Genomic DNA, 461,373 nt, shown 5'->3' with positions numbered 1-461,373 from the left:
GGCGCGGCTCGTCGCCGCGAGTGGGGGTGGTGGGTGGCCTCCGACGTGCGGCGACACGGTGCTCCGGGTCGGCGGTGCTCCGCGTGGCCGCATCGGTGGCGCGGGCATCCGCGGATGCGCGGCGCGGACGTGAGCGAGCCGAACCCGGCGCTGCACCTGACACCGCCCGCTGACTTGGAACGCACCGCTCACTCGGCGATGGCGGTGCAGGTGAGCTTTACGTTCGGCACCGGAAGGGGGATCGGATGCGGGTGCGGTGGCTTGTGGTCGTCGTGTTACTCGGTGCGGGGTGTGCCGGTTATTGGCTGTCACCCTGGGGCCGGCACGCGGAATCGGCCACACGACAGGAGCGACCGTTCGTCTCCCTGGAAGCCGTCGTGGCCGGATACGATGGGTGGGAGGTCGTGGCCCCGCCCCGATTGCCGGGACCATACCGCAAATCCCTTGCCGGCGGTTCATGTCTCGGGCCAGGTGGGTCGATGATCTGTCGGGCACAGGACGACGACGGCACAGTGATCGAAGAAGTACGGCTGCAGGGCGCCCCGGCCTACGCTCAACTGGTCGTGAGCTTGGACACCGCGAGCGGAGGACGCACTCTCGTCGTCATGCGCCGACCGCGCTGAGGACAGAGCCGAACCCGGCGCTGCACCTGACACCGCCGGCTGACTTGGGACGCACCGCTCATCCGATGGTGGCGGTGCAGGTGAGCTCTTTGTTCGGCAACCAGAGGGCACACGGAGTGGAGTCGGCACCACGAGCCGTGGCGGAGGTTCTGGCATCGGTGTCCGACGTTCTGTTCCCGGCCGAATCGGGCGAGCGTGCCGTCGCCCTCGACAGTCATGGGGCAGACGGTGACACCCCGCTGCACGTCTTGGCCTGGCGGCGGGACGCGGCCGGTGCGGCCGTCCTAATCGCGGCCGGGGCGGACGTGGACGCGACTGGGGACATGGGTGACACCCCGTTGCACGTCGCACTCCGGCTTCTGGACCGGCCGATGGTGGCGGTGCTGGTGCGGGCCGGGGCGCGAGCGAACATCCGGTCCGAGTTCGGGTATACCGCCGCCGAGTGGGCCGTCCGCGAGGGCGTTGCCGACTGGATGCCCGGGTGAGCGAGCCGAACCCGGCGCTGCACCTGACCGCGGTATAGTGCGTTGTTTCTGGACCGTGTCGCGGTGCCCCGCGGCAGGTGAGCTGTTCGTTCGGCAACCCCGAGGGCATGAGGGCGCGTGCGGCGGCGCTGAGCGTGTGGTCCGCGGTGGTGAGTCTCGCGTGTCGGGCTTCGCGTGGTGCCGGTCGGTGCTGGCGCGGCTCGTCGCCGCGAGGTGCGGTTGGGCGTGGCCGGCGGTGTGTGGGGACACGGCGGTTCGGGTCGGTGGCGCTCCGCGTGGTGCCCGTGGGTAGGGGCGCGGCTCGTCGCCGCGTGTAGCGGTGGGCGTGGCCCTCGATGGGCCGGGACACGGCGCATCGAGTCGGTAGCACTCCGCCCGGTCGCACCGGTGCCGCGGGCATCCGCAGATGCGCGGCGCTCGGCGTGTCGCCCGGAACCGCGGACGGCAGCGAGCCGAACCCGGCGCTGCACCTGACACCGCCCGCTGTATTGTGACGCACCGCTCATCGTGTGATGGCGGTGCAGGTGAGCTGTTCGTTCGGCAACCCCGAGGCGCTCGATCGCGGGTGCGGCAGCGCTGACGGTGTGGTCCGCGTGGGTGAACCCCGCGGGTCGGGCTCCGCGTGGTGCCCGAGTGCGACGGGCGCGGCTCATCGCCGCGAGGTGCGGTTGGTCGTGGCCTCCGGTGTGCGGCGGCACGGTGATGCGGGTGGGTGGTGCTCCGCGTGGTGCGCGTGGGTGGTCGGCGCGGCTCATCGCCGCGAGGTGCGGTGGTGGGTGGCCCTCGGTGTGCCGCGACACGGTGGGGGGTGTCGGTGGTGGCTCCGCGGATGCGACGGTGGGCGGGCTTCCGCGGATGCGCGGCGCGGGGCGTGTCGCCCGGAACCGCGGAGGCGTGCGAGCCGAACCCGGCGCTGCACCTGACACCGCCCGCTGACTTGTGACGCACCGCTCATCCGGTGATGGCGGTGCAGGTGAGCTTTATGTTCGGCAACCCTCGCGTGCATGAGCGCGCGTGCGGCGGCGGTGGCGTGTGGTCCGCGTGGGTGAACCTCGCGCGTCGGGCTCCGCGTGGTGCCGGTCGGTGCTGGCGCGGCTCGTCGCCGCGAGGTGCGGGTGGTCGTGGCCGTGGGCGCGTGGGAACACGGCGTTTCGGGTCGGTGGTGCTCCGCGTGGTGCCGGTGGTCGCGGGCGCGGCTCGGCGCCGCGAGGTGCGGTTGGGCGTGGCCTCCGGTGAGCCGCGACACGATGCACGGGCTCGGTAGTGCTCCGCCCGGCCGCATCGGGTGCGCGGGCTTCGCGGATGCGCCAAGCTCGGCGTGTCGCCCGGAACCGCGGAGGCGTGCGAGCCGAACCCGGCGCTGCACCTGACACCGCCCGCGGATTCGGGACGCACCGCTCATCCGGTGGTGGCGGTGCAGGTGAGCTTCATGTTCGGCAACCATCGCGTGCATGAATGCGCGTGCGGCGGCGGTAGGCGTGTGGTCCGCATAACGGTAGACGGTTGTGTCGCACGAGGTGGCGGGTGTCGCCGCGGCCCTGGTTGAGATGCAGCGGCGGGCCGCACGGCACCGCGCGCGTCGCGGTCTCGGGCACGGCGGATGCGCGGCGCCGGCGCGGGTTCCGCACAGCCGCGTGCGCAAGGGCGCAGAAGCGAACCGCGGACGGCAGCGCGCCGAACCCGGCGCTGCACCTGACACCGCCCGCTGATTCGGGACGCATCGCGGCTCGGGACGTCGCGGTGCAGGTGAGCTTTATGTTCGGCGGCGGAGGGCGGCGCTCGGATGGGGCAGCGATTCCTCTCATTTCGGACGGCCGAGCGAGACAACGTCTCCGAGTGGTCGCCAGCGGCGGACGCCCTTTCCCAGCGGTTGGCTGCGGTACTTGAAGCGCGCGGTTACGAGATCGACTTTGAAGCGTGCCAGTATGTTGGTATGCAGGACTGGGAGTTCCTCGCTCGAGGTCAAGACCAGGAGTTCGTGGTAGTCCTCGTGTTATGCGGCTTCCGCCCGAACCGGTGGTTCATTGTCCTCAACGACGCCCATTGCAAGCAGTTGGACTCGCCGGCCGTTGCGGCGGTGGTTCATCCCATCCTAGAAGAGGCGGTCGGGGAGTGGCCGGGCGCATCCGACTTACGGTGGCACGCAGACGCGAGCACCTTGCGCGAAGTGTAGGTATTTTGCCGAACCCGGCGCTGCACCTAACACCGCCATCTGTTCTGGGACGCATCGCTCATCCGGTGATGGCGGTGCAGGTGAGCTGTTCGTTCGGCAACCCGAGGGCGCGCGGTGGTAGAGGCGGCGTGGAGAAGAATCGAAGCGTGGCTCCAACAACATGCGCCGGAAGAACTAGCGGGTATTCGACCAGCAGCATCGAACCGTCACATCAACCACTTGGAGGACGCGACCGGCCTTCGACTTCCGCCGGAGATGGAGCAGTCGTACAAAGTCCACGATGGGAGCTGGGGCTTGTGGATGTTCCCACATGGTGGCGGTGCGCTAGCGACGATTCAGGCCATCGAAGGCGAGTGGTTACGATGGCAAGAAGTGGCGGCTGAGGGTTGGTTCGCAGAAATGGGTTCCGAACCAGAAGGGCCAATCAAGCCAGTCCACTGGAACTCACAGTGGCTCCCGGTCACCGATGCGGGGTCGGGCAATCACTTCTGTGTCGATTTGGACCCCGCACCGGGTGGGAAGGTTGGGCAGATCATTTGGTTCGATCACGAGGTTGGACCCGTGCGGGTGGTTGCCAGTGGGTTTGCCGCGTGGTTGGAGCAGTACGCAACAGCCCTAGAATCTGGCCGGTATGCGTATCACCCGACCGAGGGCGTCATCGACACACAAGAGGCCGAACCCGGCGCTGCACCTGACACCGCCCGCTGATTCGGGACTCACCGCATCCTGCATCATGGCGGTGCAGGTGAGCTTTATGTTCGGCGAGAGAGGCACAGGGGGCGCGATGGCTGGTAAGCTCATGAAACGAGACGCCATCATCGACCTCGTCAAGAGCGAGCACCGGACGAACGCGCGCCGACGTCGTGAGGGGCTGACCCGCCATCCGGTCGTCGGGATCGTGTGCGGTTGCACGCTCCCGGACTGCGGCGGCTGGCACGCGATCGTCACCGAACGGACGATCCCGACGGAGGCGGAGGCCGACGCCACTTTGGCTACCAAGCAGGCCGCTCGTAAGGCGTCCAAGCGGGCTCGTAAGGCCACTGTGGTCCGCAAGTGGCGCAAGCCGGCCGAACCCGACACTGCACCGGACCCAACCGCGTGATTGGTGTCGCGTCGCAGCACCGCCGCCGTGGCGCGGCGGCTGTGGTCCCGGCGCAAGGCCGCCGAACCCGGCGCTGCACCTGACACCGCCATGTAGTTTGGATGGCATCGCTCCCTTGGAGGGCGCGGTGCAGGTGAGCTCAATGTTCGGCCACCCCAAGCCGCATGAGCGCGCGTGCGGTGGCGGTGTGCGTGTGGTCCGCGTGGGTGACGCCCGCGGGTCGGGCTCCGCGTGGTGCCGATCGGGGCGGGCGCGGCTCGCCGCCGCGAGGTGCGGTTGGGGTGGCCCTTGGTGTGTGAGGACACGGTGGTGCGGGTCGGTGGTGCTCCGCGTGGTGCCCGTGGGTGGCCGGCGCGGCTCATCGCCGCGAGGTGCGGTGGTGGGTGGCCGGCGGTGGGCCGCGACACGGCGCATCGGGTCGGCGGTGGCTCCGCTCGGCCGCACCGGTGGCACGGGCGCCGCGGATCCGCGTAGCTCGGCGCATGGCCCGGAACCGCGGAGGTCAGCGAGCCGAACCCGGCGCTGCACCTGACACCGCCCGCTGTTCCGGGACGCATCGCTCATCCGATGATGGCGGTGCAGGTGAGCTGTTCGTTCGGCAACCCCGAGGGCGCAGGAGCGCCCGTGCGGCGGAAGGCGTGTGGTCCGCGTGGGTTGAACCCCGCGGGTCGGGCTCTGCGTGGTGCCGATCGGGTCTGGCGCGGCTCGCCGCCGCGAGGTGTGGTTGGGCGTGGCCGGGTGTGGGTGGGGACACGGTGGTTCGGGTCGGTGGCGCTCCGCGTGGTGCCCGTGGGTGGCAGGCGCGGCTCATCGCCGCGGGTGGCGGTGGTGGGTGGCCGGCGGTGGGCCGCGACACGGTGGGTCGGGTCGGTGCCGCTCCGCTCGGCCGCACCGGGGCGCGGGCTCCGCGGATGCGCGGCGCCCGGCGTGTCGCCCGAAACCGCGGAGGTCAGCGAGCCGAACCCGGCGCTGCACCTGACACCGCCATCGAATCTGCGTTCTGTTGCTCACTGTATGATGGCGGTGCAGGTGAGCTTTATGTTCGGCCACCATCGCGTGCAGGAGCGCGCGTGCGGCGGTGGTGGGCGTGTGGTCCGCGATGGTGAGTCTCGTGCATCGGGCTCCGCGTGGTGCCGATCGGGTCTGGCGCGGCTCGCCGCCGCGAGGTGCGGTGGGCGTGGCCGGTGGCGGGTGGGGACACGGCGGTTCGGGTCGGTGGTGCTCCGCGTGGTACCCGTGGGTGTCTGGCGCGGCTCATCGCCGCGAGGTGCGGTGGTGGGTGGCCTCCGGTGGGCCGCGACACGGTGGTGCGGGTCGGTGGTGGCTCCGCTCGCACGCACCGGTGGGTGGGCTCGCGCGGATGCGTGGCGCGGACGTGAGCGAGCCGAACCCGGCGCTGCACCTGACACCGCCCGCGGATTCGGGACGCACCGCTCCCTTGGAGGGGCGGTGCAGGTGAGCTGTTCGTTCGGCAACCCCAAGCCGCTCGATCGCGGGTGCGGTGGCGCTGACGGTGTGGTTCGCGTGAGTGAACCCCGCGTGTCGTGCTCCGCGTGGTGCCGGTGGTAACTGGCGCGGCTCATCGCCGCGAGGTGCGGTGGTCGTGGCCGGGTGCGGGTGGGCACACGGCGGGTCGGGTCGGTGATGCTCCGCGTGGTGCCCGTGGGTGCTGGCGCGGCTCGCCGCCGCGAGGTGCGGGTGGGCGTGGCCGGGTGCGGGTGGGGACACGGTGATTGCGGGTCGGTGGTGCTCCGCCGATACGGGTCGGTGGTGGGCGCGGCTCATCGCCGCGAGGTGCGGTGGTGTGTGGCCCTCGGTGGGCCGGGACACGGTGGTGGGTGTCGGTGGTGGCTCCGCGGATCCGCGGTACGAGCGCGGGCTCCGCGGAACCGCAACGGCCCGCGCAGAAGCCGAACCCGGCGCTGCACCTGACACCGCCCGCTGAACTGCGACGCACCGCATCCTGCATCATGGCGGTGCAGGTGAGCTGTTTGTTCGGCCACCCGAGTTGCTCGATCGCGCGTGCGGCGGTGGGCGTGTGGTCCGCGAAGGTGAATCCCGAGGGTCGGGCTCCGCGTGGTGCCCGTGGGTGTGTGGCGCGGCTCGTCGCCGCGAGGTGCGGTGGGCGCGGCCGGTGGCGGGTGCGGACACGGCGTGTCGGTTCGGTGGCGCTCCGCGTGGTGCCGATCGGGTCTGGCGCGGCTCGCCGCCGCGAGGTGTGGTTGGGCGTGGCCGGGCGCGGGTGGGGACACGGCGGTTCGTGTCGGTGGTGCTCCGCGTGGCGCCCGTAGGTGGCGGGCGCGGCTCATCGCCGCGGGTGGCGGTGGTGGGTGGCCTCCGATGTGTCGCGACACGGCGCATCGGGTTGGGGGTGCTCCGCCCGGCCGCACCGGTGGCACGGGCTCCGCGGAGCCGCGGTGCGGCGCGTGTCGCCCGGAACCGCGGAGGTCAGTGAGCCGAACCCGGCGCTGCACCTGACACCGCCATCGGCCATAGTTGTGTCGCTCACTGTATCCTGGCGGTGCAGGTGAGCTTGTTGTTCGGCGGCGGAAGGCCCCTCGGCTCGCGGAGGCGTGGATGCTGTTCGGACCGCTGACGCTGGTGTTGGACTCTTCCCGCGAGAACCAGTTTTGGGGAGCCGTCCTACTGGTGCTGTGCGCGACGGCATTTGCTTCCGCCATCGTCCGGCCGCGACCGTGGTCGCTCGTACTGGCCGCGCTGGCCGCCGTTCTGTGGCTGATTGCCGGGTGGCTCGGAGTTGGCATCAACTGCTAAGCCGTAGACGCCGAACCCGGCGCTGCACCTGACACCGCCAGCTGATTGGGGACGCATCGCTCATCGGGTGATGGCGGTGCAGGTGAGCTTCATTGTTCGGCAACCAGAGGGCACGACGGGTGGGGAATCGCCGGGCGCGAGAGCTAATGCTGCGGCAGGCCGACGAGGCCGACTGGGCGCGGGTTCGCACCCAGCCGCGACCAGCGTACAGCGACCCGCACGCACGCGGCATCGGTATGCGGCGGCTGCAGCTCATTGTCTCCCCGTCGTTCGAGATGCCGTCAGTGTGGGACGTGCGGCAGGTGTGGGGTGCCCAGCGCGGCCAGGAGTGGCAACTGATCCGGCCGCGGGTCGTCTCGTCGGAGCCGGCGCTGTTGGTGACCGGGCACGACGTGGTGCCGCTGCCGTCGACCGCAGTCGCCGCGTACTTCGAGCGTGTCACCGCCCTCACCCTCCCGCTTTGCCCGGACTTGAGCGGGTACGGCGGGGCCGACGGCACGTTGTACGAGTTAGCGGTGAACGGGGACTTGTACTCCGGATGGCGGTTCCAATGGTGGTCCGACTGGCCGGAGCAATGGCGTCCGCTGGTGAACTTGGCCGAGGAGATGCACGCGGCGTTCACGGTTGCAGTTGGCCAAGACGCCGAACCCGGCGCTGCACCTGACACCGCCGGCTGATTCGGAACGCACTGCTCATCGAGACGGGCGGTGCAGGTGAGCTTTATGTTCGGCAACCCAGAGGGCGCAAGAATGCGATCCCGCGTCGCGGTCCTGGCGGTTGCCACCACCCTCTCGGTCGTGGCCGTCGTGGCGGTTCGTCAGCGCTCCGCCGCCCCACCTGAAGCCATCGCGGCAACAGAGCGCGTGGCCGCTGCGGTTGTCGCGTCCGATCGCACCGCGCTGGCCGTCGAGCCGCTGCTCCGCGGGGACGCGGGAACAGTCGATTGGCTCCTCCGACATCAGCCGGCTCTGGTCGGTGGGTACCGTGTGTCGGTCGTCCGGAATGGGGCCAGTGGTTATCACCTGCTTTCCGAGGAACTGGTGTACCACCTGGGCGTAATTGACACGCCAACGGGTACGATGCTGCTGGGCTTCCGCTCAACCGCGGACGGCGCGCTGGTGTTCGTGACGGCTTCGTTTTCGGACTTCCCAGCAGCTCGATAGAAGCCGAACCCGGCGCTGCACCTGACACCGCCATCGGGTTTGGGACGCACCGCTCATCCGGTGATGGCGGTGCAGGTGAGCTGTTCGTTCGGCAACCCGAGGGCGCGCGGATGGCGGAAGCCCAACCAGACGACTGGTGGCCGGACGAGGAGTACGTCCCGTATCTCGAGGCCGAGCAGCGGCTGTACGCTTGGGTGCTGGCCCGGGTCGGCGGCGTCGAGTCGGGCGAGGCGATGCGGCGGGCGGTCGCCCGGTTCCACTACGAGCCGATGGCCGAGCGGGGCCTGATGACCCACGCCGGGGCGTGGCGAATCGCCATGTGCGATCTATTCGGGGACCACTGCCACAGCCCGGCCGAGTTCGGTCTGGCCGCCGAGTACGCGGCCGAGGAGCGGCGGTGGTTCCACGACGAGTAAAGGCACGCCGAACCCGGCGCTGCACCTGACACCGCCATCTGATCTGGGTTGTATTGCTCATTCGATCCTGGCGGTGCAGGTGAGCTATTTGTTCGGCGGCGGAGGCCAGCGGAGGGGCGATGCTCGACATCGGAGTCGGTGACGCGCTTCACAAGCCATCCGACCCGGCCGAGCCGTCGCTCGGGTTCGAGGGCGATGACGGGTACTACTGGTTCCTGCACCCGCTGTTCGAACGGCTGGCGGGCGAGACCGGGCAGTACATCGACCTGTACGGGTACGCCCTATTCGCCGGGCCGGACCTGCTCGCCCTGTCCCGGATGCTGTCGGAGGCCCGCCGCCTGGTGCAGGGGCAGCCGGAGTCGTGGAGCGTGCAGACCGCCGTCGCCCCGGTGCTGCATCGGCGGGTCACGCGGACCGAGTTCCTTCGGCTGCTCTCGGCTTGGGAGCGGGCGGCATCTCGGGCGCAGGAGTTGAGCCGGGCAGTGATCTGCTTCGGGGACTGACAAGGCACGCCGAACCCGGCGCTGCACCTGACCCGGCCGCGCGGTCTGGATGGCGTTGCTCCCTGTGACGTGGCCGGGCAGGTGAGCTTTATGTTCGGCCACCCCAAGCCGCATGAGGGCGCGTGCGGCGCTGACGGTGTGGTCCGCGTCGGGTCAGACGGTCGTGTGGTGCTCCGCGTGGTGCCCGCCGGTGGCCCGCGCGGCTCGTCGCCGCGAGTGGCGGTTGGGCGTGGCCGGGTGCGGGCGGGGACACGGTGATTGCGGGTCGGTGGTGCTCCGCGTGGTGCCGGTGGGTGGCGGGCGCGGCTCATCGCCGCGAGGTGCGGTGGTGGGTGGCCTGCGATGGGTCGGGGCACGGCGCGCGGGTTCGGTGGTGCTCCGCCCGGTCGCACCGGTGGCACGGGCTCCGCGGATGCGCGGCACGGGGCGTGAGCGAGCCGAACCCGGCGCTGCACCTGACACCGCCCGCTGATCCGGGGCGCACCGCTCATCGTGTGATGGCGGTGCAGGTGAGCTTTATGTTCGGCAAGAGAGGGCTTAGGCGGTGGCAGACCTGTGGCGGGACTGGCCCCACCGATGGTTCGGCTTCTTCTGCTGGGAGTCCACGCAGGACGATGTGTTCCCGTCCCTCGGTCGTCTCCTCGATGCGTCCTGGCAGGTGGCGGACCGAGCGGAACTGCTGGAGTACCTGCGGCAGACGCCGGTGTGCTGGTCCACGCAGCCGAGCTACTGCCCATGTTCGCTGTGCGGCGAGTCGCTGACCGACAATGCGACCTGGCGGTGGGATGGGGAGTGGCTCTGGCCGCACACGCTGGCGCACTACGTCGAGCGGCACGGGCTGCGGTTGCCCGACGCGCTCGTCGCCCGGATCCGCGGCCGGGGGCATGTGCCGCCGCAGCTCCGAGCTTGCGACTTGGACGCAGCGTGGCGGGTCAACGCCACTATCGACGAGGTCGCGGCCGGGCGGGAGCCGCCTGCCGAGTAAAGGCCCGCCGAACCCGGCGCTGCACCGGACCGCTGTAAACTACGCACTCGGTAGACCGTGTCGCGGCGTGCGCGGCCGGTGAGCTATTTGTTCGGCTACAGAATTGGAGGCGTTTTGGTGGCACCAGAAGCAGCGGTTACCCGGCTCGCAGAGATCATCGCCGCGCGAACCGAGTTCACCGAGGATGACATCTACGCTGCGATGGCCGCCACCGGGATCCCAGACCCGGTTGCCGACCGCGCGTACAAATTCACCCAGACTGCTTGGGGGCGAGGATTCCTCGACGGCATGGGGGTTCAATTCGGTACCGAGTATCTGTGTTTCAATGCGGGCGGAGAGGTGATCGAGTCTGGCAAACTGATCGAGCAACCGTACTACGTGGCAGCGGTCCGATTGCTCCCGCAATACGCCCGAACAGCAGGGTTTCAGTCGTTCGTTCTCATGTCGGCTGATGTGAATACGGTCAACAGCGCGCTGCATGCCGGGTCCAAGCCCGAGAACTTGGTCATGGGGCCGGCGGCTTTCTTCATGGAGGCACCGACCCCGGCTGGTATGGCCAAAGTGCAGCGGCTCCTGTCCGAGCGGGCGTCGTCGGGCAACCGCAACGGTTCGGGTGCCCTCCAGCCAGCCGCCGACAAGAAGCCGTGGTGGCGGTTCTGGTAGTTCGCAAGGCACGCCGAACCGGGCGCTGCACCTGACACCGCCGGCTGATTGGGACGCACCGCTCATCCGATGATGGCGGTGCAGGTGAGCTAATTGTTCGGCCACCGGAGCGCACCGATGGGTAGGTCGGCGAATCCGCTCTTGCCCTTGTGGTGCGACCTCGACCGCCTGCTGTTGCGGGAGTTCATGTGCCTGCCGTGGGAGTCGCAGAACCCGGCGGTCCACGCTGTCTGGGAGCGACTGACCCGCCCTGACAACTTGGTCGCGCTGGAGAACTGGGGGCTGGGCGTGGAGTCCTTCAACGAGTTCGCCAGGGAGTCCACGCTCCGGGCGCTCGCCGAATGCAGGGCGCGGGTTGCCGAGCAAGCCGAACCCGGCGCTGCACCTGACACCGCCGTCTGATTCGGGACGCATCGCTCATCCGGTGATGGCGGTGCAGGTGAGCTGTTTGTTCGGCAACCGGAGGGCTCGCGGTGGCGACGCAAGACGACCCACTGGCGCGGCTCATCGGCGCCCGGTTCCGCCAGCACGAGCGGGGCTTGATATCCGCCGAGGAACTCGGCACCTTGGTCGTCCTCGAACTGGCCCGCGTCCGCGCGTTCCACCTGGTCGAGGAGGCTGTCGGCCGGCTCCCGGCCGCAGCGGCGGTCGCCGCTCGGCGGTACGCGGAGGAGATCGCCGTCCCAAGCTGGTCCGTGCTTCCCTGGGGGGTGGGGCCTGCCCCGACACCGAAGCAGCACGCCGAGGGTCTGGCCGCGCTCAGGCGGGTCGCCGGGCAGGTGCTCACGGTCCTGATCGGCACCACCCCGGAGGCCGAACCCGGCGCTGCACCTGACACCGCCGCCTGATTCGGGACGAGTCGCTCACTGTATCATGGCGGTGCAGGTGAGCTTATTGTTCGGCAACCCGAGGGCGCGCGGATGGCGGAAGCCCAACCAGACGACTGGTGGCCGGACGAGGAGTACGTCCCGTATCTCGAGGCCGAGCAGCGGCTGTACGCTTGGGTGCTGGCCCGGGTCGGCGGCGTCGAGTCGGGCGAGGCGATGCGGCGGGCGGTCGCCCGGTTCCACTACGAGCCGATGGCCGAGCGGGGCCTGATGACCCACGCCGGGGCGTGGCGAATCGCCATGTGCGATCTATTCGGGGACCACTGCCACAGCCCGGCCGAGTTCGGTCTGGCCGCCGAGTACGCGGCCGAGGAGCGGCGGTGGTTCCACGACGAGTAAAGGCACGCCGAACCCGGCGCTGCACCTGACACCGCCATCTGATCTGGGTTGTATTGCTCATTCGATCCTGGCGGTGCAGGTGAGCTATTTGTTCGGCAGCGGAGGTTGCGCGTGTCCCAGAAAGCCGCGCTCACGATCCTGCATGTGGTGATGGGTGCGCTCATCACGCTCGGCGGGATGCAGGTAGCCGGGTCGATCGCGTCCGAGCAGCCGTTGGGTGCGCTGATGGTGCTGGCCGTGTCGGCCGTCATGCCACCACTGATCGCAACCCGCGTGGCATGGGCGAGTGGCTTCGCGGCCGGGCGTGTCGTCAGGAACACTCGAGGCGCCGAACCCGGCGCTGCACCTGACACCGCCATCTGATCTGCGTTGTGTTGCTCACTCGATCCTGGCAGTGCAGGTGAGCTTTATGTTCGGCACTGCAGCAAAGGAGAACGCGGATGGCTTTTGAGTGGGAATATCCGCTGTTCTTTGTGGCACGCGAAGCCACCACCGATGTGAGCCTATCGGTTCCGAATGTAACCTTCCACGACATTGTGACGCTCAGCGATCCGAACAAGCCATCAGGCGTAGCTGTTTTCACAGACCGCGCGGCCGCAGAGCAGTTCCGAGACGAGTACGCGGCCGTCAGCGAGGTCTTCGAGCTACCAACCGCGGGCGCGTTTGCGGTCATGCTCCAGCAGGTCCGCAAGATCGCCCAGACTGTTGCGTTTGACCCGTACCGCCTGGGCTATCAGACTCAGGTTGCCCCAATTGAGGATGTCCTACGCGGACTTTAATTGGAGCCCCGGAAACGGCGTAGTGCCGTAACAGCAACTCAGCAGCCGCGCCCGTGATGGTCACACTGGCGGTTCCTAATACGGTGCCCATCATTTTCTCCAAGAGCCGAACCCGGCGCTGCACCTGACACCGCCATCTGGTCCGTAGCCCGAAGGTAACTGAGGCATGGCGGTGCAGGTGAGCTTGTTGTTCGGCAACCCCGAGGGCATGAGGGCGCGTGCGGCGGCGCTGAGCGTGTGGTCCGCGGTGGTGAGTCTCGCGTGTCGGGCTTCGCGTGGTGCCGGTCGGTGCTGGCGCGGCTCGTCGCCGCGAGGTGCGGTTGGGCGTGGCCGGCGGTGTGTGGGGACACGGCGGTTCGGGTCGGTGGCGCTCCGCGTGGTGCCCGTGGGTAGGGGCGCGGCTCGTCGCCGCGTGTAGCGGTGGGCGTGGCCCTCGATGGGCCGGGACACGGCGCATCGAGTCGGTAGCACTCCGCCCGGTCGCACCGGTGCCGCGGGCATCCGCAGATGCGCGGCGCTCGGCGTGTCGCCCGGAACCGCGGACGGCAGCGAGCCGAACCCGGCGCTGCACCTGACACCGCCCGCTGTATTGTGACGCACCGCTCATCGTGTGATGGCGGTGCAGGTGAGCTGTTCGTTCGGCAACCCCAAGGCGCTCGATCGCGCGTGCGGCGGCGCTGAACGTATGGTCCGCAAAGGTGAACAGTGCGTGTCGGGCTCCGCGTGGTGCCCGCGAGTGGCCGGCGCGGCTCATCGCCGCGAGGTGCGGTTGGGCGTGGCGGGCAGTGAGTGGGGACACGGTGGCGCGAGTCGGTGGGGCTCCGCGTGGTGCCGATCAGGGCTGGCGCGGCTCGTCGCCGCGGGTGGCGGTTGGTGCCGGCCTCCGGTGGGCCGCGGCACGGTACGTCGGATCGGTGGTGCTCCGCACGCTCGCATTGGTGGCACGCGCACAGCGGATGCGCGGCGCTCAGCGTGAGGCCCGGAACCGCCGAGGTAAGCGAGCCGAACCCGGCGCTGCACCTGACACCGCCATCTGATTCGGGACGCACCGCTCACTGTATCATGGCGGTGCAGGTGAGCTTTATGTTCGGCCACCCGAGGGCGCTCGATCGCGCGGGCGGCGGTGGTGGGCGTGTGGCCCGCGTGGGTGAACCTCGCGCGTCGGGCTCCGCGTGGTGCCCGTGGGTGTGTGGCGCGGCTCGTCGCCGCGAGTGGCGGTTGGGCGTGGCCGGCGGCGCGTGGGGACACGGTGGTGCGGGTCGGTGGTGCTCCGCGTGTGGCCCGCTGGTGGTTGGCGCGGCTCGTCGCCGCCAGGTGCGGTTGGTGCCGGCCTCCGGTGGGCCGGGACACGGCGGGTGGGTCGGTGGTGCTCCGCTCGGCCGCGACGGTGGGCGGGCTTCCGCGGATGCGCGGCGCGGGGCGTGTCGCCCGGAACCGCGGAGGCGTGCGAGCCGAACCCGGCGCTGCACCTGACACCGCCCGCTGACTTGTGACGCACCGCTCATCCGGTGATGGCGGTGCAGGTGAGCTTTATGTTCGGCAACCCAAGGGCGCGCGGAATGGGGACGGTGGTGCCGGCTGAATACTTGATCGCCGTGGTGGACCTCGCCGCCTACCGCACGTTCGTTGCCCCGGATTGGACCCTTGACGCGATTCGGGAGCACTTCGCCGCCGAGATAGCCCGTGGTACGATGCTCGCCTGGGGCACCGGGGCGTCCGGAAACTGGCGAGTCGAGGTAATCCGCGACCGCGCCGGCGGCGGGTTCCGGGAGTGCGCCGGCCGGGTCCGGGCCACGACGGGGCAACTGCACCTGACCAGCTACGACGAGTTGACGGTGGCTGCTCAGTTCCGCGACGTGCGGCTTCCCCGGGCGGGAACTGAGGCATGGGCGGTGGCAGTCGAGCCGGGGTGGTACGACTGCCGGGTGGTGCAGCTGTACGACCCCGGGCTGGCCGAGAGCGAGGTCGTGTTTCACCAGGAGACGCCACACTTCCGGCTCGAGCTGGTCGCGACCGGGGGCAAGGGCCGGCGGTCACGAGTCGCTGGGGTGCCGTGGTTCCCGACCGCGTAGGCTCAGAGGCCGAACCCGGCGCTGCACCTGACACCGCCATCGGATCTGGGACGCATTGCGGCCTGCATTGTGGCGGTGCAGGTGAGCTGTTCGTTCGGCCCCAGAAAGCTCTTTCAACCGGCGTCGCGGCAGCCGTACAAGCCGCATAGCGATGGGTGTCCGAGTGGAGGTCTGCGAGGGCGAGTCGCTCACGTCGGCCCTGCGGAGGTTCCGCAAGTACGTCCGGTCGGCGAACGTGATGTACGAGTACCGCTGGCACGACGAGTTCACCAAGCGGTGCGAGGAGCGGCGGCGGCGCAAGGGCAACGCCAAGCGGCGGGCCCAAGGGTTGCGGTCGTGGCGGGAGTACCAGCGTGAGTGCGAGTCTGAGGCCAACTGGCCCGACCCGCCGCGTCCATCCTTGTAGGCCGGCTGGCCCCGCCCCGCAAATGCACGGCGCGGGGGTCGCAGAAGCCGAACCCGGCGCTGCACCTGACACCGCCCGCGGAGTTGTGACGCATCGCTCATCGGGTGATGGCGGTGCAGGTGAGCTTTATGTTCGGCCACCCGAGGGCGCTCGATCGCGCGTGCGGCGGTGGTGGGCGTGTGGTCCGCATGGGTGAACCCCGCGTGCCGTGCTCCGCGTGGTGCCGATCGGGACGGGCGCGGCTCGCCGCCGCGAGGTGCGGGTGGGCGTGGCTGGTGGTGCCGTGGGACACGGTGGTGCGGGTCGGTGGTGCTCCGCGTGTGGCCCGTGGGTGTCTGGCGCGGCTCACCGCCGCGAGGTGCGGTGGTGGGTGGCCCCCGGTGTGCCGCGGCACGGTGGTGCAGGTCGGTGGTGGCTCCGCGGAACCGCGACGCGGGCGCGGGCTCCGCGGAACCGCACATCCCAGCGCAGAAGCCGAACCCGGCGCTGCACCTGACACCGCCATCTGTTCTGGGACGCACCGCTCATCCGGTGATGGCGGTGCAGGTGAGCTTTATGTTCGGCAACCCAGAGGGCGCAAGAATGCGATCCCGCGTCGCGGTCCTGGCGGTTGCCACCACCCTCTCGGTCGTGGCCGTCGTGGCGGTTCGTCAGCGCTCCGCCGCCCCACCTGAAGCCATCGCGGCAACAGAGCGCGTGGCCGCTGCGGTTGTCGCGTCCGATCGCACCGCGCTGGCCGTCGAGCCGCTGCTCCGCGGGGACGCGGGAACAGTCGATTGGCTCCTCCGACATCAGCCGGCTCTGGTCGGTGGGTACCGTGTGTCGGTCGTCCGGAATGGGGCCAGTGGTTATCACCTGCTTTCCGAGGAACTGGTGTACCACCTGGGCGTAATTGACACGCCAACGGGTACGATGCTGCTGGGCTTCCGCTCAACCGCGGACGGCGCGCTGGTGTTCGTGACGGCTTCGTTTTCGGACTTCCCAGCAGCTCGATAGAAGCCGAACCCGGCGCTGCACCTGACACCGCCATCGGGTTTGGGACGCACCGCTCATCCGGTGATGGCGGTGCAGGTGAGCTGTTCGTTCGGCACACAGAGGCGTGACAGGATGGACGAGCCTCCTACACGGGTGTCCCCGGAAGTCGAGCGTCTGGGCCGATGCGACGAGTGCGGAGCGGTCAAGACGCTAATGGACATGGCTCACCGGGCGGCGCAGCGCGGTCACCAGTACTCGCGTCCTGACAGCTTCGTGATCGTCTGCGAGCCGTGCGGGTACGTCGAGCGGATCAGCGACTCGGCCCTGTACTACGCCACCGTCGTCGCGATCCGGGTGCTCCGCGCGGCCGAGATCGTACCCGCCGAACCCGGCGCTGCACCTGACACCGCCCGCTGACTTGGGACGCACCGCTCATCCGGTGAGGGCGGTGCAGGTGAGCTCTTTGTTCGGCACACAGAGGCGCTCGATCGCGGGTGCGGCGGCGCTGACGGTGTGGTCCGCGTGGGTGACGCCCGCGCGCCGGGCTCCGCGGGGTGCCGGTCGTGTCTGTCGCGGCTCGTCGCCGCGAGCTTGCGGTGAGCGTGGCCGGGTGCGGATAGGGACACGGCGGGTCGGCTCGGTGGTGCTCCGCGTGGTGCCCGTGGGTGGCCGGCGCGGCTCGTCGCCGCGAGGTGCCGTGGTGGGCGGCCTCCGATGAGCCGCGACACGGCGGTGCGTGTCGGTGGTGCTCCGCTCGGCCGCATCGGGGCCGCGGGCTCCGCGGATGCGCGGCGCTCCGCGTGTGGCCCGGAACCGCGGACGTGAGCGAGCCGAACCCGGCGCTGCACCTGACACCGCCCGCTGATTCGGGACGCACCGCTCATCCGATGATGGCGGTGCAGGTGAGCTGTTCGTTCGGCACCCGGAGGGCTCTCGGATGGGCGAAGCCGAGGTTGCCCGGATCGAGTCGGCGCTCGGCCATCCGCTGCCCGGCGAGTACCGCGACTTCCTCCGCCGCCACGCTGACGAAGTTCGCCGGATCAAGGCGACCCTCCCGCAACGCGCTGTGCTGTGGACCGACGCGGATGCCATCATCCGAGAGAATTTGGCGGCGCGGCAGCGGGCGGCCTGGATGACCGTTGGTGAGGACGAGGAGCCGTGGCCAGCGAGCTACCTCGTCGTCGGCACCAACGGGGCTGGGGACTACTGGTTCGTGGACCGCGGTGGTGCCATGTGGGGTGTCGGGTTCTACCAACACGAGGCCCACGAGGTCGAGGAGCGGTACGGCAGCTTCGAGGTGTATCTGGCGGAGCTGCGGCAGGAGGCCCGCGACGCCCAATAAGGCACGCCGAACCCGGCGCTGCACCTGACACCGCCGGCTGATTCGGAACGCATCGCTGATCCGATGATGGCGGTGCAGGTGAGCTTTATGTTCGGCACCCGAGTTGCTCGATCGCGCGTGCGGCGGTGCCGTGCGTGTGGTCCGCGTGGGTGAACGGCGCGTGTCGGGCTCCGCGTGGTGCCCGTGGGCGTGTGGCGCGGCTCATCGCCGCGAGGTGCGGTTGGGCGTGGCCGGCGGTGTCATGGGACACGGCGTTTCGTGTCGGTGGTGCTCCGCGTGGTGCCCGTGGGCGGCCGGCGCGGCTCGTCGCCGCGAGGTGCGATTGGGCGTGGCCTCCGGTGGGCCGGGACACGGTGCATCGGGTCGGTGGCGCTCCGCTCGCCCGCATCGGTGGCACGGGCTTCCGCGGATGCGCGGCGCGGACGTGCGACCCCGAACCGCGGACGGCAGCGAGCCGAACCCGGCGCTGCACCTGACACCGCCCGCTAGTTTGTGACGCATCGCTCATCCGATGGTGGCGGTGCAGGTGAGCTTGTTGTTCGGCACCCAGAGGTCGCTTGATCGCGCGTGCGGCGGCGGTGAGCGTGTGGTCCGCGTGGGTGAACCCCGCGTGTCGGGCTTCGCGTGGTGCCAATCGGGGCGGGCGCGGCTCGTCGCCGCGAGGTGCGGTTGGGCGTGGCCGGATGCGGGTGGGGACACGACGGGTCGGCTCGGTGGTGCTCCGCGTGTGGCCCGTGGGTGGCGGGCGCGGCTCACCGCCGCGAGTTGCGGTGGTGGGTGGTCTCCGGCGTGCCGCGACACGGCGCGCGGGGTCGGTGGTGCTCCGCCCGCCCGCATCGGTGGCACGGGCTCCGCGGAGGCGCGGCGCTCGGCGTGTCGCCCCGAACCGCGGTGGTAAGCGAGCCGAACCCGGCGCTGCACCTGACACCGCCCGCTAGTCTGGGACGCATCGCTGACGGTATGATGGCGGTGCAGGTGAGCTGTTCGTTCGGCAACCATCGCGGGCACGATCGCGCGTGCGGCGGTGGGCGTGTGGTCCGCGTTGGTGAACCCCGGGTGTAGTGCTCCGCGTGGTGCCCGTGGGTGGCGGGCGCGGCTCGCCGCCGCGAGGTGCGGTTGGGCGCGGCCGGGAGCGCGTGGGGACACGGCGGTGCGGGTCGGTGGTGGCTCCGCGTGGTGCCCGTGGGTGTCGGGCGCGGCTCATCGCCGCGGGTGGCGGTGGTGGGTGGCCTCCGGCGTGCCGCGGCACGGCGCGTCGGATCGGTGCCGCTCCGCTCGGCCGCACCGGTAGGCGGGCTTCCGCGGATGCGCGGCGCGGATGTGAGCAAGCCGAACCCGGCGCTGCACCTGACACCGCCATGTAGTCTGGATGGCACCGCTCCCTGGGAGGGGGCGGTGCAGGTGAGCTGTTCGTTCGGCAACCCCGAGGGCATGAGGGCGCGTGCGGCGGCGCTGAGCGTGTGGTCCGCGGTGGTGAGTCTCGCGTGTCGGGCTTCGCGTGGTGCCGGTCGGTGCTGGCGCGGCTCGTCGCCGCGAGGTGCGGTTGGGCGTGGCCGGCGGTGTGTGGGGACACGGCGGTTCGGGTCGGTGGCGCTCCGCGTGGTGCCCGTGGGTAGGGGCGCGGCTCGTCGCCGCGTGTAGCGGTGGGCGTGGCCCTCGATGGGCCGGGACACGGCGCATCGAGTCGGTAGCACTCCGCCCGGTCGCACCGGTGCCGCGGGCATCCGCAGATGCGCGGCGCTCGGCGTGTCGCCCGGAACCGCGGACGGCAGCGAGCCGAACCCGGCGCTGCACCTGACACCGCCCGCTGTATTGTGACGCACCGCTCATCGTGTGATGGCGGTGCAGGTGAGCTGTTCGTTCGGCAACCCCAAGGCGCTCGATCGCGCGTGCGGCGGCGCTGAACGTATGGTCCGCAAAGGTGAATCCCGAGGGTCGGGCTCCGCGTGGTGCCCGTGGGTGTGTGGCGCGGCTCGTCGCCGCGAGGTGCGGTGGGCGCGGCCGGTGGCGGGTGCGGACACGGCGTGTCGGTTCGGTGGCGCTCCGCGTGGTGCCGATCGGGTCTGGCGCGGCTCGCCGCCGCGAGGTGTGGTTGGGCGTGGCCGGGCGCGGGTGGGGACACGGCGGTTCGTGTCGGTGGTGCTCCGCGTGGCGCCCGTAGGTGGCGGGCGCGGCTCATCGCCGCGGGTGGCGGTGGTGGGTGGCCTCCGATGTGTCGCGACACGGCGCATCGGGTTGGGGGTGCTCCGCCCGGCCGCACCGGTGGCACGGGCTCCGCGGAGCCGCGGTGCGGCGCGTGTCGCCCGGAACCGCGGAGGTCAGTGAGCCGAACCCGGCGCTGCACCTGACACCGCCATCGGCCATAGTTGTGTCGCTCACTGTATCCTGGCGGTGCAGGTGAGCTTGTTGTTCGGCACGCAGAGGGCACCGGTGTGGCGGAGGCGGTGGTGCGGTTCGAGGTGCTGGTCAACGGTCGGCGGGTGTGCCTCGCCGGGCAGGCCGGCGACGGCTGCCTGAACGCCCAAGTGCAGTACTGCCGGCTCGCCCCATTGCGCCTGCTGCGTCCGGTCACTGACTACGATGGTGACAACGGGGGCGAGTCGCTGGTGCTGGCCGTGTTCGCCCATGACGACGCGGCTGGGGAGATGCGGTGGACCCACGCACCGCTCGCCCCCGGAGACGAGGTGACGGTGCGGGTACTCGGGCCGGGGCCGTCCGAGCCGGCGGCCGAGGTCACGCCCCCGCCTGGACCGGATGACCTGCCTTTCTAGCCGCAGGCGCCGAACCCGGCGCTGCACCTGACACCGCCCGCTGATTCGGGACGCACCGCTCATCCGGTGATGGCGGTGCAGGTGAGCTGTTCGTTCGGCAACCAGAGGGCACGACGGGTGGGGAATCGCCGGGCGCGAGAGCTAATGCTGCGGCAGGCCGACGAGGCCGACTGGGCGCGGGTTCGCACCCAGCCGCGACCAGCGTACAGCGACCCGCACGCACGCGGCATCGGTATGCGGCGGCTGCAGCTCATTGTCTCCCCGTCGTTCGAGATGCCGTCAGTGTAGGACGTGCGGCAGGTGTGGGGTGCCCAGCGCGGCCAGGAGTGGCAACTGATCCGGCCGCGGGTCGTCTCGTCGGAGCCGGCGCTGTTGGTGACCGGGCACGACGTGGTGCCGCTGCCGTCGACCGCAGTCGCCGCGTACTTCGAGCGTGTCACCGCCCTCACCCTCCCGCTTTGCCCGGACTTGAGCGGGTACGGCGGGGCCGACGGCACGTTGTACGAGTTAGCGGTGAACGGGGACTTGTACTCCGGATGGCGGTTCCAATGGTGGTCCGACTGGCCGGAGCAATGGCGTCCGCTGGTGAACTTGGCCGAGGAGATGCACGCGGCGTTCACGGTTGCAGTTGGCCAAGACGCCGAACCCGGCGCTGCACCTGACACCGCCGGCTGATTCGGAACGCACTGCTCATCGAGACGGGCGGTGCAGGTGAGCTCATTGTTCGGCAACAGAGGCAGTGCGAGATGCGGCGGTGGAAGTGTGTCGTCGGCTTGCTCGCCCTGGCCGCGTTGCTGTTGGCCCGCGGGTGCGTGGCCGGGTTCGTCGCGCTCGACCGGTATCTCGACCCGTTCGACGACCGCCCATTCAGCCCGGCGGCGTGGGCGGCCGCCGACGAGCGGGGGCGGGGGCCGATGGCCCGTGACGCCATCCGCCACCTGCCCGCTGGGACGCCCAAAGAGCGTGTGCGGGAACTGCTGGGCGAGGGCGAGCCACCGTCGCGTGACCCGCGGGGGCCGGTGGACGGGTACGGCGTTCGACTGGACCACCCGGAGACGTGGGTGTACTGGCTGGGATGCTGGAGCGGCCTCGGCCCATACGGCTTCGACGACGCCTTCCTGTACGTTCACTTCGGCCCGGATGGTCGGGTCGTGGCGGCCGAGGTCAACGGCGGGTAGCTGGGGGCTGCGCAGATGCCGAACCCGGCGCTGCACCTGACACCGCCCGCTGATTTGTGACGCGTTGCTGACGGTATGATGGCGGTGCAGGTGAGCTTTATGTTCGGCGGCGGAGAGGCGTCCGATGGGTGCGAGCTTCTGCGCCGTGTTCGAGGCCGACGTGCCCCCGCACGGCACCCTCGGCGGCGACCACCCGGCGCTGCTCCGCCGGCAGCGGCGGCTCGACCGGCTGGCGGCCGCCGCCGGCCTGACCCCGCTCGGGGCGTTCGAGAGCTACGACCCGGCGGACGCCGCCGGCTACCTAGGCGAGGGGGACGAGCCGCCGGCCGACCTGCCGCCGGTCCGGTGGTTCCCGGCGGCCGCCGGGCTGGCCGCGGTCCGGGCGCTGGCGGCCCACCTGGCCGCCCACCCGGACGCCGTGTCCGGTCCGCCCGAGGTGGCGTCGGAGCTGGAGGGGTTGGCCGGCGAGCTGGCCGACGCGGAGCGGGCCGGCGTCCGGTTCCGGTTCGCGGTGGTGCCGTGAGCCGCAGACGCCGAACCAGGCGCTGCAGCAGACCGGGGCCGCCACATTGGTTTCTGGGAGTTCATAGCTCACCGCGGCGGCCCCGGCTGCTGAGCTTGTGCGTTCGGCACCAGAGGGACGCATCGGATGAGCCTCGTCGTTCGCCTGTGTGTGTGCAACGACGCTGACAGCGGGGCCGACCGGTTAGTGGAGGTCGTCCCAAGCGACTTCAGCGTCGCCCTTCGACCCGGCGAGGAGTGCGTCGTTACCGCTGTCGGGTTGGACGCGGTGCCGTCGCTGACGGTTGTCGAGTCGGCCTACGGCACGCATGTCATCTGCGAAGGCGGGGCCGCGGTCACCGTCGAGGGGCCTCGTCGATACCAGATGCGCGGTCTGGCAGAGGCGCCGCAAGAAGCCGAACCCGGCGCTGCACCTGACACCGCCATGTGATTCGGACCCCGCCGCTCATCCGATGATGGCGGTGCAGGTGAGCTATTTGTTCGGCCACAGAAGGGCGCACCGTGGCGAAGGCTCAACGGCTGTCGGAAGCCATCTGGGCCGATGACCTCGCGACAGTCGCAGCGATTATTGCGGCGGGTGCCGATGTCAACGCGGCCGACGAACCGCACTGGCCTCTGCTGTTCCAAGCCATCGAGCACCAACGAACGGAGATCGCACGCCGGCTGATCGCAGCCGGGGCCGATATCAACTGTGACGTGGGCGCGGGTTGGACCCCACTGGTTCACGCCATCGACATCGAGAGCGACGCTGCGTGGCAAGCAAACCACGAGGCCGGGCACGAGTCCACCGAGCTGACCGCCCTGCTGCTGGCAGCCGGCGCGATCCCGACCGAGCGGGCGTTCGAGTCCGCGCGGGCGTACAACAACCGCAAGGCGCTGTCACTGCTGGAGGGCGCAAGGCAGGCCGAACCCGGCGCTGCACCTGACACCGCCGGCTGATTCGGGACGCATCGCTCATCCGATGATGGCGGTGCAGGTGAGCTGTTTGTTCGGCACCGGAGGTTCGCGGATGGGCGTGCGTGGTGTCCACCTCGCGTTGACGGCTGAGGAGTCGTCCCGGCTGATGGACACGCCATACATGACCGACGACGCGATCATCGCCTTCGTGGAGGAGATCGAGGCCCGGTGGGATCGGGAGTGGCTTCAGGAAACGGATAAGGCGTGGGACGCCATCCACCGCTGCCTCACCGGCGGCAAACTGGAGTACGGCGACAGCCCGCTACACATGTGCGTCTTCGCCCACGACAATCTCCTCGTGGACGAGGACCGATTCACCGTCTGCCACGCCGACGCCAACGAGGTCAAGCAGGTTGCGGCTGCCATCGCAGGCATCGACAAAGCGGAGCTGCGGCGGCGGTACGATGCCATCGAGCCAGACCAGTACGACGGCGCCCTCGGCGACGAGGACTTCGAGTACACTTGGGGCTGGTTCGTGCCACTGCGGGAGTTCTTCAACAAAGCGGCCGCGCACGACCGGGCTGTAATCTTCACCGTGTAAGTAGCGAGCCGAACCCGGCGCTGCACCTGACACCGCCGGCTGATTCGGCACGCTCCGCTCATCCGGTGATGGCGGTGCAGGTGAGCTGTTTGTTCGGCAACCAGAGGGGCGCGCGGCGAATGTCGAAACACCTCCTGACCCGAGACTGTGGTTTGCTCGTCGGGCGAACGGTCGGCGAAGTGCTGGTGGCACTGGGCCTGGAGCCCAACGAGTGTCAAGTGTTTGACGAACCGCCCGCGGTCGGGCGTGGGTTGCGGTGGAACGGGTTGGGCGGTCCGAGCGTTCAAGTCTGGGTCACCAGACAGGCGGGCATCTTTCGGTCATCCCGGAACTGGGCCACGACGGAGTTCCTCTCCTTTCGCGCCGTGGGTATCATCGTGGTTCAGAACCAAGCACCGTGCCCGGGAGCCGCCTCCGGTCAACCGCCCAACGTTGTACCGCCTCAGTTCCGTGAGTGGTGGGCGGGAGGCAGTCGGTTCAGTCCAGACTCCCAGCGCGAAGCCGCCGAACCCGGCGCTGCACCTGACACCGCCCGCTGACTTGGACGCACCGCTCATCCGGTGATGGCGGTGCAGGTGAGCTGTTCGTTCGGCTAAGGAGGGCTTCGGGGTGGGGATGGCGGAAGACATCGTGGCGTTCCTGCGGCTGTTCGCGCCGCACGCTCCCGATCCCGAGTCCGCCGCACGGGTGGTGGCGCTCGCGGCCGACCCCAAGCAGTGGCCGGCCGCCCACCGCCTATTCGACGAGGTGCGACGCCGCTGGCTCGGCACCTCGGACCGGTTGCGGCAGGGGCAGTACGCCTTCGAGGAGATCTGCCTCAAGACCCTGTACAACGAGACGGCGGCCGTGGACCCGTTCGACTCCGATTCCGCGTACTACGTCGTGCCGTTCGCCCTCAGCCGGGCGCGGCAACTCGGGGTTCCGGTCCAGCGGGTACTCGACATCGTTGCCCCAGGGAAGTAGCCCAGGCGCCGAACCCGGCGCTGCACCTGACACCGCCATCTGACGTGGGACGCACCGCTCCCTTGGAGGTGGCGGTGCAGGTGAGCTCATTGTTCGGCACCAGAGGGACGCATCGGATGAGCCTCGTCGTTCGCCTGTGTGTGTGCAACGACGCTGACAGCGGGGCCGACCGGTTAGTGGAGGTCGTCCCAAGCGACTTCAGCGTCGCCCTTCGACCCGGCGAGGAGTGCGTCGTTACCGCTGTCGGGTTGGACGCGGTGCCGTCGCTGACGGTTGTCGAGTCGGCCTACGGCACGCATGTCATCTGCGAAGGCGGGGCCGCGGTCACCGTCGAGGGGCCTCGTCGATACCAGATGCGCGGTCTGGCAGAGGCGCCGCAAGAAGCCGAACCCGGCGCTGCACCTGACACCGCCATGTGATTCGGACCCCGCCGCTCATCCGATGATGGCGGTGCAGGTGAGCTATTTGTTCGGCCACCCTCGCGTTCTGGAGCGCGCGTGCGGCGGCGCTGAGCGTGTGGTCCGCATGGGTGAACCTCGCGTGTGGTGCTCCGCGTGGTGCCGGTCGTGTCTGGCGCGGCTCATCGCCGCGAGGTGCGGTTGGGCGTGGGCGGAGGCGCGTGGGGACACGGCGCGTCGAATCGGTGGTGCTCCGCCGATACCGGTCGGTGGGCGGCGCGGCTCATCGCCGCGCGGTGCCGTGGTGGGTGGCCCCCGGTGTGCCGCGGCATGGTGGTGCGGGTCGGTGGTGGCTCCGCGGATGCGCGGTGCAAGCGCGGGCTCCGCGGAACCGCACATGCCAGCGCAGAAGCCGAACCCGGCGCTGCACCTGACACCGCCATCGGCCGCAGTTGTGATGCTCACTTCATCCTGGCGGTGCAGGTGAGCTGTTCGTTCGGCACGCAGAGGGCACCGGTGTGGCGGAGGCGGTGGTGCGGTTCGAGGTGCTGGTCAACGGTCGGCGGGTGTGCCTCGCCGGGCAGGCCGGCGACGGCTGCCTGAACGCCCAAGTGCAGTACTGCCGGCTCGCCCCATTGCGCCTGCTGCGTCCGGTCACTGACTACGATGGTGACAACGGGGGCGAGTCGCTGGTGCTGGCCGTGTTCGCCCATGACGACGCGGCTGGGGAGATGCGGTGGACCCACGCACCGCTCGCCCCCGGAGACGAGGTGACGGTGCGGGTACTCGGGCCGGGGCCGTCCGAGCCGGCGGCCGAGGTCACGCCCCCGCCTGGACCGGATGACCTGCCTTTCTAGCCGCAGGCGCCGAACCCGGCGCTGCACCTGACACCGCCCGCTGATTCGGGACGCACCGCTCATCCGGTGATGGCGGTGCAGGTGAGCTGTTCGTTCGGCGAGCGGAGTGACGTGTGTGGAGCGGAGCGACTACTTCGACAAAGATGGCGTGGTCTCCGTTTGGATCGGCTTGACCCGACCACGGCGCGACAGCGAGGATGACATTCTCCGCGACTTATGTGGGGTGCAAGCCTACGATCGGGACTTCCAAGACGTTGTTGCGGTTGGAGAGTTCGAGGAGGCGCCGGCCGTGGAGGTACTACGGCAACTATCCTACTCGCGATCATTTCTCGCCGCGGCAATTCGCGCCGCCGAAGCGAGGGGAATCCGCACCGCATTCTGGGCCGTTGCACAGTACAACTACGCATACGATCCATCGCGGGTGTACGTCCCCATTGCTGCCGACCCCATGTTCATCGGCAGCTTTCCTTGGACGGATAGCGAAGACGCCGAACCCGGCGCTGCACCTGACACCGCCCGCTGATCTGGAACGATCGCTTGTCCGATGATGGCGGTGCAGGTGAGCTTTATGTTCGGCCACAGAGGGCTTGCATGTGAACGAGCGACTGCGGCAACTCCTTGTCGCGGCGTGGCACGCCTGCCCTGAGGAGGAACGCCACCCGCCGGCCGCCGAGGGCGACCTGCGGGCGTTCGAGGTCGAGTTCGGGACGATCCCGCCAGCGTTCCGCGAGTACCTGACGGTGTGCGGCGGGCGCGTGGGCGGTGACGGCGAGTGGATCGACGGGCTGCCCGAGTTGGCCGATTCGCACCGCCAGTTCCGAGCGGACAACGAGTTCTGGCACATGCGAGGAGTGTTCATCATCGGTTGGGATGGCGGCGGCAACCCGTTCGGCATCGAGCTCTCGTCCGGGCGAGTGCTGGTCGAGGATCACGACTTTGGCGGCATCCACGAGATGGCCCCTTCGTTCCCCGCGTTCCTGGCCGCCGGGTTATCCCCAAACGCCGAACCCGGCGCTGCACCTGACACCGCCGGCTGATTCGGGACGCACCGCTCATCCGGTGAGGGCGGTGCAGGTGAGCTTTATGTTCGGCCGCCGCCGTGAGGTGGTTGCACGCGCCGCGGATCGGCGGGCGGTCGTAAGGTTGTCGCCACCTCCACCTCGGTGAAGGCGACCGGCGAGGGCCCGCCGATCCGAGCGGCCTGAGGTCGCATGGTGATCTCCCGCCGTGCGATGTCCCCGGTGGGCTGAGCTCATCCGGCGGCGGCCGAACCCGGAGCTGAGCTGCAACGCTCACTCATCCTCTGGCGGAAGGAGGCGGCCGTCGGCCGAACCCCCCGCTGGAGCTGACAAGCCGCTGCGGGAGCAAGGGGAGACCGTCCTGAGAGGGGCGGCTTGCAGCTCAGCTCCTGGTTCGGCACCCGACGCTGCTGGATCGCGCGTGCGGTGGTGGTGGGCGCGTGGTCCGCGTAAGTGAACCCCGGGTGTCGGGCTTCGCATGGTGCCCGTGGGTGCGGGCGCGGCTCACCGCCGCGAGGTGCGGGTGGGCGTGGCTGGCAGTGCCTTGGGACACGGTGGTGCGAGTCGGTGGTGCTCCGCGTGGTGCCGGTCGGGGTTGGCGCGGCTCACCGCCGCGAGGTGCGGTGTTGGGTGGCCCCCGGTGTGCCGCGGCACGGTGGTGCGGATCGGTGGTGGCTCCGCGGATGTGCGACGCGGGCGCGGGCTCCGCGGAACCGCAAATGCCAGCGCAGAAGCCGAACCGGGCGCTGCACCGGACCGCTGTAAAGTGCGTACTTCGGTGACCGTGTCGCGGCGTGCGCGGCCGGTGAGCTTATTGTTCGGCAAGAGAGGGCTTAGGCGGTGGCAGACCTGTGGCGGGACTGGCCCCACCGATGGTTCGGCTTCTTCTGCTGGGAGTCCACGCAGGACGATGTGTTCCCGTCCCTCGGTCGTCTCCTCGATGCGTCCTGGCAGGTGGCGGACCGAGCGGAACTGCTGGAGTACCTGCGGCAGACGCCGGTGTGCTGGTCCACGCAGCCGAGCTACTGCCCATGTTCGCTGTGCGGCGAGTCGCTGACCGACAATGCGACCTGGCGGTGGGATGGGGAGTGGCTCTGGCCGCACACGCTGGCGCACTACGTCGAGCGGCACGGGCTGCGGTTGCCCGACGCGCTCGTCGCCCGGATCCGCGGCCGGGGGCATGTGCCGCCGCAGCTCCGAGCTTGCGACTTGGACGCAGCGTGGCGGGTCAACGCCACTATCGACGAGGTCGCGGCCGGGCGGGAGCCGCCTGCCGAGTAAAGGCCCGCCGAACCCGGCGCTGCACCGGACCGCTGTAAACTACGCACTCGGTAGACCGTGTCGCGGCGTGCGCGGCCGGTGAGCTATTTGTTCGGCACCAGAGGGCCGCGGATGAGCAACGGTCGTCTGAAGATGTTGGCGCACTTGCCGGCGTCGAGTGACTTCTCTCTGGCTGCGGCTGTCGCGTACTTCGATGGCCGACAGTGCGGTCGGCGGTCGGTCCAGGCCGAGTTAGCACCCGAAGCCCGTAGCCCAACCGGTTTCCGGGTGCGGTTCACCTCCTGGGCCGTGGTGGCGTGGTTGGAGGAGGGAGCGGAGGTGTTGGCCGACAGCGCAGAACTGGCCGCCGGCCCTGACCTACCGGCCCCGCCGGAGGTGGTCGCCGGGTGCTCCCGCCGGCTATCTGTGTGGTCCGACCCGGGTCTGACCGCCGACCGCCGGGCCAAGTTCTGGTGGCTCGCGGCCCAACTCCGCGAGCGGTTCGCGGCCCTGCACTACGACCACTTCGCAGTGCGGTGGCTCACAGACGCCGAACCCGGCGCTGCACCTGACACCGCCGTCTGACTTGGGACGCACCGCTTATCCGGTGATGGCGGTGCAGGTGAGCTATTTGTTCGGCCACCCCGCGGAGAGCGCCTCAGGTGGGCGCTAGTAGCCGATGTTCGCCGATGAACTGAAAGCCCGAGGTTGGACGGAGGGCGGCCAACAAGCCGACTACTCCAAGGGCAGTTGGAGCATCTGCTTCGACACGTCATCGTGGGTGGAGGTGGCGACCGCGGCCAATCCCCGTACATTCGACGTGCACGTCCCGGGCGAGTACGAGTCCCGTTGGACGGTGAACCTGATCGAGCACCTGTGCCGGATGGAGGACGAGTTGGTGCGGCTCCGGAAGGCCTTGTCCGAGATTCGCGACACGTCCGATGTCGGGGGCTCGGCCCACACCACAGCGGCAAAGGCCTTGGGTTGCTGTTACCACAGATGGCTTGTGAACATGCGCGTTTCGGAGGGTCGGGGCGGGCGCATGTATTGCCCCATTTGCGGGCAGACCGCGGCCGAACCCGGCGCTGCACCTGACCCGGCCACGTGATTTGTTTCGTGTCGCTCACCGCGCCTTCGTGTAGGCTGGTTGCGATCCCGGCCGGGCAGGTGAGCTGTATGTTCGGCTACAGAGGCGCAGACTTCAGATGTGCCGTTCGCCACGAAGTCGCGGTAAGGGCGCCCGACGTTGGCCCGGCCGCCCCGGCGGAGCCCGCAAGAAGAGGCCGGTGGGCGCGTGGCAGCGCCGCGCGCAACACATGGTCGGGTCGGTCGCTGAGTTGCCCCAGCCGGTTGGGGCTGTCGAGTACGCAGGCGTGTTCCGCGAGACCGCAGAGCACAACATCTACCTGTTCGACCAAGAGATGGCCCGTATTGGGGTGCGATACTTCGCTGAGTTCCGCGGGCGGAGATATCGCACTACGCGGTTCACTATCTTCGTACCCACGGAGCAGGTCGGCGCGGTTGCGGCCATCGCGGCTCGCCTCTTCCGGGTGTAGGTGGCGAGGCCGAACCCGGCGCTGCACCTGACACCGCCCGCTGACTTGTGACGCACCGCTCATCCGGTGATGGCGGTGCAGGTGAGCTGTTCGTTCGGTCTGGTCGCGCCGGTTCTCTGCAACCGCGGGTTCCGGTGCGGCACAGTGTGGGGACCCGTCGCCCCCCTCCCAAGCGCGACGGCGCCGCCCCGGAACCCGGCCCGGGGTGGTGGTCCCGCGAACTCGGGGCTCGGCGCGACCAGGCCGAACCTCGTAGCTCAGGCGCGGGGTGCGTCACATCCTCGCAAAGCCTGCGAAGTGTGATGCGCCGCCGAACCAGACGCTGCAGGCGACGCGCGGTCGCGGCTCGGGAGCGCAGCTTTATCCAGCCGCGCGCGCCTGAGCTCCGAAGTTCGGCCACCAGAGGGCGTAGCGGATGGGCCGTGACGAAGCCGTTGCGATGGCACTGAGGTTGGCCTCGGACGACCCGCCGAGTCCGTACCAGAAGGTCGAGCGGGTCGGCGACGTGCTGTCGCGGGACGGCGGGCAGACCTGGGTGGTGCATCTGGTGCCCGAACCGCTCGACCTGGGCGACGGCACCATCGCGTTCGACACGCCGGGCACTTGGCCCGTGTGCGTGAGCACCACCACAGGCCGCGCCAACTGGATCGAGACGCTGTAGTGCCGAACCTGGCGCTGCACCTGACACCGCCCGCTCGTTTGTGACGCACCGCTCATCGGGTGATGGCGGTGCAGGTGAGCTTTATGTTCGGCAACCATCGCGTGCATGAGGGCGCGCGTGCGGCGGTGTGCGTGTGGTCCGCGGTGGTGAACCGCGCGCGTCGGGCTTCGCGTGGTGCCGGTTGGGGCTGGCGCGGCTCGTCGCCGCGAGCTTGCGGTGGTTGTGGCCGGGTGCGGATGGGGACACGGTGGTGCGGGTCGGTGGTGCTCCGCTGAGACCGATCGGTCGCGGGCGCGGCTCATCGCCGCGTGTGGCGGTGGTGGGTGGCCCCCGATGTGTCGGGACACGGCGCCGTGGTTCGGTGGTGCTCCGCCCGGTCGCACCGGTGGGCGGGCATCCGCGGATGCGCGGCGCGGATGTGAGCGAGCCGAACCCGGCGCTGCACCTGACACCGCCCGCTGACTTGTGACGCACCGCTCATCCGGTGATGGCGGTGCAGGTGAGCTGTTCGTTCGGCACCCGGAGGGCTCTCGGATGGGCGAAGCCGAGGTTGCCCGGATCGAGTCGGCGCTCGGCCATCCGCTGCCCGGCGAGTACCGCGACTTCCTCCGCCGCCACGCTGACGAAGTTCGCCGGATCAAGGCGACCCTCCCGCAACGCGCTGTGCTGTGGACCGACGCGGATGCCATCATCCGAGAGAATTTGGCGGCGCGGCAGCGGGCGGCCTGGATGACCGTTGGTGAGGACGAGGAGCCGTGGCCAGCGAGCTACCTCGTCGTCGGCACCAACGGGGCTGGGGACTACTGGTTCGTGGACCGCGGTGGTGCCATGTGGGGTGTCGGGTTCTACCAACACGAGGCCCACGAGGTCGAGGAGCGGTACGGCAGCTTCGAGGTGTATCTGGCGGAGCTGCGGCAGGAGGCCCGCGACGCCCAATAAGGCACGCCGAACCCGGCGCTGCACCTGACACCGCCGGCTGATTCGGAACGCATCGCTGATCCGATGATGGCGGTGCAGGTGAGCTTTATGTTCGGCAACCAGAGGGGAATGCGCGGATGGAATCGCCCAAGGTCCGATGCGCTAACTGTGGGTTCCTCTCCGGGAAAGTGGATCACGACCCCGAGTTGAAGCTCGTTGACTTGGAGTGGCGCCGCACCGGCAAGTCAACCTCTTTTCCTGGTGCTCGACATTCGCCGTTCTGTTTCCACGGCCACGCCGGACCCGAAGAGGATTACAAACGCCAGTTCGAGGATACGCGGGACAAGCAGAAATCGTATGTAGCCGCCATCAACTCAGAGCGAGCATGTTCCGATTACTGTGCATTTGAATCTGGGCACAGTCCAAAGGAGCATGCCGAAATGATTACCGCAAGAGAGGTCGCGCGAGAAGTGCAAGAGAAGAACGCGACCGAAGCCGACAAAAACCGCGCTCACCAAGCCGCCGAAGCCGAGAAGGCGCGACAGTGGCAGAATGAACGCGACCGCAAGCAGGACGAGAAGGATGAGAAGAACCGCCAGTGGCAAGAAGCCCAAGAGAAGGATCGCCGCGCGTGGCAAGAGTCGCAAGAATCGAAGCGAACGGCTCAGGATTACAGCTACAAGAAGCGTCTCGCGGTCATCACGGCAGTTACCACAGTCCTTCTCGCGGGCATCGCCTCGGTCGTGGCGTTCTTCGGCGGTCGCTACTTCGCAGAGATTGACAAGCACAAACAAACACCGAATACCCAAGCCGCTCCGCAGTCATCAAGCATGCCCTGATCCCAATCCGCCGAACCCGGCGCTGCACCTGACACCGCCATCGTCAGCAGGTGCGAGCCTAAAGGGGGCATGGCGGTGCAGGTGAGCTGTCCGTTCGGCACTGAAGTCAACGGAAGGTAATGCAAATGGGTGAAGAGTCGGCCAAATCGCCGAATGTTTTCGTTCTCATCGGGCTGCCGTGGTTCATGGTCCACGGTGATCCGCCAAGACTTTTCACCGTAGACCTCGTGGCCGACGGATCACGTGCCGGGCGTATGCTGCCACTCTTCAGTGACAGCGATCTCGCGGAACGTTTCGCCCAAGACCACATCGGCACCGTGCCAGGTCTTGCGGGATTCAGACCGTACACCCGGCACGAAGCCACTTACTACCTGCGAAGGGCCAGAGAAAATGGAACCCAGCACGTTTGCATCGACCCAGCGCCACACGGGCAGCTCCCTCGCCCGATCCCCAGAGACATCGATCACGTCATCGCAGCCTTTGAGTCCGCCCAACAATGACACCGAGCGGTACTGTTGGGACTTCGTGGTTCAAGAGCACCAACCGGTGTTTCTGGACTACATCCCCCAAGAGGCCGAACCCGGCGCTGCACCTGACCTGCCCCGCTAACGTGGCGCCCGGCGCGTCCTCCGACGGGGCAGGCAGGTGAGCTGTTCGTTCGGCGGGAGGGCCTACAGTGGACCCCATTGTCTAGACCAAAAAGTTGCTATCCTTCGCTACTGTTTCGTCGGGGCCTTCGTGGCTCCGACGCCATACACCTGAGCCGGGGTGCGGTAGTCCAGGGACTGGTGTAACCGCTCGGTGTTGTAGAACCCGAAGTACGCCCGGAGCCCACTCTCCAGGGCCGGCACCGACTCGTAACCCTTGAGGTACACGTCCTCGTACTTGACGCTCCGCCACAGGCGCTCCACGAACACGTTGTCCAGGCACCGGCCCCGCCCGTCCATGCTCACCGCGACCCCGGCCCGCTCCAATCGCCCGACCCACGCGGCGGCCGTGAACTGGACTCCCTGGTCCGTGTTGAACACCTCCGGCTTGCCCCGGCCCAAGGCCTCCTCCAGCATGTCCTGGCAGAATGACCCGTCCAACGTGTTGGACAGTCGCCAGGCCACCACGTACCGGCTGAACCAGTCCATCGTTGCGGCCAGGTACATGAACCCGGTGGGCATCGGGATGTACGTGATGTCCGTGCTCCACACCTGATGGACCCGGTCGATGGCCACGCCCCGCAACAGGTACGGGTACACCTTGTGCCCGGACCCGACCGACAGCTTGGGCTTGGGGTACAGGGCCTCCAACCCCATGATCCGCAACAGCCGCTGCACCCGCTTGCGGTTCACCTCGTGGCCCTGGGTGCCCAGCCACGCGGCCAGGCGCCGGCTCCCGTAGAACGGGCACGTCGTGTACTGCTCGTCGATCAACCGCATCAGCGTCAGGTTCTCCGCGCTCTCCGGGGTCGGCTCGTAGTACACCGTCGAGCGGTTCAATCCGATCAGCTCGCACTGGCGCCGGACGCTCAGCTCCGGGTGCTCGGCCTCGATCCGGGCACGCTTGGCCTCAGCCGAGGGCGGCCGATTTTTTTTTCACCCAGTCGAGTTCCACCTTGAGGCGGCCGATCTGCTCGTACAACTCGGTCGTCTTGTCTTCCGGGGGGCCGGTGCCCTTCGCCCCCGAGGCGAACACGGCCTCGGCCCCGGTGAGCAACTGCTTCTTCCACCCATGAATCAGGGTCGGGTGGACGCCGTGCTGACTCGCCAGTTCGTTGATGGTCTTGTCGCCCTTGAGGGCCGCCAGCGCGACCTGGGCCTTGAACGCCGCCGAGTGACTCTTCCGCTTGCCCGCCATGGGTTCCCCTTTCCTGGGCCTCCGGTATAGCTTAACCGGCGGTCCAGTTTTCGGGGTCCACTATAACCGGGGCGCACGATGGGGTGGGGACCACTACGGCGGATCGTGGTTGACGGCCGGCCGTTCCGCTGGCGGTTCAACGACGTGTTGGTCGTCATCCCGGGCGACCGCAGCGGCCCCCAGTTCTACGTCGATTGGGGCTGGCGGGACTGGCTAGAGCCGGACGGGCCGGGGGCCGAGCCTCACGTGGTCACGCCCCGGTTCGTGGCCGAAGCGGTGCGGTTCGCGGCGTCGCTGGGCTGGCCATCAACCGCGGGCTGGGCGCCGTTGCGGCTCGGGTTCCAGGGCGGTCGCTTCACCGCAGCCGCTACAGATGCCGAACCCGGCGCTGCACCTGACACCGCCATCTGATTCGGGACGCAATGCTCATCCGGTGATGGCGGTGCAGGTGAGCTATTTGTTCGGCCCCAGAAAGCTCTTTCAACCGGCGTCGCGGCAGCCGTACAAGCCGCATAGCGATGGGTGTCCGAGTGGAGGTCTGCGAGGGCGAGTCGCTCACGTCGGCCCTGCGGAGGTTCCGCAAGTACGTCCGGTCGGCGAACGTGATGTACGAGTACCGCTGGCACGACGAGTTCACCAAGCGGTGCGAGGAGCGGCGGCGGCGCAAGGGCAACGCCAAGCGGCGGGCCCAAGGGTTGCGGTCGTGGCGGGAGTACCAGCGTGAGTGCGAGTCTGAGGCCAACTGGCCCGACCCGCCGCGTCCATCCTTGTAGGCCGGCTGGCCCCGCCCCGCAAATGCACGGCGCGGGGGTCGCAGAAGCCGAACCCGGCGCTGCACCTGACACCGCCCGCGGAGTTGTGACGCATCGCTCATCGGGTGATGGCGGTGCAGGTGAGCTTTATGTTCGGCAGCAGGAGACGCATGGCGTGGCGATCCGGGAGCGGGGCGAGTTCTGGTACGGCGACACCGCCGCGGACATCCGTGAGGTGCTGACCCGCACCTGCGGCAAGGCCGACCCGCTCACAGTCTTTGCCGACGCGGTGTGCGACTGCAGTGGCCGGGTGTTCTCGCTGCAGATCGACGAGGAGTATGGCGAGGCGCGTGGTTCTGCAAGGCGTGCGGCGCCCACTACCTGTCCCACGACCGTAACATCGACGGCTACTATGAGGGTGACCCTGGGGCCGACACCGAGTGCTGCGGGTGCCCTTGTACCGAGCGCGGGCCAACGCACTACGAGATCACGGTCGGGGCTTCACTGTACGAAGGCAGCGAGGACGTGCGCTGGGTGTATATCGGGTGCCGGTGCGTGGCCTGCGGGCTCACCGCCTGCTACGCGGATTGGAACCGTGTGGACCTCCCATACCCCAAATTGTTCGCGCACATGCGCAACAGGCAGCCGGATGGGCAGTAAACGCAGCGCCGAACCCGGCGCTGCACCTGACACCGCCCGCTGACTTGGAACGCACCGCTCATCGTATGATGGCGGTGCAGGTGAGCTTTATGTTCGGCAACCATCGCGTGCAGGAGCGCGCGTGCGGCGGTGTGCGTGTGGTCCGCGGTGGTGAACCGCGCGCGTCGGGCTTCGCGTGGTGCCGGTCGGGTCTGGCGCGACTCATCGCCGCGAGCTTGCGGTTGGGCGTGGCCTCCGATGTGTCGGGACACGGCGGTGCGGGTCGGTGGTGCTCCGCGTGTGGCCCGTGGGTGGTCGGCGCGGCTCATCGCCGCGAGGTGCGGTGGTGGGCGGCCTCCGGTGTGCCGGGACACGGCGCGTCGGGTCGGTGGTGCTCCGCCCAGCCGCGTCGGTGCCGCGGGCTCTGCGGATGCGCGGCGCTCGGCGTGCGACCCCGAACCGCCGAGGGCATCGAGCCGAACCCGGCGCTGCACCTGACACCGCCCGCTGACTTGTGACGCACCGCTCATCGTGTGATGGCGGTGCAGGTGAGCTTTATGTTCGGCCACCTTCGCGTTCTGGATCGCGCGTGCGGTGGTGGGCGTGTGGTCCGCGAAGGTGACGCCCACGCGTCGGTGGTGGCTCCGCGTGGTGCCGGTCGGGGCGGGCGCGGCTCGTCGCCGCGAGGTGTGGTTGGGCGTGGCCGGGGTGCGGGTGGGGACACGGCGGTTCGGGTCGGTGGTGCTCCGCGTGGCGCGCGTCAGGGCGGGCGCGGCTCGTCGCCGCGAGGTGCGGTGATGGGTGGCCACCGGTGGGCCGCGACACGGCGATTCGAGTCGGTGGGGCTCCGCTCGGCCGCACCGGTGCCGCGGGTTCCGCGGATGCGCCAAGCTCGGCGTGTCGCCCGGAACCGCGGAGGCGAGCGAGCCGAACCCGGCGCTGCACCTGACACCGCCATCAGCCGCCGTTGTGTCGCTCACTCCATCCTGGCGGTGCAGGTGAGCTTTCTGTTCGGCGGCCGGAGGTGCGATGCAAACACCGTCCTTCACCATCGGTGGCACCGCTGTTCCCTTCAAGGCCGCGTGGGTTAAACTGAAGACGCGCCCCTTTCAACCGACGGGGTATGAGGTCGTTGTGCCCCGATCATTGTGGGCTGATGTCTTCGATTGGGGTGAAGACCAGGCTGAATCACCGAACTTGCCGGAGTTCCTTAGGTCAGAATTGGAGAATCTCGGCTCAATGAGCGTTCGGTTCTGGTTGGGCGCATTGTCGAAGTGCTCCCCGTCTCCCGAGGTGCGCCACTGGGAGTGGGTGATCGCAACGGTCGATCAGATCAGCGAACACGAGGACCACATGCGAATCGTCGGACAGGCCGAGCGTTTCGAGCCAGGGCGGTTCCCCCCGTTGGTCTTGAGGCCACTCGAATGAGGCGGTGTGTCCTGGCTTAGCAAGTTACCCGGCCGGCCCAAAATGCTGAACCCGGCGCTGCACCTGACACCGCCATCTGATCTGCGTTGTGTTGCTCACTCGATCCTGGCAGTGCAGGTGAGCTTATTGTTCGGCACCAGAGGTACACAGATGGAGTACTTCTCGGGATTGCCGTGGCCGCCCGACCTGTGCAACCCCGAGAAGGTGTCACACGGGCTTGCCACCATGCTGCGGGCGATGGGCGAGTTGCCGCTCCCCCGTGGCGATGGGGTGCGGGCATACCGGCTCTACGCCGAGCCGACCTGGGGCCGCCGGTGCAGCATCCGGTTGGAAGTCGCCGCGAGCGGGTGGCGGGTGACCCGCAGGCGAGGGTTCTTGCCTCAGGACGCGGCCATAGACCAGCCGCAGGAGTTCGAGGAGCGTGGATTGACCGCCGTAGAGTCTGCCGAGGTCGAGCGGGCGCTGGCCATCTATCGCTGTGGTCACAGCCCGTGCTGGTTTCGGACTACGGGGTAGATGGTGTGTGCTACCTGGTAGAAGGCTCGGACGGGGGCCGGTATTATGCCATCTTCCGACGGTCACCCAATGAGCCTGAGATCCAGGAATGGTGTCACCTCGTAATCGGGTTGGGGCGGGAGTAGCATCGGCCGAACCCGGCGCTGCACCTGACACCGCCCGCTGATCTGGAACGCATCGCTCATCCGATGATGGCGGTGCAGGTGAGCTTTATGTTCGGCCACCCCAAGCCGCATGAGGGCGCGTGCGGCGCTGACGGTGTGGTCCGCGTCGGGTCAGACGGTCGTGTGGTCCCCGCCGATGGCCCGCGCGGCTCGTCGCCGCGAGTGGCGGTTGGGCGTGGCCGGTTGCGGGCGGGGACACGGTGATTGCGGGTCGGTGGTGCTCCGCGTGGCGCCCGTCGGTGGTCGGCGCGGCTCGCCGCCGCGGGTGTCGGTGGTGGGTGGTCTCCGATGTGCCGGGACACGGCGCGTGGGGTCGGTGGTGCTCCGCAGAGCCGCACCGGTGGCCCGGGCTCCGCGGATGCGCGGTGCGAAGCGTATCGCCCGGAACCGCGGAGGTGAGCGAGCCGAACCCGGCGCTGCACCTGACACCGCCATCGGCCATAGTTGTGTCGCTCACTGTATCATGGCGGTGCAGGTGAACTGTGTATGACTATGAAGCCGCGTACCGGTCAAATGTACGAGCGATTGTTTTCCCGCTCGTTTTCTGTGGTGTTGTCGTGCCCGCACCGGCCCCCGCCCTCGCTGGGCCGCGTGCGGGCACGACAACACCCACGGCCCGGTCCGGCACCGGGTCCCACGTCACCGCCGATCACACCCACGCGTGAACCGCACTCGACTATCCGGGGTCACGGACCTTCGCCCGGCCCCACCCATCCGATCCGCCGCGCCGCCCATTCGTTCGGCCGAGGTTGGTGACCCACCCCGCAACAAACTCCGAGCTAACGCGGACAGGCCCACGTGTGTTCGATCGACTGTCTCATCGCGACTGCAATTAATCCGGCGATTGTTGCCGCCCCGGCGCGGTCATCCGGTCGCGGGTGCGGTCGTGGCTTCGGGTCGGGGTGTGTCGTCGCGCCACCGCTGGTTGGTGCGGAGCATGGCCCAGCACCGCACCAACAGCTTCCGCGCCACCGCCACGATGGCCGGCTTCTTGCGCGCGGTCCCGCCACCGGTGAGCCGCTTGTACTGGGCCTGGGCCCACGGGTTGTACCGCAACATGCACCACGAGCACTCGACCAGCAGCTTCCGCAGCACCGCCGGGCCGCGCCGCGTGATGCGCCCCTTGCGGTCCGTCACACCGCTCTGGTACTGGGTCGGCACCAGGCCCGCGTACGCGCCCACCTGCTTGCCCGACGCGAACCGGTTGGCATCCCCCAGGTGCGCGGCCACCGCCTCGGCGGTGCGTGGACCCACGCCCGGGATCGACAGCAACAGTTGGGTGCCCGGGTCGGCCGCGCTCAGCTGGTCCAGGGCCCGCTCGGTCTCGGCGATCCGGTGCTCCAGGTCCCGGTACTGGGCCACCGCGATCCCGAGCATCCCGCGCCACAACTCGTCCGGGCCACAGTCGCTCAGCTCCCGGGCCTCGGCGTCGAGTACGTCCAGCCCGTCCGCGGTCCACGCCTTGGCACCGGCGGGCATGGCCACCGCGTGGGCCGCGAACAGCGCGCGGATCCGGTTCTGACAGGCCACCCGCTGCCCGACCAACTCCTGTCGGAACGCGATCAGCAGCCGCCGCTGGCGGGTGCGCGGGTCGGGCATGGTGACCGTGGGCAACTGGCCGATGGCCTCGAGCTCGGCCAGCCGCTGGGCGGCGTCGTGGTCCGTCTTGCGCTTCAGCCGGGTGAACTTCCACGGTGATGTTGGGGATGGACGTGCTGCGGTGCAAGACCCCGGCGCTGGTGCGCAAGGAGGTGTGGGCTCCGTGCGGCAAGAAATCAAGAACAGCGTCTTTTGGGGAGCCGTTACGCCGAATCGAGGGGAAATCCTTTCGTTTGAGTAGGTGGAACCGAGTCCTGTCGCTTTCGATCTGGACCTTGTGCGACTTCGTGTATTTGTGCGATTGAATTAGAATTGTGCCGACCGTCGCGGCTCAAGAGTTGGGGCGTTACCAGTCACCAAGCACTTCACCCCCGGCCGGGGGGCACCGTCTCCAAACACCGTTTCGTTCACGCTCGAAGGGGCCGTCCGGTAACTCCCGTTCGCACGGAGGGCCGATAGCCCGCAGACAAACGGAGCCTGGGAACTCGAAAGTCGCACGGATCAAACCGCGGACGCACCCTGAAACGTCCGGCCCCGAATCGACACGACGGACCGGTTCGGTGCGACGGCCGGCGGCACGCACCGGTTCCGGACCCGACTGACGGTCGAGTCGGGCACCCCGAGCCGTAACCCGAGTATCTTGATGGTCGGGTGCTGGCGCGGCCGGATGATCGTCAGCGGCGGTTGGTCCGCGGTGGGCCGGTCGAAGTGATCCCCCCGCCCCCGCCCCGCTGCCGGTCCGGGCGGTCCAACTTCCGGCGTCTTGCCGTCCCCGCGACGGCGCGACGCTCGCGTCCGTGGCCCGTCGTTGACATTGCACACGCACCGCGCGTGTTCGTTCTTGCACCCGTTGCAGTGACTGAATAGCATCACTATCCCGGACGACCCGGCAGCACTCCTGCGCCCATGTCGTCGCGCAACACGGTTCGGGCACCTTCGACGCGGAGATTACGGATGCGATACGGTTCGATGTGCCTGCTCGCGGTCGCCGCCACGTGCGTCGTTCTTCTTTTCGGCCGGGCCGGCGGGGAACCGCCCGTCAGGGGCACGGAGATCGAGCACTCCTTCGGCGACATTGTCCTCTACATCGTCACAAAACCGAAGGACTCGAAAAGCGATTCGGGGTACGCGCTGTACGAGAAGCCGACGATCGCCCACCTCGGGGGCCGCGCGTTCATCGTCGGCACCGTACCCGACTACGGCGACGACGAGGCCGCGAAGGCGGCGGCCGGCAAGCGCGTCTGGACGCCGGTGTCCGACGTGGTGCAGATGACCGAGTTCAAGACGTTGGCGGAGGCGAAGAGGTACTTTGCCGCCCCCACGAAGCCCGTGGAGAAGGCGGGGCAGCGCCGCGATTGAACTCGACCGCGCGCGGTATAGTAACGGTGCCAGCCGCGCCGCTTCACCGCACGAAAGAGCCGATGCACGCCGTCCCGACCAACCTGATTACCGGCTTCCTCGGGGTCGGGAAGACCACCGCCGTGATCGACCTCCTTCAGCGCAAGGAGAAGGGCTCGCGGTGGGCCGTGCTGGTGAACGAGTACGGCGCCGTCTCCATCGACGACGCCCTGATCGAGGGCAGCGCCCCCGAGGGCGTCACGGTGCGCGAGGTGGGCGGCGGGTGCGTGTGCTGTGCCAGCGCGCCGTTCCTGCCGGTGGCGATCCACTTCCTGCTGCTCGAGGCCCGGCCCGAACGGCTCATCATCGAGACCACGGGGCTCGGGCACCCGGCCCGCCTCCTCGACTCGCTCCGCATGAGCTACCACGGGCGGCTCGACGTGCGGGCCACGATCGGCATCGTCGATCCGCACGACTTCGCGAAGCCGGAGATGCGCGACAACCCGGTCTTCGTGGACCAGATCCAGATGGCGGACGTGCTGGTGATGAACAAGCTCGACGCCGCCGCGCCCGAACTCGTCTCGGACTTCCAGAGCTGGGCGAACGGGCTGTTCCCGCCCAAGCTCCTCATCGCGGGCACGACGCAGGGGCGCCTCGATCCGGCGTGGCTCGACCTCAGCGCGAACGACGAACGGCTGCCGCTGTTCCCGCAACCTCGCTTCCCGGCCCCCGCCCCTGGGAAAGGAGGGGGAGAGAAAGGCAACCTACCCCCCGGCCCCCTCCCTGAAGGGAGGGGGAGTTCGTCTGGTCCGCTGAGCGCACCAGACTCGCAAGCCACTGGAGAAGCGGCTTCTCTCCCCCTCCCTTCAGGGAGGGGGCCGGGGGGCAGGTTGCCTTTCTCTCCCCCCGAAGGGAACGAGGAGAAACATTCCGGCGTCAAACGTTACCTTTCGGCCGGCGGGCCGGCGTGCGGGTGGGTGTTCGACCCGCAAATCGTGTTCGACGAGGCCAAGCTGCTCGCCCTTCTGGCGAATACCCGTGAGGTCACGCGCCTGAAGGGCGTGTTTCACCTGCCGGACGAGTGGGCGGCCGTGAACCGGGCGGGGAGCGCGCTCAGCGTGAATCCCACGGCGTACCGGCGCGACAGTCGGGTCGAGGTGTTCGCCACCGGGCTGGACTGGGCCGTGTTCGAGCGCGAACTGCTGGCTTGCCTCCTCATTCCAGGTGAAGGGGGATCGACGTGAGCATCGCGGACGAGTTGAAAAAGCTCGAAGGGCTGCGCTGGAACGGCACCCTGACGGACACGGAGTTCGCGCACGCAAAGGCCGCAATCCTGGCACAACTGGGACCCGCGCCGGAACCGCGGCCCGATCCGGTGGCCGAGGCCCAGGCGCGGCACCGCGCGGCGACTCGCTACCGGGACGCGATCGAGCGCATCGACCGAGAGTGGGAGCAGGAGCGGGAGCGGCACTTGGTGACCGCGAAGGACGGGCGGCAGTACGCCCCAACCACAGGTGAGGGGTTCAGTGCCGCGATCGCCGTCGGCGTGTTCGGCGGGTTCTGGACCGCAATGGCGTTTGGAATTACGAGCCAATTTCCGTCCAACGGACCGTTCGTTCTGGCCAAGGTGCTCTTCCCGCTGATCGGGATCGGGGTTGCCGCTTACGGCATCAAAAAGAGCGTCCGAGAAATCGTTAAGGCTCAGGCGTTTGGTCGGGCTTACGCCGCGTACCAGCGCCGCCGGGCCGCGTTGAACCCCGACAGCTTCCGCTAACGCCCCTCGTTTCTGAGGACCCGGTGCGCGCGGCCGTGAAGACGGCCGCGCGTCAGTTCCCGTTTCCCCCGCCCGTCGCGTCTGGTACAACAAACCTCTCCTACCCGAAATCGCTCCTCAACGCCGCTTTTCGGAGACGCTCTATGCCTGTCGGCCGCACTCTCCTCGCCGTCGGCCTCGTGCTGGGGTCGGCGGCGGTGCTGCTCGCGCTCAAACGCCCGGCCGGCACGCCCGCGCCCGCGGCGGCCGGCGCGACCACCACGACCGCCGCGGCCCCCGGGCCGTTCAAGCTCGAAAAGGGCGACCACGTTTGCATCATCGGCAACACCCTCGCCGACCGGATGCAGCACGACGGCTGGGTCGAGACGTTCCTGTACGCCCGCAACCCGGACCTCGACCTCACGGTCCGCAACCTGGGCTACTCCGGCGACGAGCCGGGGCTGCGGCTGCGGAGCGAGGACTTCGGCACCCCGGACCAGTGGCTCGCCGCCAAGGCCCCGGTGCCGAAGCCGAACCTGGTCGCGGACAAGAGCGTCGTGAACCCGAACCGGTTCGAGAAGGCCGGCACCAACGCCGACGTGATCTTCGCCTTCTTCGGCTACAACGAGTCGTGGGCCGGCGAGGCCGGCCTGCCGAAGTTCAAGAGCGACCTCGAAGCGTTCGTCAAGCACACGCTGGCCCAGAAATACAACGGCAAGTCGGCCCCGCGGCTGGTGCTGTTCTCGCCGATCGCGTTCGAGGACCACAAGTCGCCGAACCTGCCGACAGGCGAAGCGGTCGTCGCGATCAACAAGAACCTGGAGCTGTACACCGGCGCCATTTCCGAAGTGGCGAAAGCGAACGGAGTTCATTTCGTCGATCTGTTCGCGCCAATGAAAGCGCTGTACGAGGGCACCGTTGCGGCGCCAGCTTGGCACACCCCCCGGTTCACCATCAACGGCATTCACCTGGCCGAAAGCGGGCACCAGCTTCTCGCCAAAGTGATCGATGGGGGCCTCTTCCCGGGTGCAGGGAAGCTGGACGAGAAGCTGTTTGAGAAGCTCCGCCCGGCGGTACAGGACAAGGCGTTCCACTGGTACCAGCGGTACCGCGTCACCGACGGCTACTCCACTTACGGCGGCCGGGCGTGGCTCAAGTTCGTCGGCGGGCAGAGCAACTACGAGGTGGTGCAGAAGGAGCTGGAACGGCTCGACGTGATGACCGCCAACCGCGACAAGGTGATCTGGGCCGCGGCGAAGGGGCAGGAGGCGAAGCCCGACGACAGCAACCTGCCCAAAGAGGTGCCGGTCACGACCAACAAGCCCGGCGCCGGCCCGAACGGCACGCACCTCTTCCTCTCGGGTGAAGAGGCCATTCAGAAGATGACGATCGGCAAGGGGCTGAAGGTCCAACTGTTCGCCAGCGAGGAGAAGTGGCCGGAGCTGGCGAAGCCGGTGCAGATGGCGTGGGACGCGAAGGGCCGGCTGTGGGTGGCGGTGTGGCCCAGCTACCCGCACTGGAAGCCGGGCGAGCCGTACAACGACAAGCTCCTGATTTTCGAGGACACCGACGGCGACGGCAAGGCCGACAAGATGACCGAGTTCGCCGGCGGGCTCCAGAACCCGACCGGGTTCGAGTTCTACAACGGCGGGGTGCTCGTCGCCCAGGCGCCGGAGCTGGTGTTCCTCAAGGACACCAACGGTGACGACAAGGCCGACGTGCGCGAGCGCGTCCTCCACGGCCTCGACACCGCGGACACGCACCACACCTCCAACAGCTTCGCCCTCGACCCGGGCGGCGCGGTCTACTTCCAGGAAGGGACGTTCCACCACTCGCAGGTCGAAGACCCCTACGGGCCGGTGAAGCGGGTCGCCAACGGGGCCGTGTTCCGGTACGAGCCGCGCACCCAGAAGTTCGACGTGTACGTGACCTACGGGTTCGCCAACCCGCACGGGCACGTGTTCGACAAGTGGGGCCAGGACATCGTCGTGGACGGCACCGGCGCGAACCCGTACCACGCCGCGCTGTTCAGCGGCCACCTGCCGTACCCGCAGAAGCACGGCCGCACCCCGCAGGTGTACCAGCAGCGCACCCGGCCGTGCGGCGGCATCGAGATCCTCTCCAGCCAGCACTTCCCGGCGGACTGGGAGGGGAACCTGATCGTCACCAACTGCATCGGGTTCCAGGGCATCCTGCGGTACCGCCTCTCGGACCTGGGCGGGAGCATCACGGGCCAGGAGCAGGAGCCGATCCTCAGCAGCAGCGACCCGAACTTCCGCCCGGTGGACGCGAAGACCGGGCCGGACGGCGCGCTGTACTTCATCGACTGGCAGAACCCGATCATCGGGCACATGCAGCACAACCTGCGGGACCCCAGCCGCGACCGCACCAAGGGCCGCATCTACAAGGTCACCTACGACGGCCGCCAGCCCTCGCAGGCGCCGAAGATCAGCGGCGAGAAGACCGAAGAACTCGTGAAGCTCCTGGCGCACCCGGAGGACCGCGTCCGCGCCCGCGCCAAGATCGAACTCGGCGCGCGGGACTCGAAAGAGGTTCTCCAACTCGCCATGCTCGATCTGATGATGAGGCAAGGGGCGACGAATTTTAATCGCAACGCCGAAGCCGACGAGCACTTCCAGCTCGAAGTGCTGTGGCTGCACCAGTACCACAACGTCGTCGACACCGCCCTGCTGAAGCAGGTGCTCCAGTCGAAGGACTTCCGCGCCCGCGCCGCGGCGGTGCGGGTGCTGTGCTACTGGCGCGACCGCGTGCCGGACTCGCTCGAACTGCTCAAGAAGCTCGCAGGGGACGCGCACCCGCGCGTGCGCCTGGAAGCGGTCCGGGCGGCGAGCTTCTACACGGTGCCGGAGGCCGCCGAGGTGGTCTTCGTCGCGCAGGACCGGCCGGCGGACCAGTTCGTCGAGCACGTCGCGAAGGAGACGATGCGGGCGCTCGACCCGATCGTGAAGAAGGCGATCGCCGATAAGCGGCCGATCAAGTTCACCACTCCCGCCGGCGCCCGGTACTTCCTGAAGTCCGTGGCGACCGACGACCTGCTCAAGATGGACCGCACCCCGGCCGTGTACCTGGAACTGCTGTTCCGCCCGGGCGTGCGCGACGAGTTCCGCCGCGAGGCGCTGGCGGCCCTGGCGAAGCAGGACCAGAAGCCGGAACTGGCGGTGCTCGTCAACGTCATCACCCAGCACGACGAGTCCGCCGCCACGGAGGAGAGCGTGGCGTTCGATCTGGCCCGGCTGTTGACCTCGCGGCCCCAGGCTGAACTGGCCGCGGCCCGCGCCGAACTGGCCGGCCTCGCCCAGAAGGGCCGCACCGCGACCACCCGGCAGATGGGGCACGTGGCGCTCATCGCCGCCGACGGCGCCGTCGAGCAGGCGTGGGCCGCGGCGACCAAGTCGGTGGGCGCGCTGACGGACTTCATCAACGCTGCCCCGATGGTGCGCGACCCCGGCGCGCGGGCCGCCCTGTACCCGAAGGTCAAGGAACTGCTCACCGCGCTGCCGCCGGAACTCGCGAAGACGGTCGCGGCCGGCAAGAGCGTGAGCGGCCGGTACGTGCGCATCGAGCTGCCCGGCAAGCAGCGCACGCTCACGCTGGCCGAGGTGCAGGTGTTCTCCGAAGGCGCGAATGCCGCCCTCAAGGGCAAGGCGACCCAGAGCAGCACCGGGGCCGGCGGGGCCGCGGGCCGGGCGATCGATGGTAAGACGAGCGGGGCGTACAACGACGGCACCTCGACCCACACCCAGGAGGGCACCGACGACCCGTGGTGGGAGGTGGACCTCGGGCGCGAGGTGCCGGTGGAGACGGTCGTGGTGTGGAACCGCACCGACGGCAACCTCGGGAGCCGGCTGAACAACTTCGTGGTGCGGGTGCTCGACGCCGACAAGCGGACCGTGTTCCAGGCGGTCAAGAACCCGGCCCCGAAGGATAAGGCCGAGTTCAAGGTGGGCAGCGGCTCGCCGGACCGGGTCATCCGCCGGGCCGCGATGTTCGCGCTGGCGACCGTCCGCGGCCAAGAAGCGGACGCGTTCAAGGCGATCGCGAAGTTCCTCGGCGACGAGGGCGACCGCGCCGCGGCGGTGCAGGCGCTGTTGCGCATCCAGTCGCGCGACTGGCCGAAGGACGAGGCGCAGGCCACGCTCGACGTGGTGCTGAAGTACATCCGCTCGCTGCCGGTGGCGGAGCGCACCGCGCCCACCGCCCTCGACTTCATGCAGCTCGGCGAGAGCCTCGCGGCACTGCTCGACCCCGCCGCGGCCAAGGCGGCGCGCAAGGAGTTGGCCGACATCGGGGTCCGCGTGATCCGCGTGGGCACGCTGTTCGACCAGATGAGCTACGACAAGGAGCGGTTCGTGGTGGCGGCCGGCAAGCCGGTGGAGTTCGTGTTCGAGAACACGGACATCATGCCGCACAACTTCGTGATCGTGGCGCCCGGCAATCTCGAAAAGGTGGGCGCGGCGGCCGAGGCGTTCGCGACCACGCCGGCCGCCGCGGCGAAGCAGTACGTGCCCGACATGCCGAGCGGGGTGGTGCTGCTGAAGAGCAAGCTGCTCCAGACCCGGCAGAGCGAGCAACTGAAGTTCGCCGCGCCGAAGGAGCCGGGCATCTACCCATACGTTTGCACGTACCCGGGCCACTGGCGGCGGATGCACGGCGCGCTCTACGTGGTCGCGGACCTGGAGGCGTACCAGGAGAACCCGGAGGCGTACCTCGCGAAGAACCCGCTGCCCGTGAAGGACGACCTGCTGAAGTTCAACCGCCCGCGCACCGAGTGGAAGCTCGAAGAGCTGGCCGACGCGGTGCAGGAGATGGAGATGAAGGGCGGCCGCAACTTCGCCAACGGGCGGCAGATGTTCACCGTGGCGACATGCGTGGCGTGCCACAAGTTCGGCGGCCAGGGGAACGAGTTCGGCCCGGACCTGGCCAAGCTCGACCCCAAGGTGTTCAAGACCGCGGCGGACGTGCTCGACCACATCCTGGAGCCGTCCAAGCGGATCGACGACAAGTACGCCGCGCACCGGTTCGTCCTGAACGACGAGAAGGCCCTCGTGGGGATGATCGTCGAGGAGAAGGACGGCGTGGTGAAGGTCATCGAGAACCCGCTGGCGAGCGCCAAGCCGCGGGAGATCAAGCGTGCCGACATCGCCGAGCAGAAGAAGGCCCCGACGTCGATGATGTCGAAGGGGCTGCTGGACAAGCTGTCGCGCGACGAGGTGCTGGACCTGGTCGCGTATGTGTGGAGCCGCGGTGACCCGAAGAGCAAGTTCTTCGGCGCCGGGCACGACCACTAGTCGCACCCACGCCGGTTTCCGCGGACGGCCGCTCGTCGAGTGACTCGACGAGCGGCCGTCCGCGTTTTCGCTTGTACCTCATAAACGCACGGTATAAGCTGCGGGCATAAGTCTAATTGCACGGCTGGGGTGTTGGTAACGTTTGGGAACGAGCCGCGACCGCAAGGGAGCGCAATACGTTCCCCGCTCCCTTGCGGTCGTGGCTCGTCAGAAAGTGCAGCGCGAACACGTTCGCCTGCTGGGATCTCGCCCACACGCTTCGGTACGACTTCCCGCACCGACCGCCGACCGAACACGTGGCCGCGGTTCGGTACCGGGATAAACTCGAAGCACACGCACGGGACAACGGTTGCCGTCACTCACGCTTCGGGCGCATCAGCGCAGTGCGGTGCAACTGCGGCTGCGTAATCGGTCGGCCCCCAACAACGGGTATTCGCCTACAGGCAACCAGGAGACGTACCGTGAGCGCGAGTGATGAGGTCGTCGCGAAGTTGCGGAACGCATACCAGCAGTGGCACGACTCGCGCGGCCGCAGTGTCGAAACGTGGGTCGCGCTCCTGGCCGACGACATCCAGATGCGCTCCGTGGCGGACGGCGCCCCGGGCATGAAGTTCTCGGCCGCGCGGGCCGGGAAGGACGCGGCCCGCGGGTACTTCTCCGCCCTCAGCGCGGAATGGGAGATGGTCCACTACACCGTACACGACATCATCGCCTTCGGGGACCGGGTGGCGGTGTTCGGGGTGTGTGCGTTCCGCAACCTCAAGACGGGCAAAACCGCGGAAACGCACGTCGCGAACCGGTGGCGGTTCCGCGACGGCCTCGCGGTCGATTACTTCGAGCTGTACGACACCGCGAAGGCGTTCGCCGCCGCAACGCCCGATCCGGCGTGATGGCGACACGCAACCCGGGCCGGAAACACGTGCGCCGCGTGCGGCGAAGCGCCCGATCCGGCACCCGCGCCGGTTACCCCGGCAACGAATCAAACGAACCTGACATCAGTCCCCGACCGCCTTGGGGCCTTTACCCTTGCCGCCCGCTGCGGTCCCTTTCAGGTCGAAGTTGACTGCGGCGTTGCTCCCGCCCTTGAGGTCGGCGGTCAGGGTCGTCTTGGTGTTGAACTGCTCCGGGATCACCTGCTTCGTTTCACTCGTCTTGGCGCCGGTGTCGGCGGTGTCCGTCAACGTCCGACCGGTCTTCTTGTTCCAGTAGACCTCGACCTTGTAGTTGCCCGGTTGCGCGCCGCGGTCGGACGGTACGGCGTACTTCCCGTTCTTGATCTCGGCACCCATCTTGGTGCCCTTTCCGTCGACCGGCACGAAGTTGATGCCGCCCTCATCGACCGGTTCGCCGTTGAACGTCACTGTCCCCTCGACGGACGCACCGCCGCCGCCGCACCCAGCGAGCGCGGCGAGGAACAGGAATAAACCGGCGGCCCGGATCGTGTACCCGAATTTGCGCATGGTCGTCCTCGGTGTGCCGGCGCCGCGCCGGGCGCCGGGGATGATGGGAGAGGGCCGCGGCCCCCCGCGGCTCCGAGTGCGTGCCCGCAGGGGCGTCAGAAGTTGCCGCTGATCGGGTACCCGTCGGACGGGTGGATCAGGTTCTGGAACGTGTAGTTGCCGGTGGCGGCCGGGTACGCGCACTGGTCCGCCGACTGGTCCGCGTCGATGCTCTGGCGGATGAACCGCACGGACCCGTCGCCCAGCAGGAAGTTGACCCCGCCGGAGTGCTGGCTGGTGAACCCGAGCCGGGCGCAGTCGGAGCCGGGGCTGGTCACGTTCGAGTGCTTGACGTTCAGCCCGCGCCCCGGGCGCCCCTCGAAGCTCGCCGACGACACGCTGGACCGGGCGGGCCAGACCGCCCCGCTGGTGATGACCGAGTCCCGCTCGCCCACCAGGATGGTGTTGCTGGACCCGTCGCTGATGGTCTGGATCGTCAGGTTGGTGGGGTTGTTGTTGGCGTCCGGCCCGGTCACCTCGCGGTTCACCACGTAGTTAGAACGGGCGTAGGACTGGTACCCCGGGTGGGTGTCGTCACTGGCCGGATCGGAGGAGCAGCGGAAGACCGCCAGCTTGCTCTGGGTGAGCGAGTTGACCGGCGCCGTGCCAGGGGTGACCAGGTCCGGGGCCAGCGACTTGTACATGTTGTCCTGCTCGAGCATCGGCAGGATCAGCACGCCCCAGGCCCAACCCGGGTTGGGCTTGGTGGCGGCGGTCGTGACCCACCCGGTGGGCAGCTTGTTGGCCGTGTCGTTGTAGTTGTGGAACGCCAGCCCCATTTGTTTGAGGTTGTTCTGGCACTTCATGCGGGACGCGGCCTCGCGCACCTTCTGCACGGCCGGTAACAGCAGCCCGATCAGGATGGCGATGATGGCGATGACGACCAGCAGCTCGATTAGCGTGAACCCACGCCGCGAGCGCGAAACGGGAGAGCACATACGAGACCTTCAAAACAAGACGTGGTAGTGTGTGCCGGGTGGTCCGGCTGTTTGGTGTGAAGCACACCAGATCGAATCTAGAACAATAAACCGAAAGAATGGCTTTTCCGAGACAGGCCCGCCCGTGTGCTCGGCGCGATTCGTGCCCGTGCAAAACCGCGCAGAACGCAACGCCTGCTCCGGTCGGTCACACCCACACCACCGTTCGCGCCACGCCGAAGTCGTGGCCCGCAATCATTCGACAAATGGCGTCCGCAATCTTCGCCCCGCCCACCACCGACGGCTCGATGGGCGACACCGGCGCGTAGTCGTCGGCGTGGTCGCAGACCACCCGCAAATCGACGAGCGGCAGCCCAGACCCGACGGCGGCCCGCGCGATGGTGTCGTTGAACCCCGCCAGCGCGGCCCGCTCCGCGGCACCGATCACGGGGATCGCGTCGTAAATGGTGCAAACGGCGGTCGGCTTCTTGAGCGCGAGGACGCTCTGCAACATCCGCTGATATGCGGTGCGGAACTCGGCCAGCGCCTCCGCGAGGGTGGCGAGCGCGTCGCCCACGGTCACGGCCGGCTCGCGCAAGAGCCCCGCGGCCAGGAGCGCGTCGTTCCCGCCGATGCTCAGCACGAGGTGGCTGGCGTCGGCGGGCACGCGCGGCAGTTGCAACGCGATGCCCTCAACGGTAGCCCCGTCCACGGCGACCAGCGTGCCCTTCCAACCTGCGGGCAACCCGCGGCGCACCTGCTCGATCACCGGCGGCCGGTCCGGAACGTAGAGAGCGTTGTCGAAGATCGAATCGCCCAGCAGAACGACGTGGCTCATCAGCGGCAGCCCAATTGGGAATAAGAGGAGCCGCGCACGCGGCGCAGCTCCTTGCAACGACAGGGGGGCCGGCCCGCGGGTTCAGTCCGTGGTGTAGCGCCCGTCCGCCGCGTGCGGCAGGAAGCCGAGCTGAATGGACTTGTAGGTGGTCTTCGCCGTGTCCCAGGTGGTTTGGGAGAACGGCGCTACCGACGGCTCCGGCGTCATCGGGCCGCGCAGCTCCACGTGCCCGTCCACGAACGACACCATCGACTGGCCGTTCCACCAGAACGGCGAGAACGCCGCGCCGTAGCTGCTCGTCGCCTGGTTCGTGATGAGCGGCGAGCCGAACATACACGACCCCTGTTCCGTCAGGCTCCCGCTCGAGTTGAGCAGCAGCACCTCCGCGAACATGTACGTCTGCGAGGTGGCGGGGATGGTGGAAATGGTCCGCCCCTTCACCGGCACTTTGACGGTGTACGACTGCGGGCTGGCCGGGTTCGAGATCAGGTTCCGGTTGTAGGCGTACCCCCCCGTTGAGCCGAGGAACACGGGGGCGATGCTCGACCGCAGCGCGTCGAACTTCGGGGACACGTTGATGGTGTTGTTGCCCTCGTAGTACGGGCTGAGAATCCCCTGGGTCGGGTCCACCGAGACGACCGCGTAACTGGGCGGGGCCGAGGTCGCGTACCCGAACAGGTACTTGGCCTGAAGGTAGTCGGCGGTCTGAAGCTCGTAGGCGTGGGGGAGGGTGCCGTGAGCGGACTCGAAGTTCATCGCGGCGAGGGTGAGCTGCCGCATGTTGTTCTGGCCCTTGGTTCGCGCCGCCGCTTCGCGGACCTTCTGGACGGCCGGTAGCAGTAACCCAATGAGAATGGCGATGATCGCGATCACCACCAGCAACTCGATCAGCGTGAACGCGCGGCGGCGCGTCTGAAGGCGTGAGGTGAATTGTGAAAAGGACTGCGGAAGCGAACGGCGCACGGGTCGGCTCCTTCTCGCCGGGTCGGGCGAGAGCGGTTCGGGCGGACCGGGAGCGCAAAAACGGGCCAGCCGGCTGCGCGCGCAGCACGAAGAAGCAGTCGCCCGTCCGCCGGCCCGGTCCGGGGCCTCGAACAGTGGAATCGCTGACGGGCAGGTCTTCTGGCTAACGGCTCTTAGCGAGCCTCACGCGGCCTTCCCGCGGTCGCCCGCAGTGGCTCAAGTTGCGCGAAGCTCTGGCCGAACACAGCAGCGGCCCTGCGCCGGAATCGCACCGGCTTCCCTCTTCGTCCGCGCCGCCCGATGGGGCGGCACGGAACCCGTCCAGCGTTCTCCAAGATATCGCACCCCGCTCCACCGTCAACGCGCCGGGGGCTAATGCCCCGGTGTCCGGCACGGCGCCACGCACCCGATCCGGCAGGGGCGGAACCCGGTGTCCCGCGGCTGCTCGTCCGTCGGAGCCGGGATGGACGATGCCAGACACAGAAGGGTTCACGGCTAGCTTCACCAGACCATTCACGATATCGGCACAAACGGTTGCGAGGTAGTTGCTTGCGAAGATATTGATAGTTTAATATCAGTGATCGCTCGCGCAATATTTGACTTGACACTCAATCAGAAATTCTCAATCCCCCCAGGGATTACGCACCTTGAGAATTATGGACACGTGAGCACTACTGTGAATGGTCTGGGCTAGCTTCACTCTTTACCGAACTCGATGTCGCTGGCTCCGATGTCCCAGACGACCTCCTTATTGCGCAGGACCGTCGCGGCCGGGTTCTCCCAGGACGGTGCCCCGTTAATCGTCGGGGTGCGGGTCTCGACGTGCCCGTCGGCGAAACACACGTTCGCAATCCCGTCGTGCCGGAAGTGTACGTTGGGGTACTTTTGCGACGGGGACGACAGGTACCAGTTCTCGGTCAGCTTGTCGAACGGGGTGTTGCTGGGTGCGTTGGCCGAGTCCGCGAACGCGATCGTTGCGGACGTGCCACGCCGGTTGCTCACCGACACGATCGTCTCGCCCGCCACGTCCCAACTGCTGAAGTTGTCGTTGTACGCGTAACTGGCGACCGGAACGTCGAATCGGAGTGCGAATCGTTCAGGAGAGAAATTCGGGCACTGCACGATCGCCCGGTTCCCTTCGAGGTAGGGGGACAAAATGCCCTTACTCGGGTCCATCACCCGCGGGGTGGAGGTGTTGTTGGTGATCAACCCGAACCAGTACCAATCGGTGAACGTGACGTTCGGAGACGACTTCATCGACGAAACGGTGAACCGGCCGCCGTTGGTGTCGGCGTGGTTGTGCAGCGCAAGTCCGATTTGTTTCAGGCTGTTGGCGCACTTGATCCGCGCTGCCGCCGCGCGGACCTTCTGGACGGCGGGCAGCAGTAACCCGATGAGAATGGCGATGATCGCGATCACGACCAGCAGCTCGATCAGCGTGAACGCGCGGCGGCGCGTCTGAAGGCGTGAGGCGAATTGTGAAAAGGACTGCGGACGCGAACGGCGCACGGGTCGGCTCCTTCTCGCCGGGTCGGGCGAGAGCGGTTCGGGCGGACCGGGAGCGCAAAAACGGGCCAGCCGGCTGCGCGCGCAGCACGAAGAAGCAGTCGCCCGTCCGCCGGCCCGGTCCGGGGCCTCGAACAGTGGAATCGCTGACGGGCAGGTCTTCTGGCTAACGGCTCTTAGCGAGCCTCGCGCGGCCTTCCCGCGGTCGCCCGCAGTGGCTCAAGTTGCGCGAAGCTCTGGCCGAACACAGCAGCGGCCCTGCGCCGGAATCGCACCGGCTTCCCTCTTCGTCCGCGCCGCCCGATGGGGGCGGCACGGAACCCGTCCAGCGTTCTCCAAGATATCGCCCCCCGTTCCACCGTCAACGCGCGGGGCCGAATGCGCCCGGCGCCCGGCGGCCGTGGGGTCACTTCCGGAGTTGAAAAATCGCCTCCACTTCGACGCTCGTGCCGAGCGGCAACTGGCCCATCCCCAGGGCGGTACGGGCGTGGCGCCCGGCGTCCGGCCCGAACACGGCTTTCAGCAGGTCGGTGGCCCCGTTGATGACCAGGTGGCAGTCGGTGAAGTCGGGGTCGGTGTTCACGTACCCAGTCACGCGCACCACCCGCTCGATGCGGTCCAGCGAGCCGAGCTTGAGCACGACGGCGCGGAGGATGTTGGCCGCGCACAGCGCCGCGGCGCGGGTCGCCTCCTCCACCGACACCTGCGACGGCACCTTGCCCTTGCTGGTCAACACGCCGGCGTCGTAGGGCACCTGGCCCGACGCGTAGACCGTGTCGCCGAGGACCGAGAGCAGGTCGATGACGGGTCCCTCCTTCGGACCGCGGTCGAGTGGGAAACCGGCGGCTTCGAGCTTCTGTTCGCGTTCGCCCATGAGGGACCTCAGGATCGGGTGTGATCGTGCCGGGCTGTTGTACGTCGCCAGTTTCCGATTTCTTCTCGCGCGGCACTGAAGTAAGATCGTGGCAGGTACTCGTGCCCCCCGAGGGATCGGAAATGCGGTCGCTGCCCCGTTTTTCCGCCGCGGCTCTTCTGCTGATCGTCGCCGCGTCCGCCCCCGCCGCCGAACCCGGCGCGGAGTGGGCGTACAAGCCGTTCAAGCGGCCCGCGGTGCCGGACGTCCCCGCACAGAAGACGGCGGCACGGAACGACATCGATCGGTTCCTGCTCGCGAAACTTGCCGAACACAAGCTGACGTTCGCGCCAGAAGCGGACCGCCGCGTGCTGATCCGCCGCGCGTACTTCGACCTCATCGGCCTGCCGCCGGCCCCGGAGGAGGTCGAAGCGTTCGCGCGCGACAACTCTCCCGGCGCTTACGAAAAGTTGGTCGACCGGCTGATGGCATCGCCGCAGTACGGCGAGCGCCAGGCGCTGTTCTGGCTCGACGTGGTCCGGTTCGCGGAGACCGACGGGTTCAACGCCGACGCGCCGCGCCCGAACGCGTGGCGGTACCGCGACTACGTCATCAAGAGCTTCAACGCCGACAAGCCCTTCGACCGCTTCGTGAAGGAGCAACTCGCCGGGGACGAGCTGTACCCCGACGACCCGGACGCCCTCGTCGCCACGGGGTTCCTGCGGCACTACCCGGATGAGTACAACGCGGTCAACCTGGAGCAGCGCCGCTACGAGGTGCTGACCGACATCACCGACACGACCTCGGGCACGTTCCTCGCGCTCACGTCCGGGTGCGCCCGCTGCCACGACCACAAGTACGACCCCATCACGCAGAAGGACTACTTCCGGCTCCAGGCGTTCTTCGCCGGCATGTGGCCGACCGAGGCGGTCCTGCTGACACCCGGCGCGCGGGCCGAGTACCAGAAGAAGCTCGCCGCGTGGGAGGCGAAAACGGCCGAGATCCGGGCCGCGATCGAGGCGATCGAGGGGCCGTACCACCAGAAGGCGAGCGCGAAGCAGCGGACCCGGTTCCCCGACGAGTACGCGAGCCTGCTCGACATCCCGTTCGAGAGCCGCACCCCCATTCAGAAGCAGCTCGGGCAACTGATCGACAAGCAGGTCAACGTCCGCGGGGACGTATCCAAGAGCCTCAAGCCCGCGGAGAAAGAGCGGGTGGCCGCGCTGAAAGCGCAGCTCTCACAGTGGGCGAACGAGAAGCCCCCGGAACCGCCGCGGGCTATGGCGATGACGGACCTCCCGACGCCGCCCCCCACGAACCTCTACAAGCGCGGGAACTGGCAAAAGCCCGGCGCGAAACTGGACCCGGGGTTCATCGCCACCATCGACGACCGCGACGCAGCCCCCCAGCCGACGAACGGCTCCGTCGGGCGCCGGGCCGCGCTCGCCGGCTGGGTCGCGTCGCGCGAGAACCCGCTCACCGCGCGGGTAATCGTGAACCGCCTGTGGCAGCAGCGGTTCGGGTACGGGATCGTGCGCACGTCGAGCGACTTCGGCGTGACCGGCGACCGCCCGACGCACCCCGAGCTGCTGAACTGGCTCGCGGACGAGCTGGTTGCGAAGAACTGGTCACTGAAGCACGTTCACAAACTGATGGTGCTGTCGGCGGCGTTCCGCCAGGGGGCCAGGGGAGAAGAAGCGGGCGCCACGGCCGACCCCGACAACAAGCTCCTGTGGCAGTACCCGCGGCGCCGGCTCGACGGGGAGGCGCTGCGGGACGCGATGCTGGCGGTGTCGGGCCAGTTGAACCTGAAGGCCGGCGGCCCCGGGGTGTTCCCGGAACTGCCCGCCGAGTTGCAGAAGTCCTCCGCCGGGCGGTGGACGCCGACCGCAGACGTGTCGGAGCGCAACCGCCGGAGCGTGTACGTCTTCGTGAAGCGGAACCTGCGCTACCCGCTGTTCACGCTGTTCGACGCGCCGGACCGCAACGAAACCTGTGCGCGCCGGTTCGTGACGACGACCGCCCCGCAATCGCTGGCGATGCTGAACGACGCGCTGGTGATCGGGTTCGGGAAGCAACTGGCCGCCCGCGTGACGAAAGAGGCGGGCGCGGACCGCGAGAAGTTCGTGGGCCGGGCGTTTCTGATCGCGGTGAACCGCCCCCCGACGAGCGAAGAGCAAGCGGCGATGGCGGGCTACCTCGCCCGCCACAAGGGGAGCGACGAAGAAGCCCGCGCGGACCTGTGCCACGCGCTGCTGAACCTGAACGAGTTCGTTTACGTGGATTGAGTCCGGCCGCGCCGAACGCGGCCTGTGCTCCACGGAACGGGTTCTCGACCCGACTGTCAGTCCGGGTTGGCGACATTGCCGCTCGCGGTGGTGCACAGCTCTTGTAATGTGATGAGCGGCAGGCTGTCCCGGAAGAACCGCACCGACCCGTCGCACATCGACACGTTCGCCCCGCCCGTGTGCCCGCTGGCGAACGCGAACACCCGCTTGTAGTACTCCGGGTTACTCGCCCCGGTCGGCGGGGTGGCGAGCGTCGGCGGGATGCGGTAGTTCACCCCCACCAGGGCCGACCGCTGGATGAAGAACGGCCCTCCGCTCCACGCCGCGTACCCCTCCATCGTGTCACTGCCCGTTCCCATCAACTGCCCCCACCGCGGGTCCCGGTGATACCCGTCCCCGAACATGACCGTGTTGCTCGTCCCGTCGGTGATGGCCAGCAGCTTGACCGCCGAGTCGTTGTAGAACACCCCGTCCTTGGCGTTATTGGCCGGGAGCTGCGCCCCGTTGTTCGCGCCGTAGCTGCACAGCCCCTCGTACTTCCCGTCCGGCGTGAACAGCCCGAACACCCCGCGGTTGTACACCGGCGCCGGGAACGGGTCCGACGGGCACAGCAGGCCCGGCACGACCGTGGCCAGGATCGAGTTCGCGCCCCCGGCCCCGCGGGCCTGGAGCGTCCCGGCCGCCACCCACCGCTGGTACAGCTGGTCCTGCTCCAGGTACGGGAACAGGTGGACCGGCCACGTCCCGACCGCGCTGTTGTTAATCGGCGGCAGCTTCTCGTAAGTGGCGTGGTAGTTGTGAGCGGCCAGGGCGAGTTGCTTGAGGTTGTTCGAGCACTTCATGCGTGCGGCGGCCTCGCGGACCTTTTGAACCGCGGGCAGCAGCAGGCCGATCAGGATCGCGATGATCGCAATCACGACCAGCAGTTCGATGAGCGTGAAAGCGGAACGACGGGGCACGACGGTGGCTCCGGTTGGTGTTGAGAGAAGGTCACTTGACTTCGATGTCGAACGTCCGCCCGCCCGCGGGCACCTCCGTGTCGCGGAGCGGGGTCTTGGCCGCGTCCCCGTAGGCGAGCGGCACACGCGACGTCTTTCGGGCCGGCTTCGCGTTTTTCGCGCCCGGGACCGGTTCGCCCGACTCCGCGTCCACGCCGCCGGGCGGAACCAGGTACATGTCGGCGTCCCGGAGCAGAACCCGGTGAACGCCGACCGGCACGCCGACGCCGCCCGCCTGGTCGTGCGGGATGCGGTACCGGCCGTCCGCGTCCGTGTAAGCCGCGATGTCACGCCCGTGCGTCCCCGCCTCGGGGACGAACACCACCTCAATGTTGGCGAGCGGGCGCCCGCCGAGGGTCACGGCCCCCTCGACTGGAGCGAGTTGGGGCGGGGACGGACCGCATCCGGCGAACAGCACCGTAATCGCAAAAATCGGGATCAGACGCATAGAGACTAGTCCAGCAAACTTAGTAAAACGTATTGCTACTAGGTTTTGTACGAACCGGCTTCTACCCGGAAAAGGTTCCCCCTGATGAAGTGGTCAATCACGGCCGCATGTTTCGTGGTGCTCCTGGTCGCGCCACAATCACAAGCCGGTGGGGTCCCACGGTCCCAGTGCTTCCCGGTCGAGGAACTCCCCCCGCCCCTGCGGTCGCGGGCCGAACGAGTGCTGCTCGACGCCCTGGACCGGGAAGCGCTGTTCACCCTGGTCGGCGGGGTGAAGCCGGTCAGCGAGGGGTTCCTTGCGTTGAAATGGAAGATCGGCGAGGACGCCGCGGAACGGCTGGACGAGGCCCGGCGGGTGGTGAAGGCGCTGCGCTGCGGCGACGCGCTGTACGCCGATGTGCAGGTCTTCGAGGCCGCGTTCGACAAAACCAAGTCGGCCCACGCGTACGTGGCCAACGCCGCGGCGCTGCGGGCGAAGGTGGCAGAGGACAAGTCGTTCTGGCTGCGACTCGGGCTCACCCCGTCATCACACCCGGCGGCTCTGATGACGGCGGTCGAGCGGGCCGAGGCGTCGGACCGGTTCCGCGGCTACGGGTACGCGTTCGGGTACCCCCGGCACGCGGTCGATTTCTACGTGTCAGCCGCAAAATCGGAGAAGGAGACGGGGGTGTTCGTGAAGCGGGACTTCGTGAACCTGCCGACCCACGCCGCCGAGCGGGGCCATTTCGTCTGGGCCGTTCCAAAGGGGCACGGTGAGACGGACGAGGACCGCGCGGTGCGGGACGCGGCCGCGCGCGTGCTGGCCGTGTACCGCCAGCGGCGGGCGCACTACATCGGCGAGGGGAAGCCGGGGGTGATAGCCCTGATGCGGGATTGGTTCGATGACGGAACCGGGCTGTGTGACCCGGCGAACGCGTCGCTCGCTCCGTTCGTCCCGCCTGTCCCGCTTCCGGTTGTGGCTTGGGCGGGGCCGCCCCAACCGACCTGCGTGTCGCGACCGACTTCGGCGTCCGCCTGCGGCACTGCGCCTATCCTGTCCCGGCGGCACCGCTGGGGACGGTGACGGAGCGGGACAACAAACACGCCGCGATGGCGCGCCTACCTCGCCAGCCACAAGGGGAGCGACGAAGAAGCCCGCGCGGACCTGTGTCACGCACTGCTGAACGTCAACGAGTTCGTTTACGTGGATTGAGCGCTGTTTCCCGTGTAGTACCCGGGAACGTGAATGCTTGCGGCCTGGAAGTAGTAGCCCTGGTGGTCATCCGGGTTGTCGTCGTTCACGTAGCCCCGCCAGAGTGCGAAGTTAAGCGCCGGGAACAGGTATTGGTGCCTTCCCGGCGGGTAATCGTCCGGGTTTAACTCTTCGAGCCGCACGATTTCGGCAACCACCTCCGTTGCCGGGACCTCGAACACGTCGACGCCGCGGTACGCTGCGCACACCCGCTTGCTCACTTGGATGAACGCCACCACCGGCGGCGCGCCCCGCCAATCGGTTTGCATGCCCGGCTCACGGAGCCACTCGGCCTCCTCCTGCGACATCCCGAGGCGCACCCTTCCGATGCGGACATGCGGTACGATTTCCATGCTCCCCCCCCGGCCCAACTCACACCTTCGCCAGCTCTTCCGCGAGGAGATCGTACAGCGCGTCCAGCGATTGCGAAATGACGTGCGTGTCGCCGGTCACGGCCATGAAGTTCTGGTCGCCGTTCCACCGCGGGACGACGTGCCAGTGCAGGTGTCCAGGCACGCCCGCCCCGGCGGGGCGCCCCAGGTTCAGCCCCACGTTAAACCCGTCGGCGTTCATCCGCTTCTCGATGACGCCCATGAACCAGCGCATCACAAGCTGTAAGTCGAGCAGCTCTTCGGGGGTGAGTTCGTCGAAGCGGCCCTTGTGCGCCAGCGGGCAGACGAGGAGGTGGCCGTTGTTGTACGGGAACCGGTTCAGCACCACGACGGACCGTTCCGTGCGGTGAACGACCAGGTTCGCCCGATCGTCGGCACCGGTCCCGGCCGCGGCGCGGCAGAGGAAGCACGCGGGGCCGCCGTCGGGCTTCTCTTTGGGGCCGGTGATGTACGACAGCCGCCACGGCGCCCACAAGTGATCCATGCGCTCCCCCGCGAGAACCCGCGCGCCCCCTGTCCCGTGTGAGTCGGGGGCACTAACCTCATCCTACGGAGCTGTTCGGACGGTGCGTTTCTTGCGTGTTACGCTGGACTGTCGTTGTACGCGGTCCTAACATAGCCGTTCTTGATTAGGAACCAGACTACGACCGCGAGATAGCGTCATGGCAGTACCCAAGAGGCGGACCTCCCGCTCCCGTAAAGGCACGCGGCGCAGTCACCACGCCGTTGTGCCCGTCCAAATTCAATACTGCGCCCGGTGCAACGAGCCGGTGATGCCGCACCGCGTGTGCTCGAACTGCGGGTTCTATCAGGGCCGCGACGCCCTGCCCGTGGAAGAAGACGACAAGCAAGGGAAGTAAACCATGCGGATCGCCCTCGACGCGATGGGCGGCGATCACGGCCCGGCTCCGAACGTGGGGGGCGCCGCTCTGGCGCTCGCCTCGAACCCCGACCTCACCGTCGTTCTGGTGGGCGACCAAGGGCAGCTCGACCCGCTGCTCGCGGCGTCTCCATTGCCGGCGGGTAGGGTCGAGGTCGTTCACGCCGCGCAAGTGGTCGAGATGAAGGAGAAGCCCGCGGAGGCGCTGCGCCGCAAGCCGGACGCCAGCGTGTTCCGCGCCTGGAAGCTCCTCGCCGAAGGCAACGTGGACGGGCTGGTGTCGGCCGGCAACACCGGGGCGGTCGTCGCCGGCGGGGTGCTGTCGCGCCGCTTCCTGCCCGGGGTCCACAAGCCCGGGATCGCCACCGTGATGCCGACGGCCAAGGGCCGCTGCGTCATCATGGACGTCGGCGCCAACGTGTTCCCGAAGCCGCGCCACCTGCTCCAGTACGGGGCGATGGGGAGCGTCTTCGCGAAGCACGTGCTGAACATCGAGAAGCCCTCCCTCGGTCTGATGAACGTGGGCGAGGAAGAGGGCAAGGGCCACGAGCTCGTCCAAAAGACTTACGAGCTGTTCCGCAACAGCCCGCTGAGCGAGCGGTTCGTCGGGAACATTGAGGGCCGCGACATCCACCGCGGCGCGGTCGACGTGGTGGTGACCGACGGGTTCACCGGCAACGTCGTGCTGAAGCTCAGCGAGGGCGTGCTGGAGTTCGTCGTCGGGCTCATCAGCCACGAGGTCATCGGCACGCTGTCCGCCGAACGCGATCAGGCGGCGCTGGCGCTGAAGACGCTGCTGGCGAAGTACCACTACAGCGCGGTCGGCGGCGCCCCGCTGCTGGGGGTCGAGGGCGTCTGCATCATCTGCCACGGCTCGTCCAAGGACAAGGCCATCGCGAGCGCCCTGGGCGTCGCGGCGCTCAACGTCCGGGTGAAGCTGAACGAGAAGATCGTCGCCGAACTCGCCGCGCTGCCCAAGGGCGACGAGTGAGTCCTGATGGCGGAGCGCGTTTCGGCCGTTCCGCCTATTTTTGTTTCTGGTGGTGCGGCCGCCCCGATATGAGCAGTCACTGATTCCAACGGGCGCGGCCGGAGAGCGAGTTTCCCCATGCCACGCACGGCCTTTCTGTTTCCCGGTCAAGGCGCGCAGACGGTCGGCATGGCCGGGGCGCTGTGCCAGTCGCTCCCGGCGGCGCGCGACCTGTTCCGCCGCGCGTCCGAGATCCTCGGGTACGACCTGCTCGACGTGTGCGTCGGCGGCCCGGCCGAGAAGCTCAACGCGACCGACGTGAGCCAGCCCGCGATCTTCGTGGCGAGCCTGGCGGCCCTGGAGCAGCTCCGCGCGACCGAGCCCGACGCGTTCGGCGGCGTGCACGCGACCGCGGGGCTGAGCCTCGGCGAGTACACCGCACTCGCCTTCGCGGGCGCCCTCTCGTTCGAGGACGGCGTGCGGCTCGTGCAGGCTCGCGGCCGCGCGATGCAGGACGCCGCCGTCGCCACCCCGTCCGGCATGATTTCCGTGCTGGGGATGGAGGTGCCGGAGGTCGAGGCGCTCGTGAGCGAGGCCCGCGGCGCCGACACGCTCGAGGTCGCGAACCTGCTCTGCCCGGGCAACACGGTGATTTCCGGCGCGCTGGCCGCGCTCGACCGGTTCGAACAGTTGTGCGTCCAGAAGGGCGGCATCCGCACCGTCCGGCTGGCCGTCGCGGGCGCGTTCCACACGCACCTCATGAGGCCCGCGGACGAGAAACTCGCCGCGGCGCTCGCGGGGGCCAACCTGGGGGCGCCCCAGGTGCCGGTGTGGTCGAACGTCGACGCCCGGCCGCACGCCGACCCCGCCGAGATCCGCGGGCTGCTGGTCAAGCAGGTGCTGTCGCCGGTGCGCTGGGAAGAGACCATGCGCGGGCTGCTGGCCGAAGGCGTGGAGCGGTTCTACGAGATCGGGCCGGGGCGGGTCCTCGCCGGTCTCCTCAAGCGGTTGCACCGAAAAGCCGATATCCGAAACGTTGCGGCGTAACCGCGGAGTGAACAGGAAAAAAGCAACGAAGGCGGGACACGGCGCGAGGCGCTTCTTGCACTGTTTTCCCTTTCTCCTTTTGCCTTTTCACTTGCTCGTGAGCGCGGGCGGCCTTTTCTTTTGTGGGCCGCCTCAGTAGAGTTTCGATCGCCAGTCGCAGTGCTGGCGCCCGGGAAACGCTGACCCGTGGCGCGTGGGCCGCGCCGGCGCAATACAACAAGCGAGATGCTGCTGCGGGCCGGTCGGAGTTGGCCGGGCTGTGGGTGTCGCGGTGGCTCCACCACCGCCCGGAGGAACGAACCGTGTCCGTTGAGCAACGAGTCATCGACATCGTGAGCGAGCACTTCGCCTACGACAAAGAAAAGATCACCCGCAACACCACGTTCATCGAAGAGATCGGCGCCGACTCGCTCGACATCGTCGAGTTCGTCATGGAGCTGGAAGAAGAGTTCGACATCCAGATCCCGGACGACCAGGCCGAGAAGATCAAGACCGTCGGCGAAGCCGTGGACTACATCGACACCGCAATCAAGAACAAGCCACAGTGACTTCTTCCTTTCCCGCGACCCGCCGTCGGGTGGTGGTTACCGGGCTGGGCACGGTGAACCCCCTCGCGCTGAACGTGCCGGACTACTGGCGGGGCCTTCTCGCCGGGCAGAGCGGCATCGCGCCGATCACCCTCTTCGACACCGCCGCGTTCAAGCTGGTGAGCGGCACGGACGTGCCGTTCAAGGTCACGTTCGCCGGCGAGGTGAAGGGCTTCACCCCCGAACCCGTCATCGACACCCGCTCGGCGCGCCGGCTCGACCGGTTCACCCAGTTCGCGGTGGTCGCCGCGCACGAGGCGGTGAAGGAGAGCGGGCTCGACTTCGCCAAAGAGAACCCGTTCCGCTGCGGGTGCATCCTCGGCAGCGGGATCGGCGGCATGGCCGAGTGGGAGGACGGGCACCGCACGCTCATGGAGCGCGGCCCCGACCGGCTCGGGCCGTTCCTCATCGCGAAGATGATCGCGAACTCGGCCAGCGGCAACATTTCCATCCGGTTCGGGCTGCGCGGCCCGAACACGACCGTTTCGACCGCGTGTTCGTCCGCGGCGCACGCCATCGCCGACTCGGTGGCCGCGATCCGCAGCGGGCTCGCCGACGTGATGGTCTCCGGCGGCAGCGAGGCGGCGGTGACGCCGCTCGGGCTGGGCGGGTTCATCGCGTGCCGCGCGCTGTCCCAGCGGAACGACGACCCGAAGGCCGCGAGCCGGCCCTGGGACAAGGACCGCGACGGCTTCGTGCTGAGCGAAGGCGCCGGCATCCTCGTCCTCGAAGAGTACGAGCGGGCGAAGGCCCGTAACGCCACGATCTACGCCGAGGTGTGCGGCTCGGGCAACACCGCGGACGCGTTCCACATCACCGCCCCGCACGAAGACGGCATCGGCGCCGCGGAGGCGATGCGGGAGGCGGTGAAGGACGCCGGCTGGAACCTGGCCGACGTTGATTACATCAACGCGCACGGCACCAGCACCGGCCTGGGGGACGTGGCCGAAACGAAGGCCGTGAAGCTCGTGTTCGGCGAGCACGCCAAGAAGCTCATGGTGTCGAGCACCAAGAGCATGATCGGCCACCTGCTCGGCGCCAGCGGCGGCGTGGAAGCGGTCGCCTGCGCGCTGAGCATCAAGCACGGCGTGCTGCACCCGACGATCAACCTGAAGAACCAGGATGTCGAGGCGGGGTGCGACCTGGACTACATCCCCAACACGGCCCGCGAGGCCCGTGTGCGCAAGGTACTGTCGAACAGCTTCGGGTTCGGCGGCCACAACTGCTCGCTCGCGTTCGGCGCGATTTAGTGGGTGGGCCGCGAAGACAGATTGGCCACAAAAAAGCACAAAGGGCACAAAAGGAAACCAAGGCAGAAGAAGTGTTTGAACTCACTCTTCTGCCTTGGTTTCCTTTTGTGCCCTTTGTGCTTTTTTGTGGCCAATCTGCTTTTACTTACTGCTTTCGGAGAACCTTCAATGCCGCTTCCCGATCTGCTTAGCGGCCGCTGGGCCGACGTGTCCCTCACGCAGCCCGAGTTCGCCCGGTACTCGCGGCACGTGATTATGCCCGAGGTCGGGCTGGACGGGCAGCGGAAGCTCAAGGCCGCGAAGGTGCTCGTCATCGGCACCGGCGGGCTCGGCTCGCCGCTGGCGCTGTACCTCGCCGCGGCCGGGGTCGGCACGCTCGGGCTGGTCGATTTCGACGTGGTGGACACCTCGAACCTCCAGCGGCAAATCATCCACGGCACCGCGGATGTGGGGCGCTCGAAGTGCCAGTCCGCCGCCGACCGGCTGCGCGACGTGAACCCGGAGGTACAACTCGACCTCTGGGAGACGCAGTTCACCTCGAAGAACGCGCTCGACATCGTGAAGCACTACGACATCGTGGTGGACGGGACCGACAACTTCCCGACCCGCTACCTGGTGAACGACGCCTGCGTGCTGCTCAACAAGCCGAACGTGTACGGGAGCATCTTCCGGTTCGACGGGCAGGCGACGGTGTTCGACCCGCGCGTCGGCCCGTGCTACCGGTGCCTGTACCCCGAGCCGCCGCCCCCGGGCGAGGTGCCGAGTTGCGCCGAGGGCGGCGTGCTGGGGATTCTGCCGGGCGTGATCGGCTGCATCCAGGCGACGGAAACCATCAAGCTGATCCTGGGGATCGGCGAACCGCTCATCGGGCGTCTGTTGCACTACGACGCCCTCAACATGACGTTCAAGACGTACAAGATCCGGCGCGACCCCAAGTGGGCCGTCGGCGCCCCGCACCCCACGATCAAGGGGCTGATCGATTACGAAGAGTTCTGCGGCGTGCGGGGCGGCGCCACCGCCGCACAGCCCGCGCTCGGCGGCAGCGACATCACGCCGGAGCAGCTCAAGAAGCGGATCGACGCGGGCGAGAACCTGTTCGTCCTCGACGTGCGGAACCCGAACGAGTTCCAGATCTGCCGCATCCCCGGAACGGTGCTCGTCCCGCTCCCGGAACTGCCGTCGCGGCTGGCCGAGGTGCCGCAGGACCGCGAGGTGATCGTCCACTGCAAGAGCGGGATGCGGAGCCAGAAGGCGATCGACTTCCTGAAGGCGCAAGGCTACACGAAACTCGTGAACCTGACCGGCGGCATCCTGGGCTGGGCCGACAAGGTCGATCCGGGGATGCCGCGGTACTGATTGCTGTGGGCGGCGTGGGTGCAGTGTCCAGCACGCGGCCGGAGATGTTTGTAACGTGTCGGAACGAGCCGCGACGGCCAGGGAGCGGGTAACGTATTCCGCTCCCTGACCGTCGCGGCTCGTCAAAGTGTCGCGCAACCCTGAGGGCCTGCGGAGCGCGCCACCCGCCTGCTGACGCAGGCGGTTCGACAAGCGCCGGCTAACCGCCCGGGGCCGGCGTCATTTCTTCGGCGGGGCGGGAACCATGTTCACTTCGACGGTCTTGCCCGCGACCACTTCCACGATCCGGCGTTCGTCGCCGAGGCGAACTTCGTAGCGCCCAGGCCCGAGGTTCTTCACCAGGGCTTTGCCCGCCACGATGTCGGCGTTCGCGCGGGCCGTCATCACGGCGAAGCCCTTGAACAGTTCCGGGAGCAGCGGCTCGGCGCTCGCGTCGTCGGCCGGCGCCAGCATCACCGTGCCCTTCGCGTCCGCGGCGGCGGTCACTTCCAGGCCGCCGGTTTTGGTGACGTCGAGCGTCAGGCGCTCGGTCAGCATCCCGTTGGCGGGCACGTTGAGCCACTTCCACACCACCGGGCCGCCCGCGGTCGCCGCGGCGATCAGGTACCGCCCCGGCTCGATCCGGGTGTGCTCGAACTTCACCGGCGCGCCCTTGAACTCGACCTGCGACTCCGGGAAGAACACCGAACTGTTGTTCGGCAGGAACGCGGCGCACGCGCACCGCACCGGCGTACCCGGCGCGGCCCCCATCACCGCGACCTCGCCGACAATGAACGGGGCGTCGTCGGCGCCCGGGGGCTCCTCCGCGAGCCGGAAATACTCCGCGTCGAACGTGCCGGCCAGTACCGTCTGGTCCTTGTCCGGCAGCGACACGTACACCTTGCCGGTCACCTTGCCGTTCTTGCGTGCCCCGAGGTCGAGCGTTAGCGCGTAGCCGTTCGGCTGCGAGAGGATGGGCTGCCCCTTCACCTCCACCCACACCTCCGGCCCGGCGTCCTTCGGGTCCACTTTCCAGCTCCGCCCCGTGATCGGCGGCGGCGTGGGCTGGCCCGGGACCCGCGGCGCGAGCCGGAGCGTTACCGACCGCTCGAGCGGTTGCATCGTGTCCGCGGGGGTGCGGAAGATGACCTCCTCGGCGGTGACGAGTACCCCGGGCGTCACGTCGGCTCCCGCGACGCGCCCGCGCACCGGCGCGTTGGGGATCGCGTGCTTCGCGGGGTCGAGTTCCCACGCCACCTGAGCCGCCCCCGGCTTCGGGGAGTCCGTCTTCGGAACCTCGGCTTTCGGCGCTTCAACCTGCGCCGCCGGGGCCGGCTCCTGTCCTTTCTTCGGCTCGGGCTCTTGGGGCGCGGCGGCCGGTTGCGTGGGCGCCGGGCTCGACCCGCACCCGATCGCGACGACCAGACCGAAGCCCAGCGCCACACCGAAGATCATCCGTGACATGGTTACTCCTCTTGCGGACCTCGGATCGCAGAACGGAGCCTGAGCAACAGCGCACCTCGGGGCCGCGTGCCGCATCGGTTCAGTGCCGCCCCGACTCGGAGCGAGTGCCCGCATCTTCTCTGCTTCCACCATCGCCGCCCGGCGCACCGGGTGCCCGGGTTTGGCGGTGAGTAGACCCAGAACCGCGTCGGCGTGCAACACGAACAAGACTACCTTTAATGAAAATGAGAACCCGCCCCCGCTCACGGGACGGCCCGGGGAAGCACCTTTGGAGCCGACACACGACAAGGGCATCCCCGTACCGCACCGGAACCGGTTAAAGAGTCTGCACTTGGGCGCGAATGCGCGTGTGCCAAGTGTTCGGCGCGGCCGCCGCGCCGAACACTTAAGGGCTCCGGGGCAAAAGTCCGATCGTCGAAAGTCGTAAGGTCGCAAATCCAGTGATAATGATGGCTTGTGACTTTATTACTTGCTGACCTGACGACTTTTGACTCGAAGTCCAAAACCTGTCGGCTCATGTGGCGTAAGAGGTGAACGGCGGTATCGCCCGTTCCGGTCGTCAATCCGACTGTGACCCGTGGATGAGATGTGGCCCGGAGGCTCGCGGATGGATTTCCCGATCACCGACCTGATGGACCCGAGCGGGTGCTACCAGTTCCTCGTCGAGACGTTCCACCCCGATGGGCTCGGCTGCCCCCTGTGTCGACAGACGGATGCGGTATCCGTTCACGACCGGCACCGCGCCCCGGTGCTCGATTATCGGTGCCGGCACTGCGGGGCGGTATTCAACGCGTACACCGGCACCCCGGTTTCAGAAGACGCGCCGCTCGCCGACTCAGTTGGTGCTCCTCCTGCGGGGCATTTGTCAGGGCACCCCGACCGCCCAATTGGCTCGCGAACTCGGTGCGACCGTAAACAACTGCTGGCCGTGCGACACAAACTCCAAGGCTTGGCCGCGGGCGCACCGGGCCGGTCCCCGGCCGCGCCACCGAGGCCGACGAGATGTTCCAGAACGCGGGGAAAAAGGGATTCCGCATCCCGATCCGGATGACCCGCCGCGGCGCCGGGCGAACAAGCGACGGGGCCGCGGGACCTTCGGCAACGACTGGCCGCCGGTGGTCGGAGTCGTCAGCCGGGACACGCGAACAATCGCTCTGGAGGTGGCCAATCACTGTATTATAAGAAGCTTGAGAGATTATTAATACAATAGACGGAAGTCGTGGCGATGATGTGTACCGACGAGTGGAGCGGGTACAACCGGCTACCCGAGAAGAATCGGAGGCATGCGACGGTGAACCACTCCCCGGGCCAGCGGGAGTGGCCCCGGGGCGACGGCGGGGACGGGATCCGAGAGGTGCACGACAACACCCTCGAGGGGCTGTGGGCCGCCTTACGAACATTCCTGCGGCCGTTCCGCGGCGTGAGCAAGCACTACCTGAGTCAGTACGTGGCGGTGTTCCAGTGGGCGTACAACTTGAAGGAGACGATCCCCGATACCCTCCGAATACTGATGGGAATCACCTCTAACGCCACATGAACCAATCACCTCTGACGCCACATGAGCCAAAAAAAGGAGCCCAGAGGTAGGGAGGAATGGGGAGTAAAGCTGGAGATACCTCCCTTACCTCCCTACCTCCCGAATGTGGTACTGTCACCAATCACAAGCGTTGAGGACGAGCGGAATGAACCTCTTCAAGAAGACCTGGACCCGCAAGGGCAAGCAATCGCAGTCGAAGAAGTGGTACATCTCGATCGATAAAAAGCATGTGCCGTTGTCGCCAAATAAGAAGATCGCTGAGGAAATGGCCGCGCAGTTGCTCGACAAGAAGGCCGCTGGCACGCTCGGCGTCGTCGTGATGAGCAAGGACGACGACCGGCGCAAGAGCCTCTCGGCTCTCGTGGGCGAGTGGGCCGAAGCGCTCCGCGTGAAGGGCACTTCCGCTGAACAGATCGAGTTGCTCAAAGCGCGAGTCACGCGCGTGACGGCCGGGTGCAGTTTCGACCGCGCACGCGACCTGAAAGGCGAAGCCGCTTACACGTTCATCGGCGGGTTGAAGGTCCGAGAGGACTCCGAGCAGTTCGCCAGTTACCAGACCCGCAACTTCTACCTCTCCGCGCTGAAGCAGTTCGCGCGGTTCCTCATCCGCCGGAAGATCCTGACCGAGAACCCGTTCCAAGACCTGGAACCGTGGGACGTGCGGAAGGACCGCAAGCACGACCGGCGCGAGCTTACTGCCGAAGAGTTACAATCGCTGATCGCGACCACAGAAGAGGAGGGCATTACCCGCTCCAAGCTCTCCGCGACCGATCGAGCGATGTTGTACCGCGTTGCCGTGTTCACCGGGCTGCGATCGGCCGAACTCGGTTCGCTGAAGCCCTCGTCGTTCGACCTCGCGCACGCAGAAGTGACTGTTCCGGGCGAGTTCACCAAGAACGGCGATCCCGCGGTTCAACCCCTCCCCCCTGTGGTCGTTCCACTTTTGGTTGAGTGGCTGAAGGGCAAGCCCGCGGGCAATCTCTGCTGGCCGGGCACCTGGGCGAAGCACAAAGGCGCGGGCAAGTTCCTGAAGGCCGATTTGCACGCCGCGGGCGTGCCCTACGTCAAAGACGGACTTTTCGCGGACTTCCACAGCTTGCGGCACAGCTACATCTCGCGCCTGATCCGGGGCGGCACGAACCTGAAGGTCGCGCAGGCGCTCGCGCGGCACAGCACCATCACACTGACCGCCGACCGCTACGGGCACCTCGCACACGGAGAGAAGCGTGCCGCCGTCGCGGTGTTCGACGCGATTGGATGCAAGCAGGATGCAAGCAGCGAAACTGACGACACCGAACGCTTGAAAAACAAGGCGATCGCGGAACCGGCTTGCGGTCTTGAAAACCGGCAACACCGAAAGGTGTTCCAGGGTTCGAATCCCTGCCCTTCCGCTCAAAGACCCAGCAATTCTCAGCAGAGCCAGTAGTTAGATTGCCATACGTTACTGTTACGGTGCCAACAACGACGGGTCGTCCGCCGATCCCGGCGTGCACCCGTGATCATGTCGGCCTGAAGCGCCCTCGTCTCGGCATCGCGTTCGCAGAGCGCGGCGGCGGTCACTTCGGCTTTCGCGGCAGACGTGTGGTCGTGAACGGCGAGCGCGTACCCGCGGCGGGCGCGTGCATCGGCGACGACGGACCCGACGCGTTTCGTACTGCCACCCGTGACGAGGGAGCCCCGGTTCGGCGGCACCATTCAACTCCGCAAATGAAAGCGATCACACCGCGTTGGCGAACTGCGGCTCGAGAATCGTCTTGAGGGCCTGCCGGGCGCGGTGCAGCCGGGTCTTCACCGCGCCGCAGTTCGTGCCGAGCTGCACGGCCGTTTCCTCGGTACTCAGCCCTTCGAGGTCGCGGAGCCGGATCACGGTGCGGTACGCCTCCGGGAGCTGCTCCACGCCCTCCCGCACGCGCGCGCACGTTTCCGCCTGGGACAGCACGGTGTCGCACGCACTCGCGCCGGTCGTTGGGGAATCGTCCTCCAGCGGCACCAGGCGCGACCGCTTGCGGGCGCGGAGCTTGAGCAGAGACGCATTCACGGTGATGCGGTGCAGCCAGGTGCCGAGCTTCGACGCGCCCTCGAACGCGGGCATCGCCCGGAACGCCGACACGAGCGCATCCTGAACGGCTTCGGACGCCTCGTCGGTGTCGCCGAAGAACCGCCGCGCGACGGACGTCATCGCGCCGCCGTGGGTGCGGACCAGGTGCTCGTAAGCGGTGCCGTCGCCGGCTCGCAAACGGGCGACCAAATCGACTTCGTCGGAGAGAAACATCGCGGGCTCCTGTCGGGTGAGTGACGGGAGCCAAAGCGAGGGGCGTGCCGCGGCGTCGGGAATCGCACACGGCACGACCGAAGTGCTGGATTTACAAGGCGATCGCGACGCGGAATTGTTTGGAGCGGCGGGGGGCAACGTCGGGCGGAGGCGCCCGCCGCCCACGACATTTCGTGGGCGCCACGACGGGCCGTGGGCGGACCGCTACGACGGCCGCAGGATGCCGAGCTTCTTCATCCGGCTGCGGAGCGTGTTTGGGTGCAGGCCGAGCACCGTCGCGGCCCCGTTCGGCCCCTCGATCACCCAGCCGGTTTGCGCGAGGACGCTGCGAATGTGGTCCGCCTCGACCGCGACGAGGCTCTGGCCGCCGGCCCCGGCGGGCGCGGCGCCCCCCCGCGTGACCGGCAGCACGTCCGGGTCGATGACCAGCTCCGGGCCGTCGGACAGGATCGCCGCGCGCTCGATGACGTTCTCCAGTTCGCGGATGTTGCCCGGCCAGTCGTAGCCGACCAGCGCGTCCAGCGTGTCCCCGCTCACCCGCTCGATCCGCTTGCCGAGCCGCCCCGCGAACTTGGTTACGAAGAACCGCACCAGGAGCGGGATGTCGCCGGGGCGCTCGCGCAGCGCCGGCAGGCGCACCGGGAAGACGTTGAGCCGGTACAAGAGGTCGGCGCGGAACGCCCCCTCCTTGACCAGTTGGGCGAGGTCGCGGTTGGTCGCCGCGATCACCCGCACGTCCACCTTCACCGGTGCCGTTCCGCCGACGCGCTCGAACTCGCGCTCCTGGAGTACGCGGAGCAGCTTCGCCTGGGCCTCCAGCGACAACTCACCGACCTCGTCGAGGAACAGCGTGCCGCCGTCGGCCAGCTCGAACCGTCCCGGCTTGCGCGCGACGGCCCCGGTGAACGCCCCCTTCTCGTGCCCGAACAACTCGCTCTCGACGAGGTGCGTCGGCAGCGCGGCGCAGTTCAGCTTGATGAGCGGCTTCGCCTTCCGGGGGCTGGCGGAGTGGACCGCCCGCGCGACCAGTTCCTTGCCGGTGCCGGTTTCGCCGGTGATGAGGACCGTCGAATCGGTGCCGGCCACCTTCGACACGCGCTGCAACACCGACACGAGCGCCGGACTTTGGCCGACGATCTCGTCGAAGTTGTGTGCCGCCTTGAGCTCTTCCTGGAGGTAGACGTTCTGTTGCTGGAGCCGCGCCTGCTCCCGCTCCATCAGCACGCGCTCGGTGACGTCGATGAACACGGTGCGGGTGAACTGGCCCCCGCGGTCGGGCCGCGACCACCACTGAATCCAGATCGGGCGCCCGTCGTCCTTGCGGCGGAGCTCGAGCACCACGCCGCCCGTATCGGTGCCGCGGCCGATGGAGGCGAAGGCTTCTTTTACCAGCCGCTGGGCGTCGGGCGTGTCGGGCACCAGCGACATGCCGACGGTGCCGACCGCTTCTTCCGGCTTCAGGCCCAGGACGCGCAGGGCGGTCCGGTTGGCGCGGATGAAGCGCGACTCCATGTCCTCGTGAACGTAGGCGACCGGGGCCTCCTCGAACAAATCCCGGAAGCGCTCTTCGCTGTCGCGGAGCATCCGGTCCATGCGCAGCCGGTCGAGTTCCGCGGCGGCACGGGCGGCGAAGATCTGGAACGTGTAGAGCAGCCGCGGCTCGGGGGGCATCGGGCGGGCGTCGAACACCGCGAGGTGGCCGAGTACCGCCCCGCTCGCGTCGCGGAGGGGCACCCCGAGGTAGCTCTCGACGCCCGCGTCCTTCGGAAATTTCTCCGACACGCCGGTCGGGTGGTGGCAGAAGCTCCCCGCGAGCACGTCCTCGCACGGCGTGCCGGCCAGTTCCCATTCGTCGGGCGGGAGGAACGCCCCGTCCTGCCAAAACGCGAGCGACCGGATGCGGGTCCGCTGCTCGGCGAACTCGGCCACGAAGGCGTTCGGGACGCCGGTCGCCGCGCTCAGGTTCCGCACGAGCGAGCGAAAAAACTCTTCGCCGGTGTGCCGGGCGGTGCCCTCGACAATGGCGCGGAGCGCGGCCACTTCCTCGCGGTCCGCGGGTTGGTTGAGTTCGGGCATCGCGACTCGGTGTAACCGGAACGGGTGTGCCGGCATCGTACCAGCATCCGCGGCGCGCCGCGAGAGCCCTCACCCGGAGTTGACGATGACGACCGACCGCCCGCGAACCGTGGCCCCTGCCCGGGCCGGTACGTGGTTTCAGTACGCCGCGCCCCTGTCGTGGTCGGCGCAAGTCCTGGCCGCCGTGATTCTGGCGCAGACGCTGTACTTCAAGTTCACCTACGCCCCGGAGACGCGGCACATCTTCGGCCCGCTCGGGGGCCGCCCGGCGGCGACCCTGGTCGGCCTGATGGAACTGGTTTGCGTCGTACTGATCCTGATCCCGCGAACGGCCGCGGTCGGCGCGGTGCTGGCGCTGGGGCTGATGGGCGGTGCGCTCGTGACTCACCTGACCATGATCGGGATCGCGGTAAAGAACCCCGACACGGGCGAGAGCGACGGCGGGTTGTTGTTCGGGCTCGCGCTAGTCGTGTCGCTGTGCGCGCTGGTGGTACTGGCGTTCCGGTGGCGCGACCTGCCGTTCGTGGGGCGGGCCGCGGTGTAACCAACGGCGCCGCCCGGCATCACACCCGTACCAACTGATCCACCCGTTCGGAGCCGACCCGATGTCCCTGTCCGTTTGCACCGCCGAACCGTCATGCGGGCGCGAACCGGTGGCCGTCCGCCCCTTGGCCGGGCTGCTGCGCCAGCTGTCCGACCTGATCGAAACGCTCACCGACGACGAGTACGCGCGAACGCCGGTCGGGGTCGTGGAGAGCAGCATCGGCGGTCACGTCCGACACAACCTCGACCACATCGCGGCGCTCCTCCGCGGGCTCCCGACCGGCCGACTCAGCTACGACCACCGCGACCGCGGCACCGACGTGGAGCGGAACCGCCGCGCCGCGCTCGAAGCGGTTCGGTGTCTCGGAGACGAACTGCTCGCGTTCACGTGGGACGAATTGCCGCACGTGGTAATCCTCGAATCGTTGGTCAGCCCGGACCTGCCGCCGGTCCTCACGCTCACCAGCCCGGAGCGCGAGCTGGCGTTCGTCGTCAGTCACACCGTTCACCACAACGCGCTGATCCGGGTGATGGTGAAGTTGCTCGGGGCCGACGCGCCCGCCGACTTCGGCTACGCCCCCTCCACCCTCGCGCACAGGACGGGCCGCACGTGTGTACGCTGACCGTCGTTCCCCTCCCGTCGGGCGCGGTGCAGGTCGCGTTCAACCGCGACGAGTCGCGGACGCGCCCCGCCGGGCTGCCCCCGCGCGTGTGCCAGTTCGGCACCCGCGCCGCGGCGCTGCCGACCGACCCGGTTTCCGGCGGAACGTGGCTGGCCGTCAACGACGCCGGTCTCGCGCTTGCGGTGCTGAACGTCAACCCGCCCGAGCGTGTTCGGCTCCCTCTCCGGCCCGCGCGCTCCCGCGGCGCGGTCGTCCCCGCGCTGCTCGAATCCGAGTCGCCTTCCGCCGCGCTGGCCGCGTGCGCGCGGCTGGACTACCGCGCCTTCGCGCCCTTTCGCCTTGTACTGGTCGGTCAAGGCGTTGTCGCGGACGTGCGGTGGGACGGTCGCGAACCGATGGTGATGTCGCGGCTGGTGGGCCACTCGCCGCAGATGTTCACGTCGTCCGGGCTGGGCGATCATCTGGTCGAGGGCGTGCGGCGGGAGCGGTTCGCGGAGATGTTCGCGGGCGGGCCGGAAACGTGGGAAGAGGCGCAGTACGCGTTCCACCGCCACCGCTGGCCGGGGCGCGAGCACCTGAGCGTGAACATGAGCCGCGCCGACGCCCGCACTGTGAGCTACGCGGTCCTCGGCGTTCGCGAGGCGGACGCGCGCTTCACGTACCGCGCCGGCGCGCCCGACCAACCGGCCGCCGTCACCACGACCCGCCTTCCCCTTGCCGCCGGTGCCGCGTGACCTCTGCGACGCTCCTCGATGCCGCGATGCTCTCCGGCCCGGCCCTGTTCGCGGCGCTGGTCGTCGCGACGTTCGTTTCGGAAGACCTGACGTGCCTGGGGGCCGGCCTCCTGGTCGCGGCCGGGCGGGTCGAGTGGTTCCCGGCGGTGGCCGCGTGCTTTGCGGGCATCGCGCTCGGCGACACGGGCGTGTGGCTGATCGGCTGTGCCGCGGGTGGGCGCGGGTGGGTGAAGCGTCGGCTGCCGGAATCGCGGCTCGCGGCGTTCTCCCACTGGCTCGGCCGGCACGGCGGGAGGACCGCGTTCGCATCACGCTTCCTGCCGGGCACCCGTGTGCCGCTCCTGCTCGCGGCCGGGATCGCGCGACGGGGCGGCGTGCGGTTCCTGCTGTGGGCGTTCGTCGCCGCACTGGTGTGGGTGCCACTGGTGGTGCTGTCGGTCGCGTTCTTCGGCGCCGCGGTGCCCCGCTGGGCGGTTCTCTCGGTGGCGGTCGGTGCTTTCGTCGCACCGCGCACCGGGCCGCGATTCTTCACCCGCACCGGTCGCCTGAAGGTCGCGGCGGCGGTGGCGAAGCTGTGGCGTTGGGAGTTCTGGCCGGCGTGGGCGTTCTACCTGCCCCTCGTGCCGTGGTACGCGCTGCTGAGCCTGCGGTATCGCAGCTTCACCGTGTGGACGGCCGCGAACCCCGGTATCCCGGCCGGCGGGGTGGTGGGCGAATCGAAATCGGACATCCTCGCGAAGTTGCCCAACGAGTGGATCATCCCCACGCTACTGGTTCCGGCCGGTGAACACGGCGCCCGTCTGCGGTTGCTCCGCGAATCGCTTTCGGAGCGTGGATGGGGCTTCCCGCTGGTTCTGAAGCCGGACGCAGGGCAGCGCGGGGCGGGGGTGAAAAGGGTTCACGACCCCGCCGACGTGGAGAAGTACCTGCTCGCGAACCCCGGCCCGGTGATCGCGCAGCCGTTCCACGCCGGACCGTTCGAGGCGGGCGTCTTCTACGCGCGCGTCCCGGGTGAAGCGCGCGGGCGCATCTTCTCGGTCACGGACAAGGTGTTTCCCGCCGTCACCGGCGACGGCCGAAGCACACTCGAAGAACTGATCTGGGTGCACCCGCGGTACCGGATGCAGGCGGCGGTCTTCGTGTCCCGCCACCCCGCCGACGCCGGCCGCGTGCTCGGCGCGGGCGAACCGTTCGCGCTGGGGCTGGCTGGGAATCACTGTCAGGGTACACTGTTCCGCGACGGCGCACACCTGGTCACGCCGGAACTGGAGGCCGCGTTCGACGCGCTCGCGAAGCACTTCGACGGGTTCTTCGTCGGCCGGTTCGACGTGCGGTACGCCGACCCGGCGGAGTTCCGCGCCGGCCGCGGGTTCGCGGTCGTGGAGCTGAACGGCGCGACCTCCGAATCGACCAACCTGTACGACCCGGCGTGGCCCCTGTGGCGGGCGTACCGGACGCTGTTCGCGCAGTGGGCGCTGGTGTTCCGGGTGGGCGCCGCGAACCGCGCCCGCGGGCACACGCCGGTTCGCGTGCGGGAGCTTTTCGGCTTGTTGCGCGCCCACTACCGCGACCGCCGACTCGACCCGCTCGCGGACTAACCCGTGGCGCACCAGGAACGCGCCCGTAGCGGAGCCGGAAGGCATCATGGGTGCGGTCACAGGCGCTGATTGGAGCCGGCCCCGGCGCGTGGCCTGTGTGGGGCGGGTTCGGCACCTGCCGGGATCGCCAAGGGCGGGGTAACCGGACCGGTTCGCTCGGCATCCAACTTGGGCGCGGTGTCGCGCCGCGGCTCACCAGGAGATGAGATCATGACGACGCGTTTCACGGCAGCCATCGCGGCCCTGGCAATTCTTGCCGGCTGCGCGTCCGCGGCCGATGCCCCGAAGGTGGGCGACGAGGCCAAGGACTTCGAGCTGGCGGCGCTGGGCGGAGAGATGGTCAAGCTCTCGAAGCTGACCGCGTCCGGGCCTGTGGTCCTGGTGGTGCTGCGCGGCTACCCCGGCTACCAGTGCCCGCTCTGTACCAAGCAGGTCGGCGAACTGATCGGCAAGGCGGACGAGTTCAAGAAAGCCGGCGCTCAGGTCGTGCTCGTGTACCCCGGACCCGCCGACAAACTGAAGGAACACGCTGGCGAGTTCGTAAAGGGGAAGGACTACCCGGCGCACTTCACCCTCGTACTCGATCCGGATTACACGTTCACGAACGCTTACGGCCTCCGCTGGAACGCGAAGAACGAGACCGCGTACCCTTCAACGTTCGTCGTCGGCACCAAGCGGAAGGTGACCTTCGCAACCGTCAGCAAGACACACGGCGGGCGAGCAAAGACGGAAGAGGTGCTCAAGGCGATTCCGGCGAAGTGAGTTGAGTCGCCCGCCCGCGGAGTACAGTAGAAGAGAGGGCCATCAAGCAAAAATCAGGCACGGAATCGGACAAAGGGCGGAGCCGATACCGCGACACAGGAGGATAATAATAATTGATACAATTTAAATTTACATATTTGTTTTAAAATTATATTTTTACCTCTTCTCGGACTTCGGGACCTCGCCCTTCGCCGGCCCCCACTCGGTCGGCGTGTAGGCGATTGTGAGGTGCGGGGTTTCAATCCGCTTGCCCTTCTCGTGCCGGCTCGTCATCGCTGCGTCGAGGACGCCGGTCGTGAGCAGCGTGCGCTCCACGGGGTACGGCGCGTGGCCCGTGCCGACGAGCGAGTCGATCGCCTTCGTGAGTTCCGCGAAGTGCGCGAACGGGTCGGGCTGCTGGAGGTAGAACTGGCACACGTCCGGCTTGTCCGCCCCCTTCCGCTGGCCGGCGAAGATGAACGGCGAGCCCTCGTTCTCGTGGACCCAGCCGTTCGGCAGCACCACGAACGCCCGGAACCCGTCGCGGTACTCGATTTCGAACGAGCCGGCGTCGGCGGCCTTTGCAGTGAGGGCGCGCATGTCGCCCGGGGCGTGCGCGGTCGCCCGTTTCAGCCCCGCTTCGAGGAGCGGCTTCGTCCAGGTGTGGGCGTCGAGCGCCTCCCACATCGCCTTCCCGGTGTGGCACGTCACCGCCGTCACGCCGGTTTCGCCCCCTTTCCGGCGCTCGGCCATGCACTGGAGCCCTTCGAGCGCGTGGAACCCGTAGCCCTCGAACGGCCCATACCCGATCTGCACCGCCCCGACCAACTCGCACCCCTTCGGGAGCACCACGTTCGGCTTGCGCCAGGTCACCGGGATCGACGAGCCCGCCAGGAACGGCACGAACAGCTTGCGCGCGCGGTCGTACATCCACTTCGCGTCGTCCCAGGTGGCCGCCAGGTGCTTGTCGTTGAACACCGGGACCGACGACTTCGTTTTCTCGAACACCTCGCAAATCGACTCGACGAACCGCCGCCGCGGGTAGAGGAGTTGCCCCTTCTCGTTCGTGGGGTAATGGCCGTGCTCGCCGATCGACAGCACGCCCTCGACCGCCAACCGCTTCCCGCCGAGGGTGAGTGCGTCCGCGACCGTATCGCAGATCTTGAACCCATACTTTTTGGCGAGGTCGCGGCTCATGTCGTTCTTCGGCACCTGGTCGGTGACGAGCGAGACGAGTTGCATGTTCGGCCTGGAGCCGTCCGGGTAGCCGCTGAGGAGGTTGCGGAGGATCACGTCCGCGTGCGACCACTTGCGGTACTCGTTGACGACCGCCGCGACTTTCTTGGGAGGCATGGCGAGACCAGAGTTAAGGCAGGAGTGGCTGCAAAAAAGCACAAGAGGCACAAAAAGAAGACCAGAGCGAGAGAGCAAATTCAACTCTTCTGCTCTGGTTTTCTTTTGTGCCCTTTGTGCTTTTTTGTGGCTAACCCTTCCTTCTTCAGCTCACGCTCAACGAGCGGCCGTTGTCCTTCGGGCCGAGGTTCAGCAGGAACGGCGCCGCGCGCTTCGCCCACGCGTCCGGTTTGGGGTAGCTGGCGGCGCCGCTCGCCCACGCGTGCCGCAGCATGTCGGTGTCGATGACCCCGGGGTTCAGCGGCACCGCGGCCATCCCCTTCGGCAGTTCCTGTGCGAGCGCGAGCGTCAGCCCCTCGATCGCGTACTTCGTGGCACAGTACGGCGCCACCTCCGGCGACGTGCTCCGCCCCCACCCGCTCGAGAGGTTCACGACCACGCCCGACTGGCGCCCGGCCATCGCGGGCACGAACGCGCGGACCACGTTGAACACCCCTTCGATGTTCACGGCGAGCAGCGCGCGGAACTCGTCGGGCGGCACCTCCCACAGCGGGGCCGGGGTGTTCATCAGCGCCGCGTTGTTGACGAGCAGGTCCGGCGGGCCGTACCGCTCCAGCACGGCCGCGCTCCAGTCGAGCACCGCGTTCGCGTCGGTCACGTCCACCTGCGTGAACGAATGCGGGCCGGGGTAGTCGGTGCGGAGCGCGCGGACGTGGCCGTCGCTGCGCCCGCACCCGACAACCGTGTGCCCGCCGGCGACGAACGCGGCCACCAGCGCCCGCCCCAGCCCCCGCGTCGCCCCGGTGATGACAATCGTTTTGGACACGCACCTCTCCCCAATGAACAATGGCGGCTCTCACGGCTTGCCGAACACCTGCACCCAGTACGGCTCGCCCCGTTTGTTCTTCGCCACCGCGACCCCGATCTCGGTGTACTCGGCGCGCAAAATGTTGTCGCGGTGTGTGGGCGAGTCCATCCACTTGGCGACAACTCCGTTCGCGTCGTTGGCGTTCCACGCGATGTTCTCGCCCACGAACTGCGGCTTGTAGCCCGCCGCCTCAACGCGGTCCGTTGGATTTTTCTCGTCCAGAACGTGTTCGAGCTTGTCCTGAGCCGCCATGTCGGCGGCGTGCTTCCGGGCCGCGTTCATCAGTTTCGCGTTCGGCTTCAGCGGGCTCCGGTCCGCCTTGTGGCGTTCGGCGTTGGTCTTTTCGACAAGGGCGGACTCCTCGGCAGTGAGTTTCAGCGCTCCGTCGTCTTTCTTCTCACCGGCGCCAATCATATGAGCTGTCGCAGAGGCGAGCAGAAGAGCAGTAAGCCGGCTCATGGTTTGCTCCGATTTTGAGCAGTCACCGGCATTGCGGTCGCCCCGTCGCGGTGGCACAATGCCCGAAGCTCTTGGCTGTTTCACCCGGCTCCCGCGAATTGTGCGAATTGACACTGCGGGTGGCTGTGAGCTATAGTGACGGCAACTAATCAGTGATCGCGTCTTTACGCGCGGGCCGGATGCCCGTTCTCGTGCGCGGCGCAGGATGCCGGCTTCCCACAACGGGGAGCGTTTTACGTGCCGCCGATGCCCTTTCTTTGAGGCGGCCGACAGAACTCGCGGGCGCCGCCCGCACGGGGTGCGAACCGAAATGGGAACGCCGACCGAACCGCCCGGCCGTCCGTCCTCGGCGAACCACGCCGCGCCGGTCCCGCCGTCGGCCGGGGGGCCGGGCGCCGAGGTGCCTCCGCTCAGCGGCGGGTCCACGTCCGCGCACCAGCCGAACAACTCGCTGTCCGACCTGATCCTGAACGGCAGCTCGGTCCGCGCGCGGTCCGCCGGGTCCGACATCGCGAAGTTCCTCACGCAGCCGCAGGTCGGGGCCGCCAACACCGACGACGCCCCCACCATCATCACCAAGAACGGGGACAAGACGCCGCTCACGCCCCCGCCCCCCCCGCTGCCGCTCGCCGGCAGCGAGCCGCCGTCCGTCGCCGGCCGGCGGCTCGGGCACTTCGAACTGATCGAGGCCATCGGCGCGGGCGGCATGGCCGCGGTGCTGAAGGCCCGCGACCTCGAACTCGGGCGCGTCGTCGCGCTGAAGATCCTGCCCCCGGAGGCCGCCCGCGACCTCGAGAGTGTGACCCGGTTCAAGCAGGAGGCGCGTTCGGCCGCCAAGCTCGACCACGAGAACATCGCCCGGGTGTACTTCTGCGGCGAGGACCAGGGGCTGCACTTCATCGCGTTCGAGTTCGTCGAAGGCGAGAACCTGCGGGTGCTCATCGACCGCCGCGGGCGGCTCCCGAAGGCCGAGTGCGTCCGGTACATGATCCAGGTCGCCGCCGGGCTGAACCACGCCGCCGAGCGCGGCGTGGTCCACCGCGACATCAAGCCGTCGAACATCCTCATCACCCCGGACGGCCGCGCGAAGATCGTGGACATGGGGCTGGCCCGGTACCTCGGGTCCGAGCTGAGCAACGGGGGCGTCACGCAGTCCGGGGTGACGCTCGGCACGTTCGACTACATCTCGCCGGAGCAGGCCCTGGACCCGCGCCGGGCCGACGTGCGGTCCGACATCTACTCGCTGGGCTGCACCTTCTACCACGCGCTCACCGGGCGCCCGCCCGTACCCGAGGGCACCGCGGCGCGGAAGCTCCGGGCGCACCAGGAGGACGACTTCCTCGACCCGCGCGAGCTGAACCCCGGGATCCCCGACGAACTCGCCGCCGTGCTGGCCCGCATGGTCATGAAGGACCCGAGCGCGCGGTACCAGACCCCGACCGAGCTGATCGCCCATTTGAAAGGGCTGGCCGAACAACTGAACATCGCGGACGCGGTCGCCAACGACCCCGCGGCCCAGGCGGTCCCGGCGGACAAGCAGATGCTGCCCGGGGTGCCGACGATCCGCCCGTGGTGGGTGCTGGCGGTGGTGGCGGTGGCGGCGGCCGTCGTGGCGTTCGTGGTGTCCACCGCCGACCCCGGGCGCGCCCCGGGCATCCAGCCCCCCCCGGAGAGCGCCGCAAAGGCGCCGGAACCGGTCGCCGGAACCAAGGGCGGGCCGGTGCTCGCGCCAGCCGCAGAGGCCGGCGGCGTGGTGCGCACGGTCGAGGAGCTGGAGAAGCGGCTCGCAGCACCCGCCACAGACAAGGTCGTTGTCGTTCTCGCGCCGGTCAGCTTCGATCTGTCGAAACTGGCACAGCCGGTTGCGTTCCAGGGGACGAGCCTCGAACTGGTCGGCACGCCCGACGGACAGGGGCGGGGGCCCCGGTTAATGCTCCCGCCCGGCGCGCTCTCGATCAAAGCACAAACGGTCACGGTGCGGGGGGTCTGGGTCGTCTGCACCGCCCCGTCACGCGAGTGGCCCGCCGACAGCGAGCGCGCGGCGTGGGCCGGGCTGCGGCTCGAAGACGCCGAGCGCGTCGAGCTGACCGAGTGCGTGTTCCGGTCCGCACCCGGCGCCCCCGACGAACTGTTCCCGGGGCAGGCGGGCGGCGCGAGTACCGTGAGCGTGACCCGGAGCCCCGACGGCCGCGCGCCGCGCGTGTCCCTCGCGCGGTGCCTGTTCGGCCCCGGCGCGGTCGCCCTGACGCTCCCGGCCGGTTCGACCGCCGCCGCCGCCGACTGCGGGTTCGCGCCGCACACCGCCGTGGTGCAGTTCGACGCCCCGGGCGAAGCGGGCGGCCGGTCGGAGGCTCAGTTCGACCGGTGCTCGTTCATGCTCAACCCCGGCGGGGCCGCGACGGAGGCGACCGGGGACCTGACGGTCCGGGCCGAGGACTGCGTGTTCGCCCCGGTGTACGGCCCGTCCCTCTTCCCGACGAGCGTGTTCGAGGACCAACCGGTTCGCGGTGCCGTGATCCGGGTGCGCGGGGTGACGTTCCGGGGCGTGCAACTGGTGCTGCCCGCCGGACGGGCCAGCGCGTTCTACGCCGTGAACCCGGTCCGCGGGGCGGACCGAACGCTCTCGTTCGACGAGTGCCGCGGGGTCACGGGGCTGTCGGTCGAGGACAAAGGGAAAGTCGAACTGCGCGAGCGCCCGTGGGACAAAGCGAACCCGGACCCCGCTGCGCTCACGACCGGCCCGAGCCCGTGGTCGGCGTTCAAGCTCGGCTTCGGCGCCGAGCCGGCGCTGTTCACCAGCGACAAGCGGCGCCCCGAGCCGCGCGGGGCGGCGTTCAACGACGCCGAGCGGCACGACCTGCTCGCGTGGCGACACCGGGCGTACCCGGACCTCAAGATCTGGCCCCCGGCGCGGCCGCTGTCCGCCGCCGAGGTGACCGAAAAGGTGTGGCACCCGGACGCGAAGCCCGAGGACCTCCGGCCCGGCGAGTTCACCGACCTGCGGGCGCTGCTGCGGGCGGCCCGCCCGGACGACGTCATCCTCATCCAGCACACCGGCGACCTACGGGTCGACAACGAGGAACTCAAAACCGCGACCAAGTCGAACGGGGGGGAGCTGCGGGTCACCTTCCGACCCAAGAAGGGGTTCGCGCCGGTGCTCGTGATCCAGGGCGACATGGACCGCGACCAGAGCCTCTTCAAGCTGAAGTCCGGCGAGGTGACGTTCGAGGACCTGACCTTCCGGCTCACACCGAAGGAGGGCCAGACGGTGGCCGCGGTCGCGGTGATCGGCGGAAAGGGCTGCACCTTCCGCCGGTGCGCGTTCACGCTGGCCGAAGAGGACGACTCGAAGGCGACCGCGGTACACCTGCCGGACCCCGAAAAGGTGATGAAGATGGGGCCGACGGCGCGGGCGGTGCCGAAGGTGGTGTTCGAGCGCTGCGTGATCCGCGGCCGGGGCCGGGCCGTGTGGATCGAGGTGAGCCGGCCGCTCACCCTGGAGTTGACCGACACGCTGACCGCGCTGGACGGCCCGGTGGTGCTCGCCCAGGCGGGCGGCGAGGGCGGGACCGGGACCGGCACCAGCAGCGCGCGGCTGACCCGCGTCACGGCTCTGACAGGCGGCCCGGTGGTCGAGTTGCGCGGCGGGAAGTCGACCGATCTGATGCGGAGTTCGAGTCTCACGAAGCTCGAGGTGGAGACCGACAACTGCCTGTTCGTGGACGTACCAGGGGCGGGCCGGCCGCTCGTCGAGATCGAAGGCGTCGAGCCGACCGACTGGAAATCGGTGCTGTCGTGGCGGGTGCCCGCGAAGCCGAACCGCTACGCCAACTTCGACCCGGCGGCGGTCGTGGCGCAGATCCGCGCCGGGGCCGACGGCAGCGTGAAGGAGTGGGGCTGGAATGACTGGGCCAACAACGTTGGTGAGCCCCTGTCGGCCCGCGGCGTGCGGTTGGGCAAGGTGAAGTTCGCTGCGGCCCCGGCCGGGCTGAAGGAGCTGTCCACGGTCCGCCCCGCGGACCTGGCGGTGGAGTCCGTGGTGTTCCCCGACCCCGCCGACAAGGTGACGGGCGGGGCCGACCCGAAAGTGCTGCCCGCCCTACCCGAAGAGCCGAAGCCGGAGTGAGAAGGTTGCCCCGCCTGTTGGCGCAGGCAGGGACGATTCCACGCAGCGAAAATTACAACAATCAATAGCTCACAAGGCAGTCAACGGCGCGGCCAAATGCCGCGTGACGGTTCCTGACGCCGCGGCGGGTTCGGCGGGCCGTGCCTATTAACGGCGATCAAGTTGCCGGACCAACCAGCTCACGCACGTGGCCTGAGCGTCAGTTGCTGTGAAGAAGATGGTCCGGTTTCGCTCCAACGGGACCAGGAACACCTCCGGTTCGTCGCGCAGAAATGCGAGAACCGCCGACACCGCACGCGCGACCCTTGCCGTCGTGATCGGGTCCGCGCTCTGTAAGCACACGATGTAGTTGTACTGAGGCGTGTCGAGCCCCGCGAGGAGAGCCCTCACTCTCTCGACATGCCCGGCGTTCGCCCACACGAAGACGGTGTTCGACGCCTTATCGGCGACGACTTTCACCCCGAACCGCGCGCGCAGCCGTGCGGCAACTCTCTCGGCGTCGGCACGAATGAGGGGGACGACGACAGGCTTCGCCACGTCCGCTTGGAGTGGCCACGTCTTTGGGCCGGGGTCAATACCGCCGACCAGCGACAGGAGAGCGACGGCTGCTATCATCAGGCACCTCCTTGTAACCCCGATTACCTTTCTGTGACCGAACGAACAAGCTCACCTGATCGGCGAGCAAAAGCTGCGCTGCAACCGCAAGCCAGTTCGCAGCGGGAAACAGATCACGGGGCCGGCGCCGCGCCGGGTTCGGCATCGGCGGCGTACTCCAGGTACGGTTGCCCGGTCTGATCGAGCCGGGGCGTGTACCGCCCGGCCGCCAGCTCCGCCACGAATCCGGCGAGCAGTGCGCCGAAGCTTAGGGCGAGGACCTCGGTCGGACCGCCGTCGTGATACCAGGCGATAAGCTGCCCCCTCTTGCCGCCCTTGGGAGGGTCCAGATCGACGCAAACGTGGTCACCGGTCCGGGCGTCGAGGATCGGCAGCCACTTGCGTGTGAACCACTTCTTCTTGATCGGCCCCTGTGGGTTGGCCCACTCGTCGTTGCTGCCGTCGCCCCACAGGTCGAACTCCTGGTCCCAGGCGGTCAGGATGTCGTCCAGGGACATGAACTCGCCGCGGTCGTGCAGCCACAGGTTGGCGCTCCCGTCGTGGATCGCCAGGAACTCCTTCACCTCCTGTGGGAGCGCGTAACCGAGAACCTCCTCGGCTCGGGCGAACGCCGCCGCGGACGCGCCGGGCGGCAACATCGGAACGGCCGCCGGCACGTTCGCGGCCAGCCACTGTTCGATCTGCGACCAGCACTCGGCAACGTTCACCTTTGCCACCCGGCCCTCCGCCACTGGACTGGGGCTATTGGAACCGATACGCTTCCGGCGCCCGCAGGACGGGTCCGCCCCCTCGGGCGCCGGAGGTGAAGGACCGGGGCGCCGGAGAGGCGTTAAGAGCGGCGGTCCGGTTCGTTTGTCGTCGCGCAGGGCGTGCGCCCTGTGCGGCAGAAGTGGACGCGAGTTTGTGCCCCATCGGGGCGGTGATTCGTGGTGCCAACAGCGGGAGCGGTGAGTCGTCGCCCCACCGACCCGGCTCACTTCTTCTTGGTGGCGGGCGCCGGCTTCTTGGCGGCGGGCGCCGGCTTCTTGGCGGCGGGCGCCGGCTTCTTGGCGGCCGACTTCTTGGCCGTCTTCTTGCCGAAGATCGCGTCGTACCCTTCCGCGAACTTGCTGTCTTCGGACATACCCATGCGAACGATGCTCATGACGTTCCCCGGTGAGAGTGTGTGTGCGATTGCGGACCGTTTGAACTAATGTAGCGCGCGCCGGCGCAAAACGGAAAGAGTTCTGCACTTCTGCGAGGCCCGCGGGCCGTCATTTTCCGCACGCGAAGCGGAACAGGATCTCGGCGGCCGGTTCCAACTGGCTCAAATCGATCCACTCGTCCTTCGTGTGGGCCTGAGCGATGTCGCCCGGGCCGAAGATGACCGCCGGGACGCCCGCGGCGGCGATGGTCGCGGCGTCGGTGCCGAACGGGACGCCGCGCACCTCGTGCCCGCCGGTCACGGCGTCGATGGTTGCGCCGAACCGCTTCACGAGGTCGCCGGACAGCACCGGGCCGAGCGGCAGGCACCCCGCCGAGTTGCGCACGAGGGCGAACGGGAAGTCCACACCCGGGAACGCCTTCAGGAAGGCTTCGAGTGCCGCACCGGCGCCCTCCGGGGTCTCGCCCGGCAGCAGCCGGCGGTCCACGTCGGCGCGGCAGAAGTCGGGCACGGTGTTGGGCGACACCCCGCCGCCGACCCGCCCGACGGCGATTGTCCGCGGCCCCAGCAGCGGGTCCGGCGGAAGGCCCTGGAGCTGCTGGGCGTACTCCTCGACGCCGCGGAGCAGCCGGGCCATGCGGTACACCGCGTTCACCCCCAGGTCGGGGCGCGAGCTGTGGACCGCCGTGCCGGCCGTTTCGAGCGTCCACCGCACGACGCCCTTGTGCGCGTTGACGATGTCGAGCCGCGTGGGCTCGGCCACGATCGCGTAATCGGGCCGCGGCCCGGCGTCCACCAGGGCCTGCACCCCGAGGCCGCTGTGCTCCTCGTCCACGGTGAACGCGAGCGTGACCCGCGCGGAGCCGGCGGGCCGCTCGCGCACCAGCCGCGCGAAGGCCGTCAGCATGACCGCCGCCCCGGCCTTCACGTCGCACGCCCCGCGGCCGTACATGCGCCCGCCCTCGACCCGCGCGCCGAACGGCTCGACGGTCATCCCGTCCACCGGGACGGTGTCCTGGTGGGCCTCGAACATGACGTGGAACGGGGCCGGGGCCGGCGGCTCGTACGTCGCGACGATGTTGTCGCGGCCCGGGGCGACGGGCTGGCGCCGGAACGGGCACCCGAGGTTGCGGAACTCGTGCTCGATCAGCGCCGTCACGCGCGCCTCGTGGGTCACGGCGGGGTCGATGTCGGTGCGGCCCATCGGGTTGACGGACGGCCGGCGGACCAGTTCCGCGAGTAGGTCTTGGAGTGGCAACATGGGGGCTATTGAAGCACAAACGCGGCCCGCGTGCCACTGCCCGCCGGCGCGGGCCGGCGCCCGGCCCCTCCCTTCTGCCGGCGCCCGCCGCTATAACTTCACAACCCCGCACACCCGCCGGAGCTAAACGCGATGAAGGTTCACGAGTACCAGGCCAAGGAACTGCTCGCCGCCGCGGGCGCGAACGTCCCCAAGCACATCGTCTGCAAGACGCCCGACGAGGTGGCCGCGGCGTTCGACAAACTCGCCAACGGCGGCGGGGTCATGGTGAAGGCGCAGATCCACGCCGGCGGGCGCGGGGCCGGCCAGCTCGTCGGGTACGCGGACAAGCTGGGCGGGGTGAAGTTCTGCGCCAGCAAGGAGAAGGCCCGGGCCGTCGCCGAGACGATGCTCAAGCACCCGCTCAAGACGCTCCAGACGGGGCCGGACGGCCAGCCGATCCGCACCCTCATCGTGCAGGCCGACGCCGAGCCGGCGCAGGAGTTCTACGTCGCCGTGGTGTTCGACCGGGCCATCGGGCAGCCGATCCTGATGGCGTCCGCGGCCGGCGGGATGGACATCGAGAAGGTGGCGCACGACACCCCGGAGCTGATCTTCAAGGTGCCGTTCGCGCCGGAGACCGGGCTGGAGCCGGCGCAGGCCAAGGAGACGGCCGCCAAGCTCGGGCTCGCCGGGGAGCAGGCGGCCAAGGCCGAGCAGATCATGCTCGCGCTGTCCAAGGTGTACCTGGCGAAGGACGCGACCCTCGCGGAGGTGAACCCGCTCGCGGTCACCAAGGCCGGCGACGTGGTGGTGCTCGACGCCAAGTTCGACTTCGACGACAACGCCCTGTTCCGGCACCCCGACGTCGCCGCCCTGCGCGACGAGAGCGAGGAGAACCCGGCCGAGATCCGCGCCGGCAAAGCGAACCTGAACTTCATCCAGCTCGACGGGACCGTCGCGTGCCTGGTGAACGGGGCCGGGCTGGCGATGGCCACGATGGACATCATCAACTACCACGGGAAGGCGCACGGCGTCGGCCCGGCGAACTTCCTCGACGTGGGCGGCGGCGTGACCGCGGCCGGCGCCGTCGAGGCGTTCCGCATCATCCTCTCCGATCCGAAGGTGAAGGGCATTCTGGTGAACGTGTTCGGCGGCATCGCGAGCTGCGCGACCATCGCCGACGCGCTGGTGAAGGCCGGGAAGGAAGTGGGCTTCAAGGTGCCGGTGGTGGTCCGGCTCGAGGGCAACGAGGTCGAGAAGGCCCGCGGCATCCTGACCGCCGCCGCCGCCGAGTTGCCCACCCTGAAGGCCGCCCCGGACCTGACGAGCGCCGCGAAGCTGGTCGTCGAGCTGAGCAAGTGACCGCCCCGTACCTGCGAAGGAAGAGGACCAACGAGATGACAGCTTCCGTGACGCGCCGCGGCGCCGGGCTCGCCCTCCTGGCGGTCGCGCTCGGCCTCGCCGCGCTCCCGGGGTGCGGCGGATCGACCCCGAACGCGCCGGCCGAGAAGAAAGACGAAAAGAAGGACGACGGCAAGCCCGCCCCGAAGGCCGACGACAAGAAGGGCACCGCGCCGACCGCGCCCGCGGCCGAGCCGAAGACCACTCTCGGCCCGGTCGAGCCGGACGCCGAAAAGGCCGCGGCCGCGTTCCTGAACGACCTCGGCCAGGGCAGCGCCAAGGCGGACGTCCTGTCGCCGGCGCTACTGGACGCCGCGGGCAAGCCGTGGGAGTTCGACGACGAGAAGGCCAACAAGCTCAGCCCGAAGGCCGCGGAGCAGTGGCTCCGCGCGGCCGGCGCCGGCCGCGCGTTCTCGCCCTCGCTGGACCGCAAGCAGGCCGGGGACGTGGTGTACTTCCGCGGCGCGCTCCAGCCCGCCGGCGTGTACTCGCTGCGGCTCGTGAAGCTCGGCGGCGCGTGGAAGGTGGACTGGCTGTCGCTGTCGTCGGCGGAACTGAAGCCGGGCGCGGCGGCGGCGACCGCGGACGAGGCGCTCCAGGAGTTCGCGGTGTCGGCGTTCGCGGAGGTGCTGGCCGACGCGACCGCGATGCAGCGGCCGCTCCGCGCCCCCCTGCTGGCCCGCGGGCTTGTGCCGGCGCTGCGGCCGGTGTGGGCCCCGCCGTTCGACGGCGACAAGGCCCAGGGGTACGACTACAGCCCGAGCAAGTTGGTGCTCAAGGCGATCGAGTTCGGCGGCGGCACCAGCGCGTTCAGCGTGACGAAGACCGGCGACGCGACCTTCGCCGTGGCGTTCACCAAACCCGCCGGCACGAAGACCGTGACGGTGAAGCTCGTGAAGGGCACTGCCCCGGGCGAGTGGCTGGTGAGCGAGGTCAGCGAGAAGGGCTGACCGCGAGCCGCCGGCGCGCCCCGCGGTCGCCGCGCGCCGCGGCCGCTCGTATGAATCGAATAACCGACACCCGCAACATCCGCCCCGAGAGCCCGAAATGAGCATCCTCGTCGACAAGTCCACCCGCGTGATCTGCCAGGGCATCACCGGCAAGCACGGGGCGTTCCACACGGACCAGTGCCTGCTGTACGGGACGCAGTTCGTGGGCGGGACCAAGCCCGGCGCCGGCGGCACCACCTGGAAGGGCGACAAGTCCGGCAAGGAGCTGCCGGTGTTCAACACCGTGGCCGACGCGGTGAAGGCCACCGGCGCCACCGCCAGCATGATCTTCGTCCCCCCGGCCGGGGCGGCGGCGGCCATCATCGAGGCCGCGGACGCCGGCATCCAGCTCATCGTCGCCATCACCGAGGGCATCCCGGTGCTCGACATGGCGAAGGCGAAGCGGTACCTGAAGACCAAGCCGGGGGTGCGGCTGGTCGGCCCGAACTGCCCGGGCGTCATCACCCCGGGCCAGTGCAAGATCGGGATCATGCCGGGGCACATTCACAAGCCGTGCGGCCCCGGCGAGAAGGGCATCGGGGTCATCAGCCGGTCCGGGACGCTGACCTACGAGGCGGTGTTCCAGCTCACTGCGCTGGGGCTCCCGCAGAGCACCTGCGTGGGCATCGGCGGCGACCCGGTGATCGGCACGAACCAGATCGAGCTGCTGGAGATGTTCGAGAAGGACGAGGGCACGTCGGCGATCCTGATGATCGGCGAGATCGGCGGCACCGCGGAGGAGGCGGCGGCGGCCTACGCGGCCAAGAACGTGACCAAGCCGCTGGCGGCGTTCATCGCCGGGCAGACCGCCCCGCCGGGCCGCCGGATGGGCCACGCGGGCGCGATCGTGAGCGGCGGCAGCGGCAAGGCCGAGGACAAGATCGCGGCGCTGGAGGCGGCCGGGTTCGTGGTCGCCCCGACGCCGGCCGATCTCGGCGCGGCCGTGCAACAGGCCATCGCCAAGAAGAAGTAACGGCTGCCGGGACCGTATCGGGTCCGGTAACGCGGCCCGGCGCCTTTGATTGGCGCCGGGCCGCGTCGCATTTGTACGCTTGTGTTACGAACCGGCGTGGCGATAATGGGGCGGTCTCTCCGGAGGTCGGCTCCATGCTCCTGATCGGCCGGCGCCCCACGCGCACCTGCTCCAGCTTCGACCGCCGCGCGTTCCTTCAGGTCGGGGCGTCGTCCGTCCTGGGACTGTCGCTCGCCGACCTGCTCCGCGCCCGCGCGGCCGGGGCGGAGGCCGGCGGGCGGGCGAAAGCGGTCATCCTGCTGTGGCTCTGGGGCGGCCCGAGCCAGCTCGACACGTTCGACCCCAAGCCGCACGCGCAGCTCGAGTACCGCGGGCCGTTCGGCACCACCCCGACGCGCGTTCCGGGCGTCCGGTTCTGCGAGCTGTTCCCGCAACTCGCCCGGCAGACCGACAAGCTGTCGGTGATCCGCACCCTCACGACCCCGTCGAACGACCACGGCATCGCGGGCACCGTCGGCCTGACCGGCAGCGCCGCCGGCGGGACCGGGCTGGACGGCAAGCCGCTCGCCGGGGCGCCCCGCCCCGCGCTCGGCTCCGTCGTGGCGAAGGCGCTGGCCGGCGCGGGGCACCGGTCGGCCGTTCACCCGTTCTTCGTGGTCGGCGGGAAGCTGCATCAGGGGAAGAAGGCGATCATCGGCGAGGGCGGCGGCCCCCTCGGGGCGGCGTGGGACCCGTTCCGGCTCGAGTACGACCCGGTGAGCGGCACCAAGGTGCCCGCGTTACAGCTCCCGAAGGAGCTGACGCCGGAGCGCATGGGCGACCGGCAACGGCTCCTCGCCGCCCTCGGCGCCGCCGACCGACGGGCGACCGAACTCGGCGCCGCGGGCGCGCTCGACGCCTACCGCGGGCGGGCGCTCGAGATGCTGACCTCCGCCCGCGCGGCCGAGGGCTTCGACCTGTCGAAGGAGACGGACGCGACCCGCGACGCCTACGGCCGCACCCGGTTCGGGCAGTCGTGCCTGCTCGCCCGGCGCCTGGTCGAGGCCGGGGTGCCGTTCGTCCAGGTGAACTGGTCCGACCACGTCGAGGCCGAAGAGGACAGCGGCGACGGCGGCTGGGACCACCACTACCGCAACTTCCAGATCATGCAGGACCGGCACGCCCCGTGGCTCGATCAGGCCATGAGCGCCCTTCTGACCGAGTTGCACGACCGCCGGATGCTGGAGAGCACGCTGGTGCTGGCGGTGGGCGAGTTCGGGCGCGACCCGCGGATCAACGATAAGGCCGGGCGCGACCACTGGCCCGGGTGCTACTCGGCGCTCGTCGCGGGCGGCGGGGTGCGGGGCGGGCGGTTCGTGGGCACCTCCGACGCCCGCGCCGCGAAGCCGGCCGACACCCCCCTCTCGCCGGTGGACCTGAACGCCACCGTGCTGAACCAGATCGGCCTCACGAGCGAGCAGCTCACCGGGCTGGGGCTCGCGCCCGTCGGGCGCGTGATCGAGGAACTGCTTTGACGCGCGCCCGTCGGGCGCCCGACCCGAGCCGGTGCGACCGCGAACCGCCCGGGCCGTCGATGCGTCCGTTAGCGAACTGTCCCACCCCCGCGCAGGCCCGAACTCATGGCAAAATCGAAGACGTCAGCGAAGAAGAAGAGGAAGGCTAGCGCTCCGCCCCTGCTCGCAAGGCTCCGCAAGCACTTCGGAACCGACCCGTCCAAACTGCCCGTCGTCGAACAGACGTTTCCGAACTACGACCGCGCCAACCTGCACCTCACGCTCGACGAGTTGCTCCGTGAGTCCGCGCCGGCGGCGGCGCTCGTCGGGGTGCTCGCGGAGCGGTACGCCGGTCTGTCGCTCGCGAAACTGACCCACAAGGAGACGGCCAAGAACTTTCAAGCCGGGCCGGTCCAGTACGTGGACGTGCAACTGGCCGACGAGCAGAAGCTGGCGTGCGTCAAGCAAGGGCTGTACACGTTCCACTCCGAGGGCCGGCCGCTGGCGCTCCTCGTGGCCGACGAGGACACGTACCGGTCGGACAAGGGGCTGGATGTCGCGGTACTGGCCCCGGACCGCGAGGCCGCCGAGCGGTTCACCCGCAGGCTCGCCGCCGGGGTGCGGCACGGCGCCGCGTTCCGCGGCAAGGTGCTGTCGGTCGAGCAAGATTGCTCCGGGGCCGCAACCGTGCGGTTCCACCGGCTGCCGAACGTGAACCGCGAGTCGGTGATCCTGCCCGAAGAGCTGCTGGCCCGCATCGAGCGCCAAACGATGGGCCTGAGCCGGCACGCGGCCCGGCTCAAGGCCGCCGGCCGGCACCTGAAGCGCGGGATCCTGCTGCACGGCAAGCCCGGGACCGGCAAGACGCTGTCCGCCATGTACCTTGCCGCCCAGATGCCCGGGCGCACGGTGCTGGTCATCACCGGCGGGGCGGTCGGCTCGATCGAGACCGCTTGCGCGCTCGCCCGGCTGCTCGAGCCGGCCACCCTCATCCTCGAGGACGTGGACCTGATCGGCGCCGAGCGCGGGCAGCAGTCCGTCGGGGCGAACTCGGTCCTGTTCGAACTGCTGAACCAGATGGACGGGCTGGGCGAGGACGCCGACGTGCTGTTCGTGCTGACCACCAACCGGCCCGACTACCTGGAACCGGCACTGGCCGCGCGCCCCGGCCGCGTGGACCTCGCCATTGAGGTGCCGCTGCCGGACGAGGCGTGCCGCGCGCGCCTGTTCGACCTCTACAGCAAGGGGCTGGTGCTCCAGTTCGCCGATCCGGGCGTGTGGGTGCGGCGCACCAAAGGGGTGAGCGCGGCGTTCATCCGCGAACTGCTCCGCAAGGCCGCGGTGCTGTCCGCAGAATCGGCCAGCGCCGGGCCGGCGCTGACCGTCACCGACCGGCACATTGAGGGCGCGTTGGCCGAGCTTTTGGTGGCCGGCGGGCCGATGACGCGGTCGCTGCTCGGGTTCGCCGGGACCGCGGAGTGACGCCACTTGCCGCCGGTATGAGGGGAGAAGTTATGCGCCGGTGTGTGCCCCTGTTCCTCGCGACCCTTGTGTGCGCGCCCGGGACCGTGTCCCGGGCGCGAGGCGACGAGAACGCCCCGGTGCGTCTGACCAAGGACGGGAGCTTCAAGCAGAACGTGCAGTGGTCCCCGGACGGGAAAACCCTGCTGCTCACGCGCATCCACGAAGGGAAAATGGCCCTCTGGATCATGCCCGCCGCGGGCGGCGAAATGAAGCGCCTGCTCCCCGGGCACACCGAGCCGCACTTCGACGGCCACTACTCGCCCGACGGCACGCGCATCGTTTACGTGTACGACAAGCTCGAAGGCACCGACGGCAAGCTCCGGATCGACGTGTGCGCCGCGGACGGGAGCGACAACCAGACCCTCATCCCGCACAAGGCGTTCGAGGAGTCGCCGCGGTTCTCGCCCGACGGAAAAACGGTGCTGTGGGTCTCGACGCGGAACAAGAACCCCGACCTGTACGCCGTCACAGCCGGGGGCAAGGGCGAGAGGCGGCTCACCAACGACCCCGCTTACGACCTGCACCCCGCGTGGTCCCCGGACGGGAAACGGGTCGCGTTCGCCAGCGGGCGCAGCGGGCGACAGAAGATCCACGTCATGAGCGCGGACGGCACCGGCGTGCAGAAGCTGACGGACGGCGAGTTCCTCGACTCGTGGCCGGTGTGGCACCCGGACGGCGAGCGAATCGCGTTCGCTTCCAACCGCTCCGGCAACTACGACATTTGGCTGATGACGGCCGATGGCAAAGCGTTGCGGAACCTGACCGGTCACAAGGCGCAGGACACGTCGCCCGCGTGGGCGCCCGACGGGAAGAAGCTGGCGTTCGTGTCCACCCGCGGCGGCGGGAGCGACATCTACGTTCTGGACGTGAAGTAGCGCCGCTCTCGCTCTAAAACGCACTCCGGACCGGCGCCGGCTCACACGTCGGTGTCCGCGATCGCGGATACAACAGGTGCGTAACCCGATCTCCCGGAACGCCCCATGCGCACCAACCCCGTCAAGCGGCTCTTGAAGGCCGGCCAGCCGAGCGTCGGCACCTGGCTCTCCCTGGGCAACATCACCGCGGCCCGGTTCCTCGCCCGGGCCGGGTTCGACTGGCTCACCGTGGATGTCGAGCACTCGCTGGTGAACGTCGAGACCACCACGCACATGATCGCGTCCATCGCGGACGCGGGGTGCGTGCCGCTGGTCCGCGTCCCGTCGAACCGGCACGACCACATCAAGCGGGTGCTCGACAACGGCGGGTTCGGGGTCGTCGTGCCGATGGTGTGTACCCGCCAGGAAGCGCAGGACGCGGTCAGCGCGTGCCTGTACCCGCCGTTCGGGACGCGGAGCGTGGGCGGGAGCGTTCACGCGCTCAACTTCGGCGCCTCCCCCGTGGAGTACTACGCGAAGGCGAACGACGAGATCCTGGTCGTGCTCCAGTGCGAGCACATCCAGGCCGTGCGCAACTTCGACGAGGTGTACTCCGTGCCCGGGGTGGACGCGGTGTTCGTCGGGCCGAACGACCTCGCGGCGAGCATGCGCGACCCCACCGGCCGGCCGCCGGCGGCGGACGTGTTCCAGCAGGCGCTGGCCGACATCCTCGCGGGCGCGAAACGGATCGGCGTGCCGGCCGGGATCCACACGTTCAGCATCGAGGAGGCGAAGGCGCGCATCGCGGACGGGTGGCAGTTCGTCGCGGTCAACAGCGAGCTCAAGTTCATGGCCGACGGCGCGAAACAGGTCGTGGACGGGTTGGGGCTGGGCAAGGGCGGGGATCTGGCGAAGTACTGAGCCGCGTTAGACCGGGGTTGACCACCGCCCGCGGCGCGGGTATGCCCCCGGAAACCTTTGTCTGGCGGTGGGCTCGGTACCGATGCGGCGGGCGTGTTTCGTGATCGTACTCGGGTGCGCGGCTGCGAGCGGGTGTTTCCTCGCCCGCGGCGACCGCGCTCCGGCGACCTCGGTCGCTCGCTCGCTCGCACCGGTCCAGCAGGCCGAGGGCACGTGCCTGGAGTACGTCATCCTCGAGCGGCCCCTCGGGGACCGGTTCCTCGACCGCGACCTGTGGGCCACGGCCCGCCCGGTCGGGGCACCGGAAACGCAGGTGCTCCTGAGCGAGAACGGGTTGCGGGTCGGCGTGCTCGCGGGCACGCTCCCGTCCAAGTTCCAAACGCTGCTCGAGTCGGACTCGGAGTCGCCACTCGGGCGCCGCCTGACGTTCGCCAACCGGAAGGAAGAGGTGCTGCCCACCAGCGGCCCGCACGAACAAAGCGAGTTCGGGCTCCTGGCGGACCTGGCGGGCCGGCGCACAACGGTGGTGCTGAAACAGACCCGGTGCGGGGTGCTGGTGCGCCCGGAACCGCTCCCGGACCAGCGAGTGCGTGTGTCCTGCGAGCCCCAGATCCAGCACGGTGTGAAGCAGGAATGGCTCCGCCCGTCGGCCGACGGCACGGAACTCGTTAAGCACGAAGGGGTGCCCCTTGCGCCGTACCCGGCACTCGCGTTCGACGTACCCCTGGGCCGCAACGAGTACCTTTTGATCGGGTGCCGATCGGACCAACCCGACACGATCGGGGCCGCGCTGTTCGGGGTTCAGGCGAACGGGCACCCGCGTCAGCGCGTGCTCGTCGTCCGGGCGCACCAGGTGAGCCCGGGGAGTGCGTCGGAGCTGCCGCCGATCAGCACCACCGGGCGCCGCCCCTCCATCGCGGCCGAAGCCGGGCGCCCGCGCTAACAACAGAGCAATTCGAAGCCGTGCGTCGAAGAGGCGGAAACGGTCACCGTCCTTTCGACGCCTTCTATTTGGCAGCCCGGCGCCGCACCCACGCCCCGAAGCTTTGCTGGCGCCCGCTGAGCAGCAGGTACACGAGCGCGAGCATCACCGGCGGCGCGGCCCAGAGCAACAACTCGACGGGCGGGAACTTCGGCGCCGATCCGGCTTCGGACAGCACTTGCCCGGTGGACTTCCGCACGAGAAGTTCGCCCAGGAGCATCCCGCTCCCAACCAGCACCACGAACGCAACCAGGTCCGCAATAAAGGGAAGCCGTGTCGCGGCGCTCTTCGTCGCGGGTGGGGCCTCCGGCTCGACCTTGACGGGCCGTTTCCGGCGCCGCTCCGCCGGAGCGGGGAGCGGCTCGCCCACGGGCGTTGCTGGACCTGGGCGCTTCGGATCGCTCGGCACGGCAGCTTCGGGCCGGCTGATGTCACTCGGGCTCGCAGGCGTTGGGTCCCCGCTGAAGCCGGCGTCCGGTGACACGTCCGGCTGAGCAACCAGGACGCCACCCTTTCCGCCGTCGGACGAAGGCGTCCCGAGCGGCTTCACAACCGGCTCGGGCCTCGGCGGAGATGCAACCACTTCCGCGACCGGCGGCACGGGTTTCGCTTTTGCCGGCACGGGTGCGGGCGGTGGCGGCTCCGGCACGGCTTCCGGTGGCGTGATGCGTTCACCGCACTGTTTGCACAGCAGCGGGAGATTCGCCATCGCCGGGTGCAGTTCGTAGTAGCGGTTGCAGTGCGGACAGTTGAAGCGAATCACGCGGGGCCTCAAGTGCGAACGTCCCACCGAGCGCGATGATAGCGAAACTGCGCGGAGATGACATCCCGTACCGGGATTGCGGGGCGCCGGCATCGGCGCGGCTGCCGCTACAACCAGAACGCTGCGGCGTGGCCACTTCTCACGCGATTTCTTGCGCCACTCCGGGACGAATGCGGGTGCCGTCCCTGTTGTTGAAACGGATTGTGCCGTTGCCCTGAACGCCCCTTTTCGTCCCGTGGCGCGGCCCGCACGCCGGCGCGACCCGGCGGGGCCTCACAATCGGCCTAATCGGACCAGTCGCAGCCCGTGTCAGACTTGAGCACTTATTTACAAAACTGCGCAACAGTCCGGCCGCCAGGTCCTTGAGGCCGTTGTTACCCGCTGCTAGGCTAGAACCCGTGTTTGTGCTGCGTTCCGAATAACTCCTCCGATCGACTCACGGGGCACCACATGCGCAGGGCAGCCGTCACCGCGGTTCTGGGGCTGCTGCTCGGGGCGGCACTCGCGGCCAAAGGGAAAGAGGGGCTCTTCTTAACGGCCGCCGTGCCCGCGATGCCCCTTGTCGCCGACGGCCCCGGCGACGCCGACACCGAAAAGCTGCTCAAGGAGCTGGGCTCGGACGACTGGCGCACCCGCGAGCGGGCCGGGCGCGAGCTGGCCGCGCGAGGGGAGCGGGCGCTCCCGTACATGCGGCGCGCGCTCAACAACACGGACGACCCCGAGGTGCTGCGCCGGCTGTCGGTCCTGGTCCGCAAGATGGACCACGAGCGGCTCGTCGCGCCGAAGCGGGTCACCCTGAGCGCGAAGGGCCGGACCGCCAAGCAGATCTTCGACGACATCGCCCGGCAGACCGGCTACCGGATCGAGTTCGGCGCGGCGTCCGATGCGAAGCACTCGTTCGAGTTCAGCAACGCCCCGTTCTGGCAGGCGGTGGACGCGGTCGCCGGCGCCGCCGGGGCCACCGTGCAGACCGATTACGACGACAGCACGGTGCGGGTCTTCAACCAGGACGGCGCGAACCCGTACGTCACGTACGCCGGCCCGTTCCGGTTCATGGCGACCAACATCAACTCCAGCCGCAACGTGCAACTGTCCGGGGTCGGCCGGCGCGGCGGCGGGGAGCGCGTTCACGAGTACCTGAACCTGAACTTCCAGGTGAACTCGGAGCCCAAGAACCCGATGCTCGGCATCTCGCAGGTCGAGCTGTCGTCCGCGGTCGACAACCTGGGCGGGTCGCTGGTGCCGCCGCGCGAGCGCAACGGTTTCGAGTACCGGTCGGGCTACTACAGCCGCGGGAACCGCTCGCACACCCAGGGGATGAGCGTGAACCTGGCCCGCGCCGACCGCGGGGCGACCAGCATCAAATCGCTCAAGGGGACGGCCCGGATCGAACTCCTCTCGGGCACGTCCCCGGAACTGGTGATCGCGGACCCGCTGAAGGTGAAAAAGAAGTCGTTCGCCGGCCGGACCGTCGATCTGGAGCTGACGGCGTGCGACGAGGACGCGAACAACAAGGGCACGTTTACGGTGAGCGTGACCGCGAAGAACCGCGTGCCCGTGGACCCGCGCCGCGGCGACGACTACATGTGGGCCAACGCCATCCCCCAGCGCATCGAACTGATGGACGAGAAGGGGACGCGGTACTTCAGCTACGGATTACAGTCGAGCAACCACACCCCCGGCGGGTTCCAGGCGGTGATGATGTTCGGGTCGGAGGACCGGCGCACCGGCCAGCCCGGACCGAGAATCGGCCCGCCGACCAAGCTGGTGCTCACCGAGTGGCACACGGTGACCCACGAAGTGGCGTTCGAGTTCAAGGACATCCCGCTGCCGTGAGACGGAAAGGGCGGTTTCGGTCCGCACACCACGGGCGACGGACCGAAGCCGGCTCTTTACTCGCGCTCGTCGCTGAAGACGCGGTCGAAGTCGCCGACGCCGACCCGCAGCGCGAGCTGGCGGAAGTCCGCCGCGAAGTGGCCCGTCGTGTGGTGCAGGTGCTCGGCCTCGGAGATCAGCGGGAGCACCGCCCGGCGGCGCACCCCGTTCGCACGCAGGATGCGCCGGAACGGCTTCAGGTTCCGGGCGTACACGTGCAGCAGTTTGTGCTCGTCGAACTGCACTTCCATCGCCCGGCGGGCCGCCATCACGGCGACGCCCGTGCAGCCGTCGTGCGTGAGCAGCTCTTCGAAGTCGCAAAAGTGGCTCGCGAGCACCGAGCGGTCGATGTGCTCGCGGCGCAAGTCGAGGTGGACATCGGTGGCCGTCCCGTGGCTGCTTTCGAGCACCACGTGAACCACCTCGCCCAGCGGCTCGAGCAGCGCGAGGAACGTTTCGAACAGCCGCTCCGCGGACACCGCCGCCGAGATCATCGGCAACCGCAGTTGCGCGGTCCGGTCGCGGTACACATCAATGCGGTAGCCCTCGCGGGGGCGCACCGGCAACCCGATCCCGGGCCGGATCGCGTCCGTGAGTAGAAACGAGCCGTACGAATTCACCGACAGGTGAGTGGCCATCCGGTCAGGAGTCACGGGGACACCTCGCTGCGACAACGGTTCTGGAAGAACCCAAGAATCTGAATCAGTGGTGTCGCGTCGTGGCGGTCGGCGTCTTGGGGGAGAGCTTCGAGTACTTCAGCTTACTACCCAATTCGCGCCGCTGGCGTCCGTGCCGCCCGAATTATAGACCACCGACGAGTCCGGCGCGCGAGAAATGGCGCCAACTCCGGGTGTTCCGATTGGGCCGCCGGTGTATGATCGAGGCACTGGAGCGGCCGGCCGCCCGCCGCCGCGCCGCGAAACCGAAAAACGAGCTAACGCCGCTCCCCCGGCATCCGATTTATTCAGGGACGACCGACCGGCGCACCCGGAGCCTGAGGGACCACCGCCATGAAACCGCTGAGCTTCGCTCCGCTGTTCGCGCTCCTGCTCGGGTGCTGCGCCGCCGCGGCCGCGCAGCCCAACATCGTCATCCGGCCCCAGAAATCCGGCGAAGAGAAGTTCGACGAAGCCCGGTTCCTGGTCATCCGCCCCAACGGGAAGCCGCCCTCCCTTTCGGCGCCGACGCTCGCCACCCCGGCGCTCCCCGCCAAGACGTCCGCGCCCGCGGGGGCGCTGCAGGTGCCGCCGCCGGGCGCGCCGAAGCTCGACGCCGATGTGGCGTTCGAGTACTGGTTCGCGGCCGGCGTGGACGGCCAGCGGATCGGGTACGTGCAGTGGGGCGCCAAGGCGACCAAAAAGAGCGGGCGGGACCTGCTCGTTGGGGTGAAGTACCAGAAGTTCACCGTGTCGCGGTTCGGCGAGCGGGTGGGCCAGTGGGCCGAGGAGTCGTCCGTCGAGAGCCCCGCGGGGACCGTGTTCCTCACCGGCATGCGCCAGGGCATCGGTCACAACCAGGCGCTCGTGCTGAACGGGACCGTCGAGGGCAAGACGCTGAAGGTGACCGGCGAAGGGGCCGCGAAGGGGGCCTCCGACACCCCGTGGCCCGAGGGCGTGGTCGGGTGCGTGCGGGAGCCGGCGCTCTTCAAAGAGAAGCCGCTCAAGCCGGGCGAGTCGTTCGACTACCCGTCGTACATCGGCGTCATCAACCGCGTCGTGAAGATGACGGTGACCCTGGAGGCCGAGGAGACGGCCGCACTGTGGGCGAAGGAGCCGGCCCGGAAGCTCCTCCGCTACGTCTCGAAGATGGAGCCGGTGGGCACGTTCAAGCTGCCCCCCGCGACGACCTGGGTGGATGCCGAAACGTTCGAGCCGCTGAAAATGGAGTTCGACTTCCCGGGGTTCGGCGGGAAAGTCACGTTCCTGCGCACCACGCGCGAGGCGGCAACGGCCGACGTGATGCGGCCCGTCGAACTGTTCAACGCGCAATCCGTCCGACTGGATCGCGAGATTCCGGGAATACATGGCCGGAAGAGTGTCGTCTACAAAGTGTCGGCCCCGAAGGACGACGACGCGGGCACCCTGTTCCCGGCGGACGCGCGCCAGGCCGTTAAGAACCTCGACGCGCGGGCGAAGACGTTTGAGCTGAGCGTGTCGGCGTCTCACGGGCCGGCGCGGGGTGCCCCGGCGCAGCCCGCACCGGGCACCGAGTTTACCGCGAGCAACTATTTCATCAACTGGGACAACGGCGGGGTGAAGGCGCACGCGGCCGCCGCCACCAGAGGGCTCCCGGCGGCCGCAACCGACTGGGACAAGGCGGCGGCGGTCGAGCGCTGGGTGAACCGGAACATGAAGGCGTTCGAGTTCTCGCAGGCGATGGCGACCGCCGACAACGTGGCGAAAACGCTCAGCGGGGACTGCACCGAGTACGCGATGCTGTCGGCGGCGATGTGCCGCGCGGTCGGCGTGCCGGCGCGGACGGTGCTGGGGCTGGTTTACGCGCCCGCGAAAGACGGCAAACCGTACCTGGCGTACCACATGTGGTTCGAGGTGTTCGCGGAGGGCCAGTGGCTACCGCTCGACGCGACGCTCGGGCTGGGCGGGGTCGGTCCCGGGCACCTGAAGATCGCGGACCACAGTTGGCACGACGAAAAGACGTTCGCACCGCTGCTCCCGGTACTCCGTGTGCTGTCCGCGAAGCCGGCCATGAACGTGGTGACGGTCGAGCCTTGAGACGGGCGGTCGGCGCGCCGGTGAACGTCCCTCGTGCCGTGATGGATTCCGAAGAATCCGACGCCAAGACGCCAAATACCGCGCCCGGGAATTTTTGGTACGCGATAGCTTCGCCGGGACCGGCCGTCTATACTCTTGGCAAGCCGTCGAACCGTCCCGCTGACTTGGCGTTTCGGTACCTTTGGGGGCGCAACCTGCCCCCGGCGCGCCGTTCTTTTAACGGCGCGAGCGAGTTCTTGATACTGTGGGCCGTGCGAATGGGTGGGACGCCAGTCAGGGTGCCGGCATGACGGACCGGGAACCACACGCCCCGCCGCCTCCGCCCGCCCGCCCGCGCACGGACCTCTCTCACGAAGGCAACGGCTCGTTGATGACCGCGACCCTCGTTCCCCGACCGACCGCCTCTGGACCCGGCGCGCCCCCCGCGCGGGAAGGCCATCCTGTGACCGACCCCGGCGAACGCGGCCGCCCGTGGCTCACCCGCCTGCTCGCGGGCGAGCTGCCGCTCTCGTGCTTCCGCTCGGCGCCGCTCCCGTCCGGGGGCCGGGCGCCGAGCGAGTACCACTGCGCCGCCCGCGCCGCCGCGTGCCCCGACCTGCTCGTCGTCCACGCCGACCCGGCTGCCGGCGAGCGGTTCATCTTCGATCTCGCCACGCTCGCGGCCGATCGCGTACTGGTCCTGTCGCCCAACCCCGGCGTGGCGGACCGTATCGTCGAGGGCCTGTTGGGGGCGTCGGTCGGGGTGCTCCGGGCGCTCGGCGACAACGAGAACCCGTCCCGCCTGCCGCCCGTCGTGGCGGCGGTCACGTCCGCGGCATTGGGCATCAACCGGGCCGCACAGTTGCAGCGGGACGCCGCCGGGGCAGTGGCCGCCGCGGAAGCCCGGATGGCGGCGTTCGCGCCGGTGGCAAAGGCGATCGCGCGGCTGGTCGAGGTGAACGAGTCGCTCGCCCGGCTCGAAACGCGTCTGACCGAGCTGACGGCCCGGCGCGACCGCGTGGAGGCCGATTTGCGGGCCGAAACCGACACCCCGTTCGCGCGGGCGCTGGCGCAGTTCGACGCGGACCACGCCGCGGCGGTCGAGCGGCGCGGCGCCGAACTCCGGACCGCGGTTGCCGCACGAGACGAAAAGCAGTCGGCTCTGGAGCAGGCCCGGCACCTGCACGCCGAGGCCCTGCGCAAGCCCGGGTTCCTGTCGCGCTGGTTCAGCGGCAAGGCCAAGCCCGGGGCGGTCGAGCCCGCGGACCTCGAAAAGCAGCTCCAGGTGCTCGAAGCCGAAGCCGCCGCGCTCGCCGCGCAGGTGCGCGAGCTGGAAGGGGCCGTGACCGCCTCCGCGACCGCCTCCGGAGCGGCGCGCGACGCCCTGGTGACGAACGAACTGGCCTCCCGGCGCGCGGCGGCCGCGACCGCCGTGACCGAGGCCGAGGCCGAACTCGCGCGGGCGCGGGCCGAATCGGCCGCGCTCAACAAGGTGATCGTTTCGACGGTCCCTGGTGACGACCACGGCGCGGCCCAGGCGGCGCTGGCCGCGGCGCGTGAAAAGGCGGCGGAGGCGGCGCGCGCCGTTCCGGTGGCCCCGCCGCGGGTGGTCGTCGGGACGCCCGGGAGCTTGAAGGTTGATCCGGTGTTCGCGGCGCCCGCCAACGAGGGGCCGTTCGGGCTGCTGGTACTGGACCGGGCTGAAGAGCTGACCGAGAACGAGTTCCCCTGGCTGGCGCGGCTCGCCGGGCGGTACGTCCTCGTGGGGCACGCGGTTCCGGCGGACGACCGGCGCGGGCGCGGCGGCGCGCCCCCGTTCGCGGCGCGGCTGGCCCGCGTACTCGATCGCGAAACGTGGGCGGCCGAAGGGAACCGGCTGGTGTGCCGGCTGGTGGCGCCCGACCCGGAGCAGCGGCGGCGGCTGGTGCGTGAGCCGCTCGCGGACCGGCCCGAAATCGAATTGCGGTTCCTCGAAACCGGCGCCGACCCGCAGCTCGCGGAGATCACGTTCCCGTGGAACACCCCGGTCGCCGACGCGAAGCGGTTCCTGGCGGAGACGCTGGGTGAGGTGCGCCTCCGCCCGTGCGGCGAGTTCCACTGGGAGACCGCCGCCGACGCGGTTGTCGCGGTGTGGCCCGCCGCGGACGGTCCGGACGGTGCGTGGGTCGAGCTGGAGCCCGGGGTGCGCGAGAAGGTGACGGGCGCCGGTCCGTTCGCGTTCACCGCCGCGGTTCGGTTCGACGTTGCCGCGGGCTGGGATGCAGAGCGGGCGGCCGCGTGGCTCGACGCGCGACTGCCGGGCGCTTCATCGAGCCGGTTTGCGGCCCTGCCCCGCTCCGCCGCGCCGCGACAGAATTGAGCCACGCGTCACGCGTTCTGGCCGGTTGAGTGGAAGCAGGGCAGCGTGGCGAGCGTTCTCAACTGCGCAGCGCACCCAGCGCCCCGCTCGTATCGGTCAACCGCCCGTAACTGCTCCCGCATTTCTCTACGGGACGCGGCGAAGGACGAGGAGTACGACCGCGCCGAACGCGAGCCCGCCGGTCAACAGGTACGCCGCTCCGGCCAGGTCCGGGGCCGACCGAATTGCGGCGGACAGTCCTACCATACCGGTCATAAACAGCCCGATGAAGCTGAGCCATCCCAAGACGTTGGGAAGGAACCCCTGCCGATCGGAAGTCGGGCCGCCCGCCATCAGTGCATCCTCCGTCATCGAGCCCGCGACACGCCGGCGGGATCGATCCTGTCCCTTTTAGTTATTGAGAAGTCTATCGGCTTTCGCTCGCGAGCGTACGATTCCCTTCCCACATTCCGCCACGTCACCTTCATCCTGCACTTTCCACGAATCGGGTCCGCTGCCAAGTCCAAGCACAGTTCGGCGAGGGTTGCGGATTGTGGCGCGGTCGTGGTGCTCGCCCACAACGGCCGGAACCTCTGGCCCTGCCTGACGGTACCCGGTGCGGATACGATAGCACAGATAGAAATATATATATAAACGAGCACTCGTTCACGGGTAATGCGGCTGCCTATCAATGATTGATAAGCCGCTGCCCGGTTGTATTCACGATGGCGCGGAGAACAGAGTTGGTGGCGTCGTACCAGTGCGGTGGGCGGTGACGGCGGTCAGGAATGCCAACACGTTGCGGTTCTGCCGGCAACACGAGGCGATCACCGTGAGAACCCGCTCCACGAATCGACTCCCCTGTTCGCTGTCGGTCCCGGAGCTCGTCTCGCGCCAGCACACGGCGTGGCGCACTTCGCGCCCGGCCGCGTTGTTGGTCGGTTCCACGCCGGCCATCCGCGCGAACGTCCACAGCGATGCCTCGACCGCCAACAACTCCGCGCACGTGGCGGCCCCAAATGGTTAGGGCGCCTGCGAAAGTCTCATTTCAATTGATGCGTTTAGGCAAATTGATTACGTATTTGTATTTTAACCAGTCGTCGCGGGCTGCTGTTGACATCGGATTGTACCGGCGAGTAAGTTGCTTCCCTCCCGGATACACTTCGCTCTCCAAGCGACCCTTCCGCCATGTTCTGCACACGGGTCTTTCTTTAGCCAGAAAGGGCCACATGCGTTTTCCGCGAACAGCGTTCACACTGCTGGAGTTGCTCGTCGTCATCGGAATCTTGGCGGTGCTGATCGGCCTGCTCCTCCCGGCCGTGCAGAAGGTGCGTTCGGCAGCGGCACGGATGCAAGAAGCGAACAACATGCGCCAGCTCGGGATCGCGATCCATTCGTTCGCGGCAGCCCACGACGGCAAACTGCCGGACATCGACGGCGCCGGTCCGGTAAAAGGCGATTCCGTGCTGTACACGCTGCTCCCGTATCTTGAGCTCCAGTTGCCCACGGGCAGCCAGCCGTCAGACTCTGCCAGCAGCCGGTGGTACCAGCCGAAGTTCTTCCGCGCGCCGGCCGACCCCTCGTTCGGCTTGGCTGTGGCCCCCGATCGCGCGGCCTCTGATGACCTCGGGGACACGAGCTACGCGGCCAACGCGCAAGCACTGCGGCGCGGTGCCGAACTCCAGAACGGGTTCCCGGACGGCCTATCGGGAACGCTCCTGTTCAGCCACCACTACGCGCGCTGTGGGCTCTCGGGCTTCACCTGGAGCATCCTCGGAACCCAATGCGCGGAGCAAGGCAACCCGAACCCGATCCCCTGTGACCAACCGCTCCGCCACCGTGCGACGTTTGCGGACGCGCCGATGTACACCGACGTGGCCCCGGTGGCCGTCGCGCCGGGACAATCTACCGCGTCGATTCGGGGCCTGACGTTTCAGGTGCGCCCGCCCTTCGACTCGTGCGACTTTCGAGTTCCCCAGGCCCTGTTTGCCAGCGGGTTATCGGCGCTCAATGCGGACGGGAGTTACCGGACGATCCCTTCGAGCGTGAGCGAAGCGGTGTTTTGGGGCGCAGTGACCCCGGCCGGGGGTGAAGTGCTTGGCGACTGGTGACATCTCGCCCCTTTAGCCGGCGCAAGCTGCCAGGAGGCGGGCGCGGCAACGGATGTGCGGTGCCTATTTCTCGTGGCCCATGCGTTCCTGCCCGGCGGCGCGTGAGAGCCGCCGGGCAGGAACGCATGGGCCACGAGAAATAGCACGGCCAACCGAACCGGTTAGCCGTGCCGTTGCACCGGCGGGCGTGCCCGCCGGATCGTTCCGTTCGGTCCGTTACTCCATCTGCCGCGCGGGCAGCGGGTACTCCAGGATCTCCTGCAACAGTTCCAGCTTGCTCGGCCGGGCCAGCAGCGGCACCAGGTTCGGCAGCGCGTAGTAGTCCCCGTTGAACTGGTACGCGTCCGTCATGATCCCGGCCCGCTTGCACTCGTCCTCCAGTTGCGAGGTCGCCCCCGTGACCTTGACGAAGTAAACGGTCGGGTCCGCCTTCAGCTCCTCGCGGTACTTCAGCAGCGCCGGGACGAACTTCGGCTCGGCGTTCTCGCCCTCGTCGGTCACCACCACGATCTGCTCGACGTACTGCTTCTTCCGCCGCAGTTGGTCGATGCCGACCCCGACCGAGGTGTTACCGCCGGCCGTGATGCCCGTCAGCGCGACTTCCCACGCTTTCAGGTCCGAGGAGTGACCCCCCCGCGGGTTCCCCCCGTGCCCCCCTTTCAGATCCGAGGAGTGAACCCCCCGCGGGTTCCCCCCGTGCCCCCCTCCTGCCTCCGGTCCGGCCGCTTCGACCGGGTAGGCGATCGAGTCGAACGCGTACACGAACAGCCCCTTGTCCGCGACCGCTGCCAGCAGCGCGCCGAGCCGCTTGCCGATCTCGATGGCCTGGCTCATCGAGCCCGACTTGTCGATCAAGAGCGCCGTCGGCCGCGCGATCCGGCCCCGCGCCTTCACCTGCGTGTCGGCGACGGCCTCGAGTTTCTGCCGCACCTCCGCGCTCACGGGCACGCTCTCCAGCGCCTTCTCGGCCTTGAACGCGCTCACCCGGGTCGCCGTCTTCGCGGCGTCGAGCTTGGCCTCGATCAGCGCCTTCACGCCCGCGTCGTCAAATGCGCCGCGCTTGCGGAGCATGTCGAGGTTGTTGATCGCCTCCTGCGGCGACATGCGGTCCACCAGCGCCCCCAGCACCACCGGGGCGTTCCCCTTCACCAGCCCGATCGCGACGCGGAACGGCACCGCGTGCGCGGCGACGAGCCGCGCCTGCTCCTCCGGCGACCCGGCCTTCGCCAGCTCCTTCAGCCCGGCGAGCTTCGACCCCGGCGGCGGGGTTTCGTCGAACAGCACCGCCTGGGCGCGCGGCCCCGGCTTGACGTGCAGCAGCGCGTACAGCCGCTTCAGCGTCTTGCGCGCGGTGATCGCGGTGGCGTCGAACCAGTCCGGGTTCGCCTCCCGCTCGCGCAGGTAGCGGGTCACCTCGGTCTTCAGCGACCGCGGCACGTTGCGGAACAGCCCGAACTCGTCCGTGAGCGTGACCGTCCCACCTTCAGCCCGCTTCGGCTTGCCGGGCTTCTTGCCCCGCGACGCTTTCAGGTCCCCTTTCGGGGGGGAACCCCCTACGGGTTCCCCCCGCGCCCCCCTCCTGCTCTTCGGCTTGAACGCGCCGGCCGGCACGTCGTCCGGCTTCTTGTCCACCGCGATCGACACGTCTTCCTTGCGCCCGTGGATGAAGTCGACGACGCGGCCGACCTGGTACGGCGGCAGCTCGCGCAGCATCGCGAGCCCCACGTCCCGGTGGCCCGGGAAGGTGCTCAGCGCGAGCGTGACGATGAACATCTCCTTGTGGTCGCGCACGTCGCCGTGGTCGCTGTACCACGCGGCGAGGCGGACGTAGAACCGCGGGTCCTGTTTCACCAGCTCGGCGTGCAGCGGGTGGACCAGCCCGAGCTTGCGGTGCGGGCAGGTGAGCAGGCTGTTCAGCATCGACAGCCGCAAATCGATTTCGCCCTTCGTCATTTCCATTGCCGTCGCCCTCCTCAAGCAGGGCCGTCCAAAGAAAACGGCCGCTGGCGCGGCCGTGAAAGTCCACCCGTACAAGTTCCGTCGGCGAGTCCCTTCCGGGACACTTACTCCCCTTGCGGGGCGTTGCCTTCAACCACTCGGCCACTCCCCCGAGGTGGAGGAGGTGGGATTCGAACCCACGGATCGGTCGCCCGATCGACGGTTTTCGAGACCGTAAAGTGTGTACGCCGGCGGACGTCGGGTACGGGTTGGTTCGGTGTTCGAGAAAGCGGTCCGTACAAGTCCGGGAAGCGGTTGAAACTCTTCAGTGCGTATACCGTTTCGCCACGGCGCCCGTGCGGGCGCCGGCGGGAGTCGAACCCGCATACGCTTTCGCGTGCTGAAACTTATTGGTTTGTACGCTTCCCCTGTGGGGTACGGACTGGCCCCGGTTGTCTGAAAATAGGCCCGTACAAGTTCGTGAAGCGGTGAAACTGTCCGTTGCTCTACCGATTGAGCTACCCGCCCAGAGGGCGGGACAGGATTCGAACCTGTGACCAACAGATTAAAAGGGTTTGTACGCTTCCGCCGTAGGGTACGGGCTGTCTCCGAATCAGTGCGATGAACGCCGGGCGAGCGGGCCGCACGAGTCGTGCAGGCGATTGACACTTTGAGTGCTCTACCACTGAGCTACCCCCCGGTAGTCGAGGGGGCTGGATTCGAACCAGCGGCCACTCCCTTATGAGGGGAAGGTGTTTGTAAGCCGGCCGCGTTGGGTGCGGCCCGCTCGCTCGGCGTTCGTTGATAAGGAGAGTGGGGGGCGGGAGAGGTTCGCGGGAAATTTGTGATGTGCCACCGGGCGCGCGGTTGGTCTGCATGCACGGCGTTACACCCGCCCGCGTCAGCAGCCGTGTGGAACGCGCAGCCGGCTAAGAAACGGTGGCGGAATGGACGGGCGGTCGCGGCTTCGTGTTTACGAACACAAATTTTGACAGGATCGACAGGATAAACAGGATGAAGACCGATTGGCTTTCATCCTGTTTATCCTGTCGATCCTGTCAAAATTGTCTTGGCTCAGCCACCGCGTATTGGTGCGACCTGCTCTCGCCCCGGCGGCCGCAATGGTCCTCCGAGCGAGGTTCGTTCCGCCACCACCTCGACTGGGAACGACCGGATTCGGTACGGCACCGGCACGCGGCGGTCACCGCACCCCGATGCGGATCAGCACCTTCCCGCCCTTCCCGGGCTGCGCGGCGTGGTCGACCGCCTTGTTCACCTCTTCCAGCGGGTACGTCCCGGAAAAATGCGTTTGCAGCACCCCTTCGGCCATCAGCGCGCGCACCCGGCGGAACAGCCCCAGCATCGTGAGGATGCGCTGCTGTTTCGCCCACGTCCCCAGCCAGAAGCCCTCGATGTGAACGTCGTTCCCGATCAGGTGCCGGGGGTGCGCCGAGACGGGTTGGTCGGTGAGCGAGCCGTACAGCAGGCACCGCCCGCCGTGCGACAGCGCCGCGATGATTTGCGAACCGGTTTCGCCGCCGACGGGGTCGAGCGCGTACCGCACGCCGTCCGGCACCAGCTTCCGCACCTGCTCCGGAACCGGGCCGTCGGACTCCACGACGACGTGGTCCGCCCCGAGCTTCTTCAACTCGTCCACCTGCTCGCGGCGGCGCACCACGTTGATCGTGCGGAACGCGAACTTGTGCCCGAGCCGGACCACCATCTTCCCGAGTTCGCCGCCGGCCGCGGACTGGAGCAGCCACGCGCCCTTCGGGACCTTCAGCACGTCCTGCGTCATCGCGAGCGCGGTCGCGGGGTTCACGAAGAACGACGCCGCCTGCTCGTCGCTCATCCCGTCCGGGACCGGGATCACCTGCCGCGCCTTCGTGACGGTGTACTCGGCCCAGGTGCCGCGGCCGTCGTTGATGACCGCGACCCGCTTCCCCTTGCGGAGCCACCCGAGCACCCCGCCGCCGGTCGCCTCGACCACGCCGACGCCCTCGAAGCCGGGCGTGGCGGGCAGGTTCGGCTTCAGCCCGTACTTGCCCCCGATGTACATCAGGTCCGACGGGTTGACGGGGCTGGCGAGCATCCGCACCAGCACCTCGCCCCACTTCGGCTGCGGGGCCGGTACGTCGTCCTCGAGGCGCAACACTTCGGCCGGCGGGCCGACCCGATCGAACACGACGCGCTTCACTGGTGCTCCCCCTGCTCGCGGTGGTCACCAGACTCTCTATTGGCGCGCGGCGCGAAGTCCAACCGCCACTATACTGGGGGCATGCTGTTCTCCGAGTTCGTCGTCGTGGTGTGGCCGGACCACGCGGGCTGGTTCCTGCTCGCGGAGGCGGCGCTCACCGCCGGCACGCTGCTCGCGGTGCTGCACTACAAGCGCGAGCCGATGTCCGCCATCGCGTGGTCGCTGCTCGTGCTGCTCGTGCCGTTCCTGGGCGCGTTCCTGTTCCTCGTGTTCGGCTACCAGACGGTCCGCCGGCGGCTCCGCCGGCGCCAGGCCCGCAGCAAGGCGTACCGGGCGTTCGCCCGCACGAAGGGCGACTCCGCGGGCGTGCCGGCGGCGGTGGAGGTGCTCGCGAAGCTCGGGAACCAAGGTGACGGGTTCCCGGTCAGCGGCGGGAACGCGGTGACGCTGTACCGCGACGGCAACCCGGCGTTCGACGCCATGCTCGACGCGATCGGCCGCGCCCAGCACCACGTCCACGTGCAGTCCTTTATCGTCCGCTCCGACGAGACCGGCCGGCGGTTCGTCGAGGCGCTGTGCGCGTGCGCGCGGCGCGGCGTGGAGGTGCGGTTCCTGGTCGACTCGGTCGGCTCGTACGCGCTGCCGTACCGGGTGCTGCGCCGGGTCCGCGCCGCCGGCGGGAAGGCTGCGACGTTCCTCCCGCTCTCGAACCCGCTGCGGTGGAACCTGCGCAACCACCGCAAGGTCCTGGTGGTGGACGGGCGGGTGGGGTTCTGCGGCGGGCTCAACATCGCCGACGAGTACCTGAGCAAGAGCCCGAAGTTCGGGCACTGGCGCGACACCCACTTCCGGCTCGAAGGGCCGGCGGTCGAGGGGCTCCAGCACACGTTCCTCGACGACTGGTACTTCGCCACCCACGAGGCGGTGAAGGGCGGCGCGTACACGCCGGCGCACCCCGCGACGCCCGGGGGCGTGCTGGCCCAGGTGGTCGCGTCCGGCCCGGACAACGACTACAAGGCGATCCGCGACACCTACGTGGCGGCGGTGCTGCGGGCGCGCGAGCGGGTGTGGATCGCCAGCCCGTACTTCGTGCCGGACGCGGGGCTCCGCGACGCGCTCGTGCTGGCCGCGCGGTCCGGGGTGGACGTGCGGTACCTGGGCCTGTCGAAGCCGGACAAGTGGCTCCCGTTCCTGGCCGCCCGGTTCTACTGGGAGGACATGCTGGCGGCGGGGGTGAAGGTGTACCAGTACCGGCGCGGGATGATGCACAGCAAGTTCGTGCTCATGGACCGCGAGTGGGCGTCCGTCGGCTCCGCGAACACCGACAACCGCAGCCTGCTGCTGAACTTCGAGTGCAACTGTCAGTTCTTCGACGCCGGCGTGGTGCGGGAGCTTGAAGCGGCGTTCCTGGCCGACCTGGACGGGTCGTCGCAGCTCGGCGCCGAGAAGTACGCCCGGCGGCCGCGGGTCATGCGGCTGGCGGAGAACGCCGCCCGGCTGTTCAGCCCGGTCTTGTGAAGGCGGATTGGCCACGAAAGGGCACAGGAAGGCAAAAGAGAGTTAGCCACAAAAAGCACAGGAAGCAGAAGAGAGTTAGCCACAAAAAAGCACACAGGGCACAAAAGGAAACCAGGGACCGAAGTAGAAGAGTGAGTTTAAAACACTGCTTCTGTCTTCGTCTTCGGTTTGCTTTTGTGCCCTTTGTGCTTTTTTGTGGCTAATCCTCTTCTGTCTTCGTCTTCGGTTTGCTTTTGTGCCCTTTGTGCTTTTTTGTGGCTAAATCTTCTGCCCTTCGCCCTCAGCTACAGACGCGGTTGCGGCCGGTGCGCTTGGCCTCGTACAGCTTCTGGTCCGCGTCCTGGCGCAGGTGGTGCGGGGTGGTGACCTCGTCGCCCACCGTGCTGGCCAGCCCGATGCTGATCGTCATCTTGATCGGCGTCGCCTCGAACCGGAACTCGTGCGCGGCCACCGCCTCCCGCAGCCGCTCGGCCACGTGCAGCGCGTCGTCCTTGGTGGTCTCGACGAGCACCACCACGAACTCCTCGCCGCCGGCCCGGGCGAACAGGTCCTCCTGGCGCACCGACTCGCGCACCACCCCGGCCAGCTCGCGCAGCAGGAAGTCGCCGCACAGGTGCCCCATGCTGTCGTTGATCGTCTTGAACTTGTCGATGTCCAGCGCCAGCACCGACAGCGGCCGCCGGTGCCGCTGCGACCGCACCACCTCGCGCTCCAGGAACTCGTCCAGGTACCGCTTGTTGTGGATCTGGGTGAGCCCGTCGAGGATCGTCAGCCGGTAGATCTCTTCGTGGTACTCCGCCTCGATGTTGCCGCCCGCGAGGTACCGGTACAGGCAGTTCCCGACCCGCAGGTAGTCGCCGTCCCGCAGGAGCCGCGACGGCTCGATCACCCGGTCGTTGACGAACGTGCCGTTGGTGCTGCGCTGGTCGGAGACGCAGTACCCCTCCCCGGCCGGCTCGATGACCGCGTGCCGGCGGGACACCGAGTGGTCCGTCAGGCGGATGTCCGCGTCCTCCGCCCGGCCGAGCACCAGCGGGCGGTCGGTGAGCGGGTAGCGGCACCCCATCGTCGGGCCGGTGGGGTAAATGTGAACGAGGCATGCCTGCTTCGCCGTGGACAGCTTCTTCGGCGCGCTGATCCACGTCTCGGAAGCTTTTTCGGCCATCGCGCGACCTGGCAACATTGCGTTCGGCGTTGAGAGAGTGCGGGACGTTCGACCGCTACGAAACCGTAGTTCACGGAAATTACAGGGGCCACCCGAAGCAAGCGGTCGCCTGAAATCGCGCGAATAATCACGCCACGCAATAACCGCCTTCACGCTTCGGCACGAACTATTACGGCCGGGGCGAAACCGGCGGCACGATCCCGTTAATTTTCGCACGGGGTTTGGTCAGGTCGACCAGGATCGGCTCGCGGGTGACGACCTCCTTGACGTTCCCGGCGGCGTCGCGGGCGGTCGCCTTCAGGTACACGCGGGCCGGCACGCCCGCGGGCACCCGCCAACTGTACTGCCCGGTGTTCGCGAGCCGCTTGGGGACCGGCGCGTCCAGCGTGGTGTCGCGGAGGACCGGCTGGTCGGCGGCGGCGGCGCCCGCCACCGGCTTCCACGGGCCGGCGGCCGCGTCGCTCCACTCCAGCGTGATCGGGTCGTCACCGAAGTTCTTGTCGCTGGCCCGCCACTGGATGACGAGCGTGTCGGGGGCGTTCGGGTCCGACTGCGGCGGGAACAGGTCGAGCTGCGGCGGGGTCACGTCCAGCACCACCCGCATGTCGGGCGCGTCGCCGGCCACGGGCTCGCGCTCGCTCAGCCCCGCGCCGCTGACGGGCACCAGCCGGAACCCGTAGTGGCCCTCCAGTTGCGGGTTCTCTGCGGCGTCGAGCGACACCCGGACGGACCCGCCCTTGGCTTCCTTGTTGTTGTGCTGGCTCCACTTCCGCCAGTTGCGCCCGTCGTCGCGGGTGACCCACAGGTCCACCCGGCTGAGGCCCGACGGCCCGCGGGACTCGAGGTCGAACCCGAGGTCGAACCGCGGGTAGCTGATCACCTGGGCGCGGGTCACCTCGACGGTCGGGCTCGCGCCGGACCATGCCGCGGCCTGCTGGGTCGTCGCGCCCGGGGCCGGGGCCGGGGGCACGGCCCGCGGATCGACCACGGCGAGCGGCTTCGGCCCTTCTGGCGCCGGCGGGGTGCTCACGAGCGGCGCGCTCGGCGGGGTTTGAACCGGGAACGTCGCCGCACCCGGCTGCGGCTGGGTCGGGAGCGCCCCGACGCCCGCCGGGACCGGGTTCACCGGGGGCGGGTTGGTCGGCAGCACGCCGGCCGGCGGGGCCGTGGCGAGCGGCACGAGCGGCGTGTGCGGTTGCGGCTGAAGGGGCGCCGGGTTCGTCGGCGCGACCGGCCCCGGCCCGGGCGGCGTGGGGTTGAGCGGGAGCGGGCTGGGGTTGGTCGGGAGCGCCTCCATCGCCGGCGGCGCGAGTGCGGTCCCGCCCGCGCCGGCCAGCGCGGCGGCGGGCGGGGTCGGGGCCGGCGGCGACAGGGCCGTCGTCGTGCTCGCGTTCGCGTTGCCGGCCGGGAAGTCGCGGGTGACCTCGGCGCGGTTCCCGGCCACGTCCGCGGTGCTGATCTTCACCGTGACGCCCTCGCTGATGCCGCTCGGGAACCGCACCCCGGTCCGCGCGCCCGCCGGCAGGGTGACGTCCTGCCAGGCGTTTTCAGGGCCGTTGGTGGCGCGGAACTGAACGCGGGTGCTTTCGTCGTTGGGGAACTTGTCGTCCACCGCCCACTGGACGACGATCTCGTCGCCGGTGCGTTTCGCGTCCGTCACGCGGATCACCGGTCTCGTGGTGTCCACGACCATCTTCAGGTCGGGCGGGTCCACGGTCAGGTTGGCCGGGTCCGCGTTCCCCTTCAGGTCCACGATCTGCATCTTGAACCAGTACAGCCCGTCCTCCTTGGCGACGTAGACGAACGCGTCCTTGTCGGGGGTGACGGACCCCTCCTGGTGCCAGGTGTTCTCGCCGTTGCGGGCCACGTACAGGAACACGTGCCGGATCGACCGGCGGTCCTTTTCGTACTTGATGGGCAGCTTGATGTTGCGCGAAGCCATCGCGTGGTAGTCCTGCCCGATCGGCTGGCCCATCGTGAGCCCGAGGAGGGCGGCGGCGGCGAAAGTCATGACCCGATTCCCCGGCGCTGAGGAAAACGCCCGCGCGGAACGCGGGCCGTATCGGGTGTATCGGCTGTGCGGGTCGAAGAATTTAGTATTTCGCGCGACGCGGCCGGAATTATTCAAGTCTCCGGAACCGGCCGCCCTGGCGCGATCCTCCGGGGTGCTCAAGCGGGGTCGGCTGCTTAGAACAGGGAAGGGAGCGAGGACGCGCAGCGCGCCCGTCCCCGGGCGGTTGTTTCGCCGCCCGGGGACGGGGCGGCTTGTGGAGTGAAGTGACGATGACTTCAGACGAACTGCGCCAACTGCTCGAGGGCGTGCGGACCGGCGCGCTGGGCGTCGGCGAGGCGGCGGAACGGTTGGGGCAGGCTTCCGTGGCCGAGCTGAGCTTCGCGACGCTGGACCTGGACCGCCAGCGGCGGTGCGGGTTCCCGGAGGTGGTGTTCGCCGAGGGCAAGACGCCGGAGTGGGTGGAGGGGGCCGTGCGGCGCCTCGCCGCGGCCGGGCAGGACTGCTTCGCCACCCGCGTCAACGAGGCCCAGTCGGCGCACCTGACCGGCCACTTCCCGCAGGCCGAACAGGACCGGCTCGCGCGGACCTTCTGGCTCCCGGTCGCGGGCGCGCGGCCCGAGCCCGCGGGGAAGGTGTGCGTCGTGACCGCGGGCACCAGTGACCTGCCCGTCGCTCAGGAGGCGCTGGTGACCGCCCGGGTGATGGGCGCCGCGGTGGAACTGATTGTCGATGTGGGGGTCGCCGGGCTGCACCGCGTTCTGCGGCAGCGCGAGCGGCTCGCGGCGGCGGACGTGGTCATCGTGGTGGCCGGGATGGACGGGGCGCTGCCGAGCGTTGTTGGCGGGCTGGTGGACTGCCCGGTGATCGCGTGCCCGACGAGCGTGGGCTACGGGGCCGCGTTCGGCGGGGTCGCGGCGCTCCTCACCATGCTCAACAGTTGTTCGGCGGGGGTCTGCGCGGTCAACATCGACGCCGGGTTCAAAGCGGGATACGTCGCGGCCCGGTTCGTGCGACGGCTGCAAGCGCGAGCGGCCCGGGGCTGACGCCCGGGCGCTCGCGCGGTGTGCTCACCGTCGCGCGTCGGCTCAGCCGAGCGGACCGGGCGTGACGGCCGGCGGCGCGGGCGGGACCGGCGCAGCCAGCGGCGTGTACGCCCCGCCGCTCGCCCGCTCGGTGCTGCTGCCCGGCGGCGGCGGCGGGAGGGGTTCGAGGCTGTTGAGTTGCGGCGCGGGCGGCGTTGACAGCGAGACCCGACCAGCGGACGGCGCGGCGCCGGCAGCCGTACCGGTGCCGGCCCCGGGCCAGTTGCCCGGCGGGGCGGCCCCAAGAGGCGAGCCGGACGAAGCGGGCGAGAGACCGCTCGGAGGCGGTTGCACGCTCGGCATGACGCCCGTCTGGCCCGGAGCGCCGATGGTTGTGTTCGGGGTCCCGTAGCTCGAAGGCCCGCCGAAGTTCGGCTGCGGCACGCCGGGCGTGTTGAGCGTGTTCTGACCGGTGGTGCCGACCCGCTGCTGCTGAGCGACCCCGCCGGTTTGCTGAATCCCGGTGGTGCTGTACGGGTTCGCCCCCGGCATGCGGGCGGCACCGGTCGATATGGTCGGGGTGCCGGGCAGCCCCGGGGTCGGGGCCGGCTGCTTGGCACCGATCTTGTTCTTCTCTTTGTCCTTACCCGTATTCATGCACCCGACGAGCCCGGTGCAGACGAGCATCCCGAGGCCGGTCGCGGCGAGCCGCACCCACCTGCGCGTTCCCTGCGCCATGATTCCCTTCCCCCACGAAGTCGACCGGCGCGGCCCGCACTCGCGACATCCGTGTCGCGCGGTTGCGGGCTCGTTCGCTTCGGCCCGGCCAATAGCGGCCGGGCGGGGGGGAATCAAGGCGGACAGTGGGACGGTCGGGTGCGGAGCGGGCGGGGCCGTGCTTCACCGGGCGCAACGTCCGATTCGGGCCGGCCACGCGGTCTGGCGCCGGCGGTTCGACGAGGGCGTCCGTGCGCTCCGGTCGAACCGCCGGCGCCAGACCGCGCGCGGATCCAGCCCGCGGCGCGGTTCGACCGGAGCGCGTCCGTGCGCTCCGGTCGAACCGCCGACATCGGCCGGCCCGTTCGGTCCGTGACCCAATGTGAAACGCGGAACGGCACCGAAGTAAGAAGCGGAGAAGGGTAGGCTCATTCACGGTTCGGGTGGCGGGCGTCTGTTTCTTGTGGCACCGACATTCCTGTCTGTGCGGCGCGAGAAGGCCGCACAGACAGGAATGTCGGTGCCACAAAACCAAAACAGACACCGGTAACCGGGTCGCGCGTGAGCGGGTTCCTCGCTCCTTGCCCCTCACCCCCAACTACCGCAGGCCGGGAACCGGGTTGGCCGGGGCGACCGGGGCCGCGGCCCCGGGGACGGCGCCGCGCCGCGCCTCGCCGGCCGGGTCTTCCATGCTCGCCAGCTCGCGCGGCAGCGGGTGCGCCGAGTCCGGGGCGAAGTACTGCGGGTAGTGCTCCAGGTACCGCCCGCTGGGCAGCGTCATCCCGCCCATCACCGTCTGGCAGCCGCTCGAACAGGTCAGGGTCAACCCGAGCAAGGCCGCGACGCTCGCCAGCCAGCGCCGATTGGTTCGCATCTGTATCCTCGCTCCCGTTACGTGTCGAACGACGGTCCGCGACTCCCGCGCGGGCGCCGCCCGTGAACGCTGCTTCTATCGGTTGCTCCGGGTGTGAGCCTTCAGACAAATTTCGGGGTCGTGCGGGCGCGGCCCGGGCGCGTGTTGACCCGGCTCGCGTTCCGCCCTAGCATGGCACCCTGACCCCCAATCGCTCCACGCCGGACCGACGGATGCCAGGCACACGGCACAGCGCCCGTACACTCCCGCTGGAACTCCGCTGGGACGACCGGCGCCCGCTCCCCGCTCGGTGGGTCGTTCCCGACGGCGTGCGGCCGCCCGCCCCGGGCCGCGCCGGGGCCGCGTTCGACTTCAGCGCCCGGATGACCGCGCTGTGCGCGGACGTCGCCGCCCGGTGCGAGGAGCTGCGCCACGTCCACATGCCGCGGGTGCTGGTGTCGTTCACCCCGAGCCGCAACCGCAGCCGGTACGGGCTCCAGGCCCGCGTCACCCCGCTGCGGTTCCGCGACGGCGCGCTGACCCGCTCGCACGGCCCCACGGACTACCAGGTGCAGCGGTTCTTCGTGGACGGGCGCGAGATGCTGTACGTGCTCACCTTCTGCCTGCCCCGGTTCCTGGACCAGACGTTCCGCGAGAAGCTGATCACGGTGTTCCACGAGCTGTACCACATGGCCCCGAGCTTCAACGGCGACCTGCGCCGGCACCCGGGCCGGTACGCCGTCCACTCGCACTCGAAGGACCGGTACGACGAGCGGATGGGGGAGCTGGTGGACGACTACCTCGCCGACCACCCGGCCCCGGCCGCGTTCGCGTTCCTGCGGGCCGGCGCGCGCGAGCTGTGGGAGGCGCACGGGGGCATCGTCGGGGCGGTGGTGCCGCGGCCGAAGCTGCTGCCGGTCGGCGCGGTCCCGCGCCAGGCCGCGGCGCGGAACCGGAAGGGGCCGAAGTAGGGCCGGAGCCGCCGGCTGGCCCGTCGGCGATTCCAGCAGTTTCAAGTTCCAAGTTCCACGTGCAGCGCAATGCACACGAACGGCCCGGGGCTTTAGCCGAGCCGGTTCCCAACTGACAGATCACCTGCACCGCCATCACCGGATGAGCGGCGCCCCGAATCAGCCGGCAGTGTCAGGTGCCGCGCCGGGTTCGGCTGGCCTTTGCCCACCGCGGAGAACCTCGCGGTCGGCGGGCTCGCCCTCCGGCACGAAGCACCGGAGCTGCCCGTCGCGGCTATCGACGTACAGCCGGCCGCACGCCCGGCACTGCCACATGAGCCGGGCCGACCGGCCGATGATGCGGCGGGCGAGGTGGTACGCCTCCTCCTTGCCCAGCCGACCGTCGGCCACCGGGTCGATCACCTCGTCGTCGATGGCATCGTTAGTGGAGAACCACGCTTGGTCCGGGATCAGGTGCCCCTTGTGCGGCAGTTCGTCGGTCTGGTCGATGATCGACGCCCCGCAGTGGCAACCGATCTTCACAACGCGCCCCTCCGGTGGCCGAACCTGGAACTTGAAACTTGAAACGACTGGATTTGGTATCAGACCCACACGCCCTTACCGAAGCGCGCCTTCAGCGCCCGGATCGCCTTCTCGCTCAGCGCGTTGCGGCGCACGTCCAGCCGCGTGAGCGGCGCGGCCGCGGGTAGCTTGGCGAGCGCCGCGGCCCCGCCCTCGCCGATCCGGTTGTCCGACAGGTTCAGTTCCGCGAGTTGCGCGAGGAGGGGAGCGGCGACCAGGGCTCGAACCACCCCCGGCCGCAGGTTGTTGCCGGCCAGGCTCAGCTTCGTGAGCGCCGGGAGGCGGGCCGTTCCCAGCGCGGCCACGGCCGCCGCGTCCAGTTCGGTCACGTTGAGGGCCAGCTCCGCCAGCCGGGTGAAGTGCCCCGCGCCCGCGAGCACCCGCACGCCGGCCTCCCCGAGCGGGTTGCCCGAGAGGTCGAGCGCCGCGAGGCGCCGCAGCGGCTCGGACGCGACCAGCGCCCGGGCCATGTCCGCGTCGATCCGGTCGAACGCGACGCCGAGCCGCGACAGCCCGCTCGCGTGCTTCGACTTGAACAGGGCGCGCAGCTCCACGTCGATGGGGCACTGGCCGCAGGTGCACATCTGTTGCAGGTCGACCGCCGCGAGCCGGGCGAGGAACGGGCACGCGGCGAGACCGTCCACCTCGCCCTTCGCGTACGGGAAGCGGACCGTCCGGAGCAGCGGGGCGTGCCGGAAAATGAGCTCGGCGTGGTTGACGAAGCGGGTGGGCGAGATCGAGCAGCCGTCGATGAAGCCGCGGCGGAACGTCCAGTTCTCGCCCAGCGAGGCGCCGCGGAGCGGGGCGGTCCAGCGCCGCGCGTGCGCCCGCAGCAGCGCCTTGGTTTCCTTCTCGGCGGCCTTGCGCTCCTTGCCCTCGGGCAGGGTTTCGAGCCGGCACTGCGCGCGGATCAGGGCGGCGCGGGCGGGGTCGTCGCCCGCGCCGCGCTCGTCGAGCCAGTCGGCGAACACGAGCCGGGGCGTGTCGTCGTCCGGGTGCCGGAGGATCGCGCCGAGGAACGCCTGCTCGTCGGTGACCGTCATGCGGATGGCCCTCAGCCGAGGGGCGGCCACTGCTGGGCCATGCCCTCGCGTTCGATGTCGCGCACCTGATCTTCGGTGACCTCGAACTTGCCGGCCACCGTGGTGCGGGACGCCGCCACCCCGGCGCCGCCGTCCTGCGCGTCGACCAGCGCCTTGAAGATCGCCCGGCGCTGATCAACCGTGAGCGGACCGGGTTGCTCGTCACTCATCGCGGACCTCGTCGTTCCGGGAACCAGTATAACAACTTCCTCCATCCTAATAACCCGCTTCCGCCCGGGCGCAAAATTCCCGCGACGAACGCGAACTCGTTTCCCCCGCGGCCCGATTCTATGTCACTGCGCGAACTGCTGGTGCCGGTTTCGGACGACGACCCGCCGCCCGCGGTGCGCAAGTTCCTGCGCGACGCCGAGCGCCGGATCGACCGGTTCCAGCTCGCGTGCCGGGTGCCGGCGTTCGTGCCGTGCGACTACGAGACCGCGTACAAGGTGCTCCGCGCCCTCGCCGAGAGCGACGAGCTGCGCGGGCAGCGGTTCTGCGAGTGGGGGTGCGGGTTCGGGGTGGTGGCGGGGCTGGCGGAGATGGTCGGGTTCGACGCCTGCGGCATCGAGATCGAGAGCGCGCTGGTGGACGAGGGGCTCCAGCTCGCCGAGGACTACGACCTGTCGGTGGAGCTGATCCACGGGAGCTTCGTGCCGCCGGGCGCGGAGGACCGCGTCCACCGCGCCGGGGCGTACAGTTGGCTCGCGACCGAGGGCGACCAGGCGTACGAGGAGCTGGAACTCGAGATCGACGACATGGACGTGATCTTCGCGTACCCGTGGCCCGACGAGGAGGCGGTGGTGTTCGACCTGTTCGACCACTACGCGGGCGCAGGGGCGGTGCTGGCCACGTACCACGGCAGCGCCGAGTTCCGGCTCAAGCGCAAGGTGCGCGACGGCGGCAAGCGGAAGCGCCGCGGGCGCTGAGTTGCGGTGCGGGGGGGCCGCCCTGTGCGCTCGTACAGGGGCCCGCCGCGGGTGTCGCTTTCTGACGAGCCGCGACCGCCGGGCACGTGTACGAGAACGGGCTGCTTCTTGCGGCCCGTGCGGGGCGCACGCTTCTGAAGGCAATTTTTGACAGGATCGACAGGATCGACAGGATGAAGACCGACCGATTTTAAATCCTGTTCATCCGGTCGATCCTGTCAAAACGGTCTTCATCCCCATCTCGCGTTCGTGCCCCGCTCCCGGGCGGTCGCGGCCGTCAAGAACTGCGACACGACCACCGGGCACGTGTGACCGGCTCCCGCGCTCAGTAGATCACGCTGGCCTGGATGAACAGCCCTTCCAGCGACAGGCTCGACGGGCGGTTGATGACCTTCCCCTGCCCCACGTCGTCGGTGAACCGCGGGCGGGAGAAGATGTCCTGCCAGTGCGTCACCTCGTACCCGGCCCGGAGCGCGATGGTGCGGTACTGCCAGCCCAGGCCGAGCGCGACCGTGCCGAACGGCACCTCGCGCTGGGTGTCGTTGCGGACGTTCACGTAGGTCGTCGCGCCGCTGTCGTTGGTTTCGAGCACCTGGTTGGTGCTCCGGCCGCTGAGGAACCCGAACTGGCCCCGGGCGTACAGGTGGAACCCGTACTCCGCGGCCAGCGTGCCCTCGGCTCCGAGCGTCGGGCCGAACCCCTCGAACCGCGACCGGGTCTTCACCGCCGCCCGCCGCGCGTCGGACCCGTCGTAGAACGCGTTGAACGTCTGCCGGATGTCCGCGAACCGGAACCCGGCCAGCGCCCGCACCGCCAGGTTGTCCGAGATCACGAACCGGCGGCCGGCGGCCATGTCGAACAACTGGTAGTCGAGGTCCGCGGTGGCCGTGGCGCTCAGCGCGCGGTCGGTCAGGCCGGGGCGGGTCAGCGTCGGGAACAGCACCGCCGAACTCGGCACCGTGTTGGCCGCCGGGTTCGCCGCCGCGGCCGGCGCGAAGACGGTGCTGTCGCCGCCGGCGGTGTGGTACGTGTACTGGAACGTCGCCTCCCACTTGCCGCCGTCGAACACGTACCCGAGCCCGGCCCGAATGCCGCTGCCGAGCTGGTACTTGAGCGAGTCGATCGGGCCGGTGGTGGCCAGCCCGGTGGCGGCGGTGTTCCGGACGGCGAAGTCGAGGTCCGAGGTGCGCGGCCGCATCAGCAGGTACTCGGCGGACACGTACCAGCCGCCGTGGCTCGGCACCACCGCGTTCAGCGCGCCGGAGACCTCGTGGTGCCCGTGGTCCGCGGGCGGGTGGATGTCCCCGAACCCGCCGTGCGGGGTCAGGTCCTTGACCGGCAGGTGGTCGTCGGACAGCGCGGCGAGCGACCGCACCGGCGCCGCCGGCGCGGTTCCGGGCGGGACGGTGCTGACGGGCGGGAGCGACGCCGGCGCGGAAACCGGGGCCGACGGCGCGCCGCCCGGCGCCCGCTCGCCGGCGCCGGGGAACGCACCCGGTTGGGCCGCGGCGCCACCGGCGCCGACCAAAAGTGCCCCGACCCCCAACAGCGAGCGGACGTATCGCATGGCCGAACTCCCCCAGAAAACAGCCCGCGCAACCACAGTTTGGCGGGCCGCATACCGGCGGGGGCGGGGCGAATCAAGAGACGATTGAGGGCGCGCCGGGCTGCGCAAGGGTTCAGCTAGGTAGCCTGGGTGACCACAAGATCCACCCGGCAAAGCGACGTAATGATTGGAAATTAGGGAGTTACGAATTTGCTGTCATTGGACACTTATCCGAGTCTGAATCTCTGCGTTGCCCTGCAGGGGTTGGAAACGGGTCTTGCTTCGTTAACCCAGCTCCAAACGCTTAATGGCATGCCCATTTTCCCACCAGTGGGAAAGCCCCGTTGACCCACGTGTGTCATTTATGGTAAGGTGCTGTCGTGTGGGAGCGGCCCTGCATAGGGGTCGATGGGGGAGCGACACAACAATGCCGCGCCCCATCTTCGCAAGGCGCGAATCGCCTTCTTTAGCGTCACCCATTAGTTGAGTGACGTAATCACGAGGAATGGTTCTATGTCTATCGTCACTCGAAAGGTTGACGATCGGGTCCGTGTTGTGTTGCCAGCAAACTTTAAGGAGAAGCTGGTCACGGTGGAGCAGATCGGACTCGAAGAAGTGCGCGTTCGGATCGTGAAGGCCGTGCGTCGCCGGCCTTCCCTAGCAAAGCTGTTGGCTCTCATGACCGATGAGAACCAGCATGAACCTGTCGATTTCGGTCCACCTGTTGGTAACGAGGTTTTATGAGCGTTTCGGTTCCGGCCCGTGGTGACGTGATCCGCTTGGACTTCAACCCCCAAGCGGGACATGAGCAAGCGGGACACCGCCCGGCCTTGGTAGTCTCTCCTGCGGAATACAACAAGCGAGGGATGGCTATTGTGTGCCCCATCACGAACACGGTGAGGGGGCAGCCGTTTGAGGTGGCAGCTCCCCCGGGCACTGGCGTGACTGGCGTGATTCTGAGTGATCAGATGAAGAGCGTGGACTGGAAGAACCGAGGCGGCCAGCCGTTTGCCAAATTTGACGAGGAGACGGTTAATCAGGTGGTAGAGAAAGTGCTCGCTTTGATTGACCCCGAGGGCGTGTTCTGCCCTATTGAGACGGATGATGAGTAGCTTGGATTTTGAGTAGAAGTAAGGCCCCGGAGGTCCCGGGGGCTTACTCATTTGCCCTGCATCGCTTTTCGAGGTCCGGCGGCGTCGCCATGACTAGTTTCCGAGGAGCCAGATCGCGTAATCGAGGCTCGTTGCCCCGGGGGTGTAAACGGGCAGCACGTCGGCGGTAGTGGGCGTGATCGTCCAGCCTGTAACGGGGCGGTCCATCAACAGGTGCGAGTATGTCTCGATCCAGAAGTTGGTGGTCGCAGCCTGAAACCATAGTTGGCTGGCGGTGGTCTGCGGGCCGTGTCACTCCGAGCCGGCCGGGGCGGGCGGCGCGAACGAGCCGTCCCACTTGTCCGGCACCCGGCGCTTGTTCGCGTCCATCACGCGGATCAGGCACTTGCCCGCCGGGTCGTCCGGGAACTGGTCCGCCAGCAGGCCCGCGGCCGCGTCCCACTTCCCGTCGGTGAACAGCTCGACCGCGTCGGCCCACTGCTCCTGCAGCCAGTCCGGGACGCTCGGCAGCACCGCCGAGTACAGCTCGAACGCCTGAAGCGGCTCCGGGAACCCCTTCGCCCGCACCTTGCCCAGCGGGCGGGTCCGCATCTCGCGGCCGGTCGGGTCCGCCTCGCGCACCTGCTGCGCGATCTCCTCCGACACGATGATCGGCACCCCGAACGCCTTCGTCATGCCCTCGAGCCGGAACGTGAGGTTCACCACCGGGCCGTACAGGTCCACCACAGCCAGGTCGTGCGCCCCCAGGCGCCCGGCCACCGCGGTGCCGTGGGTGATGGCCACCCCGCACCGCCCGGTGCGGGTGTAGTCGTTCAGCCGCCCGGCGATCGCCAGCGCCGCCCGGGCCGCCAGCTCCACCTGCCGGTGCTGGAGCTTCGGCCACCCCCAGAACCCGAGCACCGCGTCCCCGCGGAACCCGCCCACCACCCCGTCGCGGTCGGTGATGGCCGAGGCCATCGTGTTCAGCGCGTTGCCGATCTCGCGCTGCGACTGGATGAGCTGCGACGCGTTCTGCGAGGCGAACAGGGAGTAGTTCCGCAGGTCGCAGAACAGCGTGGTGATGGTCTTCTCCTCGGGGACCAGCATCCGCTCCAGCTCGGCCGGGTCGTCGAGGTACTTCCACAGGCTCTGCGGCCACGCCCGGCGGATCACCTTGTTCTGCTCGGTGAGCCGGCTCACGCGGAGGGTCGTCTCGATCACCCCGACGAGCAGCTCGCCGATCTTCTGGTACTGCGTGAGGTCGCTGACGATCTTGTCCTGGGCGGCCTTGTCGAGCATGTTCCACTGGCCGCCGGTCTGGCCGGCGACGTACAGCGCGTACCGGGAGCCGTCCTGGAACGGGGTGCAGACGGCCCACGGGGTGACCCCGTGGACGTGCGTGTCGGCCATCGTGAGTTCGGCGCCGCCGCTGCCGGTGGAGTCCGGGGACCAGCAGTGCAGGCAGCTCCGCCGGCGCTCGAGGATGGCCCGGTGGGCGAGCCGCTTCGACGGGTTGAACCCGCTCTGCGCGTGCGACGTGTTGGGCCGCACGCTGAACTCCGGCACGCTGAGCCGCTTCTCGTTCGGCGGGCAGTCCGGGGGGATGCGGACGATGGCGGCGGCGTCGGCCCGCGGCATCGCGTCCATCACCACCCGCAGCATCTGCCGGAACAGGGCCTGCTCGTTGCCGACGGCGCGGATGGTGTTGGGCAGGTTCTCCATCGCGCGGAGGGCCGCGGCCGGGTTGGCGAACGGGATCTCCTCGAGCTGGGCGCGGGTCTTCTCCTCCTGCCGCGGCGCGATGGTGGCGTCCACCGGGCTCTCCGGCGCCGACTCGTCGTCGCTGTGCAGGGTGAACCGGGTCTGGCCGATCCAGAACGACTCGCCGCGGCCGACCACGCACCGGCCCTGCGGGGCCTCGATGAGCCGCTTGGACTTCTCGTCGAAGATGAGGGTCTGGTTGGCCGGGGGGTTGGGGTAGCCCGGGTTGGTGGGGCGGGTCTGGACGGTGAGCTTCTCCTTGGCCGGCTCCCAGGTGAGGATCGCCTGGAACCGGGAGATCTGGTCGTCCTCCGGGATGGCGATGTCCATCTTGCCTTCGTCGCGGCCGAGGTTGAGCGGCTTGTTGGGGGGCAGCGGGAACCGCCGCCCGTACTGCCGCGCCATGACCGCCGACTTCCTGGGGTCGGCCTGGACGTCGGTGATCGCTTCGATCTCAGCCATCGTCTGCGAACTCCTCCCTGCGCCGGCGGGGCGCGCCCGCGCCACACCGTACCCTTTATCGTACTTCCTGAAACGGACCGGTGGGGGGCAGGGGCATAGAAGTTTTCGGGCCGGGCGCGGGGCACCCGGCCGCCGGCGGCCTCCCGGATTTTACCAAGGCGGGGCGCAAATTTCATTCACCTTGCCGAACCCTGCGGGATCGAACCGGGAGGGCGCCCGCTCGATCCGCGCGCGCGTCAGCCGTGGCGCCGAATCGCGAGGAACCCGAATTACGGCTGCGGGCCATCAGCCGTATATGTGCCCTTACAAGGGTTGGTGGCTCACTCCGAGGCGGCCGCGACCCGCGAAACGACCATGCGTGCCGGCGCGACAGGAGTAACGGACGCCGGTTCATGGGTGACTGTGCAGGTCTTGCTGCCGTTTATCAAATAAAAGGCAGGGCGATCGGGGCGACTGTGCCGCTCGCAACAGGGCGGCCCTTTGTAACGGAGGTTACAGCCGGGCGGGTCGTCGACTGGTTTCCTTGCTGGCCCTCTGCTACCGACTCGCTTCCAACCGACTCCCCGTTCGCTGGGACACTACTGGCACGAATTTCACGCTTCCAACGCACGATACGGTTCGCAAAGCGACAGCTTATAGCGCTCGGTCCGACGGTGCAAGCCAATGCAAAATAGCAACTTGCGTGCAATTGACCCCGGCGTGTGCTCTCGCGACTCTGGGCCATACGCGGCGCCGAGCCGCTCAAAAAAGCGGTAGCGCGAACTTCCGAGCAGCCCGACACGAGAAATGAGGCGCGGTGCCATCAGGTTATTGAGACGCCCGCGGACCGCGTGGCGCCTAGCGACTTGCACCGGTGCGGTCGCTGTGGGAAGATGTTGACTCCCACCCGCCGCGCTTCCCAACCCGGCACGCCATGCGATCAACCCCGCTCGTTCTACCTGTCCTTCTGCTGGCCCTCGGGGCGCCGGCCCGCGCCGCCGACCCGACGCCCGAGGACGTGAAGTTCTTCGAAGCACGGATCCGGCCGCTCCTGGTCGAAAAGTGCTTCAAGTGCCACGGGCCGGAGAAGCAAAAGGGCGACCTGCGGCTCGACTCGGCCGCCGCGCTCGCGAAGGGCGGCGGGTCCGGTGCGCCCCTGTTCGCGAAGGACAAGCCCGACGAGGGGCTGCTGCTCCGCGCGGTGCGCCACGCGAACGGCGTCGAACAGATGCCGCCCGGTAAGAAGCTCACCGACGCCGAAATTGCCGACCTCGCGAAGTGGGCCGCCCGCGGCGCCTTCTTCCCAGCGGCGGCCGGCACCGCGACGGCGGACCCGACGAAGCACTGGGCCTTTCAGCCCGTCGCCGCGCCCGCGCCGCCGGCGGTCACAAACGCGGCGTGGCCCCGCTCCGACCTCGACCGGTTCGTGCTGGCGAAGCTCGAAGCCGCCGGTCTGAAACCCGCTCCGCCGGCCGACAAGCGCACGCTCATCCGCCGCGCGACGTTCGATCTGACCGGCCTCCCGCCCACGCCCGAAGAGATCGACGCGTTCCTGAAAGACAGCGCCCCGGGCGCCTTCGAGGCGGTCATCGACCGGCTGCTGGCGTCACCGCACTACGGCGAGCGGTGGGGCCGGCACTGGCTCGACGTGGCCCGGTACGCGGACAGCAACGGCCTCGACGAGAACATCGCGCACGGCAACGCCTGGCGGTACCGCGACTACGTCATCGCGAGCTTCAACGCCGACAAGCCCTACGACCGGTTCCTGCGGGAGCAGGTCGCGGGGGATCTGCTCCCGGCCGACACGCCCGCCGCGCGGAACGAGCAGTTGATCGCGACCGGGTTCCTGGCGCTCGGGCCGAAGGTGCTCGCCGAGCCCGACGAAAAGAAGATGGAACTCGACATCGTGGACGAGCAACTCGACACGCTCGGGCGCACGGTAATGGGGCTGACGATCGGGTGCGCCCGGTGCCACGACCACAAGTTCGACCCCATCACGCTCGCCGATTACTACGCGCTGGCGGGCGTGTTCGCCGGTACGAAGACGATGGAGCACTTCCGAAAGGTCGCGCGGTGGCACGAGAACCCACTCACCGCTCCCGAGGAGGCCAAGCGAAAGGCCGAACACGACGCGAAAATAGCGAAGCGGAAGGGCGAGCTGAAGGCGCTCGGCGGGAAGCCCGACGAGGCGTCCAAGCAGGCCGCGAAGAAGCTCCAGGACGAGATCGCCGCGCTGGAGAAGGCCGCGCCCGAACTCCCCTCCGCGATGGGGACGACCGAGGGCACGCCCGTTGACGTGCCGCTTCTGCGCCGGGGCAACCACCTCACCCCCGGGCCGGTCGTCGCGCGGCGGTTCCCGGTCGTGCTCGCCGGGGAGAAGCAGCCCCCGCTGCCGAAGACCCAGAGCGGCCGGCTCGAACTGGCCAACTGGCTCACCGACCCGAAGCACCCGCTCACCCCGCGCGTGATGGTGAACCGGGTGTGGCGCTGGCACTTCGGTAAGGGGCTGGTGCGGTCCGCCGACAACTTCGGGCTCATCGGCGAGAAGCCGACGCACCCCGAACTGCTCGACCGGCTCGCGGCCGACTTCGTCCGCAACGGCTGGAGCGTCAAGGCGCTGCACAAGCGGCTCATGCTGTCCGCGACGTACCAGATGAGCGCGGCCCACGACCCGAAAGCGGTCACGGCCGACCCGGACAACCGCCTCCTGTGGCGCGCGAACGTGAAGCGCCTCGAGGCCGAGGCGGTCCGCGACGCGCTGCTCGCGGTGGGCGGGCAGCTCGACCGCTCCGCGGGCGGGCCGGTGCTCGCGCACGTCAAGAACCGCGACTTCCTGTTCGACCACACGTCGAAGGACCAGACGACCTACACGAGCGCCCGGCGGTCCGTGTACCTGCCGGTCGTCCGGAACAACCTGTACGACGTGTTCCAACTGTTCGATGCCCCGGACGCGGCGGTGCCGAACGGCGACCGCGCCACCACCACCGTGCCCACGCAGGCGCTGTTCTTCATGAACAGCGACCTCGCGACCCGTGCCGCCGACGCGCTCGCCGGCCGGGTGCTCGCCGGCCCCGACCGCGGTGCCACCGAACGCGTCGGGCTGCTGTTCGCGCTGGCCTACGGTCGGCCGCCGTCCGAGAAGGAGGTCCAGCGCGTGACCGCCGGCGTGGCGGCCCTGGAGCGCGAGTTCGCGAGCGAGGCCGACCCCGCGAAGCGCGCCCGGAAGGCGTGGGCCGCGGTGTGTCAGGCGGTGCTCGCGGCCAACGAGTTCATTCACATTCCGTAACCGAGGGGCGACATGAGCACTCATTTCCGGCCCTCGCGGCGCCAGGTTCTGCGCGACACGGCGCTCGGGTTCGGCTCGCTCGCGCTGGCGGACCTGCTGCACGCGGCCGACGCCGGGGGCGCGCCGAAGCCGCACTTCGAGCCGAAGGCGAAGCGGGTCATCTTCCTGTTCATGAAGGGCGGGCCGTCGCACCTCGACACGTTCGAGCCCAAGCCGCTGCTCGACCGCGACGACGGCAAGCCGTACCCGGGGCCGCGGCCCCGGGTGGTGTTCGCCAAGACCGGGAACCTGCTCAAGTCGCCGTGGAAGTTCAAGCGGTACGGCCAGTGCGGCAGCCCGGTGAGCGACCTGTTCCCGCACGTCGCGGGGTGCGTGGACGACATCTGCTTCGTCCACTCGCTGCACGGCACCAACCCGGCGCACGGCGGCGCGGCGCTGAAGCTGCACACCGGCAGCGACAACTTCGTGCGGCCCAGCATGGGCGCGTGGATCGCATACGGGCTGGGCACCGCGAACGCGAACCTGCCGGCGTTCGTCACCGTGTGCCCGACGCTCGCGCACGGCGGGGTGAACAACTGGGGCTCGGCGTTCCTGCCGGCGTCGTGCCAGGGCGTGCCGCTGGGCAACGCCGGCACGCCGTTCGAGAAGGCGAAGGTGAAGTACATCGAGAACCCCGCACTCACGCGCGACGCGCAGCGGACGCAGCTCGACCTGCTCGCGGACCTGAACCGCGAGCACCTGGCCCAGGCCGGTCCGGACGGCGCGCTGGAAGGGCGGCTGGAGTCGTTCGAGCTGGCCTTCCGGATGCAGCGCGCGATGCCCGAGGCCGAAGACACCTCGAAAGAGACCGACAAGACGCGGGCGCTGTACGGTCTGGACGACCCGGTCACCGCGCCGTTCGGGCGCCAGTGCCTTTTGGCGCGCCGGCTGGCGGAGCGCGGGGTGCGGTTCGTGCAGGTGACGCACAGCGACGACAAGGTGCAGTGGGACCAGCACGGGAACCTGCGCCGGGACCACGCGAAGAACGCCCGCGAGGTGGACAAGCCCATCGCGGGGCTGCTCAAGGACCTGAAGGCCCGCGGGCTGCTGAAGGACACGCTGGTGCTGTGGGGCGGCGAGTTCGGCCGCACGCCCACGGTGGAGGGGGGCGGGAACGACGGCCGCGACCACAACCCGGAGGGGTTCACGGTGTGGATGGCCGGCGGCGGGGTGAAGCCCGGGTTCCGGTACGGCGCCACCGACGATTACGGCTGGCACGCGGCGGAGAACAAGGTCCACGTCCACGACCTGCACGCCACGGTCCTGGCGCTGCTCGGGCTGGACCACGAGCGCCTGACGTACCGGCACGCGGGCCGCGACTTCCGGCTCACCGACGTTCACGGCACCGTGGTGAAAGACCTGTTCGCGTGAGCCGCGATTGCCGGGACAACGAGGCCCGGCACATGCGCCGGCCGCCCGTTGCGCGTGTGCGGGTTCGTGCTCAGGTGGCGATCGCGGTGATACGGCCGCTTTCTTGACGAGCCGCGACCGCCAGGGAGCGGGAGACGTGGCACCGCTCCCTGGCGGTCGCGGCTCGTCAACAAAAGCGACACCGCAGGTGGGTTCGCCCTCAGGCGACGAACCCGCAACCGGTTTTGGTATCAGTTGTTACACGTATCGCCCGGCGCGAATCGCCGCTCGCTGTTGTGGCGCGCGGGGGAAAATTTGCCGCGCGGATGTCTGGAACGGGGGGCGGCGGAATTCACAGTTACGTGGTCGCGGACCGAAGATAGTATGGTGCAGGTTTCCGCGCCGCCCGCCGGTGCCCCGCCTTCGCTCTACCTGCCGCTCGACCCGCCCCGAAACACGCCCTCGCGTTCCCACTCACTCGCAGAGACGAGGCCCACGCGCATGTCGACGAATCTCACCGCCGCACCGACCCGGGCGCCGGGCCGCCGCGAGTTCCTCCGCGTCGGCGTGGTCGGCTCGCTGGGGCTCACGCTCGGCGACTTCTTCGCCCTGAAGGCCCGCGCCGATCAAAAGAACTACGCCAGCAAGGAGGGCGCGGCCAAGAGCGTCATCCAGATCGTGCTGCCGGGCGGCATGGCCCACCAGGAGAGCTGGGACCCGAAGCCGGACGCGCCGCTGGAGTACCGCGGGCCGTTCAACGTCGCCAAGACGAAGCTCCCGGGCGTGGTGCTGAGCGAGAACTTCCGCTCGGTCGCGCAGGTGGCGGACAAGATGACGATCGTCCGCTCCATCGCCGGCAAGGAGGCGGACCACGGCCGCGCCTCGTACACGATGTTCACCGGCTACCGCAAGAGCCCGGCGCTCGAGCACCCGGCGATGGGCGCGGTGGTGTCGCACGAGTTCGGGCCGCGCCGGGACCTGCCGCCCTACGTCGCGGTGCCGTCCGCGTCGGAGTACGGGGGCACCGGCTACCTGGGCTCGCAGTTCGGGCCGTTCGGCATCGGCAGCGACCCGGCCCGCAGCGGGTACAAGGTGCGCGACCTGACGCTGCCCCCGGGCGTGGACGACCGCCGGTTCGGCACCCGCCAGCAGATCCGCGGCGTGGTGGACGACCACTTCCGCGCTCAGGCCAAGAGCGCCGAAGCGCTCGGCGCGATGGACGAGTTCTACGCCCGCGCGTACGCCCTCATCAGCTCCTCGGCGGCGCGCGAGGCGTTCGACATCGAGAAGGAGTCCGCCGCCACCCGCGCGAAGTACGGCACCTCGGACGCCGGCCCGCGGTTCCTGCTGGCCCGGCGCCTCGTGGAGGCGGGCGTGCGGTTCGTGACGGTGAGCTACGGCGGCTGGGACATGCACGCCGGCATCGAGAGCGCGATGAAGCGCCAGGCGCCGGGCCTCGACGCCGCCCTCGCCGGCCTGATCCGCGACCTGGACGACCGCGGGCTCTTGGCCTCGACCGTCGTGCTGGTGACCAGCGAGTTCGGGCGCACCCCGAAGATCAACGCGTCGGCCGGCCGCGACCACTTCCCGCGGGTGTTCTCGCTGGCGGTCGCGGGCGGCGGGTTCAAGAAGGGGCTGGTCTACGGCTCGTCCAACTCCACCGCCAGCGAGCCCGAAGAGGACCCGGTCCGCGTCGAGGACGTGTTGACCACCGTGTACCACCAGCTCGGCATCAACGCCGACAAGGAGCTGATGGCCCCCGGCGCCCGCCCCATCGAGATCATCGACGACGGTAACGTGGTGAAGGACCTGATCGGCTAGCGCCGAACCGCGATGTTCGCGATGCGCGAACTCACGAGCCCACTCATTCACCGTCCGGCCGGTTGTGTCTGTTTTTGTCTTACGCCTTTGTGGCACAGACAGGAATGTCTGTGCGGGACGAGAAGGCCGCACAGACAGGAATGTCTGTGCCACAAGAAACAGACACAACCGGCCGGATCATGAATCAGGGGCGTAAGCCCCCACTCGCCCCCGCGCTTCACCTCGGCACCGTCCGGAGCCGCTCGCAATGCGATTCTTCCGTTCCACCAGCACGTGCGCCGCGCTCCTGTTGGCCGCGGCGGGCGCCGCCGCCGACACGCCGAAGCTCGCGCGGCTGTCGCCGCCCGGCGGGCCGCGCGGCACGACCGTCGAGGTCGAGTTCACCGGCCGCGCGCTCGGCCAGACCCGCGAGGTGCTCTTCTACGAACCCGGCATCACCGTCGAGGGGATCGAGCCGGTCGAAAGCACGACCGGGCCGACCAGGAAGGCCGTTCCCGTTGACCCCGGGACGCGAATCCGCGTGAAGCTGAAGCTCGCCGCCGACTGCCCGCTCGGGCCGCACGGGCTCCGGCTCCGCACCGCCACCGGGCTGACCGAGTACCAGCGGTTCTTCGTCGGGCCGTTCCCCACGGTCGAAGAGAACGAGGTCATCGGCAAGACGCGCAACGACAAGCCCGAGACCGCGACGCCGGTGCCCGCGAACGTGACCGTTCTCGGCAAGCTCAACGACCCGACCGACGTGGACCTGTACCGCGTCGAGGTGAAGCGCGGCCAGCGCGTCTCGGCCGAGGTGGAGGCGGCCCGGCTCGGCGTCGAGCGGGGCATCCCGGACCTGCACCTCGCGATCTACGCGCCCGACGGGGCCAAGCTCGCGGCGGCCGACGACTCGGCGCTGTTCGTTCAAGACCCGGTCCTGTCGGTAATCGCGCCGCGGGACGGGGCGTACCTCGTGGAGGTGCGCCACAGCATGTACAACGCGGCCAACGACGTGTACCGGCTGCACGTCGGCACGTTCGCCCGCCCGACCGGCGTGTACCCCGCGGGCGGCCCGGCGGGCGAAGAACTCAAGGTGCGCGTGCTCGGCGACCCGAAGGGCGCGTGGGACCAGACGGCCCGGCTGCCGAAGGCGCCGGGCGACGTGCCGTTCGTCGCGGTGAGCGACGGCGTTTCGGCCCCCTCGCCGAACCGGTTACGGGCGTCGCCGTTCCCGAACGTGCTGGAAGTCGAACCGAACGACACGCCCGCGACTGCGCCCACGACTGCAGCGCCGCTCCCGGTGGCGTTCAACGGCATCATCGAGAAGCCCGGCGACGTGGACTGCTTCCGGTTCAAGGCCAAAAAGGGCGAACAGTTCCGGTTCCACGCCCTGGCCCAGGCGCTCGGCTCGCCGCTCGATCCGGTGATCTGGATCAAGCCGGTCGGCGCGAAGCCGGGCGCGGCGGGTCAGCGGGCCGCGGACTCGCGCCCGAACCAGCTCGGGTTCGCCCCCGCCGGCGGGCTCATCCGCGAGACCCACGACCCGGTGCTGGAGTTCACCGTACCGGCCGACGGCGAGTACGTGCTGGGCGTCGAGGACGAGCGCGGCGAGGGCGGCGCGGACTACGTGTACCGCGTCGAGGTGCAGCCGGAGACGAGCGCGGTTCACACCTACATCGCGCCGGAGCCGGAGAACCAGTTCGCGCCCCAACTGCGTCAGGCGGTCGCGGTCCCGGCCGGGAACCGCACCACCGTGCAGGTGGGCGTGTTCGCGACCGGCCGGCCGGTCGCGGGCGAACTGGAACTGGTCGGCGTGAACCTGCCGAAGGGCGTCACGCTGCACGCCCCCAGGCTCACGCCGGGGATGACGAAGGTGCCGGTGGTGTTCGAGGCCGCCGCTGACGCGAAGCCCGAAGCGCTCCTGGTGGACCTGATCGCGCGCCCGGTCGGCGGTGCGTCGCCCCTCGCGAGCGGCTACCGGCAGACGGTCCCGATGAACGCATACGGCAACAACGATTATTACCTGCACGTGCCGATCGACCGGCTCGCGCTGGCGGTCACCGAGCCGGCGCCGTTCACGGTGAAGGTGGAGGAGCCGAAGTCGGCCCTCGTGCAGAACGGCGAGGTGTCGCTCAAGTTCCGCGTGGAGCGGGCGAAGGGGTTCGACGGCCCCGTCACGGTGCAACTGGAGTGGAAGCCGCTCGGGATCAACACGGCCACCCCGGTCACGGTGCCCGCGGGCAAGACGGAAGGCGTGTACCTGCTCGGGGCCGCCCGCAACGCCGCCGCCGGGACGCACCAGCTCACACTCACCGCGATGTCGGGCAGCGGCCGGCGCGGGTACAACGACGGCGAGGGCCGCACCTACGTGGCGTCGCAGCCGTTCAAGCTGCCGGTGGCCGAGCCGCACGTCGAGGCGCGGTTCCCGCGCACGTCGATCGAGCGCGGCAAGACCGCGGCGCTGGTGGTCAAGCTGAACCACCTCCAGCCGTTCGAGGGCAAGGCGGCGGTCACGCTCGGCCGGCTCCCGCGCGGCATCGAACTGGCCGACGGCCCGCGCGAGATCACCTCCGCCGACAAGGAGGTCAAGTTCACGCTGCGGGCCACGCCGGAAGCGCTGGTCGGCAACTACCAGGGCGTCGTGCTCGACGTGACCGTCACCGACAAGGGCCAGTCGGTGCGGCAACTGAGCGGCGGCGGCGTCCTGCGGGTCGACGCCGAGCGCGGCGCCGCGGCGAAGGACAAGTGATTCGCCGCCCCGCACAACACCGCACAGGGCTTCCGCCCTGTGCTACGCCCGCCGGCCCCTCCGGGGCGGAAAACAAGTTAAAAGGCAAAAGTGTCAAGGTAAAAAGGTTGCGCTGCTTTTACCTTTTGCCTTTGGTCTTTTGCCTTGGTCTTGCACCCCGGAGGGGTCGCCGGACGTAGCACAGGGCGGAAGCCCTGTGCGACATCCGCCGTGCGACCAACGGGAATTTTACCCCGCCGACTTAACGGCCCGATTCACGCGAGTGGAACCACCCGAGGCGATCCCCGCTATGCGCACGCTTTTGTTCGCCGCCGTCGCACTCCTTTTGCCCGCGGGGGCGGCGCACGCGGCCCCGGCGCTCAAGGTCTTCCCAGCGGCCGTCGAGCTGAAGGGTCAGGACGACCGACACGCCGTCGTGGTGCAACACGTCGATGACGCAGGCGTCACGAAAGACGTCACGGCTACGGCGAAACTGTCACTGAAGGATGCGGCGGTCGCGGCGCTCGCGCAGAGTACGCTCGCCCCGAAGAAGGACGGCCGCACGACGCTCGTGGCCGAGGCCGGCGGGCTGCGGGCCGAAATCCCGGTGACCGTGTCCGGCGCGGACCAGTCGCGCCCGGTGAGCTTCCGGCTCGACGTGATGCCGGTGTTCATGAAGCACGGGTGCAACAACGGGAGCTGCCACGGCGCGGCCCGCGGCAAGGACGGGTTCATGCTGTCGCTGTTCGGGTACGACCCGGCCGGCGATTACCACCGGATCACCCGCGCCATCGTCGGGCGCCGCATCGACCTCGCGGCGCCCGAAAAGAGCCTCTTGCTCGAAAAGTCCGTCGGCGCCGTCGCCCACACCGGCGGCAAGCTCTTCGACACCAACCACGACGACTACAAGACGCTCCTGCGGTGGCTGAAGGCCGGCGCCCCGGACGACGGCGCGAACGTGCCCGAGCCGGTGGGCGTGGAACTGCTGCCCGCGAAGGTGGTGTTCGCCGCCAAGGGGCAGGCGCAAAAGTCGGTGGTGCTCGCCAGGTACTCGGACGGCTCGACGCGCGACGTGACCCGGCTCGCGCTGTACATGGCCAACAACGAGGCGGTCGCGGCGATCGGCAAGGACGGCGCCGTGACCGGCGGCGGGCGGGGCGGCGCGTTCGTGTTCGCCCGGTTCGGGAAGTTCACCGTCGGCGCGGAGGTGATCGTCCTGCCGACCGACGACAAGTTCCGCTGGCCCGACCCGCCCGAGCACAATTACATCGACGCGCTCGTCTTCGACAAGCTCAAGAAGCTGCACCTGGCGCCGTCCGAGCTGTGTTCGGACGAGGCGTTCCTGCGCCGCGTGTACCTGGACCTGATCGGGCTCCCGCCGGGCCGCGCCGAGTACGACGCGTTCCTCGCGGACAACGACCCGAAGAAGCGCGCGAAGCTGATCGATACGCTCCTGGAGCGGCCCGAGTTCGTGGACATGTGGGCGATGAAGTGGGGCGAGCTGCTCCGCGTCCGCGCGAACAACCAGACCCCGCAGTACGGCCGCGACTCGAAGGCGATGTTCTCCTACGCCGCGTGGATCAAGGAGCAGATGGCGCAGAACCGGCCGCTGAACGAGTTCGCCGCGGACCTGCTCGTCGGGTCCGGCAGCAACTTCAAGTCGCCGCCCGCGAACCTGTACACCGCCGGCGAGCGGCTCACGCCCGAGAAGACGGCCGAGGACATCGCCCAGGTGTTCCTGGGCACCCGCATCCAGTGCGCGCAGTGCCACAACCACCCGTTCGACCGCTGGACGATGGACGACTACTACGGGTTCGCCGCGTTCTTCGCCGGCATGAACCTGAAGCGCGGCACCGAGGGCCGCGAGGTGGTGGTCACGAACAACCCCAGCGCGAACACCACCGCGCACCCGGTTGACGGCCGCCGGATGAAGCCGAAGTTCCTCGGCGGGGCCGCGCCGGACGTGGACGGCCAGGACCCGCGCAAGGCGCTGGCCGCGTGGCTCACCGCCGCGGACAACGCCGCGTTCCGCGAGACGATGGCGAACACCATCTGGGCGCACTTCTTCGGCCGCGGGATCGTCGACCCGGTGGACGACGTGCGCATCAGCAACCCGCCCAGCAACAAGGAGCTGCTCGAGGCGCTGGGCCGGAAGCTGGCGGACGACAAGTTCGACAAGAAGAAGCTGGTGCGCGACATCTGCAACTCGCGCACGTACCAGCTCGCGGCCGCGACCAACCCGACCAACGAGCTGGACGAGATCTACTTCTCGCACGCCTACGTGCGCCGGCTGCGGGCCGAGGTGCTGCTCGACACGGTCACCCGCATCACCGGCACCGAGGACCGGTTCGCGCAGTCCCCGCCGGGCACGCGGGCGGTGCAGATCCACACCGGCGAGGTGACCAACTACTTCCTCACCACGTTCGGCCGCGCTCCGCGTGAGACGCCGTGCTCGTGCGAGGTGAACCGCGAGGCGAACCTGTCGCAGGCGCTGCACCTGATGAACGGCGACACGGTTACCGCAAAGGTGGCGCAGAGCAAGTTCCTGCCGGCGCTCCTCGCCGAGAAGAAGGCCCCGGAAGCGGTGATTGAGGAACTGTACATCCGGACGCTGTGCCGCAAGCCGACCGCAACCGAGACGAAGAAGCTGGTCGAGATCGTTCAGCGTGAGACCGCGCCGGCCCGGCTCACCGAACTGGCCGACGCGCAACTGCGGACCGATGCCACCTACCGGCGCACGGAGGAGCGGCTGAAGGCGCTCCAGGCCGACCTGGCCAAACAACCGAAGGGCTCGAAGGAAGCGGCCGCGCTCGGCAAGCAGGTCGCCGCGCTCGAACAGACCCAGAACGCCGCCCGCGCGCGGCTCGAGGGCGCCGCCGCGCAGACCGTCTACGGCGACATCCTGTGGGGGCTGTTCAACTCCACGGAGTTCACGTTCAACCACTAACGGCGCGAGATCGCTCGACCTGATACACGATCCGGTTACGAGTGTCTGCTTCGGTTCTGTTTTGTGGCACAGACATTCCTGTCTGTGCGGCGCGAGCAGGCCGCACAGACAGGAATGTCTGTGCCACAAGAAACAAGCACCACCTGGACCGTGAATGAGTACGAGACCAAAGGTGTTTGTGTTGCACTTTTGACGAGCCGCGACCGCGAGGGAGCGGTGCCACGTATCCCGCTCCCTCGCGGTCGCGGCTCGCCAAAAGTGCAGTGCGACCACGGCCATCTGCTCGAGGCGCCGCCCTCCACCAATCAGCCAACCACCGAACACCCACAGCGGTTTACGACCTATGCTCCCGCGCCTCCTCTACCCGCTCACACTGTCGCTGGTGGCCTTCGGGCTGGCCCACGCGCAGCCGGCGAAGACCGACCCGAAGGCCGACCCGGCCAAGAAGGCCGACGCGGTGACGTACAAGGACCACGTCCTGCCGGTCCTGCGCAAGCACTGCCTCAACTGCCACAACGCCGATAAGGCGTCGTCCGACCTGGACGTCTCGACGTACCAGGCGCTGATGGCGGGCGGGGCCAGCGGCGAGGCGGTGAAGCCCGGCAACCCGGGGCAGAGCGCGCTCTACCGGGTCACCGCGCACGAGGTCGAGCCGAAGATGCCGCCGAAGGGGCCGAAGATCCCCGACGCCGACCTCGCGGTGCTCAAGAAGTGGATCGAGGGCGGCGCCCCCGAAACCGCCGTCGGGGCCGCGAAGGGCGCGGGCCGGAAGGTCGAGATCGACCCGGTCGCGCTCACGAAAGGCAAGCCCGCCGGGCCGCCGCCGATGCCCGTTTCACTGCCCGCAGTGAAGCTGGCCCGGACCGACCGGGCGCACCCGGTCACCGCGCTGGCGACCAGCCCGTGGGCGCCGCTGGCGGCCGTCGCGGGGCACGAGCGGGTCCTGCTGTACAACACCGACACGCTGAAGCTGATCGGTACGCTACCGTTCCCCGAGCGGGTGCCGCACGTGCTGCGGTTCAGCCGGAACGGGAAGTGGCTGCTGGCCGGCGGCGGGCGCGGCGCCGCGCAGGGGCGGGTGGTGATCTGGGACGTGGCCACCGGCAAGCGGGTCACCGAGATCGGCGACGAGGCCGACGTTGTGCTCGCGGCGGATGTCAGCCCGGATCACAAGTTCGTCGCCCTCGGCGGCCCCGGGAAACTGGTCAAGGTGTACGACGTCGCGACCGGCACGCTGAAGCACAAAATCAAGAAGCACACCGACTGGGTGACCGCGATCGAGTTCAGCCCGGACGGCGAACTGCTCGCGAGCGGCGACCGGAACGGCGGCGCGTTCGTGTGGGAGGCCGCGACCGGGGGCATCGTGTTCACGCTCGGCGACCACAAGGACGCCGTCACCGGGCTGAGCTGGCGCGCGGACTCGCAGATGCTCGCGTCGGCCAGCGAGGACGGCAAGGTGATCCTGTGGTTCGCCGAGGACGGGTTCCCGACCCGGACGATCACCGCGCAGGCGGACGCGAAGGCGCCCGCGCGGAACAAGACGCCCGGGGTGCTGGCGGTGGGCTACGCCCGCACCGGGCAGTTCGTCACCTGCGGGCGCGACAACACCGCCCGCGTGTGGAAGGCCGACGGCACCCAGGTCGCGCGGCTGGAGGGGTTCACCGACGTGCCGTCGAAGGCGGTCTTCTCGCACGACGGCGAGCGCGTGCTGGTCGGCGACTTCACCGGCAAAGTGCGGGTGTGGGACCTGAAGGACAAGAAGCCCGCCGGCGAGCTGACGACCAACCCGGACTGACGCCGAACCAGCGCGAGAGCGACCGCCCCCCAGCCCCCTCCCGTCCACCGGCCCGGTCAGCGGAGCTTCCGTGGGTCGGCGGGACGGGAGGGGTGGCGCCGGGTGCGTGTGATCCCGGAGCGGCTCGGGCGCGCGGAGCAGACCCACCCCCCAGCCCCCTCCCTGAAGGGAGGGGGAGAAAGCACTTTGGAACCGCGTGGCAAACCGGGCGTGCGGTGCGTTTCGTCTTCCTCCCCCTCCCTTCAGGGAGGGGGCCGGGGGTGGGTCCGCTCCGCGCACCAATTCGCGTACTCGTACCTTCTTTCTCCCCCTCCCTTCAGGGAGGGGGCCGGGGGGTAGGTTGCCTTTGTCCCTTCAGGGTTGGGGGCCGAGGGGCAGGGCGCCCCCGCGAGCCCGTCACCGCCATCAACGGTTACGGCTTCGGGCCGGCGGGCAGGTTGTCGTTCAGGTACTTCGTGAGCAGCCCGTACAGGTGCCGGCTCGTGTTCTTGCCCTCGTTGATCGAGTGGCTCCGGTTCGGGTACGCCATCATCGCGAACGGCTTGTTCAGCTCGATCAGCTTGTCCGCGAGCTTCTCCGTGCCCTGGTAGTGAACGTTGTCGTCGCCGGTGCCGTGAACGATCAGCAGGTTCCCCTTCAGCCCGGCCGCGTGCGTGATCGGCGAGCCCTGCTTGTAGTCCTCGGCGTTGTCCTGCGGAAGCCCCATGTACCGCTCCTGGTAGATCGTGTCGTACAGCCGCATGTCGGGGACCGGCGCGACGGACATGCCCGTCCGGTACAGGTCGGGGTGGCGGAACATCTGGTTCAGCGTCATCGACCCGCCGCCGCTCCAGCCCCACACGCCCACCCGCGCCCCGTCCAGGTACGGGCGCTGCTTGAGCAGGTCGCGCACGGCCGCGGCCTGATCCGCCGAGGCGGTCACGCCGATCTTCCGGTACACCGATTTGCGCCAGTCGCGGCCGCGCGGGCACGGCGTCCCGCGGTTGTCCACGCACGCCACCGCGTACCCCTGCTGGGTCAGCATGAGGTGCCACAGGTGCTGCCGGCCGCCCCACCGGTCCGTCACCAACTGGCCCGCCGGCTCGCCGTACACGTGGAACAGGACGGGATACTTCTTGGCCGGGTCGAAGTTCGCGGGCTTCATGAGCCAGCCGTCCAGCTTCACCCCGCCGCCGACATCCGCCCGGAAGAACTCCGGCGGCGTTTGCTTCAGCTTCGCCACGGTTTCGCGCAGCTTGTCGTTGGCCGCGAACACGCGAACAACCTTGTGGTCCGGAAGGGAAATCAGTTCCACCCGCGGCGGCTTCCCGAAGGTGGAGTAGGTGTGGACCGCCAGCGCGCCGCCGGGCGCGAGGTCGTAATCGTGCCAGCCCGGCTGGTCCGCGGGCGTGCCCCGTACCGGCGCGCCGGTGCCGTCGAGCGCGCATTTGTAGAGGTAGTGCTGGGTCGGGTTCTCCGGCGACGCGAGGAAGTAGACGCTTCCCGCCTTCTCATCGATGTGCAGCACGCGGATCACATCGAACTCGCCGCTCGTAACCTTGCGCACGGACTTACCGTCGCGCGACGCGAGGTACAGGTGCCGCCACCCGTCCCGCTCGCTCACCCAGGTGAACGCCGCCCCCTTTTCCACCCACTCGCCCGCGTCGTCGTGGACATCGACCCACGCGCCGTCGCGCTCGGTCAGGAGCGCCCGCACCTGCCCCGTCCGGGCGTCGGCGAGCAGCACGTCCACCGCGTTCTGGAGCCGGTTCACCCGCTGGACGACGAGTTCGGTCGCGTTGCCGGCCCACTCCATGCGCGGGATGTAGAAGTCGGTCCGGGTGTCGCCGGGCACGTCGAGCCACTTCGTCGGGCCGCCGGCCGCGGGCGCCACGCCGACCCGGCACGCGGAGTTGCGCTCGCCGGTCTTGGGGTACGCGAACGTCTTGAGCACCGGGTACACGGCGGTCGTGTTGTCGATCATCGTGAACGCCTTCACGCCCCGGGTGTCGAGCTGCCAGTACGCGACCGACTTCCCGTCCGGGCTCCAGCGCCACCCGTCGCGGCAGTAGAACTCCTCCTCATACACCCAGTCGAACGTGCCGTTGATGACCTGCTCCGTGCCATCCGCCGTGAGCGGCGTGGCCGCGCCGCCCGCCGCCGGCTCCGCGTAGATGTTGTTGTCGCGCACGTACCCGACGCGCGTCCCGTCGGGCGACATCTTCGCGAACATGAGCGTGGACGGCTTCGCGTCGCCGCCGAGCTTCGCGAGCTTCCCGGTCGAGCGCCGGAACGTCCAGTAGTCGCCGCGGGTGTTCTGCCGCCACACCTTCACCGAGTTGGTGAAGATCAGCACGAGGTCGAGGTCCTTTGAGAGGTCGTAGCCGTGGACCGCGAGCGGCTCCTTCGCACCCGGCGGGATCAGCTTCTCGGCCGCGACCAGCACTTCCGCTTTTCCCGCCGCGTCAACGCGGGCGATGTCGCTCGCGCCCTTGTGGGCCTTGGAGGGCTGAAGGATGGTGTACGCGCCGCCGTCGAGCCACTTCATGCTCGGCACCGGATCGCCGCGGAAGTCGTCCGAGGCGAACAGCCGATCGAGCGTCAGCGCCGCCGGATCGATCGGCTGTGGCTGGGCGGCAGCCGGAGCTGCCAGAAGGAAAAGAAGTAACAGGCTGCGAGGAAACATCGCTCACTCCGCGGTGAAAACGATTTCAGCCTGCATGCGGGCCTTGCTTCGGGCAAGCACGATCAGGAAGAATAGGGCGACCTTACCGGATCTGCGGCCCGCACAACCGGACCCAGCCGTCGGAGCCGGGAAACACACACGAGGGAAAGTCATGATCCGGCTCCTGCTCGCCGTTCTCGTCGGGGCGGCGCTTGCTCCTCACGGCCTCGCGCAGGATGTCAAGGCGCTCGCCGGTAAGCGGGTGGTGTTCCTGGGCGACAGCATCACGCAGGCCGGCGGGTACGTCTCGTTCGCGACGTACTACCTTGAAAAGCTGCACCCGACGAAGGATTTCGACGTCATCGGGTTGGGGCTGGCGAGCGAGACGCTTTCGGGGCTGAGCGAGGACGGCCACGCCGGCGGGAAGTTCCCGCGGCCGTGCCTGTTCGAGCGGCTCGGACGGGTGCTGGAGAAGTCGAAGCCCGAAATCGTGTTCGCGTGCTACGGGATGAACGACGGCATCTACCTGCCGCTCGACAAGGGGCGCGCCGCCGCGTTCCACAAGGGCGTCGCGAAGCTGATCGAGCAGTGCCAGAAAGCCGGCGCGAAGCACGTCTACCTCATCACGCCGCCGATCTACGACTTCGTGCCCAAGAAGGGGGAGTTCAACTACGACTCCGTACTGACCGAATACGCGAAGTGGGAGACCGAACTCAAGACGCCCGGGGTGACGGTGATCGACCTGCACACCGCGATGCGAACGGCCCGCGACGCGCGCCCCGGGCCGTTCTCGAAGGACAACGTTCACCCGGGCGACGACGGGCACCTGCTGATGGCCAAGACCTTGCTCGGGGCGTTCGGCGTGAAGGCACCGGACGAATCCGTTGCGACGATCAAGGCGGACCCGCTGTTCAAACTGGTGGCGCAAAAGCGCGAGCGGCGCTCGGCGGCGTGGATGAAGCACACCGGGTACACCCGCGAGGCGACCGTGAAGCCGCAACCGCTCGGCACCGCCGAGGCCGACGCGGCGAAGCTTCAGGAGCAAATCGACGCGCTGCGGCGGAAGTAGCTCCGGCCCGACCCGATCAGGAGCGACGGAACTCGCTGGCGCCCCTTCGTACCCGCGTGGCTGACGGTCCGTCCACGTGCCATCAGTAAGGTAGGGACCGTGCGACCGGTACGGCGCTTCAGCTTATCGAATGGCGCGGGGGCAACGTGACTCAACCCGACAGCGCGGCAGGCGTCACCAGGGGCACCGCGCGGGCGGTCGTTGGCGCGCGATCACAGAGCAACACCGCCGCGGGCGGTAGCGATGTCGGTCCGGGGACTGGTACAGGACTGACACCACGTTACCCCGAAAGAGCGAGCCGGCCCGGACTCCGCTCCCGTTCGCTACCCCCGAACTGCCCCCGAACTACCCGGGGCTGTGGACCTTCCGACGGGGTTTGTGGGGCGGGGTGTAACGGGGGTTACAGTGCCTCGAACGGGGGAGCCGACTGGACATTCGCGGGCGGGGAGGTCGCTGTTCGCTACCCAACTGCTACCCGTTCGCTACCACGGAAACGCCCGCAGAACCCGCAAATACGGCCCCCGCAGCCGGGCAGAAGCGATCCCGCCGGCGGCCGATTGGTGGACGCAAGTCAATTGTCAGAAATGGCTTACACGGTCGTTACGGGCGCAGTCGCGTCCCACTGGCCGGGTCCGGCGGGCTCGGGCGTGAGTGTCGCACCTGGTGCCGAGCTACCAACGGGAAACGAGACGAGGTCACCTGTGATGAACGACGATCCGAACTGGCTCCCGCGGCGCGAACTGGGGCGCACCGGGTTCGCGGCTTCCGTACTCGGAATCGGCGACCTGGCCGACCGCGCCGTGCCGCTCGAAACCTGCGTCGCGACCGCCCGCCGCGCCCTCGACGCCGGGCTGAACCTGATCGACACGGCCCCGAACTACGAGGACGGCTATTCTGAAGAGATCGTCGGTCGGGTCGTGCGTGCGGTCCGTCGCGACGCGGTGTTCGTGATCGACAAAATCGACCACCCCGAACAGCCCGTCGGGCCGCAAATCGACGGCTCGCTCGCGCGCCTCGGGTTGGATCACACCGACGCGTTCGTGTTCCACAACCTCTCGGAGCGGGACGCGTTCGACCGCCAGTGCGCTCCCGGCGGCGGGTTCGACCAACTCGCCGACGCTGTCAGAAGGGGTAAGTGTCGGTTCCGCGGCATCTCGTCGCACAACCCGGACGTGCTGCTCGCGGCCCTCCACGCCGGTGTGTGCGATGTGGTGATGTTCCCGCTCGGGCCGTTCGTGGATTCGCGGTACGTTACGGACGTGCTCCCGCTCGCGCAGTCGCTCGGGGTGGGAACGGTGTGTTTCAAGACCTTCGGCGCGGGCAAACTGGTCGGTGACACGAGCGGCTACAACCAGCCGCTCAAATCCCGGCCGCGCGGCAAGGTGTCGAGCGGCGGCACGGACGACGCGAGCGCAACGTTGCCCCGGCTCGCCGTCGCCGAGTGCCTGCACTACACGCTCACACTGAACCCCGACGTCGCTTTGTTGGGGCTGAGCTACCCGAACGAGCAGGACGCGGCGTTCGCCGCGGCGCGGTCGTTCCGGCCGCTTGAGGCGAAGGAAATGGAGGACATCCGGCGCCGCGCAATCGACGCGCGGCGCGACAAAGGGCCGTGCTGGTGGAACCCGGACCCGGAAGCCTGACCGCATGCGCTCGCCCACCCTGAAGCACGGCCACGCCAGGATCGCCGTTACCGGGTGCGCGGGCTCCACGGCCGTGAGTCGCGTGTCGAGTTGGAACTTGAAGGTCAACTTCTCGTGGTCCAGCCCGAGCCGGTGCTGGGCGGCTGCGTCCAGGTCGAACAGGCTCACCGGGTTCTCGGTCTTGCGTGATACGGAGCGGTTCGTTCGTAATCCGCCTACCACCTGGCGTTGGAAGTGTCGGGTGCGTGCCCGGGACCGTGGATCGCCGTTCCGGTCGAAACATGGGCGGGTCTGGGAGCGTGGTCGGTCGGGCCGATGGCCGAATGGCACAAGGAGCCGGCCCGGGGTGCGAACCTGGGGCGGTATCGGAAGGCCACCCGCGGGCCGAAAAAACCGAAGCCGCCCCGCACCCGATTCCCCGGGGCCAAACACGTCGCGACATCGCGGCTGCTCGGCACTGAACAGACGTGATGTGTTGAGAGGGATGCCACTCGCGCGGTACGGGCGGCGGGGCGCGCAACTCTGTCGCCCCAAAAACGCCAAACTTGCGCATTCCGCGCGAACCCGCCATTCCCCATTTGCCGATACACCTGGGCCGTACTGTCATTCGAGGTGCGAAATGGATTTCGCGTTCTCCCGCCGCGGACTGCTTCACGGGGCCGCCGCGGTCGGCGGCGCCCTCGCCACGAGCGCGACCCAGGCGGGACCGGTCGCGGACGCCCGCGCCGCCCGGCACCCGGGCTGGGTGTTCGGCCGCATGACCGGCGCCGAGGCGCTCTGCGAAGCACTGCGCGCCGAGGGCGTGGGCTGCGTGTACGGCATCCCCGGCGCGCAAGAGAACGAGCTGTGGGACACCTTCAAGGAGAAGGGCATACCCTACCTCCTCGTCACGCACGAGTTCTCCGCGGCGTGCATGGCCGACGGCTACGCCCGCAGCACCGGGCGCCCCGGGGTGCTGTGCGTGGTGCCCGGACCCGGCGTCACGAACTCGCTCACGGGGCTGGGCGAGGCGCTGCTCGACTCGTCGCCGCTCGTGGCGATCGTGGGGGACGTCGCGAACGGCGAAAAGGCCAAGCCGTTTCAGGTCCACTCGCTGAATCAGGTCGAGCTGCTGAAGCCGGTGTGCAAGTGCGTGTACCAGGTGCAAACGGCCGCGCAGATCGCCGCCGCGGTGCGCCAGGCGTTCGTGACCGCCACGCAGGGCGAACCCGGCCCGGTCGCCGTCGTGGTGCCGTACAACCTGTTCATCGAGGCGCACGACTACCGCACCCCGCCGCCCGCGGTGCCGGCCCCGCCGTTCGACGAGGCGGCGTTCGCCCGCGCGCTGCCGCTCCTCGCCGACAAGAGGCACCGGGTCGGCATCTACGCCGGCGTCGGGTGCATGAGCTACGGGGCCGAACTCGCCGCGGTTGCGGAGCTGCTCCAGGCCCCGATCGCCACCAGCGTTTCGGGCCGCGGGGCGGTCGGCGACGGGCACCCGCTCGCGGTCGGCTGGGGCTTCGGCCCGCACGCCTCGGAGGTCGCGGAAAAGGTGTTCGCGGGCGACAAGATGCACCCGCTCAAGTCCGGCGTCGACACGGTCCTGGCGATCGGCGTGAAGTTCAGCGAGGTGTCCACGGGCTACTACGGCAACCCGCAGCCGAAGCACGTCGTCCACGTCGACGCGAACCACTGCAACCTCGGGCGCGTGCTCAAAACCGACGTGTGTGTCCACGCGGACGCGGGCGCGTTCCTCGGTCGGCTCCTCGCCTGCGGCGACCAGCTCCGCCGCCCGGAAGACCGGTGGCTGCTCAACCGCATCCGCGAACTGAAGGCCGCCGCCGCCCGGTCGCTGTGCAGCATCCCGGCGGCGAAGTGCGGGGTGGACCCCCTGGCGACGGTCGCGGCGCTCCGCAAGGTGCTGCCCGAAGACGCGCTCCTCTTCACCGACGTGAGCGTGACCGAGCACCTCGCGGCCGAGCACTTCCGGGTGTGCCACCCGCGGACGTACTTCAACCCGGTGGACAACCAGGCGATGGGCTGGAGCGTCCCGGCCGCGCTCGGCGCCCAGCGGGTCCACCACGGGAAGGCCGTCGCGACGATCACCGGCGACGGGTGCCTGCTGATGAGCGCGCTCGAGATCACGACTGCCGCGCGCGAGCACCTGCCGGTGAAGTTCGTGATCCTCGACGACCAGTCGTACCACTACATGCAGATGCTCCAGAAGCCGGCGTACTTGCGGACCACGGCCACGATCCTCACGCGGCTCGATTACCGGGCGCTCGCCCAGGCGTTCGGGGTGGGGTACGTCGAAATCGCCTCGCACGCCGAGCTGGAGGCGAAGCTCCGCGGGGCGGTGTGCCACGACGGCCCGGTGCTGGTGCGGGTGGTGACGGACTACGGCAAGCGCGAGGTCCGGTGGGTGGAGGCGGTCCGCGCCCGGTACACGAAAGAACTGACCGCGGCGCAGAAGGCGCGGTTCCTGGCCCGAATCGGCTCCCGCGCGATACAGCTCGAAAAGAAGAGCGATTAAAGTCAGGGTGGCCACGAGGAAAAAGGCAGAATGAGGAGTGGCCGCAAAAAAGCACAAAGGGCACAAAAGAAAACCGAAGACGAAGACAGAAGAGTGAGTTCAAAACACGTCTTTTGTCTTCGTCTTCGGTTTTCTTTTGTGCCCTTTGTGCTTTTTTGTGGCCGAACTGCCTTTGCTTCCTCGGTTTTCTTTTGTGGCCGAACTGCCTTGATTCTGTGTCGCTCACCCGAACAGCAGGAGCACGTTCCACGGCGGGGTCTGCTCGAACTCGCACCCGAGTTCGAAGTAGTCCTGCGCCCCGTTCTTGCGGCAGCTCCGCACGACGAGCGTCACGAACCCGATGGTGTCCGGGGCGTCCACGGCCCGCACCTGGACGAGACTGCCCGGGGGCAGCGCCGACTGCGTGGCGAGCTTCAGCCCCCCGGTCGAGCGGTCGATGACGTACCCGTCGCCGGCCCCGTTGCGGAACGTCGCCGCCGCGAGCAGCACCCGGACCGGTTGCCCCTCGCGCCGCGTCGCGGCGCGCCGGTCCGCGTAGGACTGCTCCGGCGGGTCCCAGTTCAGCGACTTCTCACCGGTGACCGCATTGAGCGCACCGGTGGCTTGCAGCTTCGACGGGTCCAACCCCTGTCGCCGCCGGGATGTGTTGAGCACCAAGAACAGCAGCACAAGAGCGGCGACGCACCCGCCGACCGTGATCGGCAGGTGGCCGGCGGTCCAAATCTTGACCGTTTCCATTATGTTAGCAAAGAGCATGTGTGGCCGCTCCCGTCCGATCCGCACTACGCAGTCAATTTGAATGTAGCACGGAGTGGGTGCGTTGCAAAAAATGCACACCGCCGACACAATTGCCATATTTACCAGAAGCGGCGACGGCTCCCGTTCGTCAGGGTTTTCGGAAGGGATTTGATGTTCGCGGAAATAGCTGCTCGCGTTCTGACATAAAGTGCGCGCGGAGTGAGCGGTGAGCGAAAAGAAGAGACCGCAGTTGTGACAAGGCCGCAATACAAAAAAGCTGCGTTTTCCGCGGTCGAATGAAAATCACGGGGCGATTTCCCTTCGCGGCACCCGGCTTGCACTAATGTAAAACGCGACCTCTCGACTGAACCACCCGGTCCACCAAGCTACTCACGATCGCGTCAGCATGAGGCTGAACGTTTTTCGTCGGTGTAGTAAGCGAACCGAACGGTTGTGAGCCCGTAGCGGGCGATGCGAGGGCGCGAGTAACCCGTGATTCTGGTGGCAAATGCTGCCGTACACGCCTTCCAGGACAGGTGACGCCGTGCAACCGCTGTTCGACGCCGTTTCAGCGCCCGCCCGTACCGACCAAGAGGTCGTCGAACTGGCCCTGCTGTTGCCGCTGTGGCAGGCAATGGAACTGGAAGCGGCCGCGAGTAAGCGCGGCATGACCACCGGGCAAATGCTCCGGCGCGTCATCGGCGAGTTACTGGCAACTCAACCGAATCCGTCCGTATCCTGAACGCCCGGCTCGTTTTCCAGCGGATCGCAGTGCCGTCACGCCGGGCTCGTCTCGAACGCTTCTCCTCTCCTTTCGATTCGCAACAACCTCTTCATTACGTTCGCGGTGACCCGTCACCCGCACGAAAGTTGGCCAGCACGCGCTCGATGAACGGGCGGCTCACCGACTGGAACCGGTCGAACGCGGTTCGGCTGACGGTGTACACTTCGACGCGTGTCAGCGTGCGGACGCTCGCGTTGCGCGGCTGGTCGAGCAGGAACGCCACCTCCCCGAAGTAGCGCCCCGCGCCCAACTCGGTCAGCTTCTGAACCGCACCGTCCACGTCGCGAAGCACCTCGACCGTTCCGCGCCGGATCAGGTAGAACTTGCTCTCTTCGTTGACCGCTTCCCCCTGCCGGACGATGAACTGTCCCGGTTCGTATACTTCGACTCGTCCGGGACTTCGGGCGAGGTGATCGGGGCGCACGTCCTCGCCCGGGTGAACGCCGATGAGTACGGAATCGGCAAGCTTCTCCTGCTCCTCGGGCAGCACGGCGGCGAACGCCGGGCTTTGCCGCAGCCCCTCGCGCACGAACAGCCGCTCCGCGACCACCACGTTCGACTCGATCCGCCCCCGCTCCATGTGAACGATCCGGTCGGCGAGGTTCATGATGCGCGCGTCGTGCGTCACGATGAGGCTCGTCGTCCCGTGCTCGGCGACGACCCGCTTCAGGAGCGGCACCTGCCATTCCGCGAGGCGCCCGTTCTCGCCCGCCTCCTCCGCCGACCGCACGAGTTTCATGAGGTCGGCTTCCGGCCGGGCGCGCGCCAGCTCCTGCACCAGCGTGACCACCGCGAGACCACTGTTCGCGTCGAGTGCGGCGGTCGGTTCGTCCGCTAGTACCAGTTTGGGACGGTTGATGAGCGCGCGGGCGATGGCCACGCGCTGCCGCTGCCCGCCCGAAAGTTGTGCAGGTTTGTAGTCGAACCGCGACTTCTGATCTTTGCCCGCCAGGTCCTTCTCGCCGAGCAGCAGGTACGTGAGTACGTCACGGGCGTCCGCACCGGGGTCGGTGGCGCGTTCTTTGAGCTGCTGGGCCATCCGGATGTTCTGAACCGCCGTGAGCGAGTCGAACAGGTTGTGGCGCTGGAAGATGAACCCGATGAGCCGCCGCACCTGAACCAGTTCGGGCTCCGGAACGCCCTGGAGCGTGCGGTACCCGCCGCGGTCGGCGTCCCAGACCTCGATTTCGCCCTCCTGGAGGGTGCGCAGCCCGCCGATGAGGGTCAGAATGGTGGTTTTGCCGGACCCGCTCGGTCCGCTCATGATGACGAGTTCGCCCGGCATCACTTCGAGGTTGTTGTCGAAGAGCACCTGCGTGCGGGTGTCACCGGAACCGAAGTAGTGGTTCACCCCGCGGATGCGGAGCACCGGTTGACCGGGAGGTGGGAGGCGGTTCCCGCTCTCCCTCTCTGGAGAGAAGGAACCGGGGCGTGGGGGGCCGTTCTCGCGCGGCTCAGAAGACATCGGCGGGGTCCACCTTCTTGACCTTGCTCACCGCGAGCAGCCCGGACGCGGCGCACATCACGACGGTCAGCGCCAGCACCAGAGCGAACCGCGCCGGCCTCAGTATCATCGGCAAACCGGTCAGGTCGGTGAGCAGAAGATAAGTACCGAAGGTGACCACGATCCCGGGGGCGAACCCGGCCACCGCGAGGACGAGCGCCTCCTGCAGCACGACCCAGCTCAGGTAGCGGTTCGTGTAACCGATGGCCTTGAGCGTCGCGTACTCGGGCAGGTGGTCGGCCACGTCGCTCGCGAGGATCTGGTAGCAGATCACCATCCCGACCACGAACCCCAGCAGCACGCCGGCGCCGAACGCGAACCCGATCGGCGTGTTGCTCCACCAGAACCCCTTCTCGCGCGACACCATCTCGGCGCGCGTGAGGACCAGCACGTCACCGCCCGGAGCGAACTTCGCCTGGAGCGCGGCCTTGACCGCGCGGGGGTCGGCCCCGGGCCGCAACTTCACCACCCCGATGTCGGCCTCCGCCAGCGGGCTCATCGGGTAGTACGGCTCGCGCACCCACTGCGAGAAGGTGCGGTCGCCGACGACCACGCTGCCGTCGGTGCCGAAATCGAACCCCATTTCGAACCCGGCCACCAGCCGAACGTCGCGGCCCGCCAGTTCGGTCAGCGTTCCGGGGGCCAGCTTTCCGAACACCGACTCGCCCGGGTGCCGCGTCCGGTCCGGGTGCGCCCGGCTCGCGCGGTCATAAAGGGCGGTCCCGGGCGTGTTGAGTTCGCGCCAGTCGTCCGCCGACACCCCGGGGAGGTTTAACAGGTCGGCGTTCGGGTCGACGCCGATGACCCGCACCCGTCGGGTGCTGGTGCGGGCGGCCGGATCGTCGGCGGTGTGACGGAGCGCGGCCGTCGAATACTCCACGAACACCGGGTGCGCGCTCGCCACCCCGGCGACGCCTTCCGCCTCGGCGATGCGCCGCCGCGACACCCCCTCGCGGTACAGCAGCGACGCCTTGTTCGGGTTGATGAGGACGATGTCCCCCTTGAGCCGCTCGATCAGCACGGTGTTGCTGTCCAGCATGGCGTTCATGATCCCGTACTGCACGCCCATCAGCACCACGGCGAACCCGATGCCCGAGGCGAACAGCCCGAACCGCACCCGGTCGTGCGTCAGGTTCTTCCAGGCCAGCGGTACGGGTGGAGGACGCATAAATCAGAGAACCGGAGAAAGACAGAAGGCCGTGTTCACCGCAGAGGAGGTTCCCTCCGCGAAGCGGGAGGGGTTCACGAGAGGGCGCAGAGAGAAAGGCAAAGAAAAGTTGTGAGCGAGAACAGCTCCGCGGTCTCCCGGCGGCGGTGAATGCTCTTCTCGTGCATTCTCTCACTGCCTGCTGTTTTCTCTGCCTTTCTCTCTGCGCCCTCTCGTGAACCCCTCCCGCTTCGCGGAGGGAACCTCCTCTGCGGTGAACACGGCTTTCACGGCCTTCTCGGCCTTTAAAACAGATCCGCCGGGTCCGCCGTGTGGACCTTCCGCACGGCCAGCAGCCCGGACGCGAGGCACATGACGCACGTCAGCACGAGCACGCCGGCGGCGATCTCGACCGTCATTTGGGTCGGGATGCCGCCGAAGTTCCTCGCCACATAATACAGCCCGAGCGCAGCGGCGAAACCCGGGACGTACCCGAACACCGCGAGCAGCACCGCCTGCCCCAGCACCACGCCGGTCAGGTACGGCGGGCGGTAGCCCAGGGCCTTCACCGTCGCGTACTCGGGCAGCATGTTCCGGATGTCGGCGGCCATCATCTGGTACACGAAGATCACCCCGACCACGACCGCCAGCACCACCGCCACCAGCAGGAACTGCCCGATCGAGGTGAGCCGGAGCCAGTAGCCGCGCTCGTCCGCGTTGATCTCGGCCCGCGTGTACACCTTCACGTCCGGCGGCAGCACCGCCCGGAGCCGCTGCCGGGCCGCACCCGGGTCGGCCCCCGGTTCGAGCTGCACCAGACCGAAGCTCACGGAGTCCCGGGAGCGCATCACGAAGTCGGAATACGTTTCTTCGCTCGTGAGCAGCATCCCGTTCCAACTGAACCCGGTGCCGAGGTTGAAGGCCCCGACGACGCTCGCGCGCCGGCCGTTGACGCGCACCAGGTCGCCGCCGCTGCCGTCCGGCGGGAGGCGCCGGAGCTGCGCCGCGTCGCCGAACTCTGGCTTGGAGCGCTCGTCGAGCAGGAACGTGTCGAGGCGCGCGAGCCGGCGGCCGGCGTCGCGGGCCTCGGCCGCGGACCCGAACGCGCCGCCGTCCCCCACCGCAAAGGCCCGGTCGAGCCGGTCCGGCGGGGCGGCGACGATGTTCACGCTCAGCGCCCCGCCGGGCTCGGTCGTACCGAACGGCGTCTCGTGGCGCGGCGCCCGCCAGCCCGCAACCCCGAACGACACGGGAATGACATCGGCGACGCCCGCGACGCGCGCCTGGGCCAGCCGCGCGCGCGGGAACTCCGGCGCGCGGCTCAGGTCGAGGTACTCGCGGGAGGTGATGAGTAAGTCGAACTGGAGCTTGTCGTAGAGGATGGTCGCGGTGCGCCCGACCCCGCCGAGCATCCCGAGTTCCATGAACACCAGCACCACCGCGAACGCCACGCCGGTGACGGCGATCAGCGTCCGGGTGCGCTTGTGCACCAGGTTGGCCCACGCGAGCCGCAAAGGGGTCATGTGCGTTCCCGGGCGCCTCTGGACCGCGGGCCTGCGGCCCGCCTGATTCACGGTCCCGCAAGTTGTGTCTGTTTCTTGTGGCACAGACATTCCTGTCTGTGCGGCGCGAGAAGGCCGCACAGACAGGAATGTCTGTGCCACAAAGGCAACAGCTAAAACAGACACCAGTAACCGGGGCGTGAATGAGCTTCCGGGCGCAGGTTGTAACGGCGTGACTGCAAAGCACCCCGATCCGCGTCGGTCAAGCGGGCCAGAGGCCCGCGCTCCAGAAACGCACCGAAGCCACGCCGCATCGGTCGCGCGAGAGGCCCGCGCGCGGGAGCGGTTAGCGCCCCGGAGGGGCGAACGCGACCGTCACCTGAAGCCCCACGAACCGCCCGGCGTCCGCGCTGCTCGCGGCGTCGAGGTGAACGACCACCTCCACCACGCGCCGGTCGGCGTCCTCGCGCGGCCCCATCGCGAACACCTGGTTGCGCGCGATCATGCGCGTGACGTCGGCCTCCGATCGCACCGCACCCGCCAGCGGCTTCGGGAGCGCCGGGTTGGTCACCTCGGCGGACACCGGCCCGCCGCGGACCCAGCCCGCGAGCCGCGCCACGTCGCTCTCGTACACCTCGGCCACCGCGGTCATTTTGGTCAGGTCGGCGAGCTGCAAAATCGGTTCGGTGCCGGTCGGCATCCCTTCGCGCCCGCTCACCTTCAGCACGACCCCGGACACGGGCGCCTTGAGAATCGTGAGTTCGGCGAGCTGCTCCGCGAGCTGCACCTTCTCCGCCGACGACTTGATCGGGGTGCGGGCGAGCGCCTCGTCCAGCTCCGCCTTCGCGGCCGCGATGCGGGCCTGTGCGGCCTTCTCGGTTTCCTCGTAAGTGGTCTGCGTCTTGTCGCGCGTCGCGCGCGTCGCGGACAACTCGGCATCGGCCTGGGCCTTGAGCAGTTCGACGCGCTCCAGGTCTTCCGGGGCGGTTTTCAAGCTCCGGAGCCGATCGACCTGCTTCGCGGCGGTCTGCGATTGAAGCTCCACGGCCTTCAACTTCGCGTCCAGCGCGGCCAGATCGCTGACCTTGTTCGCCTTCGCCTGGTTCAGCTCGGCCCCGGCGGCGGCGATCTTCTTCTCACCCGCCCGCTTCGCGGCGGCGTGCGCCGCGGTCGCCTCGTCGAGTTGCGTTCTCGCGACTTGCACTTCCTGTAACCGGTCCCGGCGGCTCGCGAGTTCGGCGATCGGCGCGTTGACGTTTAGCGGCTGACCGACCGCGACCGGGTACAACTTCGCGATCCGGTCGCCCGGCGGACCGTAAACGGGAACCACGCCGCCTTCGGGCTGGAGCCGTCCGAGCGCGGTCACGCGGTCCGAGTTCGCGGGACCGCCCGGTGCGTCGGACGACGAAGCCGGTTGGCGCGCGCGGCCGGAAAGGAAGTACCCGCCGGCGGCCCCGGCCGCGAGCGCCGTCAACCCGATCAGGAGCATTGAGACCGTGCGCCCGGCCCGGCGTGAGGACCGCATGTTACGCCCCGACCGGCTTGACGACTTCGGCCGCCACCAGCGCCCACCACACGAGCTTGCAGGTGATGTGAATCGCCTGGTCCGCGTGGAGCGAGTACCACTTCGCGCACTTGCCGTAGTCGGTGACCCAGTGGATCGCGGTTTCGGCGACGGCCACCGCGGCGACCACGTTCCAGTCGAACCCCATCCACCGGAACACGACCCCGACCCCGACCCCGTGCAGCATCGCGTGCGAGGTGAGCCAGTAGTACCACGGCACGTACACCGCGACCTGGTGCGTGCTCTGGCGACACTTGCACGAAGCCATGGTGTCGTTCTGCAACGAGTAGTCCATGAGCGCGTGCGACGCGATCAGGAAGAACAGCAGCGCGAACAACATAGACGTTGGCCCCGGCGGGTGCCCAATTGTAGCACGTTACCCAGGTTCTCAGGCCGCGGGCGCGACCGAAACCGGCTTACGGATTATGCGGCTCACCAGTACAGCCGCTACCAGCAGCCCGGCCGACAGGTAGAACGCCCCGTCCCAGCGGTCGGTGGCGTCCTTGATCGCGCTGGCGAGCTGCGGCACGAAGAACGCGATGCCCCACCCCGTGAACACCAACCCGTAATTCAGGCCCAGGTTCTTCGCGCCGTAGTAATCGGCCGTGACCGCCGGGAGCACCGCGAGGGTGCCGCCGTACTGCCACGCCATCACCCCGATCACCACGAACAGGAACGCGACGTTCTTCTCCGCAATCACCCACGGGGTCGCGAGCAGACACACCGCGGACACGGCCCCGTTGAGCGCGTACGCGTTCAGCCGCCCGACCCGGTCCGAGTATTGTCCGGTCCCGACGCGCCCGAGGGCGTTCACCACGCCGATGAAGGTGACGAGCACCCACCCGTTGCGTGCGAAGAAGCTCCCCCCTTCGGCCGCGTCGTTGAGGAACGACTTCGCGTTGGCGATCACCAGCAGCCCCGACTGCGCGGAGCCCACGAACAGGAAGACCAGCAGGTAAAACTGCCACGTCGCGAGCATTTGCTTCGCGCCGAAATCGGCCCCCCGGGGCGCCGCCGGCGCCGCGGCCGCTTGCGCCGGCCCGGGCGCCACGTACCCCGCGGGCGGCGGCGCGAGCAACTGCCCGGCGACGACCACCACCACCGCGAACAGCACGCCCAGCCCCACGAAGCTGCCCGTGAGGCCGTGGGCCGTGATGAGATAGTCCGCGAGCGGCGAAATGTACACCGCGGCGGCGCCGTACCCCGCGACCACCAGCCCGACGATCAGCCCGCGCCGGCTGCTGTGGAACCACTTCACCGCGGCGGGCGTGGCGGCGGCGTACCCCAGCCCCATCCCGATGCCGCCGAGCACCCCGAACCCGAGCACCAGCCCCTCGAAGCTCTTCAGCACGCCCGCGACGACGCACCCGAGCGCGAGGAACAGCCCGCCGAGGGTGGCGCCGAGCTTCGCGCCGTAGCGGTCCTGGAGGCGCCCGCCGGGGATCATGAACAGCGCGAACGTCACCCCGCACACCGCGTAGGCCAGGTTCCCTTCGGAGTTGGAGAGGTACGTCCACCCGGCGTTGGTGCCGGTCATGGGCTGCCCGTACAGCGCCTTGTCTTTCGGCACGAGCGCGGCCTTCCACACGCTCCAACCGTAGAGGATGCCGAGGCACAGGTTGACGGCCGTACCGGCGGCCGTCACCGCCCACGCCCGCGCCGGAACCGACATGCGAAACGCCCCCGGGAGAAAGAAGTCGAGTCGCCAAGAAGACCGGAGCGGGGTGAAGAAAGCAAGCGAAAGATTACGAACCGAGCGGGCGCGCGGCGATTCCGCACCGCGCCGGCCGCACTCAGCGCAGCACGAGCCACGCGACCAGTGCCAGCACGCTCACCGACCCGGCCGCGGCCCCGGCGACCGCGAGCAACTTGGCCCGCTTCTTGGCGATCGCCTTTTGCGGCACGAACACTTCCGGCGCCCCGAACTCGCGCACGTCCTCCTTCGGGGGCGGTGCGGCTTCGTCGGGGTGCTTCTGGAAGTGCGCGTGCATCTGCCCGAACGTGAGCAGCAGCACGACGGGCCGCGCCAGCGTGCGCGACTCGAACCCCGTCAGGCGCGACACCGAGTCGCGGAAGAAGAACTCGGACCGCTCCAGGAACCGCGCCTTCTCGGGGCCGGTCGCGTGCTTCGCGGCGAACTTGAACACCTCGCTCTTGCGCACGTCCTGCGCCGCCCACGTCTCGTTCGGGTACTCCAGAATCTCGGGCCGCGACAGCGTCGGCACCTCGTGGTCCGCCATCCACCGGGCGTAGTGGAGCAGGCTCGCGCGGGCGTAGGCGTACATGCGGTCGAGTTCGCCGCGGCCCGCCTTGTAATCCAGGTACTTGCCGAGCGAGTACAGGAAGATCGTGTAGAACCAGCGGTTCTCCACGTCCAACAGGTTGCGGCGTGCGATGTTGTCGTTGGGGTGAATGCACCGCCGGACCAGTTGTTCGGCCTTCGCCAGGAACGCGGCGTCACCGCTCAACCGGTGCCCGTCGATGAGGGCCGCGAGCGAGTTGCCGGACCCGCGCCCCGGGCCGTGGTAGCCGTCGTCGCGGCTCTGGCTCGCGAGCCCCGTGTCCGCCCGCGACAGGAACCGGAACACGGTCTTGCGGCCGTCGTCCATGTCGATCACCCACCGCGCGAGCCCCAGCGCCGCCTCCCGCGACTGCGCGCGACCGGTGAGGAAGTAGTGCAGCATCAGGCCGGTGGTGTAGTTGTGCTCGTCGGCCGGGCCGCCGCCCCGTGCGTACAGCCCCTTCGACCGCCGCGCCTGCGGGCTGTTCGGGTCGAGCCCCGGCATGTGCGACATCTGGAGCAGCGCCCGCGGGTACGAGCGGTGCGTGCCGGTGTCGGCGTCGGCGTAGTGGTAGGTGTGCCAGAACAGCCCGCCGCTGTACGCGGACTTGTCCTGCGTGGTGTGGTAGATGTCGATGTCGATGACGTGCTGCGCCAGCTCCTCCATGTGGCGCAGCCAGTCGAGGCGCCCGCTGCGTAAGAACTGGTACGCGAACCCGGCGACCGGGTCGTACTGGTTGTTGTAATGCGACACGACGGGCCGCGCATCGGTGCCGTAAACGGCCTCGTGGTCGCCGTAGATGTCGCCGAAGTGCCGCCAGCCGTACTCGTCGATCTTCTCGCGCTTCGCGTCGAAGTTGTCCGGCCCCTCAATGGCCGAGTCCACGAGCTTCAGGTAATCGGCGTTCGGGTCGGCGGCCTTCGGCGTGAGGTACGGAACCGCGCCGCTCGCGCAGTACCACTCGGGAGAGGCGAACGCCCGCGCGGGCTGGCGGAACCATTCGAGCGCTTCCGGCGTGGCGTCCGGCCCGAACGCGACCGCGAACGTCCACGTCTTCTGCTCGCCGCCCTGAAGCTCGTGAACATCCCCGAACTGTTGCGGCAGCAACCGGAGCGTAAGCGCTTCGTTCGTGGCCTCGATTGCCATCGGGAAGTTCTGCCAGAACTGCGGGACCGCAATCCCGACCGCGCTCGCACCTTCACCGAGCGTGACGAGGGGGGTGGCGCGGAGCCCGGTGCGCTCCTGCTCGCCCGACTTCAGCCGGTAACCGCGAAACGACACGGGGACTTCGTGCTTGCGGTTGATGTGGTTGGTGCTGCGCCAGTTCTCGCCGCCGCTCGAATCCTGGTACAACTCGAACGGGGCGGCGAATTGCTCCACCGGTGCGCCGAATTCGGGCGATCCGCGGACGAGGGCTTTTTCACCTGTGAGTAATTCGAGCCGAAGTGACACGTCCTTGAGGTGAATCGAGCCGGGGTCACCCAGATCCCACAGCCCGCCGGGGTGTTGGGCGCGCCGCGGGTTGCGCAGCGTGATTTCGATTCGCACCACGGACGAGCCGGCGGAGAAGTGCAGCCGGGCGTCAAACTCCGCAACCGGCATCCCCTTCTGCGCGGGCACGGCGGCGCCGCGCAGGAGCACCGCCCCGCGCAGCGGTCCGGCCGTCTCGGCTTTGGCCGAGCGGATGAACGGTACGCACGACGCCCCGTTGCCGCAGGCGACGAACGGGACCGCCCCGGGCACGAGCGCAGGCGCCGCGCCGAACCGCGGAGCGAACGTGAACACGCCCTCAGCGTGCAAGTCAAGAGAAAGCGTGCCGGTCCGCACCTCTATCCCGCCGTCCCGCTCCTCGACCGCCACAGCCGGCCCTTCGACCGCGAGCGGTTCGCCGACGGTGGCGCGGTACGGCGCCTTTCCGGCTTCCGCGATCCAGTCGAGCAGCACCCACCGCACCGAACCGTCGGGCCAGAAGTCGGTTGCGCGCGACTGGAGCCGGACGGCCGCCCCGGCGGCGTCGCGGAGTTGCAGCTTCGCGGCGTCCGGAAGGGCGCCCTTCGGGAACGGGATACCGGTGGTCACCGGCCCGCGGCCCGCCGGCGGACAGACGACGTTCAAATCGACGGCGATCGGTTCCAAGGTGTTGCGCCCTTTCGAGATCCGGGGTGGGCTTTCCAGTGTGCTATGAAAGATGGTACAACACGCGCCCGTAATCCGGGTGGTAGCGGTTGGCGGTACTAGGATAGTTGCGAGGCCGGCGGCGAGTCAGGACGGAGCGAATGAAGCAACTGGTGTTCATGGCGGTGACAATGTTCCTGGGGACGGCCGGCACGGTCGTGCTGTCCCCGGTGTACGGCATCGCCGTTTACTACATGTACGCCGTGCTCCGGCCGCAGGCGATCTGGGACTGGGTGGAGTACTCCGGGCTCCGCCTCTCGGAGGAGAACTGGTCGTTCCCGGTCGCGGTGGTCACGCTCGCCGTCACCGTGCTGTGGCGGCTCAAGCTGTGGACCCCGTTCGCCGCGTCCACCCCGCCCTGGTACGGCAACCCGAAGCTGACCCGCAGCCACGTGCTGTTCCTCGCGTTCACCGCGTGGATCAGCCTCACCTACGTCACCGCGCGGCACCCGGACGTGTCCTGGCCGTACTTCCTCGAGTACGTCAAGATCTTCGCGATGTTCCTGTGCGCCACGCTGGTGCTCCGCACGGTCCGCGAGCTGTGGACCCTGTACTTCGTCGTGCTGGCGTGCGCGGTGTACATCGCCTACGAGATCAACTTCTTCTACTTCTCCGCGGGGTGGCTGATGCTGGCCACCCGCGGGTACGGCGGGCTGGACAACAACGGGGCCGCGCTCATCTTCGCGATGGCGGTGCCGCTGTGCTTCTTCGCGTGGGAGGCCAGCGCCCGGTGGTGGCGGTGGGCGTACCTGGCGGTGATCCCGATCCTGCTGCACGCGGTGCTGCTGTCGTTCTCGCGCGGGGCCATGCTGTCGCTGTGCGTGACCGCCGTGCCGATGTTCATGCGGGCGCGGAACAAGCGGTTCGTCGGGGTGATTTACGCCATCGGGGCCTGCCTCGTGGTGGCGATGGCCGGCAAGGAGATCCAGGAGCGGTTCTTCTCGATCAGCAACCACGGGATGGACGAGAGCGCCAACTCCCGCAAGGTGACGTGGGGCATCGCGATCCAGATGGCGAACGAGAACCCGCTGTTCGGGATGGGGATCCGCAACTCGAACCTGTACACGTTCCAGTACGGGGCCGACATGGAGGGCCGCACGATCCACAGCCAGTACCTCCAGACCGCCGCGGACAGCGGCTGGGTGGCGCTCGCGCTGTACGTCGGGCTGCTGGCGTCGGCGTTCGTCGGGCTCTGGCAGACGCGGCGGGCACTGCGGCCGTACACCGACCCCGAGACGCTCAAGATCAAGTCGCTGGCCGCCGGGCTGGAGTGCGCGCTGGTCCTGTTCTGCTTCGGGGCGCTGTTCCTGTCGCTCGAACACTTCGAGATGCCGTACATCTGCGTGCTGATGGCGGTGCAGTTGCACGCCATCACCCGGGCGGTGGCGGCGAAGCTGAACCCCGCCCCGTCCGGGCTGCCGCCGCTCACGATGCCGTACCCGTACCCGGCCGTCTCGCGGCCCGTGGCGGTGCCGTCGTGAGCCCCGTTCGGGTCGCGTTCGTCGTCCACGTGATGCAGGTGGCCGGCGCGGAGGTGCTCGTCCGCGAGACGATCCGCCGGCTCGGGGGCCGCATCCGGCCGACCGTCTTCTGCCTCGACGCGGTCGGCCGCATCGGCGAGGAACTGTTGGCCGAGGGCGTCGACCTCGTGTGCTTCCACCGCAAGCCGGGGCGCGACTGGCGCGTGAGTCAGCGCATCGCCGCGGCGATCCGAGAGCGGGGCGTCGAGGTGGTTCACGCCCACCAGTACACGCCGTTCTTCTACTCCGCGCTGGCGAAGCCGCTGTGCGGGTTCCGGCCGAAGCTGATCCTCACCGAGCACGGCCGCCACTACCCGGACCGCGTGTCGCCGCTCCGCCGCGCCGTGAACCGGCTCGCGCTCGACCACCTCGCCGACGCCGTGACGGCGTGCTGCGCGTTCAGCGCGCGCGGGCTGTGCCGCACCGACGGGTTCGCCGGCGCCCGGATCGCGGTCATCGAGAACGGCATCGAGGTGGACCGGTACGGCCCGCCCGCGGACAAGGACGTGGCGAAGGAAGAGGTCGGGCTGGAGCCCGAGCGCCGGTACCTGATCCACGTCGCCCGGCACCACCCGGTGAAGGACCAGAAGACGCTGATCCGCGGGTTCGCGGCGGCCGTCCCGGACCTGCCGGGGGTCGATCTCCTGATGGTCGGGGACGGGCCGCTCCGGAACGAGCTGGAGGCCCTGGCGGTGGAGCTGCGCGTCCCGGACCGCGTGCGGTTCCTGGGCATCCGCACCGACATCCCCGACCTGATGCGGGCCGCCGACGCGTTCGCGCTGACCTCCCTGAGCGAGGCGGCGTCGCTGACCCTGCTCGAAGCGATGGCGAGCGCGCTGCCGGCCGTCGTGACCGCCGTCGGGGGCAACCCGGAGATCGTGCGGCACGAGCAAGAGGGGTTGTTGTTCCCGCGCGGCGACGCCGCCGGCTGTGCGGACGCGATCCGCCGCCTGTTCCGCGCGCCCGACTTCGCGGCCCGGCTGGGTGCCAACGGCCGCGCCCGGGCGGTGGAGCGCTACCAACTGGCCCGGACCGTTGACGAGTACTACAAGCTGTACGCCCGGCTCGCAACAAGTTGAAAGGCAAAAGTGTCAAGGCAAAAGTGAGGGCGCTTTCGGCTTTCCCTTTTGCCTTTGCACTTTTGCCTTTCAACTTGTTGCGAGGCGGGCGTAGCGCAGGGCGGGAGCCCTGTGCCACCTTCACCGTTCGCGCTCAGCCTCCAGAACACAACCGCACCATGAGTTCGCCGGTCATCCACGTTCCGCCTTCGGCCGCCCCGTCCCCGCTCAAGCGCGCCGCGAAAGGGGCGGCCCGGCTCGCGGCACTCGTGGGCGTGTCGCCGGTGCTGGCGTCGTTCTGGCTCAGCGCCGCGGTCCGCGGGCGCGGGCCGGCGCTCGAGTCCCGCTCGCAGCTCCTCTCGCTCTGGCCGGGGCTGACCGGGCAGTACCTCCGGCGGGCGTTCCTCGAACGGGTGCTCGCCCGCTGCCACCCGTCGGTGTGCGTCGAGTTCGGCACCTTCTTCTCGCAGCCGGGCGCGATGCTCGATGAGAACGTGTACGTCGGCCCGCGGTGTACCCTGGGGCTGGTTCACCTGGAACGCGACGTGCTGCTCGCCGCCAACGTGCAGATCCCCTCGGGGGGAATGACGCACTACTTCGACGACCCCACCAAGCCGATCCGCGAGCAGGGCGGCGAGCGCAAGCTCGTGACCGTCGGGGCAGGGGCGTGGGTGGGGAGCGGGGCGATCGTTCTCGCCGATGTGGGGAAGGGGACGGTGGTCGCGGCCGGCTCGGTCGTGACGAAACCGCTGCCCGACAACGTGATCGCGGCGGGCGTGCCGGCCAAGGTGATCCGCAAGCGGTTCGAGGCCCCGGCGGAGGGCGAGGCGTGACCGCGAAGCCCCGCGTACTGGCGGCCACCAGTGAGCCGCCGTGGCCGCTCAACTCCGGCGGCCACATCCGCAGCTTTCACCTGATGAAGGCGCTCGCCGCCGCCACCGACTTCCGGCTGGTGTGCCCGGTCGGTCCGGACCAGGCCGCCAGCGTCGAGGCGCTTCAGAAGGCCGGGATCGCCGTGCGCCCGGCGGCCGTGCCGGCGCGATCGAAGTGGTCCGAAGCGAAGCGCCTGCTCGGCGCCGCTCTGAAAGCCGAACCATACGTGATGTACCGGCGGCACGCATGGGCCGAAGCCGCCCGCGTGTGGGAGCACGAACTCAAGACGGCGCCGCCGGACGTGCTGTACCTCGACCACCTCGACGGGCTCCTGTACCGCGCCGCGGCGCCGGCCGTGCCCGCCGTCATCGACCTGCACAACGTCTACTCGCTGCTCGTGCGCCGCACCGCCGAGGAACAAACCAGCCCTCTGAAGGGCGCGTTCCTTCAGGGCGAGGCGAAGCGGATCGACCGCGCCGAGCGCCGTGCGGCCCGGGAGTGCGACGCGCTCTTCGCGGTGTCCGACACCGAGGCCGGGCACTTTCGCGCGCTCGGGGCGAAAGCCGTTCACACCGTTCCGAACGGCGTCGATTGCTCCGCGCTGGCGGACCTCCCGACCGGGCGCGGCGGCCCGCCGGTGGTGATGTTCCTGGGGACGATGTCCTGGGGGCCGAACGCGGCGGCGGCGCGGTTCCTCGCGCGCGACGTGCTGCCCGCGCTGCGCGCCCGCGTCCCGGACGCGGTTCTCGCCGTCGTCGGCCGCGACCCGCCCGCGGATCTGCTCGCGCTCAACGGCTCGCCGGGGATCGAAGTGACCGGCGGCGTGCCGGACGTGAAGCCGTACCTGTTGCGTGCGTCGGCACTGGCGGTGCCGCTCGACGCCGGCGGCGGTACGCGGCTGAAGATCCTCGAAGCGTTCGCCGCCGGGCTGCCGGTCGTCAGCACGGCCGTCGGCGCGGAAGGGATCGCCGCCGAACCCGGGACGCACTTCGTGCTCGCCGAACGGCCGGCGTTCGCCGACGCGACCGCGAAACTACTTGCCGACGCGGTGGAAGGTGCCAGGATGGCGGACCGGGCGCGGGAGCTGGCCCGTGCGACCTACGACTGGCCGCAGATCGGCCGCAAGGCGGCGGAAGTGGTTGCGGGACTGGTAAAGCGGTAACGGAAGATAAGGACTTCCGTCAGAAGTCCGCTCGTCGAAAGTCGTAACGTCACAAATTCAGTAGGGCGAAGCCTCGTGACTTTATGACTTGCTGACCTGACGGCTTCTGACCCGTAGTCCTCATTCACGGTCCGGCTAGTTATGTCTATTTCTTGTGGCACAGACATTCCTGTCTGTGCAGCGCTTATCGCGCCGCACAGACAGGAATGTCTGTGCCACAAAGACAAAAACCAAAACGGACACCAACAGCCGGTTCGTGTATCAGCCCCGCTCCGGGTTCGTACCGCGGGTTACCTTCTCCCGAGCACCAAGTCCACGGCCCAGCACCCGCGGACGTGTGGGGCGCCACTTCGGCAGTGAGCCAGGATGCTGGGGTCGTCACAGCCCGATGCTTCCAGCGCGTCGGCCAGAACCGGGAGGCGTTCAAACGCCTGCCCCCGGTAGATCGCATCGGCCAAGCTGACGGCAGCGCCGGTGAGCCAACCCATGTCAAATCTTACGGGACGGAACGGGTTGCCGAAGATGTCACGGACGAGGACGGTCTGTTGCTTTGCCTCGAATTGGCGGCCAACTTCTACCGCGGTCTCCCAGTCTCGCAACCGCTGGCGGCCCTCCGACGCGGTTAACTCCTGGATCAGGGTTAAGCGCGGCCGGTCGTCCGGTTGCGAGTGGTAGGCGATTGCTTGGGCGGCCTCGATCCACACACGGGTCAGGTCCGGGCCGCAGATGTCCGGGCGGTCGAAAACAGGGTTGCCTCCCGGCCCCGCTTCCGTCCGGGCCGCGGACAAGGCGAAGTGGAGTATGTCATCGTGATGCTCCTGTAGATAGCCTTCGAAAACCGGTCGCCGCTCGCCTGCGACAAACCGGTCACTGTCCTGGAGGGCGTTGAAGACGGCCAGGGCCATGTGCCAGCGGGCCATATTCGCTCGCGTCCGCCAGCCTTCGCCGTCACCGGAGAACGCCTCGAACAGGAGGTCGCTCTGAAAGCGGGAGAGGTCCTCCCCGATGTCTGGCCCGTCGGCGAGTCGATAGGCGAGGTCGATCCCACGTTTGACGAGAGCCCCCTGGCTGGCACCTTCCGCTCGTCGGCAACAGGCGGCCCCGAACAGCCGGAGCTTGCGGACACTAACCTGAGGGCCGAGTCGGTCCAACATCGCGGCCGGCTCGGCACAGGTCAACCACTCTGTCTCGTCCATAGCAAAACTCGGAAGGGCGCCGGCTTCACACCACCGGGCGGCGGGTGTGCCACGCGGTCGCGGCCTCGTACATCCGCGCGACCCGCAGGAGCTTCTCCTCCTCGAACGGGGCGCCGAGCAGTTGCAGCCCGATCGGGAGCCCGGCCTGCGTGAACCCGCACGGCATGCTCAGCCCCGGGATGCCCGCCAGGTTGCACGACACCGTGTACACGTCCGACAGGTACAGCGCCAGCGGGTCGTCCGACTTCTCGCCCGCCTTGAACGCCGCGGTCGGGGTGGTCGGCCCCATCACCACGTCGCAGGTCTTGAACGCCTCGTCGAAGTCCTTCTTCACGAGCCGGCGCACCTTCAGCGCCTTCAGGTAGTAGGCGTCCTTGTACCCGCTCGACAGCACGTAGGTGCCGAGGATGATGCGGCGCTGCACCTCCGGCCCGAACCCCTCGCCGCGCGACTTGGAGTAGGTGGCGATCAGGTCGCCCTTGGTCGCGGTGCGGTGCCCGTAGTGCATCCCGTCGAACCGCGCGAGGTTGCTCGACGCCTCCGCCGGGGCGACGATGTAGTACGCCGCCAGCGCGTACGGGCTGTGCGGCAGCGACACGTCCACGAGCGTCGCGCCGAGCTTTTCGTACTCCTTCAGCGCGCCGCGGACGGCCGCCTCCACCTCCGGGTCGAGCCCCTGGCCGAAGAACTCCTTCGGCACCCCGATCCGGAGCCCCTTCACGGGGTCGTTGACGGTCCGGGTGTAGTGCGGCACCGGCTCCGCGACGCTCGTGCTGTCGCGCGCGTCGTGGCCGGCGATGGCCTCCATCATCAGCGCGCAGTCGGTCACGTCGTGCGTGAACGGCCCGACCTGGTCGAGCGAGCTGGCGAACGCGATCAGCCCGTACCGCGACACGCGCCCGTAGGTGGGCTTCAGCCCGACGATGCCGCACAGCGCCGCCGGCTGGCGGATCGAGCCGCCGGTGTCGGTCCCGAGCGAGAGCGGGGCCTGGCACCCGGCGACCACGGCGGCGCTGCCGCCCGACGAGCCGCCGGGGATGCGCTCCACGTCCCACGGGTTGCGGGTGGCCTGGAACGCGCTGTTCTCGGTGGACGAGCCCATCGCGAACTCGTCCATGTTCGTCTTGCCGAACACGACCGCGTCCGCCCCCTTGAGCCGCTCGACCGCGTCGGCGTCGTAGGGCGGGACGAAGTTCGCCAGCATCTTGCTGGAGCAGGTGGTGCGGACGCCCTTGGTGCAGAGCACGTCCTTCACGGCCACGGGCACGCCGGCGAGGCGGCCCAGCGGCTCGCCCTTGGCCCGCTTCGCGTCGACGGCCTTCGCGGCGGCGCGCACGGCGTCGGCGTCCGGCGGCAGGGTGAAGGACTTGAGCTTCGGCTCGCGCGCCGCGGCGGACGCGAGGAACGCGTCGGCGATCTCGAGCGCGCTGGCCTTCCCCGCGCTCTGGAGGGCGAGCAGCTCGGTCGCGGTCTTCTCGATGAGGGACATGGCTGTTCCGGGAGGTCGAAACCGAGGGCGTAACGTTTGATGTCGTAACGTCGAACGCGACAAAGTCGAAGACCGTAACGCCGAGTGCCTTCGACTTTACGACTTTCGACTTTGTGACTTCCGACCCGAATCAGTGGCTGACGGGCTCGTCGGTGTCGAACACCGCGGGCACGCCGAAGTATCCGGAGTCCTTGTCCAGTATCTTGCTGGGGGCGTTCTGGAGCGCCGCCGCCGCGGGCAGCGACGGCACCGGCGTGTCCGGCCGGAACACGTTCTGCACCGGCAGCGGGTGCGCGAGCGGCTCGACGCCGTCGGTGTTCAGTTGGTTGAGCTGGTCGATGTAGTCGAGGATGGCGGAGAGCTGCTGCTGCATCCGCGCGAGGTCCGCGTCGGACATCTCGAGCCGCGCCAGCTTCGCGACCTTCGCAACTTGTTCAAGAGAAAGGGACATCGGTTGGCGTCCGGGGTGAGCGTGCCGTGTCATCTTAGTTAGGGGAGCGGGGGACGTAAGCCCCCCGAGAACCGACAGCGCGTTTCGGCGCCGCGCTCGCGGCACTTCGCGGGGCGTTCGGAAGAGGGAAGGGGGGGAGAGAAGACACCTCGCACCGGCGCGGCCCGCGATTTGCGTTGCCACATCTCACCCTATCCGCCGTCGCGGCGGGGATTCCACACGGGCACTCGTTATGGCCACCACACCCGACAACAAGCTCCGGGAACTGCTCGAAGAGTTCGGCCTCGCAATGCTGGTCACCCGTGCCGCGGACGGCCAGTTGCACGGCCGCCCGATGGCCCTCGCCGAGGTCGAACCGGACGGGACGCTCTGGTTCGCCACCGACCGGCACTCCGGAAAAATGGACGAACTCGCGCGGGACGGGCACGTCGTCGTGACGATGCAGTCGCGCACCAAGTTCGTCTCGCTGAGCGGAACCGCGGCCCCGGTCGAGGACCGCGCGAAGGTCGCGCAGCTCTGGAAGGTGGAGTGGAAGGTGTGGTTCCCGGGCGGCAAGGACGACCCCAACATCGTGCTGCTCCGCGTGGACGGCAAGACCGGTGAGTACTGGGACAACAGCGGCACCAGCGGGGTGAAGTACCTGATCGAAGCCGGCCGGGCGCTCATCACCGGCTCGCGCCCCGAGGTGGGCAGCGATCCGAAGGTCCACGGCAAGGTCTCGCTGTAGCAGGGAATGCGCCTTGCGTTCCCGGCGCGGCCGAACGGGGAACCGGTAGGTCGGGTGTTTCCGCACCCGGGTTCTCCGACCCCGGCACGGCCGGACGTTCCCGCCACCACAATCACCGCGAGCGGTTGGCTTCTCGGGCGGCACGACGCCCGAGAAGCCAACCGCTCGCGCAGCTCCGTAGCTACCACAGGGACACGCACCCGTCCGGCGTCCAAGGTGACGGGTGGCGCAAGTCGGTGCGTGCCCCGGTGCCGCCCGCGAACAAGAAGTGACCCGCTCGCACCGGGCGATTTCGAAACGCACCCTTACTCGGCTACAACCTCGCCGCCGGCCGGAGTAACCATCGCCCAGTAAGCCGTCGGCGAAACGCTCGGGGAGATCGTTCGGACGCTCCCGTCCGCCATCGTGGCGAGCATCCCGCTGTGGTGCGGCGTCTGAGCCAGCGCGGGATCGCAATACCCCGGGCGCGGCGCCGCCTGGAATGTCCACAGGGGCTCACTTCCGACTGTCTCCGGGGGCGACCCGCGGGTGATCGGATAAACGTCCCCGAGGTTATGGCCCCCTCCAACGGGGCCGCCGTCCGCGATGGACGCGCGGTGCGTGAACGCGTGGGCGTCCGTTTCCGTGTACATGATCAACGTGGACCCACAGACGCCGTACCGTTCGCCGATCATCACGGTTGAGGAGGTCCCATCGGGGATCGAGGACTTGAGCGACGGCATCCCGTCGAACACCCAGGCGTTAACCGGGTAGCTCGTCACCGTAACCGTGCGGTAGCCCTCGTCCGCCAGGGTCGGGTCCGCCGGGCTCTGGTAGATTCTGCACGCGTAAGCGAACGGTAGCGCCGACCGGTTGGCGTACAAGTTGTTCTGCTCGACGTAGGGGAGCAGAAAGTCGAAGATCGAATCAGACAACGGGTTAACGCTCCCGGCCGTCGGGCGCAAGGAGGGCAGCCGGGAGTCGTGATCGGACGCGGCGTTGTGCAGGCCCAGAGCGATTTGCCGCAGGTTGTTAACGCTCTTGTGGCGGGTTGCGGCGGCCCGGACTTTTTGGACGGCGGGAAGGAGGAGCCCAATCAGTACGGCGAGGATGGCGATCACCACCAGCGCCTCGATCAGCGTAAATCCGAATCGTTTCACGGCCTTCTCCTGGCCCGGCTGAATCGGCCGCAGGCGGCTACCCGTTGTCGGCAGCCGGCACCAGCGCCGCGTTCACGTTATGGCATCATGGAAATGTCTGTGCAACAAGAAACAGACGCGACCGAACCTGCCGTGAACGAGTGACTTCGCACCCAGCCTGGGTAGTGCCCCCAGTACCTCATGGGCCGGATAACGCAACCGAGGCATCTGACACGGCTGCGCACCCGCTCGCTCCGCGAGCGGGCCACGCTTCAAACCAACAGCCACCCAACGGGGCACGGCCCCGCCGGGGTCACTTCACCTCGACCACCCACACGTTGCGGAACACGACCGGGTCGCCGTGGTTCTGGAACTGGAACGGCCCCGGCTCGGCCGTTTCCTTCTGGCCGCCCGGGCACTCCTTCGGGAACTCGATGTCGTCGTGGATCTTCACCCCGTTGTGGTACACGGTGGCGCGGCCGTTCTTGGTCTTCTTCCCGTCGCCGAACACGGCCGGGGTGAACTCGATGTCGTAGGTCTGCCATACCAGCGGCGGCAGGCACATGTTCACCAGCGGCTTGTGCTGCGTGTAGATGCCGCCGCACTCGTTGTTCTCGCCCGCGAGCCCGAAGCTGTCGAGCACCTGGCACTCGTACCGGTTCTGGAAGTACACCCCGCTGTTCCCGCGGCCCTGGCCGGTGCTGTTCGGCATCCACGGCAGCCGGAACTCGACGTGCGCCTTGAACGCGCCGAACTTCTGCTTGCTCGTTACGCCCACGTCGAGGAACTTGCCGTCCGAGAGCGTGACCAGCTTCCCGCCGTTCCAGTTCTTCTCGTCGCCCTCGCCGCCGAACAGCACGACGGCCCCGGCCGGCGCCTTCTCGCCCAGCGTCTTCGACTTGCGCTCCACCTTCTTGAGCACGCCACTGCTCCCGCTTCCGTCAACGGCGAACGTGCCCTCGCCGATGACGGCCGTCACCGTCTTGTCGCCGGTTTTCAGGGTCGCGACCGTCTTACCGTTCTTCGTTTCGGCGGTGCCGGCGAGAACGGACTTGCCGTCCCAACCCGCCCCGGGCAACCCGCCCACAAACATCTTGACAGCGAACGCCCCGTCGCCTTTCGCGATCACCTGGACGCCAACGCCGCCGCCGTTGGGGATCGTCCCCTCATACTCGCCCTGGACGGCGAAGTCGGGGTCTTTCACCGCCTCTTTCGGCTCGTTGATGGCGATGCGGGTCTTCTTCTTGGGCGGGTCCTTCTTGTCCTGAGCCGTCGAGTCCGGAGAGCCGGCCGTAACGACGAGGCCCGTGGCGAGCAGGCCGGCGAGGAGCGAGCGTAGCATGAACTGCACCTGAGAGGGATCGGGGCGGGGGCCGCACGGGCGGCACGCCAATTCTCGCGACCGCGGCCGGCGCGTCAATGGGTGTCGCGCCCAACTTCCGTCACGCGGCCGGTCGGGATAAAGTGGTGCTCATGGAACCGACGCACGACGAAGTGACCGCCTACCACGAGGCCGGGCACGCGGTGATCGCGCTGGCGCTGGGCCGGACCATCCACAAGGTGACCGTGCTCCCCAACCGCGAGCGGCTGGGCGAGGTGCGCTTCACGAAGGGCGCGGCCAGGCCCACCGACGACTGGGTGGAGCGCGAGATCCTCATCGCGCTCGGCGGCCTGGCCGCGGAGGCCCGCCGCACGGGCACCTACGAGATGGACGCGGCCGCGCAGGATCTGCGGTTCGTGCGGCGGCTCGCCCTGGAGCGGAAGTCGGACCGGCAGGTGGAGCGGTACGAGCAGCGGATGCTCGACAAGGTCGAGTACATGCTCGCGGACGACGGGAACTGGAAGGCGGTGGAGCTGATCGTGGCGGAACTGCTGAAGCACGGCGAGATCAGCGGCCGCGCCGCCCGGCACTTGTTCGAGTTGGCCACGAAGGAAGAATGAAGAGCTACGGCCGCAAAAGGAAGCAGAAGGCCGAAGAGTGTTAGCCACAAAAACGCACAAAGGGCACAAAAGGAAACCACAGACGAAGGCAAAGAAGAGTGTTGGCCACAAAAACGCACAAAGGGCACAAAAGGAAACCGAAGAGCAAAACCAGAGCAGTGTTTTAAACACACTCTGTTGTTTTCTTCTTCGGTTTTCTTTTGTGCCCTTTGTGCGTTTTTGTGGCCAAGCTGCCTTTTCTTCTTCGGTTTTCTTTTGTGCCCTTTGTGCGTTTTTGTGGCCAAGCTGCCTTTTCTTCTTCGGTTTTCTTTTGTGCCCTTTGTGCGTTTTTGTGGCTAACATTCTTCCTGTTTTATCCGCCGGCGCGTTTCACCTTGTACCCGAGCTTTTCCAGCTCCTGTTGCAGCTTGTCGCGGTGGTCGCCCTGGATCTCGATGCGCCCGTCCTTCGCGGTGCCGCCGGTGCCGCACGCGTTCTTCAGCTTCGTCGCCAGCTCCTTCAGCGCGTCCTCGGTCAGCGGCAGTTCGGACACCACCGTCACGCCCTTGCCCTTCCGGCCGGCCGTCTCGCGGCTCAGCTTCACCGTGTGAACCTTCTTCGGCGGCGGCGGGGGGGCGGGCTTCGGCTTCGGCTCCTGGTCGGTTCCGCCCAGGAGCCGCGCGATCAGGCCCGCCGCCGCGGCGTCCGGCGCGAGCGCGCCGTTCCACTTCTCGACGCGGCCCGTCCAGCCGTCGGGAGCGGCGCCGTCGAGCGGCACGACCACCTCGACGCCGGCGAGGGCGGGGGGCGGGGTCGCGGCCCCGCGCCACGGCATCCCGAGGCGGGCGGCCGCCGCGTCGAAGGCCGCGACCGCGGCCCCGGCCCGCGCGCCGTCGGCGCACACGAACAGCGCGGTTCGGAAAGACACTTTCGCCATACGGTCGCTTCTCGATGAGCGGGGCGGCAAACCTGTTACCGGCGGTCCGGGGCGTTCACCAGGGTCAGCGGCTCCGGCGGCGACGGCATCGTGAGCCGCAGGTAGACCTCGATCAGGACGGCGGCGCCGCCGATCACCACGCTGCCCCACTGCGAGAGCGTCAGCCCGCTGCCGACGTTCGGCTCGATCCGCAGCGACTCGTTGATGAACCGGTGGACCGCGTAGCCCAGCATCAGCAGCACCATCAGTTGCCCGTCGTGCCGCCGGTACGGGTAGTACGCGAGCAGCAGGAGGATGAGCAGCACCATGCTCACCGTCTCGTAGAGCTGCGTCGGGTACAGCCCGATCGTCGCCGGCGCGAACGTCGGCAGCGTTTGCCGCTCGGCCCCCCGGTCCACGGTGAGGGTGAGTTCCGACTTCCCGCGGGGCCACTCGGCCACGAGGAGTTCGAGGTTGTCGCGAACGAACGGGGTCACGTCCGCGGGCTCGGGCACGAGGCGGCGGGCGCTCACGTAGGTGTCGTACTCCGAGAACCGCACCCGCGACTTGCCGTCCGGGGTGGTGGCGAGCTGGCCGCCCTTGTCGCGCAGCGCCTCCGCGTACGCCCGCACCTTGTCGTCGTCGCCGCTCAGGTCGAGCACGATGTAGTTCGGCTCGTCGTTCACGCCGGTGACGCGGTCGCCGGGCTTCACCCCGGCCTTGTCGGCCGCCGAGCCCGCCTCCACCCGCGCCACGACCGCCCGCGGGTCGTCGTTCAGCCCGAGGGCGCGCGGCGCGAGCGTGAACCCGGTGGTGGTTTGGAGCAGCTGCTCGCGGACGAGCAGCTGGCGGGCGTGGGCCGGCAAGAGCGGGAAGTGGGCGGCGCCGAGCGGCACCGGGCGGCACTCCTCGCACGCCACCTGGCCCCAGCAGCACCCGTTCAGGTAGCACCCGATGCGCCCCACCGCCAGCCCCAGCGCCAGCAGCGGCGCGACCGCGTCCGCGAGCCGCCACCCGGACACGTGCAGCTTGCGGAGCACGAACTGGTAGAAGAGCGCGTACCCGATGACCCCGCCCAGCGCGGAGCCGTAGAAGATGATCCCGCCCTCCCAGATCTTGAAGAACGCCTTCACGAGCCCCAGCGGGCTGTGGTCCGGGAAGTGGTGCGAGTACTGGATCATGTACAGCGTGCGCGCCCCCAGGATGCCGGCCACGAACAGCCAGATCACCATGTCCTGGAACCGCTCGGGCGGCATGTCGGCGGTGCGCTTGGCCCGCCGCGATCCCCAAACGGTGACCGCGACGAAGCACACGAACAGCATCGCCCCGAACCCGTACATCGGGATGCCGGCGATCTCGAACAGCACCTGCTTCATTAGCGTTCCCTGAAGGCGCACTTCTCCCGCGCCCGGGTGGGCGCGGGCACCACCGAACCCGCCCCCGCTCGGCCGGGGCGCCGCGCCGGCTACGGCACCGGCAACCGGTCCAGCACCTGCTTCACGAGCGCTTCGGGCCGCAGGTCCTCGGCCTCCGCCTCGAACGAGATCACCAGCCGGTGCCGCAGCACGTCCGGCGTGACCATCTTCACGTCCTCGGGGGTGACGTACCCGCGGCCCACCAGGAACGCGTGCGCCTTCGCCGCCCGGAGCAGCGAGATGGCGGCCCGCGTGCTGGCCCCGAGCTGGATGAGCCCGGCCATGTCGAGGCCGTAATCCGCCGGCTTGCGGGTCGCGCGGATCACGTCGAGCAGGTACCCCTTCACCTTCGGGTCGACGTATACCGAGTCCGCCGCCTGCCGCAACTCCTCCAGGTCCGCCGCGGCGAGGGCCGGGGCGACGTCGGCGCTGGCGCCCAGCCCGCCCATCCGGTCCAGAACCGCCAGCTCGTCGGCCCGGCTCGGGTAGTCGATGACCACCTTCAGCATGAACCGGTCCACCTGGGCCTCGGGCAGCGGGTACGTGCCCTCCTGCTCGATGGGGTTCTGGGTCGCGAGCACGAAGAACGGCCGCGGCACCCGCAGCGTGCTCTCGCCGATGGTGACCTGCCGCTCGGCCATCGCCTCGAGCAGCGCGCTCTGCACCTTCGCGGGGGCGCGGTTGATCTCGTCGGCCAGCACGACGTTCGCGAACACCGGCCCCTGCTTGACGGTGAACTCGCCCGTGCGCGGGTTGTAGATCTGGGTGCCGATCACGTCCGCCGGGAGCAGGTCGGGGGTGAACTGGATGCGGCTGAACTTCAGGTCCAGCGCGCTCGCCACGGTCCGCACCGCGAGCGTCTTGGCGAGCCCCGGGACGCCCTCGAGCAGCACGTGGCCGTCGGTGAGCAGCCCGATGAGCAGCGCGTCCACCAGCTTGCGCTGGCCGATGAGCACGCTCTCCACCGTTCGGTAGAACGGGTCGAGCTTCGGGCGCAGCTTCTCGATGGTCGCCGGGTCGGTCATAATTTCCTCAAGAACCCACCCGGCTCCTCCCTTCCGGGGAGGGAGTTCGGGCGCCGTACCGGTGTGTCCGGTCCGCGCCGCGGCTCCGAAGGGACTTTCCCCCCTCCCTTTGAGTGAGAGGGGCGAGGGCCGGTCGCTTCGCGTCCTCCCTCCATAATACGAACGCCCGCGACACGGGAAGCGGTCGGTACGGGTTGAACCGGCGCCGGAAATTGGGCGAGCAGGCGAAGCCGGAAAAACTGCTGGCGTTGGCGTGCCTCTCCCGGTTACACCTGATTTCACCCCTATTGACACACTGCCCGAGGTGTTTATTCCGATGCGCGTCCCATTTGCGTCCTCACGCGGCCTGGCTGCGGCTGTGTTGGTCGGGCTGTTGCTCGCCGCCGCCGGGCAACTGTCCGCCCAGCCGACCGCCAAAAAGGTGCTGACCTACGCCGAATACGACATCTGGCGGAGCGCGAGCGGCGTTTCGCTGTCTCCCGACGGGAAGTACCTCGCGTACCTCGTCGGCTCAGACGGCGCGGACGGCGAAGCGGTCGTGCGCGAAGTCGCGACCGGAGCGGAGCACCGGTTCCCGCGCGGCGGCGCGAGCGGGGTCGCGGCCCTCGGGACCGCCCCGCGGTTCACCCCCAACGGCAAACAGGTGCTGCTGCCGCTCACCCCGACGAAGGCGCAAGTCGATAAGGCGAAAGCCGATAAGCTGAAGCTCGACGAGTACCCGAAGGCGGGGCTCGCGATCGTGACCCTCGCCACCGGTAAGGAACAGGAGCGCATCTCCGGCGTCGGCGCGTTTCAGGTCGGCGGCACCGACTTCGGGTTCCTGATTTACCGCAAGCCGACGGCGGCCGAGGGCGCGAAGGATAAGGACGACGCCAAGCAGCCCGCCGCGGCGCCGCCGCCCGCCAAGGGCAAGGGGCGGGGGGCGTTCCCGCCGAAGGGCGAAGGCCCGCCCGCGGGTCCGACCAAAACGTTCGGCTCCGACCTCTTCATCCGCGACCTGTCCAGCGGGGCCACCCGCACCATCGCGGACGTGACCGAGTACAGCCTCTCGAACGACGACCTCACCCTGGTGTACACCGTTTCCTCGAAGGCCGAGGAGAAGAACGGCGTGTACACGCTGAACCCGAAGTTCGGCACCGGCGGCACGCCGCTCAAGTCCGGCCCGGGGCGGTACACGAACCTGACCTGGGACGAGAAGCAGACGAAGCTGGCGTTCCTGTACGACGACAGCCAGGTGGCGCCCCCGAACCTGGCCCCGCCGCCGCGCCCGAAGGGCGGCCCGGCCGGGGCGCCCGCCGCCGCCAGCCCGCCCCCGCCGCCGCACTACCGCGTGTTCGTGTGGGACCGCCACGCCAAGACCGAACCGCAGCCGCTCACCCGCGTCCCGCTCGGGACCGTCGGCGGGCTCGGGGCCGTCACGACCGTCGGCGTGACCAGCAACCCGGTGGCGCCGGTCGCGCTGAACGAGGTCCTCAACTCCGATAACACCGGCATCCGCAAGGGCTGGACGCTGTCCGGCGGGCCGCTCACCTTCTCGACCGACGGGACGAAGCTGTACCTCTCGGCCGCCCCGCCGCGCCCGCCGCAGCCGGCCGCGCCCGCGGGTCCGGACGACATCCAGCTCGACATCTGGCACTGGAAGGACGCGAACATCCAGCCGATGCAGAAGCTCCGGGCGGGGGCCGACCGCGCGCGCACCTTCGGCGCGGTCGTGCTGCTCGACTCGAAGCAGTTCCGCCACCTGTCGGACGAGAACGTCACCGTGCCCATGCCCGCGGTGGGCGACTGGGCCGTCGGCAGCGACGACCGCAAGTACCGGCACATGACCGGGTACGCCTCGCCGGTCCCGAGCGATTACACGCTGGTCAACGTCCGCAGCGGTGAGACCCGGCCCCTCGCGCTCGCGAGCACCGCGAACTTCTCGCTCGCCCCGGACGGCAAGCACCTGATCTCGTTCGACGGTAAGGACTGGAGCACCGTGTCCGTACCCGACGGGAAGAAGGTGAACCTCACCGCGAAGCTGAAGGTGAAGTTCTTCAATGAGGAGCACGACACGCCGGGCACGCCGTCCCCTTACGGCGGCGCGCAGTGGACCCCGGACGGCAAGTTCGTGCTGCTGACCGACCTGTACGACACCTGGAAGTTCGCGGCCGACGGCTCCAGCGCGGAAAACCTGACCCAAGTCGGTCGGACACTCGGGGTGCGGTTCACGTTCCTGAGCCCGCGCAGCCCCGACGACCGCACCCCCATCGAGCGGACCGTCGACCTGAGCAAGCCGCACCTGCTCTTCGCCGAGAACCTCACGACCCGCGACACGGGGTTCTACCGGCTCGAGCCCGGGGCCGCGCCGCAGATGCTGCTGATGGGTGCCCGCAACTACGGATTCCCCGCGAAGGCCAAAAACGCCGACGTGTACCTGCTCACGGTGCAGACGTTCTCGCAGTACCCGGACTACTACGTCACCGCGCCGGACTTCAACGAGCTGAAGCGGGTCACCGACATCAACCCGCACGTGAAGGAGTACAACTGGGGCCGCGCCGAACAGATCAAGTACACGAGCACCGACGGCGCGCCGCTCCAGGGCATCCTGGTGAAGCCGGAGAACTTCGACCCGTCCAAGAAGTACCCGATGGTGGTGTACATCTACGAGCGCCTTTCGGAGAACCTGCACACGTTCCGGGCGCCCAACGTGGTGCGCGGGCAGGTCATCAACCCGACGTTCTACGCCAGCAACGGCTACCTCGTGCTCATGCCCGACATCGCGTACAAGATCGGCGCGCCGGGGCAGAGCGCGATCAAGTGCGTGCTGCCCGCGATCCAGGCGGTCGCGGACAAGGGGTACGTGAACGAGAAGGCGATCGGCATCAACGGCCAGTCGTGGGGCGGGTACCAGATCGCGTACATGGTGACCCAGACGAACCGCTTCAAGGCGGCGGTGGCGGGCGCGCCGGTCGCCAACATGGTGAGCGCGTACGACGGCATCCGGTGGGGCACCGGGCTGCCGCGGCAGTTCCAGTACGAGAAGACCCAGAGCCGCATCGGCGCGACCCTGTGGGAGGCGCCGATGAAGTACATCGAGAACTCGCCGGTGTTCATGGCGGACCGCGTCGAGACGCCGCTGCTGATGATCCACAACGACCAGGACGACGCGGTGCCGTGGTACCAGGGGATCGAGTACTACCTGGCGCTGCGGCGACTCGGGAAAGAGGTGTACCTGCTGAACTACAACGGGGAGCCGCACAACCTGGCGAAGAAGCCGGCGGCCCGCGACTTCGCGATGCGGATGTTCCAGTTCTTCGAGCACCACCTGAAGGCGCAGGCGGCCCCGCAGTGGATGGAAAAGGGGGTGCCGTTCCTCGACCGCGAGAAGGAAAAGGAGCAGTGGAAGAAGGTGTACGGGAAGTAGCCCCGGCGCGAGAACGAGCCCGAGAATTAGAGACGAACCGAAGCGAGGCGGGGCCGACGGCGGCTCCGCCTCGCTTCGGTTCATCTTCGCGGCTGTTGCGCTACTTCTTCGGCGCCGCGCCCTTGAGCTGCTCGATCGTGGCCTTCGCCCCGGTCACTTCGGCGTTGACCGCGTCGAGCGCCGCCTTCGCGGGGGCGACCGCGGCGTTCGCGGCGTCCATCGCGGCCTTCGCGGGCGGCACCGCGTCCGCGGCCGGTTTCACCGTCGGCGCCAGGGCCGCCACCTTTTGCTGGTGCGCGGCGATCTGGGCCGTCGCGTCGGCGTGGGCCTTCGACTGCGCCGCGAACTTCTCCTGAGCGGTCTTCAGCGCCGCGGCGGCGTCGGTGTGGGCCTTCTTCGCGGCGGCCAGTTCGGCGTTGAGGGCCGCGACCGCGTCGGCCTTCTTCTTCGACTGCGCCGCGAGGTCCGGGTTGCCGGGCGCTTTCGCGGCGGCGTCGGCGAGCGCCTTCGCGGCGGCGGTCTCGGCCGTCACCGTCGCTTCCAGGGCCGCCACCTTGTTCGCCGCCGGGGCCACGGCCGGCGCGGCCTTATCGACCTCCGCTTTCGCGGCGTCCGCGAGGGGCTTCGCCGCGTTCGCCGCCGCGGTGAAATCGGTCACGGCCTTCTGGGCCGCCGCGAGGTCCGCATTGATCTTGTTGGCGTTCGCGACCGCGGCGGTGTGCGCGTCCGTCGCCTGCTTCGCCTTGAGCGCCGCGGCGTCGAACGCCGCCTGCACCACCTGGAGCTTGGTCGCGGCGGCGGTGAGGGTCGCCTCGGCCTTCTTCAGCCGCTCGGCGGCCGGGAGCGGGTTCGCGTCCAGCACGGCGACCGCCTTGGCGTCGGCGGCGCTCCACGCCTTCACCACCCCGCCCCAGTCGCCGGCGATGACCCGCGCGTTGTCGTGCGTCACCGCCACCTTGAGCCCCAGGTCCGGGAACGCCTCGAACGACTTCAGCGCGGTGCCGTTCTGGTCCCACAGCTTCGTGACCTTGTCGCGGCCGGTGCTGGCGAGCTTGCCGTCGTGGGTGAACCGCACGCTCGCGGTCCCGCCCCCGTGCGCCCCCCAGCTCTTGATGTTCCCGCCGTTCTCCATCTCCCAGAGCTTGATCGTGGTGTCCTCGCTGCCGGTCGCGAGCACGTTGGAGTCGTCCCGCCACGCGATGTCGGTGACCGCCGCCGTGTGGCCGCGGAGCGCGAAGTACTCGCGCCCGGTGAACGCCTCCCACACGAACGCCCCGCCGTTGCGGTCGCCGGTCGCCAGCAGCACCCCGTCCGGGCTGTACTCGACCGCCGTCACCCAGTCGGTGTGCTTCTTGATCTCGCGGACCACCTTGCCGTCGGCGGTGGAGTAAACGCGCACCAGCTTCGACGGGCTGCCGACCGCGATCTGCGTCTGGTCGGCCGAGATGTCGGCCGAGAGGATCGCGTCGGACTCGATGCCGACCTCGATCACCTTCTCGCCGGTCTCCACCTTATACAGTACGGCCTTGCCGGACTGCCCGCCCTTGCCGCCGGCCACGAGGAGGAGCTGCGCGTTGCGCGAGAACTTGATGCTGTTGATCTGCCCGTGCTCGAACGGGATGAACCCGACCAGCGCGCCGGTGTCGGTGTTGTAGAGGATCACCTGCTTCTGCCCGCCGATGGCGACGACCGGCGCCCACGGGCTGGCGGCCAGCGCCAGGATCGAGCCCGGGCGGCGCGCGGTCAGCACCGGTTCGAGCTTCAGCTTGCCGAGCGCGGGCATCGGCGGCGGCCCTTCGGGGCGGCCCTTGACGAGCGACTTCAGGCCGATCTCGGTGCTGGCCTTCGGCGCGGCCGCGACCTTGCTGCCGGAGTTCTCGCGCGCCCCCTGCTCGACCCACAGCTTGAGGGTGGCGAGCTGGGCGTCGGGCATCTTGTTCCCGTTCGGCGGCATCTTCGGCTCCTCGATGTGCGCCGAGAGCGTGTAGATGCGCGACTTCCCGGGATCGCCGGCCTTCACCGCGGCGCCCGAGGAGCCGCCCTTCTGGAGCGCGGCGTAGGTGGCGAGGTTGAGGTCGCCCTTCTGCTTGTCGTTGCTGTGGCAGTTGACGCAGTGCTGCTTGACGATGGGCAGCACGTCGTCGTCGAAGGTCGGGTTCTTCGCGTCCGCGAGGACCCGCGACCCGCCGCCGAGCAGCGCCACCAGCCCACACAGCAGAGTCAGATGCCGCATATCAGGAAGCCTCACGGTGTCTTTGTCTTCAGCCGAGCCCAGGGGGTTGTCACCCCGGCAATGATCCCGGGGTTGTCACCCCGGGCAATGATCCCGGGGTTTTCACCCCGGGCAATGATCCCGCGCCCCGTTGGGGCGGAAGACCAACCTGCCTTCGCCCCAACGGGGCGGCTGTTCATAGCCCGGGGTGATAACCCCGGGGTCTTTCGCCCCAACGGGGCGCGGGATCATTGCCCGGGGTGAAAACCCCGGGATCATTGCCGGGGTGAAAACCCCGGGGTTTTGGGGCCTTCTCAGTGGTTGAACATGAACTCGCGCGAGTTCATCACCGCCCAGAACACGTCCTCCAGCGCCTGCTTCTTGTCCTTCGCCGCGTCCACGACGGCGAGCAGGTTCTTCAACTCGTCCGGCTTGGGGCCGCGGCTCAGGCAGCGGATGTAAATCTGCTCGACGACCTGCGCGTGCGACTTCTTCTCCTGCAGCAGCCGGCCCACGAGGTTCCCCTGTGCGATCTTGGGCTCCACCGTGCCGCCGTTCAGGAGGTGCAGGCTCTGCGACAGCGTCGGTTCGAGCCGCACCTCGCACGCGCACACCGTTTCGCGGGTCGGGCGGCCGAAGGTGGTCAGGAAGTACGTGCTCACCCCGCCGTCGGCGATCTGCACCGCGCGGGCGCCCAGCGGCAGCCCCTGGAACTTGTTCTTCGTGTCGGTCACCTGCGTGATCACGTCGAGCATCGTCTCCGCGCGGATGCGGCGGATCGGGCCGCGGGCGAAGTTCCGGGTGTCGCTCTCGTTCGTCTTGGTGGGCTGCGTCGCCCGCTGGTAGGTGTGCGACGTGCAGATGTCGCGCACCAGCTTCTTGAAGTCGTACTTGTACTCGGTGAACTTCTTCCCGAGCGCGTCCAGCAGCTCCTGGTTGCTCGCCGGGTTCGAGATGCGCACGTCGTCCACCTCGTTCACGATCCCCTGGCCGAAGAAGTGGTTCCACACGATGTTCGACAGGTTCTTCGCGAAGTAGGGGTTCTCCGGGGAGGCGAGCCAGTTCGCCAGCACCACCCGGCGGTCCTTGCCGGCCACGTCCGCCGGGGCGGTGCCGCCGAGGAACTTCGCCGGCATCGGCCGCTTGTGGACCGGGTGGTTCACCTCGCCGCCGCCGGAGTTGAAGATCACCAGCTCGCGGGCGTCGTCGGTGCCCTTGCGGCCGATCTGCGTGAAGAACGACGCGAACCCGTAGTAGTCGTCCATCGTCCAGCGGTCGAACGGGTGGTTGTGGCACTGCGCGCAGCCGATGCGCATGCCCATGAACACCTGGGCCACGTTCTCCGTCACCTTCAGCACGTCGCGCTCGAGCTGGTAGTAGTTCGTCGCCGCGTTCTTGAACGTGCCGCCGTTGGCCCCCAGCAGCTCCTTCACCCACACGTCGGTGGGCACGTTGCGGGAGATCTTCTCCTGCAGCCAGCCGTAGTAGAGGAGCATCGCCTTGTAGCTGACCTCGTTCGACGACCGGATCTGGAGCAGCTCGGCCCACTTCAGCACCCACAGCTCCGAGAACTCCTTGCGGTCGAGCAGCTCGTCCACGAGCAGCTCGCGCTTGTTCGGCACCGTCGAGACCATGAACCGGGCGTACTCTTCGGGGGTGGGCAGCCCGCCGACGATGTCGAGGTACACCCGGCGCACGAACGTCTGGTCGTCGCACACGCCCGAGGGCTCGATGCGGAGCTTCTTCAGCTTGTTGTGGACCAGCGTGTCGATGTAGTTCGCCTCGGGCGGGTTGGTCCAGGCGAACTTCAGGTCCTTGGGCAGGGTGATGAACGGCACCCCGATGGTGAACGTGTGGAACCGGGCCATCAGGAACGCCTCGCCGCGGTCGCCCGCGGTGGCGGTGCCGTCGCCGTCCGGCGGGATCTTCGCGGCGCTGTCGTTGCTGCTCAGGAACAGCGCCAGCGCGGTCACGTCGCGGTCCGTGCCGTCGCTGTACTTCGCGCGGACGACGAGCCGCTGCTTCTCGTCCCGGCCGTCGAGCACCGCGGACGGCGGGTACACCTCCAGGCCCACCGGCAGCGCCACGGTCGGGGCGTCCGTCGGGGCGTCGGCCTCGAGCCACCGCGTGATCGTCTGGTAGTACTCGTCCCCCTCCTTGATCTTCCCGCCGCCGGTGTGGGCGACCTTCCCGGTGGCCTTCTCTAACAGCGTGCTCTCGGCCGGCACCGCCAGGTTGACCCGCCGGCCGTTGACCTCGCGGGTGAGCCGGAAGTGGTCGCCGTCCGGGTCGAACCCGAACAGCGACAGCCGGAACCCGTCCTTGCCGCGGGCGGCGCCGTGGCACCCGCCGGAGTTGCACCCGGCGCGCATGAACACCGGCATCACGTCCTGCTTGAACGAGACCGGCCGGTCCTCCTTCGCCCGCGTCACCTTCACCGGCACCTTCACCGTCTGGCCGCCGAACGCGACGACCATGTCCGTAGCGCCGTCGGCGACGGGCAGCACGAACACGCCCTCGCGCTTCACCAGCGCCGGGTTCGCGAAGGTGACCTGCGCCTGGGCGGTCACGTCGCGCGTGATGCCGTCGGGTTGCGTGAGCTGCACGACGAACGACTGCCGGTCCCGCGCCGTTTCGAGGTTGACGTCCGGCGGGTAGACGGCGATCGTCTGCGCGCGGGCGGCGCCGCCGAGGGCGAGGGCGAGCGTCGCGAGCAGATAGGCGTAGCGCATGCTGGTGAGCCTCGTGCGGTGGCGGCGTCAGTTGGAGTCGCCGGTTTCGGGCGTGCGGTCGGTCCAGGCGTCGGGTTCGCGACTGCTGTGGTACACGCTCGCAACCCAAACGTGGGCGTCGTACTCGTAGTAAAAGATCGCGTACGGGAACCGCTTCCCGACGACGCATTTGCGGTAGCCGTTGCGGTCCGGCGGGGCGGCTTTCGGGTGCCGCTCGATGCGGGCGATTGCGGCTTCGACCTCGTCCGCGAATTCGTCCCCCAGGCCGGCCCGCGCGTCGTTATAAAACGCCACCGCCCGGACGATCTCGGCCTGGGCCAGTGAGTGCAGGCGGGCCGGTTTCACTACTTCCCCCGGCGCTCGCGCAGCTCACGGAAGAAGTCGGCGGCCGGCACGCCCGGGTCCGCGCCGCTCTCGTGTTCGGCCCGGCGGCGGTCGAGTTCGGTTCCGAACTCGGCACCGGCTGTGACGAACGGGGCCGGTGGGCCGGTGAGCGAAGCGGCGAGCGCGTCCATCACTTCGAGCCGCTCGGCAAGCGGCAGTTCGAGCAAAGCCGCTGTCAGTTTTTCGGCCGTTTCGCTCATGGCTCTCTCCGTGCGGGCGGACGCGGCCATCATATCACGGCTTCTTCGGCTCTTCCTTCTTGGGGGCCGGTGCACCGCCCGCCGCGGCCTTCTCGCGCTCCTCGGCCTCCTTGCGGAGCTGTTCGAGCCGCGTGAGCCGCTTCTCGGGCGCCTTGGCGGGCGGGGCCGGCGTCGGCGTCTTGGGGGCCTCCTGCTTCGGCGGGGGCGTGGCGGCCACCTTGGGCGGCAGCGGGACATCGATGCGGAGCTGCGTGCCGCCGGTGTTGCCCGCGATCTGTTCGCCCGCGCGCTCGACGATCACCTGCGCGAACACGTTGTGCTGCCCCACCGGGCTGGTCTTGTCCGCGGTGATCGGGAACGCGAACTCTTTCGTGTCCTTGGTGATCTCCACCGTCTGCGAGGTGGTCTTCGCGGGCAGGCCGATCAGGTTCACCTTCGCCTTGCCCTCGAACGGCGCGCCGACGGCGACCTTGCAGAACAGTTGCGTCTGCCCGCCCTGTTCGACCGCCGGGCGCTCCATCGTGAGCGTGACGATGGGGGCCACGACCTCGAGCGTGAACAGCCGGCTCGCGGTCCACACCGGGCCTTTCCCGGCGTCCGCGACCGCGTGGACGGCCGTCTTCCACTTCCGGGCGCCGGCGTCGGGGGCGGCGTTCATCGGCAGCACGCACTCGGTCTGCCCCTCGGGGATCACCGCCGAGCCCTGGATGCCCATGCCCGGCGGGGTCCACAGCGGGAACACCGTGATCGCCCCCTTGAAGCCCTCGGCCCGCTTGGCGACCACGCGGAGGTTGGCGCCCCCGTTCTGCACCAGCGGCACCTTCGGCTCGATCACCTCGATCGAGTACGGGGCGGCCTCGGCGACCGCGATCGCGGTGCGGTCCAGCTCGTGGCGGGCGTAGATCGTCTGGTTCGGCGGCCCCAGCGTGAGCGCCGCATCAAGGGCGGTGCGGCTCGGGGCCTTCACGTTCGGGTCGGGGTGGGTCGCGCTGATCGCGACCAGGGTGCCCGCGGTCGGCGCGTCCGGCTTGGCCTCGAACACCACCGGGACGACGTTGAGCCCCGGCTCCATCGGCTCGGCGCTGACCGTCACCCCGGCCGGGAGCTTGTCGAACCCGATGGTGAGCGGCCCGCCCACGTCGGCGCGGTTGGCGATGACGAGCGACGCGTACCGCCCGCCCTTCGGGACGGTGAACGTCTGCCGGTCCTGGTTCGTGAGGTTGTTCCCGTCCACCTTCGGGATCGTGGTGGTGACCGACGCCGCGACCGGCGCCACCTCGACGCGATAGAAGTAGTCCGGGCCGCCCTTGCGCAGGTGGTCGTGGACCCAGAGGGTGTAGTCGCCGTCGGCCGGGGCGGTGAACCGGATGTAGCTGTCCGGGCCGCCGTTGTCGTCGTTGCCCGCCAGCGCGCCGCCCTGGGCGTTGCCCACGTAGAGCACCGGGTCGAGCGGGGAGCCGAGCGCGCGGGCCATGCACCGCAGGTCGAACACCTGCCCCTTCTTGGCCGCGAACTTGAAGTAATCGGTCTCGCCGGGCTGCGCGATCACGCCGTTGAACGCGCCCGGCGCGGGGCCGGGGCTGGCGGTCGCGGGGCCGCCGTTGTTCGGCGTCTCGAAGGCGTTCGGGAGGTCGGTGACGCGGAACTTGAAGCCGGCGGGGTGGACGCCGTCCGGCGTCTGGCAGTGCAGCCGCCAGGCGTTCGCGTCGCTCGCCGGGAGCTTCACCTTCTGCTTGATCGGCCCCGCCGGGTCGCCCAGGAAGGTGACCTCCAGCTCCTCGTTCGGCTTGCCGCCCGCGGGCACGACGGCCGTGGGGCGCGGGAAGTTGCCGATGTGGAGCCGGTACTGGCACGCGTCGTTGCCGCCGTAGGCGCTCTCGCGGACCTGGACGATGTACTTGCCGTCGGCCGGGAGCACCACCGAGCACCCGCCGTCCTGCCCGCCCAGCGCGGAGTCGTCGCCGGTGGCCAGCTCGAACCGCTTCGCGTCGAGGATGGCGACGTAGGGGTCGAAGAACGTGGTCCCGAGCCGCATCGCCTCCACCTCGACGGACAGCCGCTGGCCCTTCTTGCCCTCGACAACGAAGTAGTCCTGGTCCTCGGCCTGCACCACCCCGTGAACGGTCACGTTCAGCGGGACCGGCTGGGGCTTCTCGAACTCGCTGTTCGGCTCCACCTCGTCGATCACGGGCAGGGCGCCGACCCAGAACGTGCGGGCGTCGGAGACCCCGGTCGCGGTGCGGACCCGGAACACGTGCTCGCCGAGCCGGCAGTCCGGGGCGATCGTCACCGCGACCTTCAGGGTCGCGTCGTTGACGACTTCGAGCTTCTTGACGCTGATCCCCGGGTAGTACGCGAGCACCTCCTGCGCGTCGGCGAGGCGCCCGCCCTGGAAGGTGAGCGTGGCCTCGGTGCCGCGCTGCGCCCCGCGCGGCTGGATCGCCCCCAGCGCGGGAGAGGCCGCAAGAGAATGGCCGCAAAAAAGCACAAAAAGCACAAAAGAAGACAGCAAGCAGCGGAACAGGGTGCGGTTCATTTTCTGATTCTCTCTATTTTGTGCTTTTTGTGCTTTTTTGCGGCCATTCTCTTGCGGCCATTTCTCTTCCCGCGTTACGCCAGCAGGTCCTTGCGGGTGTGCCCCTCGCGAACGATGTCGATGGGCCGGTCGCCCGGCGACATCAGCCGCTTGTCGGCGTCGATGCCGAGGCAGGTGTACACCGTGTGCGCCATGTCCTCGACCGTCAGCGCGTCCTCCTCGGGCTCGGTCGCGGTGGCGTCGGACTTGCCGTAGATGAGCCCCTTCTTGATGCCGCCGCCGGCGAGCACCACGGAGAACACCTTGGGCCAGTGGTCGCGGCCCGCGGTGCCGTTGATCTTCGGGGTGCGGCCGAACTCGCTCGACACCATGACCAGGGTGCTGTCCAGCAGCCCGCGGGTCTTGAGGTCGGTGATCAGCGCCGCGAACGCCTGGTCGAACTGCGGGAGCTGGTTCTTGGTGCCCTGCACGATGCCGTTGTGCAGGTCCCACCCGCCGTAGGTGAGGGTCACGAACCGCACGCCGCCCTCAACGAGCCGGCGGGCCATGAGCATCCGCTGGCCGGCGGCGTTGCGGCCGTAGGCGTCGCGGAGCTTGGCGTCTTCCTTGTTGATGTCGAACGCGTCGCGGGCCTTCTCGCTGCTGATGAGCCCGTAGGCCCGCTGGTAGAAGGTGTCCATCGCGTCGAGGTTGTCGGACTTCTCCTTGCCGGCGAAGTGCGCGTTGACCGCGTCGAGCATGTTGCGGCGGCCGGCGAACCGGTCCGGGGTGACGCTCCCGGGCAGCGCCAGGTCCTGCACCTTGAAGCCGCCGTTGGCCGGGTCGCTGCCCAGGCTGAACGGGGCGAACGACGAGGACAGGTAGCCGCTGCCCGCCTCCTGGGCCGGCATGCTCGGCACCGCGACGTAGGGCGGCAGGTTGTTGCGGACGCCCAGCTCGTGGCTCACCACGCTCCCCATGCTGGGGAACTTGAGGGCCGGGCTGGGGCGGTAGCCGGTGAACATGTTGTGCGTGCCCCGCTCGTGGGCCGCCTCGCCGTGGGTCATCGCCCGGCACACGGCGATCTGGTCCGCGACCGCCGCCGTCTTGGCGAGGCACTCGTTGAACACCTCGCCCTCGATCTTGGTCCTCACCGTGCCCATCTCGCCGCGGTACTCGACCGGGGCGAACGGCTTCGGGTCCCAGCTCTCCTGGTGGGCCATGCCGCCCGGCAGGAAGATGTGGATGCACGCCTCGGCCTTGGGCTTCTTCTTGTTGGCGGCCGGCTCGGCGGCCTGGAGCCGCAGGTACTGGTCCAGCGTGAGGCCGAGGGCGCCGATGGCCCCCACGTGCAAGAAGTTCCGGCGGTTAAACAGGAGGGGGGACCGGGGGGAACCCGCGGGGGGTTCCACCCGCATGGAATGCGACCCGATGCAACGCGACAGCAGATTCATCGGCGGTAACTCCCGTCGGGACTGGGTGGGTTATTTTGTGGGCTGAATTCGTGCGGTTTAGACAATACGGCTGGCGCAGGGCGGGGCCTGGGGGCGGGCAGCGATTGATTGAAGGCGGGCAATGCGGCGAGAACGCTGTGGCAGCGGAAAACATTCTCGCAGGCAGTAGAGGATAGTCGGTTGTCCCGCCGGAGTCAATTCAATCCGTTCCGTCCGGTCAAAATTACCCAGCCGGAACGGTCGGGCGGTGCGGGCGGGCCGCATCCGAAACATCGCCCCGCACCAAACTCCAGACCTGATCGGCCCCGATTACGCCGGGATCGTGCGGGGTGTTCTCCCGTTACGGCGCGTCCCATCACCGACCCTCTTCCGGCGGCCGCCGCGTCCACCGAGCCGCGGCGTGTGCGGTGTCATCAGGTGAGTAGGAGGACGGTGCGCGCGCACCGCGACCGAACTCCCGCGGGCGATCCGGGCGCGTCTCGCTCATGTGGGCTGTAACGGGGGTTACAAAGCACCCGAAATACGCGACGGGGCCACGACTGGACATTCGCGGGGCCTCGGACTGCCGATTCGCTACCCACCCGCTGGGCATCGCCACCAGCGAATCGTGCCCGCAAAACCCGGAGAACGCTCCCGGTGAACGCGGATCGGGTTCCCGGCTTCGACGGGCGGATGGCTGCAACGTGTTAATGGGATAGCTAGTTATGGCGATGGTGCGTCGGGGTGTGGGGTTCCGCGATGGGACGCGAACCGGGGCCGACGGCCCCACGCGGGCCGGGAAAACTGCCGGAAGCGCGTTTTGAGGGGAATGCGATCGGAATGTGCGGGGTGTGCCGAACGGGTCCGGCCCCCGCGATCGAACCGAGAACCACGAGACGCGGCATGATTTCAACAGGAGCGAATGGGAATCGAGCCCGCCTCAGCACTTGGCGGGGGGACGGGCCGGCACCGAACGGGCAAATCCGCGCGTTCCCGCAACTCCCGCAGTTGCACACGCAACCGCGCACAAAACCCGGTCCGGCGGGCGCTACCGGCGTGGCACCCGGGGCGCGGTGCGGTACACTTCCGATGTGTACCTATGTTCACTGGAGTTCGCGATGCCTGCTGTCCTCACCCGGCCGCAACAGCCGAGCCACTTTGCCCCGCTCCCGAAGGGCCGCGAGCTGCGGCTCGACCCCGCGGACCACCTCGTCTGGGCGCGGGCCATCGCCCGGGGGGTGCGTGCCGACTGCGGGTTCCACGCCGGCAGCGAAGAGGAGAAGGAGATCGAGGGGTGCGCGCTGGTCACCCTGACCCAGCTCGTCGCCCGGTTCGACGAGAGCCGGCTGCCGCCCGGCGGGGACCTGGGCGGCGCGTTCCGCGGGTTCGCCAGCCGGTGGCTGCGGTCCGAGTGCCGGCGCGAGGCCGAGCGGCTGCGCAACGGCGGGCTGTACCGCACCAGCAGTTGCGCGACCGTGCGGGTGGAGCCGCTGCCGGTCTCGGCCGACGGGTTCGACGAGGTGACCGACCCGGCGTCGCTCGAAGAGTACGACGACGCGCCGCCCCCGCGGGTGAAGCGGCGCTGGAGCACCCGCACCGGCGAGGAGATCGGCGACCCGAAGCCGCCGGCGCTCAGCTACGCGCCCGGCCGGCCGCTCGCGCCGCTCAGCCGCGGGCTGCTCAAACTGCTCACGGAACTGGACGCGCGGGGCGGCGCCGACTGAGCGCGCCTCCTGGGGCCGGTTCGCCGACCGGCGGTCGGCGAGCGCGAACGCCGCGTGACCGGACGTTAGAAGTCGCTGAACCCGTCACTGCCCATGGAATCCAGCTCGTGACCACCGCCGTGCCCGTTGCTGCTGCCGTTGCCGTTGCCGTTGCCGTTGCTGCTGTGCCGCTTGAGCGCCTTGGCCACCGCCGGCCGGGGCTTCGGCGCCGACCGCTTCGCCGGCCGCGCCGCCGGGGCCGCGCTCCCGTGCCCCAACTTGAACCGGCCGACCAGGTCGCGGAGCTGGCCGGCCTGGTCGGTGAGGGCCTGTGCGGTGGCGCTCATTTCTTCGGTCTGGGAGGCGTTCCGCTGGGTGACGGTGTCCATCTGGGAGACGGCCTTGTTGACCTGCTCGATGCCGCTGGACTGCTCGCGGCTGGCGGCGGCCATCTCGGTGACGATGTCGGTGACCCGCTTGACGCTGGTGACGATCTCGGCCAGGGTGTCGCCGGACTTGTTGACCAGCTCGGTGCCGGCGTCCACCTTCTTGACGCTGTCCTGGATCAGCCCCTTGATCTCCTTGGCGGCGGTGGCCGAGCGCTGGGCCAGGTTCCGCACCTCCGACGCCACCACGGCGAACCCGCGCCCCTGCTCCCCGGCTCGGGCCGCTTCCACCGCCGCGTTGAGGGCGAGCAGGTTGGTCTGGAACGCGATCTCATCAATGGTGGTGATGATCTCGGCGATCTTCTTGCTGGACGCGTTGATCTCGCCCATGGCGCCGACGGCGCCGCTCACCACGGTGCCGCCCCGCTCGGCCACCTCCTTGGACCCGCTGGCGAGCTGACGCGCCTGCTGGGCGTTGTCGGCGCTCTGCTTCACCGTGGCGGTGATCTCCTGGAGCGCGCTGGCTGTTTCCTCCAGGCTGCTGGCCTGCTCCTGGGCCCCGGACGAGATCTCCTCGCTGGCGCTGGACAGTTGGCCGCTCGCGTCGGCCAGTTGCTCGGACACGTCCCGCACCCCTTCCAAAGCGGTGCGCACGTTCAGCACCGCCGCGTTGAGCGAGTGCGCCATCCGGCCCACGTTGTCGTTGCCCAGGTCCGGGATGTCCACCGTGAAGTCGCCCGCCGCCAGCGCGTCCACGCAGAGCTGGATGGCGTCCATCTTGCGCTGCAGCTCGGCGACCGCGGCGGCCGCCTTCTCGGCCCGATCGGCGACCGCGGCGGCCTCCTTCTCGGCCCGCTCGGTGACGGCCCGCGCCTCCTGGGCGATCCGCTCCTTCTCCCGCTCGGCCTGGACCCGCTCGGCCTCCCGGGTGACGATCAGCCCGTCGATGGCCACGTTCAGCGCGTTCCCCAGTTGGGCCATCTCGTCGGCCGACTGGATCGCCATCTTGCGGCTCAGGTCCCCCTTCGACACGCCCTCGAGTATGGACACGGTTTCGGTGAGCGGGCGGACCACCGACGCGGTCAGCAAGAGCCCCAGCCCGGCCGCGGCCAGCACCGCCCCGATGCTCACCGCCCACATGGTCCGCCGCCCCTGCTCGAACACCTTGGTGGCTTTGGCCTCCTCGTCCTTGCTGATCGCGAGCTGGGTGTCGAGGACGCCCGTCAGGGCCGCGGTCAGTTCGAGCATCGGCGCGGTCTCGCGGGCCATCGCGTCCTCGGCCTTCTCGAACTCGCGCCGGTCGATGTGGCCCCAGATCTCCTCGCTGTGCCGCTTCCACTCCGCGAACTTGGCCTCGAACGCCTTCCACATGGCGGCCTCCTTGTCCGTCATCGGCAGCGCGGCGTAAGCTTTGATGCCCTCGTCGATGCTCCTCTTGGCCTCTTCGTGCGCCCCGCGGATCGGCCCGGTGATCCGCTCGTCGCCGCGGCGGCCGAAGATGACCGCGCTGCGCTCGAGCCGCTGAACGGTCAGCGCCCCGCTCCGCACCTTGCCCAGCGCAAGGGCGGACGGCACCAGGTTGGAGTTGGCGTTGGTCTGGCACTCGCGGAGCGCGCCGAGCGCGTCCATCGACTGGTACGCGAGGATCGCGCACGCCCCGGCCACGAGCAGGAACCCGCACACCAGGCGCGGCCCGAGGCGCACCTTCCACAGAACCGGGAGCATCGAGTCGACCATGGGTCACGTCTCTCTAACTGTGCAAGCACGAGTGAGGGCCGGCGCGTCCATTCGCGCGCCGGACGGAAGGGGTTGGCTGTCATCAAAACGCGTGCGCGGGCTCCGGGGCGGCCGCCCCGACGAGCCGGTCGATGTTGATGAGGGACACGAGCCGCGGCCCGTCCCGGGCGATCCCGGTGAGCAGGGCGGTCTCGGCCCGGGTGCCCAGGTCGGGCGTGGGGACCACGTCTTTGGCCCCCACGTTGAGCACGTCCGACACCGCGTCCACGATGAGCCCGACGGCCTTGTCGGCCACGGTCACCACGACGATCACGGTGAACGGGGTGTACTCGGTGGGGGGCAGGCCGAACCGGACGCGCAGGTCCAGGATCGGGATCACCGCCCCGCGCAGGTTCAGCACCCCGCGCACCTCGGGCGGGGTGTTCGGGAGCGCCGTCACCTTCGAGTACCCGCGAATTTCTTGGACCCGGAGCAGGTCCACCCCGAACTCCTCGTCCCGCAGCCGGAACGTCAGGAACTGGCCGCTGCCGGTGGAGAGGGCCGGCGGGCCGTTGGGCTCGTTCGTATCCATTCTCACACTACGGTTCTGTGTGCCTGCGCCCGAAACGAAGAGGACGTGTGCGCAGGAACGGTGCTGGTAATTTCAAGCATCGACGCGGCGGTGCCGAAATTTGCCCAGTTCTGAACAGGATTCGAACAGAACCGCCGGCGCGGACCGGGCCGCGTCCGGGTTGAAGGGGCACCGGTGCTTGGGAGCGCCGGGCGCAACCGAAGCCTGCCGAACAATTAAGGAGTAACCGGACGTGGTGTCAGAAGTCGCTGAACCCGTCGCCGCCCATGGCGTCCAGTTCGTGCCCGCCGCCGCCGCCGCTGCCGCTCCGCTTGAGCGCCTTGGCCACCGCCGGCCGGGGCTTCGGCGCGGCCCGCTTCGCCGGCCGGGCCGCCGGGGCGTGCCCGTCACTGCCCAGCTTGAACCGGCCGACCAGGTCGCGGAGCTGTCCGGCCTGGTCGGTCAGGGTCTGTGCGGTGGCGCTCATTTCTTCGGTCTGGGAGGCGTTCCGCTGGGTGACGGTGTCCATCTGGGAGACGGCCTTGTTGACCTGCTCGATGCCGGTGGACTGCTCGCGGCTGGCGGCGGCCATCTCGGTGACGATGTCGGTGACCCGCTTGACGCTGGTGACGATCTCGGCGAGGGTGTCTCCGGACTTGTTGACCAGCTCGGTGCCGGCCTCGACCTTCTTGACGGAGTCCTGGATCAGCCCCTTGATCTCCTTGGCGGCGGTGGCGGACCGCTGGGCCAGGTTGCGGACCTCGGTGGCGACGACGGCGAACCCGCGGCCCTGCTCGCCGGCGCGTGCGGCCTCGACGGCGGCGTTGAGGGCCAGCAGGTTGGTCTGGAACGCGATCTCATCAATGGTGGTGATGATGTCGGCGATCTTCTTGCTGGATGCGTTGATCTCGCTCATCGCGCCGACCGCGGAACTCACCACGCTCCCGCCCTTTTCGGCGACCTCCTTGGACCCGCTGGCGAGCTGCCGCGCCTGCTGGGCGCTGTCGGCGCTCTGCCGCACCGTGGACGTGATCTCCTGCAGGGTGGACGCCGTCTCCTCCAGGCTGCTGGCCTGCTCCTGGGCTCCGGACGAGATCTCGTCGCTGGCGCTGGACAGCTGGCCGGACGCGTCGGCCAGTTGCTCGGACACCTCACGCACCCCTTCCAAAGCGGTCCGCACGTTCAGTACCGCTTCGTTCAGGGAGCGGGCCATCTGGCCCATGTCGTCGGTCCCCAGGTCCGGCACCGAGGCGGTGAAGTCGCCCGCCGCCAGCGCCCGGATGGTCCCCTGGATGGCCTGTACCTTGTGCCGCAACTCGGCCGCGGCGGCCCGCTCGTGCTCCAGCCGCGCGGCAGCCGCGGCTTGTTCCCGCTCCAACCGCTCCCGCTCGGCGGCGGCCTCACGCTGGAGGCGCTGCGTCTCGGCCTCGGCGCGGCCCCGGTCCGCCTCCTTGGCGGCTCGCAGGGCGTCGATGGTCGTGTTGAGCGCGGCGGCCAGGCGCCCGACCTCGTCCCGGTTGCCGGCGGCGGCCTGCCGCGACAGGTCCCCCCGGCTCGCGGCCTCGAGCACCGTGACGCAGTCGGAGAGCGGGCGGGCGATCGATCGCGCCGCCAGCAGCCCGATCGCGATGCTCAAAGCGGTAGCGACCAGGGTACAGGCCCGGAGCGCCGACTGGACCTTGTCCACGACCGCGTTGCCGTCCTCGTTGATGTCCTTGGCGACCTCGGCGACGGTTTTCACCAGCTCGTCCAGGGCCGCCGCGGCGGCGTCGAACTTCCGGTCTCCCTCGGCGACCGCCTCGGCGACCGCGCCGGCCCGGCGCGTGCGGTCCTTGTCGCCGGCCGCCCAGTAGTCGCGAACCGCCCCCTCCATGCGGTCCGCGGCGGCGAAGTAGGCGTCCGTCGCGGCCCGCACCTTGTCCAGGTCCGCGCGCTCGTCCCGGCCGCTCCGCGAGGTGCGCAGCACGGTCCCGGCGTACGCGCTCAGCCCGTCGGTGATCTGCTGGCGGTGCGGGCGCTGGTCCTCAATGAGCCGCTCGGCCGTGTGCCGGTCTTTCGCGGCCGTGGCCCGCGCCAGCCCGTTCCGGTAGCGGGCCAGGTTGACGGACGATTTGGCCAGGTCGGTCCCGGCCACGGTGTAGTCGGCGTACAAAATCCCCATGCGCTCGCGCGACTGGGAGAGGCCGTCGGACCCGAAGGCGCCGCTCGCCACCGCGGCCGCGCACACCGCGGCGAAGCCGAGGAGGAGTTTGGTCGCGACCGAGCGGTCCAGGAACCATTTCATGCGCCACCCTCCTCTGCAAGTCCGGCCGCCGTCTCGGGCGCGCGACCAGATGGGAAAACCGCGGGCGCGACCTGCGCCCGCGGGGGCAGATTTTCCTGATATATATATCGTGAATTGATTGTAAGGATTTTCCTGACGTTTCCCCTGTCGTGGCCGTGCGGCTGTTGCCCGCACTCGAAACGAGCCGGCCCGGTGGCTCTCTGTACCGCCACCGGGGCCTGTGAAAGGCAAGAGGGTTCCCTCTGAGCGGCGCGGCGACGGTTCGTCGGGCGTCGTGCGACCGGGTGTCAGAAGTCGCTGAACCCGTCGCCGCCCATGGCGTCGAGCTCGTGCCCGCCGCCGCTGCCGGTGGTGCTCCGCTTGAGCGCCTTGGCCACCGCCGGCCGGGGCTTCGGCCCGGCCGCCCGCTTCGCCGGCCGGGCCGCCGGGGCCGCGCTCCCGTGCCCCAACTTGAATCGGCCGACCAGGTCGCGGAGCTGGCCGGCCTGGTCGGTGAGGGCCTGTGCGGTGGCGCTCATTTCTTCGGTCTGGGAGGCGTTCCGCTGGGTGACGGTGTCCATCTGGGAGACGGCCTTGTTGACCTGCTCGATGCCGCTGGACTGCTCGCGGCTGGCGGCGGCCATCTCGGTCACGATGTCGGTGACCCGCTTCACGCTGGTCACGATCTCGGCGAGGGTGTCGCCGGACTTGTTCACCAGCTCGGTGCCCGCCTCCACCTTCTTCACGCTGTCGTTGATCAGCCCCTTGATCTCCTTGGCGGCGGTGGCGGACCGCTGGGCCAGGTTGCGGACCTCGGTGGCGACGACGGCAAACCCGCGGCCCTGCTCGCCGGCGCGTGCGGCCTCGACGGCGGCGTTGAGGGCCAGCAGGTTGGTTTGGAACGCGATCTCATCGATCGTCGTGATGATGTCCGCGATCTTCTTGCTGGACGCGTTGATCTCGCTCATGGCCTCGACGGCGCCGCTCACCACGGCGCCGCCCCGCTCGGCCACCTCCTTGGACCCGCTGGCCAACTGCCGGGCCTGCTGGGCGTTGTCCGCGCTCTGCTTGACCGTGGCGGTGATCTCTTGCAGCGAGCTGGCCGTCTCCTCCAGGCTGCTGGCCTGCTCCTGGGCCCCGGACGAGATCTCGTCGCTGGCGCTGGACAACTGGCCGCTCGCGTCGGCCAACTGCTCGGACACCTCGCGCACACCTTCCATGGCCGTCCGCACGCTGAGTACCGCCTCGTTCAGGGAGCGGGCCATCTGGCCCATGTCGTCGGTCCCCAGGTCCGGCACGGTGGCGGTGAAGTCGCCCGCCGCCAGCGCCCGGATGGTGTCCTGAATGGTGCTCGCCTTGCGCCGCACCTCGGCCGCCATCGCGGCCTCGCGCTCCTGCCGCTCGCGCTCCACCGCGGCCTCCCGCTCCATCCGCTCCCGCTCGGCCGCGGCCTCCCGATCGGCACGCTCCTTGTCCCGCGCGGCCGCCGCCCGCTCGGCCTCCTTGGCTGCGGCCAGGCCGGCGATGGCCACGTTCAGCGCGGTCCCCAGTTGTGCCATCTCGTCCTCCGACTTCACCTCCACCTTGCGGCTCAGATCCCCCTTCGTCACGCCCTCGAGCACGGAGATGGTCGCGGTCAGCGGGCGCATGACCGACGCGGTCAGCAGCAACCCCAGCCCGACCGCGGCGAGCACCGCCCCGATGCTCACCGCCCACAGGGTCCGCCGGCCGTGGTCGAACACCTCGTTGGCCTTGGCGTTTTCCTCCTTGCTGATCGCCTGCTGCCCGTCCAGCAGGGCCATCAGTGCGGCGTTCATCTCGCGCATGACCGGGGTTTCGCGGGACAGGGCCTCCTCGGCCTTATCGAACTCGCGGCGGTCGATCTGCGCCAGGATCTCGTCGCTGAGCCGCTTCCACTCAACGTACTTGGTCTCGAACGCCTTCCACTGGACCGCTTCCTTGTCCGACATCGGCATGGACGTGTACGCCTTGGCTTCGTCGTCGGCCACCCGCCGCCCCTGCTCGCATGACGCCTTGGCCGTTCTCAGGTTCGCCTCGTCGCCACGCTTGCCGAAGATGATCCCGGTGCGCTCGGAGCGCTGGACCGTCACGATGCTGGTGCTCATTTTGCCCAGGGTTAGGGCCGAGGGGACCAGGTTGGTGTTGGCGTTCACCTGGCACTCGCGGAGCCCACCGAGCGCGTCCATCGACTGGTACGCGAGGAACGCGCACGCCCCGGCGATGATGAGGAAGCCGCCCACCAGGCGCGGCCCCAGGCGCATCTTCGACAGAGCCGCAAGCATTGAGTCGATCATGGGTCGTGTCTCCGATCAGTTAGGGTGTGCGCGACGAGACGCCCGGCAGGCGCAACTGACGCCCTGCCGAGCGGTTGATCCTTAACCGGACGTGGTGTCAGAAGTCGCTGAACCCGTCGCCGCCCATGGCGTCGAGCTCGTGCCCGCCGCCGCTGCCGGTGGCGCTCCGCTTGAGCGCCTTGGCTACCGCCGGCCGGGGCTTCGGCGCCGACCGCTTCGCCGGCCGGGCCGCCGGGGCGTGCCCGTCACTGCCCAGCTTGAACCGGCCGACCAGGTCGCGGAGCTGGCCGGCCTGGTCGGTCAGGGTCTGTGCGGTGGCGCTCATTTCTTCGGTCTGGGAGGCGTTCCGCTGGGTGACGGTGTCCATCTGGGAGACGGCCTTGTTGACCTGCTCGATGCCGGTGGACTGCTCGCGGCTGGCGGCGGCCATCTCGGTGACGATGTCGGTGACCCGCTTGACGCTGGTGACGATCTCGGCCAGGGTGTCTCCGGACTTGTTGACCAGTTCGGTGCCGGCCTCGACCTTCTTGACGGAGTCCTGGATCAGCCCCTTGATCTCCTTGGCGGCGGTGGCGGACCGCTGGGCCAGGTTGCGGACCTCGGTGGCGACGACGGCGAACCCGCGGCCCTGCTCGCCGGCGCGTGCGGCCTCGACGGCGGCGTTGAGGGCCAGCAGGTTGGTCTGGAACGCGATCTCATCAATGGTGGTGATGATGTCGGCGATCTTCTTGCTGGATGCGTTGATCTCGCTCATGGCGTCGACGGCGCCGCTCACCACGGCGCCGCCCCGCTCGGCCACCTCCTTGGACCCGCTGGCCAACTGCCGGGCCTGCTGAGCGTTGTCCGCGCTCTGCTTGACCGTGGCGGTGATCTCCTGCAGCGAGCTGGCCGTCTCCTCCAGGCTGCTGGCCTGCTCCTGGGCCCCGGACGAGATCTCCTCACTGGCGCTGGACAGTTGGCCGCTCGCGTCGGCCAGTTGCTCGGACACCTCGCGCACCCCTTCCATGGCGGTCCGCACGCTGAGCACCGCCTCGTTCAGGGAGCGCCCCATCTGGCCCATGTCGTCGGTCCCCAGGTCCGGCACGGTGGCGGTGAAGTCGCCCGCCGCCAGCGCCCGGATGGTGTCCTGAATGGTGCTCGCCTTGCGCCGCAACTCGGCGGCCGCGGCGGCCTCGCGCTCCTGCCGCTCGCGCTCCACCGCGGCCTCGCGCTCCTGCCGCTCGCGCTCGGCCGCGGCCTCCCGATCGGCACGCTCGCGGTCCCGCACCGCCGCCGTACGCTCCGCCTCCTTGGCCGCCCGGATCGATTCCGTGGCCGTGTTCAGTGCCCGGGCCAGCCGGCCCAGTTCGTCGTGCGTGTGTACCTCCGCGCGCTGCGACAAGTCCCCTTTCGCGGTGCATTCCAGCACTTCGACGCACCGCTTGAGCGGTCGCGTGATCACCTGGCTGAGAAGGGTCGCGATGCCGACGGCCGCCGCGGCCGCGGCGAGGGAGCCCCAGATCAGCACGTCCAGGAGGTCCGAGCGCGCGTGGCGCGCCTCGGCGACCCGCTTGTCCATCAGGTCGCGCTCGATCTGGATCGCCGTCGCAAACACCTGACGGATCGTGTCGAACCGCTTTTTGCCCAGGCCGCTCGTCTCCAGCCGCAGCACCTCGGTGTTGTCCCCGCCCTCGCCGCTCTTGCGCTTCAGCCGGATGCCGACTTCGGTCACCTCACGCTGCCACCCGGCCGCCTGCTGCTCGATCTCCCGCCACCGGTCGCACTGGGCCGGGTTGTCGGCCGTCAGCCGCAGCAGCTCCCGCAGCCGCTGCGTGTAGTCGGTCTTGCCGGCGTTGTACGGCTCAAGGAACTCGTCGCGGCCGGTGACGAGGAACCCGCGGTACCCGGTTTCCATGTTCACCAAGGCGCTCTGGGCGTCGGCCGCGTTGCTGATGACCTCGTTGGTGTGCCGCACCATCTCCCCGGCCCGCTGGTCCGCCAAAACCCCGCGGTACGCGAACGCCGACACCGCGCCGGTGGTCACGATCACCGCACCGAACCCCACTGCCAATTTCCAAGCGACCGACAAGTTCGCGAGCCAATTCATATTGCCCCCGGTTTGCCTGGTTCCCAGGCGTTACAAATTCGCTATTGTTCGCAAGCGTCCTATTTCTGCCGCGCGAATCACTGACCTTTGCCGCTATTCAGACCGATCACTGTCACTGTCCTGATTTCTCCCGACACACGCGCAGCGCGAGCGAGATTTACATGTGTCCACGACGGATCGGATCGGGCTCGTTTCACATGCTCCTAACTCTGGCCGCCACATTTCCCCTCTCTTGCCTGTCGCCGGCGCTGTTCGCTCAGTCCAACGACATGAGCGCCCCCGACATGAGCGCCCCACAAGCCGTTGAAGCGCTCGAAGCCGTCGGCGAACCGTCGTCCCCGCTCCGCCTTCGCGACGTGGCGCGGTGGTCGATCGTCGGTATGCCCGGGGACACGCGGGAGTGGGCGCCGCTCACGCACCACACGTTCTTGACCGAGGGGTGGCGCGAGCCGTGGATCCCGCACCCGGTGGGAACCGGTGGTGCCCCGCGCGACGGCTGGTTGAACACCCTCGACGGCTTCTTCCCGCGCTCGGCCAACGTTCTGTACGGGCGAACGTACGGGCGCAACGAGGACGGCAGCCAGTTCGGCACGTTCCAGTTCGTCACCCCCCTCAGCCGGCGCCTGTTCATCGGGATCGACGGGCTGGGCCTCGTCGATTCGCCGGCCGTGCGGCGCACCGGGTCCGGGCTGGCCGACCTGGTCGTCACCCCCCGGGTGATGATCCACGAGACGAAGAACCTGTCGCTCTCCGCCGGGGCGTCGATCCGCGTCCCGATCGGCGACGACCGGAACGGCGAGAACCAGACCCGAATCGCCCCGCTGTTCGCGTTCTGGACGGCGGTCGGCGGCGGGTGGTCGGTCCGCGGCGGTGCGGGCATCGACATCGAACTCGGCCGGAGCGCCGCGCCCGACGAGGTGCTGTTCACCAACCTGGCCGTCGGGCAGACGATCACGCCAAAGGAGGCGGTTCCGTTCGGCTCGTTCACGTACTTCCTCTCTGCGATCACGCGGACCCGGTTGGACGACTCGGGCCGGACGCTCGTGACGCTGACGCCGGGCATCCGGTCCCACATCGGCCGCGGGTTCTTCTTCCTGTTCGGCTACGAACTCCCGGTGACGCCCTCCCGGCCGTTCGACCGGCGGGCCGTCTTTCAGTTCGTCCAAACGTTTTGACGCGGCGCCCGGCGGCGGCCCCCTTCCGCGCCCCGCCGGGCGGCACGGTCAGGCCGGCAGCGCGGGCTCGGCGGTGGTGACCCCCACCAGCCGGTCGATGTTGATGAGGGACACGAGCCGGTGCCCGTCCCGGGCGATCCCGGTGAGCAGCGCGGCGTCCGCGTGGGCGCCCAGGTCCGGGGGCGGCACCGTCTCGTCCGCCCCCACGTTGAGCACGTCACTGACCGCGTCCACCAGCAGCCCGACGGTCTTGTCGCCCACGGTCACCACGATGATCACGGTGAACGGGGTGTACTCGGTCAGGGCCAGCCCGAACCGGGCCCGCAGGTCCACGATCGGGATCACCGCCCCGCGCATGTTCAGCACCCCGCGCACCTCGGGCGGGGTGTTCGGGAGCGCCGTCACCTTCGAGTACCCCTTGATCTCCTGCACCCGCAGCAGGTCCACCCCGTACTCCTCGTCCCGCAGCCGGAACGTCAGGAACTGGCCGCTGCCGGACGGGAGAGACGGCGGGCCGTCAGTCTCGTTGGTGTGCATTCTTCACTGTGGAGGTAAAAGTCCGCGCCCGCGATGAAAAAGAACGGGCGCACTGTCAACGCCGCTAACACCAAGCATCGGCGCTAACAAATGAAAGTTGCCCGCTCCGGCACGAGATAAAATGGGCTCGCATGTGGTAGTTGATATGGTCTATTAGATATGCATGGAGTGGCCGCTTTCGGGACGATCACAGGCCGGATCGTGAATCCGTTCGCCCGGGTCGCGCTGACGCATCCGTATTTTCGTGTGCGACTCTGGCAAATTTGCTCACGATCGTTAATCCGGTCGCACTCCGGCCCTCGAGCCCGAAGCGGCTGAGGGGCTGAGGCGGGGCAACGGGTTCGCGCCGCGCCGCGTTCCAATTCCAACAGCGCAAACGGGTTGAATCGGTCGGCCGGGTCGGGGTGCATGGCGCCGGAGATGTTTCGACTGGATTGTGAGTGTGAACCGCACGGCGCAGCCGCGGTGTGCCCGCGTGGCACCGCGGGCCACGACGCCCCACGCGCCGGCGTGTGAACGGTCGCAGCGAATGGATCGCCCCGGCCGCGCCCCCCGCGCCGGCCCTGACCCTCCGGGCCGCGGGCGCCCGACCGACCGGCCGGGACCACGGCCCCATTTGCGAGCCGTGGCGTGCGGGACTCCAGAAGGGCCGCGCGCCCCAGCCGCCGCGGTAGTGCACCGCCGCCCGAAGTACCAGCGCGGCGGCACCGGACGAGGTAGTCCGGAGGTTTCACCCACCCTTCATAAGGGCCGGACTGGACGCGCGTTTGTTCTGCGATACGATACAATATTGCTCTCGGCGCGACGCGCCGGTCACGCCCCCCGGGCACCGGAAACGGCGACAATCGCTGAACCCGTTCCCGGTCGACCGCGTCTAACCTCGGAGCGGGGCTACGCGGCGACCGGCCGCGCGGTTCGCTTGAACCCCTCACTCCGAGCGGTTCGCACCCTTTTGGAAGGAGCCGGACAAACACCCCGGCCGCACGACGATGCTCGACAAAGTACGCAACATCGGGATCATGGCTCACGTGGACGCTGGTAAAACCACCACTACGGAGCGGATCCTGTACTACAGCGGCACCAAGCACAAGGTCGGCGACGTCGACGACGGGGACACCACCACCGACTTCGACCCGCTCGAGCGCCAGAAGGGGATCACGATCAACTCGGCGGCCGTGTCCATCGACTGGGCCGACCGCAAGAACGAGCCGATCGCCATCAACATCATCGACACCCCCGGCCACGTGGACTTCACGGCCGAGGTGGAGCGGTCGCTGCGCGTGCTCGACGGCGCCGTCGGCGTGTTCTGCGCCAAGGGCGGCGTCGAGGTGCAGTCGGAGACGGTGTGGCGCCAGGCGACCAAGTACAAGGTCCCGCGGCTCGCGTACGTCAACAAGTTGGACCGCATGGGCGCCAACTTCTGGGGCTGCGTCGAGCAGATGAAGACCAAGCTCCGCGCCAACCCGGTGGTGGTCACCATCCCGGCCGGCCAGGACAGCGCGCTGGAGGGCATCATCGACCTGATCGAGATGAAGCTCATCACCCGCGACCTGAACGACAAGACGCACCGGAAGTTCTTCACCACCGACGTGCCCGAGAAGTACCTCGAGGAGGCCAAGAAGCGCCGGGTGCAGATGCTCGACGGCGTGTCCGCCGCGTCCGACGAGATCACCGAGCTGATCCTCGAAGAGAAGGAAGTCCCGATCCCGATGATCCGGGCCGCGCTCCGCAAGGGGACGCTGGAGAACATCTTCACGCCGGTCCACTGCGGCAGCTCGAAGATGTTCCACGGCGTGCAGCACCTGCTGGACCTCGTGGTGGACTGCCTGCCGTCGCCGCTCGACCGGCCGCCGGTGGACGGGCTGCACCCGAAGACCAAGGAGGCGCTCAAGCGGAAGCCGGACGCCGCCGAGCCGATGAGCGCGCTGGCGTTCAAGACGGTCGCCGAGGTGAACGGCGACCTCGTGTACATCCGCGTGTACTCGGGCGAGATGAAGCCCGGCGAGACGTACACGAACACCACCAACGGCCGCAAGGAGCGCATCGCGCGGTTCTACCGCATGATGGGCGACAAGCGGGTCGCGCTGGAGAAGGCCAACCCGGGCGACATCGTCGCCGCGATGGGCCTGTCCGAGACGTACACGGGTAACACCCTGTGCGACCCGGACCAGCCGATCGCCCTGGAAGCCATCCAGTTCCCGAAGCCGGTGGTGTCGCAGGCGCTCTCGTTCAGCAAGACGCTGGACAGCGGCAAGGTGGGCGAGGCGCTGAACCGCCTCGTGCGGGACGACCCCACTTTGAAGACGCACACGGACGAGGAGACCAAGGACACCATCATCAGCGGGATGGGCGAGCTGCACCTGGAAATCTCCATCGAGAAGCTGAAGCGCGCGGTGGGCGTGCCCCAGGAGGACACCAAGCTCATCACGCTGGGCAAGCCGCGGGTGGCGTACCGCCAGTGCCTCGCCCGGCAGGTGGACTTCGAGTACAAGTTCCAGAAGCAAACGGGCGGTCGCGGTAAGTTCGCCGTGATCTCGGTGAAGTACAGCCCGCTCACCCCCGAGCAGATCGAGGAGAAGGTCAAGGAGATCGAGGAGCTGGGCGACCCGAAGGTCAAGCCGGACCCGAACAGCGTGTACTTCAAGAACAGCATCACGCAAGGGGCCATCGACAAGCAGTACATCCCGAGCGTGGAGGAGGGGCTCCGGGAAGGCGCGAAGAAGGGGTACAAGTACCCGTTCCCGTTCGTGGACCTGGAGTTCGACCTGCACTTCGGGAAGATGCACGACGTGGACTCCTCGCAGGACGCGTTCTACCTGTGCGCCCTGGAAGCCTTCCGCGAGGCCCAGGAGCGGGGCGGCATCGAGCTGCGCGAGCCGATCATGAAGGTCGTGGTGGTGTCCCCGAAGGACTACCAGGGCCAGATCTCCGGCAACATCAGCTCGAAGCGCGGCGTGATCGAGGAGACGAGTGAGGACGGCGGCGTCGCCCAGGTGGTGGCGAAGGTGCCGCTGGCGAACCTGTTCGGGTACACCAACGACCTCCGCTCGGCGACCAAGGGCCAGGCGAGCTTCTCGATGGAGTTCAGCCACTACGCCGCGGTGCCGGTCGAACTGGCCGACATCCCGAAGCCCGACGCCAAGAAGTAACCCGTTGAGCACACCGTGCCCGACACGAGCCGCCGCCCGCACGGGCGGCGGCTTTTTTCGTCCCCGTTCCGTCATGCCGCACCCCCCGTCCCGGTTGGTCTGCTTCACCTCCCGCACGCGAACCCTCGACTCCGGCCCGCGTTCATTCCTCTGCGGGCGGGTCGCTCGCTGGCAGTTTGTGTTTCGCACATTCATGGTGAAGCTGGCCTCGTTCATCAGGTCCATCAGAGCCGCTGCGCACACTGTGTGACTTCCAGTCGTAAGCCCGGCACACCCCGCACATCCCGATCGCATTCCCCTCAAACGCCGCTTCCGGAAGTTTTCCCGGCCCGTGTGGGGCTGTCGGCCCTGGTTCTCGTCCGACAGCGGAAACCCACACCCCAACACGTTTCGGCCGCAACCAGCACTCCGATAACACGTTGCGACACATCCGCCCGTCGAACCCGTGAGCCGTTCCGCGTTCACCGGGGGCGTTCTCCGGGTTTTGCGGGCACGATTCGCTGGTAGCGGCTCCCCAGCGAGCGGGTAGCGAATCGGCAGTCCGAGGCCCCGCGGATGTCCAGTCGTGGCCCCATCGCCAGCTTCTGGTGCCCTGTAACCCCCGTTACAGCCGACATGAGCGAGACGCGCCCGGATCGCCGGAGGGAGTTCGGTCGCGGTGCCCGCGCGGACCGTCCCCCTACTCACCTGATGGCACCGCACGCGATCCGGTTGATGTCACGTCCGGTTGAAGAGTGTCGGTGAGGCGGACGTTTCGGAAGGCCGTTTTTGACAGGATCGACAGGATAGACAGGATGAAGACAGAGCGATTTCAAATCCTGTTCATCCTGTTCATCCTGTCAAAACTGTTTGGCCTTTCCATCGCGCGTTCGTGCCCCGCGTCCGGGCGTTCACGGCTCGTCAACAAAGCGGCACGACCACCGGGCACGTGTACCAGGGAGGGCGCGACGCGGGTGGCAGATCCGGAGGGCTCAGGGAGAGCGACCGCGATCGGGAGCTGAAGGTGCGTGACCGACGGGCTTGCCAGGTAGCAGAGCCGCGCCGCGCGAAGTCGTGAAGCGCATTGCGTCCGATCGACAAGACGGTTACCTTTACGGGACGATATTACGTCATGAACAGTGGTCCGGCTTTTCGGGAGTCAAGTGCCGATGGTTTCGCCGCGTCGCCCCGGTTTTACGCTCATCGAACTGTTGGTGGTGATCGCTATCATCGCCGTCCTGATTGGGCTGCTGCTACCGGCCGTCCAAAAAGTCCGCGGGGCCGCCGCGGCAATGAAGTGCCGGAACAACCTCAAGCAGATCGGTCTGGCGTTCATTAACTGCTGTGACACGAACGACGGGAAGATCCCGATCAACCACTGGTACCCGACTGTTCCCGGGGATCACGGCAGCGTCTTCTTTCACCTGCTCCCGTACGTGGAGGGGCAGAACGTCCACGACGAGCACTTGTGCAGGCCGATTTACTACAACATCGTGTCGCGGTGCGCGTGGGCGCAACCCGGGACCGTCGGTTACCCGTCGATCCCGGGGCGGTCCGGGATGGCGAACAAACCGTTCCCGGCGTACACCTGCCCGGTCGACTCGACCGTCCCGAGCGGGGGCGTTGAGGGGCTGCACACGTTCGGCAGCTACGCCACGAATTTCCTGGTCGCCAGCGCCCCGGGCAACGAGCCCTGGCTGTACAACCCCAAGTCGATCTCGTACCGCCGGTACCCGGCGGGGATTCCCGACGGCACCTCGAACACGCTCATCACGTCGGAAAAGCTCGCACGGGCGATACCGGGGGAGCTGTACCAGCGCCCGTACCTGGCCTCGCTGGCGGGAAATATGATCTTCGCCAACATGGTCGACGTGAGCCACTTCGGCTACGACGCGGGGGCGGTGAACGAGCAGCAGACGCCGGTCGACTACTCGACCGCCAAGTTCGTTGTGCGGCCGACCCAGTCGTACTGCGAAACGAACATCCGCCCCGTCAACGGCTCCGGCTGGCCGAAACAGCTTTCGGTGTGCATGACGAACGCCAGCGCAGAGCACCCGGGCGGCATCCACGGGGGGCTGGCGGACGGGAGCGTCCGGTTCGTCTCGGAAGGGGTGTCCGCTGCGGCGTGGTGGTTCGCAATGACCCCGGACCGCGGCGACTTCGCGGACGCGACTTGGTGACTCCGCGGCGGCGGCCCGAATGTGCCGCCCCCCGAACGGCCCGCAAAAGGCCGTTACCGCTGTGCCCGCGGGACGCGCCCGGATCGCCCGCGGGGGGGGGGGGGGGGGCGGTCGCAGTGTCCGCGCGGACCGTCCCCCTACTCACCTGATGGCACCGCACGCAGCCCGGTGCGACTGACGCCGCTTCCAACGCAAGAGGGCCGGTGATGGGCGCGCTACCCGCCGGCGGACACGGGCGGACGGGCGGGGCTACCCGGTCGCGGTGATGCTGCTCGGGGACGGGAGGAGCCACGGCGAGAAGCACACCGGGCCGCGAACCTCACCGGGTTCCCCCCGGCTCGTGACGATCCCGCTCAACCGGTAGCGACTCGCAGGGGTGAGCGAGGTTGCCGTGTGTGAGGTGAGCAACTGCGGCCCGATCGTGGACGAGAAGAGCAACTTGTTCCAGGTGCTCGCAACGGCGGTGGTGGTGAACGGCGTGGGTCGGTCCCCGCGGGGGTAAGAGAAACTTATTCTTTCATTCGCTTTTACTTATCCGTGACGGATGACTTCCTGTAGTGCCGGTAGTATTCCTCAGGATAAAATCGAACGATAAAGAAAATAAAGAGCAACAATCCAAAGCCGAGGAGCACGCTCCATCCGTTCAGCCCACCGAATTTCACCTTTAGCTCAGGAAAGCCACGCTCGTGATTGAAAGCGAACGTGAACTCGTCCGGGCGCAGAGCGGTCCCGGCAATCATGGCGGATATTACTCCGATCCCCAGGAATGCCATTGTGGAAGCGAACCGGGGTGGCGAAGGCAAAACGAGATAAAAGTAAACGATTGATGCCGCGGCAGCTAGATTGATTGCCAAGAAACCGGTCAGCCAGCGTTTTGCAGGTATGCTCTCGAAAAATGCCAATTGCTCGGGTGGCAGAAGGCTCACAGCGGCTGCAACGGCCACGCACACTGTGAGAACGACCAGCAATAGCCTGAACGAAGAGTTGGGCGACATCATAACGCCGTGGACGGGCTTAGGCTGATCTTCTCTTACTAACGCCGCGAAGAAAAGATGTCGTCATCACTCCGACTACCGCCAGAAGTAAAAAACCCACCGCGAGCGCGTTCTCTCCGACTACGAATTGCCCAATACCGATTGCTAGACTTGCGACCGTCATTGCGACGGATGTTCGTAAGCTGCCAATTAAGCCCGGCGTGTGAGCAATTGGCTTCGGTGTAAACTCAACCACAGCAGGCTCGCTGCTCGGGAACATGCCGTCCAAGCTCACCGGTCCCGTTCGCCAGCGACGGTACGACGCTTGCGAAGCCCGTTCGGCGGCATCATTCTGAGCGCCCGGAAGGCTCATCAAGTGCGGCCGGTGGGTAGAGGAAAGAGTGGCCATTAGCTTATGAGCTTCCGCGTTTCCTCGGTAATACAGGCCTCGAAAACCTTATTCTTCCACTTCTGAAGCTTACCGAAAATTGGCCAAATGTCATTCTCGCCCACGATGCCTTCTGTGCAAAACAGATCGAGGTCGAAGATGACAGAGACCTGCCCTTGGGCCGGAGGCTCGACCGCTGTCTGCGTGATCGCAACGGTTGTTCCATTTTCTTCAAGCGGAATAATTGCCTGAAAAAAGTAGGCGCCCAAGTCTTGCGGCAACTCGGGTGCAATCGTCGGCAACGTCTTAAAATACGTTTCGAGCTTAACGTTCGCGTGCGGGAAGTCGAAGCGGTTGATGTACCGCAACGACACGCGGTTGTACCGACTCGGCTTCGTTACGCGCCGGTACTCTTCCCACAGGCGCCGAGCCTCAGCGAAGAACTCATCCCAGCCATTATAGGGACGCAGGCGGTTGAACGCGAAACCGTCGAGTTTGGCCTGGAAAACCTGCTTCTTGTCCGCGGACACGAACTGGTACCCAAGCGGGTGCGTTGACGTGCTGGTCAGCGACTTCTGATTGGCGAACTCGAAATGGCCGTGGTGAAGCCGGGTTTCTTTACGCCCAGGGTATTCCGCCTTCACTCGCTTTTGGCAATTCTGGAGCTTGTCAAGCGGAAAGTCTGGCGCCAAGCTCACCTGGATGTCGAGTACAGCCTCAATGAGCGGCGCCCTCGAATATTGCCCGCTCGCGTTCATGGCTCTGTGTCCTCGCACTGCAACTGCCGACCTCCACCCCTTAATAATCGCACCGTCTGAGCGGAATAGCCACCAGATACCGACGCGCCTGCGGTCAGACAACGCGAATTGGGCACGGTGCGGACGTCCGCACTTGGAATCCGTTGGCACCACTCCAAGGTAACCGGGCGTAAGCGCGAACCCGGGGAGCGGGAGTGTATTTCGGCAGATAGCCGCTCTCGACAGTCACGCCCAGCATATCGGCTGATGGCACGAGGTACATTGCGAGTTGTGCCCCGCTGTAACTCCCCTCCCTACCACTTCCACACAGACAGCCCGCCCCGCACACTAAAGCCTCACCGGGCCGCGTATTCCGCTGGCGCAACGGCACTTGGTCTCGATCCACGGGCTGGAGTACCAGGAGCGGGAGTGGTGCGAAGGGTTCCTCAGCTCGTTGCGCCGCGGAACGGTCGCGGGTATCGTGGACCGGATACCGCCCGCGTGGGGCGTGCCCGACGCGGGCCGCGCCGCACTGGTCGAGCAGATCGTTCGCCGGGCGGCGTTCGTGGCAACTAGAATTCACAACGGCTGGCCTCTCGACGGGCGCACGGATTCCCCTGTCGCGGCGACTCCCAACCCGTGACCACGGCACCCATGAACCGCATTCGCACGCTCTACAGCATCATCCAGTACGTCCCCGACAGCGGCCGGGCCGAGGGCGCGAACGCCGGCGTCGTGCTGTTCGTCCCGTCGGCCCCGCCCGCCGCGCGCGTCCTCGTGCGCACGTCGCCCACACTCGAACGGGTGCGCCAGTTCTTCAAGCCGTCCAAAACGCAACTCCGCCGGGTGGAACTCAACGTCGAGGCGCTGAAGCACCGGCTCGAACTCGCCCGCTCCGAGTTGGAAACCGAAGGGCAGTTTGAGCACTTCGTAGCCACCCGCGCCGACACGGTGCGACTGACCCCGCCGAAGCTCGCCGTCGTCACCGACCCGCGGGCCGAGTTCGACGAGCTGTACGCCGAACTGGTCGGCGACCCCGATATCAAAGAGCGCGTCGCGCCCCAACACGTTTCCCTCCCGTCGCGCGTGGCCGAGGTGTTCGGCCGGCTGGAAGCCGAGCGGAAGGTGTGGCGCCCGAAGCCGCTGAAGGTGCCGGGCGTGCGGCGCCCGTTCGAGGTGTCGTTGGCGTACCAGAACGGCGTCACCAATTACGTCCGGGCGGAATCGCTCGCGGACCGAAACAGGGCCGAGGACCGGCTCCCGAAACTCGGGTTTAACGGCCAGTTGATCCACCAAAAGCCGATCGACGACCACCCGGGGCGGCTGGTGGTGATGTCCGCCGACAGCGGCGCGGAACCGGACATCGAGAAGCGGTTCCGCGAGACACTCGAGGCGTTCCACGTCCGGTTCGTGCCCTACGCCGAGGCCGAGCAGTTCGCCGAAGAGGTCGCGAAGACCGCACACTAACCCGACACCACTCGTTTCACGTTGCACGCTCCACGTCGCACGTGAAGCTCAAAGCACACGAATGCCCGTAGCCTTTGCCGAGCCGGTTCCCAACTTGGAACCGGGAACCTGGAACGACTGAACACGTGCGGCACCGGCGCGTAATATGGCGGCCGTTCGCGGGTATCTCTGGTACGGCGTGCGGCCCGGCGCCCGGCTCGCGAGGCACCCGATGAAACCGCTGCCCCAGGTCCCGTTCTCCGTTCTCGACCTGTCCCCGGTGCGCGCGGGCGGCACCGCCGGCGAGTCGCTCCGCAACACCATCGACCTCGCGCGGCACGCGGACCGGCTCGGCTACCGCCGGTACTGGCTGGCCGAGCACCACGGGCTGCCCGGGGTCGCCAGCGCCGCCACCGCCGTCGTCATCGGGCAGGTCGCCGCCGCCACGGCGCGCATCCGGGTCGGGTCCGGCGGGGTGATGCTGCCGAACCACCCGCCGCTCGTCATCGCGGAGCAGTTCGGCACGCTCGCGGCGCTGTTCCCCGGCCGCGTCGATCTGGGCATCGGCCGCGCCCCCGGCGGGGACCACCGCACCGCCCGGGCGCTGCGCCGCCACTTCGGCCCCGCGGACAACTTCACACAGGACCTGGAGGAGCTGCGCGGGTACTTCCGCCCCGGCGGCCCCGGGAACGGGGTCCACGCGGTCCCCGGCGAGGGGCTGGACGTGCCGGTGTGGCTGCTCGGGTCGAGCGACTTCTCCGCGCGCTTGGCGGCCCGGCTCGGGCTGCCGTTCGCGTTCGCGTCGCACTTCGCGCCGGACTACCTGCACGAAGCGCTGGCGCTGTACCGCCGCGAGTTCGAGCCGTCGGCCGCGCTCGCCGAGCCATATGCGATGGTGGGGGTGAACGTGGTGGTGGCGGCCACGGACGCCGAGGCGCGGAAGCTGTTCACGTCGGTCCAGCAGGCGTTTCTGAACCTGATCCGGGGCGCGCCCGGGTTGCTCCCGCCGCCGGTCGAATCGATGGACGGCCGGTGGAACCCGATCGAACGCGCCCACGTGGACCGGATGACGGTGTGCTCGGCGGTCGGCGCGCCGGCCGCCGTGCGCCGCGCGCTGGACGTGATTACCGAATCGACCGGGGCGGACGAACTCATCCTGACCGCCCAGGTGTACGACCACGCCGCCCGGGTGCGGTCGTTCGAACTGGCCGCGGCGCTCCGCGCGGACGCACATCGAACGACCGCCGCGCCGCCGGCCGCCGCGCCGGTCGCGTCGAGCGTGTAGCCCTCATTTCGGCACCCGCGTGCGCCTCGCGCCGCGCCAAGAAATCGCATCCGGTCGTTTCGAATCGGCGACTCACCGAGGCTACACCCGCCTGCTGACGCAGGCGGTTCGACCGTGGCTTGTCGAACCGCCTGCGTCAGCAGGCGGGTGGCGCACCACCAACAAACTGGAACCGCCTGCGCTCCGCGGGCACGAAGATGTGCGCGCCGGCCGGGCCGGGCGGATCACGGGACGTTGACCAGGCGCTTCGTTTCGTGCCCGACGCCGCAGTAGCGGACGCCGCCGAGCGTGATCACCCAGTACTCCTTCGGCGTGGTGGACGAGGGGATCGCTTCGAGGTCGGTGTCGCCGACCCGGCACAACCGCACCTGCGTCCACATGCTGAGCCCGACGCGGTCCGGGTCGGGGTGCTGAACGAGCATCTCTTTCGGACCGGTGCCGTCGAGCTTCGGGTCGTTCGTGCGGGCGCCCCAGCCGATCACCGCGCCGGCCGCGAACACAACGAGCAGGGGAATAACCTTCATGATTTGCGCTCCGTTCGCTCACGTCCGATCTTTATCCGTCCGCCCGTCTCGCCGCAAATTAAAAAGCCCTGACACGAAATTGTGATTCGGCAGCTTCCCGTTGGTCACATGCGTGCGCCACCCGCCTGCTGACGCAGGCGGTTCGACAAGCCACGGTCGAACCGCCTGCGTCAGCAGGCGGGTGTAGCCTCGGCGTACTCGGGTTGCCCAGCCGGTCGCCAAGATTGCGCGAACCTGGAACTACTGGCATCTGTTTGGCGAGACGCCCCGTTCCAAAAATGCTCTCGCTCGCGGACGGAACGGGACCTCCGGTATAGCCGGAGACGAGCCCCGACCGGTAGGTTCGCGCTCACCCCGGGTGGCAGCGGGTTGCGATGGTAGCCCGGAGCCGCTTTTCGTGCCATCACGGTTGGCGCGACCGCACGGGGCGCGGCTCGTCGAGGATAGCGACACCCACCCGGTACGTGCGTGGCTGGGCTCGGCACCATGCCGGTGCGAGACGCTTCCCCGTGTGAAACGAGGGTCCGAGAGGCGAGCGGACACGCCGGCGCGAATTCTGTGGCGGGCGGTGCGTGAGGAGGCAAGACATGATGAACATATGAACAGGATTTAAAATCGGTCTGTCTTCATCCTGTTTATCCTGTCGATCCTGTCAAAAACTGTTAGGACTTACGTAGTTGACTTTTGGGTAAGTAGGTATGTAGGTGCGGCGAGGTAGGTTCGCACCGCTTCGCGCACGATGGCCGTCTTGGCCGCGAACCAACTGACGCCGGACTTGAGCCGGTGCCACTCGAGCCGCAGGAACGCGCGGATCGCGAGCCCGATGTGGACCGCTTGGGCCCGGCTCATGCGCACCTGGCACCGGTCCACGTGGCAATGCTGCTTGAGGCCCCGGTGATACTCCTCGATGCCCCACGCGTGCCCGGCCAGAACCGCACGAGTGGCCTCGTCCATGTCGAGGTCGTTGGTGATCCAATGCTCCGTGCCCCCATCACCGGTGGCGATCCGGAACGCCTTCACCAATCCGAACCCCTCCAGGTGCACCACCGTACCGGCGGCCCCGATCGGGCACCCCTCGATGGCCCGATTGCCCGTGCGATCCGGGTTCACCCGCCGGTTGCTCCGCACCCGGGTCAGGAAGTGCCACCCCAGGGCCCGCACCGCCTTCCGGTTGTCCTTGCCCGAGTACCAGGTGTCGAACAGTACCACCCGGGGCGACAGGTCCCGTCCCTTGGCGACCGCCAGCATGGCTCGGAAGTGGTCGTTCTTGGTCTCGGCTCGGGCCGGGTCGGCGAGCCGGTAATCACACGGTACCAGGGCGGCCCCGTCGGTCCACAGCAGGGTCACCAGCCCGATCCCGCTCACCACCCGGCGGTGCCGCCCGGACCAGCACCGGCGCACCAGCCCCATGTGCCGGGCGAACGGCTTGTCCAGCACCGAGTCGTCGAGCACCACGGCACCGCCCGGGCGGACCGACGACCGGGCTTCGTCCCACAACGCCGCTGGGTCCGGTTCCAGCCGGTGCAGCAGTCGGGTGAACGCATCATGCGCGGGCGCCGTCGGATGGTCCGGTTGGGCTCGCGCGGCTTCCGCGGCCGACGCCACCTTGGGGGTGGCGATCAGGAATTGGATGTAGTCCTCGGCGCTCGCACGTGGTGCGTTCATGGCCCGATCATAGACCAACAACACACCATGCGCAAATCCTGCGCCAGCGCAACTGCGTAAGTCCTAACTGTTTTAGAAGCGTGCGCCCCGCACGGGCCGCGACGATCCACCCGTTCTCATACACGTGCCCGGTGGTCGTGTCGCTTTGCTTGACGAGCCGCGACCGCCAGGGAGCGGGATACGTGGCACCGCTCCCTGGCGGTCGCGGCTCGTCAATAAAACAACATCCATCGCCCGGGGGTGGGGCACGAACGTGGGATGGAAAGGCCAAGAATTATTTGACAGGATCAACAGGATGAACAGGATTTAAAGCCGATCTGTCTTCATCCTGTCGATCCTGTCAAAAGCGGTTTTCAGAAGTGCGGGGCCGCGTGTCCCGCTTTCGTGTTGAGCGGGGCCGCGTCACGTGACGTAGCTGTCCGCCGCGGCGCGCGTGTAGGTGCCTTCCAGATCGAGCGTGATTGCCCGCTCGGTGGTCAGGGCGAGCGGAATGGGTGGGAGCGGGGCGCCGATCGCCAGCGCGTGGTGCCACACCGCCAGCATCCGCCCGCCGGTCGCGGCCGGACCTCCCACCCGGTAGCTCACCGCCGACGGCGCTTCCGGCCCCGGCAACTCCGACCCCAAACCGGCTGCGATCAGTTGCGGGAACGAGAACCCGAGCGGGCGGCGGTGAACGTCGACGAGCAGCGTGTGAACGCCCGCCCGCAAGTAGCTCAAGTACCGGGCCGCGTACTGGTCGCGGGAACCGGGGCGGTCCTTGTTCCGCGGCGACACCAGTTCCACGACCGCCACCAGCCGGCCGTCGTGTTCGACCTGAACTGAGGTGTCCTCTTCGAGCGTCGCCACCGCCACTTCCATGTCCGGCTCCGGCGCGGGAGCTTCGGGCGCAGATGGTGCGGTCCCGTTCGGCTGAATGACCGCCACGCCGGGCTTGATCGCCGCGGCCCCGATGGCCACCAGGGGGCTGGAGCCGATGATCGCCCGATACCCCGGCGGCAAGGCGGCCCGGAGCGCGCGGGCGAGTTCGGTCATCCAGAAGATGTGCAACCCCTCCCACCCGGGGCGATCGGTCCAGTCGTGCAGCGGCATAAGGTTCCCGGTTAGAAGGCGCCTGTCATTGTACCGCCCGCGGGCTACGAGACCGAGCGACCAGCGGGCTCGTTCGCCCCGCGTGCGGGCCGAGACGGCTTCGTCGCTCGCTCATTCACGGTCCGGCTGGTTGTGTCTGTTTCTTGTGGCACAGACATTCCTGTCTGTGCGGCGCGATAAGGCCGCACAGACAGGAATGTCTGTGCCACAAAGACAAAAACCAAAACGGGCAGCAACAGCCGGTTCGTGTCTCAGGTGCCAGAGGTGCTTCCGGTTCGGGGCTGGGCACGTGGTGATCGCGCGCGGAAATGGAATGGCCAGCGCGCGCCGCCGGCGGTGACGGCTCCGGGCACGATTCACGCCTTTTGCCGGTGCTTTTGTGGCCCGGTGCCCTTCGGCACAGCGTTCGCAACGACCGGCGCAAACGGCCCGAGTCGGCCCCGCCTCCCGACGACAACGGCTTACCGCGCCCCACTGCGGAACTCGTGAGAACTAAAGGGTTATGACCGCTCGACACACGCACCGCGGGTTCACACTGATCGAACTGCTGGTGGTGATCGCCATCATCGCCATCCTGATCGGGTTGCTACTGCCCGCCGTTCAAAAGGTGCGCGAGGCCGCCGCGCGCATGAGCTGCCAGAACAACCTCAAGCAGATCGGTCTGGCGATGCACAACTACGAGTCCGCGAACGGCGGGCTCCCGCCGCGGCGGAACACCACCACGGGCCAGCGCCGCGGGTGGGGGCCGGCGATCCTCCCCTACGTCGAACAGGCCGCGCTCGGCGGGAACTACCGGCTCGATAAAGAGTTCTTCGCGCCCGAGAACGCGGCCAACATCATCGTGCCGCTGAAGATCTTCACCTGCCCGTCGGTCCCGAACAGCCCGCGCACGGTGACGGTCACGTTCTCCGGCGTGTCCGCGACCGGCGCCGCCGGGGACTACTTCGGCCCGAACAGCTTCCAGTCCACGCTGTACGGCAACCCGAATCTGAGCGGCAACAACACCTGCACCGCGATGAGCGACAACGCGAACCGCAAGTTCACCGACATCACCGACGGCACCTCGAACACGCTCCTGGTGACGGAGCAGGCCGGGCGGCCGGACTTCTACATCCTCGGGGTGAAACAGGCCAGCAACACCGCGCAGTCCGCCTACAACCAGTGGGGGCCGTGGGCCGCCTACCAGGTGACCCGGCTCCAGCAGTTCGGGTCCGACGGGATCACCGCGGACGGAGACGGCGGCTCGTGTACCATTAACTGCAACAACAGCCAGGGCGTGTACGCCTTCCACAGCGGCGGCGCGCCGGCCGTGTTCTGCGACGGCAGCGTGCGGTTCATGCGCGTGGGCATGAACCCCAACACGCTGTTCGCCGTCGTCACGTGCAACGGCGGCGAGATCCTGTCGGAAGACATCTGATACCGAATCCAGTAGTTTCAGGTTCCAGGTTCCAAGTTCCAAGTGGAGTCACAAGCGACACGAATCGCCGGCGCTTGTGACGAGCGGGGTTCCGACTTGGAACTTGGAACCTGGAACCTGAAACTACTGGATTTCCTCGCAGGGAACGAGTCATGCGATACGGGCTGAGTCGCACCGAGTTCGCGGTCTCCGCGGTGCTGTGCTTGGCCGCGGCCGGGCTGGTGCTGCCGCGCGTGCAGGCGGCCCGCGCCGACGCGGCCCGGGCGCAGTGTACCGAGAACCTCCGCAAGCTCGGGCAGGCGTGCCTGGAGTTCGAAAAGGCGCAAGGGGGCCTGCCCCCGCGCCGCGGCGGGTTCAACAACGGCGAGCCGTACAGCGGGTGGGGCGCCGCCATCCTCCCGCACCTCGGCGAAGAGGCGACCGCGAAGAAGTACAACCCCAAGCTCGACTTCTTCGACCCGGCCAACAAGGCGGCCGTCGAGACCCGGGTGAAGCCGTTCCTGTGCCCGGCCGCGCCGGCCGAGCGGGCGGTGCGGATCGAGTCGCAGGCGTCCACCAAGGCCGCCAACCCGGACAAGGACACGGTGTTCACCGTGGCGGCCGCCGTCAGCGACTACATCGCCTCCAACGGCGTGCTGCTGCCCCGCGGCGGGTACGCGCTGAACTTCAACGACGCCGGCCAGATGAACGGCAACCAGCGCCAGCCGATGGGCGACAACGACGTGACCCCGCTCGCGAAGATCACCGACGGCACCTCCACCACGCTGCTGCTGATCGAGCAGGCGGGCCGCCCGGCCGTGTGGCGTAACGGCAAGAAGCGGGACAGCGACGGGCAGTTCGGGATGAGCCCGAACGCCCGCGGCGCGTGGGCCGGGTGGGGCTCGATCGCGTTCGGCCCGGCCGACGCCGCGACCGGCGAGAGCCCGGGCCGGGGCGACGCCACCGACTGCGCCGTCAACTGCAACAACTGGTTCGGGGTCTACGGGTTCCACGCCGGCGGCGCGAACGTCCTGATGTGCGACGGGGCGGTGAAGTTCGTCGGCCCGAAGCTGGACCCGCTCACGTTCGCGTACCTGACGCTCCGCGACGACGGCCACGCGGTCAGCCCCAACGACTTCTAACGCCGCCGGCGCCACCCGCCTGCTCACGCAGGCGGTTCGACGGTGGCTTGTCGAACCGCCTGCGTGAGCAGGCGGGTGGCGCGTAGCGAGCGGTCCGTGGCTTGTCGAACCGCCTGCGTGAGCAGGCGGGTGCAGCACCCCACGGGGCCGATATTCACCCACCCGAGCACACGGAACCCATGCGCTACTCCTGCTGTTTGCTCGCCCTCGTCGCCGTGCCGGCCGCGCTGACCGCCGCCCCCCGCGACCCCGCGGCGCTCGCCGCCGTCATCGACGCCCGGCTCGCGGCCGAGTGGAAGAAGGCCGGGGTCGCGCCCGCGCCGGCGGTCGACGACGCGACCTTCCTGCGCCGCGCCTCGCTGGACCTCCTGGGGCGCGTCCCCGCCGCCGCGGAGGTGCGCGAATTCCTCGCCGACGCCGCGCCGGACAAGCGGGCGAAGCTGGTCGCGCGGCTGACCGCCGCGGGCGGGCACACCCGGCACATGGCGACGTTCTGGCGCCGCACCTGGGTGCCGCAGGCCGACACCCCCGAGTTCGCCCGCCTCGCGGACGACTTCGAGGCGTGGGTCGGCGCCCGGCTGCAAGAGGGCGCGCCCTACGACCGCGTGGTGCGCGAGCTGCTGACCCTGCCCGCCGCCCGCACCGCCCGCGGCCCGGTGAGTCCGGTCGGGTTCTTCGCCGCCAGCGAGAGCAAGCCCGAGAACCTGGCCGCCAGCGCCACCCGCGCGTTTCTGGGGGTGAACTTGGACTGCGCGCAGTGCCACGACCACCCGTTCGCCCGCTGGACCCGCGACCAGTTCTGGCAGACGGCGGCGTTCTTCGCCCCGCCGATGCAGGATAAGGCCGGGAAGCCCGCGCCGCCCGAACTCACCATCCCGAACACGAAGCGCGCGCTGAGCCCCGAACTGCTCGACGGCACCGCCGTGACGTGGCCGGACGCGCCCGCCCCCGACACGGGCCGCGCGCTGCTCGCGGGCTGGCTCACCGCGAAGGACAACCCGTACTTCGCGCGGAACGCGGTGAACCGGCTGTGGGCGCACCTGTACGGGACCGCGCTGGTGGAGCCGCTCGACGACCTCTCGGGCGACGGGGGGAACACCGGCTACCACGCCGACCTGTTGAAGGAACTCGCGACCGCGTTCGCGGACGGCGGGTTCGACCTGAAGTACCTGACCCGCGCGCTGGTGCTCACGAAGGCGTACCAGTTGTCCGCGGTGGTCGCCGAGGACCAACCCTCCGACCCGCGGCTGTTCGCCCGGATGCCGGTCCGCGGGCTCACCGGCGAACAACTGTACGACAGCCTGCGCACCGCCGCCGGGCTGCCCACCGAGCGCGCCGACACCGACCGCGGGCTGGGTTTGGAGGCCCGCAAGCGGTTCGCGGCGCGGTTCCACGTCGAGCGGCCGGTGACCGCCGAGCGGTCGGTCACGCAGGCGCTGGCGATGATGAACGGGCGGCTCACCAGCGACCTCGCCGACCCCGCGAAGAACCCGACGCTCGGCGGGGTGGTGGGCGCGCCGTTCCTGGACACGAAGGGCAAGGTGGAAACGCTGTTCCTCGCGGCCCTGGGGCGCGAGCCGACGGCGAAGGAGCTGCGGACCATGACCGACCACATCGAGGGCGCGTTCGAGGCCGACCGCGACCGCGCGCTGGGGGACGTGTTCTGGGCGCTCGTGAACAGCACCGAGTTCAACACCAACCACTGACGCCGAGGGGCGAGTGCCTGTTTTTTGTGGCACAGACATTCCTGTCTGTGCGGCGCGTGAAGGCCGCACAGACAGGAATGTCTGTGCCACAAAGCCAAGATCGGGCAGCACAGCCCGATGCACCGCGCGGATCACACCCCGCGACGCGCGCTCACCCCGAGCCCATGTCCGCCGCTGCTTGCCATCAAGGCCGATCTTTTCCGGCCGGGCCGGTGGTGCCGCCGTTGTGCTGGATGCGGCACCCCGGGAGCGCCTTCGCCAACTCCTTGACGCCCGCCTCCGTGACCGCGCTCTGAATCACCGACAGGTCCGCGAGCCGCTTGAACCCCCGGATGATCGGCACCGCCTTATCGCACACCGCCGTGCCCGACAGGTTCAGCAGCGTCAGCTCCGTGCAGCCCTTGAGGTGCGCCAGCCCCTCGGTCGTGATGCCGGTCCCGACGAGGTACGCGCCGGTGAGGTGTCGGCACCCGGCGAGCGCCGCCAGGTCCGCGTCCTTCACCGGGGCCGTTAGCAGCACGTCGGTCAGCTCGAACGGCCCCCGCGGCAGCGCGCCCGCCGTCCGGACCTCCTGCCCGTCCCCGTTCACGTGAACGCTCCCGCCCGCGGACAGCACCCACAGCGCGGCGGCGCGGTCCGGGTCCGCGGACGCGTCGGCCGTCTTCCCGGGCGGGGCCGGGCTCTCGGGGGCGGCCTTCGGCGCGGCCGGCGCTTTCGGCTGCTCGTCGGCTCTGGGCTCGTCGTTCTGCGCGACCGTGCCCGCGGGACGCGGCGGGCCGTCGAACGCGCCCGCGCGCCACGCCACCAGCGGGGCCAGCGCGAGCAGGCACGCGGCGGCGCCGACGGCCCGCCGCGTCCCGCGCGCCGGCGGCCGCGCCGGGGCGACGGGGACGGTGGCCGAGTCGCTCGGCTCGGCCGCGGGCGGCAGCAATTGCGGGAGCGAGGTGCTCGCCGCCCCGGGCGACAGGCGGGCGCGGATGTCGCGCGCGGCCCGGGCCACCTCGTCGGCCGACCGCGGGCGCGCGTCCGGGTCCTTGCTCAGCAGCCGGTCGATCAGGGCCGCGAGGTCCGGCGGCAGGTCCGGGTTGACGGCCCGCGCCGGGGCCGGGGTGTCGGCCGCCAGCGCCACCAGGAGCGACAGCGGGGTGTCGCCGTGGAACGGGGGCCGGCCGGTCGCCATTCGGTACAGCACGACGCCCAGGCTGAACAGGTCCGCGCGGGGATCGACCCGCTCGCCGCGGGCCTGCTCGGGCGCCATGTACGCGGGCGTGCCGAGGACCACCCCGCTGCCGGTGATCTGCGCGTCCGTGGCGTCGGCGAGCCGGGCCAGCCCGAAGTCGAGGATCTTGCACCGCCGCGCCTGCTCGGCCGGCTCCGCCGCCCCCGGGTCGCCTTCGAGCCAGATGTTGGCCGGCTTGATGTCGCGGTGGACGAGCCCCTTCTCGTGCGCCGCCGCGAGCCCGCTCGCGACGTGGTCGGCCACCTTGAGAACGAGGTCGAGCGGCACGGCCGGGGCGCGCCGGAGCCGCGCGTCCAGCGACTCGCCGCGGAGGTACGGCATCGCGATGAACGAGGTGCCGTCGGCCGCCTCCCCGATCGCGTAGACGGGCACGATGTTGTCGTGCTCGACGGCCGCCGCGGCCCGGGCCTCGCGCAGGAACCGCTCGCGGTCGGCGGCGCTGGCGGGCAGGTCGCGGCGGAGCGTCTTGAGGGCCACCGGGCGCCCCAGCCGCGGGTCGGTGGCGAGGTACACCACCCCCATCCCGCCCTCGCCCAGCTTCCGGACGATCGCGTAACCGCCGACGCTCTGTTGCGTTTCGTCCACGGTCGTGGCCCCTAATCGTAGCGAAGCCAGTCGTTCCAGGTTCCGGTAACCGGCTCGGCTAAAGCCCGGGCCATTCGTGTGCCTTGAGCCGCACGTGGAACGTGGAACCTGGAACGACCGGCTTCGGTATCACGGGTGCGGAACAGCGGGGCGGTGTCATTGTGACGCGACCGGCCGGGGCGGTCAACACAGCGCGGGCGGTCGGGCGGGGCGGCTCTTGCGCGCTTACCGTTCGCGAATGTTAGCGCGGAAGCCCCGGGGGCCGAAGTTTTGCGGGCCGTGCGGCGCGTGCTCGTGGCGGCGGCCCGAACGGGGAGGTAAGATGCAGCGCGGCCCGGCGGCGGGTTCGTAGCGGTCGTGCGGTTCGTCGGCCCGGGGCCGGCGGGCGGCGCGACGAACTTCGCGGCCCGGGTTTGGTTCGCGGCCCGGGCGGACCGAGACTGAACAGGCACGATCGTATTACACCCCAACCGGCGCATCAACTATGCTAGCCAGTGCCATCACCTCCAGCGCCAGCGGCATCCGGGCGGCGTCGACGTACCTCGACGTGACGAGCAACAACATTGCGAACTCGGACACCCCGGGTTACAAGACGGGCCAGATCACGTTCCAGGACCAGTTGTACCGCGCCGCCGACCCGGTCGGCGCGCCCACGACCGGCGTGACCCCGCCCAGCGGCACGCAGATCGGCTCCGGGGTGGTGGTGGACGCCATCACCGGGAAGTTCACCCAAGGGGCCGCGCTGGAATCGACCGGGCGGTTCGACCTGGCGATCCAGGGCGAAGGGTTCTTCCAGGTGATCCTGCCGGACGGGAGCACCGGGTACACGCGGGCCGGCAACTTCGTGACCGACAACACCGGGCAACTGGTGACCCCGCAGGGCTACCGGCTGGTGAGCGACCTGATCGTCCCGGCGAACACCTCGTCGATCACGGTCGCGCCGGACGGGACGGTCACCGCGGCGCTCGACAACGGCACCGCGCAGGTGATCGGGCAGGTCACGCTGACGCGGTTCGTGAACCCGGGCGGGCTGTCGCGGTCCGGCGACAACGTGTACACCGCGACCCCGGCCGCGGGCGACGCCATCAACGGGGCGCCGAACACGAACGGGATCGGCAGCGTGGAGAGCGGCCGGCTGGAGCAGTCGAACGTCGAGCTGGCGAACGAGCTGGTCAACCTGATCGTCGCCCAGCAGGCGTTCCGGTTCAACACGCAGGCCCTTCAGCTCGAGAGCCAAGTGCTCCAGGTGACCACGGACCTGATCCGGTAGCCGCCGGGTGACGAGCCCGGTTGCGCAGGCGCTTCCGAGCCGAGCGGGCGTCGGGACTCGTCTCATGTTGTTGCGGAGGCCGCTTTTGACAGGATGAACAGGATTCACCGGATGAAGACAGATCAGTTTGAAATCCTGTTTATCCTGTCGATCCTGTCAAACTCTTCTTGGGTCTCCGTCACGTTGGTGTGATACCGAATCCAGTTGAAGAATAACTGCCTTCTGTCGCCGGCCTCTGATACACGATTCCGTTACCGGTGTCGGCTTTGGTTTTGTTTCTTGTGGCACAGGCATTTCTGTCTGTGCCACAAAGAAAGCAGCCAAAACGAGCGCCGTTGGCCGACCGGATTCGGCGTCACACCTCCGCGAGCAGCGCGTCGCGGGCCAGTTCGCCGAGCGCGTCCTCCAGCGCGCCCGCGACGCTCGCGCGGATCGCGTCGGCGTCCGCGAGCGCCTGCCCGCCGCGCTGCACCGTCAGCTCGCCGGCCCTCGCCAGCGCGGCCAGCGCCTCGACCAGCGCGGCGCGGTCGCGGGTGCCGTCGAGCAGCGGCAGCAGCCGCGAACTCAGGTCGTCCAGCCTCACCGTTTCGTGCCGCCGGTTCGACACCGACGTGCGCCCGCCCTTCGCCGCCGCCCGGGCGTGAACCAGCGCGACCGGCCGCTCGGGCGGCACCCGCGCGAACCGCACCGGGGCGGCCGACAGCTCGACCAGGTCCGACGACACGTGCGCGTTCAGCACCCCAGCCGCGAGCGCCTGCCGGTCCTCCTCCGACGCCGGCCGCCCCAGCCGCGCCGCGCTCCGGTCGAGCAACTCGGGGAAGTGTACGGTCCCGGGCCACGCCCCGATGAGTTCCATCATGGCGGCCTTGAAGACCGGGTTGCTCGCGGACAGCACCATCCCGCTGGGGCCGCGGAACTGCATCGGCGCCTTCGTGCCCGGGTCCGTCGCCCTCCCGACCGCCTTCGCCCCGCACGACACGTGCAGGTTGAACACGCGCTCCGGGACCATCTCCCAGTTGGGCACGTTGTCGGCGCGCACGAGCAGCGTCTCGCGGAACGTGCGGTTGCGGACGAAGTCCAGGTACTGTTCGGTCTGGATCTGCCCTGGCGCGAGCTGGGCCAGCGTCTTCTGCACGTCGGGGCCGAAGTTGCCCGGCAGCATCGTGTTGACGAGGGCCTCGCCGAGGTACCGCAGCCCGTGCGGCTCGGCCCGGGCGACGAACTGGTGGAAGTACAGCGGCTGGTTGTGCTCTTCGAGCTGCTCGTGGTAGAGGTAGTGGTCGGACTGGTGCTTCAGGAGGTCGAGTTCGGACCGCAGCAGCACCCCGTAGGCGCCGGCCTCCTTCTGCGTCGTCTGGGCGAGGAAGTCGAGCAGCGCGCGGGCCTGGCCGACGCGCTCGTCGGGCCGGTCGAACTGGAGCGCGTGGTACCGCATCATGTCGCGGATCATCCCGCGCATGTGCCAGCCGGGGTACGTGTTGTACGACACGAACGCGACCCCGTTCGGCGCCAGGTGCCGCGCGCACGCCGCGAAAATCGCCTCCTGCACCGCCGGCGGCACCCACGAGAACACCCCGTGGCACAGGACGTAATCGAACTCGCCGTAGGAGCCGTCCAGGTCCGTGATGCTGGCGTGTTCGAGGCGCACGTTCGTGAGCCCGCACTCCCGCACCACGGCGGTGCCGTCCGCGATCTGCCGGCCGGAAAGGTCGATCCCCACGAAGGCGCTGTGGGGGAACGCTTCCGCCATCGGGATGATGTTGCCGCCCGCGGCGCAGCCGAGTTCGAGCACGCGGCACCGGGCCACGTCCGGCGGTGCGAGCCCGAAGAGGGTGGCGACGGTCGCGAGCCGCGCCGGGTGCGTGTGCGGGTACGCGAAGCTGTCGTAGGGGACGTCGTCGTAGCTGTTGCCGGGGGTGTCGCTCATGGTGCCGTTACTGTAGCGGGTCGCGCGCCCCGCGGCGGCTTCCCACTCGCCACGCGGCGCCGGAACCGGTATCATCGCGGCATCCCGCCTGATTCACGATCCGGTTGCCGGTGCCTGTTCCTGGTTTCTGTTTCTTGTGGCACAGACATTCCTGTCTGTGCGGCGCACCAGAACCGCACAGACAGGAATGTCTGTGCCACAAGAAGCGGGCACAGCGGACCGGGCACGAGATCCCTCCCGAGGCCCTTCGTATGCAATCTCGACGTCTCACCTGGACGCTCGCGCTCGCCGGGTTCGCGGCCGGCGCGGCCGCGATGCTCTCGACCGACGGCCGCGTCGCGCGGGCGCAGCCGAAAGCGCCCGTCGTCACCCCCGCGCCGCAAGCCCCCACGCTCACGACGCCCGCGAACCTGGGCGCGCGGCCCGGCGACGAGGTGGAACTCGTCCTCACCGGCACCAACCTCGCCGACCCCGCGGGCGTGCTCCTGAGCTGCCCGGGCCGGGTGAGCGTCCCGACCGACAACAAGAACGGCACCGACCCCGCGAAGCTGCGCGTGAAGGTGAAGGTGGACCCGCAGTGCCCGCCCGGGCTGTACACGGTGCGGGCGGCGACCAAGCACGGCGCCTCGAACGCCCGCCCGTTCGTGGTGGACCCGCTCCCGCCGGTCGCCGCGACCGGCGCGGGCCGCTCGAAGGACGCCGCGCAGGCGGTGCCGGTGCCGTGCGTGGCGAGCGGCTCCGTCGCGGCCGAAACGTCGGACTTCTACAAGGTGAAGGTGGCCGCGGGGCAGAAGCTCGCGTTCGAGGTGCTGGCCCGGCGCATCGGGTCGCCGCTCGACCCGATCGTCGTGCTCCACGACGCCAAGACGCGGCGCGAGCTGATCGACCTGTACGCTGACGACACGCCCGGGCTCCAGGGCGACTGCCGGCTCGCGCACACGTTCAAGGAGGCGGGGGAGGTGCTCGTGGAGGTGCGCGACACCACGCACCGCGGCGGGGGCGACTACTTCTACCGGCTCCGGATCGGCGACTTCCCCGGCGCCACCACCGCGTTCCCCCTTGCGGCCGAGCGGGGCAAGGAAGCGAAGGTCGGGTTCGCCGGCCCCGAAACGGTCCCCGCGACGGCCCTCGCGGTGCCGAAGGACGCGGGCGGCGCGGTCTACGCGGTGCCGTCTGCCGGCAAGGACGCGGGCTGGCCGGTCCCGGTGCTGGTCACCGACCACCCGCAGATCACCGAGCAGGAGCCGAACGACGACCGCGCGAAAGCGAACAAGCTCCCGGTGCCCGGCGGCGCGTCCGGGCGGTTCGACAAGCCGAACGACGTGGACCACTTCGCCGTGACCGGGAAGAAGGGGCAGAAGCTCGCGGTGTCGGTGTCCACGTTCGAGGTGAACTCGCCGGCCGAGGTGCTGGTGCGGGTGCTCGACGCCAAGGGCGCCGAGGTGGCCCGGAGCAACCCGGCGGCGCCGGTCAACCGGTTCGAGTTCACGCCCGCCGCCGACGGCGAGTACGTGCTCGCCTGCGAGCACCAGAACTTCCTCCACGGCCCGAACGAGGTCTACCTGCTCACGGTCGCCCCCGCCGGCCCGGACTTCGCCGTCGCGCTCGCGCTCGACCGCGCCGAAGCGCCCGCCGGGGGCGCCACCGCGGTGATGGCCACCGTGACCCGCCTCAACGGGTACGCCGGTCCGGTGGACCTGAGCATCGACGGCGGCGCGGTTGCGGGCGGTAAGGCGACGCTCCCCGCGGGGCAGACGGTCGCGTTCGTGCCGCTCGAAGTGAAGGCGGGGACCAAGCCCGGCGCGTACCCGTTCCGGGTGAAGGGCACGATCGCCGCCGACGGCGCGACCGTGACGCGCTACGGCACGCTGACCGACGCGGTGAAGGCGAACCTGGGCGGCATCCCGAACCCGCCGGCCGAGCTGCTCGACCGGTGCGCCGTCGGGGTGACCGACGCGCCGCCGTTCGCGCTCAAGGCGACGTTCGACCCGGCCGCGGTGGAGAAGGGCAAGGCCGGCAAGATCGTTCTGGACGTGACCCGCGGGGCCGGCGCCGACGGCGACATCGCGCTCGCGCCGCTGCTCGTCCCGCCGACGGTGGTGCCCGCCGTGAAGCCGGTCGCGAAGGGGCAGGCCAAGGGCGAGATCGGTTTGACCGTGCAGCCCGGCGCCGCCGCGGGGCCGACGCCGCTGGTGTTCCGCGCGACGACCAAGGTGGGCGGAAAGGACTTCGCGGTCACGCTGCTGGTCACGCTGGACGTGACCGAGCCCAAGAAGGAGGAGCCCAAGAAGCCCGAGCCCAAGAAGGAAGAGGCGAAGAAGCCCGAACCCAAGAAGACGGAACCCAAGAAGGAAGAGCCCAAGAAAGATAAGAAGTGATGCGAACGGTGTGGGCCGGTTCCGACCTCCCGTGTGGCCCGCTCGCTCCGCGAGCGGTGCTTCGCGCCTCGGTGAGCTTCTCATACCGTCACTCACGACCACGCGACCGCTCGCGGAGCGAGCGGACCACCCTCAAGACCCAGACACCTCGGCAACCGTCGCCGGTCATACCGGATTCGGTTGGACGGTGGCGGTATTCTGTAACCGGCCTCTGTGAGGCCGGTGCGACCCCACCCGTGTACCGGCCTCACAGAGGCCGGCTACAGATTTGAGTGTGGCCCGCTCGCTCCGCGAGCGGTGCTTCGCGCCTCGGTGAGCTTCTCATACCGTCACCCGCAGTAACGCGACCGCTCGCGGAGCGAGCGGACCACACTCAAGGCCAGACCTTTCTGCACACGTTGCTGGTCACCCCTTGCCGAGCACCGAATCGACCACCCAGCAGCCGCGGACGTGAACGCCCTTCGGGTCGCGGCAGTGGTCGAGCACGTCGGCGCTGTCGCAGCCCGCATCCTGAAGCGCGTCGGCGAGGATCGGCATCGCGCTGAAGTCGTGTGTTTTGTACATCTGACGTGCGATTGCAACTGCGGTGCTGGTGCGCCACTCCGGAGCGAAAGTAACGGGGCGGAACGGGTTACCGTAAACGTCAAGGACCAACTTGGCTCGCCGTCGCTGCAGAGCCGGTTCGCGGTAAATTCCCACGCAGAGCACCCCGCGCAGCGCGCCCTGAACATTGGGGTTGGTCACAGTGGCCGCTCGCATGGCAACTATTTGTCTTTTCGTACCTCGATTAAAACCCATGTAATCCCGTCTGGCCGCGTCCCCCGCGAGGTTCAATGCACCCTTTGGGAGTGAGCCATCGGCGTAAGCTTCAGCCGCCTGAATCGCCTCACGGGCTCCTTCGGACGCAATCTCCCAGTCGGCGCGAACACACGCGCACGCGAGAAGCCGCAATCGGCGTTTTTCCCCGCCGCCTTGGAGAATGAACTTCTCAAGACTGACAAGGTCGGGTTGCCCGAGCCATTCCGCTTCCGTCATCGCAACCGCCCCCCGCCATGTGAACAGTGACCGCGACCCGGGACACCACGACCGCGGAGGTGGTGGGCGGTCAGCGTGACGGGGTGGCCGGGTCCGGTGCGGCGCCGGCTCCTGCGTATCATGTGATGACGACCCAACCGCCGCACGCCTCGGCCGCGGACACGGCCTGTCTTACGAGTGCGGCTCGCGCGCGCAGGTCGGCCAGCGTGTCCGGCGGTAAACCGGCCGCAATCCAGTACGCTTCTAACCGGTCCACCTCCGCGGCCACCGCCCGGAACTGGTCCCCGGACCACCGAACCCCGTGGTAGAATCCGTATTCGTACACGGACGCGATCAACGGCAGCCCGAGTGCCGTTGCCGGTTCGGACCAGAACACGCGGACCGCCGACTCGCTGCCGAGCGGACGATCGAACAAATCCTCGGCTCCGTCGCGGACGTGCCAGGAGCCGGTTGGTCCCTCAACGATGTCTTCGAACCGATACACTCCCAGGTCACGCGCCATCTCGCACCCACCTCGTCCTTCTGAACAAACACCCTCACTCCTTCCCCAGCACCAAATCGACCACCCAGCACCCGCGGGCGTGAACGCCCTCGGGGTCGCGGCAGTGGTCGAGCATGGCGTCGTTATCGCAGCCCGCATCTTGGAGCGCGTCGGCGAGGATCGGCATGGCGCTGAAGTCGCGGGACTCGTACATGCCTTGTGCCAGCGCCACGGCGGTGCTGGTGCGCCACTCCGGAGCGAAAGCGACCGGGCGGAACGGGTTCCCGAAGATGCAGCGGATCACGAGCGTGCTTTCCGGCGGCAGCACCCGATGCCCCGGATCGAACCAAGAGAAGTATCTCCGGTTACGGTCCAGACAGTATTGAGCGTTGCGCGTGGCGATCGCCCGGTCGAACTCCCCTTGCGCTACCTCATGCTCTTTACGCACCTGGAGTTCCTCACGCATGTCCTCCCACTCCTCTTCGGTCGCTAACCCGTCGGCGACCCGTTCCGCGAGTTTCACCCCGCGCTGCCGGAGTTCATCCGAGGTGTACCCGGGCTCCCAACGGACAATGGCACACGCACACAACCGCATCTTTCGGTCGCTTGCCTTGCCCTGCAAAGCGAGCAAGAACAGGTTCGGGTCCGCGCACGCCAGCCACTCCGCTTCCGTCATGCCGTGAGTCCTCGTGGTTAGCTCGTCGGTGCGGGGTGCGGGGCGCGCGGGTCAAGGGGCCGGGGCGGGTGGCGGCGGCTCCTTCAGCCGGGCGACCGCTTGCGCCGCGGCCCGGGCGATCTCCGGCGGGGCGCCTTCCTGGCACCGCTCCAGGGCCGCGATCGCCCGCTCGCGCCGGGCGGGCACGCGGGCCACGTCGGCCTGGACGGTCGCGATCGCGGCCAGTTGGGCGGCCTTGGTCGGGGTGGTCAGCAGGGCGAGCGCTTGCTCGAACTCCTCGTCGGTGAGGGGCCGGTTCCGGGCCGTGTCCAGCAGCGCCTTCGACGCCTTCATGTCGGGCCGGTTGATGAAGTACGGGTCCGCCCGGAGCCACACCCACAGCGCCACACCGGCGGCGACGAGCAGGAACACGACGGCGACGGACCACAGCCGCGAGCGCCGCCGGACGGGCGGCTCCTCATCCGAATCGAACGACATACGCTTACTCCTGGAAAATCGCCTTCGTGATCGATTCACGATTGGCGTGATGATGAATGTTCATGCAAAAGGTATCCGCCAGTCATCACCTCCACAAGCGGCCGTCACTCTTTACCGAGTACGAGGTCTACCACCCAGCAGCCACGGGCGTGGGCGCCCTCGGGGTCGCGGCAGTGGTCGAGCACGTCGGCGTTGTCGCACCCGGCATCCTGGAGCGCATCCGCGAGGATCGGCATGGCGCTGAAGTCGCGGGACTCGTACATCTGCGCGGCCAGCGCCAGGACAGTGTCGGTGCGGTACGCCGCGTCGAGCGGGGAGGGGGGCGCGCGGCGGAAGATGCAGCGCACCAACGCGGCCTGCGCCTTCCATTCTGCTGGGGTATCGGCGGCGCCCGACGCGGCCCAACGGCTCGCCCATATCGCAGTGCGATTGCCGTCCCGCACGTCCAGCGCATCACTCACAGCGAGATGCGTGTCGAGGTTCGCGCCTTGGTTCCGCAGTTCCATCGACCGGAACGATACCAGAACGGGACGTAGCTCGTCTTGAGCCGCACCGGCGTCCGCGAAGCGCTCGGCGGCCTCGATCGCCCGCCGTCCCGCCTCGGTCAGTTGTGACGCGATCCGCCAGCAGCAGGCGCAGGCGAACAGTCGCATCCGGCGCGGGCTCGGCGTGCCCAGCACTTGAAGCATCGCCTCCGGGTTGTCACACGCCAGCCATTCCGCTTCCGTCATCGGGCACCTCCGCCGTTAGCATGACCGATTCGCCCGGCGGTGCAAGCTCGGGGCGTTTCGGGAGTCGGGCACCGGGCCGGCGGGCGGTGCCGTCCCGTTCGTGGTGGTCCCGTGGCCGGTTCGGGGTGGCGTCGGGGGCGCGGGGGCGGCTACAACGGAACCGTCGGAACGCTGCCGGGCGGGCCGCACGCGCCCGCTCTATCAGGAGGAACACCCGTGACAAGGTTCGTTACACTCGCCGCGGTCGCGGCGCTCGCCGCGGCCGGAATGGGCCGGGCCGGGGACTACCCGCGGCCGGACCTGCTGGTCGAACCGGCCGCCCTCGCCGGCCCCGGAGCGCCCAAAGGGCTCGTCGTCCTCGACGCCCGGCCGCGGGCCAAGTACGACGCCGGGCACGTGCCGGGCGCCCGGTGGGTGGACCACGCCGAGTGGGCCAAGGGCTTCGGCGACGGCCGGGACGCGGCGGGGTGGTCGAAGCGGGTCGCGGGCCTGGGCCTGACCGCCGACAGCCGCGTGGTCGTGTACGACGACAGCCGGGCCAAGGACGCGGCCCGCGTCTGGTGGGTCCTCCGCTACTGGGGCGTGAAGGACGTGCGCCTCCTCAACGGCGGCTGGCTCGGGTGGGAGAAGGGGAAGCACCCCACAGAGAAGGCGGAACCCGTGGTCAAGCCCAGCGCGTTCAAGGCCGTCGCCGCCCCGGAGCGGATGGCCACGAAGGACGAACTGCTCAAGTCCCTCCCGGGCGGCACGCTCCAGATCGTGGACGCCCGCTCGGAGGGGGAGTTCTGCGGCCTCGACGCGCTGAAGAACAAGCGGGCCGGCGCGGTCCCCGGGGCGAAGCAACTGGAGTGGTCCGACCTGATCGACGCGGACTCGCACCGCTTCAAACCGGCGGACGAGTTGAAGACGCTGTTCGACGCCGCCGGCATCAAGCTGAGCCGCCCGACCGCCACCCACTGCCAGTCCGGGGGCCGGGCGTCGGTCATGGCCTACGGGCTGGAGCTGATGGGCGCGACGGACGTGCGGAACTACTACCAGAGCTGGTCCGAGTGGGGCAACGCCGACGACACGCCCGTGGTGAAGCCGGCCCCGAAGAAGAAGTGACGCGCCCCCGGGCCGGGACCGCGCGCGCCGGTGCGGCCCGCCCGCGTCCGCCGTCAACTGGACGTGGTGTGACTGGTGGTGTGGTTGGCCGACGCGGCGGCTTGCCACGCGGTCGCCTCGGCCGCCTGCTGGGTCAGCACCTGCGAACTCTGCCCGCGCACCGACACGAGCGCCGTCGGCGCCCCGCCGCCGTACCCCTTCATGTGGTTGTTCCAGATGACCCGGCCGGTGAGCGGGTCCAGGCAGAAGATGTACCCGTTCGTGGACACGATCAGCCGGTCCCCGTCCAGCAGCAGGGTGACGTACCCGGACTTGAGTTCGTTGTTGGACCAGACGATTTCGCCGGTCTCGCGGTCCAGCGCCACCGCGTACCCGTTCAGGCCGACGAACACGAGCCGCTCGATGCCCTTCATGGTGGTCTCGCTCCTCGCAGTAGGTAAACGGTCCGTAACCGGTCGCGGCGTCCATTCTCGCCTGCCCCGGCACTCCAACGGAATGCGCGACCGCACGGTTATTCGCAATCCGGACGACGATATCTCGTGTGCACACACCCGTTTCGTCACCGGTGCGGGGCGGTTGCGGCGGTCGGGTAACAGGCGTCATGACGCGGCTCACCCTCTGATAATGTCCGAGAGTATTCACGCCGCAATGATCTAACTTCGCTTCCGGGTCGCGGCCCCGTCCGGACATTGACCGCCGCCGACGGCAAAAGCCGCACAACTGAACCCACTCCAACGCCCGCGAACGGGTAGCGAATCGGGAGCGAATCGGCAGCGAATCGGCAGCGACGGTGCCAGCGGGTGTCTCGTCGTGCCCCCATCGGCTGTACTCGTACCGCGAGTGTGGTAGCCGACCCGGTTGAAGCGCGTGTGCGTTGTGGCCTTTTCTGGAGCGCGGGCCTCTGGCCCGCTGTTGTTACGCGGTTCGGCTCGGCTGCGCGTGTACCCGAGGCTCACTTTTGGGGCGTACCAGCGGGCCAGAGGCCCGCGCTCCGGCAAAGGCACGATTCCACCGGATTCGGTGTAACCCCCGTTACAGCCGCGCGGCGCACCCGGCCCCTATCTATCTGATGGCACCGCACACCGTAGCCGGGCCGAGGTGGCGTTGCGCCGGGGCGCGGCTCAGGAGCGGACGGAACGACGGCTCCGGTCGGCGCGGGGTTTGCGCGGAGTTCGCGACGTGAGTGCGAGCCGACCCATCCCGCGTTCACCGGATGGGTCCAATCGCGGCACGCGGGAACACTCTTTAGCTTCGGGCCGCCGGGCGCGCGGCGGCCGGGCGCGGGGCGCCGGTCTTCAGGTCCACGTCGAAGTGCGACACCCGCCGGTTTCCACCGTCCGGGTCACGCCAGTTGTACCAGCCCTCCCAGGGGCCGTTGACCTTCGCGCGGGCGCGGGTGTGGACCCGTGCCCACTCGTACCCGCCCGGGCCGTCGCCGGTGTACAACTCGATCACCTGGTACAAACCCGGGATCGATTCCGGGCGGGCCGTCGCTTCAGCCCCGAAGGCCCCGGCCCCGAGCACCACCAGCCCGGGCCAGCGGAACGGGTTCGCCGCCGGGTTCGCCTCGTGAACGTCCCCGTGCAATATGATCCGCACTCCGGCGTTCGTCAGGTGCTCCACCGGCGACTCGTCCTTCATTCCGTCCGGATGCATCAGCGCGTGGTGCCACACCGCCACCCGTAGTGGGGGGCGCAGGCCGGGGAGATTCTTCTCGTGTCCGTCCGCGGCGCCGATGCCCTTCAGCAGCGCCCCGGGGTGCAGCCCGCTCCGCTTGCGGTCCGTCTGGTCCACGGCCCACGCGGAGTTGAACGCGAGGAACTGCACGTTGGTGCGGCCCGTCGGGAACCCTTGCCCCTGGTCGTCCGGCTTGAGCGGGTACGGCTGCTGGAACAGGGGGTGGTACAGGTGGTCGGAGAACGGCTTGAACCGCTTCGGCCAGGTCTTCGAGTTGCGCGTTAGAAACCCGTCCCCCTTCGGGGTGTACTCTCCCTCCTTCAACCCGTCCTTTTTGCTACGCCACTCGTAGAACGCGTCGTCGTCCACCACATCGTGGTTGCCGGGCACCAGCACCACGCGCTCGATCGAGATCCCGAGCCGCTCGCGCAGCGCCGACACGAACTCGCGCGCCGGGTGGAACGCCACGCCGGCACCCTTGTCCACGAAGTCCCCACTGACAACGAGGTGGTGAACCACGTCGCACTTCAGGTCGGCGTGGCTGAGGTCGTGGAGCAGCGGGTCCAGGTGCTGCCGCCAGTCGGTACCTTTGGTGAAGTGCAGGTCGCTCAGGTGCAGAATGCGGACGCGTTTAACGTCACCACCTGCCGCCCCTGGGGTGGCCTTCGCGACGCGAGCAGCAGTATTCCCCGCGGCAACGATGTCTTGGGCCGTTACTTGTGCCTCGCGCCCGACGGCCGAGCCGGTGATGGTGCCGGAGTTATCAAACCGGTCGCCGATGTGGATGTGAATTGACCGGGCGTCAAGCGGGGCACCGTCTACCGCCGCGATAACCGCCTTGGCTATTAACGCGTCAAGCGCGAGTTGTTCTTTGATTTCTTGACGTAGTGCGAGCACCTTCACGTCGGTCTGCGGGTCGCGCTCGCGCACCTCGGCGATTCCACCGGCAAGCAAGCTTACTTGAATTGGGGTCCGGCGCTCACATCGGCCACACACCACGTCCTCCTTGCCGTCGGCGATCCGTTCGCGCACGGTCTCCTCGTTGATCTCTTTGCCGCACCCCGGGCACTTGATGGCCTGACATTCGGCGACCTCCACGCCGTACTCTCGGAGGTGAGCTTCGACATAGGCGACGAACTTATCCCGGTGGGGCTGCGCGGTCTTGGGACCGAAGAACAGTTCGAGGTGAGCGAGTCCACCCGGACGGGCGAGTCGGCGGAGTCCACATAGCCCGTGATCCGGGTCGTCGAACTCAGCGCGCCCAGGCAAAAGCCGACCCGTACCGAACGTGTGCAGCACCATGAGGCCGCTGACCAGTGACGCAAACACGTTGTCGATGGCGCCGGTGAAATCGTACCACAGCGGTACGGCGTGCGCGAGCGGTTCTGCATCGGCTTCTGTTTGCGCCTCCGGAAACAGGGTTGGGAATACCAGTACGCCCTGGTGGCGGAAGCACACCCCGTGGCGGATCATCAATTCGGTCACGCACTCCAGAACGATCCGTTCCTGCTCCCACGCGAGCCGGTCTTTTCCCGTCCAGGGAAGGGTATTTTGTCGCACGCCGAGGTCGCTCTCCGGGAGTGCCGGGACGCCACGCGGGTTGTCGCGGGCGAGGAAGATGAGCGAGCCGGCGTACTTCTCGACCACATCCACCCGCAGGATCAGCGCCTCGCCTCCGTCGCGGGTTTGCGTTTTAGCGAGAAGTCCCTGCCCGGCGAGTTGGTCGGTGACTGCACGGGCCGCGTCTTCCGCGAAGATGTGGGGGAACTTCTTGCGCAGCGCGTCATTGAACGCACGCAGGGTGACGACGACCTCGCCCGCGGCTCGCCGAGCATCTATTTCTTCGCGGATGCGCTGGAACAACTCCGGCCGAGTGGTCTGACCGAGCGACCAGTCGATGGCTCCGGCGAGCGCCGCACGCAACTCCTCGACCCCGTAACCAGTCATGCCGCTGGTCGGGTAGAAGTCGTTGAACCCGCAATCGGAGCGAAGCTTATCGATCGCGGCCCGATCGATGAGCTTCGCCTTTGCATCGTCATCGACCTGCGCCCCGACCAGGAATTTGACGACTGTGCGGTGGCCGATCTGTTTGCCGAGCCGCAGGTTCCACGCCTTGGCCTTATCCCGCTCGGCATTGCTACGGGTCGGGTCGAAAAGGATCAGCGCGAGGGCGCTGTCGTGCAGGAACATCTGGTGAACGAGTTGGTATTCCGGTTGTCCGCCAAAGTCCCACAGGAATACCTCCCGGTCCTCGCCGATGGGCGCGGCGGCGCTGGTGTGGAACTCTCCCGCTGGCTTCTTCCAGATGCGCATCCCGTGCGTGGTCCCGCGCTCGTCTTCCGTAGGGTGGCGCTTCTCGAACAGTTGTGACGCGAGCCACGACTTGCCGACGTTGCTGTCGCCGAGGACGACCACCTTCGCCGACTTATACGCAGTGGGCGGTGCGGCTGGGGTTCGGCTCAAGATGAGGTCGATGTCCAGATCCCAGATCCGAACCGACTTGTCGTCGTCAGTTAAGGTCGCCAGGACAGGGCGCGACGGATGAAATGCCAGGCTCGGGGGCTTAGACGTGGCTGCGGGCTCTGGTAGAGCAACGGCCTGTACCCAAGCGTCGCTACGCCAAAGCCGAAACGTTCCGTCAGAGGATTTCGAGGCCAAGAGCCGTCCGTCCGGAGACCACGATACGGCACGGACCCCTCTCGTATGACCTTCTAGGATGCACACTTGCTTACCGGTTCTTGCGTCCCACACCCGTATTGTCTTGTCACCTGCCGCCGAGGCAAGTAGCTGCCCGCTCGGGGACCATGACGCCGCGCAGACATCCTCGGTATGGCCTCTCAGGATGCACACTTGCTTACCGGTTTTCGCATCCCACACCCGTACCGTCGCGTCACTTGCTGCTGAGACAAGGAGCTGCCCGTCTGGGGACCATGAGGTTGCGTTAGCAGACGTGGCATGACCTTCTAGGATGCGCACTTGCTGGCTGGTTTCGGCATTCCACACCCTTATCGTGCTGTCATAACCAGCCGATGCCAAAAGCAGCCCATCCGGCGACCACGACAGGGAGCTCACGTTGGCGCTGTGCCCCTCTAGGGTGCGTACGTGTTCACCAGTTACAAAATTCCATATTTTTATTTGTCGGTTCATACCGGATGACGCCAGCAATCGCCCGTTCGGCGACCATGATACCGCGCGTGCGCCGTAAGTGTGCCCTTTCAGCGTTCGTAAATGCTCTCCTTTTTCTGCATCCCATATAAATACCGTTGTGTCATCTGACGGTGTTGCAATTAATTGTCCACTAGGCGACCACGCGAGCCGAGCAATCCAGCCCGTGTGCCCGCGGAGCGTATGCCTAAGCGTGAACCCGGGTGGGATGGCGTCCGGGTTCTCGCTCTCCGGTAGCTTTGGTAGGGAATTCGGTTTCGGTTTTGGCTTGGCAGCGGCTTTCGGCTTCTTCTTCTTGGCCATCGGGCGAACCCTCAGAGGAATGATTCGCCCATGCTGGCCGAACGGCGGTGCGAACGCAAGCGCCCGGTGCGCGATCTCGCGCTGTGAGAATTAACACCGGTGAGCCTTGGGCGCGGGGGCGCCGGCGGGTACGATCGTAACGACGTGTCGGCTGGTCCGCGGGGCGAAGAACCTCTCCCCCTAACCCCCTCTCCTAAGAAGAGAGGGGGAGCAAAGCAACCGCGCTTCCGATGCGGAATCGGTGCGCAGTGGCTTGAAGCCCCTCCCTTCTCCGCCGGTCCGCGGGAAGCTCTGCTGACAGGACCGGCGAGCATGGAGGAGGGGTTGGGGAGGGGTTCTTCACCGCACTCACCTTCAGGAGCCGTTCCGATGTCCGACGAGCCCAAGAACACCGGCGGCGACACGTTCACCGTTTCGGGGACCGTGGTCGGGTCCGCGATCGGCCGCGGCGCGAGCGTCACCGCGGAACAGATCATCGCGCACGTGACTCAGGCGGCGCAGACGTCGCCGGGCGACCTCACGGCCGCGGTCACGAAGGCCCTGGCGGAACTCAAGCAGGCGACGCTCGCCGAACCGGACCGCGCCGATGCCGCCGGCACGGTCGGAAAGATTCAGGACGAGGTGAAGAAGACCGACCCCGACCCCGCGCGCCCGGGGCGCGTGACCCGCTGGCTCGACAGCCTCGCGGCCGTGTGCAAGCCTGCCGCCGACGCGCTCCGCGCCGCCGGTGCGGTCGTAGCCGCGGTCACCGGGTAATGGGCGCGCCAGACGCTTTGAGGGGAGTCATCTTCCGCAAGTTGCTGCCCCGGTGGTCGTGCTGGCGTCCCTGATCGCCGCCGGCGAGTGGCTGCGCGCCAACAGCTCGTCCCGTCCGCTTTCCGCCGAGGAACTGGAGACGCGCGCGTACCGTATTCGTGTGCGTCGCCAGGCGGCCGGGACGGCCGCGCTCCACAGAGGCAGCCCGTTGCCTGCCGCACACCTGGAGCCACCGGATTCGGTGTAACCCCCGTTACAGCCGCGCGGCGTACTTGGCACGGCCCCCATCTATCTGATGGCACCGCACACCGTGGACGGGCCGAGGTGGCGTTGCACCGGGGCGCGGCTCAAGGGCGGACGGAACGACGGCTCCGGTCGCGCGGGCTTGCGCGGAGTTCGCGACGTGAGTGCGTTGAACAACTACTTGCCGCCGGGCGCGTTCACCGGATCGCCCCAACCGCCTTGCAGCAGCTCACGAACCTTCTGGGTGCTGAGCGCACCGGCCCGAAGGTACTGCTCGACGACGGTCCACTTGAGGTCGGCGCCCGATATCATCGGCGAGGGGGGCCGGTCCGGCTCGGCTTGCTCCAGCCCGTTCGTGCCGTGCCTGTCCTTGAAGAACCTGAACGAAGGCGTTGTTACGGTCACCGGGATGGCGCCACGGCGTTCGCTCTCGATCTCGTTGCCGCTGGCCCCGAGCTGGAAGAGTGTGTTTCGCGTGCAGTAGAACGTGACCGATTCCCCGGATTGCAGGTTGTCCCAGAGCGGTTTGAGATGGGAAAGGATGTCGTTCTGAATGAGCACGGGGTCGTCGTAGGCCGGCAGTGTCGTTGTCTGGGCGCCCACGACCAGGTCATAGCTCCCGGCGGACGGCTTCCCGAGGCATCCCCCGCACCCGGTCGTCAACAAGCAAAACACCGCCGGCCCAAGTAGTAGCTTCTTCACGTGAGCGATGTCCTCGTGCGGCGGTCGGGTTGTCGGCGCCCGCTCTGATACATGTGCTCGGTGGTGGTGTCGCTTTTCTTGACGAGCCGCGACCGCCAGGGAGCGGGGTACGTGGCACCGCTCCCTGGCGGTCGCGGCTCGTCAAGAAAGGCGACACCCATTGCGGGTTCACGTATGAGTAACGAGACACCCCGTTGGGCCGACGCCGGTCAAGTATGCCGGGCGGCGAGGCGCGCAGCAAGAGGGGAGGCGCCAAGGCTCGTCGAACCGCCGGCGTCGGCCGGCGGGTGGTTGGTGCCAGAGTTGCTTTTGTCTTCGTCTGTGTGGTCTTCTCGCGTCGCACAGACAGGAATGTCTGTGCCACAAGAAACAGACACGACTTGGCGACTTGCGACTTGCGACTTGCGACTTGCCGACTTGCGACTCTTAGCCTCAGCCCACGTACACCCCGCCATGGACGCTGGTGGGGCCGACGAACATGCTCAGCGGCGGGTCGCCGCCGGCGGCCCCGAACGCGCACAGGTGCGGCCCCGCGCCCGGGCCGGCGCCGGTCAGGATCATCGCCCGCCCGTCGATCTCTTCCACCCCCACCCGCACCCCGCCCACGAACCCCGCCAGGTACGCCAGGAAGCTCCGCTCCAGCGCGCCGCCCCGGCCGCCGTACACGTTCACGACCGGCGGGTCGCCGACCCCGGACCCGGTCACCACCTCGGCGTACCCGTCCCCGTCGAGGTCGCCGGCCGCGACGTACAGCCCCCCGGTCGGGCGGCCCGCCACCAGCGTGCTGATCAGGACGCCCCCGTCGCGCCCGCCGAACGCCCGCACGTGCGGCGCCGACCCCGCGCCGCTCATGGTCACGATGTCGTCGAGCCCGTCCCCGTCGATGTCCGCCGCGGACACCCGCACCCCGCCGCGGAACCCGGCGTCGTAGGCCAGGAAGCTCCGCAGCAGCGACCCGTCGCGCCCGCTGAACACCTTCACGTGCGGGACCGCGCCCGCGTCCGCCGCCACGATGATGTCGTCGTGCCCGTCCCCGTCGATGTCCCCCGACGACACCTGCACCCCGCCGCGGAACCCCTCGAACGCCAGGAAGCTGAACCGCTCGGCGCCGGTCCGCCCGTCGATCACCTTCACGTGCCCGCCCATCGGCCCCGGGCCGGCGCCGGTGATCATGTCGACGAGCCCGTCCCCGTCCATGTCCCCGGACGACACCCGCACGTCCCCGGCGTACCCCTCATACGGCCGGACCGGGTCGCCCAGCACGCCCGTGAGCGGGTTCACCGGCTGGACGATGCCGGCCGTCGCGCCGCTGGTGCCGACCCCGATCACGATCCGCGGCGGGTCGTCGTTGGCGATGGTGCCGGTGGCGGCGCCGCGGCCGACGGTCGCGTTCGTCACCCCCGTGAGCACCACTGTGAACCGCTCGTCCGGTTCCGGCACCGGGTCGCCGACCACGCCGACCGAAACCGTCAGTTCCGTGACGCCCGGCGCGAAGACCAGGGTGCCGGTGACCGGTACGAAGTCGGTGCCCGCCCCGGCGGTGCCGGCGGCCGTGGTGTACGTGACCGTGACCGGCACGAGGCTCGCCGCCGACAGGCGCACCGTGAACACGAACGCGGCGAGCCCGTCCGCGCCTTCGCTCGCGGTCACGTCCCCGATCGACACCGCCGGGGCCGCCGCGGCCGCCGCGGCCGTGAGGGTCACGTCGTTCCCGTCGCCGCCGGCGTAGCTGACGGCGAACGGCACCCCGCCGATCGTGACCGTCGCCCCTTCGGGCAACCCGCTGAACGTCCCGGTGACCGGCGAACCGCTGGCGTTGTTGATGACGACGAAGCTCGTCCCGCCGGCCGGGGTGAACCCGAGCACGGCGGAAAGTGTCGCGCCCGTCAGATCGACCGGCCCGCTGCCCACCTGATCGTACCCGGTGCCGGGGGCGGTGCCGTTCAGCTCGACCGCGGCCGTGCCGCCGCCCGGGAACGTGACCCCGCCGGAGAGCGTGAGCACGCCCGCGCCCGCCACGCCGGCCGCCACCGTGCCGGCCGCGGTCACCGGCCCGGACACGGTTCCGGTCCCGCCGAGCAACCCGCCCGCGCTCACGGTGACGGCCGAACTCGCGAGGGTGCCGGTCACGTACACCGCCCCGGCCCCGACGGTGAACGCCCCGCTGTGCGTGTTCGCGGCGGACAGCGTGAGCGTTCCGGTTCCGGACTTGGTCAGCGCGAACGCGCCGCCGACGACACCGGACAGCAGCACGTCGGCGGTGGTGCGAAGCGTTGCGGCGCCGGCCAGGGTGACGGCGTTGTCGACCGTGCCCGCCGCGGTGACCTCAAAGGTTGCACCGGCGCCCAGTGTCACCGTTCCGGCCCCGAGGTTAGAATCCCCCGCGATGCTCAGGGTGCCGGCGGTGACGGTGGTGGCGCCGTAGCTGTTGGTGCCCGAGAGGGTGAGCGTTCCGGCGCCCGTTTTGGCTAACGTTCCGGCGCCGGTGACGGCGTTACTGAGGGTGCCGGCCCCGGTCACTTCGAGGGTGGTGCCGCCGGCCAGTGATACGGCTCCGGTGCCCAGGTTCGCGCCGTCGGTGATGCTCAGGGTGTCGCCGGTGACGGCGGTCCCACCGGTGTAGGTGTTGGTGCCCGAGAGGGTGAGCGTTCCGGCCCCGGACTTAACCAGCGCGCCGGCGCCGGTGACGGCGTTACTGAGGGTGCCAGCCCCGGTCACTTCGAGGGTGGTGCCGCCGGCCAGTGATACGGCCCCGGTGCCCAGGTTCGCGCCGTCGGTGATGCTCAGGGTGCCGCCGGTGACGGTGGTGGCGCCGTAGCTGTTCGCGCCCGAGAGGGTGAGCGTCCCGGCGCCGGTCTTCGTGAGCGCGCCGGCGCCGGTGACGGTGTTCGCAAGGGTACCGGCCCCGGTCACTTCGAGGGTGGTGCCGCCGGCCAGTGTTACCGGTCCGGTGCCCAGGTTCGCGCCGTCGGTGACGCTCAGGGTGCCGCCGGTGACGGTGGTCCCACCGGTGTAGCTGTTGGTGCCCGAGAGGGTGAGCGTCCCGGCGCCCGTTTTGGCTAACGTTCCGGCGCCGGTGATCGCGCTCGCGAGGGTGTCGCTGTCGCCGGCGCCCGCGACGTAGGTGAGCGCGCCGCCCAGTTGCACCGCCGCGCCGGTGACCGTGACGCCGGCCGCGTTGCCGGCGTCGAGCGTCAGGCCCGCGTCGAGCGCGAGGGCCGAGCCGAGCGTGACCGTCTGCGGCGCGGCGAAGGCGGCGGACACGAACCGGACCGTTTGCGCGCCCGGCTGGGCCGCCGCGACGGCCGCGGCCTCGCGCAGCGTGACCGTGTTGCGGTCGGCGTCCGCGGCGTCGCCGGCGTCGTTCACGTAGATCTCGTCGGACGTGATCGTGACCGTCGCCACCGCCGAGACGATGCCGTCGCTCAGGTCGTACACCAGAGGGGCATCACCGGCGGGCGTGTCGTTCCGGTAGGTGACGCGGCGCAGCACGTCCCGCACCAGGGCGGTGGTGGCCGCGGTGCCGGAACTGGTGAAGGCGACCGTGAGCACGCCCGCGGCGGCGGTGAACGTGGCGAACGCCTGCCCGCCCGCTTCGAGCGCGTTGCCGTTCACGGCGAACAGCGCGCCGGCCGGGTCGAACCCGAACACGTCGGTGAGCACGGCGGTGCCCGACCGCCGGACGGTGAGCGCGGCGCCGGCCCAGTCCCCGAGGCCCCCGTTGAGCGCCTCCAGGTCCGCGTCGGCGGCCGTCAGGGCGGTCCCGGCGTCCGGGCGCACGGTGCTCCCGACCCCGGCCCACGGGACCGTGTCGCCGTCCAGGTCGGTCAGGGCCGGCGTGGCGTTTTGGCTGACGGCCAGGGTGCTGGTCAGCGTGGTGGAGACGGGCGTGGTGCCGGTCTCGCCCGCCCCGGTCACGGTCACCGGCATCACCACCTGCGTGGCGCCCGCGTTCACGACCACCTGGAACGTGACGGTGGTGGTCTCCGCGATCCCGAGCCGCCCCCCGCCGCCCGCGCCGGCCCCGACGCCGAGGTTCACGGACACGGTCCGGGCGACCGGGTCGTAGGTGCCGGGGTCGTCGCCCGCGGCGTCGGTCTGGGGGCCGGCGTTCGCCCCGGAGAGGATCTGGAGCGACCCGGGCACGTAGGTGACATCGGCCGGCAGCGCCGCCGCCAGCGCGGACCCCAACGAGGCGTCGTCCCCCTGGTTCTGCACGGAGACGGTGTAGCTCACCACGTCGCCGGGCAGCAGCGCCCCGCCGTTGAGGTCGGTGGCGGTGAGGGTGGACGGGCCGAACTCCGGGGCGAAGCTGTTGATCGCCAGGATCAGCGGGCCGACGAGGTACGAGTCGTTGGTCGTGGTGGCCTCGGCGGTGGCCTGCGTCTGCCCGCTCGCCAGCGCCCCGGCCAGGTCGAACGTGTCGATGTCGACGCCGCTCATGCTGCGCGGCCCGCCGGTCAGCCGGGGCAGGTCGCCCGGGTCGCTCGACACGGCCCCGTCGTTCGTCCGGGTGCTGTTGAAGACGTTGTTCGCGGGGTTGTTGGCGTTGGACAGCGCGACGCCGTTCACCGACAGCCCGTCCCCGCTCAGCGAGTCGTCGCCGTCGAACGCGATGACCCCCAGGCGGCCCCCCGGGCTGGACACCGTGAACCCGTTGAGCGCGACCGTGGTGGACCCGCCGTTGAGCACCTGGTTGAGCTGGTCGGAAATGAAAAAGGTGCGGAACGGGTCGCTGCTGCGGGCGTAGACGACGACCAGCGACCAGCCGGCGAACAGCGACGAGTTGTTCACGTTGGTGAGGGACAGCGCGCTCACATCGCTGACCCGGTACGCGCCGCTGCCGTACTGCTGCACCAGGGCCGTCACGTCGGCCACGCCCATGTAGGCCAGGCCGTTGAGCGCCGCGGTGTACGTGGCGGAGGCGGTGACGCCCTGGGTGAACACGCCGGGCCGCTCGAGGGCGGCGGTGGCGTCCGCCGTGCCGGTGCCGGCCCAGTACAGGAACGCGTGCGTGACCGTGGCGCCGGCGGGCACGGTGAGGACGGCGGTGGTGCGGGCCTGCGCGACGGTGATCGACGTGTTCGCGGCGGCGGCGCCGGCGGTGGGGTCGTCGGCGCGCCAGTACACGTCGGGGGCGGTGTCGTTCGTGTTGGTGCCGGTCGCCCCGACCGTGCCGACGACCGGCGCGACCACGCCCGGGCCGGCGTCCTGGGCCAGCGTGTTGCCGATCATGAGGAAGTCGCCGCGCTGCGCGACCAGTGCGGGGACGGTCCGGTCCTCGAGTCGCTCGACCGTGGGGCGGAACGGCATCGGCGTGACCCTCCGGGGCGATCCGAGCCCGGTCCGGGCGCCGCGCCCGCCGGGAAATTTGCGGTTACGGGCTCACAGGCGGGGCCGGGCGCGCTTCCCGTTCTTCGCACGCTATTTCATTTTCGAACGGGCGAGCGGGCGGACGGTGCGGAAATCGTCGCAGCACCCGCGCCCGCGCCGCCAACTTCGCACCGGTGCAGGAGAATTGCGCCCGGCGCAAAGTCGCGCCGGCGGGAGGGGAGGGGGGGCGCCATGCTCCGCGGGTGCGTTACCGTGTGCGGTCGCCCGGCCGGAGCGCGGGCGAGACGCCCAATGGCACTTAATATCTAACTCGCCTGCTTATTTGGTCGTTTCCGTTCGGGGTATCCCCGCCTTTTGGGTATGAGTTCGCATGGGTACTGACGTCCGGGCTCGCGGGCGGGCACCAGCCGCTGCCCGGCGGCCTTAACGAGCCGCTCGAACCAGGTCTCCCAGTGCCCGTCCGCGGGTTCCGGTCGGAGCATCGGGACCATCGCCCGTACCAAGCTCCACACCCCGGCGAAACTGACTCGTCGCGGTTCCACCCCACGCGCGGCCGCCGCCACCCGGCGCACCTGGGTGGCCAGGTTGTACGCCAGCAGCGCCGCTCCCAACTCCTTCTCCACCATCGGCACCGTGCGCCCGCGGGTCTGGTCCAGCGCGAGCGTGCGCCTCACATCCCGGATGTCCGTCTCTACGTCCAACCGGCGCCGGTAGAGCCCCCCCCACTCGGCCCCGGTGCCGTCCACCGTGGCGAACAACCACAGCGGCTGGTCGCCCCCGATCGGCACCTCGTGCAACCAGCCGGTGAGCACCGCGTCGGCACGCAGGTCCGGATTCCCCTTGCGATCCGCCACGCTCGGGTGCCACGTGAGCGCCCACCGCCCGTCCCCGGCGGGTTGAGCCTTCTTCACCAGCGCCTGGAATCGGCTCTGGGTGAGCCGCAGCACCGCGTCGTGTCCACCCGCCACCGCCCCGTGGGCCAACCCGAACACCCCGAAGTTGCGGTCCCCAAGGATCACCGAACCGGGTGGCAGATCGGGCATCAACCGAAGCCCCAGTTGCACCGCGCCCACCGCCCCCGGCCCGTACATGGCTCCGTGCTGCGGGGGCGCGGCCAACCCGCTGGCCAACTCGTGGGCCACCACCAGATGCATCACCGGCCAATGGGACCGGCCGTGCTGGTTAGACGCCGGGGTGAACGCGCCCCGCAGCGCGTCGGTCGGGGCCAACCGCAGGGTGGTGCCGTCCATCATGAACACCCGGCGCCCGCGCCACGACGGGGGGTATGCGGCCACCAGGGTGTCGAACACCCGGCGCCCGGCGGTGGCGACCACCGCATTGGGGAGCCGAGTGCGAGCGTGGCGGTACCCCCCGGTGGCCCCCGACGGCTGTTCGGCGGCGCTCGGGAACTGGGTGAGGAAGTGGCTCACCGCATCACCCAGCGAGCCGTTCCCGTGGAGCCGCTGGTACACCAGCAGCCACAGCACCACCCACGGGGTGTACACCGCTCGGGCCGGTGGCGGGGCCAGCGCATCGATCACGTCCCGAGCCAGCAACTGTTGGAACACGCCCCATTCCGACGCCGACCGGGCCGGTTGTGTGGTACTCATCGGATCTCAGCGCCGTTCGGGAACCAACCACGGTACGGCCACACCCACCGAGCCGCACCCGCCAACCGATCGTATCAAACCGCCGGCCTCGTGCCGAAAAACCGTGCCCGCGATACAATGTCAATTGTTACAGTGTTGTATTAAGTGCCATTGGGCGGGGCGCCCGCGCTCAGCAGAAACAGCAACGGCTGATCCCGCCGCACCCGTTGTGCCGATGATAGCGGTTGGGCAACCGTCCTTTGAGGGCCCGGCGCGCGCGGCTAAACTGTGCGCATGAACACACTCACGCCCGACGCCGCGGAGCGACCGGCCATGACGGCCCACGACACCCTGTTCGACATCGAAGACGAGCGGGACAAGCCGAACGAGCCCCGCGCGGTACGCGCCACCCGCACGCCCGGCGGGCTGTTCGCGGACGTCGTGTTCGACCGCCCGCTCGACCACGCCTACACCTACGCCGTGCCCGCCGAGTTGGTGGCCAAGATCGGCGTCGGGAAGCGGGTCGAGGTGCCTTTCGGCAAGGGCGGGAAGGCCACCGCCGGGTTCTGCGTCCGCGTCACCGACGACGAGCCCACCTCCGGCTACGAGATCAAAACCGTCACCCGCGTGCTCGACGACGACGCGATCGTTGACGAGCACCTCATGAAGCTCACCCGCTGGATGGCGGACTACTACCTGTGCGGGTGGGGCCAGGTGCTGCACGCGGTCGTCCCCGCCGGGGTGCGCGACAACGCCGGCACGCGGATGGCGTCGTTCGTGGAGCCGGTCCCGCGCGAGAGCCTGCCCAACCCGCTGCCCACCGTCACGCCGCAGCAGAAGGCGGCGCTCGACAAGCTCAAGAAGGAGAACCGCCCGCTCGAGATCCTCCAGCTCGCGCGGCTGGCGAAGTGTACCGCCGGGGTGGTGTCGGGGCTCATCAAGAAGGGGCTGGTGCGCAAGTTCAGCGAGCGCATCGAGACCGAGGCGAGCGGGGCGCACGAGTCCGCCGAAAGCGAGAACGCGCAGGGGACTGATGAGGCGCGCAAGGAGATCGAGCTCAACGCGGACCAGCTCCGCGTCTGGAAGCCGATCGGCGAGGCGCTCGCCGCCGGCGGCTACCACCCGTTCCTGCTGCACGGCGTGACCGGGAGCGGCAAAACGGAGGTGTACCTGCGGGCCATCGAGGAGGTGGTGAAGCAGGGTAAAGAGGTCGTCGTTCTGGTGCCCGAGATCTCGCTCACGCCGCAAACCATTTCGCGGTTCCAGGGGCGGTGCGGGAACCTCGCGGTGATGCACAGCCACCTGACCGACGCCGAGCGCGGCGGGTACTGGCGCCGCATCGCCACCGGGCACATCCACGTGGTGGTCGGCGCCCGCAGCGCCGTGTTCGCCCCCACGCGCAAGCTCGGGCTCATCATCATCGACGAGGAGCACGAGAACAGCTTCAAGCAGGAATCGACCCCGCGGTACCACGCCCGCGACGTGGCGGTGATGCGGGCGCGTCTGGAGGGCATCCCCATCCTTATGGGCTCGGCGACGCCGAGCCTCGAGAGCTGGGCCAACGCGGAGAAGGGCAACTACACGGTTTTGAGCATGCCGAACCGCGTAGCGAGCCGACCGATGCCCGCGGTGAAGGTCGTGGACCTGCGGCACGAGCCGAAGGCGCCCGGCAAGCCCGGGGCCATCGGCCCGACGCTCGAGGCCGCGATGCGCCAGACCCTCAAGGACAAGGGGCAGATCATCCTGCTGCTGAACCGCCGCGGGTTCAGCACGCACGTCCACTGCGAGGCGTGCGGGTACGTGGCGCAGTGCGCCAACTGCGACCTCGCGATGACGTTCCACCGCACGAAGAACTCGCTGATGTGCCACTACTGCGGGTTCGAGACGGCGCCGTTCCAGAAGTGCCCGACGTGCGCGCAGCCCTCGATGCGCTACCAGGGGCTCGGGACGGAGAAGCTGCAAGTCGAGATCGAGGAGAAGTTCCCGGGGAGCGTGTGCCAGCGGATGGACTCCGACACGATGTCCAAGCCCGGGAGCCACCAGCGGGTGCTGGACGCGTTCCGCGACGGGCTGATCCAGATCCTCGTCGGCACGCAGATGATCGCGAAGGGGCTCGACTTCCCGAACGTGACGCTCGTGGGCGTGGTGAACGCGGACGTGGGGCTGCACCTGCCCGACTTCCGCAGCGCCGAGCGGACGTTCCAGTTGCTCGCCCAGGTGGCGGGCCGGGCGGGGCGCGGGACGCGCGGCGGGCAGGTGCTGGTGCAGACGTTCACGCCCGAGCACCCGTGCATCACGCTGGCGTCGCACCACAACTACAACGAGTTCGCGAAGATGGAACTCGTCCACCGGAAGCTGCACAAGTACCCGCCCTACGAGCGGATGGCGCGGATGATCGTGCGGAGCGAGAAGGAAGAGGCCGCGGCGGCGTTCGCGGACGTGCTCGCGACGGCGTTCAAGGAGGCGATCCGGCGGGCAATGAGCACCGGCCGCCCGTCGCCCGAGGCCCCGGTACGCTTGCTGGGGCCGGCGGAGTGCCCGGTGTTCCGGCTGAACAACTTCTACCGGTTCCACTTCCAGTTGCAGTCGGACAGCAGCGCGGTGCTGCACGAGGTGCTGCGGAACGTGCTGGCGCTGGCGAAGCCGCCGCACGGGGTCGAGTTCCAGGTGGACATCGACCCGTACAGCATGCTGTAACCCGGCGAGGTCACCGCCGGGTTGTGGGAACGTGTTACCGCCAGTCGAGTTGGGCGGTGGTGGGCATCCCCTTTCCGCCTGGAAAGTCGGAGCTGAAGACGGTCTTCGCTCCTGTCCCGTCCGCACCGACCACACCGACGTGCCAGCCGGACGATGCCAGCGCATCGGACTGGTAGTCGTGTGAGAAGCAAAGGAATGCGAGGCGGGAGCCGTCCGGCGCCCAGTTCAGGGCGTAGGGAAGTCGATTGCTGCTCCTCCCCGCGACCCGTTTGCTCCGCTCTTCGTGAAGGACCGCAACCCGTTCTTTTTTAGCGAGATCAAACGCCGTAATTTTCAGGCCCAGAAGTGGCTCTTTCTTCTCGCCCACCGGTTCCGTGGTGTTCACGAGGCACGCCACGCGCGTGCCGTCCGGCGACAGGGCCGCGGTGTTGAGCCATTCTCCGTTTTGCGTCCAATCCCCTGTGAACGAGTAAGTGGCCAGAACCTCGCTGATCCGGCCGTTCGCCGACACCTTGCACAGCGCCTGCGATGTCACCGACCAACCTTTCAGGTACCCCAAGCGCTCCTCGCCGATGGTGAGGAACCATCCGTCCGCGGACCAGTCCACGACCTTATGGTTCTTCGGCAGGTTCAGCGCGGTCGTTGTCCCCGCGGCCAGATCGATCAGCACGTGCTCGTACACGGGCGTCGAGAACAGAGGGTGCTTGAGCCGGCAACCGACGGCCCGTTTGCCGTCCGCCGACCAGGCAACGATGGGCGGCACCTCGCCCGATGCAAACAGCGCCGCGTCACCTTTTGCCGCCTTCACCGGAGCAACGACCGGCGGCGTGCCCGAGGTGAGTAGGTACAGCCCCTTACGGGTTTCGAGCGGGAGCCGCCCATCCGGGGCGGCCCGGCCGCACAGACCGAACTCCTCGGACCGCACGGCGCGGATCCCCTCGCTCGATGAAAGGCCGAGCGAGAGCGACTGCGTCGGCATGTCCGCTCCGGCCTTCACCGCGTCCGCCGCGGTGACCCGCGCCACCTCGGTGCCGTCCGGCTTCAGGAACCGGACGTGCCCGCCGAACCGCAGCACCAGCCGCGACTCGTCCGCCGGCCGCGGGGCCGGTGCGGGCACGGCGGCCGGCTTGAACGGCTCCGCGCCCAGGCCGAGTGTGACGCCCACCAGCACCACACACGCGGCCAGCTTCCACTTCAGCGTAGACCCTTGTGCCATGATCGCCTCCGTCAGTTCCGTGACGCTCGCGGACGGGCAATCGGAGATCGGTGGGAGTGCCGCCGCGTCGGGCGCCAGCGCGCCCAGCGCCGCCGCACCCGACGCGGCCCCGACGCCCCGGCGCCGGAGCCGCTCGGCGAGCAACCGGCGGGCGCTCGAGAGCCGGCTGTACACGGTCCCCACCGGCAGCCCGAGCCGCCGCGCGACCACCGCCTGGGGCTCGCCCCGCAGGTCGCACGCGACCACCAGGGCGCGGTACCGCTCGGGCAACTCGGCCACCGCCTCGGCCACCGCGGCCCGGGTGTCGAAGTCCGGCTCCGGCTCGCACCCGCCGGCCTCGGGCGGGGCCGCCGTCAGCGACTCGCGGGCGTACCGCCGGGCGGACCGCCGCCGGGCCGCCCGGGCGGTGTTCACCGCCACCCCGAACAGCCACCCGCCCACCGCGCCCGGCGGGTCCAGCTCGCCGGCCTTGCGGGCCAGCACCAGGAACGCGGCCTGGAACGCGTCCTCGGCGTCGTGCCGGTGCCGGGTGACCCGCCGGCACACCGCCGACACCATCGGCCCGTGCCGGCGCACCAGCTCCGCGAACGCGTCTGGGTCGCCGGTGGCGCCGAACCGGGTGACCAGCTCCCCGTCGGCCGAATCGGCGCGAGCCGCCCGGCGCACCCGGGTGACGGCCGCGGTCAGTACGCTCTGCGACATTCCCTTGCCTCCGAGGGCCGGCGTCGTGCCGGCCCACCGTATATTGGCGCCCACCCATCCGTCCCTTCGATGAGTGGGGAAAAAATGTCCGCGTACCGCCGCGGAGCCCCAAGGGGGCAAATTACCCGGTCGGACCGTCCATTCGCCAGCCGAGATGCGGAACGCGGTTTGAAGGCGCGGCGTTGTGAACGCGATCGGAACGCGATACCATCGACTCGGTCGAACGAGAGGCGAATCGATCGCATTTCGGAGGCTAAAATGCGCACTTCGGCCAAGCGGGTGTTGTTCGCGGTCTTGTGCGTGACGTTCGCCACGAGCGGGGTGCGAGCGGGTGACGAGAAGAAACCCGATGCGACGCCGAAAGCCGACGACGCGGCGTGGCTCCCGCCGCTCACCGCGTTTCGCGCCGACCGGCACGACTCGCGCCGGGACATCCGCGTTCCGCCCAGTATGTTTCCCGATCTCGTGTTCACTCCAGCCGAGTGGGACGGGAAAGAAGACGTGGAGGTGTTCTGGAAAAGGCGCGCGGCGGCCTTCAACGAGTTGTGCCCGCGGCTCCTCGGGAAAGCGGTCCTGAAAATTGAGCCGACCGATGACGCACTTCGGAAGCTCTTAAAGGCCCATACGCACCAACTCATTCTCGAGTACCAGGAGCATTTGAAGCCGATCGAGGGACGGCCTCTGTCTGACGCCGGGCGCCCAGGCGTTAACCTTCTGGAAATACAAAGCACGCTGGCGGAGCTGTTGAGAGAGCAGCCAAAAGAGCTCGTTCCCTGGCTCGAAGAGTTGATCGTCGCGGCGAAGCAGTTCGAGCGGTTCACGCGGTTACGAGTTGAGGTGGGGTCTCTTAGGCCACCAGAGGTGATGTCCATGACGCGCGTGCGACTTCAACTCGAGTTGGTCCTGTGGAGGGCGAAGAACCCCCAAGCCGAGCCGAGCAAGACACAGCCGACAACAGCACGCGAGAAGGCAGTGCCTGCTGAAGGCGACTGGATCGCGGGCACGAAGGTGCCCCCGACCCTGTTCCCGGACATTGTTCCCCCGGTGGTTGCGGGAGTCCTTGGGAATAGCGGCTGGTCGTCGTTCGCCTTTGCCAGACGGATGGCGCGCTACACCGACCGGTGCCCGCGGCTGTTCGGAGTGGTAGCCCTGAAGATCGAGCCGACCGATGACACCGCACGCAAGCTCCTCAAGGCCCGGTTGCACCAGGGCACGCTCCAGTTCCAACTCCCCCAATGGAACCAGCATTCCGGACCCGATCCGAACTCCTTCGTCCTCGATGCGAACTGCTTGCTGGACATCCAGGCGGCGGCGACGGAGTTGTGGGCGGAGCAGCCAAAGGAACTCGTCCCCTGGCTTGAAGAGTTGCTCGTCGCAGCGAAGGACCAGGAGCAATATACGCAACGGCGCGTCGAGGCCGGTGCATACAAACCGCAGTTGCTGAACTACGCGACACAAACCCGGCTGAAGATCGAAATGGGGCTGTGGAAGGCCAAGAACGCGAAGTAGGACGGCTCCAGATTCGAGCCGCGAACGAGGCACCATTCCGGCTTCGCGTCCGTCGGCAATCCGTCGTTGAGCGATGTTCTGGGATTTGAGTGTACCCGCTCGGGGAGCGGGCCAGACGGGCGGCCGGGAGACGCGTGACCGAAACCGCCGATACGCGACTGAGCGCCGGCACGGACGCTCACCGAACAACGGCGGGCGTCCGCTTTCGGCCCGTTAATACTCCGCGTTGCCGGGGGTGCGTGGGAACGGGATCACGTCGCGGATGTTCGCCATCCCGCTCAGGAACAGGATCGTGCGCTCGAGCCCCAGCCCGAACCCCGAGTGGGGAACCGTGCCGTAGCGGCGCAGGTCCAGATACCACTCGTATCCCTCCGGCGGCAGCCCCTGCTCCCGCATCCGCGATTCGAGCACGTCCAGGCGCTCCTCGCGCTGGCTGCCGCCGATGATCTCCCCCACCCCGGGCACCAGCACGTCCATCGCGCGCACGGTCTTCCCGTCGTCGTTCACCTTCATGTAGAACGGCTTCAGCGTGCGCGGGTAGTCGTACAGGATCACCGGGCACTTGAAGTGCTGCTCGGCCAAGTAGCGCTCGTGCTCGCTCTGGAGGTCCACGCCCCACGCCACCGGGTACTCCCACGTCTTGCCGCTCTTCAGCAGGATGTCCACGCCCTCCGTGTACGACACCCGCTTGAACCCGTTGTTGAGCACGTTCTCCAGCTTCTCGAACAGCCCCTTGTTGTTCTCCAACTTCTCCGCGAAGAACTTGAGGTCTTCAAGGCAGTACGTCATGGCGTCGGAGATGATCCGCTTCAGGAACGCCTCCGCGAGGTCCATGTTGTCGGTGAGGTCGTAGAAGGCCATCTCGGGCTCGATCATCCAGAACTCGGCGAGGTGCCGCGGGGTGTTCGAGTTCTCCGCCCGGAAGGTGGGGCCGAAGGTGTAGATCTTCCCCAGCGCGCACGCGAACGCCTCGCCCTGAAGTTGCCCGCTCACCGTCAGGTACGCCGGCTTGCCGAAGAAGTCCTGCTTGTAGTCCACCTTCCCTTCGGCCTTCGGCGGCGCCTCGGGGTCGATGGTGCTGACGCGGAACATCGCGCCGGCGCCCTCGCAGTCGCTGGCGGTGATGACCGGCGTGTGGACGTAGTAGAACCCGCGCTCGTGGAAGAACTGGTGGATCGAGATCGACACCTGGTGCCGCACGCGGGCGACGGCCCCGAGCGTGTTGGTGCGGGGCCGCAGGTGCGCGATGCCCCGCAGAAACTCGAAACTGTGCCCCTTCTTCTGGAGCGGGTAGGTGTTGACATCGGCGTCGCCGATCAGCTCCACGCTCGCCGCGAGCACCTCCGTGGCCTGCCCCTTGGCGGGCGACGCCTTCACCTCGCCGTCGATGCGCACGCTGGCCCCGGTGTGGAGGTGCTTCACCACAGACTCGTAGTTGGCGAGTTCGCCGGGGGCCACCACCTGCACGTTGCCCTGGCACGAGCCGTCGTTCAGTTCGATGAAGCTGAACCCGCCCTTCGAGTCGCGCCGGGTGCGCACCCAGCCCTGAAGCCGGACGTGCCGGCCGACCGCTTCGGCCCGGCGGGCGTCGGAAACGCTGATCTTGTCCACAGATTTGCTCCCTGCTTCGGAACTGCTGTCGGTAGTGTAGCCGTCGGGCACCCCGGCGTTCAGCGCCGGGCGGTTGCGGCGGTCCACCGGCGCCGGCGGTGGCGGCAGAAACGGGCCAGGAGCAATCGCTTCCAGTTCCCGGCAAGGGGAAGTGCCGGTGCCGCGGGGTGAGGGCGGTGCTTTACGGTCGCACCTTCCTTGTAGAGCTGCCGCGGGTCGTAAAACGGTGGTGGTGCCCCGCTTTGCCGCCGGACCGACTGATGAGCACGCTCCCCGACGACTCACCGCCGGACCAGACCACCCGGATTTCCAATCCGCCCCCCTGGGCGCACGGGGGCGGCGCGGCCGTCCCGCCCCGCGTCGGTGACTTCGAGATCGTCTCGAAGTTGGGGCAGGGGGCGTTCGGGCAGGTGTTCCTGGCGCACCAGGTGTCGCTCGGGCGGCACGTCGCGCTCAAGGTGACCGACCGCGAGATGGCCGGGCGCAGCGAGGGGCAGTTGCTCGCCGGCCTCGAGCACGACCACATCGTGAAGGTGTTCTCGGCGTTCGCGGACCCCGACACCGGGTTGGCCGGGTTGTGCCTCCAGTACGTGCCCGGGGCGGACCTCGGGGTGCTGATCCGCCACCTGTACGAGGGCGGCCGCCAGCCGCAGTCCGGGGCCGAGTTGCTGGCCGCGCTCGACCGGCTGCGGCGCGGCGACCCGGGGTTCGACCCGGCCGCGCTGCGGGACCGCGAGGCGCTCGGGGCGGACGAGTTCCCGCAGGCCGTGTGCCGGCTTGGGGCGCGGCTGGCCGAGGCGCTCGCGTTCGCGCACGCCCGCGGCGTGCTGCACTGCGACATCAAGCCGGGGAACATCCTGATCACGCCCTACGGGCGGCCGATGCTGGCGGACTTCAACGTGGCGTTCGACCGCACCCGGCACCGGGACGGGGTGCGGTACGGGGGCACGTTGGCGTACATGGCGCCCGAGTACTACGCCGCGATGGCCGGGCTGCCCGGCGGCGCGGCCGACGAGCGGTGCGACGTGTACTCGCTCGGGGTGGTGCTGTACGAACTGGCCACCGGCCGCCGACCGCCCCGGCTGGCGCCGCCGCCGGAGTCCCCGGAGCCGGGCGGCCCGGACGCGCTCGACCGGGTGCCCCGCGAACTGGCCGCGGTGATCCGCCGCACGCTCCGCCCGGACCCGGCAGACCGGTATTCGTCTGCGGCCGAGCTGGCGGCGGCGCTGGGCGCGGCGGGGCGGCTCATGGCCGCCCGGCGGGAGCTGCCGGCGCCCACGCCGCTGGACCGGCGGGTGGGCGCGCGGCCGGCCCTGGCGCTGGCGCTGGCGGGCATCCTCCCGCACGCCGCCGCGTCGGTGGTGCAGATCGGGTACAACCTCGTCGAGGTGAACCTGAGCGCGGCGCAGGGCATGGTGTTCGAGCGGCTGCTGTGGGCGTACAACCTGGTCGTGTACCCGACGTGCGGGGGCATCGGGCTGTGGCTGTTCTGGCGCATCACCCGCAAGCTCCCGGTGGTCGGGGCGCTGAGCGGCCCCCAACTGGACGCGCTGCGCGGCGAGGTGCGGCGGATCGGCGCTCGGTCGGCGGTGCTGGGTGCGGTGGGCTGGCTGCCGGGCGCGCTGGTGTTCCCGGTCGCCATCGACGTGCTGGCCGGGCCGCTCGGGTGGCAGACCTACGCGCACTACTTCGTGTCGTTCGCGCTGGCCGGGCTGATCGGGTGCGTGTTCAGTTACCTGTGCATCACCTACGTGGTGTTCCGCGCGCTGTACCCGCACCTGGGGAACCCGGACGCGTTCGCCCCGGCGGCGGCGCGGGCGGAGGTGCAACCGCTGACGGCCCCGCTCGGCGCGCTCATGACGCTCGCGTGCGCGGTCCCGCTGGTGGGGGCGGTGTTGCTGCTGACGCTGGCCGACGGGGTCCTCACGCTCGGGTTCCGGGTGCTCACGGTGGGGCTCATCGGGGCCGGGGTCGCGGGGGTCGGGATCGCCGAGCGGATCGTCCGCCGGACCCGCCGGCTCGCGGCCGTCTGGCTGACCGGTCCGGCGTGAGGTTGCGGCGCAAGGCGGTTCGTGCGGAGCTTCCCCCGTCGCTTCGTTGGTACGTGTCGCCGAGTAACCTATGCGCCCGGGGCCGCGTCAGGTTCGGTGCCTGGGCTCGCACTCAGTTGTCTGATCGTCGTGTGCCGCTCGGCCACCCTGGCGAACCGCTCCACGAACGTGACCCCGTCAGGCTTCACGGACAGCCGTTCGAGGAAATCGCAGGAGGCTTGGTATCCCACGTCCCGGCCGAGCGCCTTTCCCAGCACCATCAGTGACGCGCCGCTGAACGCAACGCCCACGAACTCCAACCGCATCACGAACGACGAGTAGGTGGTGTGGTGCCGGTCAAGGCTGCCCGGTGAGCGGGTGATTTGTTCGATCACCTCCACCATCGTCCCCTGCCACTCGTTCAGGCGCTCGACGAGCGACGCCAGTTGTGTAAGCAACTCGCGGTTCAATCGCATCTCCACAGGCCGAACATGCCACTCGCCGGCCGCCCGTCACCACCGGCACAGGGAATGATCTACGCGCCGTGGTTTGGTGCAGAGTTGGAGTCAGCGCGACATGCGATCGGGGTGATACGCGCCTCGACCCATCCGCCCGCCACCTCGCGCCGGGAGTCTCCTAACCACGGCACCAGCAACTCTTCGTCCAGGCTCCCGCGGCGCCCGTGACGGTCCGTCCAGCAAAGCGACACATGAACTGCGACCGCGTCTGTCGCCCGGCCCTCAATGAACACGGTTTTGCTGAACCCATAGCCCCGTCCGTCCGCCGTCTGCCCGTCCACGTGAGCGCAGTACACGACCACCGCACCCGTCGTGGTGATGGTGCCTGTCTCTGTTCCGTCCGGGGTGACGGTACGGGATGTGATCACGGCGGCCAGGGGCGGGACGCGTGCCAGAGGATACTCGTCGCCAATTCCCTCCACCACACCGGGAATGAACAGGCGAACGGCCAGTATCGCTTCCGCGCTCGCGAGATCGACCTCACGGATAGTAGTTAACTCGTCGATCATCTGTGCGACCTTGGCGGTTGGGGGCCAGCGCTGCGGCAAATGCGGTTGGCGTCGTTACAACCCGAGGGCGCGAAGCCACTCGCGCCCGAACACGATAACCCCGCCGATGTGCATGACGGCAAAGCCCGTTCCGTACCACAGTGCTGCGTGCAGTGCGACCAATCCTGCCCCCCACCCGCGGCGGCTCCAAATAACGTACCCCGGCACCACCACCGGCGCCAGCAAGAAGAACCACGGCCGGGACAGAAGCGGAATCGGGTGCCGGCGCCGGCGGGCGTCCACAACCGCCCACCACCCCAAGCAAACGGCGGTTGCGACCGGGATCAACCCGTCCAGCACGGACGGCTCCCAGAACCAGATGCTTCGGACACCCATTGCGACCGCAAGAGCGTAGAACGCGAGCACGAACAGGCGGGTGTGAAGAGGCCAGGGGGCCGCGCGTGAACGCGGCTCATCGAGAGGAGCAACTCCAGGCAAAACGGGCGCGTAACTATCCGCTTCTGGTGATTCCGTGAGCGACTCACGGCACTCCGGGCAGAACGCATCGACAACATATGGGAGCTTGACTTTGCAGTGCGGACAGATATCGCTCACCGTTCGTCTTCCTTCGCCAAGCAGGTCCGGCTCTCATCACACACACCGATGTTTCGCCCCGAACAGCAACCGCGCGTTCTTCGTTTGGTCGGCCGGTTCTTTGTGAGCCGAGTGCCCCCCAAAGGGCGGCCGCGCGGTACGCGATTTCGCCGTTGCTACTTGAAGGCGAGTATCGTCGCGATGGTTCCCCAAACGAGGACGCCCAAGCCGCTCATGATCAGGCCCAACAGCGCGCGGATGTTGCTCGTCACGCCCCCGTACGTGTTCGTCTTCTTCCACCGGCGGACGGCGACGATGCCGCAGATGAACGCCGGGACGGCGAACACCAGTCCGATGATCGGGAGGCACAACCCGATCAGCCCCATGTACAGGGAGATGATGGCGTACGGGCTGCCGCCCGGGATGAGCAGTTCGGTTGGCTCGAAGTCGTCCGGTGGCGGCCGCCGGGAACGGCGACCGCCGTCCCCGTCCTCGTCACGGCGACGCCGCCGCGGGCGGTCGTCGGGTTCCGATTCGTCATCCATTCTCGTACCCCGTTCAGTGGTTCTGTCGATCGCGAAGGAGCCTTCGGCGGAGTTCAAAGCCTGTGCGACGCCGGCGGCTCGGAGGTGTGACAAGACGCTCAACGAGCGTATCGCTTCAGTTCGGCACTCACCCGACCCTGATCCGTAGCTAGAAAAGGAAGTTGCTGGCCGGGGCGGAGGCGGTGTTCGCGTCCGGGTGAATGGCCGTCAGCCCGTCCCGCACCTCTTTCGACGGATTACGAGAGGGCTCCAAGATATGCCCCCGCGGGCGCGTTCGCAATCACCGAAGGCGAAGAACCCGAAGTGGGTGGTGTACATCCTGCGGTGCGCCGACGGCACGCTGTACACCGGCATCACCACCGACCTGAACCGCCGCCTCGCGCAGCACAACGCGGGCACGGCGTCAAAGTACACGCGGTCACGCCGGCCCGTGACCGTGGCCTACCGGCAAGCGGTGAAGACACACGGTGACGCCCTGCGCCGCGAACTCGCGATCAAGAAACTGACCCGGACGCTGAAGGACACCCTCGTCGCGAACTACGAGCGGCGAAGGGCACGCCGCTCGTCTGCTTGAGCGCCAGCGGCGCGGGCTTGAAGCCCGCTGTGCGGTCGGCTCAGGCTTTCTTCGCGCCGGGAGTACCGGCCTCGACCACGAACGAGGCGCGAGTGGTCACCCGGCCGCCCGACTTGGTCACGTCCTCGACCGCGACGTAGTCGCTGGTCCAGGCGGTCGGCGTCACCGTGCAGCGGACGTACCCGCGGTCGCGGTTGTGGAACTTCACGCAGGGGTTCGCGGCCTGCAACTTGTCCAGCCCCGCGACCTCCTTCGGCCCGTTCCCGCCGCTGGAGATGCTCGTTCCCACGAACTCGGTGGCGACCACCGGGGCGTCGTGCCTGCGGTCGTCCACGCGCAGGTCGTTCACCCAGTTCGAGTGGATGTCCCCGGTCAGCACCACCGGGTTGGGCACCTTGCGGTCGGCGATGAACTTCATCAGCGCCATCCGCTCGTGCGCGGCTCCGGGCCACTGGTCCATCGAGTACCCGGCCGTCTTCGCGGTGGTGATCTCCACCAGCGCCATCATCACCTGCTGGGCCAGCACGTTCCACGTGGCGCCGGACGCCAGCAGCCCGGCGTCCAGCCACCCGCGCTGCGCCTTGCCCAGCAGCGTGTTCTTCGGGTCCAGCGCGGCCTCGTTGAGCGGCTTGAGCCCGTCCTCGTTGGGCTGCGGGGTGCGGTACTGCCGCGTGTCCAGGACGAAGAACTCGGCCAGCCGGCCGAAGCTCGCCTTGCGGTAGAGCTGCATGTCCGGCCCCTTCGGCAGCGCCCGGGGCCGCAGCGGCATGAACTCGTAGTACGCCTGGTACGCCGCGGCCCGCTGGACCAGGAAGTCGGCCGGGTCCGCCTTTGCCTTGCCCTTCGGCTGGCGCTCCTGGATGTCGTTGGCGTAGTTGTTGTCGAACTCGTGATCGTCCCAGGTCACGAACCACGGGCACCGCGCGTGCATCCCGCTGAGCAGCCGGTCCGACCGGTACAGCGCGTGCCGCTCGCGGTAGTCGCCCAGCGTCTTGATCTTCCCGTCTTTCGGACCCGTGTGCTTGCGCACCACCTTGGCGGTTTCGCGGTTCGGGTACTCGTAGATGTAGTCGCCCAGGTGGAAGACCAGGTCGAGGTCGTCCTTCGCCATCTGCTCGTAGGCCGTGTACAGCCCCTGCTCGTAGTGCTGGCACGAGGCGAACGCGAACTTGAGTTTGTCGGGCGCGGCGTCGGAGGCGGGAAGCGTGCGGGTGCGGCCCACCGGGCTCCGCGCGTCCCCGGCCGTGAACCGGAACCAGTACCAGCGGTCCGGTTTGAGCCCTTTCGCCTCCACGTGAACCGAGTGGCCGAGCTGCGGGGCAGCGACGACCGCGCCACTCGCCACCACCTTCTTCATCGCTTCGTCTTCGGCCACTTCCCAGGTCACGCTCACGGCGTCGGGTTTCATCCCGCCGTCCGGTGCGAGCGGTTCAGGAGCGAGCTTCGTCCACAGCACCACGCTGTCGGCGTTCGGGTCGCCGGACGCCACCCCCAGCGCGAACGGGTCGGCGGAAAACGTCACCTTCTTGTCCGCGGCGTGCGTGCGAGTCGCGAGCGACGGAAGGGCCGCCAGCGCAGCACCGTATGCCAGGAACAGGCGCCGGGACAAGCCGCCTTCGGAGCGGAGCGCGGTGGGGATGCGGGACAGGTCGAGCATGAGAGGCCCTTCGGGTTCGGGCGAGCGGCGCGCCGGGCGCGCCGCTGGTTACCGTAAGCCCACCCCGACCAGAGTCACGCGAAAAGCGTGTGAAGACCGCGCGCACGACACGGCCCGCGAGCCGTGTCGTGCGCGGCTCGATCAGTCGGAGATGTTGGCGAGGTAGTCCTCGTACTTCTTGCGGGCGGCGAACTCGGCGGCGGTGTGCTGCTTCTCCTTGGCGGTCAGCGCGTCGATCTCCTTCTCCTGGTCGGACAGCTTCTTTAGATACGTGGCGTACACCTCGGCCTCCCGCGGGGTCTCGCGCAGGTTCTTGCGAATCCGGTCCTGGTCCGCGGTGAGCCGCCGCAGCTCCTCCTGCACCTGCCGCAGCTCCCGCACCGCCCCGTCCCACCCGTCCTTGATCTGCAGCGCCTCGGCCAGCTTCTTCTTGAGCGCCGGCGTGGCCTCGTTGAGGCTCAGGAAGTACCGGATCTGGTCCTCGGCCCCGTTGCTCAGCGCGATGGTGGTGGCAACGTCGCGCTGCTCCTTGACGGTGAACGTGGTCGTCTGCCCGGCGGCCACGGCGGCCTGAAACCGGAGCACCTCGGGGGTGTCGTCGACCGGCTTGGGGGTGTCCACCAGCTTCACCTGCTGGGCGGTGCGGTTCGGGTGCTCGATCAGCACGGTGCGGTCGGTGGCGCTGCGGTTGGCGATCCGGTACGTCTTCTCCTCGGTCACCTGGGTGACCGTGTGGACGATCCCCTTGACCGCCTTGACGCGGGTGATCTGCTGCCGGCCGGCCCCGGCCGTGGGGTCCACCTCGGTGCCCAGGTCGATGGCGTAGCTCACCAGCCGCTCCTCGTTCGGCTGCACGTCCAGCACCCGGGTGTCGCCCGCGTACACGCTCCCCTCGAATACCGTCACCGGCCCCTGGTTCAGGTGCGCCCCCGACGTGTTCTTGAACCGCAGCCCCAGGAGCGGGTGCTTGGCCTGCACCGCCGGGTTGTAGATGCTCACCCGCGCGCCCTCCACCTCCTTGCCCACGATCGGCAGCAGCGCGCTCTTCTGCCGCGGGAGCGTTACCGGGTGGTCGATCGTGTACTGGAAGAAGTCCCCCAGCGCGCCCGACGTGGCCGCGTTCCCCACCGTGCCCCGGCCCATTTGCTGGACCAGTTCCGCGGCGGAGTTCTTCGCGAACCGGTTTTGTTCGTCATTCGCACTCACGGAGCGCCGGAACGCGTCGGCCTCGGGGGCGTCGAATTTCGGTGCCGGCATCCCACCCTTGGCGCTTGGCGCGGCCGGGCGGTTGGCTGCGCCGCCCGCAAATCCCCCGCGCCCGCCGCCCGCGCCGGCTGGCTGCCCCGGTCCGGCCGGTCCTCCCTCGCTCCACCCACGCGGGTTCCGGGCGAGCCACTCGGATTCCTTGAGGCTTCCGGAGTACGTAACGGGGCGGAGCGAGGCGAACAGTTCGGGCTCGACGGTGGGGCGGTTGACGTACAGCGGGTTGTACAGGTCCATCTTGAAGCTGATGGGGCGCCCCGACACGAGCGCCATCTTGACCCCGGCCCAGTCCTCGTCGGTCGGGTTCTCCACCATGGCCCAGCCCTGCAGGTACGGCTTCTCCTTGTTGCCCGCGTCCAGCAACAGCCGGTAGCTGGTCTTCCAGATCGGGGCCTCGGTCACGTACCCCACCTGCACCCGCCGCCGCCCGTCCCCCGCGAAGTGCAGGCTCACCGACTTCTTCTGGCTGTCGTGCGACAGCGCCAGCACGTCCAGCGCCCGGCGGAACTCGGACTCGATCACCGGGTTGCTGAACCGCAGCGTCTGCACGTCCCCCAGCCTCACCGCCCGCATGCCCTCCGCGCACCACAGGTTCAGCACCTCGGCGTCGAGCACCTGGGTGCCCGCCGGCACCCGCTGCTTCTCGATCCCCACGATGGTGCCGGACAGCTTGCCCGGCTGGTTCGCCGCGGTGGCGCTCACCGCCACCTCCACCCGCTCCCCGCGCAACTGCCCCAGGATGCCCGCGAACGTCGGGCTCCCGGTCAGGTTGATGGCGAACGAGCTGAGGGTGCGGGCGATCGGCTCCCGGCTGTCGTAGCTCACCGCGCTCACCCGCCCGGTGGGGCTGAAGTCCTCCAGCACCATGCTCTTGAGCAGGTCGTTCACGTCCCCCTCCGGGAACGTCAGGTCCACCCGCGCGTCCCCCTCCACCTCGCCGGACCGCGAGAAGTACCCGACCCCGCTGTTGAACAGCACCACCCGGCTGATCGGCAGCGACACCGCCGGCTTCAGGTCCTGCTTGGCCTCCCCGGCGGCGCTGAGCCACTGGTCCACGCACACGCCCAGGCCCACCGCGCCCGCCACCGGCGCCGCCCACAGCAGCCATTTCGCCTTCGACATCGCACAGGCCCTCGTTAACGGCCCCGTGTGGGGCGGGAGTGGTCGCACCGCAGCGTTCGCCCGCCGGTGCCGTATTCCGACGCCACGACGCCGCGCAAAGTTTGCCGCAGCAACAGAATCTGTTACATTCCGTGACACGAACGGCCGGACCGAGGGGCGTATGGCGGAACACGGGATCTTGTTCGCGGTCGGGCTGGTGCTGCTCGCGGTCGGGAGCGGGGCGCTGGTGGCCGGGGCGGCGCGCCTGGACCGCGCGACCGGGCGCGGAGCGTTTGCGGTCGGGTTGGTCGCGATCGGGCTCGGGCCGTGCGTTTCGGGGTTCGCTCTCGCACTGGCCCTCGTGATCCGGCCGGCCGCGGCACTGGAGGCCCGCCGGCTGGACGCTGCCGCTCTCGCAACCGTAATTGGTGGGAACATCGCCAGTTCGCTGCTCGTGCTCGGCGTGGCGGCGCTCGTGCGTCCCGTAACGGTATCGGCGCGGCTGTTCGGTACTGCGATTCCGCTTCTGTTCACGATGGCCCTGTTGTTCTGGTTCCTCGCGGCTGACAAAGCGATCTCGCGCCCGGATGCCGCTATCCTCCTGATGGCAGCCGTCGTCGCGCTGGTGCTGCTCGCCCGCGCCGCACGGAGAGAGCTGCCGGATGTGCGGGCCGCGCTCGCCGGGTGGGTGCCGGAACGAATGCCGGTGTGGGTTGCAGGGCTGCTTTCGCTGACGGGACTGGCTGCGGTCGCGAGCGGGGCGTGGCTCGCTTCCGGGGCGTTCCTCCACGCGGCGGTCGGATTGAGGCTCAGTACGCCGGTCACCGGAATGACGCTCGCGGCGTTCGGCACCGCCTTACCGGCGCTGGTGGCGGCGGTGCTTGCCGTTCGACGCGGGCGCCCGGATGTTGCGCTGGGGTTAGCGGTCGGTCCGCCTCTGTTCAATGTGTCGCTGGTGGTCGGTGCGGTTGCGCTGGTGCGCCCGCTCGTGCTGACCGAACACGCCATCCTCTACGAAGTGCCCGCGATGGTGCTGAGCGCCGCCCTCGTGTCGCCCGCGCTGCTCAACGGGCGCGTGCCGCGGTGGGAGGGGGTGTTACTGTTTGCGGCTCATATCGGGTTCGTGACCTGGCAGGTGCTTCGGTTGCGTTAGCACTTGCGCGGGTTGGATCGGGTTCGGAGGGTGCGATTCGCGCGGTAGCAACCGCCCAGCGAATGACCCGCTTGTGGCCAGTCGGTTGGTAGCGAACGGCCAGTCCGTGTCCCAGTCGCCATAACCGCGAATCGGGTGTGAGTCGGCGTGGGGGCCGAAATGAGAACCGGCCCCATTCGGGGCCGGTGGCGGTCACTTCGCGAGAGTGAAGTCGATCTTGTTCGGACCGGACGTCACTTCGGCGGTCAGTTCCGACTTGATGTGGTACTTCTCCGGCAGCCCCTCTTCGGTCATGTCGAGCATGTCGCCGGACTCGCTCTTGAACTTCTTCCCGGTCGGCTTCGCCCACCGGATCTCGACCTTGTACTTTCCGGGCTTGAGCCCGGGCTCCCCGGGAATCTTGTAGGTGCCGTCCACGATCGCCGCCCCCCCGCTCCCGCCGCCCTTGGTGTCGGCCGCGATGAAGGAGATGGCGCCGGCTTTCACCGGGGTGCCGTCGTAAGTGACGGCGCCTTCGACCGCCGACCCACCGCCGCCCCCGCACCCGGCGAGGGCGGCACAAATCAGGGCCAAACCGGCCCCAGCTAATGCACGCACGTGTGCCTCCGCAGGTGGGGTTAGAAGTCGCCGATCGGGAAACCGTCGTCCGCGAACATGAGCTTCTGGTACAGGAAGTTGGTCTTGCCCGGCAGGCACCCGGTGGCGCCGGTGGACGCCGGGTCCAGTGCCGGCTGCCCCTTTGCGGTGGGCGAGGTCTCAATCGAGTCGCGCACGAAGCGGACCGAGCCGTCGCAGAACCCGAAGTTGGCCCCGCCGGTGTGCCCGCTGGAGATGCCCAGGCGGAGGCACGGGTCGCGGCCCGACACTTCGCCCGGCCAGTTGTTGGTGGTCTCGTTGCCGCAGCACGTGGTCGGCTTCGTGTTGTACCCGCCGGCCCACGGGGTGTTCGGCTTCCAGACGGCGATGGCGACGTTCACCCCGCCGGTGTGCGTGGTCCGGCCCGCCCAGATGGAGCCCATCAGCAGCTTGCTGTCCCGCTCGCCGATCATGAACGTGTTGCTCGACCCGTCCTGGATGCCCTGGATCTTGGTCTTGTCGCGCCCGCTGCCGGCGCCGTCCATCACCCCGGCCATCGCCACGTAGTTGCTCTTCCCGTACCCGGCCCCGCCGATCGGGTAGAACGTGTTCGGGTTGTTGTCGTTCGGGTCCGACGGGCACAGGTACACGCTCAGCTTCGTCTGCATCAGCGGCTGAGCGGACGGGGTCGGCATGTCCGTGGTCGTCGCCGGGGTGGGCGAGCCGAGCGTCGAGTACAGGGCGCCCTGCTCGACGTAGGGCAGGATGAAGGAGCCCCAGCCCCACTTGTTGCCGGAGGCGGCGGTGGCGGGCGGGAGCGTGGAGTACGTGTCGTGGTAGGTGTGGCAGGCCAGACCGATCTGCTTGAAGTTGTTCTGGCACTTCATGCGTGCGGCGGCCTCACGCACCTTTTGCACCGCGGGCAGCAGCAGCCCGATCAGGATCGCGATGATCGCGATCACCACCAGCAATTCAATGAGTGTGAACCCCCGGCGCCGCCGGAGGTGGGACGAAACGGACATGAAAACCTCGGGAGAGACCAATGAGGTAAACTAATCAACGGACCACAATCTATGATAGCTCACACGTCTCGTCACAACCAGGGCGCTTTCATGCCGATCCGCTAGCGTAATAGCGGTTTTGCGCACACGCGAGCCACGTTGTTTCTCATTAATTGGTCACAGTTCCCATGTGGCCTTAATACCCGTTCTCTGCTCGCGTAGCAGGCAAGCAGCCGCATGGGGAGCGGTTGGTCGAGAACTCATGCGGCGCCTGAACGCCGCAAGCGGTGCCCACTCGAAATCCGATAGGATCGTGCCTTTGCCGGAGCGCGGGCCTCTGGCCCGCTGGTACGCGTCTGGAGTGAGCGCCGAGTCCCCGCGGAATCGAATCGAGGCGCGAACGTCAAGCGGGCCAGAGGCCCGCGCTCCGGCAGAGGCCAAACCCAATAAGATCGTGCCTTTGCCGGAGCGCGGGCCTCTGGCCCGCTGGTACGCGTCTGGAGTGAGCGCCGAGTCCCCGCGGAATCGAATCGAGGCGCGAACGTCAAGCGGGCCAGAGGCCCGCGCTCCGGCAGAGGCCAAAGCACCGACACACCAACCGTGTGTGGTCAATCCTCAACTTGAGCGGTGTCGGCGTCGAGGAACTTCACGCCCCACAGCCACAGCACCGCGCCGACCGCGATCATCACCGACGTGAGTACGAACGCGGTCTGAAGGCCATAGCGATCGCCGACCGTACCGATCAGCGGCGGAGAGATAACGTCTCCCAGCGCGTGGATGACCAGCACGTTGATTGCGAACGCGGTGCCCCGCACATCAGATCGTACTACGTTCGCCAGGATCACGTTCCCCGGGCCGGTGTAGAGGAACAGGCAAAAGATGGTCAGGAAGGTGAACACCCAGGCGAGTGGTAAAGGAGCGAAGAGCATGGCGAGGAAGAACGGAAGAGCCAGCGCCGCACCGCCGCCACACACCAGAAAGTAAGCCCCTCGTGTGCCCCGGGTGCGGAGCCGCTCTCCGAGCCAAGCCCCGGCGGCCGTCGCGGTCAAACCGCCGATCACCAGAATGCCTCCGAAAATGATAGGCAACCCGGCCGGGTTCGGTGAGGTCGGGGTGACGGTTGCCAGGAACACCTTCTCCGCGCGCCGCTTCTCTCCTTCGCCGAGGGCTGCGGCCACCGCTTTGCGCATCTCCGGGTAAGCCCGCTCGGTGCCATCGGCCAGGGGGCGCAGCTTGTTCACGTCGGCCGCGGGTAAATCGCCTTCCAACTTCGCCAGCGCCGCCGGGGTGACTTCAAACCGCGCTTCGCGCTGAAAGAAGTACGCCGGCACCCACACCCCGACCCCGCCGGTGACGAACGTGATCGCGGTCATCCCCGCGCAGCACAGGACGAACGAGCGGACCCGCTTGAGCCCGCCGAGAACCGCCCAGTACGATGGCCGATCGGTCGGCGGCTGCACCGGCGGTCGCGGCAGCTCCCGTTTGGTAAAGCACCACGCGCCGAGCAGTAGCCCCGAGAGCGTGAACCAGAACGCCGGCCGCCAGTCGCCAGTGAGTAAAGCGATCACGCCCCCGATTCCGAACCCCAGCGCGCTGCCGACCGGGACCGCGAGGTTGAAGATCGCCAGCACTTTACCGCGCTGGTTGGCCGGGTACGCGTCCGACAACATTGCCGACGCGACCGGGGCATACGCCGCCTCGCCGATGCCCACCAGGCACCGCGTCGCCAGCAGCATAGCGTATCCGGTCGCCAGCCCGCTCGCACCGCTCGCGAGGCTCCAGAAAACGACACCGATGCCCAGGATTACCCACCGCCGCGCCCCCCGTCCGTCCAGCCAACCGAACAGCGGCGAGAACACCATGTACGTGATCAGAAACGCACTGGTCAGCAGCCCGAGCTTGAAGTTCGGGTCCGGGTCGTTCGGGTCGATGATGGTGCCGTCGAGCAGGAGCAGCGGGAGCACCGCGGACAGCACCTGCCGGTCGATGTAGTTGAACAGGTTGATGATCAGCAGCAGCGCGAGGGCCGATCGCGCGCCCGGCACCGGTTCCTTGGGGCCAGCAGAATCCGTTCCGGCGTGCATCGGGGCTCCACGAAATGGGGCGGATGGGCGGGAGTTCAGGATAGGAGGCACAGCGGCGGGCGAACACCGCTCGTTCCGAACGCCCCGCGCGGCATCGTATTGCGGAGACACGTTCTCGCGCCCTCATACGGGGCGCGGCTCGCATCGGACCACGGGACCGCCGCGGCGGCGCTCATTACGCAAACCGAGCGCGGACCGGCGGGCCGCACTCGGTGCATCTATTCGGGCAGAACCCGCGCGGAAAAGCCACACGGGGCTAAAGTGGGTGGAAGTCTGACGGAACTTACCGTTGCGGCGCGCGGTAGCCGGTGTTCACCACCGGTCCGGGTGCGCTCTGTGCGGTGGTGGGCTTCACCGTGCCGAACTCGGTCGGTGCGATCATCCACTGCGTGCCGCGCGAGGGCATCAGCACCGCGCCGGCGCCCGCGGGCGGCTTCATCGGCGCCGGCAGCGGGGTCGGTTGCGGCACCGGTTGCCCGCTCGGGTAGCCGCCGCCGGTCGTCCCGCACGGCGCGCACCCGGCGCCCGAGGAGCAACCGAGCAGCCCCTGAATCGGCGTGACGTATGGGGTCGGGCGCATTTTCGGCAGTTCGGTGGGCGTGTACTGGAAGCACAGCCACGACTTGATCCGCTCCAGGCAGGAGCGGCGCGGCTCCGCGGTGCCGCACCCGGCCGGGCCGCACGGAACCCCGGCCACCGCGCCCAAGTACGCCCGGTCGCTCGTGCCCGCCAGCTCGCGCCCCGGCGCCCAACTGCTGCGAGAGAGCATCCCGCCACCGCCGCCCCACGCGCCCGCCGGGGCGACCAGGCTCCCGTTGTGCAGCGACGGGGGCGGGACCACCGGCGCGGTCGGTGCCAGGGCGCGCTCTTGAGCGCCCACCGGCACGACCGCACACAAGCCCGCCACCGCCGCGAGGTATAAGCGTTTCATGTTTCCGCCTCCGTGCGGGTGAAGTGATCCGACGCACCCTCACTTTCGGCACGATCGGCGCGCGGAGTCGAGACACATGGGGACGGGTGACACACGGGGCCGGCGATCGGCCGGCACAACCGGCACAAATTGCCATGGCGCCGCACCGGGGCTAACACGGGCGTTGGCGGAGCAGGACCGCAACGATCCGAACGATGGTTTAGCGAACGGTTAACGCGAGCTAGAGCAGAAGTAGGGCGATGCGATTGAACACTTCCACCGGCCGTCTCCTGAAGGCACCCGCTACCAGTCGTCGAACCCGGGGAGCGACGGCTGCACCGTGCGGCGCTTCGGGGCGGGGCGGTTCACGCGCGCGCTCGCCCGGTTGGCCGCGTTCGGCCGCCGGGCGAGCGTGATTGGGACGATCGCGTAGTCCTGGCGCGCGGTGACGACCTCGGTCGCCGGGTTCAGCGCCACCAGCGCCTCCCGCCCCGCCACCGCCGCCAGCTCGGGCGTGTTGCAGTCCTTGCTCAAGTGCAACTGCACCAGGTGCCCCGGGAACCCCTCGCCGGAGCGCCCCGCGATGGTCGCGGTCAGCTCCGCCGCCTGCTTGTTCGAGAGGTGCCCCAGGTCGCTCAGCACGCGGTCCACGAGGAACTTCGGCCGCGGGCTGGCGCGCTCCATCAGCTCGTCGTGGTTGTACTCCAGCGCCAGCACGTCCACCCCGGTGAACGCGGCCACCAGTTCCGGCGAGCCGCACCCCAGGTCCGAGGCGTACCCGACCGCCCAGGCGGGCTCCGGCCGTTCGCCGTCGTACCCGTCGATGCGGAACGCGTAGGTCGGGGCCGAGTCGTGCGACACGCGGACCGGCAGGCAGCGGAGCCCCGGCGCGAGTTCGAGCGGGCGGCCGTCGCCGTACTCGCGCGCGAGTCCCGCGGCGCGGAACGAGGCGAACGAACTGGCCCGCTCCATGTACGCGTAGTGCTGCGGGTGCGCGTACATCGGGATGCGGCGGGCGCGCAGCTCGGCGAGGGTCGCGTCCTTCCAGTGGTCGGTGTGGGTGTGCGTGAGGACGACCGCGGACACCCGCTCCCACGAGGTGCCGACCGACCGGAACCGCGCGGTGAGGTGCCGCGGCTGCAGCCCGCAGTCGATGAGCAGGCCGAAGCCGTCGAACTCGAGCAGGCTGGCGTTCCCGCCGCTGCCGCTCGCGAGCACCGTGAACCGTGCCGTCATCGGATCGTGCCCCCTACGGTCAGCTTCGACCGTCGCGCGGTGCCGGGCGCAAGTTGAAGCGGAGATGAAGGTAAGTTGTACCCGCGCGCGGGTCCGTTTGAAAGGACGGTAGCGGTTGGGCGCGTCGCGCGGGCGCGGCCGTGACGGGAAGGAACAGTGCTGACGGGTGCCGCGCATCGGTAGCGGCATTGTTGGCGCCGGAACGGGCGCGCGTGAAACTTGGGCGCGTGACCGCACCGGCCCCCTCATTCACGCTCCGGTTGATGTGTCCGTTTTTGGCTGATGTTTCTTGTGGCACAGACATTCCTGTCTGTGCGGCGTGAGCAGGCCGCACAGACAGGAATGTCTGTGCCACAAGAAACAGACACAACCAGTCGGATCGTGAATGAGGGGGCGGGGCGGTCACGCGCGGCGGGCGGTCACTTCCCCTGGTGGATCTGGTCGAACTTGGGCGCCACGCTGACGAACGCGGCCACCACGGCCGGGTCGAACTCGCCCTCGGACTGGGTGGCGATCAGCTTGACCGTTTGCGCGTGGTTCAGCGGGGGGCGGTGCGGGCGCCGGTTCCGCAGCGCCTCGTACACGGCCGCCAGCGACACCACCCGGGCCGCCAGCGGGATCTCCTCGCCCTGCAGCCCGTCCGGGTACCCGGCCCCGTCCCAGCGCTCGTGGTGGCTCCGCGCCACCTCCGCCGCCACGTCCAGGCCCTGCACCTCGCCGCCGTACACCTGCGCCACGCCCACCAGCACCTCGGCCCCGATCGAGCAGTGCGTCTGGACGACGGACCGCTCGGAGGCGTCCAGACGCCCGGGCTTCAGCAGCGTGTGCCGCGGCACCCCGAGCAGCCCGATGTCGTACATCGGCGCGACCGCCGCCAGCAGCTCGGCGAACTGGTCGTTCTTGAGCTGCCGGTACGCCCCGGTGTCGGGCAGCGCCCGGCACAGGGTGCGGACGTACCGGGACATCCGCTGCCACTGGTTGTCGGCGGCCAGTTGCGTCTCCGCCAGCAGCCGCGACACCGTCAGCGACAGCGTCTCCGCCGCCACCGGGCGGGTGCAGTGCGTGACCGGCGGGGCGACGAGCACCTCCGAGTCACCCGACCGCGAGGACCGGCGCATGAGCAGCGCCCGCACCCGCGACAGGAACTCGACCGGCGCGAACGGCTTGCTGATGAAGTCGTCCGCCGACGCCACCGACAGCCCGCCCAGCGCCTCGGCCGGCAGCTCGCCGGAGGTGATGAGCACCTTCATGCGGTCGGACTCCAGCCCCGCCGCGCGGACCTTCTCCACCAGCTCGGGGCCGCTCAGGCCGGGCAGCCCGACGTCCACCACCGCCAGGTCCGGCGGGTCCCGCATGATCTCCGTCAGCGCGGTCTCGCCGTCCTCGGCCTCGCGCACGTCGTACTGGTCCTGGAGCAGGGCGCACATCAGCACCCGCACGCTCGGGTCGTCCTCGACCAGGAGCACCCGCCCGCGGTGCGTTTCCGGGTCGCGGTGCGACGCCACCGAGCCGGCGGTGGACGCGTTCGGGAGCCACAGCGTGAACCCGGTCAGCGCCGCCGACACCGTCCGGGCCGACGGGAACCGCATCTCGGGGTCCGGCTCCATGAGCCGCGCCACCAGGTCGGACACCTCCGCGGGCACCTCCGGCCGCACCCGGCGCACCGGCAGCGGGACCGTGGTGAACCGGCGGTGCAGGTCCTGGATCGGGTTGCCGGACTCCGGGTACGGGTCGCGGCCGGTGAGCGCCCAGTACAGCGTGGCCCCGAGGGAGAACAGGTCCGCGCGGTGGTCCACCGAGTGCGGGTCGCGGGCCTGCTCGGGCGCCATGTACCCGATCGTGCCGAGCACCACGCCCGGCTCGGTCATCTGCTGCGTCGGGAGCCGCGCGAGCCCGAAGTCGAGCACCTTCGCCTGCCCGTCAGACGTGACCAGCACGTTGGACGGCTTGATGTCGCGGTGCACCAGCCCGTGCCGGTGCGCCTCGGCCAGCGCGTCGGACACCTGCCGGAAGATGTCGCACGCCCGCAGCGGCGGGAGCGGCCCGCCGTCGCGGACCAGGTTGAACAGGTCCTGCCCCGGGATCAGCTCCATCACGAAGTAGTCGCGGGTCTGGCCGCCGGCGCCGGTCCGGGTGTGGCGGCCCGCGTCGAAGCACGTCACGATGTGCGGGTGCTGGAGCCGGGCCACCGCCCGGGCCTCGCCGTAGAACCGGGTCACCAGCCGCGAGCTCATGTCCGTGGAGCGGGCCATCACCTTGAGGGCCACCTGGCGCCGCAGCAGCACGTGCTCGGCCCGGTACACGGTGCCCATCCCGCCCTGCCCGAGCACGTCCAGGAGCCGGTAGTTCCCCAGGATCAGGTCCTCGGCCCCGCCCTTGCGGATCGTGTCCACCTGGTAGCGGGTGAGCAGCTGCAGCGCGAGCAGCTTGCTCAGCAGCATGTCGGAGGAGGTGATCCGGCTGAGCACGTCGCGGTGCTCGGGCGGCACGTCCTCCCACGCCTCCGGGAGCAGCACGTGGGCCGACAGCAGCCGGGCGAGCAGCGCCTGGGCCGGCGGCATCGTGCTTTCCATCGTCCCGTGGCCGAGCCCGATGGCGGGCAGTTCCAGGTCCGTGGGGAACTCGTCCACCTGGGGCGACATCGGGGCCTCCCGAACGCGGTGGCGCTCGTCGTTACGGTTCCGGGGTGGGTTCATGGCCATTGGATCGGTCGGCCCGTGGGTCGGTCGTGCGGCGGGACGACACGCTCGGCGGTCGGTCCGCGACAACCTTGGGGCACGATTCCGGCGGTGACAACTGCACGCCCCGGAAGTGCGGAAGGGAGTGTCGGATATCGCGGACGGTTTCGCGCGGCGGGCGCGAAATTGTGGTTCCCGGCGAACGCGCAATTCGCGCGACACGTCGCGGTTCGCGTGCCGCACGAACGGCGTTAGCGCGACACCGATAGGAACGATCCGGGGGGAAACGGATATAATTGTTCTGCAACACGTTCCAGTCAGCTCCGGCCGCCCCGTTCGCGCCGCCGGGCGCTCACCCCGCGCCGAGCGCGTCGAAGTTCTGCACCGAGATGATGTCCCACCCGGGCGGCAGGAACCGCGGCCCCAGCACCGCCCGGAAGTGGTCCCGCCACGCCCACACGTACGCGCGCCAGTCCGCCCCGGGCCGCACGTCGGGCTCGGGCGCCTCCTCGTACATGCGGTGGCACGTTCCGCACACGAACAGCACGTTGGACAGGCACGACCGCCACGGCTGCGGCACGTTCCGCTTGTGCCGCTTCGGGACGACGTGGTGCCGGGTCAGGTCGGCCGTGGCCCCGCAGCACACGCACCGGTCGTTCTTCACCTCCATGAAGAACTCGGTGAACCCGCCCAGGTACAGCGCGCGCAACCGCTCCTCGGTCCGCGGGTCGGTGAACTGCAGCACGCCGGGACCGGCCGCGCGGGCGTACCCCTTGCGGAGGTAGAACGCGGCCCGCTTGGCGCTGCACCGCAGGATCGGCTCGCCCTTGGTGTCGAGCACCCGGAAGGTGTCGTACCGGGTGGCGCCGTCGAGGGCGGAGTAGTCGCCGCGCTCCTCGGTCGGCGCCCAGCCGGCGGTCACGAAGTTCTTGGCCTTGCACCGCCCGGCGCCGGCGCGCATCGAGCGGGCCGGGCCGTGCAGGAACTGGAACTCGACCCACTCGCCCGCGACCGCCGTCACGCGAACGACTTCGGCCTTCCCGCTGCGGCGCCGCGCGTACACCTGTCCGACGTGCGGGTTCATTGCGCTTGCCTTGCCGGAGCGCGGGCCTCTGGCCCGCTGGAGCGTTCTTCGTGTGTGAGCTTCGTGAATTTCTCGAAGCGGTCCGACGCGCCAAAAGAAGCTGGCCAGAGGCCCGCGCTCCAGGGAGCCGGTCACTTCGTGACGCTCGCACCGGGCCGCACGGGGTGGTTGAACCGGCCGCCGGCGCGGGCGCACTTCCCCGCGGTCCGCTTCGTTTGCGGAAGCACGTCGCGCAGCAGGTGCGCGGGCCACGGGGCGGTCGAACTCGAAATGGTGCCGCGGGAACCGGGGGCCGGGATCGGGGGCGCTGGTTGTCGAACGTGACCGGCGCGCCCCCCGCCCGCTGACGCAGGCGGGGCGCGCCGGATCACCGGCGTGGAACGACTGGACCTGGAACTTACTTCCCGGCCTTGGCGGCGGCGTACTTGGCCTCGACCGCCTTCCAGTTGACCACGTTCCACCACGCGTCGATGTAGGCGGGGCGCAGGTTCTGGTACTTCAGGTAGTACGCGTGCTCCCACACGTCCACGCCCAGCACCGGCACGAGGCCGTCCATCAGCGGGCTGTCCTGGTTGGGCTTCTTGATCGCTTCGAGCTTGCCGCTGGTCGGGTTGTACACGACCCAGCTCCACCCGCTGCCGAACTGGCCGGTGCCGTTCGCCTTCACCGTTTCCTTCAGCTTGGCGAAGTCCCCGAACGCGTCCTTGATGGCGTCCGCGATCGCCCCGGTGGGCTCGCCGCCGGCGTTCGGCCCCATGACATCCCAGAACAGCGCGTGGTTGTGGTGCCCGCCGCCGTTGTTGATGACCGCCTGCTTGATCGACGCGGGAACGCTGGCGATCTCGCGGAGCAGCGTGGTGATGTCCTTGTTCGCCAGTTCCGGGGCCGACTCGAGCGCCTTATTCAGGTTGTCCACGTACGCCTTATGGTGCTTCTGGCTGTGGATCTCCATCGTCTTGGCGTCGATGTGCGGCTCGAGCGCGTCGAACGCGTAAGGCAGCGCGGGCAGAGTGTGCGCCATGGTCAGCTCCTCGTGAAAGGGGAGAACGGTCAACCGCGCAGGACCGTGTGCCCGCGCGCAACCTACTGGCAGTTTATGAACGGCTCCGGGTGTTGAATGGAACTGCCGAGCGGAACCCAGAAGCCGAGCTATTGGTCGGTCCGATGGCGCCGGGGCGGGAGCGCGGGCCTCCGGCCCTTCGGTTCGGCGCCCGAAGTGAGTGCGCCGAACCGCCGTGAAGGCCCACGGCGCGTGCGCGTCAGCGGCCGGACGCCCGCGCCCCCGCGGTAGCTCCGGCGGTCCCGGTCACGCCCACTCGGCCCGCACGCGGAACGTCTCGCCCGCGGAGTATTCGAGCGGCACCGCGTCGCCGTTCAGCGTGAGGGGCTGGAGCACGTTGCCGGCGGCGTCCACGAGCGCCGCGGCGCTCGGGTCGCGGGCGAACCGCAGGTCGGCGGCGCCGCCGAACCCCGCCGTTTCGACGAACGTCCCCGCCACCGCCCGGCCGCCGCCTTCGCCCGCGGGGCACGGCCGCAGGCTCAGCAGCAGCAGGCTCGGGATGTCCACGTGCCCCAGCCACCCGGACGTGCCCACCGCGGGCGGCCCCTTCTCGGTGGGCACCACCGGCGTGGGCGACACCCAGCCCTGCGCGGTCTGCATCGGCCACTCGCGGTCGGTGGCGAGCAGCAGGTCGAACGTCCGCGCCCGCTCGCCCTCGGGCACCAGGATCACGTCGGCCATGCGCGACCCGTGCCGCTGGACGAACGGCAGCCCGCCGGTGAAGAGGAACGAGCGCTCGGCCCCGAGCCGGACTTCGAGGTAGTCGGGCGAAACCGGGCGCGTGTACCCGGTCTGCGTGTTCGCCCCGTTCACGCCGCGGAACAGCACCGCGCGGTCGTCGCGCCACCCGAACCGCGCCCCGTAGAACGCGTGCCACGGGTACCCCGACGGCTGGTGCCTCACGTCGAGTTCGATGCGCAGTTCGAGCACCGGGCGGCCGAGCCACGCCCGCACCCGCTGCGTGAAGCCCGCCAGCACCTCGTCGCGCTCGCTGACCAGATCGCCGACGGTCACGATCTCGCCCAGCGCCGCGCCGCTGTTGGTGACGCGGATGTCGCGGGCCACCATCTTGCTGCCCGGGTTGAACACCAGTTGCTGGCCGAAGCGCGTGGCCCGGGTGCGCAGGTCGCGGAACGAACGAATCCCGCCCGTGGTGGCGTCGAGGTCGCACTCGATGAACTCGTTCCGCACGGTCAGCCCGTCGGCGAGCTTGATCCGCGGCTTGGGCGGCGCCGCGTTCCCGGCCCGCGGCACCCACGCGAAGCCCAGCGGCGGGACTTCCACCACCAGGCGCGCCACGCCGCCCGAGAACTCCGCCGCCTTCACCGGGTCGGTCACCGGGATCGCGCCGCGGAACCCGTCCACCTCCAGCGCGACGCGCCGGGTGTACGCGCACGGGTTGAACACCATCAGCCCCGGCTGCCCCGCCGCGGAGCGGACCTGGATGCGGTCGGCGAGCTTCTGCGCCCAGTGCGATTCGAGTTCGGCGAGGGAAGACAGCCCGCCCCCCGGCCCCCCTTCTCTGAAGGGATGTGGGGGGCGTTCACGCTTCGCGTCCTGCGCGCCGAACACGTTATCGAGGCGCGAAGGTTCTATCTCCCCCTTCCCTTCAGGGAGGGGGGCCGGGGGGGTAGGTTCTTCGTTCACGCCCGCCAGCTCGATCGCGTCTTCGACCGCCTCCAGCCGCTTGAGCGAAGCCTCGTCCTCGGCGGTGGGCGGGGTCAGCGCGCGGTGCAGCGCCGCGAGCGTGAACGCGGAGTCGATGCGGCGCCGCGCCCGCAGGTGCTTCGGGAAGCCCCCCACCGGGTCGGACCGGCGCTCGTTGGTGACGCGCTCGTCGAGGTAGTCGGCGAAGAACTCGTCGGCCGACTGCACGCCGATGTAGTCGCCGCTGGTCGCGCCCCCGAAGTAGCGGCTCAGGTTCGTCCACTCGCCGAACACCGGCGCCAGGTCGGCCAGCGCGAGCAGGTCCGCGTACGACGCGAACGCCGGCTCGCCCTTGTGGACCAGCGACACCGTGGGCGCGGAGTCGTAGGTGGTGGCCTGGTGCAGGTGGTACACGAGGTTGAAGAACGTGTGCGGGTCGTGGGCCGGGAGCGGCTCGCGGGTGAACGCCTCCACCGCCTTGCCGTCCGGGCCGGGCCAGTTGACCGCCGACGAGCGGATGCTCGGGATCAGCCCGCCGTCCGAACTGATGAGCACCGCGTGCTTGAACCCGGCGTGCAGCAGCCACCCGGGCAGTTGCGGGTGGTACGCCGACTTCTTGCGCCCGTACACCGCCGGCTCCACGCCGAACAGCGCGCGCGCCGCCTTGCGCGCGGCTCGCAGGTTCCACAACTGGCTCTCGGCCGGCATCAGCGCGTCTTCGCGGTCCCGGTACGAGCCGACGCACAGGTCGACCGCCTGCGGCAAGTCGGGCGGGAGCTTGGCTTTGAGTTCCGCGAACCGGTCGGGGGCTTGCTCCGCGAGCCGCTCCAGCGTTTCGCCGGACGCGAGCAGCGTGATCGGCAATCCTGCGAGCAACGAGGTCGGCCACTGCGCGTTCAGGTTCTTGGGGTCCAGGTGGACCCAGTCGAGCCAGTACAGCGATCCTGAGTACACCGGCTCGCGCCCGGCCTGGAGCTTCTCCGCGGCGGCCCGCAGGTGAATCAGGTAGTCCTCGCCGCGCGCGAGGGCGTCGCGGGCGGCCGCCACGTCCGCCCAGAAGCCCGGACCGTCGAGCAGCTTCTCGTGGTCCATCGCCTCGTACAGCGTGTCGAGCATCTGGTAGCCGTAGCCCAGCCCGGCGAACAGGCGGACGGCCTCCGCGGGCGCGTCGAACAGCGGCCCGGTCTGCCCCGCCTCGCGCAGCGCGCCCAGCAGTTGCTCGACGGTGTCCGCGCGCGACGCGGTCGCGCGGAACACGACCGCCTTCGCCTCCGCGACCCGGTCGCTCCAGTTGTCGGGCTGGAACAGTTGCGCCCCTTCGGGGATGCAGTACACGAACCCGGTGCGCGGGTAGTCGTGGTCGTAGGAGCTGGACGCCTGGGGCGCCTGGGTCGCGCCGGCGAGGGCCACGGGGTGCCACAGGGCCGCGTACCCGTTGAGCCACGCCGCCACCTCGTCCGGCGTCTGCTGGAGCGGGTACGAGGTGGCCAGCCGGTACGACGACAGCAGGTGCAGTTGGCGTTCTTCGCTCATGACCTTGTATCTGGCGAGCGGGGGCTGGAGCCCCCGAGTGAATGTGTGCGCCGGCGCCCGTGTGTGCCACCGGCACGGGGCGCCGCAACGGTCGATGAACCGGCGCCCGGCCGCGGTTATAGTACGGAAACCCCACCCCCGCCGGTGCCGCGGCCGTTGCCGGGGCGCCCGGGGGGCGCGATACGATGGTGTCATGAGCGACGAATCGGCCTTCCTCAGACTGATCTGCGAGCAGCCGGACGACGACACCGTCCGGCTGGTGTACGCCGACTGGCTCGAAGAGCACGGACAGGCGGCCCGGGCGTCGTACATCCGGGGGGAGGTGGAGCTGGCGAACACCCCGCCCGGCACCGACGCCGACGAGCGCCGCCGGGCGGTGCTGTTCGCGCGCCGGGCCGAGCTGTTGAAGGCGCACGGCGCCCAGTGGCTGGAGCCGTTCATCCCGTTCGCCCGCAAGGAGTCGTTCGCCCGTGGGTTCGTGCAGACGGTCGAGGTGCCCGCGAACCTGTTCCTCCAGCACGCGGAGCGGTGGTTCGCGCTCACCCCGCTGACCCGGGTGAAGTTCACCACGTGCCGCATCTGGGACCAGGTGAGCGGCGCGTACGCGTGGTGGACCGAGCCGCTGTTCAAGTCGCCGCTGCTGTCGCGCCTGGAGCGCATCGACATGGAGGGGCTGGAGCTGACCGCCCGCGACTTGAAGCTGCTCGGCGAGCACCCGGACCTGTCGCGGCTCCGCGAGCTGTTCCTGGCCGACAACGAGATCGGGAGCGAAGGGGCGGTCGTGCTGGCGAACATGCCCCAGTTGCGGGCGCTGGAGTCGCTGGACGTGCGCGGCAACCGCATCACCGACCGCGGCGCGCGGGCGCTGGCCCAGAGCGAGCACCTGGGGAAGCTGAAGGAGCTGCGCATCACGAAGAACTCGATCCGCGACCGCAACTGGGCGGTGCTGGAGGAGCGGTTCGGGAACGCACTGAGCTGAGGCGCTATGACGGAAGCGGAGTGGCACGTCTGGGACAGCCCGTACATGATGCTCGACCACCTCGCCCGGCTCCCGCCCGAGGATGTCGAGGACGACGACCCGACGGTCTGGCCGCCGGCGCGTCAGGCGCGGCTGTTCGCGGTGGCGTGCTGCCGACGCGTCGAGCACCTGCTGATCGACGCGCGGAGCCGGGCCGCGCTGGACGCCGTCGAGCGGTACGTGGACGGCCGGCTTCCGAAGAAGCGGCTGGAACAGGCGGCCCACGACGCCGGGCAGGTGACCTGGGAACTGGACGGGCCGCCCGACGGCCGGTATCAGGGGGCGTCCGCGGCGTGCATCGCGGCGGACGACATCATTGACCACCTCACGGACGCGGAAGAGGTAGCGCGCGAGACGGCGTCCGCCGCCGGATCCGCGGCCAGTTTCCCCGATGAAAGCGAGAACGCGCACCAGAGAGCCGAAGAGGCCGAGGATGCGTATCAGGCCGACCTGATCCGCGACATCTTCGGCAACCCGTTCCGCCCGGTGGTGCTGAACCCGGCGTGGCGCACGTCCGACGCGCTCGCGCTGGCCCGCGGCATTTACGACGAGGGCGCGTTCGACCGGCTGCCGATTCTGGCGGACGCCTTACAAGACGCCGGTTGCGACAGCGACGACATCCTGAACCACTGCCGCGGACCGGGGCCGCACGTGCGCGGGTGCTGGGTGGTAGACCTCGTGCTGGGCAAGTAGGGGCCGTTTCCTGGAACCGCGCACGTCCCGTCCGCTGATACCAGAGGTGTTATCACGGATTGGGCGCGGTGGTAGATTATGGCCCATGTGTACCATTTCGACCGTATGCACACGTTGCACCGGGAGCGATTCTGGCACCTGGTGCGGGGGCACGCGCACACCGTGAACGCGGCCGCCCACGCGCGCCCGGCGCTACCGGGGACGGCCACGCGCGTTGCGTCGCCACTCGGCATGTCCCGGTTCCGGAACCACGAGTTCGTCACACTGCCGGCGCTCATCGAACCGGGGGCGGAGTGGGCCATGGTGACCGAGGCCCGCTCCGAGCGGGTGACGGTTCGGTTCGCGGGGGCCTGGGTACGCGGTGGGGGGCGGACGTGCCGGTGGTGTTGGACCGCACCGGGCGGAATCGGGTGGGCGGCGGCAACCGGGTCCGGCCCAACATCTTCAACTCCGCGGAGCTTACCACCGCGCCCAATCCGTGATAATGCCTCTGCACGTCGTGAGCGGACCCACACTCCAGGCCAATGCCCGGGTACGCCGCACCAACTTGAACCGACTGGAACCCGGTTGGTCCGTCGGCGAGCCGCGGGCGCGGTGCCATCAGGTTAATGAGGGACGGCCGGACCGGTTGCCGTGCGGATCACGTGACCGCGGCCCGCCCGTGCGGGTCTGTCACGGGGGTACGCTCGCGTCACGAGCGGCACCCGCGGGCGGGCCGGGCGACGGGCCGTGAGCCACCGCCCTGCGGGCGAATTGCGGGCGATTCACTGCCCGTTCGCTGGTGCTCCACTACCACCGGGTCGCGCCCTCAAAACCCGGATAACGCTCCCCGGCCGACCGTGAACCGCTTCCCGCACGAGCCAAGACATATGCCACAAAATGCGTCTGAAACTGTTGTTGCGACGGAACCAGTTCGGTACGCACTCTCAACCTCTTCGGACGAGAGCCGCCCCGTCCGGGACCGCTCGGGCGGCCCGAGCGGCCGCGCGGAGAATCCGCGACGAAAGCGAGCCCGGTGCCGCGACACATGCGGTACCCCGCCCATCCGCACGACGGGCCACTTGGTCGTGCGTTCCTCGGTCCCGGCGAACGTCCGTTCGTCTGGGCTGCGAAGAGCGCCATGGCTTTTTCGGATGTCGCGCTTCACCTCCAGGCGCCGGACCTCGGCTCGGAGCTTGCGATTCTCCTACTCAGGAGTGGGGGTGGGGGCGGTGGCCGCGGCCGGGGAGCGCATCGACGCCTTCGGTGACGCGAGCTTTCTTCCCGTCGTGGGGCCGGTTCTCGGTGACGCCGAGTCGTCGTGCGACCGCGGCCACGGAGGGCTTCTGCGCGGTGATCACCTGAACCGCTTTCCTGTTGTTCACCATTCGTGGGGAACTTCACACCGTAATCGCCGTTGTTGAGCCGCCGTTCGCGAGTGTGGCCCCCGTGGGAGCATTTCGTAAGGTGATGGCCCGGGCCGTTGCGAACCGTACCAGGTCGTCACGTTCACGCGTGTTGCGCTCGTTAGCCCGGCCGAATGGGCTCTTAAAAGGCCGGGCGCAGGGGCGGGTGCCCTTCTGTTTGATGGAACCGTGAGCGGGAGGGGTGATGGGAACCGGGTCGCCGTCCAAGGTCAAACTGCTGGCCGCGTTCGCCGCCATTTACATCTTGTGGGGCTCGACTTACCTCGCCATCCGGCTGGCGATCGACACCCTCCCGCCGTTCCTGATGGCCGGGTCTCGGTTCCTCATCGCCGGCGCGGCGCTGTACGCTTTCGGGCGCCCCGCCGGCGTGCCCCGCCCCACGGCCCGGCAGTGGCGGAACGCCGTGATCGGAGCGGTCCCGCTGTTCGTTATGGGCAACGGCGGGGTGACGTGGGCGGAGCAGGCGGTGCCGTCCGGGGCCGCGGCCCTCGTCATCGCGACCCTTCCGGCGTGGCTGCTGTTACTCGACTGGGGGTACGGCGGCCGGCGCGGGCCGCGGGCGATGGAGGTCGCGGGGATCGCGCTCGGGCTGACGGGGGTGGCGGTCCTGTCCGCCCCCGGAGGCGTTGACCCGGTCGGCGCCGCTGTGCTGCTCGGGGCAGCGGTAGCGTGGGCGGTCGGGTCGCTCTTCAACCGGTACGCCGATCTTCCCACCTCACCGGCCCTGACCGCCGCCATGCAAATGCTGGCCGGCGGTGCCATCATGATTGCACTGGGGCTGGCGGCCGGCGAGGCGGGTCGGCTCGACCCGGCGGCGGTGTCGTGGCAGTCGGCCGCCGCGGTGGGGTACTTGGTGGCGGTCGCGGTGGTGGCCCTGCCGGCGTACAACTGGCTGCTTTCGGTCACGTCGCCGGCGGCCGTCGGGACGTACGCGTTCGTGAACCCGGTGGTCGCGGTGCTGCTCGGGTGGGCCGTTGCCGGGGAAGCGGTGACCGAACGAACCGGACCGGCCGCCGCGCTCGTCGTGGCGGGGGTGATACTGCTCGTTTGGCCTCGAAAGCGGGCGGCCTCTGCAAACGAATCACGGGACCGGCACGACGCGTGAACTGATCTGACTTCATCGGCGCCAACCGGACAAGTTACCGTCGGCGCGAACGCAGCGGGGTTCGCTGAGGCGGCGCTCCCCGGGAGCGGCGAGACGGTACGTCGTGTCGCGCCCCCACCCGCCGCTTCGGGGGTAGAGTTTGAGGCCCCCGAAGAGGGCCGGCACCTTCACCCCCACCCGCCGCCCACAGTCAGTATGCTCTCGTCATCTCTCCAGCCACGATCTGCTATTCGGCCTTGCCCGCCCGTACCACTATTTTGTATTAGACAAACTGAGTCGAACGCCGGTAGCATGGCCGCTCAACACAAGTCTCTTTCAACTCGCTGGCGTCGGGAGATTACCATGCGGAGCGTTTCGTGGCTCATGGTCGCCCTGGTTTGGGGCGGCTTGCCCTGCGCCGCGGGCGCGCAGCCCGCGAAAGACCGGGCACCGATTACGGCCGCGTTCGCGGACTGGCAGGCCCGGCAAAAGGCCGTGAAAACGGCCCGGTACGTCCTGTCCGGAACAACGGAATTTCTCAAGCCCCTCTCCCCGGACAGCTCGCCTGTTCCGGCGAACGACCGCACCAAACCGTACCAGGCGGTGGTACTGTTCGACATTGAGGGCGGCCGTTTCCGGTTCGAGTCCACCGAGTACGTTCCGGCCGAGAACGGGTATCAAAAGCGGTCGGGCACAGTCACGTTCGACGGGGCCGAGATGCGCCAGGGGCACCCCCGCGATGTCGCGGAGGCGATCGGTGGGTTCGACCTGCTGATCGGGAAGAAGCCCCGTAAGGACGAACCGGGCGCTCCCATTTCGGATTTGCTCTTGCCGTTGCTGTTCGCCCACGGTGTCGTGCCGACGGTCCATCAACCCGCCTACATCCAGCGGTTGCCGCTGACCCTGGCTGAGGACGACTTCGTAGTGCACGGCCGCCACACGCTCCGCGGGAACACCTGCGTGGTATTCCGGACGGAACCAAAACTGGGAACGACCGGGATTTCGGACGAGTACTGGGTGAAGCCGGAACGGCTGTCGCCGGTCATCCGGGCCGTGCAACTCGCCGGCGGCCAGCCGTGGACGCGGACGGACATCGAGTGGGGGGAAACCGTGTCCGGGTGGATGCCGCGGAGCTGGTCGCACGCATTCACGGCCAATGGGAAGGACTTAAACCGGCTCACGACGATTAAAGTGGACCGGTACGAGCCGAATCCGAACGTGACGGACGCGGATTTCTCGATCCCCGCAGTGCCGGGGATGAAGGAGGTCATCGTCGGCGAGGAAGCCCCGGCGGGGTCGCGGCCCCATCCAGGTTCGTCGGGGCGACGGGTCTATCGGATCACCGACGGTGGCGAGTGGGTGGAAGTCTCTTCCCAGGGCTGGAAGAGCCTCGACGGGACGACGGACATTCCCCTCCCCACCCGGTGGGGCTCGTGGCCGTGGGCCGCGGTTGGTGTCGTTGTGTTTCTGGGCGGATGGGCGGTGTACCGCTGGCGTAGTCGACGGGCCGCTCCCGCCCCGCCGACTGCGTCCTGAGGATGTTCTGACACCACGGAACGCAAGAGCCCCCTGGCAAGTGCGTTACCGGTCGCGATCCGTCAGGTCCGCCTTCCTTGACCGGCCCACCAGATATCTGCGGCGGACGCGGATGTTACACTTCGAAACAGTCCCGGCGGCCGGCGTTCACCGAACCCGCCCGCACCCGTCTCAAAGGCTTTGGGGATCCGAATCATGACAACCTTATGTCGGCGTGCGTTCTCTCTCGTCGAATTGCTCGTTGTGATCGCGATCCTCGCGACGCTCGTCGCGCTGGCGCTCTCCGCCGTCCAGCGGGTACGCGGTGCGGCGGCCAAGACGCAGTGCGCCAACCGCCTCCGCCAGATCGGCCTGGCGCACCACCACTACCACGGTGCCCACGGCGCGTTGCCCCCCGGTGTTACGGTCGGCGGGCCGGGCGAACAGTTCAAGTACATGACGTGGCAAACACGGTTGCTTCCGTTCCTCGAACAAGAACCGGTTTGGAAGTCGGCCGTCGAGGCGTTCCGGCTCCGGCCGGACGATTTCCGGGCGTCCCCCCCGCACCTGATCGGCGTCCACATGCCCGCGTTCGTCTGCCCGTCGGACCCGCTCGCCCAACAACCCCGGACGCTCTCCGGGACCACCTTCGCCTACACCTCGTACCTCGGCGTGTCGGGCACCCGGCAGACGCGCCACGACGGCACCCTGTACGCGGACTCCAAGACCCGGTTCGCCGACATTACCGACGGGACCAGTCAAACCGTCATGGTCGGCGAACGCCCGCCCAGTACCGACGGCATTTCCGGTTGGTGGTACGCCGGCCAGGGGCAGAACGAGGACGGGTCCGCCGACTCCGTGCTGAGCACCGGCGAGCGAGCGAGTTCGTTCTTCTTCTCTGGTTGTTCGACCGCGCCGTCTGAGTTCGGCCCCGGCCGCCCGGACGACCAGTGCGCGGGGTTGCACTTCTGGTCCATGCACCCCGGCGGTGCCCACTTCCTGCTCGCCGACGGCTCGGTTCGGTTCCTGCCGTACACCGCGAAGGACGTGTTGCCGCTCCTCGCCACCCGCGCCGGCGGCGAGACGGCCGAATTGCCTTGATCGGCCGTTGTGCGATGGCGGATCGCGTTCGCGCCCACGAACGCACCCGCCGTTGGCTCGCTGCTGAGCACGTCCGGGAACCGACCGGCTCCGTCGAGGCGGCTGAGTGCCGGCCGGTCCGGTGTGCCGCCGGTTCCCGGACACGTTGAAGCGTTTCGCGCGAGCGAGCCTACTTCTTTCCGGTCTTGTAGCCACGCAGTTCCGAATCGAAGACCCGAACCTTCGCCCAGGTCTCCTTGTTTTCGTCGATGAACTTCAGGTGCTCCTTATCCACCGCGTATTTGTCGTGCGCGGCCTTGTCGACGAACACCAGGTGCAGCGCTACGTCCCAGTCGCGGTCGTTCACGTCGCGCTTGAAGTCGTCGCCGATCTCGCCCGCCGAGAAGAACACGGTGCCCGGCTGCTCGGACAGGTACTTCTCGCAGGCGGTCACGAGCTTCTTGCGGCCCTCCGGCGTGTTGTCTTTGAGCTTGAAGTAGACCATGTGCCCGATCATCGGCTTCTTGTCTTCGGCGGAAGCCAGCGTGGCGCAGCAGGCGACGAGTGCGGCGGCGAACAAACGCAACATGGGGAACGCTCCGGTGGTGAGGTGGGCGGAGGAGAATTGTAGTCGCGGAAGGCCGGAGGCACACGCCGCGTACCAGGGTGCGTTCGGCGTTTCCCGGGACGCGCCCAATCGCTGGCGACGGATCGAGGCACCGACCGGCTCCCGGGCGCAGAGCCTTTTCGGTTCCGAAACAGCGATGCCAGCACCACACAGACGAAGTTCCGTTTGCCCGCCGTCTGGAATTGCAAGCTCCGGGGCCGATGGCAAAAGCGCGCGATTGTTGGCGCCTTCGCCCCTCCGCCGAGCAGTATTAAAGCAGTCCCATCGCCCCCGCCGGAGGAAGTTGTGAGCACTGCTCCCGCGACCATCGGACGCCTGCTCGCGTCAGGCCTTCCGTCCAAAATTTCGGACGCTGATCTCGTCGAGCGGTTCGCCCTCTCCCGGGACGGCGACGCGTTCGCCGAACTCACCCGGCGGCACGGCCGAATGGTTCTGGCCGTTGCGCGCCGGGCCGTGCAGGATCAGCACCTCGCAGACGACGTGGCCCAGGCGGCGTTCCTTGTTCTGGCGCGAAAGGCACATGCGCTGTCGCGCCCGGACCGACTGGCCGGATGGCTGTTTGGGGTCACCCGGCGGATCGCGCGACGGGCGGCGGTACACCAGCGCCGGGAAGCCGAACAAACGGTCCCACTGACCGCCGGGATCGCCGCACCGGAGCGGTTGCCGATGGGCGGCGACCTGCCCCAGATGTTGGACGAGGAACTGGATCGGCTCCCCGAGGGCGAGCGGGTGCCGCTCGTCCTCTGTTACCTAGAGGGCCTTACCCAGGACGAGGCCGCGCGGGCGTGCGGGTGGAGCATTCGGACCGTGCGCCGCCGCCTCGCCGCCGGGCGCGAACGACTGAGAGCCCGGCTCGAGCGCCGCGGAGTTGAACTGGGCTCGGCCCTGGCGGCCCTCGCGCTTGCGGGGGACGCGGGCGCCGTGCTCTTGAGTCCGGAAGCAGTTCCGGGGAGCCGCGCAACGGCCCTGGCCCGATCCGAGTTCCGGTGGGTCGCGCGAGGCGCAGCCGCCGGGTGGTGCGGCGGCGTGGTCGCTGTCGCGCTCGCGGTTGCGGTCGCGACCGGATCTTGGTCCGGGCCGCCAGTTCATTCACCGGCCGCATCGGTCCCGGCTGCTCCTGCCGACCTGCCCGAAGGGGCCGCTGTACGACTCGGTTCGAGCGCGCTGAGCCATCCGGGCACGCTCATCCAACTGCGATTTTCCGAGGACGGCACCCGGCTCTTCTCCTACGGCAGCGGAAAGGTTCGTCAGTGGGACGCCAAGTCCGGGGCCGCGGTCCCGCACCAGGCGCGAGACATCAAGACCACGTTCGGTACCACGCTCCTCTCACTGGACCAGACGAAGGTTGTCGCCCCGCACGTCGATCGCACTCCGCTTCGGTTCTCGGTTCGCGAATACGACCTGGCGACGGGGAAGCACACCGAGCGGTTCGTCGTCCCGTCTCGCACCGATCCGCGTGGACAAGACATCGGGATCGGGGGGCAACGGTTCGCTCTGTCACCGAACGGTAGCACCCTCGTGGAAGGGCACCCGCACGAGGCGTACCTGTGGGACTTAAAGACGGGGCGCGTTCAGCACCAACTCAAGTTCGACGGCGCGACGACCGGGAATTTCCTGTTTTCTCCGGACGGGAAGCATCTGATTACCGCCGGGAATGATGACCCGTCCGTGCGGTTCTGGGACACGGGCACCGGAAAGCCATCTCAGGTGCTCACTTGGAACGCAAGTTCGGGTGTGGGCCGGTTGGCGGTGTCCGCGGACGGCCGATGGGTCGCCGCCGTGAGCAACTCACACCTGTTGGGAACCGGAACGGAAGTGGCCGTCTGGGATCAAACGGTCCCCGGTCCCGCGCGCGTGATGATGCTGGCCGACGGTTTCGGGTTAAGCGGTGCCGTGGCGTTCGGGCCGGGCGGCTTGCTGTACGTGGCCTCGCAGGCGGAGGAGGGAGGGGCCACGGTGGTCACCAAATGGGACGTTACCACCGGCAAGCAACTCGCCCGGTGGGCCGGCCCGGACGCGGGAGCTTACGGACCGACGGTTGTTGAGGTAAGCCCGGGTGGCTCGACGCTCGCCGTCGGAACGTACTGGGGCGTCATCCGGTTGTACGACACGCGAACCGGGGCCGAGGTCGGCCGCCCGTCGTCTCTGCCAGCCACGGTGGTCGGGGTCGCGTTCGACCGAACCGGTCGCAACGTCCGGGTGTCCGGTGCCGACGGGTCGAACGCGACCTGGGACGCGGGCACCGGAGCGCTTGTGAGCCGGCGCGCCAGTCCCATCTCCCTCCCGCCCGCTGGCGGGGCCGCTCCCGTGGTACCGAGCCGCGACGGCCGGTGGGTGCTGACTTACGCGCTGAACGAGCGCGGGGCGCTCCTGCCGTGGCGGGCCGAGTTGTGGGACACTACGACCGGCGAACGCAAACATTCCGGCGGCATTGGCGGGCGGGTGAAGGAGCTGATTTCGGTTCCGAGCGGCAAGCACGTCGCCGTCCTGGTTGAATCACGGATCGGGCGCAGCGTCCAGGTTTGGGACCTCGCCGCCGGCGAAGTCGTGCCGAACGATCAACCAACGATCGACATGACAAAGTTCCAGTGGGCCGCGTTCCCGGACGGAAAGACGCTATTCCTGATGAACGACGAGCGAGCCGTCGGCTACGACGTGACGACGGGCCAGGAGCGGTTCTCGTGGGCCGTTGCCGATCACGACGTGCTCGGCCGCCCGCGCCCGGAACAGGCCCCGCGCCCGAACCTGGTTCGTGCCGTCGCGGTGTCGCCGGACGAGAAAACGGTGGCCATCTCGATCGGCGGTGAAGCGCGGCTCGATGCGTCGAAGCAGACGCACAACTTGGTCCTGGTCGAGACCAGGACGGGCAAAGTGATACGCCGGTTGCCGACTCCGGAGACATCGGCCGAGTGGCTGGTGTTCTCGCCCGACGGGAAGCACGTGGCCGGCCCGACGTGCGTGTGGGACGCCGCATCGCTGAAGGAGGTTCGGCGGTTCCCGTCTCGCCCCCAAGTGACGGCCGCCGCGTTCAGCCCGGACGGCAAGTCGATCGCAACCGGTCACGCCAACGGGACCGCCTTGGTGTGGCTGGTGAGCGGCGACAAATAAGCGGGCACAGGTCGCCAGAGCGAAGGCGTTGGCGCTTCGGTGGTGCAGCCCGCTTCGGGCACTCCCCTTTTCCGTTTAGAGTAACCGCCACCGTTCTTGGCGACGGCTCCAATAGCCCGCCTTGAGCCGAAGCAGTATCTGCTGAGCGATACGATCGCCTGAGCACCCGGCCGGGGGTGCTTGAGACGTTCGGGAACGAGCCGCGACCGCAATGGAGCGAGATACGTGTCCCGCGCCATTGCGGTGCGGCTCGTCAAAAGCGTCGCGCCGGCCCATTAACTGAGGCCGCACCCGAATCACGAAAGGCCCGGGCGCCAGGACTTTTCCGCGTCTTCACATTTTCTTCACACACTACTGCTATCAAATACGGACTTCTCCACATCACACGTGCTACGCGATACCGAGGGGTGTTGTGCCCGAACCCGAATTGCACTATTTCTGTAAGCCGTCGGCCCTGCGGCCCGCGACACACGTCATCGATTTCATCACCGCACAAGAGCTTCTCGCCGACGAACCCGCGTGTCAGACGCTTTGGGAGCTGGTGAGTACGCAGTTCCGAACGCGGAGCAAGTTCCTGGCGGTGTGGGCCGGCGCGCGGTTCGTAGCGCTGCACCGCGACGCGGACGGCCGCGCCGACGGGTTCCTGCTGGTGAACGCACCGGTCAACTGGCAAATCGACTACGTGGTAGTAGCGCCCACGGCGCGCGGGCAAGGCGTCGCGTCGGCGCTGGTACTCGAGACCGCGAACCAGGCGTTCCTGCGCGGCGTGCCCTACGTCATGCTGACGAGCAAGGCGAGTCTGCGACCGCTGTACGAGGCCTGCGGATTCGTTCCCGTCACAGCGGCCGAGACGCTCGCGCCCGCCGCACCGGCCGGTTCCACCGGGTCGTACCGCACGCTCACCCCGAAAGGGTGACACCGCCGGCCCGGAGCGGCGGCACGAAGGTCGCCTTTCCACGAGCCTGACCCATCCGTTACACTTTTGATCCGCCCAAAGCGGAACGGAGTCCTCAACCATGTGTGGCATCGTCGGCTTCACCGGGACGCGCGAAGCGTCCCCGATCCTGCTCGAAGGGCTGCGGCGGCTGGAGTACCGCGGGTACGACAGCGCCGGGCTGGTCACCGGCACCGGCAACGAGTTGCACGTCCGCAAGAAGGCCGGACGGCTTGCCGAACTCGCCAAACACCTGGGCACGCACCCGGCCCCGGGGTGCCACGGGATCAGCCACACCCGCTGGGCCACCCACGGCGGCGCCACCGACCGCAACTCGCACCCGCACTTGAACGCCCGCAACGACATCGCGGTCGTCCACAACGGCGTCATCGAGAACTACGCCGCACTCAAGCACCAACTCCAGGAGAAGGGTGTCGCGTTCCGCTCGGACACGGACACCGAGGTGCTGGCCCACCTCATCAGCCACTACTACCACGGCGACCTGACCGCCGCGGTCCGCCAGGCGCTGGCGCTGGTGAAGGGCACCTACGGCATCGCGGTGATGGCGAAGGCCGAACCGGGGGTGATCGTCGGCGCCCGGTTGGGCAGCCCGCTCGTCATCGGGGTGGGCGACGACGGCACGTACCTCGCCAGCGACGCGAACGCCCTCGCCGGGTTCGCCGACAAGGTGGTGTACCTGACGGACCGGCAGCTCTGCACCCTGAACGAAACCGACTGGGAGATCCGCGACCAGGACCTGGCCCCCGTGTCGGTATCGGTCAGCGACATCGGCGCGTTCCTCGGCACCGGGGACGCGGACCGCGGCGAGTACCCGCACTACATGCTGAAGGAGATCTACGAGCAGCCCGAGACGCTCGCGAACGCGATGCGGGGCCGGCTCGAGGCGGACAACGCCACCGCTCACTTCGGCGGGCTGAACCTCAGCGCCCAGCAGCTCCGCCAGGTGGACCGCGTCATCATGACCGCGTGCGGCACCAGCTACCACGCGGCGATGGTGGGCGAGTACCTGCTCGAGGAGCTGGCCCGGGTGCCGGTGGAGGTCGAGTACGCGAGCGAGTTCCGCTACCGCAACCCGCCCCTCGACCGCAGCTCGGTCGTGCTCGCGCTCACCCAGAGCGGCGAGACGGCGGACACGCTGGCCGCCCTGCGCGAGAGCAAGCGGATGGGCCACACCACGCTGGCGATCTGCAACGCGGTCGGCAGCTCGATCGCCCGCGAGGCCGACGGCGGGGTGTACCTGCACGCCGGCCCCGAGATCGGCGTCGCGAGCACGAAGGCGTTCACCTCGCAGGTGTGCGTCCTCACGATGCTCGCGCTGTACCTGGGCCGCACCCGGCACCTCTCCAGCACGCAGGGCCAGCGCATTATCGACGACCTTCACGCGCTGCCCGAAACCGTGCGCAAAACGCTCGCCTGCCACGACCACGTGAAGCGGGTGGCGGAGAAGTACGCGCACGCGAAGAACGTGCTGTACCTGGGGCGCCAGTACCTGTACCCGGTCGCCCTGGAGGGCGCGCTGAAGCTGAAGGAGATCAGCTACATCCACGCAGAAGGGTACCCGGCCGCGGAGATGAAGCACGGCCCGATCGCGCTGGTGGACGAGAGCACGCCGAGCGTGTTCCTGGTACCCCGCGGGAACGTGTTCGACAAGGTGATGTCGAACATGCAGGAGATCAAGGCCCGCGGCGGCCCGGTGATCGCGGTCGCGGGCGCGGGCGACCGCGAGGTCGCGGCGCTGGCCGACGACGTGATCCCGATCCCCGACGTGCCCGAGTACCTGCAACCCATCGTCACCGCGATCCCGCTTCAGTTGCTCGCTTACGAGATCGCGCTCCTGTGCGGGTGCGACGTGGACAAGCCGCGGAACCTCGCCAAGAGTGTCACCGTCGAGTGACACCGTCGCCCCAGCCGCGCCGGTCCGCGCAGCGCACCGGCGCGGGGTCAAATACCGCAAATTACTAAATCGCTTCTCGCGGCGAAACGCTGTCGCTTTGCGACGCGCCGCCGCGTAGATTTCCTGCTCGGTGGATCTGCGGCCCAGGCAGGCGAACCCTTATCAGCACATCCCGGACGGCCGGGGAAACCTTACGAACCCGGTTGCTCGCGATGCAGACCGCTCCGCTCCCTGGCGCGAACGTGCGCCCGCGCTGGTACCGTGTGTCCCGCGTCGCCCTCGCGCTGTGCCCGCTCATCGCGGTCCACCTCGCGCTGCTGGCGATCCCGTTCGTCGAGTTCACCGTCTGGTCGGTGGTCGCGGTGGTGGCCGTCACACGGATCATGGGGCTGGGGATCACGGTCGGGTTCCACCGGTACTTTTCGCACCGCTCGTTCAAGACCTCGCGGTGGTTCCAGTTCCTGCTCGCGTGCGCCGGGAGCACTGCGCTTCAAAAGGGGCCGCTGTGGTGGGTCATTCACCACCGTCTGCACCACCGGCACTCGGACACGCCGCAGGACCCGCACTCGCCGGTCGTCGGCGGGCTGTTCCACGGGCACGTCGGGTGGCTGTTCACCCAGGACCTGAACGACCCCGATCACCGGATCGCACACGACCTCACGAAGTACCCCGAACTCGTGTGGCTGGAGCGCCTGTGGATGGTGCCCGGGCTGCTGCTGGCCGCCGCGTGCTACGCGGCGCTCGGCCTGAACGGACTGGTGTACGGGTACTGTCTCAGCGCGGTGCTGGTGTTCCAGGTGACGTTCGCGGTGAACTCGATCGGGCACGTGTGGGGGGCGCAGCGGTTCGACACCGGCGAGGGGAGCCGGAACAACATGGTGCTCGGCTACCTGGCGATGGGTGACGGGTGGCACAACAACCACCACCGCGCCCCGTACTCGGCGCGGCACGGGTTCGCCTGGTACGAGTTCGACATGGCCTACCAGTTCATCCGCCTGTGCGCGCGGTTCGGTCTGGTGTGGGGCATCAAGGAGCCGCCCGCGGCGCTGCTAGCCGGCGGAACCGCTCCGGAACCGGAAGAAGCCGCCGAACCCGCCCGCACCGGCGTGTGAACCGGTGCGGGGTGCCGCTCCCTTGCCAGTAGTTTCAAGTGCTCGAAGCGTGATGAGGCCGGTAGCGGGCGGACGACGCCGAAGTCCGCCCGCCGGCACGGGCGGGTGGTAACCGTGGTAAGTTCAAGTCCGAGGCAGCGGCCCTCACTCGGCGATTCGGCGGACCGGTCCGTTCCCCTTGGCAGTGCGCCACCGGCCGGTCTCACGCCGGCTTTCCGCGGAGCACGTGCCAGCAGAAGCGTGCCGCGAAGAACTGGCCCGCCGCGCCCAGCACGCCCAGCGCGGTCACACCGATCGCGATCCGCCGCACCCACGTTTCGACCTGCCTCCTCGTGTCCGCGACTTTTACCCGGGTCGCGGTGACCGCGGCGCCCATACGGTCCGTCAGCTCACGGGCCTGCGTCAGGCCCGCTTCGATCGTGTTCAACTGGTCCGCGGTCGGCGCCCCACCGGGTGCCACCGGGATGCCGAGCACCGTTCGCGCCTTCTTCAGGTCGCGGGTCGCGGCGTTCAGATCAACGCGGGTCTGTTCGAGCTGCTCCGGTCGCACCCGGAACCAGTTCTGGAGCGTGGAGTCTTTGTCGAACAGTTCCAGCGCCGTGTTCGCCACTACGACCGCATCCGAAGCGGTGGCGACGGCGGCGGTGGCGCGGTCCACCGACCCGGCCAATTCCTGCGAGGCGTGCCGCGCGCCGAACCGCACGAGCGGGTTCACCGGCTCCGCCGGCATTGCGGCCGTGCTCGCGCGCGCGCGGGCAAGGTCCTGTTCCGCCTGCGCCAGCACCTCGCGAACGAAACCGATCCCGTGGTCGGCCGCATCCGCCGCAACGTTCGCCCGCCCCGCCAGCGAAGCCGCGTGCCGGTCCGCTTCGGCCCTCGCCCACCACACCCCGGCAGCCGCACTTGCGAATACCAACAACCCGGCGAGCGAGACGAGGAGTCCGGCGGTGGCCAACACCGAGCGAACGAACCGCCACATCGTAACCACCCCCCGAAGGACCAACGCACGCCGAACCGGGTGCGACTTTACAATCCGCAGCCGTCGCCTGCGGAGCGGGCGCCCGCCGGAGCCCCCCCCGCAGAAGTACGGAACGATTCGTGCCAAAGCGGCCCCACTCGGCAGATGGCAGCGGCGATGTGTCAGACGCTGAACGAGAAAACCGATTACTCACGCACGCGGTAGATGAAGAAATGAGTCGTTCGCGCGACCGGCGTTTGCGTCTTGATCCATTCGAGCCGCGCCTTGTGCGCGGGGGTCGGAGCGGGGTTGTTGCTCAGGATGGCGACCGACACCGCGAGGTACTTTGTCGGGCAGTGCGTCGGTGTGTCGTCGTTCCCGGTCAGCGGGATGTGGCTCAGGTGCAGCCACACGACGGGCGGGTATATCGTGTCCGGATCGGTGCCGAAGTACCACAGCCCGAGCGGTTCGCCGCCGTTGTGCTCCGCGTTCCATCGGCGCAGTTCGGGCAGCCCCTGCCCCCAGTCGTAGTTCGAGTCGTGCAGCAACACGTCCCCCGCCGGCGTCCCACCCCAGAGCTGGTTGAAGTAGCTCAACCCGTGCGGCCACACCCACGCGGCCGTACCGACAAGCGCCGCCAGTGACGCCACGACCAGTGGCCGCGGCACGGCGCGCGTGCCCGCCCGCAGTTCGGCCCACCCGCGGGCAATCGCCGCGGCCACAGTGATGTACGTCAGCGCCATCAGCACGAACACGAACCGGATGCCGATCTGCACCCGGCAGTTGGGCGTGAACGCGAGCAGCACCAGAGCGACGCCCGCGGTCGGGAGCAGCAACCGCCGCGGGTGCGTCACGAGCGCCGCCAGGAGCAGCACGAGCGCCGGAACCGGCACCTTCATACTCAGCGCGACCGGGAAATAAGCCGGGGTGGCGCGCTGGTGCCACGTGCCGAGTAGGTAGGTCCCGTGCCCGCGGATGTTGTGCTTGATCTGGTGCAGCAGCGCCTCACCCGCGTTCGTGAAGATCTTCAGGTTCTGACTGACCGGCCCCATCACGTCTTTCAGCCGGCCCTCGGGTAGCCCGTCGGCCCACTTGATGAACGTCGGCTCGGTGCCCCAGTCCGACCCACAGTACGCGAACACGAACACGAAGCCGACGAACGCCGTAGCCACGAGGTCTTTACGGAACTGGTACGTCGCGTGCCAGCAGTGTGTGGCGCGGCGCCAGACGGAGCCGCCCCCCGGTGGGGTAAGGGCGCCCGCCCGCGCAAGGTTCCAGAGGCCCAGCACGAACAGCGCCTGCGCCCCGAACACCATCGCCGACGCCTTCGCCGTGATCGCGAGGCCGTACAGCAACCCGGGAGCGAGCACCCGGCGCGCCCAGCGCGCGTCCGGCGTGCAGGAATAGTGAGCGTGGTAAACCAGCACCAGCATGAGCGCCAGAAGGGCCGTGTCGGTGGTGGCAAGCGCTGCGTGCCCCAGGAAGTTGGGATCGCAGCCGACTAGGGTGACGGCGATACGACCGCCCCACGCCCCGCCGAACGCCCGTCCCAGCCGCATCGAATACGCGAGCGCGAGCCACCAGAAGACGAGGTTGGTCGCCCGACAAACGGGCAGAACGGTGTGCAGCTCGAGCACCGGGTCGAACTCGCGCCCCCGGTGCTGCTCCCAGAGGTACGCCGGGAGCGTCTGCACGTCGATCGGCAGCGGCATCGTGCCGGCGCGCATCAGCAGCTTGTTGCTGCCCGTGCGCCAGCTCGTGAGCCCCGCCTTCACGTACAGCGGTTCGTCGAACGTGGCGCCGAGCTGGGCCGCGGCGGTCACGCACCACACCGACGACGCCACACCGACCGCGAGCAACCACAGCGCATCCGCCCACCGGCCCCGCATGTCGGTCTCCGTGCCGCGCCCCAGTTTGGGTAGGCTGCGGGAAATACCGCGCCCGGTCCCGGCGGGCAAGCCCGAACCGGCGGGCTCAGGAGATGAAGTTTCCGGTGCCACCTTCGGATTGCTCCGTATCCGCAGCCTCCGACAGCGGTGTCGGGCCGGAACCAGCCTGCGATCGGAAACGGATACCATCGGTCGTAACAGGTGAGGCGGACGTGGGCGGAACGTAATTCCGGACCGTTGTCCACCTGCGGCGTGAAAGGGACGCGAACGTGCGCGCGATCGGCGGCATTAAACCACTCCGACCGTAACGCGCCCAACGCCGCGCTCGTTCTCCACAACCGTAAAGTAACGGGCAGGCGTTCCGAGACGTGGTGGGGATAGCGCGATGCGAGCGATTGCCGTGACTGTGTTACTGGGGTTGGCCGGCCTGGTACCGGCCGACGACAAGCCCGAGCGGAACGTGCTCCGGGTGCTGACGTACAACATTCATCACGGTGAGGGGACCGACGGCAAACTCGATCTGGCCCGCATCGCCGAGGTCATCAAGGCAGCGAAGCCGGACGTCGTCGCTCTGCAGGAGGTGGACCGGAACACGACGCGAACCGGGAAGGTGGATCAGGCCGCGGAACTCGCCAAGCTGACGGGGCTGAACGCCGAGTTCGGCAAGGCTATCGACCTCCAGGGCGGGGGCTACGGGCTCGCCGTGCTGTCGCGGTTCCCGCTCAAAGGTGCGAAGGTCCACTCGCTGCCGGGCAAAGAGCGGCAAGAGGCCCGAATCGTTCTGCAGGTCACGGTTGAACCGGGTGGCCCGTTTCCCGCACTTACGTTCCTGAACACGCACCTCCAGCACGACGACGGCCCGACGCGGGAGAAGCAGATTGCGAAGATCGACGAACTCTTTGGCACCGCGGCGGGCGCCTTCGTTTTGGCAGGGGATCTGAACGCGGCGCCGGCCAGCGCGCCCATCAAAGCCCTGGCGAAGAACTGGGCGTTCGCAACCGAGCCAGGCCGTAAGGGCCTGCTCACCATCCCGTCCGACACCCCGAGGCAGCAGATCGATTACATCCTGTTCCGGCCCGCGGACCGGTTCCGGGTGGCCGAGGCGAACGTGATTGAGGAAAAGGTCGCATCGGACCACCGCCCCGTCTTCGCGCTCGTGGAATGGACCGGTCGGTGAGGTCCCGACGACCGCGGCCCACACCAAATCCGGTCGCTTCAAATCGACGGGCCGCCGGTGCCCCACCTGACAACGCTGGTGGGCGTGACCTCGGCCGGTCAGGACCCTGCTACGGGTTCGATAGCGGCGCCCCGAAAGCGTTCTTGCGGACGGCAGGCGGTCTACTCGGCTCCGCACAAGGGACCGGACCGTGTGGGAGGCCGATACTCGCGGGCGATCGCAAACCCCGGCGCCCCCCCCTGCCCTGTGTCGCAAATAGGTCTCTCCACACAGCGTCCGGGCGTCTACAATCGTGATTCCTTTGTCGCACGGAGTCGTCGAATGAGAACAGCGCTCGCCTGTGCCATCGGGCTCGGACTCGCCGGGGCCGCGGTGATGAGTTTGACACACGCGACCGGGCAACCGCCGCCGCCGCGGCCGAACCCGGACTCCCAATACCGGCTGGGGCCGGACTCGCTCCCACAAGACGGTGTTCCCAAGGGCGAGATCAAGGGGCCGTTCACGCTCCCGTGCGAGGTGTACCCGGGCACGCAGCACACGTACTGGGTGTACGTGCCCGCGCAGTACGACCCGAAGGTGCCCGCCGCGCTCATGGTGTTCCAGGACGGGCAAGCGTTCAAGGACGAGAAGGGAGACGTGCGGGCTCAGAACGTGATGGACAACCTGATCTACCGGCGCGAGATCCCGGTCATGATCGGGGTGTTCATCAACCCCGGCCGCAAGCCCGACCAGCCCGAGCCGACCCCGCGGGACTGGGGCGACCGGAACACCAACCGGCCGACCGAGTACAACTCGCTCGACGACAAGTACGCCCGCGTCGTCACCGAGGAACTCCTGCCGGTCCTGGCCAAAGATTACAACATCTCGAAAGACCCCGAGATGCGCGGGATCGGCGGGTCCAGTTCCGGCGCGATCGCCGCGTTCACCGTCGCGTGGGAGCGCCCGAACCAGTTCCGCAAGGTGCTGAGCAACGTCGGCAGTTTCGTTAACCTGCGGGGCGGGCACGTCTACGCGGACAAGGTGCTGGAGGCCGAGAAGAAGCCGCTCCGGGTGTACCTGTGCGACGGGCGCAACGACAACCGCGGGGTCCGGGCCGGCAAGTACGACGAGAAGATGGACTGGTTCCACCAGAACGTGCGGCTGATGAAGGCGCTGACGAAGAAGGGGTACGACGTGAACTACTCCTGGGGCATGAACGGCCACGGGCAGAAGTTCGGCGGGGCGATCCTGCCGGAGATGATGCGGTGGCTGTGGCGCGACGGCCCGGTGTCCACGGACCCGAACGACGCCGAGGAGCGCGGGTTCCGTCAGCCGGCCGCGAGCAAGAGGTAAAAGCGGCGATGTGTTGGCGCCGGCCCGACCGCTCGCTGGTTCAACGCCCCGGCGCCCTGTGGTCGAAGGGCGCCGGCGGGCATGGCTGTCAGCGCACCAGCTCGAAGAACAGCTCCTCCAGGTCGTCCTGTTTGTACATCTCGCGCAGCTCGTCGAGCGTCCCGCACGCCACCAGCTTCCCCTTCGACATCACCGCGACCCGGTCGCACAGCCGCTCCACCTCGCGCATGATGTGCGTGGAGAAGATGATCGTCTTGCCCCGGTCGCGCAGCGCCTTGATGTTGTTCAGCACGGCCCGCTGCACCAGCACGTCAAGGCCGGCGGTGGGCTCGTCGAAGATCAGCACGGGCGGGTCGTTCACCATCGCCCGGGCGATCGAGAGCTTCTGCTTCATCCCCGTGCTGAGCTTCCCGCCGCGCACGTCCCGGAACGCCTTCATCTGGAGCGTGTCGAACAGCTCCTCCATGCGCGGACGCAGTTCGTCCGGCGGGACCTGGTGCAGCCGGCCGTAGTACTCGACCAGTTCCCACGCGGTCATCCGGTCATAAACGCCGGTGTTCGCCGAAAGGAACCCGACGTGGCGGCGCACCGCGCCGGGCTCCCGGACGACATCGTACCCCGCGACGGTCGCGGTCCCGTCGGTGGGCGTGAGCACCGTGCAGAGCATGCGCAGGGTGGTCGTTTTGCCGGCCCCGTTCGGCCCCAGCAGGCCGAACACCTCGCCGGGGCGGACGGTGAACCGCAAGGCGTCCACGGCGGTGACGCGCAGCCCCCCGGGGCCGGTGAACCACTTCGACAGATCGCGTACTTCGATCATGCGCGTCCGGAGGGCAGGAGGGAAATGTTGAGAGTGCGGAATGAGTAAAGAAGCGTGAAACGCCCGTGTCAAAAAACGCGAGGCCGGAACGACGACACACGTGCGCGTCCCGCACCCGGCGTTTGCTCCGGCCTCCTCACCCCGGCTACGGGCGTGAGTCGGTCTGCTCGGCCATCCAGTTCGCGTAGTTGGCCCAGCTCGCGTCGTCGAGGTCGAACTCGGGGTACGCCTCGCCGTAGATGCGGAGCAGGGCCTTGCGGCGGCCGTCGCCGCGGCCCTCCTTCTCGCGCCTCAGGCTGAAGTCGTCCGCCCCCGCGATCCACACCTGCCCCCCGCTGCCCGCGACGAAGAACGCGGTGCCGCCGATCAGCTTCGCCCGCCAGTGCGGCGAGGTCGGCAGGTCCAGCGCGAGCCGATCGGTGTGCGGGTCGGCGGTCAGGATGTCCACCACCAGCTCGTCGAACCACGCGAGGTGCTCGGGCGCCGGGCGCTCGGCGAACAGGCGCCGCAGGTGCGCGTAGCTCCGGAACCGGCTGACCGCCCCGCTCAGCATGTACAGGCCCAGCAGCACGACGAACACGTTGGGCGGCCGCCCGCCCGCGGCCACCCCGAGCCCCTGCCAGCCCAGGTTCCAGCCGGCGAAGCTCAGCAGCACGAGCCCGTCGAGCAGGACGCCCTCGGCCGACGGGAACAGCCACTTGAACAGCCCGACCAGCACCTCCCCGGCGGCCAGCAGGCAGTACAGCGCGATCACCAGCAGGGGCACGCCCGCCGAGTGGTAGAAGTACGCGATGCCGAACATGATGACCGCGAACACGACGTTCTCGCGCCCGCTCCGCTGCACGCCCCGGCGCAGGTCGCGGTACGCGGCCACGGTCTGGAGCCGCAGGCGCATGGTGAATTCGTCGGACATTCACGTCTCGGTGGCACAACGGGTGGTAAACGGGCTCGGGTTCATTGTGCCGAGCGCGAGCGGGATCGGAAACGGGAATGTGTCCGGTTCCGCCCGGCGGCCGCGCTCCCGTCAGTTCAGCACCGGCAGCGCCAGCTCACGAGCCACGGGGCGCGGCGCCGCCGGCTTCTCGTCAATGAGCTGGTAGAACACGTTCCGCTGCCGCGGCTCCCACCCGGCCTCGCGGATGCTGCGCTTGATCTCCTCCAGCGTGAGGTAGTGGACGGTCCCGGCGGACGCGACCACGTTCTCCTCGATCATCAGCGACCCCATGTCGTTGGCCCCGAAGAACAGCGCGACCTGGCCGATCTTCCCGCCCTGCGTCACCCACGAGGACTGGATGTTCTTGATGTTGTCCAGGAACAGCCGCGCGATCGCCTGCGTGCGCAGGTACTCGAACGCCCCCCGCTCGGGGTAATCGGCCATCTTGTGGCCCGGCTGCATGGTCCAGCAGATGAACGCGCTGAACCCGCCCGTCTCGTCCTGAAGGTCGCGCAGGCGGGTGAGGTGCTCCACGCGCTCGGCGTCGGTCTCGATGTGGCCGAACATCATGGTGCAGCTCCCGATCCCGCCGAGCTTGTGCCACACCCGGCACACCTCCAGCCACTCGTTCGTGAGCGCCTTCCCCTTCGTCAGCTCCTTCCGCACGCGGTCCACCAGGATCTCGCCGCCGCCGCCGGGGAGCGAGCCCAGCCCGGCGTCCTTGAGGCGCCGGAGCACCGTTTCGAGCGGCAGCTTGTTCAGCTTGCTGAAGTGCCAGATCTCGGGCGGGCTGAACGCGTGCAGGTTCACGCCCGGGAACCGCGCCCGCAGGTCCCGGAGCAGCTCCTCGTACCACTCGAGCTTCAGCGACGGGTGCATCCCGCCCTGCATGAGCACCTGATCGCCGCCGAGCGCGATCGTCTCCTCGATCTTCTTGTACAGCTCCTCGCGCGACAGGACGTAGGCGTCGGCGTCGGCCGACTTGCGGTAGAACGCGCAGAAGTCGCACACCGCGGCGCACACGTTGGTGTAGTTGATGTTCCGGTCGATGTTGTAGGTGCGGTACGGCTCGGGGTGCAGCCGCATCGTCACCGCGTGCGCGGCGCGCCCGAGCTTGTGCAGGTCGCGGCACGCGAACAGTTCCAGGCACTCGTCGGGGGTGATCCGAACGCCGTCCGCGGCCTTCGCGAGAATGGTGTCGATGGTGCTCACTGCGCTCTCCCGGCGTGCGGGTGGCGCGGGGCGGGCGCCACCAGTCCCAGTTCTTCGGCCAGTTCCCGGTACTTCCGCAGGCCCGCGAGTTCGGTCGGGCCGAGGTCGTAGCGGATGATGTTCGTCATGTACCGGCGGCAGTACCCCGGGTCGAGGTCCAGCGCCGGCGCCTCGCGCTGGGCGATCAGCCCGGCGTTCGCCAGCCCGTACTCCTTCGCCCGGTGGAACGCGGTCTCGGCCGCGCCCAGTTCCACCCCGCCGCGGACGGCCCACACCGCGAACACCATCGGCAGGCCGGTCCACGCGGTCCACTCCTCGCCGAGGTCGTAGGCGAACCGGTAGCCCGGCAGGCACGCCCGCATCGCCCGGTCGCCGATCAGCAGCACGGCGTCGGTGGCAAGGTCGTCGGCACCAGCATCGATCGGCAGTTGCTCGAAGGTCGGCCGCACCCCGTACCGCTTCTGGAGTATGATCCGCGTGAGCGCGGCGCTTGTCCGCGACCCCTCGTCCAGCGACACGGAGCGGATCTGCTCCCACGGCACCTTACTGAACAGCGTGACGCTCAGCACCGGACCGCGCGAGCCGATCGCGACGTTGGGGACGAAGCTGTAGTTGCCGCCGCGGAAGAACTCGACCACCGGAATGAGTCCGACGTCCAGTTCCCCGGCCGCGAGCCGGTCGGCGAGCCGGCTGGGGAGGTCGAGCGTGAGGTCGATGTTGGGCGCGAAGTCGGTGAGCCGCTCGATCAGGGGCTTGGTGTTCAGGTAGTTGACCGCGCCGACGCGCAGTGGGGTAGTCATGCAGTTGCGGCCTTTCCGACGGCGTCTGTCGTCATTTTAAGAACCGCGAACGGCACAGGAAACGCAACCGCCACCGCACCGCCGCCGCCGACCGTCCGGTCGGCACATCGGGCATTTCCCCACCCTAATCCCCCTCAAATCGCTTCCAGAAGTTTTCCCCACGCCGCAACCCACAACTCGCGCAGCCATTGGCACCGTTTCCTCCCCAGCCAAGCGAACCAATCGACGGAAGCAATTCGCCACAAGCGACATTACTACAAGGCATTACGACCTATCACCCGAACGCCATCGGTACCGACCGGGAGCGCCTCTGAACCTCTCACGCCAGGTCCGATCGTGTGATTCGCGGGTAGCAGCGAGCCAGCGAACGGGTAGTTCTTGACCCATCAACCGCCAGCGAATGTCCAGTCGGCGCCCCGTTCCGATTTTCCGGGACCGCGGCCGGCCGGTCCGCCGGTTGGCACGCCATTCGGCGAGCCCCAACACCCGAAACAGCGCCCGGAGCACACCCGGCAGATGACAGCGGACCCATACCGAATCCGATCGTTCGGTATCCGCTCCGTATTCTGTAGCCGGCCTCGGTGAGGCCGGTGGTACACGGGTGTGTGTCGCACCACCCCACTGCACCTGTTGTTGATCGAAAATCGCGTTCTGTCGGGCGGGGACGTGACGGCTTGCCGCCGCAGCATCTTCGTGGGTGCTCAAAGCCGCTCAGACTCGTCTTCGAATTCCCGGAACCGCGCGTCTTCGTTAACGAAGAACCTGATTTCGTCTTGAGCCCATTCTCTGACGCGGCGCAGATGGTGATGAAGATAAGGCTGCATTTCCGCCTGCTTTGCAGCGGACTGATTTCCCGACCACATCCGCGCACCACTTCGCCTACCCATCAGAAACCACTCGAACGCTTCTTGGTCGTCCTCGCGTTCGGTGAACAGCCATTCGGTTAGCGGAGGGAGGATCGTCTCTCCGCGTGCATTTCGGCCCGGCGAGTTGAAATGCCTCGCAATCCAGCGCAGGTTCTCCCGACCATGATTGTCCACCCAACGCCGGACGGCATCCACTCCAATGGCCTCGAACAGGCCGTGATAGACCGAAACGGCGAAGATGGTCCGTCGCTGGCGGTTCAGAATATACCGCCCGACCGTTTCCATGATCTGGTCAGGGGCAATGGCGGCGCATTCGGCAAGGAGTGAGACGTTCTCGTCGCCGAATCTCCACGGGTGACTTTCCGGCGAGGTCATCACGTCCAGGGCGATCTCAGCCACTCGCACCGGATCGTGCCTATGCAGTAAGCGGAGGGTCTCACGCCAGTTGTATCCGGTCTGATCCTTAGGGTACTGGGGTGCCTTGGCCGCCAACTCAAAGGCTGCGGGCACAAGCTGGGCGTCGAGGGGCTTCTTCGCAATGTGGCACCAGCGGTGAATCAGATCCATGCCGACGAGAGGGGCGGCTCCACCGTCCGACATTTCGACTAGTCTCCAGAGAATGACTTTTTGCTGTTCATCGGATAGAACATATGACCAGCGATCGTAAGCAAACCCACGCAACAACCGCGCGGCTGGTGGGGCCATTTTGCCTATCGCGCGCATCACACGCTCATAGCCCTTCGCGCTGACATCCGCCGTAAGCGTGGCAATGATCGTCAGCTCGGGCTGTGCCCCCTCCACTGCGTCGAGTACATCGGCCCATCGATCAGGCAACTTGGCCTCTGCTGCCGCGATGCCATTTAGGTAGGTGACTGCAACCTTACGGCACTGGTCTGCCCGCAGCCAGTCAGTGATGATGTCCGCGAGGTTGCCTCGCTGGTCGCGCCTTCCGACACTAAATCCGAGGTATTCCACCGCACTCGCTCGTGGGGAGTCGAACCACTGCGCGAGGCCGCGGAACGTGTCGGGCGAAACAATCAGCTCCTCCGCCATGCCGGCGTAGAACGAATCCGGGTTATCCCCATCCCAGAGTTCGTGCTGGGCACGAGCTGTCGAGTCCTGAACCCGCGTCGCCAAATCCTTCGGCGACAGTGCCGCCAGCCACGCTTCTTGGGCGAGAACTTGAGGGTGAGTTGGCTGTCCTTCCTCTTGCTCGGCGCGGCGATAGGTATCGATGCCGCGCTGGAGTTCCAGGACGAGAGATAGCCGGATGTCTGGCGTGAGCCAATCATCACGGAAGACCCCTCGGAGTTGTTCCATCAACCAGAGATCACGGAAAGATCTGATTTGCCCCGTCAATTCGTTGAGGGCGACCCCTCTTTGTGTGGTGGCAAGCTGACCGATAGCCTCGATCACCTGTTCGCCAGCACTCCGACGCAAGCTTCTCCATTCTCCGTTGGTCGATGGGCGCCATTGTTCGGGGACAATCCTCCCGCCGACCACGCGGGGCGGAACGGCCATCCCGATCACTTCGGACACCAAGCACCGGAAGGCAGCGCGCAATGGCAACCTGACGGTCTCCGGGCTCGCCTCTCGCAGACGTCTTAAGAGGAGCGGGAAGCGATCTTGAAATGGCAGCTCTGTGTGGGACAGCACTATCCCAAAAAGCGACTGCCACACTTCCGTGCTGTTGTTGCCGATGTCCTCGTTCTCGTGCTGGGCCAAGCGGAAGAGCACGGCTTCACAGGCCGAGAAATTCTCCCGAAAACAGGCCAGATTCTGGCACAGCCAAACGAGTTGGCGTCGCCCCCGCCAGCCTCCTGACCCGTCCGGCTCGCCGTCCAATGCGACGAGTTGTTCGGGCGAGGCAATCTCAATTGCGTGGCGGAGCCAGTCGAGCCCCCGAACCGGATCGAACTCAGCCCACGCCTGGAAGATGCGCGAGGCTTCACGGCCAGTCAGGATGCTCACGTTGGAGTGGCTGAGCCACCCAAGAAAGACGCCGCCCACACGGGCAGCCACCTCCTCACGCAAACCGTCAGGGCATTCCTGGCACCGCTCCAGAAATTTCATCTGAAGCCTGGCTGGCAATACTGCCAGGAACTCGGAAAGACGATCGCGTAGGTGGTTACGGAAGAGCGAGCGGAATGCGTCAATCGCAAGCGCGTGCGGCGTGGTTTCAAAAAATCTTCCGGCGCGTAGCCCGAGGCCGCAACTAACGGAGACATTGGAGCAGACGAGCAGGTCACTTTCTTGGCACCCGAAGTAGCGGGCCAGCGCCCGTAACTCTTCCCGAAACTCGCCTTCGACACCTACATCAATGGCAACTGCGAGCGATTGGTAGTTCCGCCGATACGCGGCGACATCGGGTATCTCGTTTGGGTACAGACTCATCAGGCGAGTCCACACCCCATCGAAGTCAACGATCGGAACGGTTTGCAGCGCTAGATTTTGCAGGCTCGCCCGAACAAGCATGAGCGCGAGCCGCAAATCATGCGCGCAGAGGGAGGCGATGCTTCGCAACACGGTCTCCGACAGCCCGTTGCCGGGGGCCTGGATAACGGCGAGCACCTCTTCTTCTGTCTGCGGCTCAGGAACGACGACTATCTCTCTGCTGGATATGACCCGTTGTCGACTCGCCGGCCCGATCGTGACAATGCGGACCTGATCGACGCATTCGGAGAACTGAGAGATGAGGGACTCAACGACGTGCAGCGGTGTCTCGTCGATAACGACGTAGACCCTGTTCGCCCCCTGTAGCGATCGCTCGATCCTCTGTGTTAAGTCTTGATATCGCTGAAGATAAAAAACGCCTTGCAGCTCGACATCGCTTTGGCACGCCTCAAGGACGGCGCGACTCTTACCGATGCCAGATAGGCCGGCGATGTGAAGCAGGTTAGGAGCCCCGTTGCCTCGCAGATGGCTCGCTATTCGCGTGACAAGGGCGGCCCGAGAGCCAAAATCGCTCCAGGGAGTGTTGAGATATGGTTCCCGTCGCCATTCACTGAGTAGGCGAACACCTGCCCATCGATTGTCCACGTTCGGCAGGTGCTGGGGGATAACGTTCGGGTATCCATTTAGCACCGTCCTGAGTGCGTCTTGCCAGCGGAATTCAATGAGATCGGCTGGGAATTTCAACTCCTCGGCGACTTCCTTCGCCGCCTCCCACATCTTGTCTCGCTGATCCACGGTCGCGGGGTAAACCGCACACCAAACATACGTTTCACCCGCCAGTAGCGCATCCCTCACCTTTGGATGGTCTTCTTTTTCCTGCTTGAGAATCTCCTTTTTCAACTGGCTGGGTTTAATCCCCTCCTCCCCAGCCTTGACCGACCAGTGCGACGGCCGATCTGGAATAAAGCCGTAACTGCTACCCTGGCCCCCGACACGAACGATGATGTCTCTCCCACCGTCTGCCACGTTGCTGCGGCGATCGTAATTAATCTGGTGCGCTGCAATCCCGCAGGCCGCTCCAACGGCACGAATCAAATCGTGTACGAAGGCTTCGAACTCCTGTCCGTTGCTCTTAAATGCCAGCTCAAGATCGCGGATTTCGGCTCGCACAGTTACACCCGTTGGGTCTCGCTTGACGTGGTCGGCGACTCTTCAGGCTTGTGGTTGCGGCCGTTCGCCGTGGGGCCAACGGCCGCTTTGTTTTCTTCGCCGACCGTTTGGGCGCTCGGCGGCTGCTCATCCCCGAACGGGAAGTAAAACCGCCAGTGTGTCGAGTAATCGAGGATCGTGCGCACCCCCGCAACGAGAGTCAGCAACCACACGTCCATTCCAGGCCGGAAGACGTTGAGCGAGAGCACCACGAACATGGCCACTGCTGCACCGAAGTTTAGCAGGCACCACCGGAATTTCGTTGCCGGGTTGATGAGTGCCGTTACCCCGCCCCACAGCGCATCGAAGGTGAGAAGCCCGGCGAGCAGCCAGAAGAAGTTCGGCGACTTGAACAGGGCCGCCAGCGCGAAGAAGGTTGACGCCTCAGCCAAGAAAACCACGAAGTCGATCAGGAGCACGCCTTTCGGATGACGCGCGTCGGTTGCGAACAGATAAGTATCTTCGAGGTGCCGGTGCATGCCGTGGTAGAATGGCACGATCGTGCAAACGAGTGCAAGGAACTGGGGAAGCGCCTCGGTGTTGAAGGCGGCATCCGCAGCCCCAGGGTTGAGCACCAGTCGCCGGACCGCTTCACCCAATGCCAGCGCCGACACCAGCGCGTGAATTCGTTGGAGGCTGTCGATCGATTTCTCGATGTCCTTCGGCGGGGTGGGCGGCATCGCAATCAGCCTCGGCGGGGGTGGAGGGATGGCCTGGCGCGGGTTCAGCCCGCGTTTCGCGAGTCAACCCACCGGTAAAGTTCCTCGACGCTGTAAAACACGGGCTTGCCGAGACGCTTGAAGGTCTCGACTTCTCCGTCAGCCCCAGACGATTCTGTCTGCGTGTACCCGACCTGCGGCAAGTGCGCGGTGAGCCGGAGGCAGGCATCGTAAAGCGGTAGGAGGGCCTGATCGTAAGCGATCCAGTCAGCGTAGGGGCGTGGAAAAACGGTGTGCTGGAAGTGCGACCAGAGCGGGGCGATCGGCCAGACCTTGCCGTCGGTGAGCAGCGTGTCGAAGGTTTTGCACTGGAAGTGCGTGTTCATCGCCACATCGCCCTTGGTGTAGGGCGAGGCGATGTAAACGACGGGCTTGGACATGACAGCCTCCACGTGGTCGGTATGGCCAGTGGAAACGATTTTACGAACGCGGTAGCGATCGCGCCAAGCTTCGTAGCTCGCGCTCTCCGACGTGCGGGGAACGCGACTTTGCCCTACCTGCACGCCTCAGGACTATCTCCGAACTGGCCGGAAATGGTTGGAAATCTCGCTAAAAAACTAGGCCGTGTGGACAGTCATGGCGTAAGTCGCTATTGCCCTAGTGGTTGTGACGATTGGCGGGCTTTCAGCTCTCCAGTCACTGGTCCTTGCAAATTCAGGACTTACGTCGATTGCCCGAATTGACTGTCCACACGCCCTAACAAATCCCGCCACACTGGACGCGACTGAGCCTGCGCCCGCCACCCATCGCGATCCAGAGTACAAATGCGATCATGGTCGCTCCTTAAATCGGCTCGGGCAGCGAAGTGTATTCGCGGTCCGGTGCCTGGGTCGATTCCGATTTCATTAATTTCAAGTTAGCGGCAGCCGAGATGAGATCGCTCACAGAACCAGAACACGTTACACCGGCCTGCGTCAGCAGGCCGGTGTAACGTGGCTTGTCGAACCGCCTGCGCAGCAGGCGGGTGGCGCACAACCAACAACTTGAAAAGACTGGATTTCAAATCGATCGGTCTGAATTCAATCGATCCCGTCAAAAGCAGGATATTCTGACAGGATCGACAGGATAAACAGGATTAAAAATCAATCGGTCTTGATCCTGTTCATCCTGTCGATCCTGTCAAAATCTGTTTTCGTAAACGCGGGGTCCGCGTGGGCAGCAACGAAGCCGCGACCGGACCGCCGTTCCGCCATCGTTTCTCAAGGCTTATTTGGCCGCACCGGGGCGCCCGGCGTGGGGCCGCCGGCGATCGGCTGCGGGGGCGGCCTGAGGCGCGCCCAGCCCTTGATTTCCTCGTACTGAAAGAGCTTGGCGTCCACGTTCGGCACGTCCACCTTCAGGCCCGAGAACTTCCACGACTCCAGATCGTCGTTCGGCTTGAGGATGCGGATCTCGGCCGGCAGGTACGAGACGGCGGCGGTTTTCGGACCCGGGCCGTAAAGGGCGAGCAGGATGTGCTTGAACTCGCGCTGGTCGGTACCGAGCACCGGCTCGATGGCCAGGTAGACGTAGTGCTCGTCCGTGGCAGACAGGGCGACCTTGAACCGCTCCTTCACGTCCTTGGCTTTCATACCGGCGAGGAAGTCGAGCAGCAGGTTGTCGGCCCCGCGCCCCGACTTGGGCAGCTCGAACTCGGTGACCGTTTTCGCGAGCCCGTTGTACACGTACACCGCCTTCCCGTTGCAGATCCACGCCTCGTAATCCCGCTTCGTTTGGTCGGCCGCGTTCTCCAGCCGCACGCGCGCGAAGGTCGGCTTCATGCACAGGGCCGCCCCCTTGAAGGTCGTGGCGCGTTTGAGCACGGAATCGGTGCGCGTGAGCGTGACATCGGACCGCAGGTTCACGACGCCGGCCATCTTCTTTTCCCACGCCTCGAGGTGGGCATCGAGCTTGGGATCGTTCGCCCGCGCCGGCTGGGCGGGAACAACGGAGCTGAGGGTCAACAGGACGGCGAGCGCCGCAAAACCGGCCTTCATGCGTTTCCTCCGGACCCGAGGCGACCATGCGAGCCGCGAGATAGCACCGGACGGAACGGAGGGAAAGGCCGGCTGAGGTTGGAGCGATGTGAGCGGCAGCGTTGAGGCGAACAAATGCGACCCGGCGGGCGGGCACTTTCCGTACACGCCGGTCTTTCACGTGACCAGGTACATCGTGTGGACATCCTCCAGGCGAGCGCAGAAACCCCAAACGCTGGCGTCGGGAGACACTACGCTCCGGATCGGCACCAAGAACCACCCCGCGACGTTGCATCGCAGTTGAAGCTATCCGTGTCCCGCCGGGTCGCGTTCGCGAGTTTAACAGCGCGCGGACCAAGTATCGAGCCCGGCACGACCGGTTCAGGAAATCGCCCCTGAACCGGTTGCCGGGTCCGAGCGGATCGCCGTGGTTGCGCGGCACTTTAACGAGCCGCGCAACCACGGCGGTCCGCTTGCCACGTCAAGGACTTCGGGTCAAAAGTCCGACCGTCGAAAGTCGTACAGTCACAAATCCAGTGATAATCATAGTTCGTGACGTTACGACTTGCTGACCGGACGACTTTCGACTCGAAGCCTTAAGCTATTTCCAAACTCTGAACGTCCGGCGTGCCACTTCAACACCGTCGACGAACACAACCCAGGTCCAGTCGCCGGGGACCAGTTCGTGCTCGTGCCCTTTTAGAAATTGCCAGCAGTTCGTGCTGCCGAAAGCTGCCCCCGGCGGGGTTCTGAACTCGCGGGCGTCGGTTGTTCGGACCGAGCCGTCGGGGTGCTTGATGGGGGGATGGTGGATCTCTTCCCGAACGAGGTGCGACCGGTCGTCCTGGGGCGCAACGGAACCGCGAATCCGGACGCCCCAGGTTTCCCCGACCCGGCAGGGAACCTGATCGGTCTGCTCCAACAGCACGTACTCGCGCTCACCGGCGTTGGCGGCGCCACCCGGCGTGGCGCGATCCGGACCCGCGACACGATACCGCCCGTAATCAGAAATCGTGACGGTGGGGGCCGTCGCGTCACCCGAGACGCGGACCCGCAGGGCGTTGAGAAACCGTTTCTCGACGACAAAGGGGACGAAGGTAACCGCCGCGATGAAGAAGAAAAGGACCAGGGGCGGTAGTGCTTTGGCGGGCGGCCGCGCGCGGCCATTCGCCCCGGCCCTTTCCTGCTTGTTTTCATTCGATTTTGGCACCAGGTACCACACGAGGCCGACGCAGCCGCCGGCGACCCCTCCGATGATCCCTCCGGTCACGGCCTTTGCCAGCACCTGATTCCAGTCGATGGCGGCAAGCATTCGCAAGCTCCGCAAGTTATCGTGGCGCGCGTCCCAATGTTTAGCACACGAGCGGTGTTGCGAAGGGCGTTTGGTGCCGCTGGAGCGTTCGGTATCGAACGATTGAGACCGAATCCAGTAGTTTCAATTTGGTCGATTTAGGAGTAGCGGACCGGGTGGGTTTACCGGTCAATGGTGGTTACCACGCCTCCACTGTCGGAGGCCCCATGCGGCCCGCAAATCAGTCTATCCGAGCAACCCCGGTTCACGCCACCCGCCACTTGCGCCCGGTTCTCACCGACTGGCTCGGTCGCCGGTCCAGTTGCCCAAGCGGCGCCGCACTTGCGCCCCGGGGCCGTGTGGCGGGCGGTCTCGCGGCCGCGTTTGCCCGGTCGGTAGCTGCCGCGTGTGCGGCCATCGCGTCGGCCCCATCCGGGCAAGCCATCTGGGATTGCTTGTACCTCGCGCCCCCCGAGCGTAGTCGCACCCTCGAGCGGTGGCTCCAGCCGGCACGTCGCGCCCCGCTCGGGAAACGGAAACGGGCCGCCCGGGTCGCGATCGATTACCACCGGACCGGGTATTTCGGGAAACCGAACCGGGACACCACCCGGGCCGAGGAGACGGGTGCACCCACACGTTCCACACCGACGCCACCGCCTGCCTCATCGGGGCGCCCGACCGGTACCCCCTCGGGCTGACCGCGGCGGGCGAGAAGGAGCCCATGGCGGACGTGGCCGCCCGGTTGCTGGATCAACTGACGGGTCTCGACAACGGACGGGGTGGTGCGACTGCTGTGGGCGGCAGTGGGCACTGGCCACCGCTTGCCCGCTCTTGCTGGCTCATGGTTTGATATCAGAAGCAGGCGCGAGCCATACATTTTCCGTCGTGCATGAGAGCCACAATCCCGGATCGCCAACTTGAAACTACTGGCCCCCTTCGCGTTTCCGGACTGTTGCCTCATACCAAATCCGACTGAAGAGTAACGGTGGTTGGGAGCGCCACCCGCCCGCTAACGCAGGCGGTTCGACCATGGTTCGTCGAACCGCCTGCGTCAGCGGGCGGGTGCAACCGACACCCTGCCGAGCGGTTACTCTTCAACCGGATTTGGTCGCAACCCCGCGTGTATTTCGCGTCATCGGGTGGTTGCCGTCGGGGGAGCGGGCGCGTGCAACAGGTACGTCTTGTAGCCGCCGCCCAGGTTGGACACGGCGAACCCGGCCTGCATCAGGATGCGGGTGGCGAGGTAGCCCCGCTGACCGACCTGGCAGTACGCGACAATGGGCCGGCCCTTGGGCAGTTCGGCGAGCCGACGGCGGAGGTCGTCCACCGGGATGTTCAGGGCGCCGGGGATGTGACCGCTCGCGAACTCCGTGGGCGTCCGCACGTCGAGGAGCAGCGGCTTGTCCGCCGCCGCCGCGACCGACTCCCAGTCGGTCTGCGGGTGGTCGCCGCGCAGCAGCCCGCCGGCCACGAAGCCCGCCATGTTGACCGGGTCTTTCGCCGAGCCGAACTGCGGGGCGTAGCACAGCTCCGTCTCTTCGAGGTCGAGCACCGTCATCCCCGCCTGGACCGCCACCGCCAGCACGTCGATCCGCTTGTCCACCCCGGCCCCGCCGACGCCCTGCGCGCCGAGCAGCTTGCCCGTCGCCGGGTCGAAGATCACCTTCAGCGTCATGCCCTCGGCACCGGGGTAGTACCCGGCGTGGTGGGCCGGGTGGACGTACACCTTGCGGTACGGCCGCCCCGACCGCTGGAGCGCCTTCTCCGACTGCCCGGTCATCGCCGCCGTCGTGCCGAAGCAGCCGAGGATGGCGGTCCCCTGCGTGCCGCGGTACTTCGTTGCCCGCCCGAAGGCGTTGTCGGCGGCGATCCGGCCCTGACGATTCGCCGGGCCGGCGAGCGGCACCTGGGTGCGTTCCCCGGTGCCCACCTCCGTCGTCTCGATCACGTCCCCGACCGCGAAGATGTCCGGGTCGGTGGTCTGAAGGTACTCGTTGACCCGGACGCCGCCGCGCGGCCCGACTTCGAGTCCGGCCCGGACCGCGAGGGCGTTCTCGGGCCGCACGCCGACGCCCAGCACGACGAGTTGGGCGGTGCGGGTGTCACCGGACGTAAGCGTGATTCTCAGGCCGTCCCGGTCCGGGTCGATGGCCTCGGCGGTCTGGCCGAGCAGCACCTCGACGCCCTTCTCGCGGAGCGCCGCGAGCAGGGGCGTGGTCATCTCCGCGTCGAACGGGGGGAGCACCTGGCGGTTGCGGTCGAGAACCGTGGTGGCGATGCCCCGGTGCACGAAGTTCTCGGCCAATTCCAGGCCGATGAACCCGGCCCCGACGACGACGGCCCGCTGAATGCCGCCGTCCGCCAGGGACTTGATGCGGTCGGTGTCCGCGAGGGCACGGAGGGTGAACACGTTCGGGAGGTCGGCCCCCGGCACCGGCGGGCGGATCGGGGCGGCACCGGGCGCGAGGATCAGCTTGTCGTAGGTCTCCTCGTATTCGCGGTCCGAGGTGAGATCGCGAACGCGGACGGCCTTCTTCCGCCGGTCGATGACCACCACCTCGCTCCGCGTCCGCACGTCCAGCCGGAACCGCTCGCGGAGCCGCTCGGGGGTGGTGACGAGCAGCTTGTCCCGCTGCGGGATGACCCCGCCGATGTGGTACGGCAGCCCGCAGTTGGCGAACGACACGTCCGGGCCGCGTTCGAGCAGCAGGATCTCGGCGTCCTCCGACAGGCGGCGGGCGCGGGCCGCAGCCGACGCGCCGCCGGCCACGCCGCCGACAATGACGAGCTTCATGAGAGTGTCCTTTCAGGTTCAGGCGGGCGGCTCCGGTGCGGCGTGCTCACGTTTCGCTCGTGGCCTTTGGACCGACCGTCTCGAAGGCCATCATGTGGCTCTGCTTGACGTGGAACCCGCACCCGGCGAGGCCCTTACTCGACCACGTCCGCGAACAGCGCGGTCCCGGCCCCGCAGTCAACTTCTCGTTCGCTCGGGGAACGGCGATCTCGGGGGCGGGTCACTTGCCGGCGGGGGCGAATCCGGCCTTAAGCAGGTCGGCATAGCCGGGCTTCAGGGGGCGCACGTCGTAGCCGAGTTTCTTCAGTTCGTCCGCCGCCTTCAGGCACCGGACGCCGGACCCGCAGTGCAGGTAGACGACCTTGTCCTTCGGGACGATCTTGGCCACGTTCTCGGCTTTCGCCCCGCCCTTGAGGGTGCTCAGCGGGAGCAGTTTGGCGTCCTTGAGGTGGCCGTCGTCCCACTCCGCCTTCTCGCGCACGTCGAGCAGCACCGCCTTATCGTCGGCGAGTGCCTTTTTGACCGCGTCGGTTGTGTCCTTCGTGTGGTCCGCCGCACCCGCCGGGGCCACCAGCACGGTCAAGCCCACGACCGTCGCGCCGAACAGGATCGAAATCCGCATCGCCATCTCCTCCGAGTTGCCGCCCCACGTCGCCACCGCCCGCCGGCGGCTTCAGAACGAGTACGTCTCCCGGGCCGCGCCGGCCGGGGCTCAGGGCCGGTTGACCGCACAGGACGGCCCGCCGGCCCCGCTCGCCGTCGGAGCGACCCGGTTCCACGGCATCCGGGCCAGGGCCATCCCCATGCCGCAGGTGTCGGTGGCGCCGGCGAACACCAGTCCGGCCCCGACGAACGCCGACAGCCCAATAAAGTACGTGTGAACGAACGCGCCCAGCACTGCGCCCAGTAAAACCAGCAGGCCGGCGGCGATCCGCACCTGCCGTTCGAGCGCGATCGCCTTCTTGCCCCGGTTCGTGGGCAGCCCGCACTCCACCCACGCCGCGGTGCCGCCCGCGACGTTGACCACGTTCGCGTACCCCGCCGCGAGGAACCTCTCGCACGCCTGCCGCCCCCGACCGCCCGACTTGCAGATGACGTACAGCGGGGCGTCCGCCGGGCCGGTGCGGGCGGACATGACCGCCGCCGGGTCGAGATCGGACAGCGGCACGTTGCGGGCGAACGGGCAGTGGACCTCGCGGTACTCGACCGGGGTCCGCACGTCGATGAGTTCGACCGCCTCGCCGCCCTGCCGCTTCGCGGCGAGGTCGTGCGGGCTAATGGTCGTGACTTCCATGAAAGCCCTCCCGAAAGGTGTTAATGTCGAGATCTAAAGACATATGCGGCGCGAAATCAGCCGGCTGGGGGGCCGGCGAACCGCTCGCGGATGCAACCGAGGAACTTACCCAGGCACGGCTCGGTGATCTTGTAGTAGACCTTCCGCCCGTCACGCTCGGGGGCGAGGAACCCGCACCTCTGCATCAACCGAAGGTGGCCGGAAGCGATGTTGCTGGGAATATCGCACGCCTCGGCCAGTTCCCCGACCGTGTACCGATCCCTGAGCAGCATCTCCACGATCCGCAACCGGTGCGGGTGGGCGAGCGTCTTCAGGCATTCTGCCGCCTGACTCAGACGGTCGAGGTCAATCAGGGTGTCGGAGGTCATACCGTCTCCTCTGCAATGAAATATATCTCGACATTTAGACATGTCAAGGATGAGTCGTTTTCGCCTCGTCGCTGTGGGAGAGCACGGTGGGAGTGAGACGCGGCCACGCCCACGGCTCAAACCCGCCCGGACAAGGTTGCGGGCGATGGGGTTGATCGAGGCGGTGGAACCCGCACGGGCGGTCAAGAGACTACGGCCTGATGATGTTGGGCCGGCCCCGTTTGGCCCGGGCCACGAGTTCCGCGAGGTCGTGTGTGCGCATCCGGTCGAGAGCCGCTCGCCGCTCGTCCCGTCCGGGGGCCGGCCGGTGCGGTGTGCTCGCCCCGGTGCTTCATCTGGCGCCCGCTCGGCCGCACCGGCCCCGCGCACCGCCGCCACCTCGACCGGAACCACCCGGCCAGCCCCCGTCCGTCGGACCGAGCCCCCAACTGACGATCACCGGCCGCCACCAACGGGGCACCCGGTGTGCGCACCCGATTCCGCCCGGGCCGGTCCGACACCACCCGCGTAACAGCGGACGGGATGTCCGCGGTCCCAGGGAACGGCCCGCCGACACGCCGACCCGTTTCGACACGCCGTCTGATCGGGCGGTATCACCCAGCGGTTCACGCTCCTGGCTCACTTCTCCGCGCTCAAAACCTCGCGCAAATGTCCGGAATCGGCGGTTGCTTTCGTCGGCCGTTTTGTGGTACAGTTGGTGCCCCGCCAGTAATTCCCGCTTCCACGCCATCCCGCCGGAGTCGCGATGTCACTCCTTTCACACCTCGCACGGCGCGATTTCTTGAAACTCGGCGCCGGTGCCGCCGTCGGGCTGGCCCTCCCGCGCCCCGCGCTCGCCAGCACGGAAGGCAAGGCGAAGCAGGTCATCCTCGTGAACCTTACCGGCGGGCTGAGTCACCTCGACTCGCTCGACATGAAGCCGGAAGCGCCGGCCGAGGTGCGCGGCGAATTCACGCCGCGCCAGACCACCCTCCCGGGCGTCCAGATTTGCGAACACCTGCCGCTGCTCGCCGCGCGCATGCGGCACTGGGCGCTGGTGCGGTCGCTGTCGCACGGCGAGAACGGGCACCTGCCCGGGACGCACCGGCTGCTGACCGGCTCGACCATGCCCAACCAGCGGCAGACCGACCTCGACAACGTCCTCTCGCGCCGCGACTGGCCGTGCTACGCCGCCGGGCTGAACCACCTCCGCCCGCGCAAGGACGGCATCCCCAACGGCGTGGTGCTCCCGCACGCGCTCATCGAAGGGCCGCTCACCTGGCCCGGCCAGCACGCCGGGTTCCTCGGGCCGGGCGCCGACCCGATGCTCGTGGCGCAAGACCCCAGCGCGCCGAACTTCAAGATGGACGCGTTCGCGCTGCCGGACGGCACCGACCCGGTGCGCGTCGAGGGGCGGCGCGGGCTGCTGGAGCAGCTCGAATCGACCGGCACCGGCGACCCCGCGTTCCGCGACCACCAGCGGCGGGCGTTCGAGCTGCTCAACTCGGGCCGCGTCGCGGGCGCGTTCCGCCTCGACCGCGAGCCGAACAAAATTCGCGACCGGTACGGCCGCAACCAGTTCGGGCAGTCGCTCCTTCTCGCGCGCCGGCTGATCGAGAGCGGCGTGCCGATCGTCCAGGCCAACATGGGCATCGTGCAGAGCTGGGACACGCACGTCGACAACTGGGGCAAGCTCAAAACCCGGCTGCTGCCGTGGCTGGACCAGTCGCTGGCGGCGCTCGTCGACGAACTGGACGCGCTCGGCCGGTTGAGCGAAACCCTCGTGGTGGTGTCGGGCGAGTTCGGGCGCACGCCCAAGGTCTCGACGCTGCCCGGCGAAACGATCCCCGGCCGCGACCACTGGGCGCGGGTCTACTCGGGGCTGTTCGCCGGCGGCGGGGTGGTCGGCGGGCGCGTCATCGGCAAGTCCGACCGCAGCGGCACGAGCCCGGTGACCACCTCGTACACCCCGTTCGACATCGGGGCGACCATCTACCGCGCCCTCGGCGTCGATCCCGAGAGCGAGATCCGCGACCCGCAGAACCGCCCCACCCGCGTCTGCCCCGGCACGCCGATGGACATCTTGTTCCAGAACAAGTGAGGCCTTACCGGTAGGACTTCGGCCGCGCTGGCTTCACGGGGATGGTTGCGTGAGGGCCAGCGTGCCGCGCTCCCGTCACGCCGCAACCGTTTCGCGTGAGGTTCGATATGTTGCGCGTCCTCGGCTCGAAAAAGGTGTTCTGCGACGGCCTCACGCGGCGCGACCTCCTGCACGTCGGCGCGCTCGCCCCGCTGGGGCTGTCGCTGGAAGGGTGGTCCCGCGCGGCGGCGCCCGAACCTGCCAACCCGACCGCGAACGGCTTCGGCAGCGCGAAGCGGTGCGTCCTCCTGTACCTGTGGGGCTCGCCGAGCCAGATCGACACCTTCGACCCCAAGCCCGACGCGCCCGCGGAGGTTCGCGGCCCCCTCGGCTCGATTCAGACCGCCCTCCCCGGGGTGCGCGTCGGCGAGATCTTCCCGAAGCTCGCGCGGCAGCTCGACCGCGTCACCGTGCTGCGGTCGCTGACGCACAACAGCCCGATCCACGGCACCGCGTTCGCGTTCACCGGCGTCCCGACGACCGACCTGCCCCTTGAGGGGAACGTGCGCGACCCGCGGCACTGGCCGTTCATCGGGTCGGTGGTGGACTACCTCGGCGCGAAGGACGACCCGCGGCCGGCGGTGCCGCGGAACTACTGGCTGCCGTTCCCGTTCGGCTCGAAGCGCGGGCCGTCCCGGCCCGGGCCGTTCGGCGGGTTCCTCGGGCCGGCCTACGACACCGTCTGGGCCGAGTTCCGCGCGTCGGGCACGCGCGAGATCGAGCGCGACTCCGGCGACCCGGGCAACCCCAAGAAGGTTGTGGCCGACCCCTACGCGGGCATCCGCCCCACCGACCGGTTCGAGTCGGTGAAGCCGGACGACGCCATCACCCTCGACCGGCTCAACGACCGCACGTCGCTGCTCGACCAGCTCGACGCCGCGCGCCGCGTCGCGGACTCGCGGAGCGAAGACACGCCGTTCGACCGGCACCGGGCGATGGCCCGCACGGTGCTGGTTTCCAGCAAGCTCCGCGACGCGCTCGACGTTCAGCGCGAACCGGAAAAGGTGCGCGACCGGTACGGCATGACGCTGTTCGGTCAGTCGTGCCTGGCGGCGCGGCGGGTGCTGGAGGCGGGCGGGAAGTTCGTGACAGTGTGCTGGGACGAGTACGGCCTCGTGAACACCGGCTGGGACACCCACGTCCACCAGACCCCGCGCCTCAAGGACGAACTCGGGCCGGGCCTCGACACGGCGCTGACCGCGCTGCTGGGCGACCTGGAGGCCCGGGGGATGCTGGCCGACACCGCCGTGGTGGTGATGAGCGAGCACGGCCGCACGCCGCGGGTGCAGAACGTGGCCGGCGGCGGGCGCGACCACTGGGCGGGGGCGTACTCGGGGCTGTTCGCCGGCGCCGGGTTCGCGCAGGGCCGCGTGGTGGGCAAGACGGACCGCATCGGCGGCACCGTCGCCGAAACGCCGTTCTCGCCGAAGGACGTGGTGGCGACCCTGTTCCACGTGCTCGGAATCGACCCGCAGGCGGAGATTCACGACCGCGTGGGCCGCCCCTACGCGATCGGCGGCGTCGGGCGCGTGCGGAGCGAACTGCTCGCGTGAGACTCCCGCGCGTGGAGGTGGTTCGGGCGTCGGGCGCAGACCTACCCCCCAGCCCCCTCCCTGAAGGGAGGGGGTGGCGCCGGGAGGAGTGGTCCCGGCACGGAAGGCGCGCGCCTCGCTTCGCGTTCGCCCGTGTCTTCCTCCCCCTCCCTTCAGGGAGGGGGCCGGGGGGTAGGTCTACGCCCGACGCGCGAACCACCTCCGGCGTGGGTACCAAACGACGTCAGTCCGTCAGCTCGAAGGTGAACGTGTTGCCTTTGTCGGTTACGGTCGCCGAGAGCAGCGGGGCCTTCGGGTTGTTGTACTTCTCGGGGATCACCGACTTCTGCTTCGTGCGCTCCTGGCGCGCTGTTGGGCTGTACTCCTGCTTCGCGGGCTCGACCACGTTCCCTTTCGCATCGACCTCGACCACTTTGGAAATCAGCACGTCGTAGTCGCCCGGCATCGCCCCGTTGCGGGTCGCCCCCGACGTGACGAGTTCGAACGACCCGTCCGGGTTCGTGGTCCCGGAGGCCACGCGGGAGCCGCCCTTCGGCTTGAACATGACAAGCGCCCCGCCGAGCGGCTCTCCCTTGTACGTCACCCGGCCCGTGACCTTTTTCACCTCGACCGCATCGCCGCCCCCGCACCCGGACGCCAGCGGCCCGAGGGACGCCAGCAGGAGCAGGCCGAGCGCCCGCCGCAGCGGGCCGGAAAATCGGTGACCCATTCGATCTTCTTTCATCTTCTTTCGCTGTGAATTGCCCCGCCAACGTGCGCCCGCGCGTTGGCGGGGCGAGGAGTGTTGTGATGTGGTGTGCGGCTGGTGGGTTCGAACGCCGCAGCATACCGCGTGTCAGCGTTCCAAGTTCCACAGCCGACCGCTTTCCGACGCGGCCTTTCCGGACCTGGAACCTGGAACTTGGAACTACCGGCCCCTTAGCCGCCAAAGCTCTCCGTCTCGCCGCCCTGAACGGTCCCCATCGCGCCGATGACGCCGTAGGGGCTCTTGCCGCTCTTGAGGTCCCAGATGGCGATGGTCCCGTTCCCGGCGTCGATGGAATCGGCGAGGAACCGCACCGAGCCGTCGCCCAGGGCGACCATCGCGCCGCCGGAGTGGTAGCTCCCGAGGCTCAGCAGCGGGGCGTTGGTGTCCGAGCTGCCCCACCCCAGGCACGACGGCGTGTTGGGCGCCGTGGCGGAGTGGAACCCGCTGTAGACCGGGATGGCGTCGTTCCAGCGCCGGCCGGACCAGTCGGCCCCCGGGTTGCGCAGCTTCCGGCGGTTCGCCGTGTCGACGGCCGCCAGCGCGCCGGCGGGGGTGGACGCGTTCAGGCAGAGCGACGTTTTCGCGTTCTGGGTGTCGCCGGCGGCGCAGATCGCCACCTCGCCGAGCAGCAAGGTGTTGCTGGTGCCGTCGGTGAAGTCCGCGAACGTCAGGCCCCGCTCCTCGCGGAAGGCGCCGCGGAAGTTCGGCTGATAGTCCGTCCGGCCGAAGTCGCCCGAGTAGTCGCCCAGGGACGCGCGGTAGCTCGAGTTGCGGGTGAAGTAGGTCGTCCCGCCACCCTGGCCGGCCTGCGGGTCCGACGGGCACACGCGGATCGACATGTCCTGCATCCAGGGCCGGTAGTTGGTGTTCCAGGCGTCCGCGGGTCCGGCGGCGAAGGCGGTGGTGCCGTCCACGGACGCGGCGGTGCCGCCCTGCCTGATGAGGTTGTTGATCGCCTCTTGTTCGGTGAACGGGAGCACCGCCACCATCCAGCCCACCCGGCGCGCGTCGTTATGGAGCCGCGGGAAGGTGTTGTTGGAGCTCTGGTAGTTGTGGCATGCCAGCGCCCACTGCTTGAGGTTGTTGGAGCACTTCATGCGGGCGGCGGCCTCGCGCACCTTCTGCACCGCGGGCAGCAGCAGCCCGATCAGGACCGCGATGATCGCGATCACCACCAGCAGCTCAATGAGGGTAAAGCCGCGCCGCGGCGGGCGCGCGTTCGGGGTGCCAATCATGTTCTGTGCTCGGGGAGTCGGCGAAAATCGGGTGAAAGATGGTCCCGCGGGCCGATTCAAGGGGGGGAGCCTGCTCGCACGGGCGGCGCCTGAGCGGCGACGCACCGGTTCCACGCCGGCCCGGTTCGAGCCGACGGCCGACGCACGCGGCGCCTGAGCGCCGTCACGTCGATTGCAATCTAATATAGCTCTCGTGCGGCGGTACGGCCACCTCTCTGTAAATATGCGCTAATAATTCTCGAATTGTTCATAGCAATTGATCGCCCGCACACGCCGGCCGGCGCCGCCCCGAGGCTTGTGTCCGGCGAACGTTCGGCGGGCACTCACTTTTCCTGTTCAGAGCCGAACACGCGGCGGTTTTTGTTTTTGTGGCACAGACATTCCTGTCTGTGCCACAAAAAAGCCAAGACAGGCACCAAGACCTGCACCGTGAACGAGAGCTGAACGCGCGGTTGCCCCCGTCCGGTGAGCACGAGCGCAGGGCAGGGCAGGGGCGGCGGAAGCTATCGCTTGTCGAATCAATCATCTTTCTCGCGTAATAGGTCCGGCTTGCCGAACTGGCTCAGGTCGACGCTCCCGCGCAACTCGCCCTCCACCAGCTTCAGCCGCATCTCCAGGTCGCGCAGCTTCGTTTGCAGGATCTCCATCTTCGTGGTCGCGTCGTCGCGGATGCGGTACCGGGGCACCTCCGGGTAGCCCAACTGCCGCTGGAGCGCCGCGAACAGGTACAGCGGGTCGCGCGTGCGGCTCGCCTTCGCGATCTTCCCCTCCTTCTCGCCGAAAATGACCGGCCGCCGCGGCTCGAACGCCGGGTTCCGGCGCCGCTCCTCGATCACGAACAGTTCGGAGTGCGTGTACACCAGATCGCTGAAGTCCTTCTCGCCCACCAGGCGCCGCAACTGGTCGAAGTAGCCCCGCCAGTCGGCGTCGTAGAACGGGTCGCTGGCCATCGCCTCCAGGCCGTCGATGTAGCCGAGCCGGTTGCGCGCGATCGTCTCGAACTGGTACACGAACAGCCCCGGCCGCGTGGGCTGGTTGGCCCGGTAGGCGGCCTCGCGCTCGAGGATCAGAAAGGCGGTCGGCATCGGCAGCCGGGACTTCTCGTCCTCGGCCTGCTGAATGACGAACGCCTGGAACGCGGTGAAGTAGTGGGGGAGCTTGGCGAACCCGTTCGCCAACAGGCCGGTGTGCTTCAGCTCCGACGCCACGAACTGCACGGCGTAGGGGAGGCGGGTGGTGGACAGCAGTTCGTCCGCGACGCGCTGGAACACCTCCTGCGCCGGCTGGTTGTCGGCGACCCGCTCGCGCACGGTGCGGAACAGGTACGCCTGCTCGATGTACTCTTCGCGGTCGAGAACGGTCGGGGTGCTCATGGGCTTCATGATACTCCGGGGCGAATGAGGGGCGGAAGCCCCGAGTGCGCCGGTCGGCTCCCGCCGGTCGTGTGTTGAGCAATCGCGAGCCGCGCGCCACCCGCCCGCCCCGAATTTGGTGGGGATAGCGCGACTCGTCGCATTGTGCCGCTTGTGCGGAGCGCGCGAGCTGGTCCGGTTGGCGCCTTTGGGCGGGTTCCGCCGTTACCGGACGCGCCGACCTGCGCACGAACCGCACAAGCCGCCTGTTGTGACGCCGCAACGTCATGCACATTTCTCATCAGCGGGCCGGCTCGTCGCCCCGTTCATCACGGATTTGCACCGGGACGCAGGAATCACCATGAGGAAGCAACTCGGGCTGTGGCTGCTCGCGCTGGGCGGCCTGGCGGGGCTGGCGGACCCCGCCCTCGCGGGCCACTGCGGCGTGTGCCGGTACCCGCGCGGCTGCGTCACCCCGGACCAGTGCGCCGCCCCGGTCGTGACCAGCACCGTTCAGTACCAGCCGGTCGTCGAGCAGCACCAGCAGGTGTGCTACCGCCCGGTCTACAAGACCGAGTACCGGGCCGAGCAGTACACGACGTACAAGACCGTTCAAGAGACCAACTACACCACCGAGAAGTACACGGTGCAGCGCCCGGTCGTCGAGCACTTCGACACCGTCCGCACGTACACGGTGAACCGCCCGGTCCACGAGACGCACCTGCAAGAGCAGCAGTACACGGTGCTGAAGCCGGTGACGCGCAGCTTCCAGGTGGCGATCCCGTACTGCACCACCCGGCCGGTGTACGAGCAACACGTCCGCGACGTGTCGCACACGGTGATGAAGCCGGTCGTCAACGAGTACCAGGTCGCGGTCCCGTACTGCGTGATGAAGCCGGTGGTGGAGCACCACGTCCGCACGCACAGCTACGTGGTCAACCGCCCGGTGGTGGAGCACTACCAGGAGCCCGTCACGTACACGGTGAACCGGCCGGTGTACGAGCAGCACGTGCGCGAGATCCCGTACACCACCTACCGCGCGGTCCGCGAGCCGTACCAGGTGGAGATCCCGTACACGGTGATGCGGCCGGTGTACGAGCAGCACGTGCGCGAGATCCCGTACACCACCTGGCGAACGGAAACGCAGCAGTACCAGGTCGCCATCCCGTACTGCACGGTGCGGCCCGAGTACGAGACGCAGACGTACTACGTGCCCGTCACCACCTACCGCACCGAGGTCGATTACGTCACCCAGCAGCGGGTCAGCTACGTGACCGAGCCGGTGGTCACCGAGCGCGTCGAGAAGGTGTGCGGCGGCCACTACGAGACGGTGACGGAGTACGTGCCCGGCCCCGTGGTGACCCGCGCGGTGCGCTCCCCGGGCACGTGCGTGTTCGACCCCTGCACCTGCACCAGCCGGTACGTCCCGGGCTGCCTGACGCACGAGACCGTGCAGTGCCCCGGCCGGACGGTGTGCAAGAAGGTGTGGGTGCCGACGGAAGAGTGCCGCGTGGTGAAGGAGTGCAAGACGGTGTGCAAGCCGGTCTGCACCACCGTGCAGGTGCCGGTGTGCCGCAAGGTGGCCCAGACGGAGATGAAGGCGTGCAGCCGCACCGTCTGCCGGCTGGTGAAGGAGCAGCACGTGCGGTACGAGACCCGGACCCGCTGCTACAAGGTGCCCGAGCACCACGTCCAGCGCGTCCCGTACACCACCTGCCGGATGGTGCCCGAGCAGTGCAGCCGTACCGAGACCCGGTACCGGTGCTACACCGTTCCGGAGCACCACGTGCGCTACCAGCCGTACACCACCTGCCGGATGGTGCCCGAGCAGCACGTGAAGATGGTGACCCGCACCCGGTGCTACTCGGTGCCGGAGGTGAAGACGTGCCAGATCCCGTACAAGACGTGCCGCTGGGAGAAGGAAGAGCACGTCCGCTATGTGACCAAGCGGACGTGCACGATGGTCCCCGAGACGATCACCCGGCAGGTGTGCTACACCACGTGCCGGCTGGTGAAGGAGGACCACGTGCGGTACGAGACGCGGTGCGTGGTGGAGAAGGTGCCGGAGGTGTGCGTGCGGCACGTGCCCGTGACCACCTGCCGCTGGGTGTGCGAGGAGAAGCAGCAGGTGGTCCGCCAGTGCCGCGTGAACTACGTGTGCGAGGAGCGGGTCCGCTGCGTGCCGGTGACCACCTGCAAGGTGGTGCCCGAAACCCACTGCCGGATGGTCCCGCACACCACCTGCTCGATGGAGCCGTACACGGTGACCACCTGCGTAAAGCGGTACGTCCCGGTGTGCGTGCCGACCTGCAACCCGTGCCCGTAAGGGCGGCGTGAAGGTTATCAACGACGGAACAGCCCCGGCGGTGCCGGGGCTGTTTGCGTTTCTGCGGCCGTCGCCATTAGTTCTTCCAGTACCCAGTAGTTTCACGTTCCAGGTTCCAAGTGGAGTCACGAGCGACACGACTCGCCGGAGCTTTTTGACGAGCCAAGTTCCGACTTGGAACCTGGAACGTGAAACTTGAAACTACTGAGAGCGGCCTGACTTCAGACCAGTTCAGAGCAAAAGGGTGACGTACAGAACAATCGGAATCAGCGAGAACCCAATGACAAACGCCACTTGCGCGGGTGCGCAAGTGGCGTTTGAGTGGAGGCGCGGGGAATCGAACCCCGGTCCCGAGGCGCTTCCGCGCCGGCATCTACGTGTGTAGCTCGTATATTCCTGCGGCGCACCGTTTAACGGGCCGCCGCACGTTCGTTGTTACCGGGTTCCTACGAGCGGGACCCCGACACAACTATCGGCCAGATTTTTTTAGCAGGAACGGCCGCCGAGGCGGATCGGGTGGTTGTCCCCTCTCCTCGAGTTCCCGCGAGCCTGACTTGCGTCCGGACTAGCACCTCTCAGGCGAAGCTGCCAGAACGGCTCTCGGCACTTAAGCCGCGAGGGAGTACTGCGGTTCAGCAGTTAAATTTTGATCGGCTTTTTACGTGGCCAGCTGATCAACCACGACACGCCACCGAACACTTCCGACACCCGGTCGATACCAGATCGCCCCCGAGTTACCGTGCCCGCTTCGTTAGAGCGGCACAGGTAGTATACGGTTCAACCGTGCGGAAAAAAGTTCGGTTGCGCCCCGCGAGAACGTAACCGAAAACGGCGCGTGGCGGTTGCACGGACGCCGGGTATCATCAGCACCGCTTCTTTTCTCCATCCGGAGTCCGTCATGCTGCCCCTGCTGCTCCTGACCGCGACCGCCGCGGCCGACCCGGCGCCGCAAACGTTCCCCCTGTGGCCCGGGAAAGCCCCCCTGGCGGTCGGCGACTCGCCCACCGACAAGCCCGAACTGACCGCGTACCGTCCCGAGAAGCCGAACGGCACCGCGGTCGTCGTCTGCCCGGGCGGCGGGTACGGGTTCCTCGCCAACGACCACGAAGGGAAGCAGGTCGCCGAGTTCTTCGTCAAACAGGGCGTGACCGCGTTCGTGCTGAAGTACCGGATCGTGACGAAGGACCGGCCGGGGCCGCTCGGTGAGGCGCCGCTCCTGGACGCGCAGCGGGCGCTCCGGCTGGTCCGCGCGAAGGCGAAGGACTACGGCATCGACCCGCACCGCGTCGGGATCATGGGGTTCTCCGCCGGCGGGCACCTCGCGAGCACCGCCGCCACGCACTATGAAAAGGGCGATCCTAAGAACGGCTACGACGTTGAGAAGGAGAGCTGCCGCCCGGACTTCGCGATCCTGGCGTACCCGGTGATCTCGATGGAGGACGGGGTGACGCACGGCGGCTCGCGCAAGAACCTCCTCGGCGACAAGCCCGACGCCAAGCTGATCGAGCTGTATTCCAACGAGAAGCAGGTCAAGAAAGACGGGCCGCCGGCGTTCATCTTCCACACCAGCGCGGACACGGCGGTGGTGCCGGAGAACGCGGTGCGCTTCTACCTCGCGTGCAAGAAGGCCGGCGTACCGGTCGAGATGCACATTTACGAAAAGGGGCGGCACGGCGTCGGCTTGGGCAGCGACCCGAAGTGGACCGGCGGGGAGAAGTCGGTCGGGACCTGGCCCGACCGGCTTTCCGACTGGCTGACGGCTCGCGAACTACTGCCGAAGGCGAAGTAACGGCGCCTGCGGCGTTACTTGAGCACCTCTGCGAGCCACGCGCGGAGGTGCGTGGCGGCCAGTTGCCGGCTGAACCGCGCGGCGGCGCCCGGGAGCATGTGGTGCCCGTCGGCGAAATCGTCCTCCGCAAAACCATCGGGCGCGTCGAACACCGGGCACCCCAACTCGTCGCGCAGCACCCGGCAGAAGGCCGCCAGTTCCGCCCGCGCCTGCGGGCCGTACCAGCTCCTGAACACCGGCGACTCGGGCGCCAGGAAGAACGCCACCGGCGTCCCCGCGGCGCGGCAGTCGGCGACCAGATCACGGAAGCACCGGTACGAAAGTTCGCTGACCCGGAAGTCGCCTTCGATCACGCGGTACGCCTCGTGGGCGCGCTCGCGGCGCCGCTCGCGGTCGGCGTCGGAAACGTTCCCGTGGGGGTACCGCCCGAACCCGCGGTCGTCGAGTTGCTCCCACATCGCGTCGATGCGTGCCTGCCACGGCTGCCATTCGGGGGCGAAGTGGCTCAGCAGCGCCACCCGGTGCGCGGCCCACGGGTTCGCCCGCTTCGCGAGCCACTCGCGGCGCAGCGCCCCCGGGGAGGCGAGGTACGGGGCGAGGCGGTCCGGGTCGGCCGCGGTCAGCCGGTCGGCCGTGTCGAACACGAGCGGGTCCGCCGCTCCGCTCACCGCGAGCGTCCCGGGCAGCACCTCGACCAGCACCGCCGCCGGGCTCACGCCGTCGGCCCGGAGCCGCTGGAGCGCGAGCCGCAGGTTCGGCGGGCGCGCCCCCGACAGCCCGAAGTTGAACACCAGCGGCGCCCCGGGCGCGTCCGGAAATTCCATCGCGCGGGCGTCGAGCGCGTTCTGCGTCCGCGAGGTGCCGAGCGCCAGCACCAGCGGGCGGTCCGGGTGCGCGCGCTGGAGCGCCCGCGCGCGCAGCACGCGGTGCCCGTACTCCGGGTCTCGCACCTGCGGCAGAACCGTCTCGATCGCCCCGGAGAACGCCGCAGTCGCCAGAAGGAGCGCCGCCGCTCCCCACCCGAGCGCGCGCACGGCGCGGGTGCGCCGCGGGGCCGCGGGCGAAAACGGTCGGGGCGTGTCGGGGCGCCGGAGCCACCGCGGGGCGCGTGCCCAAGGGCCTTTGAGACGGGCGTCGGTCGTCACGGTGCGCCTCCTGGTGCCGGGAACGCGCGGGCGACCGCCGGGCCGAGCCGCTCGGTAAAGGCCGCCGCACCGACCCGCGACAGGTGGTGCCCGTCGGCGATCAGCTCGTCCCCCATCCACTCGCGGGCGTCGATCACAGGGGCGTCCAGGTCCCGCGCGAGCGTCACGAGGTGCTCGCGCCCGCTCCGCTCCACCTCCGGCGGGTACCAGGTTCGGAACTCGCTCGCTTCGGGCAAGAACAGCAACCCGACCCGTGCACCGTGCGCCCGCGCCAGCCCGGCGGCTTCGCGGAGGGCACGGTCCGAGGCCGGGTGAATCGTGTGGCCGTCAAAGTGGCGCCGGTAGTCCTCGCGGTGGTGCTTCAAAAAGCCCTCGCGGGTTTTGGAATCGTCCGGGCGGACGTCCGGCCCCGGGAGCCACCCCCAGCGGTCCAGGTCGCGCCACGCCACGTCCGCGTGGCGGTTCGCTAACAGGTGCCGCGGCAGCGCCAGCGCGGCCCACCGGGCGTGGTTCCCGGCAATCGGGTTTACGCGCGATGACACCATCAACCGCCGCGTCTGCTCGGGTTCTGGGAAGTAATCCTGCATGACGGGCCAGTCGTCGAACCGCAACCGGGTCCACGAGCGGTGCTGCTCGGCGAACTGGCCGTCCTGGCGCAGCAGCGGCGGCCAGTACTCGAGCAGCACGACATCCGGGCGGAGCCCGTCGGCGTACAGCCGCCGCACCGCGATGAGCTGCTGTATCGGGCCGGCGCCGACCGCGCCGAAGTTGAATATGAGCGGGTCGTCACCCGTTCCGGGGCGGACCGCCTCCCAGGCCGCCGGGCGCACCCCCATCCCGGTGCGCGACGAGCCGACGACCAGCACGAGCGGCCGCCCCGGGTGCTCGGCGGCGCGGGCGTGCAACCGCCGGACCCGCCACCCGTACTCCGGGTCGCGCAGGTTGGGCCAAGGCGCGTCCAGCGCCGCGAGGGCGGCGCCGTTGGTCACCAGCACCGCGAGCGCGAACCAGAGGACGGCGGCGCGGGCGCGCCGCGCCTGAGGCGCCCGAACCGTTCGGGACCGGGGCGCGCGGACCAGCCCCACCAGCCGGAGCCGGACCGCCCGCGGGCGAAGGCCGGTCCACCGGACCGCCGCGCCGATCTGCGGACGGCGGCCCGGAACCGCGGTCGGGTCCGTTTCGCACGGTTCAGCGCTCATGGTTGGCCCCCTCTTGAGCGCGCAGCCACGGCGCGAGCGCGTCACGCACCAGCCGCTCGGTAAACACGTCCGCGCCGGTTCCGGTCAAATGGTGACCGTCCGCAATCAGGTCGTCGGGGAGCCACTCGCGTGCGTCCACAAAGGGGGCCTCGAATTCGCGGGCGAGTTCGTTCAACAGGGGCGCGATGCGTGCCCGTCCGGGTTCCGCGTACCAGTTCCGGAACTCGGCGGACTCCGGGGTGACGAGCAGGGCGGTGCGAACGCCGACCGCGCGGCACGTGCCGAGTGCGTCGCGCAGCGCCGCCAGGGCGCAGCCGCCCGGGCTGTAGCCGGTCCAGCACGGGGCGTACTGCTCGCGGGTCCAGGCGCGGAGCCGCTCGCGCTGGCGCGGCAGCAAGTCCGGCACGCGGACGAACCCGTGCCGGTCGGTCTCGGGGCCGCTCGTGAGCCGGTACGGGAGCGGGGACAGCTCGGGGCAGTACCGCTCCAGCAGGTGCGTGCGGTACTCGTACCCGGCGAGCAACCGCCCCCGGGGGCCGTGCGCCCCCGGCGCGTCGGTCGGGAAGCCGAGGTCGCGCGCCAGTGACGTTTCGCCGGGGCGCAACCGGATCGGCCGCAGCCAGCACGTCTCGAACGGCGGCCACACCTGGGACGCGAGAAACGCCGGATGCACCTCGATCACCACCGCGTCCGGGGCCACCCCGTCGGCGAGCAACCGGCGCAGGTGCAGCGCGAGCGTGACCGGGCCGGCGCCGGACGTCGCGAAGTCGAACGCCGCCACCGGGCGCCCGAGGTCGTGTGTGAGCGCGGCCGCCGCCGCGCCGGCGTTGACCGCGTCGTAGGTGCGTGAGCTGCCCAGGAACAGCAGCGCGAACGGCCGTCCGGCCCCGGCCGGCGCGCCCGCCGGGTGCGCCCGCAACCGCTCGCGCTTGTCGTGGTACAGCGGGTCGGAAAACGCCTCCGGCGCGCTCCGAACCGCCTGACCGATCCCGAACTGAACGACGACGGTCGCCACGAAGCCGATCGCCAGCGCCGCCGCACTGGACCGCTCCCGGTGCCCCGGCGCGGTAGCCCCGCGGGTGCGGAACGCGAATCGGGTGTTGGGCGGCGCGGCCGTCATTCGTGCCCCCCGACCGCTTGGGACTTCAGTAGCGGGATCAGCGCGTCGTGGATGAGCCGGTCCGTGAAGGCGTCCGCACCGGGGCGCAAAAGGTGGTGGCCGTCGACGAACTGGTCGTCGGCGGCCCACCCCCGCGCGTCCGTCACCGGGCAGCCGAACTCGGCGCTCAGCCCGGCCAGGAACTGCTGCAACCGTAACTCGGCGCCCGGCGCGTACAGCGCGCGGAACGTTGTCCCCTCGGGGAACAGCACCAGCGCGACCGGTAGCCGCTCGCGGCGGCACAGCGCGAGCAGGTCGCGCAGGGCCGCCGCCGCCGGACCGGCCGGGAGTTCGTGCGCGAACGCCTCACGGTACTCGATCGCGGCGTCCGTCGTTCGCCGGGCGCGCTCCTCGTCGCCCACCTGATCGACGAGCGTCGGCCGCCACCCGTGCGGGTCCGGGGTGCGCCCGCCCTGGGTCTGGAGCGACCACGGCAGCGCGTCCGGCGCCACCCGGCTGACCAACTTGAACCGGTGCGCGTGGACCGGCAGTACGGCGGCCTCCCGCCACTGCCGGCGCAGCCGGTCGGCGGGGAACCCGTACCCGGCCAGCAGTTCCACTTCGTCGCGCGCCAGCCGGTCGCCGGTCAGCACGCGCGTCTCGATCGGTCCCGCGGGCGCATCCGAGAGCAGCGCGGGCAGCACCTCAATGACAAGTACGTCCGGCCGGTGCCCGTCGGCGAGCAGCCGGCGGAGGTACACGAGTTGCGTGACCGGCCCGGCCCCCGGGACGCCGAAGTTGAACGCCACCGCCGGCGCGCCGGCGCGTTCGCTCGCCCCGCTCACGCGCCCGGCATCAAAGCCGTTCCCGCTGCGCGAGGTGCCCAGCAGCAGCACCCGCGCCGCGCCCGGTGGGGCCGATCGCTCGACCCGCGCGAGCCGCTCCCGCTTGTCCTCGTACACCGGGTCGGCGGCCCACCACGTCACCGCCGATAGCGCCCCGAGAGCCGCTTGCACCGCCGCAAACGCCACCACCCCCGCGCCGAGGGCCACCGCGGCGCGGCGCGGCGCCCGGGGCCGGGTGCGACCCGGCCCCGGGCGCCGCCCCGGGCGGAACAGTCGGGGGGATATCAGGTGGCGAACGTTCACAGCGCCCCGCGTCGGATCAGAACTGGAAGTAGATGAACGTGGTGCCGCTGTCCGGGGCGAGGATCAGGGCCACGCACAGGCACGCGGCGTACCCCACCCCCAGCACCGGCGCCGGCAGCCGCGGGTACAGCTTCGCCCACACCCCGGACCGGACGAGCAACTGGCACAGGAACAGGAAAATCACCGTGGCCCACAGGCTGCGGTTGCTGAGCGGCAGCGCGAGCCCGCGCTGGACGTAGAACAGCTTCTCGAAAACGGCCAGCGCCTTGCCCAACTCGGGCTGGAACAGCACCCAGCACAGGCTCACACAGACGAAGGTGAGCAGCACCCGCAGCCCGGTGCCGAACGAGGTTTCCAGGAAAGCGACGAGCCGCGGCTTGTCCTCGCTGTACTCCTTGAACCACTTGTGGACCACCTGCAAGAGCCCGTGAGCCAGCCCCCACAGGATGTACCCCCACGCGGCCCCGTGCCACAGCCCGCCGATCAGGAACGTGAGGACCAGGTTCCGGTAGGTCAGCCACCGCGACCCGCGGCTGCCGCCGAGCGGGATGAAGACGTAGTCGCGGAGCCACGACGAGAGCGAAATGTGCCACCGGCGCCAGAAGTCGGTCACGTTCGCGGCGAGGTACGGCATGTTGAAGTTGTTGGTCAGCTTATACCCCAGCAGGTGCGCCGCGCCGACGGCCATGTCCGAGTAGCCCGAGAAGTCGCAGTAGATGCGGACCGCGTAGGCCAGCACCGCGAACCACACCGCGACCGAGCTGTAGCTGTCCGGGCTCTGGAACACCGGGTCGCAGAACATGGCCATCCGGTCGGCGATCGCCATCTTCTTGAACGCGCCGACCAGGAACAGTTGAACGCCGACCTGCGCCCGCACCCAGTTCCACCGCTTCGGGCGCCGGGTCTGGGTGAGGAAGTCGCCGGCGCGCACGATCGGCCCGGCCACCAGGTGCGGGAAGAACAGGATGAACAGCAGGAACCGCGGCAGGCTCTTTTCCGGCTCGATCTTCCGCTTGTACACGTCCACCGCGTAGCTGATCGCCTCGAACGTGTAGAACGAGATCCCGAACGGGATGAAGACGTTCTCCAAACTGACCTTCGCGAACCCGGGGTTCATACCGAGCTGCCGCATGCCGTCGTACAGCTCGTTGAGGAAGAACCCGCGGTACTTGAAGTAGCACAGGATGCCGAGGTTCATCCCGACGCTGCAGTACAGCAGCAGCTTGCGGAACCAGGACCGCGTTGCGTGCCCCATCAGCCGGCCGAACAGGTAGTCGGCGAGCGTGGTGCCCGTGACGAGGAACGCGAGTTCGGCGCTCCACGCGGCGTAAAAGTGGAAGCTCGCGACCACCAGCAGCCACACGCGGGTCATCTGGAACCGCCGCGGGATGCTCCAGTACGCGACCAGGATGAGGGCGAAAAAGGTTAAAAACGCCTGCGTGTGGAAGAACGGCGCCGGGAGCAGCTCGTGGAGCCAGCGAAAGTATGCGAACCCCGAATGGAACGTCGGGTCCGCGGGCGGCGCGGCCGACGCGAGTAGCGAAAGTGACATTCCCAACCGTCCTTGGTTGCGTCTCTGCGCGGCGGTTATGGGCGCAACCACCGCTAAGGGCGGGGAGTCTAGCCGGTTGATGAGAAACGGGTCAACCCCGGGTTCCGAACCGGCACGAATCGGGCGCCCGGCGGCTCCTGAACACGGAGTCGGGGATGTTTGTAACGTTCGGGAACGAGCCGCGACCGCCAGGGAGCGGGATACGTATTCCGCTCCCTGGCGGTCGCGGCTCGTCAAAAGTGCAGCGCAACCACGACCGCCTGCTTAGCCCCAGCAAAACGTATAAGAAGAACTCTTCAGCCCCGAAGGGGTAGCGGCCTCGTCGCGGGCGGGTGACCCGGTACCCGCGCGAGCCGGGGCGCGGATCAACGGCCGAAGGGGTTTGCGATGCCTGAGCAGTACGACTACAAGAAAGCCGGGTTGGACCTCGAAAAGTACGAGCAGACCATCTCCGGCATCCAGGTTCACGTCGCACGCACGCAGCGCCCGGGGGTGATCCCGCCGCCGTTCCCACCGCGCAAGGGCGGCAAGGGCGTGGGCGGGTTCGCCAGCCTGTTCGACCTCTCGGCCGCGGGCCGGTACACGAACCCCGTGCTGGTCACCTGTACCGACGGCGTCGGGAGTAAACTCAAGATCGCGCAACTGGTGGGCAAGTTCGACACGGTCGGCATCGACCTGGTCGCCATGTCCGTGAACGACCTGATCTGCACCGGCGGCGAGCCGCTCAGCTTCCTCGACTATCTGGCGATGCCCAAGGACGACCCCGCGCTAACCGCGGAACTCGTGAAAGGCATCGCCGACGGCTGTCTCGAATCGGGCTGCGCGCTGGTCGGCGGCGAGACCGCCATCCTCCCCGACTTCTACGCGCCGGGCGATTTCGACCTCGCAGGGTTCGCGGCGGGCGTGGTGGAGCGCGACCAACTCATCGACGGCCGCAAGATCCAGAGCGGCGACGCGGTGATCGGGCTGGCGTCGAGCGGCGTTCACTCCAACGGCTACAGCCTCGTCCGCAAGGTGGCGTTCGAAGCCGCGGGCCTGACCGTGGCCGACCGCGTGCCCGAACTCGGGAAAACGGTGGGTGAAGAACTGCTCACCCCGACGCGCCTGTACGTGAAGCCGGTTCGCCGCGTGCTCGGGGCGTTCGGCGACGCGGTTCACGGGCTGGCCAACATCACCGGCGGCGGGCTGCCCGACAACGTCGGCCGCATCCTCCCGCCGGACAAACGGGTTCACATCGCGCGGAGCGCCTGGAGCGTGCCGCCGGTGTTCGGGTGGCTCCAGAAGTGCGGGAACGTGGCCGACGCCGAAATGTTCCGGGTGTTCAACATGGGCGTGGGGTTCGTTGTGATCTGTGCCCCGGCCGCGGCCGACGGAATCGTTCAGCAGCTCGCCGCCGACGGCGTTCCGGCGTGGCACATTGGCGCGGTGCAAGACGGCGCGGTGGGCGTGGAAATGCACTAATCCTACTGGATTGCGGGTGCGGTTTGGTGGCGTCCCGTTCAGCCGCGGGGCACAAGTGTGCCCCTTGCGTACCGGCCCGCCGCGCGTGGCGAACGGTCGGAAGTCGAACGGTAACGCCCGGCCACGCAATCGCCTCTGGGAACGCGCTTGGTGCCCGTTGGCGCACCGGTCCTGTATTACCGGTGCGCCCACGGGCACCAGGCGCGTGTTCAACGCATTTACCCCGCCCCCGTTGCACGGCACCCGGCGCCCGCCGGCCCAGTGTGTTGCTGCTCTTACGCGGGTTCGCCCAAGGAACACCGACCGCCGTTCGTATCCGCCCGCGACGGCGGGAGCGACATTTACGTTCTGGACGTGAAGTAGCGCCGCGGCCCTGATGGGCCGCGGCACGGGAGCACTACCAGTTCGACGGAATCGGGAAGTTGTCGCTCGGATCACACACCAGAATCCAGGTCGAGTTAATGACGCTGGCCGACACGCCACGCACGCTGCCATCGCACATCGCGACGCTCATCGTGCCGGAGGACATGCCGTGCGGAACCAAGTCACTGGCGGCGTTGTTCGCCGGCTTTGACTGGAACGGATACGGTGCGGCCGGAGTCGCGAAATACTTCGGCGCGAATAGCACGTGCGACGGACGGGTACCGTACCACGGGTGCTGAGCGGCGATGTACTCGATGGCGACCTGCGCAGACGCATCAGCGACGCCAGCGTAGATCACTGTTGAGGCGGTAGTCGGGAGAGTAGTCGTCGCATAACGCTCGGCGAACAGAAGGGTATTCGACGTACCGTCGGTGATGGAGTTCAAGTTCACCAGTTTGGCAGTAACCCCGGTTGTCCCAAGAGCCGGAAACGTGCTAGCCGTCGGACTCGCGATACCGAGGACAAGGGCGTTACCGGCGTAACTGGTCAGGGGTTGGCCGCTGACGAACGAGGCGTCGTTCGGGGCGTTGAATGTCTTAATGACGGTCGTCAGCGGCGGACTCGCAGCCTTCGAGATGTTCTCTTGCTCGATGTACGGCAGGATGTGCCACGTCCACGGCCGCACCGGGTCCGCGGTCGTGGTCGTCGCGCGGGTGCCGCCCCAGCCGGAGCAGAACTGATCGTTCTGGACGCCTGCGAGGTTGTGCATCGCGAGGCCCATCTGCTTGAGGTTGTTCTGACTGCTCATCCGGGCGGCGGCCTCGCGCACCTTCTGGACGGCCGGGAGCAGGAGCCCGATGAGGATCGCGATGATCGCGATCACCACCAGCAACTCGATCAGCGTGAAACCGTTACGCGAACGACGAGCCGACATTAGTGGCCTTTCCAAAGGTAGAGCCAAAAGGGGTACACCACCGTCCAAGGCGGTGCGGGCAACTTTTAGTTGGGAGAGGACAGGGCGATCGGGGCGAACCGACATGGACGAGTTTGGACTACTGCTAAATGCAGCAATCGCGCCATGACCTTTCAGAATTCACGGACGGTTCAGAAAAGGGCTTATTGGCAAAGGTTTCGCGGTGCCCTTTTTTTAGGCACTGGCATACACCGTCTTCTCAAATCGCTGAATTTCCGCAAGTAACGGCGGCAGATCTGAGCATTTTGTACGCAACCATCCTGCTCACCAACAGCACATCGAGAATGAGGCCCACGATATTTTCTGGAGGGGCTTTATGCTTGCGTTTATCATTTCCGTTGTCGGAGACGCCAGCGCAGTCCGATTACAAGACACATTGAGGCACGATCGCAACTATTGAAATGGCCATAGTTCCCATTTAACTCAACCAGATCATCAGGGGCAGACGCTGGCGTCAACGAGTACCCGACTCTGGTGATTTGCCCCCTATTGCGAGTCTGTTAACGCCGCAGATAGCTCGCCGTGTGAATTTTAACGCAACGGCTCACACGCTTATGTCAGCGGGCCGTGGAGAAACGACTTTCGGCTGAAACTGATATTTCGCCCCCGTCATTCGCACGAAATTTCAGTCCGCGTCCGGCGAACCGCCACATAATCCGTATGCGTTCTCCGGCGCAAATGTGACGGCTTGGCTGGGGGTGGGGTGCGTGTCCGAGGGGAACGACCGATGAATGACCGCGATTCCCTCCTTGCCGCCGTGCTCGAGCACCCCGAAGAGGACACGCCGCGTCTCATGTACGCCGACTGGCTCCAGGAAAACGGCGACCCCGATCGCGGTCAGTTCGTGCGGCTTCAGGTCGAGGGGGCGCACGCCGAGCCGTACTCGCCGCAGGCTCGCGAATGTGAGACCGCCGCTCAGCACCTGCTCGAACGGCACCGCGGGACGTGGACCCGGCACCTGTTGAAGCGGGCCATCGGGTGGCAGTTCGTGCGCGGCTTCGTTGAACACGTGGCCCTGGACGCAGCCACGTTCGGGCGCGACGCCGCGGCGCTGTTCGCGGCCGAGCCGGTCCGCTCGGTTCAGGTCGTGCGGTTCGCGCTCACCGTCGCGCACGCCCCGCTCAACTCGTTGTTCGATGCCCCTCAACTGACGCGAGTGACCCGGCTCGATTTCAGCAAATTGGGTCACGGCGTGGACTACTTCGAGCCGCTCGCCGGGTGCCCGCAGCTCGGCGCGCTGACGGACCTCAACTTCCGCAGTACCCCGGTGCCGGTGCAATGGCTCCGGGCGTTCCTGGCCGGCCCCGCGCTGCCGGCCCTGCGGGCGCTCGACCTGGCCGACATCCCGAACCTGTCGCGGGTGCTGTCCGAGTCGCTGCCGCGCGCCGACCACCGGCGGTTCACCAAGCTGGACCTGAGTTACATCCCGTTCAAGTCCGACGAGGTGCAAAAGGCGCTCGCGAGCCGGTGCGTGCGGTGGGTCGAGGAGTTGCGGCTCGGGTGGCGGCCGCAGACCGGCCCGGGGCCGCTCTCGTACCTCGATCTGGGGTTCACGTTCCCGTGGGAGCGGCTCCGGCTGCTCGACCTGGAAGGCCAGCAGGTCGGCGACAACGGGGTGCGCGAGATCGTGGCCGAATTGGGGCGGCGCCGGACCACGCCCCCGCTACGGTGGCTCGGGCTGGCGCGGAACGGGCTCCGGGCCGACGCCGTTCACACCCTGGTGAACGCCGACCCGCGGGTGAAGTTGTACCACCTCGACTTGCGCGAGAACGGCCTCACCAGCGGACAGCGGGCCGCGTTACAGGACCGGTTCCCGGAGGCGGAAATTCTGGTGTGAGAACGAGTGGGAAGCCGTAAGGCCCGGGAGCCGCCCCGTCGAAGACCCCACTGTGGCGGTCTTCGACGGGACGGCTCCCGAGCCTTACGGCTTCCCACTCGAACTTACGCCCGGCGGCGGAGCACCCGGCGCAGCCCGATCAGCGGGAGCCCCAGACCGGCCAGCACCAGCGTGGTCGGCTCCGGGGTGCCCGTCGGAGGGGGCACGTCCCCGCCCTTCGGGACCAGCGTCGAGGTGATGTTGCTGTCGATCTCGCCGTTGGACAGCCGCGGGTTGGTGGCCGTGAAGAAGCTGTCCGCGGTGGTGCTGTACGCCGAGGTCGCGACGAAGTTCCCGAGCGTCATGCGCTGCGGGTCGCCGATCGGCAGGGTCGGCCCGTTGTAGGTGAACGTCAGGTTCGAGATGTTCGGATCGTCCTGCGGGTTCAGGCGGTCCGGGGTCGGCCCCAGCGCAGTGGTGCTGACCGTCCAGTACTGCGAGAAGGTGTCGTCGGGGGCGGTCGCCGACACCGACCCGGACCCGGCCACGTACCCGGCGAAGTCGTAGATGGTGAAGTAGCTGCCCGCCTGGAGCTTCATGTCGCTGGGCAGGACGACCGAGTAGGTCCAGCGGAAGTTGCCGGCCTCGGGTTGGACGGTAACGGACACCGGCAGCAGCCCGGCGTCAACGGTCCCGGCGCTGGCCACAATCGCGACGGCGGCGGTGAACAGGCGGGCGATCCAAGTTCGACGAATCATGCGGTAACCCTCCGTGAAAGGCGATTCGACGGTCCGACGCGGTCGTACCCTCTCGGACCGCTTAGGCCGGGAGGACGCGACCAGCTCCTGCCGGAAGCGAACCCCTCGTCGGCTCGTTCGGGCGGCATCTTTAAGTAAAGCCACTGGTGCTGTCAACCGCAGCTCACGCGGGGATCAGATGTGACGAAGAGGTAATTCTGCTCGACGACGTGACGGGAACCACCGTGAGCGTAGCGCCGCGTTTGCTTTTCGCGCCTTAAACTCTGACTCCGGTTCTGGATGCGACCAGATCGCCTCATGGTAATGGCGGCGGTCGATCATTTCGCTTCCAGATCACACGCGGAGCGTATCTCCCACGCTGCTTGCGGCGCTCGTGCCCGAAATCTTCCGGGCCTGGAAGTACCAATCGACCGGTCACTAGCAGGCAATCAAGGTTGGCGGCCAACAAGAAGTACGTCACGACCAGTTTCTGCCACAGTCCGTTAGCTCCGCGCCTCGGTCAGCACCAGCACCAGGACCGGCACCGCCGCATGGACAAGCAGCCAGAGACTGGCGACCCGGTACAGCCGGTACGCGTACCAGCCGAAGACGAACCACAGTAGTGTGAGCGCCGCGAGCGTGTGGATGCTGTCCGGCGACGGTGTCGCGGCAACAACCGCCAGCAGCACCAGCGAGGTGACCGGGGCGTATAGTTCTCGGTTGAGTTCGAGGCGGTAATACGTTCGGATGTGCAACCCACCGACCAGTGCGAGCAACCCGAACAGGAAGTAGCCGACAACAGGTCGCTTATCACGGAACAGGCTGAGCGGCCGGTCCAGCGCAAGGGAGTGTCATTCGGTGTCACATGAGGTTAAATGGTAACGACTTGCGACTTACTAGATGCCGTCCTGCCCGAATCGTTTGCGCCGGTAGCCAAAAGCCACAATCGATATTGTCTGATCCGCTTTGAACGCTTCGGGCAGTCGTAACTTCACATGGAACATGAGCACCCTACCCGCTATCAACCGCCGAACGTCGCGCCACGGCTGTAGCCCGGTTCGTACAGCATGAACCGGTCTTTCGTCGTGCCGAGCATGTCGAACCGCCGCACGTCTGCGGTCCCGGCAGTGCTCGACACCGACCACAGTTCCGTTCCACCGGAATGGGTCACCGCGCTCAACCCCACTCCGCCCTGGAAACCCGCACCGTAAGCGAAGAAGCCGCAGATCCACTCTGTGGTAAGCGGGCGGTACACGATCACACACGCCGCGGTCCCGCCGCTCGTACCGACCGCGACCTGCCCCTCGCCGCTGCCGTCGAAATCGCCCGCCGCGATCGATACCGATCCGCCGTACTCTGCCCCGAACGCATAGAAACTTGCGAGCTTGCGGTTCGTAGCGACCGAATACGCCACCACGTGCCCGTGTCCCCCGGCCCCGGCCGCGACAACCACGTCCGCGTACCCATCACGGTTCAAGTCAGAGGCCGCAACCTGAACCCCGCCCGCGAACCCCAATTCAAACGCCTCGAAGCTGTTAATCAGACGCCCTGCGGCGGTAAACGTCTTGATGTGATCGGTGCCAGCGGCCGTGCCCACCACAATGTCGCCAGCGCCGTCGCCGTTCACATCGCCGATGGCAACGCTCAGCCCGCCCAGGTACGTCGGATCGAACGCAAAGAAGCTCGCGAGAAGTGTCCCGTTCCTGCCATCAATCACCTTGATGTGCGGCGTGCCTCCGGGACCGGCAGCGGCGACCAGATCCGGCACGCCGTCACGGTTCACGTCGCCCAGCGAAACCCGAACGGTCCCGCGAAACCCCTCGAACACATCGAACGCGAGTGTCCGTCGGGTGCGCGTGTCGAACAATTGGACCTGGAACCCGTTGGTGTCACCGGTCCCAAGCGTGACCGCGCTCGTGAGCGGCAGCCACGCGTCCCCCAGGCTCGTCGAGTCCGGCTCTTGACCGAGCAGCAGCACGCGGCGAAGCTTGTCGAGGGTTTGCAGTGCGGTAACGTTGCGCGTGTTGTAACCGAAACCGAGACCAGACGTGGTCAGATCGCCCCCGCCGTTCGGCGAGACGCTCGGGTGAACCCCGTCGCTGCTGATGCCAGAACCGGGAAGCCGCTGAAGCGCGCGCCAGTAGTTCCACACGGGCACCTGAAGCGTTTCACCAACGTCCTGAACGATTTGATTGAACGTCGGGATGTTGGCCTGGGCGGTCGGATACAGTGGAATATCCGGAATGGTGCTCAATACCGGCACAACGCCCGCGCTGACTGCCGTCTCGACAATCTTGATCAGGTTCTGACGGTACGTGTCTGCCGGCACGCCCAGACCGATATCGTTGGTCCCAACCATAATCAGCACGAACGCGGGCCGACTCGCCGTGAGTTCGGCGGGAAGGTTCTGAAGCACGTCCGCCGCGGTCCAGCCGCCCCGCGCCGCCCGGCTCGGGTTCGTGAACGAGTTATTCACCCCGACGCTCCCGGAACGAAAATAAGCGAGCGTATCAGAAAGCGACCCGTCGCCAGATAAGTCGGTCGCGGCAGATGGGGTGCCGAGTGGGACGAGAAAGTCATTCGCGAAGGTGATGCTGTCGCCGGCGCGGGTAAACACGTTGGCGTGATTTCCGCGTCCCTGCCCGTCCTGAAGTACCACAGACAACCGAGCGGTCATCGCCGCCGTGAGCGTGGGCACTACTGGCGTGAGAGTAAACGACGCGGGCACCTCGCGTTCTTCGAGGCGATCGAGACCGAGTCGGCAACGCAGCGGTGAAACTTCGTGTGGTTTAGGCCGCATCAATGAGCACCTCGCGTTCGGAAACCGCGCCGACGAAAGTCATTATGTCGAACGCTTCGGTTTCCGCGTGACCATGATGGGTCTGCGATGCGAAGGAGTGAGGAGAGCTGACCGCTACAAACGAAACAACCACCACGTTAGGCTCGAAAAGCCCGCTGAAGAGACATCCGGGTGTAAAGAAAGGTGCGGACGAACGCAGAATTGGCGTCAAGAACGAAACGCAAAAAGCCGCGACCCCGGTGCATTTCTGCATCGGGGTCGCGGGTATATCGTTGGCAAGTGGGTGCGTGCGGTCTGTGTGAGGCGGGGTGATATGTGGTCGGTGGTGCTCGAGCCACACGACCTGTGTGTCAGTATCCTTAGAAAGGAGGTGATCCAACCGCAGGTTCCCCTACGGTTACCTTGTTACGACTTAGTCCCAATCAAGAAGTCCGTCTTCGACACCGGTGAAGGTGGCTTCGGACGTCCCTCTCTTTCGTGGCTTGACGGGCGGTGTGTACAAGGCTCAGGAACACATTCACCGCGGTGTTGCTGACCCGCGATTACTAGCGATTCCGGCTTCACGCAGGCGAGTTGCAGCCTGCGATCTGAACTGGGGTGTAATTTCTGTGATTGGCTCCTCTTCGCAGAGTCGCTTCACTCTGTGTACACCATTGTAGCACGTGTGCAGCCCTGGACATAAAGGCCATGAGGACTTGACGTCATCCCCGCCTTCCTCCGGTTTGACACCGGCAGTCCCTCTAGAGTGCCCTTGTGGGTCGCAACTAAAGGTAAGGGTTTCGCTCGTTATGGGACTTAACCCGACATCTCACGACACGAGCTGACGACAGCCATGCAGCACCTGTGCTCGGTCCCCCCATTGCTGGGGTCCGTTCCCGTTTCCGGGTCCTACTGCCGAGCGCTTTCGCACATGTCAAGTCCAGGATAAGGTTCTTCGCGTAGCCTCGAATTAAGCCACATGCTCCACCGCTTGTGTGAGCCCCCGTCAATTTCTTTGAGTTTCAGCCTTGCGACCATACTCCCCAGGCGGGGTACTTAGCATTTTAACTTCGACAGTAAACCCATATCTGGTCTACTATCTAGTACCCATCGTTTAGGGCTAGGACTACCGGGGTATCTAATCCCGTTTGCTCCCCTAGCTTTCGCGCCTCAGCGTCAGAAGAGGTCCAGCACGTCGCTTTCGCCACCGGAGTTCCTGTAGATATCAACGCATTTCACCGCTCCACCTACAGTTCCACATGCCCCTACCTCCCTCCAGGCCGTCAGTATCTGAGGCCGTTCCGCGGTTGAGCCGCGGCATTTCACCCCAGACTTGATAGCCCGCCTACGCGCCCTTTAAGCCCAGTGATTCCGAACAACGTTCGCTCGGTTCGTCTTACCGCGGCTGCTGGCACGAACTTAGCCCGAGCTTATTTTTGGGATAGATCACACCTCTCGGCTTTTCTCCCCCACTAAAGCGCTTTACAACCCGAAGGCCTTCATCGCGCACGCGGCATCGCTCGGTCAGGGTTGCCCCCATTGCCGAAGATCCTCGACTGCAGCCACCCGTAGGTGTCTCGCCAGTGTCTCAGTGCGAGTGGCGCGGGTCGTGCTCTCACACCCGCTAGACATCTTCGCCTTGGTGGGCCGTTACCCCACCAACTAGCTAATATCACATGGGCCCCTCCGGGGGCGATGAATCTTTGCTCTCACGAGGTCATCCGGTATTACCCACCATCTCTGATGGCTATCCCGAACCCCCGGGTAGGTACCCATGCCTTACTGCCCCTTACGCCGGTTCCCCCTTGCGGGATTCCCCCGACTTGCATGCCTAATCCATGCCGCCAACGTTCGTTCTGAGCCAGAATCAAACCCTTCAAGTTAATTTTCGCACTGCCAGTCACCCGGCAGCGACTTGGTCGAGTTCAATCCGGCCGTTGTTCGGTGTCGACTTCAGTCTTGGACCGCATCACACCGCACGCACCCCACCTCGCGGCGGAGCTCGTTCGTTGTGATCCGATCCGAGATGGAGTTAACACCTACTCAACGGCGTTAACCCACCTCAAACAGATCTCACGCACCCACTTGTCAAAGATCAGCACTCGGCTCAACCGTTTGACCGGTCGAGCAAGCCACTCCTCATCAGAGTGTATTGGCGATCGGCCCTCTCGTCCAGAGGCGTCGATCGATTGTACAGTAGCCGGCGATACCTACTCTCGCGCTGGACGCACTACCATCGGCCTCAAACGTTTCACGGCCGTGTTCGGAATGGGAACGGGTGTTTCCGTTTGGGTATGGTCACCGGCATGGTTCGTGTCGGGTTACCCCGACGGTGTATCGGTACAACGTGGTGAAGCGTCAAGTCGCATGTGTTCGAGACACGGGCGGTGGAGTGGGGAGTGCGGCCAAGCGGTCGGCTGTTAGTACCGGTTAGCTGAGCGTGTTGCCACGCGTACACGTCCGGCCTATCGACCTCGTGGTCTACGAGGAGCCTTCGCTCGCGCGGGATACCTGATCTAGGGGGAAGTTTCACGCTTATATGCCTTCAGCGTTTATCCCGTCCACACGTGACTACCCAGCGGTGCGGCTAGCGCCACAACTGGAACATCAGCGGTGTGTCCCTCCCAGTCCTCTCGTACTAGGGAGAAAGCCCCGCAAGTATCCTCCGCCCACAGCAGATAGGGACCGACCTGTCTCACGACGGTCTAAACCCAGCTCACGTACCACTTTCATCGGCGAACAGCCGAACCCTTGGGAGCTTCTCCACCCCCAGGATGTGATGAGCCGACATCGAGGTGCCAAACCTCCTCGCCGCTATGAACGCTCAGAGGAGATAAGCCTGTTATCCCCGGAGTACCTTTTATCTGTTGAGCGATGGCCCTTCCATCCGGGACCACCGGATCACTAAGGCCGACTTTCGTCCCTGCTCGCCCCATCGGGCTCGCAGTCAAGCACCCTTATACCTTTACGCTCGATGCCCGATTGCCAACCGGGCTGAGGGTACCGTTGCACTCCTCCGTTACCGTTTAGGAGGAGATCGCCCCAATCAAACTGCCCACTTAGCACGGTCCCTGTCGTTCCACACGACGGGTTAGAATTCAAACACAGCAAGGGTGGTGTTTCATCGTTGGCTCCCGGCGCACCGAGATGCGCCGCTCATAGCCTCCCACCTACGCTACGCATGCTGGGTCTAAACCCAATACCAAGCTGCAGTTAAGGTTCACGGGGTCTTTCCGTCTAGCTGCGGGTATGTCGCATCTTCACGACAACTACAATTTCACCGAGTCGCTCGTGGAGACAGTGTTCCGGTCGTTACGCCATTCATGCAGGTCGGAACTTACCCGACAAGGAACTTCGCTACCTTAGGACCGTCATAGTTACGGCCGCCGTTTACTGGAGCTTCGGTTGCGAGCTTCGCCTTGCGGCTAACCCTCTCCCTTAACTTACCAGCACCGGGCAGGCGTCAGTCTGTATACCGCGGCTTACGCCTTCGCACAGACCTGTGTTTTTAGTAAACAGTCGCCAGAACCTTTTCACTGCGGCCCACTCGCGTGGGCAACCCTTTTCCCGAAGTTACGGGTTTAACTTGCAGAGTTCCTTCACGAGCGTTCTCTCGAGCGCCTTAGAATACTCATCTCGCCTACCTGTGTCGGTTTTAGTACGGTTTCTCGCGCGGTTTTCTCGGCCGGCCCTCAGCAGATATCGGGATCATAAGCGCCCTGAGGCAATCTAATTAGCCTACACTGCTTCGGACCGGCGTCCCGTGTTACGCGAGGAGCGCAGGAGTATTAACCTGCTCCCCATCGGCTACGCCTTTCGGCCTCGCCTTAGGCACCGGCTAACCCTGGGCGGATTTACCTTCCCCAGGAACCCTTAGGCTTACGGCGAACGGGATTCTCACCCGTTTTATCGTCTACTCATTCCGGCATAATCACTTGGGTGCGCTCCACGGATCGTTGCCCGTACCGCTTCGCCGCACACCCAACGCTCTCCTACCGTGCATCGCTGCACCCGCCGCTTCGGTGTCGTGCTTGAGTCCCGTTCATTATCGGCGCAGGGCTCCTCGACCAGTCCGCTATTACGCGTTGTTTAAATGGTGGCTGCTTCTAAGCCAACATCCTGGCTGTCTCCGGAGCCCAACTTCCTTTCGCACTGAGCACGACTCTGGGACCTTAGCGGGCGATCTGGGCTGTTCCCCTCTCGACGATGAAGATTATCCCCCACCGTCTAGCTGCCCGGACTTGAACCGCGGTATTCGGAGTTTGGCTGCGACGGGTAGCCGGGTAGGCCCCCGTTCGCAATCAGTCGCTCTACCCCCACGGCCAACTATCCGAACGCTAACCCTAAAGTTATTTCGGAGAGAACGAGCTATCTCCACGTTTGATTAGACTTTCACTCCCCCACACAGCTCATCCCATCGGTTTTCAACCCAAATGAGTTCGGTCCTCCATGGGGTTGTACCCCCACTTCATCCTGGCCATGCGTAGGTCACGTGGTTTCGCGTCTACCGCACCCAACTTGACGCCCGTTTAAGACTCGCTTTCGCTTCGGCTCCGGACCAAAGGCCCTTAACCTCGCTGGTTACGGTAAGTCGCCGGATCATTATGCAAAAGGCACACCGTCACCCTGCTGACGCATAGGGCTCCGATCGCTTGTAGGCATGTGGTTTCAGGTTCAGTGTCCTCCCCTTGTCGGGGTTCTTCCCATCGTTCGCTCGCGCTACTCTACGCTATCGGTCACCAGGGAGTATTTAGCCTTGCGGGATGGACCCCGCCGCTTCGGACTCACTTTCACGTGTTGAGTCCTACTCAGGATACCACTCGGCCACTCGTCCAGTCGCTTACGGGACTTTCACCCCCTGCGGCGCGTCATTCCAGACGCTTCAGCTTGGACTCATGGATCCTAAACGTGGTCCTACAACCCCGGGGTGTTACCCCCGGTTTGGGCTGCTCCGCGTTCGCTCGCCGCTACTGACGGAATCGAGGTTTCTTTCTCCTCCTACAGGTACTGAGATGTTTCAGTTCCCTGCGTTCGCTCGGGTATTCCGGGATCAAAGTTCGTTTGACAACTCCCCCGGACTTTTCGCAGTCTTCCACGCCCTTTCGCCTCCTGGTGCCAAGACATCCCCCACACGCCCTTACTAGCTTGGCCGCACTGCCCAGACCACCGCACCCGCCGGCAAGCGGGTACCGTTCGTCGAGCATCACCACTAGTGTCACCCGTGGCACCGATATGTGCCACGGGTGACGATTATCTCAACCACTTCTAAGGCTCGTGTCTCGTCTTGTCACTGATCGCCGCCACCCGCAACCCGCCGGACCCGACCCCGCACCCGAAGGAGCGACGCCACACCCAGACGACCCGCAAGCGGCACCGACGAAGATGCAACTTAACTTGCTTCACCACGTTGTCAAAGACCGTCTCGGCAGGAGGTCACACCACCTGCCACTGGCCGTCTTACCGGCTTGTTGAGCCCCGTCCGCCGCCCTCACGAGCCGCTTCCGGAACCCGAATGGTTCGGCCGCCCTGATCGAGCGAGCCGGACCAACTTTTCGCGTCGCAACTCGTTACCCGCGTTGCGTTTGCGTCACTCCGATCATCTTAGCTCGCGACCCCCATCCGTCAACCCGTCCCATCACTTTTCTTTCCGACTCGCGAACCAGTCTCGAACATCAAATAACTAACACGTGCGGGCATGTCTGCCCGTCATTTTCGCGGCACGATGCGTCCGCAATCGTGGGGAAGATTGAGGTATAGGGCCCCGGCAGCCGTTCGCCAAGCCCCATCTCGGAACCGGACCGGCATCACGCCGAATCCCGGTCCCCCTCGTGACGTGCAAGTCATCCGCTCGAACGGGCTTGCGCCCGAACCACGACTCGCACACTTTTGGACAGATTTTTCGCGGAAAAGGGTTCGCTCGACCAGCCGGATTGGCACCGACACAGGTTCGTCGCTACTTCACTCGTTCCCCGTCCAACTGCACGGCCCCAGCGCCCGTGCCTCACGTGTTCTTCTCCCACATCGTAGCACCCCGAACACCCAGACGTCAACTCGCCGAGCTGAAGCTATCGTTCCAAAGCATTGTCGCTGAAGGATTTCACGCTTTTTTGATCGTGACCAAAGGACACCTCAGCCCACGACGCCGAGTTCGGGCTGATCCGGACAGACATCCACGGACACTTTCACAACGTGTTGCCCTCCTCCCAGAATAACACCCTTTAGCGGACTTACGTCGTCGTAGTCGCGTCCCCATGCGAGCAAGACGTGACGCTCGGCTGGGATCTGATCGTTCGTCGGATCGAGGTCGACCCATCCGATGTCACCGCAAAACACACTTACCCAAGCGTGGCTGGCGTCAGCACCGATGAGCCGAGATTTACCGGGCGGTGGGAGGGTCGAAAGGTATCCGCTCACGTATCGGGCCGCGAGCCCGAGCGACCGCAGACATGCGAGCAGCAAGTGCGCGAAGTCCTGACACACCCCGCGCCGCTTCTCGAACACCTCCGCGACCGGTGTCGCGAGCGTCGTCGCGCGCGGATCGTACACGAACTCTTTGTGGACCCGTGCCATTAGTTCCAGCGCGGCCTCGAGCACCGGACGGTTCGGGGTGAACGATTCGGCGGCGTACCGCGCGTATCGCCCGTCGGCCGCGACGTACCGTGAATCGACAACGAACTGATACGCGTCGATCCACGCCGGGCTGCGGTTCCAGTTGAGCTGATCGCGGATCAGTTCCCATGCCGGAGTTGTTGCAGGGTCCGGTGGTGGTTCAACCGACACGCTGATGACGTGCTCGGCGCGAACGGTCAGTTCGCGATGCGGTTCCTGGATCGTGAAGTAGTGGACCGGGTTGCCGAAGTAATCGACCCGCTCCTCGATTACCGCCGGTTCGGGGTTGATCGACAGGAGCGGTCGTTCCACCTGCTGCCGCTCGCTGTCGCGTGCCGACAGGTGCGCCACGTTCTGGCACAGCGACACCGGCTCGGTATAGTCGTAGGTGGTGACGTGCGTGATGGTGTAGCGGATCATACCGAGCCCGGTGGTTTCCAGTTCCAGGTTCCGCGTAAGGTCAAAAGACACACAATTGGCCCAGAGCTTGTGTCGAGCCGATTAGCAACTCGGAAGCTGGAACTGAAAACGATTGGATCGAACCTCACAATCGGTCACCGGAATCGGCCGCGGTGAGCAGCGTCAGGTCGGGCCGGGCGAGGTGCCGCGACGTTTGCAGGTGGCTCAAGTACTGCTGCGTGATCGCGTCCGACAGGATCGGCAGCCAGCCCGCGACGTGGTCCAGCAGCACCTTCAGCGCGGGCCGCGTCCCCTCCTCCACCACCGCGAGCCGTTCGGGCTCGGCCATCCGGACGGAGCCCAGCGCGGCGAGAGCGAACCGCTGCTCCGGGGCGCGTCCGGCCAGCCCGGTCGAGCGCGGGAGGTGGTCCACATCTTCCGCCAGGGCCGCGAGTTGCGACGCGAGTGATCGCGGGTTCGTCTCGTCGTCCACGAGCAGGTCCAGCACGGCTTCCGCGCGCAGGCTGCTCATGTAGCGGCGCCGGTACGTCATCCCGCTGTCCGCCACCTCCAGCACGGCGTCGAGCACCGGCCCCTCTTGCGGCGACACGTTGACCAGCGTGGCCCGGATGAGCCCGATGGTGTGCAGCGAGCGCTCGAGCTTGCGGCCGAGGTCGAGGAACCGCCAGCCTTCCCCGCGGGTCATGCTCTCGGTCGCCAGCCCGCCGAACGCGGCCAGCGTCACCACGGTGCGATTCAGCAGATCGAGCACCGCCGCGGGCGTCGGGCCGTCGTCGTCGACCGGCGGGCGGGTGAGTTCGCCGAGCGAGTTCACCACCCGCCACATGTCGAGCGAGATGAGGTCACGCACCACCGACGCGACCGACCGTACCGCGTTCACCACGGACGCGAGGCTGTTCGGGTCGGAGCTGTCGAACACCGCCGGGAACACGCGGTCCAGCGGGTCGCATTCGACCTCCCCGCGCGGGCACTTCGGGTCCGCAGTAATGGCCAGCGCGTGCAGCAGGTGCGGCAGCTCGGGACTGTCCACGAGCCCGGACCGCTCGGTGATCCGCACGACGATCCCGCGGAGCAGCCGCGTCAGCCCTTCGGCGCGTTCGGCGTAGCGGCCGAGCCAGTACAGGTTGTCCGCGGCGCGGCTCGGCAGGTTCCCGCCGGAGCGCGTCAGAACGACGCGCTGGCCGCTCCCGGGCAGCAGGCTGAAGTCGCTGACCGCGGCGTCCGCGAGCACCCAGGTGTCCTTGCTCCCGCCGCCGCGCTGCATCGACACGACGGTGGTGTCCGGGGACGCGCTCACGCGTGTCAGCCCGCCCGGCATGCACATGAACCCGCCGTTCGTGTCGGCCGCGAGGTACGCCCGCACGACGAGCTTGCGGCGCACCAGGCGGTCGCCGTCGAGGACCGGCGCCGAGGACAAATCGAGGCGGTCCTGCGCGACGAAGTCCCAGGGCCGGGCCTGCAACCGCTCAACGAGCGCAATCCGCTGCGCGGCCGTCAGTTCCGCCGGGAACACGGGCTCGATGCGCGTCGCCGGGAACACCGGTTTGATGACGAGCTGACTCAAGTGGTCGAGGACGTACCGCAGCGAGTCGGGTTCCCCGCACCACCACGTTGCGACGGACTCGAGCTTCAGCTCCTCGCCCAGAACGGCGCGGCAGAGGCGCGGCAGGAACGCCGGTAGCGCCGGCGTTTCGAGGACCCCCGTCCCGAGCGCGTTGGCAACGACCACGTTGCCGCTCCGGGCCGCGTGGACCAGCCCCGGGACCCCGAGGAACGAGTCGGGGCGCAGCTCGAGCGGGTCGCAGAAGTCGTCGTCGAGCCGCCGGAAGATCACGTCGACGGGTTGCAGGCCGCCGAGGACCTTCAGGTAGACGCGGTTGTCGCGGACCGTGAGGTCGCCGCCCTCCACGAGCGTGTAGCCGAGGTAGCGTGCGAGGTAGGCGTGCTCGAAATAGGTCTCGTTGTACGGCCCGGGCGTGAGCAGCACGACGCGGGGGTTGTCCTTGTTGCGCGGCGCCAGCGCGCGGAGCGTGTCCCGGAACGTCTGGAAGAAGAGCGCGAGCCGGTGGACGCGGCAGTCGCGGAACGCCTCGGGCAGCGTCCGCGTCATCACGATGCGGTTCTCGAGCGCGTAGCCCGCGCCAGAGGGCGCCTGGGTGCGGTCGCCGATCACCCGCCAGTTCCCGTCGGACCCGCGCCCGAGGTTCGCGGCGTAGAGGTGCAGGTACCGCCCGCCGGGCACTTTGATGCCGTGAACGGGGCGCAGGAAGCCGGGGTTCGGGAACACCAACTGCGGCGGGATCAGGCCGTCCTTGAGCAGTCGCTGCGGGCCGTAAAGGTCCGTGAGGACGAGTTCCATCAGCTTCGCGCGCTGGATCAGCCCGCGGCCGAGGAAGACGGACTCGTGCGTCGGGACGAGGAGCGGGATCGGGTCGAGCTGCCACGGGCGGGCGATCCCGTGCGGGTCGCCGTACACGTTGTAGGTGACCCCGTTCTCGCGGATGAGCTGCTTCGCCTCGCGCCAGCGGCCCGCGAGTTCGTCGCGGCCGAGTTCGCGGAGCGCGTCGTCGAACGCGGCCCAGTGCGGGCGCGGCTCGCCCGCGTCGTCTACGGCCTCGTAATAACCGGACGGCTCGGCGCCGGACCGAAAATCGGTGCCGGGCGCGAGTCGCGGGTCGGTCAGGGGTTCGGTGAGGCCGTCTGACATCCGTAAGTGCCGGGAAGAGGCGGGGCGCGGCGACCGCGGCCCGGCGGCGCCGTTGCCCTATTCTAGGACGGTTACGGAAGCGCGGCCGAGCGTCTGTTGCTGCTCGGCCGGGGCGAACGGCCGGTACCGAACCGGTTCGGCCGTTCGCAGGTCGAGGGTGAGCGGGAACTCGGGATTCGGCTCCTCCGGCGGGACGCTCACCGGGCCGGGGGTGTGCCCGAACGCGAAGAACCGGGCGATGCGGCGGCTCTCGGCCGCCAGGGCGTTGACCGGGAAGTTATCGTGCGACAGCCCGCCCGGGTGGGACACGTGGTAGGTGCAGCCGCCGATGCTGCGGTCGTTCCAGGTGTCCAGTAAGTCGAACACTAGCGGCGCGTGGACCGGGATCGTGGGGTGCAGGCAGCTCGGCGGCTGCCACGCGCGGTACCGCACGCCGGAGACGAACTCGCCCCGCGTGCCCGTGGGGTGGAGCGGCACGCGGCGGCCGTTGCACGTGAGCACGTGCCGCGGGTCGGTGAGCCCGCGCACCTTCACCTGCACGCGCTCGACGGACGAATCGACGTAGCGGCTGGTGCCGCCCGCGGCGGCCTCCTCGCCCAGCACGTGCCACGGCTCGATGGCGGTGCGCAGTTCGAGGTTCACCCCCCGGTGCGTGACGGCGCCGAGTACGGGGAACCGGAACTCGACGTGGGGCGTGAACCACGCGGGGTCGATGGCGTACCCGCCGCGCTCGCGCAGCTCGTCGAGGACGTCCGCAAAGTCTTCCGACACGAAGTGGGGCAGCATGAACCGGTCGTGCAGCGACGTGCCCCACCGCACCAGCTTGTGGTCGTAGGGTTTGCGCCAGAACCACCCGACCAGCGCCCGCATCAAAAGCTGCTGGGCGCAGCTCATGCGGGCGTGCGGCGGCATCTCGAACGAGCGCAGCTCCAGGAGCCCCCGCCGCCCCTCGGCCGAGTCCGGGTTGAACATCTTGTCGATGCAGAACTCGGCCCGGTGCGTGTTCCCGGTTATGTCCGTCAAGAGGTTCCGGAACAGTCGGTCCACCAGCCACGCCGGCGGGCTCCTCCCCTCCCCCACCTGTCCGAACGCGATCTCCAGTTCGCGCAGCGCGTCGTGGCGCGCCTCGTCCACGCGCGGGTGCTGACTGGTCGGCCCGACGAACAGCCCGCTGAACAGGTACGACAGCGACGGGTGGTTGTTCCAGAACCCCACCAGGCTCTTGAGCAGGTCCGGGCGGCGCAGGAACGGGCTGTCCGCGGGGGTCGAACCGCCGAGCACGACGTGGTTACCGCCGCCGGTGCCGGTGTGGCGCCCGTCGAGCATGAACTTCTCGGTACACAGCCGGGCCTGGCGGGCCTCTTCGTACAGCGTGGTGGTGATGTGAACCGCCTCGTCCCACGACCGCGCCGGGTGCATGTTCGCTTCGATCACGCCCGGGTCGGGGGTGATGCTGAAGTGGTTCACCCGCGGGTCGTGCGGCGGCTTGTAGCCCTCGATCAGCACCGGCCGGTCGAGCTTCGCCGCGGTGGTTTCGACGGCCGCGACGAGGTCGAGGTAGTCTTCGAGGAACCGCGCCGGCGGCATGAACACGTGCAGCACGCCGCCCCGCGGCTCGACGCACAACGCGGTGCGGACGACGCTCGCGGGCCGGTCGGCGTGCGCCGTTCCGTTCGTGGACGGCTGCGGGGCGCGGCCGCGCCCGTCACGTCCGCGCGGCTCCAGCGGCCGGCCCCACACGTCGAGGAACGAGTCCGGCGCGGTGCGGGCGAAGCCGGCGGGCACCGCGGGGCCGATCATGCGCGGTGGGAGCGGCCCGCGCGCCGCGAACGGGTCGCGCGGCTCCATGAACTGCCGCGCCGACGGGTCCTCCCACGGGACCGAGTCGAGCGGCAGCCGGAACCCCATCGGGCTGTCGCCCGGGATCAGGTACAGGTGCTCCTTCCGCAGGAACCACGGGCCGCTCTCCCACCCCGAGCCCGCCCCGAAAGCGCGGCGCAGGGGGAGCACGGTGCCGACCGGGCTCCCGAGCTTCTGCTCGAACACCCGCGCGAGCCGCGCGCGCTCCTCGGGGTCGTCGAGCTTGCTGTTGAGCGGGTCGACGTTCGTCGGCAGCCGGCGCTCGCGCCACAGGTAGTACCACGCGTCCTCGTACCCCGGCAGCGCGTGCCGCGAATCGACCCCAAGAACCTCCGCCAGTGTCTGCACGAACCGGGCGGCGTCCGCGGCCCCGAACCCGTACGCGCGGTCCCCGTCGGCGGTGAGCGTGGGGTCGATCCAGATGGGCTCCCCGTCGAGCCGCCAGTAGCACGAGAACGCCCAGCGCGGGAGCTGCTCGCCGGGGTACCACTTACCCTGCCCGTAGTGCAACAGTCCGCCGGGCGCGAACTTGTCCCGAAGGCGCTTCAGGAGCGTCACGCCCTGTTTGCGCTTCTGCGGCCCGAGGGCGGTGATGTTCCACTCGGGGGCGTCGCGCTCGTCGACGCTCACGAACGTCGGCTCGCCGCCCATCGTGAGCCGCACGTCCCACTCGCGCAGGTCGGCGTCGATGCGCTGGCCCAGCGCGTTGATCGCCGCCCACTGCCCCTCGGTGTACGGCTTGGTGACGCGCGGCGCCTCGTCCAGCCGCGTCACCGACATGTGGAACTCGAACCCCTCTTCGACCTTGTCGTCGTCGCCCTTTTTGGCCCACGAGTACGAGCCGGTGACGGGCGCCGCCGACTGCGGGTCGGCGGTGCAGGCGAGCGGGATGTGCCCCTCGGCGGTCATCAGCCCGGAGGTGGGGTCGAGCCCGACCCAGCCGGCGCCGGGCAGGTAGATCTCGGTCCAGGCGTGCAGGTCGGTGAAGTCGGCCGACGGGCCGGCGGGGCCGTCCAGCGGCTTCTCGTCGGCGACGAGCTGGATCAGGTATCCCGATACGAAGCGCGCGGCCAGGCCGAGGTGGCGGGCGAGTTGAACGAGCAGCCACGCCGAATCGCGGCACGACCCGCGGCCGAGTTCGAGCGTCTCTTCCGGCGTCTGAACGCCGGGCTCCATCCGGATAACGTACTCGACCTTGTCTTGAACCGCGCGGTTCAGGCCCACCAGGAAGTCGATGGCCTTCTCGCCGCTCTTGCGCTCCCGCTCGATCAGTCGCTGCAAAAGCGGGCCGGCGGGGAGCGTCTCGAAATACGGGGCCAGTTCACGGGCGATGACGGCGTCGTACCGGAACGGGTACTCCTTCGCGTACTCCTCCACGAAGAAGTCGAACGGGTTGATCGGCGTCAGGTCGGCGATCAGGTCCACCGTGACGACCAGTTCCCGCGCCGGCTTCGGGAACACGAGCCGGGCGAGGTAGTTCGAGTACGGGTCCTGCTGCCAGTTCAGGAACTGCTCGGCCGGCTCGACCTTCAGGGAGTAGCTCGGCACCGGCGTGCGCGCGTGCGGCGCCGGCCGCAGCCGCACCACGTGCGGCATGAGCGTGACGGGCCGGTCGTAGGTGTACTTGGTGACGTGCTGGAGCGCGACCCGGATGCCCATTCGTGTGGTTCCTGTGGCAGGAGAGCGGGCGGAAGAAGTCTTCCCCTCTGGGGGGGGGGCGGCCGTCTCAAGTCGTCAGGTCCCAAGTCACCAAGTCGGCAGGCCCCATCCGACCGGACGCCCCGACTCGACGACTTGGGACTTGACGACTTGAGACGGCCGCCCTTACGACTGACTCTGGCTCTGCGTCACCGTGGCCGGCCCGGGCCGCACGCCGGAGCCGGGCGGGCGCACGTCCGCCGCGAAGAACGCCGCGTGGACCGCCTCGCCGATCCGGTGGACCGAATCGACCACGTGCGTCAGCGTCTCGTGCAGCCCCTCGCGGATCACGTCCGGGATCGCCCGCGCGTCGAGGTACGCGATCAGCTCGCCGATCAGCCGCTCGGGCTTGGTGCGGTCGCGCCCGACCGGGTTGCCCGCGGCGGCCGCGGTCGCGGACTCGCACTCCCACAGGCACCGCTTGATCGACCGCGGGAACTGCTCGTCGAAGATCAGGAACTCGGCGACCGCGGTGGCCGGGTCCATCGGGGCGGCGCGGGCCTTCTTGTGGAACGGCTCGTACCCCGAGCAGCTCATCAGGATCGCGACCCAGTGGGCGTTGTCGACCGGGCTGCCCACGTCCTCCACCTTCGGCAGGAGCGTGTGGTACTTCACGTCCATGATGCGGGCCGTCTGGCTGACGCGCTCCAGGTACGTGCCGAGCTTGAAGAACTCCCACGCCTCGCCGTGGCTCATGGTGGCGTCGGCGATGCCGTGCAAGAGCTGGTTGATGCGCCGCACCTCGGCGTAGAACTCGCTCCGGTTGCCGTCGTACAGTTCCCGGCTCTCGGGCGCCTGCATCCAGAGGTGGTAGTGGTTCATCCGCTCCCACATCTCCGCGGAGATCACCTCGCGGATGATGCGGGCGTTCTCCCGCGCCCATGCCAGCGACGACGCGATGCTGAACGGGTTCTCCCGGTCCCAGGTCATGAACGCCTGGACGCGCTCCGCGGTGGGCTCTTCGGCGTAGTCGTGGATGCCGGAGATGATGAGCGCCGGCCGCCACTGCTGCTCCACCGGCACGTGGAAGTCGAGCAGCAGGGTGTGGTTGACCTCCAGCACGCGCGCGGTGTTCTCCGAGCGCTCCAGGTACCGGGCCAGCCAGAAGCAGTGCTCCGCAACACGAGAGATCATGCTCGCTCCACGGCCTCTCTACCGGGGGCACCGGGCGGGGGCCCGGTGTTGCCGACACGCGTTCGGTCCCGTCCTCACTTCTCCAGCACCCACGAGTCCTTGCTGCCGCCGCCCTGGCTGCTGTTGACCACCAGCGAGCCCTTGGTGAGCGCGGTGCGGGTGAGGCCGCCGGGCAGCACCCACGTCGAGCGCCCCGTAATTATGTACGGGCGGAGGTCGAGGTGCCGCGGGGCCACACCCTCTTCGGTCCAGGTGGGGCAGGTGCTGAGCGTTACAACCGGCTGGGCCACGTAGTTCCGCGGGTTCTCGCGGATCTTCTCGGCGAACTCCGCGCGCTGCGCCGCCGTGCTCGACGGCCCCATCAGCATCCCGTACCCGCCGGACTCGTTGACCGCCTTCACCACCAGTTCGCCCAGGTGCGCGAGGGTGTACGCGCAGTCGTCCGGGCGGGCGCAGATGTACGTCGGCACGTTCTTCAGGACCGGCTCCTCCGACAGGTAGAACCGGATCATGTCTTCCACGTAAGGGTACACGGCCTTATCGTCCGCGACGCCGGTGCCCACGGCGTTGGCGAGCGTCACGTTGCCCGCGCGGTACGCCCGGAACAGCCCCGGAACGCCCAGCAGGCTGTCGGGCCGGAACGTTTCCGGGTCTAGGAAGTCGTCGTCCAGGCGGCGGTAGATCACGTCGACGCGCTGCGGGCCGCGGGTGGTCTTCAGGTACACAATGTCGTCGTGGACGAACAGGTCGGCGCCGAACACCAGTTCGACGCCCATGTGCCGGGCCAGGAAGCTGTGCTCGAAGTACGCCGAGTTGTACTGCCCCGGCGACAGCACCACCACGCACGGCGGCGCGCCGGCGCCCGCCGGCGCCACCGACGCCAGCGCCTCACGCAACCGGTGCGGGTAATCTTCGACGCGGCGCACGCGAATGTCCGCGAACAGTTGCGGGAACACCTTCTTCATCACCGCGCGGTTCTCGAGCACGTAGCTCACCCCGCTCGGCGTCCGGCCGTTGTCCTCCAGGACCAGGAACTGGCCGTCCACGTCGCGGATCAGGTCGGTGCCACAAATGTGAACGTACACCCCGCCCGGCGGGCGGAACCCGACCACCTCTTTGCGGAACCCCTTCGACCCGAGCACCAGTTCCGCCGGCACCACGCCCTCGCGCAGGATCTTCTGCTCGTGGTACACGTCGTACAGGAACAGGTTGAGTGCCTGCACGCGCTGCACCAGCCCCTTTTCCAGCGCGGCCCATTCGGCGGCGGGGATTGTGCGCGGGATCAGGTCGAACGGGAAGATCTTCTCCACCCCGCGGCGGTCGGAGTACACGCTGAACGTGATCCCCTGGTTCACGAACGCCAGATCGGCGCCGCTCCGTTTAAGCTGGAACTCGTTGTGCTTGAGCTTCCCGAGGCGGTCCACGAGCGTGGCGCAGTGTGCGTGCGGCGCTCCGGTGCGGTTAAACAGTTCGTCCCACGCGGCCGGGTGTGCGGAGTACCCGTCGAAGAGTCGCGGCATCGAATAAACACCGTTCGTACTCGGAGCGAGCCGCGGTTGTGTACCGACAGTGGACATTGGGCAAGTCCTCGTGCCACAGAACGAGGCTCGCATTGCACCGAGAGCGGGCAACGCGAACCAGTTTCGCACTCAGAACGGGCTGCATTCGAAGATGTATGGTGCGAATTGCAACTGTGATGCCGGGATAGTCAGCAACACAATTTTCGGCAATGGACGGCCCGTGAGCGCAGGCGCGTCTGATCGGTTGTCGAACTTGCCGGCTGTCTGTTCTGGTTTCGGTGTTACGTCCCCGATAGAGATGTCTTGGACTACAACTACGAGCAAGTTGCCGGATTTAACGCGCCGACCGTTCAGTTGCCCAGCCGCGGACGGTGCGGTCCAGTCATTACCATCCGTTATGCGGGCCAAACCCGCGCTCCAGTTCAAGAAGCGCCATGAGCACTACCGCCGCCAGCGTTTACGACATCTCTGTCAAGGCCATCGACGGCCAGCAGACTACCCTCGAGCAGTACCGGGGCAAAGTGCTGCTGGTGGTGAACGTCGCCAGCAAGTGCGGCTTCACCGGTCAGTACAAGGGGCTCGAAGAGCTGCAACGCAAGTACAAGGACCGCGGGCTCGTGGTGCTGGGCTTCCCGTGCAACCAGTTCATGGGCCAGGAGCCGGGCAACGAAGAAGAGATCAAGAGCTTCTGTTCGCTCAAGTACGATGTGACGTTCCCGATGTTCGCAAAGGTGGACGTGAACGGCGGCGCGGCGCACCCGCTGTACCAGCACCTCAAGGACGCCGCCCGCGGCACGCTCGGCACCCGCGGCATCAAATGGAACTTCACCAAGTTCCTCGTGGACCGGAACGGCAACGTGGTGTCGCGCCGCGGCCCGACCACGACCCCGCAACAACTGGAAGCCGAAATCGAAAAGCTGCTGGGGTGACGCGATGAGTGACGAGGCCGGTTTCCTGAAGGCCATCGCCGACCACCCGGCCGAGCGGGCCACACGCCTCGCCTACGCCGACTGGCTCGACGAACAGGGCCGCGCCGCCGAAGCCGAGTTCCTCAAGGTACAACTCCAAGTCGCGGAACTCAACGCGCGGCTGATCGAACTCGGCGGTCAGGCTGGCGCAGAGTGGCTGGCCTCGGTTGGGAACCCGCAAGCCGAACCAGACCGGATAAAGCTGCGGGCGGGTCGAGAGATTCGGTTGAACGCGCTCCGACAATGGAACTTTTACGCGGGGTTGCTGGAAGGCGCGCCCACGACCCAAATGAATCGCGAGCACGTTCAGCGGATCGTTGCCGAAGAGCAACTGCGACGCGGCGAGGTGCCGTACCTCGTTCAGCCGCGCGAAAGCCCCATCGAACAGGTCGCCCCTCACCGAGCACCGTGCGGATTGCTTCCCGCGATCGTGTGCGTTGGAGAATTCGACTCGTTCGAGCCGACCCGAGACAAGAACCAAGACGGATCACAACTGACGATCATCTGGTTTCAGGATGACTACGCATTCCCGATCGACCCGGCTGCGCGTGAACAGATTCGTGCCATCGATTGGGACACGTACGCCCACGACTTCTCTTGGTGAGTGCTCACCAGTTGGCCGGAATCACCTCGCCGAGGTTGCGGGTCTGGATGCCCGCCCACACGCTCGGGTTGACGCTGTTGCTGATGCTGTGAACGGAGCCGTCGCCGAACAGGCAGTTCAGCCCCTGCGTGTGACGGCTGTAGAAGTCGTCGATGTGCGACTCCGGGGCGTTCGGCTGGTGGTCGCCGCGCCCGAGCACCAGGAAGAAGTGCCCTTCCGCCTCCGACGGATCACGACGCAGCGGCACCTCCGCGCCCGGTATCGCGCCGGTCCACGTCGAGAGCGCGATGTCGCTGCTCCGCTCGCCCACCACGAACGTGTTGCTCAGGCCGTCGGTGATGTCGCCGAACCGCACCGTGCTGTTGCGGAAGAAGGTGCCGTTCCCCGCGCTCGGGGCGTTCACGGTTTCGTCGGGTTCGTTGGTGCCGAACACCCCGACGTAGTTCGCGTGCGCCACGGTGGTGGGGTTCGCCCCGGACGTGGTGAACGTGCCGATCCGCTCGTCCGACGGGCACAAGAACACGGGCAGCACTTGCGTGCGTGGGGTCGCGTGAGCGGTCGCGCCGATCGCGGTGTTGGTGTCGATCAGGCGCCGCACGTTGCCCTGTTCGAGGTCATCGAGCAGGAACGTGGCCCAACCCCACCCGGCGCCCTGTTCCACCCCGCTCACCACCCGCGTCGAGTACCCCGGGGGCAGGGCGTTGTTGCGGTCGTGGTAGTTGTGGAGCGCCAGCCCGATCTGCTTCATGTTGTTCTTGCACTTCAACCGCGCCGCCGCTTCGCGCACCTTCTGGACGGCGGGAAGCAGCAAGCCGATGAGGATCGCGATGATCGCGATCACCACCAGCAGTTCGATCAGCGTGAAACCGGCCCGGCGTGCATTGAATGACATGATGTAACCCTCACGCCCGAAATTAGACGGCGTGAGGATCAAGATAACGGGCGTATTACTCGGTTCAACTCAAAAAGAGAAGATTTCACGCGATTACGACGCGGCGCTACTTTTTCCCGGGCGGTGCCAGCAGCGCGTCGGCCTTGGTGGGGTTCTTCTGCACGTAGTTCGCGACGCCGTTGAAGAACTCCAGGAACTGTTCGGCGCCCTGCTCGGCCACCTTCGGCGCGGCCGGCCCCAGGAGCCGCAGCGCGAGGTTCGCGGCCCGGCTGTCGCTCACCAGGAAGAGCTGCACGCTGGTGCTGAACGACGCCACCCCGTCCTTTGCCGCCTTTTGCGGGTGCGACAGCACCGCGACCGCCTTCACCGGGACCGACGGCGTGGCGGGGCCGGGCTTCACCTTCCCGGTGGCGTACCACACGCGCCCGTCCCGGAACGTGCCGACCGTGCGCCACACCACCTCACTGCCGTGCTCGTCGGTCCACGAGAACAGCCCGTTGCCGGCGTCGGTAATCGGCACCGCCGGCACCTTCAGCCGCTGCCACGCCAGCGCCACCCGGTCCGGGTGATCGAACAGCCACTCGTACATGGTGGCCGTGCAGATCAGGTCCGGGGCCGTGGCCTTCGTGGACACGGTCGGCTTGTTCACGACGCTCATGACGGCGTCGCGGTAGTCCGCGTGGACCACGTCGGCGAGCCGGACCCGCACCGGCCCGGCGGTGTTGGGCAGCGCCGGCGCGGCGGGGGCCGCGCCGGGGACCGCGGCCGACATCGCCGGCGGTTCAGCGGCCGCCACACCGCCGGCGAGCCCGCCGAGCAACACACTGAACGCTTTGGCTGTTCGATTCATGGGCACCTTCGTCCGTGACGCCCGGAAATGGCGGTTCGCGCGGAACCGCGGCCTGCGGCCCGAGTCAAGATCGAGCGCCGCGGGGCCGCGGCATCAGTAATTCCGGTTACCAGGGCCGGTTGCTCTTGCCCGGTTGCCGGGGGCCGGGGTACCCTCCGCGGCGCACGCAGTCTGCCGGCGCGCCCCACAGTCGCGCGCAGTTGGAGGAGCCAGAGCCATGACGCCCCCGAAGAAGTGGACCGTTCGCGCCGCCGGGCTGGTGCTGACAGCCCTGACGGTCGTCGGGGTGTGGGCGGCGTTCAACGCCTCGGTGATCCGCGCGCGGTACGCGGCCCAGCAGCTCCGCACGGTCGGCACGGACCAGGAGCGCGACCAGTGGGCCGACGCCCTGGTGACTTACGGCGCCCCCGGGTTCGGGCGGCTCGTCGAGTGCGTGAAGACGGGCAACGAGCCGGCCCGCGCCGCCGCGGTCGGGGCGCTCGACCGGCACCTGAGCGCGCTGCCCGACGGCGACACGCGGGCGGTGACCATCTGCGCGACGGTGATCGAGGCGTACCCGTCCTGCGGTCCGGAAGGGAAGGCGGGGGTGCTGCGGCTCGTGCCGACGGTTCTGAACCGCACCGGCGGGGCCTACGCCGACCGGTGCCGGGCGATCATCGCGGAGTGCCTGAAGGCGCCGGAACCGGACGTGCAACTGGCGGCGGTCAAGATCGCGATCCACCCCGAGATCCGGCTGCGGGCCGAGGTGGTGCCGCTGCTCACGTCTCCGGAGCCGGCGGTGCGGAGCGCGAGCCTGTTCGCGGTCGCCGGCTCGGCGGACGGCGAGGAGGTGCTGCGCGACGACGAACTGTTCAAGTGGCTCCACGACCCGGACCCGGGCGTGCGCCGGGTGTGTCACGACGCGCTGGTCACCCGCGACCGCACGGACGTGGAGATCACGCTCGGCCGGCGGCTCACGCACCCGGACGCCACCGAGCGGCTGAAACTGCTTTTGGACCTGCGTTACGACCACGACGTTGCCGACCCGGAGCAGTGGCTCGACCGGCTGAGCCGCGACCCGGAGCCCGCGGTGCGTGCCGGCGCGGCGCGGGTGATGGTCGAACTGGCGCGCGGGCGGAAGCTGCCGATGCCGATCTGGGTCGGCCGGGTTGCGGACGCGGACATGCACCCGACGGTGCGGTCGGTTGCCGACTACTACCGCGCGCTACCGCCGGTCCCGCCGGAGAGCGTAGGCCCGGCCGGCGGGCCGTGAGGTTCCGTCGCTTCAGGTTAGTTGACTGCCCACGCCACCCGCCTGCTGACACAGGCGGTTCGACAAGTCATGGTCGAACCGCCTGTGTCAGCAGGCGGATGGGACCTTAATGGGCGCGGACAACTGGAGCGGCACCAGATAGTCACACACATCACGTGAAATGACACATTCGCGAGTTCCCGAAGCTCGCAGCCAGTCGTCGGACGCACTTCTCGTGAGCTAAAAAAGTGAAAAATGTGTCACAAACGGACACATTGCTCCTTGACGGCGCATCTTACCCGCTTTTACAGTGGAAGCGTAACAGAATGTGCGCCGACGGCCCGCGCAATTCTGACGCCTTTTTCCACCGCTTCCGCGTTTTATCGTTCGCCCGCGAGGTGTTTAGTTCACGGCCTCACACGCCCGTCTGGCGTGGTGGTTGGCCGTTGAAGGGCCTGGGAATAGGGTTCGGTGCCTCGCACCGATCGGTTTTCACCCACGGAAAGATAAACACCAATGCTCGTGCTGTCCAGGAAAAAAAACGAGTCGATTGTCATCAACAACGACATCGTCATCACGGTGGTAGAGATCCGCGGGGACAAGGTGCGGCTCGGCATCGCGGCCCCGAAGGACGTGCCGGTTCACCGGCAGGAAGTGTACGACGCGATCCACGGGGCCAAGGCCCCGGCGGTGACGAACGGCGGCCAACCGGACGAGACCGACGGCACCGGCTGAGCACCTTTCGCCCATCTCACGCGAGCCCGCTCACGTTCTGTGAAGCGGTCACTTCAACATTGATTCCGAGTCACACCGAATCAAGCCGCCGCGGACCGGGCACGGCCCGTTCGTCAGGTCGTGCCCTTGCGCCCGCGCGGTCGCGCCGGGTCACTTCAGCTTCGTGAACTTGATGTCCGTGAACTCGACCTTCATCGGCGGCCCGGCGTGCGCCTGGAACGCGATGATCCCGTCCTTCGGGGCCGGGTTCTTGCCCTTGTTGTCCGGGAACTCCTCGTCGACGGTGACCTCGCCGTTGAGCGTCACGGTGACGTGGTTGCCTTTCACCACGATCTTGTAGTCGTTCACCTCGGCCGGCTTGGCCGCGTCCTTCTTCGGCTTCAGCAGGTACCCGCCGACGCCCTCGCCGTACAGCCCGCCGAAGTACCCCTTGCCGATGTCCACCTGCGGCCCGCGGACGCGGAACGACTGCTTGTCCCCCTCCTTGTCGAACCGCTCGCTGCGGACCTGGAAACCGCTGTTGCCGACCGCGTTCACCAGCCGCACCTTGCACGTCAGCTCGAAGTCGCCGTACTTCGCCTTGGAGCAGAGGAACGTGTTGTACTTGGGGTCCTCTTTGGTCTCGCCGGTCACGCTCTTGGCCCTGGCGTCGATCTTCCAGATGTCGGCGCGGCCCTCCCAGTTGTCCGGGTTGAGGAACTCGGAGGTGTCGTCGGCCCGGACGGCGGGCGCGACGAAGAGGGCCGCCGCGACCAGGGCGCTGGCGCGGGAGAGGTTCGGGAGGCGCATCGTCACGTGCTCCAAACTGTAAGGGGGAACGTCCCGGCGGGTAATCGATGGCGGGACGGTGACATGGTTACGCCGCGCGCGGGCGAACGCAAGAGGCAACCGCGCCGCGTTGCCGCCCCGCGGCCGTCAGCCTACGCTCAACCCTGTCCCGCCCGCCCCGCGCCACCGCACCGCATGCGCGCTGCCACGGGGGCCACCGCCCCCGCTCCCCAAGGAGTTGTCCGTGTCGTTACCCGCTCCCGGCGCCGCCGGAATGTCCCCGCTCGTCCGCTGGCTCGTGCTGATCGTCGCCGCCATCGGGTTCCTGTTCGATACTTACGAGCTGCTCATGTTCCCCGTGATCGGGGCGCAGGCGGTGGCCGAGCTGCTGCACGTCGAACAGACGTCCGACGCGGTGCGCCAGTGGGGCGGCCGGATGCTCTGGATCGCGGCCCTGGCGGGCGGGGTGTTCGGGCTGCTCGGCGGGTTCATGGTGGACCGGTTCGGGCGCAAAACGGTGATGGTCGGCAGCATCCTCGTGTACTCGCTGTCGCCGGTCGCCGCGGCCTACAGTACCGAACTGTGGCACCTGGTGCTGTTCCGCTGCACCACGTTCATCGGCGTGTGCGTGGAGGCGGTTGCGGCGGTGGCGTGGCTCGCGGAGCTGTTCGAGGACAAGCGCCAGCGCGAGCGCGCGATCGGGTGGACGCTCGCGTTCGCGTCGCTCGGCGGCATCCTCGTGACGGAGGTGTTCAACGAGATCGTCGCGGACCTGAAAGCGCACCCGGAGGGGCTGCCGTGGCTCAACAAGGTCGGCATCGCGCCGGCCGCGTGGCGGTACACGCTGCTCACGGGTCTGGTGCCCGGCGCGCTGATCCTGTTGTTCATGCCGTTCGTCCCCGAGAGCCGGGTGTGGAAGGCCCGCAAGGCGGCCGGCACGCTGAAGCGCCCGAGCCTCGGTGAGCTGTTCTCGCCGGAACTGCGGCGCACCACGATCGTGACCACGGTGCTGTCGGCGTGCGGGTACGCGGCGGCGTTCGGCGCGCTGCAGTTGGGACCGCTCGTGATGGCCGCCGGGCTGCCCGCGGTGAACGAGGTGCGGAAAGAAACCCCGGACCGCGTGAAGGCCGCGACCGCCGAACTCAAGGGCACGAAGGCCGACACGCCCGAGCACGCGGCGGCCAACGCGAAACTGGCCGCGGCGAAATCGGCCGTGCCGACCGTGATCAACGAGAAGCGCGGGGAGATGCAGCGGTGGCAAGAGGTCGGCGGGCTCCTGGGCCGCATCCTGTTCGCGGTGCTGGTGGTGTACGTTTCGAGCCGGATGCTGATCCGCTCGTTCCTGCTCCCGGGGCTCGTCCTGTTCCCGCTCACCTACTTGGTGCTGTACCAGGGCAACTTCGTGCTGTTCTCGATCGCGGTGTTCTTCTGCGGGCTGATGACGGTGGCGCAGTTCAGCTACGTCAGCGAGTACCTGCCGAAGGTGTTCCCGCTGCACCTGCGCGGCACCGGTAGCGCGTTCGCCACCAACGTGGGCGGGCGCATGTTCGGCACGATGGCCGCGACACTGAACACGGAGTTCCTGTCGACGCTGTTCCTCCAGGGCGAGGGTCCGGAGAAGAACCCGCTGCGGGTGGCGACCGCGGCCGCCATTATCGGGGCTGCGGTGTACGCTGTCGCGCTGATCGCATCGTTCATGCTGCCAGAGCCGAAGGACGAAACGCCCGCAACCGCGGAGCCGAAGCCCCCGGCGTCACCGGAAGCGACGGCGCCGGAGCAGAAGATCGCGTAGCGGGCGTAAGAGCCGCTCCCCGCCCCTTAAAACGGGCGGGGAGCGGCTCTTACGCCGCGGTCGGCTCCTCATCACCACTGTCACCGGGCCGATCGGGCACGAGCAGCGAGTACACGCACGGCACCACGAACAGCGTCGTGAACAGCCCCGCCACCAGCCCTCCGAGCACCGCCCGGCCCAGCGGCACGTTCGCCTCGCTCCCTTTCGCCAGACCGAGCGCCATCGGGATCAGCGCGAAGAACGTCGCCATCGCGGTCATCACCACCGGGCGCACCCGGATCGCCCCGGCCCGCTTGATCGCCTCGTTCGCGGTCAGCCCTTCGGCCTTTTGCAGGTTGATCGCGAAGTCGGTCAGCAGCACCGTGTTCGACACCACGATGCCCACCATGAAGATCACCCCCAGCAGCGACTGGATGTTCAGGGCGGTGCCGGTCACGAACAGCACCAGCACCACCCCGATCACCCCGACCGGCACGGCGGACAGCACCACCACCGGGATGACGTAGGACCGGAACAGCGCGACCAGCAGGAAGTAGATCAGCACCACCGCGGCGGCCATCCCCATCGCTTGGTACTTGAACGTGGTCTGCATCTTCTCGTACTCGCCGGAGAGCGTTACCTTCGCGCCCTCCATCGGCTTCGGCTCTTGCTCGTCCGGGTCGAACGGGGTCCACCCGCCCGCTTTTCGCTCTTTACCGAACTTCGCCACCACCTTGTTTACGTCCTCCGCGACGTGCCCGAGGTCGCGGCCCGCGACGCCCATCGTCAGGTCGATCGTCGGCTGTAGGTTCGTGTGAACGATCTCCGACGGCGACCGGGTGGGGCGGATCGTCGCGATCGTGCGCAGGCTCACCGACTTCTTCTGCGTCGGGCTGGTGATGGGGATGTCGAGCAGCGTTTCCAGCGAGGTCACGTCGCCCTCGGGGTACTGCACGCCGACGTAGTACTGGTTGTGGCTCACCGGGTCGAACCAGAAGTTCTTCTTGTTGAACTGCACGCTGGAGTTGAACGCGGCGACCACGTTCTTCATCACCTCCGACTGGTTCAGCCCGAGCGACGCGGCCTTGGTGCGGTCCACCTCGATCACGTACCCGGGGTAGTTGAGCCGCTGCACGATCCGCGCGTCCACGACGCCGTCCACGGCGCGCACCTCGGCCAGGATCTTCTCCGCCACCCGGCGGTTCTTTTCCAGGTTCTTGCCGGTCACCTTCACGTTCAGCGGGGTGGACTTCCCTTCGTTCATCGCGGACCGGATCAGCCCGCCCGAGTCGAACGCGAACTCCAGGTTCACCCGCGAGAACGGCGCCACCCCGTCCGGCAGTTCCTGCGCCGCCGTCTTGCGCGTATAGGTTTCTTGCAGCAACCGCTCGAACTCCGGGTCGGTCGCGAACCCGCCCCGCAGCGCCGCCACGCACTGCTGCGCCGACTTCACCCGGTCGGGCTTGAGCTGCACCTTCACGACCGCGTCCATCGGCCCGCTGTTGGGGGTGAACGCCGCGGACCAGTCGGCCGTGAGGCCCAGTTCGCTGATGACCAGTTCGAGGTCGTTGCCGGTGACCTGCTTCACGTACTTCTCGACGGCCTCGACGTAGCCCTCGGTCACCTCGATGCGGGTGCCGGAGCCGGCGCGGACGTACACCTCGAACGACCCCGCGTCCACCTCGGGGAAGAACTCCTGGCGCAGGTGCGGGCCGATCAGGACCACGACTGCGGCCAAAAGTGCGAACGCGCCGCCGATGACGAGCACGCGCGCCTGGAGCACCGCCGTCAGGAGCGTGGCGTACCCTTTGAAAACGCCATCAAGGAACGATTCCCATTTCTCGAACAGGAGCCCCCATGGACCGCGGGCGGGCGGCGTCTCGTGCTCGTTCTTGTGCTGGTAGTCGGTCTCGTGCGTTTCGACCGGGCCGGGGTGCGGGTGGTGCCGCATCCACGCCGCGCAGCGGGTCGGGACGAAGGTCATGGACACCAGGTACGCGACCACCATCGCGAACGCGACCGCCAGGAACATCGGTTTGAACAGGAACGGCCCGAGGCCCGGGATCAGGGCCAGCGGGAGCAGCACGAGCAGGGTGCAGAGCGTGGCCGCGAGCGCCGGCAGCGCCACCTCGCTGGCGCCGAAGAACGCCGCTTCCCTCGGCCTGGCCCCCAGCCCGAGGTGCCGGTGCGTGTTCTCCAGCACCACAATGGCGTTGTCCACCAGCGGCCCGATGGCGAGCGCGAGGCCGGCGAGCGTCATCACGTTGATGGTTTGCGTCGCCCCGAACAGGCACGCCACCGCCCCCAGCACCGCCACCGGCACCGTGAGCACGGCGATGACGGTCATGCGCCACTCGCCCAGAAACAGGAGGATGACGAGCGAGCACAGGACGGCCCCGAGCACGCCCTCTTCGGCGAGGCTGTGAATGGCGCTCTGAACGTACACCGACTGGTCCATCACCAGCTTCAGGTCCACGTCGGGCGTCGTGAGCCGGTCCTTCATCTCCGGCAGGTCGCCGCGCAGGTTGTTGACCACGCCGAGGGTGCTCGCCCCCTGCTGCCGGTACACCGGAATGTACACCTGCCGGCGCCCGTCCACGCGGACGATGTTGGTCTGGATGATGTTGCTGTCGCGCGGCTGGGCCACGTCGCGCAGGAACACCATCTGCCCGTCCCGCCCGGCCCGGATGGGCACGTCGCCCATGCGGTCGATGAGGTCGTACATGGAGTTCGAGTCGAGCGCGTAGTCCACGCCGCCGAACTTCGCGCCGCCGGTGGAGAGGAACACGTTCGAGCGGTCGAGGGCGTCCATCACGTCCAGCGGCGAGAGCCCGCGGGCCTGGATCGCCTGCCGGTCCAGGTACGCCAGCACGGTGCGCACCTTCCCGCCGTACACCACCGGCGCGTTCGCGCCCGGCGCGGACATGATCATGCTCCGCACCTGGTACCGGGCCGTGTCGAACAGCACCGACTCGCCCTGCGTCTTGCTGTTGAGCGCGACGATCGCGACCGGGGTGGACGAGGTCGGGTCGTAGGGCAGCACGACGGGCGGCAGGGTGCCGGGCGGCAGGTTCGGGATGGCGGCCGTCGAGAGCGAGTTCACCTGCGTGAGGGCCGCGCTCGGGTCGGTGTCGTCGGAGTAGTAGTTGCGGATGATGCTGGCGCCGACGATGGACCGCGACTCCTGGCGCCGGGTGCCGGCCGCCTGCCCGACCCACCGCTCGGTGCGGGCGGTGATGCCGGACTCGACGTTGGTGGCCGACATGCCGCCGTAGAACGTGAGCACCTGCACCGCGGGGGCCTTGTACACCGGGAGGATGTCGGCCGGGATGCTGCCGAGCGCCGCCCCGCCGCCGATGGCGATGGTGAGCATCAGCACGGTGATCGCGCGCGGGTTGCCGAGCGAGAACCGGATCAGTGGGTTCATCGGGTCCGTGTGGGGCGATTGGTGCGAGCGGGGCGAGGCGAGCGGCGGGCCTGAGCCCGCCGCGTGCGCGTCAACGAGCGCGAACTTGGCGGGCGGTCAGTGCCCGCCGGCCGGGCCGGCGGCCCCCGCGACCGCGACCGCGGTGCCGTCCTCGACCGCGCCACTCGCGCGGAGCACGACCTGGTCCGCGGCGGACAGACCGGCCGCGACCTCGATCTCCACGCCGTTGTCCGCGCCCAGGGTCACCGGCAGCGTGGCGACGTGGTCGCCGCGGACGACGCGCACAGCGCCGTGGTTCGTGCCGGAGCGGCTCACCACCGCCGCGGTCGGGACGCGGACCGCGTCCGCGGCCCCGGTTTGGAGCTTCAGCGTGACCCGGCCGTACATCCCGCGGCGCAACCGCCCGTCCGGGTTCGGCACGTCGATCTCCGTGCGCATGGTGCGGGTCGCCGTGTCCTCGGACTCGGCGCACCGCGACACCCCGCGGGTGTCGAACACTTGCCCGCCGAGGGCGTCGATCACCAGCACTGCGGGGTCCCCGGTGTTGACCAGCGGCACGTCGCGGTCGGGCACTTGCACGACGACCGTCATGAGGTCGGTGCGCTCGACCGACAGGAGCGGGACCGCCCCCCCCTGGTCCGCGGACCGGATGAAGTCGCCGACCTGGAACGAGCGCCGGGTGACGACGCCGGTGTACGGCGACCGGATCGCGGTATAATTGAGGAGCACCTCGGCGCGCCCCAGTTCCGCCTGGGCCACACCGACCTCGGCCTTCGCCTGTTCCAGGTCGGCCTTGGCCTGCGTGATCTTGGCGCGGGCGGTCGCGGCGCGCTCGGTCGCGGCGTTGACCGACTCCTTCGCCTCGTTCTCGGCTTCCTGGGCGGAGAGGAAGAAGTCTTCTTGCTCGTCCACCACGCGCGGCTCGATGGCCTGTTGCTTGGCGAGGTCCTTGTACCGCGTGAGCTGCTTCTCGCGGTACTGCCGGTACGAGCCCTTCGCGCGGACCATCGCCTTCGCCAGCGCCACCGACGCGTCGGCCGACTTGGCTTCCGACTCGGCCGCCAGGACGTGCGCTTCCACCTGCCGCACCTTCGCCTCGGCGGCGTTGAGCCGGGCGCGGTCGCGCTCCACCTGCTTCTCCTGCTCGGGCACCGCGATCCGGGCGAGCACGTCGCCCTTCTGGACCCGGCTGCCGATGTTGACCGTTTGTTCCGCGAGGAACCCCGACACCTTGGAGTACAAATCGGCCGACTGGAACGGCTCGACGGTGCCGGGCTGCACGCACACGCGATCGATTCCGCCGGCGCGGGGGTGGATCACCTCGACGCTCACCGCGGGCTTCGTGACGCCCGCGGTCGGTCCCTCACCGGCCGACAGCGGCTTGGCGCGGGTGGCGAACCAGACGCCGGCCCCACCTCCCGCCGCGGCGAGCGCGAGCAGCACGAGGCGCGAGCGGCGAAACAACGACGAGGGGTGTGAACTCATGGCAGTATCCGCTTCCGGTGACGTGCGAGTATTTAAAGGGTGAGGCGCACAGCAACAGACGTGCCGTGAGGTCGAAAGGTCGAAATCACTGAAGATTAGTGCGCGATAGGTGCGAGCGAGAACGAATCGACGACGAGAGCTTCACCGCGGCGGAGAATATTTCGCCGCATGAAACATACCCGTGCGTTCCCGGGACCGCGGCCCGTCCCGACCGCCTTTGCTCGGCGAGTTCTATTGCGAATCGCCGATCCTGGCGCGAGCCCGCCCGCGAAGCGGCTCGCGTGTTTTCTCTGCGGAGCGTGACCGTCCCGGCGGCGCTCCGCAGCGTTCATTCCGCGGGTGCGTCGGCAACGACCTTGTCGAGCGTGATGCCCAACTCGCGGAGCTTCGTGCGAAGTGTCGTGCGGTTAATCCCGAGCAGATCGCTCGCCTGCGCCTGGTGCCCGTGCGTGCGCCGCAGCGCCCGGGTCAGCAGCTCGCGCTCGACCAGCGATGTCACCCGGGCGTGAACGTCCCCGGCGCCGTCCTGGAGCATCGCTTCGATGGTGCCACCGAGGTCGAACGGTGCGGCGCCCGCCGCGGTTGGTACTCCCGCAGGCGTCGCGCCCGGAGCGACCAACCCGGGAAGATCGGCCGGCGCGAGGACGTGCCCGACGGTCTGATACACCGCGGCACGGACGCAGTTCTGTAACTGGCGCACGTTCCCCGGCCAGTCGGCCCGCTGGAGCAGGTCGAGCGCCTCCGGCACGAACCCGCGGACGTCGCGGTTCGCCTCCCGCGCGTAGCGGAACAGGAAGTGGTGCGCCAGTTCCGGGATGTCCTCGCGCCGGTCGCGCAGGGCCGGCACGTGGATCGTCACCACCTTCAGCCGGTAGTACAGGTCGTGCCGGAACTTCCCCTCGGCGATCAGCTTTTCGGGGTGCTGGTTGGTCGCCGCCAGCACGCGCACCCGGGTCGCGATGGCCTGGCTCCCCCCGACCCGCTCGAACGTCTGGTCCTGGAGCAGGCGCAGCATCTTCGCCTGCGCCGCCAGCGGCATGTCGCCGATCTCGTCGAGCAACAGCGTGCCGTCGCCGCACTGCTCGAACTTCCCGACCCGCTGCCGTTCGGCGCCGGTGAACGCCCCCTGCTCGTGGCCGAACAGCTCGCTCTCCACGAGCGTGTCGGGGATGGCCGCGCAGTTGATCGCCAGGAACGGCCGGTCGGCCCGCTTCGAGTGCGAGTAGATCGCCCGCGCCACCAGTTCCTTGCCGGTGCCGCTCTCGCCCAGAATGAGCACGCTCGCGTCCTGCGGCGCGATGCGGCCGATCAGTTTGCACATCTCCTGCATCACCGGCGAGCGCCCGATGATCCGGTCCTCGCCCGGGTCGGTGGGCAGCGCCGCCGGCTCGCGCATCAGCCGCGCGGCCTCGAACGCCCGCCCCAAAACGGCGCTCATCTGCGCTAGGTCGACCGGCTTGGTGAGGTAATCGAACGCCCCGCGCTTCATGGCCTCGATGGTGGTTTCCATCGTGCCGTAGGCGGTGATGACCACCACCGGGCGCCGCGGGTCGGCGGCGCGCACCTTCTCGAACAAATCGAGCCCGGTGCCGTCGGGGAGTTGCAGGTCGGTAACGATGACGTCCGGCCGGTCGCGTCCGACGGCCGCCCACCCCTCCGCAACACTCCCGGCGGTGAGCACCTCCACGTCCGGCCCCGAGAAGGCCCGGCGGAACGAGTGGCAGATGATCGGCTCGTCGTCGATGACCAGGAGCTTTGGCATGGCATTCAGCGCGCGTGGGGAGCGGAGGTGAGGAGTACAACCGCGGGCGCATACGCCTCTCACCCTCCCCTTCCCCTCGGGAGCGTGAGTGTGAACGCGGCGCCGCCCTCGGGGCGGTTGGTGGCGGTGAGCGTGCCGCCGTGGTCGCGGGCGATGCGGCGGGCGACGGTCAGCCCGAGCCCGGTCCCGGTCGGTTTCGTGGTCGCGAACGGGGTGAACAGCTTCCCCATCGCCTCCGGAGCGATTCCCGGACCGGAATCGTTCACGGTTACGGTCGGGGGGCCGTCCGGCGTGCCTTCGACGCGCACCGAAACGTTTCCGCCCGTGGGCGTCGCGTCAACGGCATTAAATAGCAAATTCGTGAGCAGCGAAAGCATCTGGTCGCGGTCCGCGGAGACCGGCAGTGGGGCGGCCGCCAGTTCGACCTTCACGGCCACGGGCTTGCGCTCCGCCCGGGCGCGGGCGCGGTTCACCGCCTCGGACACCAGCACGCGGAGGTCGTGCGGTCGGCACTCCAGCGGCGGGGTGCGGGCGAAGTCGAGCAGCCCCTGCACCGTGCGCTCCATGCGCACGATTTCCTGGCGGATCAGGTCCAGGTCTTCGGACGTGAGTGACGCCGGGCTCTCGGACCGCAGTGCCCCCTCCACAAGGAGCTTGATCCCGGTGAGCGGGTTCCGCACCTCGTGAGCGACGCCGGCCGCGAGCCGCCCCACCGCGGCCAGTTGCTCCGCCCGCAGCAGGTCGCGCTCCTGGTCCTGTAACCGCCGGCACACCTCCGTCACCCGCTCCACCACGCGGTCGAACTGTTCGCCCAGGTCGGCGGGCGGCGGGTCCACGGACAGCGCGCCGACCTCCTGGTCGAGTTGTGACTGAACCGCACGCACCCGGACCGACAGTTGCGCGGCCCGCCGCCGCTGCCCGCGGGCGGTCGCGTACCCGGTCACGAGCCCGCCGAACGCCCCCGCGGAGCCGAGCGCCAGCAGCACCCGCCCGGCCCACGCGGTGTCGGTCTCGCTCCGGGCCAGTCCGGCGTCCATTCGGGCGCGCTGCCGGTCGGACAGTTCGCGGCACGGCTGAAGCAGACCGCGCATCGGGTGCGCGTCCGACCACCGGACCAGTTCGGTCAGGTTTGTGATCGGCTCCGGTGACCCGCCGGAGCCGAGCTGCTGCTTGTACGTCGCGTAGTCGGACTCAATGACCGCGAGCAGCTCCGCGTCCTCCGCGGTGATGTCGGCGCGGATGGCAGCGAGCGCGGCGTCCGCCTGTGCGGTGTCGTGCCGGACGACCTCGCGCCGCGCGCCCGTCGGGTCGGCGGCGCACACAACGGAGTGGAACCGGAGGTGCCGCAGTTGCACCTGGAGTTCGTCCGCCGCTTCCATCCGCGCCGCGTCGTGCCGCACCGCCCGCGCCAGGTCGCTCTGGAGCCGGTTGATGTACCAAGTGCTCGCGAGGCAGGCCGCCGCGAGCAACCCGCCGAGCACCACGAACGGCCACGAGGACCGGGCGAACAGGAACTGGTTCATCGCGCCCCTCGAACGGCTGTCACGGCCCGGCACCCATTTTATCCCGCGGGCTGAAAGGGCGCGCACCCGGGACGGTATGAGAAGCGAGCTTTTCGGCCCCGGCCGCTCGAATTGCCCCCGCGGCGTTGACACCGGCCTTCCGGCCGCCGAAACTGATCCCGTTGCCACGCACCCCACGCACGGAGTGAACCATGCTGAGCCTGTTCGCGCACCACGCGGAGGCCTTCTTCAAAGTCGAGATCAACGGCCGCGACTACCCGGACGGGATGACCGAGCACGCCATCTTCGCGGCCGTCGCGGTGTTCGTGCTCGGAATGATGAGCTACGGCATCTACGCCGGCATCCGTGACTTCCGCCGCTGGCGCCGCCCGGTCGAACTGAAAGCGTAAAGTCTCCCGCCCTGCGCGAGATGTGCGCTCACCGCACAACCAGAAACTCCGAACGAAGCTTGTCGGTCCGTCGGTTTAGCTCGTCGCTCTGCGACAGGACGATGTTGCGTCGTCCGAGCTTCTGCCTTCACACCCCGCGCGGGGAGCGCTGTTCCAGCACCGCTATCGGCGGCCCCCGCCGGTGGGGCCGTGCAGCCTGGAAGAACCCCGCCGCTCGTGGTTCTGCACGGCCCCACCGGCGGGGGCCGCCGGCGGTGCCGTGAGCGCTCCGCACCACAGGTTCAGAAGTAAACGACGGCCGACACGCGAACCGGGAAGGCGATCGCCTTCCCGGTTTCGTTTCTGCGGTGCGTGTGTTACGCTCGGGCGGTTTCACCTCTCGGAACCCCACTCATGCGCTACGCCACTCTCCTCGCCGCCGCGCTCATCATGCCCGCACTCGCGGCGGCCGCCGACCCGCCCAAAAACGCCCCGCCGATCGAGCCGCCCGCCGACCCGAAAGCGACGAAGATCGTCCTGATCGCCGGCTCGAACTACTACAAGGCCGGCGAACACGACTACGTCGCGAACTGCGCGGTTCTTGCGGACCTGCTGAAGCAGACCCCGAACGTCGCGCCCGTGCTCGCGCTCGACTGGCCCAAGAAGGCCGACACGCTCGACAACGCCAAGGCGGTCGTGTTCCTGTTCGACGGGGCCGAGAAGCACCAGGCGCTCAAGGGCGAGCGGCTCGCGCAGGTGCAAAAGCTGATGGACGCGAAGGCCGGGCTCGTGCAGTTCCACCAGACGGCCGATTACCCAAAGGACTTCGGCGCCAAGGCGCGGGAGTGGAGCGGCGGCGCGTGGGAGAAGGGTGCCGGCGAGCGCGCCCACTGGGTCACGACGTTCGACAGGTTCCCGGAACACCCGGTGTGCAACGGGGTGAAGCCGTTCAAGATCGACGACGGCTATTTGTTCAAGAACACGTTCGTTGCCGGCATGAAGGGCGTGACGCCGGTCCTGCGGACGTGGAACCCGAAGACGACCGCCAAACCTACCGGCGGGCAGGACGTGGTCGCGTGGACCTACGAGCGGCCCGAGGGCGGGCGGGCGTTCACGTTTACTGGGGCGCACCTGCACGCCAGCTTCGCGGAGGAGGGCTACCGGCGGTTGCTGGTGAACGGCATCCTCTGGGCCGCGGGCGTGGACGTGCCCAAGGAGGGCGCGAAGGTCGATCTGGACCCGTCTGAATTGCCCAAGTACCTGAAGCCCGCGCCGGCGAAGAAGTAGCCGCTTGCGGCCCGCGCGGGGTGCGGTTAAAGTGCGTGCATCGGGTTCGCGTTTAGCTCGCTGCCTTGCAGCAGGCCGATGTTGCGTCGGCCGAGCGAATGGCTTCGCACACAACTCGGGGAAGGCTGTTCCAGCACCGCTTTCGGGCTGAATTCACCGGCGCCCGGTGCGGGCTGGTACAACCCCGTAGGTCGTGGTTCCGCACCGGGCGCCGGTGAATTCAGCCCGGCGGTGCCGTGAGCCTTCCGCGAACCGGGTCGAGAAGTAGACGCAACCCGACGCAGCACAACGGCCCGCACGTTTCGGCGTGCGGGCCGTTCGCGCCGGTCACCCGATCACCCCGCCACCTGGCGGCGCGGACCGCATCTCTTCCCACTCCTCGCGCACCTTCCGCAGCCCCAGCGCGCACACCTCGAACTGGTCGCTCAGCCGGCGGAACAGCCCGGCCTCTTCGTCGTGGTGCCGCTCCTCTTCGAGCCGGCTGGTGAGCATGTACCCGCGCTTGCCCTGGGCGGTGTAGTTCACGAACGCGTCCTTGCACGCCCGCGCCCGCATCCGCTCGACGGCCTCCGGGTACACCCCGGTCCAGAACAGCGCGAAGTCCCCGATGTGGCGGTAGTAGTCGCACTGGGTGCGCCCGCCCGCCGGGAGGCGCGCGGCTTCGACCACCATGTCGGTCAGCTCGGTGAGCGGTTGACCGCCGTCGCCGCGCAGTCGGAACACGGCGTCGTTGTGAATGAACCGGGTGAGCAGCGAGGAGAGGTAATCAGTCAGGGGCGGGTCGGCCACGCCGAGATGGGAGAAGAAGGCGTGTTCGGCGAGCCCCGCAAACAGCCGCCGCAGCGGGTGCTCAGGGGGTGGGTTCCACATGACCGTCGAATCCTCCGTTCGGTTCCGACATTTCGACACGGGCTCAGTGCCCGGATTTCAGCATGCCAAAAAGCCGCTATGAAATCAACATCGAATCGGCCATCGGAAAATATCGCTTATTTCCCGTCCGGCACTTTCGGTACAACCTCGCGCGCCTCCTCGATCACCACCGGGGAACGATTTTCGGGCGGCAAAGGAGCCCCCGGCACCGAAACCCACTCCTGCACGGGCAGCGGCACCGCCGGTTTTGGCGAGAGCAACGGAGGCGCCACGTCCGGTAGGGGCACCTTGAGTTCCGGCGCCGCAGGCGGGGCGACGACCGAGACCGGCGGCTCGGCCCTCACACTTGGAACGACCGGGAGCGGCTCCGGTTGCGCGGGGGCATTCATCCGCGGCTGCCCCTCGCCCGGCGGCTCGGTCGTTGCGGCCGCGGCTGGGGTCACCGCTCCGGCGAGGCACTGGGCCGGGTGCCCGAGCGCCCGGTACAGCCGGAACTGGGCGCGGTTGTAGTCGGCCACGGCGGCGAAGAAGTCGGTGCTGGCCTGCGCGAACGCTTGCACCGCCGCCACCGCCTCCTGCGGGCGGACCACGAGCGTGAGCGCGTCCCCGACCCGTCGCGTCTGGCCCAGCCCCTCCGTGCTCTTTTGCACGAGTTCGATCGCCTCCCGGAGCGCCGGCTCGGCCGCGTTCAGGCGCAGGGCCGCCGCACGCACCTGGGCGAACGCCGTCGCCACCTCCGCCGCGATGCGGTCCTGCGTGCGGAACAGCTCGAGCGTCGCCAGTTCGTGCTCCGCCCGCCGCTCGTGGACCCGCGCCCGGTTCCCGAGCCCCAGCGCCGAGAACTCCCACAGGAGCTGAACGTCGATGTCGAACCGGCCGTCGAAGTTCTTCAGGTCCCCGGAGCGCCCGCCGCCGAACGTCCCGTAGCCCAGCGAGCCGCTGGGGTTGGTGGACACGCTCCGAACGGCGAGGCTCGGCACCAGCGGGCGGATCTTCTCTTGTTTCAGCCGCGCCAGCGTCGCCTGAACGAGCGCCTGGTTGCCCGCCAGTTCGGGACGGGTGGAGAGGGCGAGGGGGATCAGGTCGTCGACGGCGACGGTCGGGTCGATCACCGTGACCGGCAGGAACGCAGGCTCCGCCGGCTCGACCACCGCCGCGGCGTCCAGTCGCAGGACGCGGGCGAGTTCGGCGCTGGCGGTCCGCCAGCGCTCGCGCGCCGCGGCCACCGCGATCTTGCGGCGCCCGAGTTCCGCACGCGCCCGGTGCTCCTCGGCGGGCGGCGCGAGCCCCTTCGTGAGTTCCGTGGTCTTGCGGGCCAGTTCCTCTGCGCGGGCCTCGGCGGCCAGCGCGCCGGCCAGGTCGCCCCGCGCCTGCTGGATCCCGAAGTACGCCTCGGCCGCGGCGAGCGTAGAATCGTTGGCGGCGCTCTGCTGCTGGGCCTGCCGCAGGCGCAGCTCCTGGCGCGCGGCGAGGGGCGCGTACACGGCGTCCGAGAACGAGAACACCACGTTCGGCCCGAACCCGGCCATGAACGTGTTCCGGTTCGACTTCACCAACTCCCCGGCGAAGTTCTGCTGCGGCCCGGTGTGCGCGAAGTAGTCGGTGCCCAGCGAGACGTTCGGCAGCCAGAGCACCCGGGCGCGGTCGTACACCGCCGCCGCCGCGGCCACCTGCTGCCCGGCGATCTGCACGTCTAACGGGCGCGCGTTCGACAGGCGGAGCGCCGTGGCGAGGTTGATCGGGAGCGGCCTGTCCGCGGGCTCCAGCGGCGGCGCCGCATTCACGGCGGGAGGTTTACCGGCGCTCAACGATTTGGGCGGTGACGCGATGCCGGTTGTACCGGGCCGCGTCTGGAGTTGCCCGCGGGCGGTCGAGGCGGGGCGGTCGAGGAACGTGTCCGCAGTGCTGCACCCGGCCGCGGCTCCTGAAACCGCAACCGCGCACGCGAACAGGGAGCGGCGGACTCGCCTCATCCTTAAACCGCCTCGGGCCGGAGTTCGTACCGAACTGGAACGTATTTCGCTCGGCGCATAGCGAACCGGTGCGAAACACGCAACCGCAACCGCCCGGCCACTTCCGGCGGCGCCGGCGAGTAACTAAACTCACCGTGCCGCGGATGTTGCACCCGAACCGCACGCGCGAGACACCATGCTCCCCACCCGGATTCGCCTCGCCGCTCCTCTCCTGATCGCCGCCGTCTGCCTGTCGGCCGGCGCGGGCCGATCGAACGATCAGAAGAACGCGCCTCCCAAACCGGACCCGGCGCAGGGGCGCAAGGCGTTCGGGGACCAGCTCACGGGCCGCACCGCCGACGAACTGAAACCGCTCGCCGAGCGGCTCGCGCAGGAGTGGGTGGGGCACAAGGGCGCGGTGGACGTGGCCCACGGGCGCCTCACCCTTCGCGTCGCAGACGCGACCAAGGCCCGCCAGCAGGTCACCGACCTCAAGCCGCCGGCGCCCGGGCCGCTCTCGCTCCAGCCCGACGACGCGGCGATCAAGGCCGAACAGGCCCGGGGCGATTACCTCACCGCCCGCGTGCGTGCGCTCGAGGCCGTTCATTCGGCCTTGCTCGCGGTCGGCGGCGCGGGTGCTGAGTTCGATCGTGTCGCACAGGCCGCGGACGACCTCCTCTTCCGGTTGAAGGCTACGGCGACGGCGGCCGTAAAGGCGGGCGCGGGCGACCTGCCCAACGCGATCGCGCCGCAGCAGCTCGACGCCGCGGCCGCTCAACTCAAGACGCGCACACAAGAAGCAAAAACGGCTACCGAAAAGGCCAAAAGCGATCTCGGCGCGCTGGAGAAGGAACTTGCCGACGCCCGAGCCGCGGTGACCGGCTCCGCAGCGAAAGTCGAGGCTCTGAAAGGCGCCCAAACCGACGCAACCGCGACGGCGCAGTACGAGAGCCAGATTCGCCTGATGAACCCGCAGCGGCTCGCGGACGAGATCGCCGGGCTCCGTCAGGTGCTGGCCGAGAAGACGGCTGCGGCCGTCGGGGACGCCCGCGACTTCCACGCGGACCGCGCCGCGGTCCGCGACGCGCGGGCCGTGGTCGCTTGGGTCAAGGAGCCGCTCCCGCCGGCCGGTGCGGCTCCGTTCGACACGACCACCCCACTACCGAAGGCGGTGGAAAAGCTCACGGCGGCACAGCAATACATGGCGGCCCGGCTTCGCACCGCCGACGAGCGGGCCGACAAGGAGAAGGCGCTCGCGGCGGCGCTGGACGAGTTGGAGAAAAAGACCGTCGCTTACGCCACCACCCTTGATGCCGCCCGTCGTGCGGTGACGCGCCTGGGGCTGATCTCGACGGAAATCGGCCGCCGCGTCGCGGCCGGCGACCTGGACCCTGCGAAAGCGCCGGACGCGAGCACGAGCGTCGGCCGCGCCGCCCTGGAGAGCGACGCCCACGAGGCGGCACAAGCCCTGGCCGAGTTGCGCCAGGAACGCGACGCCCTCCGCAAGCCCGACGCCGACGCCGACAACGTCAAGAACCTCACCGCGCAGCTCCACGCCCGCGTGTCCGAGCGGCTCGCGCTGCTCAACGAGCTCCAGAAGCTCGGGACCGACCTCGCGCTCGCGTACAAGGACCGCACCGAGGCGGAGCAGAAGCGGCTCGACCAGCGTGCCGCCGAGCGGCTCGCCCGCGAGGCCGGCGAGTGGGACTGGGCGCTGGCGTTCGACCGCTCGAAGCCCGCGCTGGGGGCGGCGGAGCTGCTCGCCGCGTACTACCGCGAGCTGGTCGACGCCGACGAGCGGGCCGACAACCTGAAGCGCCAGCGCGAGGTCATCGACCAGCTCGTGGACCTCACGACGCGCGAGGCCGCCGACGCCGCGAAGCTGCGCGCGGTTCTGGCGCGGCGCGCGAACGCGACCGCAGAGACCCGCGGGTGGGACGAATGGCTCAGCGGGCAGCTTACTCCCAACGGGCTGCGCGCCGAAGCGGCCACTTACCAGAACGAGGCCGCCCGGCTGAGCGCCGTTGCCGCCGCGGCGGCGCGGCGGGTGGAAGCCCTGACCGGGAACGCGGCGCCCGAGCCCGCGAAGTTCGCCCAGCAGAGCAAGCTCCCGGCGGGCGGCGGCGAGATCGGTCGTGCCCGGGCCGAACTCCAGGACGCCCGGCTCCGCGGGCTGCGGGCCACCGGCATCAAGGTCGGGCTGATCCTACTCGGCGCGCTGATCCTGCCGGCGGTTGTGCTGCTGACCCTGCGCCGGGGCATGCGGGGCGGTACCGACGCGGCGGGGAACCCGTCGCCGGTGCTGGCGGTGCTGCGCCGCGGGGTGCGGGCCGCCACCTGGGGGGCGGCGGTTGCCCTCACCCTCAGCGTGCTGGGGTACGACGTGACGGCGCTGGTGATCGCGCTGGCGATCGGCGCGCTGGCGGTGGCGCTCGCCGCCCGGCCGATGATCGCCGACGTGCTCGGGTCGGTCGTCATCTTCGCCGAGCGCCGGTTCCAGGTCGGCGACGTGGTCCGGCTCGGCGACATCGAGGCCGCCCGGGTGGTCGACATCACCTGGCGCTCGACCGCCCTCAAGACCTCCAGCGGGCTGGTGTTCAGCGTACCGAACCGGAAGGTCACGGAGTCGGCGCTGGAGAACCTGTCGAAGGGCACGGAGACTTACGACACCCTCGCGGTGACCGTGAGCACAGACAAAGACGCCGGCAAGGTGATCGGCGTGATCCGCGCGGCGGTGGGGCAGTGCAAGAACGTGTCGGCCGAGAACGGGGTGACGGTGCTGCGGTACACCCAGAAGGGGAGCGTGAAGGTCGTGGAGTACCGGTTCTGGTGGTTCCTCAAGGACTACGAGACCCGGAACAAGACCCGCGACGAGGTGTTCGCGCGGATCGCGCTGGGCCTGGCGCACGAGGACATGAGCGGCATCGAAGTGACCCTCGGGTAAGAGCGGATTGGGCACGAAGAAGAGAAGAGGATCGGCCACAAAAAAGCACAAAGGGCACAAAAGAAAACCAGGACGAAGACAGCAGAAATGTGTTGAACTCACTCCTCTGCTTTGGTCCTTGGTTCCCTTTTGTGCCCTTTGTGCTTTTTTGTGGCCGATCCTCTTCTGTCTTCCTCTTCGGTTTTCTTTTGTGCCCTTTGTGCTTTTTTGCGGCCAATCCTCTTCATCTTCTTCGCGGCTTTACTCAGGGCGCGTCCACGTCGAGCCAGGCGGTGACGTCGAGCCGGGCGTGCGCGCTGCACTGGGCGACTTCCGGGATCGTCCGGTACGCGTCGGCCGCGGCCGGCCCCAGGTGCGGCAGCGCCGCCAGCGGCACCGACGCCCACTCGCGGTAGATGGTCAGGTCGTCGCGGCTCTCCGCGATCGGGAGCCCGGCCACCGGGATCGCGCGCCGGGCCAGCTCGCGCAGGGCCTCGCCCGACGCCCCGGCCGGGCAGGCGAGGACGGTCACCTCCGAGCCGGCCCACGGGCCGTTGCCGACCCACGCCGGCTCGGCCTCCTGGTACGCCTGCTCGATCGCGCGTTCGGCCTGCTGCGGGGTGCGGAACCGCTCGGCGAACATCGCCGCCAGCCCCACCTCGCCGAGCCGCCGGTCGAGGTGCAGCCGGGTCTCCTCGAACACCACCGCGATGACCCCTTCGACGCCCGCCGACGAGTTCAGGCACACCTGGAACAGCCCGCCGGTCTCCGGCTCCAGCACCGCCTGCACCCGGCGGTCGATCTCCGCCAGGTCCGCGTCGGTGAGCACCTTCAGGAACCGGTCCACGGCGTCGCCGAGGCTGACGCACCCGGCGGGCATGAGCCGGCGCAGCGACACCGGCGGCTCCGGCGGCTCCTCCGGCACGCTCGCCGCGGCGGCCGCCATCCGCTGCCGCGCCACCGCCACGTCCGCGACTTGCTCGCTCAGCGTGTCGCGGACGGTCTGGTAGGCGCCGACGAGCTGCCGGAAGGTGACCGCCTGGAACCGCGCCCGCGGGTACAGGCGCAGCGCGTCGGTCAGCTCCGCGGCGCTCGGCTTCCACATGCCCCGCTGGTAGTGGGCGTAGTGCGACAGGCACTCGAACCCGCTCACCGCCTTCGCGTCCAGCTCGGCCGCCAGTTGCGTGTACCGCTCGATCAGCCGGTCGGTGGTCGCGAGGAACTGGCGGAACAGCTCCTCCGTGCCCGCCAGCCGGAACTCGGCGTCGTCGACCAGAACGGGCGCGAGGGTGCGGAGGTCGAGGGCGAACGACGCGGCGGCGTCCGCGGCGGCCTTGGCGACCGCCTCCTCGAGCGCGGTGAGCGGGCGCTTCAGCGCGGCGGCGGGCGGTCCCAGCAGCCGGTTGATGGTGTCGAGGGCGACGCCCACCTGGGTGGGCTCCGGGAGCCGGTTCAGCCACCCGCGCGGGACCAGCGGCTCGGTGGCCGCGGCCGCCCGCTCGTCGATCTTCCCGCCGGCCGCCTGTTCGGCGGCGAACTGAAGGTGCCCGAGTATCGTGTCGGGGTCCAGCCCGAGCTGGGTCCACCGCTGGGCCGCGATGCCGGGCATCTGCTCGCGCACCCGCTTGAGGTCCGGGGCGGCCCACCGCTTGAGCAGCGCCCGGCCCACCGTCGCGGCGGTGCGGGACACCACCTCGGCCCGGGGCCAGTCGAACGTCGCGATGCCGAACGCCCCGACCGTCACCCCGCGGGGCCGCTCGTCCCGGTCGTGTTCTTCGGCGGCCCGGGCCTCGTCCGCGGCCCGCCCCACCTGGGCGAACAGGTCCAGCCGGATGCGCTCGGCCGCGTCGCCGAACGGCCGGAGCGCGGACAGGGCGGCGCTCGGGTCCGGGGTGCGCTGGGCCGCGAGCGAGATCACCCGCGACCCCGGCTTGTTCGCCGCCCCGGAGCCGGGCCGGGGGCGCGCGCCCGGGTTCGGGATGTTCGTTGGGGTGCGCCGCGCCACCGGGCTGACGCCCGAGCCCGGCGGGGAACTGGGGCCGGCCGCCGGCCCGGGCAGCAGGTAGCACCGCGCGAACGGCGCGTCGGTCTCTTTCACGAACCCGCTGCGCTCGTCGTAGTGGGCGGTGAACACCGTGTCGGGCCGGCTGTAGTGGTTCAGCTCGGTGAGGGCCGCGTAGGTGTTGCCCAGCGCCTGCGGCGAAGTGAGCGTCGCGTCCGCGGGCGGGACCACCATCAGCCCGCGCACGTCCGGGCGGTCGTAGCCCATGCGCTTCAGCCGGCTGCGCACCGCGTACGCCAGGTCGAGGAACATGCCGCCGCCGGTGCCGCCGCCGGTGCCGGCGACGACGTACACCCGGGGCCGGTTGGTGCGCCGCTTCAGCCCGGTCCGCGCCTCCGTGAGCAGCAGCGCGTCGGGGGCCACCGCGGCGTCGATCTCGGCCTGCACCTTCGCCATGATGAAGCGGTAGTGGTCCAGGAACGCGAGCCGGCCGAACAGCCGCACCCCGAGGGTGAGCGGGTTGCGGGGGAGCTTGTACAGGAGCTGCGGGTCGAACCACCCTTCGGTGAGCGAGCGGCCGTTGAACCGCGGCTTGAGGTAGTGGCCGGCCCGGTTCAGCCGGGCGGGGAACACCTCGTCGCTGCCGAGGGCGGCGAGCCGGTCGCCGAACCGCTCGCGCCCGGCCTCCTCCAGGCCGTCCGGGTCGGTGTCGATGTACAGCGTGCGGAGCGCCGGCGTGGTCGCGGGCGGGCCGTACCGCTCGTGCAGCTCGAACCGGAGCCGCTGGAGCACCCGCAGCCCGGCGTTCCCCAGCCCGATGACGATCGCGGGCTGGAGCGGGCCGTCGCCGCCGAGTTCCGGCGGGGCCGGGGTGAACACCGGGCCGTAGATCTCGCCGCCGCGCGACGGGGTGTCGTCCGCGACCGACACTAGCGCCGCCGCCGCCGCGCCGGGCGGAGCGATGTTGGGCGGCAGGCCGATCATCGTGGGCGTGTCGTTGTCCGCCGCGGGGTACTTCGGGAAGACGCCCGAGGGGGCCGGCGCGCCGGCGAGCGAGCGGACCAGCGAGGCGACGTTGGGCCACCGGTCTTCGGGCTTCTTGGACAGCGCGCGCGCGAGCGCGGGCCGGTCGTTCGGCGGGCTCGGGGTCAGGTTCGGCGGCAGGTTCAGGTGCTGCATGAGCAACTGGCTCATGCTGCTGCCGTCGAACGGCCGCACCCCGGTCAACAGCTCCTGGTACACGCAGGCCAGGCTGTACTGGTCGCAGTAGCGGGTGATGACCCCGTCGAACGTCTCGGGGGCGGCGTACACCGGGGTGATGCCGCCGGTCACCTCCGCCATCAGCCCCTGGAGGTCCTTCACCTGCCCGAAGTCGGCCACCTTCACGTGGTTGTACAGGAGGAACAGGTTCTGCGGCTTGATGTCCAGGTGCTGGAGCTGGAACTGGTCGTTGAACAGGTCCAGCACCTCGGCGATCTCGGTCATGTACTGGAGCAGCTCGTCCCGGGGGATGCCCGGGAGCCCGCGGTCGCGGCACTCGCGGAACCGGTCCCACAGGTTGCAGTCGGCCAGCTCCATCACGATCATGAGCCGGCCGTCGACGATGTCGTACCGGTCGAGCGCGAGCAGGTACGGGTGCCGCACCTGCTGGACCCGCTTGAGGGACTTGAGTTCCTGCTCGGCGTACCGCACCAAGTCGTTGTCCCGGGACCGCAGGTCGCCGTGGATGATCTTGATGGCCTTGAAGATGCCGCCAGGGGCCTCGCAGCGCCACACCTCGCCGAACCCGCCGGCGCCGAGTCGGTCGAGCAGTTTGTAGCCCGAGATCGGCTCGACCTGGGCTTCGAAACGAACAGACATCGGGCGTGCCCCGTCGTGCGGAGGGGTAGCGGGTGCGAACGAACTAGGGGAACCGTAGCACAGGATTTCGGGCCGGGGCTGAAGAACTGGCCGGAGCGGGAAGGTGCAGCGACTGCAAGAGGTTGCGCGGCCCGGATCCACTGGCAGCGGGGCTCGCGGCTCCCTTTTGTGGCACAACGGTGCGCACGCCACGAACGGGCTGCGAGAACCGCCCGCGCGTTCCCGGTCGCGCCGGCTTATTCTTGCAATCGCCGTCCTGGCAAGCATTTGCGTCGCGATAGAGATGCGACGCCGGGACCTCGCTCCGCTCGTTCCGCCGCTCCACATGCGGTTCGGGCTGAAAATTCGTGGGTAGCGACCGCCCAGCGAACGGGTAGCCCGTGAGCAGTCGACCGTCAGCGAATGTCCCGTCTGCGCCCCAGCGGGGCACCCACGTGCGGTACGGGAGCCTCGTTGCGGCGCCGTCCGGGCGGATGGCGGACGCGGTCCGGAGGGGAAGCCGGCGATCGGTGGGGGAATCTTGTCCATCACACGACTGATGGCACCGCGCGCCGCGGAACCCCATTCCGTGCGGCGGAGCGCCGGCCGCCCCGCCGCACGGAACGGGTCCGGTCCGAACTACTTCACTAGGTCTGCCGGCTTCACCGGCTGCTTGACCCACTCCGCGGTCCCCTTGAACCGGAACGGCGTGGGCTTGTACTCGCCCACGAGGTCCACGTTCGCCTTCTCGGGGATCTTGTCCTCCAGCCCGGCGGCCCAGAGGCACCCGTTCACGATCAGCCGGCGGGTCCCCTCGAACTCCAGGTCCTGCGACGCGCCCATTGTGGTCGTGAACGCGCGCCCGGTCTTGTCCCCCGCGGCCTTGTAGGCCTTGGTCCACGCGACCGGCATCATCGGATCGTTCTTCTTGTTCTTCACCGCGGGCGAGTCCGGCTTCAGGGTCTCGGTCACCTCGCCCAGCAAGAGCGGCGTGCAGTCGGGCAGCGGGAGCGTGACGGTGTACACGTCCGTGGTGCCGAAGACGCTGCCGGGCGCGACGCCCTTCAGGATGCCGTGCCCCTCCTGCCCCTTCACGACGACCCCGCGGGTGCCCTCCTTGCCGTGGGCGCCGTGGTGCGCGACCCACTTCTCGCCCAGCACCCGCTTGCCGAACCCGCCCTCCCAACCCGGCGCCCCGCTGCCGTTGTTGAACCGGGCGAACGGGCTCGTTTTCGGGATGTCGTTGAACGCGTGCGTCGAGGTCCGCAGCCCGACCACCGGTTTGCCCGCGTCGATGTAATCGGCGATGTGCTGCATCTGGTCGTCCGGCAGCTTGAGGAACCGGGTGAAGACGACGAACAGGTCCGCCGTCTTGAGCGCGTCGAGGCCCGGAACGTTGCTGATGTTCGGGTTGACGGTGCCGTCCTTGGGGTCCACCGTGAACAGAACCGTACACTTGAACCCGTGGTGCTTCGAGAGGATCTTGGCGAGCTGCGGGATCGCCTCCTCCGAGCGGTACTCTTGGTCCCCGCTGACGAGGACGACGTGCTTGCCCTTCCCGGGGCCGGCGCCGCCGTCGAGGACGATCGGTTTGTCTTCGGCGCGGGCCAACGGCGGCGCCGCGAGCAGGGCGAGGAGTGCGAGCAGGCGGGTGAGTTTCATGGCGGGGTGTGGGGTGAGAGGTCCGAACGGAACCCGCCCCGGCCTCCCGCGGAGGTGAGGCGTGCCCTTCTTCAGGGAGGGGCACCGCCGGGGTAAAACGTTGGCGCCGGGGTCTCGCGTCGGGCTGTTCGCGGCGCCACCTCTCCCACTCGGGAGAGCCGGGGGTGGGTTTCTAACGCCTCAGTATACTGCCTGAACGACGTTCGGGAGGGCAGCCATGTTGCGTGCGTTCTTGTGCGGGGTGTTCGTGTTGTTCAGTTCCGTAGACGCGTTCGGTCAGGACGGCTACCAGAAGCCGCCGCAGGCGGTGCTCGACATCCTCGACGCGCCCGCCCCCCCGGGCCTCTCGGTCTCGCCCACGGGCGAACACATCCTCTTGGTGCAGACCGCCCGCTACCCCTCGATTGAAGAGGTCGCGGCGCCGATGCTGCGGCTCGCGGGGCTGCGCATCAACCCCAAGACCAACGGCCCCGCCCGCCCGGCGCGGGCCACCGGGCTGGCCCTGCTGCCGGTCACCGGCGGGGAGCCGAAGGCGCTCGCCCTGCCCGAACACGGTCGGATCGGGTTCCCCCTCTGGGCGCCCGACGGGAAGCGGTTCGCGGTGGAGAACTTTACCGACGCGGGCATCGAGCTGTGGGTGTGCGCGCTCGACGATCCGAAGCTCGAACCGGTGAAGGGCGTGCGGCTGAGCGCGGCGGTCGGCTCGTCCGTCCAGTGGATGCCCGACGGGCGGTCGCTGCTCGTGCAACTGGTGCCCGACGGGCGCGGCGAGGCCCCCCGGCCCCCGGCCGCGCCCGTCGGCCCCGTGGTGCAAGAGAGCGGCGGCACGGCGGCGCCCGTGCGCACCTACCAGGACCTCCTGAAAGACCCGCACGACGCGGCCCTGTTCGAGTACTACTGCACCTCGCAGCTCGCGGTGGTGAGCGGGGAGCCCGGCAACCCGACGGTCCGGAACGTGGGGCGGCCGGCGATCAACATCGGCTCCGACCCCTCGCCCGACGGCCAGTTCGTCCTGGCGTTCCGCGCGCAGAAGCCGTTCTCGTACCTGCACCCGTACACCGCGTTCCCGCGGGCCGTCGAGGTGTTCAAGTCGAGCGGGGAGCGGTCCGCGACCGTCGCCGAGTTGCCGCTCCAGGACAAGGTGCCGATCGAGGGCGTGCCGACCGGCCCCCGCGCGATCCGGTGGGTCCCGACCCTGCCGCACGCGCTCATCTGGGCCGAGGCGCGGGACGACGGCGACCCCAAGAAGAAGGTCCCGCACCGCGACGCGATCGTCACCGCGACCGTCGGCGGCGAGGCGGTCACGGGCACCGAGCTGATGAAGGTCGAGCACCGGTTCGCGGGGCTCGACTTCTTCCCCACCGGCAACCGGATGCTGGTCCGCGACTACGACCGCGACCGCAAGTGGGGCCGCACGTTCCTGGCGGCGAGCAGCCCGGTCCTCGCGGACGAGCCGAAGCTGCTGTTCGAGCGCTCGGTGCAGGACCGGTACGGCGACCCCGGCGCGCCGCTGCTGCGCCAGCTCCCGAGCGGGCACTCGGTGATCCGCACCGCCGGCGACCCGGCGGGCGACACCATTTTCATGAAGGGCGACGGGGCGAGCCCGAAGGGCGACCGCCCGTTCCTCGACCGGTACGACCTCCGGACGCAGAAGGCGGAGCGCCTGTTCCACTGCCCGGAGGGGAGTTACGAAGAGGTCGTCCGGGTGCTGAACGGCACCGGGACCAAGTTGCTCGTCCGGCGCGAGTCCGTGAGCGAGCCGCCGAACTACTTCTTCCGCGACGGCCCGCACGAGAAGCCGCTGACCACGAACGCCGACCCCGCGCCGGAACTCCGGAAGGCGAAGAAGCAGCTCGTGACCACGAAGCGGGCGGACGGCACCGCCATTTCGTTCACGCTGCACCTGCCGCCGGGCCACAAGGACGGCGAGAAGGTGCCGGGGGTGTTTTACGCGTACCCGGTGGAGTTCGCGTCCGCCGACACCGCGGGGCAGGTGACGGGGTCGCCGCACCGGTTCACCGCCGTGAGCGGGTACTCGCACCTGTTCTTCCTCACCCAGGGGTACGCGGTGATGGAAGTGTCCATGCCGATCGTGGGGCCGCCGGAAACCGCGAACAACAACTTCGTGGACCAGCTCAACGCGAACGCGAAGGCGGCGCTCGACAAGGCCGCCGAACTCGGCGTCGATCCCGCGCGGGTCGGGGTGATGGGGCACAGCTACGGCGCGTTCATGACCGCGAACCTGCTCGCGCACGGCGACCTGTTCAAGGCGGGGATCGCGCGGAGCGGGGCGTACAACCGGACGCTCACCCCGTTCGGGTTTCAGAACGAGCGCCGCACGTTCTGGGAGGCGCCCGAGGTGTACGGCCGGATGTCGCCGTTCTACTACGCGGACAAGATCAAGGAGCCGCTGCTCCTGATCCACGGCGCCGCCGACAGCAACCCGGGCACGTTCCCGGTGCAGAGCGAGCGGATGTACCAGGCGGTGCGCGGCGCCGGGGGTACGGTGCGGCTGGTGCTGCTCCCGCACGAGGACCACGGTTACGCCGCGCGCGAGTCCATCGGGCACGTGCTGTACGAGCAGATCGCGTGGTTCGACCGGTACGTGAAGGGCGCGAAGAAATAAAAGAAAAGTGTTGGCCGCACGGAAGCGCGCCGAGCACAAAAGGAAGACACGAACGAGGCCCGGCACGCGCGCCGGGGCGTTCCCGGACCCACCCTTACGGCCGTTACCGCGGCCGCCCTTTTTTGCTGCCTGACATCTGCGGAACCCACATGACCGACGCGCAACCTCTGGTCATCGGCATCGACGGCGGGGCGACGAAGACGATTGCGGTGCTGGCCGACGCCCGCACGGGCGCCGAGCTGGGGCGCGGCGAGGGCGGGCCGTCGAACATTCAGGCGGTGGGTGTCACGTCGGCCCTTCACGAGCTGAACGCGGCGGTCGTGGGCGCGTTCAAGGCCGCCGGGGTGTCGCGGCGGCCGGTCGCGGCGGCGACGCTCGGCCTCGCGGGGGTGGACCGCGCCGAAGGGGCGGACGTGATCCTCGGGTGGGCCGACCTCGCTCAGCTCGCCGACAAGGTGAGCGTCGCGAACGACGCGACGCTGCTGTTCGCCGCCGGGACGCCCGACGGGTGGGGGCTGGCGGTGATCGCCGGAACGGGCTCGATCGCGTTCGCGCTCGACGCGCAGGGCCGCGACGCCCGCGCCGGCGGTTGGGGCTACCTGCTCGGCGACGAGGGGAGCGCGTTCCGGACGGGGCTGCTCGGGTTGCGCGCCGCGTGCCGCGCCGCCGACGGCATCGGGGAGCCGACGGCGCTGCTGCCGGTGCTACTGAAGGAACTCGGATCGAGCGACCCGCGGGAGTTCATCCCCGCGGTGTACCGGGGGAAGTGGGACAAGGCGGCGATCGCGGCGCTGGCGCCGCTGGTTCTGGCCGCCGCCGCGTCCGGTGACGCAACGGCGCGGAGCATTTTCGAGCAGGAGACGCGCGAACTCGCGCAAACGGCGGCCGGCGCGGTGCGGGCCGGCGGGTTGCCGACCGAGGGTGTGCCGGTGGCGCTGACGGGCGGGCTGGTGGTCCAGAACGCGGCGTACCGCGAGCGGTTCCTGAGCGAGCTGCGGTCCTGCGGGGTGACCCCAGGACCGGTGGGCGTGGTGGACGCCCCGGTAACGGGCGCGGTGGTGCTCGCGCGGAAGCTCGTGGGCTGACCGTCACTCCGTGGTAAGCAGATCGTCCCAGCTCGCCGCGTCGAAGATGCGGTCGATAATGCGTTCTAATCGCCCGTGATCCGACATCGTTTGAATCGCCATGCTCACGGTCGGTGTCGCCCCGCCGAACCGCTTCGCCCCAAGTCTCAATACGGTCCGCCGCGCCGCTTCGACGCTGCCGATCTCCCTGCCGATCTCCTTGCCGCGGGCGATCCAACTGTTTACCAGAGCGGATTCTTCCACGTTCCAGCCCTCCAGTTTCCGTTGCCACGTGTCCCGGCCGCTCGCCTTCTCAGCGAACACCAGCGCCAGCCCGCCAATTTCGCTCTTGCGCCGGGTGTTTGGCTCAGCTTCCGCGAGCGCTTTCCAGTAGTCGATGAGGTCGGGCTGATCGCCGCCGGCCATAAGCGGCGCCCACGGTAGTAGCACCCGCGACCAGCGCCCGGATTCGATTCCGGCGAGCAGGTCGGCGGCCGATTCGCTCGCGAGGTTGCGCTCGGCGACGGCCAGTTGCGTGAGCAGCCCCGCCGCGGGCCAGTTCATCGCACGTGATGCGAGCCCGTTACCGGTCAGGTTAACAACCGCCGCGCCGAGGTGAAAGCGGCTCCCGCGCTCGGCATCCGGTTTCCGCTCCATCCACAGCTCGGATAAGTAGCCCAGTAACCGGCCGAACATTTCTGGATCGGGTTTCGTCTGGAATTCGATCGCGACGAGCCACGGCACACCGGCCTCATCGGCACGTGTGAGATGCGCAACTGTATCGGATGTGCGGTCCGGGGCGCCCGGAAACGGCACGCCTCGCGTATCAAGCCAGCCGCGAAACCCGAACTCGGCGGCCGGCAGGTTGAGCAGCCACGCAAGGAACGCTGCGGCGTCGAGACGGGCCGCGAACCGACTCGCCTGATCGTAGTGGTTATCCGGCATGCGTTCGCCCCGTGGGTCACGCGGCCCGGTTCGCACGCGGGTAATCGCCCGTCTGATCCGCGAGCCACGCCGAGCACCGCGCCCAGTTCCGGCCGTCGCCGGGCGAGATCTGCCCCAGTAACCGGCCCCCCGCCGCGCCCGTGAGGAGGGGCAGGTTGCCGGGCACGCCGTCGCACGTTAGCGCGGCGAGTACGGCAGCGGCGGCGGCGTTCCGCGTCAGCGCGGGCACACCGGCCGCGTCGGCTCGCTCGACGCCCCCGGCGAACTGCTTCGCCACGAGTTGCCACAGGAACCCGTTCCGCACCCCGCCGCCGGTGAGGAGCACCCGGCGCGGGCCGTCGGGGCGCATGTGCGGCGCCCGGCACGCCGCGCCGATCGCGCGGGCCGCCAGGTGCGTCGCGGTGCAGAGGAGGTCGGGGAGCCCGCCGCCGAGCAACCGGGCCGACTCGAACGCCGCCAGAAGGAAGCTGCGCCCGAAGGCTTCGGGGTGAACCGTTTTGGGAAGCGCCCGGGTGAGGTGCGGGTGGTCCGCCCACCGCGCGAGGAGCGGCTCCAGGCACCGCCCCTGAACGGCGTGCTTGCCGCCCAGGTCGCTGAATTCGCGCCCCTTCGTGCCGTGGAACAGGATCTGGTCGAGGAGTTGGTTGCCGGGGCCGGGTTCCCCCCCGAACGCCGTCGGGATCGTTCCGCCCGCCGGGAGCAGGAGCACCTGTGACACCGCGCCGAGGTGGACCAGCAGGCGCGACTCGGTCGGGTCGCGAAAGAGAATGTAGTCCGCGACCGCGGTGACCGGCCGCCCCGCGCCGCCCGCCGCCCGGTCGCGGTCGGCGAACCCGTGCAGGACGGTGACACCGGTCTGCTCGGCGACCCGCTCGGCGACCTCGGCCCACCGCACCGACACCGGGGCCGCGGGGCGGGTCGGTTCGAGGAACCCGATCGCGAACGCGTCGCGGGGGGACACGGCGGCCCGGGTCAGCGCCTGCCGGGCGGCGAACACGAGCGTCTCGGCCGCCGTGCGGACGACCTCGGGCGCGAGCGGCGCCGGAGCCCCGTGCGCGGCACGGAACGCGTCCCGGACGCCGGGCGGGAACGCGACCCTGGGGGCCGCGACCACGCGCAGCGCGAGCCCCAGCCCGAGCCCGTCGGCCCGGACCGCCGCGGCGTCCACGCCTTCCAGCCCCGAGCCGACCGACAGGCCGATGAGGGTGCGCACCATCGAGAGGGTTCCGGGTTCCAGGTTTGATCGAACGAACGGGGCGCGGGTGCTCGGGCCTGGAACCTGGGACTGATACACGTACCCGGTAATATTGCCGCTTTCTTGACGAGCCGCGACCGCCAGGGAGCGGTACACGTGGCACCACTCCCTGGCGGTCGCGGCTCGTCAAGAAAGCGACACCCATTGCGGGTTCACGTATGAGAGTTACGCCGCGGCCAGCACGCCGTCCGAGTTCCGCACGGCGGCCTGCACGAAGCAGTCGAAGATCTGCACGTCGAGGGCGCTGGCCGTGTCCGCCTCGGGGTGCCACTGCACGCCCACGCAGAACCAGTTCGGGTCGGTCGACTCGATGGCCTCGATGACCCCGTCCGGGGCCTTCGCCGCCACCCGCATCCGCTTGCCCATCTGGTTGATCGCCTGGTGGTGCGCGCTGTTCACGCGCAGCTCCTGGGTGCCGTAGATGTCGTCGAGCCGGGTGTTCTCCTCGATCAGCACCATGTGCCGGTGCGGGGCGCCGGTCTGGTCGAAGTGGGGCAGCGCCTTCGGGTTGTCGGCCGGCAGGTGCATGTACAGCGTGCCGCCGGCGAACACGTTGAGCTGCTGCATCCCGACGCCGATCCCGAGCACCGGGATCTTGCGCTCGAAGATCTTGGCCAGCAGGTACCGGTCGGCGTCCTCGCGGCGGGCCGGCATCGGGTTCACGACCGCGGTGAGCGGCTGGCCGTTGCGGCGCGGGTCCATGTCCGCGCCGCCGGTGAGCACGATCCCGGCGCACTGGTTCAGCAGCGCGTCGATGTCGGCCAGGTTGTCCTTGCGGAGCGGGGGCAGGACCAGCGGCAGCCCGCCGGCGGCGACGATGGCGTCGAGGTACCCGACGTTGACCTTGGCGAACGCGGCGCCGTTCTTGGGGGCCACGATGTCCGCGTTCACTGCGATCAGCGGGCGGGCGGGCGGCGGGGCGGGTTCTTTGTCTTTGGTGCGGGTGGCCATTGCAGCGCGTCCTCCGTGACTCAACGTGGCCGGACATCGTGTCCGGCGGAGCGAGTTAAGAAGTGTAACGGCTGCAAAATCGGCATTTCAACCCCAAGTTCACGCGCCGCGAAAAATTGTGCCCGGCGCGCGATCTGCTTTTGTCTCAGCCGGCGCGCGGTCAGCTATCGAAGTACAGCGCGAACTCGTAGGGGTGCGGCCGCACGCGGATCGCGGACACCTCCGTCCGCCGCTTGTAGTCGATCCACGTCTCGATCACGTCCTCGGTGAACACGCTGCCGTGCAGCAGGAAGTCGTGGTCCCGCTCCAGCGCGGTGAGCGCCTCGTCGAGCGTGCAGGGGGTCTTGGGGACGTTCTGCAACTGCTCCGCCGGCATGTCGTAAATGTCCTTGTCCAGCGGCTCGCCGGGGTGCGTCTTGTTGCGGACGCCGTCGAGCATCGCCATCAGCATCGCGGCGAACGCGAGGTACGGGTTGGCGGCCCCGTCCGGGATGCGGAACTCGAGCCGCTTCGACTTCGCCCGCGACGAGTACACCGGGATGCGGACCGCCGCGGACCGGTTCCGCTGGCTGTACGCGAGGTTCACCGGCGCCTCGTACCCGGGCACCAGCCGCTTGTAGCTGTTGGTGGTGGGGTTGGTGATGGCGCACAGCGCCGGGGCGTGCTTCAGCAGCCCGCCCAGCGCGTACATGGCCGTGTCCGAGAGGCCCGAGTAGTCGCTCCCGGCGAACAGGTTCACGCGGTCGCCGCCCTTGTCCTTCCACAGCGACACGTGGACGTGCATCCCGCTGCCGTAGTCCTCGAACAGCGGCTTGGGCATGAACGACGCGGCCTTGCCGTGCCGCCGGGCGACGTTCTTCACGACGTACTTGTACTTCAGCACGTTGTCGGCCATCGCGACGAGGTCGTCGTACCGCACGTTGATCGCGCACTGGCCGCCGCTGGCCTTCTCGTGGTGGTGGCTCTCCACCGTCATCCCGCACTGCATCATCGCCAGCATCATCTCGCTGCGCAGGTCGTGCAGCGCGTCCTGCGGGGGGCACGGGAAGTACCCCTGCTTGTACGGGATCTTGTACCCCAGGTTCGGGCGCTCGTCGCGGCCCGTGTTCCACTGCCCCTCGCCCGAGTCCACGTAGTAGAACGCGGAGTGCGGGGTCTGGTCGAACTTCACGTCGTCGAACACGAAGAACTCGAGCGACGGCCCGAACATCGCGGCGTCCGCCACGCCGGTGGACTTCATGTAGTTCACGGCCTTGCGGGCCACGTTCCGCGGGTCCCGCGAGTAGTCCTCCTTCGTGAGCGGGTCCTGGATGTTGCACAGCATCGCCAGGGTGATGTCCTTGCAGAACGGGTCGATGAACAGCGTGTCCGGCTGCGGCATCAGCAGCATGTCGGACTCGTTGATCGCGACCCACCCGCGGATGCTGGACCCGTCGAACCCGATGCCGTCCTCGAACGCGTTCTCGTCGAGCACCTCGGCGGGCACGGTGAAGTGCTTCCACAGCCCCGGGAAGTCCATGAACCGGAAGTCGACGGCCTTCACCTCGCGCTCGCGGAGCAGCGCCAGGACTTCGCGTGGGGTGCGCACGTGGTTGGACATGGGGGGACGTTCCGTAGGCGGCCCGGTCACTTCAGCGGGGATGCGCGAACGCGGGGAGAGGAGCGTGCGCCCGAGTTGTTATAGGGACGAGGCGCCGCCCCAACCCCTAACTCGTCCGCCCCGCGGTTCGCGGCACGAGCGCCCGCCGGCCCGCTCCGACGGGCGCAACGGGTCCGGCAGATCGATACGATCCGTTGGTTGTCTGTTTTTCGCCCCTTCGACCTCGGCGCCGCGCAGACACTCGGTTTGATTCGCTCGCGCCCTGAGGGTATTATGAGTTCGCCTCTGCGGTGTTCGTGATGCGTCGCATTCAATTGGCGAACCTACACTAACCTGCTTGGGAGCCTTTATTTTAAGGCTCGAGCCGCGCGCAAGCCCATCCCCGGTTTCGGCCGGGATTGTAGTGGGATCCGCTCACGCTCGGGCGAGGTTCCCTTCTCAATAGCGGGTTCCCAACCGGCGGCGCACACGGCACAGGCGGAGGCGTTTTCTTTTTCGGGACATTCGTTTTTTTCTGCTCTCCCCCTTCCCCGATCCGTTCCCGGCTTTCCAAATCACTTTCCCGCAACGAATTACGCCTCCTAGAGAGAGACCAGCACGGTCGCGGGTCCTCACGCCCGCGACCCCTTGACTCACGCAGGTCGCGAACCGCGCGTCGGCGTGAAGTGCTGGGAACTTCAGCGTTTTTCAATTTTCGCCACTGACATCGCGTTGGCAGTGGCTTCCCCGTTGACACAATCGGCTCAGCGGGTATCGTTCCCCCCATGACCGAGACGCAACCGACGCGAGGAATCGGGATGATCGTTACCCGACGAACGCCTCTGTCCAAGTCACCGCTTCCGCGTCGGAGAACCAGCCCCGGCTTACGTTTCGCGACCGCCCGTTAGCGGCGGTCGCGGCGAACGGCCGCGGCATTCCCCCGCCTATCGCTCCGGCGGGCCAAGTCAACGAGACACACGGCGACCCTTGTTTTGTTCACGGCTCTGCGCGCCGTGAGCGGGGGCTTCGTCGTTACGACGCACGGCAACCGGGCCGGTTCGAGGCCCTTCGCACCCGCCGCAAGGATCGCGCCGGGAGTGGTGTTAGGGACGACGCCCGGGGCGGACACGCTTCCCCGCCCCGCTGCGAAGGGCCGTTGAAACCCGAACCGGACCGGCGTGCGGCCTGTGGCACGGACGCCACGGCAGGTCGCGGCCGACTCGCCCACGGACGGTGCGAGTCGGCCGCTCACTTTTTGATCGGGTCGCAAGCTGCATTTAAATTCCGGCCGGTCCGCGGTTCCGCCTTGCGGACGTTAAGACTTGCGACTTCAATTCGGTATAACAGCCACACACGCACCCTGAGCACCAACAGGCGCCCCAATGCCGAGCTCCTTCCGCCACCCGTTCCTCGACCTCGCTCGCGAGCGCGTCGCCATCCTCGACGGCGGGATGGGCACCAGCCTCCACAAGTACAAGCCGACGGAGAAGGACTGGGGCTACTCGTCCGCCGGCAAGTCGTTGATGAACCTGTCGGACGCGCTGGTGTACACGCACCCCGACTGGATCCGCGAGATCCACCGCGGGTTCTTCGCCGCCGGGTGCGACGGGGTCGAGACCAACACCTTCAACGCGAACGCGATCGGCCTCGGCGAGTTCGGCATGGCCGACCAGCTCGACGAGATCAACCGGCTGAACATCCGGCTCGCGAAGGAAGTGGCCGCCGAGTTCGCCACCGCCGACCGGCCGCGGTTCGTGATCGGCAGCGTCGGCCCCGGCACCAAGATGCCGTCGCTGACCGACCCGGCCATTTACATCGACTTCGACTCGCTGGCCGATGCCTACCGCACCCAGTTTCGGGTAATGATCGAGGAGCGGGTCGACGCGATCCTTATCGAGACGTGCTTCGACATTCTCGAAGCGAAGTGCGCCGCGGTTGCGGCGATCGAGGAGATGAAGCGGGCTGGGGTGCGGCTCCCGCTGATGGTGCAGCTCACCATCATCAACGAAAACAAGAAGATGCTGCCCGGCACTGACATCGCAACCGGGTTGGTCACACTCGACCCGATCGACGAGATCGACGTTCTCGGCATGAACTGCGGGGTTGGCCCGGACTGGATGGACGAGGACGTGCGCCACCTGAGCCGCCACAGCCGAAAGCTGCTCAGCGTGCTCCCGAACGCCGGCATGCCCGAAACGCGGGGCGACGAGACCTATTTCCCGCTCGACCCCGAGGGGTTCGCCAAGTGGCAAGAGCGGTTCGTCACCGAGCACGGCGCGAACATCATCGGCGGGTGCTGCGGCACAACCCACGCGCACCTGAAAGCCGTGTGCGACCGGTTGCACGGGAAAGCCCCGGCGAAGCGCACCCCCGTGTACGTCCCGGCTGTGTCGAGCCTCCAAGGTAGCCAGGAACTCCTGGTCGATCAGCGCCCGCTGCTCGTCGGCGAGCGGACCAACACCAACGGCTCCAAGAAGTTCAAGCAGCTACTCGAGAAAGACGACTGGAACGGGCTCGTCGAAATGGCCCGCGAGCAGGAGCGCGAGGGCGTCCACGTGCTCGACGTGTGCGTGGACTACGTCGGCCGCGACGGCGTCCGCGACATGAAGGAGGTCATCAAGCGGTACAACGCGGTGCTGACGAAGCCGATCATGCTCGACAGCACCGAGTCGAACGTGATCGAGGCCGGCTTGAAGCTGTGCTCCGGAAAGGCGCTCATCAACAGCATCAACCTTGAGGACGGCCGCAAAACGCTCGACCCGAAGACCAAGCTCGCGAAGAAGTACGGCGCGTCGCTCGTCGCCCTCACCATCGACGAGAAGGGGCAGGCCGACACCGCGGAGTGGAAGTTCGAGGTCGCCAAGCGCATCTACGACATCGTCGTCCACGAGTACGGCATTCCGCCGTCGGACCTGATGTTCGACACGCTGGTGTTCCCGCTGTCCACCGGCCAGGAGCAGACCCGCAAGAGCGCCATCGCGACGTTCGAGGCCCTGCGGCTCATCAAGCAGAACCTGCCGGGCGCGCTCACGCACCTCGGCCTGTCGAACTGCTCGTTCGGGCTCGCGCCGTACACCCGGCAGGTGCTGAACAGCATGTACCTGCACTACGCGCTCGAGTACGGCCTCGACTCCGCGATCCTGCACGCGGCCAAGATCATGCCGCTGGCGAGCATCGACGAAACGGGGCGCGAGCTGTGCCGCCGGCTGCTGTTCGACGAGCGGGTGTTCGACGCGGCGGGCAACTGCGTGGAAGACCCGCTGCAACTGCTCATTGCTCACTACGCGGACAAAAAGGTCGAGAGCAAGAAGTCGCAGTCGCTCGGCGACACGGCCGAGGAGCGGCTGCGCCAGGCGATCATCCAGGGGCGCCGGGAGTCGCTCGTCGCGGACCTCGACGCGGCCCGCGCGAAGCACTCGCCCATCGACATCATCAACAACGTCCTGCTCGACGGGATGAAGGTGGTCGGCGACCTGTTCGGCAGCGGCCAGATGCAGCTCCCGTTCGTGCTGCAGTCCGCCGAGGTGATGAAGGCCGCGGTCGCGTACCTCGAACAGTTCATGGAGAAGGTGGAGGGCGCGGAGAAGGGCAAGATCGTCCTCGCGACCGTAAAGGGGGACGTTCACGACATCGGCAAGAACCTCGTGGACATCATCCTCACGAACAACGGCTACAAGGTGTACAACCTCGGCATCAAGCAGCCGGTGGACGCGATGATCTCCGCGTTCAAGGAGCACAAGGCGGACGCCATCGGCATGAGCGGGCTGCTGGTGAAGTCCACCGTCATCATGAAGGAAGACCTGGTCACGCTCAACGAGCGCGGCCTGGCCCCCCCCGTGATCCTCGGCGGCGCGGCGCTGAACCGGCGGTACGTGGAGCAGGACCTGCGGTCGATCTACAAGGGCGAGGTCTTTTACGGCGCGGACGCCTTTGAGGGGCTGCACGTGATGGACGAACTCGCGCGCCGCAAGAAGTACGACATCAGCCGGGCCAGCCCCACACTTACGAAAATCGTCGAGAGCCGAGCGGGTCGCGAGATCGGTGGGAGCGGCGGGACCGCGGCACTTGAGCCCGCGCCCCGCGCACGCACCGCCCCGCGCACGCCCCGCGCCGACCTGCCGCCGCGGTCGCCGTCGCTGCCGAAGGCGCCGGACGTGCCCGTGCCGCCGTTCCTCGGGTCGAAGGTCCGCACCGACTTCGACATGAACGAGGTGTTCGAGTTCGTCAACGAGCTGACGCTGTTCAGCACCCAGTGGGGCTTCCGCAAGGGCGGCGTCGACCCGGCCGTGTACGCGAAGCAGATCGAGGAGGTGGCGAAGCCCGCGCTCGCCCGGCTGAAGGCGCAGTGCCTCGCGGAGAACATTCTGCGGCCCGCCGTGACCTACGGGTTCTTCCCCGCGTCCAGCGACGGCACCAAACTCACGGTGTACGAAGACGACCACAAGACGCCGCGCCACACCTTCGACTTCCCGCGCCAGGAGTTCGGCGAGTTCCTGTGCCTGTCGGACTACGTCGAACCGACCCGCGACGGCAAAGCCGTGGACCACGTCGGATTCATGGCGGTGACGATGGGCCGCGAGGTCACCCGCGTCGCGCAGGAGTGGTACAACGCGAACCGCTACCAGGACTACATGTTCCTGCACGGGCTGGGCGTCGAGTCGGCGGAAGCGCTGGCGGAATACTTCCACCAGCAGCTCCGGCGCGAGTGGGGCATCGGTGGGGACGACTCGCCGGTGGTTCAGAAGCTGTTCAAGGGCCACTACCGCGGGTGCCGGTACTCGTTCGGGTACCCGGCGTGCCCGAACCTTGAGGACCAGGTGCCGCTGTTCGCGCTCATCGACCCGACCCGCGTCGGGATCACGCTGAGCGAGCAGTTCCAGCTCGAACCGGAGCAGTCCACGACCGCGATCGTGATGCACCACCCGGACGCGAAGTACTTCGTGACCACCCGCACCGCCGGCTGCGCCACGGCGGAGTGAAGCGCGGCCGCGGGCCGGACGTCACTCGCCGCCGTGGCACCCGACGCACGAGCGGGTCTTGACCTTCGGGTCGGCGAGCCACGTCTTGGCGTCCTTGCCCCACCGGCTGTCCGGGGTCAGCTCGGACAGTTGCTTCAGGTGCTTGGTGGCGGTCTCCTCGTCGCCGGTGCGGCGGGCGATCTCGGCCAGCGCGAACAGCAGTTCCCCGCGGCGGTGGTCGCTCACCTTCTTGAGCGCCTCGCCCGGGTACTGCGACAGCACGAACTCCATATCCTCCTTGGCCGCGGCGAGCAGGCGCTTCTGCTGGCTCTCCGGGGCCTGCCGCGACGCGGTGATGTACACCACCCCGCGCGGGATGCGCACGCCCAGGTTCTTCGGCTCCAGCTTGACCGCCTCGTCCATCTCCCTGAGCGCCTGAAGCCAGGAGTTGAGGCCCTTCCCGTTGTCCTTGTTCTGGAAGTGCTTGGTCGCCTCGCGCATGGTGCCGACCCCGCGCCACACGAGCGCCTCGGCGTGCTTCGGGTTCTTGGCCAGGGCGTCGTCGCACGCCTTCAGGCCGCGGGCCAGCGCCTTGTCGTCGCCGCCCAGCGCCTTGAACATGTCCTCGCGCACCGTGTAGTCGAACCGGGCCGGCTTCGGCTCCTCGCCCCGCCCCAGCACCGCGACCGCCGCCACCGCCGCCCCGCACACCAGTAACCGGATCATGGGCACTCCTTCGGACCCCGGGCCGCCGCCCGGGCCGCCGCCCGGGCATGACACGTTGTTCGCCGCCCCGCGCCCGAACTTTTCGCACGCGGGGCGAATCCTGTTCTATCCTCCCGTCGGACGAACTTTCAGCGCGACTTCGGTCGGGGGGAGCCGCTTGCAACCGGACGTCATGATCCGCATCGCCGGGCTGCGCGTGCAGTACGGCTCGTTCACCGCGGTCGACGGGCTGGACCTCGACATCCGCCGCGGGGAGCTGTTCGGCCTGCTCGGGCCGAACGGGGCCGGCAAATCGACGACCATCCGCGTCCTCATCGGGCAGCGCCGGCCGACCGGCGGGAGCGTGACCATCGGCGGGCGCGACGTGGTCCGCGAGTGGGCCGACATCAAGCCCACGTTCGGGTACGTACCGGACCGCGAGAACCACTTCGAGGAGTTCACCGGGCGCCGCAACCTCGAGTTCTTCGGCCAGCTCTACGGCGTGCCCAAGCTGCGCGCGCAAGAGGTGCTGAAGATGGTCGAGCTGGACGAGGCCGCGGACCTGCCCGTTCGCGGGTACTCGCTCGGGATGCGCAAGAAGCTGCTCCTCGCCCGCGCGCTGCTGCACGAGCCGCAGGTGCTATACCTCGACGAGCCGACGGCGAACCTCGACATCCACTCGGCCGAGGTGGTCCACCGCATCCTGCGCGAGCGGGTGAAAGCGGGTGCGACCATTATTCTGACCACGCACGACATGGACGAGGTGGAGAAGATCTGCGACCGCGTGGGAATCATGGCCCGCGGGAAGCTGGTGGCGCTCGACTCGCCGCTGGCGCTGAAGCAGCAGCACACCGAGCGGAAGGTGGACGCGATCCGGGACGACGGCGAGCGGTTCGTGTACGACCTGGACACGCCGCAGGGGCGCACCGACCTCGCGGCGCTGGTCACCTCCGGGCGGGCGCTGAGCGTCCGCACCCGCGAGTTCGACTTCCACGCGACGTTCCTGAAGCTCACCGGGCTGGCGTTCGATTGAAGCACGTGTCTCCCGAGCGCCTACCAAAGGCGTTCGGGAGACACGTGTCGCTCGATCCGGACACGTCAGGCGTGCCCGGCGGTGGCGCGATAGTGACCTTCGACCTTGGTGCCGTCGGCGCGCGTGTAGCCGCCGACCCACACCTGCTGGCGGGCGCCCGGCGCGGGCCGCTGGTCCGCGTCGCCGCCCGAGTACTTGTTGGATCTGGGGCGCGACTTGCCGGGCACCGACACGCTCGCGCGCTCCATCTTCCAGGCACGACCCTTTGCCATGACCGTCTCCGGTTCGGGTGCGGGGCGACACGAACTGTCGAGAGCAGCCCGCGTGCCGGGCGCCGGCCGAACGACCCGCGGGAGCCCTGAAATGCGCTGGTACATCCTGAAGGCGCTGATCCGCAAGGAGGTCGCCCGGCACCTCGCGAACCGCGGCGGCATCGCGCTGGCCGTGCTGCTGGTCGCGGCGGCGGTGCTGCTGAGCGTGTTCGCCCCCAGCGGCCAGACCGCCGAGGGGACCGGCATGGTCGACGGGGTGCACCACTGCTTCGTCGAGTTCGACGAGCACACCCCGTTCGTGAAGCACCTCCGGGCGAACGTGCCGGAGGAGTTGAAGGGGGCGGTGCGGTTCCGCGAGCTGCGCAAGCCCGACCAGATCGACGAGGCCGTGCGGTACGACACCGGCACCGGGGCGATCCAGATCCGGCAGCCCGACGGCCCGGGCCGCCGCACCGCGGTCAAGCTCTCCATCTGGCACCCGGACGGCGAACCGCTGGCGCTGGCCCCCTACGAGCAGTGGGTGTGGAAGGAGTCGCGGCGGTTCTTCGCGCGCGAGGCCGCGCTCAAGCTGCCCGGGGCGAAGCTGCCCGACGAGCCGGCCTTCGATTCCAACAACCAGTGGCTCGTGCTCGAAGCGCACAAGCGCCTTCAGGAGCAGGTGGAGGCCGCGCGGAAGGCCGGAAACGTCGAGGTCCAGCAGCCGCTGGTGCCGGACCTGAGCATCGAGCGGCGCGGGCTGGGCGGGAAGGTGCTCGACTTCCGGGCCGCGATCGCCACCGGCATGGTGGTGTTCGCGCTGTACTTCGCGTGCGTGTACCTGCTCCCCACCCTCAACTGCGAGGAGCGCGAGCGCGGGGTGCTGCTGGCGCAGGCGCTCTCGCCGGCGTCGCCGCTGGAGCTGCTGACGGCGAAGTTCGTGTTCTACCCGGCGTTCGGGCTGGGGCTGGCGGCCACGCTGGCGGCCATCTACAAGCCCGACGTGCTCTCCAGCCTGTTCTTCTGGCTGGCCCTGGTGGCGGTGGGCGGCGGGTTCCTGGGGATCGGCATGACGATCGCGGCGTGGGCCAAGACGCAGCGGGCCGCGTTCCTGGGCGGGATGTGCTACCTGCTGTCGGTGTCGATGCTGCTGATGATCTGCTCGATCAACGGCATCCCGTTCCTGTCCTACGCCGCGGTCGAGTTCCACGGCCCGCGCATCCTGCACGCGGCGCTGAGCGGCACCGTCGAGACGACGCACTGGCGGCACCTGCTCGCCGCGCTGCTGCTCGCGGTGCTGTGGCTGTGCGCCGCCGGGTGGGTGTTCAAACGCCGCGGGTGGCAGTGACCCCGCCTCCGAACGTTCCCACACCCAGCGTGTTGACGTGGTTGTGGCCTGTCGGCGCATGTCTCCGGCTTGGCACGTGAACTTGTTGAATGCTACCCGGGCAATCCCCCGCGTTACTTCGTAGCGGGCGGATGCCTGTGGCCGAACACATCGGGCGGTGACTCCGGCCTTCTACCATCCCCCGGTCGGGCCGTGCTCACGGGTGGGCGCTGGTTGGCCAAGCGACACGCGAACGGCATCCGCAGCAGCTTGCAGTTACCCGCATTCGGAACGAATCGCTCTGACTGAATCAGATCCCCTTTACCGAAACTCCTTTCAAAAACTCAGCCGCGCACCCGTTCGGTCGCCTTTGCAGCCGCGCAACGGATTTGTTGATTTCTGATGGGGCTCGGGCACGGCGCTCGACGGGATACGGAAGGCAATCAAGTCTGGACCAGGCAGTCAGCCTCAACGAATCCTCAACCACTTCAAACGCGCACCCGCGGCCGCCGGCACGAATCTTGCCAACGGGCAGTGCCAAACGGCCGTATTACTGATGAGACGGTTTCACCACCCACACGAAGAGCACGCATGAGCGGGCCGATTCCCGGCGGGCACGGTTCCGAACGTGTCACACATTCTCCTGCGAGTGCCGCGGGCGGCGCAGGGGGCAATTCCCCCGGGCCTGGCGCCGCGCCGAAAGCGGCGGTGATCCGCCCCACCGTTCGACACGCCAGTACACGCTCCGAGCGGTTCCTCAAGGCTTTCGGGCCGGCGTGGGTGATCAGTGCTGTCGCGCACGCGCTGGTTTTCGGCACACTGTTCTGGATATTCGCCCCGACCCGCACGACGGTCGCCACCCCACCGGCGGCGGTCATCAACACCGGACTTCCGACGACGGACGAACTGGACCTCGGGGACGTGACGGAACTGAACCTCGGGGAACCCCAGGCCGACTCCCGGGCCGCCGGGACTTCGACCGCCGTTGCGGACCCAGGGGCCGGCGATCGGCCCTCGTTGGCGGCCGGGCGCGCGGAGGACCCGTTCGCGGTGCCGTTGAACAAGGGCGATCTGTTGGCCGGGCTCGGTGACCTTTCCGGGCGCGACGACGGCCGGTTCCCGTCGGGGTTCGCGGGCGCCGGGGGCGGGAGCGCGAGCTTCTTCGGGACCGCGGCCCGGGGGAACCGGTTCGCCATCCTCGCCGACAACTCGGGCAGCATGCAGGGGACGCCCCTCACGGTGCTGAAGGCTGAGATCACCAGCACCCTCGCGCGGTCACGCGGGAGCGCCCAGTTTTACGTGACGTTCTTCAGCAGCGAAGCGGACCCGCAACCGCTCAAGCGCTGGACCGCCGACCGCAACGAGGTCGCCGCCGTCAGCAAGTGGGTCCAGGGGATTCAGACCGCCAACGGCACCTCGCCCGTCGTGGGGTTTCAGCACGTCCTGAAGCTAAAGCCGCCGCCGGATGTGGTGTACCTCATGACGGACGGCGAGTTCGACCCCCGCGAGGTCGAACAGATCCGGACGCTGAACCAGGCCCTGCGCCCGCCCGCGGTGATCCATACGGTCGCGTTCGGGGGGAAGCAGGGGGAGGCCGAACTGAAGATGATCGCCAAGCAGGCGAAGGGAACGTACCGTTACGTCGCGGGTCCGAAGCCCTGATGCCGCTCTGCTGGCTGCGATGACGAGAGTGAAGCCGGGCGGGCATTTGTGCGGCCCCGCTCGCCGTACCGCGGTTCTGGCTTTGAGTGTGGTCCGCTCACGCCGTGAGCGGTCGCTCCGCGGATCCGATCCGCTCCGTCGTTGTGCGTAACGCGCTTCCGAGACGCCGAGCGACCGCTCACGGCGTGAGCGGACCACACTCAGAACCAACGCACCGTTCCGAGGTGCGAACTGGAAATGACCGAACTCGTTACTCCTTCCCCATCAGCTCCTTGACGAGCTTGGCGAGCGCCTCGATGTCCTTTTTCTGGACGATGGCGTCGATCTTGGTCTGCGGCACCTTGAGCTTCTCCATAAAGCTCGCGGCCGAGGTCCACATCTTCTCCCGCTTCTTGCCCTCCGCCAAATACAGGTCGGCGACCAGCTCCGCGAGCCGCTGCCACGACACCTGATCGATATTGTCATAGTACCGCTTGATGATCTTCTGCTGGTGCGGGCTGTAGTTCTCCATCCCCATCGCACGATCTCCGTAAGTGATCCGACCCGCCCTCGTGCCTGACCATTGCGGGCGCCCGTTTCGTGGCGCACGCGGCCCGTTCCCGAACCGGTGCCCGCAGGTGGTTGCAGTCGTTTCAAGTTTCAAGTTCCAGGTTCCAAGTTGGGAACCGGCTCGGCAAAAGCCCCGGGCCATTCGTGTGCCTTCAGCTTCACGTGGAACTTGGAACCTGGAACTTGAAACTACCGGGTTCAGATATCAGCACACAGTCCGGGCGGCCTCCCGTCAAGCCGAGTCGCTCGCGCGGCGGAACACGTGCGCCCCGCCCGCCCGGCTTACCCATCACGACCGCTGCGGCGGGGCGATGGGTAAGCCGGGCGGGCGGGGCGCACGCCCGGCACCGAAAACCGAACCCGTTACGCGTCGCCGAACAGCGCGCCCAGCGCGTCCGACACGCCCGCCGACACGGGGGCGAAGTACAGTACCGCGGATTCCTCGCCGGTCGCCGGGGCCGCGGCGTCGTCCACCAGTATGCCGAAGGAGCTTTGGTAGCCGTCGTCCCCGTCGGAGGTTTCGGGTTCGCCCTCGTACCGGGCGACGAACTCGTCGCGCGCGTCATCGCCCGCGAGCCACAGCGGGGCCGCGCCGGGGGCGCTCGACGCAACGGCGGTCGATGCGCTCGCGGCTCCCGCAAGGGTAGCGGCAGGCGCGGCGGTGAAGCCCGCGCTGACGGCCGCCGGGACGCTGGCGGGCGCGACCGCCGCGGAGGCGAGGGCGGGCGTCACGTCCGCGGCCGGGGCGAGCGGCTCCTCGGCCAGGAACCCGAGCGAGCGCGCACCGCCCGCACCGCCCAGGGTGCCGGTCACGACCAACTGCCAGTTGGTCAGCGTCCCGATGTCCCCGCTGGCCGCGTCCCGCACTGTGAGGGTCCAGGCGCCCTTCGTGGACAGCCCGTCGAACACGGACAGCGCGGTTTCGGGCTTGAACGACCCGTTGAACGGGGCGAGGCCGTTGGCGATCGAGGTCGTCGCCTCGTCGTTGAACCGCGTGTTGGTCAGGTTGTCCCCGCTCCCGCCGCGGCGGTTGAACAGCGTCACCGTTTTGCCCGCCACGCCGTTCACCGTCGGCGAGGTGAGGGTGATGACCAGGTCGCTGTCCCAGGTGTGGGTGAGGTTCACGACCACGTCGAGGTCGGCGATCCGGATGTCCTGCGTGACGTTCAGCGTCGTCGTCAGAGTGGAGAGGTCGCGGATCGGGGCCGCGATGGTCCCCGTCGAGAGGGTCGTGGTCGTGGTCGTGGTCAGCGTCCCGGCCGCGGTGTACCGGTCGAGGGTGGCCTCGCCGTTGGTGCCGTTGCCGTTCTGGTTCATCAGGTTGCCGGCCGCGTCCGTGATGTTCGGCCCGAACGTGAGCGAGTAGCTGCCGTTGGCCGTCTGCGCCGCGAACGTGATCCGGAACTGCGTCGCGCTGCCGTTGGTCGCGTTGACCGCGACGATTCCGGTGACCGCGAGGGTCCCGTTCGGCCCCGTGAACGCGCTCACGTCGGCGGCGGTGAAGGTGGAGGTCAGCACCGCCTTATCGAAGATGACCAGCACGTTATCGAACTGGGTCGCGGTCGCGCCCCCGAAGCTCGCCGACACCACCTTCGGCCCGGACACCGCGACGGGGGGCGAGGTGCTCCCGGCGAACATCTTCGCGACGTTCAGCCGGCCGCCCGTGGACACCTTCCCGCTCAGGCCGCTCACCACGTCCACCGACGACTTGAGCTTGGCGATCACCTGCTGGTAGGTGAGCGTCGGGTTGGCGCCCCAGTACAGCGCGATGGCACCGGCCACGTGCGGGCTCGCCATCGAGGTGCCGCTGAAGGAGCTGTAGGTGTTGTTCGGGGTGGTGCTCAGGATGCCCACGCCCGGGGCCGCGAGCGTGACCGACGAGGCGCCGTAGTTCGAGAAGCTGGCCAGCCGGTCGGCGCTGTCCGTGGCCGCGACGGACACGACGTTGTTGTACTGCTGGATGTAGCTGGCCGGGTAGCTGGCGATTGAGTCGATGTTCTGCCCGCTGTTGCCCGCGGCGGCGACGAAGATGTGGCCCGCGGTCTGCGCCCGGCCGATCGCGGCGGCCAGGGTGGTGTCGTACCCGCCGCCGCCCCAACTGTTGTTCGACAGCTTCACGCCCATCGTCACCGCGTAGTTCAGCGCGTTGACCGCGGCGCTCAGCGAGCCGCTCCCGTTGGCCGCCAGGAACTTCAGGCCCATGATCTGGACGTTCCAGTTCACGCCCGCGACGCCGACCCCGTTGTTCCCGACCGCGCCGATGGTGCCCGCCACGTGCGTGCCGTGGTTGTTGTCGTCGAGCGGGTCGTTGTCGTTGTTGGCGAAGTCCCAGCCGACGAGGTCGTCCCGGTAGCTGTTCGTCGAGCCGGCGGTGCCGTTCCCGTCCGTCCCGTCCGCCCACCCGCCCTGGGCGACCGGCTTCAGGATGTCGCCGCCGTCGATGTACCCGTTGCCGTTCAGGTCGGTGATCTTGCCGGCGCCCTGGTTGACCGCGTTGTTCAGGTCGCGGAAGGTGATGGTGCGGTCGCCGTCCACGTCGACGAGGCGGGCCCGGACGGCGGACGGGATCTCGGCCTGGTTGATCCAGATGTTGTTGACCAGGTCCGGGTGCCGGTAGTCGACGCCGCTGTCGATCACCGCGACCACGAACCCCGGGGTCCCGGTGCTGCTGTCCCAGGCGGTCGGGGCGCCGATCCTGGTCATCCCGTACAGGGAGTTGTAAGAGGGGTCGTTCGGCGTCCGCTGGACGTTCAGGATCTGGTCCGGGGCGGCCGAAGTGACGCCGGCGAGGGAGCCGTAGAAGGCCAGCGCCCCGCCGAGGTCGGTGCCCGGGGTGAGGGTGACGCTGTAGATCCCGAACCCGAGCGGGCTGACGCTCGCGGCAAAGGGGGTGGCGGACAGGGCGGCGAGGTCGGCGGCGTTCGTGCTGGTGGCGTTCATGACCACGTTCACGTGGTCGCCCGACACGGCGCCGGCCGCCACGAGGTCGGGCAGCGCGAGCGCGAGGGCCGCGTCCAGCTTGGCCGGTGTGGTGCGGTCTTCGAGCCGTTCCATGGCGAGGTGGGCGCGCCCCAGGCGCGAGCGATCCGGGAACCCCATAGGGAACCTTTCGAGTGACGAGAGGTGTTGGGAAATGCCGTCGGGCTCGCGAGTCAGTTCGAGGGGTGAGGAGCCCGACTGGCACCCATTCTTATCTGACGACTTCGCCCCCGCCAAGCTCGCAGATGCGAAATTCGTAAATTCGTTCCGAGGATGTCTGGGAACCCGGCACGGGTCCGAAAACGGCGACAGCGGGAGTGCGCAAACTCAACGCCGGCCGCGCGCCCGGGGCCGCGCCGGAGCACAAATTTCACACCGTTTCGGCTTCTTTACAAGGGTTTGCGCCGGTCCCGGCGCGACAGCCGGTCCGGTGGCTCCAGGTTCGCTGGTTCTGCGCCACCCGCCTGCATGAGCAGGCGGGTGTGACCTCGACGTGTTCCGATCTCCCGGCCAATTGCAAAACACGCACGAACGTGAAATCAGTGAAATCCACGAGCTGGGAGCGCCCGTCGCCGTTACACTTCAAACGGGCCGTGTCGTTTCAAGTCCGCGGGCCGTGACGCGCGGCCGAGTGGCGGCCCACTGGAACCGCGAACGGTTCGCCCAATCATACGCACACGCACCGTTCGCAACTGGCATTCATCTACACGACAGACTGCCGCCGAGCCGCGGACGGGACGTTCACGGCCCCAGGGAACAGGCACCCGGCCGCGCGTCCTGCTTCGCCGTGACGGCCCGGCTTGAAACGGTTAGTTCTGGCACGACGAGTGCATCGTCCCGGCCGCCGGCCCGAGGTCGCCGCGCCCGGTTCCGATACGTTACCCGTGACGGCGTCCTTTACAGAAAGGGCGCAGGGGCGGTATCATGAGCGAACCATGAGTGCCGCGTAAGCCTTTGCGCGTTGACGCGGTATCGCGTGTGTTAGCCCCGCTGCCAACTTCTCCCGCCACACCATGAGCACCAGGCACCTCTTCGCTGCCGTACTCTTCGCCTGTGCCGTCGGACTGATCGGGTGCGCGCGCCGCCCGCCCGAGCCGGTCAAGACGCCGCCGCCGGTGGTCTACGTCAGCGCGCCGACCGTCGAGAAGGTGAACGACTACGAGGACTTCGCCGGCCGCACCGAGCCGTACCGGGTGGTCGAGCTGAAGTCCCGCGTCACCGGGCACCTCAAGAAGATCCACTTCCGGGACGGGCAGGACATTGAGGAAGGTGAGCCGCTGTTCGACATCGACGGCCGCATCTACCGCGCGCAGCTCGAGCAGTCCAAGGCGCAACTGGTGAAGGCCGAGGCCCACCTGCAGACCGCGACCGACAACTACACCCGCGTCAAGGACCTGTACGACCGCGGGGTGGCCGGGCGGGAGGACTACGACATTAAGGCCGGTGAGAAGGCCGAGGCCGAGGCCGAGGTGAGCTCGGTGCGGGCCGCCGCGAACCTGGCCGCGACGAACCTGCGGTACTGCCACATCCGCGCCCCGTTCAACGGGCGGCTGAGCAAGCGGTTCGTGGACGAGGAGAACCTGATCCGGGCCGACGACACGGCGCTCACCACCATCGTGCAGCTCGACTACCTGTACGCGACGTTCGACGTGGACGAGCGCACGGTCACCCGGGTGCGCAAGCTGATCGACCGCGGCGAGGTGACCTCGTCGCGGGTGCAGCCGCTCCAGGTGCAGATCGCGCTGGCCGACGACGACGGGTTCACGCTGTCCGGGCAGGTGGTGTTCACCGACAACCAGATCGACGCCGGGACCGGCACGCTGCGGATCCGGGCCACCATCCTGAACCCGCGCCTGTCGCGCGCGCCGTGGTACATGCTGTCGCCGGGGCAGTTCGTGCGGGTGCGGCTCCCGATCGGCCCGCCGCGGGACGCGGTCCTGGTGCCCGAGAAGGCGATCGGTTCGGACCAGGGGCAGAAGTTCGTGTACGTGCTGAGCGCGAAGAACGAGGTGGAGCGCCGCAACGTGGTCGTGGGCCAACAGTACGGCCGGTCGCGGGTGATCGAGAACGGCGCGGTGAAGCCCAGCGACAAGGTGGTCGTGGAGGGGATGCTGCGGGTGCGCCCCGGGATCGAGGTGAACCCGAAACCGGCCCCGGCGGAGAAGCTCGCACCGGACGCGGTCCGGGTGCTGCCCGTCGCCCCGGCCCCGCGCGTGAAGACGTGAGCGGCCGGTCCTCGTGCTGACGTCGGTCCTACCGCCTTCGCCCGCTCCCGCGCCGCTGCCGCCGCATGATCGCGACGTTCTTCATCGACCGCCCCGTCTTCGCCACCGTGCTGTCGGTGGTCGTCACCCTCGCCGGGGCGCTCTCCGTCGGGGCGCTGCCGGTGTCGCAGTACCCGAAGGTCACCCCGCCCACCATCCAGATCGACTGCAACTACCCCGGCGCCAGCGCGCAGGTGGTCTCGGAAACGATCGCGTCCCCCATCGAACAGCAGGTGAACGGCGTCGAGGACATGCTGTACATGACCTCGCAGTGCACCAGCGACGGCACGTACACGCTGACGGTCACGTTCAAGAGCGGCACCGACCTGAACATGGCCCAGGTGCGGGTGCAGAACCGGGTGAACCTGGCGTTCCCGCAACTGCCCGAGGTGGTCCGCGCGACCGGCATCACCACCCGCAAGCGGTCGCCCGAGCTGCTCATGACGGTCGGGATCACGTCCCCGCCGGAGCCCGGCTTCCCGGACGGCCGGTACGACCAGTTGTACCTCAGCAACTACGCGGTGCTGAACCTGAAGGAGGAGCTGCAGCGGCTCCCCGGCATCAGCGACGTGACCATCTTCGGCCAGCGCGACTACGCCATGCGCCTGTGGGTGGACCCGGACCGGCTCGCGGCCCGCGACCTGACCGCCGCCGACGTGCTCGCCGCGCTGCGGCAGCAGAACCTGCCCATCGCGGCCGGGCAGATCAACCAGCCGCCGGCCGGGAGCGGCCAGCCGTACCAGGTCACGCTCGCCGCGCACGGGCGGCTGGTTGATGTCGAGGAGTTCGAGCAGGTCGTCGTGAAGGTCGGCCCGCTGGGGCAGTTGGTGAAGGTGAAGGACGTGGCCCGCGTCGAGCTCGGCGCGAAGACCCAGGACGTGGCCAACCGGTTCGACGACAAGCCGACCGTGGGGCTGGCGATCTTCATCCTGCCGGAGGCCAACGCGATCGAGACCGCCGAGGCGGTCAAAGGGCACATGGCCAAGATGGGCAAGGACTTCCCGCCCGGGATCACCTACGACATCGGGTACGACACCAGCCCGTTCATCCGGGAATCGATCGTCGAGGTGTTCAAGTCGCTCCGGGACGCGGTGGTGCTGGTCGCGGTGGTGGTGCTGGTGTTCCTCCAGACGTGGCGGGCCGCGATCATCCCCCTCGCCGCGGTCCCGGTCGCCATCATCGGCACGTTCGGGGCGATGGCGCTGGCCGGGTTCACGATCAACAACCTGACGCTGTTCGGGCTGGTGCTGGCGGTCGGCATCGTGGTGGACGACGCCATCGTCGTGGTCGAGGCGGTCCAGCATCAACTGGAGAAGGGGCTGAGCCCGCGCGAGGCGACGGTCCGGGCGATGCGGGACGTGTCCGGGCCGATCGTCGCGGTGGGGGTGGTGCTGGCGGCGGTGTTCCTGCCGTGCGCGTTCCTCTCGGGCATCGTGGGGGCGTTCTTCCGCCAGTTCGCGCTGACCATCGCGGTCAGCACCATGATCTCCACCTTCAACTCGCTCACGCTCAGCCCCGCCCTGTGTGCGCTGATGTTGAAGGGGCCGCGGCCCGCGGGTCACCGGCCGGCCGCGTTCGGCCGCGCGGCCGGAACCGCGCTGCTGCCGCTCACGCTGCTGGGGCGGGCGTTCGACGCGGCGTTCGGCCGCGCCAACGCGTGGTACGTGAAGCTGGTCGGGGTCGGCCTGCGGGTGCCTCTCCTGGTGCTGCTCGGGTACGCGGGCATCGTGGCGTCGGGCGTGGCGGCGTTCCGCACGCAGCCCACCGGGTTCATCCCTCAGCAGGACAAGGGCTACATGATTTGCAGCGTGCAGCTCCCGGACGCCGCGTCGGCCGAGCGCACCCGCGAGGTCATGTCGAAGGTGAGCCGGATCGCGCTCGAGACCGAGATAGACGACGGCGAGGGGAACAAGCGCCGCCCGGTGGCGCACGTGAACGCGGTGGCGGGTAACTCGTTCGTGGTCAGCGCGTACGGCTCCAACTTCGGCTCCATGTTCGTGATCCTCGACGGGTTCGAGAACCGGCGGTCCAAGAAGCTGAGCGCCGACGCGGTCGCGGCGGAGCTGCGGAAGCGGTTCGGCACGCTGTGCCCGGAGGCGCAGGTGCAGGTGTTCGGCGCCCCGGCGGTGTCCGGGCTCGGGCGGGCCGGCGGGTTCCGCATCATGATCGAGGACCGCGGGGACGTGGGCCCGGCCACGCTCCAGGGGCAGACCGAGGAGTTCATCCGCGCCGCCAACAGCCAGGAGCAGGTGGTCGGGCTGTTCACGGTGTTCAAGACGAACTCGCCGCAGCTCGTGCTCCGGGTGAACATCGACGCGTGCCTGGAGCGGCAGGTGGACGTGGGCGACGTGTACGCGTGCCTCCAGGGGACGATGGGCAGCCGGTACGCGAACGACTTCAACCGGTTCGGCCGCACGTGGCAGGTGAACGTGCAGGCGGACGACCGGTTCCGCGACCAGCTCGAGGACGTGAAGCGGCTCAAGGTGCGCAACAAGGGCGGCGACATGGTGCCGCTCGGGGCGCTCCTGACCGTGACCGAGCGGAGCGGGCCGCTCGTCATCACCCGGTACAACATGTACCCGGCGGCGGCGGTGAACGGGAACGTCGCGCCGGGGCACAGCACCGGCGACGCCATCGGGATGCTGGAGCGGCTGGCGGAGAAGCAGCTGCCGGACAAGATGTCCTACGAGTGGACCGAGCTGACGTTCCTGGAGAAGCAGTCGCGGAACACGGGCGGGCTGGTGTTCGGGCTGTCGGTGGCGTTCGTGTTCCTGATCCTCGCGGCGCTGTACGAGAGCTGGGCGTTCCCGCTGGCGGTGATCCTGGTGGTGCCGGTGTGCGTGGCGTGCTCGCTGGGGGCCGTGTGGCTCACCGACCCCGGCTCGGTGGTCCAGCAACTGGCGCAGTGGAACGCGGGCGCGCCCGACTGGCTGAAGCTCGGCGACGGCCCGCTGGGGGCCGCGGCGTGGCTGGACCGGGAGGCGATCGGGGGCGCGAGCGGGGCCGTGGCCGCCGCGGGCATCGGCAAGCAGGACGTGAACATCTTCACGCAGGTCGGGTTCGTGGTGCTGATCGGGCTGGCGTGCAAGAACGCCATCCTCATCGTCGAGTTCGCGAAGGTCGCGCGGGACCAGGGGGCGGACCTCCGGACGGCGATCCTGGAGGCCTGCACGTTGCGGTTCCGGCCGATCATGATGACCTCGATCGCATTCATGCTCGGCGTGGTGCCGCTGGCGATCGCCAGCGGGGCCGGGGCGGAGATGCGGCAGGCGCTGGGCATCGCGGTGCTGGGCGGGATGCTCGGGGTGACGGCGTTCGGGGTGTTCCTCACGCCGGTGTTCTTCGCGCTGGTGGACCGGCTCACGCGCCTGGTCGGGGCCACCCGCGCGCGCCAGCGGGCGCAGCGCCTGTTCGTACTGGTGCTGAGCCTCGCCGGGCAGGCGCTCCTGATCCTGGCGATCGAGTTCGGCTCGGAGGCGCTGCTGTACGGGTTCGTGACCGGGTTCGCGCTGGTGATGCTCGCGGCGCTCCTGGGGATGGGGCTGATCGCGACCGCCGACACCGTCGAAACGGTCGCGGGGCTCGCGCGCCGGGCCGCCCGCCCGGTGCGCGGGGCGGCCCGTAAGGTCCGCGACGCGCTGCGCCGGGTCCGGACGCCCCGCCGCCAGGGCGAGCGGGGGTCGTGAGCCCGGCCCGGTTGGAACGCCCCCGTTCTGGCGCCGGGTTCGCCGCTGGTGCCATCGGTATTAGGGGGGCCTCACCGCCATTTTCAGCGGGGCTGAGGCAATGGCCGGACAGGAGCCGAGCCGGCGACGTGTGTGCGGCACGCGAACCGGAGGCGCCGGACGCGCCGACGGATACCAGAACCGCCCGCACCCGGCCGCCGGGAGCGTGGTGCCGGCCCGCTGGACACCGGAGGGGCAGCGGGGGCGCCAGCAGGACACTTGCGGGCGGGTAGCTACCAGTTCGCTACCCACTTGCTACCACCCTCGCGGACGGATCTCGCCCCCGGAATCGCTCGCAAGAGCCGCAGATTCGAACCGGCCGGCAGGTCCGATCTGTAGCCAGAAACGGGACGCAATGTCAGGCTCGCGAAAGACTTAGGCGTCGCGGATCGCTTGACCGCTCACCGGCCGGCGTGTTCCCGGCCGTCGCAGATGTGGCCCCCCGGCGCCCCGAACCGCTTCCCGAGCCGCGATGCGGCCGGCGCGGTGCCCGTATCGCTCGTGACGCTTGCACCACCGAGGGCTCGTGCCCCGGTCGCCAACAACCGGCCGACGACACCCATGTTCACACGCTTCTTCATCGACCGCCCGATCTTCGCCGCGGTGCTGGCGATCATGACCGTGCTGGCCGGGCTGGTCGGGCTCGACTCGCGCCCGGTCGCGCAGTACCCGGACATCACCCCGCCCACGGTGGAGGTGTACGGCATCTACCCCGGGGCCAACGCCCGCGACGTGTCCGAGACGGTCGCGTCGCCCATCGAGCAGCAGGTGAACGGCGTGGAGGACATGATGTACATGTCCTCGACCTGCGGAAACGACGGCTCGTACACGCTGACGGTCACGTTCAAGCCGGGCATCGACCTGAACATCGCGCAGGTGCTGGTGCAGAACCGCGTGAACCTCGCCGAGCCGGTGCTGCCGGACATCGTAAAGCGGCGCGGGGTGACGGTGAAGAAGAAGTCGCCCAGCCAGTTGATGATCATCAACCTGTACAACACCGCCGACGCCCCGGCCGACGAGCGCGAGCGGCAGACCGTGCTGCTCCAGCTCAGCAACTACGCCACGATCCAGTTGCGCGACGAGCTGGCCCGGCTCCAGGGGGTCGGCGACATCACCTACCTGGGCCAGCGCGACTACTCGATGCGGCTGTGGCTGGACCCGGAGCTGATGGCGGTGAAGGGGCTCAGCACCGCGGACGTGCTGCACGCGGTGGAGCAGCAGAACGCGCAGGTGGCCGCCGGGCAGGTGGGGCAGCCGCCGGCCCCGCGCGGGCAGGCGTTCCAGTACACCATCAACACCCTCGGCCGGCTCACCGACGCGGGGCAGTTCGGCGACATCATCATCAAGGCCGACGCCGACAGCCGCCCGGTGCGGCTCAAGGACGTGGGCCGGGTCGAACTCGGGGCGCTGAGCTACGACCAGTCCTGCACGTTCGACGGCAAGCCGTCGGTGGCGCTGGCGGTGTACCAGCTCCCGGGCACCAACGCCATCGACACCGCCCGCCGCGTGCGCGAGAAGATGGCCGAGCTGAAGGCCCGGTTCCCGGCCGGCGTCGAGTACCAGATCGCCTACGACACCACCCCCTTTATCGATGAATCGATCTCGGAGGTGTTCAAGACCCTGCGCGACGCCGTCGTGCTGGTCGCGCTGGTGATGCTGGTATTCCTCCAGTCGTGGCGGGCCGCGATCATCCCCCTCGCCGCGGTCCCGGTGGCGATCGTCGGCACGTTCGCGGCGATGGCGGCGCTGGGGTACTCGGTCAACAACCTGACGCTGTTCGGGCTGGTGCTGGCGGTCGGCATCGTGGTGGACGACGCCATCGTCGTGGTCGAGGCCGTCCAGCACCACATCGAGCACGGGCTGGAGCCGCGGGCGGCCACCATCAAGGCTCTGGACGAGGTGTCGGGGCCGGTGATCGCGGTGGGGCTGGTGCTGTCGGCGGTGTTCGTGCCGTGCGTGTTCATCACCGGCATCGTGGGGGAGTTCTACCGCCAGTTCGCGGTCACCATCGCGGTGAGCACGCTGCTGTCGGCGTTCAACTCACTCACGCTCAGCCCCGCGCTGTGCGCGCTGCTGCTGAAGCCGAACACCGACGCGCAGGCCCGCGACCCGCTGCCGGCGGTCACGTTCCCGCTGCTCGGGGCCGGGCTCACGTATTTCTTCCTGAGCGCCGAGCTGAAGCACTGGGCGGGCGAGCAGCCGTGGCTGGGGGCCGTGCCGTCGGTCGCCGTTCCGGTGGCCGCCGCCCTGATCGGCGGGCTGCTCGGGTGGGCCTTGGCCCGCACCATGAACCACCTTCTGGGGACGCTGTTCGCCGGGTTCAACCGCGGGTTCGACGCGGTGACCGCGGGGTACACGCGGGTCGTAGCGGGCACGTTCCGCGTGTCGCTGCTGGTGCTCCTCGGGTACGGCGGGCTGCTGTACCTCACGTACCACACGTTCGCGACCACCCCGACCGGGTTCATCCCGCAGCAGGACAAGGGGTACCTGCTGGTGAACGTGGTGCTGCCGGACGCGGCGTCGGTCGAGCGCACCGAGCGGGAGGTGCGGAAGCTCGAGGCCGTCGCGCTGCGCACCCCGGGGGTGAAGCACACCGTGAGCGTGTCCGGGAACTCGGTGATGGTCGGCACCAACGCGCCGAACTTCGCCACCCTCTACGTGATGCTCGACGACTTCCCGAACCGGCACGCCCCCGCGCTGCTGGGCGACGCGATCGCGGCCCGGCTCCAGCGCGAGCTGTCCGACGAGGTGCCGGGGGCGCAACTGACGGTGTTCGGCGCGCCGGCGGTGGACGGGCTGGGCACCACCGGCGGGTTCAAGCTGATCGTCGAGGACCGCGGCGACACCGGGGCGGCTGCCATCGAGGAGGCGGCGCGGGCGGTGGTGGACCGCGCCAACGGGGACCCGGACCTGCGCGACGCGTTCACCGGGTACCGGGCCGACACCCCGTGGCTGAAGCTCAACATCGACCGCGACGCGGCCCAGATGAAGGGCGTGGCGGTGGGCGACATCGTGGGGGCGCTGCAGGTCTACTTCGGGTCGCTGTACATCAACGACTTCAACCTGTTCGGCCGCACGTGGCAGGTGAACGTGCAGGCGGACGAGCGGTTCCGGCGGACGTCTGCGGACCTGAAGAAGCTGCGGGTGCGGAGCGCCGGGGCGGAGCGCGACAACCAGATGGCCGCGCAGCAGGCGCTGGCCGCGGGCCGCACCGCGCCGCCGCCGAAGGAGACGATGGTGCCGCTGTCCACGTTCCTGTCGGTGGAGGCCGCGAGCGGGCCGGTGATGGTGCAGCGGTACAACCTGTACCCGGCCGCGGCGATCACCGCCAGCCCTGGGGTCGGGGCCAGCTCGGGCCAGGCGCTCGACGCCCTGGAGCGCACCGCCGGAGCCAACCTGCCGAGCACCATGAAGGCGGAGTGGACCGAGCTGGCGCTGCTGCAACTGCAAACCAAAGACACGGCGCTGCGGGCGTTCGTCCTGAGCGTGGTGCTGGTGTTCCTGGTGCTGGCGGCCCAGTACGAGAGCTGGGCGCTGCCGCTGGCCGTGATCCTCGTGGTCCCGATGTGCATCCTCAGCGCCGCGCTGGGGGTGCTGGCGGCGCGCCTGGACGTGAACATCTTCACGCAGGTCGGGTTCGTGGTGCTGGTGGGGCTGGCGTGCAAGAACGCCATCCTCATCGTCGAGTTCGCGAAGCAGAAGGCGGACGCCGGCGCGAGCCGGTGGGAGGCCGCGCTGGAGGCGTGCAAGCTGCGGCTCCGGCCGATCGTCATGACATCGGTGGCGTTCATCATCGGGGTAGTGCCGCTGGTGCTGGCCGAGGGGGCCGGGGCGGAGATGCGGCGGGCGCTGGGGACCGCGGTGTTCGCCGGGATGCTCGGGGTGACGGCGTTCGGGCTGTTCCTCACGCCCGTGTTCTTCGTGGAGCTGGACCGGCTCACGACGGCGGTGCGCCGGCTCCGGCGGTGAGCGGCGGGCCGCGCCGTATGCTGAACGGGGTACAAGCGCCCCTCGCGAGACCCGACATGACCGTGATCGACCGCGAGCACTTGAAGATCCTTGCCATCTGCCACTACATCCTCGGCGGTCTGTTCGCCCTGTGCGGCTGTGTTCCGGTGATCTACCTCTTGGTGGGGGTGTTGATCGTTGGCGGCGATTTGGGGCAACCGCAGCCGGGTAACAGGCCCGGCGCGCCGCCCCCGCCGCCCGAGTCTCTGGGCTGGATGCTCATTGGGATCGCGTCCGTGATGATGCTATTTTTGTGGGCGCACTCCGTGGCACTGGTCGCGGCCGGGCGGTGCCTGCAGTGCCGTCAGTCGCGGATATTCTGCATGGTTGTGGCCGGCTTCTCCTGCCTGCAACAGCCGCTCGGGTTGCTGCTGGGCATCTTCACGTTCATCGTTTTGAGCCGCCCGAAGGTCCGGGCCGCGTTCGATCGTAACCGGTTCGAACCGCGGGCCGAGCGGTACCGGTTCGACCGCGACGAGGACCGCGAGTTCGACCGCTACCACCACGAGTAGAGAGGGTCGGCGCCCGTCCGTCGAACCTGTTCAAGGTGTGGTTCATGAACCTGGACGCCTACCTCGCGCGCGTCGGCTACACCGGGCCGCGCGAGCCGACGCTCGACGTGCTCCGCGGGCTGTTACTCGCGCACCAGTGTTCGATCCCGTTCGAGAACCTGGACGTGCTGCTGGGCCGCGGCGTCTCGCTCGCCGACAACGACGTGGAGCGGAAGCTCGTCGGCGACCGCCGCGGCGGGTACTGCTTCGAGCAGAACTCGCTTTTCTTGCGCGTGCTCACCGCCCTCGGGTTCACCGCGGCGCCGCTTTCGGCCCGCGTCCGGCTCAAGAGCCCGCGCGACTTCACGCCCCCGCGGACGCACCTGTTCGTCGGCGTCACGGTTGACGGCGTGCCCTGGCTCGCGGACGTCGGCGTCGGCGGTTTGAGCCCGACCGCACCGGTCCGGCTCGACCTCCTGGACGATGAGCAGCCGACACCGCACGAGCCGCGGCGGATCGTGCGCGAGGAGCGGTCACCCTCGCCCCGATACTTCCACCAGGCGAAGCTCGGGGACGTGTGGGCCGACGTGTACGAGTTCACGCTTGAGGAGATGCCGGTCATCGACCGCGAAGTTGGGAACTGGTGGACGAGCACGAACCCGCAATCGAAGTTCCGGCAGAACTTGATGGTGGCTCTCGCCCACCGGGACGGCACCCGGGTCTCGATCCTGAACCGCGAGTTCACGCACCGCCGCGGCGCGGAGGTGCTCGAACGGTTCGAAATCGCAGACACGAATCAACTGCTGGTAGTGCTCGCGGAGCGGTTCGGCCTCCGGCTTCCCCCGGGCACGCCCCTCGTCGTCCCCTGAAGCAGGGGACGGACTAGGAGGCGCGTTCCTGAAGGGCTCACTTCGGCTCGCCGGGCTTCTGGACGTTCGACAGCTCTTTGGCGCGCCGCACCAGCTCAAGGAACTGCTTGCGGTGGTTGTTCGGGTCGGCCCCGAGTGCGCCCTGGGCTTCTTCGAGTACGCCCGCGTAGGTCATCGCGCCCTTGAACTTCGAGTCGCGGAGCAGCATCCCGAACGACGCCACCGCGGCGGCGAACCGGAAGTCGTCGCTCAGTTCCTTCGCGACCGCGCCCTTGTGCGCCGCGGTCAGTTCTTTGCTCACGTCCTCGTCCGGGTGCTTGTACCGCATCTTCACCGTCAGCCACTCGTCCGACGCGTTCGCGGGCACGTCCTTCTTCTGGTACTTGCTCGCGTCCACCTCCGGCAGATCCACCTTCACGCCCGGAGGAACGATTTCGTACAGCACGGTCACCTGGTGCCCGCTGCCCACGTCGCCCGCGTCCTTGGCGTCGTTCTTGAAGTCCTCGTCCTTGAGCAGACGGTTCTCGTAGCCCACCAACCGGTACGCGTTCACCTTCGCGGGGTTGAAGTCGATCTGGAACTTCACGTCCTTCGCCACGCACACCAGCGCGCCGCCCTGCTCCACGAACACCTTTTTGGCCTCGTCGAGGGTGTCGATGTACGCGTGGTGCCCGTTGCCGTGGTTCGCCAGCTCCTTGAGCCGGTCGTCCTTGTAGTTGCCCATCCCGTACCCGAGCACCGTCAGGAACACCTTCGACTTCCGCTGCTCCTCGATCAGCTTGACCAACTCGCCGTTGTCGACGACGCCGACGTTGAAGTCGCCGTCGGTGCAAAGGATCACGCGGTTCACGCCGCCGTCGAGAAACGTGTCGCGGGCGAACTGGTAGGCCTTTTTGATGCCCCCCTCGCCGTTGGTGCCGCCGTTCGCCTGGAGCCCGGTCACGACATCAAGGATGGCCTTCTTGTCGGCGCCCGAGGTGGGCGGGAGCGCGACCCGGGAGTCGCCGGCGTAGGTGACGACGCTCACCCGGTCCTTCTCGGTGAGCTTCTCCACGAGCAGTTCGAGCGACTTCTGGACCAGCGGGAGCCGGTTCTCCTGCTGCATCGAGCCCGAGGTGTCGACCAGGAACACGAGGTTGCGCGGGGGCAACTTCTCGGCCGGGATCTGGTGCGCCTGCACCCCGACGCGGAGCAGGTGGTGCTTGGCGTTCCAGGGGCACGGCCCCATTTCGACGTGGAACGCCACCGGGTCGGCGCCGGCGGGCGGCGGGGCGTAGGAGTACGGGAAGTAGTTGACGAACTCGGCGAGGAACACGGCGCTGGCGGGAGGCAGTGTGCCCTCGTTGAGCATCCGGCGGACGTTGGCGTAAGAGGCGGTGTTCACGTCGGCGGAGAAGGTGGAGAGCGCCGCGACCAGGGGCGAGCGGAACTCGTTCTCCTGGTACCGCCCGTAAGCCTCGGCGTTCTGAGCGTTGTAGCCGTCCCGGGGGGCCGGTTTGTTCGCGGCGCCTCGGACGCCGCCGAACGCGCCGCCACCGCTCGCGACCACACTAGCGAACGGGGCACTCGACGCAGCGATTCGTTTCCCTAATGCGTCCGGACCGGCGGGCATGGCCGGTTCGGCGAGCGGGGCGGGGCTGGGCAAGCCGGGGAGGGCCGGGCCGGGCGCGTGTTCTCCCTTTTTGCCGATGGGGGCGATGTCGCCCTGTGGCCACTCGTCGCGCCCGCCGGTGATTTGAGCCGGTCCCGCGGACGTGCGTTCCGCTTCGTCGCGGGCCGCCGCTTCGGCCTGCTCGGCCTTTGCCCGCTCGGCAAGGGCCGCCGCTTCGGCCCGCTCGGCCTCTGCCCGGGCGCGCTCGGCGTCGCGCGGACCGCACCCGACCAGCACCGCGAGCAGTACCGCTGGAACACCGCCGGCCAGCACCCGCCGGCCACGGACCCCGAATCGCGACATGGCGAACCTCCGAAAGCACGAGAGGACGTGTGGGCACGGAGACGCGTATCGGGCACACGGAAGTGACGGGTCCGCGCCCCCGCTAGGTCAGACGCCGCAGGCGGGCGAAGAGTTTGCGCGAAGTGTATCAACGTGCGCGGCCGCGGCGTCCCGCCGCGGCCGCTGGCGGGTGCCCGTCTTTTGCCTCTGTGGCACAACTCGTTGCAGTTGTGCGACGCGTCGGCGCCAACAGCGCTGGAGTGCTCGCGCCACAAAAAGCGACGCGACCGCCCGGATTGGGTGTGATCAATTCGCCCCGTGGCCCCGCGACGGGCGTTCTAATTAACACTCGATTTCCGGCGGGATGTGGCCTACACTGCGAGCTGCGTCGGACCGTGCCCCGCCCCGCCCCCACGGGCCACATCATGAACGCCCCCACTAACACCGAGACCGGTGAGCCGCTCTCGGTTTGCTCGCTGAGCCTGCTCTCCGGCGCCCCCGTCGCACTGTGGGCCGATCCGAGGACCGCGGTCGGCACCGCGGTCCGGTCCGATACGGTGGCGGTCCCGCTCCCCGAGCTGTCCTTGGGCCTCGCGCCCGGCGCGCTGGCGGTGGTGGGGCGAGCCGCGCCCCACCACCGGGTTCCGTACCTCGACCCGGCGTATCGGGCGACGCGCCTGGTACCGGGGAGCGGTCAGTCGGTGCTGATGAACGGCGAACACGACCTGAGCGTGAGCCGCGGGCACTTCACGCTGCGTGGTGCGGGCGGCGGCGCCGTGGTGTTCACGAACGGTGTACCCGCGGCCGGAGGGGGCGTGCGCCCGCCGACGAACGGGACGTGGCTCGTGTCCCCGCAGCGGCGACCGCTCGACCCGTGCGAAGAGGTCCACATCGAACCGGGCGAGGCGGTGGTGGTGTGCCTGCCGAACGGCTGCACGCTCCAACTCGCGGCCGGGTGACGGCGCGCGTATTCGACCCGGTCACTCGCGGGCTGGTCCGATGGATAAGCTGACAGGCTACCGCAGAGCCGTTCGTCACGTGCTGGACGGTTACGCGAGCTGGCTCGCGCGACCGGGAAGCAGCATTCGGTACGAGGTCGTGTTCGACCCCGTTCTCGATCACTTCGAGTTGGTCCGCTTCGGCTGGGACGGGGGCCGGCGCGTGCACGGGGTGATGTTCCACCTCGACATCATCGACGGGAAGATCTGGGTCCGGTACGACGGCACCGACCGGCCGATCGCGGAAGAACTCGTGCGCGCCGGGGTGCCGAAAGGGGACATCGTTCTCGCCGAGCACCCGCCGGAGGTGCGCCCACACACCGGGTACGGGGTCGGCTGAGCGTCACACCGTCCGGCCGAAGGCGGGGGCCAGCGCCTTCAGCCGCGCGAGCAGCGCGTCGAGCGCCGCGAAGTCGAGCGACTGGGCGCCGTCCGACATGGCCCGGTCGGGGTCGGGGTGGACCTCCAGGAGCAGACCGTCGGCGCCGGCGGCCAGCGACGCGAGCGACATCGCGGGCACGTACGCGCGTTTCCCGGTGCCGTGGCTCGGGTCCACGAACACCGGCAGGTGACACAGCGCCTTGGCCGGCGGGATCACCGACAGGTCGAGCGTGTTGCGGCTGTGGTCGGAGAACGTGCGCACCCCGCGCTCGCACAGGATCACCTGGTAGTTGCCGCCCGCTAGTATGTACTCGGCCGCCATCAGCCACTCGTCCAGCGTCGCGCTCATCCCGCGCTTGAGGAGCACCGGCTTGCGGCACTGCCCCACCCGCTTCAGCAGCGAGAAGTTCTGCATGTTCCGCGTGCCGATCTGAATGATGTCGGCCACCTCCTCCACCGCGCCCGCGTACTCGGTGTCCATCAGCTCGGTGACGATCCCGATGCCGGTCTCGGCGCGGCACTTGGCCAGGATGCGGAGCCCCTCGAGGCCGAGCCCCTGGAAGCTGTACGGGCTGCTCCGCGGCTTGAACGCCCCGGCCCGCAGGAACTTCACCCCGCGCGACACCAGGTGCTCCGCGGTCTTCAGCATCATCGCTTCGGACTCGACCGAGCACGGCCCGGCGATCAGCGTGAACGTGGCCGGGCCGACGGCCCCCTGCGCGAGCGGGATCACGGTGTCGTCGCGCTTCATCTCGCGGCTGGCGAGCTTGTACGGCTTGGTCACGCGGATCGCCTCTTCCACGCCCGGCAGCACCTCGAACAGGGACTTGTCGACGGCGCCGGTGTTGCCGGTGATGCCCACGGCGGTGCGGGTCGCACCGGGCATGACGTGCGGGGTCAGCCCCTGCGCCTCGATCACCTCGACCACCTTGCCGACTTGCGCGGGCGTGGCTTGGGACTGCATGACAACGAGCATCGACGGAACCTCGGGACGGACGCGGCCTGTTCGCCCCCGCCCGGGAGTTCCGAACGGCTTCGCGTTCCCAACGGCGGACGGGGAACCGTATTATAGAGACGTGAGGGCGCACCACCCCGAGGGCCGCATGGACCTGCCGGACGACGACCACCTCCAGCGGGCAGTGACCGAGCTGGGCGACCCGGACGCGTTTTTTCGCATCAGCCCCGCGCGGTTCTTTACCAAGCTGTCGCTCGGGGTGGCGCTGCTCGTCTACGGCGCCGTCGCCAACTATCTGTGGTGGGTCCACGGCCCGGCTACGTTCGGGCACGTCGAGCTGCTGCTGCTCGTGTTCCTGCCCCTGTCTGGGGCGTCGCTGCTGCTCCACATGTACCGCAACCGCGGGCTGTACGTGCTCGTGTACCCCACCGGGCTGCTGCGGTTGCGGCGCGGCGAGGTGGACTCGTTCCCGTGGGCAGAGGTGGAACGGGTCCATTTAAAAGTTCAGCGGGCCGACGACGCCGAGTACACCTACGACGACGGCGGCGAGCCGCTCGCCTGCTGGCTGTCCGTGGACGTGCCCACGTTCAAGCTGTGGGACGGGGGGCTCACGGTGGTGCGCGAGGACGGGGTGGAGGCGCACTTCGGCCCGGCGCTGACCGACTACGACACTCTGGCCGCGCAAGTGCAGACGCGCTCGTTCGCCGCGCTGTGGCCGCGGGCGCGGGACCGGTTTCTCGCGGGCGAGCGGCTCGAGTTCGGCGAACTCGAGTTGGACCTCACCGGCCTGCGGCACGGCGGCAAGCTGCTCCCGTGGCGCGATCTGAAGGAACTCACCGTCGCGCAGGGCAAGCTGAGCGTCAAGCAGTCCGGCAAATGGCTCCCGTGGGCGCTGACGGACGTGATCGGCGTGCCCAACCCGCACGTCCTGTTCGCGCTCGTCGCCGAGGCCCGCCGCGCCGCCCGCGCTGCGGCCAGGAAGCCGCGCTCGCGACGCGCCGGGAGAGAGAGCGAGGAATGAGGTGCGGAGCGGACGGGCTGAAAAGGGCTCTTCTCTCCCCATTCTCCGGCTCCGCTCATCATGCCAGCCCCGGTTGAAGAGTGGACGCTCGACGGGGTGTCAGTTCGACCCGCCGGCGTCAGCCGGCGGGTGGCGCACACCTGACAAAATGGAAATTACTGGACCTGGTATCACTCCCACGCGGAGACGCCATGCCCCGCATTCTCCTCGTTCTTTCGCTCCTACTATCGCTGTCCGACTGGGCTGGGGCCGACGAGGTTCCCGACCGTGCCACCCTGCGCAAGAAAATGGAGCGGGCGATGGGGCCGCTGCCGGGCGCCGACCGCAAGGTGCCGCTCGACCCGAAGGTGGTGAGCGAGGAGAAGCTGGACGGGTACGTGCGGCGCAAAGTCACGTTCGCGACAGAGAAAGGCGACCGCGTGCCCGCGTGGCTCCTCGTGCCCGCCGGTGCGACGCGAGAGCGGAGGGCGCCCGCAGTACTGTGCCTGCACCAGACCGTTGCCATCGGTAAGGATGAGCCCGTCGGGTTGGGCAAGCAGGACAGCAAGGCCCAGGCGCTGCACCTTGTGAAACGCGGGTACGTGTGCCTCGCCCCGGATTACCCCAGTTTCGGCGAGTACAAGTACGACTTCCCGGCGGCGTTCAAGCGCGGCGACTACCAGTCCGGCACGATGAAGGCGATCTGGAACAACATGCGGGCCGTCGATTACCTGCAATCGCTCCCCGAGGCGGACGCGGACCGCATCGGGGCGATCGGCCACTCACTCGGCGGGCACAACGCGATGTTCACGGCCGCATTCGACGAGCGCGTGAAGGTGATCGTGTCCAGTTGCGGGTTCTGCAGCTTAGAGAAGTACTACAAGGGGAACCTGAAAGGTTGGACCAGCGACCGGTACATGCCGAAGATCGCGTCCGAGTTCGGCAGCGATCCCAAGAAGGTGCCCTTCGACTTCTCCGACGTGGTCGTCAGCTTTGCGCCGCGGCCGTTTCTGGCGGTGGCGCCGGAGAAGGACGGTAACTTCGAGGTGAGCGGCGTGCGGGACGTGATCGAGGCGGCGAAGCCGGTGTACAAAACGCTCGGCGCCGCCGACCGGTTGAGGGCGGTCTACCCGGACGCCGGCCACGATTTCCCGGCCGACGCGCGTAAGACGGCCTATGAGTTTTTGGACCGGTTCCTTCAGCGGTAAATGCCGAACGCGCGGGGGGCGTCCGGGTTGTTACCCGGACGCCCCCCGCGCGTTCGTAACGACGCTCACTTACGTGGTCGGGGCCGGGGCGGTGGTGTCAGTCGCGGGGGCCGGGGCCGGAGCCGGGGCCGGAGCCGGGGCCGGCTTCTTGGCAGGTGCGGCCTTCTTGGCCGCCGACTTCTTGGCGGGTGCGGCGACCTTCTTGGCGGGCGCGGCGACCTTCTTGGCGGGCGCGGCGACCTTCTTGGCGGGCGCGGCGACCTTCTTGGCGGGCGCGGCGACCTTCTTGGCGGGTGCGGCGACCTTCTTGGCCGCCGACTTCTTGGCGGGTGCGGCGACCTTCTTGGCGGGCGCGGCGACCTTCTTGGCGGGCGCGGCGACCTTCTTGGCGGGTGCGGCGACCTTCTTGGCCGCCGGTTTCTTTGCTGCCTTCGCCATGTGAGTTGCTCCTCAAGGTTGTAAATCAGAGGCGGTTGGCCGGTGCCATGGATCGAACCGGTGTCGCACTCATCGACCGCTACGGGGCCGGGGGGCAGCGAATCAAGCTGAGTAGTTCGCTTTCGTTTGCCCGCCCCTCGCGCCAACCGGCGCCGCCATCCGTACTGGGCCAACTCTGCCACACGACGCGGACGGCGCAACCGGCGCAGGCGCGGAATTTCCCCCGGTCACTGAATCTGATCGCTACGTTCGGCCGATTTAGAACAGGTTCACCTTCTCAAGGCGGGTGGCGCGTGATTCGGGAGCCACAGGCGCGCCGGAGCCCCGGTGCGGCGCCGGGCACGCGCGCCGTGTGCCCCTTGAACGAGAGGTCGCCATGGGTCGGACGTTGGTGGTGTGGGCGGTGTGTCTCGTCCCGGTGCTGACCGGCTGCGGGGCGCTGCGGCACGACGCCGCGCCCCGGTCCCTGTTCGCCCGGGACGCGCGGCGCGAGGCCCGGACGGCGTGGGCCACGGTCCGCGACCGGCACCCGGATCGGGTGTTCTCGGACGAGTTCCGGGACGGGTTCATTGACGGCTACGCGGAGCGCCGCGCGCACGGCCCGACGCCCCCCGCGCCCGGGGCCGACGTGTCCGCCCGCGAGTACCAGCTCGGCTACCGGTACGCGACCGAAACCGCGGTCGCACCCGAGCCGGCCGCACCCCGCTCCGCCGTGCCGCAGAACCGCCCGCCGGTCAGCGCTCCCGCCGAGCCGGCGCCGGTCGCGCTGCTGCCCAAACCGGAACTCCCGGTCATCAAGCCGTTCGACCCGCCGCGACCAAGCGATTCGGGCGCGAAGTTCGCGCCGCTGCCGGTACCGGACTCGCTGCCGACGCCCGTGCCGGCACTGCCGAGCACGCTTCCGGTGCCGGCCCCGGACCTGCAACTCCCCGTACCGCTACCAGGTCCGCCGCTGCCGAGCGTGCCGCCGTTGCCCTCCGGCACGCCGACCATTCTCGATGACATTCCGCCGCTGCCGTTCGTCCCGCCGGCCGTCCCCCGGCCGTGACATCGGCACGGCCGTTGCTATACATCGGTTGAATCGTGCGTTAGGCTCTCACCTGCCGCTGGTAGTTCCCCGTGTCAGGTGGATCAACGTACCTTCCGCAGGAGATCGACCGATGAGCACCAACACCGCCGCCAAGAAGGCCGATGCCGCCCCGCCGTACCCGACCCGCATCGACCTCGCCGCCGATGTCCGGGCGAAACTGATCTCGGTGCTGAACCAGCACGTCGCGGACACGTTCGACCTGATGTCTCAGACCAAGTACGCGCACTGGAACGTGAAGGGCCGCGACTTCATCGGCCTGCACAAGCTGTTCGACGAACTGGCGGAGTTGCTGGAAGGGCACGTCGATCAGTTCGCCGAGCGGGTGACCGCCCTGGGCGGGATCGCGACCGGTACAACACGCCAGGCGGCCGCGTCGAGCCGGGTGGCGGAGTTCCCGGCCGGGGTGTACAAGTCGATGGACGTGGTCGCGGCGCTCGCCGACCGGTACGCGGCGCTGGGTAAGACGGTCCGCGAGGCCATCGACGAGACCGATGAACTCGGTGATAAGGACACGGCCGATTTGTTCACCGAAGTGTCACGCGACATCGACCAGTCGCTCTACTTCCTCGAAGCTCACTTGCAGGGCTGAGCTTGTTAAACAGATAACGCTCGGCGGCCCCATGCCTTGGGGCCGCCAAGCCTTGCTCGCTTTACACCACCCGCCACAACACACCGATCGTCAGCGCGAACAGCACTACCAGCGCGAAGCATCCCTTGTTAATAACCTGCGGCGGCGCGGCCATCGCCCGCAGTTCTGCCTCGGCCTCGTCGCACGCGCGGACGAACCCGGCCCGGTCGTCGATCTGCTTGTAATCCGCCTCGTGAACGATCTTGTTCCGCACGGTCGCGACGAACCGGATCTTACGCACCAGCGTTTGCGGCAACTTCGCCTGCACGCTCGTGACCTTGTCGTGCAGGCCCTTCCCCGTCGCGCCGATCGCTTCCAGCAGCCCTTCCAGCGCCTTCGCGCGTGTCACCGCGAGATCGATATCGCTCATTCCGTCTCTGCTTCTAATTAGGGCCGTCGGCGGGTGCGTCGCACCCGCGGGGACGTGGTGGGCAGTTCCGTCTCAATGTGGTCACTTACGGCAGCAAGTCGGCGACGAGTATCGTCGCGCCCGGCGCGGCGAGCGGGCTGACGCGATCGGTAGGGCCGAACACGTGGTGCGCGTGGTACGCGGTGGCGCCGAGCCCCGCCGGAAGCGGTCGCGGGTCGCGGAACACGTGCAGTTCGCGACCGACCACGTCCAGCACCCAGTAGTCCGCGATCCCGGCCGTCGCGTACAACTCGGCTTTCGTTGTGGTGTCTTCGGAGAGCGTCGTGTCCGAGATTTCGGCGACGAGCAGGGCGGTTCGCGGGTGGTCGGCGTAGTCTTCGGGCTGGCCCGCGATCACCGCAACATCGGGCTGCGGCTCCGAATCGCCGATCGCGAGCGGCCCCTGCTCGTTGATCCACCCGATTCCGGTGAACGCGGCTTCGAGTGCCCGGGTGAGTTTGATCTTGCCGAGCTGGTGCGGCCAGTTGATCGGGCTCATTTCGACGATCTCACCGCGGATCAGTTCAACGCGCTTCCCGTCGAAGAAGCCGAGCGCGCCGAGCCGGTGGTACTGCTCGCAGTTGAACCGGAACGTGCGGACCCCTGTTGATGGCGGTTTGGTGCTCATCGGTGCGCCTCCTCACCACAAGCGTAACGTCACGACTTGCCGAGTACGAGGTCAACCACCCAGCACCCGCAGACGTGGACGCCGTGCGGGTCGCGGCAGTGGTCGAGGATGGCACCGTCCTCGCATCTCGCGTCTTGCAGTGCATCGGCGAGGATCGGCATCGCGCTGAAGTCGCGAGACTCGTACATCCCGTGCGCGAGTGCGCGAACCGTAGAGGTCAGCCACTCTGAGTGGAACACCACGGGCTGGAATGGATTGCCGAAAATGTCGCGGACGAGTTGCGCTTGGACCGCATTTTCAAGAGCCTCGTTCTCCGTAATACAAGCTGCGAAGTCGATCAGACGCACCGTGCATTCGAAGAGATAAGCACCTCCCAGGGATGCCGCCTCAATGGCAACGCTACCCGCACAATGCGGCTTTGTTTGATCGTAGTATCGCTGTAGCTCACGGCTCGCGTCGTGGGCGAGGGCCGACATCGTTTCAGTGGACGCGAAGCCGTCTGCGTAAGCTTCACTCGTGGCAACGGCGTTTCGAAATACCGCGCTGGGCATTTGGTCCAAACAGCGGCGCCCGCACGCACACATGAAGAGGCGCCACTTCCGGCCTTGGCAGCGATTTTCAAGGAACTCTAGCAGGTCGCGGGGGTGGGTTTCGTGACGCCACCACAACTCGCGTGTGCCCCTTTCGATGGCGGCATCGAACATATCGGGCCTCACTGTCGGTTCACGCTTGCGGTGCCAGCTTCGGGTTGAAGAGCACCATTTTCCACGGGCGGACGGTCCACTTCAGGAACACGCCGGCCGCGAAGAACGGGTCCGCCTTCATCAGGGCCTCGACCGCCTCGGGCGAGTCGGCCTCGTAGACGATGAGGGCGCCGTACCCGTCTTCGGTCGGGCCGCTAGCGAAGAGCTGGTTCTTCTCGATCAGGCTCGCGAGGTACGCCCGGTGCGCCGGGCGGTGCGTGCCCACCAGCTCTTGATCCTGGCTGTACTCAATGACGGCCGCGTATTTCACCAGTTCCCCTCCGCCTCGTGTGCCGCCGGGGCCGCGTTGACGCGCTCCGCGGGGAAGTAAGCCCGAGCCAGCACCGCGTGTGCCCCGAAGAACAGCGCGCCAAACCCGACATCGCCCAGCAGCGTGCCGCGGTAGAACGGGACCCCGGCCGCGTATGAAGATAACAGCCCGCCGAGCGAACGCTCATAGGGGAGGGCCAGTTCGAGCCAGCTCACGAAGTTGCTGACGAAGAAGAAGGCCACGCTGGCGCCCAGCGAGACCCCGACGGCCCGCCCCACGGACGGCGAGCGGCGGAGCAGAGCCCAGCCGCTCAGCGCGTACCCGGCGAAGTACAGCCACGACGGCGGGTACGGCTCCCACCACGCGGTGGTGAGGTACAGCCCCAGGTCCTTCAGCGCGATCGCCACCGCGGTGAGCGCGAGGCCCTGCCAGAGCCCGAGCCGGGCGGCCGCGAAGAGCGCGAGCGCGCCGATCACGCTGGCGTTCCACACGCGGTACTCGGCGGGCGCCTGTGCGAACGCGAGCGGGAGCAGCGCGGTCAGGGCGAGGCCCGCGCCGGCGAGCGCGAGCGTCATCGGCTTGAAGGTGGTCGGTGGCGTGTTCATGCGTCCGCGGCTCCGGTTGAATGAGAGGCTCAATGTAGGTCCGTTCCGGCCCGCCCGCAAGTCGGGTACAATGGTGCCGCGCCGGACACCGCTTCACGCGAGGATCGAACGATGCAGTCCGAAGACGACGACCTCCGCATCGGCGTGCCCGGCGCCGCGCTCGCCCCCGGGCGCGTGCCCGCACCGACGCGCCCGTCGGCCCCCGAGGGCGCGGACGGGCTCGAGCTGCGCCCGGGCGAAACGGAACTCGGGCGCCCGCCCCAGGTGCCCGCGGACCTCACCGAGCTGAGCCGCGCCGACCTCGCCCAGCTCAAGCTCCTCGACGACGAGCAGGCCGCCCGCGATGTCGCTGAGGCGGAACTGCTCCTCACCTCGGACCCCACCGGGCTCGGCTGGCTCGGGTGGTTCGGCTCGCCGATCGCGCTCGCGGCGCTGCTCGGCGTAACCGGGGTGCTGGGGGTGTTCCTGTTCAACCAGACCGCCCAACTGCTCCACGCCCTGGCGGCGCAGCCGGAGTGGGCGCAGTACGTCGGGTACGCCGGGCTGGGGCTGTTCGGGTGCTGCGTGCTGTACGCGTTCGTCCGGTTCCTCGTGCTGTACGTGCGGCTGCGCGAGAACCGGCAGTTGCGGGTGAAGGGGATCAAGGAGCTGTCGAACCGCACCCGGCTGCGGTGGCTCGCGGCGGCACGCACCAACGAGGCGCGGGCGCAGATCGAGACGTACCTGAAGACCTACCCGATCGACACCGAAAGGGACCGCCGCGCCCTGGAAAAGCTCGGACTCACGCCCGACGCGGTCGCGCGGCTGAAGGCGGTTCGCGCGGAGCTGCTCGATCACGACAAGTTCGCCTCGTCGGACCAGTGGTTCGCGCGGTTCCGCGACCAGTTCCAGAGCGTGATCGACGCCGCCGCGGAGGCCCGCGCCCGGTACTGGGCGAGCCGCATCTGGGTGCTGACGGCCGTGGCCCCGAACGCGATGATCGACTCCGGCGCGACGCTGTTCTACACGTTCTCCATGCTCTCGGAGCTGTGCCAGTTGTACAACCTGCGGGCCGGGCGCACCGGGACGGCGGTGCTGATGGGGCGGACCTTCTTTAACGCCTACCTCGCGGGCCAGGCGACCGAGTGGGAGAAGCTGGCGGAAGACCAGTACGACCAGTTGTTCAACGAGGCGATGAGTACGGTCGGCGTGAGCGTGAGCGCGGGCGTGGTCGGAAAAGTGGTGGGTAAGGTGGGCGCGAAGGTGACCACCGGCTACCTGAACCGCGTGCTGCTGATCCGTCTGGGGCGCTACGCGTGCCGATTGCTCCGCCCGGTGACAAAGGACTGATGCCAAATCCGGTTGAGGAGTGACTGTTTCGCGGGATCGTATTCGGTGTGGGATTCGCGGTGGCGACCCACCCCCGGCCCCTCCCTGAAGGGAGGGGAAGGAAGACACGTCCGAAACGCCTTGCGCGTCGAGCGCCACCAGACGCATCAGCCAAGCTCCCCTCCCTTCAGGGAGGGGCCGGGGGTGGGTCGCCACCGCGAATCCCGCACCGAACAACTTGCGTATCAACCAGGCTTGGTCCGATTCGGCGCCCGCCACGTGCCGCTTTTGAACCGACCGGAGTGCTTCGACGCCCGTTCGCGACAGCGGTCCGGTTCTGGTGCCGGAACGCCCGCCCACTAAAATACCGGCTCCAAACACGGAGCCTTTTCATGCCGGCCGATAACATCAACGCCTTCCTGCGCACGCAGCTTGAGGACCTCAAATCGAAGGGGCTGTACAAGGCCGAGCGCCGCATCACCTCGCCGCAAATGTCGGGCATCACGGTGAACGGGCAGGACGTCATCAACTTCTGCGCCAACAACTACCTCGGGCTGGCGAACCACCCGGACATCGTGGCGGCGGCGCAGGAGGGCATCAAGGAATGGGGCTACGGCCTGTCCAGCGTGCGGTTCATCTGCGGCACGCAGGATGTTCACAAGCAGGGCGAACAGCGGATCGCGAAGTTCTTCGGCAAGGGCGACAGCATCCTCTACATCTCGTGCTTCGACGCCAACGGCGGGCTGTTCGAGCCGCTTCTCACCGATCAGGATGCGATCCTGTCCGACGAACTCAACCACGCCTCGATCATAGACGGGGTGCGGCTCTGCAAGGCCCAGCGGTTCCGCTACAAGCACAACGACATGGCCGACCTGAAGGCCAAGCTCGAAGAGGCCAAGGGGTGCCGGTTCAAGCTGATCTTCACCGACAGCGTGTTCAGCATGGACGGTGACCTCGCGAAGCTCCCCGACATTTGCCAGCTCTCGGACCAGTACGGCGCCGCCGTGGGCATCGACGACTGCCACGCGACCGGGCACCTGGGCGCCACCGGCCGCGGCGGGGCCGAAGAGCTGGGGGTGCTGGACCGCATCGACGTGATTACCGGCACGCTCGGCAAAACGCTCGGCGGCGCGAGCGGCGGGTTCACCGCGTCGAGCGCCGAGATCGTGGACTGGCTCCGCAACCGGTCGCGCCCGTACCTGTTCTCCAACAGCGTACCGCCGGCGCTGGTGACCGCGGGGGTGAAGGCCCTCGAACTGGCCGAGTCGGCGACCGACCTGCGCGCCAAGCTGAAGGCCAACACCGCGAAGCTCCGGGGCGGGCTCGAGGCCGCCGGCTTCACCATCAAGCCCGGCCCCACGCCGATCCTGCCCGTGATGTTGGGCGACGCCGCCGTGGCCACGAAGATGGCCGACGAGCTGCTGAAGCGCGGCATTTACGTGATCGGGTTCAGCTACCCGGTGGTGCCGCACGGCCAGGCCCGCATCCGGATGCAGGTGAGCGCCGCGCACACCCCGGAGCAGGTCGACCGCGCGATCGCGGCCTTCACCGAGGTCGGCAAGCAGATCGGGGTGCTGAAGTCGTAGCCGAGAATGGAGGCCGGACGACGTGTTCACCGCAGAGGACGCGAGAGGGCGCGAAGGAAATGCAAGAATAGTGAGAAGAAAACCGGAGAAGAGCATTCGCGCTGTGCGCGTGGACGTGATTCTCACGCACATTTCCTCTCGGTTTTCTCTGCGCCTTCTCGCGCACTCTGCGGTGAACACGTCGTCTGGCCTCTACCCGGTGCGGCCGAGGGCGCGGAGCCGCTCGCCGATCTGGGCGAGGATCTGGTGAGCCACCTGGTTCGGGTTGTACCCGGCGGCCAGGTACACGATCGGCTTGCCGTACTTGTCGCAGTAATCTTTCACGTCGCCGTAGCTGTGGCTGGACCACCGGATCGCGAGCAGCACCGCGGCCACGGCCGGGCGGGCCACCGCGGGCTCGAAGTACGTCACCGACTCGTGCGGCCGGGTCGAGAGCCAGTTGAGCCGGCTGAGACCGAGTGCGGCCTCGAGCGCCCGGCGGGCCGCAGGCCGCTCCACGCCGCCGATCAGCACCAGCTCCCGGCCGCGGAGCAGGTCGGCGGCGGCGCGCACCTCCGCCCCCGGCGGCTCCGCCCCCAGCAGTTCCGCCGGCGTGGGGCGGGTGGCCAGGTACTCGGTCGCCGCGGCGAACGCCCGCTCGGCGTGCGGCCCGGGCTCCAGGTCCTCGGGCAGCGAGTCGAGCACCGGCAACAGCAGCTCGCGCACCTCGACGTTGCTCGGCGGCACCCCGGCCGCCACCACCTCTTCGAGCAGTTCCAGCACCCGGGGCCAGTCGCCGGTCGCGGCCGCGGGCGCGGCGGCCATCTTCCGGAGCTTGTACTTCAGGTTGGTGAGGCTCTTCTCGCGGCTGCGGGCCTTGCTGCGGGCGTCGGCGAGCAGGTCGCGGAGCGTCGCCAGCCGGGCGAGCAGTTCCGGCCACCGGTCGGCGGAAACGCGGTCCTCCTTCCGCAGATACCGGTTGATGTACAGCCGGTGCTCGCGGGCGCGCTCGCGAACATGGATGAACAGGTGGATCTGGTCGTTGTCGGCGCGGCGGTGGACGTCGAGGACGCCGGCCCACACCAGCGCCTGGGCCTCGGCGGCGGCGTACAGGACCTGCTCGCGGTGCCGGGACGCGAGCGGCTCGGGCAGCCCCTCCAGCGCCGCGAGCAGGTCCGCGGCCTCGGCGCCGACCGCGAACGCCCCGCCCAGGTCGTCCCACGCCTTGGGCGCGTCCACGTAGTCCCCCGGGTGGAGCATCCACAGGTCGCAGTCGGGCACCGCGCCGGCCCGGCGCACGAGGTCGTCGTGCGCCGCCGCTTCCCCGCGCTTGCGGGCCGCGACCACCCGGGCGGCCTCGGCCTTCAGCCGGCACCGCCGGGCGACCACCGCCGGCTCGACCGGGGTGACCCCGTGCCCGTCTTCGTCCTGGTAGAACGGGCGGCTCGGTTCGGGCGGGCGGGCGAGCGTGAAGTCGGAAGGGATCACGACCGGCGGAGCGGGCGGGGGCGGTGGGGGGGACGGAGCGGGGGCGGGAGTCACTGGCTCGGAAGCGGTCGGCGGTGCGAGTTGCTCGGCCCACGCGGAGACCGCCCGGCCCAACCCCTGCACCGCGGCCCGCAGGTGCGGGTCCGTCTGCGCGTACGGGCCGAGCCGCTCGAACAGCGTGACCAGCGCTTCGGCCAACTCGTCTGTCATGGCGCCGGTCCGCCCGGGCGAAAGGAACCGTTCCGTTGTAACGGCACCCGGCGGGCGCGGTCAAGGTGCGCCCGTTTCCCATTTCCGCGCCGCGCGCTGTGGCGTAGACTGTTGGCTATGGTTTCTGCACCCTCACGACGGGGATCGACGCTCATGAAACACCTTGTGCTCGCCTTCGCGGTGCTGGTCCTGGCGCTGACGACCGCCGCGGCGGACGAGAAGGGGCTGAAAGAGCTCGAAGGTACGTACAAGGTCACGGCCGCCGAGAAGGGCGGGAAGGCGGCGCCGAAGGAGCTGACCGACACGGCCACGGTGACCATCAAGGGCGACGAACTGGTCATGGCGTTCGGGCCGGACGACAAGAAGGTGGCGAAGGTCAAGCTGGGCGCGGCCGACAAGCTCGCGACCATCGACCTGGTCCCGAACGACGGCCCGGAGAAGGGCAAGACGTTCCCCGGCATCTACAAGCTGGAGAAGGGCGAACTCACGCTGGTGTTCACCGAGAAGGGCGACCGGCCCAAGCTGTTCCCCACCGACGACAGCTTCAAAGCCGACGAAGACGTGATCGTGCTGAAGCTCAAGAAGGCCGAGAAGTGACCGCCCGCGCCCGGCGCCTCACTTCACCGGAGGCCGAGCCGTGCGCCCGCCGACCGCCGTCGCGTTTCTGACCCTCGCCCAGCGTGGCGGGGGCAGGAACGCCCGGAGGACTTCTAATACACCTGCCCGGTAATACTGCCGCTTTCTTGACGAGCCGCAGGTGGGTTCACGTATCAGGGCGAAGGCCGGGACGAAGTGGTTCTCAAGCTGCTCCGCAAGAAGGCGAAGTGAAGTCCGAAGCGGGGGCGTGCGCGGGAGACAAACGGTGCCTCCCGCGCACGCCCCGTCGTTTGCCCCCGACCGCTGCCGTTCGCACCTCACAGGACATCACGCGACATGGAAGAGTTCTTCTCGCAGGTCTGGGAGATCACCAAAACGCTGGTGGACCCGCGGAACCTGAGCCACCCGGAGAAGTTCCGGGCGGCGCTGGAACCGGCGGGCGTGTACTGGGCGGCGCTGGTCGCGGTCGCGCTGATTGTTTTCACTGAAACCGGCCTGCTCATCGGCTTCTTGCTCCCCGGCGACTCGCTGCTCGTGGTCGTCGGCATCGTCGCACAGATCGGCGGGTGGGACCTGTGGCCGCTGCTGATCGCGCTCAGCGTTGCGGCCGTCGTCGGCGATACGGTCGGCTACTGGATCGGGTGGAAGACCGGGCCGGCGATCTTCAACCGCCCGTCGAGCCGGTTCTTCAAGCAGGAGTACCTTCAGCGCGCGCGCGCGTTCTACGAGAAGCACGGCGGGAAGACGATCGTGATCGCCCGGTTCATCCCGATCGTCCGCACGTTCGTGCCGGTGGTGGCGGGGGCCACACGGATGGAGTTCCGCACGTTCCTGTCGTACAACGTGTTCGGCGGAATCGGCTGGATCTTCAGCATGATCCTGTTCGGCTACTACCTGATCCCGTTGGCCGACCCGCCGGTTCAGCAGCTCCTCGGCAAGCCCGATTTCACCTGGGCGAAGCAGATCGACAAGGTCGTGGTCGTGGTCATCGCGTTGTCGGTGCTTCCGATGATGTGGAAAGGCTTCAAGGCCTGGCGCGCCGGGCGGAAAACGGCGGATGTGGCCGCCGCGGCCGTAACGGCCGTTCCGCCGCCCGAGCAACCGGCTCTCCTCCCTGAGAGCAAAGGGGAAGCCGGCGCCGCACCGGCACTGGTCACACCCGAAGGCTCTACGCCGCCTCTGAAGTGAAGACCAAAGATGCGCAGGTCGCACGCGTTTCAAAGGGTGTGCTTGCGCCGAGTGGGCGCCGCCCGCTTTTCGCGGCGGCGATCGGGCACCGCGTGCGACTATCCCAACCGGGCCTCGCAGCTAAAGCCGACTGATGTCGGCTACGATTTACCCAACACCAGATCCAGCGCCCAGCAGCCCCGTACGTGCGGCCCTTCGCCGCGCAGGTGGTTCAAAAGGTCCTCACTGTCGCAGCCGGCTTCTTGAAGTGCATCTGCAAGAATCGGGAGGCCGTCAAAGGCTCTCTCGGCGTAAATGCCTTCGGCCAGGGCGCGAACGTCCGAGGTGAGCCATTCCCGGGCTACCGCGATAGAGCGAAAGGGATTGCCGAAGACGTCGCGGAAGCGATCGCTAAGCACCGGCCAGTCGGGCGCCACCAGTTGCGGCGAGTCTGAGCCGAGTCGATCCAGTTCGGCAACGACAGAATCATAAGCGTTGATCGTGGCAACCGTCTCAGCGAGCCAGTAAATGTTCCAACGCGGGCTTTCATTCAGGCCCGCCGCCTCCAGTTCGTCTCTTTTGTCCCGCAGGATGTGCCTCGCCCTTCGCAAGGCGGCTTTTGAAACCGTCCCATCGGCATATTCCTCGGCAACCGCCACTGCATTCGGAAGCTCTTCAGCCAACTGAGACCAAACGGCGCGGACCGCCGCACAGCCGAACAGCCGCAACTGCCGGGCGCTGGCTGTGCCCCGAAGGAACTCCAGCATCGGCGTCGGGTCGGTTGCGGCGAGCCACTCCGCCTCCGTCATCTCGCGTTCCTCGGACACGGTTTCACGTCACACCTTGCGGGCCTTCAGCAGCAGGCGGCCGAGCACTGGGTCGCGGTTCGTGAACGGGCCGTCGGCGGTGTCGCGTGTCAGGCACCGGGCGTACATCTCGAACCGCCCGTCCAGTTCGTCGGCGTGGTGCAGGATCAGCACCTCGGGGATGCACGGCGGGCGCGACGTGCCCCACTCCGGCGCCCGCGGGTGCGCGACCACGCAGTGCAGCAGCAGGTCGAGCAGTTCCGGGGCGAGGTCGGGCACGCCCGCGGCCGCCGTGCGGATCATCTCGTAGCCGAGGAACACGTGACCGAACAGTTCGCCCGGCACGCTAGGGCGCCCCGGTTGCCCGGGGGGCATGTCCACCCCGCGCACCCGGCCGATGTCGTGGAGCGCCGCCGCCGCCACCACCAGCCCGCGGTTCAGCGGCGGGTTCAGTTCGGGGAACCGGGCGGCGTACTGGCCGGCGAGCCACGCGCACGAGCGGGCCACCGCGAGCGTGTGCTCGAGCCACCCGCCGGCGAACGGGTAGAAGTGCCGCGTCGAGGCCGGGACCGCCTTCAGCCCCGCGGCGTTGGCGTCCAACAGCGCGAGCACCAGCGCCCGCAGCGGGGCGTCTGTGATCTCGGTCCGCACCAGCGCCGTCAGGTCGGCGAACATCTCCTCGGAGTCGAACCGCGACCGCTCCACGAAGTCCAGTTCGCTGAACCCGTCGGCCCGGTCGGCCTCGTTGACCGGACGCATCCGCTCGATGTCGAGCTGCGGGCCGTACTTCTCGTGCTCGGTGTAGGTGGCCCGCACCTTGAAGAACTGCCCGGCCTGCCAGTCCAGCGCGTCGGCGAACAGGGGCGAGTCCTCCCAGATCGGCACCGACCCGACGGTGCGCCGCGCGTCGCGGTACTTGCACGCGATGTACGGCTTGCCCTGCTGGGTGGTGCCGCGGCTCTTCTCGGCGAGTTGCACGAAGCAGTCGACGTAATGGCCCGGTTGCAGGTCCGACAGCTTCGCCAGCATCGGCTTCTTGGCTTTAGACACGGCGCGTCTCTGGGGCTCGGTGGCGGAACCGGCATCCTACCGCGAAACAGGGGCGAATGCGACGGGCGGCTCGGCGTCACCCGCCGAACGCGCTGAGCAACATGTGACCCTACTGGGACAACGAATGCGCGCGCGGTTCGGCTTGTTAGCCGCGATTCCACAAAGATAATAGATGCGTCGCGCAATATCCACTTGTCGAGAGATATTGTCGCTCGGCACTGGGAATGTCGGGCGTTATCCGTACACGCGGTTATGGAGCCCGGCCACGTTCTTCATCGTGACCGCCGTCGTGCGGGTGCGGGTCACGACGACCGACACCGTGGTCGTGACCCGGGTGGTCGTGAACGGCCGCGCGGCACGGGTGGGGCGCATAACTTCGCCGAGTGGGAAGTCGAACTGGTACAGGGCGTTCAAGGTGTCGGCCCACGGCGAAAACGAAGCGGGCAACGTCGAGCAGCACCCGCACGCGGCTACCCTGCGGGCGCCCAGTAACGAACCATTGTCTGGTTGTCCGGTGAGGCGGCCGGAGATGAGCGGCGGCCACGGCCATTGAGTAAACGGTTGTGTCGTCAGGATTTCGGGCTTGGCGCCGCCGGGCGTCTAACGGTGCCGCGACGTTTTTCGCGCGGTTGGTGTTGACAGATGCCGGACGCCCGGACAATATGTTGCAAGAGTTCTGCCTCTTCTCTGTTCCGGCCCCACCGTACCGCGGCGCAAGTCGAGATACGGTGGGGTTTTTACATTCCCGAGTTCGGCACGCCTCACCGTGCGCCAGGGAACGGCTGGGACCGGGAATAAACCCGATCGGCGGACGCGCGTGCGTCGAACTGCCCGCGCAAGCGAGTCGGGCGTCGTGCGCGCAGATTTGCCGGCCGGACCCGCGCGGGCCGGACCGCCGTACTGACCTCTTTAGTCTGCCCCGTCGAATGGAGCTGGTGTCGTGCAAGCCCCCGTCAACCTCGACGACCCGACCCTTTACACCAACCGCGACCTGAGCTGGCTCGAGTTCAACCGCCGGGTGCTCGAGGAGGCCCAGGACCCGACCGTGCCCATGCTGGAGCGGCTCAAGTTCCTGGCCATCTTCAGCTCCAACCTGGACGAGTTCTACATGGTCCGGGTGGGCGGCATCCAGCAGAAGGTGCAGGCGAACCTGCCGGTCGGGTCCGGGGCCGACCAGATGCCCCCGCGCGCGCAACTGGAGCAGGTCCGCGCCACCACCCGCGAGCTGGTCGCCGAGCAGTACCGGGTGCTGCACCAGGAGGTGCTGCCCGCGCTCGCCGCCCGCGGGATCGTGGTGCGCGCCCCGGACCAGCTCTCCGACACCGACCGGGCGCACATCCGCGACCTGTTCACCCGCGAGATCTTCCCGGTCCTCACGCCGCTCTCCACCGACCCGGCGCACCCGTTCCCGCACCTGCACAACAAATCGCTCAACCTCGCCGTGCGGCTGCACCGGCCCAAAGACGCGGACCCGGTGTACGCCGTGGTCCAGGTGCCCAGCGTGCTCCCGCGGTTCGTGGCCCTGCCCGGGGCCGGCAACGGAAAGGCGGCGGCGACCGGCGGCGACCCGGCGCCGCCCGTGCAGCACGCCTTCCTTCCCCTGGAAGACGCGATCCGGTTGCACCTGGCGGAACTGTTCCCCGGGCTGGAGAGCGTCCTCGCGGTCGCCTTCCGCGTGACCCGCGACAGCGAGTACGAGCTGGACGACGAGGTGGACGACCTGCTCGAGGAGATCGAGGCGCACGTGCGGGCGCGGCGCCGCGGGCACCCGGTGCGGCTGGAGATCGACGCCGGCGCGCCGCCCGACATGCTCACGTTCCTCACCGACGGGCTGAACCTGAACCCCGACGACGTGTGCCCGACGCCCGGCCCGCTGGACCTCACCGGGCTGTTCCAGATCCACGGGGTGCCCGGGTTCGCCGACCTGCGCGACCCGCCGTTCACCCCGGCCGCGGTGCCCGCGTTCGCCCAGGCCACCAACCCGTGGTCGGTGATCCGCGGCCGCGACGTGCTCGTGTTCCACCCGTTCGAGTCGTTCGCCCCGGTGGTGGAGTTCATTGAGGCCGCCGCGGCCGACGACCGGGTGCTGGCCATCAAGCAGACGCTGTACCGCACCAGCAGCGACTCGCCCATCGTGCGCGCGCTCCAGCGGGCCGCCGACCGCGGCAAGCAGGTGACCGCGGTGGTCGAACTGAAGGCCCGCATGGACGAGGAGCGCAACATCCTGTGGGCGCGGGAGCTGGAGAAGTCCGGGGTCCACGTGGTGTTCGGGTTCGTGGGCCTCAAAACGCACTGCAAGGTGTCGCTGGTGGTGCGCCGCGACGAGGACCACTCGATCCGCCGGTACGTCCACCTGGGCAGCGGGAACTATAACCCGCAGACCGCCCGGGTGTACACGGACCTGGGGCTGTTCACCTGCAACCCGGAGATCGCCGAGGACGCGACCCTGCTGTTCAACCACCTCACGGCCAGCACCACGCTGCCGCCCATGCGGAAGCTGCTGGTGGCGCCGCTGCGGCTGCAAACGCAGATGATCGAGAAGATCGACCGCGAGGCCGCGAACCAGAAGGCCGGGAAGCCGGCGGGGCTGATGGTGAAGGTGAACGGCATCCTGGAGCCGGCGGTGGTGAAGGCGCTGTACCGGGCGAGCCAGGCGGGCGTGCGGATCGAGATCGCGTGCCGCGGGATCTGCTCGCTGCGCCCGGGGCTCCCGGGGGTGAGCGAGAACGTGCGGGTGATCTCCGTGGTGGACCGGTTCCTGGAGCACAGCCGCATCTTCTACTTCGAGAACGGCGGCGAACAGGAAGTGTTCGTGGGCAGCGCGGACTGGATGGACCGCAACCTGAGCCGCCGGGTGGAGGTGGTGTTCCCGATCGAGCAGGCGGACCTGAAGCAGCGGGTCATCGACATCCTGCGCACGACGCTGGCCGACACGACGAAGGCCCGCGAGCTGCTGCCCGACGGGCGCTACCGGCGGGTCGCGCCGCCGGAGGGGCAGCCCGCGGCGCGGAGCCAGTTGCGGTTCCTGGAGCAGGCGAACGTGCCGCCCGCGTCCCCACCAACCGCCCCCGCCACACCCAAGCCGACCCGCCGCACGAAACGGCGGTAAAGGGTAGACGGGCTCACCGCCGAGAGAGGAACCTCTCGGCGGTGAGCCCGTCTACCTTGGTAGCGCGCTGGTCCGCACTCACTCGTTGCCGGTCTTCGGCGCGGCGGGCTTGGCCGGCGCGACGACCGGGGCCGAGGCGTGCGGGTTGGTCGGGGCCATGATCGGGTAGTCGCTCGGGCTGTACCCGCAGTCGCACTTGCCCCCGACGTGCTGGCAGCCGAGCCCGGCCGCCAGGGCGGTAATAACAGACAGTTGCGCGAGATATCGGCGCATGGGATCGGCCCGTCCGTAGGCGTGTTTATTTGCGAAGAGTTGTCCGCCCCACGGCCGCCGTCGGGGTGGGCGCCGGTCGCCCGGCGCTCAGACCCGACGGCAGCACGGGAGGGTGAACGCACCAACAGCCCGCTTCCGTGCGCGAACCACTGGCGGCCGGGTGGGCGTCGGACTCCGCCGTCACCGCACCCGACGCCAATCGTATCGACGCGCCGCGTTGCCCGGGTTCACTCGTTTCCGCCGAACCGCGCGGTTTCTCACCTCCGCCCGCCTAGACTAGCTGTGTCGGGGGAAGCGGACGCGCCGCCCAGACGCCCGGCATCTCGACCTCGGAGGCACCGAACCGCTTGGACGCCATCATCCTCGCCGCCGGAAAAGGCACGCGCCTGCGCCCGCACACCGAGACGGTTCCCAAGCCCCTGCTGCCCGTCCAGGGCCGCCCCATCCTCGACTGGATCATCGGCGCGCTGCCGCCCGTCGACCGGCTGGTGGTGGTCGTCAACTACCTGGGCGAGCAGATCGAGGAGTACCTCGCGCGGCAGCCGCACGTGAAGAACTGGGCGACCGTCCGGCAGACCGAGCCCCGCGGCACCGGCGACGCCCTCATGAGCTGCAAGGGGGCGGTGCAATCGGACCGGGTGATGGTCCTCAACGGGGACGACCTCATCGGCCGCGCCGACCTGGCGCACCTCGCGCAGGTGCCGATGGGCATTCTCGCGCACCCGGTGGGCACCCCGAAGGACTACGGGATTCTGTTCCGCAACCCGGACGGCACGCTGCACCACATCGAAGAGAAGCCCGAGGGCCTGACCCCGCCGCAGTTGGCGAACATCGGCGGCTACGTGTTCCCGCGCCGCGTCTTCGACCTGACGCTGCCGCTCTCGCCGCGGGGCGAGTACGAGATCACGGACGCGGTGAGCCAGCTCGCGGCGGCCGGGGGCTTCCACGTGGTCGCGGCGGACTACTGGTTCCCGATCGGCAACGTGGAGCAGTGGAGCGCGGCGCAGACCGCCGACGTGGCGCCGGCCAAGTGACGCCGAACGGAGTTGATTCCGGTTGTGCGGTCCGGGTCTTCAGGGTGGCCCGCTCGCGGAGCGAGCGGTGCTCCGAGCGTCGGACGGCTTTGGGTGTTACGACGCGCGGCTTCGTGACCGCTCGCGGAGCGAGCGGACCACACTCAACACCAAAACCATCAGCAGCCGCAACGGACATCAATGTCGCCCTGGTCCTCGTCCGAAACCGGGACGCCGGTGACGAGCGACCAGTTGCGGAAGAACGTCCGCATGTTGTCGTCGCTCTCCAGGAAGAAGTCGGCCCCGGCGTCGGAGCCGAAGTACATGTCCCCCTCTTCGAGGCCGCTCCGCCCGGCCTCAATGGCGTACTCGTAGGTGTGCGGGTTGGTGTCGCTCGGCGTACCGACCTCGTCGTTCTCGTCCTTGTAGTCGTTGTAGTTGATGTCGCGGACGAACTGCTCGAGCCAGCGCACCGCAGCGGCGGTCTCGTCCGAGTACATCAGGTTCACCAACCGCTCGGCCCGCGCCCGGCTCAGCGTCCCGTCCTGGCACGAGGTGAGTATTTCCGGGTCCGTACACCCGGCGTCCTGGAGCGCGTCCGCGAGGATCGGCAGCGCGTCGAACTCGCGGGTGTCCAGCATCCGCCGGCACAGCGCCAGCACCGTCCCGGTCCGCCACTCCGGGTTCATGCCTGGGCCCTCTTTCTCTGGGTGAGATAGTCCTGAATCGCCTGGTTCACTTCGGCGGGGGAGTTGGTAGGGTACGCCGGGTGCGACCACTCGTGCCGCAGGGTGGTTACGGTGTTGGGGTACAGGAACAGCCAGAACCGCCGGCCGGCGGGGACCGGTTCGCGCAGGAACGGGTCAACGATCCCCACCGGCACGACGCCCGGTCCTTCCGGGTGCCCGCGCGGGTCGACGTGCTGGCCCGGCTGCAACTCGCACGGGGCCGTCGTGGGCGCGATGGCAACGTGGACCGCATCGCGGCCCTCGTCGCCGTCGATCAGTCTGCCGATCGGCAAAGTCATGCGTCCCTCCGCGGGTCCGGGCGCTCGTGGTGTGGTGAGTAGGTTACCTGAGCCGCGAGCCTGTCGCAATGTGCGCGGCCGGCCCGCGCGAGCCAGGAACGACTGCGCGATCAGCAGGTGCAACTGAACGTGATGCGCGCCTGCTGGTCGTCCGGGACCGCCACGCCGGTGACGAGCGACCAGTTGCGGAAGAAGGCCCGCCGGTTGTTGTCGCTCTGCCAAAAGAAGTGAGCGCCTTCGATGGACACGAACGTGATGTGCCCCTGATCGAGCCCGGTACGGCCGATCTCGACGGCGCTCTCGTAGGTGTCGGCCGGATTGCCCTCGGCGTCGCAGTGATCGATGTCGCGGACGAACTGCTCGAGCCAGCGCACCGCGGCGGCGGTCTCGTCCGAGTACATCAGGTTCACCAACCGCTCGGCCCGCGCCCGGCTCAGCGTCCCGTCCTGGCACGAGGTGAGTATTTCCGGGTCCGTACACCCGGCGTCCTGGAGCGCGTCCGCGAGGATCGGCAGCGCGTCGAACTCGCGGGTGTCCAGCATCCGACGGCACAGCGCCGCCACCGTACCCGTGCGCCACGCCGGGTTCATACCCCGCTCCTTACCTTCCGGCGACAGCGTTTACTGATCCGTTGTCTTCGGGGCCGGGAGCGGTTCCCAGCGCAGCCCGGGCACGGTGGCCCGCGACCGCCGCGCGAGCACCTCCCACGGCGTCCCCTTGTGGTCGGCCGCCACCTTCTCGAACCCTTCCTGTGCCGCCGCCAACAGGTCCTTCATCTCCTTGCGCGACGTGAGCTTGTCGCCGGCGGTCAGCCGCCACCCCGGCGCGCCGGGGGGCAGGTCCGGCAGCGTCTCCGTTCGCACCCGCGCCAGCAGCAGGTTGTACTCGTTCAGCACCACCAGCCGCAGCCGCACCTCCGCCAGGGTGAGGTCGTAGTGGGCCTGCCACCGCCGCGTCTCCTTCGCCCGGTGCCCCTCTACCGCTCGGAGCGCCTCCAGTTCGGCCTCCAACCTCAGCACCGCCTCGGCCAGCAGCTGTTGGGCGTCGCTGATCGCCTTCTTGGTCCGCTCCGCGACCGGGGCGGCGAGCGGGGTCACGCCCTTCGCTTCCTTCCCACCCCGCGGCCACACCTCGCGCACCGCCTGGAGCGAGCGAAGCACCGCCGCCCGCAACGGGTACTTCTCGGCGGCCTTGAGCACCTCTTCAACCGACACGTCCGGCGCGGCGCCCTTCAGCGCGTCCGGGGCGAACGGGACCGCACCCACCTGCGACCGGTCGGCCTCGAACAGCGGCGGCAGCGCGAGTTCGTCGAGCACCGCTTTCACGTCGGCCGCCGGCGCCTTCGGCGGCTCGGGCAGGTCGAACCGCCGGGCCGGTGCCGCCTTCGGGTCGAACGGCGCCGGCGCTTTGGGCGCGGCCCCGACCGCGACCGGCGTTTGCTTCGCGCCGCGCAACCCCGTCGCCACCGCCGCAGCCACGAGCGTCTTTGCGGCGCCCTGGTTCCAGGCGTCCACCGGGATGAGGTCGGCCGCGCCGAGTCGCGCGAACTCGTCCGCGGCCGTCAGACGCAGCGCGTCGAGGTACGCGCTACCCGTTTGCAGCCTGGTTGGAACGTACTCCAGTCCGCGCTCGCCCGGCGAACAGCTCACCAACACCTGAACGCCCGGCGGCACCGCCGTCAGCGCCTTGAACAGGCCCTCGGACATCGGCCCGCCGTCGCGGCGCCCGCGCACCCGGTCCGGGTTGTGCCGGCACACGTCCCAGATCACGACCTTCTGCGCCGCCTTGAGCTTGTCAAGCCGGGCGTACACGTCCGCGACCGTGACGAGCGTCGCCGGCGCGTCCGGGTCGCCGTCGAGCGGGACGAAGAACGCGCCGCCGGCCCGTTCGATGGCGTGGCCACTGAAAACGATCACGGCGCGGTCCTGTTCGCGCGTCGTGGCGCAGAAGCTGTCGAGTACGCTCACGACAGCGGCCCGGGTCGGGTGCGGGCTGGCGGCGGACGTGTCGGTCAGGACGAAGAGCTGGTTGTTGCCCTTTGCGACGGGAACACGGAGGGCCGCAGCGAACTGCTCGGCGGCGCGCGGCGGACCGGCCCCGTCCGGCGGAGCGGCGAGCGGGTTCACGTACAGGTACCCGCTCGCCTGGATGAACAGGAGCCGCCGCGGGGCCGGCGCCTTGGGGTCTTGCGCGCCCGCGAGCGCCGCGAGGCCGAGGACCGCCGCGAAGGAAAGAACCGGTCGCATGGGCACCTCGGTGAAGGCAGCGTTCTTGGAGCGGTTGCTACCGGCCGCTACGCCGGCAGCGCGGGGCGCGAGTACAGGTCGTCGACGGCCTCGGTCAGAACGGCTTCGAGCTGCTCGGCCTCGCGAACGCTGGGCTCGCGGGACACGTGCGGCACGAGGTGGATCGTGCCGTTCGGCTCGAACCCGATCTCCAGGTTCGCCAGCAGCCCGCCCGGGAGCCGGCGCACCACGAACGCCCACACGGACCGGCGCACGGCAGCCCGGCGGACGGTCGCGTCGGCGCGGTCGCCCTGCCGGGCCTCGTGGTGCGCGACGGCGGCCAGCACGTCGCACATGACGGCGTGGCCGTCGCCGTACTTCTGGTCCGCGAACGCGAGCAGGTCGGCCAGCACCGCGCGAACGTGAACCGGGTCGCCGCTCCCGGCCCGCGTCAGCACCCCGGCAACGGCTTGGTGGGTCAACTCGTCGGGCAGGTCGGCGAGGTCGGCGAACGGGTTGTCGGCCCGGCCCGCGGCCTTCAGCGCTTCGGCCCGCACCGGGACCGCGAACGCGATGAGCGCGTCGCCGAGGTGCCAGAGCGCGTCGTAAGCCTCCTGAGCGGCGGCGAGCGCCTCGTCCGCCTTGCCCGCCTTCAAGAGCCCGTCGGCCAGCGGGACGTTGGTCGCGACGGCCCGCGGCGCGTTCGCGCCGAACAGGTTCCGCGCGAACGCGCCGCACTGCCGGTGGACCTTCTCGGCCTCCTCGAACCGGCCCAGCGCGACCAGGGCCTCGGCGAACCCGAACATGAACCCGAGCCGCGCCTGCCGGCCCGCGGGGTCGGCCGGGAGCGGCGCCTTGCACGCGTGCTGGAACTCGACCGCGGCCTTCCCGTACTGACCCATCTTCAGGTGCAGCTGGGCGATGTCGGCGTAGGCGGCGGCGAGCGGCGGCGACCCGGACCCGTGCTTCGCCTTCGCCGACTGCGCGGCCTTCTTTACCGCCGTCTCGGCGTCCTCGCTCTTGCCCTCCGCGAGCAACTGTAGCGCCTGCTGCAGTGCGGCCGAGGGTGGATCCGCAAACACCATAACCGGTCTCGCCCGCGGGTTGTGGAGAACGTGGGGCGTGTGGGAACGAAACGGGCGCCCCCGTCGTTGCTCACAGGTTTCTGTATGCACGCGCCAAGGCACCCGCCACCCGGGAAGGCCGCCGGCCTCCCGCCCGGTGGTGCCAATCACACGCCGCTCTGAGTCGGGCTTTACACGCCCGGTTCCCGCTGGCATACGCAGCTCACTTAACAGCACATACGACCCGCGGGGGCCGCGCCGACTAAAGGGGGACGCGCGGCGGTCGCGGCGCTCGGCGCCGGCTCGCCGGCGGCCGAGTCATGGGGGGAACCATGAGCCGATTTCGGGCCTGGGTGGTTGCCGTCGCGCTCGGGGGCGTGGCGGGCGCCGCGGCGCCGGTCAGCGCGGCCGATTCCGGGCCGCCGGCCGACGCGCGGCCGTGGTACAAGAAGCTGTTCGTGAGCGGGCCGAAGCCGGCCGGGCCGACGGTCCGCAGCGGGCCGGTGACGCCGGCCCGGGCGCCGGGCACGGCCACGCTCGCGCCCGACGTGGTGCGGGCCGCCGTGCAGGCCGAGACCGACGCGCTGCTGCGGCGGATGGAGGTGTGCCTGAAGATCCGCCAGACCGCGTTCGACAAGAACGACGACGAACTCATGCGGCAGGCGGACGAGTTGGAGCGGCAGGCGAAGGCGGTGTACGAGGCGCGGACCGCGGCGCTCGGCGCGCCGAAGGCCGCGCGGGCGCCGCTCCCGACCGGGTCGGGCGCCGTGCTGGACCTGGCGCCCGAAAAGGAACTCGACCCGAAGGTCGCGGCCGCGAAGCTGGTGGCGCCCGCCGCGCCGGTGCCGGTGACCGGCACCGCGTCGGCCGCCCCGCTCGTGCCCGATGCACCCGTCCGGGAGGTGAAGCCGTGAGAACGCTGCTCTTCACGCTGGGGATTGCGGCCCTCGTCGGCTGCCACTCGATCAAACCCGTCGGCCCGCTCGCCGACCATTTGCCCGCGCCCAAGGCCGCGGCGCCCAAGACCGACCCGACCCCGCCGCCGGCCGTGAAGCCGACCCCGCCGTCGCTGCCGACGGCGCTGGTGACCCCGGGCGACGTGACCGACGCGACGGCCCGCGAAGCGGCCAGCAAGCTCACCAACGAGCTGAGCGCCGACAGCAAGCCCCCGACGAACGCACCGGTTACGGTGTCGGTGTCGCGGGTGAAGGGCGGAATCAAGTAAGAAACGGTGGCGGAGCGGACAGGCGGTCGCGGCTTCGTTCCGCCCCGCACGGGCCTCGCGTTTACGAAAACAGATTTTGACAGGATCGACAGGATTCACCGGATCAAAGACCGACCGGTTTAAAATCCTGTTCATCCTGTCGATCCTGTCAAAATCGTCTTACCCCATCCATCGCGTGTCAGGCTACCCAACCTCCGGACCGCCGTTGAACGGTTTCGGTGGCGCGCACCCGAGGGCTGGGGCGTTGCGCGGGCCGAATCCGCTCCGGGTTCCGCGCAGGAACGCGGTCCTTCGTTTGTCAACGAGTGGCGCGGTTTGCGCTCTTGCGCGCCGGCCACCTCCGCTACAATTTCCGCATGTCACTCCTCACCACGCTGGCGTCGCAAGTCCCCCAGACCATCCGCGATCGCGGGCGGGAGTACTACCGGAACGGGGCGGTGACCCTCGACCGCACGACGCACAACGCCGTCGCGGCGACGGTCGAGGGGGCCGACGACTACGAGGTCGATCTGCTGCTCGAGGGGCAGACCGTTTTCGCCGCATGCTCCTGCCCGTACACCGCCGAGCACGGGGCCATTTGCAAGCACATCTGGGCGACGGTCATCGCGGCCGACGCCGGGCCGTTCGCCCGCAGTGCCGCGGCCAAGGGGACACTGCACCTGGTGCTCGACGAGGAGGCGTTCTACGAGGACGATTACGCCGACCCGTACCCGCTGCGCCTCCCGGCTCCCGCGGCACCCAAGAAGAAAAAAGAGAACTGGGCCGACCTGCTCGCCGCCGTGAGCCGCGAGATCCAGCCGGCGACCGGCACACGGCCGACCGTCCGGACCACCGAACAGCAGCTCGTGTTCATCATCGACGTGCCGGCCAGTGAAGCGGCCCGCAAGCTCGTCCTGGAGGTCGGCACGCAGGAGCGGAAGCGCAACGGCGAGTGGGGCAAGCCGAAGTTCCAGTACCTCACGAACGCACAAATCGAGGCCCTGACCGACCCGACCGACCGGCAGTTGCTCGCCCTACTCGGCGGGGCCGAGCGCGGCGACAGTTACGGCTATTACGGCTCTCCCTACGGGACCAGTTACGGGTCCAGCTCCGGGCGGTACCGCGTGGCCGGGCCGCTGCTCGAAGCGGTGCTGCCGCTGCTCGCCCAGACCGGCCGCGTGAAGCTGCGCCGCGACCCGGCGCCGCCCGTCGTTCTGGAAGACCTGACCGCCGACCCGGGACCGCCGTGGGAGCTGGCCGCCGGGGTGACGCGCGACGGCGACAAGGAGTGGGTGCTCGGCGGGAGCCTGCGCCGCGGCGCGGAGGTGATGGGGCTGACGGAGCCCGCGCTCCTGGTCCCCGGGGTCGTCGTGTGGAACGGGCGGTTCGGCCGGTTCAGCGACGCGGGCGCGTTCCCCTGGGTGCCGACGCTGCGCCGCGCCGGGGCGATCACCGTTCCCGTTGCGAAGTCCGACGATCTGGTCGCGCAACTGTTCCAGATGCCCACCCTGCCGCGCCTGGACCTGCCCGAAGAGTTGCGGGTCACGGAAGAGGCGGTCGCGCCGCGGCCCCGGCTCGTGGTGAAGCCCGCGAAGCAGCACTACGGCGCCCCCGTGCTCAACGCCGAGCTGTCGTTCGATTACGACGGCGTGATCGTCCCGGTGCGCCCGCCGACGCGCGGCGCGTTCAAGCCCGGGAGCCGTCGGTTCCTGCTCCGGGACGCGGCCGTCGAGCGCGCCGCCGAGCAGGAACTCACCCGGCTCGGCGTGCGGCAGGGCACCTACGGCTGGGGCGGCGGCGAGCCGCCGCTCGAACTCAAACCGACCCTGCTGCCGAAGCTCACCCGCGAACTGGTGACCGCCGGCTGGGCCGTAGAAGCGGAAGGGAAGCTGTACCGCAAGGCCGACGACTTCCGGATGGAGGTGCGCACCGAGAACGACTGGTTCGACCTGCGCGGGGCGGCCAACTTCGACGGCCGGTCGGTCCCCTTCCCCCGGCTGCTCGAAGCGCTCACCAAGGGGCAGACGAGCGTGCTGCTCGACGACGGCAGCTTCGGGATGGTGCCCGAGGAGTGGCTCAAGAAGTACGGGCTGCTCGCGCAGATGGGCGCCGTGGAGGGCGACGCGGTGCGGTTCTCGCGCGCCCAGGTCGGCGTCCTCGACGCGCTGCTGGCGGCCCGCCCCGAGGTGACGTTCGACAAGCAGTTCGCCCGCGCCCGCGACGAGCTGCGACGGTTCCAGGGGATCGAACCGGCCGCGCCGCCGAAGGTGTTCAAGGGCGAGCTGCGCGAGTACCAGCGCGAGGGGCTGGGCTGGCTCCGGTTCCTCCGCAAGTTCGGGTTCGGCGGGTGCCTCGCCGACGACATGGGGCTGGGCAAAACCGTGCAGGTGCTGGCGCTGCTCGCGGGCAAGCGGTCCGGGCCGGCGCTCGTCGTGGTCCCGCGGTCGCTGGTGTTCAACTGGAAGCGGGAGGCCGCGCGGTTCGCCCCGAAGCTGAAGGTGCTCGACCACACCGGCACCGCGCGCGACCGGACCTGCGCGAACTTCAAAGACTTCGACCTCGTGCTGACCACCTACGGCACCCTCCGCAACGACGCGGCGGCGTTCGCGGAGGTCCGGTTCGACACGTGCGTGCTGGACGAGTCGCAGGCGGCCAAGAACGCCGCGACCGAGACCGCGAAGGCGGTGCGGGTGATCCAGGCCGACCACCGGCTGGCGCTGAGCGGCACGCCCGTCGAGAACCACCTGGGCGAGCTGTGGACGCTGTTCGACTTCCTAAACCCCGGGATGCTGGGCCGCGCGGCGCTCGCCGGCGCCGGCTCGATCCGCAACCCGGACGCCGAGACGCGCGAGTTCCTGGCGCGGGCGCTGCGGCCGTACATCCTGCGGCGCACCAAGGCCCAGGTCGCAAAGGACCTGCCGCAGAAGACCGAGCAGACGGTGTACTGCGACCTGGAACCGTCCCAGCGGCAGGTGTACGACGAGCTGCGCGACCACTACCGGGCGTCGCTGCTGGCGCACGTCGATTCGGTCGGGCTGAAGCGCTCGCAGATCCAGGTGCTCGCGGCACTCATGCGGCTGCGCCAGGCCGCGTGCCACCCCGGGCTGATCGACAAGAAGCGCACCGGCGACGCGAGCGCCAAGCTCGACTACCTCCTCCCGCAGCTCCAGGAACTCGCCGAGAGCGGGCAGAAGGCGCTGGTGTTCTCGCAGTTCACGTCGCTGCTCGACATCGTGCGCAAGCGGCTGACCGCGGAGGGCATCCAATTCGAGTACCTCGACGGCCGCACCCGCGACCGCGACAAGCGCGTGGAGCGGTTCCAGACGGACCCGGCGTGCAAGCTGTTCCTGGTGAGCCTGAAGGCGGGCGGGGTGGGGCTGAACCTGACCGCGGCCGAGTACGTGTTCCTGCTGGACCCGTGGTGGAACCCGGCGGCGGAGGCCCAGGCGATCGACCGCAGCTACCGGATCGGGCAGACGAAGCCGGTGTTCGCGTACCGGCTGATCGCGCGGGGGACGGTCGAGGAGAAGGTGCTGGAGTTGCAGCAGAGCAAGCGCGAACTGGCCGACGCGATCCTTGGTGGCGATGGAAAGGGCGTCACCGATTTGAAGCGCGAGGACCTGGAACTGCTGCTCTCGTAACCGGTCGTTGGGGCCGCCCCTCCGCGGAAACGGTGCGTGCCATCAGGTCATTAGGGGAGATGCCGCGGCACATGGATTCCGCCCTGTGCTACGTCCGGCGACCCCTCCGGGGTGCAAAAAGAATGATCGCCGCCGGTGTGGATGGCGAGTGATGAGACACTTGGGCGTGCTTTGCCTGCGAGACGACGCCCGAGCGCGGACCTCCGACCCGCCGGTAGGCATAGGAAGTGTGCTTTCCGACACTCGCAAAGCCGAATCGAATCGCTTCTGCACTACGTCCCCGTTCACTCTGCCAGCACCGGTGGTGTAACGGGGGTTACACCACCGGTCGGTTGCCGCCAACAGGGGAAGGGACTGGACAGCCGCTACCCGTTGACTGGTTACGGACTACCCATTCGCTGGCGTGCTGCGGCCCACGAATCCAACGTTTCAAACCGCAAACGCGGCACTTTGGGCGGTGCGACTGGCCCAGGTGATTCAGGGCGAAATAGCTGCAAGACCTTTTAGAGCTGGTGCTTGCGATGTGGAATTCGAGCGGGTGGTGAACCGTTCGACCGGGCATCTGCCCCCGCTGTGACCGTGCGATGAGTCCAACCCGTTTCAGAAGTGTCGTATTGGGAGCTTACTCGATGGACTGGCTCTTGGAGCGAACACGAACGGCGTGTGCCCGGCGCAGGGGGTCCGGGGCGCCGAGCGGCGCGGGCGGCAGCGACCCGCTCGCGCCAGCCCCCGCGGGGCGCCCACCCCTTTTCTTTTCTCTCATCCCGATCTAACAGCGCGGCAACGGCGCAGTTGGGATAAACTGGGGTCAGATTAAAAGTTTGCGCTCCCCGGCGGTTTTCCGTTGATGGCTTCTGAGCAGCACGATATTCAGCCGCAATCACACGCGTGAACACCTCCGCCGGTCCAGCGGGCCGCCTGTTGGGGAACGGGCGACCTGCACTACACGGAACGACGGACACGATCGCCGTTACTGGGGGGAATTTATGGCTCCGCGTCACGGGAACCGGCTGAGAGCGGTTCCGGTCTGGAAGCTCCTGAAGCTCCGCAAATGGCTCCCCGGCGTGCTCGCCGCCGCGGCCGGGTTGGCTGGCCCCGTGGACATGGTGCTCGCGCAGCCGATGCCCGCGCCCGGCAAGCCCGGGGCCGTCGCGCCGACCGCGCCGGCGGCGCCTGCCGAGAAGTTGGTCAGCATCCACTTCGAGAAGGCCGGCTGGGACGAGGTCCTCGACTGGTACGCCAAGGAAACCGGACTGACGCTCATCACGACCGTCAAGCCCACCGGCACCGTCGCCATCAAGCCCGGCAAGGACAAAAAGTTCACCATCGGCGAGGTCACCGACCTCATCAACGAGGCGATGATGCAGCAGAAGTTTCTGCTCATCCGCCGGCACATGACGTTCTTCATCCAGCCGTCCGACGAAAAAATCGATCCGACGCTGCTGCCGCGCATCGCCCTGGACGAATTGCCGAGCCGGGGCCGCACCGAGATCGTGCAGATCGTGCTGCCGGTTAAGGGAATGGTGGTCACCGACTCGATCGACGAGTTGAAGAAGCTGCTCACCCCGTTCGGGACCATGATCCCGCTGACGCAGCCCAACTCGTACCTGGTGCAGGATACGGTCGGCAACATCATCCGCATCCAGAAGACGCTCCGCGATATCGAGGAGAAGGACGGAGCAGACAACCTGACTCACGTCTGCAAGTACCGCCGCCCGCAAGAGCTAGCCGAGGTGCTGGCGAAACTGATGACCAACCAGGACGTCAAGGTGGACGTCACCGGCACCCAAGGTCAGGGCGGCTGGGGCGGCCCGGGTGGCGGCTGGGGCGGTCCGGGAGGTGGCGGTTGGGGCGGCCCGGGTGGTGGCGGTTGGGGCGGCCCGGGTGGTGGTGACCGCGGGGGCGACCGTGGCCGCGGTGCAACGCCATCGGCTCCGGTTACCGGTGGGGGGCGTGTCAAAACCGTTCAGGTCGCTGTCGACACGCGTCGCAACGCCATCCTGGTAACCGCGCCGCAAGACAAGATCGGGCTCGCGAAGAAGCTGATCGAAGAACAGGACCAACCGCTATATCCAGACCAAAAGCCGCTGGTCGCGGCTGAGCCGGTGCTGAAATCGTTCAGCGTGCCGGCCGGGTCCGCAGCGGAACTGGCAAAGACGATCCAGACCCGGTTCCCGTGGGTAACGGCGATTCCTCTGCCGGCCCAGAACCAGATCATGGTTCTCGCAGCCCCGATGGATCTGCTCGACATCGCCAAGATCATTAACGGCGGTGAAGGCGGTGTCGGCGGCGCCGAGGCCGTGGAAACGACTTTCATCCCGCTGAACGATCTCGATCCGGGCGATGCCGCGACCCAACTGACGAAGTTGAGTCCGACCCCCGCCGCGGGTGGGCCGACGATCGAAGCGCAAAAGACAGGGCCGAACGTCGGGATACTGATCAAAGGCACGCCGGCACAAATTGCCGATGCCAAGAAAACCCTCAAACTCCTCGGCGAAACAAGCATCCCCGGGCCGGGTGGGGTGGCACCAAGCCTGGGCGGCACCACACGCACCATCAACCTGGGCGGCAGCGCGAACGCCGCCGCGGTCGCGGAGATGTTCAGCCGCGTGATGGAAGGGCGGGGCAAGCGGGTCATCATCCAGGACCCGCTGAACCCGGCTCCGCGGACGAACCCGGCCCCGGCCCCGGGTTCCAGCCCGCTGCGCCCGAAGGCGGACCCGCCGAAGTTGCCGGCCCCGGTCAAGCCGCCGCCCCTCGGGGCGCGTGAGCCGCTCCCGGGGCGGGACTTCCTGATCGCCGCGCAGGTCGTGGACCCGGCCAAGCGGGAAGACAAGCCGATCGTCATCACCGTGGCCGGCAACCGGCTGGTGATCGAGAGCGAGGACACCGCGGCCCTCGACGTGCTGTCGCAACTGGCCCGGTACATCGTCACCGAGGGCGCGAAGCCGGACGAGAACCTGTTCCGGGTGATCCGCCTGAAGTACGTGGCGGCGGAAGATGCCGCCCGCGAACTGACCGAGATTTTCAACGGCCCGCAGCAGCAACAGCAGCGCGGCGGCGGTGGCGGTCCCGGTGGCGGCCGTGGCGGGTTCGGGGGGCTCAACCCGCTCGCACTGCTCGGTTTGGGCGGGGGCGGTGACACCGGCCCGGCGTCCAAGGACCGCATCCGCGTGGTCGCCGAGAAGAGCAGCAACTCGGTGGTGGTGGTGAAGGCCAGCCCCGTCGATCTGGTGCTCATCGAGAAACTGCTCGGCGGCACGATCGACGCGGGGGTCAACGACTCGGCCGCGGTGCTCAAGACGTTCATCATCCCGCTGAAGAACGCGGACGCGGCGGAGATGGCCACGGTGGTGCGGGACGTGTACCGCAGCGCGATGGGCACCACCGGCCGCAACGCGGCGGTCGGGGCGATGCCGGCGTTCAACCCGTTCGCCGCGGCGCTTCAAGGCGGTGGCGGGCAGCAACAACAGCAGCCGCCGGCGCTGTCGATCTCCGTGGACGACCGCAGTAACAGCATCATCCTGCTGTGCGCGGAAACGCTCTACGGCGACGTGCGGGAACTGGTCGAGCAACTCGACAGCGCCACCGTCACGACCACCGAAGTGGTGAAGCTGGTGCAGTTGAAGGGCGTGGACCCGAACGTGGTGCAGCAGGCCGTGAACGCGATGCGGGGCATCGACTCGCGGCAGCAGGGCGGCCGCGGCGGAGTCGGCGGTGGTGGTGGCACCGGTGGCTTCGGCGGGGGCGGCACCGGCGGCGGGTTCCCCGGTGGCGGGGGCTTCGGCGGTGGCACAGGTGGGTTCGGCGGTGGTGGATTCGGTGGCGGCACCGGCGGCTTCGGCGGGGGTGGCACCGGCGGCTTCGGCGGGGGAGGTAACCGCGGAGGCGGAGGTGGTGCCGGCGGGGGAGGTAACCGCGGAGGTGGGGGCGGAGGCGGGGGAGCCCGAGGGGGCCGGACCGCGAGCCTGAACAACGGAGGGCCGACCGCAAATTTTGACTACCGGGGCACGGACGCCCCTTCGGCCGTCCACACGATCTACGACCCGCAAACCGACGAGGCGGACTTCGGGTACAACCGCCCGGCTCCGCCCCGCCCGCTCGGCGCCATCGTTATGGCCGGCGGGCAGCAGCCGGTCATCCCGGGCGCCCCGCCCATGATGACACCTCCCGCGCCTCCGGGCTCCGGGGACGGCGTGTACACCGGCCCCGCGCCGCGCGGCGTCGTCACGGCGATCCCGATCCAGGGGCTCGACGCGCTCGTGCTCCGCACCGCGGACGCCAAAGACCTCCAGATCGTACTGGAGCTGATCGAGATCCTGCAGCGCACGGCCCGCAACACCCAGCCGCGGGTGGAAATCGTGACGCTGGAGAACGGCGACTGTAACACGGTCGCCGAGCAGTTCAACGCGCTGTTCGGCCGGGTGCAACTCGGGCAGAACGGGGGCTACCTGCCCGGGCCGCGGGTCGGCAGTACCAACGTGGGCTTTGGCGGGTTCGGGCAGAACACCGGTGCAGCCAGCGCGGGTGCCGTGGCCGCGCTGGCCCTGCCGCGGCTCAACGCGGTCCTACTGGTCGCGCCCGAGGCCCGGTTCGAGGACGCCAAGAACGAGATGAAGCGGCTGTTCGACCAGTCGAACCGCGCGCCGTTCAAGGCGTTCCAGCTCAAGCGGGCGTCGGCCCAGCTCGTCGCGTACCAGATCCAGAACTTCTGGAACACCCGATACCCGGGCGACCCGCAGACGAAGAACCAGTTCCGGGTCACGTTTGATACGAGCAGCAATACGGTGTACGTCCAGGGCTCCCCGGGGGACCTGAAGGACGTCGAAGACCTGATCACGCTCATGGACATCTCGACGTCCAAAGCGGTCAACGACATGCGCATCTTCAAGCTGAAGAACGCGCTGTCGGACGAGTTGGGGCAGGTGCTGAGCCAGGCGCTGACGTCGAACGTGCTGAACCCGCTGGCCCAGCAGCAGTTCACCGGCCCGCAGGCGCAACTGCAGGGCGGTGCGGCGGCGTTCGGGATCACCGCGAACCAGGGCGGCGGCGCCAACCAGTTCGGCCAGGGTAACCAGTTCAACCTGGGCACCCAGGGGGCCACGCCGGGCGCGATCGGGCAGACCACCGGCCAGTTCGGCGCCACCCAGGTGCAGCAGATCAACGCGCTGATCCCGACCATCGGGACCGGCAGCGCCGGCGGGCTGCACACCAAGACGACCGCGATCAAGTTCTACTCGGCGCGGGACGGGAAGACGTACGAGACGGGGTTCCTCGAGGACATCCACATCGTCTCGCACGCCCGGATCAACTCGCTGATCATCGCGGCCCCGACCGAGACGATGAAGCTCATCGAGACGCTCATCGAGAACCTCGACACGGTCGCCGCGGCGCGGTCCTACGTGAACGTGTTCCGGCTGTCCCAGGGAGCCGACGCGACGCTGACGGCGAACCTGATCGCGCAATTGTTCACCGGCCAGGGGCGGACCGCCACCACCGGCATCCAGAACCAGGGGCTCGGGCAGAACACCACCCAGGCGCGGCCGCTGCTGACGATCAGCTCGGACCCGTCGGCCGGGGCGTCGCTGATCGACCTGCGGCTGTCGGTGGACGACCGCACCAACAGCATCATCGTGGCCGGCTCGCTCAACGACCTCGACACCATCCGGGCAGTCATCGCGCGGCTGGAGGGGTCGCAGGTGCAGAACCGGTACCACGAGGTGGTGAAGCTGCGGAACGCGGCCGCGGCCGATGTGGCCAACTCGGTGCAGCAGTTCTTCACGCAGGCCCTACAGGTGTACACCGGGGCGCAGTTCAACAGCGCGTTCCAGCAGCTCCAGCGGAGCGTGGTGGTGATCGCCGAGCCGGTGAGCAACACCGTGCTGGTGAGCGCCACGCCGGAGTACTTCGGCGAGATCAAGCGGATCATCGACAAGATCGACGCGCAGCCGCCGCAGGTCGTGATCCAGGTGACCATCGCCGAGGTGCAGCTCAACAACACGGAAGAGCTGGGCGTCGAGGTGGGGCTCCAGAGCCCGGTGTTCTTCGACCGCGGGACGACGCTGAACTTCAACACCACGACCGCGCTGCCCGCCGGTAACAACGTGGGCAACGGGATCGTCGGGTTCCAGGGGCTCGGGAACCTGGGCGTCGGGCGATCGTCGCCCACGCAAGGGGTCGGCGGGTTCGTGTTCTCGGCGTCGAACGACACGTTCTCGCTCCTGGTCCGGGCGCTCAAGGCGCAGGGCCGGGTGGACGTGCTGAGCCGGCCGCAGATCCAGGTGGCGGACAGCCAGACCGGGTACGTGAACATCGGCCAGAGCTACCCGGTGCCGACCGCGACCACGATCACCAACGGCCTGGCCCAGCAGGGCATCACGTACCAGGACATCGGGATCAGCTTGCGGGTTACCCCGCGGGTGAGCCCGGACGGCAAGGTGCTGATGCGGGTGGAGCCGACGGTGTCCAGCGTACAGCCCTCCACGGTGGCCGTGGGCGGCATCCAGGCGGCGGTGTTCAACTCGCAAACGGTGCAGACCACCGTGCTCGCGTCCGACGGCGAAACGATCGTGCTCGGTGGGCTGCTCAGCAAACAGGAGACCAAGAGCGAGGTCGGGATCCCGTACGCGAAGGACATCCCGTACCTGGGGGCGCTGTTCCGGTACCGGACGCACCAGGTCCAGCGGCGCGAGATCCTGGTCATCATGACCCCGCACATCGTGCGCAGCGAGTACGACAACGCCCGCATCCTGGCGGAGGAGTCGGCGAAGCTGAAGTGGTGCCTGCCGGAAGTGCTGGCGACCCACAAGCACGGCGGCGAGGTGATGGGACCGGCGGCGGCGGGCGCCCGCCCGGTGCCGACGGGGGCCGGCGGGCCGCAGGGCCAGCCCAACTTCGTGCCCGGTCCGGCGTACTTCGGCACCTTCAACGCTCCGATCCCGCTCGACGGCGGGGCGGCCACGGGTGTGCTCCAGCCCGGAACCCCGCAGCCGCAACCCGGAACGGTCGTGCCCCCGGGCATGGTGCCGCAGAACACGGTCATGCCGCCGAACGGCGGGGCGGCGATCCTCCCGGCCCAGCCCGCTCCGATGCTGACGCCGGCACCGGCGGCAATGCCGGCCCCCGGCCTGAACGTGCCCCTTCCGGGGACTCCCGGTGCGGCACTGCCGTCGTCCTCGGGCGTGATGCCGGTGAGTGCGTCGCAGCCGGTGTTCGCGCCGCCGCCGTTCCCGCAACCCGGCTTCGCGCCGGCGGTGCCGGCGGCCCCGCAAATCCCGGCCGCGCCGCAGGGCGCCGGGTACGTGATGCAGCAGCCCGGACAGCCGGTTCCGGCCGCGCCGGCGCCCGCCGTTCCGGGTGCCCCGAACCGCGGCTTCACCATGAGCGCCCCGCCGGCCGCGGCGCCGACCCAACCGGAACCGGGACGAGGCAAGGACGCCTCCCCGGTCGAACAGAAGCCGTATCTCAACGCCACGGAGGGCACGAAGTCATGGGTGCACGATATTCGTCGCTGACCGCAGTCGCCCTCGGGGCGCTTGCGATCGGGACCGGGTGCCTCTCAACGGAGGGGAAGAAGCCCGAGGTCCAGAAGTTGGACGTGATGAAGCCCGGGGTGCTCCCGCCGCCGCAGGAGACCACCCGCACGGACGATGCGCGCGGGGGCGGAGCGCCCGGGCCGGTGGTGCAGGCGTCGGCGACGGCCCCCGTGGCCGCCACCACGCCGGCGCCGGTCACGAGCGGGGCGCCGGCTGCTGCCCCAGCGAACCCGCTTGCGAAGCTGGGCGCGAAGCTCGAGCGCAAGGTCGTCGCGTCTGATTTCGCAGTGGGCTGGCAGAACCGGATCGCGTACCTTCCGGACCCGACGAAGAACGGACGGATGAACCCCGGCGTCGTGGGGCATATGTTCCTGTACAGCGGGTCCAAGATGGAGTTCGCGCAGGCCGACGGGGTGCTCACGGTGGACCTCGTGGACGACAGTCCGCGACCGCCGGGCCAGTCGCCTGCGACCCCGGAACGGTGGCAGTTTGATAAGGCGACGTTGCGGAACCTCCAGGCCCGTGACGAAACGTTCGGGCAGAGCTACAAGCTCTTCCTGCCGTGGCCGACGTACAAACCCGACATCACGCGGGTGAAGATTTCGGCCCGGTACGACCCGGAGAGCGGTCCGACGCTGTTCTCGCCGGCATCGACGATCACGTTCGACACTAGCGCGCCGTTCGGCTCGCAGGTGTGGGAGAAGGTGCCGAAGGAACGGGTAGGCGAGCCCCTGCTCCCTCCGGACGCACGTGCGTTCGGCAACCCTACAGTAGTGCAATCCGGTCCACCGATTCCGCTGGGCGGGAGCGGGGCCGGGACGGGGCCGATGATACCGATCCGCAACCAGTCGGCTCCCGCGCCGATGATGCCGATCCTGGGGGGCGCGGCACCGATCGCGATCCCGAACGGGCAAGCACCGATGATGCCGATCCCGAACGGCCCGCTCCCGATCCCGGGGCGGGAGGGGTTAGGGGCACCGTCGACGGCGAACACGATGCCGCTTGCGCCGAGTGGCGACGCTCCCAAGCCGGGTGACGTGCCGCAGATCACCACCGTTCTGCCGATTCCGTCGCGGCCATAACGGCCGGGGCGAATCGGACGGCAGAGGCGGGCGTGAGGTAACGGGTTCCGTTGCTTCACGCCCGCACAGTGTTGAGCTAGGAAACGTCGGCCCGAGATCACCTCTTCCGTTCTTGAATGATCACTCGGACGCCCTTCTTGTTCGACGAGATCACGTCGAGCAACCCGTCGCCGTTGATGTCCGCGACCTCGAACTGGGTTCCGATGCCGGAATCTTCGTCGATGGTCATCGGGGTGAACTTGACGATCCCGTCGGCGCCCTTCGTGTTCTTGAACCAGTAGATCGCGGCCGGACCGTCGGAGCCCGGTTCAGCCCGCCCGTGGCTCCACCAGCGCTTGCCGGTGATGAGGTCCGGGCGGCCGTCGCCGTCGATGTCCTTGAAGTGCGCTGCGTGGGTCTCGCTCACCAGCTTCGGGAACAGGTCCACCTTCTCGAACGTCGGGTGGCCGTCTTTGCTCGTGGCGCGCTGCTTGTGATACCAGATGCCGAACTGGTGGGCGGAAGAGCTGATGACGTCGGCTTTGCCGTCGCCGTCCATGTCGTAGGCGTACATGTCTGCCGCGGCGGCGCCCAAGTTGGCGGGGTGGAACTTCCAGGCCGTTTTTCCGTCGGCCTTCTCGGGCTGTTCCCACCACCCGTTAACGCACATCACGTCGGCGCGGCCGTCCCCGTTGATGTCACCGACTCCCAGCCCGTGGCTGAATTTCCGCGTGCCCGGGATCTCCGTCCCGGTGTTCGGAACCGGCTTGCCGTCCTTCATTTCCGGCGCGACGCTGGGCTCACTGATTGGGTGCAGTTCCCACAGCGCCGTCGGGTCCTTCGGGTTGGGGGTGAAGTAGGCCATCTGCCCTTCGGTCTCTTTGCCCTTCGGCTGCGAGCCCATGATGAGGACACGCTTACCCTGCTCAGTCAGTTCCGTGTAGAGCGGCGTTTCGTTACAGGCGGAGTGCCAGATGATGTGCTTCTTCCAGTGCAGCGGCTTGCCGTTTTCGCCAGCCGCTTTGCCCTTCGGGTTCTCCATCCAGTAGCACGGTGCGCCCGGAAAGTCGATCACGATGAGGTCCGCGTAGCCGTCCCCGTTGAGGTCCTCGGTCCAGCACGCGAACACGCGGCTGTAGTTGCGCAACCCGTCCTTGTGGTCCATGAACGGTTGCAGTTCGTGGGCCTTCCAGTCCGGCGCCTCGTACCAGTACTCGCCGTTGAGTACGTCGATCTTGCCGTCCTTGTTCACGTCCGCGACGGCCACGCCTTCGGACCGGAACTTGGTGTCGAGAACGGTCTTTTTCCAGGTGATGACTGGCTCGCCGGCCTTGGGCGCGGCGGCCGACGGGGTGAGCGCGGCGGTCAGCCCGGCCGCGGTGAGTGTGAGGGTGAGTGCGAGGCGCATGTTAGAGAGGTTCCTTCTGGGGTGTGACAGCGGTGAATTATGCGGCCGCGGCCGCACGAACGCAACGGGCTGGTTCGGTGTCACTTTGGCAAATCCCAGCGGCGGTCGTCGTCGGTCAGTTCGGTGCGGCGCCGGCTGGCCCGCTGAAGTGCCGGAAGCACGGCACCCGGGTCGGCATTCAGCAACCCGGCCGACCACACCGGGTTGAACTCCACCACCGCCCAACCGCGGTCCTCGATCAGTCCCACGTCAGCCACAAACACCGGCGGCAGCCGGTCTTTCATGTCCGCACAAAGTTGCTCGACCAACGGTCGCCCCGCAGTGGGCAGCGGACCTGATGCGTCCGTGCGGCGCCACGCGGGGCGCCCGTAAGAGAGATACGGTGAGCCCGCGATCACACGCCCTTCCAGCACAAAGTACCGCAACTCCACCGACCACTCGACCGGCTCGCTGAGCAGAACCGGGGCGTCGGGACATGAGCGCACCACAGGTGCGGATGTCGCGCGCGTTCGCGTACAGTCCGGCGTCGAACCATTTATCGAGCGGATCGGCTGGTTTCACGAACGTTCGTTTCTGAAGTCGCGTTAGGTCGGCAAAGGTCGCGAACCCAACGGCTCGGCGGAGGAACCGCCCCGGAACCCGCGTAAGCAGATCGAACGGCGGTTCCAGCAAAGCGATGTCGAGCGTTCGCGCGGCCAGCACTGCGAGTTCCGTCGTCACGTACACCACCGGTTCCGGCACATTAGTCGGCACGCAATCGCGTGACGAGCGGATTACCGACCAACCGGCGTCGAGCGCCGCGGCGCTGATTCGTTGGTCGTATCCGGCAGATGGCACCGGGCCGTTGGCGGAAGCGCGCGGGGGCGAACCCGCCACAATCAGGGTGGGCATAAGAAGCTCCGGGGTAGTTGAAGGATTCAGATGCGAGACGTGCGGGCGAGCGGAGATGCGGAAAGTGTCGGTCGGGCCGGTGGTCTACTTCTGGACCTGTGTCGTGGAGCGCTCACGGCGCCGCCGGAAGTGCTCCTGAACGTTCAGGAGCGGAACCACGGCTGGCGGGGATGATCCAGCCTGCTCCTGAACGTTCAGGAGCACTTCCGATAGCGGCGCTGGAACAGCGCTCCCCGCGCGGGGTGGCATGACAAAGGCTCGGCCGACGCAACATCGGCCTGCTGCAACGCAGCGAGCTAAACCTGAGCCGGCCCGACCGACACCGCATGATACCGCGGCACTACCGTCCGAGCAAGAACCGCAACGCCGGTTCCAGTTCGGTATGGCTGAAGGTGAATCCCGTCATCGCGAGCTTCGCGGGGCGGGCCTTCATGCTCGCGAGCAGCGCCTCGTCCGCGATCTCGCCGAACAGCGCCCGAAGCGCGAACCGGGGGAGCCACAGGAACGCCGGCCGGTTCAGCACGCGGCCCAGAGCTTTGGTGAACTCCCGGTTGGTCACCGGGTTCGGTCCGACGATGTTCACCGGGCCGCTCACCGACTCGTTCATCAGTGTGTGGTAAATCGCGCCGGCCGTGTCGTTCACGGTGATCCACGGGACGAACTGCCTTCCGCTCCCGAGCACGGCCCCGCCGCCGGCCTTGAACGCCAACAACTGCTTCCCGAGCGCCCCGCCCTTCGGCGAGAGCACCACGCCGATGCGGAGGTTGACGACGCGGATACCGGCGTCGCGCGCCGGCGCGCACGCCTCCTCCCACTTCTTCGTCACCTCGGGAAAGAAACCGGTGCCCGCCGCCGATTCCTCGGTCAGCTCTTCCTCGCCGCGGTCCCCGTAGAATCCCACCGCCGACGCGCACACGAACACCTTCGGCCGGCGCTCGGCGGGGAGCGCCACCAGCGACTGCACGAGCGCCCGGGTCGGGCCGTCGCGGCTGTCGACGATCTTTTGTTTCTTGGCGGCCGTCCAGCGCCCCTCAGCGACGTTGTCACCAGCGAGGTGAACCAGTGCGTCTACGCCCTCAAGGGCAGAAGAGGCGAGCGGCGCGTCGGGCTTCCAGCTTGTCCACGTAGTGCCGTCGTCGTAGGGCGGGCGGGCGTCGCCGGTGAGCAGCCGAACGACCCGGTGCCCGCCGGTGGTGAGCAGCGGCACGAGTTCCGAGCCGACCAGCCCACGCGAGCCGGTAACAGCGACCGTGAGGCGCGGTCGGTCGGCGAACTTCGCGTGCCGGGCGAGGTCGCTGGCGGTGATGAAATGTCGGTAGGCGAACACCTGCGCGAGCCGCCGCTTGACGATGCCGCTCCCGAGTACCCGCCCGGGCCACCCCAAGGGGACGCGGTACTCGATGCGGTCTTCGAGGAATGAGTGGTCCGGGCCATTCGGGATGAACTCGTGGTTGTGGTTGAAGGCCGCGAACGGCCCCTCGAGCTGACGGTCCCTGAACCCGAGTCCCGGGCGGAAGTTGTAGGACTCGGCGAGCCACGTGCCGCTGACCGGACCAACGACGTTGGTGCGCAGAGTGACGCGGAATCCCTCCGTACCGAACGCACCCTCCTGCTTCACGACCTGGGTATCCTCCCAGGGCGGCGCGAGCCGCCGGAACGCGAGCGGGCGGGCGTGCCAGGCGTACAGTTCGTCGGCCGACACGGGCATCGGCGAACGCAGGGTGAACACATCATCGGGCATGAGCGGACCTCAAGTTCGGCGCGGCCAGTTGGTGAACCGCAACAGGCGCGCCGGCCACCACCGGGCACCGGCCCACGTCGTCGCAAGTCGGTCATTCCCGCTCTTTTGTCCCTCACTGTTCCGAGCCGAAGCCCGGATTCGAGCGCGGGAAATATCACCCTGCTCGCGAGGCAGCGGATGCAAAGCTTAACGCCAAAACTCTTTGCATCTTCCCACCTGAATGATGCGGGGGCCGCGTTCCGAGCGTTGAAGCGTGGAATTCGTGGTAGCAACCAACCAGCGAATTGCCAGTCCGTGACCCGCCCACCGGCAGCGAATGTCCCGTCGGCGTCCCATCAGTGCCCCCGTTACTTGCGGGCGGTGACACGCCGTATACTCCGCTACGTCCCCGGTGAATTGAGCCGCTCATCGCACAAGTTCCGCCAAAATCATCGGGCATTCGGGTTGTCGAAGGGCGCGGTTGCGACCGGTCGCGCCCCCACATCAAGCCGCTTCATGCAACGGAGGTTGATACCGCCGTTGCCGCGACGCGCTGCCCCATTCGGCAGATGGCACCGCGGGCGGCGCGTCACGTGGCGGGGGGGTATCGACGCGGACCACTGCGGCGTTTGCATCGCGGCAGTGGTTCCAGATGTCGTCCGGAAAGCAATTTCGCGAGGTGGACGCTACCCCAGAGTTGTCCCGGCTGTCTCAATCCCACACATATCGTTCGTCCCATTCCTGTTCGTGCCGGGTCAGGAACTCGCGGAACTCGTCCTGGTAGTTCTGCTTGCGGTGGTGCTCCTCTTGGCGTCCGATGTAGGCCCGCACCGCCTCGACGTTCGACTTGCTGACCGCGAACGCCCCGTACCCGCCCTGCCACGCGAACCGCGCCGCGGGGAACGTCGCGTGAACCCACGCGGACGAGTTCGCCTTCAGGTCGCGGACCAGATCCGCGACGCACCCGCACCGGCCGAGCGACACGAGCAGGTGAATGTGATCGGCGATCCCGCCGACCGCAATGAGCGGTGCCTCGGCGATCCGGGCCGCGCCGCCGAGGTAGCTGTAAAGTCGCGGGGCCAAGTCGAGGGTGATGAGCGGTTCGCGGAACTTGGTGCTGAACACGATGTGGACGTGCAGGCACGCGAACGATTGGGGCATGGGCGGCCTCGCAATGATCCGGGGTTTGTCACCTCGGGGAGCCCAGGGTTGTCACCTCCGGGAACCCAGGATTGTCGCCTCTGGGAACCCAGGATTGTCGCCTCTGGGAGCCCAGGGTTGTCGCCTCTGGGAGCCCAGGGTTGTCA

General features: G+C 68.6%; 349 protein-coding genes, 3 rRNA genes, 2 other RNA genes, 3 pseudogenes and 2 riboswitches. Of the genes and pseudogenes, 176 read left to right on the top strand and 181 right to left on the bottom strand.

Annotated features, from left to right (window positions below; all coding sequences use genetic code 11):
• Positions 1-781 precede the first annotated feature (781 nt).
• The 41 genes from GobsT_RS05690 (at position 782) to GobsT_RS37495 (ending at position 32,628) form a co-directional block, all read left to right on the top strand.
• Positions 782-1,108, top strand: a complete 327-nt coding sequence (locus tag GobsT_RS05690; protein WP_197905097.1) for an ankyrin repeat domain-containing protein — start codon at positions 782-784, stop codon at positions 1,106-1,108.
• Between the two features lie 1,783 nt (positions 1,109-2,891).
• A complete protein-coding gene (locus GobsT_RS37510; RefSeq protein WP_010036112.1) occupies positions 2,892-3,281 on the top strand; it encodes a hypothetical protein in 390 nt (129 codons plus the stop codon).
• Between the two features lie 114 nt (positions 3,282-3,395).
• Entirely contained in the window at positions 3,396-3,989 is a 594-nt protein-coding gene (locus GobsT_RS40935; protein WP_071529248.1) for an SMI1/KNR4 family protein, read from the top strand.
• 76 nt (positions 3,990-4,065) lie between these two features.
• A complete protein-coding gene (locus tag GobsT_RS05665) occupies positions 4,066-4,383 on the top strand; it encodes a hypothetical protein (RefSeq protein WP_010036114.1) in 318 nt (105 codons plus the stop codon).
• A 2,577-nt stretch (positions 4,384-6,960) separates the two neighbouring features.
• Positions 6,961-7,158, top strand: coding sequence for a hypothetical protein (locus GobsT_RS05640; RefSeq protein ID WP_010036115.1), 198 nt, complete (start codon positions 6,961-6,963; stop codon positions 7,156-7,158).
• Positions 7,159-7,304: 146 nt separating this feature from the next.
• Positions 7,305-7,835, top strand: a complete 531-nt coding sequence (locus GobsT_RS05635; protein WP_010036117.1) for a hypothetical protein — start codon at positions 7,305-7,307, stop codon at positions 7,833-7,835.
• 72 nt (positions 7,836-7,907) lie between these two features.
• Positions 7,908-8,321 carry a hypothetical protein gene (locus tag GobsT_RS05630; protein WP_010047339.1) on the top strand — a complete coding sequence of 138 codons (414 nt, stop codon included), beginning with the start codon at positions 7,908-7,910 and terminating at the stop codon, positions 8,319-8,321.
• Positions 8,322-8,431: 110 nt separating this feature from the next.
• Complete coding sequence (locus GobsT_RS05625) at positions 8,432-8,737, top strand: hypothetical protein (RefSeq protein ID WP_010036119.1); 306 nt, start codon at positions 8,432-8,434, stop codon at positions 8,735-8,737.
• Positions 8,738-8,856: 119 nt separating this feature from the next.
• Entirely contained in the window at positions 8,857-9,240 is a 384-nt protein-coding gene (locus tag GobsT_RS05620; RefSeq protein WP_010036122.1) for a hypothetical protein, read from the top strand.
• A gap of 544 nt (positions 9,241-9,784) precedes the next feature.
• The gene (locus GobsT_RS05610; RefSeq protein ID WP_010036124.1) at positions 9,785-10,225 is read left to right on the top strand and encodes a hypothetical protein; all 441 of its coding nucleotides are present in this window, start codon (positions 9,785-9,787) and stop codon (positions 10,223-10,225) included.
• A 78-nt stretch (positions 10,226-10,303) separates the two neighbouring features.
• The gene (locus GobsT_RS05605) at positions 10,304-10,888 is read left to right on the top strand and encodes a hypothetical protein (protein WP_109571255.1); all 585 of its coding nucleotides are present in this window, start codon (positions 10,304-10,306) and stop codon (positions 10,886-10,888) included.
• A gap of 117 nt (positions 10,889-11,005) precedes the next feature.
• Positions 11,006-11,290, top strand: a complete 285-nt coding sequence (locus tag GobsT_RS05600; protein WP_010036128.1) for a hypothetical protein — start codon at positions 11,006-11,008, stop codon at positions 11,288-11,290.
• A 71-nt stretch (positions 11,291-11,361) separates the two neighbouring features.
• The gene (locus tag GobsT_RS05595; RefSeq protein WP_010036130.1) at positions 11,362-11,736 is read left to right on the top strand and encodes a hypothetical protein; all 375 of its coding nucleotides are present in this window, start codon (positions 11,362-11,364) and stop codon (positions 11,734-11,736) included.
• Between the two features lie 72 nt (positions 11,737-11,808).
• On the top strand, positions 11,809-12,114 hold the full coding sequence (locus GobsT_RS05590; protein WP_010036119.1) for a hypothetical protein: 306 nt from the start codon (positions 11,809-11,811) through the stop codon (positions 12,112-12,114).
• Between the two features lie 111 nt (positions 12,115-12,225).
• Positions 12,226-12,477, top strand: coding sequence for a hypothetical protein (locus tag GobsT_RS05585; protein ID WP_010036135.1), 252 nt, complete (start codon positions 12,226-12,228; stop codon positions 12,475-12,477).
• Between the two features lie 77 nt (positions 12,478-12,554).
• Positions 12,555-12,893, top strand: coding sequence for a hypothetical protein (locus tag GobsT_RS05580; RefSeq protein WP_010036137.1), 339 nt, complete (start codon positions 12,555-12,557; stop codon positions 12,891-12,893).
• A gap of 1,568 nt (positions 12,894-14,461) precedes the next feature.
• A complete protein-coding gene (locus GobsT_RS05565) occupies positions 14,462-14,965 on the top strand; it encodes a hypothetical protein (protein ID WP_148087614.1) in 504 nt (167 codons plus the stop codon).
• A gap of 151 nt (positions 14,966-15,116) precedes the next feature.
• Positions 15,117-15,371: a 30S ribosomal protein S21 gene (gene rpsU / locus GobsT_RS05560; RefSeq protein ID WP_010036141.1), complete on the top strand. Its 255-nt coding sequence runs from the start codon at positions 15,117-15,119 to the stop codon at positions 15,369-15,371.
• Positions 15,372-15,953: 582 nt separating this feature from the next.
• Complete coding sequence (locus GobsT_RS37505; RefSeq protein WP_010047339.1) at positions 15,954-16,367, top strand: hypothetical protein; 414 nt, start codon at positions 15,954-15,956, stop codon at positions 16,365-16,367.
• A 111-nt stretch (positions 16,368-16,478) separates the two neighbouring features.
• A complete protein-coding gene (locus tag GobsT_RS05550) occupies positions 16,479-16,763 on the top strand; it encodes a hypothetical protein (protein WP_148087613.1) in 285 nt (94 codons plus the stop codon).
• 520 nt (positions 16,764-17,283) lie between these two features.
• The gene (locus GobsT_RS05540) at positions 17,284-17,688 is read left to right on the top strand and encodes an SMI1/KNR4 family protein (protein WP_010036145.1); all 405 of its coding nucleotides are present in this window, start codon (positions 17,284-17,286) and stop codon (positions 17,686-17,688) included.
• 2,432 nt (positions 17,689-20,120) lie between these two features.
• Positions 20,121-20,459 carry a hypothetical protein gene (locus GobsT_RS05520; protein WP_010036150.1) on the top strand — a complete coding sequence of 113 codons (339 nt, stop codon included), beginning with the start codon at positions 20,121-20,123 and terminating at the stop codon, positions 20,457-20,459.
• Positions 20,460-20,750: 291 nt separating this feature from the next.
• Positions 20,751-21,134 carry a hypothetical protein gene (locus GobsT_RS05515; RefSeq protein WP_010036155.1) on the top strand — a complete coding sequence of 128 codons (384 nt, stop codon included), beginning with the start codon at positions 20,751-20,753 and terminating at the stop codon, positions 21,132-21,134.
• 71 nt (positions 21,135-21,205) lie between these two features.
• The gene (locus GobsT_RS05510) at positions 21,206-21,637 is read left to right on the top strand and encodes a hypothetical protein (protein ID WP_010036156.1); all 432 of its coding nucleotides are present in this window, start codon (positions 21,206-21,208) and stop codon (positions 21,635-21,637) included.
• Positions 21,638-21,761: 124 nt separating this feature from the next.
• Positions 21,762-22,160: a hypothetical protein gene (locus tag GobsT_RS05505; RefSeq protein ID WP_010036160.1), complete on the top strand. Its 399-nt coding sequence runs from the start codon at positions 21,762-21,764 to the stop codon at positions 22,158-22,160.
• A gap of 126 nt (positions 22,161-22,286) precedes the next feature.
• Positions 22,287-22,589, top strand: a complete 303-nt coding sequence (locus GobsT_RS05500; RefSeq protein ID WP_010036162.1) for a hypothetical protein — start codon at positions 22,287-22,289, stop codon at positions 22,587-22,589.
• Between the two features lie 71 nt (positions 22,590-22,660).
• Entirely contained in the window at positions 22,661-23,098 is a 438-nt protein-coding gene (locus tag GobsT_RS05495) for an ankyrin repeat domain-containing protein (protein ID WP_010036166.1), read from the top strand.
• 70 nt (positions 23,099-23,168) lie between these two features.
• On the top strand, positions 23,169-23,657 hold the full coding sequence (locus tag GobsT_RS05490; protein WP_010036167.1) for a YfbM family protein: 489 nt from the start codon (positions 23,169-23,171) through the stop codon (positions 23,655-23,657).
• Positions 23,658-24,272: 615 nt separating this feature from the next.
• Positions 24,273-24,620, top strand: coding sequence for a hypothetical protein (locus GobsT_RS37500; RefSeq protein WP_010036172.1), 348 nt, complete (start codon positions 24,273-24,275; stop codon positions 24,618-24,620).
• Positions 24,621-24,736: 116 nt separating this feature from the next.
• Positions 24,737-25,039, top strand: a complete 303-nt coding sequence (locus tag GobsT_RS05480; protein WP_010036162.1) for a hypothetical protein — start codon at positions 24,737-24,739, stop codon at positions 25,037-25,039.
• Between the two features lie 497 nt (positions 25,040-25,536).
• Entirely contained in the window at positions 25,537-25,875 is a 339-nt protein-coding gene (locus GobsT_RS05470) for a hypothetical protein (RefSeq protein WP_010036150.1), read from the top strand.
• Positions 25,876-25,990: 115 nt separating this feature from the next.
• The gene (locus tag GobsT_RS05465; RefSeq protein ID WP_010036178.1) at positions 25,991-26,398 is read left to right on the top strand and encodes a hypothetical protein; all 408 of its coding nucleotides are present in this window, start codon (positions 25,991-25,993) and stop codon (positions 26,396-26,398) included.
• Between the two features lie 70 nt (positions 26,399-26,468).
• A complete protein-coding gene (locus GobsT_RS05460) occupies positions 26,469-26,912 on the top strand; it encodes an SMI1/KNR4 family protein (protein WP_010036179.1) in 444 nt (147 codons plus the stop codon).
• Between the two features lie 822 nt (positions 26,913-27,734).
• Positions 27,735-28,175, top strand: a complete 441-nt coding sequence (locus GobsT_RS05445) for a hypothetical protein (RefSeq protein WP_010036124.1) — start codon at positions 27,735-27,737, stop codon at positions 28,173-28,175.
• Between the two features lie 111 nt (positions 28,176-28,286).
• Positions 28,287-28,739, top strand: a complete 453-nt coding sequence (locus GobsT_RS05440) for a hypothetical protein (RefSeq protein ID WP_010036182.1) — start codon at positions 28,287-28,289, stop codon at positions 28,737-28,739.
• Positions 28,740-28,833: 94 nt separating this feature from the next.
• A complete protein-coding gene (locus tag GobsT_RS05435) occupies positions 28,834-29,262 on the top strand; it encodes a hypothetical protein (RefSeq protein WP_010036189.1) in 429 nt (142 codons plus the stop codon).
• Positions 29,263-29,440: 178 nt separating this feature from the next.
• Positions 29,441-29,710 carry a hypothetical protein gene (locus GobsT_RS05430; protein WP_010036191.1) on the top strand — a complete coding sequence of 90 codons (270 nt, stop codon included), beginning with the start codon at positions 29,441-29,443 and terminating at the stop codon, positions 29,708-29,710.
• A 439-nt stretch (positions 29,711-30,149) separates the two neighbouring features.
• On the top strand, positions 30,150-30,371 hold the full coding sequence (locus GobsT_RS05425; protein WP_148087610.1) for a hypothetical protein: 222 nt from the start codon (positions 30,150-30,152) through the stop codon (positions 30,369-30,371).
• Positions 30,372-30,905: 534 nt separating this feature from the next.
• Complete coding sequence (locus GobsT_RS05415) at positions 30,906-31,310, top strand: SMI1/KNR4 family protein (protein ID WP_010036145.1); 405 nt, start codon at positions 30,906-30,908, stop codon at positions 31,308-31,310.
• A 116-nt stretch (positions 31,311-31,426) separates the two neighbouring features.
• Positions 31,427-32,128 carry a hypothetical protein gene (locus tag GobsT_RS05410; protein WP_148087609.1) on the top strand — a complete coding sequence of 234 codons (702 nt, stop codon included), beginning with the start codon at positions 31,427-31,429 and terminating at the stop codon, positions 32,126-32,128.
• Between the two features lie 125 nt (positions 32,129-32,253).
• Entirely contained in the window at positions 32,254-32,628 is a 375-nt protein-coding gene (locus tag GobsT_RS37495; protein ID WP_010036195.1) for a hypothetical protein, read from the top strand.
• A gap of 216 nt (positions 32,629-32,844) precedes the next feature.
• Here the strand turns inward: GobsT_RS37495 and GobsT_RS05405 are convergent.
• Positions 32,845-33,973 (bottom strand): IS3 family transposase gene (locus tag GobsT_RS05405; protein ID WP_417936319.1). Its coding sequence is split into 2 segments (ribosomal slippage): positions 32,845-33,693 and positions 33,695-33,973, totalling 1,128 coding nucleotides; the frame shifts between segments, so codons are not numbered across the junction.
• A gap of 78 nt (positions 33,974-34,051) precedes the next feature.
• On the opposite strand from GobsT_RS05405, the gene GobsT_RS05400 reads away from it, so the two are divergent.
• The 5 genes from GobsT_RS05400 to GobsT_RS05375 all read left to right on the top strand — a co-directional run bounded on the left by GobsT_RS05400 (position 34,052) and on the right by GobsT_RS05375 (position 37,308).
• Complete coding sequence (locus GobsT_RS05400; RefSeq protein ID WP_010036198.1) at positions 34,052-34,384, top strand: hypothetical protein; 333 nt, start codon at positions 34,052-34,054, stop codon at positions 34,382-34,384.
• Between the two features lie 107 nt (positions 34,385-34,491).
• A complete protein-coding gene (gene rpsU, locus GobsT_RS05395) occupies positions 34,492-34,746 on the top strand; it encodes a 30S ribosomal protein S21 (RefSeq protein ID WP_010036141.1) in 255 nt (84 codons plus the stop codon).
• Between the two features lie 1,221 nt (positions 34,747-35,967).
• Positions 35,968-36,162 carry a hypothetical protein gene (locus tag GobsT_RS38625; RefSeq protein ID WP_197905096.1) on the top strand — a complete coding sequence of 65 codons (195 nt, stop codon included), beginning with the start codon at positions 35,968-35,970 and terminating at the stop codon, positions 36,160-36,162.
• 231 nt (positions 36,163-36,393) lie between these two features.
• A complete protein-coding gene (locus tag GobsT_RS37485; RefSeq protein ID WP_010036203.1) occupies positions 36,394-36,792 on the top strand; it encodes a hypothetical protein in 399 nt (132 codons plus the stop codon).
• A gap of 6 nt (positions 36,793-36,798) precedes the next feature.
• The gene (locus tag GobsT_RS05375) at positions 36,799-37,308 is read left to right on the top strand and encodes a hypothetical protein (protein ID WP_109571259.1); all 510 of its coding nucleotides are present in this window, start codon (positions 36,799-36,801) and stop codon (positions 37,306-37,308) included.
• A gap of 1,028 nt (positions 37,309-38,336) precedes the next feature.
• Here the strand turns inward: GobsT_RS05375 and GobsT_RS05365 are convergent.
• Positions 38,337-39,251, bottom strand: coding sequence for an IS110 family RNA-guided transposase (locus tag GobsT_RS05365; protein WP_157507107.1), 915 nt, complete (start codon positions 39,249-39,251; stop codon positions 38,337-38,339).
• Positions 39,252-39,572: 321 nt separating this feature from the next.
• Complete coding sequence (locus tag GobsT_RS05360) at positions 39,573-39,941, bottom strand: hypothetical protein (RefSeq protein WP_029601337.1); 369 nt, start codon at positions 39,939-39,941, stop codon at positions 39,573-39,575.
• 84 nt (positions 39,942-40,025) lie between these two features.
• Between GobsT_RS05360 and GobsT_RS05355 the strand changes: the two genes are divergently transcribed.
• The 5 genes from GobsT_RS05355 (at position 40,026) to GobsT_RS05335 (ending at position 48,361) form a co-directional block, all read left to right on the top strand.
• Complete coding sequence (locus GobsT_RS05355; RefSeq protein WP_010051613.1) at positions 40,026-40,430, top strand: hypothetical protein; 405 nt, start codon at positions 40,026-40,028, stop codon at positions 40,428-40,430.
• 62 nt (positions 40,431-40,492) lie between these two features.
• Positions 40,493-41,653, top strand: coding sequence for a CobW family GTP-binding protein (locus GobsT_RS05350; RefSeq protein ID WP_109571261.1), 1,161 nt, complete (start codon positions 40,493-40,495; stop codon positions 41,651-41,653).
• Positions 41,650-42,183 carry a hypothetical protein gene (locus GobsT_RS05345; RefSeq protein ID WP_010049968.1) on the top strand — a complete coding sequence of 178 codons (534 nt, stop codon included), beginning with the start codon at positions 41,650-41,652 and terminating at the stop codon, positions 42,181-42,183. The genes GobsT_RS05350 and GobsT_RS05345 overlap by 4 nt, the downstream gene beginning before the upstream one ends.
• 143 nt (positions 42,184-42,326) lie before the next feature.
• Positions 42,327-47,471 (top strand): PVC-type heme-binding CxxCH protein, encoded by a 5,145-nt coding sequence (locus tag GobsT_RS05340; protein WP_010049969.1) that lies wholly within the window; start codon positions 42,327-42,329, stop codon positions 47,469-47,471.
• 461 nt (positions 47,472-47,932) lie between these two features.
• Positions 47,933-48,361, top strand: coding sequence for a nuclear transport factor 2 family protein (locus GobsT_RS05335; protein ID WP_010045129.1), 429 nt, complete (start codon positions 47,933-47,935; stop codon positions 48,359-48,361).
• 105 nt (positions 48,362-48,466) lie between these two features.
• Here the strand turns inward: GobsT_RS05335 and GobsT_RS05330 are convergent, their stop codons facing one another.
• The 6 genes from GobsT_RS05330 to GobsT_RS05305 all read right to left on the bottom strand — a co-directional run bounded on the left by GobsT_RS05330 (position 48,467) and on the right by GobsT_RS05305 (position 54,068).
• Positions 48,467-48,931, bottom strand: a complete 465-nt coding sequence (locus GobsT_RS05330; protein WP_010045131.1) for a hypothetical protein — start codon at positions 48,929-48,931, stop codon at positions 48,467-48,469.
• A gap of 95 nt (positions 48,932-49,026) precedes the next feature.
• Positions 49,027-49,908 (bottom strand): DUF1559 domain-containing protein, encoded by an 882-nt coding sequence (locus GobsT_RS05325; RefSeq protein ID WP_010045134.1) that lies wholly within the window; start codon positions 49,906-49,908, stop codon positions 49,027-49,029.
• Between the two features lie 187 nt (positions 49,909-50,095).
• Positions 50,096-50,725, bottom strand: a complete 630-nt coding sequence (locus GobsT_RS05320; protein ID WP_010045137.1) for an SGNH/GDSL hydrolase family protein — start codon at positions 50,723-50,725, stop codon at positions 50,096-50,098.
• Between the two features lie 81 nt (positions 50,726-50,806).
• Positions 50,807-51,688, bottom strand: a complete 882-nt coding sequence (locus tag GobsT_RS38620) for a type II secretion system protein (RefSeq protein WP_010045140.1) — start codon at positions 51,686-51,688, stop codon at positions 50,807-50,809.
• A 132-nt stretch (positions 51,689-51,820) separates the two neighbouring features.
• A riboswitch (cobalamin riboswitch) is annotated at positions 51,821-52,024 on the bottom strand.
• A 360-nt stretch (positions 52,025-52,384) separates the two neighbouring features.
• Positions 52,385-53,197 carry a DUF1559 family PulG-like putative transporter gene (locus GobsT_RS05310; RefSeq protein WP_010045141.1) on the bottom strand — a complete coding sequence of 271 codons (813 nt, stop codon included), beginning with the start codon at positions 53,195-53,197 and terminating at the stop codon, positions 52,385-52,387.
• A 132-nt stretch (positions 53,198-53,329) separates the two neighbouring features.
• Positions 53,330-53,534: riboswitch (cobalamin riboswitch) on the bottom strand.
• A gap of 66 nt (positions 53,535-53,600) precedes the next feature.
• Positions 53,601-54,068 carry a RidA family protein gene (locus GobsT_RS05305; protein ID WP_010045143.1) on the bottom strand — a complete coding sequence of 156 codons (468 nt, stop codon included), beginning with the start codon at positions 54,066-54,068 and terminating at the stop codon, positions 53,601-53,603.
• Positions 54,069-54,190: 122 nt separating this feature from the next.
• Between GobsT_RS05305 and GobsT_RS05300 the strand changes: the two genes are divergently transcribed.
• Positions 54,191-56,335 (top strand): DUF1549 and DUF1553 domain-containing protein, encoded by a 2,145-nt coding sequence (locus GobsT_RS05300; RefSeq protein ID WP_010045146.1) that lies wholly within the window; start codon positions 54,191-54,193, stop codon positions 56,333-56,335.
• 56 nt (positions 56,336-56,391) lie between these two features.
• Here GobsT_RS05300 and GobsT_RS05295 read toward each other — a convergent pair whose 3' ends face one another.
• Both GobsT_RS05295 and GobsT_RS37480 read right to left on the bottom strand, forming a co-directional pair.
• Positions 56,392-57,294, bottom strand: coding sequence for a DUF1559 domain-containing protein (locus GobsT_RS05295; RefSeq protein WP_010045148.1), 903 nt, complete (start codon positions 57,292-57,294; stop codon positions 56,392-56,394).
• A 31-nt stretch (positions 57,295-57,325) separates the two neighbouring features.
• Complete coding sequence (locus GobsT_RS37480; protein WP_010045150.1) at positions 57,326-57,781, bottom strand: transthyretin-like family protein; 456 nt, start codon at positions 57,779-57,781, stop codon at positions 57,326-57,328.
• Between the two features lie 84 nt (positions 57,782-57,865).
• On the opposite strand from GobsT_RS37480, the gene GobsT_RS05290 reads away from it, so the two are divergent.
• Complete coding sequence (locus GobsT_RS05290) at positions 57,866-58,843, top strand: hypothetical protein (protein ID WP_010045152.1); 978 nt, start codon at positions 57,866-57,868, stop codon at positions 58,841-58,843.
• Between the two features lie 116 nt (positions 58,844-58,959).
• Here the strand turns inward: GobsT_RS05290 and GobsT_RS05285 are convergent, their stop codons facing one another.
• Both GobsT_RS05285 and GobsT_RS05280 read right to left on the bottom strand, forming a co-directional pair.
• On the bottom strand, positions 58,960-59,364 hold the full coding sequence (locus tag GobsT_RS05285) for a hypothetical protein (protein WP_148087608.1): 405 nt from the start codon (positions 59,362-59,364) through the stop codon (positions 58,960-58,962).
• A 19-nt stretch (positions 59,365-59,383) separates the two neighbouring features.
• Positions 59,384-59,887: an HIT family protein gene (locus GobsT_RS05280; RefSeq protein WP_010045158.1), complete on the bottom strand. Its 504-nt coding sequence runs from the start codon at positions 59,885-59,887 to the stop codon at positions 59,384-59,386.
• Positions 59,888-60,065: 178 nt separating this feature from the next.
• Here GobsT_RS05280 and rpmF point away from each other — a divergent pair, with 178 nt between their 5' ends.
• From rpmF to moeB, 6 genes are all read left to right on the top strand, one after another.
• Positions 60,066-60,263, top strand: a complete 198-nt coding sequence (gene rpmF / locus GobsT_RS05275; RefSeq protein WP_029601116.1) for a 50S ribosomal protein L32 — start codon at positions 60,066-60,068, stop codon at positions 60,261-60,263.
• Between the two features lie 3 nt (positions 60,264-60,266).
• The gene (plsX, locus tag GobsT_RS05270) at positions 60,267-61,274 is read left to right on the top strand and encodes a phosphate acyltransferase PlsX (RefSeq protein ID WP_010045161.1); all 1,008 of its coding nucleotides are present in this window, start codon (positions 60,267-60,269) and stop codon (positions 61,272-61,274) included.
• A gap of 117 nt (positions 61,275-61,391) precedes the next feature.
• Positions 61,392-62,300, top strand: coding sequence for an ACP S-malonyltransferase (fabD, locus tag GobsT_RS05265; RefSeq protein WP_010045162.1), 909 nt, complete (start codon positions 61,392-61,394; stop codon positions 62,298-62,300).
• Between the two features lie 302 nt (positions 62,301-62,602).
• Positions 62,603-62,848 carry an acyl carrier protein gene (acpP, locus tag GobsT_RS05260; protein WP_029601117.1) on the top strand — a complete coding sequence of 82 codons (246 nt, stop codon included), beginning with the start codon at positions 62,603-62,605 and terminating at the stop codon, positions 62,846-62,848.
• A complete protein-coding gene (fabF, locus tag GobsT_RS05255; protein ID WP_033199090.1) occupies positions 62,845-64,137 on the top strand; it encodes a beta-ketoacyl-ACP synthase II in 1,293 nt (430 codons plus the stop codon). Before acpP ends, fabF begins: the two co-directional genes overlap by 4 nt.
• A 168-nt stretch (positions 64,138-64,305) precedes the next feature.
• Positions 64,306-65,493 carry a molybdopterin-synthase adenylyltransferase MoeB gene (moeB, locus tag GobsT_RS05250; protein ID WP_010053405.1) on the top strand — a complete coding sequence of 396 codons (1,188 nt, stop codon included), beginning with the start codon at positions 64,306-64,308 and terminating at the stop codon, positions 65,491-65,493.
• A gap of 219 nt (positions 65,494-65,712) precedes the next feature.
• Here moeB and GobsT_RS05245 read toward each other — a convergent pair whose 3' ends face one another.
• Positions 65,713-66,936, bottom strand: coding sequence for a hypothetical protein (locus tag GobsT_RS05245; protein WP_148087607.1), 1,224 nt, complete (start codon positions 66,934-66,936; stop codon positions 65,713-65,715).
• 1,225 nt (positions 66,937-68,161) lie between these two features.
• Between GobsT_RS05245 and GobsT_RS05240 the strand changes: the two genes are divergently transcribed.
• Positions 68,162-68,473 (top strand): transposase, encoded by a 312-nt coding sequence (locus tag GobsT_RS05240; protein ID WP_010038039.1) that lies wholly within the window; start codon positions 68,162-68,164, stop codon positions 68,471-68,473.
• 145 nt (positions 68,474-68,618) lie between these two features.
• Entirely contained in the window at positions 68,619-69,899 is a 1,281-nt protein-coding gene (locus GobsT_RS05235) for a tyrosine-type recombinase/integrase (RefSeq protein ID WP_010038037.1), read from the top strand.
• A 291-nt stretch (positions 69,900-70,190) separates the two neighbouring features.
• On the opposite strand, the gene GobsT_RS05230 is transcribed toward GobsT_RS05235, so the two are convergent.
• Both GobsT_RS05230 and GobsT_RS40785 read right to left on the bottom strand, forming a co-directional pair.
• Positions 70,191-70,745 carry an RNA polymerase sigma factor gene (locus tag GobsT_RS05230; RefSeq protein ID WP_010038035.1) on the bottom strand — a complete coding sequence of 185 codons (555 nt, stop codon included), beginning with the start codon at positions 70,743-70,745 and terminating at the stop codon, positions 70,191-70,193.
• A 204-nt stretch (positions 70,746-70,949) separates the two neighbouring features.
• Complete coding sequence (locus GobsT_RS40785) at positions 70,950-72,821, bottom strand: sigma-54-dependent Fis family transcriptional regulator (RefSeq protein WP_033198112.1); 1,872 nt, start codon at positions 72,819-72,821, stop codon at positions 70,950-70,952.
• Positions 72,822-72,906: 85 nt separating this feature from the next.
• Between GobsT_RS40785 and GobsT_RS05220 the strand changes: the two genes are divergently transcribed.
• From GobsT_RS05220 to GobsT_RS05200, 5 genes are all read left to right on the top strand, one after another.
• On the top strand, positions 72,907-73,365 hold the full coding sequence (locus tag GobsT_RS05220) for a hypothetical protein (protein ID WP_010038032.1): 459 nt from the start codon (positions 72,907-72,909) through the stop codon (positions 73,363-73,365).
• Positions 73,366-73,426: 61 nt separating this feature from the next.
• A complete protein-coding gene (locus GobsT_RS05215) occupies positions 73,427-73,987 on the top strand; it encodes a DinB family protein (protein ID WP_010038029.1) in 561 nt (186 codons plus the stop codon).
• Complete coding sequence (locus tag GobsT_RS05210) at positions 73,975-74,721, top strand: NRDE family protein (RefSeq protein ID WP_010038026.1); 747 nt, start codon at positions 73,975-73,977, stop codon at positions 74,719-74,721. The genes GobsT_RS05215 and GobsT_RS05210 overlap by 13 nt, the downstream gene beginning before the upstream one ends.
• Positions 74,718-76,319 (top strand): DedA family protein, encoded by a 1,602-nt coding sequence (locus GobsT_RS05205; RefSeq protein WP_050790247.1) that lies wholly within the window; start codon positions 74,718-74,720, stop codon positions 76,317-76,319. The genes GobsT_RS05210 and GobsT_RS05205 overlap by 4 nt, the downstream gene beginning before the upstream one ends.
• Before the next feature lie 210 nt (positions 76,320-76,529).
• Positions 76,530-77,081: a peroxiredoxin family protein gene (locus GobsT_RS05200; protein WP_010038022.1), complete on the top strand. Its 552-nt coding sequence runs from the start codon at positions 76,530-76,532 to the stop codon at positions 77,079-77,081.
• A 156-nt stretch (positions 77,082-77,237) separates the two neighbouring features.
• On the opposite strand, the gene GobsT_RS05195 is transcribed toward GobsT_RS05200, so the two are convergent.
• The 3 genes from GobsT_RS05195 to GobsT_RS05185 form a co-directional block, all read right to left on the bottom strand.
• Positions 77,238-78,413, bottom strand: a complete 1,176-nt coding sequence (locus tag GobsT_RS05195; protein WP_010038020.1) for a hypothetical protein — start codon at positions 78,411-78,413, stop codon at positions 77,238-77,240.
• Positions 78,414-78,558: 145 nt separating this feature from the next.
• On the bottom strand, positions 78,559-79,239 hold the full coding sequence (locus GobsT_RS05190; protein ID WP_010038018.1) for an SDR family oxidoreductase: 681 nt from the start codon (positions 79,237-79,239) through the stop codon (positions 78,559-78,561).
• A 30-nt stretch (positions 79,240-79,269) separates the two neighbouring features.
• Positions 79,270-79,695 (bottom strand): CAP domain-containing protein, encoded by a 426-nt coding sequence (locus tag GobsT_RS05185; protein ID WP_010038017.1) that lies wholly within the window; start codon positions 79,693-79,695, stop codon positions 79,270-79,272.
• A gap of 355 nt (positions 79,696-80,050) precedes the next feature.
• Between GobsT_RS05185 and GobsT_RS05180 the strand changes: the two genes are divergently transcribed.
• Entirely contained in the window at positions 80,051-83,866 is a 3,816-nt protein-coding gene (locus GobsT_RS05180) for a serine/threonine-protein kinase (protein ID WP_010038014.1), read from the top strand.
• A gap of 147 nt (positions 83,867-84,013) precedes the next feature.
• On the opposite strand, the gene GobsT_RS05175 is transcribed toward GobsT_RS05180, so the two are convergent.
• From GobsT_RS05175 to GobsT_RS05165, 4 genes are all read right to left on the bottom strand, one after another.
• Positions 84,014-84,481, bottom strand: coding sequence for a secretin N-terminal domain-containing protein (locus GobsT_RS05175; RefSeq protein WP_010038012.1), 468 nt, complete (start codon positions 84,479-84,481; stop codon positions 84,014-84,016).
• A gap of 113 nt (positions 84,482-84,594) precedes the next feature.
• Positions 84,595-85,197, bottom strand: a complete 603-nt coding sequence (locus GobsT_RS05170) for an SMI1/KNR4 family protein (protein WP_010038010.1) — start codon at positions 85,195-85,197, stop codon at positions 84,595-84,597.
• A 257-nt stretch (positions 85,198-85,454) separates the two neighbouring features.
• The gene (locus GobsT_RS37475; RefSeq protein WP_157506634.1) at positions 85,455-85,625 is read right to left on the bottom strand and encodes a hypothetical protein; all 171 of its coding nucleotides are present in this window, start codon (positions 85,623-85,625) and stop codon (positions 85,455-85,457) included.
• 109 nt (positions 85,626-85,734) lie between these two features.
• Complete coding sequence (locus GobsT_RS05165; protein WP_010038006.1) at positions 85,735-86,886, bottom strand: M20 family metallopeptidase; 1,152 nt, start codon at positions 86,884-86,886, stop codon at positions 85,735-85,737.
• Positions 86,887-87,018: 132 nt separating this feature from the next.
• On the opposite strand from GobsT_RS05165, the gene sucC reads away from it, so the two are divergent.
• The 8 genes from sucC to GobsT_RS05125 all read left to right on the top strand — a co-directional run bounded on the left by sucC (position 87,019) and on the right by GobsT_RS05125 (position 95,966).
• Entirely contained in the window at positions 87,019-88,230 is a 1,212-nt protein-coding gene (sucC, locus tag GobsT_RS05160; RefSeq protein ID WP_010038004.1) for an ADP-forming succinate--CoA ligase subunit beta, read from the top strand.
• A 35-nt stretch (positions 88,231-88,265) separates the two neighbouring features.
• Complete coding sequence (locus tag GobsT_RS05155; RefSeq protein WP_109571265.1) at positions 88,266-89,219, top strand: hypothetical protein; 954 nt, start codon at positions 88,266-88,268, stop codon at positions 89,217-89,219.
• A gap of 97 nt (positions 89,220-89,316) precedes the next feature.
• On the top strand, positions 89,317-90,231 hold the full coding sequence (gene sucD / locus GobsT_RS05150) for a succinate--CoA ligase subunit alpha (RefSeq protein WP_010038003.1): 915 nt from the start codon (positions 89,317-89,319) through the stop codon (positions 90,229-90,231).
• Between the two features lie 134 nt (positions 90,232-90,365).
• Complete coding sequence (locus GobsT_RS05145) at positions 90,366-91,745, top strand: DUF1501 domain-containing protein (RefSeq protein ID WP_010038002.1); 1,380 nt, start codon at positions 90,366-90,368, stop codon at positions 91,743-91,745.
• A gap of 105 nt (positions 91,746-91,850) precedes the next feature.
• Positions 91,851-93,206, top strand: coding sequence for an AAA family ATPase (locus GobsT_RS05140; RefSeq protein WP_010038001.1), 1,356 nt, complete (start codon positions 91,851-91,853; stop codon positions 93,204-93,206).
• A gap of 32 nt (positions 93,207-93,238) precedes the next feature.
• Positions 93,239-94,123, top strand: a complete 885-nt coding sequence (locus tag GobsT_RS05135; protein WP_010038000.1) for a TolB family protein — start codon at positions 93,239-93,241, stop codon at positions 94,121-94,123.
• 105 nt (positions 94,124-94,228) lie between these two features.
• Positions 94,229-95,023: an HpcH/HpaI aldolase family protein gene (locus GobsT_RS05130; protein WP_010037999.1), complete on the top strand. Its 795-nt coding sequence runs from the start codon at positions 94,229-94,231 to the stop codon at positions 95,021-95,023.
• An 82-nt stretch (positions 95,024-95,105) separates the two neighbouring features.
• Complete coding sequence (locus GobsT_RS05125; RefSeq protein WP_029600799.1) at positions 95,106-95,966, top strand: hypothetical protein; 861 nt, start codon at positions 95,106-95,108, stop codon at positions 95,964-95,966.
• A gap of 64 nt (positions 95,967-96,030) precedes the next feature.
• Here the strand turns inward: GobsT_RS05125 and GobsT_RS05120 are convergent, their stop codons facing one another.
• Positions 96,031-96,768 carry a hypothetical protein gene (locus GobsT_RS05120; protein ID WP_010037995.1) on the bottom strand — a complete coding sequence of 246 codons (738 nt, stop codon included), beginning with the start codon at positions 96,766-96,768 and terminating at the stop codon, positions 96,031-96,033.
• 450 nt (positions 96,769-97,218) lie between these two features.
• Between GobsT_RS05120 and GobsT_RS05115 the strand changes: the two genes are divergently transcribed.
• Positions 97,219-98,604 carry a HEAT repeat domain-containing protein gene (locus tag GobsT_RS05115; protein WP_010037994.1) on the top strand — a complete coding sequence of 462 codons (1,386 nt, stop codon included), beginning with the start codon at positions 97,219-97,221 and terminating at the stop codon, positions 98,602-98,604.
• A gap of 56 nt (positions 98,605-98,660) precedes the next feature.
• Here the strand turns inward: GobsT_RS05115 and GobsT_RS05110 are convergent, their stop codons facing one another.
• Positions 98,661-99,296 (bottom strand): hypothetical protein, encoded by a 636-nt coding sequence (locus GobsT_RS05110; RefSeq protein ID WP_232068334.1) that lies wholly within the window; start codon positions 99,294-99,296, stop codon positions 98,661-98,663.
• 357 nt (positions 99,297-99,653) lie between these two features.
• Here GobsT_RS05110 and GobsT_RS05105 point away from each other — a divergent pair, with 357 nt between their 5' ends.
• Together GobsT_RS05105 and GobsT_RS05100 are read left to right on the top strand one after the other, a co-directional pair.
• A complete protein-coding gene (locus GobsT_RS05105) occupies positions 99,654-101,375 on the top strand; it encodes a transglutaminase-like domain-containing protein (RefSeq protein ID WP_010037981.1) in 1,722 nt (573 codons plus the stop codon).
• 442 nt (positions 101,376-101,817) lie between these two features.
• Positions 101,818-103,713, top strand: coding sequence for a hypothetical protein (locus tag GobsT_RS05100; protein WP_010037980.1), 1,896 nt, complete (start codon positions 101,818-101,820; stop codon positions 103,711-103,713).
• A 126-nt stretch (positions 103,714-103,839) separates the two neighbouring features.
• On the opposite strand, the gene GobsT_RS05095 is transcribed toward GobsT_RS05100, so the two are convergent.
• The gene (locus tag GobsT_RS05095) at positions 103,840-104,064 is read right to left on the bottom strand and encodes a hypothetical protein (protein WP_148087606.1); all 225 of its coding nucleotides are present in this window, start codon (positions 104,062-104,064) and stop codon (positions 103,840-103,842) included.
• Positions 104,065-104,412: 348 nt separating this feature from the next.
• Positions 104,413-104,706: pseudogene (locus GobsT_RS05090) on the bottom strand (IS66 family transposase); the annotation flags it as partial.
• Positions 104,707-104,921: 215 nt separating this feature from the next.
• On the opposite strand from GobsT_RS05090, the gene GobsT_RS05085 reads away from it, so the two are divergent.
• The gene (locus tag GobsT_RS05085) at positions 104,922-105,803 is read left to right on the top strand and encodes a DUF1559 family PulG-like putative transporter (protein ID WP_010037974.1); all 882 of its coding nucleotides are present in this window, start codon (positions 104,922-104,924) and stop codon (positions 105,801-105,803) included.
• Positions 105,804-106,019: 216 nt separating this feature from the next.
• Here GobsT_RS05085 and GobsT_RS05080 read toward each other — a convergent pair whose 3' ends face one another.
• Positions 106,020-107,762, bottom strand: a complete 1,743-nt coding sequence (locus tag GobsT_RS05080) for a hypothetical protein (RefSeq protein ID WP_232068333.1) — start codon at positions 107,760-107,762, stop codon at positions 106,020-106,022.
• 1,180 nt (positions 107,763-108,942) lie between these two features.
• On the bottom strand, positions 108,943-109,938 hold the full coding sequence (locus tag GobsT_RS05070; protein WP_010052319.1) for a zinc-dependent alcohol dehydrogenase family protein: 996 nt from the start codon (positions 109,936-109,938) through the stop codon (positions 108,943-108,945).
• An 81-nt stretch (positions 109,939-110,019) separates the two neighbouring features.
• Here GobsT_RS05070 and cls point away from each other — a divergent pair, with 81 nt between their 5' ends.
• Entirely contained in the window at positions 110,020-111,456 is a 1,437-nt protein-coding gene (cls, locus tag GobsT_RS05065; protein WP_010052321.1) for a cardiolipin synthase, read from the top strand.
• Positions 111,457-111,736: 280 nt separating this feature from the next.
• Here cls and GobsT_RS05060 read toward each other — a convergent pair whose 3' ends face one another.
• Positions 111,737-112,621 (bottom strand): GGDEF domain-containing protein, encoded by an 885-nt coding sequence (locus tag GobsT_RS05060; RefSeq protein ID WP_010050240.1) that lies wholly within the window; start codon positions 112,619-112,621, stop codon positions 111,737-111,739.
• Between the two features lie 169 nt (positions 112,622-112,790).
• Positions 112,791-114,632: a hypothetical protein gene (locus GobsT_RS05055; RefSeq protein WP_010050243.1), complete on the bottom strand. Its 1,842-nt coding sequence runs from the start codon at positions 114,630-114,632 to the stop codon at positions 112,791-112,793.
• A gap of 272 nt (positions 114,633-114,904) precedes the next feature.
• Here GobsT_RS05055 and larB point away from each other — a divergent pair, with 272 nt between their 5' ends.
• Complete coding sequence (gene larB, locus GobsT_RS05050; protein ID WP_010050245.1) at positions 114,905-115,678, top strand: nickel pincer cofactor biosynthesis protein LarB; 774 nt, start codon at positions 114,905-114,907, stop codon at positions 115,676-115,678.
• Between the two features lie 42 nt (positions 115,679-115,720).
• On the opposite strand, the gene GobsT_RS05045 is transcribed toward larB, so the two are convergent.
• Together GobsT_RS05045 and GobsT_RS05040 are read right to left on the bottom strand one after the other, a co-directional pair.
• Positions 115,721-116,395: a hypothetical protein gene (locus tag GobsT_RS05045; protein WP_010050248.1), complete on the bottom strand. Its 675-nt coding sequence runs from the start codon at positions 116,393-116,395 to the stop codon at positions 115,721-115,723.
• Positions 116,396-116,972: 577 nt separating this feature from the next.
• Positions 116,973-117,248 carry a hypothetical protein gene (locus GobsT_RS05040; RefSeq protein WP_109571267.1) on the bottom strand — a complete coding sequence of 92 codons (276 nt, stop codon included), beginning with the start codon at positions 117,246-117,248 and terminating at the stop codon, positions 116,973-116,975.
• Positions 117,249-117,460: 212 nt separating this feature from the next.
• On the opposite strand from GobsT_RS05040, the gene GobsT_RS05035 reads away from it, so the two are divergent.
• Positions 117,461-118,198: a hypothetical protein gene (locus GobsT_RS05035; protein WP_010046766.1), complete on the top strand. Its 738-nt coding sequence runs from the start codon at positions 117,461-117,463 to the stop codon at positions 118,196-118,198.
• A 159-nt stretch (positions 118,199-118,357) separates the two neighbouring features.
• On the opposite strand, the gene GobsT_RS05030 is transcribed toward GobsT_RS05035, so the two are convergent.
• From GobsT_RS05030 to GobsT_RS05020, 3 genes are read right to left on the bottom strand one after another with little or no spacing between them, the layout of a single operon-like run.
• A complete protein-coding gene (locus tag GobsT_RS05030) occupies positions 118,358-118,720 on the bottom strand; it encodes a hypothetical protein (RefSeq protein ID WP_010046770.1) in 363 nt (120 codons plus the stop codon).
• Positions 118,721-118,779: 59 nt separating this feature from the next.
• On the bottom strand, positions 118,780-119,802 hold the full coding sequence (locus tag GobsT_RS05025; protein ID WP_010046772.1) for a TIGR02996 domain-containing protein: 1,023 nt from the start codon (positions 119,800-119,802) through the stop codon (positions 118,780-118,782).
• A gap of 11 nt (positions 119,803-119,813) precedes the next feature.
• Positions 119,814-120,011 (bottom strand): hypothetical protein, encoded by a 198-nt coding sequence (locus tag GobsT_RS05020; RefSeq protein WP_010046775.1) that lies wholly within the window; start codon positions 120,009-120,011, stop codon positions 119,814-119,816.
• 120 nt (positions 120,012-120,131) lie between these two features.
• On the opposite strand from GobsT_RS05020, the gene GobsT_RS05015 reads away from it, so the two are divergent.
• A complete protein-coding gene (locus GobsT_RS05015; protein ID WP_010046777.1) occupies positions 120,132-120,767 on the top strand; it encodes a class I SAM-dependent methyltransferase in 636 nt (211 codons plus the stop codon).
• Positions 120,768-121,092: 325 nt separating this feature from the next.
• Here GobsT_RS05015 and GobsT_RS05010 read toward each other — a convergent pair whose 3' ends face one another.
• Complete coding sequence (locus GobsT_RS05010) at positions 121,093-122,334, bottom strand: Lpg1974 family pore-forming outer membrane protein (protein WP_010046781.1); 1,242 nt, start codon at positions 122,332-122,334, stop codon at positions 121,093-121,095.
• Positions 122,335-122,826: 492 nt separating this feature from the next.
• Between GobsT_RS05010 and GobsT_RS05005 the strand changes: the two genes are divergently transcribed.
• Positions 122,827-123,057 (top strand): AbrB/MazE/SpoVT family DNA-binding domain-containing protein, encoded by a 231-nt coding sequence (locus GobsT_RS05005; protein ID WP_010046782.1) that lies wholly within the window; start codon positions 122,827-122,829, stop codon positions 123,055-123,057.
• Complete coding sequence (locus GobsT_RS05000; protein ID WP_033199369.1) at positions 123,054-123,425, top strand: type II toxin-antitoxin system PemK/MazF family toxin; 372 nt, start codon at positions 123,054-123,056, stop codon at positions 123,423-123,425. Before GobsT_RS05005 ends, GobsT_RS05000 begins: the two co-directional genes overlap by 4 nt.
• Before the next feature lie 291 nt (positions 123,426-123,716).
• Here the strand turns inward: GobsT_RS05000 and GobsT_RS04995 are convergent, their stop codons facing one another.
• Positions 123,717-125,627, bottom strand: a complete 1,911-nt coding sequence (locus GobsT_RS04995; RefSeq protein WP_010046786.1) for an adenylate/guanylate cyclase domain-containing protein — start codon at positions 125,625-125,627, stop codon at positions 123,717-123,719.
• A 913-nt stretch (positions 125,628-126,540) separates the two neighbouring features.
• Here GobsT_RS04995 and GobsT_RS04990 point away from each other — a divergent pair.
• The 6 genes from GobsT_RS04990 (at position 126,541) to GobsT_RS04965 (ending at position 139,548) form a co-directional block, all read left to right on the top strand.
• Positions 126,541-128,892, top strand: coding sequence for a PSD1 and planctomycete cytochrome C domain-containing protein (locus tag GobsT_RS04990; RefSeq protein WP_010046790.1), 2,352 nt, complete (start codon positions 126,541-126,543; stop codon positions 128,890-128,892).
• A gap of 12 nt (positions 128,893-128,904) precedes the next feature.
• Complete coding sequence (locus tag GobsT_RS04985) at positions 128,905-130,302, top strand: DUF1501 domain-containing protein (protein WP_010046793.1); 1,398 nt, start codon at positions 128,905-128,907, stop codon at positions 130,300-130,302.
• Positions 130,303-130,782: 480 nt separating this feature from the next.
• Positions 130,783-132,102, top strand: a complete 1,320-nt coding sequence (locus GobsT_RS04980) for a DUF1501 domain-containing protein (RefSeq protein WP_010053206.1) — start codon at positions 130,783-130,785, stop codon at positions 132,100-132,102.
• Positions 132,103-132,349: 247 nt separating this feature from the next.
• A complete protein-coding gene (locus GobsT_RS04975; protein WP_010051761.1) occupies positions 132,350-134,827 on the top strand; it encodes a PPC domain-containing protein in 2,478 nt (825 codons plus the stop codon).
• Positions 134,828-135,116: 289 nt separating this feature from the next.
• Positions 135,117-137,753 carry a DUF1549 and DUF1553 domain-containing protein gene (locus GobsT_RS04970; protein WP_010052402.1) on the top strand — a complete coding sequence of 879 codons (2,637 nt, stop codon included), beginning with the start codon at positions 135,117-135,119 and terminating at the stop codon, positions 137,751-137,753.
• A 343-nt stretch (positions 137,754-138,096) separates the two neighbouring features.
• On the top strand, positions 138,097-139,548 hold the full coding sequence (locus tag GobsT_RS04965; RefSeq protein ID WP_010053149.1) for a WD40 domain-containing protein: 1,452 nt from the start codon (positions 138,097-138,099) through the stop codon (positions 139,546-139,548).
• A 412-nt stretch (positions 139,549-139,960) separates the two neighbouring features.
• Here GobsT_RS04965 and GobsT_RS04960 read toward each other — a convergent pair whose 3' ends face one another.
• Positions 139,961-142,213, bottom strand: coding sequence for a S9 family peptidase (locus GobsT_RS04960; RefSeq protein ID WP_010049295.1), 2,253 nt, complete (start codon positions 142,211-142,213; stop codon positions 139,961-139,963).
• A gap of 151 nt (positions 142,214-142,364) precedes the next feature.
• Between GobsT_RS04960 and GobsT_RS04955 the strand changes: the two genes are divergently transcribed.
• The 3 genes from GobsT_RS04955 (at position 142,365) to GobsT_RS04945 (ending at position 147,416) form a co-directional block, all read left to right on the top strand.
• On the top strand, positions 142,365-143,261 hold the full coding sequence (locus tag GobsT_RS04955) for an SGNH/GDSL hydrolase family protein (protein ID WP_010049297.1): 897 nt from the start codon (positions 142,365-142,367) through the stop codon (positions 143,259-143,261).
• Positions 143,262-143,965: 704 nt separating this feature from the next.
• Positions 143,966-144,904: an aldo/keto reductase gene (locus tag GobsT_RS04950; protein ID WP_010049299.1), complete on the top strand. Its 939-nt coding sequence runs from the start codon at positions 143,966-143,968 to the stop codon at positions 144,902-144,904.
• A 619-nt stretch (positions 144,905-145,523) separates the two neighbouring features.
• Positions 145,524-147,416, top strand: coding sequence for a thiamine pyrophosphate-binding protein (locus GobsT_RS04945; protein WP_010049302.1), 1,893 nt, complete (start codon positions 145,524-145,526; stop codon positions 147,414-147,416).
• Between the two features lie 222 nt (positions 147,417-147,638).
• On the opposite strand, the gene GobsT_RS04940 is transcribed toward GobsT_RS04945, so the two are convergent.
• The gene (locus tag GobsT_RS04940; RefSeq protein ID WP_010051253.1) at positions 147,639-148,172 is read right to left on the bottom strand and encodes a PilZ domain-containing protein; all 534 of its coding nucleotides are present in this window, start codon (positions 148,170-148,172) and stop codon (positions 147,639-147,641) included.
• A gap of 526 nt (positions 148,173-148,698) precedes the next feature.
• On the opposite strand from GobsT_RS04940, the gene GobsT_RS04935 reads away from it, so the two are divergent.
• A complete protein-coding gene (locus GobsT_RS04935; protein ID WP_010051252.1) occupies positions 148,699-148,896 on the top strand; it encodes a hypothetical protein in 198 nt (65 codons plus the stop codon).
• Positions 148,897-148,990: 94 nt separating this feature from the next.
• Here GobsT_RS04935 and GobsT_RS04930 read toward each other — a convergent pair whose 3' ends face one another.
• From GobsT_RS04930 to GobsT_RS04900, 7 genes are all read right to left on the bottom strand, one after another.
• The gene (locus tag GobsT_RS04930) at positions 148,991-150,307 is read right to left on the bottom strand and encodes an ATP-binding cassette domain-containing protein (RefSeq protein WP_010051251.1); all 1,317 of its coding nucleotides are present in this window, start codon (positions 150,305-150,307) and stop codon (positions 148,991-148,993) included.
• An 85-nt stretch (positions 150,308-150,392) separates the two neighbouring features.
• Positions 150,393-151,610, bottom strand: a complete 1,218-nt coding sequence (gene devC, locus GobsT_RS04925; protein ID WP_010051250.1) for an ABC transporter permease DevC — start codon at positions 151,608-151,610, stop codon at positions 150,393-150,395.
• Positions 151,611-151,894: 284 nt separating this feature from the next.
• The gene (locus tag GobsT_RS04920) at positions 151,895-153,112 is read right to left on the bottom strand and encodes an FtsX-like permease family protein (RefSeq protein WP_010053182.1); all 1,218 of its coding nucleotides are present in this window, start codon (positions 153,110-153,112) and stop codon (positions 151,895-151,897) included.
• Between the two features lie 325 nt (positions 153,113-153,437).
• Positions 153,438-154,616, bottom strand: coding sequence for an ABC exporter membrane fusion protein (locus tag GobsT_RS04915; protein ID WP_081471951.1), 1,179 nt, complete (start codon positions 154,614-154,616; stop codon positions 153,438-153,440).
• 1 nt (position 154,617) lies between these two features.
• Positions 154,618-154,995 (bottom strand): DUF3307 domain-containing protein, encoded by a 378-nt coding sequence (locus tag GobsT_RS04910; RefSeq protein ID WP_010049007.1) that lies wholly within the window; start codon positions 154,993-154,995, stop codon positions 154,618-154,620.
• 48 nt (positions 154,996-155,043) lie between these two features.
• On the bottom strand, positions 155,044-156,327 hold the full coding sequence (locus GobsT_RS04905) for an L-lactate MFS transporter (RefSeq protein WP_010049009.1): 1,284 nt from the start codon (positions 156,325-156,327) through the stop codon (positions 155,044-155,046).
• Between the two features lie 121 nt (positions 156,328-156,448).
• A complete protein-coding gene (locus tag GobsT_RS04900) occupies positions 156,449-159,073 on the bottom strand; it encodes an RIFT barrel domain-containing protein (protein WP_109571269.1) in 2,625 nt (874 codons plus the stop codon).
• A gap of 140 nt (positions 159,074-159,213) precedes the next feature.
• Here GobsT_RS04900 and GobsT_RS04895 point away from each other — a divergent pair, with 140 nt between their 5' ends.
• From GobsT_RS04895 to GobsT_RS04880, 4 genes are all read left to right on the top strand, one after another.
• The gene (locus GobsT_RS04895; RefSeq protein WP_010049015.1) at positions 159,214-160,593 is read left to right on the top strand and encodes an O-antigen ligase family protein; all 1,380 of its coding nucleotides are present in this window, start codon (positions 159,214-159,216) and stop codon (positions 160,591-160,593) included.
• Positions 160,590-161,711 (top strand): glycosyltransferase, encoded by a 1,122-nt coding sequence (locus tag GobsT_RS40385; RefSeq protein WP_010049017.1) that lies wholly within the window; start codon positions 160,590-160,592, stop codon positions 161,709-161,711. Before GobsT_RS04895 ends, GobsT_RS40385 begins: the two co-directional genes overlap by 4 nt.
• 158 nt (positions 161,712-161,869) lie before the next feature.
• The gene (locus GobsT_RS04885; protein ID WP_010053904.1) at positions 161,870-162,523 is read left to right on the top strand and encodes an acyltransferase; all 654 of its coding nucleotides are present in this window, start codon (positions 161,870-161,872) and stop codon (positions 162,521-162,523) included.
• On the top strand, positions 162,520-163,725 hold the full coding sequence (locus tag GobsT_RS04880; RefSeq protein ID WP_109571270.1) for a glycosyltransferase family 4 protein: 1,206 nt from the start codon (positions 162,520-162,522) through the stop codon (positions 163,723-163,725). The genes GobsT_RS04885 and GobsT_RS04880 overlap by 4 nt, the downstream gene beginning before the upstream one ends.
• Before the next feature lie 290 nt (positions 163,726-164,015).
• On the opposite strand, the gene GobsT_RS39350 is transcribed toward GobsT_RS04880, so the two are convergent.
• The 3 genes from GobsT_RS39350 to gatC all read right to left on the bottom strand — a co-directional run bounded on the left by GobsT_RS39350 (position 164,016) and on the right by gatC (position 166,861).
• Positions 164,016-164,921, bottom strand: a complete 906-nt coding sequence (locus tag GobsT_RS39350) for a hypothetical protein (RefSeq protein WP_010049843.1) — start codon at positions 164,919-164,921, stop codon at positions 164,016-164,018.
• Between the two features lie 25 nt (positions 164,922-164,946).
• Complete coding sequence (gene gatA / locus GobsT_RS04870; RefSeq protein ID WP_010049846.1) at positions 164,947-166,410, bottom strand: Asp-tRNA(Asn)/Glu-tRNA(Gln) amidotransferase subunit GatA; 1,464 nt, start codon at positions 166,408-166,410, stop codon at positions 164,947-164,949.
• 130 nt (positions 166,411-166,540) lie between these two features.
• A complete protein-coding gene (gatC, locus tag GobsT_RS04865; protein ID WP_010049848.1) occupies positions 166,541-166,861 on the bottom strand; it encodes an Asp-tRNA(Asn)/Glu-tRNA(Gln) amidotransferase subunit GatC in 321 nt (106 codons plus the stop codon).
• Between the two features lie 232 nt (positions 166,862-167,093).
• Between gatC and GobsT_RS04860 the strand changes: the two genes are divergently transcribed.
• Positions 167,094-167,588 carry a pyridoxamine 5'-phosphate oxidase family protein gene (locus tag GobsT_RS04860; protein ID WP_010049849.1) on the top strand — a complete coding sequence of 165 codons (495 nt, stop codon included), beginning with the start codon at positions 167,094-167,096 and terminating at the stop codon, positions 167,586-167,588.
• 305 nt (positions 167,589-167,893) lie between these two features.
• On the opposite strand, the gene GobsT_RS04855 is transcribed toward GobsT_RS04860, so the two are convergent.
• Positions 167,894-168,727, bottom strand: a complete 834-nt coding sequence (locus tag GobsT_RS04855; protein WP_010052164.1) for a DUF1559 family PulG-like putative transporter — start codon at positions 168,725-168,727, stop codon at positions 167,894-167,896.
• A gap of 292 nt (positions 168,728-169,019) precedes the next feature.
• Complete coding sequence (locus GobsT_RS04850; protein ID WP_033200232.1) at positions 169,020-170,048, bottom strand: 3-keto-disaccharide hydrolase; 1,029 nt, start codon at positions 170,046-170,048, stop codon at positions 169,020-169,022.
• A 131-nt stretch (positions 170,049-170,179) separates the two neighbouring features.
• Between GobsT_RS04850 and GobsT_RS04845 the strand changes: the two genes are divergently transcribed.
• Complete coding sequence (locus tag GobsT_RS04845) at positions 170,180-170,647, top strand: cell division protein FtsH (protein WP_162542178.1); 468 nt, start codon at positions 170,180-170,182, stop codon at positions 170,645-170,647.
• Positions 170,648-170,999: 352 nt separating this feature from the next.
• On the opposite strand, the gene GobsT_RS04840 is transcribed toward GobsT_RS04845, so the two are convergent.
• The 3 genes from GobsT_RS04840 to GobsT_RS04830 all read right to left on the bottom strand — a co-directional run bounded on the left by GobsT_RS04840 (position 171,000) and on the right by GobsT_RS04830 (position 173,982).
• Positions 171,000-171,563, bottom strand: a complete 564-nt coding sequence (locus tag GobsT_RS04840; RefSeq protein WP_010049730.1) for a translation initiation factor — start codon at positions 171,561-171,563, stop codon at positions 171,000-171,002.
• 35 nt (positions 171,564-171,598) lie between these two features.
• On the bottom strand, positions 171,599-172,918 hold the full coding sequence (locus GobsT_RS04835) for a prolipoprotein diacylglyceryl transferase family protein (protein ID WP_010049727.1): 1,320 nt from the start codon (positions 172,916-172,918) through the stop codon (positions 171,599-171,601).
• An 89-nt stretch (positions 172,919-173,007) separates the two neighbouring features.
• Complete coding sequence (locus GobsT_RS04830; protein WP_010049726.1) at positions 173,008-173,982, bottom strand: AAA family ATPase; 975 nt, start codon at positions 173,980-173,982, stop codon at positions 173,008-173,010.
• A gap of 316 nt (positions 173,983-174,298) precedes the next feature.
• Here GobsT_RS04830 and GobsT_RS04825 point away from each other — a divergent pair, with 316 nt between their 5' ends.
• A complete protein-coding gene (locus GobsT_RS04825; protein WP_081471973.1) occupies positions 174,299-177,388 on the top strand; it encodes an alpha/beta hydrolase family protein in 3,090 nt (1,029 codons plus the stop codon).
• Positions 177,389-177,488: 100 nt separating this feature from the next.
• On the opposite strand, the gene GobsT_RS04820 is transcribed toward GobsT_RS04825, so the two are convergent.
• The 6 genes from GobsT_RS04820 to GobsT_RS04795 all read right to left on the bottom strand — a co-directional run bounded on the left by GobsT_RS04820 (position 177,489) and on the right by GobsT_RS04795 (position 186,849).
• Positions 177,489-179,621, bottom strand: coding sequence for a c-type cytochrome domain-containing protein (locus GobsT_RS04820; protein ID WP_109571272.1), 2,133 nt, complete (start codon positions 179,619-179,621; stop codon positions 177,489-177,491).
• 293 nt (positions 179,622-179,914) lie between these two features.
• The gene (locus GobsT_RS04815) at positions 179,915-182,332 is read right to left on the bottom strand and encodes a DUF1549 and DUF1553 domain-containing protein (RefSeq protein WP_010050160.1); all 2,418 of its coding nucleotides are present in this window, start codon (positions 182,330-182,332) and stop codon (positions 179,915-179,917) included.
• 27 nt (positions 182,333-182,359) lie between these two features.
• The gene (locus GobsT_RS04810; RefSeq protein ID WP_010050161.1) at positions 182,360-182,677 is read right to left on the bottom strand and encodes a type II toxin-antitoxin system RelE/ParE family toxin; all 318 of its coding nucleotides are present in this window, start codon (positions 182,675-182,677) and stop codon (positions 182,360-182,362) included.
• Positions 182,677-182,916 (bottom strand): addiction module protein, encoded by a 240-nt coding sequence (locus tag GobsT_RS37470; RefSeq protein ID WP_010050162.1) that lies wholly within the window; start codon positions 182,914-182,916, stop codon positions 182,677-182,679. The genes GobsT_RS04810 and GobsT_RS37470 overlap by 1 nt, the downstream gene beginning before the upstream one ends.
• A 34-nt stretch (positions 182,917-182,950) precedes the next feature.
• The gene (locus GobsT_RS04800; RefSeq protein WP_109571273.1) at positions 182,951-185,452 is read right to left on the bottom strand and encodes a PPC domain-containing protein; all 2,502 of its coding nucleotides are present in this window, start codon (positions 185,450-185,452) and stop codon (positions 182,951-182,953) included.
• Positions 185,453-185,526: 74 nt separating this feature from the next.
• Entirely contained in the window at positions 185,527-186,849 is a 1,323-nt protein-coding gene (locus GobsT_RS04795; RefSeq protein ID WP_050790336.1) for a DUF1501 domain-containing protein, read from the bottom strand.
• A 1,133-nt stretch (positions 186,850-187,982) separates the two neighbouring features.
• Here GobsT_RS04795 and GobsT_RS04790 point away from each other — a divergent pair.
• A complete protein-coding gene (locus tag GobsT_RS04790; RefSeq protein WP_010045993.1) occupies positions 187,983-188,588 on the top strand; it encodes a hypothetical protein in 606 nt (201 codons plus the stop codon).
• Positions 188,589-188,653: 65 nt separating this feature from the next.
• On the opposite strand, the gene GobsT_RS04785 is transcribed toward GobsT_RS04790, so the two are convergent.
• From GobsT_RS04785 to GobsT_RS04765, 5 genes are all read right to left on the bottom strand, one after another.
• On the bottom strand, positions 188,654-190,690 hold the full coding sequence (locus tag GobsT_RS04785) for a methyl-accepting chemotaxis protein (RefSeq protein WP_010045995.1): 2,037 nt from the start codon (positions 190,688-190,690) through the stop codon (positions 188,654-188,656).
• Positions 190,691-190,772: 82 nt separating this feature from the next.
• A complete protein-coding gene (locus GobsT_RS04780; RefSeq protein ID WP_010045997.1) occupies positions 190,773-191,261 on the bottom strand; it encodes a chemotaxis protein CheW in 489 nt (162 codons plus the stop codon).
• A gap of 238 nt (positions 191,262-191,499) precedes the next feature.
• Complete coding sequence (locus GobsT_RS04775; RefSeq protein ID WP_010045999.1) at positions 191,500-193,524, bottom strand: methyl-accepting chemotaxis protein; 2,025 nt, start codon at positions 193,522-193,524, stop codon at positions 191,500-191,502.
• 287 nt (positions 193,525-193,811) lie between these two features.
• Entirely contained in the window at positions 193,812-195,818 is a 2,007-nt protein-coding gene (locus GobsT_RS04770) for a methyl-accepting chemotaxis protein (RefSeq protein WP_010046000.1), read from the bottom strand.
• A 97-nt stretch (positions 195,819-195,915) separates the two neighbouring features.
• Positions 195,916-197,862: a methyl-accepting chemotaxis protein gene (locus tag GobsT_RS04765; protein ID WP_010046003.1), complete on the bottom strand. Its 1,947-nt coding sequence runs from the start codon at positions 197,860-197,862 to the stop codon at positions 195,916-195,918.
• A gap of 239 nt (positions 197,863-198,101) precedes the next feature.
• Here GobsT_RS04765 and GobsT_RS04760 point away from each other — a divergent pair, with 239 nt between their 5' ends.
• A complete protein-coding gene (locus tag GobsT_RS04760; RefSeq protein WP_157506913.1) occupies positions 198,102-199,079 on the top strand; it encodes a transporter in 978 nt (325 codons plus the stop codon).
• A gap of 48 nt (positions 199,080-199,127) precedes the next feature.
• On the opposite strand, the gene GobsT_RS04755 is transcribed toward GobsT_RS04760, so the two are convergent.
• Positions 199,128-199,616, bottom strand: coding sequence for a chemotaxis protein CheW (locus tag GobsT_RS04755; protein WP_010046007.1), 489 nt, complete (start codon positions 199,614-199,616; stop codon positions 199,128-199,130).
• Between the two features lie 989 nt (positions 199,617-200,605).
• On the opposite strand from GobsT_RS04755, the gene fusA reads away from it, so the two are divergent.
• The 3 genes from fusA to GobsT_RS40380 all read left to right on the top strand — a co-directional run bounded on the left by fusA (position 200,606) and on the right by GobsT_RS40380 (position 205,426).
• Positions 200,606-202,765 carry an elongation factor G gene (fusA, locus tag GobsT_RS04750; RefSeq protein WP_109571274.1) on the top strand — a complete coding sequence of 720 codons (2,160 nt, stop codon included), beginning with the start codon at positions 200,606-200,608 and terminating at the stop codon, positions 202,763-202,765.
• Between the two features lie 1,148 nt (positions 202,766-203,913).
• Positions 203,914-204,924 carry a DUF1559 family PulG-like putative transporter gene (locus GobsT_RS04745; protein ID WP_010048787.1) on the top strand — a complete coding sequence of 337 codons (1,011 nt, stop codon included), beginning with the start codon at positions 203,914-203,916 and terminating at the stop codon, positions 204,922-204,924.
• A 376-nt stretch (positions 204,925-205,300) separates the two neighbouring features.
• Positions 205,301-205,426, top strand: coding sequence for a hypothetical protein (locus tag GobsT_RS40380; protein WP_010048785.1), 126 nt, complete (start codon positions 205,301-205,303; stop codon positions 205,424-205,426).
• A gap of 25 nt (positions 205,427-205,451) precedes the next feature.
• Here the strand turns inward: GobsT_RS40380 and GobsT_RS04735 are convergent, their stop codons facing one another.
• Both GobsT_RS04735 and GobsT_RS04730 read right to left on the bottom strand, forming a co-directional pair.
• Positions 205,452-205,868, bottom strand: coding sequence for a hypothetical protein (locus GobsT_RS04735; RefSeq protein WP_162683556.1), 417 nt, complete (start codon positions 205,866-205,868; stop codon positions 205,452-205,454).
• Positions 205,869-206,306: 438 nt separating this feature from the next.
• Entirely contained in the window at positions 206,307-207,044 is a 738-nt protein-coding gene (locus tag GobsT_RS04730; RefSeq protein WP_010048781.1) for a TIGR04255 family protein, read from the bottom strand.
• A gap of 370 nt (positions 207,045-207,414) precedes the next feature.
• Between GobsT_RS04730 and GobsT_RS04725 the strand changes: the two genes are divergently transcribed.
• From GobsT_RS04725 to GobsT_RS04715, 3 genes are all read left to right on the top strand, one after another.
• Positions 207,415-207,666, top strand: coding sequence for a hypothetical protein (locus tag GobsT_RS04725; RefSeq protein ID WP_010048777.1), 252 nt, complete (start codon positions 207,415-207,417; stop codon positions 207,664-207,666).
• A gap of 11 nt (positions 207,667-207,677) precedes the next feature.
• Positions 207,678-208,490, top strand: a complete 813-nt coding sequence (locus tag GobsT_RS04720) for a DUF3037 domain-containing protein (protein ID WP_029601242.1) — start codon at positions 207,678-207,680, stop codon at positions 208,488-208,490.
• A 211-nt stretch (positions 208,491-208,701) separates the two neighbouring features.
• Positions 208,702-209,754: an LLM class flavin-dependent oxidoreductase gene (locus GobsT_RS04715; protein WP_033199770.1), complete on the top strand. Its 1,053-nt coding sequence runs from the start codon at positions 208,702-208,704 to the stop codon at positions 209,752-209,754.
• A 224-nt stretch (positions 209,755-209,978) separates the two neighbouring features.
• Here the strand turns inward: GobsT_RS04715 and GobsT_RS04710 are convergent, their stop codons facing one another.
• The 3 genes from GobsT_RS04710 to GobsT_RS04700 form a co-directional block, all read right to left on the bottom strand.
• Positions 209,979-210,278: a hypothetical protein gene (locus GobsT_RS04710; protein WP_010054680.1), complete on the bottom strand. Its 300-nt coding sequence runs from the start codon at positions 210,276-210,278 to the stop codon at positions 209,979-209,981.
• Between the two features lie 669 nt (positions 210,279-210,947).
• The gene (locus GobsT_RS04705; protein ID WP_010036248.1) at positions 210,948-211,943 is read right to left on the bottom strand and encodes an IS701 family transposase; all 996 of its coding nucleotides are present in this window, start codon (positions 211,941-211,943) and stop codon (positions 210,948-210,950) included.
• A gap of 402 nt (positions 211,944-212,345) precedes the next feature.
• On the bottom strand, positions 212,346-213,032 hold the full coding sequence (locus GobsT_RS04700) for a DUF4058 family protein (protein ID WP_010053725.1): 687 nt from the start codon (positions 213,030-213,032) through the stop codon (positions 212,346-212,348).
• A 502-nt stretch (positions 213,033-213,534) separates the two neighbouring features.
• Here GobsT_RS04700 and GobsT_RS04695 point away from each other — a divergent pair.
• The 3 genes from GobsT_RS04695 (at position 213,535) to GobsT_RS04685 (ending at position 217,276) form a co-directional block, all read left to right on the top strand.
• Positions 213,535-214,449: a DUF1559 domain-containing protein gene (locus GobsT_RS04695; protein WP_010053167.1), complete on the top strand. Its 915-nt coding sequence runs from the start codon at positions 213,535-213,537 to the stop codon at positions 214,447-214,449.
• A gap of 152 nt (positions 214,450-214,601) precedes the next feature.
• Complete coding sequence (locus tag GobsT_RS04690) at positions 214,602-215,570, top strand: DUF1559 family PulG-like putative transporter (RefSeq protein WP_109571275.1); 969 nt, start codon at positions 214,602-214,604, stop codon at positions 215,568-215,570.
• Between the two features lie 179 nt (positions 215,571-215,749).
• Positions 215,750-217,276 carry a DUF1549 and DUF1553 domain-containing protein gene (locus GobsT_RS04685; protein ID WP_010053146.1) on the top strand — a complete coding sequence of 509 codons (1,527 nt, stop codon included), beginning with the start codon at positions 215,750-215,752 and terminating at the stop codon, positions 217,274-217,276.
• 184 nt (positions 217,277-217,460) lie between these two features.
• Here GobsT_RS04685 and GobsT_RS04680 read toward each other — a convergent pair whose 3' ends face one another.
• Positions 217,461-219,101: a serine/threonine-protein kinase gene (locus GobsT_RS04680; protein ID WP_109571276.1), complete on the bottom strand. Its 1,641-nt coding sequence runs from the start codon at positions 219,099-219,101 to the stop codon at positions 217,461-217,463.
• 484 nt (positions 219,102-219,585) lie between these two features.
• Between GobsT_RS04680 and flgG the strand changes: the two genes are divergently transcribed.
• On the top strand, positions 219,586-220,371 hold the full coding sequence (gene flgG, locus GobsT_RS04675; RefSeq protein ID WP_010051090.1) for a flagellar basal-body rod protein FlgG: 786 nt from the start codon (positions 219,586-219,588) through the stop codon (positions 220,369-220,371).
• Positions 220,372-220,726: 355 nt separating this feature from the next.
• Here the strand turns inward: flgG and GobsT_RS04670 are convergent, their stop codons facing one another.
• Positions 220,727-222,373, bottom strand: coding sequence for a methyltransferase regulatory domain-containing protein (locus GobsT_RS04670; RefSeq protein WP_010051094.1), 1,647 nt, complete (start codon positions 222,371-222,373; stop codon positions 220,727-220,729).
• 176 nt (positions 222,374-222,549) lie between these two features.
• Here GobsT_RS04670 and GobsT_RS38615 point away from each other — a divergent pair, with 176 nt between their 5' ends.
• Positions 222,550-224,676 carry a hypothetical protein gene (locus GobsT_RS38615; RefSeq protein WP_010052487.1) on the top strand — a complete coding sequence of 709 codons (2,127 nt, stop codon included), beginning with the start codon at positions 222,550-222,552 and terminating at the stop codon, positions 224,674-224,676.
• Between the two features lie 405 nt (positions 224,677-225,081).
• Here the strand turns inward: GobsT_RS38615 and GobsT_RS39340 are convergent, their stop codons facing one another.
• The 5 genes from GobsT_RS39340 to GobsT_RS38610 all read right to left on the bottom strand — a co-directional run bounded on the left by GobsT_RS39340 (position 225,082) and on the right by GobsT_RS38610 (position 228,076).
• On the bottom strand, positions 225,082-225,711 hold the full coding sequence (locus GobsT_RS39340) for a hypothetical protein (protein WP_232068332.1): 630 nt from the start codon (positions 225,709-225,711) through the stop codon (positions 225,082-225,084).
• Positions 225,712-225,829: 118 nt separating this feature from the next.
• On the bottom strand, positions 225,830-226,213 hold the full coding sequence (locus tag GobsT_RS04655; RefSeq protein WP_010050579.1) for a hypothetical protein: 384 nt from the start codon (positions 226,211-226,213) through the stop codon (positions 225,830-225,832).
• A 34-nt stretch (positions 226,214-226,247) separates the two neighbouring features.
• Positions 226,248-226,868, bottom strand: a complete 621-nt coding sequence (locus GobsT_RS39335) for a hypothetical protein (protein ID WP_010050577.1) — start codon at positions 226,866-226,868, stop codon at positions 226,248-226,250.
• 51 nt (positions 226,869-226,919) lie between these two features.
• Positions 226,920-227,345, bottom strand: coding sequence for a hypothetical protein (locus GobsT_RS04645; protein ID WP_010050575.1), 426 nt, complete (start codon positions 227,343-227,345; stop codon positions 226,920-226,922).
• A 104-nt stretch (positions 227,346-227,449) separates the two neighbouring features.
• Positions 227,450-228,076 carry a hypothetical protein gene (locus GobsT_RS38610; protein ID WP_010050573.1) on the bottom strand — a complete coding sequence of 209 codons (627 nt, stop codon included), beginning with the start codon at positions 228,074-228,076 and terminating at the stop codon, positions 227,450-227,452.
• Between the two features lie 216 nt (positions 228,077-228,292).
• On the opposite strand from GobsT_RS38610, the gene GobsT_RS04635 reads away from it, so the two are divergent.
• On the top strand, positions 228,293-229,180 hold the full coding sequence (locus GobsT_RS04635; protein WP_010050571.1) for a sulfurtransferase: 888 nt from the start codon (positions 228,293-228,295) through the stop codon (positions 229,178-229,180).
• A gap of 53 nt (positions 229,181-229,233) precedes the next feature.
• On the opposite strand, the gene GobsT_RS04630 is transcribed toward GobsT_RS04635, so the two are convergent.
• The 3 genes and pseudogenes from GobsT_RS04630 to GobsT_RS40930 form a co-directional block, all read right to left on the bottom strand.
• Positions 229,234-229,689, bottom strand: a complete 456-nt coding sequence (locus GobsT_RS04630) for an outer membrane protein assembly factor BamB family protein (protein ID WP_417936321.1) — start codon at positions 229,687-229,689, stop codon at positions 229,234-229,236.
• Positions 229,690-230,425: 736 nt separating this feature from the next.
• Entirely contained in the window at positions 230,426-233,320 is a 2,895-nt protein-coding gene (locus tag GobsT_RS04625) for a metallophosphoesterase (RefSeq protein ID WP_232068331.1), read from the bottom strand.
• Between the two features lie 168 nt (positions 233,321-233,488).
• A pseudogene (locus tag GobsT_RS40930) lies at positions 233,489-234,325 on the bottom strand (WD40 repeat domain-containing protein); the annotation flags it as partial.
• A gap of 369 nt (positions 234,326-234,694) precedes the next feature.
• Between GobsT_RS40930 and GobsT_RS04620 the strand changes: the two are divergent.
• Complete coding sequence (locus GobsT_RS04620) at positions 234,695-235,081, top strand: hypothetical protein (RefSeq protein ID WP_010050054.1); 387 nt, start codon at positions 234,695-234,697, stop codon at positions 235,079-235,081.
• Between the two features lie 420 nt (positions 235,082-235,501).
• On the opposite strand, the gene GobsT_RS04615 is transcribed toward GobsT_RS04620, so the two are convergent.
• The 3 genes from GobsT_RS04615 to GobsT_RS04605 form a co-directional block, all read right to left on the bottom strand.
• Positions 235,502-236,026: a hypothetical protein gene (locus GobsT_RS04615; RefSeq protein WP_010050057.1), complete on the bottom strand. Its 525-nt coding sequence runs from the start codon at positions 236,024-236,026 to the stop codon at positions 235,502-235,504.
• Positions 236,027-236,458: 432 nt separating this feature from the next.
• Entirely contained in the window at positions 236,459-241,339 is a 4,881-nt protein-coding gene (locus tag GobsT_RS04610; protein ID WP_010045879.1) for an autotransporter-associated beta strand repeat-containing protein, read from the bottom strand.
• A gap of 326 nt (positions 241,340-241,665) precedes the next feature.
• Positions 241,666-242,970 (bottom strand): IS4 family transposase, encoded by a 1,305-nt coding sequence (locus GobsT_RS04605; RefSeq protein ID WP_109571277.1) that lies wholly within the window; start codon positions 242,968-242,970, stop codon positions 241,666-241,668.
• A gap of 273 nt (positions 242,971-243,243) precedes the next feature.
• Here GobsT_RS04605 and priA point away from each other — a divergent pair, with 273 nt between their 5' ends.
• The gene (priA, locus tag GobsT_RS04600) at positions 243,244-245,646 is read left to right on the top strand and encodes a replication restart helicase PriA (protein ID WP_010045882.1); all 2,403 of its coding nucleotides are present in this window, start codon (positions 243,244-243,246) and stop codon (positions 245,644-245,646) included.
• 34 nt (positions 245,647-245,680) lie between these two features.
• Here the strand turns inward: priA and GobsT_RS04595 are convergent, their stop codons facing one another.
• On the bottom strand, positions 245,681-247,564 hold the full coding sequence (locus GobsT_RS04595; RefSeq protein ID WP_010045883.1) for an RNA polymerase sigma factor: 1,884 nt from the start codon (positions 247,562-247,564) through the stop codon (positions 245,681-245,683).
• Between the two features lie 258 nt (positions 247,565-247,822).
• On the opposite strand from GobsT_RS04595, the gene GobsT_RS04590 reads away from it, so the two are divergent.
• The gene (locus GobsT_RS04590) at positions 247,823-249,073 is read left to right on the top strand and encodes a hypothetical protein (RefSeq protein ID WP_010045884.1); all 1,251 of its coding nucleotides are present in this window, start codon (positions 247,823-247,825) and stop codon (positions 249,071-249,073) included.
• A 213-nt stretch (positions 249,074-249,286) separates the two neighbouring features.
• On the opposite strand, the gene asnS is transcribed toward GobsT_RS04590, so the two are convergent.
• A complete protein-coding gene (asnS, locus tag GobsT_RS04585; RefSeq protein WP_029601142.1) occupies positions 249,287-250,684 on the bottom strand; it encodes an asparagine--tRNA ligase in 1,398 nt (465 codons plus the stop codon).
• A 260-nt stretch (positions 250,685-250,944) separates the two neighbouring features.
• On the opposite strand from asnS, the gene GobsT_RS04580 reads away from it, so the two are divergent.
• On the top strand, positions 250,945-252,735 hold the full coding sequence (locus GobsT_RS04580; protein WP_109571278.1) for a serine/threonine-protein kinase: 1,791 nt from the start codon (positions 250,945-250,947) through the stop codon (positions 252,733-252,735).
• Positions 252,736-252,803: 68 nt separating this feature from the next.
• Here the strand turns inward: GobsT_RS04580 and GobsT_RS04575 are convergent, their stop codons facing one another.
• The 4 genes from GobsT_RS04575 to GobsT_RS04560 all read right to left on the bottom strand — a co-directional run bounded on the left by GobsT_RS04575 (position 252,804) and on the right by GobsT_RS04560 (position 254,859).
• Positions 252,804-253,184, bottom strand: coding sequence for a hypothetical protein (locus GobsT_RS04575; RefSeq protein ID WP_010047806.1), 381 nt, complete (start codon positions 253,182-253,184; stop codon positions 252,804-252,806).
• 65 nt (positions 253,185-253,249) lie between these two features.
• On the bottom strand, positions 253,250-253,741 hold the full coding sequence (locus GobsT_RS04570; protein ID WP_010047807.1) for a hypothetical protein: 492 nt from the start codon (positions 253,739-253,741) through the stop codon (positions 253,250-253,252).
• A 54-nt stretch (positions 253,742-253,795) separates the two neighbouring features.
• Positions 253,796-254,116 carry a hypothetical protein gene (locus tag GobsT_RS04565; protein WP_029601207.1) on the bottom strand — a complete coding sequence of 107 codons (321 nt, stop codon included), beginning with the start codon at positions 254,114-254,116 and terminating at the stop codon, positions 253,796-253,798.
• 374 nt (positions 254,117-254,490) lie between these two features.
• Positions 254,491-254,859, bottom strand: coding sequence for a DUF4190 domain-containing protein (locus GobsT_RS04560; protein WP_010047810.1), 369 nt, complete (start codon positions 254,857-254,859; stop codon positions 254,491-254,493).
• Between the two features lie 256 nt (positions 254,860-255,115).
• Between GobsT_RS04560 and GobsT_RS04555 the strand changes: the two genes are divergently transcribed.
• Positions 255,116-255,433, top strand: coding sequence for a GIY-YIG nuclease family protein (locus GobsT_RS04555; protein ID WP_010047812.1), 318 nt, complete (start codon positions 255,116-255,118; stop codon positions 255,431-255,433).
• A 40-nt stretch (positions 255,434-255,473) separates the two neighbouring features.
• Here the strand turns inward: GobsT_RS04555 and GobsT_RS04550 are convergent, their stop codons facing one another.
• Positions 255,474-257,090 (bottom strand): alkaline phosphatase D family protein, encoded by a 1,617-nt coding sequence (locus GobsT_RS04550; RefSeq protein ID WP_010047814.1) that lies wholly within the window; start codon positions 257,088-257,090, stop codon positions 255,474-255,476.
• Positions 257,091-257,231: 141 nt separating this feature from the next.
• Entirely contained in the window at positions 257,232-259,475 is a 2,244-nt protein-coding gene (locus GobsT_RS04545) for a DUF4139 domain-containing protein (RefSeq protein WP_010047816.1), read from the bottom strand.
• A gap of 160 nt (positions 259,476-259,635) precedes the next feature.
• Between GobsT_RS04545 and GobsT_RS04540 the strand changes: the two genes are divergently transcribed.
• Positions 259,636-260,607 carry a sodium:calcium antiporter gene (locus GobsT_RS04540; protein WP_010047820.1) on the top strand — a complete coding sequence of 324 codons (972 nt, stop codon included), beginning with the start codon at positions 259,636-259,638 and terminating at the stop codon, positions 260,605-260,607.
• Between the two features lie 192 nt (positions 260,608-260,799).
• Here GobsT_RS04540 and GobsT_RS04535 read toward each other — a convergent pair whose 3' ends face one another.
• The 9 genes from GobsT_RS04535 to GobsT_RS04495 form a co-directional block, all read right to left on the bottom strand.
• Positions 260,800-261,204 carry a hypothetical protein gene (locus tag GobsT_RS04535; protein ID WP_109571281.1) on the bottom strand — a complete coding sequence of 135 codons (405 nt, stop codon included), beginning with the start codon at positions 261,202-261,204 and terminating at the stop codon, positions 260,800-260,802.
• Between the two features lie 20 nt (positions 261,205-261,224).
• A complete protein-coding gene (locus GobsT_RS04530) occupies positions 261,225-262,205 on the bottom strand; it encodes a DUF1559 domain-containing protein (RefSeq protein ID WP_010047827.1) in 981 nt (326 codons plus the stop codon).
• Positions 262,206-262,792: 587 nt separating this feature from the next.
• The gene (locus tag GobsT_RS04525; RefSeq protein WP_010051413.1) at positions 262,793-264,268 is read right to left on the bottom strand and encodes a spinster family MFS transporter; all 1,476 of its coding nucleotides are present in this window, start codon (positions 264,266-264,268) and stop codon (positions 262,793-262,795) included.
• Between the two features lie 283 nt (positions 264,269-264,551).
• The gene (locus GobsT_RS04520) at positions 264,552-265,199 is read right to left on the bottom strand and encodes a hypothetical protein (protein WP_010051411.1); all 648 of its coding nucleotides are present in this window, start codon (positions 265,197-265,199) and stop codon (positions 264,552-264,554) included.
• A 282-nt stretch (positions 265,200-265,481) separates the two neighbouring features.
• Positions 265,482-266,414, bottom strand: a complete 933-nt coding sequence (locus GobsT_RS04515) for an MBL fold metallo-hydrolase (protein WP_010051408.1) — start codon at positions 266,412-266,414, stop codon at positions 265,482-265,484.
• A gap of 419 nt (positions 266,415-266,833) precedes the next feature.
• Positions 266,834-269,110: a protein kinase domain-containing protein gene (locus GobsT_RS04510; protein ID WP_162097402.1), complete on the bottom strand. Its 2,277-nt coding sequence runs from the start codon at positions 269,108-269,110 to the stop codon at positions 266,834-266,836.
• A gap of 334 nt (positions 269,111-269,444) precedes the next feature.
• Entirely contained in the window at positions 269,445-270,176 is a 732-nt protein-coding gene (locus GobsT_RS04505) for an HNH endonuclease signature motif containing protein (RefSeq protein WP_010052041.1), read from the bottom strand.
• 397 nt (positions 270,177-270,573) lie between these two features.
• On the bottom strand, positions 270,574-271,197 hold the full coding sequence (locus GobsT_RS04500; RefSeq protein ID WP_010039266.1) for a superoxide dismutase: 624 nt from the start codon (positions 271,195-271,197) through the stop codon (positions 270,574-270,576).
• Between the two features lie 285 nt (positions 271,198-271,482).
• Positions 271,483-274,416 carry a hypothetical protein gene (locus tag GobsT_RS04495; protein ID WP_010039268.1) on the bottom strand — a complete coding sequence of 978 codons (2,934 nt, stop codon included), beginning with the start codon at positions 274,414-274,416 and terminating at the stop codon, positions 271,483-271,485.
• A gap of 193 nt (positions 274,417-274,609) precedes the next feature.
• Here GobsT_RS04495 and GobsT_RS04490 point away from each other — a divergent pair, with 193 nt between their 5' ends.
• Together GobsT_RS04490 and GobsT_RS39330 are read left to right on the top strand one after the other, a co-directional pair.
• On the top strand, positions 274,610-275,395 hold the full coding sequence (locus tag GobsT_RS04490; protein ID WP_010039271.1) for a TIGR02996 domain-containing protein: 786 nt from the start codon (positions 274,610-274,612) through the stop codon (positions 275,393-275,395).
• 6 nt (positions 275,396-275,401) lie between these two features.
• Positions 275,402-276,127 (top strand): hypothetical protein, encoded by a 726-nt coding sequence (locus tag GobsT_RS39330; protein WP_010039277.1) that lies wholly within the window; start codon positions 275,402-275,404, stop codon positions 276,125-276,127.
• Positions 276,128-277,145: 1,018 nt separating this feature from the next.
• Here the strand turns inward: GobsT_RS39330 and GobsT_RS40925 are convergent.
• Positions 277,146-277,494: pseudogene (locus GobsT_RS40925) on the bottom strand (transposase); the annotation flags it as partial.
• Positions 277,495-277,717: 223 nt separating this feature from the next.
• On the opposite strand from GobsT_RS40925, the gene GobsT_RS04480 reads away from it, so the two are divergent.
• From GobsT_RS04480 to GobsT_RS04470, 3 genes are all read left to right on the top strand, one after another.
• On the top strand, positions 277,718-278,638 hold the full coding sequence (locus GobsT_RS04480; RefSeq protein WP_010039282.1) for an EamA family transporter: 921 nt from the start codon (positions 277,718-277,720) through the stop codon (positions 278,636-278,638).
• A gap of 342 nt (positions 278,639-278,980) precedes the next feature.
• Positions 278,981-280,153 carry a hypothetical protein gene (locus GobsT_RS04475; protein WP_010039283.1) on the top strand — a complete coding sequence of 391 codons (1,173 nt, stop codon included), beginning with the start codon at positions 278,981-278,983 and terminating at the stop codon, positions 280,151-280,153.
• Positions 280,154-280,348: 195 nt separating this feature from the next.
• Positions 280,349-281,233 carry a DUF1559 family PulG-like putative transporter gene (locus tag GobsT_RS04470; RefSeq protein WP_109571557.1) on the top strand — a complete coding sequence of 295 codons (885 nt, stop codon included), beginning with the start codon at positions 280,349-280,351 and terminating at the stop codon, positions 281,231-281,233.
• Positions 281,234-281,402: 169 nt separating this feature from the next.
• On the opposite strand, the gene GobsT_RS04465 is transcribed toward GobsT_RS04470, so the two are convergent.
• Positions 281,403-281,801: a Dabb family protein gene (locus tag GobsT_RS04465; protein ID WP_010039289.1), complete on the bottom strand. Its 399-nt coding sequence runs from the start codon at positions 281,799-281,801 to the stop codon at positions 281,403-281,405.
• A 324-nt stretch (positions 281,802-282,125) separates the two neighbouring features.
• Here GobsT_RS04465 and GobsT_RS04460 point away from each other — a divergent pair, with 324 nt between their 5' ends.
• The 4 genes from GobsT_RS04460 to GobsT_RS04445 all read left to right on the top strand — a co-directional run bounded on the left by GobsT_RS04460 (position 282,126) and on the right by GobsT_RS04445 (position 288,909).
• Complete coding sequence (locus GobsT_RS04460) at positions 282,126-284,948, top strand: sigma-70 family RNA polymerase sigma factor (protein ID WP_010039291.1); 2,823 nt, start codon at positions 282,126-282,128, stop codon at positions 284,946-284,948.
• A gap of 412 nt (positions 284,949-285,360) precedes the next feature.
• Complete coding sequence (locus GobsT_RS04455) at positions 285,361-285,864, top strand: GNAT family N-acetyltransferase (RefSeq protein WP_162542179.1); 504 nt, start codon at positions 285,361-285,363, stop codon at positions 285,862-285,864.
• A 100-nt stretch (positions 285,865-285,964) separates the two neighbouring features.
• On the top strand, positions 285,965-287,797 hold the full coding sequence (glmS, locus tag GobsT_RS04450) for a glutamine--fructose-6-phosphate transaminase (isomerizing) (protein WP_010039294.1): 1,833 nt from the start codon (positions 285,965-285,967) through the stop codon (positions 287,795-287,797).
• A 212-nt stretch (positions 287,798-288,009) separates the two neighbouring features.
• Positions 288,010-288,909 carry an acyl-CoA desaturase gene (locus GobsT_RS04445; protein ID WP_010039296.1) on the top strand — a complete coding sequence of 300 codons (900 nt, stop codon included), beginning with the start codon at positions 288,010-288,012 and terminating at the stop codon, positions 288,907-288,909.
• A 202-nt stretch (positions 288,910-289,111) separates the two neighbouring features.
• Here GobsT_RS04445 and GobsT_RS04440 read toward each other — a convergent pair whose 3' ends face one another.
• Both GobsT_RS04440 and GobsT_RS04435 read right to left on the bottom strand, forming a co-directional pair.
• On the bottom strand, positions 289,112-289,888 hold the full coding sequence (locus GobsT_RS04440; RefSeq protein ID WP_010039298.1) for a hypothetical protein: 777 nt from the start codon (positions 289,886-289,888) through the stop codon (positions 289,112-289,114).
• A 185-nt stretch (positions 289,889-290,073) separates the two neighbouring features.
• Positions 290,074-291,756, bottom strand: a complete 1,683-nt coding sequence (locus GobsT_RS04435) for a hypothetical protein (RefSeq protein WP_010039300.1) — start codon at positions 291,754-291,756, stop codon at positions 290,074-290,076.
• Between the two features lie 400 nt (positions 291,757-292,156).
• Between GobsT_RS04435 and GobsT_RS04430 the strand changes: the two genes are divergently transcribed.
• Both GobsT_RS04430 and GobsT_RS04425 read left to right on the top strand, forming a co-directional pair.
• Complete coding sequence (locus GobsT_RS04430; protein WP_157506683.1) at positions 292,157-292,933, top strand: endonuclease/exonuclease/phosphatase family protein; 777 nt, start codon at positions 292,157-292,159, stop codon at positions 292,931-292,933.
• Between the two features lie 321 nt (positions 292,934-293,254).
• Positions 293,255-294,265: an alpha/beta hydrolase gene (locus GobsT_RS04425; protein WP_010039304.1), complete on the top strand. Its 1,011-nt coding sequence runs from the start codon at positions 293,255-293,257 to the stop codon at positions 294,263-294,265.
• Positions 294,266-294,353: 88 nt separating this feature from the next.
• Here GobsT_RS04425 and GobsT_RS04420 read toward each other — a convergent pair whose 3' ends face one another.
• The 13 genes from GobsT_RS04420 to GobsT_RS04355 form a co-directional block, all read right to left on the bottom strand.
• Positions 294,354-295,082 (bottom strand): ABC transporter ATP-binding protein, encoded by a 729-nt coding sequence (locus GobsT_RS04420; protein ID WP_010039305.1) that lies wholly within the window; start codon positions 295,080-295,082, stop codon positions 294,354-294,356.
• Positions 295,083-295,227: 145 nt separating this feature from the next.
• Complete coding sequence (locus GobsT_RS04415; RefSeq protein WP_010039307.1) at positions 295,228-295,995, bottom strand: hypothetical protein; 768 nt, start codon at positions 295,993-295,995, stop codon at positions 295,228-295,230.
• Between the two features lie 111 nt (positions 295,996-296,106).
• On the bottom strand, positions 296,107-297,228 hold the full coding sequence (gene mqnC, locus GobsT_RS04410) for a cyclic dehypoxanthinyl futalosine synthase (RefSeq protein WP_010039309.1): 1,122 nt from the start codon (positions 297,226-297,228) through the stop codon (positions 296,107-296,109).
• Entirely contained in the window at positions 297,225-298,028 is an 804-nt protein-coding gene (locus tag GobsT_RS04405; protein ID WP_010039312.1) for a menaquinone biosynthetic enzyme MqnA/MqnD family protein, read from the bottom strand. The genes mqnC and GobsT_RS04405 overlap by 4 nt, the downstream gene beginning before the upstream one ends.
• A gap of 701 nt (positions 298,029-298,729) precedes the next feature.
• On the bottom strand, positions 298,730-302,458 hold the full coding sequence (locus tag GobsT_RS04400) for a hypothetical protein (protein WP_010039318.1): 3,729 nt from the start codon (positions 302,456-302,458) through the stop codon (positions 298,730-298,732).
• Positions 302,459-302,460: 2 nt separating this feature from the next.
• Positions 302,461-303,177 carry a hypothetical protein gene (locus tag GobsT_RS04395; protein WP_010039320.1) on the bottom strand — a complete coding sequence of 239 codons (717 nt, stop codon included), beginning with the start codon at positions 303,175-303,177 and terminating at the stop codon, positions 302,461-302,463.
• A gap of 44 nt (positions 303,178-303,221) precedes the next feature.
• Entirely contained in the window at positions 303,222-303,596 is a 375-nt protein-coding gene (locus GobsT_RS04390; protein WP_010039322.1) for a TIR domain-containing protein, read from the bottom strand.
• Positions 303,597-304,415: 819 nt separating this feature from the next.
• Complete coding sequence (locus GobsT_RS04385) at positions 304,416-305,192, bottom strand: TIGR03009 domain-containing protein (RefSeq protein WP_010039325.1); 777 nt, start codon at positions 305,190-305,192, stop codon at positions 304,416-304,418.
• Between the two features lie 580 nt (positions 305,193-305,772).
• On the bottom strand, positions 305,773-306,483 hold the full coding sequence (locus tag GobsT_RS04380) for a DUF3859 domain-containing protein (protein ID WP_010053001.1): 711 nt from the start codon (positions 306,481-306,483) through the stop codon (positions 305,773-305,775).
• 1,111 nt (positions 306,484-307,594) lie between these two features.
• Complete coding sequence (locus GobsT_RS04370) at positions 307,595-309,256, bottom strand: FAD-dependent oxidoreductase (protein WP_109571285.1); 1,662 nt, start codon at positions 309,254-309,256, stop codon at positions 307,595-307,597.
• 220 nt (positions 309,257-309,476) lie between these two features.
• Positions 309,477-309,878: a rhodanese-like domain-containing protein gene (locus tag GobsT_RS04365; protein WP_010049580.1), complete on the bottom strand. Its 402-nt coding sequence runs from the start codon at positions 309,876-309,878 to the stop codon at positions 309,477-309,479.
• Between the two features lie 90 nt (positions 309,879-309,968).
• Positions 309,969-310,550, bottom strand: coding sequence for a rhodanese-like domain-containing protein (locus GobsT_RS04360; RefSeq protein WP_010049582.1), 582 nt, complete (start codon positions 310,548-310,550; stop codon positions 309,969-309,971).
• A 56-nt stretch (positions 310,551-310,606) separates the two neighbouring features.
• Positions 310,607-310,918 (bottom strand): ArsR/SmtB family transcription factor, encoded by a 312-nt coding sequence (locus GobsT_RS04355; protein WP_010049584.1) that lies wholly within the window; start codon positions 310,916-310,918, stop codon positions 310,607-310,609.
• A gap of 745 nt (positions 310,919-311,663) precedes the next feature.
• Here GobsT_RS04355 and GobsT_RS04350 point away from each other — a divergent pair.
• Both GobsT_RS04350 and GobsT_RS04345 read left to right on the top strand, forming a co-directional pair.
• Positions 311,664-312,998: a DUF1501 domain-containing protein gene (locus GobsT_RS04350; protein WP_010049586.1), complete on the top strand. Its 1,335-nt coding sequence runs from the start codon at positions 311,664-311,666 to the stop codon at positions 312,996-312,998.
• Between the two features lie 107 nt (positions 312,999-313,105).
• Positions 313,106-314,590: a DUF1501 domain-containing protein gene (locus GobsT_RS04345; protein WP_010049595.1), complete on the top strand. Its 1,485-nt coding sequence runs from the start codon at positions 313,106-313,108 to the stop codon at positions 314,588-314,590.
• A gap of 223 nt (positions 314,591-314,813) precedes the next feature.
• On the opposite strand, the gene GobsT_RS04340 is transcribed toward GobsT_RS04345, so the two are convergent.
• From GobsT_RS04340 to GobsT_RS04330, 3 genes are all read right to left on the bottom strand, one after another.
• Positions 314,814-315,299: a carboxypeptidase-like regulatory domain-containing protein gene (locus GobsT_RS04340; RefSeq protein WP_010052020.1), complete on the bottom strand. Its 486-nt coding sequence runs from the start codon at positions 315,297-315,299 to the stop codon at positions 314,814-314,816.
• A gap of 209 nt (positions 315,300-315,508) precedes the next feature.
• Positions 315,509-316,573, bottom strand: coding sequence for a DUF1559 domain-containing protein (locus tag GobsT_RS04335; protein WP_010052015.1), 1,065 nt, complete (start codon positions 316,571-316,573; stop codon positions 315,509-315,511).
• 518 nt (positions 316,574-317,091) lie between these two features.
• Positions 317,092-317,946: a hypothetical protein gene (locus GobsT_RS04330; RefSeq protein ID WP_010052012.1), complete on the bottom strand. Its 855-nt coding sequence runs from the start codon at positions 317,944-317,946 to the stop codon at positions 317,092-317,094.
• Positions 317,947-318,286: 340 nt separating this feature from the next.
• Here GobsT_RS04330 and GobsT_RS04325 point away from each other — a divergent pair, with 340 nt between their 5' ends.
• Positions 318,287-320,251, top strand: a complete 1,965-nt coding sequence (locus GobsT_RS04325; protein ID WP_109571287.1) for a hypothetical protein — start codon at positions 318,287-318,289, stop codon at positions 320,249-320,251.
• Positions 320,252-320,570: 319 nt separating this feature from the next.
• On the opposite strand, the gene ssrA is transcribed toward GobsT_RS04325, so the two are convergent.
• Positions 320,571-320,982: a transfer-messenger RNA gene (gene ssrA / locus GobsT_RS04320) on the bottom strand.
• A 167-nt stretch (positions 320,983-321,149) separates the two neighbouring features.
• On the opposite strand from ssrA, the gene GobsT_RS04315 reads away from it, so the two are divergent.
• Complete coding sequence (locus tag GobsT_RS04315) at positions 321,150-322,040, top strand: alpha/beta hydrolase (RefSeq protein WP_109571288.1); 891 nt, start codon at positions 321,150-321,152, stop codon at positions 322,038-322,040.
• A 14-nt stretch (positions 322,041-322,054) separates the two neighbouring features.
• Here the strand turns inward: GobsT_RS04315 and GobsT_RS04310 are convergent, their stop codons facing one another.
• The 5 genes from GobsT_RS04310 to GobsT_RS04290 are packed head-to-tail and all read right to left on the bottom strand — an operon-like array spanning position 322,055 to position 328,183.
• Positions 322,055-323,185, bottom strand: a complete 1,131-nt coding sequence (locus GobsT_RS04310) for a hypothetical protein (RefSeq protein WP_109571289.1) — start codon at positions 323,183-323,185, stop codon at positions 322,055-322,057.
• On the bottom strand, positions 323,182-324,384 hold the full coding sequence (locus GobsT_RS04305) for a hypothetical protein (RefSeq protein ID WP_109571290.1): 1,203 nt from the start codon (positions 324,382-324,384) through the stop codon (positions 323,182-323,184). Before GobsT_RS04305 ends, GobsT_RS04310 begins: the two co-directional genes overlap by 4 nt.
• On the bottom strand, positions 324,374-325,504 hold the full coding sequence (locus tag GobsT_RS04300) for a hypothetical protein (protein ID WP_109571291.1): 1,131 nt from the start codon (positions 325,502-325,504) through the stop codon (positions 324,374-324,376). Before GobsT_RS04300 ends, GobsT_RS04305 begins: the two co-directional genes overlap by 11 nt.
• Positions 325,501-326,631, bottom strand: a complete 1,131-nt coding sequence (locus GobsT_RS04295; protein WP_148087604.1) for a hypothetical protein — start codon at positions 326,629-326,631, stop codon at positions 325,501-325,503. The genes GobsT_RS04300 and GobsT_RS04295 overlap by 4 nt, the downstream gene beginning before the upstream one ends.
• 16 nt (positions 326,632-326,647) lie before the next feature.
• The gene (locus tag GobsT_RS04290; RefSeq protein ID WP_010051259.1) at positions 326,648-328,183 is read right to left on the bottom strand and encodes an MBOAT family O-acyltransferase; all 1,536 of its coding nucleotides are present in this window, start codon (positions 328,181-328,183) and stop codon (positions 326,648-326,650) included.
• 387 nt (positions 328,184-328,570) lie between these two features.
• On the opposite strand from GobsT_RS04290, the gene purM reads away from it, so the two are divergent.
• Entirely contained in the window at positions 328,571-329,644 is a 1,074-nt protein-coding gene (purM, locus tag GobsT_RS04285) for a phosphoribosylformylglycinamidine cyclo-ligase (RefSeq protein WP_109571292.1), read from the top strand.
• Positions 329,645-330,041: 397 nt separating this feature from the next.
• Here the strand turns inward: purM and GobsT_RS04280 are convergent, their stop codons facing one another.
• A complete protein-coding gene (locus GobsT_RS04280; RefSeq protein ID WP_010052290.1) occupies positions 330,042-330,941 on the bottom strand; it encodes a DUF1559 family PulG-like putative transporter in 900 nt (299 codons plus the stop codon).
• A 766-nt stretch (positions 330,942-331,707) separates the two neighbouring features.
• Between GobsT_RS04280 and GobsT_RS04275 the strand changes: the two genes are divergently transcribed.
• Positions 331,708-332,817: a TIGR02996 domain-containing protein gene (locus GobsT_RS04275; protein WP_109571293.1), complete on the top strand. Its 1,110-nt coding sequence runs from the start codon at positions 331,708-331,710 to the stop codon at positions 332,815-332,817.
• A gap of 104 nt (positions 332,818-332,921) precedes the next feature.
• Here the strand turns inward: GobsT_RS04275 and GobsT_RS04270 are convergent, their stop codons facing one another.
• The 11 genes from GobsT_RS04270 to GobsT_RS04220 all read right to left on the bottom strand — a co-directional run bounded on the left by GobsT_RS04270 (position 332,922) and on the right by GobsT_RS04220 (position 352,260).
• Entirely contained in the window at positions 332,922-333,554 is a 633-nt protein-coding gene (locus tag GobsT_RS04270) for a PEP-CTERM sorting domain-containing protein (RefSeq protein ID WP_029601355.1), read from the bottom strand.
• Between the two features lie 482 nt (positions 333,555-334,036).
• Positions 334,037-334,288, bottom strand: a complete 252-nt coding sequence (locus GobsT_RS04265; protein ID WP_148087603.1) for a hypothetical protein — start codon at positions 334,286-334,288, stop codon at positions 334,037-334,039.
• A 266-nt stretch (positions 334,289-334,554) separates the two neighbouring features.
• Positions 334,555-336,210: an SGNH/GDSL hydrolase family protein gene (locus GobsT_RS04260; RefSeq protein ID WP_232068455.1), complete on the bottom strand. Its 1,656-nt coding sequence runs from the start codon at positions 336,208-336,210 to the stop codon at positions 334,555-334,557.
• A gap of 486 nt (positions 336,211-336,696) precedes the next feature.
• Positions 336,697-338,195, bottom strand: a 16S ribosomal RNA gene (locus GobsT_RS04255).
• Between the two features lie 315 nt (positions 338,196-338,510).
• Positions 338,511-338,618, bottom strand: a 5S ribosomal RNA gene (rrf, locus tag GobsT_RS04250).
• 95 nt (positions 338,619-338,713) lie between these two features.
• Positions 338,714-341,463: ribosomal RNA gene (locus GobsT_RS04245) — 23S ribosomal RNA — on the bottom strand.
• 978 nt (positions 341,464-342,441) lie between these two features.
• Positions 342,442-343,392 carry a transglutaminase family protein gene (locus tag GobsT_RS04240; protein ID WP_010048906.1) on the bottom strand — a complete coding sequence of 317 codons (951 nt, stop codon included), beginning with the start codon at positions 343,390-343,392 and terminating at the stop codon, positions 342,442-342,444.
• Positions 343,393-343,465: 73 nt separating this feature from the next.
• Positions 343,466-346,048, bottom strand: coding sequence for a circularly permuted type 2 ATP-grasp protein (locus GobsT_RS04235; RefSeq protein WP_109571296.1), 2,583 nt, complete (start codon positions 346,046-346,048; stop codon positions 343,466-343,468).
• 57 nt (positions 346,049-346,105) lie between these two features.
• Positions 346,106-349,567, bottom strand: coding sequence for a transglutaminase family protein (locus tag GobsT_RS04230; protein ID WP_010050202.1), 3,462 nt, complete (start codon positions 349,565-349,567; stop codon positions 346,106-346,108).
• A 165-nt stretch (positions 349,568-349,732) separates the two neighbouring features.
• Complete coding sequence (locus GobsT_RS04225; RefSeq protein WP_109571297.1) at positions 349,733-350,740, bottom strand: alpha-E domain-containing protein; 1,008 nt, start codon at positions 350,738-350,740, stop codon at positions 349,733-349,735.
• Positions 350,741-350,814: 74 nt separating this feature from the next.
• Entirely contained in the window at positions 350,815-352,260 is a 1,446-nt protein-coding gene (locus tag GobsT_RS04220) for a circularly permuted type 2 ATP-grasp protein (RefSeq protein WP_109571298.1), read from the bottom strand.
• Between the two features lie 434 nt (positions 352,261-352,694).
• On the opposite strand from GobsT_RS04220, the gene GobsT_RS04215 reads away from it, so the two are divergent.
• Together GobsT_RS04215 and GobsT_RS04210 are read left to right on the top strand one after the other, a co-directional pair.
• Entirely contained in the window at positions 352,695-353,189 is a 495-nt protein-coding gene (locus GobsT_RS04215; protein ID WP_010050994.1) for a glutathione peroxidase, read from the top strand.
• A gap of 4 nt (positions 353,190-353,193) precedes the next feature.
• Positions 353,194-353,832 (top strand): TIGR02996 domain-containing protein, encoded by a 639-nt coding sequence (locus GobsT_RS04210; RefSeq protein WP_010050992.1) that lies wholly within the window; start codon positions 353,194-353,196, stop codon positions 353,830-353,832.
• A gap of 4 nt (positions 353,833-353,836) precedes the next feature.
• On the opposite strand, the gene GobsT_RS04205 is transcribed toward GobsT_RS04210, so the two are convergent.
• Complete coding sequence (locus tag GobsT_RS04205) at positions 353,837-354,724, bottom strand: DUF1559 domain-containing protein (RefSeq protein WP_010050990.1); 888 nt, start codon at positions 354,722-354,724, stop codon at positions 353,837-353,839.
• A 106-nt stretch (positions 354,725-354,830) separates the two neighbouring features.
• On the bottom strand, positions 354,831-355,574 hold the full coding sequence (locus GobsT_RS04200) for a hypothetical protein (RefSeq protein WP_010050987.1): 744 nt from the start codon (positions 355,572-355,574) through the stop codon (positions 354,831-354,833).
• 217 nt (positions 355,575-355,791) lie between these two features.
• Here GobsT_RS04200 and GobsT_RS04195 point away from each other — a divergent pair, with 217 nt between their 5' ends.
• Both GobsT_RS04195 and csrA read left to right on the top strand, forming a co-directional pair.
• The gene (locus tag GobsT_RS04195) at positions 355,792-356,826 is read left to right on the top strand and encodes a HEAT repeat domain-containing protein (protein WP_109571300.1); all 1,035 of its coding nucleotides are present in this window, start codon (positions 355,792-355,794) and stop codon (positions 356,824-356,826) included.
• Between the two features lie 495 nt (positions 356,827-357,321).
• Positions 357,322-357,540: a carbon storage regulator CsrA gene (gene csrA, locus GobsT_RS04190; RefSeq protein WP_010052196.1), complete on the top strand. Its 219-nt coding sequence runs from the start codon at positions 357,322-357,324 to the stop codon at positions 357,538-357,540.
• A gap of 150 nt (positions 357,541-357,690) precedes the next feature.
• On the opposite strand, the gene GobsT_RS04185 is transcribed toward csrA, so the two are convergent.
• Positions 357,691-358,329, bottom strand: a complete 639-nt coding sequence (locus GobsT_RS04185) for a 3-keto-disaccharide hydrolase (protein WP_010052189.1) — start codon at positions 358,327-358,329, stop codon at positions 357,691-357,693.
• Positions 358,330-358,552: 223 nt separating this feature from the next.
• On the opposite strand from GobsT_RS04185, the gene GobsT_RS04180 reads away from it, so the two are divergent.
• Positions 358,553-360,100 (top strand): MFS transporter, encoded by a 1,548-nt coding sequence (locus GobsT_RS04180; protein ID WP_232068330.1) that lies wholly within the window; start codon positions 358,553-358,555, stop codon positions 360,098-360,100.
• Between the two features lie 49 nt (positions 360,101-360,149).
• On the opposite strand, the gene GobsT_RS04175 is transcribed toward GobsT_RS04180, so the two are convergent.
• The 4 genes from GobsT_RS04175 to GobsT_RS04160 all read right to left on the bottom strand — a co-directional run bounded on the left by GobsT_RS04175 (position 360,150) and on the right by GobsT_RS04160 (position 368,276).
• Positions 360,150-363,506, bottom strand: coding sequence for an efflux RND transporter permease subunit (locus GobsT_RS04175; protein ID WP_109571302.1), 3,357 nt, complete (start codon positions 363,504-363,506; stop codon positions 360,150-360,152).
• 96 nt (positions 363,507-363,602) lie between these two features.
• A complete protein-coding gene (locus tag GobsT_RS04170; RefSeq protein WP_010049238.1) occupies positions 363,603-364,991 on the bottom strand; it encodes an efflux RND transporter periplasmic adaptor subunit in 1,389 nt (462 codons plus the stop codon).
• A 328-nt stretch (positions 364,992-365,319) separates the two neighbouring features.
• The gene (locus GobsT_RS04165; protein WP_010049235.1) at positions 365,320-366,753 is read right to left on the bottom strand and encodes a sigma-54-dependent transcriptional regulator; all 1,434 of its coding nucleotides are present in this window, start codon (positions 366,751-366,753) and stop codon (positions 365,320-365,322) included.
• 59 nt (positions 366,754-366,812) lie between these two features.
• Positions 366,813-368,276, bottom strand: coding sequence for a sensor histidine kinase (locus tag GobsT_RS04160; RefSeq protein WP_109571303.1), 1,464 nt, complete (start codon positions 368,274-368,276; stop codon positions 366,813-366,815).
• A 191-nt stretch (positions 368,277-368,467) separates the two neighbouring features.
• Between GobsT_RS04160 and GobsT_RS04155 the strand changes: the two genes are divergently transcribed.
• Positions 368,468-368,665: a hypothetical protein gene (locus GobsT_RS04155; RefSeq protein ID WP_109571304.1), complete on the top strand. Its 198-nt coding sequence runs from the start codon at positions 368,468-368,470 to the stop codon at positions 368,663-368,665.
• 393 nt (positions 368,666-369,058) lie between these two features.
• On the top strand, positions 369,059-369,931 hold the full coding sequence (locus GobsT_RS04150; protein WP_033200338.1) for a ThuA domain-containing protein: 873 nt from the start codon (positions 369,059-369,061) through the stop codon (positions 369,929-369,931).
• A gap of 327 nt (positions 369,932-370,258) precedes the next feature.
• On the opposite strand, the gene GobsT_RS04145 is transcribed toward GobsT_RS04150, so the two are convergent.
• Both GobsT_RS04145 and GobsT_RS04140 read right to left on the bottom strand, forming a co-directional pair.
• Complete coding sequence (locus tag GobsT_RS04145) at positions 370,259-370,801, bottom strand: hypothetical protein (RefSeq protein WP_109571305.1); 543 nt, start codon at positions 370,799-370,801, stop codon at positions 370,259-370,261.
• Between the two features lie 116 nt (positions 370,802-370,917).
• Positions 370,918-372,774, bottom strand: coding sequence for a TolC family protein (locus GobsT_RS04140; RefSeq protein ID WP_109571306.1), 1,857 nt, complete (start codon positions 372,772-372,774; stop codon positions 370,918-370,920).
• A gap of 175 nt (positions 372,775-372,949) precedes the next feature.
• Between GobsT_RS04140 and GobsT_RS04135 the strand changes: the two genes are divergently transcribed.
• Positions 372,950-375,697 (top strand): mechanosensitive ion channel domain-containing protein, encoded by a 2,748-nt coding sequence (locus GobsT_RS04135; protein ID WP_109571307.1) that lies wholly within the window; start codon positions 372,950-372,952, stop codon positions 375,695-375,697.
• 244 nt (positions 375,698-375,941) lie between these two features.
• Here GobsT_RS04135 and GobsT_RS04130 read toward each other — a convergent pair whose 3' ends face one another.
• Positions 375,942-379,538, bottom strand: a complete 3,597-nt coding sequence (locus GobsT_RS04130) for a tubulin-like doman-containing protein (protein ID WP_010049667.1) — start codon at positions 379,536-379,538, stop codon at positions 375,942-375,944.
• Positions 379,539-380,156: 618 nt separating this feature from the next.
• Complete coding sequence (locus GobsT_RS04125) at positions 380,157-381,179, bottom strand: ThuA domain-containing protein (protein ID WP_010049668.1); 1,023 nt, start codon at positions 381,177-381,179, stop codon at positions 380,157-380,159.
• Between the two features lie 217 nt (positions 381,180-381,396).
• Between GobsT_RS04125 and GobsT_RS04120 the strand changes: the two genes are divergently transcribed.
• Positions 381,397-383,805: a S9 family peptidase gene (locus GobsT_RS04120; RefSeq protein WP_109571309.1), complete on the top strand. Its 2,409-nt coding sequence runs from the start codon at positions 381,397-381,399 to the stop codon at positions 383,803-383,805.
• Positions 383,806-383,954: 149 nt separating this feature from the next.
• A complete protein-coding gene (locus GobsT_RS04115) occupies positions 383,955-384,890 on the top strand; it encodes an N-acetylglucosamine kinase (protein ID WP_010050636.1) in 936 nt (311 codons plus the stop codon).
• A 3-nt stretch (positions 384,891-384,893) separates the two neighbouring features.
• Here GobsT_RS04115 and GobsT_RS04110 read toward each other — a convergent pair whose 3' ends face one another.
• The 4 genes from GobsT_RS04110 to glnA form a co-directional block, all read right to left on the bottom strand.
• Positions 384,894-385,814 (bottom strand): hypothetical protein, encoded by a 921-nt coding sequence (locus GobsT_RS04110; protein WP_010050633.1) that lies wholly within the window; start codon positions 385,812-385,814, stop codon positions 384,894-384,896.
• Positions 385,815-385,830: 16 nt separating this feature from the next.
• Positions 385,831-387,030 (bottom strand): anhydro-N-acetylmuramic acid kinase, encoded by a 1,200-nt coding sequence (locus tag GobsT_RS04105; protein ID WP_050790385.1) that lies wholly within the window; start codon positions 387,028-387,030, stop codon positions 385,831-385,833.
• 204 nt (positions 387,031-387,234) lie between these two features.
• Entirely contained in the window at positions 387,235-388,020 is a 786-nt protein-coding gene (locus GobsT_RS04100; RefSeq protein ID WP_010048824.1) for a gamma-glutamyl-gamma-aminobutyrate hydrolase family protein, read from the bottom strand.
• A gap of 160 nt (positions 388,021-388,180) precedes the next feature.
• A complete protein-coding gene (gene glnA, locus GobsT_RS04095; protein WP_029601245.1) occupies positions 388,181-389,620 on the bottom strand; it encodes a type I glutamate--ammonia ligase in 1,440 nt (479 codons plus the stop codon).
• 279 nt (positions 389,621-389,899) lie between these two features.
• On the opposite strand from glnA, the gene ssrS reads away from it, so the two are divergent.
• Positions 389,900-390,108: non-coding RNA, 6S RNA (gene ssrS, locus GobsT_RS04090), on the top strand.
• A gap of 873 nt (positions 390,109-390,981) precedes the next feature.
• Complete coding sequence (metH, locus tag GobsT_RS04085) at positions 390,982-394,578, top strand: methionine synthase (RefSeq protein ID WP_010048832.1); 3,597 nt, start codon at positions 390,982-390,984, stop codon at positions 394,576-394,578.
• 21 nt (positions 394,579-394,599) lie between these two features.
• On the opposite strand, the gene GobsT_RS04080 is transcribed toward metH, so the two are convergent.
• Positions 394,600-395,283: a tetratricopeptide repeat protein gene (locus GobsT_RS04080; protein WP_010048833.1), complete on the bottom strand. Its 684-nt coding sequence runs from the start codon at positions 395,281-395,283 to the stop codon at positions 394,600-394,602.
• 157 nt (positions 395,284-395,440) lie between these two features.
• Between GobsT_RS04080 and GobsT_RS04075 the strand changes: the two genes are divergently transcribed.
• Positions 395,441-396,295, top strand: coding sequence for an ABC transporter ATP-binding protein (locus GobsT_RS04075; protein WP_162542182.1), 855 nt, complete (start codon positions 395,441-395,443; stop codon positions 396,293-396,295).
• A gap of 65 nt (positions 396,296-396,360) precedes the next feature.
• Here the strand turns inward: GobsT_RS04075 and GobsT_RS04070 are convergent, their stop codons facing one another.
• The gene (locus tag GobsT_RS04070; protein ID WP_010052469.1) at positions 396,361-396,567 is read right to left on the bottom strand and encodes a hypothetical protein; all 207 of its coding nucleotides are present in this window, start codon (positions 396,565-396,567) and stop codon (positions 396,361-396,363) included.
• 91 nt (positions 396,568-396,658) lie between these two features.
• On the opposite strand from GobsT_RS04070, the gene GobsT_RS04065 reads away from it, so the two are divergent.
• Positions 396,659-397,891, top strand: coding sequence for an ABC transporter permease (locus GobsT_RS04065; RefSeq protein WP_010052473.1), 1,233 nt, complete (start codon positions 396,659-396,661; stop codon positions 397,889-397,891).
• A 687-nt stretch (positions 397,892-398,578) separates the two neighbouring features.
• Complete coding sequence (locus tag GobsT_RS04055) at positions 398,579-399,532, top strand: vWA domain-containing protein (protein ID WP_162542183.1); 954 nt, start codon at positions 398,579-398,581, stop codon at positions 399,530-399,532.
• A gap of 250 nt (positions 399,533-399,782) precedes the next feature.
• Here the strand turns inward: GobsT_RS04055 and GobsT_RS04050 are convergent, their stop codons facing one another.
• Both GobsT_RS04050 and GobsT_RS04045 read right to left on the bottom strand, forming a co-directional pair.
• A complete protein-coding gene (locus tag GobsT_RS04050; RefSeq protein ID WP_109571313.1) occupies positions 399,783-400,049 on the bottom strand; it encodes a hypothetical protein in 267 nt (88 codons plus the stop codon).
• A 395-nt stretch (positions 400,050-400,444) separates the two neighbouring features.
• Complete coding sequence (locus tag GobsT_RS04045; protein ID WP_010043467.1) at positions 400,445-403,180, bottom strand: S8 family serine peptidase; 2,736 nt, start codon at positions 403,178-403,180, stop codon at positions 400,445-400,447.
• A gap of 893 nt (positions 403,181-404,073) precedes the next feature.
• On the opposite strand from GobsT_RS04045, the gene GobsT_RS04040 reads away from it, so the two are divergent.
• The 5 genes from GobsT_RS04040 to GobsT_RS04020 all read left to right on the top strand — a co-directional run bounded on the left by GobsT_RS04040 (position 404,074) and on the right by GobsT_RS04020 (position 414,417).
• Complete coding sequence (locus GobsT_RS04040; RefSeq protein ID WP_010043471.1) at positions 404,074-405,285, top strand: efflux RND transporter periplasmic adaptor subunit; 1,212 nt, start codon at positions 404,074-404,076, stop codon at positions 405,283-405,285.
• A 65-nt stretch (positions 405,286-405,350) separates the two neighbouring features.
• Positions 405,351-409,010, top strand: a complete 3,660-nt coding sequence (locus GobsT_RS04035) for an efflux RND transporter permease subunit (protein WP_010043473.1) — start codon at positions 405,351-405,353, stop codon at positions 409,008-409,010.
• 600 nt (positions 409,011-409,610) lie between these two features.
• Complete coding sequence (locus GobsT_RS04030) at positions 409,611-413,018, top strand: efflux RND transporter permease subunit (RefSeq protein WP_010043479.1); 3,408 nt, start codon at positions 409,611-409,613, stop codon at positions 413,016-413,018.
• Between the two features lie 56 nt (positions 413,019-413,074).
• Complete coding sequence (locus GobsT_RS04025) at positions 413,075-413,569, top strand: hypothetical protein (RefSeq protein ID WP_010043482.1); 495 nt, start codon at positions 413,075-413,077, stop codon at positions 413,567-413,569.
• A 44-nt stretch (positions 413,570-413,613) separates the two neighbouring features.
• On the top strand, positions 413,614-414,417 hold the full coding sequence (locus GobsT_RS04020) for an arylamine N-acetyltransferase family protein (RefSeq protein ID WP_029601043.1): 804 nt from the start codon (positions 413,614-413,616) through the stop codon (positions 414,415-414,417).
• A 37-nt stretch (positions 414,418-414,454) separates the two neighbouring features.
• Here GobsT_RS04020 and GobsT_RS04015 read toward each other — a convergent pair whose 3' ends face one another.
• A complete protein-coding gene (locus tag GobsT_RS04015; protein WP_010043485.1) occupies positions 414,455-416,371 on the bottom strand; it encodes a vWA domain-containing protein in 1,917 nt (638 codons plus the stop codon).
• Positions 416,372-416,775: 404 nt separating this feature from the next.
• Here GobsT_RS04015 and GobsT_RS04010 point away from each other — a divergent pair, with 404 nt between their 5' ends.
• Together GobsT_RS04010 and GobsT_RS04005 are read left to right on the top strand one after the other, a co-directional pair.
• Complete coding sequence (locus tag GobsT_RS04010) at positions 416,776-417,309, top strand: hypothetical protein (RefSeq protein WP_109571314.1); 534 nt, start codon at positions 416,776-416,778, stop codon at positions 417,307-417,309.
• 40 nt (positions 417,310-417,349) lie between these two features.
• Entirely contained in the window at positions 417,350-417,688 is a 339-nt protein-coding gene (locus GobsT_RS04005) for a XisI protein (protein WP_029601045.1), read from the top strand.
• Positions 417,689-417,691: 3 nt separating this feature from the next.
• Here GobsT_RS04005 and aroF read toward each other — a convergent pair whose 3' ends face one another.
• The gene (gene aroF / locus GobsT_RS04000; protein WP_010043491.1) at positions 417,692-418,705 is read right to left on the bottom strand and encodes a 3-deoxy-7-phosphoheptulonate synthase; all 1,014 of its coding nucleotides are present in this window, start codon (positions 418,703-418,705) and stop codon (positions 417,692-417,694) included.
• 127 nt (positions 418,706-418,832) lie between these two features.
• On the opposite strand from aroF, the gene GobsT_RS03995 reads away from it, so the two are divergent.
• Together GobsT_RS03995 and GobsT_RS03990 are read left to right on the top strand one after the other, a co-directional pair.
• Positions 418,833-419,705, top strand: coding sequence for a DUF6585 family protein (locus tag GobsT_RS03995; RefSeq protein WP_010043493.1), 873 nt, complete (start codon positions 418,833-418,835; stop codon positions 419,703-419,705).
• 191 nt (positions 419,706-419,896) lie between these two features.
• Entirely contained in the window at positions 419,897-420,892 is a 996-nt protein-coding gene (locus GobsT_RS03990) for an alpha/beta hydrolase family protein (RefSeq protein ID WP_010043495.1), read from the top strand.
• A 69-nt stretch (positions 420,893-420,961) separates the two neighbouring features.
• Here GobsT_RS03990 and GobsT_RS03985 read toward each other — a convergent pair whose 3' ends face one another.
• A complete protein-coding gene (locus tag GobsT_RS03985; RefSeq protein ID WP_010049811.1) occupies positions 420,962-421,330 on the bottom strand; it encodes a hypothetical protein in 369 nt (122 codons plus the stop codon).
• A 376-nt stretch (positions 421,331-421,706) separates the two neighbouring features.
• On the opposite strand from GobsT_RS03985, the gene GobsT_RS03980 reads away from it, so the two are divergent.
• Both GobsT_RS03980 and dps read left to right on the top strand, forming a co-directional pair.
• Entirely contained in the window at positions 421,707-422,378 is a 672-nt protein-coding gene (locus tag GobsT_RS03980; protein WP_010049812.1) for a hypothetical protein, read from the top strand.
• 112 nt (positions 422,379-422,490) lie between these two features.
• On the top strand, positions 422,491-423,009 hold the full coding sequence (gene dps / locus GobsT_RS03975; RefSeq protein ID WP_010049814.1) for a DNA starvation/stationary phase protection protein Dps: 519 nt from the start codon (positions 422,491-422,493) through the stop codon (positions 423,007-423,009).
• Between the two features lie 61 nt (positions 423,010-423,070).
• On the opposite strand, the gene GobsT_RS03970 is transcribed toward dps, so the two are convergent.
• The 5 genes from GobsT_RS03970 to GobsT_RS03950 all read right to left on the bottom strand — a co-directional run bounded on the left by GobsT_RS03970 (position 423,071) and on the right by GobsT_RS03950 (position 425,704).
• Positions 423,071-423,418, bottom strand: coding sequence for a hypothetical protein (locus tag GobsT_RS03970; protein ID WP_010049817.1), 348 nt, complete (start codon positions 423,416-423,418; stop codon positions 423,071-423,073).
• 85 nt (positions 423,419-423,503) lie between these two features.
• Positions 423,504-424,085: a Uma2 family endonuclease gene (locus tag GobsT_RS03965; protein WP_010049819.1), complete on the bottom strand. Its 582-nt coding sequence runs from the start codon at positions 424,083-424,085 to the stop codon at positions 423,504-423,506.
• Between the two features lie 29 nt (positions 424,086-424,114).
• Complete coding sequence (locus tag GobsT_RS39325; protein WP_010049821.1) at positions 424,115-424,789, bottom strand: hypothetical protein; 675 nt, start codon at positions 424,787-424,789, stop codon at positions 424,115-424,117.
• A gap of 19 nt (positions 424,790-424,808) precedes the next feature.
• Positions 424,809-425,099: a YciI family protein gene (locus tag GobsT_RS03955; protein WP_010049825.1), complete on the bottom strand. Its 291-nt coding sequence runs from the start codon at positions 425,097-425,099 to the stop codon at positions 424,809-424,811.
• The gene (locus GobsT_RS03950) at positions 425,096-425,704 is read right to left on the bottom strand and encodes a DUF6580 family putative transport protein (RefSeq protein WP_010049827.1); all 609 of its coding nucleotides are present in this window, start codon (positions 425,702-425,704) and stop codon (positions 425,096-425,098) included. Before GobsT_RS03950 ends, GobsT_RS03955 begins: the two co-directional genes overlap by 4 nt.
• 111 nt (positions 425,705-425,815) lie before the next feature.
• On the opposite strand from GobsT_RS03950, the gene GobsT_RS03945 reads away from it, so the two are divergent.
• Positions 425,816-427,033, top strand: a complete 1,218-nt coding sequence (locus tag GobsT_RS03945; RefSeq protein ID WP_010049829.1) for a DUF697 domain-containing protein — start codon at positions 425,816-425,818, stop codon at positions 427,031-427,033.
• A gap of 371 nt (positions 427,034-427,404) precedes the next feature.
• A complete protein-coding gene (gene kbl / locus GobsT_RS03940; RefSeq protein ID WP_109571315.1) occupies positions 427,405-428,598 on the top strand; it encodes a glycine C-acetyltransferase in 1,194 nt (397 codons plus the stop codon).
• Between the two features lie 192 nt (positions 428,599-428,790).
• On the opposite strand, the gene GobsT_RS37465 is transcribed toward kbl, so the two are convergent.
• Positions 428,791-430,275, bottom strand: a complete 1,485-nt coding sequence (locus GobsT_RS37465) for a hypothetical protein (protein ID WP_162542184.1) — start codon at positions 430,273-430,275, stop codon at positions 428,791-428,793.
• A gap of 153 nt (positions 430,276-430,428) precedes the next feature.
• On the opposite strand from GobsT_RS37465, the gene GobsT_RS37460 reads away from it, so the two are divergent.
• On the top strand, positions 430,429-430,872 hold the full coding sequence (locus GobsT_RS37460) for a TIGR03067 domain-containing protein (protein ID WP_010052763.1): 444 nt from the start codon (positions 430,429-430,431) through the stop codon (positions 430,870-430,872).
• 336 nt (positions 430,873-431,208) lie between these two features.
• Positions 431,209-432,060, top strand: coding sequence for a DedA family protein (locus tag GobsT_RS03925; RefSeq protein WP_109571316.1), 852 nt, complete (start codon positions 431,209-431,211; stop codon positions 432,058-432,060).
• Positions 432,061-432,200: 140 nt separating this feature from the next.
• Here GobsT_RS03925 and GobsT_RS39320 read toward each other — a convergent pair whose 3' ends face one another.
• The 3 genes from GobsT_RS39320 to GobsT_RS03910 all read right to left on the bottom strand — a co-directional run bounded on the left by GobsT_RS39320 (position 432,201) and on the right by GobsT_RS03910 (position 434,342).
• Complete coding sequence (locus GobsT_RS39320; protein WP_010050335.1) at positions 432,201-432,848, bottom strand: hypothetical protein; 648 nt, start codon at positions 432,846-432,848, stop codon at positions 432,201-432,203.
• A 27-nt stretch (positions 432,849-432,875) separates the two neighbouring features.
• Positions 432,876-433,895 (bottom strand): 3'-5' exoribonuclease YhaM family protein, encoded by a 1,020-nt coding sequence (locus GobsT_RS03915; protein ID WP_010050336.1) that lies wholly within the window; start codon positions 433,893-433,895, stop codon positions 432,876-432,878.
• Positions 433,896-434,129: 234 nt separating this feature from the next.
• A complete protein-coding gene (locus GobsT_RS03910) occupies positions 434,130-434,342 on the bottom strand; it encodes a hypothetical protein (RefSeq protein WP_010050337.1) in 213 nt (70 codons plus the stop codon).
• Positions 434,343-434,835: 493 nt separating this feature from the next.
• On the opposite strand from GobsT_RS03910, the gene ppk1 reads away from it, so the two are divergent.
• Entirely contained in the window at positions 434,836-437,004 is a 2,169-nt protein-coding gene (gene ppk1, locus GobsT_RS03905) for a polyphosphate kinase 1 (protein ID WP_109571317.1), read from the top strand.
• A 78-nt stretch (positions 437,005-437,082) separates the two neighbouring features.
• On the opposite strand, the gene GobsT_RS03900 is transcribed toward ppk1, so the two are convergent.
• Positions 437,083-437,277, bottom strand: a complete 195-nt coding sequence (locus tag GobsT_RS03900; protein ID WP_109571318.1) for a hypothetical protein — start codon at positions 437,275-437,277, stop codon at positions 437,083-437,085.
• A gap of 347 nt (positions 437,278-437,624) precedes the next feature.
• Here GobsT_RS03900 and GobsT_RS03895 point away from each other — a divergent pair, with 347 nt between their 5' ends.
• Complete coding sequence (locus GobsT_RS03895; protein WP_010050080.1) at positions 437,625-438,311, top strand: nucleotidyltransferase family protein; 687 nt, start codon at positions 437,625-437,627, stop codon at positions 438,309-438,311.
• Between the two features lie 158 nt (positions 438,312-438,469).
• On the opposite strand, the gene GobsT_RS03890 is transcribed toward GobsT_RS03895, so the two are convergent.
• The 5 genes from GobsT_RS03890 to GobsT_RS03870 form a co-directional block, all read right to left on the bottom strand.
• Positions 438,470-438,979 (bottom strand): hypothetical protein, encoded by a 510-nt coding sequence (locus tag GobsT_RS03890; protein WP_010050078.1) that lies wholly within the window; start codon positions 438,977-438,979, stop codon positions 438,470-438,472.
• Entirely contained in the window at positions 438,976-439,317 is a 342-nt protein-coding gene (locus tag GobsT_RS03885) for a hypothetical protein (protein ID WP_010050076.1), read from the bottom strand. Before GobsT_RS03885 ends, GobsT_RS03890 begins: the two co-directional genes overlap by 4 nt.
• A gap of 110 nt (positions 439,318-439,427) precedes the next feature.
• Entirely contained in the window at positions 439,428-439,907 is a 480-nt protein-coding gene (locus GobsT_RS03880; protein ID WP_010050073.1) for a hypothetical protein, read from the bottom strand.
• Positions 439,908-439,937: 30 nt separating this feature from the next.
• Positions 439,938-441,563, bottom strand: a complete 1,626-nt coding sequence (locus GobsT_RS03875; RefSeq protein WP_010050070.1) for a caspase family protein — start codon at positions 441,561-441,563, stop codon at positions 439,938-439,940.
• A gap of 47 nt (positions 441,564-441,610) precedes the next feature.
• Positions 441,611-442,627, bottom strand: a complete 1,017-nt coding sequence (locus GobsT_RS03870) for a tetratricopeptide repeat protein (protein ID WP_010050068.1) — start codon at positions 442,625-442,627, stop codon at positions 441,611-441,613.
• Positions 442,628-442,938: 311 nt separating this feature from the next.
• Here GobsT_RS03870 and GobsT_RS03865 point away from each other — a divergent pair, with 311 nt between their 5' ends.
• The 5 genes from GobsT_RS03865 (at position 442,939) to GobsT_RS03845 (ending at position 456,068) form a co-directional block, all read left to right on the top strand.
• Positions 442,939-443,520: a hypothetical protein gene (locus GobsT_RS03865; protein ID WP_148087600.1), complete on the top strand. Its 582-nt coding sequence runs from the start codon at positions 442,939-442,941 to the stop codon at positions 443,518-443,520.
• On the top strand, positions 443,517-443,831 hold the full coding sequence (locus GobsT_RS03860; protein ID WP_010046093.1) for a hypothetical protein: 315 nt from the start codon (positions 443,517-443,519) through the stop codon (positions 443,829-443,831). Before GobsT_RS03865 ends, GobsT_RS03860 begins: the two co-directional genes overlap by 4 nt.
• Positions 443,832-444,187: 356 nt before the next feature.
• On the top strand, positions 444,188-447,451 hold the full coding sequence (locus GobsT_RS03855; RefSeq protein ID WP_148087599.1) for a DEAD/DEAH box helicase: 3,264 nt from the start codon (positions 444,188-444,190) through the stop codon (positions 447,449-447,451).
• Between the two features lie 986 nt (positions 447,452-448,437).
• Positions 448,438-454,965 (top strand): secretin N-terminal domain-containing protein, encoded by a 6,528-nt coding sequence (locus GobsT_RS03850; protein ID WP_029601151.1) that lies wholly within the window; start codon positions 448,438-448,440, stop codon positions 454,963-454,965.
• The gene (locus GobsT_RS03845) at positions 454,941-456,068 is read left to right on the top strand and encodes a hypothetical protein (protein ID WP_010046100.1); all 1,128 of its coding nucleotides are present in this window, start codon (positions 454,941-454,943) and stop codon (positions 456,066-456,068) included. The genes GobsT_RS03850 and GobsT_RS03845 overlap by 25 nt, the downstream gene beginning before the upstream one ends.
• Before the next feature lie 97 nt (positions 456,069-456,165).
• On the opposite strand, the gene GobsT_RS03840 is transcribed toward GobsT_RS03845, so the two are convergent.
• The 4 genes from GobsT_RS03840 to tnpA all read right to left on the bottom strand — a co-directional run bounded on the left by GobsT_RS03840 (position 456,166) and on the right by tnpA (position 461,227).
• Positions 456,166-457,455 carry an FG-GAP repeat domain-containing protein gene (locus GobsT_RS03840; protein WP_010046102.1) on the bottom strand — a complete coding sequence of 430 codons (1,290 nt, stop codon included), beginning with the start codon at positions 457,453-457,455 and terminating at the stop codon, positions 456,166-456,168.
• An 80-nt stretch (positions 457,456-457,535) separates the two neighbouring features.
• Positions 457,536-457,943 carry an ATP-grasp domain-containing protein gene (locus GobsT_RS03835; protein ID WP_071529335.1) on the bottom strand — a complete coding sequence of 136 codons (408 nt, stop codon included), beginning with the start codon at positions 457,941-457,943 and terminating at the stop codon, positions 457,536-457,538.
• A 743-nt stretch (positions 457,944-458,686) separates the two neighbouring features.
• Positions 458,687-460,087: a TIGR01777 family oxidoreductase gene (locus GobsT_RS03830; protein ID WP_010052424.1), complete on the bottom strand. Its 1,401-nt coding sequence runs from the start codon at positions 460,085-460,087 to the stop codon at positions 458,687-458,689.
• 690 nt (positions 460,088-460,777) lie between these two features.
• Positions 460,778-461,227: an IS200/IS605 family transposase gene (tnpA, locus tag GobsT_RS03825; RefSeq protein WP_010052422.1), complete on the bottom strand. Its 450-nt coding sequence runs from the start codon at positions 461,225-461,227 to the stop codon at positions 460,778-460,780.
• Positions 461,228-461,373 lie beyond the last annotated feature (146 nt).

Source organism: Gemmata obscuriglobus (genome assembly GCF_008065095.1).
GTDB classification, from domain to species: Bacteria; Planctomycetota; Planctomycetia; order Gemmatales; family Gemmataceae; genus Gemmata; species Gemmata obscuriglobus.
This window is presented reverse-complemented; position numbering and strand designations above follow the sequence as displayed.

Bases quoted from the DNA above. Each gene is read 5' to 3' on its own strand.
- GobsT_RS37510 (WP_010036112.1), top strand. From the start codon at position 2,892: ATGGGGCAGCGATTCCTCTCATTTCGGACGGCCGAGCGAGACAACGTC.
- GobsT_RS05665 (WP_010036114.1), top strand. From the start codon at position 4,066: ATGGCTGGTAAGCTCATGAAACGAGACGCCATCATCGACCTCGTCAAG.
- GobsT_RS05640 (WP_010036115.1), top strand. From the start codon at position 6,961: ATGCTGTTCGGACCGCTGACGCTGGTGTTGGACTCTTCCCGCGAGAAC.
- GobsT_RS05635 (WP_010036117.1), top strand. From the start codon at position 7,305: ATGCTGCGGCAGGCCGACGAGGCCGACTGGGCGCGGGTTCGCACCCAG.
- GobsT_RS05630 (WP_010047339.1), top strand. From the start codon at position 7,908: ATGCGATCCCGCGTCGCGGTCCTGGCGGTTGCCACCACCCTCTCGGTC.
- GobsT_RS05625 (WP_010036119.1), top strand. From the start codon at position 8,432: ATGGCGGAAGCCCAACCAGACGACTGGTGGCCGGACGAGGAGTACGTC.
- GobsT_RS05620 (WP_010036122.1), top strand. From the start codon at position 8,857: ATGCTCGACATCGGAGTCGGTGACGCGCTTCACAAGCCATCCGACCCG.
- GobsT_RS05600 (WP_010036128.1), top strand. From the start codon at position 11,006: ATGGGTAGGTCGGCGAATCCGCTCTTGCCCTTGTGGTGCGACCTCGAC.
- GobsT_RS05590 (WP_010036119.1), top strand. From the start codon at position 11,809: ATGGCGGAAGCCCAACCAGACGACTGGTGGCCGGACGAGGAGTACGTC.
- GobsT_RS05580 (WP_010036137.1), top strand. From the start codon at position 12,555: ATGGCTTTTGAGTGGGAATATCCGCTGTTCTTTGTGGCACGCGAAGCC.
- rpsU (WP_010036141.1), top strand. From the start codon at position 15,117: ATGGGTGTCCGAGTGGAGGTCTGCGAGGGCGAGTCGCTCACGTCGGCC.
- GobsT_RS37505 (WP_010047339.1), top strand. From the start codon at position 15,954: ATGCGATCCCGCGTCGCGGTCCTGGCGGTTGCCACCACCCTCTCGGTC.
- GobsT_RS05550 (WP_148087613.1), top strand. From the start codon at position 16,479: ATGGACGAGCCTCCTACACGGGTGTCCCCGGAAGTCGAGCGTCTGGGC.
- GobsT_RS05540 (WP_010036145.1), top strand. From the start codon at position 17,284: ATGGGCGAAGCCGAGGTTGCCCGGATCGAGTCGGCGCTCGGCCATCCG.
- GobsT_RS05510 (WP_010036156.1), top strand. From the start codon at position 21,206: ATGCGGCGGTGGAAGTGTGTCGTCGGCTTGCTCGCCCTGGCCGCGTTG.
- GobsT_RS05505 (WP_010036160.1), top strand. From the start codon at position 21,762: ATGGGTGCGAGCTTCTGCGCCGTGTTCGAGGCCGACGTGCCCCCGCAC.
- GobsT_RS05500 (WP_010036162.1), top strand. From the start codon at position 22,287: ATGAGCCTCGTCGTTCGCCTGTGTGTGTGCAACGACGCTGACAGCGGG.
- GobsT_RS05490 (WP_010036167.1), top strand. From the start codon at position 23,169: ATGGGCGTGCGTGGTGTCCACCTCGCGTTGACGGCTGAGGAGTCGTCC.
- GobsT_RS37500 (WP_010036172.1), top strand. From the start codon at position 24,273: ATGGCGGAAGACATCGTGGCGTTCCTGCGGCTGTTCGCGCCGCACGCT.
- GobsT_RS05480 (WP_010036162.1), top strand. From the start codon at position 24,737: ATGAGCCTCGTCGTTCGCCTGTGTGTGTGCAACGACGCTGACAGCGGG.
- GobsT_RS05440 (WP_010036182.1), top strand. From the start codon at position 28,287: ATGAGCAACGGTCGTCTGAAGATGTTGGCGCACTTGCCGGCGTCGAGT.
- GobsT_RS05435 (WP_010036189.1), top strand. From the start codon at position 28,834: ATGTTCGCCGATGAACTGAAAGCCCGAGGTTGGACGGAGGGCGGCCAA.
- GobsT_RS05425 (WP_148087610.1), top strand. From the start codon at position 30,150: ATGGCACTGAGGTTGGCCTCGGACGACCCGCCGAGTCCGTACCAGAAG.
- GobsT_RS05415 (WP_010036145.1), top strand. From the start codon at position 30,906: ATGGGCGAAGCCGAGGTTGCCCGGATCGAGTCGGCGCTCGGCCATCCG.
- GobsT_RS05410 (WP_148087609.1), top strand. From the start codon at position 31,427: ATGGAATCGCCCAAGGTCCGATGCGCTAACTGTGGGTTCCTCTCCGGG.
- GobsT_RS37495 (WP_010036195.1), top strand. From the start codon at position 32,254: ATGGGTGAAGAGTCGGCCAAATCGCCGAATGTTTTCGTTCTCATCGGG.
- GobsT_RS05400 (WP_010036198.1), top strand. From the start codon at position 34,052: ATGGGGTGGGGACCACTACGGCGGATCGTGGTTGACGGCCGGCCGTTC.
- rpsU (WP_010036141.1), top strand. From the start codon at position 34,492: ATGGGTGTCCGAGTGGAGGTCTGCGAGGGCGAGTCGCTCACGTCGGCC.
- GobsT_RS37485 (WP_010036203.1), top strand. From the start codon at position 36,394: ATGCAAACACCGTCCTTCACCATCGGTGGCACCGCTGTTCCCTTCAAG.
- GobsT_RS05360 (WP_029601337.1), bottom strand. From the start codon at position 39,941: ATGCTATTCAGTCACTGCAACGGGTGCAAGAACGAACACGCGCGGTGC.
- GobsT_RS05355 (WP_010051613.1), top strand. From the start codon at position 40,026: ATGCGATACGGTTCGATGTGCCTGCTCGCGGTCGCCGCCACGTGCGTC.
- GobsT_RS05350 (WP_109571261.1), top strand. From the start codon at position 40,493: ATGCACGCCGTCCCGACCAACCTGATTACCGGCTTCCTCGGGGTCGGG.
- GobsT_RS05340 (WP_010049969.1), top strand. From the start codon at position 42,327: ATGCCTGTCGGCCGCACTCTCCTCGCCGTCGGCCTCGTGCTGGGGTCG.
- GobsT_RS05330 (WP_010045131.1), bottom strand. From the start codon at position 48,931: ATGCGCAAATTCGGGTACACGATCCGGGCCGCCGGTTTATTCCTGTTC.
- GobsT_RS05325 (WP_010045134.1), bottom strand. From the start codon at position 49,908: ATGTGCTCTCCCGTTTCGCGCTCGCGGCGTGGGTTCACGCTAATCGAG.
- GobsT_RS05320 (WP_010045137.1), bottom strand. From the start codon at position 50,725: ATGAGCCACGTCGTTCTGCTGGGCGATTCGATCTTCGACAACGCTCTC.
- GobsT_RS05305 (WP_010045143.1), bottom strand. From the start codon at position 54,068: ATGGGCGAACGCGAACAGAAGCTCGAAGCCGCCGGTTTCCCACTCGAC.
- GobsT_RS05300 (WP_010045146.1), top strand. From the start codon at position 54,191: ATGCGGTCGCTGCCCCGTTTTTCCGCCGCGGCTCTTCTGCTGATCGTC.
- GobsT_RS37480 (WP_010045150.1), bottom strand. From the start codon at position 57,781: ATGCGTCTGATCCCGATTTTTGCGATTACGGTGCTGTTCGCCGGATGC.
- GobsT_RS05290 (WP_010045152.1), top strand. From the start codon at position 57,866: ATGAAGTGGTCAATCACGGCCGCATGTTTCGTGGTGCTCCTGGTCGCG.
- GobsT_RS05285 (WP_148087608.1), bottom strand. From the start codon at position 59,364: ATGGAAATCGTACCGCATGTCCGCATCGGAAGGGTGCGCCTCGGGATG.
- GobsT_RS05280 (WP_010045158.1), bottom strand. From the start codon at position 59,887: ATGGATCACTTGTGGGCGCCGTGGCGGCTGTCGTACATCACCGGCCCC.
- rpmF (WP_029601116.1), top strand. From the start codon at position 60,066: ATGGCAGTACCCAAGAGGCGGACCTCCCGCTCCCGTAAAGGCACGCGG.
- plsX (WP_010045161.1), top strand. From the start codon at position 60,267: ATGCGGATCGCCCTCGACGCGATGGGCGGCGATCACGGCCCGGCTCCG.
- fabD (WP_010045162.1), top strand. From the start codon at position 61,392: ATGCCACGCACGGCCTTTCTGTTTCCCGGTCAAGGCGCGCAGACGGTC.
- moeB (WP_010053405.1), top strand. From the start codon at position 64,306: ATGCCGCTTCCCGATCTGCTTAGCGGCCGCTGGGCCGACGTGTCCCTC.
- GobsT_RS05245 (WP_148087607.1), bottom strand. From the start codon at position 66,936: ATGTCACGGATGATCTTCGGTGTGGCGCTGGGCTTCGGTCTGGTCGTC.
- GobsT_RS05240 (WP_010038039.1), top strand. From the start codon at position 68,162: ATGATGTGTACCGACGAGTGGAGCGGGTACAACCGGCTACCCGAGAAG.
- GobsT_RS05235 (WP_010038037.1), top strand. From the start codon at position 68,619: ATGAACCTCTTCAAGAAGACCTGGACCCGCAAGGGCAAGCAATCGCAG.
- GobsT_RS05230 (WP_010038035.1), bottom strand. From the start codon at position 70,745: ATGTTTCTCTCCGACGAAGTCGATTTGGTCGCCCGTTTGCGAGCCGGC.
- GobsT_RS40785 (WP_033198112.1), bottom strand. From the start codon at position 72,821: ATGCCCGAACTCAACCAACCCGCGGACCGCGAGGAAGTGGCCGCGCTC.
- GobsT_RS05220 (WP_010038032.1), top strand. From the start codon at position 72,907: ATGACGACCGACCGCCCGCGAACCGTGGCCCCTGCCCGGGCCGGTACG.
- GobsT_RS05215 (WP_010038029.1), top strand. From the start codon at position 73,427: ATGTCCCTGTCCGTTTGCACCGCCGAACCGTCATGCGGGCGCGAACCG.
- GobsT_RS05200 (WP_010038022.1), top strand. From the start codon at position 76,530: ATGACGACGCGTTTCACGGCAGCCATCGCGGCCCTGGCAATTCTTGCC.
- GobsT_RS05195 (WP_010038020.1), bottom strand. From the start codon at position 78,413: ATGCCTCCCAAGAAAGTCGCGGCGGTCGTCAACGAGTACCGCAAGTGG.
- GobsT_RS05185 (WP_010038017.1), bottom strand. From the start codon at position 79,695: ATGATTGGCGCCGGTGAGAAGAAAGACGACGGAGCGCTGAAACTCACT.
- GobsT_RS05180 (WP_010038014.1), top strand. From the start codon at position 80,051: ATGGGAACGCCGACCGAACCGCCCGGCCGTCCGTCCTCGGCGAACCAC.
- GobsT_RS05175 (WP_010038012.1), bottom strand. From the start codon at position 84,481: ATGATAGCAGCCGTCGCTCTCCTGTCGCTGGTCGGCGGTATTGACCCC.
- GobsT_RS37475 (WP_157506634.1), bottom strand. From the start codon at position 85,625: ATGAGCATCGTTCGCATGGGTATGTCCGAAGACAGCAAGTTCGCGGAA.
- GobsT_RS05165 (WP_010038006.1), bottom strand. From the start codon at position 86,886: ATGTTGCCACTCCAAGACCTACTCGCGGAACTGGTCCGCCGGCCGTCC.
- sucC (WP_010038004.1), top strand. From the start codon at position 87,019: ATGAAGGTTCACGAGTACCAGGCCAAGGAACTGCTCGCCGCCGCGGGC.
- GobsT_RS05155 (WP_109571265.1), top strand. From the start codon at position 88,266: ATGACAGCTTCCGTGACGCGCCGCGGCGCCGGGCTCGCCCTCCTGGCG.
- sucD (WP_010038003.1), top strand. From the start codon at position 89,317: ATGAGCATCCTCGTCGACAAGTCCACCCGCGTGATCTGCCAGGGCATC.
- GobsT_RS05145 (WP_010038002.1), top strand. From the start codon at position 90,366: ATGCTCCTGATCGGCCGGCGCCCCACGCGCACCTGCTCCAGCTTCGAC.
- GobsT_RS05140 (WP_010038001.1), top strand. From the start codon at position 91,851: ATGGCAAAATCGAAGACGTCAGCGAAGAAGAAGAGGAAGGCTAGCGCT.
- GobsT_RS05135 (WP_010038000.1), top strand. From the start codon at position 93,239: ATGCGCCGGTGTGTGCCCCTGTTCCTCGCGACCCTTGTGTGCGCGCCC.
- GobsT_RS05130 (WP_010037999.1), top strand. From the start codon at position 94,229: ATGCGCACCAACCCCGTCAAGCGGCTCTTGAAGGCCGGCCAGCCGAGC.
- GobsT_RS05125 (WP_029600799.1), top strand. From the start codon at position 95,106: ATGCGGCGGGCGTGTTTCGTGATCGTACTCGGGTGCGCGGCTGCGAGC.
- GobsT_RS05115 (WP_010037994.1), top strand. From the start codon at position 97,219: ATGCGCAGGGCAGCCGTCACCGCGGTTCTGGGGCTGCTGCTCGGGGCG.
- GobsT_RS05105 (WP_010037981.1), top strand. From the start codon at position 99,654: ATGAAACCGCTGAGCTTCGCTCCGCTGTTCGCGCTCCTGCTCGGGTGC.
- GobsT_RS05095 (WP_148087606.1), bottom strand. From the start codon at position 104,064: ATGACGGAGGATGCACTGATGGCGGGCGGCCCGACTTCCGATCGGCAG.
- GobsT_RS05085 (WP_010037974.1), top strand. From the start codon at position 104,922: ATGCGTTTTCCGCGAACAGCGTTCACACTGCTGGAGTTGCTCGTCGTC.
- GobsT_RS05080 (WP_232068333.1), bottom strand. From the start codon at position 107,762: ATGGAAATGACGAAGGGCGAAATCGATTTGCGGCTGTCGATGCTGAAC.
- cls (WP_010052321.1), top strand. From the start codon at position 110,020: ATGCTGTTCTCCGAGTTCGTCGTCGTGGTGTGGCCGGACCACGCGGGC.
- GobsT_RS05060 (WP_010050240.1), bottom strand. From the start codon at position 112,621: ATGGCCGAAAAAGCTTCCGAGACGTGGATCAGCGCGCCGAAGAAGCTG.
- GobsT_RS05055 (WP_010050243.1), bottom strand. From the start codon at position 114,632: ATGACTTTCGCCGCCGCCGCCCTCCTCGGGCTCACGATGGGCCAGCCG.
- larB (WP_010050245.1), top strand. From the start codon at position 114,905: ATGACTTCAGACGAACTGCGCCAACTGCTCGAGGGCGTGCGGACCGGC.
- GobsT_RS05045 (WP_010050248.1), bottom strand. From the start codon at position 116,395: ATGGCGCAGGGAACGCGCAGGTGGGTGCGGCTCGCCGCGACCGGCCTC.
- GobsT_RS05040 (WP_109571267.1), bottom strand. From the start codon at position 117,248: ATGCGAACCAATCGGCGCTGGCTGGCGAGCGTCGCGGCCTTGCTCGGG.
- GobsT_RS05035 (WP_010046766.1), top strand. From the start codon at position 117,461: ATGCCAGGCACACGGCACAGCGCCCGTACACTCCCGCTGGAACTCCGC.
- GobsT_RS05025 (WP_010046772.1), bottom strand. From the start codon at position 119,802: ATGACGGTCACCGACGAGCAGGCGTTCCTCGGCGCGATCCTCCGGCAC.
- GobsT_RS05020 (WP_010046775.1), bottom strand. From the start codon at position 120,011: ATGAGTGACGAGCAACCCGGTCCGCTCACGGTTGATCAGCGCCGGGCG.
- GobsT_RS05015 (WP_010046777.1), top strand. From the start codon at position 120,132: ATGTCACTGCGCGAACTGCTGGTGCCGGTTTCGGACGACGACCCGCCG.
- GobsT_RS05010 (WP_010046781.1), bottom strand. From the start codon at position 122,334: ATGCGATACGTCCGCTCGCTGTTGGGGGTCGGGGCACTTTTGGTCGGC.
- GobsT_RS05005 (WP_010046782.1), top strand. From the start codon at position 122,827: ATGTCTATCGTCACTCGAAAGGTTGACGATCGGGTCCGTGTTGTGTTG.
- GobsT_RS05000 (WP_033199369.1), top strand. From the start codon at position 123,054: ATGAGCGTTTCGGTTCCGGCCCGTGGTGACGTGATCCGCTTGGACTTC.
- GobsT_RS04995 (WP_010046786.1), bottom strand. From the start codon at position 125,627: ATGGCTGAGATCGAAGCGATCACCGACGTCCAGGCCGACCCCAGGAAG.
- GobsT_RS04990 (WP_010046790.1), top strand. From the start codon at position 126,541: ATGCGATCAACCCCGCTCGTTCTACCTGTCCTTCTGCTGGCCCTCGGG.
- GobsT_RS04985 (WP_010046793.1), top strand. From the start codon at position 128,905: ATGAGCACTCATTTCCGGCCCTCGCGGCGCCAGGTTCTGCGCGACACG.
- GobsT_RS04980 (WP_010053206.1), top strand. From the start codon at position 130,783: ATGTCGACGAATCTCACCGCCGCACCGACCCGGGCGCCGGGCCGCCGC.
- GobsT_RS04975 (WP_010051761.1), top strand. From the start codon at position 132,350: ATGCGATTCTTCCGTTCCACCAGCACGTGCGCCGCGCTCCTGTTGGCC.
- GobsT_RS04970 (WP_010052402.1), top strand. From the start codon at position 135,117: ATGCGCACGCTTTTGTTCGCCGCCGTCGCACTCCTTTTGCCCGCGGGG.
- GobsT_RS04965 (WP_010053149.1), top strand. From the start codon at position 138,097: ATGCTCCCGCGCCTCCTCTACCCGCTCACACTGTCGCTGGTGGCCTTC.
- GobsT_RS04960 (WP_010049295.1), bottom strand. From the start codon at position 142,213: ATGTTTCCTCGCAGCCTGTTACTTCTTTTCCTTCTGGCAGCTCCGGCT.
- GobsT_RS04955 (WP_010049297.1), top strand. From the start codon at position 142,365: ATGATCCGGCTCCTGCTCGCCGTTCTCGTCGGGGCGGCGCTTGCTCCT.
- GobsT_RS04950 (WP_010049299.1), top strand. From the start codon at position 143,966: ATGAACGACGATCCGAACTGGCTCCCGCGGCGCGAACTGGGGCGCACC.
- GobsT_RS04945 (WP_010049302.1), top strand. From the start codon at position 145,524: ATGGATTTCGCGTTCTCCCGCCGCGGACTGCTTCACGGGGCCGCCGCG.
- GobsT_RS04940 (WP_010051253.1), bottom strand. From the start codon at position 148,172: ATGCTCTTTGCTAACATAATGGAAACGGTCAAGATTTGGACCGCCGGC.
- devC (WP_010051250.1), bottom strand. From the start codon at position 151,610: ATGCGTCCTCCACCCGTACCGCTGGCCTGGAAGAACCTGACGCACGAC.
- GobsT_RS04920 (WP_010053182.1), bottom strand. From the start codon at position 153,112: ATGACCCCTTTGCGGCTCGCGTGGGCCAACCTGGTGCACAAGCGCACC.
- GobsT_RS04915 (WP_081471951.1), bottom strand. From the start codon at position 154,616: ATGCGGTCCTCACGCCGGGCCGGGCGCACGGTCTCAATGCTCCTGATC.
- GobsT_RS04910 (WP_010049007.1), bottom strand. From the start codon at position 154,995: ATGTTGTTCGCGCTGCTGTTCTTCCTGATCGCGTCGCACGCGCTCATG.
- GobsT_RS04905 (WP_010049009.1), bottom strand. From the start codon at position 156,327: ATGTCGGTTCCGGCGCGGGCGTGGGCGGTGACGGCCGCCGGTACGGCC.
- GobsT_RS04895 (WP_010049015.1), top strand. From the start codon at position 159,214: ATGAAGCAACTGGTGTTCATGGCGGTGACAATGTTCCTGGGGACGGCC.
- GobsT_RS04885 (WP_010053904.1), top strand. From the start codon at position 161,870: ATGAGTTCGCCGGTCATCCACGTTCCGCCTTCGGCCGCCCCGTCCCCG.
- GobsT_RS39350 (WP_010049843.1), bottom strand. From the start codon at position 164,921: ATGGACGAGACAGAGTGGTTGACCTGTGCCGAGCCGGCCGCGATGTTG.
- gatA (WP_010049846.1), bottom strand. From the start codon at position 166,410: ATGTCCCTCATCGAGAAGACCGCGACCGAGCTGCTCGCCCTCCAGAGC.
- gatC (WP_010049848.1), bottom strand. From the start codon at position 166,861: ATGTCCCTTTCTCTTGAACAAGTTGCGAAGGTCGCGAAGCTGGCGCGG.
- GobsT_RS04860 (WP_010049849.1), top strand. From the start codon at position 167,094: ATGGCCACCACACCCGACAACAAGCTCCGGGAACTGCTCGAAGAGTTC.
- GobsT_RS04850 (WP_033200232.1), bottom strand. From the start codon at position 170,048: ATGCTACGCTCGCTCCTCGCCGGCCTGCTCGCCACGGGCCTCGTCGTT.
- GobsT_RS04845 (WP_162542178.1), top strand. From the start codon at position 170,180: ATGGAACCGACGCACGACGAAGTGACCGCCTACCACGAGGCCGGGCAC.
- GobsT_RS04840 (WP_010049730.1), bottom strand. From the start codon at position 171,563: ATGGCGAAAGTGTCTTTCCGAACCGCGCTGTTCGTGTGCGCCGACGGC.
- GobsT_RS04835 (WP_010049727.1), bottom strand. From the start codon at position 172,918: ATGAAGCAGGTGCTGTTCGAGATCGCCGGCATCCCGATGTACGGGTTC.
- GobsT_RS04830 (WP_010049726.1), bottom strand. From the start codon at position 173,982: ATGACCGACCCGGCGACCATCGAGAAGCTGCGCCCGAAGCTCGACCCG.
- GobsT_RS04825 (WP_081471973.1), top strand. From the start codon at position 174,299: ATGCGCGTCCCATTTGCGTCCTCACGCGGCCTGGCTGCGGCTGTGTTG.
- GobsT_RS04820 (WP_109571272.1), bottom strand. From the start codon at position 179,621: ATGCGGCATCTGACTCTGCTGTGTGGGCTGGTGGCGCTGCTCGGCGGC.
- GobsT_RS04815 (WP_010050160.1), bottom strand. From the start codon at position 182,332: ATGCGCTACGCCTATCTGCTCGCGACGCTCGCCCTCGCCCTCGGCGGC.
- GobsT_RS37470 (WP_010050162.1), bottom strand. From the start codon at position 182,916: ATGAGCGAAACGGCCGAAAAACTGACAGCGGCTTTGCTCGAACTGCCG.
- GobsT_RS04800 (WP_109571273.1), bottom strand. From the start codon at position 185,452: ATGAACCGCACCCTGTTCCGCTGCTTGCTGTCTTCTTTTGTGCTTTTT.
- GobsT_RS04795 (WP_050790336.1), bottom strand. From the start codon at position 186,849: ATGCGGGTGGAACCCCCCGCGGGTTCCCCCCGGTCCCCCCTCCTGTTT.
- GobsT_RS04790 (WP_010045993.1), top strand. From the start codon at position 187,983: ATGCCTGCTGTCCTCACCCGGCCGCAACAGCCGAGCCACTTTGCCCCG.
- GobsT_RS04785 (WP_010045995.1), bottom strand. From the start codon at position 190,690: ATGGTCGACTCGATGCTCCCGGTTCTGTGGAAGGTGCGCCTCGGGCCG.
- GobsT_RS04780 (WP_010045997.1), bottom strand. From the start codon at position 191,261: ATGGATACGAACGAGCCCAACGGCCCGCCGGCCCTCTCCACCGGCAGC.
- GobsT_RS04775 (WP_010045999.1), bottom strand. From the start codon at position 193,524: ATGAAATGGTTCCTGGACCGCTCGGTCGCGACCAAACTCCTCCTCGGC.
- GobsT_RS04770 (WP_010046000.1), bottom strand. From the start codon at position 195,818: ATGATCGACTCAATGCTTGCGGCTCTGTCGAAGATGCGCCTGGGGCCG.
- GobsT_RS04760 (WP_157506913.1), top strand. From the start codon at position 198,102: ATGCTCCTAACTCTGGCCGCCACATTTCCCCTCTCTTGCCTGTCGCCG.
- GobsT_RS04755 (WP_010046007.1), bottom strand. From the start codon at position 199,616: ATGCACACCAACGAGACTGACGGCCCGCCGTCTCTCCCGTCCGGCAGC.
- fusA (WP_109571274.1), top strand. From the start codon at position 200,606: ATGCTCGACAAAGTACGCAACATCGGGATCATGGCTCACGTGGACGCT.
- GobsT_RS04745 (WP_010048787.1), top strand. From the start codon at position 203,914: ATGGTTTCGCCGCGTCGCCCCGGTTTTACGCTCATCGAACTGTTGGTG.
- GobsT_RS04730 (WP_010048781.1), bottom strand. From the start codon at position 207,044: ATGAACGCGAGCGGGCAATATTCGAGGGCGCCGCTCATTGAGGCTGTA.
- GobsT_RS04720 (WP_029601242.1), top strand. From the start codon at position 207,678: ATGAACCGCATTCGCACGCTCTACAGCATCATCCAGTACGTCCCCGAC.
- GobsT_RS04715 (WP_033199770.1), top strand. From the start codon at position 208,702: ATGAAACCGCTGCCCCAGGTCCCGTTCTCCGTTCTCGACCTGTCCCCG.
- GobsT_RS04710 (WP_010054680.1), bottom strand. From the start codon at position 210,278: ATGAAGGTTATTCCCCTGCTCGTTGTGTTCGCGGCCGGCGCGGTGATC.
- GobsT_RS04705 (WP_010036248.1), bottom strand. From the start codon at position 211,943: ATGAACGCACCACGTGCGAGCGCCGAGGACTACATCCAATTCCTGATC.
- GobsT_RS04700 (WP_010053725.1), bottom strand. From the start codon at position 213,032: ATGCCGCTGCACGACTGGACCGATCGCCCCGGGTGGGAGGGGTTGCAC.
- GobsT_RS04695 (WP_010053167.1), top strand. From the start codon at position 213,535: ATGACCGCTCGACACACGCACCGCGGGTTCACACTGATCGAACTGCTG.
- GobsT_RS04690 (WP_109571275.1), top strand. From the start codon at position 214,602: ATGCGATACGGGCTGAGTCGCACCGAGTTCGCGGTCTCCGCGGTGCTG.
- GobsT_RS04685 (WP_010053146.1), top strand. From the start codon at position 215,750: ATGCGCTACTCCTGCTGTTTGCTCGCCCTCGTCGCCGTGCCGGCCGCG.
- flgG (WP_010051090.1), top strand. From the start codon at position 219,586: ATGCTAGCCAGTGCCATCACCTCCAGCGCCAGCGGCATCCGGGCGGCG.
- GobsT_RS04670 (WP_010051094.1), bottom strand. From the start codon at position 222,373: ATGATACCGGTTCCGGCGCCGCGTGGCGAGTGGGAAGCCGCCGCGGGG.
- GobsT_RS38615 (WP_010052487.1), top strand. From the start codon at position 222,550: ATGCAATCTCGACGTCTCACCTGGACGCTCGCGCTCGCCGGGTTCGCG.
- GobsT_RS39340 (WP_232068332.1), bottom strand. From the start codon at position 225,711: ATGACGGAAGCGGAATGGCTCGGGCAACCCGACCTTGTCAGTCTTGAG.
- GobsT_RS04655 (WP_010050579.1), bottom strand. From the start codon at position 226,213: ATGGCGCGTGACCTGGGAGTGTATCGGTTCGAAGACATCGTTGAGGGA.
- GobsT_RS39335 (WP_010050577.1), bottom strand. From the start codon at position 226,868: ATGACGGAAGCGGAGTGGCTGGCGTGCGCGGACCCGAACCTGTTCTTG.
- GobsT_RS04645 (WP_010050575.1), bottom strand. From the start codon at position 227,345: ATGTCGTTCGATTCGGATGAGGAGCCGCCCGTCCGGCGGCGCTCGCGG.
- GobsT_RS38610 (WP_010050573.1), bottom strand. From the start codon at position 228,076: ATGACGGAAGCGGAATGGCTGGCGTGTGACAACCCGGAGGCGATGCTT.
- GobsT_RS04620 (WP_010050054.1), top strand. From the start codon at position 234,695: ATGTCCGACGAGCCCAAGAACACCGGCGGCGACACGTTCACCGTTTCG.
- GobsT_RS04610 (WP_010045879.1), bottom strand. From the start codon at position 241,339: ATGCCGTTCCGCCCCACGGTCGAGCGACTCGAGGACCGGACCGTCCCC.
- GobsT_RS04605 (WP_109571277.1), bottom strand. From the start codon at position 242,970: ATGAGTACCACACAACCGGCCCGGTCGGCGTCGGAATGGGGCGTGTTC.
- priA (WP_010045882.1), top strand. From the start codon at position 243,244: ATGAACACACTCACGCCCGACGCCGCGGAGCGACCGGCCATGACGGCC.
- GobsT_RS04595 (WP_010045883.1), bottom strand. From the start codon at position 247,564: ATGTCGCAGAGCGTACTGACCGCGGCCGTCACCCGGGTGCGCCGGGCG.
- GobsT_RS04590 (WP_010045884.1), top strand. From the start codon at position 247,823: ATGCGCACTTCGGCCAAGCGGGTGTTGTTCGCGGTCTTGTGCGTGACG.
- GobsT_RS04580 (WP_109571278.1), top strand. From the start codon at position 250,945: ATGAGCACGCTCCCCGACGACTCACCGCCGGACCAGACCACCCGGATT.
- GobsT_RS04570 (WP_010047807.1), bottom strand. From the start codon at position 253,741: ATGATCGACGAGTTAACTACTATCCGTGAGGTCGATCTCGCGAGCGCG.
- GobsT_RS04565 (WP_029601207.1), bottom strand. From the start codon at position 254,116: ATGGGTGTCCGAAGCATCTGGTTCTGGGAGCCGTCCGTGCTGGACGGG.
- GobsT_RS04560 (WP_010047810.1), bottom strand. From the start codon at position 254,859: ATGGATGACGAATCGGAACCCGACGACCGCCCGCGGCGGCGTCGCCGT.
- GobsT_RS04555 (WP_010047812.1), top strand. From the start codon at position 255,116: ATGCCCCCGCGGGCGCGTTCGCAATCACCGAAGGCGAAGAACCCGAAG.
- GobsT_RS04550 (WP_010047814.1), bottom strand. From the start codon at position 257,090: ATGCTCGACCTGTCCCGCATCCCCACCGCGCTCCGCTCCGAAGGCGGC.
- GobsT_RS04545 (WP_010047816.1), bottom strand. From the start codon at position 259,475: ATGTCGAAGGCGAAATGGCTGCTGTGGGCGGCGCCGGTGGCGGGCGCG.
- GobsT_RS04540 (WP_010047820.1), top strand. From the start codon at position 259,636: ATGGCGGAACACGGGATCTTGTTCGCGGTCGGGCTGGTGCTGCTCGCG.
- GobsT_RS04530 (WP_010047827.1), bottom strand. From the start codon at position 262,205: ATGTCCGTTTCGTCCCACCTCCGGCGGCGCCGGGGGTTCACACTCATT.
- GobsT_RS04525 (WP_010051413.1), bottom strand. From the start codon at position 264,268: ATGCACGCCGGAACGGATTCTGCTGGCCCCAAGGAACCGGTGCCGGGC.
- GobsT_RS04520 (WP_010051411.1), bottom strand. From the start codon at position 265,199: ATGAAACGCTTATACCTCGCGGCGGTGGCGGGCTTGTGTGCGGTCGTG.
- GobsT_RS04515 (WP_010051408.1), bottom strand. From the start codon at position 266,414: ATGACGGCACGGTTCACGGTGCTCGCGAGCGGCAGCGGCGGGAACGCC.
- GobsT_RS04510 (WP_162097402.1), bottom strand. From the start codon at position 269,110: ATGAACCCACCCCGGAACCGTAACGACGAGCGCCACCGCGTTCGGGAG.
- GobsT_RS04505 (WP_010052041.1), bottom strand. From the start codon at position 270,176: ATGAACCCGCACGTCGGACAGGTGTACGCGCGGCGCCGCAGCGGGAAG.
- GobsT_RS04500 (WP_010039266.1), bottom strand. From the start codon at position 271,197: ATGGCGCACACTCTGCCCGCGCTGCCTTACGCGTTCGACGCGCTCGAG.
- GobsT_RS04495 (WP_010039268.1), bottom strand. From the start codon at position 274,416: ATGAGCGAAGAACGCCAACTGCACCTGCTGTCGTCGTACCGGCTGGCC.
- GobsT_RS04490 (WP_010039271.1), top strand. From the start codon at position 274,610: ATGAGCGACGAATCGGCCTTCCTCAGACTGATCTGCGAGCAGCCGGAC.
- GobsT_RS39330 (WP_010039277.1), top strand. From the start codon at position 275,402: ATGACGGAAGCGGAGTGGCACGTCTGGGACAGCCCGTACATGATGCTC.
- GobsT_RS04480 (WP_010039282.1), top strand. From the start codon at position 277,718: ATGGGAACCGGGTCGCCGTCCAAGGTCAAACTGCTGGCCGCGTTCGCC.
- GobsT_RS04475 (WP_010039283.1), top strand. From the start codon at position 278,981: ATGCGGAGCGTTTCGTGGCTCATGGTCGCCCTGGTTTGGGGCGGCTTG.
- GobsT_RS04470 (WP_109571557.1), top strand. From the start codon at position 280,349: ATGACAACCTTATGTCGGCGTGCGTTCTCTCTCGTCGAATTGCTCGTT.
- GobsT_RS04465 (WP_010039289.1), bottom strand. From the start codon at position 281,801: ATGTTGCGTTTGTTCGCCGCCGCACTCGTCGCCTGCTGCGCCACGCTG.
- glmS (WP_010039294.1), top strand. From the start codon at position 285,965: ATGTGTGGCATCGTCGGCTTCACCGGGACGCGCGAAGCGTCCCCGATC.
- GobsT_RS04445 (WP_010039296.1), top strand. From the start codon at position 288,010: ATGCAGACCGCTCCGCTCCCTGGCGCGAACGTGCGCCCGCGCTGGTAC.
- GobsT_RS04440 (WP_010039298.1), bottom strand. From the start codon at position 289,888: ATGTGGCGGTTCGTTCGCTCGGTGTTGGCCACCGCCGGACTCCTCGTC.
- GobsT_RS04435 (WP_010039300.1), bottom strand. From the start codon at position 291,756: ATGCGGGGCCGGTGGGCGGATGCGCTGTGGTTGCTCGCGGTCGGTGTG.
- GobsT_RS04425 (WP_010039304.1), top strand. From the start codon at position 293,255: ATGAGAACAGCGCTCGCCTGTGCCATCGGGCTCGGACTCGCCGGGGCC.
- GobsT_RS04420 (WP_010039305.1), bottom strand. From the start codon at position 295,082: ATGATCGAAGTACGCGATCTGTCGAAGTGGTTCACCGGCCCCGGGGGG.
- GobsT_RS04415 (WP_010039307.1), bottom strand. From the start codon at position 295,995: ATGTCCGACGAATTCACCATGCGCCTGCGGCTCCAGACCGTGGCCGCG.
- GobsT_RS04405 (WP_010039312.1), bottom strand. From the start codon at position 298,028: ATGACTACCCCACTGCGCGTCGGCGCGGTCAACTACCTGAACACCAAG.
- GobsT_RS04395 (WP_010039320.1), bottom strand. From the start codon at position 303,177: ATGCCGCCCACCCCGCCGAAGGACATCGAGAAATCGATCGACAGCCTC.
- GobsT_RS04390 (WP_010039322.1), bottom strand. From the start codon at position 303,596: ATGTCCAAGCCCGTCGTTTACATCGCCTCGCCCTACACCAAGGGCGAT.
- GobsT_RS04385 (WP_010039325.1), bottom strand. From the start codon at position 305,192: ATGAAGGCCGGTTTTGCGGCGCTCGCCGTCCTGTTGACCCTCAGCTCC.
- GobsT_RS04380 (WP_010053001.1), bottom strand. From the start codon at position 306,483: ATGCTTGCCGCCATCGACTGGAATCAGGTGCTGGCAAAGGCCGTGACC.
- GobsT_RS04370 (WP_109571285.1), bottom strand. From the start codon at position 309,256: ATGAAGCTCGTCATTGTCGGCGGCGTGGCCGGCGGCGCGTCGGCTGCG.
- GobsT_RS04365 (WP_010049580.1), bottom strand. From the start codon at position 309,878: ATGCGGATTTCGATCCTGTTCGGCGCGACGGTCGTGGGCTTGACCGTG.
- GobsT_RS04360 (WP_010049582.1), bottom strand. From the start codon at position 310,550: ATGGAAGTCACGACCATTAGCCCGCACGACCTCGCCGCGAAGCGGCAG.
- GobsT_RS04355 (WP_010049584.1), bottom strand. From the start codon at position 310,918: ATGACCTCCGACACCCTGATTGACCTCGACCGTCTGAGTCAGGCGGCA.
- GobsT_RS04350 (WP_010049586.1), top strand. From the start codon at position 311,664: ATGTCACTCCTTTCACACCTCGCACGGCGCGATTTCTTGAAACTCGGC.
- GobsT_RS04345 (WP_010049595.1), top strand. From the start codon at position 313,106: ATGTTGCGCGTCCTCGGCTCGAAAAAGGTGTTCTGCGACGGCCTCACG.
- GobsT_RS04340 (WP_010052020.1), bottom strand. From the start codon at position 315,299: ATGGGTCACCGATTTTCCGGCCCGCTGCGGCGGGCGCTCGGCCTGCTC.
- GobsT_RS04335 (WP_010052015.1), bottom strand. From the start codon at position 316,573: ATGATTGGCACCCCGAACGCGCGCCCGCCGCGGCGCGGCTTTACCCTC.
- GobsT_RS04330 (WP_010052012.1), bottom strand. From the start codon at position 317,946: ATGAGCACCCCGACCGTTCTCGACCGCGAAGAGTACATCGAGCAGGCG.
- GobsT_RS04325 (WP_109571287.1), top strand. From the start codon at position 318,287: ATGAGGAAGCAACTCGGGCTGTGGCTGCTCGCGCTGGGCGGCCTGGCG.
- GobsT_RS04315 (WP_109571288.1), top strand. From the start codon at position 321,150: ATGCTGCCCCTGCTGCTCCTGACCGCGACCGCCGCGGCCGACCCGGCG.
- GobsT_RS04305 (WP_109571290.1), bottom strand. From the start codon at position 324,384: ATGAGCGCTGAACCGTGCGAAACGGACCCGACCGCGGTTCCGGGCCGC.
- GobsT_RS04300 (WP_109571291.1), bottom strand. From the start codon at position 325,504: ATGACGGCCGCGCCGCCCAACACCCGATTCGCGTTCCGCACCCGCGGG.
- GobsT_RS04290 (WP_010051259.1), bottom strand. From the start codon at position 328,183: ATGTCACTTTCGCTACTCGCGTCGGCCGCGCCGCCCGCGGACCCGACG.
- purM (WP_109571292.1), top strand. From the start codon at position 328,571: ATGCCTGAGCAGTACGACTACAAGAAAGCCGGGTTGGACCTCGAAAAG.
- GobsT_RS04280 (WP_010052290.1), bottom strand. From the start codon at position 330,941: ATGTCGGCTCGTCGTTCGCGTAACGGTTTCACGCTGATCGAGTTGCTG.
- GobsT_RS04275 (WP_109571293.1), top strand. From the start codon at position 331,708: ATGAATGACCGCGATTCCCTCCTTGCCGCCGTGCTCGAGCACCCCGAA.
- GobsT_RS04270 (WP_029601355.1), bottom strand. From the start codon at position 333,554: ATGATTCGTCGAACTTGGATCGCCCGCCTGTTCACCGCCGCCGTCGCG.
- GobsT_RS04260 (WP_232068455.1), bottom strand. From the start codon at position 336,210: ATGACCGCTCGGTTGTCTGTGGTACTTCAGGACGGGCAGGGACGCGGA.
- GobsT_RS04235 (WP_109571296.1), bottom strand. From the start codon at position 346,048: ATGTCAGACGGCCTCACCGAACCCCTGACCGACCCGCGACTCGCGCCC.
- GobsT_RS04230 (WP_010050202.1), bottom strand. From the start codon at position 349,567: ATGGGCATCCGGGTCGCGCTCCAGCACGTCACCAAGTACACCTACGAC.
- GobsT_RS04225 (WP_109571297.1), bottom strand. From the start codon at position 350,740: ATGATCTCTCGTGTTGCGGAGCACTGCTTCTGGCTGGCCCGGTACCTG.
- GobsT_RS04220 (WP_109571298.1), bottom strand. From the start codon at position 352,260: ATGCCGCGACTCTTCGACGGGTACTCCGCACACCCGGCCGCGTGGGAC.
- GobsT_RS04215 (WP_010050994.1), top strand. From the start codon at position 352,695: ATGAGCACTACCGCCGCCAGCGTTTACGACATCTCTGTCAAGGCCATC.
- GobsT_RS04210 (WP_010050992.1), top strand. From the start codon at position 353,194: ATGAGTGACGAGGCCGGTTTCCTGAAGGCCATCGCCGACCACCCGGCC.
- GobsT_RS04205 (WP_010050990.1), bottom strand. From the start codon at position 354,724: ATGTCATTCAATGCACGCCGGGCCGGTTTCACGCTGATCGAACTGCTG.
- GobsT_RS04200 (WP_010050987.1), bottom strand. From the start codon at position 355,574: ATGAATCGAACAGCCAAAGCGTTCAGTGTGTTGCTCGGCGGGCTCGCC.
- GobsT_RS04195 (WP_109571300.1), top strand. From the start codon at position 355,792: ATGACGCCCCCGAAGAAGTGGACCGTTCGCGCCGCCGGGCTGGTGCTG.
- csrA (WP_010052196.1), top strand. From the start codon at position 357,322: ATGCTCGTGCTGTCCAGGAAAAAAAACGAGTCGATTGTCATCAACAAC.
- GobsT_RS04185 (WP_010052189.1), bottom strand. From the start codon at position 358,329: ATGCGCCTCCCGAACCTCTCCCGCGCCAGCGCCCTGGTCGCGGCGGCC.
- GobsT_RS04175 (WP_109571302.1), bottom strand. From the start codon at position 363,506: ATGAACCCACTGATCCGGTTCTCGCTCGGCAACCCGCGCGCGATCACC.
- GobsT_RS04170 (WP_010049238.1), bottom strand. From the start codon at position 364,991: ATGAGTTCACACCCCTCGTCGTTGTTTCGCCGCTCGCGCCTCGTGCTG.
- GobsT_RS04165 (WP_010049235.1), bottom strand. From the start codon at position 366,753: ATGCCAAAGCTCCTGGTCATCGACGACGAGCCGATCATCTGCCACTCG.
- GobsT_RS04160 (WP_109571303.1), bottom strand. From the start codon at position 368,276: ATGAACCAGTTCCTGTTCGCCCGGTCCTCGTGGCCGTTCGTGGTGCTC.
- GobsT_RS04155 (WP_109571304.1), top strand. From the start codon at position 368,468: ATGCTGAGCCTGTTCGCGCACCACGCGGAGGCCTTCTTCAAAGTCGAG.
- GobsT_RS04150 (WP_033200338.1), top strand. From the start codon at position 369,059: ATGCGCTACGCCACTCTCCTCGCCGCCGCGCTCATCATGCCCGCACTC.
- GobsT_RS04145 (WP_109571305.1), bottom strand. From the start codon at position 370,801: ATGTGGAACCCACCCCCTGAGCACCCGCTGCGGCGGCTGTTTGCGGGG.
- GobsT_RS04140 (WP_109571306.1), bottom strand. From the start codon at position 372,774: ATGAGGCGAGTCCGCCGCTCCCTGTTCGCGTGCGCGGTTGCGGTTTCA.
- GobsT_RS04135 (WP_109571307.1), top strand. From the start codon at position 372,950: ATGCTCCCCACCCGGATTCGCCTCGCCGCTCCTCTCCTGATCGCCGCC.
- GobsT_RS04130 (WP_010049667.1), bottom strand. From the start codon at position 379,538: ATGTCTGTTCGTTTCGAAGCCCAGGTCGAGCCGATCTCGGGCTACAAA.
- GobsT_RS04125 (WP_010049668.1), bottom strand. From the start codon at position 381,179: ATGAAACTCACCCGCCTGCTCGCACTCCTCGCCCTGCTCGCGGCGCCG.
- GobsT_RS04120 (WP_109571309.1), top strand. From the start codon at position 381,397: ATGTTGCGTGCGTTCTTGTGCGGGGTGTTCGTGTTGTTCAGTTCCGTA.
- GobsT_RS04115 (WP_010050636.1), top strand. From the start codon at position 383,955: ATGACCGACGCGCAACCTCTGGTCATCGGCATCGACGGCGGGGCGACG.
- GobsT_RS04110 (WP_010050633.1), bottom strand. From the start codon at position 385,814: ATGCCGGATAACCACTACGATCAGGCGAGTCGGTTCGCGGCCCGTCTC.
- GobsT_RS04105 (WP_050790385.1), bottom strand. From the start codon at position 387,030: ATGGTGCGCACCCTCATCGGCCTGTCGGTCGGCTCGGGGCTGGAAGGC.
- GobsT_RS04100 (WP_010048824.1), bottom strand. From the start codon at position 388,020: ATGGCCACCCGCACCAAAGACAAAGAACCCGCCCCGCCGCCCGCCCGC.
- glnA (WP_029601245.1), bottom strand. From the start codon at position 389,620: ATGTCCAACCACGTGCGCACCCCACGCGAAGTCCTGGCGCTGCTCCGC.
- metH (WP_010048832.1), top strand. From the start codon at position 390,982: ATGCCGAGCTCCTTCCGCCACCCGTTCCTCGACCTCGCTCGCGAGCGC.
- GobsT_RS04080 (WP_010048833.1), bottom strand. From the start codon at position 395,283: ATGATCCGGTTACTGGTGTGCGGGGCGGCGGTGGCGGCGGTCGCGGTG.
- GobsT_RS04070 (WP_010052469.1), bottom strand. From the start codon at position 396,567: ATGGCAAAGGGTCGTGCCTGGAAGATGGAGCGCGCGAGCGTGTCGGTG.
- GobsT_RS04065 (WP_010052473.1), top strand. From the start codon at position 396,659: ATGCGCTGGTACATCCTGAAGGCGCTGATCCGCAAGGAGGTCGCCCGG.
- GobsT_RS04050 (WP_109571313.1), bottom strand. From the start codon at position 400,049: ATGGGGATGGAGAACTACAGCCCGCACCAGCAGAAGATCATCAAGCGG.
- GobsT_RS04045 (WP_010043467.1), bottom strand. From the start codon at position 403,180: ATGGGGTTCCCGGATCGCTCGCGCCTGGGGCGCGCCCACCTCGCCATG.
- GobsT_RS04040 (WP_010043471.1), top strand. From the start codon at position 404,074: ATGAGCACCAGGCACCTCTTCGCTGCCGTACTCTTCGCCTGTGCCGTC.
- GobsT_RS04035 (WP_010043473.1), top strand. From the start codon at position 405,351: ATGATCGCGACGTTCTTCATCGACCGCCCCGTCTTCGCCACCGTGCTG.
- GobsT_RS04030 (WP_010043479.1), top strand. From the start codon at position 409,611: ATGTTCACACGCTTCTTCATCGACCGCCCGATCTTCGCCGCGGTGCTG.
- GobsT_RS04025 (WP_010043482.1), top strand. From the start codon at position 413,075: ATGACCGTGATCGACCGCGAGCACTTGAAGATCCTTGCCATCTGCCAC.
- GobsT_RS04020 (WP_029601043.1), top strand. From the start codon at position 413,614: ATGAACCTGGACGCCTACCTCGCGCGCGTCGGCTACACCGGGCCGCGC.
- GobsT_RS04015 (WP_010043485.1), bottom strand. From the start codon at position 416,371: ATGTCGCGATTCGGGGTCCGTGGCCGGCGGGTGCTGGCCGGCGGTGTT.
- GobsT_RS04010 (WP_109571314.1), top strand. From the start codon at position 416,776: ATGAACGCCCCCACTAACACCGAGACCGGTGAGCCGCTCTCGGTTTGC.
- GobsT_RS04005 (WP_029601045.1), top strand. From the start codon at position 417,350: ATGGATAAGCTGACAGGCTACCGCAGAGCCGTTCGTCACGTGCTGGAC.
- aroF (WP_010043491.1), bottom strand. From the start codon at position 418,705: ATGCTCGTTGTCATGCAGTCCCAAGCCACGCCCGCGCAAGTCGGCAAG.
- GobsT_RS03995 (WP_010043493.1), top strand. From the start codon at position 418,833: ATGGACCTGCCGGACGACGACCACCTCCAGCGGGCAGTGACCGAGCTG.
- GobsT_RS03990 (WP_010043495.1), top strand. From the start codon at position 419,897: ATGCCCCGCATTCTCCTCGTTCTTTCGCTCCTACTATCGCTGTCCGAC.
- GobsT_RS03985 (WP_010049811.1), bottom strand. From the start codon at position 421,330: ATGGCGAAGGCAGCAAAGAAACCGGCGGCCAAGAAGGTCGCCGCACCC.
- GobsT_RS03980 (WP_010049812.1), top strand. From the start codon at position 421,707: ATGGGTCGGACGTTGGTGGTGTGGGCGGTGTGTCTCGTCCCGGTGCTG.
- dps (WP_010049814.1), top strand. From the start codon at position 422,491: ATGAGCACCAACACCGCCGCCAAGAAGGCCGATGCCGCCCCGCCGTAC.
- GobsT_RS03970 (WP_010049817.1), bottom strand. From the start codon at position 423,418: ATGAGCGATATCGATCTCGCGGTGACACGCGCGAAGGCGCTGGAAGGG.
- GobsT_RS03965 (WP_010049819.1), bottom strand. From the start codon at position 424,085: ATGAGCACCAAACCGCCATCAACAGGGGTCCGCACGTTCCGGTTCAAC.
- GobsT_RS39325 (WP_010049821.1), bottom strand. From the start codon at position 424,789: ATGTTCGATGCCGCCATCGAAAGGGGCACACGCGAGTTGTGGTGGCGT.
- GobsT_RS03950 (WP_010049827.1), bottom strand. From the start codon at position 425,704: ATGAACACGCCACCGACCACCTTCAAGCCGATGACGCTCGCGCTCGCC.
- GobsT_RS03945 (WP_010049829.1), top strand. From the start codon at position 425,816: ATGCAGTCCGAAGACGACGACCTCCGCATCGGCGTGCCCGGCGCCGCG.
- kbl (WP_109571315.1), top strand. From the start codon at position 427,405: ATGCCGGCCGATAACATCAACGCCTTCCTGCGCACGCAGCTTGAGGAC.
- GobsT_RS37465 (WP_162542184.1), bottom strand. From the start codon at position 430,275: ATGACAGACGAGTTGGCCGAAGCGCTGGTCACGCTGTTCGAGCGGCTC.
- GobsT_RS37460 (WP_010052763.1), top strand. From the start codon at position 430,429: ATGAAACACCTTGTGCTCGCCTTCGCGGTGCTGGTCCTGGCGCTGACG.
- GobsT_RS03925 (WP_109571316.1), top strand. From the start codon at position 431,209: ATGGAAGAGTTCTTCTCGCAGGTCTGGGAGATCACCAAAACGCTGGTG.
- GobsT_RS39320 (WP_010050335.1), bottom strand. From the start codon at position 432,848: ATGACGGAGGCGGAGTGGCTCGCCGCAACCGACCCGACGCCGATGCTG.
- GobsT_RS03900 (WP_109571318.1), bottom strand. From the start codon at position 437,277: ATGCGCCGATATCTCGCGCAACTGTCTGTTATTACCGCCCTGGCGGCC.
- GobsT_RS03890 (WP_010050078.1), bottom strand. From the start codon at position 438,979: ATGAACCCGGAGTGGCGGACCGGGACGGTGCTGGCGCTGTGCCGGCGG.
- GobsT_RS03885 (WP_010050076.1), bottom strand. From the start codon at position 439,317: ATGACTTTGCCGATCGGCAGACTGATCGACGGCGACGAGGGCCGCGAT.
- GobsT_RS03880 (WP_010050073.1), bottom strand. From the start codon at position 439,907: ATGAACCCGGCGTGGCGCACGGGTACGGTGGCGGCGCTGTGCCGTCGG.
- GobsT_RS03875 (WP_010050070.1), bottom strand. From the start codon at position 441,563: ATGCGACCGGTTCTTTCCTTCGCGGCGGTCCTCGGCCTCGCGGCGCTC.
- GobsT_RS03870 (WP_010050068.1), bottom strand. From the start codon at position 442,627: ATGGTGTTTGCGGATCCACCCTCGGCCGCACTGCAGCAGGCGCTACAG.
- GobsT_RS03865 (WP_148087600.1), top strand. From the start codon at position 442,939: ATGAGCCGATTTCGGGCCTGGGTGGTTGCCGTCGCGCTCGGGGGCGTG.
- GobsT_RS03855 (WP_148087599.1), top strand. From the start codon at position 444,188: ATGTCACTCCTCACCACGCTGGCGTCGCAAGTCCCCCAGACCATCCGC.
- GobsT_RS03850 (WP_029601151.1), top strand. From the start codon at position 448,438: ATGGCTCCGCGTCACGGGAACCGGCTGAGAGCGGTTCCGGTCTGGAAG.
- GobsT_RS03845 (WP_010046100.1), top strand. From the start codon at position 454,941: ATGGGTGCACGATATTCGTCGCTGACCGCAGTCGCCCTCGGGGCGCTT.
- GobsT_RS03840 (WP_010046102.1), bottom strand. From the start codon at position 457,455: ATGCGCCTCGCACTCACCCTCACACTCACCGCGGCCGGGCTGACCGCC.
- GobsT_RS03830 (WP_010052424.1), bottom strand. From the start codon at position 460,087: ATGCCCGATGATGTGTTCACCCTGCGTTCGCCGATGCCCGTGTCGGCC.
- tnpA (WP_010052422.1), bottom strand. From the start codon at position 461,227: ATGCCCCAATCGTTCGCGTGCCTGCACGTCCACATCGTGTTCAGCACC.